The organism is Cupriavidus sp. H18C1 (assembly GCF_049311595.1).
In the GTDB taxonomy this organism is placed as follows: Bacteria; Pseudomonadota; Gammaproteobacteria; order Burkholderiales; family Burkholderiaceae; genus Cupriavidus; species Cupriavidus cauae.
In genome coordinates, this window is the sequence record NZ_CP186009.1 from 1,435,044 (window position 1) to 1,896,416 (window position 461,373).

A 461,373-nucleotide genomic window follows, 5' to 3' on the forward strand; every position below is an offset into this window, starting at 1 on the left:
ATCGCCAGCGGCAAGCAGCCGATCGAGCAGCTGCGAGCAGTTCTCCATGGTGCCGACGAAGGAGCTGCCGACGGCCAGCAGCCCGGCGGAAACGGCCCCCTGCAGATTCTCCGGTGCGCTCATGTAGATCAGCCGCGTCGCGATGGCGCTCGGCGTCAGGCCGTGTTCCATCAGCACGATCAGCACGACATCGGTGATCCGCATGTCGACCGGCCGCGGCGTGCGGCCGAGAATCTGCATCAGCATGACCTCGGTGAAGGTCTTCTTGCCCATCAGGTCATTGACCAGATCGGCGTCGCGGTAGTGCAGGCTCGTCAGCGTATGCGTGCAAAGGCGGGTCACAGGCTTGGTGGTGGCGGTCATGGCTGGTCTCCCTGTCGTGTGGTCGCGGTCGCCGACGCGGTGGTCGACTCGGTGGCCGATGCATGGGCGAGCGCCCAGTCGCGTACGGCGTTCTTCAGCACCTTGCCGACGCTCGAGCGCGGCAGGCTGTCGTGGAAGTGGATGCGCTTGGGCGTGGGCACGGGCCCGAGGCGTTCGCGCACGAAGGCAATCAGTTCCGGTTCGCTCGGTGGCTGGCAGCCTTCGCGCAATTGCACGGCGGCATGCACCGCCTCGCCCCATTTGTCGTCGGGCACACCGAACACCGCGCATTCGTGGACGGCGGGATGCTGGCCGAGCGCGTTCTCGACATCGATCGGATAGACGTTGAAGCCGCCGGTGATGACGACCTCGCGCAGCCGATCCTTCAGATAGAGATAGCCGCGCTCGTCCATCAGGCCGCGATCGCCGGTATGCAGCCAGCCGGCGACGATCGTCGCTTCCGTCAGATCGGGACGCCGCCAGTAGCCCGTCATCAACAGGTCGCCGCGGGCCACGACCTCGCCGATCTGTCCGGGCGGCAGCAGCGTGCCGTCCGGCGCCATGATCGCGACCTCGCTGAACCACGTGGTCCGCCCGACCGAGGCCAGATTGCGCTCGTCCTCGAAATCCTCGGGACGCAGCACGGTCAGCAGCTGCGGCGCCTCGGTCTGTCCGTAGGTCGTGCCGACCACGGGCCCGAAGAATGCGCGCGCCTGGCGGATCTTTTCGACCGGCATCGGCGCGCCGCCGTAGATCAGCCGGCGCAGCGCGGGGTAGTCGTCGCGCGACGTGCCCGGCAGCGCCATCAGCATGTAGATCAGCGTCGGCGGCATGAAGGACACCGTGCCGCGCCGATCGCGAAACGCGGCGCGGACCGCCTCGGCACCGCTGCCGTCCAGGATCACGTGGCAGCCGCCTTGCGCCAGGATCGGCAGCACATAGGTCGAGGTGCCGTGCGTGATCGGGGCGGCCATCACATAGCGATCGGCGGCATCGAAGCCCCAGGCATGGATCTGGTTGACGATATTGGCCATCCACGCGCGGTAGGGCTGCATCACGCCCTTGGGCGCGCCGGTGGTGCCGCCGGTGAACTTGATGGCCTGCGTGGCATCGCGATCCAGATCGAGGCGGGGCCGCGCCGCACCGGCATGACTTGCGATCATCGCCGGCAACGCGTCGCCGCCGTCGTCTCCCACGTCCGCCGCGTCCGTGAAAACGCGGGCGCCCGGTGCGCCGTCGAGCAGCGCGGCGCAGGCGCTGTCCAGCACCAGAATGCTCGGCTCGGTGGCATCGACGATGCGGCGCAGCTCGGGGCGCGTGCTCTTCGGGTTCAGCGGCACCCAGACCTTGCCGCTGGCCAGCACCGCCAGCAACGCAACCAGATGCGCGGCCGAATTGCCGGCGCAGATGCCGACGCGGCTCTGCGGCGTGGCATCGAGGGCCAGCAGGCCGGCGGCCGCCGCGGCGACGCGCGCCGCCAGCTCGCGATACGACAGGCAGCCGTCCGGCGCATCGATGGCAAGGTTGTCGGGCCAGCGGTCCGCGGCCCGCCAGAACAGATCGATCGGAAACATGGGACTCCTCAGTTCACACGGGCGCCGGATTGCTTGACGACATCGTGCCAGCGCTTGATCTCGGACATCATGAAGGCGCGCATCTGCTCCGGCGTGCCCGGTTGCGGACTGGCTGCGAGGTCCTGCATGCGCTGGCGCACGTCGGGCGCGGCCAGCGCCTTGTTCAGCGCGGCATTGAGCCGCTCCACCACGGGTTTCGGCGTACCGGTGGGCGCCGCGATCGCGAACCACGACTGCACGTCGAAGCCCGGGTAGCCCGATTCGGCCACGGTCGGCACATCCGGCAGCAACGGAATGCGCTGCGCGCTGGTGACCGCGATGGCGCGCAAGCGGCCCGCCTTCACGTGCGGCATCGCGGACGGCGTGTTGTCGAACATCGATTGCACCTGTCCGCCGAGCAGGTCGGTGACGGCGGGCGCGCTGCCGCGATAGGGGGACGTGCAGCATATTGATGCCGCTGCGCATGCGGAAGATCTCGCCCGACAGATGGATCGACGAGCCGCTGCCCGAGGACGCGAAGGTGATGCCCGACGACGATTCCCTGGCAAAGCGCAGATAGTCGGCCACGCTCTTGACCGGCAGGCTGGGGTTGACCACCAGCACGTTCGGAATCTTGGCGATCATGCCGACCGGCTCGAAATCCTTGGCGGGGTCGTAGCCCAGCTTGTCGTAGAGCGACGCGTTGATCGTGTTGGCGATGGTGTAGACGTACAGCGTATAGCCGTCCGGCTCCGCCTTGGCCACCACCTCGGCGCCGACATTGCTGTTGGCGCCGGCGCGGTTCTCGACGACGACGGGCTTGCCGAGCTCTTCGCCGAGCTTGAGGGCCACCAGTCGCGCCAGTACGTCGGTCGCGCCGCCTGCGGCATAGCCGACCACCAGCCGCATCGGCTTGGTCGGCCAGGCCGGTTGGGCATGGAGGGAAGGGGAAATGCTTCCCGTCAGCGCGGCAAGCGAAAGGGCAAGGGCACAGCCGAGCAGGCGCCGGCGCGGCGCATTCCGTACGTTCATGATGATTGTCTCCTGGGTCGATAGCCTCGCCGGGGCGGCCCTCTTGTGGTGTTGGGGCATACTGCGGCCTTGCATATCCCGGCACGGAAATTGTTCCCGATGACCTCTCGCCTTGCGAATCGAAACGTCCGACAGGCGGACGTTCCTGCCACCGTCCCGGAGGAGGGCACACGTGCGCTGCGGCGCGGCTTGACGCTGCTCGACGCGATTCTCGCGGGCGGCAAGGACGGCTTGCGTGTGGTGGATCTATGCACGGCGGCGGGGCTGGAGCGCCCGACCGTCTATCGGCTGCTGGCGACGCTGATCGAGTGCGGCTATGTCGCGCAGCGGGGGCGTTTTCGCTATGTCAGCGGGCCGCGGCTCGCCGCGATGCCGCAGCGCGATGGTTCGACGCAGCTGGCCGAGAAGCTGCGGCCGGTGCTGGCGCGCATCAGCGGGGCGTGCGGGGATGCGGCCTTCGCGATCGTCCGCGACGGCTCGCTGTCGCGCTGCATCGCACGGCATGTGGGCACGCACCCGGTGCAGGTGCTGGTGATCCAGGTCGGTACGCGCCAGCCGCTGGGCGTCGGCGCGGCGGGGCTGGCGCTGCTGTCCGCGCTGCCGGACGACACGGTCGGCGAGATCATTGCCGGCAATGCCGACACGCTGGCCCAATACGGCGGCATGACGCCGGAGCGGATGCGCATCCTGATTCGCGCCACGCGGGAGCGCGGATGGTCGGTGATCGGCAATCACGCCACCCGCGGCGCGCTCGCGGTCGGCATGGCCGTGCACAACCGCGACGGCGAGCCGGTGGCGGGCATCAGCGTCGCCACCACGCTGGCGCGGATGCCGCGCGACCGCCAGCAACTGATCGCGCGGTTGATGCGCGAGGCGGTGGGGGGCGTTGTTGCCGAAGGGGTTATAGAAGGATCGCGAGCACGCCGCTCGCGATCGCCTGCTGCTCAAGCCGCCGGAGTACGCCGTCTTCACCGTCGTATAGAACTCCTGCGCATACCGCCCCTGTTCGCGCGGACCATAACTCGATCCCTTGCGTCCGCCGAATGGCACGTGGAAATCCACGCCGGCGGTCGGCGCGTTGACCATCACCATGCCGGCCTGCGCGTGGCGCTTGAAATGCGTCGCCAGCTTCAGCGAGGTGGTGCAGATGCCGGCGGACAACCCGAATTCGGTATCGTTGGCCAGCGCCAGCGCTTCCTCGTAGTCGCGGGCCGCGATCACCGCGGCCACCGGCCCGAAGATCTCCTCGCGGGCGATCCGCATGTCGTTGCTGCAATCGACGAACAGTGCCGGGCTCAGGTAGAAGCCGTCCTTGCCGAGCGACAGCCGTTCGCCGCCGCACACCAGCCGCGCGCCTTCGGCCTTGCCGATGGCGATATAGCGTTCATCCTGTTCGAGCTGGCGCGCGTCCACCACCGGCCCGATCTGCGTGCGCGCATCGCGGGCGTCGCCGACCACCAGCGCCGCGGTCCGCTCGGCGAGCCGGGCAACGAAGCGGTCGTGGATGCCTTGCGTGACGACGATGCGGCTCGACGCGGTGCAACGCTGCCCGGTCGAATAGAACGAGCCCTGCAGCGCGACCTCGACCGCAAGCTCGAGGTCGGCATCGTTGGTGACCACCAGCGGATTCTTGCCCCCCATCTCCAGCTGGAACTTCGCCATGCGCTGGCAGGCCTGCGCGGCGATGCTGCGCCCGGTGGCCACCGAGCCCGTGAAGCTGACCGCATTGACCTGGGGATGCTCGACCATCCGCTGGCCGACATCGCGTCCGCGGCCGAGCACCAGATTGAACGCCCCGGCCGGCAGGCCGGAGCGGCTCAGGATCTCCGCCAGCGCCCAGCTCGAACCCGGCACCAGTTCCGCCGGCTTGAACACCACGCAATTGCCGTAGGCCAGCGCCGGGGCGATCTTCCACGCCGGAATCGCGATCGGGAAGTTCCACGGCGCGATCAGCCCGACCACGCCGATCGGCTCGCGCGTAATCTCGACACCGATGCCGGGCCGTACGGAGGGCAGCACCTCGCCCGCCGTACGCAGCGCCTCGCCGGCGAAGAACTTGAATATCTGCGCGGCACGCACCACCTCGCCGGTCGCCTCGGGCAGCGTCTTGCCTTCCTCGCGCGCCAGCAGGTCGCCCAGCTCGGCACGGCGCTGCAGCAGCTCGTTGCCGACGAAATCGAGCACATCGAAGCGCTGCTGCGGCGTCGACAGCGACCACTTGCCGAAGGCCTGCCGCGCGGCGGCGACGGCTTGGTCGACGAGGGCGGCATCGCCCTGCGCGTAGTGGTCGATGATGTCCGACACGTCGGACGGATTGACGTTGGCGCTGCTGTCGTTGCCGGCGACCCATTCGCCGGCGATGTAGTGCGATTTCACGGTAGCTTCCTTGTTCAACGGATCGGCGCTGCGGCATCGATGTCGCCCCGGCGAAGACGGGAACCCAGCGGCTTGCGCAGACGCTGGATTCCCGCCGGCGCGGGAACGACGGCGATCATTCCTTCTCGATGCCGGCGGTGCGGATGATTCGGCCCCAGCGGTCGAGTTCGGCGAGCTGGAAGCGGCTCAGCTCCTCGGCGCTCGACAGCGCGATTTCCTGGCCGCTCTGCTCGACCACCTGCCGCACGCTCGGCGTGGCCAGCGCGCGATGGACCAGCTCGCTCAGGCGCTGCACCACCGGCTGCGGCGTATTGGCGGGCGCATACAGCGCGTTCCAGTAGCCCGCCTCATAGCCGGGCAGCGTGTCCTCGATGGTCGGCACATTGGGCACCAGCGCGGAGCGCTTGGGACCGCTGAAGCCGAGCACGCGCAGCTTGCCCGAGCGCACCTGCGGCAGGCTGGCGGGCAGGTCGACGATCATCAGGTCGGTCTGGCCCGCGACCAGGTCCACCACCGCCGGCGGATTCGCCTTGTACGGGACGTGGGTCATCTCGGTGCCGCTCATCTGCTGGAACAGTTCGGCGGCGACGCGTGCCGACGAGCTGCCGGAACCGTAGGTCAGCTTGCCCGGCTCCTTCTTTGCCAGGGCGATCAGCTCGGCGACGCTGTTGGCCTTGACGTTCTGGTTGACGACCAGCAGCTGGTAGCCCTTGGTCAGCATCGAGACCGGCGTGAAATCCTTGATCGGGTCGTAGGGCAGCCTCTTCAGCAGATGCGGATTGGCGGCCTGCGTGGTGTTGGTCGTGATGAACAGCGTATAGCCGTCGGGCTTGGCACGCGCCACGGTCTGGGCCGCGATGCCGCCCATCGCGCCGGCGCGGTTCTCGATCACCACGGCCTGTCCGGTCAGCCGGGTCACCTCGTTGCCCAGCGCGCGGGCCAGGCCGTCGGTGGCGCTGCCGGGGCTGGAGCCGATGACGATGGTGATGGGACGGGCGGGATAGGTTTCCGCGAGCGCGCCGCCGGTCAGCGAGGCAAAGGCGCAGAAGGCAAGCAGGGTGCGACGAAATGGCATCGATAGTCTCCAATGAAGTTTCTTGTAGTGGGACGTGGCACGTCCCCTCACTGCGCAGCGGGCAGTCGCCCGCGATGAAATCAGCGTGCGAGCCCCCCAGCCGGACATCAGCTCGTGCAGGCGGCGCTGCTGGGCATCGGTCAGCGGCCACGCCGACGGTGGCCGTGCGGCGCCGCAGTCGTTACCCATCAGTTGCAGCGCGGCCTTGACGACCGTGACGTTGGTGCCGTTGTTTTCCTGGGCGCGCAGATCCTCGAAGGGCAGCATCTCGCCGATCAGGCGCATCGCCAGTGCATGGTCGCCGTCTTCGAGCGCGCGGTGGATCGCCACCGAACGCTCGGGCATCACGTTGATCAGGCCCGAGGTAAAGCCGCGTGCGCCGACTGCATAGAAGGGCGGCGCCCAGATTTCGGCCAGTCCGCCGACCCAGGCCAGCCCGCGGTCGGCGGTGCGGCGGATCGCTTCGGCCAGCACCATCGGCGTCGGGGAGGCCCACTTGACGCCGACGACCTCGGGAATGCGGCACAGCGCTTCGATGGCGGCCAAGCCGATGTTGTCGTTGCGCAGATAGAGCACCAGCGGCAGGCCCTGGCCGGCCTCGGCGATCTTCTGCACATAGGCGACCACGCCGCGCGGCGCGACGAAGGGATCGGGCGGCTGATGAACCATCAGCGCATCGGCGCCGGCTTCGCGGGAGGCGCGGGCCAGCGCGCAGGCTTCGTGGACGCTGCGTCCGACGCCCGCCAGCAGCGGCACCCGGCCGGCCACGTATTCGGCGGCGACATGGACCATGCGCACCGCCTCCTGCTCCCGCAGGCCGTAGAACTCGCTGGTATTGCCATTGGCGACCAGCACATGCACGCCGGCGCCGACGGCCCGGTCGACCACGGCCGAAAGCGGGCCGGGCGAGACGGTATCATTCGCGTCGAACGGCGTGACCAGGATTCCGGAAATGCCATTGAGCGCCTCGCGCAGCGCGGAACCTTCGAAAGTCGCCACTTGAACTCCTGATGGAAAGGACATGAGAGGCGCTACTGTAGAAAGCCCCCGCTACTGCCGTCCAATCCAAACTGGCGATTACCCAATTCAAGATTTGAATCGTGTTCCAGCTATCCCATCTGCGCAGCTTCGTGGCCGTCGCGACCGAATTGCATTTCGGCCGGGCCGCAGCCTTGCTGAACATGACGCAGCCGCCGCTGACGCGGCATATCCAGCTGCTCGAACATGAAGTCGGGGTGCAATTGCTGGACCGCTCGGGCGGCGGGGTTCGCCTGACGCCGGCGGGCGCGATCTTCCTGCGCGAGGCCGAGGACATCCTGCGACGCAGCCACGCCGCCAAGCTGGCTGCGCGGCGGGCCATGCGCGCCGACGCGGGCAGCGTGTCGATGGGATTCATACCGGCGGCGAGCTTCGCGCTGCTCCCGCAATTGCTGGGTGCGATCCGCGCGAACCTGCCGGAGGTCCACGTGTCGCTGCGCGAAATGCAGACCGACGCGCAGCTCGAGGCGATCGCCGCCGACCGCATCGAATTGGGCCTGGTACGGCCGTTCGCGCCGCGCAGCTTCGTCGAATCGGCGCCGCTGCTGCGCGAGCCGTTCGTGCTGGCCGCGCCGGTCGGGCATCCGCTGCTGCAGGCCGAATGCCTGCCCCTGTCCGCGCTCGAAGGCCAGCCCTTCATCGAGTTCTGCCGCTCCGAATCGCGCTATCTGTACGAGATCGTCGCCGGCCGCCTGCGCGCGGAGGGCGTGGCGCCCGACACGGTGCAGACGCTCAGCCATACGCACTCGATCCTGTCGCTGGTGGACGCCGGCATGGGCGTCGCGCTGGTGCCCCAGTCGGCATGGCGCCTCGGCTATGCCGGTGTGCGCTTTCGGCCGATCGACGACCAGGTCGGGCTCGATGTCGAACTGCATCTCGTTTGGCGAAAGGGCAATCCGCATCGGGTGGCGGCGGCCGTGCGGGGGGGTGCTCGAAGGGGCGTTTCGCGCGGAGTAAGCCCGGGGGAATGGATTGGGCGCGTGGATACGGAGGGGACGCCATTGTTCCGGAATTCACGGAACTATGGCCGCAAAAGTTCCTGGGCCGGCATAGTTCCGAAATTTGCGGATTAATGAAACCAGCACTGTGCCCTGCCTTGCGTCGCGCCGGCTAAAACCTGATCCCTCAGAACACCCCCAGCGCCAGCCCGCCGGCGAGGCCTTCGCCGAGTTCCGCGCAGCGCGCGAGGTCGTCGGCCCCGATCTGCTTCGGTGCGAGGATGCGCTCCGGCGTCTGCGCATGCGTGCAGACGATCAGCCCGGGCGCCACGGAGCGCAAACGCCAGCCGGTGGCGATGCGGTCGAGCTGGCGCAGCGCATTCTGGCCGTCGCTGCCGGCGCAGATCATCGCGGCATAGGGGCGGCCATTGACCCGGTCTAGCACCGGGTAATAGCAGCGATCGAAGAAGTCCTTCATCAGTCCGGACATCGCGGCCAGGTTCTCCGGCGTGGCGAACAGATAGCCGTCGGCGTTCAGCACATCGTCGGGCTGCGCCTCGGTGGCGCGCAGCAGCCTGACCTCGACGTCCGGCTGCGTCCGCGCGGCATTGGCGGCGGCTTCGGCCATCTGCTGCGTGCCTCCGGTCATCGTGTGGTAGACGATCAGCAGCGTCTTCATCGGTGCGTGGGTGCGGAGATGTGTGCGGGTATGTATGCGCGTATGTGCAAGGGCATGTGCGCGGGTATGTGCAAGGGCATGTGCGCGGGTATGTGCAAGGGCATGTGCGCGGGTATGTGCAAGGGCATGTGCGCGGGTATGTGCGCGGGTCCGCGGTACGAGGGCAATGTAGCACGCCGTCTCCGGCGTGCCGTGCCGCGCGGACGTCAGCGCAACGATGGCGCCCCGGCCGATCCCTGGATGGGAAAGGCGCACTGCGCGACCTGGCGGAAATGCCGTCCCGCCGGGGTCTCGGTTTCGTCGCAATAGGCCAGCGCCAGCCCGATGCCGGCGGCACCGGGCATGTCGTCCACCGGAATACACACCAGCCGCTCGTTGGCGAAGCGATGCATGATCGATGGCACCAGCGCGATGCCGAGCCCGCTTTCCACCAGCGCCATCACGGTCTGGATCTGCGTCGCGATCTGCGCGATGCGGGGCTGGAAGCCGCCCAGCTGGCAGGCCGTCATCGCCGCCGCATGCAGCCCCGAGGCTTCCTCGCGGGCGTACATCACGAAGCGTTCGCCGGCCAGCTCGGACAACGTCAGCGATCCGTGCCCGGCCAGCGGATGATGGCGCGGCAGCGCGGCGACGAAGCGGTCGTGCTCCAGCGGGGCAAGTGTAATCCTGCCGGCCTGCAGCAGCGGGATGCGCACCAGCCCGACGTCCAGCGCCTCGTCCTCGAGCTGCTTGACGATCGACGCCGAGGTGGCCTCCTTCAGCGTCAGTTCCACCGCGGGATACTCGGCACGAAAGTGCGACACCAGTTGCGGCAGCAAGTGATAGGTGGTCGAGCCGACGAAACCGATACGCAGCGTTCCGCCCATGCCGCTGGCCGCGGCGTGCGCCGCCTCGCGAAAATGGCCGGCATGGAACAGAATGCGCCGCGCCTCGGCGAGCGCCGCGTGGCCGCTCGGCGTCAGCGTGACACCGCGCGTCTCGCGCACGAACAATTGCGTCTCCAGCTCCTGTTCCAGTTTCTGGATCGAAACGGTCAGCGCGGGTTGGGCGATATGCAGCCGTTCGGCGGCGCGGCGAAAGTTCAGCGTTTCCCGCGAGAACGACGAAATGCCGGATACGTCGGAAATCCATGGGGCAGGGCGGCGCGCGGGCAGTGGCGAAGCCCACATCTTACCGATCGCCGCTGCCGCGCCCGGCCGCTCAGCTTCGGGACACCGGTTTCCGTTTCTCGAGGAAGGCCGTCACTGCCTGCCGGTGCTCCTCGGTCTGGTGGCACATCGCCTGGAAGGTCGCGGACATCTCCAGCAGCGTGTCGAGCCGCGTGTGCATGCCCTCGCGCAGCAGCCGCTTGGCCAGGCGCACCGCTTGCGGCGGATTGGCGGCGATCGCCTCGGCCAGCCGCATCGCGGTCGGCAGCAACTGGTCGGCCGGGACCACCTGGGACACCAGGTTCCATTCCAGCGCGCGTGCGGCATCGATCGGCAGGCCGGTGAAGATCATTTCGGCGGCGCGCGACAGGCCGACGATGCGCGGCAGCAGCCAGGCGCCGCCATCGCCGGGAATGATGCCCAGCCGCACGAAGCTCTCGGCGAATTGCGCGGTCTCCGACGCAATGCGCAGATCGCACATGCAGGCGAGGTCCAGTCCCGCGCCCATGGCCGGGCCGTTGACCGCGGCGATCACCGGCACCTCCAGATTGAACAGGGCCAGCGGCACCCGCTGGATGCCGCGGCGATAGTCGCGCCGGATCTCCATGCCGGGCACCGTGCCCGACGCCTGGCGCTCCATGTCGCGGATGTCGCCGCCGGTCGAGAACACAGTGCCGGCGCCGGTCAGGATCACCGCGCGCACCGAGTCGTCGCCATCGATGCGGTTCACCGCTTCGACCAGTTCGGCCACCGCGGTGTTGCCGGTCAGCGGGTTGCGGCGTGCGGGCTCGTTCAGGGTAAGGGTCACGATATGACCCTGTTGCGCATAGTCCAGGAACTGGCTCATGGTGGTCCTCGTTGGGTGGGTTGCCGACGGCGGGCGTCGTTGTTGTCGTCGTCGTTGTTTGTCGTCGGTCCGCGCTATTGTTTCGGAATGCCGGCACGCGCCGCCGCATCCGACCATTTGCGGATCTCCGCCAACTGGAAGCGCCGCAGCTCGGCGGCGTTGCCGGTAAAGACATCCCAGTTGGTGCGGGCGAAGAACTCCGCCGTCTCGGGCGCGGCGTTGATGTCCAGCAGCAGCCTCTCCAACTTCTCGACCACCGGGCGCGGCGTTTTTGGCGGGTGCGAAGGCCGCGGTCCAGTTCACCATGAAATAGCCGGGGAAACCGCTCTCCTGCAGCGTAGGCGCATTCGGCTGGGTCGCCAGCCGTTTTTCGCTGGTCACTGCCAGCAGCCGCAGCTTGCCCGCCTGCAGCAGAGGGGAGCACTGCGCCGTAGTCGGCGAAGGCGAAATCGACCTGGCCCGCGGCGACATCGGTCAGCGCCGGCGCCGCGCCCCTGTAGGGCACGTGGTTCGCCTTGATCTGGCCCTGCGTCAGGAACAGTTCCGTCGCGATCTGATAGGACGCGCTGCCAGCGCCGTAATTGAGCTTGCCCGGCTGCTGACGGGCATGCGCGACGAGTTCCGCCACCGTATGGAACGGCGAAGCCGGATTGACCACCAGCGCCATCGCGCCGACCCCGAGCCGCGCGACTGGCGCCAGTTCTCCGACCGGATCGTAGGGCAGCTGGCGGAACATCGCGACGTTGGTCGCCACCGGCGAATTGCTCGCCAGCAGCAGCGTGTAGCCGTCGGGCTCCGCGCGCGTCACGGTCTGCACCGCGATAAAGCTGTTGCCGCCCGGCCGGTTTTCGACCACCACCGACTGGCCGGTCTTTTCCTCGAGCTTGCGTGCGACATAGCGGGCGGTGGAATCGGTGCCGCTGCCGGGTGGGAATGACACGACGAGACGGATCGGCCGGTTCGGATAGTCGGCGCGGGCGGGGGCGGCAAGGCTCAAGAAAAGCGCGGCCAGGCAGAGGGCGGCGGCCAGCAGCCGCCCCGGGCGGGTCATCAGCATGTCTCTCTCCAGTCGGCGCCCCGTCATGGCTGCGAGGCTTGAGCGCAAGGCTAAGAGACACTTCCGCGGCGTGTCCAATATGAATTCGACGCCTGGCGATATACAAAACTTATCGCTGCATCACCCATCCGGGTGCGCCTTGCGGGCCCTCCGCGATAAACGATCGCTATCAATCGATGGCGATTCGATATTGGACGCCGCGCGTAGGCCTTCACTACGCTTGCCGCATTCGCATCCCGATCGCATCCCGATCGCATCCCGATCGCATCCCGATCGCAGCCCGATCGCAGCCCGATCGCAGCCACAGGAGACCACCGTTGAAAGGCGCACTGGCACATATCAAGGTTCTGGACCTGACCCGCATTCTGGCCGGCCCATGGGCGACGCAGAACCTGGCCGACATGGGCGCCGAAGTCATCAAGGTCGAACGTCCGCGCGTCGGCGACGATACGCGCGCCTGGGGCCCGCCGTTCCTGAAGGATCCCGAGGGTCGGGAAACCGCCGATTCGTCGTACTTTCTCAGCGCCAATCGCGGCAAGAAGTCCATTACCGTCGATCTGGCCGCGCCGGAGGGTCAGCAGATCATCCGCGAGCTGGCGCGCGAGGCGGATGTCGTGGTGGAGAACTACAAGGTCGGCACGCTGGCGCGCTACGGCCTGGGCTACGACGACCTGCGCGCGCTCAATCCGCGGCTGGTCTACTGCTCGATCACCGGCTTCGGCCAGTCGGGTCCCTATGCCGCGCTGCCCGGCTACGACTTCGTGTTCCAGGGCATGGGCGGGCTGATGAGCATCACTGGCCTGCCGGACGACGAGCCCGGCGGCGGCCCCATCAAATCGGGCATCGCCATCACGGACCTGCTGACGGGCATGTATGCGAGCACCGCGATCCTGGCGGCGCTGGAGCATCGCAACGTCAGCGGCGAAGGACAGTACATCGACATGGCGCTGCTCGACTGCGTGGTGACCATCAACTCCTACCAGGCGATCAACTACTTCCTGTCCGGCAAGATCCCGCAGCGCATGGGCAACGCGCATTCGAACATGGTGCCGTACCAGGTGTTCCGCTGCCGCGAGGGCGACGTCATCGTCGCGGTCGGCAACGACGCGCAATACCGCGCGCTGTGCGAGGTGATCGGCCGGCCGGAACTGGCCACGGATCCGCGCTTCACCTCCGCCGGCCAACGCAACCGCAACCGCGACGCGTTGATTCCGCAGATCGCCGAAGCGATGCTGACGCGCACGATGACGGAGTGGGTAGAACGCATGGAGGCGGCCAACGTGCCGTGCGGGCCAATCTACAACATGCAGCAGGTGTTCGAGGACGAGCAGGTGCGCCATCGCGGCATGCAGCTGTCGCTGCCGCACGGAGCAGGCGTGCAGGCCCCGGGGCTGGCCAATCCGATCCGGTTGTCGGCCACGCCGATCCAGTACGAACGCGCCGCGCCGACGCTGGGCGAGCATACCGAGACGGTGCTGCGCGACAAGCTCGGCTTCGACGACGCGCGACTCGACGCGCTGCGCGCCAAGGGCGTGATCTGACCCGTGGACCTGAAGGCGGACTGAGGGCATGCAGAGCATCGGATCCTTGGACGAACTGCGCGCGGCGGTCGGCGCGCCCGCGGCGGTCAGCGGCTATTTCACGCTCGATCAGCGCATCATCGATACGTTCGCCGAGCTGACGCAGGACCGGCAGTGGATCCACGTCGATCCGGTGCGCGCGGCCGTCGAGTCGCCGTACGGTTGCACGATCGCCCACGGGCTGCTGACGCTGTCGATGGTCACCGCCGCGTTCGGGCAGTGCTACCGCTTCCCCAATCGCAAGCTGTCGCTGAACTACGGCTTCGACCGCGTCCGCTTCACCGGCGCGGTGCCGGCCGGCTCGCGGCTGCGTGGCACCTTCGCGCTGCAGCGGATCGAGGACGTGCGGCCGGGGGAGGTGCGGTGTTTCTGGCAGGTCGAGCTGCAGGTCGAGGGCGCGGAGCGGCCGGCGATGGTGGCGACCTGGCTGATCCAGATGCGATATTGACGCCATCGAGGCCAGTGAAGCCGATCACGCCAATCACGCCAATCACGCCCCTCACGCCCCTCACGCCCCTCACGCCCCTCACGCCCATCACGCCCATCACGCCCCTCACGGCATCGGAGGTGTGAGCCCCTGGAAACCACCATGAACCTGCCAAACATCGAACGCATCGGAGCCAGACGCAGTGTCCAGCCTTCTCGATAGCTTCGTCCGTGCGAGCCTGCCGCGCGAGGCGGAAGCCTTCCGCACCGAAGTCAAACGCTTTCTCTCCGACCAGTTGCCCGACGCGCCGGCCGATCGCCGCGCGCGGTCCTGGATGGGGTTCGACGCCGCCTTCAGTCGCCGGCTGGCGACGCGCGGCTGGGTCGGCATCACGCTGCCGCCCGAATACGGCGGCGCGGGGCTCGATCCGTTCCGCCGCTTCGTGCTGGTGGAGGAATTGCTGGCCGCCGGCGCCCCGGTCGCGGCCCACTGGATCGCCGATCGCCAGAGCGGCCCGCTGATCCTTCGCTACGGCAACGAGGCGCAGAAGCGCCGCCATCTGCCGGCGATCTGTCGCGGCGAGAGCTTCTTCTGCATCGGCATGAGCGAGCCCAATTCGGGCTCGGACCTGGCCAGCGTGCGCAGCCGCGCGACCCGCACGGCCGGGGGCTGGTCGCTGAACGGCCAGAAGATCTGGACCACCAATGCCCCGCACTGCCAGTACATGATCGCGCTGGTGCGCACCTCCGGCGTGCCGGAGGACAAGCAGAAAGGGCTGTCGCAGTTCATCGTCGACCTGTCGTTGCCCGGCGTCACCGTGCGGCCGATCGAGGACCTGACCGGCGACGCGCATTTCGCCGAGGTCGTATTCGACAACGTGCCGCTGGGCGACGATGCGCTGATCGGCAACGAAGGCAGCGGCTGGGAACAGGTCAATGCCGAACTGGCCTTCGAGCGCAGCGGGCCGGAACGGATCTACTCGAGCGTGGTACTGCTGGACCTGTGGGCGGCGCGCCTTCGCCGCGATGGCGCGACACCGGAACAGCAGGCGCTGCTGGGGCGCTTCTGCGCGCAGCTGGCCACGCTGCGGCAGATGTCGATCGCGGTGACCGCGCGGCTGGCGGCCGGCGAAAGTCCCGTGGCGGAGGCCGCGTTGGTCAAGGACCTGGGCACGACGCTGGAGCAGCAGATTCCGGCCGCACTGGAGGCCGTCGTCGCGGGCGATCCACGGTCCCTTGCCGACGCGGACTTGTATCGCACCGTGAGCTATCTGAGCCAGATTTCGCCAACGTTCTCGCTGCGCGGCGGGACCCGCGAAATCCTGCGTGGCATGATCGCCCGCAGCCTGGGACTGCGTTAGGGCGTTAGAGCGTTAGAGCGTTAGGGCATTGACGCGTCAGGGCGCGAGGACGTCAGGCGCGAGGAGAGACCACCATGTTCGTCGAAGCGATCGAATCGATTCTGCGGGATGCCTGCACGAGCGCCGCGGTGCGGGCCATCGAGGACGGCGGCAATCCGCGAGGATTGTGGGATGCCATCGCCGATGCCGGATTCCTGGAGCTGTTCGTGCCCGAGCAGGACGGTGGCGCCGGGCTGGCACTGCACGAGCTCGCGCCCGTGCTGATCGCCATGGGGCGCCATCCGCTGCCGGTGCCGCTGGCGCAGTCGGTGGTCGCGCGGGCGTTGCTGCGCCGCGCCGGGCTCGCCGTTCCGCCGGGAATGACCACGCTGGCACAGGCCGGCGTGCGCGAAGCCGATGGCGGGGTGGTGTGCCCGATCACGCCGTACGGTGCGATCGCCGACCACGTGGTGCTGGGCCTGGACGACGGGCTGTTGCTGCTCGATGCCGGCGCGGCAAGCCGTATTGCTACCGGCGTGCACCGCGACCAGGCTGCGACGCTGCGCTGGCCGCCGCAGTCGGTGCCCGAGCCCGTGCCGGCCTCCGGTGCCGACGTCGGGGCATGGGGCGCCGCGCTGCATGCCGCGCTGATCGCCGGCGCCGCGCGTCGGGTGTTCGATCTCACGCTGCAATACTGCAACGACCGCACGCAGTTCGGCCGCGCGATCGGCAAGTTCCAGGCGGTGCAGCACCAACTCAGCGTGATGGCCGAACTGGTGGCCGCCAGCCATATCGCCGCGCAAATTGCCTTTTCTGGCGATGGCGACCAGCCCGACCGCGTTGCGGCGGCCGTGGCGAAGGCTCGCACCAGCGAGGCCGCCGCGAGCATCGCCGCCGTCGCGCACGCCTTGCACGGCGCGATCGGCATCACCGAGGAATACGATTTGCAGTTGCTGACCCGGCGGCTGCATCAATGGCGGATGGCCCACGGTTCCGAGGCGTTCTGGGAGCCGGTGGTTGGCGCGGCCTGCCTGGCGTCCGGGCATGCCACGGTGGTGGACTTCATTCGTACGGTGACGGACCGCCCCGCACACTGACGCCGCCGCCGACCGCCGACCGCCGACCGCCGACCGCCGACCGCCGACCGCCGACCGCCGACCGCCAACCGCCAACCGCCGACCGCCGACCGCCGACCGCCGACCGCCGACCGCCAACCGCCAACCGCCAACCGCCAACCGCCAACCGCCGACCGCCAACCGCCAACCGCCAACCGCCAACCGCCAACCGCCGATAGCTGACCGCCAGCCGCCAGCAGCCAGCCGCCCGCAGCCATCAGCCATCAGCCGCGAGCCGCGAGCCGTGAGCGGCGAGCCAGCGCGGCCTCCAATCACACCGTCTCGAACACCTTCTCCCGCATCGCTGGCCGCCCGGCGCTGCCCGGCAATGCCCGATACCCCGCCGCGAAAACCAGCCGGCCCGCCGACCACGTATGCGTGATCATCGGTTGCCCGGCCACATGGGCGACCGCAATCACGTCCGCGCGCAGGCCCGGCGCCAGGCGGCCCCGATCGTGCAACAGGCACGCTTCGGCGGGATTGGCGGTGACCAGCGCAGCCGCCTCGTTCAGCGGCAGCTCGGCCAGGCGGGCCGCGGCAAACGCGGCGGCGATCAGCGTCGACGGCTGGTAGTCGGAACACAGGATATGACCGACCCCCGCCTGGATCGCATCGATCGCGCGCATCGAGCCGCTCTGGCTGCGGCCGCGCAGTACGTTGGGCGCGCCGAAGATCGTCGGCAAGGCCTGCGCGGCGGCCGCCTGTGCGGTGTCGAGGTTGATCGGAAACTCGCTCATCCGCACGCCGAGGGCCTGCATCGCCGCGATCCGCTGCGGCGAATCGTCGTCGTGGCTGGCCGTCGGCACGCCGAGTTCATGCGCGCGGGACAGCAGCCGGCGCACCCGTTCGTGTGCGCCGTCGCGCTGCTCGGCCTTCTTCGCCGCGGCGTCCGCCGCTTCCTCGCGGCTCATGCCATGGTTGCCGACCATGTAGGCGAGGTACGCGTCGAGGGTCTTGAACTGGCCCTGTCCCGGCGAATGGTCCATCACCGACAGCAGGTCGACGACGCCCTCCAGCATCAGCATCTCGAGCACCGGCACCGCGGCCGAATCGGTGACTTCGTAGCGGCAGTGGATGCGGTTGTCGACCAGGCTGTGGTCGCGATACGCCGCCACGGTGCGCACCAGCGCGGCGGCCGTGTCGTTGTTGCGCACGCCGAACTGGTTGTTGGCGAAGGACAGCGCATGGTAGGGCGTGGTGATGCCGGCCGCCGCGTTGCGCCGGTCGACCTGCGCCACCGCGAAGTCCATCGGGAACAGCACGTTGGCGCGCGGTTCCACTTCCTTCTCGATCGCGTCGCAATGGACGTCGATCAGGCCGGGCATCACCGTGTGGCCGGGCAGCGCCACCACGTTGGCCAGCGCCGGCACCGTGGCGGGGTCCGGTTCGATGGCGGCGATGCGCCCATCCTCGATCAGCAGCGCGCTGTCTTGCAGCACGCGGTCGGGCAGCACCAGGGTGACGTGCGTCAGGTAAGTGGCGGACATGTCCGGCTCCGTGTCGGTTTGGGCGAGGGTGCGGATAGGGGTTGGTTGGGCACGAATCACGCGATCGCGGTGGCCGGCTGCAACGTCAGCAGGCGCGTGGCGACCGCATCGCGGACGGCTTCGTCGTGGAAGATGCCGATCAGGCAGCGGCCCTCGGCCAGCGCTTCGCGGATCAGCTCGATGACCACGGCGCGGTTGTCGGCATCGAGCGAGGCGGTGGGCTCGTCCAGCAGCAGGATCGGATGGCCGCCGATCAGCCCGCGCGCGATATTGACGCGCTGCTGTTCGCCGCCGGAGAAGGTCGCCGGCGGCAGCTCCCACAACCGGCGCGGCAGGTTGAGGCGTTCCAGCAGCGCCGCGGCGCGCCCGCGCGCCACGTTGCGGTCGACGCCGCGCTGCTGCAGCGGCTCGGCCACGACGTCGAGCGCGCCGACACGCGGAATCGCGCGCAGGAACTGGCTGACGTAGCCGATCACGTCGCGGCGCAGCCTCAGCACGCGTTGCTCCGGCGCGTGGGTCAGCTCGACCCAGGGTGCGCCTTCCGCGCTGGTATCACGCAGCCGGATACTGCCTTCGGTGGCCAGGTAGTTGCCGTACAGGCATCGCAGCAAGGTGCTTTTACCTGTGCCGGAGCGACCCGACAGCACCAGGCATTCGCCTCGCGCCGCCTCGAAATCGACCGACTGCAGCACCGGCAGCCGGATGCCGCCCTGGTTGTGCAAGGTGAACATCTTGCCAAGGCCGCGGACCTCGATCAGCGTCTGTGCATGCTGTGCCTGCTGTGCTTGACTCATGGTTCAACCCTGCAGAATGGAAGAGACCAGCAGCTGCGTATACGGATGCTGCGGGTCGTCGAGGATCTGGTCGGTCAGCCCTTGCTCGACCACGCGCCCGCCTTGCATCACCAGCGTGCGGTGGGCCAGCAGCCGCGCGACGGCCAGGTCGTGCGTCACCAGGATGGCGGCGAGGTCGAGGTCCGATACCAGCCGGCGCAGCAGGTCGAGCAAGCGCGCCTGTACCGAGACGTCGAGCGAGGCCGTGGGCTCGTCCATGAAGACCAGGCGCGGATGCGTGACCAGATTGCGCGCGATCTGCAGGCGCTGCTGCATGCCGCCGGAGAAGGCATGGGGCGTGTCGTCCAGCCGCGCCAGGTCGATCTCCATCTTTTCAAGCCAGGCGCCCGCGATCTCGCGCAGCTCGCCGTAGTGGCGTTGTCCGACCGCCATCAGGCGCTCGGCGATATTGGCGCCGGCGCTGACCTGCATGCGCAGGCCGTCGCGGGCGTGCTGGTGCACGAAGCCCCAGTCGGTACGAGCCAGCAGGCGCAGGCGCGCGCTCGACAGCGTGGCGAGATCCGTCAGGCCGGACTCGCGCATGTCGTAGCTGACGGTGCCGCGCTGCGCCGGCGCCTGCATCGACAGGGCCTGCAGCAGCGTGCTCTTGCCCGAGCCGGATTCGCCGACGATGCACAGCACTTCGCCGGGATACAAATCGAAGCTGACGTCATGGCAGCCATGGACGCCGTCCCAGGTGCGCGACAGCCTGCGCACCGACAGCAATGGCGTCGCGTTCATCGCACACCTCCCGCGGCCGGATCGGCGGCCTCGGCGGCTTCGGTGGCTTCGGCGGCTTCGGCTGCCTTGGTGGTCTGTTGCGCCTGACGATCGGCGCAGTATTCGGTGTCCGAGCAGACGAACATGCGCGTACCGGCGTCGTCGGTGATGATCTCGTCCAGATAGCTGTCGGTGGCGCCGCACTGCGCGCAGCAGCTCGACCACTTCTCGACCGTGAAGGGATGATCGGCGAAGTCCAGGCTCTTGACCGAAGTGTAGGGCGGCACCGCGTACACGCGCTTCTCGCGGCCGGCACCGAACAGCATCAGGGCCGGGTTGCGGTCGAGCTTCGGATTGTCGAACTTGGGGATCGGCGAGGGCCGCATCATGTAGCGCTGGTTGACGATGACGGGATAGTCGTAGGTCGTGGCGATATGGCCGTGACGGGCGATGTCTTCGTAGAGCTTGACGTGCATGGCGCCGTATTCCGCCAGCGCATGCATCGTGCGCGTCTCGGTCTCGCTCGGCTCGAGCCAGCGCAGCGGCTCGGGGATCGGCACCTGGAACACCATGGTCTGCCCTTCGCGCAGCGGCGTTTCGGGAACGCGATGGCGGGTCTGGATGATGCTGGCCTCGGTGGTGCGTTCGGTGGTGCGTACGCCGGTCACCCGGCCGAAGAAGCGGCGGATGTTGATGGCATTGGTGGTGTCGTCCGAGCCCTGGTCGATGACCTTCAGCACATCCTGCCGGCCGATGATGGCGGCGGTGACCTGGATGCCGCCGGTGCCCCAGCCATAGGGCAGCGGCATCTCGCGGCTGCCGAACGGGACCTGGTAGCCCGGAATCGCCACCGCCTTCAGCAGGGCACGGCGCAGCATGCGCTTGGTCGATTCGTCGAGATAGCCGAAGTTGTAGTGCGCGTTCCGCGTGGTGACTTCCGCGGGGGAGCGGGGCGATGGCGGCGGTCATGCGACGCTCTCCTCCTGGGTCTGGCATTGCGGTGCGGCGGCGTCGTGGTCGGGGGGCGGCAACTGCTGCCGGGGCAGCCGGTGCCTGTGCCGGCGGTTCGGCCGCTTGCCGCTGCGCGCGCAGCCGGCGCAGCAGTTCGAGATTGGTCTGGAAGTCCACGTAGTGCGGCAACTTCAGATGCTGGACGAAGCCCGAGGCCTCGACGTTGTCGCTGTGGTACAGCATGAATTCGATATCGTTGGCGGGGTTGTCGGCGGCCTCGCCGAGCTCCGCGGCTCGCATCGCCCGATCGACCAGCGCCATCGACATCGCCTTGCGCTCGTTGTAGCCGAACACCAGGCCATAGCCGCGGGTAAAGCAGGGCGCTTCCTCCGCGTTGCCGGCGAAGTCGTTGATCATCTGGCATTCGGTCAGTTCGATCTCGCCGATGGTCACGGCAAAGCCCAGTTCCTCGACGAACAGCTCGACCTCCGCGGTGCCATAGCGGATCTCGGCGGCAAACGGATGCGAATTGCCGTAGCCGCGTTGCGTCGAATACCCCATCGACAGCAGGAAGCCTTCGTCGGCCCGCGCCAGGTTCTGCAGCCGTGCCGCGCGGCTGGCCGGGAAGGTCAGCGGCTCGCGGGTCAGGTCGGCCGGGGCGGGATCGCCCGGCGGAATGGGCTCGGCCTCGACCAGGCCGTCGGCGTGCAGCAGGTCGGTGACGCGCGGCATCGTTTGGACTTCCTCCGCCGAGTCCGTGTCCGCGTCCAGGTCCGCGTCCGTGTTCGGATTGGCGATGCCGGCTTGCAAAGCGCCTTCGGCCTCCAGCGTGAAGTCCAGCAGGCGCTGCGTATAGTCATAGGTCGGCCCGAGTACCTGCCCGCCCGGCACGTCCTTGAAGGTCGAAGAGATTCGCCGGCGCAGCCGCATCGCGCCGGTATCGAGCGGCAGCGTGTAGCCGAAGCGCGCCAGCGTGGTGCGATACGCGCGCAGCAGGAACACCGCCTCGATCTGGTCGCCGGCGGCCTGCTTCAAGGCCAGCGCGGCGAGATGCGGGTCGTACAGCGAGCCCTCGGCCATCACGCGGGAGACGGCCAGCGGCATCTGCTCGCGGATCTGGGCCAGCGTCAGTTCCGGCACGGAAGGATCGCCGCGGCGATATGCGTCGACCATGCGGTATGAATTCAGGATGGCGCGTTCTCCGCCCTTGACTGCGACGTACATGTCAGTCCTCCACCAGTGTGGTGCGCGGCAACGCGCAGATCCGTTGGCCGGCGGTCAGCAGCAGGTCCACGCCCAGCGGAAAGCCGGCATGGTTGGCCTGCCATTGCCGGCGGAAGTCTTCGGGCAGGCCGTCGACACGCAGCGTGCGCGTGGTCTCGATGCCGGGGCCGCGCAGCGTCAGCGTGCTGCCTTCGTCGAGCGAAGCGACCTCGACGATCAGCGTGGCCGAGCGGTCGGGAAAGGCGGGATCGCCCTGCGCGCAGCGCCGCAGCGCCGGCATGGCATGGCCGGCCGGCACGCAGACGAACTGGGCGGCGCCGACATCGTCGACCAGTGGGCAGCCGCAGTGAAAGCGCAGGAACGCGCCGGCCGATGCGGCCATGTCGGCCGGCAGCCAGACCGGCGTATCGGGATCGGCGAGCGTCAGCAGCAGGGCGGTCATCGCGGGAGACAGACCGTCTGGCACACCGCAATCCGCCGCCAGCGCTTCGATGCGGCCGGGATGGGCGAACGCCTTGCAGCGTCGCGCGGAAGACCTGCTGCGCGTCGTCGACGGGATGGTCGAAGCCGGGCAGCAGCGACGCGGTGGATTGGCTCGGCATGGAATGCAGGGTCGGCATCTCAGTCTTCCCCGCGGGCCATCGTGAAGAATTCGACGCGGGTCTGCGCGGCGGCGGCCGCCTGCGCGGCGTCGCGCTCGACCAGCGTGTGCGCCAGCGGTTCCAGCACGATCTGCTGGACGCGAGCGTGCCATTCCGGCCGCTGCAGCAGCGCGTCCAGCACGGCCGCCTGTTCGACATGGCGGGCACAGCGGCCCATGACGTAGGCCACGCCTGCGATCGCCGCCTCTTCGGTGGGCGCCGGGCCCGGTTCCAGCACCACTGCGCAGCGCGTCACGGTGATCTCGCCGAGATTGAACTGCGCCCCAGTGCCGCCGGTACGCCCGCGCACCATCGCCATGCCGGACTCCGGCTTGCGCAGCAGGCGGTAGGCGGGCAGCGGTGCCTGGTGGCCCAGCCGCCGGTAGGCGCCATCGAGCGCGTCGGTATCTGCCAGCGCCAGGACCCGCAGCCATGCGGCCCGGGAAGCGTCGGCGCTGTCACGGCTTTCACCGATCGCACCGATATGGCCGCTTTCGCCGATCTTGCCTTTCATCGTCATCCCTATACGTCTATACGTTTAGATGTCAGCTGCAACAACACGGCGCTACTAGACCACGGCGGGATGACTGTTTGATGACGAGCCCGGATCGTGATCGGGCACCAGCACGAGTGCATGCGGCTCGGGCACAATCGCACGATGCGATGGCCGCTGAATGACAGCGCGCAATGACAGCGCGCAAAAACAAGAGGAATCACGACGATGTCGGAACGAGAAGTCGAACGGGGCTCGGGCGTCGCGGTATGGCGCCAGATCGGGGAGGCGCTGGCCGATGACATCCGCAAGAAGCTGTACGGGCCGGGCGAGCAGCTGCCGCCCGAATCCGAGCTGGCGATGCGATTTGCAGTCAATCGCCATACCGTGCGGCGGGCCATGAGCGAGCTCGAGCAGAGCGGCCTGGTGCGGATCGAGCAGGGCCGCGGCACCTTCGTGCAGGAGCATGCAATCGACTACGCGATCGCGCGGCGTACCCGCTTCTCGCAGAATCTCGCCGCGCAGGGCATACGCGGCCATGTCGAATTCGTCGGCAGCCAGGTCAGCCGCCTGCCCGAGGTCGCGCGGCATCTGGGGATCGCGCGCACGGCGCCGGTGCTGCATGTGCAGATGGTCGGCAAGGCCGAAGGCCGCCCGATCGACGTGGCCGAACACTACTTCGATTACCAGCGCTTCCCGCAGCTGGAGGATCAACTGCGCGACCAGCGCTCGATCTCGCGCGCCCTCGCGCAATGCGGCATCGCCGACTACACTCGCAAGTGGTCGCGCATCACGGCGGCGCTGCCCAGCGCACCGGTCGCGCGGCTGCTGAACCAGCCGAAGACCAGGCCCGTGCTGCAGGTCGAGGCGCTGAACGTCGATATCGACGGCGCGCCGGTGCAGTACAGCATCACGCGGTTTGCCGGCGACTGGGTTCAGCTGACCGTATCGGATAACGACTGAGCCGCTGCGCGAGCGGGATGGCGTGGCTGGTCGATTGGTCTAGACATCCGCCTGTCACCTTGCCGCGCTAGCCTGCCGATTCGACACACCGACCGACGAACACCACCATGCCAGCGCATCGATACGCCATTTACCTGGCTCCCAACGAACCGTACCGCAGCTTCGGCCAGCATTGGCTCGGCCGCGACGCCGACACCGGCGAGCCGTTGCCGCTGCCGCGCGAGATGGCTCCGCGTCCCGCCGAGTGGGTCGAGGCGCCAGCCCATTACGGCCTGCACGCTACGCTGAAGCCGCCGTTCCGCCTCGCCGAAGGGACCGGGCCAGCGATGCTGGACGACGCCATGCGCGAGTTCGCCCGCACTCGTACTCCGTTCGACGTTCCGCTGGCGCTGGCGCGCTGCGCGGCTTCCTGGCGTGGTGTTTTGCTGACGAGCCCGAAGCCGTACGCGCCATGCGTGCGCTGGCCGACGCCAGCGTGCGGCAGCTGGACCGGTTTCGCGCGCCGCCCACGCCGGACGAGATCGCGCGGCGCAAGCCGGAGCGGCTGTCCCCGCTGGAGCGGCGGATGCTGCAGGACTGGGGCTATCCCTATCTGTTCGACGCCTTCACCTTCCATATCACGCTGACCGGCATGCTGGACGCCGAGCGGCAGGCCGCGGCGCTGGCGCAGCTGTCGTCGGCGGCCGGCACGCTGCTCGACACGCCGCTCCGGGTGGACAGCGTCAGCGTGTTCGTGCAGCCCGAGGCCGGGGCCGACTTCGTGGTGGCGCGCCACTACGGTTTCGATGGGCGTACCTGCGATGGCGCCGGCGCGGCGTACCTGTCGGCATGAACGCGCATCGCGTGGACGGCACGGGCCTGTTCTATCTGATGGGGCCATCGGGCAGCGGCAAGGATTCGCTGCTGCGGGCCTTGCGCGAGAGCCTCGGCGACGATGACCGGCTCGTCGTGGCCCACCGCTATATCACGCGCCACGCCGATGCCAACGAGGCTTCCGTCGCGCTGACGACGGAGGAGTTTCAGCGCCGCGTCGCGCTGGGCTGCATGGCGATGCACTGGCACAGCCACGGCCTGCACTACGGCATCGGCATCGAGATCGAGCAATGGCTCGAGCGGGGTATCAGGGTCGTGGTCAACGGCTCGCGCGAGTACCTGCCGAGAGCGGTGGCGCGCTATCCGAAGCTGTGCGCGCTCCATGTGCGGGTGTCGCCGGACGCGCTGGTGGCGCGCTTGCGCCAGCGCGGCCGGGAATCGGAGGAGGCGATCGCACGGCGCCTGGCGCGCGCCACCGCTGCGTTCGATGTGCCGGCCGGTTGCCGGCTTGTCGAGATCGACAACGGCGGGGCGCTGCAAGCCGCCGTCGAGGCGTTGGCGAACGCGATCGGCATGACGCCGGCCACCAGTCGGGCCGGCGAACTCAACTGACGCCCCGCCTGGCGACTCGCTTGACTGCCCGCCTCGCGACGCGCCTGACCACCGGCTTGGCGACTCGCCCTCAGACCAGCACCTTGCGGATCTGCGCGGACAGCACGTCGATCACCGTCACGAAGGCGATGATCAGCAGCATCACGGCGCAGGTCTGTGCGTACTGGAAGCTGCGGATGATCTCCCACAGCACGGTGCCGATGCCGCCGGCGCCGACGATGCCGACCACGGAGGCCGAGCGGACATTCGACTCGAAGCGGTAGAGCGCAAACGACAGCCACAGCGGCAGCACCTGAGGGATCACGCCATAGACGATCTCTTCCAGCCGGCCCGCACCGGTGGCGCGCACGCCCTCGACCGGACGCGGATCGATGGCCTCGACCGCCTCGGCGAACAGCTTGGCCAGCACGCCCGTGGTGTGGATCCAGATGGCCAGCACGCCGGCGAACGGACCGAGGCCGACGGCCACGATAAACAGCATCGCGAACACCATCTCGTTGATGGCGCGCGAGGCGTCCATCAGGCGCCGCGCCGGCTGGTAGGCCCATGCCGGCACGATATTGGACGAACACAGCAGGCCGAGCGGTACGGCGACGGCGACCGCCAGCGCGGTGCCCCAGACGGCGATCTGCACGGTGACGAGCATCTCGTCGAGATAGTGGCGCCAGTCGCGGAAGTCCGGCGGGAAGAAGTCGGCGGCGAACTGCGCCATATTGCCGGAGTCGCGCAGCAGATCCAGCGGGCGCATGTCGGCGCCCTGCCAGGACAGGGCCAGCATGGCGAGCACGATGGCCCAGACGAGCATCGCGGACAGGGAGGTGCGCGGCGGCCGGCCGCTCGCTTGCGGTGAAGGCAGGCCGGGCTTGGCGGTGGCGGTCATGAGGGGAATCCGTAGAAGGCAAGGGGCAGGGCCGTGGCACGTCGCAAGCCCTGCGGTATATCCGACGATCGGCAATGACTGCGCGACGATTGTCCGATGATTGCGCGCTTGCTGCACGGTCACCGCGCAATCACCGAACCATCACTGCACAATCACTGCGTGCTGACGGCCTTGTCGAGCTCGGCAAGGCGGCGGGACACATCGGCCAGGCGCTTCTCCTTGTCGGCCGCGGCCAGCGTGCCGTCTGATTCGATGCGGGCCTTTTCCTTGGCCAGCTCGATCTGGCGGATCGGCACCAGCTGCGCGTCGCTCGACGGGCGGAAGCCCTGGTAGGTCAGCGTGGCCAGCACCTGCTTTTCGCGCGCGGCGTCGGCGCCCTTGCCGTAGTTGACGAAGAAGGTCTGGATCTTCTGCTTCATGTCGGCCGGCAGGTCCTTGCGATACACCATCGGGTCGGCTGGGATCAGCGGCGATTTCCACAGCACGCGCAGCTGGTCATAGGGATTCTTGCCGGTGTTGACGCGATAGCGGCCGAGGTTCTCGGTATTGTTCACCGCGACATCGACCTGCTTGTTCAGCACCGACAGCAGGTTCGCCTCGTGGTTGCCGATGCGCACCGCCTTGAACAGCGTCTTCGGCTCGACCTTGTTGGCGGCCCACAGGTAGTACCCCGGGACCAGCGTGCCGGAGGTCGAATTCGGGTCGCCGGCGCCGTAGGACAGCTCCTTGCCGCGCTTGATCACGTCCTCGACCGACTTCAGGTCGCTGTCCTTGTTGACGATCAGCAGCGACCAGTAGCCGGGGTTGCCGTCCTTGTCGATCACCGAGGCAAACACCTCGCCGTTGGCGCGATCGACCGCCTCCATCGCCGACTTGTTGCCGAACCAGGCGATCTGCACCTTGTTGAAGCGCATGCCCTCGATGATGCCGGCATAGTCCGACGCGAAGAACGGCTTGACCGGCACGCCGAGCGCCTTGCTCAGATCGTCGATCAGCGGCTGCCACGCGGTCTTCAGGTTGGAGGACGACTCGGTCGAGATGAAGCCGATGCTCAGCGGCCTGGCGTCCTGCGCGAGGGCGGGAGCGGCGGCAATTGCCGAGGCGATCAGGGCAAAAAAGGTTCTGCGAAGCATGGGGGGACTCCGATGCGAAAGGGTGGGTGCGGAAGACGGCCGGCAAATCAGGCGGCCGCAAATCAGGCGGCCGCAAGATCCATCGTGACGGTGGCAGGCACGGGCGAGCCGTCGATCGGCATCGCGATCCGGTCGGGCACCAGGTCATGCAGCAGCTCGTCGGCCTCGGTGCCGTAGAGATCGCGCAGCATGCGCTGCGTCAGCGCATGCGACGGACCGTCGTAGACGACCTTGCCATGGCGCAACGCCACCACGCGCGGGCAGTAGCGCATGGCGATGTCGACCTGATGCAGCGACACCACCACGGCGACCTTGTGCGTGCGATTGATCTGCGTGAGCAGCGACATGACGCGGCGCGACGATTCCGGATCGAGCGAGGCGATCGGCTCGTCGGCGAGGATCACGCGGGCGTTCTGCACCAGCGTCCGCGCGATGGCCGCGCGCTGCTGCTGGCCACCCGACAGCGTCGAAGCACGTTGAAAGGCATAGTCGTCTATACCAACTTGTGCAAGCGCATCGAGCCCGGCGCGCAGTTCATCGGCCTTGAAAAAACGAAGCAGGCCGCGCCATTTCGGGATGCGGCTCAGCATGCCGATCATCACGTTGGTGATCACGGGCAGCCGCCCGACCAGATTGAACTGCTGGAACACGAAGCCGATCTCGGCGCGCGCCTTGCGGACGTCCGCCGCCAGCCGGCCATCGCGCTGCACGGCACGGCCATGCACCAGGATCTCGCCGCTGTCGGCGGCGACGAAGCCGGCCACATGGCGCAGCAGCGTCGACTTGCCGGAGCCAGATGCCCCCAGCAGCGCCACCATTTCACCGGGCGCCACCTGCAGCGTGACGTCGTCCAGGGCCTTGCGGTCGGCTCGGAACGACTTGCTCAGGCCGCGTACTTCAATTGCATGGGTCATGTCGACTCCTTGCTGGAATGACGAGCGCATTCTGGGGGGAGGTGATGACAGAGCGATGACGGCCAGGGGGAAGGGCGCCCCGCGGCACGCGGCGTGCCAAGCGCGGCGCGAAGCAGCGGGCCGCGCGAGACCGGTAGTGGAATCGGTAACGAGAATTCGTAGTTGTGCCCATGTGTCAAGGAACTGACATTTGGGCTACCAACAATGCAGGCCAACAATCACGCTGTCCCTTCCCCCACCACGGAACTCCAGCCATGCTCCCTTCCTTCGCTTCCCTTTGGCGGCGCGGCCCCACGCTGCCGTTCGCGGCCTCTGCCATCCTGGCCGCGCTGCTGCTGGCCGGCTGTGGCGGCGGCGACGATGGCGCGACCCTGTCGCCATCGGCCGCACCCGACACCACCAACCCGAACGGCAAGCTGCCCGGCAAGCCCGGCAGCTGCTCGAGCCGCTGTGCGCCCTGACTCTCCTCCGTCCCCAACGAAAAAGAATCCGCCATGACATTCAATCCGTCGAAGCGACAATTCCTGAAGGCATCGCTGGGCACCGGCGCCGCGGCCGCCGTGCTGGCCAGCTTCCCGCCGAGCATCCGGCGCGCGCTGGCGATCGAGGCCCACAATGCGACGGGCACCATCAAGGATGTCAAGCACGTCGTGATGGTGATGCTCGAGAACCGCTCGTTCGACAGCTATTTCGGCACGTTCAAGGGCGTGCGCGGCTACGGCGACCGCTTCCCGATCCCGCTGCGCAATGGCCGCACCGCGCTGTACCAGACCGATGCCAACGGCAACATCCTGACGCCTTATCACCTCGACGAATCGATCGGCAACGCGCAGCGCGCCGGCGGCACGCCGCACAACTGGGCCGACTCGCAGGCGGCGTGGGACCACGGCCGCATGGACCGCTGGCCGGTGGCCAAGCAGCCGCTGTCGATGGGCTACTACGACGAGGCCGAGGTGACGTTCCAGCGCGCGCTGGCCGACGCCTTCACGCTGTGCGATGCCTACCATTGCGGCATCCATACCGGCACCATCGCCAACCGCCTGTTCTACTGGACCGGCTCCAACGGCCCCACCGGCGACAACGTGGCGGTGACGGTCAACGAGTTCAACGGCGGCGCCGACGTGGGACCGTCGACCGAAGGCTGGACCTGGGACACCTATGCGGACCGCCTGCAGGCCGCCGGCGTCAGCTGGAAGGTCTACCAGAACATCCCCGATAACTTCGGCTGCAACCAGATGATGAGCTTCCGTCATTGGCGCGCCGAGATGGAGAAGATGCCGGCCGGGCGGCAGGTGTCGAACACCAACGCGCCGGGCTTCAATCCGCCCTACGATCCGGCGATCGACGATCGCTACAGCCCCTTTGCCAAGGGCTTCTGCAACACGATGGCCGACGGCGGCTTCCTGCAGTCGCTGCGCGACGACGTGCAGAACGGGCGCCTGCCGGAAGTGTCGTGGATCATCCCGCCGGCCGAATTCAGCGAGCACCCCGGGCCGTCGAGCCCGGCCAAGGGCGGCTGGTATGTGCAGGCGATTCTCGATGCGCTGACCTCCGACCCCGAGGTATGGAGCAAGACCGCGCTGATCATCAACTACGACGAGAACGACGGCTTCTTCGACCACCTGCCGCCGCCGACCGCGCCGTCGCGCAATCCGGATGGCACCGTCGCCGGCAAATCGACGCTGTCGGACGCGCAGATGGCCTTCGAATACCACGACTATCAGCCGGCGACGCCGAAGCAGCCGGCCCGCGATGGCCGGCCCTACGGCCCCGGTCCGCGCGTGCCGATGTGGATCGTCTCGCCGTGGAGCCGCGGCGGCTGGGTCAATTCAGAGGTGTTCGACCATACCTCCGTGATCCGCTTCCTCGAGGCGCGCTTCGGCGTGATGGAGCCGCAGATCAGCCCGTACCGCCGCGCGGTGTGCGGGGGACCTGACCAGCGCGTTCAATTTCGCGACGCCGAACGCGAACCCGCTGCCGGAGTTGGCGGGCCGCACCACGCGCGCCGAAGCCACCAGCCTGACGGCCGCGCAGCAGGCCATGCCGAAGATCCCGGTGCCGGCCACGCCGGCGCTGCCGGTGCAGGACCCGGGCACGCGTCCGTCGCGCGCGCTGCCCTACGAACTGCACACCAGCGCGCGCGTCGATGCCCGCAACAATCGGCTGCAGCTGCTGTTTGCCAACGCCAGCGCGCGCAGCGTCGGCGCCGTGTTCCACGTCTACGACCGCCTGCATCTGGACCGCATTCCGCGCCGCATCGTGGTCGAGGCCGGCAAGACACTCGACGACGTCTGGGATATCGGCGCGGACGGCGGCAAGTACGACCTGTGGGTGCTGGGCCCGAACGGCTTTCACCGCAGCTTCGTCGGCGACGCGGCGGAGCAGGGCGAGGCCATGCCGGAAATCCAGGTCTGCTACAACCCCTTGCGATCGGCCCACCGTGCAGGTCAAGCTGCATAACAACGGCCGCCGGCCGGTCCGCTTCTTGGCCGAGGCGCTGGCCTATCGCAATGACGGCCCGTGGACGCGCATGGTCCCGCCGGGCAAGGTCGTCGAGTTCGAATGGGCGATCGCGGACGCCGGCTGCTGGTACGACTTCGTCGTGACCTGCGATGCGAGTCCGGCGTTCCGCCGCCGTTTTGCCGGGCGGATGGAAACGGGCAAGGATCTGGTCAGCGATCCGGCGATGGGGCAGGTCGGACAGGCTTGAGGCGTGCCGGAAGCCGTCTCCTGAGTCGGCGCTGAGTCGGTGCTGAGTCGGCTCCCGAGTCGGTCCCCAAGCCACCTCGTGAAGTGCTTCCCTGAAGTTGTCCGCTGAACGAAGCGCGGTCCCGCCCGGGCAGGACCGCGCTTCAGCTCGTCCGCATGAAGGTCCCCAGCCCCTCCCGGTCGTAGTACTCCAGCGTCAGCCGATCGCTGCCGAACCAGACGCGCGAGATCGTGCCCGGCGTCGCGTTCTCGTTGCGCAGCCGGAACGTGTAGACGTCGCCGTCCCAGTGCGACAGTGGCAGCACCAGCGGCGCGGGCCCGATCGTCAGCACCAGTGCACCCGCGGATTCGCGTACCGTGATCGGCCCGTAGTAATCGTTGGCATAGTCGCCGGCATAGACCGACAGCGCGCGCGGCGGCAGCGGCGAGGCCGGCGGCGTGGCGCCCACCAGCCCGCCTTCCGGCGCCAGCACGGGCGCCAGCGCCTCCTCGATGATGGTCGCCCAGTCGCGCTGGATCGCGCCGTAATCCACCAGATCGAAGAACTGGTTGTTGATCGTCTCCGGTACGCCGATCGGATAGCCGTTGGTCAGCGTGACGATCGCCAGATTCAGCGAGGGCACCGCAAGGAAGGCCGTCGCGGCGCCAAGCGCGAACGCGCCGGAGTGGTTGTACATCGCGCGGCCCGCCGGATTCGTGCCGACATTGAAGCCATAGCCGTAGAAGCCCGCCGGACGCCCGTCGGCCGGTGGCGTGGACTGGTTGTGCGGCGCGATCGCTTCCTTCAGCGCACTGGCGTCGACGATGCGCCTGCCGTCGAACATGCCTTCGCCGAGCATCATCACGAGCCAGCGCGCCACGTCGTTGACCGAAGCGCTGACCCCGCCTGCCGGCGATTGCGCATCGGGATCCCGCACCGGACCGCGTATCCACACGCCGTTTTCCCGTACGTGGCCCGCCGCACGATTGTCTCGAGCCAGATAGTCCGCGTGGCGCGAACTGGTGCGGGCCATGCCGAGCGGACGATAGAGGGTCTGCTCCGACAGCGTGGCCCAGTCCATCGCCGCCGCGGTGGCGACCGCTTCGGCGGCGGCGGTCAGGCCGAAATTGGTGTACTGGTACGACGCACGAAACGGATGCAGCGGCAGGAAGCGCAATCGCTCCAGTACCTGACGGCGGTCATAGCCCATGTCCTCGAGCCGATCGCCCGCATGGTCGGGCAGGCCCGAGCGGTGCGAGTACAGGTCCGCCACGGTCAGCACCGGGTTGACCTCGGGATCGGACAGGGCAAACCAGGGCAATTGCGATTGCACGGGGGTGTCCCACCGGACGCGTCCGATGCCGACCTGATGCGCGACCACCATGGCGCCGAGCGATTTCGACATCGAGGCGAGCTGGAACACGGTGTCGGCGTCGACCGCCGCGCCCTCGTCGACGGCGCGCTTGCCGAATCCCTTGGCATAGACGACTTGATTGCCGCGGACCACCGCCGTCGCCACACCCGGCACGCCGGTGCGGGACATCTGGTCGGTGACGAGCTTGTCGACGCTGGCGATGGCCTGCGCGATCCGGGCTTCCGGCACGGGAGGCGATGGCGGGGGAGGGCGGGGGATCGTCGTCGTCGCCACCGCAGGCGGCGAGCGCCGATCCGAGCGTGGCGACGAGAAACGTGCGGCGCGAATGCAAGGTCGTCATGGCGAATTCCCCTCGTGTTATTCGGGCAGGCCGATGCGCCGCTACGCAGCGTTCCTGTCTTGCTGGACAGTAGAAGCTGCGGAATCGAAAGTCGAGGGTAATTGCAAACCGCTGCGAGGATGTGCCTCGCGGCATGCCGCTGGCCGTGTTTGGGCGAATCGCGCTTGCCTTTGGGGGGCGGGTGACGATATGCGGGCCGATCGCTGTTGGCCCAAGCTACTCAGGCCGTGCCGGACGTGCCGTGCCAATCCAGCTGCGTACGCAGGAAGCTGACCTGATCCGCCACGACGATCCGTCGCACTGCCTCCTTGTAGAAATCGAAATGCGCGCAGGGATAGCGCCGCAATTCACCGAGCGGCGCCCGGTCCGCGACCCGGCGGCCCAGATGCGACGGCGTCTGCGCGTCGCGCTCGGCCAGGCAGACAAGCATCGGCGCCTTGACGCGATGCGCCCGCCGACCGGGCCGATACCACAGCATCATGTCGAGCAGCACGCGCGGCGTGATCTCGTTGCGCCAGGTGTCGTTCTGCATCGAGCGGACCACGTCCTTGGCCTCGTCGAACGCCATGACCGCCAGCTGCCCGCGCGGTGCCACTGCCGGAACGTAGTGCGGCGGCCTGCCGGTCCGGCCATGCCACCAGTCCTTGACGATGGCGCGCAGCAGCTGCCGTGTCTCGGCTGGGCTCCGTCCTTCGACCTTGCGCGGGAAGCCGTTGAACGGCACCTGCGCGACCACCGCCGCGACGCGCGGGTCCTCGGCCGCGACCTCGACGACATGGCCGCCGCTCAGCGAGCTGCCCCACAACGCGATGCGCCGCGGATCGACGCCCGGCAGCGTTCGGGCGTGCGCGATCGCCGCATGCCAGTCCGCCTTCTGCGCCGCGATCGAGATCCACTGGCGCGGCGTGCCGCCGCTCTCGCCGAAGTAGCGGTAGTCGAAGGTCAGCACGACAAAGCCCGCCGCGGCGAAGTCCTCGGCGGTGCGGGCCAGCGAGCCCTGCTGCGTTCCACCGAAGCCATGCGCCATCACGATGCAGCCGGGCAGCGGTTCGCGCGGCGGACGATAGAGGTGGCCGACGCAGTCGATGCCATCGACACGGAAGCGCGTTACGGTCTTTTCCACCATCGTCGTTTCTCCGCTGCTTCAGGCCACTGCTTCAGGCGGCTGCTTCAGGCCGCTTCCATCCGCTCGGCCTTCCATGCCTCGTGCCGCTTGCCCCAGGCCGACATCGCCGTTACCGCGTCATTCAGGCTCAGCCCCAATGGCGTGATCGAATATTCGACGCGAGGCGGGACTTCTCCGAAATCATGGCGGTGGATCAACCCATCCGCCTCCATTTGGCGCAATTGCTGCGTCAGAACCTTTTCGCTGACACCGGGCAATAGCCGGCGCAATTCGGCAAAGCGATGCGGACGCAGGTGCAATTCCCAAAGTACCGAAGTCTTCCATTTGCCGGCGATTGCCTGCAGCGCGGAGGCAAATCCGCAACCGTCCGGCTCCTTGTTTCTCATTGCAGAACACTCCATCAATGGACCGGATATCACCAGACCGGATACTTACTTCGAAGTGCGTTCTTCCCGGTGCCGGGACGAATCGATATCATCGAATCGGGCCCATCTCGAAAAACTGGCGCGGTCGAAACGACAGGATTCGATCGCCGGAGAAGTTTCCATGACATCGTATTTTCCTCTCCGCAGCGCGGGGTGGCTGGGCTCGCCCGTCTTCCGCATTTTAATGAACCGGCGTCATTCCTTTGGCCGGCATGAGACGGCGGGGCCGGCCCATGCAAGCTGACGTCCGCACGCGGACCGCGGCATGTTCCTGCCGCGGCGTCGAACTGGTTCTCGCCGGCGAGCCGCGCCGCGTCTACGCCTGCAGCTGCCTCGAATGCCAGCGCTGCACCGGCTCCGCGTTCTCCTACCGCGCGATCTATGCCGAATCGGCCATCGTCAGCCGAAAAGGCGAAACCAGAACGTGGCGGCGCACCGGGACATCGGGACAATGGCTGGAACAGGAATTTTGCACGACGTGCGGATCCGTGGTGCTGATGCGAGCCGAAGCATTGAAGGCAGCTATTTCCGTATCGGCCGGTTGCCTCGAGGACAGGGATTTTCCGGCGCCGCAATTGTTGCATTGGGCGGAGCGCAAGCATCGCTGGCTTTGTCTGCAGGACATTGCGGAATCCCGCCCGGCATGACGCCGCCGCGGCGTTGCAAAGGGCGGGACGGCAACCCCGCGGGTTTTCCCTGATCCACGCAACATTGCCCTGATTCGATCGACCGCGATGTTGGTGAGGTAGGGAATTAAACATCGTCGAATTCACCGCCGACTGCAGTTCTGGTAATGTCTCGGCCTTGACGCCCCGCCAACCCAAGGCTGGCGCGGCGTCGAGCCAAGACCAGATACCAATACCAATACCAATAAATCCGGAAGGGGGTCCCGGTTCACCGGCCGCACAGCGCGCCGGGGACCGGTTCAGCCTGGCGCATCGCCATGCCGCTTCCGGCGCAAGCTCTGCGGGAGGCCGGCCAATGACGCTCTACGAACTCAAGCCCAGATTCCAGGCGTGGCTGCGCCCGCTGGTCCAGGATCTGGCCGAGCGCGGTGCCACCGCCAATCAGGTGACGCTGGTGGCCGCGGCCGGCTCGCTGGCCGTCGGGGCGCTGGCGGCGATCGGCGCGCTGGTGGCCGAAACCTCCGTGCTGTTCCTGCTGTTCCCGCTGTGGCTGTTTGCGCGGATGGCACTCAATGCGATCGACGGCATGCTGGCGCGCGAGCACGGCCAGAAGAGCGCGCTGGGCGCCTATCTGAATGAGCTCGGCGACATCGTCTCGGATGTCGCGCTGATCCTGCCGCTGGCGGCGCTGCCCGACTTCAATCTCGCCCAGGTCGGACCGTTTGCCCTGCTGGCGGTGATCGTCGAGGCCGCGGGCCTGATCGGTCCGCTGGCCGGCGCAAGCCGGCGCTACGACGGCCCGTTCGGCAAGAGTGATCGCGCGCTGGTGGTCGGCGCGATCGCGCTGTGGGCGGGCGTCGGCCTTGGGTTCGGCACCGTCGGGCCCTGGCTGTGGCTGCTGCTGTCGCTGCTGTCGGTACTGACCATCGTCAACCGGGTCCGGCGCGGCGTCGCCGAAGCGCAGGCCCAGGCGCGGGCTGAAGAGCCGAGCCACACCGCGGAGTAAGGCATGGACCGACTGTCGATGCGCCAGCCGCTGGAGCGGCAGTTCGAGACCCACGACGGGCAGCCGCTGTTCTATCGGCACTGGCCCGCGGTCGAGGGGCAGCCGCGCGGCGCCGTGGTGCTGTTCCATCGCGGGCACGAGCATTCCGGCCGTGTCGCCCACCTTGCCGACGAACTGAACCTGCCCGGCTACGACATCTTTGCCTGGGACGCCCGCGGCCATGGCCGCTCGCCGGGCGAGCGCGGCTACAGCCCAAGCCTGGCCGATTCCGTGCGCGATATCCAGACCTTCACCGAGCATATCGCCGCGAACCACGGCATCGCGCTGGAGCGCATCGCGGTGGTGGCGCAGAGCGTCGGCGCGGTGCTGGCCGCGACGTGGGTCCACGACTACGCGCCGCCGATCCGCGCGCTGGTGCTGGCCTCGCCCGCGTTCAAGGTCAAGCTGTACGTGCCATTCGCGCGCCCGGGCCTGAAGCTGATGCACCGGCTGCGCGGCAAGTTCTTCGTCAACAGCTATGTCAAGGCGAAGTTCCTGACGCACGACCCCGAGCGCATCGCGAGCTATGACACCGACCCGCTGATCACGCGGCGGATCGCGGTCAATATCCTGCTCGATCTGTACGAGACCGCCGAGCGGATCGTCGCCGACGCGGCGGCGATTACCGTGCCGACGCAACTGCTGATTTCCGGCGCCGACTGGGTGGTCCATCGCGGACCGCAGGACCGCTTCTATGAGCGGCTGGGAAGCCGGGTCAAGGAGCGCATCGTGCTCGATGGCTTCTATCACGACACGCTGGGCGAGCGCGATCGCCAGCGCGCGGTCGATGCGGCGCGGCGCTTCATCCTGCGCGAGTTCGACACGCCGTCCGCGCCGCGCTCGCTGCTCGATGCCGACCAGATCGGGCCGTTCCGCGAGGAATCGGACCGGCTCGCCTCGGCACCGACCGGCCTTGCCGCGTGGTACTGGCGCGCGGCGCGCGCCAACCTGAAGCTCGGCGGCCTGCTGTCCGACGGCGTGCGCCTCGGCCATGAAACCGGCTTCGATTCGGGCTCGACGCTCGACTACGTCTATCGCAACACGCCGTCGGGCCGCGGCGCCCTGGGCCGGATGGCCGACCGTCAATACCTCGATGCGATCGGCTGGCGCGGCATCCGCCAGCGCAAGGTCCACGCCGAGGAACTGATCGCCGAGGCCGTGCGCCGGCTGCAGGCGGCCGGCATGCCGGTGCGGATGGTCGATATCGCGGCCGGCCACGGGCGCTACGTGCTCGAGGCGCTGGAGAAGCTGGACCGCGCCGCGGTCGAATCGATCCTGCTGCGCGACTACAGTGCGCTGAACGTCGAGCAGGGAAGGGCGCTGATCGCGGCCAAGGGCCTGGGCGGAATGGCCCGCTTCCAAGCAGGGCGACGCGCTCGATGGCGACGATCTGGCCGCCCTGTCGCCGGCGCCGACCTTGGCGGTCGTGTCCGGCCTTTACGAACTGTTCCCCGACAACGCGATGATCCGCCGCTCGCTCGACGGCCTGGCGCGCGCGGTGCCGCCGGGCGGCTATCTGGTCTACACGGGCCAGCCGTGGCACCCGCAGCTGGAGTTCATCGCCCGCGCGCTGACCAGCCACCGCGCCGGCGCGGCCTGGGTGATGCGGCGCCGCTCACAGGCCGAGATGGACGAACTGGTGCGCAGCGCCGGCTTCGACAAGGTGACGCAGCGGATCGACCGCTGGGGCATCTTCACCGTCAGCCTGGCGCGCAGGCGCGAGGCATGAGCGCCTTGCCTGCTCCCACGCAGCCGGGCATGCAACCGGGCACGCAGCCCGATACGCAACGGGGCACGCAACCGGGCACGCAACCGGGCACGCAGCCCACGATGCAACACGGCATGCACCCCGACGCGCCGCAGCCCGCCGCCGACGAGCCCCGCCCCTGGGGCCTGGCCTGCGTGCTGCTGGCGCTGGCCGGCGCGCTGTTCTTCTCGAGCTACGGCTTCGCCAACTGGCTGGCCAGCCAGCGCGCGGACGTGCCGTCGTTCTACTTCCACTGGGAACGCGGCATCCCGTTCGTGCCGTGGACCATCGTGCCGTACTGGTCGATCGACCTGCTGTACGGCATCTCGTTCTTCCTGTGGCGCACGCGCGCCGCGCTGCTGACGCACGTCAAGCGCCTCGTTGCGGCGCAATTGATCTCGGTCGCCTGCTTCATCGCGTTCCCGCTGCGCTTCGCCTTCACGCGCCCCGCGGCGGACGGCCTGCCGGGGCAGTTGTTCACGCTGCTCGGGGGGCTTCGACCTGCCGTTCAACCAGGCTCCGTCGCTGCATATCAGCCTGCTGATCATCCTGTGGGTCGCGTTCGCCGCGCATCTGCCCAGGCGCTGGCATTGGCTGCTGCATGGCTGGTTCGCGCTGATCGGCGTATCGGTGCTGACGACCTGGCAGCACCATTTGATCGACGTGCCGACCGGCGCGCTGGTCGGCTGGTTGTGCGTCTATCTGTTTCCGCTGCGGCTGCCCGCGATCGCGGCCAGCGCGCCCGACGCGGCCACGCGCCGGCTCGCGCGCCGCTACGCGCTGGGCGCCGGGGCGACGCTGCTGTGCGCGCTGCTGGCGCTGGGCGCCTCGGTCACGCTCGCGCTGTTGCTGCTGTGGGGCGCGTTGGCGCTGGCCTGCGTCGCGCGGATCTATGCGCTGGCCGCGCCGGCCTGGTTCCATAAGGACAGCAACGGCACCATGGCGATCGCGGCGCGCTGGGTGCTGGCGCCCTATCTGCTGGGCGCCTTCCTCAATTCGCGCTGGTGGACGCGCGGCGCCCCGCAGGCGAGCGCGATCGCGGACGGGGTCTGGGTCGGACGTTTTCCCACGCAAGCCGATCTGCGCGCATCCGGGGCCGATGCCGTGCTCGACCTGAGCGCCGAACTGCCGCGCGCGGTTCGCGGCGATTCGCTCGCCTATCGTTGCGTGCCGATGCTGGATCTGACGGTGCCCACCGCGGCGCAGCTCGATCAGGCGGTGGCCCAGCTCGACGCCTGGCAGGCGGCCGGAAGGCGGGTGCTGGTCAGCTGCGCGCTCGGCTATTCGCGCAGCGCGATGGTGGTTGCCGCCTGGCTCGCGCGCCGTCAAGGCGAGCCCGATGCCGCGGCGGCCGTCGAAGCCGCGCTGGCCCATATGCGCCAGCACCGTCCCGCGGTCGTGCTCGGCGACGCGCATGCCGACGCGTTGCGGCATTGGCTCGAGCAGGGCCAGATACCGGAGCGCCCCCATGCATCCTGAGGCGATGCGGGACGACGCTGCCGCCAACCTCGACGCGTGGACCGCGCATGCCGTTGCCGGCGCGCTGTCGGGCGCCATCTGGATGGCAGGGACCGGCCTGGCCTTCGGTCTCGCCACCGTCTGGCTGCTGGCGACCGCCACGCTGCCGCGCTGGCTGACGGCCGTGCCGTTGCTGCTGGCGCTGGCCCAGTTCTGGCTGCTGCTGCGCGTCGCCATCGACCGCCGTCTGTTCGAGGCGCTGGCAACGAGCGCAAATCGCCACGGGGCTGCCGATCTGGCGGGCCTGGACACCGCGCTGTTGCAGCTGGGCTGGATTGCTCCGAGCCGGCAGGGTCGGACGATGGCCGACCGCGCCCGCGGTGCGCTGCGCCTGGTGCGAATCTGCGGCACGCTGGCCGCGATCCAGCTTGTACTGACCTTTCTCACTTCGATCCTGGGATAACACCATGTGGATTGCCCGCGTGACCGCGCGCGCCATCATCGTCTTCGCCCGCCTGCTGACCGGCATGCGGGCCAACTGGCAGGGCTGCGTGCCGGCGGCGGTGCAGCGCGTCTACTTCGCCAATCACAGCAGCCACGGCGATTTCGTGCTGATCTGGGGCTGCCTGCCGCCGGAGCTGCGGCCGCGCACGCGTCCGGTAGCCGGCGCCGACTACTGGGACCGCTCGCCGCTGCGGCGCTTCATCGGGCGCGATGTCTTTCGCGCGCTGCTGATCGACCGCACCCGCAGCGATCCGGGCAGCGATCCGGTCGCGCTGATGCGCGGCGCGCTCGAAGGCGGCGATTCGCTGATCCTGTTTCCCGAGGGCACGCGCAACACTACCGACGCGCGGCTGCTGCCGTTCAAGAGCGGGATCTTCCATCTGGCGCGCGCCTGCCCGTCGGTGGAGTTCGTGCCGGTCTGGATCGACAACCTGAACCGCGTGATGCCCAAGGGCGAATTCGTGCCGGTGCCGCTGCTGTGCACGGTGACGTTCGGCCAGCCGGTGCTGCTTTCCGCTGACGACGACAAGGACCGCTTCCTCGCCCGATGCCGCGACGGCCTGCTCGCGCTCGCCCCCGTACTGGATTGACGCTGGATTGACCCTGGACTGACCCTGGACTGACCCGCCATGCCCACCCTGCATTGGAACTACGAGACCTGGCTGCTGTTCGGCGGCCTGTTTGCCGTGCTGCTGCTCGCCTCGACCGTGACGCTGCTGCTGCGCTGGCGCCTCGCCGGCGGCGGCTCGCACCCGGTGATCGACAACCTCGCGCAGCGCGTCTGGGCGTGGTGGTGGATGATCGGCGTGATGGGCGTGGCCTTCGCGCTCGGCCGCACCGCGGTGATCGTGCTGTTCTACCTGCTGTCGTTCTTCGCGCTGCGCGAGTTCGTCACCATCACGACCACCCGGCGCGGCGACCATCGTGCGATCGTGGCCGCCTTCTTCCTGTTCCTGCCGCTGCAATACGTGCTGGTCTATGTGGACTGGTACGGCATGTTCTCGATCCTGATTCCGGTCTACGCCTTCCTGCTGCTGCCGATCCTGGCCGCGCTGTCGGCCGAGACCACGCGTTTTCTCGAGCGTTGCGCCGGCGTGCAGTGGGCGGTGATGATCTGCGTGTTCTGCATCTCGCATGTGCCGGCGCTGCTGACGCTGCCGATCCCGGGCTTTGACGGCCGCAACCTGCTGCTGATCGCCTTCCTGGTGATCGTGGTGCAGGGCAGCGACGTGCTGCAGTACGTCTGGGGCAAGCTGTGCGGCAAGCGCAAGATCGCGCCGCTGCTGTCGCCGTCCAAGACGGTGGAGGGCTTCGTCGGCGGCGTCGCCAGCGCGACGGCGCTCGGTGCCGCGCTGTGGTGGATCACACCGTTCGCGCCGTGGCAGGCTGGCGCGATTGCACTGGTCATCGCGCTGATGGGATTTCTCGGCGGGCTGGTGATGTCGGCGATCAAGCGCGATCGCGGCATCAAGGACTGGGGCCATATGATCCAGGGCCACGGCGGCATGCTGGACCGGCTCGACTCGGTGGTGTTCGCCGCGCCGGTGTTCTTCCATATCACGCGGTATTGGTGGGTGCCGTGATGGCGGCCTTTCCGGCGCGCTGACGGCCGCTCCCGCGCTAGAGCAGGCCCGCCCCCTCGCATTGCCAGCCAAGCGCCCGTGCCGATGCCGACGGCACCGACGGCCCCGGCCATCCGCGTGCCGGCCGGCGCCAGGCGTTCGGCGCTGATTGCCGCGGTGGCCAGCGCCATGACGCCCAGGTCCATCACGCCCAGGGCGGCCAGGCTCGCCATCACGCCGCCGCAGCACTGGATGCAGTGCAGGCCAAGGCCGATGCCATGCCGCCATACGGCCCCCGCGTTCTGCGCAGGCGCTCGCACGGACGCGTGCCGGCAGCCATCCAGCAGGCGAGCCTTCCACGCGGTGAATTGCAGGGCGCCGGCCGTGAGCACCACCAGGCCGGCGAGGGCCGGCATGGCCCGCGCCAGCGTCGGCCACTGCATCGCGAGCGCGACCAGCGTGGCACCGAGGATGAAGACCGCCAATCCCAGCGCGGTCCACACGACGAAGTAGGCCGCCGCTGCCACCAGCGTCAGCCACGTCGCGCGCCCCGTTCCTTCGGCGGCCACCCGATAGCGCCACAGCGCAGGCGCCACCGATGGCAGCATCATCGCGACCATCATCACGGCCCACATGCCGACGAAGGCCGCCGCGGCGCCGGCCCAGGTCTGCCCGCACATCGGCGTCCACGCCATCGACAGCGTCCAGCCGCCTGGCATCGGCGTGGCCGCCATCGACGGCATCGCGCCATGCAGCGCGCCATGCAGTGACACCGTGGCCGCCGTGCCGAGCCCGAACAGCGCCGCGCAGACGCCGAAGAAAACCCGCCGGCTCCCGTCCCTGCGCGCCGGCCCGGGGCCCGCGCAGCAGTGCCCCGGCTCAACGCTCGCCGTACTCGTCATGGCGGCGCCACCAGACACCCGTCTCGTTGCGTCCCTTCGGCGCGCGGTCCAGCCACTGGTACATGCCCCACAGGCCGTCCAGCCCGCGCGCATACGCCGAGTAGGTGTGATAGACCACGCCGCCCTCCATCACGAAGGCGCTCAGGCCCGGCCGGTCGCGGTGGAAGGTCGCCGTGTCGGTGCCGCACATCGCGGCGACCTGGTCTTCCGCCGCCTGGCCGCCGCCATCCATGTTGCGGCGCCATCCCCGCACCGCGGGCTCGCGGCGGTAGTTGTATTCGATGTCGCCATCGCGCTGCTGCGCGGTCGTGAAGGAGACATGGAAGTCGGCGTTGAAGTCGCTGTCGTCCGAGGACGCCCACGGGAAGGTCCATCCCATGCGCTGCTTGTAGGCCTGCAGCTTGGCCAGCGGCGCGCGGGACACGGCGGTCAGCGCGACGTCGTGGTTGGCGAGGTGGACCGCAAAGCCGTTGAAGCCGTCGGCGATCGCCGAGCACGACGGGCAGCCGGCCTTGTAGTCGGGCCCGAACATGAAGTGGTAGACCAGCAGCTGCGAGCGGCCGCGGAACAGGTCCGCCAGCGTCGCGGGGCCGTCGTCGGTGTCGAAGCGGTAGGTCTTGTCGATCCGCAGCCAGGGCAGGGCCTGGCGCTGGCGCGCGATTTCGTCGCTGCGCCGCGTCAGGGCCTTTTCGGCCTCGAGCAGTTCGAGGCGTGCGGCCAGCCACTGTTCGCGGGTCGCGGTGGGGTGGGTTGTCATCGTGCTTCCTCCATGTGGACGTGGCGTGGTCTGCCAAGCTGTCGTGCAGCGCGGCAGCGGCACGGCGGGTCGGTTGATCCTCGTGCTAGATTAGGCGCCGGCTTCGATAGGGAGGGGAGTGACAAGTGTGGCGTGATTCGAATGGACCCGACGATCTCGGCAGCGGCCCGCGCGCTCGCGGTCGGTGATCCGCTCGGGGCGCTCAATTGCGTCGCCCTGCGTGAGGACGCCCCGGCGCTTGCGCTGCGCGGCATCGCGATGGCGCAGCTCGGCGACCTCGCCCGGGCCAAGGCGCTGGTCCGTAGCGCCGCCCGTGCCTTCGGCAGCCGCGCGCCGATCGCGCGGGCAAGATGCGTCGTCGCCGAGGCCGAGATCGCCCTGGCCGTGCGCGACCTCGGGTGGCCGGCCAAGGCCCTCGATGCCGCCCGCCTGACGCTGGAAGCGCACGGCGACCGCGCCAACGCCGCGCATGCGCGCTATCTGGCGAGCCGGCGGCTGCTGTTGATCGGCCGGCTGGACGAGGCCGAGCACATGCTGGCCGGCGCCGATCCGGCGCAGTTGCCGCCCGCAATGAGGACGGCGCACGAACTGATCATCGCGGGCATCGCCATGCGGCGCGTGCATGCCGTGGCCGCGCGCGCTGCGCTGCAACGCGCTCGCCACGCCGCGCGCATGGCCGGCATTCCGGCGCTTGCCGCGGAGGTCGAGCGCGCCGCCGCGATGCTCGACATCCCCGCCGCCCGCCTGATTGACCGCGGCCAATCGCGGCCGTTGCGGCTCGACGACGTGGAAGCGCTGCTGGCATCGGACACGCTGGTGGTGGACGCCTGCCGGCATGCCATCCGTCACGGCGGGACGGTGATTTCGCTCGCCACGCGGCCGGTGCTGTTTGCGCTGGCGCGGGCCCTGGGCGAGGCCTGGCCGCACGATCTGCCGCGCGACAGCCTGATCGCGCTGGCCTTCCGCATGAAACACGCCGATGCGACGCACCGCGCTCGCCTGCGTGTCGAAATGGGCCGGCTGCGCAGCGCGATCGCGTCGCTGGCGGAGATTGCCGCGACACCGCGCGGGTATGCGCTGGTGCCGCGCGCTACGCAGCAGGTCGTGGTGCTGGCGCGCCCGGTCGAGGAGCGGCACGGCTCGGTGCTGGCGCTGCTGGCCGACGGCGAATCCTGGTCCAGCTCGGGGCTGGCGCTGGCGCTCGGCGCCAGCCAGCGCACCGTGCAGCGCGCGCTCGATGCGCTGGCGGAGGCGGGGGAAGGTACTGGCGATCGGACACGGCCGCGCGCGCCGCTGGATGACCACGCCCGTGCCGGAAATCACGACGACCTTGTTACTCCCGGCGATCTCGAGCCTGGACTAGCATGACGGCATCGAGTCGTTACCGCGCCGCCTGCGCGAACGCGGTAATGCACCTGTCGTCAACGTCCCACCAGGATGCCCTTATGAAAACCGCTCCGGCAGAAGTCCTTCACGAATACGGCCCGTTCCCGGGCGTCGACGCCGTGCATGGCGTTTCGTACGACGGCCAGCATGTCTGGGTCGCCACCGGCGACAAGCTCAAGGCCATGGACCCGTCCAGCGGCAAGATGCTTCGTACCCTCGATGTCACGGCCAACGCCGGCACCGCGTTCGACGGCCGCTACCTGTACCAGATCGCGGACGGCCGCATCGACAAGATCGACCCGCAGACCGGCGAGGTGGTGTCGTCGATTCCCGCGCCCACCAAGGACGGCAATTCGGGCCTGGCCTGGGCCGAAGGCTCGCTGTGGGTCGGCCAGCATCGCGAGCGCAAGATCCACCAGGTCGATCCCGAGACTGGCGCGATCCTGCGCACACTGACGTCCGACCGCTTCGTCACCGGCGTCACCTGGGTCGACGGCGAACTGTGGCACGGCACCTGGGAGGGCGAGGCCAGCGACCTGCGCCATGTCGATCCCGCTACCGGCGAAGTGATCGAGCGCATCGAGATGCCGGCGGGCATGGGCGTGTCCGGGCTTGAATCGGATGGCGCGGATCGGTTCTTCTGCGGCGGCGGCCCCAGCGGGAAGGTCAGGGCGGTACGGCGCAAGGGGGCGCGGATCGAACGAAACCTCAGCGTCGCGCGCGTAGGCGGCGACCGGGCAGCTTCTCATCGAGATAGTCCACCAGCGCCTGCTGCGCGGGCGTCAGCAGCCGCGCGCTGCCGACCAGCGCCAGCTCGGTCGGCGGCGGGGCCGGCAGTCCGGCCCTGACGCCGAGCACGACATGATCGTCCTGCACCGCGGTGGCCGGCAGCAGGCTCAGGCCGAGATTCGCCGCGACCGCCGCCTGGATGCTGACCAGGCTCTGGCTGGTAAAGGCGATGCGCCAGCTGCGGCCCGACGATTCGAGCGCGTGGATCGCCCGATCCCGATACAGGCAGCCATGGCCGAACACCACCAGCGGCAGCGGGTCGGTGTCCATCGCAAAGTCCCGGCCCACGACCCATTTCAGCGTTTCGGGGCGGCGCAGCAGTACGGGCGCGCCATCGGCGTCGCGCTTGAGCAGCGCCAGGTCCAGCTCCTGCCGCGCGATCCGGTTGCCAAGTTCGACGCTGAGCCCGTTGACGGTATCGAGCCGGATCGCCGGATGGCATTTGGCGAAGCCGGACAGCAGGGGAATCAGCCGCTTGACATCGAAATCGTCGGGCACGCCGAGCCGGATCACTCCGGCATTGCCCCGCGTCTGCATCATCGTCTCGGCCTCTCTCGCCAGATCGACCAGCCGGCGCGCGTAGCCCAGCAGCCGCTCGCCGGCCTCCGTCAGTGCAACCGACTTGCCGGCGCGCTGGCGCAGCAGCAGCGGCTGCGCCAGTTGGTCCTCCAGCTTGCGGATCTGCTGGCTGACGGTCGACTGCGTGCGGTGGACCCGCTCGCCGGCGCGCGTGAAGCCGCCCGCGTCGACGACGCTGACAAAGGTCTTGAGCAGTTCGAGATCGAGCATGATTCGATGGATCGATGAAGTTGCGCTGAAAATCGAATTTTCGAATTGAGCGATGCCAGCTTAGCATGCAGCCATTCGCAACGTGAGAGCTGGAGCCCGACCATGCAACCTTCCCATCGGCCCGAATGGCTGACCTTCGACTGCTACGGCACGCTGATCCAGTGGGACGAAGGCTTGTTGGCCTACGTCGATCGCCTGCTGTCCCGCAAGGGATGGCGCGGCGTCGATCCGCACGAGTTCATCCGGGTCTATGACGAGCACGAGCATCGGCTGGAGCAGACGCCGCCGCATCGCTCCTTCGCCGAGGTCTCGGCCCATTCGCTGCGCGCCGCGCTGGAGGCGTTCGGGCTGCCGTTCGATGTTAGCGACGCCGACGCGCTGGCACGCCATATCGCCGCGATGCCGCCGTTTCCGGAGGTCGTGCCGACGCTGGCATGGCTGAAGGCACAGGGCTTCAAGCTGTGCATCGTGTCGAATACCGACGACGCCATCATCGCGGGCAATGTCGCGCAGCTCGGCGGCCATATCGACCGCGTCGTCACGGCGCAGCAGGCCGTGGCCTACAAGCCGTCGCCGCGGCTGTTCGAGCATGCCCATGACGCGATCGGCGTATCGCGGGACCGGCTGCTGCATATCTGCGCCAGTCCGCATCTGGACCTGGCCGCGGCGCGGGACATGGGCTTTCGTTGCGTCTGGATCGATCGCGGCACGGCCCGCCAGCCCTTGCCCGACTATCGGCCGGACGCCGTGTTGCCTGATCTGGCTGGCCTGCGCCAGTTATTTGCTACGCTCGGGTGGGCGCAACCCTGAAGGAGCGATCCATGGCGCATCAACTTTCCAGCAAGGCGGCGGGCGATGCCGGCATGGCAGCGGCGTTGCGCTGCGATCCCGCTGTCCGGCAGGCTCGCATCGATCTCGCGGCCTGCCTGCGCATGGCGGCACGGCTCGGGATGGCGGAGGGGATCTGCAACCATTTCTCGGCCACCTTGCCGGGACACCCCGGGCTGTTCCTGGTCAATCCGCTGGGCTTGGCCTTCTGCGAGGTCACGGCCTCGCGCCTGCTGATCTGCCATGTCGACGGGCGCGTGATCGATGGCGACGGCGAACCGGAGGCCACGGCCTTCTTCATCCACGCACGGCTGCATATGCGGAAACCCGCGGCGGTGGCGGCCTTCCATACGCATATGCCGAACGCGACCGCGCTGGCGATGGTCGACGGCGAACCGTTGGTGTGGGCCGGGCAGACCGCGCTGAAGTTCTACGGCCGGGTCGCCACGGTACCCTTCAACGGATTGGCGCTGGACGAACGGGAGGGCGATCGCATCGCGGACGCGATGGGCGAGGCGGACATCGCCTTCCTGCGCAACCACGGCGTGATGGTGACCGCGCCCAACATCGCCCAGGCCTGGGACGATCTGTACTACCTGGAGCGCGCCGCCGAAGTCCAGGTGCGCGCGCACGGTACTGGCCGCCCGCTGCTGCCCGTGCCGCCCGACGTCGCCGCGCTGTGCGCGCGGCAGATGCGCGAGGGCGATCCGGACAGCGCGCGCCTGCATCTGGCCAGCATCCACCGGCAGCTGGCGCGGCTGGAGCCGGACTATCTCGATTGACGCAGCCGGGCAGCTCGGCAGCCCGGGCAACCGGTGCCGCTCAACCCGCGTCAGCAGATCGATCATCGCCCGTGCCGCCGCCGATTGGCGGCGGTGTGGCGCGTAGATCAGCGAGAACGGCCGCGAGCGTCCGCGCAGATGCGGCAGCAATTCGACCAGTCTTCCCCCTTTCGATGCGATCGCGCACGATAAAGTCGTAGCTCTGGCAGATGCCGGCGCCGTGCTCGGCCAGCGACACCACGCCGAGCACATCGTCCGAAATCGCGATGGGGGAGGCGGTCGGCCAGTCGATGTCCCGATCGTCGTCGCGGAATACCCACGGCGCGATACGGCCAGTCCTCGGCAGCACGAAGGGCAGGCAGACGTGGCGATGCAGATCGTCCAGCGTCCGCGGCGTGCCCCCGCGGCGCAGATAGTCGGGCGCCGCGACCAGGCATAGCGCCGCGTCCTCGAGCTTGCGCGCCACCAGCCCGCTGTCGGGCAGATCGCCGAGGCGGATGGCGAGGTCGAAGCCTTCGGCCACCAGGTCGACATTGCGGTTGGTGATGTTCAGCTCCACCTGCACGCGCGGATATTGCCGCGTAAAGCGCGCCAGCAGCGGCGGCAGCCGGTAATGGCCATAGGTCGTCGGCACGCTGAGCCGGACCCTTCCCGACAGTTCCCCTTCCGGCCCTTGTATTTCGCGCTCGGCGTCGTCGAGCAGCGTGAAGGCGGCGCGCGCCTGCTCGACGTACTGCCGTCCCGCGTCGGTCAGCCCGATGCGGCGCGTGGTCCGGCGCAGCAATTGGCTGCCGAGCCGGGCTTCCAGCCGGGCGATGGCGCGGCTCAGCACTGAGGGCGTGGTCGACAACGCCACCGCGCCCGCCGTGAACGACCCGTGCTCGACCACCGCCAGAAAGGCTTCCACGTCCCCAAGATGGTCGAAGCGGCGCGCCATTATGTCCTCCGAAGAACAGATGAATTCCTGACGGGCGAGTTTATCTCCGTTGGTGCGGGTAATAAAGTCCGGCATCACCACCCGACATCACCACGCGACATCACCACCCGACAACGAGGAACCCCATGGACCTTCAACTGCAAGGCAAGACTGCCATCGTCACCGGCGCCACGGCCGGCATTGGCCTGGCCATCGCCCGCACCCTGGCCTGCGAGGGCGCCGCCGTGACCATCACCGGCCGGCATCGCGACAAGCTCGATGCGGCCGTCGCGGAGATCGCCGCGGCCGCGCCCTCCGCCAGCGTGTCGGGTTTCGTCGCCGACCTGGGCAGTGCCGGCGGTGCGGCCGCGCTGGCCGAGGCCGTGCCGGACACCGACATCCTGATCAACAACCTGGGCTACTACGAAGCCCGGCCCTTCGCGGAAATCACGGACGAGGACTGGCTGCGCATGCTCGACATCAACGTGATGTCCGGCGTGCGGCTGTCGCGCCATTACGTTCCGCGCATGCTGGAAAAGAACTGGGGCCGGGTGATCTTCATCTCCAGCGAGGTCGGCGCCTTTACGCCGCCGGACATGGTGCATTACGGCGTCAGCAAGTCGGCGCAACTGGCGGTGTCGCGCGGCATGGCGGAGCTGACCAAGGGGACCGGCGTCACGGTGAACAGCGTGCTGCCGGCCGCGACCCGCTCGGACGGCATCGTCGAATACCTGCGCCAGACCGCGCCGCGCCCGGGCATGAGCGATGCCGAGATCGAAGCGCACTTCTTCGAGACGTACCGGCCCAGCTCGTTGATCGCCCGCATGATCGAGGCCGACGAGATCGCGGCGATGGTGGCGCTGCTCGTCAGCCCGCTCGGCGCGGCGTCCAATGGGGCCGCCGTTCGTGTCGAGGGCGGGTCGTTCCGTTCGATTCTTTGATCGGCGATCGCCGACCGCTCATCGCCGACCGCTCATCGCTCATCGCTGACCGGTCGCCGACCACGGACCTCCGATCACCGACCGCGACTTTGCCGACCATTCATCGCCGACAGGCACGACCACGCGCCGTCAGCGCCTGTCGGCCCAAACTTCCGGACATCACCATGCTGCTTAACCCGTCCCGTCTCGCCGCGCTGACGTTCACCGCATTCACCACCGTCCCGGTATTCGCCGATACCGCCGCCCAGATCCCCCTCGAACGCTGGCGCAGCTATAAGGGCGTCAGCTGGGAGCCGTCCCGGCAGGGCGTGGACCCGGCGCCCTTCGCCGGCTCCGTCAACGCGCCGATCGCCGGCATTCATTTCGATGCGCGGGGCCGCGCCTTCGTCAGTACGCCGCGTTTGGTCTCCGCCGACGCGCCGGCGACGCTGAGCCTGCTCGATACAAACGCGCAGAGCGGGCCGGCCCGTCTGTCGGCCTTTCCGTCGGTGGACGGCAATGCGGTCGATGCCGCGCCGGATACGCATCTGCGCAACGTGCTCGGCTTTCATATCGACCGCCGCAACGGCTGGCTGTGGGCGCTGGACATGGGCTTCGTCGCGGGCCAGGCCGAGGCGCCGGTGGGCGCGCAGAAGGTGATGGTCTACGACCTGCGTACCGGCCGCACGGTGCGGCGTATCGCGCTCGATGGCGTGGCGGACCGCAAGGGCAGCTTCCTGAACGATATCGTCGTCGACGAGCGGCGCCGGATCGCCTATATCTCCGACAGCGGCCTGCGCAGCGCCCCGGGCAATCAGGCGGGGCTGATCGTGGTCGACTTTGCCTCCGGCAAGGCGCGGCGCGTGCTGGACCGCCACGCGAGCCTGTTGCCGGAGCCGGGCGCGAAGGTCGTCTCGCATGGCGCCGAGGTGTGGCCGGGCAACCCGTTGACGCTCGGCATCAACGGCATCGCGCTGTCGCCCGATGCCGGCACGCTGTACTGGGCCGTCACCACGGGCACGCACGCCTATGCCGTGCCGACGGGGCTGCTGCGCGACGAGCGCGCCAGCGCGCAGATGTTGTCCGCGGCGGTGCGCGATCTCGGCGACGTCGGCGGCAATACCGATGGCATCGTCGCCGACGCGAAGGGCAACCTGTACATCACGGACGTGACGCGCAACGGCATCGTCAAGTACGACCCGGCCACCGGCGCGATGTCGCTGCTCGCGGCCGACGAGGGCGTGCTCTGGCCCGATACGCCCGCGCTGCTGCCCAACGGCGACCTGGTGTTCACCGCCAGCCATCTGAACGGGCATTTCGCGGGGGTGGTCAAGGCCGGCGACGAGCGTTATGACCTGTGGCGCCTGCCGCTGCAATCGCGGAAACCGTCCCGGGACAAGCGCGACTGAGCCGGGGCGGCGCGGGGATTCGACGCGAGGGGGCTTGGCAAGCGGGCGGTGGACAAAGGAAGATAGGCGCCATCCCCGTCAACCGACCCCTGGAGTAAAACGATGAGACTGATCGGCATGCTCGATTCCCCCTATGTGCGCCGCGCCGCGATCACGATGCGCCTGCTGGGGTTGTCCTTCCACCATGAACCGGTTTCGGTGTTCCGCACCTTCGAGCAGTTCCGCGCCATCAATCCGGTGGTCAAGGCACCATCGCTGGTCTGCGACAACGGCGTGGTGCTGATGGACTCGACGCTGATCATCGACTACGTCGAGGCGCTGGCCGGACGCAGCCTGATGCCGGCGAACCTGGCGGCGCGGCAGCGCGATCTGCGCGTCATCGGCCTGGCGCTGGCCGCGTGCGAGAAGGCGGTGCAGAACGTCTACGAGCATCAGTTGCGGCCGGCCGAGAAACAGCACCAGCCGTGGGTGGAGCGCGTGGACGGCCAGCGCACCAGCGCCTTTGCCTTGCTGGAGGAAGAGGTCGCGCGCCTGGCGGTGCCGGTACAGGAGAGCGCGCTGTCGCAGGCGCAACTGACCACCGCGGTGGTGTGGACCTTTACGCAGGCCATGCTGCCGGGCGCGGTCGATCCGGCAAAGCATCCGGCCATCGCGTCGCTGACCGCGGCGGCGGAGCGCTTCGCGGCATTCGAGGCGTATCCGCACGCTTGAGAGCGTCTCAGGGCCTCGACAGCCGCCTGGCGTACTAGCGCGGCAGTCTGCCGGCACGGTCCCGCGGTGCAAACGCGGTGGCTTTGATCTCCACCAGGCCACCATCGGGGTTCAGGTCCGCGACGCCCAGTTCCACCGCAACCGGATACGGCGCGGCAAAGAACTCGTCGCGAACGCGACCGATTGCCGCCAGCTGGCCGGCCTTGTCCAGCGCGAGGCGCTCGCTGCCGAAGACATGGAACATCTGCAGCTCCACGACATCGTCCAGCCGTGCGTCGCAGGCGAGCAGCAGGCGCTCGATCTGGCAGAAGACCGCACGCAATTCGTCGCAGAACGCCGGCTCGTCCATCGGCTCGGTGCGCCTGTTGCAGGCGACCACGCCGGAGAGATAGACGAAGTCGCCGACGCGGCGGGCAGGGGCATAGTGGAACTGCGCGACATCGTCTTCCAGCTCGGCCGGGATGGCCACCATGCCGGTGGCGGTCGGAATCTGGCGAATGTCGGTGCGGATGGGATGGCTCATCGGTATTCTTGGCGGCTAAAAATTTATCGATCGGTACAGAAATGGGCAAAAAACAACGGGTGCGTCAGACCCGTTGCATCGTTGCTCGAAGAGGAACAGCGCTCAGGCGGCTGAGCGCGTGCCGATGAGCATATTTGTTTTGTACCGATCAGTCAAATAAGGTCGGGGCGCCGTTGCTGGTTCCTAGCGCTGAACGCGCAGGGTACGCAGCGGCGCTGCCTTATTCCGCCCTCACTCCGCCCTTATTCCGCCCTTATTCCGCGCGGATATTCGCCCGCGCCGCGACGGCCCGCATCTCCGGCAGCTCCTTCTCGACCCTGGCCTTGACCGCGGCGGCATTGCCATAGGCCGGCGTCAGCGCCAGTTCCACCAGTCGGGCCCGAGTGGCGGGGGCATTGACGACGTCCGCCAGCGCCTTCTCCAGCTTCTGCTGGACCGGCGCCGGCAGCCCCGCCGGTGCGATCAGCGCGAACCACGTGCCCATCTGGAAGCCCGGATAGCCGCTCTCGGCCACCGTTGGTACCTGCGGCAATGCGGGCAGCCGCTGCGGCGACAGCACGGCCAGCGGACGGATCCTGCCTGCCTTGATCAGCGGCAGACCCGCCACCACGGTGTCGACCGCGACCTGGACCTGGCCACCGGCCAGCGCCGTCAGATTGGGCGCACTGCCGTTGAAGGGCACATGCACCATGCGGATGCCGGCGGCCGACTTCAGCATCTCGCCGCCGAAATGCACCGACGAACCGGTGCCGAACGAGCCGTAGGAGAACTTGTCTGGATCGGCCTTCGCCTGCGTGACGAGGTCCTTGGGAGAATGCAGCGACGTGTCGGGATTGGCGACCAGCACCAGGCTCATATCGGCGACCAGGCCCAGCGGCGTGAAGCTCTTGATCGGGTCATAGGCGAGGTTGGGGCGGATTGCCGGGTTCAGCGTCAGCGTGGTGCTGGCCGCCAGCAGCAGCGTATAGCCATCGGGCGCGGCCTTGGCGACCTGCGTGGCACCGATCACCGTGCTGGCGCCGGGCTTGTTTTCCACGACCACGGTCTGGCCGAGCTTCTCGCCAAGGCCCACGGCCAGCAGACGCCCGAGCACGTCGGTCGCGCCGCCCGCGGCAAAGGGCACCACCAGACGGATCGGGCGATCGGGATACGTCTGCGCCGCGGCTGGCGCGGTCGCCATGGCAAAGACGGCGGCCAGGCCGGTGCATGCAAGGAAGAATCGCTTCGGGGGGCATTGCGGTCATCAAGGGCACTCCTGCCAGCAGTGGTGAGGTTGGAAATCGATCGATGGACGGCGTTGTTGCGGCATGCGATGGCGCTCAGCCCAGCCAGGGACTGCGGACCCGCGAGAATCCGCCCGCCTGGTCGTAGGCATGGCCCAGCTGCAGCACGGCGGCATCGGTCTGCGCTGGCCCGATGATCTGAATGCCGGCGGGCAGGCCCTGCGGCCCGAAGCCGGCCGGCGCGGCGAGTGCCGGGAGACCGGCCATCGTCGCCGGCACCACGGTCTGCATCCAGCGGTGATAGGTGTCCATGTCGCGGCCGTCGATGGCGTGCGGCCAGTCCCATTCGGCGTCGAACGGAAAGACCTGCGCGGCGGGCAGCACCAGATAGTCGTGCCGCTCGAACAGCTGGACCAGCGCCTGATACCAGGCGCTGCGCACGCACATCGCTTCGTACACGCGCGTGCCGGGCAGCGCCATGCCGCGCTCGATCTCCCATGCGGCCTCGGGCTTGAGCATCGCGCGCTTGGCAGGGTCGTGCCATAGCGCGGCATTGGCGCCGGCCACCGAGAAGCTGCGCAGGTCGATCCATGCGTGCCACAGCTTTTCCAGATCGAATGCGGGCAGCGCGGGCTCGACGGTGCAGCCCAGCGTCCGGAAGTGGTCCAGCGCGCGGGCGCAGGTATCGAGCAGGCCCGGCTCGGTCGGCAATTGGCCGCCCAGGTCGCCCAGCCAGCCGATCCGTACGCCGGTCCAGTCGCGCTCCGGCGGCAGCGCGAAACTGCCCGGCGGCTCGCTGCGGCGCGTCAGCGGCAGGCGCGCATCGAAACCAGCCTGCACCGACAGCAGCATCGCCAGGTCCGGCACGTTGCGCGCCATCGGGCCGGCCACGCTGAACTGCTGGAAGAAAACCTCGTCGGTCGGGCCGTGCGGCACCAGCCCGAACGACGTGCGCAGCCCGTACACGTGGTTGAACGCCGCCGGCGTGCGCAGCGATCCCATCATGTCCGAGCCATCCGCCACCGGCAGCATGCGCAGTGCGACGGCGACCGCCGCTCCGCCGCTGCTGCCGCCCGCGGAGCGCGAGGGGTCGAAGGCATTGCGCGTGGTGCCATAGACGGGGTTGTAGGTATGGCCGCCAAGGCCGAACTCGGGGGAATTGGTGCGCCCGACGAACAGCGCGCCAGCCTTGCGCATGCGCGCGAAGATCGCGGCATCGGTCTGCGTGACCTGTCCGGCGAAGATTGGCGAGCCCTTGGTCGTGACCATGCCCGCGGCCGGGCTGATGTCCTTCGGGGCTTGCGGGAAGCCATGCAGGGGACCACGGCTTTGCCCCTTGGCGAGTTCGGCATCGCGCTCGGCCGCCTGGGCGCGCAGCGGATCGCGATCGAGTGGGGCGACGATGGCGTTGACGCGGGGATTGTGGCGGTCGATCTGGTCGAAGAAGGCGTCGAGCACCTCGACGCACGAGACCTCGCGCGCGTGGATGGCGCGGGACAGCGCGACGGCATCGAGTTCGACGATCGGGTCGGTGGGCTGGGCGGTCGGCCGATTGGCGGGCTGATTCGTGGACTGGCTGGAAGCGGTCTGGTCGGGCGCCATGGTGGTGGTGTCTCCTTCGTTGTTCCGGAAAAGCATACGGGTCGGGCCGGGTTTCGCACAATCGACGATTATTTCAAATATCCTTGCGTAAAACGCAAACCAGAACGGGCCTTTGCGCCAGGGAGCCGGACCGATGCTGTCGCACCGCCTGCAGGACACAGCCCTGCGCTATTTCCTCGAAGTGGTACGCAGCGGGTCTCTGACCGAGGCGGCGCAGCGGCTCAACGTCACCGTATCGGCGGTCAGCCGCCAGGTGGCGGCGCTGGAAACGCTGCTGGGCGTGCCGCTGTTCGACCGCCGGCCGCGCGGCATGGTCGCCAGCGCGGCCGGGGAAGTGCTGGCGGCCTATGCATTGCGCGGGGCGCTCGAGGCAGACCGCGTCGTCTCCGAAATCGCCGCCCTGCAGGGCCTGCGCCGCGGACGCGTGCGCATCGCCAGCTCCGCTGGCTTCGCCATCGAATTTCTGCCCCGTTGCATCGCTGAATTCCGCGAGCGCTATCCCGGGCTGCATTTCCATGTCCGCGTGGCGTCGCCGGCCGATGTCACCGGCATCGTGCTGCACGGCGACGCCGATATCGGCATCACCTATAGCCGCGCTGGCGAGCAGGGCATCCGCGTCGAACACCGCCAGCCCGCGCCCGTGATCGCCATCATGCGCCCCGACCATCCGCTGGCGCGCTTTCGCAGCGTGACGCTGGCGCAGATGCAGCCGTATCCGCTGGCATTGCCGGAGGCCGACAACACGGTGCGCCAGCTGTTCGATATCGCCGCCGGCGAACGCGGCATCGTGTTCGAGCCGGTGCTGGTCACCAATCATTTCGAGACGCTGACCAGTTTCGTGCTGCACGGCGGAGGGTTGTCGATTTCCGGCGCAGTGACCGTGGGCGACCGCCTGCGCCGCGGAGAACTGCACGCCGCGGTGATCCGGGAACGGGGGATGAAGGGCAGGGCGATCGAACTGCAGACGCTGGCAGGGCGGACGTTGCCGGAGGGGGGTGAGGGCGTTCTTGGGGTTTGTGAGGGAGAGGTTGGGGGCGGAGGTGGGGGGCGGCGGGGTGAGCGGGCTGCTTCTCGATGGTGCTTTCCACCTTCGGTGGGGTTTAGTCCTTCGCGTATGGGCCGTAAACGGCGTAAGGCTTGCTTGAGCCGCCAGAACGGCAGGATTAGGAGACGCGAAACGTGAGGATCATCAAGCTGATGGCCGACTATCACTGTTTCCCCTTGTGGGAGGCTTCCCCCTGGCGAGGTAGGAAACATCGATCCTGAAACCCTTCCTATTTCCCGGGAACTAAAAACCAGGCTTCTCAATTGGGCTAGACAGTTGGATGAGACATTGAATATGGATTACCCGCCGGATTCTCGTTTCAAGAGCGCAAGAGATGAAGCCGAATTCAGGGAGGAAGGCGTCGCGCTCGCCGAGCTCCTGAAAGGAGAGCTCGGCAACGACTATCAGGTAAGACTGCATCTTTGGTGAGAAATGGCTTGGGCAAGTATTCCCGGTGCCAGGTGGAAAAAATGCGACTTCTCGCTAATCGAGTGGCACCGGCAGTACGGCAAGAGACCGTTGTTTCATGACCAGTTCCGGCAGATTTATCTTTGTTCCTGATATTCGAGATTATGTGACTAGCGATGCTGCCGTGGTTTGGGTGAACGGAAATATCTCCTCCACACGGCAGCTTCTTGACTTAATTTACCGTTCGCTCTCGCTGCCCGGATACTTCGGTTTTAATTGGAACGCATTGTTTGACTGCCTTGGTGACTTGCATTGGTTGGACGAAAGAACCGTGGCGATCGTGCATGAGGAATTGCCTCAACTGCCTCCCTTGGAGATGAAAACGTATCTCTCTGTGCTAGACCACGCCGCAGCCGATTGGCAACCATGGGAGGCTCATTCTGTGCAAGTGGTATTCAACGAGAAGGACTACGCTAGCGTTGAAGCCGCCTTGAGAGGTGCATAGTTTCCACCAACTGCATCCGCTAGTGGTGGAATCAATTATCTATTCAATTTGATATTTGAATGCATCATATCATTGCAACACTAACTATCGCAGTCGACGTCGAAACGCCAAAAATAAGCGGAATACGCAGTGGATACGCGCCACACCATCGATTTGCGGGAGTCAAGTACCTGACAAGCGGTCGTCATGTTTATAGCGACGACCAGTGGCATTTTCCCGGTGAGGAAATCAAGGCGTGGATTTCGTTTGCGAGTTGGGAGTGTATTAAGGGTGGGGTTAAGGCTGGGGGAGTCGTTCGAAGTCCTTGAATTGGATAGGATTGTTGGCTATGGGGTCATGGAAGAAATATTATAGTACCGTCAATGGGTCACTCAAAATAGGAACCTTCTCGGAAAACACAGCTCACCCGAAGTGCCCATTTGTTCCCATATGATATGAACAACACACCGGAACCGTTTGAACTAAAAGTTATGAGACTCGCCTTGCAGGGCGAGGCGGACTGGATCGTTGGAATGCGAGCTCAGATACCGCATCTGACCGTGTCGGAGCGGCGCTCGACGGGCCGTGGTTTTATGACGGACTTCAGCTGTGCAAGAGCGGCGAATCCTGTCAGCGTTCCACGCGAGGATAATGGTCTTCCGGTAAAGCAATATCCACCCGCCATCAACGCGAGGAGGAGGGGAGCCGGTAGAGGGCCTCGTCAGTTTCATTGTCTGGCTAGGAGATGACGGGAAAATTTGCCAACTGGAAGCATGTTCCTTGACAGACGATGAATGGCCCAATGATCTCTTCAGCGGCTTTTATGTTTTCCAGGATGATAGCGGCAATATAGTGGAGGAATAGGCCTTTGTTCCGTCTGGGACGGGCTTCCGAGAAATGACACTGCGTCAGTCTACGGGTCCAAGACCGGCTACGTTGCGGTGAGTGACTGAACCGGAGAAGTCGTCCAGGTAAATGGCCGGAATGACCAGGGTTGGGTTCCTGGCGGTCGAATCAAATGGAAAGCTGTCTACTGCCGCAGCAGTGGCAGGTTTCGAGAAAGCTATTGAGTATGGGCTGGTTATCGCACGGGTCGAAGGCGGGATATGGCATGAACCCGGATTCGAGGCAAGGATCGACTGTATTTGGGACGGAGATGAACCACCGGTGGCTCCCAATGCTGCTAGACGTAACAATCGCTTAGCGGCTGAGGTTGTACGCTCTGAAGGTGCCGTGCATGATGTATTTGTCATTACCGCTTCGACGCTTAACGGTTGGTAATTGTCATCGAGTAAGGAATATTGACGCGAACCCGGCCTAGCGCTGGGTGAGCAGTGCTGTAAGCCAGGTCGCCTCCTGACAAGGCTTGAACTTCGGCAAGCTGATGATGGCCGGCGCGGTTGGTGCGGGCTACGGCTGGATTGACGCACGGCATTACTTTCGACCGTTTCAGCTTCGGGCTGAGCGAGTGGGAGTCGCACTGAAGGGAACCAACATTGATCGGAGCCAAGCTACGAATAGCCAACAATTCGCCCGCGCAATAAAATGAGGTGGCGATGAAAATAAATCGGCTTAGAGAGAGGCGAGACGGCACGGTGGAAAGGACGTTGGGACCTAGATACGAGATCGATCGAGGGCCGAAGTCCTCTCGCGACATCCATCCGCATGAAAGAATCCGGATCGCCCGCGCCCTCTGGCGCCACGGTGACTGGGTACCTTTAGCGGAAGAGCGATGAGGTGAGACACGTCCTGACCGCCCCAACTCTATGCCGCATCGCGGCAATCTCCTGGGCGCAAGCTCCACACGACACCCAAATTGGCGCCATCGTAGTCACGGCGAACCCAGTCGACATCGACGCCGGCGAACTTGCGCGTACCGATGCGCAATCCAGGGAAAAATGAAACAGAATATTGTGGATAGACAGAAAGAGATTTGCTCTAGATTCGGCGCGTCATATTTTGGGTTTAGTTTAAAATCGCGATGCCGATATCTATTCTCATGCCCCCCGCCTTTGACCGGGTTCATCATTCTGGATACCGCATTGCCTTGAGCAAGGAGGAGGAAATGCCGGCAGTAGGAGGAGGGCCGTCGCCAGAGCAATGGAAACGGATGAATGCGGCAGAAAAGGTCATCTATTGCGTATTGGTCGGTGCGGCTGTGGTGTTTGTTGGATACTTGGTCACTGCAACCTTACTAAGTTGACCCTTCTCAACCAAGCCTTCGGGCGTGCCCGGCGTAGGGACGTAGAGCGGGATACCGTGTGCAAGGTTTGCGCGTGAACCTAATCACTGCCGTTGTCGACCATGGGTCCGATAAGCGTTCCTGCTGACAGCACAATATGCCACCGACTGCTCGTGTTGATAGTAAGCCATGACAATATCGAAAATTCTCGAACTGTATGCCAGAAGCGGGCGAAGCCTCACCGACAATGGTTTAGACGAGGCGGCTCTTCCGCTTCGCGACGCAGACGCTGCGCTGGAGCTATTTTGTCAGCAAAGGTGGCGGGTACTCGGCGGCGATGTTTATCGACTGATGGATGGCAATCGGTTCAAGTCAGCTTACGATAACTGGTCGTATGAAGGAACGAATATCGAAGAGAGTTTTGCTGTGGCTCGCAACTTTATTGCCTCCATTGCCGATCGGACGATGTATGTCGTATTCGTCGTGGAAGATTGCAAAAGATGGCTGCCAAGATGTTGGCGTCTATTTGGAGCCATGACGACCTTGAAGTTGCCCACGAACTGGGGGCTACCCTGCTCGGCAAGCAGTTGCCATGGCCAAGCACGTGGATTAATGCCGCAAGAAGATGGGACTAGCGGATTAGCTTAACCTTGGGGCTTTACGCCTTCCGGCGGGGCGGCGACGGGAGTCCCCTGCTGGTTAAGGGGCGGCCGGCCTTCGTCGCGCATCTGGAGCATGCGAGGCAGTTGCTTGTGTACGACCCGTCGACGGCTTAATCCGTCTGTTGGCGGCCGGACGCTAGATGGCTTCCGGTACTGATATCAGCCTGAAGCCAGTACCAAATGCTAAGTAGGCATATCGGAAAGGCGATAATTGATTTCGCACTATTCCTGGAGCTCTCCGACGGGCGTCCCATCGACCCGGACGCCGCAGTACAAGCGATGGAGCGTTTGGCCAGTGAACTTCAGTTGATATCTGAAAGGGAGCGCTTGGCTCTGCTGAGCTGCTTTGAAGAAGTTGCTGACGAGTATGGTGAGAAGGAAGCATTCGTTCGCGCGCTTGGCGCGAATTTGGGCTTGACTTGAATTATCGATGAAGGCTGGTGCCTGTTTTGAGCAGCCCGGCGAGGACCTTTCGCTAGTGACGAACGGCCCGCGCTGGGGCTATGCCATATATGTAGTACTGGTGCGAGCGGCGTTCATTACATTGGGCGCGGCGGGGTGAAGGCAAAAATTCTCTCTTGGGATGCCAATTGAAGTAGTCGAGAGATGGTGGATAAAGAAAACGATATTTTTAAACGGCCATACGCGAATGCGTTAGGCGCTGTCCATCCCGATGGGCAACTACCGGAAAAAGATATTCAAAGATGAATGGAAGTGTTTTCTTTTTTTGAATCCGGGTATCTTTTTCGCCCCGATGTTTGCGAGCATTGTGGTAGACCTTATGGGCTTGGAGGCGGCAAAGGTAACATGCATCCATAATATCGATGTAGCACAAGGGCGTGCGTTTAGTAAGGGTGAAAATATCTTTATAGATAAAGCAGTTTGTGAATCTCGGTATAAGAGCTTCTTTGAGAATGGTGGTGCTGGGGAAACATGGGCATATGGGATTGATCGATATGTGGCAGCATCTGACGTGGGTGGGTGGTGTTTCTATTTTGATAGGGAAAATGATATTGCGATGATCGCTTTTCCTTCATTTCGACATGCTGCTTTATGTCGTATTCAATTGGAGGGTCTTGGGGCAAGACCAATAGATGAATTGATTGACGGCGGCAATGCTCCTCTTTTCCCATATAGCTCTCTCGTTCCTGAGTGGCGTGATGCCTTACTTAAAAACTACGGCTCAAAGTGAGGGCTTTGCCCCTAAGGCCTGGAACTGGTGGAATCCTCGTGGGCGGGAAGATCGTGGGCGCCGATCTGACGTCGCATGATGGCGCGTTGTTGTTTGATGATGGACCTACTTTGAATATCTATAACGGCCAGAACGCTGACGGGCACCTAAGACAATGTTCAGGCAAGGGACAGAATTGAATGCTGGAAGAGGCGAAAATGAAACCAACTGAACATCGCGAGGCGTACCAATGCCATTGTTGCGGTCAACTAACGATCGGAGAGCCAGGCGGTTATGAGATTTGTGAGGTATGCGGCTGGGAGGATGATCCTGTGCAGTCCGCAGATCCAACGTACACGGGTGGAGGAAATGTACTTAATTTGTATCAGGCACGTTTGAACTGGAAAAGCGGAAATTTAGGTCTTTTCGATGAACATAAGGCTACCTCGGCTGCCCGTTAAATATCATCTGCCGGGCCAACGTCAGCCGTGCGTCACAACAGCGGCGGGTAAGCCTTCTACTCGAAAATAAGGTACGTATGGAAGTCACGATCAAAAGGCCCTTCCAATTGAAGCTTGACGTTGTGGCGATAGACGAGCACGTACCTTCAATGAAGGCGAATGTTCTCCTTTGCGTGGAACAGCTCGGGGGGGCGGCTCGAGTATTGCGGCAGCTTCTGGTTCGAATGCGCCTCATGGGACTCGTTCGTGGTTGCCTTAGGCGGCATCCAAGAAAATCCCGCCAGGCTTACGGACATCAGTGGTAGTTTTGTTGTTGCGCTTCAAGCAGGATCTCAAAAATTTGAGGCCTTTTGGGAGATAAAAAAAGACCGCTTTAGACGGGGCTGTCACAACAGTGGCATGTCGATTTCCTGCTGATGCTGAGGATTTGTCCCATATGAAAGCGCGGTTCACAGAGTTCCCTCGGTGGTGGTAGCTGACCACCTTGGAGTCCGCGATCAAGTGCCGCTGGTGATTGATCCGGTCTGAGTAGAAATCAATTTGGCAACAGAATTAAGCTTGGCATCGACCGAGGTTAGTATTTCTGGTGTTACCGGAAGACTGGCACTCGTGTTCGACCGAAGGCAGGTCTGCGATGACGTCGCTTTCTTCTTCGCTGTTTGTGAGAGGTGGACGAGCGCGCGGTTCCTATTCGTCCGGATTGGCGGTCCTCGGCCGGACCAGCTGTAAAGCGAAATTTTAATGAGCTCTATATTCGATCTATAATGAGCCACATCAAAAATGGGCGAATGCGAGGAGCGCCAGTTGGCGCTGATGCGTGATTTCCTTGTTGACTACACGGATCATAGGATCTCACTGAAGCATCTAATTGATGTGTTGGAGGGACTGTTGTCGTCCGTTTCCAGTTTGCCATTTCACTGGCGCACGGAGTTCCATGAACATTGGTTATCGCTGGAACAAGTTCGCGCGATAGCGCTATACCGCGGCGATAATCTATCTATGTTTGCCACCGAAATTGAAGCTGCCATTGCGGCATTGAGAGGCCTAGTGGCTACGCAACGCGATGCACCGGATAAAAGATGACCTACATTCAAATGGATCAGCATCAATTCTTGCATGAGCTCCGCGTCAATTCGTCTTGCCCAACGTTATAACTGATTCACCGAGGATAAGGACGCAATGAGTTCGCGTAACTGGGAAGCTATCCATGGGTTCGAGTCACCGGGCGAGTACGGGCGCTTCCGCGTGTGGCTTGAGGCTCAAGTAGATGCTGGGTTGGTTGAGCCGGTTTCAGTAAGCCAGCCGAGTAGTGATCTCATATTCGGGGTGGAAGAGCATTGGTATCGGTGCAAGATCACTGGGGAGTTATGGCGTTTAATTGCTCCCGAGCCGCCCCTTAGGGGATTCTGGGGCGAACTCGTGTAGGCGCTATTTGGCGGAATGGCGTAGAAGCCCGATGGTCGAGGTTGCGTGATGGCTCGATCGGTGAGGTCGCCAGTGCGGCATCTCATCGGACTCTCTTTTGGCGATGGATGGTCAGGGCATTGGGGAAATCGAACGGAATCATCCGTTCGATGGAAGTGCGTCCAGCTTCGGCACATGGATTCGAGCATACGTTGGCCCGTTCGGTGAAAGAAGAGCGGAAACGTTCGACATCCAGGTCTGCACTCCCAACTGGCTAAAATCGCAGTGCACTGCTCAAGGGCCGCTCTGGGGTAGGCATATGTTGATCGTTGATATCTATAACTACAATGTCATCAAAACGCATATTGAGCGCTAAATCGCAAACAGTGAGGGCGACGATTGGGAATCAATTGCGGTGAGGCTGAGTCGAGTTGGTGCAAGGGAGTTCGAGGACTATCAGGAATGAATTGATGGAATCGAGCACCGTGGTATCCATTAAAAGTACCGGGATGATCAGGTGTGAACCCTGACGCACCTGAAACATAAAATGGCTGGAGTAGGGCGCCTATCCGCGAGCAAGCGCAGCATGGCCGAACGGCAATTTTCCCCGGAACGCCGCCGCCCCTCATGACATCCATCCCCATGAAAGAACCCGCTCGCCCACGCCCCCCAGCGCCGCGGCGACCGAGTCCACTTCATGGAGGAGCGATGACATGAAACACATCCTGACGGCCATATCCCTATGCTGCGCCGCGGCAATCGCCTGGGCCCAGTCCCCCAACGACGCTCAGATCGCGGCCATCGTCGTCACAGCCAATCAAGTCGACATCGACGCCGGCGAGCTGGCGCGGACAAAGGCGAAGTCCAAGGAGGTGAAGGAGTTCGCGGAGCTGATGGTCACCGACCACTCCAGCGTCAACAAGTCCGCAATGGACCTGGCCAAAAAGCTCGATCTCAAGCCCGAAGACAACCCGACCGCGCAGACCCTGAAGCGCGGCGGGGGAAGCAAATATCGCCAAACTGAAGCGGCTCAAGGGGGAGGCCTTCGATAAGGCCTATGTCGATCAGGAGGTCGACTATCACCAGGCCGTGCTCAATGCCCTGGACAAGACCCTGGTGCCGAGCGCGAGCAATGCCGAGTTGAAGGCCCTGCTGGTCAAGGTGCGGCCGGCGTTCGTCGCGCATCTGGAGCATGCGAAGCATCTGCAAGCCTCGCTGCCGAAGACCAAGAACGCGAAGACGAACAAGAAGCCATGAATTGGAGCCGGGGGACCATTCTGGGATCGCTGGTGATGGCGGCGATCCTTGGCGGCACGGAGGTCGGTGCGGCGACCTATATTGTCACCATCGAGGGCATGGAATTTCGTCCTTCGACATTGATGGTGCACCGCGGCGATCGCGTCGTCTGGGTCAATCAGGATATCGTGCCGCATACCGCGACGTCGGCGGACGGCAGGACCTTCGATTCCGGCCATATCGCACCCGGTGCGTCATGGGAGCACGTGGTGCAGGGCGATGGATCGGTGCCCTACGTCTGCACGCTCCATCCGACCATGCAGGCGGTTCTGGATATTCGCAAGCGATGATCCCTTCCAGTGCAACGACGCCCGCTACCGGCCAGCCTCATGGCGAAGACCAGGAGCTGGCCCGACGTATCGCGGCGGGCGATCGTTCCGCCTTCGAGTTGCTGATCCGGCGGAACAACCGGCGTCTGTACCGCCTGGCGCGCGCGGCGCTGTGTGACGATGCGGAGGCGGAAGACGCGCTGCAGGAGGCCTATCTGTCGGCCTATCGCGCGATCGGAGAGTTCCGCGGCGACGCGGCGCTGGCGACCTGGCTGTCGCGGCTGGTACTGAATCAATGCCTCGGTCGGTTGCGACGCCACGCACGACGCGAGAAGGTGATTCCGATGGTGGCTTCATCCGGGGGATGACGCTATGGAGCACGACTATCCCGCACCCGACGACGATGCACCGGACAGGGCGTTCGCGCGTACCGAATTGCGCGGACTGATCGAGCGTCAGCTGGACCGATTGCCCAAGACGTTCCGTCTCGTTTTCGTGATGCGCGAGGTCGAGGAAATGAGCGTGGAAGAGACCGCGCAGTGTCTCGATATTCCGGAGGCCACCGTCCGCAGCCGGCATTTCCGTGCGCGCAGCCTGCTGCGGGAAGCGCTCGTTCGCGAGATCGATCTTGCCGGCCGCGATCTGTACGAGTTTGGCGGCGTGCGCTGCGACCGGATCGTGCAAGGCGTGATGGCGCGCCTCGACCGCGAGAACGCAGGCAAGGCCTGAGCGGAGGGCCGAAACCGACAACGCCGCAAGGAGACCCGACATGACAACCTCACTCTGGCGTGGCACCGCAAATCCCACGGGCTGGCCATTGCTCGTCGAGGACATCCAGGCCGATATCGCGATCGTCGGTGGCGGCATTACCGGTGTCAGCCTCGCCTGGCGACTCGTGCAAGCGGGCCGCAGCGTGGTGCTGCTGGAGGCCAATGGGTTGGGCGTCGGGGATACCGGCAATTCCACCGGCAATCTCTACGCAACGGTCAGCAGCGGCCTGCATGCGCTCCGGCAGAAGTGGGGCGACGATGTCGTGCGGCAGGTCACGCAGTCGCGCGCGGAAGCGGTCGATTGGGTCGAGGAGCATGTCCATCGCCTGGGCATCGACTGCGCCTTCCGGCGTTGCCCGCTGGTCCGCTATCCGGCGTCGGCCAACGCGCGCGATGGGATCGAGGCGGAGTTCGAGGCCTCGCTGGCCGCGGGTCTTGCGATCCGCAGGGAAGGGACCTTGCCGCCCGGTTTGCCGCATGCCCACGGCGACGCGCTGGTGCTCGAGCAGCAGGCCCAGTTCCATCCGCTTGCCTACGTGCTCGCGCTGGCCCGGCATGCGGCCGACAATGGCTGCCGCATCTTCGAGCGCTCTCCGGTGATCGAAATCGACCGCTCGCAACAGTTGCTCCGAACGGAGCGGGGCAGCGTCAAGGCGCAGCACATCGTGCTCGCCACGCATTCGCCGAGCGGCTTCCATCTGATGCAAGCCGGCATGGTGCCGCATCGCGAGTACGGATTGGCGGCACCATTGGACGGCGATTCGTTTCCGGTGGGGATCTTCTACGCCGAGGGCAGCGAGCGCTTGTCGGTGCGCGGGCTCGATACCACGCAGGGCAACTACCTCGTCTGCGTCGGCCAGACAGCGAAGACCGGTCAGCATGACGCGGCAGCGGCCATGGCAAGCTGGAAGAATCGGCAAGGCAGCGCCTCGGCATTCGGCAGATTGCCTTTCGCTGGTCGGCACAGAACTCCCCCGTCGCCGGATGGCTTGCCCTATATCGGCAAGGACGCCTTCGGTAGCTACATTGCGACGGGCTTCGCGACCGACGGCCTGACCTACGGCACGCTGGCCGCGGCCATCATCGCGGACCAGCTTCTCGGCGTCGACAACCGCTGGAGCGAGCTCTACAAGGCGACGCGGCTGACCGCGGTGAAATCGGCGAAGGGGACCGCCGAGGAAGTGGTCAGCATGGGCAAGGCGCTGATCCAGGACTATCTGACGCGTCGCCAGCACGAGCAGCTGCAGAGTCTCGCACCCGGAAACGCCGCGATCGCGGAACTGGAGGGCGAACGCGTCGCGGCCTATCGCGATCCCGCGGGGCGCCTGTTCGCGGTATCGCCCGTCTGCACGCACATGAAATGCATCGTGCATTGGAACGCTGTCGAAATGAGCTGGGACTGTCCCTGCCACGGCAGCCGTTTCGCGCCGGACGGCAGCGTGTTGTCCGGCCCCGCGCTCGCGCCGCTGACGATCAAGCTCGTGCCCGATCAGGAAAGCGGAACCTGAGCCGACGCGCCCGCGCCTGCATCGCCGTTCGTTCTGCAGTGCGGAAAATGGCGGAAAACCCCAACGTGTCGCGGGCTGGAACAGCCACTAAGATGGACCGGCAGCAGCGGACCCCAAAGCGGACCCCAAAACAACAGCCGGAGACATCAGCATGGATCGACGACAGTTCCTCGGCGCGGCGGCCTGCGCCACCGCGACGCTCGCGGCAACCGGCCTGGCGCCAAGCGCATGGGCGGCGGATTGGCCGAGCCGGCCGATTCGGCTGGTGGTCGCCTACCCGCCGGGCGGGGGCACCGACGTGGTGGCGCGCCTGTTCGCCGATTACTTCACGAAGGTCATCGGCCAGTCGGTCGTCGTGGAAAACAAGCCGGGCGGGGCGACGATCCCCGCCACGCAGGACGTGATCCGCGCGAAGAACGACGGCCACACCTTGCTGGTCACGCTGGGCTCGTCGGCGACCTCGGGTGCTCATATCAACCGCGTGCCGTACGACCCGCTGACCGATCTGACCGCATTGGCGGAGCTGGGCAAGGCGCCGGTCGTGATGGTGGCGAACAAGGACGCGCCGTTCTCCACGCTGAAGGAACTGATCGCCTGGTCCAAGGCCAATCCCGGCAAGCCGCTGCATTCGGCGTCGTACGGGCCGGGAACGTCGTCGCACTTCGGGCCGCTGCTGTTCAACCGGCTGTCCGGCACCCATATCGAGCCGGTGCTGTACAAGGGCTCGGCGCCGGCCACGCAGGATCTGGTCGGCGGCGTGGTGCCGTTGATGATCGACGGGCTGACCACGGGCGTGCCGCTCTATCAGGCGGGCAAGACCAAGGTGCTGGCGACCACGATTCCGGAGCGATCCGAACTCGCCCCCGGCTCGCCGACGTTCCGGGAACTGGGATTTCCCGAGATGGAGCAGTTGAGCGGCTATTTCGCGCTGTTCGGTCCCAAGGCCATGCCAAAGGACACCGTCGAGGCGGTATCGGCAGCTGTGCGCAAGGTGCTGGCCGACCCGGCCTATCACAAGCGGCTGGCGGGCGTCGGCGTCTTGCCGCCGCAGGCCGTCACGCCAGAGGCCTTTGCCACGCAGATCAAGACCGATCATGCACGGTGGGGCAAGTTCATCAAGGACATCGGCTTCAAGATCGACGGAACCTGAACCCCTCCACGATGGCGGGTTTCCCATCCGGGGCGTGGTGCCCTATGCTACGGGCTTTGCGTGGCTTGCCAGGGCAGAGCAAGCACAGCACAGCCGGCCCATCCGGCCCGGTTGCGAGCGCCACGCCAGCCTGGAAACAGAGGAATCCGCCTTGAAGGCCGAAAGCAGCGCGTCGACCGTCGACGACTACCAAAACCTGTTCGATCTCGCGCCAGTCTCGTTGTGGCTCGAAGACTATAGCGACCTGAAACGGCATCTCGATGGCCTGCGGGCCGCGGGCGTCACCGATCTGCGCGCCTACCTGCATGACCATCCCGACGAGGTTGCCCGTTGTTCGTCGCTGATGCGCATCGTCAATGTCAACCGCCGCACGCTGGAGCTCTACGGCGCCCGGGATCTCGCCGATCTGGTCGGAAATCTGGACAAGGTGTTCCGCGACGACATGTTCCAGCAGCACGTCGAGGAACTCGTGGACCTATGGGAAGGCCGCGGCGTCTTCGGCGGCCAATCGGTCAATTACACGCTCGATGGCCAGCGTCTCGATATCCAGCTGTCCGGCCGCGTGCTGCTGGGTCACGAGCAGCATTGGGACCGCGTGCTGCTGTCGATCGACGACATCACGCAGCGCCAGCGCGCCGAGCGCGAGCTGCGCAATAGCCGGCAATACGCGCTCGGGCTGTTCGAGCACTCGCCGGTGTCGCTGTGGGTCGAGGACTTCAGCGCCGTCAAGGTGTTGCTCGACGAGGTGCGCGCCGCCGGCATTACCGATTTCCGGACCTTCCTGAACGTCCATCCCGATTTCATCGCGCGCTGCATGCAGGAAATCCGCGTGATCGACGTCAACCAGCAGACCCTGCTGATGTTCAGCGCGCCGTCCAAGCCGGTGCTGCTGTCCCGGCTGGGCGACGTGTTCCGCGACGACATGCAGCAGCACTTCGCCGAGCAACTGGTCGATCTGTGGAACGAGAAGCTGTGGCAGCAGCGCGAGGTCGTCAACTATGCGCTGGACGGCCGCCAGGTCGATGTGTACATGCAGTGGTCGGTATTCCCCGGGCACGAGGCCGAATGGGACCAGGTGCTGGTGTCGCTGACCGACATCACCGCGCGCAAGAAGGCCGAGGCCTACGTGGAATTCCTCGGCAAGCACGACGTGCTGACCAAGCTGTACAACCGCGCCTATTACGAGGATGAGCTGGCGCGGCTCGGCCGCAAGGGTCCGTGGCCGGTCAGCGTGATCGCCGTGGATCTGAACGGACTCAAGCAGATCAACGACAACCTTGGCCACGGCGATGGCGATGCGCTGCTGCGCCGTGCGGGAGAGGCCCTGAAGAAGGCGGTCGGCGACGGCTTCTGCATCGCCCGCGTCGGCGGCGACGAGTTCATGGTGCTGCTGCCGGACCGCGACGAGCATGCCACGGCCTCGATCGTCGCGCAGATCGAGCAGGTCGTCGAACTGAACAACCAGTTCTATCCGGGCGCGGCGCTGAACTTCGCGATCGGCGCGGCCACCTGCGCGGTCGGCGAGCGCCTGACCGATACGGTCAAGCAGGCCGACGCGCGCATGTATGCGGCCAAGCGGGCGTACTACGAAAAGCTGCGGGCGGAGCGGGAGCGCCGCAGCAGCTGAGTCACGTCACCAAGGTCGCACCAAGCTCAGCCCCAACCTCACCAACAAGCCGCCGCTAACCCGGCCGCTAAGCCCGTCGCTAAGCCAAGCTCCGCCGCCGGCCCCGTCAGTCGCGTTCGCCCATCGCCGGGTCCGACACCAGGTCCTTGCCGGTCTCGATCCGCCCGGCAAAACGGCGGCGGAAGCTGCCTTGCTGCGTGGTCACCGTGAAGTCGTACCAGTTGCCCTGCGAGCCGACCGGCCAGTGCTGGTCCAGCTGCTTGCCGGCCGGGACTTCGAAGGTCCAGGGGCCGTCGTTGCGATAGGCGTTCGGCACCACGGTGAAGGTGCAGGCGCTGGCGCCGGCGTTGATCATCGTCAGGTAGACCGCCGCGTTGGCGATGTCGTAGCAGACGCGGATTTCCGGCGCGCTGGCACCCGCGGTGCCCAGCGTGCTGACGTCGCCGCGGAAGCTGCGATGGAAGCCATTGGGTCCCAGTACGAACAGATCGTAGCGGCCTTCGTCGCCGGCAAAGACGTCGTAGCGGCCATCGAGCTGCTTGCCCGGTTCGACGGTGTAGCGGCGCGGCACGCGGTCCAGATGCAGCCGGTCGTAAACGTGGAACACCGCCGCCGCCGTTCCGGTATTGCTGAACAGCAGCCACATCGCGCGGCCACTGGCATCTTCCCGGCCGCTGACGTGGAGTTCGTATGGCAGCGCGCGCGAGGGGCGGGTTCCGGTCGCCTGCGCCGGCAGCTGCTGCGCGGTCGTCGGCGGCAGCGGGACCTGCGGCAACTGGCCCTGGGCGGTGCGGATCGCATCGGCGCTGGTCTTGTCCCGCGTCGGCAGCGCCGGCAGCGTCTCGGTATTCGGATTGACGAAGTTGAACGCCGAGAGCAGATCGCCGGCGATCGCGCGGCGGTACGCGCTGATATTCGGCTCCATCACGCCAAAGCGGGCTTCGAGGAAGCGCAGCACCGACGTGTGGTCGAACACCTGCGAATTGACCCAGCCGCCGCGGCTCCATGGCGATACCACATACATCGGCACGCGCGGGCCGGGACCATAGGGCTTGCCGTCGGTGTGATATTCGCCGTCGGTCGCCACCGTCGACGCGCCGGCCAGCGTGCCGTTGTCGAACGCGGGCGCGCAGGGCGGCGGCACGTGGTCGAAGAAGCCGTCGTTCTCGTCGAAGTTGATCAGCAGCACGGTGCGGCTCCAGACCTCCGGATTGGCCGTCAGCGCGTTCAGCACCTCCTGCGTATACCAGGCGCCCTGCACCGGGCTCGATGGCCCGGGATGCTCGGAGTAGGTGGCCGGCGCCACGATCCACGACACCTGCGGCAGCGTTCCCGCCGCGATATCGTCCTTCAGTGCCTGCAGAAAGCCGCCATCCGGCATCGTGTTGCCGATGCCCTTGATCAGCGGGCTGATCGATTCGTCGGCCGGCGTGTACGGCGGATACGGGCTGCCATTGGGCTGATTGCCGCGCGCCGCGTTGGCATCGCGGTATTGCTTGAAACCCGCCAGCGGATTGTCGGTGAAGTTGTCCGGCAGGTTCTGATAGACCTTCCAGCTGACACCGGCGGCCTGCAACCGTTCCGGATACGTGGTCCAGCGGTAGCTGATGCTGGTCGCATCAAGCGAATCGCCACGGTTGTCGATCACCGGGCCGCCCATCGCGCCGGTCGGATCGTTGGTGCCGGTCCAGTGGAACAGGCGGTTCGGATTCGTGCCGCCATGGAACGAGCAGAAGTACGCGTCGCAGATCGTGAAGGCGTTGGCCAGCGCGTACTGGAAATCGAGTTCGGCTTCGGTATAGAAGCCCATCGAATGCGGCTCCTTGTACGTGGGCCATTGGTTCATGCGGCCCAGGTCCCACGCGTCCTGCGCATCGGGATAGCTGTGCGGCGTGCCGCTGACGCGCTGCGCGTTGCCGGCGCTGCTGTCCAGGTGGTAGGGCAGCACGATGCGGCTGACGCCGTTCTCGGTGTAGGTCTGCTCGAAGACGTTGCGGCCGCCGGCCAGTGGAATGGGAAAGCGGTCGCCAAAGCCGCGCACGCCCTTCATCGTTCCGAAATAGTTGTCGAACGAGCGGTTCTCCTGCATCAGGATCACGACGTGCTCGACATCGCGGATGGTGCCGGTGGCGTTATTGGCGGGGATGGCAAGGGCGCGGCGGATCGCGGGCGGGAACGCGGCGAGCGTGGCGGAAGCGGCGGCGCCGGTGCTGGCGATCTTCAGGAATTGACGACGGCTGTTCGATGGCATGGCGAAAGGCGGCTGGGATGGCGGGATGGTACCGGCAGGGCGGCGATCGGGAAACCATTGGCGCCGGCGCCCGAGGCAGCGGGGCGCCGGACAGCCGAAGCCGGCACCGTACCGAACGGCGATGTCAGCGCCATGACGCCGCGATGACAAGCACCAATTCGCAACAGTGCTCGCGTTCTGCGTCGGGTCACAGTGCCGTCATGCACGCGCACTAGGCTGGCGGGATTTTCCGAAGCCGGAAAAAACGTTCCCCCCTTCTTTCCACGCCAGCGAAGGTCCCAATGCAAGCCCTGAGAATGACGAGAGCGCTGTTGGCCGTTCTTCTGACCACCGCCGTGCTGACCGCCTGCGGCGGCGACGACGACAAGCCGGGCGAAACGCCCAAGCCCCCCCGAGACGCCCAAGCCGGAACTGCGCTGCGCTCCCTGAGCGCGATCCGCACACAGCCCTCCGACTCCGCCCACAACAACAAACAGAAATGACCTCCCGCCGCAGATTCCTGCAGGCGAGCGCGGCCGCCGGCTTTTCGGCCGCGGCGCTCGCCGCCTTTCCTCCCAGCATTCGCCGCGCGCTGGCCATTCCGGCCAACAATGCCACCGGCACCATCATGGACGTGCAGCACGTGGTGATCCTGATGCAGGAGAACCGCTCGTTCGACCACTACTTCGGCACGCTGAGCGGCGTGCGCGGATTCGGCGACCGCATCACGATCCCGATGCCGAACGGCCGCAAGGTCTGGCAGCAGGAGCGCGCCAACGGCACGGTGATCACGCCCTACCATCTGGACGGCACCGCCAACAACGCGCAGCGCGTCGCCGGCACGCCGCACTCGTGGAAGGATAGCCAGGAGGCCTGGGATCAAGGCCGCATGTCGCGCTGGCCGGTCGCCAAGACCGACACGTCGATGGGCTATTACAAGGAGCAGGAGATCCCGTTCCAGTTTGCGCTCGCCAATGCGTTCACGATCTGCGACGCCTACCACTGCTCGATGCATACCGGCACCGACGCCAACCGGGCCTTCCATCTGACCGGTACCAACGGGCCGGTGCCGCAGAACGTGGCCTTCGTCAACAACGAGTGGGATGCGATCAACGGCATCCCGTCGGACGCGAACATCGGCTACACGTGGAAGACCTACGCCGAGCGGCTGGAAGAGGCCGGCATCAGCTGGATCAGCTACCAGAACATGCCGGACGAGTGGGGCGACAACATGCTCGGCGCCTTCCAGACCTTCCGCCGCGCCAATCTGGCGTCGGGCTTTCCGGTGTCGAGCGGCGGTGCGCCCGGCGCACCGTACAACGATACGGGCCAGCCGCTGCCTTATCACGCCTACGATGCGGCGACCGACAACGCCGGCAATCCGCTCTACAAGGGCGTCGCCAACACGCTGCCGGGCAGCCGGCCGGACCAGTATCTCGACGCCTTCAAGCGCGACGTGCGCGAAGGCAAGCTGCCGCACGTATCGTGGATCAATGCGCCGTCGATCTACTGCGAGCATCCCGGGCCCTCGAGCCCGGTGCAGGGCTCGTGGTTCCTGCAGGAAGTTCTCGATGCGCTGACCGCCAATCCGGAGGTCTGGAGCCGGACGGTCCTGATCGTCAATTTCGACGAGAACGACGGCTATTTCGATCACGTGCCCTCGCCGTCGGCGCCGTCGCGCAATCCCGATAACACATACGCCGGCAAGACCACGCTGAGCGAGGAAGAACTGGCGCCGGAGTATTTCACGCAGCAGCCGCCGCAGGGCAGCACCAGCCAGCCGGCGCCGGACGGCCGCGTCTACGGGCCGGGACCGCGCGTTCCGCTTTACGTGATCTCGCCGTGGAGCCGCGGCGGCTGGGTCAATTCGCAGGTGTTCGACCACACCTCGGTGCTGCGCTTCCTCGAGGCCCGCTTTGGCGTGCAGGAGCCGAACATCAGCCCCTTCCGGCGCGCCGTCTGCGGCGACCTGACCAGCGCCTTCAATTTCAAGACGCCGAATACCGAGGCGCTGCCGACGCTGGCGGGCCGCACCACGCGCGATGCGGCCGACGCGCTGCGCGCCGCGCAGCAGCGGCTGCCGGCCGTGCCGGTGCCGCGCGACATGGCGCTGCCGCTGCAGGCGCCGGGCACGCGTCCTTCGCGCGCGCTGCCCTACGAACTGCATACCAGCGCGCGCTGCCAGGCGTCGGGCCAGGCGTCGGGCCAGGTGGAGTTGCTGTTCTCGAATACCGGTACGCAGGCCGCCGTGTTCCACGTCTACGATGGCCACAAGCTGGACCGCATTCCGCGCCGCTATATGGTCGAGGCCGGCAAGACGCTGTCCGACATCTGGAACGCCGGGGCAGACAATTTCGGCCGCTACGATCTGTGGGTGCTCGGTCCCAACGGCTACCACCGGCACTTCAAGGGCGACCTGAACCGGCTCGGCGCTGCGCAGGCCGCCCCTGAGATCCGTGTCTGCTACGACATCGCCAACGGGGACGTCTACGTGGACCTGCTCAATCCGGGCGCCGCCGCGTGCCAGTTCGCCATCGCGCCGCTGGCCTATCGCACCGACGGCCCCTGGCAGGTCGACGTAGCCGCGGGCGGCACGGCCTCGCGGCACTGGTCGCTGGCCGACAGCGGCCAGTGGTACGACTTCGCGGTGACATGCAGCAGCGATCCGGCCTTCTATCGCCGCTTTGCCGGCCGGGTGGAAACCGGGCGGCATACGGTCAGCGACCCGGCGATGGGCGAGGTCTGACGGGGCGGATCAGTCGTCAGGCGAGTCGTGAGGCGAGTCGTCAGGCTAGTCGTCGGGTGCGATGGGCGGCGCGGCTTGCCCGCTCGCTTCCTTCACCCATCGCCATAACGTCGCGCGGCTGATGCCCAGCCGCTGCGCGGCCTGCTGGCGGTTGCCGCCGCAGGCCGCCAGCACCTCCAGCACCCGCGCGCGAGACGCGGCGCTGGCGCCGGGGCCTGAGCCAACGTCCGAGCGAATATCCGAGCGAATATCCGAGCCCCCGCTATCCAACCCATAAAGCTCGGGACAGTCGTGACGCAATTCGCCGAACGCGATTGCGTCGACGTGCGACCACTGCGAGAAGAACACCGCCATCCGTTCGCACAGGTTTTCGAGTTCCCGCACATTGCCCGGCCAGCGGTAGGCCAGCAGCCGCTCACGCAGCGGCGCAAGCAAGGCCGCCGCGTCGAGGCCGCTGTCAAGCCGGTCCAGGCTGCGCCGCAGCAGCACGGCGGCCAGCGCTTCGATGTCCTCCGTGCGCTCCCGCAGCGGCGGCAGGCGCAATTGCAGCGTGTTGATCCGGTAGTAGAGGTCCTGGCGGAATTGCTTCGCCGCGATTCGCTGCGGCAAGGGCTGGTGGGTCGCCGCGATGATGCGCACGTCGACGGGAATCGGTACCCCGCCGCCGAGCCGCACGATCTCACGCTCCTGCAGCACGCGCAGCAGCCGCGTCTGCAGCGAGACCGGCATGTCGCCGATCTCGTCGAGGAACAGCGTGCCGGTGTGGGCCGCTTCGAACAGGCCGCGCTTGCCGCCGCGGCGCGAGCCGGTGAACGCGCCTTCTTCGTAGCCGAACAGTTCGCTCTCGAGCAGCGCCTCCGGAAAGGCCGCGCAATTGACGGCGACGAACGGCTTGCCGGCGCGCTTGCTGTCGTTATGGATGGCCTGCGCGAACAGCTCCTTGCCGACGCCGCTTTCGCCGGAGATCAGCACGGTCAGATCGGTCCGCGCGAAGCGCCTGGCGGTTGCGCAGGCCCGTAGAAAGGACGGACTGCTTCCGATCAAATTGTCGAAACGATGGCGCGCGGTCGGTTGATGGCGGCGCTGCTGGCTGCGCAGGCTGGCGTCGGCATCCTGGATATTGCGCGCGTCGTAGAGCGTCAGGGCGGCACCCACCGTATCGCCGTGCTCGCGAATCGGGGTGCGATTGGCGATCCAGTCGCGCTGGGCGTAGCGCAGCACGCTGCCGCGCTCCTGCAGGCCGCTGTCCAGCGTGCTCTGCAGCGACAGCGCCGGCTCGATGTCGTCCAGATGCTGGCCGAGCAAGCGGGCGCGCACGCGTCCCAGCAGCTTCTCCATCGGCGGATTGATCGCGATCAGGCGATTGTCGCGATCGACCGCCAGCACGGCTTCCTGCAGGTTGTGCAGCACGCCGTTCAGCTGCTCGTAGCGGCCCGCCTCGAGCCGGGCGACACGCGCCAGCTCGATCGCGTCCTCGATGCCCTGGCGCACCGCGCCGAGCGAGTAGGCGAGGCGGCCCTGCAAGCCATACTGCTCGGCCAGCTCCACCACGATGCTCGAGCCGACCACCACTTCGTAGCCGTCGCGGGCCAGCAGTTCAAAGCACTGCCTGGCCTCGTCGGGTGTGCGGTAGGCGTACTGCGCCACCTTGATCTTCAGCAGGTCGCGCACCGCATCGAGCTCCGGGATGCACGCGCCGTACATCACCACGCCGACCTTGGACGAGATGCGTCGCGCGTTGAGCAGCGCCAGCAGGATGTCGAAGCCGGACAGCTTGATGGTGGCGACCGGCGCCACCACCGCGTTGCGCAGGATGGTGGCGTTGGCGCCGGCGCTGATCAGCGCGTCGGTCGAGCCATCGCGGATGCGCTCGCGCGCGGCGTCGAGGGCCGCCTCGAACGAGGCGTTGACCACCTCGATCTCGGCCCGGTCCGCGTATTCGTCCAGCACGGTCATCGCGAACCGGCTCAGGTGCTTGTAGCTGATGAAGCAAAGCCGCGGCCGGGTGCCGCGGTCGTTCGGGGTGTTGCGCATGGTCTCCTCGCCGGCGGTCTGCGCGTTTCGTCCCGCCTCGAAGCTCAGGCCGCGCGCTTTCGCCGTGTTTCATCGATGTCTCGCCAGTGTTTCATGAAACAGTGAAACGCGAGTAACAGAATGAATAGTTCCGAATAATCAAGCGGTTAGGGCGCCTGGCAAAGGTGGCATGGGGCTTGCGGAACAAGTCGCATGCTACTGACGGAGAAAAGAATGCAGGCGCTCAGCCATATCACCGTAGTGGATTTGACCCACATGCTGTCGGGCCCGTACGGCACGATGCTGCTGGCCGATCTCGGCGCGCGCACCATCAAGGTCGAGCCGCCCGGCGTCGGAGAGGGGACGCGGCGGCTGCTGGCCGAGAGCGAGGACTATGCGCGCGACGGCATGGGCGCCTACTTCCTGACGCTGAACCGCAACAAGGAAAGCGTCTGCATCGACCTGAAGTCCGACGCCGGCCGGGCGGTGTTCCTGGATCTGGTGCGGCATGCCGACGTGGTGTTCGACAACTTCAGTGCCGGCGTCACCGAGCGGCTGGGGATCGATCATGCCGCACTGTCCCAGGTCAATCCGCGCATCGTCACCTGTTCGGTGACCGGCTTCGGCCAGACCGGCCCGGACCGGCAGCAGCCAGCCTTCGACCAGGTCGTGCAGGCGATGGGTGGCGGCATGTCGATCACCGGCATGGCGGATGGACCGCCGGTGCGCAGCGGCATTCCGATCGGCGATCTGGGCGGCGGCGTGTTCGGCGCGATCGGCGTGCTGGCGGCGCTGGCCGAGCGCGAGCGCAGCGGCGTGGGACAGCACGTCGATATCTCGATGCTGGATGCGCAGATCTCGCTGCTGAACTACATGGCGACGATGCATCTGATGTCGGGCATCGTGCCGGAGCGGATCGGCAACAGCCATTTCGTGCACGTGCCGTACAACACCTATCCCACCCGCGACGGCCACATCATCATCGCCTGCATCGGCGATGCGTTCTTCGAGCGCTTCCTGAGCGTGATCGACCATCCCGAGTTGCGCCGCCCGGAATATCTGCGCCAGCCGGGCCGCTACGCCGACAAGGACCGCATCGACGCGATCATCGGCGATGTGCTGCGCGGCGAGTCGTCGGCGTATTGGCTCGACCGGCTGCGCCAGGCCCGCATTCCGTGCGGCCCGGTCAATGACTTCGCCCATGCGCTGCGCGAACCGCAGGTGCTCGACCGCGACATGGTGGTCGAGGTGGAGCTCAAGACCGGCGAGACGGTGCGCATGCCGGGCAATCCCGTCAAGCTGTCGCGCGCGGCCGCGCCGGCGTACAGCTGCCCGCCCGCGGTCGGCGAACACACCGAGGCCGTGCTGCGCGATCTGCTCGGCTACGACGCCGATCGGCTGGAGCGATTGCGCGCCGCGCGTGCGGTCGCATGACGGAGGCGACGATGGAGCGGGAAACGATCGTTATCACCGATGTCGCGCCACGCGATGGGCTGCAGAACCAGGCCGTGGCGATTTCGACCGAAGGGAAGCTGGAGCTGGTCCGCCGCCTTGCCGCGTCCGGTGTGCGCAGCGTCGAGGCGACCAGCTTCGTCTCGCCCCGCGCGGTACCGCAGATGGCCGATGCGGCCGACGTGGTGGCCCGCTTGCGCGGGGAGCTGCCCGATCTGCGTCTGTCGACGCTGGTGCCGAACCGCAAGGGACTGGAGCGCGCGCATGCCGCTGGCGCGCCGGAGATCGCCGTGGTGCTGTCCGCGACTGAGACCATGAACCTGCGCAACATCAATATGGATCTGGCGCAGGCCACCGCGGTCAGCGAGGAGACGCTTGCCCACGCACGCGAGCTCGGCCTGCGCACGCGAGCCTATATCGCGGTCGCGTTTGTCTGTCCGTTCGAGGGCGAGGTGCCGCTCTCCACCGTGGTCCGGCTGGCACCAGCGCATGCGCGAGGCCGGTGCGCAGGAGATCGTGATTGCGGACACCATCGGTGCCGCCGCACCGGCCGGAGTCAAGGCGCGCTTTGCCGCGCTGGCCGACATCATCGAGATCGACCGGCTCGCGGTCCATCTGCACGATACGCGCGGCCTCGGTGCCGCCAATGCGTGGGCCGCGCTCGAAGCGGGCGTGCGGCGCTTCGACGCCAGCGTCGGCGGCATCGGCGGCTGCCCCTTCGCCCCCGGCGCGGCCGGCAATCTGGCGACCGAGGACCTGGTGCTGATGGCGGAGCAGAGCGGCTTCGCGACCGGTATCGCGCTCGAGGGCCTGCTCGATGCGGTCGGCTACGCGGAGGCCCTGCTGGGACGTCCATTGGGCGGGCGATCCAGCGCATGGCTGCGGCGCCAATACGGGGCTGTCCCGCCGACGTGAGTCCGCCGTCCAGATTCACGCCACAGCCCCAGCAAGCCCCGACAAGCAAAACAAGCACACCGAGCACAACAAGCACAACACACAACGAACACAACAGGAGACAACCGATGCTGAACCATCGCTGGATGCGCGCGGCCATGATGAGCCTGGCTTGCCTTGCCGCCGCCGTGCCTTGGGGCCACGCCGCCGCCAAATGGCCCGACAAACCCGTCACGCTGATCGTGCCCTATGCCCCAGGCGGCGGCACCGATATCGTCAGCCGGCTGGTGGCGCAGAAGCTGTCGGAGCGCTGGGGCCAGTCGGTGGTGGTCGAGAACCGCCCCGGCGCCAACGGCGTGATCGGCACCGGCCACGTCGCCAAGTCGGCGCCGGATGGCCACACCTTGCTGATGGTGGTCGGCTCCCACGCGATCAATCCGGTGCTGATGAAGAGCCTGCCGTATGACACCGCCAAGGGCTTCACGCCGATCACGCGGCTGGCGGTGTCGCCGATGGTGCTGGTGGTCGCCAAGTCGAGCCCGTACAAGACGCTGAACGACCTGGTGGAGGCCGCGCGCAAGCAACCGCTCGGCGTGGGTTATTCGGAGGGGCAGACCCGCCTGACCGGCGAGCTGCTGCGCCAGGTCGGCAAGCTGCAGACCATCCCCGTGTCGTACAAGGGCGGGGCGCAGATCATGGTCGACATCATCGGCGGCCATCTCGCCTCGGGCTTTACCAGCGTGCTGACCGCCTTGCCGCACGTCACCGGCGGCAACCTGCGCGTGATCGGCGTTGCCGCGGACGAGCGGATGCCGATCTTCCCCGACGCGATGACGTTCAAGGAAGCCGGCCTCGATGGCGTGCAGTCGCTGAACTGGTATGGCCTGTTCGGACCCGCCGGCATGCCCGCGGCCACCGTCGAACAGATCCACCGCGACCTGCGCGAGGTCACGGCCGACCCAGCGGTCGCCAAGCAGATGCGGGACCAGGGCGCCGCCATCGTGCTGACCCCGCCGGACGCGTTCCGCGCGTTCATCGGCAGCGAAACGCAGAAGTGGGCCGAAGTGGCACGCCGCGGCGGCATTCGCCCCGAGTAGCGCAGCGCGGGCGCAACGGCCCGCGATATAACGAGCAGGAGGAGACAAGATGCAACGCCGCAAACTGATTCAGGCGCTGGGGGCCGCCGTGCTGGCGCTCGCCGCGGCGCCGGGCTCCAACGCCCTGGCCCAGGACTATCCGGCGCGGCCGATCCGCTTGATCGTGCCGTTCGCTCCCGGCGGCGTCTCGGACACCAGCGCGCGCGTGATCGCCGACAAGCTGGGCCAGCGGCTCGGCCAGCAGGTCGTGGTCGACAACCGTCCGGGGGGCGTCGGGCAACATCGGCACCGCGATGGCCGCGCAGGCGGCGCCCGATGGCTATACGCTATTGCTCGGCTTCGACGGCACCATGGTGATCAACCCGCATGTGTTCGCCAAGGTCCCGTTCGATACGGTCAAGGACTTCGTGCCGATCAGCAAGATCGGCGATGCCGCGCTGATCCTGATCACCCATCCGTCGGTGCCGGCGAGGAACCTGACCGAGCTGGTGGCGTACTCGCGGACCACCTCGGCGGGCCTGTCCTATGGCAGCGCCGGCACCGGCAGCACGCCGCATCTGGCCGGCGAACTGCTGAAGGCGCGCACCGGGCTGAACATGGTCCACGTGCCCTACAAGGGCGGCGGACAGGCCATGGGCGATCTGGTCGGGGGGCACGCTGCCGGTGCTGTTTACCGCGGTGGCCGGCGCGCAGCAATACGTGAAGAACGGCAAGGTCAACGCGATCGCGGTGTCCGCTGCGAAGCGCGTGCCGTCGCTGCCGGACGTGCCGACGCTGGCGGAGTCGGGCGTGCCCGGCTTCGTCAGCGACTCATGGGTAGGGCTGCTGGCGCCTGCCAATACGCCGAAGGAGATCGTCGACAAGCTGGCGCGCGAGCTCAATGCGGTCGTCAATATGCCCGATACCCGCGAGCGGCTGGCGACGCTGGGGATCGTGCCGTCGGGCAATACTTCGGAGGCCTTCGCCAGCGAGATCCAGAACGACCTGAAGAAGTACAGCGAGATCGTCAAGACCGCGAAGATTCGCGTGCAGTGAGGGCTTGCGCGTCGGCGAAGCGATCGGTCGCGGCGATCAGCTGATCGAGGATGCCCGGCTCCGTCCACGCATGGCCGGCGCCCTCGATCAGATGGAAGTCGGCCTGCGGCCAGGCCTGGTGCAGCGCGTAGGCATAGCGCGCCGGGCATGGCATGTCATAGCGGCCATGCACGATGACGCCGGGAATGCCGGCCAGCTTGTGCGCATCGCGCAGCAGCTGGCCTTCCTCCAGCCAGCAGCGGTGCGTGAAGTAGTGGTTTTCCAGCCGGGCAAACGCCAGCGCGAAATGGCCCTCGTCGTGCTTGGCGGCGATCGCCGGATCGGGCAGCAGCGTAATGGTCTCGGCTTCCCACACGCTCCATGCGCGCGCGGCTTCGATCTGTTTGGCCTTGTCCTCGCCGGTCAGCAGCTTGCGGTAGGCCGCCATCATGTTGCCGCGCTCGGCGTCGGGCACCGGCGCCTGGAAGCGTGCCCACTTGTCGGGGAACATCTCTGAGACGCCGTATTGGTAGTACCAGTCGAGCTCGGCCTGCGAGACCGTGTAGATGCCGCGCAAGACCAGCTCGCTGACCCGCTCAGGATGCTTCTGCGCATAGGCCAGCGCCAGCGTCGAGCCCCACGAGCCGCCGAAGACGAGCCAGCGTTCGGCGCCGGCCAGCGCGCGCAGCCGCTCGATGTCGTCGACCAGATGCCAGGTGGTATTGGCTTCGAGCCCGGCATGCGGCGTCGAGCGGCCGCAGCCGCGCTGGTCGAACAGCAATACGTCATAGCGTGAGGGATCGAACAGGCGCCGATGGTCGGGCGAGATGCCGCCGCCCGGCCCGCCGTGCAGGAACACCGCCGGCTTGGCGCCGGGCGTGCCGGCACGCTCGTAGTAGATGACGTGGCCATCGCCGACATCGAGCGTGCCGGTCTCGTAGGGTTCGATTTCGGGATAGAGCGTGCGCGGCGAGGGCATGGATGCGGTCTCCGAGGGGGAATACCGCAGTGTACCGGCGTCGCCGGCCACGACAGCGACGATAGCCACTACAGCGACAGCCGCGACAGGTTGGCCAACCAGGCCAACGGATCAGGTCGACGGCGCGGGCCGACACATCAGATCGGTCAGGCGGGTTCAGGCCGCCATCGGCGCCGCGGCAAGCCAGATCAGTAGCGCGCCTGCTGCGATCAGCACGATTCCGGACAGGCGCGCCAACTGCAGGCCGGCGGGCCCGACCTTCTCCAGCAACACGAGCAGGGCCAGCGCAGCGACCCAGACCAGGGCCATCACGCCTGTAGCGAACAACACCCCCATCAGCGCCCAGCAGCACCCCAGGCAGAACGCGCCATGCCGCATGCCCATCGTCAACGCACCACGCTTGCCGTCGCGCCAGTTCGTCATCAGGAAACCGAGCGGGCTGCGGCAGTGGGTCAGGCAGGCCCGCTTCCATGGCGTCAGCTGGTAGAGGCCCGCGGCGCAAAGGATCGCGCCCGCGGCCACGCGGCTCGACATCGCCATCGTGGGCGACAGCAGCATGGCCTCGTGCAGGGCCCATTGCACCAGCGTCATGGTCGCGCTGAAACCGGTCCAGACGGCCAGATAGCCGAGCCCGAAGCAGAGCACAGTCGCCGGCAGCCTGCGCTTCTCGCGCCGGCGTTGCAGCCCGGCGTAGACCAGCATCACCGGCGCGGCGGCTGGCGCCATCATGCCGATCATCATGACGACCCACATCGCGAAGGTGTAGAGCAGGTCCGCGGCCGTCCACCGCATGGGCATGTCCTTGCCCATGCCCATGCCGGCCATCATGGCGTCGTGATCCGCGGTGGAGGTCATCGACCGGTCCAGATGGATCAGATAGCCCCACGCGAGCGCCGCTATGGCGAGCATGCAGGCCCAGCCGAACAGCCGGTCGCGCCGCCGCAATGCGCCGTACCGGGCGGCGTCCCGACCGCCGTCTCCATCGCCGTCCCGATCGTTGTCCCGAACGCCGGCTGGTAGCGGCACCGCGCCGGCGGGCTCAGGCTCCCCTGCCAGGAGAATGGCGCATATTGGCCATTGTTGCGGCCGCTGTCGTCGTCCCAGACCATGCCAAGCGCATGGACGTGGCTGCGTGCGGGGCGCGCCAGCGCGACGCGGTCCGCTGCCGGGTGGCCGGTGTTATCCAGATGGATCGGCTCGGTCGCATTCGGATTGATGCCCATCACGCCTTCGGCCGCCATGTCGACCAGGTTCGGCGCGGTGACCGACCAACTGCGGCTGTTGCGGTCGAAGCGGATCTGCGCCGATTCCACGCCGGCGAACGAGCCGACCAGCGGAGCGAGCGCCGCCATTGGCCCGCCCGCGGCGCCGCTGGCAATCGCGGTGATCGCATCACGCTGTGAGGCATCGGCGCGTTCGTCGACGATCACGCCGACGGACCAGTTGCCCTTGCCCATTTCCTCCGGCGTCGAGCCCAGCACGATAAAGCCGAGCCCATCGAGCGAAACCTCGCCATAGCGTCCCTGCTCGATCTGGAAGCCCATGGCGAAGATGCAGTGGCCCTTGGTGGGCGGCGCCGCCAGTTGTCCGGGCAGGCAGGGACAGATGAAGTCGCAGTTGCAGGTCTCGTAATACTGACCCTCGATGTTCCAGTTGGGCGTGGCCATGGTTTGCCTCCTTGCCTTGCGTCCCGGACCGCACTCGCGTACCGCGGTGGAGCGGGCAGTACGTGGCGTCTCGGTTTCGCGTGTACCGATTCACTGGAATATAGGTGAGCGGGCGGCGGATGCCGGCGGGGCCGGCAAAGTCAGTGATTTTTGCCTCGGGATGGCGCGCGAGAGCGGTGGTGCGGGGAAGGTGGCAGTGCGGGAACGGCGGCAGTGCGGGGAGGCGGGGAACGGGGAACGGGGGAGGCGGAGAGATGGAGAGATGGAGAGATGGAGAGATGGAGAGATGGAGAGATGGAGAGATGGGGCGCCGGTGCCGCCGGCGAGGCGGCGGCACCAGGATCATGCAGGCGTCGGCGAGACGCCCGGCGAAGCTGCGCTGCGGGTTATTCCACCGTCGCGCCGGATTCCTGCACGATGGTCTTCCACTTCTTGTAGTCGGACTGGACCAGATCGGCGAACTGCTTCTGCGACATCAGCTTCGGCTCGGCGCCCTGCTCGTGAATCGCCTGGATCATTGCCGGCGTGGCGAGCTGCTTGTTCACCTCGGCGGCCAGCTTGTCGACCACCTCGCGCGGCGTTTTTGCCGGCGCGAAGATGCCGTACCACGTGCTGACGTCGACCTGCTTGTAGCCGCTTTCGGCCAGCGTCGGCACATCCGGCAGCGAGGTGCTGCGCGTGGCCGAGGTCACGGCCAGCGCGCGCAGCTTGCCCGCCTTGATCTGCGCCATGGCCGACGGCACCGAGGCCACCATCAGGTCCACGTTGCCGGCGATGGCATCCATCATCGCGGCGTTCGAGCCCTTGTACGGCACGTGCAGCAGCTTGATGCCCGCCGCCTGGCTGAAGATCTCCGCGGCCAGATGAATGGTCGTGCCATTGCCCGGCGAGCCGTACTTGATTGAGCCGGGCGCGCGCTTGGCGGCGGCTACTACGTCGGCGATGTTCTTGAACGGCGAATTGGCCGGCGCGACGATCATGATCGGGGTATAGGCGACGTGCGTCACCGCGACCAGATCCTTGCTCGGATCGTACTTGACCGTCTTGTACAGCCACGGGGCGACGACGAGGTTGTCCTTCTGGCCCATCACCAGCTCGTAGCCGGTCGGCGCCGCGCGCACGACCTCGGCAATGCCGATGGTGCCGCCGGCGCCCGGACGATTGTCCGGCACCACGGTCCATTTGGCGCTCTGGGTCAATTGATTGGCGACGAGGCGGGACAGGATATCGGTGCCGCCGCCCGGAGGAAACGGAATCACCAGTCGGATCGGCTTGGCAGGCCAGGCCGTGTCGGCCTGCACCGGGGCGACGGCGGCCATGCCGCAGGCCGCCAGAAGGGCGAGCAACGCCTTCTTCATCGTCTGTCTCCTTGTTTGGGATGTCCCGAACCAGTCGTGTTGCTGGCTTGTCGCGGCCGGATGGCGCCGGTCCCGCTGGGCTGGAGCAAGTCTAGAGGGCGGGAGTGGAGCGGGCGAAGTCATATTTTCAGAGACCAGATATGCGTTTTAAAAATAGCGGAGGTTACCACTAACGGCGGTGGGAGGGAGATGGATCGGTCTAAGGAGGGCCATCGCGGGCGCTGAAGGAGGTAGGGAACGGGCAGCCGCAATCGCCCGAAGCGCCCGGCGCATGCAGTGCTTCGCCGCGCGTCCTATAGAGGTCGCCACCTGTTAAAACAGCGGCATTTCTGGCAAGCGTTGTAGCCGATCGGCTGGCAACTTATGGGGACGTTGGCCTCTGCCGAACCTCGTTGTTCTTGCCATATGAACCGCTACCATGAACCGCTATCCTGACCACTCTCCGGCTCGTTATCTCGCAAGTTATCCCGCGTGTTATCCCGCCAGTCAGTCCGCCGGCTGCTATCCCGTTCGCCTTCCCGCGCGATGCTCGGTTGCCCGTTCGCCGGGGCAGGCTAACTGCTATTCGACCCTGCGCCACCGTCCCGATCCGATATGCCACCGGGTAGCCGATCCCGGGAGAACACTGGACGGTGATCATGCACCTGCGACAGTCCGCGACCACGATGCCTCATACAAGCTCGTGTTCTCATTCCGCGAAGTCGTCCGCGACCTGATACACGGCTTCATCGGCAACCCATGGCTTCGCTCGCTCGACTGGAATTCCCTGGAGCCGGTGTCCGCGAACTATGTGTCGGACCGGCTTCGTCGCGGCATCAACGATGTGGTCTGGCGAATCAACGTCCCGGGTCAGGACCAGCCGCTGTACTTGCTGATCGAATTCCAGAGTCGGAACGATGCCGACATGGCGGCGCGCATGCTGGCCTATGTCGGCATGTTCTACCGCGATGCGAGCCGCCGGCGCGACCGAAGGCGCGGGCAAAGTTATCCGCCGGTCCTGCCTATCGTGCTCTATAGCGGCAACACACGATGGCGCGCCAGTACGGAGATTGCGACGATGATCTCGGCCGTGCCGCAGTCCATGGCGAGTCACCAGCCGCGCTTGAACTATTGCCTGATCGACCGTACGCGCTACACGGATGCCGAACTGGCGGCGAAGCGAAATCTGGTGGCAGTGCTGATGCGATTCGAACGGGCCGAGAGCATCGAAGCCATGCTGGAGCCGTTGCGGCTGGCGAGGGAATTGACGGCACACAATGCCGCCCTCGACGAGGCAATGACGGCGTGGTTCGCTGCCCTGACCCCGAATGCTTTGCATTTAACGGAAGTACATAACCTGATGGAGTTCGAAATGGAAATGTCGGCAAGGTTTCATCGGTGGGCGCGGGAGTACGCGAAGAAGGAGGTCGAGAAGGGCATCGAGAAGGGGGGTTCACATCGGCAAGGCCGAAGCGCTGCAAAGGGTCCTGCAGCATCGTTTCGGCCCATTGTCCACACGCGTTGTCGCCAAGCTGGAGGCCGCCTCAACGGATCAACTGGACGCCTGGCAGGACCGGGCATTGGAGGCGGCGTGCCTGGATGACGTATTTCGCGCCTGAACCGCGCAAATGAGGCGCGAGAACGCGTAGGGCCGAGACTGGCCACAGGGCGATGCCCTTCCTTCAGCCTCGGCCGCGTCGGCGGAGATTCAGAAATCCACTTTCTGCCCCGGCTCCGGCACGATGACGCGGGTCGCATCCGTGGCGCCCAGCGCCGCGGTGAACTCCGCCGGCGTGCCGCGCAGCATGGGGCTGGTCAGATAGTGGATCGGGATCGCATACCGGGGGCGGATCATCTCGCGCACGGCGATCGCCGCCTCGCGCGGCCCCATGGTGAAATGCCCGCCAATGGGGATCAGCACCAGGTCCGGCTTGTAGAGGTCCGCCACCAACCGCATATCGGCGAACAAGCCGGTGTCGCCCATGTGCCAGATGCGAAAGCCGTTCTCCATCTCGATGATGTAGCCCACCGGCTCGCCGCCGTAGTGGACCTCGTCCTTGCCCGAGCTCGGGTTCTTCCAGGCCAGCTCGGAAGAGTGCTCCGCATGCACGGCGGTGATCTTCGGACCGTTGGCACCGAAGGGCGCGACCGTACCGCTCTTGCCGAAGCGCTGCGACAGGTTGGCCGGCACCATGCCGAGGCTGACGAGCGTCTGCCCCATGCCGCCGCCGTTGTAGATCGGCGCGTTATGCATCTTCGCCAGCGCCGGCGCATCGCCAAGGTGGTCGCCGTGGGCATGCGTGACCAGGATCAGATCGACCTTGCCGAGCGTCTGCAGCTGCTTGAATGGGGCGGGCGTCTTGGGGTTCCCCTGTCAGCCAGGGATCGATCACGATGACCTTGCCGCCGGGCGTCGTGATGCGCGTGGCGGCCTGGCCCAGCCACAGGACCTCGGTTTTGCCTGCGGCCGTCTTGCCCGCGGCGGACGGCAGGAGGGCCGGTGTGGAGGCGGACGTCGCGGTGGGGGGCGGTCGGGCCTGTAGGCGCGGTGGCGCATGCACCGAGCAGCGTCAGCAGGGCGGCGAGCAGCAGGGGACGGGCTTGTGGCACGGCTTCCTCCGGGCGTTGTAGGCGAAGCTGGCAAGGACGGCGTAGCGACTACCAAAGCGACTGGCAAAGGCCAGTATTGGCACGCGTCATGTCAGTGTCAACCTGGTGGTCGACGGGGGGGTTAGCCTGCCGGGTGCTACGAATGGAAAGAGCGCGAGCCGGGTTGCTGTAAAAAAAGCCGATTGCTTGGGTGCCAGCCGGCCCCGGAAGGGCGCTCTCGCTGCCCTGCCCAGAATAGACGGCGCTATGGGGCTATTCGTCCTTGCATGGCGAGAGCGGCAAGGGCTGAACCGGTGTCTTGACCACCGTGGCATCGGCGCCTTGCGTCACCTTGGAAACGGACAGAAGACATGCTCGAATCATCTTGTCTTGTTGCGCGAGTGGGGGTTTGGTTCGATGGCACGACCTCCAAGCCCCTGTTAACGGCGTTAGGACTGCAAACTTGCGTTCACTCTGACGTCCAGTCGATTCGCGCTGAATCGGCACGCAACGCCCAGCTAAGGCGCGTCTGCAGCGGACTAGCAGCTCTCCTGCCGCCCGGACAAGGACAACGCCCGCTCGATGCACCGGATGATCTCCGTATCCTCGAACGGCTTGTTCACGAAGCACGCGGCGCCGGCCGCGCGGGCGCGCTGCTCGTGGCCTTGCTCGGAGAATGCCGTCATGAAGATGATCGGCACATGGCAGCCGCGCGCGCGCAGCGCCTCGCACAGCGCGAAGCCGTTCATCTTCGGCATCTGCACGTCGGTGATCACGCAGGCGACCCCGCCCAGCGTGGGGGACCCAAGCAATTCCGCGCCGCTGCCGTAGAGTTCGACCGCCAGGTCGAAGGACCGCATCAGTCTCCCCATGGCGTCTCTGACGGAGGCGTCGTCGTCGACGATGGCAATCACGGGGGGCGAAGTCACAAGGGATCCTTGAAGAATCTGGCGCGATGGCGAGGGGGCCGGTCCCTCCACCGCTTGATCGAAGCATACTGCGGCTCGACGCGGCGCCCAATCATACGGTGGTATGTCAGTGGTGACCCGACACGGCGAGATGGCGGCACGGCGAGGCGGCGACACGGCGAGGCAGGGGACGTCGAGCCGCGCCGGCTACCGCTTCCCGAAAAGCTAGAACGTATGCCGCACGCCAAGCGCGAACACCTGCGGGTCCGCTCCCGCCTGGATGCCGAGCTCGTTGATCGCGAAGTCGTACGTCGCGTTGCGCTTGTTGTCGATGCGGCTGTAGTAGCCATACAGCGCCGTGCGCCTGGAGAGCGGATAGTCGTAGCCCACCGTCCATTGCGTCGCGCCGGTCTGCGGGCCGCTGCGCAGGGAATCCCACCGTATCGGTCGACCCGCCCGTGCCATTGGCGGCGTACCCGAAGCCGAGCCGCACGCTGCCGGTGCCCAGCCTTTGCACCAGCGACGCATACCAGGCGTTGCGCTGCAGGTCGCCGGTGGCGGTCCTGTAGTGCAGGCGCTCGTAGACACCGGCGATGCGCGTACGGGGCAGCAGTTGCCACGCCACGCCAAGCTTGAATGCGTCGTCGTCGCGGCCGGCCGCCTGATAGTGCCGGTGGACCTCGTAGGCGACGGTCGCGTCGAGCGTGCCGCGTTGGTAGACCAGCGCCGCGGAGTAGAGCGACGGATTGCGCGCGACCGTTGTCCTTTCTTCCGGCAGGCCCCAGCCGAACCACAGGCTGGCGCCGCCGAACCGGGGCGAGCGGTATTGCACGATGTTCTTCTGGCGGCGATCGAACGAACTGGTGTTCTCGACATTGTCGGAAGTGGATGCCGACCCATTGCCGATCAGCGCCATATAGCCGGCGGTGGTGGGGTAGTACGGGTCGTAGCCCATCGTCGACTCGGTATATGGCGTGTGCCAGTGGCCCAGGAACAGCAGGCCGTAGTCGCCCTGCAGGCCGATGCGCGAATTCCGGCTGGCGATCTGGCCCTGACCCGAGTCGAGCGACAGATTGCTCTCGATCTGCCATAGCGTCTTCAGCGAAGCGCCCAGCGCCTCCTCGCCGCGCAGGCCGAACACGGAGCGATAGTTGCTCTGGCGCATGCCGCTGCCGAGGGCGGTGCCGTCGGTGGCGGTGCTCGCCCGCGTGTATTCGGTCGCCGTATTGAGGCGCCCGTAGACGGTGACCGAGCTGTCCGCCAGCGCAGAACCGCCCGCGATCGACAGCATGCCGGCGCAGCACAGCGCCTCAGTGCGCCGCATCGTCGTCCTTGCGATGGGCGGCGAGCGTCGGCCCCGGCGTGCCGGTAATCTTTGGCACGCACTCGGTGTGGAACCAGGCCACCGTGACGGGCTCGCCCGCCAGCATGCGCTTGACCGGCGGGATCAGCTGCTCGCCGATCAGCATGCCAAGCAGACCGATCAGCGCGACCGCCGGCGGCGCCGGCGAGCGGACCTGCATCAGCGCGTAGAGGATGCCGACCAGGACGCCGGCGCCAAGGGAAATGAGATAGATCTTCATGGCGGTCTCGCAATCGGGAGCAAATCGGATTCAGGTGCGCGTCGGCGGCAACCCGACGCCGAGCAGATGGCGCACGCGCGGCGGCTCGGCGCCCGTGTGGAAGCGGGCGATGTCGCGCTGCAGGTCGGCATCGGCGTGTGGCACGCGGCGGTGCTGGCGCAGATGCTCGGCCCACGATTCGACCAGGAACCATTCGGTCAGCAGTTCCGGGTCGGTCGGGTCTTCCATCACGCCCCAGCTGAAGGCCCCATCGCGCAAGCGCTCTTCCGACAGCTGGTGCACGGCCCGCAGGAAAGGATCGCGGTTGGCGGCCGGGATGCAGTATTCGATCAGGATCATCACCGGACCGCGGTCGTGCGCGATCTCGTCGGCCATCTCCGGCTCAGGCCAATGGTGTGCCGGGCCGAGGTCTTCCTCGCCGCGCGGCAGGCGTATCCGGTGCAGCAGCAGCGTCGCGACGATCAGGCCTGCGCCGGCGATCCACAGCGCATTTGGTGTGCCCAGCGCCTGCGCGACGAAGCCCCAGATCAGGCTGCCGCCCGCCAGCGCTCCGTTGAACACCATCTGGTAGACCGCCAGCGCGCGGCCGCGCACCCAGTTCGGCAGGATGGCCTGCGCCGCGCCGCCCAACGTGGTCAGCGCCGTGATCCAGGCCGCGCCGAGCAGCAACAACAGCGGCAGCGCGGCCCACACCGGCGGCGCGAGCGACAACGCGGCCATCACCGCGGCGGTGACCACCGCCGACAGCAGCACCAGGCCATCGGCATCGAGCCGCTTCTGCAGCGCCGGCATCGTCAGCGCACCGAGGATCGCCCCCGCGCCGACCGCGCCCAGCAGGATGCCGTAGAGCCCCGCGCCGCCGTGCAGCAGCTGGCGCGCCACCAGTGGAAGCAGGGCCCAGATGCTGCTGCCGAAGGCGAAATGCACCGCGGCACGCAGCAGCACGATATGCAGCTTGCTGTGCGCCCGGGTGAAACGCAGTCCGGCCCGGAACGCGCTGAAGAAGTGCTCGCGCAGCGGATCGCTGGCCTGCGCCGGGCGCCGCCACCAGATCAGCGCCGCGATCACGAACAGGTAGCTGAGCAGATCGGCGCCGTAGGTCGCCGCCGCACCGAACGCGGCCAGCAGCAGGCCGCCGGTGGCAGGACCGATGGCGCGCGCGATATTGACGCCCAGCGCGTTCAGCGCCACCGCCTGCCGCAGCGTGCTCGGTGGCACCAGCTCGGGCACGATCGATTGCCAGGTCGGTCCCATCATTGCCGCCCCGATGCCGCCGACGAAGGCCAGCCCGATCAGGATCTCGATGGTCAGCGCCTGCCGCCAGGCCAGCAGCATCAGCGTGCCGCTGAGCAGCGCGAGACCCACCTGGATCACGATCAGGAAACGGCGGCGATCGAGGATGTCGGACAGCACACCCGCGGGAATCGCCAGCAGGAACACCGGCAGCGTAGCGGCCGCCTGGATCGTCGCGACCGCGGCGGGCGAGGTCGACAGGTCGGTGGCCAGCCAGGCGCTGGCGACGTCGCGCATGAAGCTGCCGATATTGCCCAGGATGGTGGCGACCCACAGCACCGCGAAGGTCGGCTTGGCGAGCGGCGCGAAGGTGCCGGTCGGGGCCGGCGCGGCCGCGCCGGGTGGCACGCTGGTGCTCATGCCGGCCTCCGCGTACGCCAGTCGTGCCATGCCACCAGCAGGAAGCCGCCGACTAGGCCCAGATGTTCGAAGAAGGCGTTCGCCATCATGAACTGCGCCTCGGGCGGCACGCTCCAGAACCGGTTGGCGAGGAAGGTGGCGGCCAGCGTGAAGGCGGCCAGCGCCAGCGCGCCGAGCCAACGGCCGATTCCCGTCAGGATCATGGCGGCGGCCGCGAGTTCGACGGCGATGGTGGCTACCGCCATCGGCACCGCCGGGGTCAGGCCGAAGTGCTGCATCTCGGCGACGGCACCGGGGAAGTCGAACAGCTTGACCAGCCCTCCCTGCAGATAGGCTGCGCACAGCAGCAACAGCGCGATCCAGCGCAGCGAGCGCGGTAGCGTACCCGCATCGTCATCGGCCCGGGACGGCCGCGAGGTTGAATGCGTCATGTTCGTTCTCCGGTTGGCGTCTTGCAGCTCGGTGTGCACGTCCGCTCGTACGTCAACTCGTACGTCGGCTTGCGCATCAGAATGCCCAGCACGAACAGCCCAGCGCGCCCCAGAACCCGCTTTCGTCGGCGGTCGGCACGTTGGACGTCCATGCCTTCGCATGGGCGTGGCCATGCACGCCGCACGACGAGGCGCAGCCGCAGGCGGTGTTCAGTGCCAGCGTACGGGCCTGCGTGCTGGCCTGCGCCTGCGGACGCGGCTGGTAGCGGCTGCCGTGGCGGGCGGGGGGACCAGTCCGGCATCGGCGGCGGCAGGTCCGGTGCGTGCCGGTCGAACTCGGCGTCGCCGTAGACCACCTTGCCGCCGAGCACGGTCATCACCGAGGTGATGTCCTGAATTTCGTCGCCGGGCACCGCAAAGTAGTCGGCCGACAGCACTGCCAGGTCGGCGAGCTGGCCCACCTGGATCCGGCCCTTCTTGCCGACCTCGGACGAGAACCACGTGTTGGCCTCGGTCCACAGGCGCAGCGCGGTCTCGCGGTCCAGCAGATTGGCCTGCGGGTACATCGCCATGCCGCCCACGGTCTTGCCGGTGGTCAGCCAGTACAGCGATACCCATGGGTTGTACGAGGCGACGCGCGTGGCATCGGTGCCGGCGCCGACCTTGACGCCGCGCTCGAGCATCTTCTTGACCGGCGGCGTGGCTTCGGCCGCTTTCGCGCCATAGCGCTCGACAAAGTATTCGCCCTGGTACGCCATGCGGTGCTGCACGGCGATGCCGCCACCGAGCGCGGCGATGCGGTCGATATTGCGGTCGGAGATGGTCTCGGCGTGGTCGAAGAACCAGTTCAGGCCCTGGAACGGGACGTCGCGCGCCACCTTCTCGTAGACATCGAGCGCGCGCGTGATGGTCTCGTCGTAGGTCGCGTGCAGGCGCCACGGCCAGCGCTTCTCGGCCAGCAGGCGGATCACCGGCTCCAGATCGGCCTCCATCGACGGCGGCATGTCGGGGCGTTCGACGCGGAAGTCCTCGAAGTCCGCCGCGGTGTAGACCAGCATCTCGCCGGCGCCGTTGTGGCGATACAAGTCGTCGCCCTGGCCCGGCCGCACCGACGAAGTCCAGTTCTGGAAGTCGCGCAGCTCTTCCTTGGGCTTCTGCGTGAACAGGTTGTAGGCGAGCCGCACGGTCAGATGGCCCTCGCGGTGCAGCTCCTCGATGATCTGGTAGTCGTCCGGATAGTTCTGATAGCCGCCGCCGGCATCGATCACGCCGGTGACGCCCAGCCGGTTCACCTCTCGCATGAAATGGCGCGTCGAGTTCTTCTGGTACTCGGGCGGCAGCTTGGGGCCCTTGGCCAGCGTCGCGTACAGGATGGTGGCGTTCGGCTTGGCCAGCAGCAGGCCGGTCGGGTTGCCGCTGCCGTCGCGGACGATTTCGCCGCCCGGGGGATTGGGCGTGTCCTTGTTGTAGCCGACGGCGCGCAGCGCGGCGCCGTTCAGCATCGCGCGGTCGTACAGATGGAGGATGAACACCGGCGTGTCCGGTGCCACGGCGTTCAGCTCCTCGACGGTCGGCAGGCGCTTCTCCGCGAACTGGTGCTCGGTGAAGCCGCCCACCACGCGCACCCATTGCGGCGCAGGGGTGCGGTCGACCTGCGCCTTGAGCATGCGCATCGCGTCGGCCAGCGAGCGCACGCCGTCCCAGCGCAGCTCCATGTTGTAGTTCAGGCCGCCGCGAATGATGTGCATATGGCTGTCGATCAGTCCGGGAATGGCCCGCCGGCCATTCAGGTCGATCACGCGGGTGCCCGATGCCGCGAGCTTCATCACGTCCTGGCGCTCGCCCACGGCGATGAAGCGGCCGTCGGCGATGGCCACGGCATCGGCCTGCGGATTGGCGCGATCGAGCGTGGCGAACTTGCCGTTGACGAGAATCAGGTCGGGTGTCGGGTTCGGTGACATGGCGAAGAGCTCCGAAGAGGCGGCCGCGCCGAGCGCGGCCGCCGAGGCAATGAACTGCCGGCGGGTGACTGACATGGGTTCGGCTCGAATCAGGCGTTCAGGAAGACCAGCAGGTCGGCATTGACGTCGTCGGCATGGGTCACGCACATGCCGTGCGACGCGCCCGGGTAGACCTTCAGCGTCGCGTTCGGCGCGATCTCGACGGACAGCCGCGCCGCGTTGTCGATCGGCACGATCTGGTCGTCGTCGCCATGCAGGATCAGCGTCGGCACCGTCATCTTCTTCAGGTCCTCGGTGTAGTCGACCTCCGAGAATTCCTTGATGCAGGCGTACTGGCCAACGATGCCGCCGGCCATGCCCTGCGCCCAGAACGCATCGATGGTGCCCTGCGAGACCTTGGCATTCGGCCGGTTGAAGCCGAAGAACGGCACCGCGAGATCCCGGTAGAACTGCGAGCGGTTGTCGGCGACGCCCTTGCGGATGCCGTCGAACACTTCCAGCGGCAGGCCCTTGGGATAGGCCGCGCTCTTTGCCATGGTCGGCGGCACCGCGCCGATCAGCACCGCCTTGGCGACGCGTTTGGTGCCGTGGCGGCCGATGTAGCGCGCCACTTCCCCCGCCGCCGGTGGAGTGTCCCACCAGCGTCGCGCCCTGGATGTCGAGCGCGTCGAGCAGCGCGGCGAGATCGTCCGCGTAGGTGTCCATGTCGTTGCCGTGGGCCGGCTGGTCCGAGCGGCCGTGGCCGCGCCGGTCGTGTGCGATCACGCGAAAGCCCTGCTGCACCAGGAACAGCATCTGGGGATCCCAGGCGTCGGCGTTCAACGGCCAGCCATGCGAGAAGACGACCGGGCGGCCCGTGCCCCAGTCCTTGTAGAACAGGCGCGTGCCGTCCTTGGTGGTGATGGTGTTCATCGGATCGGTCCTCGAGTGCGTTGGGATGAGCGTGAGATCAGCGTGCCGCGACCGGCGCGATCGACTGGTGCGGCGTAGCGGTGCGCTGCTCGGCCTTGTGCACCATCGTGTAGGCGTAGTCCACGCCCATGCCGTAGGCGCCTGAGTGTTCCTTGACCAGCTTCATCACGGCGTCGTAGGTGTCGCGGTGCGCCCAGTCGCGCTGCCATTCGAGCAGCACCTGCTGCCAGGTCACGGGCACCACGCCGGCCTGAACCATGCGCTGCATCGCGTAGTCGTGGGCGTCCTTGCTGGTGCCGCCCGACGCATCGGCCACCATGTAGATCTCGTAGTCGCCTTCGAGCATGGCGCACAGCGCGAAGGTGGTATTGCAGACCTCGGTCCACAGGCCCGCCACCACGACCTTCTTGCGGCCGTTGGCCTTGAGCGCATCGCGCACCTTCTGGTCGTCCCACGAATTCATCGAGGTGCGCTCGAGCGTCTTCGCGTCGGGAAACACGTCCAGGATCTCGGGGAAGGTGTAGCCCGAGAACGATTCGCTCTCGACCGTGGTGATCGTGGTCGGGATATCGAAGATCTTCGCGGCCTTGGCCAGGCCGACGACGTTGTTCTTCAGCGTCTGGCGGTCGATCGACTGCACGCCGAAGGCCATCTGCGGCTGGTGGTCGATGATGATCAGCTGGCTGTTCTGCGGGGTCAGGACTTCTAGCTTCGGATTGGCCATGAGATGCTCCTTGGAAACGAGGATGGGACAGGGGGGCGGTGGCATTCGCGCTGCGCGAAGCCTGGGGGGGCGGCACCGAACCGGTGCGGGATCGGCCGCACGATCGCGATGCAGCCCGACGGAAGACTAGACGGCGAGGGCGGGTGCCACCATTGGCCCATCGTATTAGTTGCCTGCACGTGGGAATGGGGAAGGCGGGCCGCGTACCGCCGTCAGGCCGGGCATATGGCGTACGACGTTGGTGTAGCTCCCTGGCCGCCGTGTCGTGCCGACTGCGCGGGGCCCAGAGGCACTAACACAAAGGTATGGTGGCCGCGCACAGCCTTGCTGTGCTGAAATCGGCGAAGTGCGGGGCCGGCCGCAGGCTGCCCCTGTTTATAATCGCCTCGACCCGACCTGCAGACTGGAGACTTCAGCGTGACATCCCACAGCGTGGTGGCTGCCAGCGGCAACGAATCGATGGTGTTGATCGTCGACGACGATGCCGGGCTGCGCAGCGCACTGGGCAGCCTGTTCCGCTCGGTCGGCATGCAGGTGGCCCTGTTCGGCTCGGCTGCCGAACTGCTCGACTTCCCGCTCCCCGACATGCCGTGCTGCCTGGTGCTCGATGTCCGCCTGCGCGGCCCCAGCGGCCTGGACCTGCAATCGCGCCTGGTGCAGATGGGCGTTTCCATTCCCATCATCTTCATGACCGGCCATGGCGACATCCCAATGACGGTCGCCGCGATGAAGGCGGGCGCGGTGGACTTCCTGCCCAAGCCGTTTCGCGATCAGGACCTGCTCGACGCCGTCTCCGCCGCACTGGAAAGGGACCGCTCGCGCCGGCAGGGCATGCGCCAGATCGAGGACATGCGCCGCCACTACGCGGCGCTGACCCCGCGCGAGGCCGAGGTCATGGGCATGGCCGTGACCGGCCTGCTGAACAAGCAGATCGCCGCGGAGATCGGCATCAGCGAAGTCACGGTCAAGATCCACCGGGGCCAGGCCATGCGCAAGATGAAGGCGCGGACCTTCGCGGACCTGGTGATGATGGCCCAGCAATTGGGCATCCGGCAGAACCTGCCGACCTGTTGAGGCAGCGGGAGCACCCTTGTGGGCTGGGCGCGCTGTCCCGAAAAGCAGGCGCGACGAGATATCAAAATATTTGAATAACATGGCCAAAGCGTGGCGCTTCCGAGGCGGCCACTGCCCTCTATAGTTCAGCACATGGACGACGCGACAGCGCAACAAGGCAAAGCGCGGCAGCGTCCCGACCGATTCAAATTCGCTGACTAATGAAGGAGAAAGCCATGCCCAAGACCACCGCCCTGAAGATTGCCTCCGCGCTGCTGCTGTCGTTTGCCGGTGCCGGCATCGCGCAGGCCGGCACCGTTCCCGCCGACAAGTACGGCTACGAGTTCCGCACCCCGCAGACCTACACCGACGGCGCCCGCACCTTCGACGTGCATAGCGATGGCGCCCGCGGCTTCGACCCGTACACGCAGGGCGCGCGCCAGGCCGACCCCTATGTCGACGGCGCGCGCAAGGTCGCCGGTCTGGATCGCGTGGGCGTCTCGGCCACGCCGGGTCGTGCCGCCGATGCGTACACCGACGGTGCCCGCGGCTTCGATGCCTTCAGCGAAGGCGCACGCAGCTTCAATCCGCACCTGGACGGCGCACGGGCCCAGGGCTGATCCACGCGGCGCGCCCACGGTGGCGCGCCATACCTGCTGTCTATAATGGCCGCCCACTCGCAGACAACGCACGGGAGACGGACGGTGAGATACGAAGTGCAGGCAGCCGTGGCTGCGGGAGTCGCGCCGATGGACCTGTCCAGCAGCGCCGGGCCATGACTTCGCCAAGCCGTCCCGAACGACATCCGCCCATCGTCTTCGACGCCGCATGGCTCGCCGGCACGACTGCCGACGAGCTGAGCGCGGCGGACGGCGTGGTCAGCGAGCGCTTGTTCGATCCGCAGACCGGCACATACTGGCTGGCCCGCAGCGCCTTGATGGCATCGGCCGGTACGCATCGGCAATTGCAGAACGAACTTCGGCTGGCGCCGCGGCTGCGGCCGTCGTGGGCGATGGTGCCCACGGCCACGATCTGGACCGCCGACCGCATGGTGCTGCTGGCGCCGGCGCAGCCGTCCTCCCGCACCGCCGGCGCGCACACCGGCCCTGGCGTTTCCATCCCGGCCGTTTTCGAGATGGCCATTGCCGCCGCGCGCGCCGTGGCGGCCATGCACGAGCAGGGACTGTTGCATGGCGATCTGCGCCCGCACAATCTGCTGATCGATGACAGCGGCGCGCTGCGGCTGACCGGCTTCGGCCACGCCGTCGGCATCGACGCCGCCCGCCAGTCGATGCCGCAGCCGGGCCCCGCCGCGCTGCCCTATCTGCCGCCCGAAATCGCGCGCGGCGACGTGGCGCGCGTCGGCGTCCGATCCGATCTGTACGCGCTGGGCATCGCCTTGTACGAAATCTTGATCGGCTCGACCCCGTTCCAGGCGAACGCACCGGCCGCATGGCATCACGCGCATCTGGCCATCGAACCGGTGCCGCCGCAGTTCCGCCGCAACGATGTGCCGGGCATGCTGGGCCGTATCGTGCTGACGCTGCTGGCAAAGGATCCGGCCGATCGCTACGCCAGCGCCGCCTCGCTGGTGTCGGATCTGCTGCGGTTGCGCGCCGAATGGGAGTCGGCGGGGCGCATTGCGCCGTTCCGGCCCGACGCCGCGAGTCCGCCTTCGATCCCGCTGCTGTCGGGACAACTGTTCGGCCGCGACAAGGAAATGGCGCTGCTGTCCCAGGCATGGTCGCGCGTCAGGGAGAGCGGCAAATCGGAACTGGTGCTGATCGCCGGTGCGGCGGGCTCGGGCAAATCGGCGCTGGTCGACTGGCTTGGCCGCGAAACGGGCCTCGATGCGATCCACTTTGCCACCGGCAAGAGCGATCAGCTGCAGCGCGACATTCCGTATTCGCCGGTGGTGCAGGCGGTGCGCGCCTTGACGATGGCCCTGCTGGGCGAGGACGAGGCCGCGCTGGTTGCGGTGCGCGAGCGCTGGCTGGCGGGGCTGGCGGGCCAGGGCAGGGCCGTCGCGGAGCTGGTGCCCGAGGTCGAGCACGTGATCGGCGCCACCGCACCGCTGTCCGACGTGCCGGCCGCATCGGCCCGGGCACGCGGGGATACCGCCATGCTGCGCACCTTCGCGGCCTTTGGCGAGACCGGCAAGCCGCTGGTGCTGTTCATCGACGATCTGCAATGGGCCGACGCTTCCACTGTCGGCCTGTTGGAAGCCTTCACCGCGCAGCCGCCCGACAATGTGCTGCTGATCGGCGCCTATCGCGAGGGGGAGCCATGGGCGCGAGCCGGAGGCTGGCGCCATCCAGCGGCTCGCCGGCTTGCTGCAGGCCGCAGGGCCCGGCGCGGCCGCCCCCGCGGTGGCGGTCAACCGCATCGCGATCAAGCCGCTGCCGTTCGCCGATCTGACCGAACTGGTGGCGGCCGCGCTGGACGAGCCGCCGGCACGCGTGGCCGAGCTCGCGCGCGCCGTGCGGGCCAAGACCGGCGGCAATCCGTTCTTCACCTACCAGCTGCTGCGCACGCTGATCGATGAAGGCGTGCTCGCCTACAGCCACGAGACGTCCCGGTGGGGCTGGAGCGAAGCCGATCTCGTGCGCCTGCGCTATACCGACAGCGTGATCGATCTGATGATCCGCCGCTTTGCGCGGCTGCCGACCGCCGGCACGCTGCTGCTTCAGCAACTGGCCTGCGTCGGCATCCGGTGCGGCGAGGGCTTGCTGGCGCGCATTGCCGGCATCTGTCCCCTGCAGGTCGGCCAGCGGCTGCGCCCCTTCGTCGAGGCCGGGCTGCTGAACCGGCTGCCCGAGGGGTATGCCTTCCAGCACGACCGCGTGCTCGAGTCCGCGTACACGATGATCGCGCCGGACCAGCGGCCGGGGATGCATGCCCACATCGCGGCCTGCATGATCGACCACTGGCAGGAAGAACTGCCGGACTACGCCTTCGAGATCTGCAACCAGATCGAACGCGCGGCCGATCATCCGCTGGCCGAGCAGGAGCGCGCCGCGTTCGTCCATGTCGCGATCGTCGCCGGCCGGCGCGCCAAGAGTGCGGCGGCCATCGAGCAGGCCACCCGCTATACCGATGCGGCGTTCAGGCTGATGCCGGCGTCGTGGTGGAGCGGGGACGACCGCTCGCATGTTATCCCCCCGGACCGCTTGCATGACGGCTCCGACGAGCGCTCGCCTTACGCGCTCGCCTACGCGGCCAGCGTGCTGCGCTGCGAATGCCTGCTGGCGCAGGCCGACCTCGACAGCGCGCGCCGGGAAATCGATGCGCTGCTGATGCGCGAGCTGCGGCCGATCGACAGGGCCGCCGTGCATCGGCTCGAGGCCATCCTGCTGACGGTGCGCTGCGATTACGAAGGGGCGATCAACGCCGCGCTGTCCGGCCTTGCGCTGCTCGGCGTCCGGCTGCAGCGCGATCCGGCCCGCATGCACCACCGCGAGGCCTATGCGGCGGTCCGTGCCGCGCTGGGCGGTCGCGCGATCGCCGATCTGGGCGCCTTGCCCACCACCGACGATCCGCGTATCCGCACGGCGATGGGCCTGCTGTCGACGCTGATCTCGTCGATGTTCGTGTCGGATGGCATCAGCTTCCTGCACGCCGCCAAGATGGTCGAACTGACGCTGGAGTACGGCGCCACGCCGGAATCGGCGTACGGCCTGTCGTGGTTCGGCGTCTTCGTCGCCAGCCTCTACGACGAATACGAGGACGGGCTCGCCTACGGCCTTGCCGCGCTCGCGCTGATCGACCGCCATGGCTACGAGGCCGAGCGCATCGCCACGCTGGTCGCGCTGGACCAGGTCAGCGCATGGACCCGGCCGCTCGCCTACGCGCTGGAGCAGGCGCAGCGCGCCGTCGCGCTCGGACGCGCATCCGGCGACATCGGCATGGCCTGCTATGCCTGCAACCACATCGCCTCCGACCTGCTGGCCATGGGCGAGCATCTGCGGCTGGTCAAGGAGGAGATCGAGCGTGGGGTCGAGCTGACACGGCTGGTCCAGTACCGCGACATCGAGCTGATCCTCCATGCGCAAGGCCATTTTGCGCAACGCCTTTGCGCGGGCGACGAGGCCATGGCGCACGACGGGCCGGTGCCGGCCGAGCAGACCAGCGTCACGGAGCGGCTGCGCCTGAGCAACTCGCTGCCCACCCGATTCTGGGTCTGGCTGTACGACGGCATGGCGGCGGCCTATCTGCAGGACTGGGAACACGCGAGCCGCAGCCTGTCGCAGGCCGAGGCGCTGATCTGGTCGGCCCCGGCGCATATCAACGTGGCGGACTGCCGCCTGTATCTGGCGCTCGCGCATGCCCGTGGCCCGGCGGCCGCGCGGAATCGCGACGACGCCATCGCCGCGGTGGAGGACCATCGCGAGCGCTTTGCGCGATGGACGTCGCTCAATGCCCTGACGTTCCAGAGCAAGCTGTCGCTGCTCGACGGCGAGATTGCGCGGTTGCGCGGCGATCCGCTGGCCGCCCTGGTCTGCTACGAGCGCGCCGCCAACGCCGCGGAGGCCGCCGGCTTCGTGCATGAGCAGGCGCTGGCGAACGAACTGGCCGCGATGCTGTGCGAGGCCCACGGTCTGCACGTGGCGGCGCGCCAGCATTACCGCGGCGCGCAGGCCTGCTACCGGCGCTGGGGCGCCGACCACAAGGCCGCACTTGTGGCGGCGGGCTATCCGGATCTCGACGCGAGGCCAGATGGCAAGCCGAGCGCCGCGGCGCCGTCCGGACCGGCGTTGCCGGCGCCGGCGCGCTCGCTCGGCCGCGAGGCCGCGCAGGCAATGTCGGGCGAAGTCGTGATGGACCGGCTGATCGAGACGTTGATGACCAATGTGGTGGTCCATGCCGGCGCCCAGTACGGCGTGCTGCTGATGATGCATGGCGAGCGTCCGATGATCGAGGCATCCGGACGCGTCGCCGGCGGACGCGTCTCGGTGACGCTCGGCACGGTATCGCCGACTCAGTGGGCGCTGCCTCTGACCGTGCTCAATACCGTGCTGAGAACACAGCGGACGCTGGCGCTGGCCGACGCGGCCGTCGAGGCGCCGTCGATCCGCGAGCGCGCCGGCACCGTCGGCCCGCTGCGGTCGGTGCTGTGCGTGCCGCTGATCCGCGGCGGCAGCCTGATCGGCGCCTTCTATCTGGAGAACAATCTGGCCTCCGGCGTGTTCGACGCCGAGCGCGTCGCCGAGCTGGAAGTGCTGGCGCCGCAGGTCGCCATTTCGCTGGAGACGGCGCGGCTCTACGAGCAGCTGATCGACGAGAATACGCGCCGGCTCACCGCCGAGATGAACCTGCGCACGGCGCGCGCGGAACTGGCGCGCACCTCGCATCTGACGGTGATGGGCAGCCTGGCCGCGTCCATCGCGCACGAGGTCAACCAGCCGCTGACCGCGATCGTGGCGTCGGTCGATGCCAGCCTGCGCTGGCTGAACCGTGCCACGCCGGAACTGGGCGAGGTGGCGGAAGGGCTCAGGCACATCAAGCAGAACGGGCTGCGCGCCGCCGACATCATCCGCGCGCTGCGGTCGCTGGCGAAGCAGGCGCCCGCGGTGCTGGCCGAGCTGCAGCCGGACGAGGTGGTACGCGAAGTGCTGGAGATGGTGCGCATGGAATTCGACGAACACGATGTCCGCGTCACCGTACGGCTCGAGGCGGGCACGGCAACCGTGGAAGGCGACCGGGTGCAGTTGCAGCAGGTCGTGCTGAACCTGATCACCAATGCGCTCGACGCGATGGCCGACACGCCGGCCGAAAGACGCGAGCTGATCGTGACGTCGTGGCGAGAGCCGGCAGAGGTGGTGGTCAGCGTACGGGACCGCGGTGAGGGCGTCGCCGCGGATGCCGCCGAACGGATCTTCGATCCCTTCTTCACCACCAAGGCGAGCGGCATGGGCATGGGCCTGGCGATCTGCCGCTCGATCGTCGAGGCGCACGGCGGTACGCTGCAGGCGCGCCGGCCGGAGCAGGGCGGCAGCGAGTTCGTGTTCCGGCTGCCGCTGACGGCAACCCCGCGACGCGACCGCAACGAGATGGCGGTGAGGTAGCGGCTGCCAGGTAGCGGCGAGGCAGCGGCAGGTTAGCGGGTAGAACGGGGCGCCCGCGCAGGTCGGCGTGACCTGCGCGCGGGGCGATCGGGACGGCGATCGAGCGGGAAGCGCAGTGCTTACGCGACCGTGCGGACGGGCAGGCTGCGGATGCGTTTACCGGTGGCCGCGAAGATCGCGTTGCACAGCGCGGGCGCCACGGGCGGCACCGGCGGCTCGCCGACGCCGCCGGGCGGCGTGTCGTGGCTGCCGTTGACCAGGTGGGTGCGGATCACGCGAGGCGAGGCGTGGTGGCGCAGCACCTCGTAGTCGTGGAAATTGCTCTGCTTCACGCGTCCCTTCTCGAAGCTGATCTCGCTGGTCAGCGCCAGGCTCAGGCCCATGATGGCGCCGCCCTCCATCTGCGCGCGGATGCGCTCCGGGTTGATCTGCGGCCCGCAGTCCATCGCCATGTCGACGGCGACGACCTGCACCTCGCCCTTGTCGTTGACGGCGACCTCGACCACCGTGGCCGTGTAGCTCATGAAGCTGTAGCAGAAGGCCAGGCCCAGGCCATGCCCGCGCGGCAGCTTGCGGCCCCAGCGCGCGCCGCGCGCGGCGGCCTCGATCACGTCGTGCAGCCGGCCGGTGTCGTAGGGATAGCGCTCCGGCGATTCGGTGTAGTTCCAGGTGTCCGCCATCGTGCGCGGATCGATCTTGCGTGCCGGGCCGATCAAGTCCAGCGCGAACTGCTTGTGGTCCTTGCCGGCGCGATGCGCCAGCTCGGCAATGAAGCACTGTGCGGCGAAGGCATGCGGAATATTGGCGACCGAGCGGAACCAGCCGATGCGGGCGTGGGCTTCGACCTCGGCGGTCTCGACCCGGACGTTCGGAATCCGGTACGGCATGTTGATGGCCGACATGCCCGATTCGAACAGCTGCTGGCCCTTGGCGCCCTGCGTAAACAGCGAGCCGATGGTCGGCGCGGCGCTGCGGTGCAGCCACGTCTGCGGCCTGCCGTCGTTGCCGACCACGGCTTCGAGCCGCTCCATCGACACCGTATGCAGGTAGTCGTGATGGATGTCGTCCTCGCGCGTCCATACCAGCTTGACCGGCGTACCGGGCATGGCCTGCGCCACGATCGCGGCCTCGTCGACGAAGTCCGGCTTGGACTTGCGGCCGAAGCCGCCGCCCAGCAGCAGCACGTTCACGCGCACGTCCTTGGGCTCGAGCTTGAGCCGCTTGGCCACGGCGGTCTGCGCGGCAACCGGATTCTGGATCGACGTCCATACCTCGGCGGACTTGCCGCTGACGCGCACGGTGGCAACCGGCGGCTCCATCGAGGCGTGCGCCAGATGCGGGACGTAGTACTCGGCGGCGTAGCGCTGCGCCTCCGCGCTGTTGTTCCACGCGGCCGGCGCATCGCCCTCGTTGCGCACCACCTTGCCCGGTTTCCGGGCGGCGGCCTCGAGCGTGCCGCGATACGCGGCGGAGTCGTAGCCGGCGTTGGGCCCATCGTCCCAGTCGATCTCGAGCGCCGCACGGCCCTGCATCGCGGCCCAGGTATTGCGCGCCACCACGGCGACGCCGCCCAGCGGCTGGAAGGCCGGCGCGCCGCTGAACGGCGGGATTTCCACGACCTTGAGCACGCCGGGGACGGCCAGCGCCTTCTCGGCGCGGACGGCGCGCGCCTTGCCGCCGACCACCGGCGGCCGCGCGACCACGGCATAGACCATACCCGGCAGGCGCACGTCCATGCCATAGGTGGCCTGGCCCTTGCCGATCGCGTCCAGATCGACCATCCGCACGCGGTCCTTGCCGATGTAGCGGAACTGGTCGGGCGTCTTCAGCTTGAGCGTGCCGTCGGCGGGGGACCGGCTGCCTGGCGGCGTCGGCAGCGAGTTCGCCATAGGGCAGGCGCCGGCCCGTCGGCAGGTGCACCACCTCGTGCCGTTGCGCGCGGACCTCGCCCACCGGCACGGCCCAGCGCGCGGCGGCCGCGGCCTCCAGCATCTGCCTTGCCGCCGCACCGACGCGCCGCATCGGCATCAGGAAATGCCGCACGCTGCGGGACCCGTCGACGTTCTGATTGCCGTAGCGCGTCTCGTTGGCCTCGGCCTGGACCACCTTGACGCGGTCCCAGTTCGCCTCCATCTCGTCGGCGACGACCATCGGCAGGCTGGTACGCACGCCGGTACCCATCTCGGCGCGGTGCGCGACGATGGTCACCGTGCCGTCCGCGCCGATCGAGACGAACACCAGCGGGTCGGACACCGTGCCGCCGGGCATCGAATCGGCGCCATATTTCTTCGGCGCGTCGTCGTCCGCGTGCGCCAAGCCAATGACGCCGTTGGCGCCGACCGCCAGCGACAGCGTGCCGAGCAGCGTTCCCTGCAGGAAGCCGCGGCGAGAGAGGTCCGGTGCCTGGATCGAGTCGTCGTTGCGCATCACTTGCCTCCCTTGGCCAGGTCGCCGGCCGCCTGCTTGATGGCGGCGCGGATTCGCGGATAGGTGCCGCAGCGGCAGATATTGCCGCTCATCGCTTCGTCGATCTGGCGCTCGTTGGGGGGCTGGCGTGGCCTTCAGCAGGCTGACCGCGGACATGATCTGCCCGGCCTGGCAGTAACCACACTGCGCGACGTTGTTCTCGACCCAGGCCTTCTGCACCGCCCGGCCGACGCGATCGGCCTCCACGCCCTCGATGGTCGTGATGGCGTGCCCGTCCGCCGCGGAGACCGCGGTGATGCAGGCGCGGATCGGCGAGCCGTCCATATGCACCGTGCAGGCGCCGCACAGTGCCATGCCGCAGCCGAACTTGGTGCCGGTCATGCCCAGCTCATCGCGCAACACCCACAGCAGTGGGGTGTCGCCCGGGACGTCGACTTCCTTGATCTGACCGTTCAATTGGAGGCGTGCCATGGGGGAATGGGGGAGTAGGGGGGAGTAGGGGAGTATGGTGTCGAGGGGCCTTTATTCAGCGGCCCGGATCCGCAGCCGGGCGGCGCGTCAGCGCAATGATATTCGGTTATTGGAATCAGATCATTACGCGAACCAAAACGGGGCGGGGCGCGACTCGCGCCCCGCCCCGCCCCGCCCCGTCCCGCCGAGATGCCCTACATCAATGCAACCGGCTCAAGGCTTGACTGCAATCGCCCCGATCTCGACCGCCACATCGCGCGGCAGCCTTGCCACCTGCACCGTCGCGCGCGCCGGCGTGACGCCGGTGAAGTAGGTCCCGTAGACCTCGTTCATCTTGGCGAAGTCGTTCAGGTCCTTCATGTAGACCGTGGTGGAGACCACGTTGGCCATCGTCATCCCGTCGGCGGCCAGCACCGCCTTCAGGTTGTCGAGCACCAGCCGGGTCTGCGCCTCGATCGGCGCGTCCTTCAGCAACTCTCCGGTCTTCGGATGGATCGGGATCTGCCCGGCGAGGTACAGCACATTGCCGGCGCGGACCGCCTGCGAATAAGGTCCGATGGCCTTGGGCGCATCGGGCGACGAGACGGCACGCAGTGCGCCGCCTTGCATGGCGCCGCCATGCTGGGCGCAGGCGGACAGCGATGCCACGCCGCAAACCGCGGCGGCAATCAAAGCGATCGATCGTTTCATGGGCTGACTCTTGTTGGAATTGGATTAGGGTCGGTTACGCCATGGCGCCGGACAGATTCCACATCGATTCCACCAGCCGGTCGATGTCGTTGGCGTCGTGCCACAGGTGCGTCGAGATGCGGATGCCGTAGTGCTGGGCGGGCGCGCCGATGACCTCGAAATTGACCGAGCGGATCACGAAGCCAGGCGAGAAGTCGCTCAGCATGCGGTTCACAAAGGTCGTGGCCTTCTGCTGGTTCATCGCATCGTCGCGGTTGCGGAACGGGTTGAAGCAGGTCAGCGCCGAGACCAGCTTCGGATCGTCCTTCGGCGAGTACAGCGAATCGATGCCCCAGCGCTCGACGATCTTCTCCTTCAGATAGGCCGACAGCGTCAGGTCGTAGGTCTCGATCTTCTTCCGGCCGATCGAGTCCCACATTTCGCAGGCGCGGGCGAGCGACCGGAACATCGGCACGTGCAGGCTGCCGCAGGACGTCACCGTGGCCGCGATGTCGTAGGCACCGCGCGGCTGGTTCCGGGAGTAGGAGCTGGTATGGATCGGGAACCAGTCGGGCAGCGGCAGCGGGTTCGATGCGCGCATCTTGTTGCGGATGACCAGGATGCCGGTCGAGCCGGGACCGCACTGCCACTTGTGGCCGGCGCCGGACATGAAGTCCATGCCGAGGGCGCCGTAGTCGTACGCCATCATGCCGGGCAGGTGCGCGCCGTCGACAATGCTGATCAGGCCGTGGGCCTTGACCACTTCCATCAGATCGGCGATCGGCAGCATGGTGCCGGTCTTGTAGGTGGGCGAGGACCACATCATCGCGCGCACCCGCTTGCCCTGGCCCTTCAGGGCGCGGATCCGTTCGTCGAACAACTGCACATAGGTGCTGGCGCTCTGGCGATTGCCCGTCGGCAGCGCGATCATCGATACCTCGATGCCGTAGCGGTCCACCGCGATATTGAGCGGGGTCAGGCCTCCGCCGTGCTCGTGGTTGGTGGTCACCACCACATCGCCCGGTTCCCACTTGATGCCCAGGATCGCATGGCACATGCCCGACGAGGTATTGGCCGAGAAGGCCAGCTCGTCGCGATCGACGCCGAAGCCCTTGGCCACGGCCTCGCGCAGGTCGGCGAGGTTGCCATAGCCGCTGGCCGAGTCGGCCGCCTTGGCGAAGTTCTCCTGCTGGAAGGTATCGAGCACGACCTGCGGCATCGAGCCGCCGGTGCCGATGTTCATGTAGACCTTCTCGGGCTTGAGCACGAACATGCCCTGAACCTGCGCCCAGAAGGCTTCGTCCTGCGTCAGCTGCGAGCGCAGGTCCGAGGCCTGCGCCGACGCATCGTTCGAACATGCGCTGACGAGCGGTCCCAGGGCCAGCGAGCCGGCGCCGTACGCCAGCATGCGCAGGAACTCGCGCCGCTTCGGCGTCCATGTCGACAAGTCCTCCACCTGCGGTTGCGTCGCGACAGCGCGTCTCTGCGTTTGCTTCAACTCGTCCATGGTGCTCTCCCGTTTTGGTCCAACGATCGGCGCATCGGCGCATTCGCGTGTTCGAACGCATGGCGCCTGTCCTGAAAAAGTCTACGCAAACTGCGGTCCGCGCATCAGGACGACTTTCCCCTACGCAGTAATACCGAGAGCGGGTTTTTTGGGCATGCACAAGGGCGATGCGCAAGCGTTCTTGCGCAGTGCAAACGGCACCATCGTGGGGATGGCGCCGCAAGAGGGAACATCATCAGCAGTCCGCCGCTAATGCCTCGTCGGCCAATCCGATCGCGTGCAGATCGGAGAAATGCACCGCGTATTTGACGAGCTCGGCGCGCCCGCCGACTTGCAGCTTGCGGCGGACGTGCAGACGATGCGTCTCGACCGTTCGCACCGAGGTGCCGAGCCGCTCGGCGATCTCCTTGTTGGAGTAGCCCTCGGCCACCAGCTTCAGCACCGTGGCCTCCTTGGGCGTCAGCGTCCGGCGCGATGAGGCGGGTGGTTCGTCGGTCTGCAGGAAGGCCTGCAATTCGGTATTGAGATAGGTACCGCCCGCGGCGACCGTGCGGATCGCGGTCACCAGCTCGTGCGCTGGCGCCTCCTTCAGGACATAGGCGGCGACGCCGAGCGCAAAGGCGCGGCGCACGTATTCCGGATCCTTGTGCATCGACAGCGCGACGACCCGGATCGACGGAAACCGCTCGGCGAATCGCGTCGCGAGCTGCAGGCCGTTGGCATCGGGCATGTGAATGTCCGAGACGACCAGGTCGGGACGGCGCTGCTCGGCCAGGACGACGGCGTCCTCCACATTGGACGCCTCGCCGACCACCGTCATTTCTCCGGTCGCCTCCAGGCGAAGGCGGACGCCATCCAGCACAAAGGGATGGTCATCGACGAGCAGCACACGCAGGTTCGAGGTCATGCAGCAGGGGCTCCTTGCAGGGGAACGGTGGCCGGAACGTCAGGCTGGATCTCGGGCCGGCTGTCCGGGCGGCTGTCGGCGCGGCTGTCGGCACGGACGTCAGGCCCGGGCTCGGGCGCGCGCAGCGCCAGCCGTACCTCGACGCGCGTGCCGTCCGGTCCGGTATGGATCGCGAAGTCGCTGCCCTCCAGGCTTTCGATGCGTTCGCGCATATTGCGCAGGCCGATGCCGCCCTTGCGGTCGGCCCGCACCTTCTTCAGATCGAAGCCACGGCCGTTGTCCTCGATCGCCAGCACGAGATGGCGCTCGGTGCCGGTCAGCGCGATCTGGACCCAGCCGGCGTGGGCGTGGGAGAGGGCGTTGTTCAGCGCTTCCTGTGCGACGCGGAACAGCGCCGTGGCCTGGGCCTCGGACAGCGCCGGTATCGCGCCCTGCTCGGTGAAGCGCAGATCGACCGGGCACTGCGGCCGCAATTGTTCGACCAGCATGCGCAGCGCGGCGGCCAGGCCCAGGTCGCTCAGCAGGGCCGGGTGCAGGCCATGCGAAACGCGGCGGATCTCGATCAGCGCCTCCTGCAGGCGGCCCAGCCCCTGCGCCAGCAGTTCCTGCGGGGCGTGGCGGGGCGCTCGCGGCGGGGCGTCTTTCCGCCCCTGTATGGGTCCTGTTTGCTGTTCCTGTTCCAGATGGACCTGCGCCGTCTCCAGCAGGTACTTGGACGACACCAGCACCTGCACCACGCCGTCATGCAGCTCGCGCGCGACGCGGGCGCGCTCCTCTTCCTGCGAGCTGACCACGCGCCGCGCCAGGCGGCGCAGCTTCTCGCCCGAGATCCGCGAGTTGTGCAGGTTCAAGGCGAGGCCGCCCAGGCTGATCAGCATGATCGACCCGAGTGCGAAGGCGCTGATCCGGATCTGCGTATCGCGCAGCGTGCGGGCGGCATTGGCATCGAAGGCCGCCAATTCCCGCTCGATGTCGTCCATGTAGAGGCCGGCGCCGAGAATCCATCCCCATTGGTCGGCGGCCCGCACATAGGACATCTTGGGCGCTTCGGTGCGGGAGGAGGGCTTGATCCAGTTGTATCGAACAATACCGCCGCCGGAACGGGCCTTGTTGATCAGCAACATGGCCTGGTCGCTGCCGGCATCGGCGGGATCGCAGAAATCGACGCCATCGATGCCCATGCTGCCCGGGTTCAGCAGCACATTGCCGAGGCGGTCGTAGACGAAGAAGTAGCCGTCGTTGCCGAAGTGCATGCGCGACAGCGCGGCGAGCGCCTGCTGCTGCAGGTCCGCCTCCTCGCCGCTGCCATGGGCGATGCGCACCAGCGTGGCATGCCCGAGCTCGACGTAGTGGCGCAGCTCCTTTTCCTTGCTGGCCACGTAGACGGCCTGTACCTGCTGACGGTCCTGCCGCGAATGGCTGACCATCTGGTACGAGACCGCCCAGGTTACCAATACGAAGACCACCAGCATGAAGGCCGCGGACAGCGCGACCGTTCTCATGCGGATCGTCAGGCTTTGCACACGTGGGGGCAAATGGATCATCGAGGGGGGCGCCCAAGAGCCGGTCGTATTCGGGTTCGGCAAGCCGATGGGATGGCCGCCGACGAAACACCGAAGCGGCGCCGCGCGATAGGCCGACGCCGCCGAACAAATCGATTCCTCCCAGTTCGATTTATCGAATCAGCCCGCTGCGCGAGTTCGTGGTCCGCGCTTTGTCAGGCTGATTCTCGACCCCTCGTGCCATCGACGAACAAGGACTGTTCGGTCGATAAGCATGACGAAAGCTATGACGTTTTTTAACAAATTGCAAGGAACGGGCCAACACGTGGCAGACCGTGCTGCGCAAGCGATGCGCGGCCCGAAAAGCGGAGCGCATGGATCCGAAAAGTCAATGCGGGTCGCCACGAAGAACAATGCAGACATGCGGGCGCTAACGCAGCAAAACGCAGCAGGCCCCGGCAAAGGCAATCGCCGCGTCGGCTTCGGCGCCGCTGCCGCACTGCACGAATACGCGAGGCAGCGGGCCGTCGTGCCTTACGCCCCGTTGGTCTTGCGCCCCACGCTGCGAACCAGCTGCGTGACCCGCGTCATGTAGCGGTCGAAGACCTGGTTGGCCTGGGCCTGGCTGTCGATGGGTTGCGCGACGTTGCGGCCCTCGGCCTCGAGCCGGGCGCGGACGTCCGGCTTGGCCAGCGCTTCGCCGATCGCCTTGCGCAGTACCGCCACACGGTTCTCCGGCGTGCCGGCCCTGACGAAATACCCGCCGCTGATCGTGTACTCGAAGTCGGGCACCAGGCGGCTCTGCGAGATCAAGGGAATGTGCTTGAGTGCCGGGGGCAGGGCCTTCGAGAAGCTGGTCAGGATGCGCAGCCGCCCCTGCTGCTGCATGGCGTCGAAGCTGGACTGGTAGGGCAGGATGGCGAAGTCCACCTCGCCGCCCGCGAGGCCCTGCAGCGCGGGCGCGCCGCCCTTGTATGGCACATGCAGGAAGGTGGTGCCGAGCCTGGCGGCCAGCGCGTCGCCCATCAGGTGGTAGATCGAATCGATGCCGACGGTGGCATAGGTCAGCGGCTTGCCCTTGCCCTGCTTGGCGTCCTCGAGAAATCGGTCGAAGGTCTCCGCCGACAGCCCGCTGCGCACCATCAGCACGATGGTGGCGTCGCTGATCGGCGCGGCCAGCATGAAGTCCTGCGGCTTGTAGCGCGCGGCCGGATTGAGCATCGGCGCCAGAAAGACCTCGTTGATCGAGCCGTGGAAGAAGGTGTAGCCGTCGGCGGGCGCGCTCAGCACCTTGTTGGCGCCGATCACGCCGGTACCGCCGCCGTAGTTCTCGACCACGACCTGCTGCTTGACCGTCTTGCCGATCGATTCCCCGAAGATGCGGGCGGAGGCGTCGCTGGCACCTCCGGCCGGGTAGGGCACCACCAGCGCCAGCGGCTTGACGGGAAAGCTGTCCGCGCGGGCGGGCAGCGCGCCCAGCAGCGAGGTCCCGGCGACAGAGCCGGCATATTGCAGGAAACGGCGGCGATTCAGAGATGGCATCGATGTCCCCGGGGATCGGTTGTCAAACCAGATAGCTTTGTGCCAGGTGCGCCCAGAACGCGGCGCCGACCGGCAGAGCCTTGTCGTTGAAGTCGTACAGCGGGTTGTGGACCATGCAGCCGCCGTCCTCGCCCAGGCCGTTGCCGAGCCGGACATAGGCGCCGGGCCGGTGCTCCAGCATGTAGGCGAAGTCCTCGCTGCCCATTACCGGCGGCCGCTCGACCACGTTGTCCGCGCCGAGCAGGCGGATCGCGGCCTGCCGTGCAAATTCGGTCTGCGCGGCGTGGTTGACCAGCACCGGGTACTTGCGCTCGTAGACCACCTCGCTCTGCAGCCGGAAGCTCTGCGCCTGTGCGGCCACGAAGCCGCGGATGCGTTCCTCGACGAGGTCGCGCACCTTCGGGTCGAGCGTGCGCACGCCGATCTTGATCGTCGCGGTCTCCGGCACAACGTTGTAGGTGCTGCCGGCCTGGATGGAGCCCACGGTGATGACGGCGGACTTCAGCGCATCGATCTCCCGGCTGACGATCGATTGCAGCCCGAGCACGATGCTGGCGGCGCATTGCATCGCGTCGATGCCGTGATGCGGCATGGCCCCGTGCGCGCCGCGGCCGCGCAGCGTGACCGTGGCGCGGTCGAACGAGGCCATGGCCGGTCCGGTGATGAACCCGATCTGCCCGACCGGCAGGCCGGGCGAGTTGTGCAGTGCATAGATTTCGTCGCAGGGAAACCGGTCGAACAGCCCTTCCTCGACCATGCGCAGCGCGCCGCCTTCGTTCTCCTCCGCCGGCTGGAAGATCAGGTTCAGCGTGCCATTGAAATCCACCGACTCGGCGAGATACCGGGCCGCGCACAACAGGATCGCGGTGTGCCCGTCATGGCCGCAGGCGTGCATCTTGCCGGCGACGGTGCTGGCATAGGGCAGGCCGGTCCTTTCCTGGATCGGCAACGCGTCCATGTCCGCGCGGATACCGAGGGACTTCGCTCCGCGCCCCTTGGTCAGCTGCCCGACCACGCCGGTGGTGCCCAGCCCGCGATGCACCTCGTAGCCCCACGCCGCGAGCTGCTGCGCGACCAGTTCGCTGGTCTGGCGCTCCTCGAAGGCCAGTTCGGGGTGGGCGTGGATGCGCCGGCGGATCTCGACGAATTCCGCGGACAGCGTGGCGATCGATTGCCGCAGGTCGGCAAGGTGGGAGGTGGGCATGGCGGTCAGCGAGCGAATGGTGCGCACCATTCTGCTTCCATGGACCGCCCCGCATCCATGACAATGATGGACGTAAATCGTTGTATAAATAGCAACATTAAAAAACTCGCGCCGGTGCTGCCGATGGCCCGCCGCGTCGACAAGGGGGAGAGACGTCATGGAGCATGTGCTGGACCGCAAGCGGGCGCTGTGTCTGCTGCAGATCATCGAAACCGGCACGGTGCGCGGCGCCGCCGAGGTGCTGGAGCTCGATCCCTCGGTGGTGAGCCGGGCCGTGGCCAAGCTGGAGCAGGATCTTGGCGTGACGTTGCTGGAGCGGCGAGGGCGCGGGGTCGTGGCGACCGATGCCGGGCGGCTGCTGGCGCTGTTCGCCCGGCGCCAGCAGGACCTGAGCGATACCTTCCTGGCCGAGATCAACAATCTGAAGAACGCGCAGCGCGGGCATGTGGAGCTCGTCTTCGGCGAGGGCTTCGTCGACCTGGTGCTCGAGCCGGTGCTGCAGGGCTTCCTGCGCACGCACCCCGACGTGACCTACAGCATCCAGGTGGCCGGCACCGACGAAACGGTGCGGCACATCCTCGAAGATCTGGCGCATATCGGCTTTGCCTTCCAGCCGCCGAACGATGTCCGCCTGCGCTCGCACTATTCGCGGGTGTCGCCGATCCGCGCGCATGTCCGCAAGGACCATCCGCTCGCGCGCCGGCGCCGTGCGCTGACGCTGGCCGACCTCGCGCCGCACCAGGGCGCCGCGCTGGCCGAATCGTTCGGCGTGCGCAAGCACGTGCAGGCGGCCGAGCTGGAGGAACACATCACCCTCAAGCCGATGCTGGTGACCAACTCGTTCAAGGTGCTGTGGGAATTCGCGGCGATGGGACTCGGGTATATCCTGACGCCGCGTTCGGTGCCGCTGAAGGGACCGCAGTTCAAGCAGCTGGTGTCGCTGCCGCTCGCCAGTCCGATCCTCAACAACAGCCGAATCCACGTCATTACCCGGGCCGGCCGGCCGTTGTCCCCGGTGGCCGACAGCCTGCTGCGTCATGTGGTGAAGGCCTTCCCGCTGATCTGAGGCCCCCCGCCCCCGCCCCCGCCCCCCGCCCCCGCCGCAATGAACGTTGCTCCGGATGCAATGATCTTCCCGCTCTTAATCAACGCTTAATGTCTGCCTGTCATCATCGCGCGCCCTGCGACTTTCCCTACCGTTGCCCATGACAAGCGCCATGGACCTCCTTCTGGTCGAAGACGATCCCATGCTGGCCGAGGTCATCTGCGATGGCGCCCGGCAGAACGGCTGGCATATCGACCATGCCGATTGCGCCGCCGCGGCCCGTGCCGCGCTGGTCGACCATGCGTATTCGGCGGTGCTGCTGGATATCGGCTTGCCGGGCGAGTCCGGCCTGACCGTGCTGCGCGCCATGCGCGCCGGCTACGACGTGACGCCCGTGCTGATGCTGACGGCGCGCGGCCAGCTGAGCGAGCGCATCGAAGGGCTGGACGCCGGCGCCGACGACTATCTGGTCAAGCCGTTCCAGGTTGACGAACTGTGGGCCCGGGTGCGCGCCGTCATCCGGCGCAGCCAGGGCAGGGTGGTGCCCGTCTTCAGCTGGGGCGAGATCGAGCTCGACCGCAGCCGCCGCGTGGTCACGCGCGCCGGCGCCCGGGTGCCGCTGAGCGCGCAGGAGTACCGCACACTGCTGGCCCTGCTGGAACGCCCGGGCCGCGTCGTCACGCGGGAACACCTGGAGCGCGTGGTGTACGGCAACGCCAGCACGATCGAGAGCAATACCATCGCGGTGTTCATCCATCAGCTGCGCCGCAAGCTGGGCGAGGGCCTGATCACCACGGTGCACGGCCATGGCTACATGATCGGGGGAGGCCAACGCATGAAGTCGCTGCAGGGTCGGCGGCTCGCGGTGATGGTCGGCGTCATCGTGCTGTGCTGGGTGGTGTCGCTGGTCGCGCTGATGGTCTATCTGCAGCACAGCCGCTCCAGTATCTGGGACGACAAGCTGCAGGCGTTCGCCACCCGCATCGTGCGGGCGCTGCCGGCGAACAAGAAGTCGTTCAATCTGGTCGGGCCCGGCCGGGAGGTGCGTGACGACGACCGCGCGAGCGAATTCGACCTGGTGATCCAGATCTGGTCGCAGCGCAGGCTGCTGACCGTGCAGAGCCCGCGTCCCCGCGTGCAGGCCAATACGCCGGCGGCCGCGCTGAAGCCGGACTTTGTCGACGGCTTCGCCACGCGTGTCATCGACGGCGAGCGCTGGCGCGTCTACGCCATCTCCGACAGCACCGGCACCATGCAGGCGCAGGTTGGCATCCCGCACGAGGTCATCAGCGCCGAGGTACGCGAGGCGGCGATGCAGGCGCTGCTTGCCACCAGCGTGCTGCTCGCGCTGGTCGGCGTGCTGTTGTGGCACACCATGCGCCGGTCGCTGAAGCCCGTGGCCGCGCTCGAACGGCTGGTGCGCGATCGCACGACGTTCGACCTGACACCACTGCCATCGACGTCCCTGCCGGCCGAGCTGCAACCGCTGGTGCAGTCGTTCAACCGCGTGCTGGCGCAGCTCGATCAGGCGGTGGAGAGCGAACGGCGTTTCATCGGGGGATGCGGCCCACGAACTGCGCACGCCATTGTCCGCGCTGCAGGCCCAGGTGGAAATCGCGCTGCGCGCCCCGAGCGGCAAGGACAAGGACACGGCGCTGGAAAAGCTGCTGGCCACCGCCAAACGGACGACGCGGCTCGCCGAACAATTGCTCGACCTTGCCCGTCTGAATGCCTGCGGACACGCGCCGCACGAACCCGCGGATCTCGGCAACCTGGTCCAGCATGTCGCCAGCGAGTTCGAGGTGCAGGCCGAACTGCAGGCGCGCAGGCTGTCGGTGGAAACCGGCGGCGGCCGCATCGCCTGCAATATCGACGAGATCGGCATCCTGCTGCGCAACCTGGTCGACAACGCGCTGCGGTATACGAGCCCGGGTGGGCGGATCAGGATTGCCTGCGGCACGGCCAATGCGGACGCCGGCGAGGCGGTCTATCTGGAGGTGGCGGACGATGGGCCGGGCGTGCCGCAAGACGAGCGGCAGGCGATCTTCCGGCGATTCCACCGCGCCAGCGGCAATCGGGTGCGCGGCAGCGGCATCGGGCTGTCGCTGGTGGCCACCATTGCGCAATCGCATGGGGCCACCATCGAGACGGATCACGGCCTGGATGGGCGCGGCTTTCGGGTGCGCGTCGTCTTCGCGCAGGCCGCACCCATGGCCTGACCGGGCGGCCGGTCGGAACCGGCGATCAGAAGCGGCGATCAGAACTGGCGATCAGAACCGGTACAGGTAGCCCACCGCCACGCTGGTCATGTTGGAGCGGTCCACGATCGGGCTGTCCTTGATCGCCGAGCCCAGGCGCGTCGCGCTGACGTCGAGAAACAGCTGGTGATGCCGCGCAAGGCGATAGTCCACCCGCAAGCCCGCGGTCAGGTTCACCGTCGAATCGCCCTGGTATTGCGGCCTGCCGACGCGCGCCTCGGATGCCCTGACGCCGTAGTAGTAGTCCACATTGTCGGCGCTGACCCATTGCGCCGATACGTGGGGCGTCAGGCGGAAATTGCCGTACTGGAAGCCGCGGCTGACCTGGAGCGCGGCCTTGTGCCCATCGGCAGAGCCCAGCCATTCGGCCGAGACATCGGCGATGGGGTCGCGCCAGATCGCCGCGCCGCCGAACCAGAGGCGGGCGTTGCGATCCGCCATGCCTTCGAGCGCGGCGGAGTCGGAGGCCTCATAGCCGTCGCTCAGGCCGTAGCGCGTGCGCAGCCGGAACGAAACCGGGCCGAGCGACGGCAGCTTCAGGTCCGCGGTCAGGCCGGACACGTGCAACCAGCGGTTCTCGTAGGACAGCACGGGAATCGCGCTGTAGCTCGTGCCGACGTCGCGATAGGGCTTGCGCCGGGCAGCCGCGCCGACGCCCAGTCCCCATTGCGATTCGGTGGGCTCGAGGGCGGCATCGCCGCCCTGGGCCCATGCCTGTGGCGTCCACAGGCTTGCCAGCAACGCGATGGCCGCCGCGGCGGCCGGGATTCGAAAGGGGGCCGCACGGCCACCGGGTCTTGTTGCGTTCATTCTGCTTTCATCAGGCGGGAGTCGATCGGAAGGTCAGCAGGGTCGCCGCCGATGGGCGGCGCCTGGTTCCGGCGTGCCGCGGCAAGGGTCCGGCAACGCAGACAAAGGCATCGACCGTCCATGGCGGCCGCAGGGCCGCCATCCGACGTCGCGGGCGCACGCAGGGTAGCGCGCGGAGGGAGCATGGGGATTGGCACGAGGAACCTTGCTGTTTGCTGTGGCGGCCGGCGATGGCCGTCGTCCACGGTTCGAATCGTGCCGAGGTGGGTTTAAGAAGTTATTAGGGCTTGCGGGGACCTATGAGGGCCTGCGAGGCCTGCCGCATCCGCGCCCGGTCCTTTGCGTGGCGCGGCGGTTCAGGCGCGCGGCGTCAATGCCCCGCGCTGAACGCCTGTCTCAGGCGCCGTCGGCATGGACGTCGCGGCCGCTCGTGGCGGCGCCATCGCTGAACACATCGCGCGTTCCCCCGCGTGCGCCGTCGGTGAAGGGATCGACGTGGCCCTGATGGGCGCCATCCGAATAGACGTTGCGTGCGCCGGTACTGCCGGCGTCAATGGCACTCGCGCCAGCGATGGCGGGCAGGGCGGCCAGGGTCAGGGTGGTGGTGAGCAGGGCGCGCTTGAGCAGCTTCATCGTCAGTGTTCTCCGAAAGGTTGGCCGGTAACGATCGGTAGCGACCGGTGAAGGCAGTCTACGAAGACCCCCGCCACAGGAGCATGACGACCCCATGACAATGCTGTCATTTGGCCGAACGCCGCCATCGCTACGCCACCACCACGCCATCGCCACGCCATCGCCACGCCATCGCCACGGCCATCGCCACGCCATCAGGGCGCCGTGGCGACACGCGGCGCGACGCTCGCCACGCCGCCGCAATCTGACGACGACATGACAAATTTGTCATGATCGGCCGCTGCCGCCGGGATTGCGGTACCGTTACCGTCTTGCCGGCGGTCCGGCGATTCGTTGAATGCCGATGCGTGTACTGATAGTCGAGGATGAACCCAAGGCCGGCGCCTACCTGCACAAGGGCCTGACCGAATCCGGCTTCGTCGTGGACCTGGCCCGCGACGGCGTCGATGGCCTGTCGCACGCCCGCGCGCAGCCTTACGACCTGATCGTGCTGGACGTGATGCTGCCGGGCATGGACGGCTGGCAGATGCTGCGCGAACTGCGGCGCGACCAGGACACGCCGGTGCTGTTCCTGACCGCCCGCGACGATCTGGCCGACCGCCTCAAGGGCCTGGAGCTCGGCGCCGACGACTACATCATCAAGCCGTTTGCCTTTGCCGAGCTGGTCGCGCGGATCCGCACCATCCTGCGGCGCGGACCGGTACGCGAGAACGAGTGGATCGAGGTGGCGGACCTGCGCATCGACGCGGTGCGCCGGCGCGTCACGCGTTCGGGACAGAAGATCGAGTTGACGTCCAAGGAGTTTGCGCTGCTGCATCTGCTGGCGCGCCGGCGCGGCGAGGTGCTGTCGCGCTCGCTGATCGCATCGCAGGTCTGGGACATGAACTTCGACAGCAACACGAACGTCGTCGACGTATCGATCCGGCGCCTGCGCGCCAAGGTCGACGACCCGTTCCCGGCCAAGCTGATCCACACGCGCCGCGGCATGGGCTACGTGCTGGACGATATCGCGCGGTAGCGGCCATGCTTGCCATCTCGAAGGCGCTGGCCGCGCGCCTGCTTCCCCAGTCGCTGACGGCGCGCATGGCGCTGGCCTTCGGCGCGGTCGCGGCCGCCATCATGGCGGCGATGGGCACCTATCTCGCGTGTGCGCTGTCGACCCAGCTGCAGGAGCGCGACGAGGCCGAGCTGGTCGGCGAGGTGGTGCTGGTGCGCCATCTGTTGTCGGAGGTCGACTCCGAGACGGCGGTGCGCGAGGGTATGCACCGGTTCGCCGACATCGCGCTCGGTCATGAAGGGCTGATCCTGCTGGTGCGCAGCCGCCAAGGCGAGCCGCTGGTGACGCTGAACCCGCGCCACGAGGCGGTGCCGCCGCTCAAAGCGCTGCCCGCCGACGTCCATCCCGAACCGTCGATGCTGCAGACCTGGTATCCGCGCAATGGCGTGCCCTCGCGCGCGATCGCCGCGCTCGGCCGGCTCGGCGACACCGACGAGGCCGTCGAGATCGTCGTGCTGCGCGACGCCGGTTATCGCGCGGTGCTGATGCGCGACTACCAGTTCCATGTCTTCTGGGCGACGCTGTGCGCGACGGTCGCCGCCGCGGCGCTCGGCTATCTGCTGGCGCGCCGCGGCCTGCGCGGCCTGCGACGAATGGCCGAGGAGGCGTCGGCCGTCACGACCAGCCGGCTGGCGACCAGGCTCGATGCCGGCACCGCGCCCAGCGAATTGCGGGAGCTGGCCGATGCCTTCAACGGCATGCTGGCGCGCCTGCAGGACAGCTTTTCGCGCTTGTCGGAGTTCTCCGCCGACCTGGCGCACGACTTCCGCACGCCGCTGAGCAATCTGATCGGACAGACCGAGGTCACGCTGGCCCAGGCGCGCAATGTCGCGGAATACGAGGCGCTGCTGGAATCAAACCTGGAAGAATACGACCGCCTGTCCCGCATGATCGAGAACATGCTGTTTCTCGCCCGCGCCGACCACGCGCAAGTCGCGCTGGCGCCGCGCACGCTGGACGCGCGGGCCGAGGTCGAAGCCGTGGCGGAGTACTTCGAGGCGGTGGCGGCGGAGCGCGCGATCTCGCTGTCGCTGCAGGGACATGCGCCGGTGCGCGCGGACCAGACCCTGCTGCGCCGCGCGCTGACCAATCTGCTCGACAACGCGCTGCGCCATGCGCCGCAGGGCAGCCGGGTCTCGGTCGTCGTCAGCGCCGAGCGCGAAGCGACCCGCATACGCGTCGCCAATGGCGGCGCCGGCATTCCGCCGGAGCGGCTGGCGCATATCTTCGGACGCTTCTACCGCGGCGATCCGGCGCGCAGCAACTCCGCGCACTCGACCGGCCTGGGCCTGGCCATCGTCGATTCGATCATGCGGCTGCACGACGGCCGTGCGACCGTGTCGAGCCGGCAGGGGCTGACGGTGCTGGAGCTGGCGTTTCCGCTGCCGACGCCGTGAAGGAGAGGGCAGCGGAGTGACGGCGCGCCATGAGGCCGCGCCATCAGGCCGCGTCATTGGCCTGCGCTATGAGCCCGCGGCATGAGAGACCGCGGTGCGACCCCGATTACGTCGCGCTGATGCCCTTCGCCTTGACGATGGCGCTCCAGCGGTCGTAGTCCTTGTTCAGGCGCGCCTGCATCTGCTTGCCGTCCTGGAACGAGGCGATGGCGCCCGCCGTCACCAGCTTCTGCTGCAGTTCCTTGTCGTTGGACAGGATGTCGCGGGTTTCGCTGGCGATGCGGTCGACGATCGGCTGCGGGGTATTGAGCGGCGCGATCAGGCCGCCCCACGAGTCGAAGTCGAAGCCGCGGAAGCCCTGCTCCGACACGGTCTTGACGCCCGGCAACAGCACCTTGGCGTTGGGCGAGCTCAACGCGATCGCCTTGAGCTTGCCGGCGCGGATATGCGGCAACGCCGCGACCACATCGGCGAACATGGTGCCGACCTGGCCGCCGAGCAGATCGGCGACCGCCGGCGCGCTGCCGCGATAGGGCACGTGCATCATGTCGAAGCCGCCCAGGTCCTTGAGCTGTTCCATCGCCAGATGGCCGAAGCTGCCGGTGCCCGAGCTGGTGTAGTTCAGCGGCGTCTTGCTGGCCTTGGCGAAGCGGATCAGGTCCGCCAGCGTGTCCACGCCCGGCACCACGTTCGGGTTGATGACGATGGCCATCGGCAGCACGTAGACGGTGGCGACGGACTGGAAGTCCTTCTTCACGTCATACGCGCTGTTGTTGTACATCAGCGGAGCCAGCAGCGCCGGCATGCCGAACATCGACAGGTTGTAGCCGTCGGGCGCGCTCTTGATGAAGCTGGCGGTGCCGATCGAGCCCGACGCGCCGGGCTTGTTCTCGATGATGACCTGCTGCCCGAGGCGTTCGGAGAGCTTCTGCGCGACGATGCGCGCGGCGGTGTCGGTCGGGCCGCCGGCGGGGGAAGGCCACCACCATCTTGATGATCTTGTCGGGCCAGCCGCTGCGTGCGAGCGCGGCGGGCATCATCGCGGCCATCGAGGCGGCGGCCCCGGCCTTCAGTATCTGGCGGCGGCTTAGGGTCAGCTTGGTCATTGTCTTGTCTCCGTCCATTGAGAGCGGCGATTGGGATTGGGATTGGGAAATGGGAATTGGGTAATTCGATGCTCAGATGACGCCGCGGGATCGCAGATCGGCGATCTCGTCGTCGCCCAGCTGCAGCAGTTCCTTGAACACCTGCTGCGTGTGCTCGCCCATATGCGGCGGCGGCATGCGCACCGGCATCCGCTGGCCGTCGATGGCGTACGGCGGCGCCAGCACCGACTGGGCGCCCGCCTCGCTGTCCTCGTAGCGATGCAGCAGGCCGGCCTGCGCGGTGCGCTCGGACTGCAGGGCCTCGAACATGCCGAGCACCTCGCCGCACGGAATCTGCGCGGTGGTCAGGCGCTGCAGCAGCTCGGCGCGCGTGAATCGGCGCAGCGCCTCGCGCAGCTGCGGCAGCAGCGTTTCGCGATGCTGCGAGCGCGCGGTGTTGGTGGCGAAGCGCTCATCCTCGGCCCACTCGGGCCGTTTGATCACGTCGCGACAGAATCGCTGGAATTGCCCGTTGTTGCCGACGGTGATCACCAGCGGGCCATCGGCCGCCTCGAACACGCCGTAGGGCACGATCGACGGATGCGCGTTGCCGAACTTGGCCGGGTCGCCGCCCTGCAGCAGGGCTTCCATGCCGTAGTACGAGGTAATCATCAGGCCGCAGTCGTACAGGGCCATCTGCACATGGCGCCCGCGCCCGGTCGACTGGCGTGCGTACAGCGCGGCGAGGATCGCCTGCGCCGAATACATGCCGGTAAACATGTCGACCGCGGCGACGCCGAACTTCAGCGGGCCCTGGCCGGCCTCGCCATTGGTGGCCATCACGCCGGCCTCGCCCTGCACGACGAGGTCGTAGCCCGGCCGCTCCGCCTCGGGCGTGAAGCGCGCATAGCCGGAGATCGAGCAGTACACCAGGCGGGGATTGCGCTCGGACAGTTGCTCGTAGCCCAGGCCCAGCTTTTCCGCGCCGCCAACCTTGAAGTTCTGGATCACCACGTCACTGCGCGCCGCCAGTTCGCGCGCCAGCTTCAAACCCGCCTCGCTCTGCAGGTCCAGCGTGATCGAGCGCTTGTTGCGGTTGGCGCTGTTGAAGTACGAGGTGTTGCGCGTGCCGATCCGCACGCCCCAGTCGCGGGTGTCGTCGCCGCGGGCCGGGTGTTCCACCTTGATGACGTCGGCGCCGAGGTCGGCCAGCGCCATCGCGCACATCGGCCCGGCCAGCACGCGCGACAGGTCCAGTACCCGCACGCCGGCCAGCGGCAGCGATGCGCCTTTGTTTTCCTGATGCATTCAGCAACGTCCCCTGCCGGAGACGGTCCGGTTATTTTGGTCAGCGCAGATTGTCTATATGTTGATAAAGTTTGACAATTGCAACCGGTAATCAACATAGATGACAACTCGGAGTTGACAATGGATTTGAGCGCGCTGTCGTTGCTGGTGGACATCATCGACGCCGGCAACCTGAGCCGGGCGGCCCGGCAGCTGGGCATGAGCCGGGCCAACGTCAGCAAGCGCCTGAACCATTTCGAGCGGCAGTTGGGCGCGGAACTGCTCCGGCGCAGCACCCGCCAGCTCGAACCCACCGAGCTGGGCCGGCAACTCTACGAGCACGGTCGCGCCATCCGGCAGGAACTGATGGCGGCGCGCGAGTCCGTGCAGAGCCTGGGCAAGCGGCTGAGCGGCACGGTGCGCCTGAGCGTGCCGAGCGGCTTCGGCCAGCACACGATGTCGGCCTGGTTCATCGAGTTCATGCGGATGTATCCGGCCATCACGCTCAACGTGATTTTCGACAACGACATCGAGGACCTGATCAAGGGGGCGGTCGACTTCTCCATCCGCGTGATGGGCGAGACGCCGACCAATGCGGTGGCGCGCAGCCTCGGGGACATCGAATATGTTGCCTGCGCGACGCCGGAACTGGCTCGCGAGGTCGGCATGCCGAGTTCGCTCGAGCAGTTCCGCGATCTGCCATTGATCACCTCGGAGCTGACCGGCGAACGGCTGCAGCTGGCCGGACTGGCGGGAACGGCGGCCGGCCGGCCGCAGATCCGCCCGCGGCTGATGTCGGCCAACTTCTTCTTCCTGCGCGACGCCATTCTTCAGGGCATCGGCGTGGGCCTGGTGCCGCAGTACATGGTGGCGACCGACCTGGCGGCCGGGACCCTGGTTCGCCTGCCGCTGCCGCCGCGGGACCTGGCCTTCCTGCGCACCACCATGTATCTGCTCTACATGCCGGCCCGCTACCAGACGCGCGCCGTGACGACGCTCATTGCCTTCTTGCAGGAGAAGGCAGCGGCCGCGATGGCGGGGTAGGCGAGGGAGGCGAGGGGAGGCGAGGGAGGCCGGGCAGGTGCGGCAGGCGCCGCGGCCAGTTCCCGGCCCTGCGCGATGGCCTCGCCGATGGCGGCGACAATGTCCTCCCGCTTGCCGGCGTCATCGACGCGCAACGCGTAGGACGGATGCCAGGTGGCCACCAGCCAGGCGTCGCCGATCCGCACGGGCCGGTTCACGTGGTCCTGGAGGCTGGAGGTCTGGCCCAGGATCGCGCGCAGCGCGGTCGCGCCCAACGTGACGATGACCGCCGGCCGTACCCGCGCGCGTTCCTCGTCGAGCCAATGGGCGCAGGCCTCGACCTCGCGCTGGCCCGGCGTCTTGTGCAGGCGCCGCTTGCCGCGCGCGATCCACTTGAAGTGCTTGACCGCATTGGTCACGTATACCGAATCGGGCGGCACGCCGGCGCGGCGCATCGCCTCGTCCAGCACCTTGCCCGCCGGCCCCACGAAGGCGCGGCCGGCGAGATCTTCCTGATCGCCGGGTTGTTCGCCGACCAGCATCAGGCGGGCGGTCTCCGGCCCATGGCCCGGCACGGCCTGGGTGGCATGGCGCCAGAGCTCGCAGCGGCGGCATTGATCCAGCGAGGAGGGCGCCGGCCGCAGCGGCTGCGCGTCCTCTGCGTCGACCGCAACGGGCTTGCCTTTCATGGTGCCGACCGCGCCCGCCTGCGCGACGCGGCGGGCGCCGTTGCGGGCGTCGGCGATCATCGCCGGGATCAACCGTCCCTCGGGCAGCCCTTTCCAGAAGCGCACCGGCATGTGCTGCTCCAGCGCGGCTTCGTTCAGGCGGGCCGGATTGAAGATGCTGCGGTAATAGGCAAGCCACAACGGCTCGATGTCGTCCGCGGCCGCGCCTGCGCGAAGCGCGGCGATATCGGAGCCGGCCATCGCGTCGGCCGGGGTCTCGGACAACTGCAGCGCGCGCCCGTCCCACAGCGCCGCGCCCTGCGGCGTGCCGATCCACCACGACGCGCCGCCCATGCGGCGCGCGAAGTGGCCGGCGGCGTCGGCCAGTACATCGTGCTCGGGCTCATACCAGGCCAGGTACTCCGGTGTCCCATCGCCGCCGCGCCGATGAAAGCGCACGTAGGCGATCATGTCGTGATGGGCGCGCCGCACGGACTTGGCCATTGCATGCAGGCGGGCGCCGTCTTCATCGGCGGCGGAAGCGACGGCGCGATCGCCCTGGCACCATCGCCACAGCACCCGGTAAAGAAAAGCCCAGCGTTGCGGCGAACGGTAACGCGCGGCGTCCTGCAGCAGGGCGGCCAATGCCTTGGACACCCGCACGTCCGGGGCGGGGCCCGTGGTGTCCGGGCGGGCTGCCGGCAGCGCGCCGTCTTCAGAAACCGGCGCGTGGTCGCCCAAGACCGGTGCGGCGCCGGGGTCGAGCAGCATCAGCTGTTCGGTTCCCCCGCTTGCCGCCGAGCCGCGCTCCGTCCACGTGACCGTCTCCGGCGGCCAGCCCGCCGCCAGCGCCCGCAAGGCCTGCGCACGCCAGCTTGCGTAGCGGCCCGCAACGCCGCCTTCAACGCCGCCCTCGACGCCGTCCTCAGCGCCGCCGTCGACCACCAGCGCGCGCGGTCCTGCGCCGCTCATAGCAAGGCCAGCTGCACGGGCGCCGGCGACAGCGCGCGCCGCAGCTGTTCCGACGGCGGGTCGGCCAGCGCCGGCCGGTAGTCCTGCACCACGAGGCCGGTAGTCCTGCACCACGACGAAGGGTTTGACCTTGTCCATCGGGCAGCGCAGCCGCGCCAGGTCCTGATAGCGAATCGCCCGCGAGCGGCGCAGCTCCACCAGCCGCTTCGCGTTGCGCATGCCGATGCCGGGCACCCGGGCGATCAGGGCCTGCGGCGCGCGGTTCAGGTCGACCGGAAACGACTCGCGATGCGCCAACGCCCAGGCCAGCTTCGGATCGATGTCCAGCGGCAGGTCGCCGCCGGCCTGGAACAGCTCCTCGGCCTGGAAGCCGTAGCCGCGCATCAGGAAGTCGGCCTGATACAGCCGATGTTCCCGCAGCAGCGGCGGCGGCTGCGCGGGCAGGCCGGACGGGCTGTCGGGAATCGGACTGAACGCCGAGTAATACACCCGCTTGAGCTTGTACGCGCCGTACAGCGTCTGTGCGGTCTGCAGGATGGTGCGGTCGTCGGCGTCGTCCGCGCCCACGATCATCTGCGTGCTTTGCCCGGCGGGCGCGCGGCCCGGCGCCTGCTTGTCGTTCTCCGCCTCCTCCTGCGCGAGGCGGATCGAGCCCATGGCACGCTTGATCGTATGCGCGTTCTTCTCCGGCGCCAGCCGTTGCAGGCCGCCGTCGGTGGGCAGCTCGATATTGACGCTGAGCCGGTCGGCATACTGGCCGGCCTGCGAAATCAGCCGCGGATCGGCGTCCGGAATCGTCTTCAGATGGATATAGCCGCGGAACTGGTGTTCGTCGCGCAGCGAGCGCGCGACCTGGACCAGCTGCTCCATGGTGTAGTCGGCGCTGCGGATGATGCCGGAACTGAGAAAGAGCCCGTCGATATAGTTGCGCCGATAGAAGTCCAGCGTCAGGTCGACCACCTCGCGCGGCGAGAAGCGCGCTCGCGGCACGTTGCTGGAGCGCCGGTTCACGCAGTACTGGCAGTCGTACTGGCAAAAGTTGGTCAGCAGGATCTTGAGCAGCGAGACGCAGCGGCCATCGGGCGTAAAGCTGTGGCAGATGCCCGCGCCGGTACTGGCACCCAGCCCGGCCTTGCCGCGCGAATCCCGTTTTGGCGCGCCGCTGCTGGCACACGAGGCGTCGTACTTGGCCGCGTCCGCCAGGATTTCCAGCTTGGTGAGCAGTTCCATGGGGAGTCATACTGTATGGATGTACAGTATTATAGGCGCCATTGCGCTTGCGCGGCGGATTTCCCGCGGGACAAGGCGGCAAGGTTGGCCGGCGCCATGCCGCCCCGCCTCAAGCCTTGAGCTCGTGCGGCGGGAGCCCCCGGCTCAATACCGATGTCCGCCGCCACCGAAGCCTGCGAGGATGGCGCCATCGTGGCCGTCAAGGGGAGAGGCCGATGTGCTATGCCGCGCAGATCAAGGCCGACTTCAGGAAATTCACGCGCGAGTACGGCGCGGTGATGAGCCTTCGCCAGTTCTTCGAACTGTTCTGGCACAAGCGCAAGGACCAGGAATGGCAAAAGCTGCCCAAGGCGATGCGCATGGCCTTCGCGCAGGCCGGTTCCGGCTCCGACGAGGAGCGCGAGCTCGCGGCGCTGATCGCCGCGGGCGACCGCGAACAGGCCAATGTCCTGGAGGCCGAGCTGTTTCGCCAGAAGAGCCGCCTTGCGGAAGCGGAGCGCGCGCTTGCCGGCCGGCCTACCCGCAAGGCGGAGAACGAGCAGCGCATCGCCGCCGACAAGATCGCCCGGCTGCAGCAGAACCTGGCCGACCTGCAGCGTGCGGTGCTGGCTCCGGAGGACGCGATGATCTTCCCGGGTTATTACGCGCCAGTGATGATCATGATGGACGGCCGGCGCGCGATCGTGCCGATGCGCTATCGCTGCCGGCTGCCCGCCTGGGACGACGCCATGGAGAGAAAGAAGCCCGGCACCTACAACGCGCGCCGCGACAATCTCGAGACGGCGTGGCGCCAGTTGTTCGGCTATCGCCACGGCATCCTGCCGATCCGCGCCTTTCATGAACATGTGGCCCGGCACCGGCTGGAGCGCCGGGAGCTCGGCCCGGACGAAAAGGAGCAGAGCGTCGTGCTGGAGTTCCGTCCCGAGCCGCCGCAGGATCTATTGATCGCCTGCCTCTGGTCGCTTCACCAGGGCGAGGCGGGCGAGCCGGATCTGTATTCGTTTGCCGCGATCACCGACGAACCGCCCCCGGAAGTCGCCGCGGCCGGCCACGACCGTTGCGTCATCCCGATCAAGCCGCAGCACGTCGACGCCTGGCTCAATCCCGATCCCGGCAATCTGGCCGCGCTGCATGCGATCCTGGAGGACCGGGAGCGGCCGTTCTTCGAGTATCGGCTGGCGGCTTAGCGGCAGGCCCCGGGGTGGGGCCGCGACGGCTTACCAATCCTTCTACTGGATTTACCAATTCATCTACTCGGGAGGTCGCGCTTTACCAATTCATCTACTGGGCGCGCCGCGACTTACCGTTTCACTCCATCGCGAAACTTCAGCGCCGGAACCACAGAATCGATAGCCCGCTCGCCGCCATCAGCAGCAGCACCGCCACCGCCGCGAACAGCGCCCCGATCTCGGTTTCCCGGCGCTCGAGTGCGAAGCGCGTGCTCAGCTGGCGATAGACGTGGCTCAGGTCGGCCTCGGAGCCCGCGTGGAAATATTCGCCGCCGGTGATCTTGGCCACGGCGCGCAAGGCCGGTTCATCGAGCTGCATGTAGTAAGACATGGCCGGTCCGCCGGCCGCGCCGCCGTCCGGCGACCCGAAGCCCACGGTATAGACGCGCACGCCGCGCTCGGCGGCCATGCGGGCCGCGATGACCGGATCGGGTCCGGTGGTGCGGCGGCCATCGCTGAGCAGGATCACCGCGCCGTGCCGATACGAGCCGGGCTCCGCCGCGGGCCGTTCCTCGCGCCTGGCTCGCTTCTCGCGATTGCGGGCGGCGTCCGCGGCGGCCGCGGTGGCCGCTTCGTCCAGCGATCGGCCCTGGTTCTCCATCAGTTCCGACGCGCTGCCGAACAGCACGGCCTCCAGGTCGATGCCATCGTCGGGGAACAGCACCGCCAGCGCCTCGATCAGGCCGCTGCCCGTCGCGGTGCCGCGCTGCAGCTGGAAGCGCTCGATGGCCTCCAGCATGTCCTGACGGTTGTCGGTCGGTGCCAGCACGACGGACGCGGTCGCGGCGAATGACACGATGCCCAGCCGCACATTGGCCGGCAGCCCGGTGACCAGATTCGTCGCGGCCTGCTGCGCGGCGGCGAGGCGCGTCGGCGAAACATCGGTCGCTTCCATGCTGCGCGAGACGTCCATCGCGAGCACCAGCGTGATGGTGTCGGCGGGCAGCGTGATGGTCGCGCTGGGGCGCGCGCAGGCGAGCAGCGCGGTGCCGAGCGACAGCAGGAACAGCAGGGGGAGGGAGGTGGCGCCGGAGCCATTGCCGGGGACCGAGCGCCGCCCGCGGCAAGGTGAGGCTGGCGTAGAGCAGCGCGGCCTTTCTGCGCCGGGCGAGCACGTAGAAGTAAGCCGCTGCCAGCACGGGAAGCACGAGCAGCAGCCAGAGCATTTGAGGCCAGAGAAACTGCATGCCCTGCTCCTTGGCGCGTGGTTAAGATCGATGGTACTGTAGTTTCCGACGCGTGAACTCGGGGCGGCGATGAAACGGGTGACGATCTACGGAACAGCCTTGGCGGCGATCGCACTCGTCTTCGCTGCGGGCGTGGGCTCCGCCTGGCTGTTGCAGCCGAAACAGCGCGCGTTGACGCAGTCGGACATCGATTCGGCCGTGCTCCACACGCTGAACAACAAGGACCTGCCGTCGCGCGCCGCCCGCGCCGCCGAGGCGATCCGCCAGTCGGTGGTCGAGGTCCGCAGCTATCCGGCCGCCGACACCGCCGCGGAAAAATCGCGCGCCGACAAGGCCGGACGCGATCGCCCGGCCAGGCCACCCGAATCCTCCGCCCCTTCCAAACGCACGCCGCGCGACGAGACCGCAAAGGGTAAAGGTCCGGGCGACAAGGCCCCCAGCGACAAGGTCGCACCCGACGCCTTGCCCGACGGCCGGCACATCGGCACCGGCGTGGTCGTCACCGAGAGCGGGGTGATCCTGACCAACTACCACGTCGTCGCCGGCGCCCGCCGCGTCGAGGTCCGGTTCCACGATGGGCATACCGCCGAGGCCGCCGTGCTGCAGGCCGTCCCGGAAAAGGACCTCGCCATCCTGCAGCCCAAATCGATTCCCGACGACCTGCCGCCGGCGACGCTCGGTTCCAGCCGCGAACTGGCGCCGGGCAGCGAAGTGGTCGCGGTGGGCTTTCCGTTCGGCATCGGCCCGTCGGTGACGGCCGGCGTGGTGTCCGGGCTCGACCGCCAGTTCGTGTCCCCGGACGAGAAGCAGCAGCTGGACAAGCTGATCCAGTTCGACGCCGCCGCCAACCCCGGCAACTCGGGCGGACCGCTGGTCAACATGAAGGGCGAGGTGGTCGGCATCGTCACGGCCATCCTCAATCCCAACCAGAGCGGCAATTTTCTTGGCATCGGTTTTGCCATCACGATCGAAAGCGCGGGCGGCTCCGTCGGGGCTTCGCCCTTCTAGCCTTCCACATCAGCCTTCCCCACCAGACTTCCACACCAGAGCGAGAGGCCCATGAACGACCAAGCCCGGGACGCGATCGAAACCGCCAATCTGATGGAGCGCCTGCTGTACGAGGTCAAACGCGTGGTCGTAGGGCAGGACCATTTTCTCGAGCGGGTACTGGTGGCGATCCTTGCCGGCGGGCATCTGCTGGTCGAAGGCGTGCCGGGGCTGGCCAAGACGCTGACCGTCAATACGCTGGCGAGAACCATGCGCGGCACGTTCAAGCGCATCCAGTTCACCCCGGACCTGCTGCCGGCCGACCTGGTAGGCACGCGCATGTATCACCAGGGGACCGGCGAGTTCTCGACGGTGCGCGGGCCGGTTTTCGCCAATCTGCTGCTGGCCGACGAGATCAACCGCGCGCCGGCCAAGGTGCAGAGCGCCCTGCTCGAGGTGATGCAGGAAAAGCAGGTCACCATCGCCGGCGAGACGCACCGTGTGCCGATGCCTTTCCTGGTCATGGCCACGCAGAACCCGATCGAGACCGAGGGTACCTATCCGCTGCCGGAGGCGCAGGTCGACCGCTTCATGATGAAGGTGCTGGTGGGATATCCGAGCGAGGACGAAGAGGTCGTGATCGTCAACCGCGTCACCGGTCCGCGGATCGACGTGAGCCCGATCGCCACGCCCGAGCAGTTGACCGCGCTGCAGGAGGAATGCCGCGCGGTGTATGTCGATCCGGGGCTGATCCAGTACGCGGTGCGCGTGGTGTCGGCCACGCGCCGGCCGGCGAGCTACGGGCTCGACGATCTCGATCGGTACGTGACCTTTGGTGCCAGTCCGCGCGCCACCATCGGCCTGATCGAAGGCGCGCGGGCGCTGGCGCTGCTGCGCGGCCGCCACTACGCGGTGCCGGAAGACGTGATCGACCTCGTGCCCGACGTGTTGCGCCACCGGCTGTCGCTGTCGTACGAGGCGATGTCCGACGGCATCACGGCCGATGCCTTGATCGGCCGCATCGTGCAGGCCATGCCGGTCCCCGAGCGTCCGCTGGAATCCCATGTTCGGGCGGCTGCGCGGTAGGCGCCGGTCCGGCCCGGACGCCGCCTCCGACAAGGCCACGCCCGGCACGCCGCGCGGTGTGGGCGCAGGCCGCACCGATGCCTTGCTGCGCCGCATGGAATGGACCGTGGTGCGCCGCCTCGACGGCATGCTGCAGGGCGACTACCGCACGCTGTTTCGCGGCTTCGGCCTGGATCTGGCCGACCTGCGCGAATACCAGGCCGGCGACGACGTCCGGCACATCGACTGGAACGTGACCGCGCGGCTGCAGACGCCGCACGTGCGCATGTTCCAGGAGGATCGGGAGATCGCGGCGTGGTTCCTGCTCGACCTGAGCGGCTCCGTCGAGTTCGGCTCCGGCGACGTCCGCAAGCGCGACCTGCTGAGCGATTTCACCACCGTGATGGCGCTGCTGCTGACGCGCTATGGCAACCGCGTCGGCGCCGTGCTCTACAACGGGGCGGCCGACATGACCGCGTCGGTGGTGCCCGCGCGGGCCGGGCGCCGGCAACTGCTGCACCTGCTCGACCGCATGCACGCCACGCCCGCCGCCTCGCCCGGCCATACCCGGCTGCGCGGCCTGCTCGACCATGCGCGGGCGGTCGCCCGGCGGCGATCGGTGCTGTTCGTAGTGTCGGACTTCATCAGCGACCCGGGCTGGCAGGCCTCGCTCGCGATGTTGGCCAGGCGTCATGAGGTGGTCGCCGTGCGGCTGGTCGATCCATTGGAGCAGGCGCTGCCCGATCTGGGTTTGCTGGTGCTGCAGGATGCCGAGACCGGCGAGCAGATGTTCGTCGACACCCACGACCCGGCCTTCCGGAAGCGCTTCGTGGCCGCCGCGCAGGCGCGCGAGGAAGAACTGCGGATCGGCTTCGCGCGGGCCGGCGTGGACTGCCTGACGCTGTCGACCGATGCCCGCCTGGACCTGGCCCTGCTGGACTTCTCGCGGCAGCGTCGTCATCGGCAGGGCACGGCGAAAGGCACGGCGAGGCCGAACACGAAAACCGGCAATGCCGGGCCGAGTGCGGGGGCCAATGCGGGCGCAATGGTGGGCGCAAGTGCGGGTGAAAGTGCGGGCGCCAGCAAGGAAGCGAAGAAGGGGGCCGCATGGACGGCGTGACCGAGGCGATCACCCGGCTGCCCGCCATCAGCTTCCTGTGGCCCAGGATGCTGTGGTTGCTGGCGCTGATCCCCGTGCTGGCCACCGGCTACCTGTGGCTGGACGCGCGCCGCCGGCGTGCGGCCGTTCACTATCCCGCCCTGAAGACCGTCGGCTTCGCCAACCGCAGCGTCGCCGGCTGGCGCCGGCATGTGTCGCCGATACTGATCCTGCTCGCGCTGACGGCGTTGATCGTCGCCATCTCGCGTCCGCACGCGCTGCTGGTGCTGCCCTCGCGCATCGAGACCGTGATGCTTGTCATCGACCTGTCCGGCAGCATGCGCGCGAAGGACGTGCAACCGAACCGGCTGCGCGCCGCGCAACAAGCCGCCAAGGGGCTGCTCGAGGCCAAGCCCGCGAGCGTCAGCGTCGGCCTGGTCGCGATGGCGGGAACGTCCGCCGTTGCGCAGGCACCGAGCCGCAGGAAGCAGGACGTGGCCACAGCCATCGACCGCCTGCAGCCGCAGGGCGGCACCGCGCTGGGCAACGGCCTGCTGATCGCGCTGACGGCGCTGCGGCCGCACGCCACCGAGGATGCCGCGCGGCTGATGGACGGGGACCCCTCGCCGCTGAAAAAACGCGGCGCGCTGGGCAACCCGTTCGGCGCACCCGGACTGGGGCAGGGCTTGGGGCAGGGTGGGGGGCCAGGGTGGGGGGCCAGGGTGGGGGGCCAGGGAGGCGGGCAACAATCCGCCGACCCCGAGGGCGCCGTCGCTCCCGGCTCCTATGCCGCCGGCGCGATCGTCGTGTTCTCCGACGGCGAAAGCAACGCCGGTCCGACCGCGGTGCAGGCGGCCGAACTCGCGGCCGCCTATGGGGTACGCGTCTATACCGTTGGCGTCGGCACGACCCAGGGCGTCGTGCTGTCGGCCGACGGCTGGTCGGCGCGCGTCAGGCTCGACGAGACGGTGCTGAAGGACGTCGCCAACACGACCGGGGCCGAATACTTCCGGCTGGAGGACGCCGCGCGGCTCAAGCAGGTGTATCGCGCGATCAACGCGAAGCTGACGCTCGGCAAGACCGAACAGGCGGAAATCACCGCGCTGTTCGCCGCGCTCGGCGCGTTGCTGGCGGCCGGCGCGGCGCTGCTGTCGCTGTGGTGGTTCGGGCGGGTGATGTAGGGGCGCCGCTTCGCGCTCAGCGCCCCTTGAAGATCGGGTGCCGGGCGCAGGCCGACAGCACGATGCGCTCGGACTGCACCAGATAGTCGTTCAGCGCCGCGGCACATTCGGCGAGCTTGCCGGCCTCGAACAGCTGCAGGATGTGCTGGTTCATCTCGACATAGGGCCCGTGCAGGAATTCGGGGTCCTGCAGCATGCCGAACGCCAGCCGCAGCTCGGCCAGCAGGTGGGAGAACATCACGTTCAGCCGCTCGCTGTCTGCCAGTTCCACGATGGCCATGTGGAACTCCATGTTGGCCGTGCCCGCGCCCTGCCAATCGCCGCTGTCGCGGCAACGCAATCCCGCTTCCACCGCCTGCCGCATGTGCTTCCTTGCCGGATGGCTGGGGTAGGCCTGCGCGATCGCCTGGCATTCGATCAGGCGGCGGACCCGGTAGATGTCGATGATCGCCGCGATGCTCGGAATGGCCACCGCCACGCCGCGGTTGGGCTCGTGCTTGAGCAGGCCTTCCTTGGTCAGCACGCGGAAGGTCTCGCGCAGCGTATTGCGGGAGATCTGCAGGCTTTCGCTGAGCGCGGCTTCGGACAGGCGCTGCCCGGGCGCGAAGTCGCCATGCAGGATGCGCTGGCGGATCTGCTCGGTGACCCGTTCGGCCAGGTTTCTTACGTCGGAACTGGTTGTCATGTCGGCTGGAGGGGGGGAACGGGAATTTCGGTCCGCGCGTCGGGCGTGTCCCGTTTCGCGGGATGTTACCCCACCTTTGTTCAACAACCTGCACGGGATTGGTGCGGCTAAACCGGTATCCGTCCACCTAGGTGTATACCAGAATCGATCCTCACGATTGATTGTTGAACAATCTATGCACGGTGGTTGAGTGATACGTGCATATATATCAACATGGCACGGGATCCGGCCAAGCAGCGCCGCGGTGGAGGGGCGGCTGTTCGGCGGTCTCGCTCACTGCCTCAACGTCGTCGCAGCGTCGTCGTCCAGACCGCGCGACGAGCATCCCCACGTTTTGCCGTTATCCCGAGTGAGCGCAACCATGTGGCTTAAAGAAACAACGCAGGCAGAGCGCAAGACGCTCTTTGCCGCCTTCGTCGGCTATGGGGTCGATGCCTTCGACTACATGATCTACACGTTCATGATTCCCACCTTCATCCTGGTGTGGGGCATGACCAAGGCCGAGGCCGGCTATATCGCGACGGGCGCGCTGATCAGCTCGGCGATCGGCGGCTGGCTGGCCGGCATCCTGGCCGACAAATACGGCCGCGTGCGCGTGCTGCAGCTGACCGTGCTGTGGTTCAGCTTCTTCACGTTCCTCAGCGGCTTCACGCAGTCGCCCGAGCAGCTGTTCGTGACGCGCATGCTGCAGGGCCTCGGGTTTGGCGGCGAATGGTCGGTCGGTTCGGTGCTGATCGCCGAGATGATCCGCGCGCGCCATCGCGGCAAGGCCGTCGGACTGGTGCAGAGCAGCTGGGCGGTGGGCTGGGGCCTGTCGGCCGTTGCCTTCTGGGCGGTCTACGCGGTGTTCGAGCAGCAATACGCGTGGCGCGTGCTGTTCTGGATCGGCGTGCTGCCGGCGGTCTTCATCCTCTATATCCGCCGCAACATCAGCGAGCCCGAGGTGTATCGCGAGACCAAGGCCAAGCTGGCTCTGACCGGACAGAGCAACAACTTCATGCTGATCTTCAAGCCGGGCGTGCTGCGCGTGACCGTGCTGGCGAGCCTGCTGGCGACCGGCATGCAAGGCGCCTACTACTCGGTCACGACCTGGCTGCCGACCTACCTGAAGATGGAGCGCAACCTGTCGGTGCTGAACACCAGCGGCTACCTGATGGTGCTGATCGCGGGCTCGTTCGCCGGCTATCTGACCAGCGCCTGGCTGTCCGACCACCTTGGCCGCCGCCGATGCTTCATGCTGTTCGCGGTCAGCGCGGCGATCCTGGTGATCTGCTACACGCAGCTGCCGATCACCGACGCCGCGATGCTGGTGCTCGGTTTCCCGCTGGGCTTCTTCCTGTCGGGCATCTTCTCCGGCATGGGCGCTTACCTGACCGAGCTCTATCCCAGCCATATCCGCGGCTCGGGACAAGGCTTCTGCTACAACTTCGGCCGCGCGGTCGGTTCGGTATTCCCTGCGATGATCGGGCATATGGGCGCAACGATGTCGCTGGGCGTCGCCATCGGCTATCTCGCCGCCGGTGCCTATGGGCTGGTCGTCGTCGCCTGCCTGCTGCTGCCTGAAACGCGCGGACGCGAACTGCTGGGCGAAGCCGAGCCCGCGCATTGAGGTCCGACGCCATGCAAATCGATCTGAACAGCGATCTCGGCGAGAGCTTTGGCGCCTGGCGCATGGGCAACGATGCCGCCATGCTCGACATCGTCAGCAGCGCCAACGTGGCCTGCGGCTTCCACGCCGGCGATCCCGCCGGCATCCTGCGGACGCTGAAGGCCGCCAAGGCGCGCGGCGTCGCGGTGGGGGGCTCACGTCTCCTACCCGGACCTGCAGGGCTTCGGCCGCCGCAATATGGATGTCGCCAGCGAGGACCTGATCGCCGACGTCATCTACCAGATCAGCGCGCTGGCGGGGATGGCCACGACGGTCGGCACCACGGTGCGCTACGTCAAGCCGCATGGCGCGCTGTACAACACCATCGCCTGCGACGAGCGCCAGGCGCGCGACGTGATCACCGCCATCCTCAAGGTCGATCCCGAACTGGTGCTGGTCGCGCTGGCCGGCTCGCCGCTGGTGGGCTGGGCGCGGCATGCGGGCCTGCGCGTCATTGCGGAGGCCTTCGCCGATCGCGCCTACACGCCGCAGGGCACGCTGGTATCGCGCCGCGAGCCGGGCGCGGTGCTGCACGACGCCGCCGAGGTCGCGCAACGGATGTTGCGGCTCGTGCGGGAAGGCACGGTGGTCGCCATCGACGGCAGCGTCGCGCGCGTCGAAGCGCAATCGATCTGCGTGCATGGCGACAGCCAGGGCGCGCTCGAGATGGCGCGCGCCGTGCGCGACGCGCTCGAGCGTGACGGCATCAAGGTGTCCGCGTTCGCCTGAACGAGAAGGCACGATCTGGAGCTTGTTTTGCGTTTCCTGCCCGTTTCCTCGAATGCGCTGCTGGTGGAGCTGGCCGACCTGGACCAGACGCTGGCCCTGCTGGCCTCGCTGCAGCGCGACCCGCTTCACGGCGTGGCGGAGCTGGTGCCCGCCGCGCGCACGATTCTCGTGCACTACCGCCCGTGGGCGACCAGCGCAGGCGCGCTGGTTCGCGCCATCGCCGCGCGCGACCTGTCGCAGCGGGTCGAACGCAGCCGTACGCTGATCGAGATCCCGGTGCGCTATGACGGCGAGGACCTGGCCGAGGTCGCCGAGCTGCTCGGCATCACGCCCGACGAAGTCGTGCGTCGCCACACCAGCAGCGAATACACGGTGGCCTTCACCGGCTTTGCGCCCGGCTTTGCCTACCTGAGCGGCGGCCATCCGTCGCTGGACGTGCCGCGCCGCCGTACGCCGCGCACGCGCATTCCCGCCGGCGCGGTCGGTCTGGCCGGCACCTTCAGCGGCGTGTATCCGAAGGCGAGCCCCGGCGGCTGGCAGATCATCGGCACGACGCCGGTGGCGATGTGGGATCTGGACCGCGCGCAACCGGCGCTGCTGCAGCCCGGATATCAGGTGCGCTTCGTCGATATGGCGACGCTGGAAGATGCGGCGGACACAGCGGCGTACATGGCGACGGCGCGCGTGGACGCGCCTGTGCCCGACGCCGGGACTGCGGCTGCGCTGCGCAAGGGGCAGGGCAGTGCGGCATGCGCCGCGGCACTGAAGGTCAAGGGCACCGGATTGCAGACCGTATTCCAGGACCTCGGCCGGCACGGCCAGGCCGGGCAGGGCGTGTCGGCCTCGGGCGCGCTCGACCAGGCGGCGCTGCGGATGGCGAACCGCCTCGTCGGCAATCGCAGCGACAGCGCCGCGCTCGAAACCGTCGGCGGCGGCCTGCAACTGCAGAGCGACGGCGATACCGTGCTGGCCGTCACCGGCGCCGACGCACCGCTGACCGTGCGCACCACCGATGGCCGCCAATGGCGCGTGCCGACGCATCAGGCGGTGGCCCTGGCCGATGGCGACACGTTGAGCGTCGGCCAGCCGGTCGCCGGCGCCCGCTGCTATGTGGCGGCACGTGGCGGCTTTGCCGTGGCGCCGGTGCTCGGCAGCTGCGCCACCGACACGCTGGCCGGCATCGGGCCTGCGCCGTTGTCGGTCGGCGACGTGCTTGGCGTCTTGCCTGCGCCGGCCGGCGCAGCGGTGGGCATGCCCGAGCAGCCCGTCGCCGATCTGCCCACGATCGATCGGGACATCGTGCTCGACGTGGTGCTGGGCCCGCGCACCGACTGGTTCACCCCCGAGTCGGTCGCGCGGCTGGCCGCGCAGCGCTGGCAGGTCACGCCGCAGTCCAACCGCGTGGGCCTGCGGCTGGCCGGCGACGTGCCATTGGAACGCACGATCACCGGCGAGTTGCCCAGCGAGGGCACCGCGCTGGGCGCGCTGCAGGTGCCGCCCAGCGGCCAGCCGATCCTGTTCCTGGCCGATCATCCGCTGACCGGCGGCTATCCGGTGATCGGCGCCGTGGCGCCTCACCATCTGGACCGCGCCGGCCAGATTCCGGTCGGAGCGTGGCTGCGCTTCAACCCCATCGGCCCCTTCGAAGAACTGCAACCGTCCGCCGGCTGAGCGGGCGCCGTGTTACCGAGACTCCCACCGAGATTCGAGATGAAGAAAGTCCTGATTGCCAACCGTGGCGAGATCGCCGTTCGCATCGTGCGCGCCTGCGCCGACTATGGCGTCGGCTCCGTGGCCGTCTATGCCAACGCCGATATCGACGCGATGCACGCGCGCCTGGCCGACGAGGCCTACGGCCTGGACGGCGACCGTCCCGCCGACACCTATCTGAACATCCCGAAGCTGCTCGACATCGCCCGCCGCAGCGGGGCCGATGCGGTGCATCCCGGCTACGGCTTCCTGTCGGAAAGCGAGGCGTTTGCTCGGGCCGTGATCGACGCCGGCCTGACGTGGATCGGCCCGTCGCCGGCGACGATCGCGCGGCTCGGCGACAAGGTCGAAGCCCGCAAGATCGCGCTACGGGTCGGGGCTCCGCTGGTGGCCGGTACGCCCGAGCCGGTCGCCGACGCCAGCGAGGTGCTGGCCTTCGCCGAGCGGCACGGCCTGCCGATCATCATCAAGGCCGCGTTCGGCGGCGGGGGGCCGCGGCATGAAGATCGCGTGGCGCATGGACGAGGTGGAGGAGCTCTATGCCTCGGCGGTGCGCGAGGCGGTCACGGCGTTTGGCCGCGGCGAATGTTTCGTCGAGCAATTCCTCGACAAGCCCCGCCATATCGAGGCGCAGGTCCTCGCCGACCGGCACGGAAACGTGGTCGTGCTCGGCACGCGCGACTGCTCGCTGCAACGCCGGAACCAGAAGCTGGTCGAAGAGGCGCCCGCGCCGTTCCTCAGCGAGGAGCAGCGCGCGCGCATCCACGCCGCGGCTCGCGACATCTGCGCGGCGGCCGAATACACCAGCGCCGGCACGGTGGAGTTCCTGCTCAGCGCCAGCGGCGCGATCTCGTTCCTCGAGGTCAACACGCGGCTGCAGGTCGAGCATCCCGTGACCGAGCAGACCACCGGCGTCGATCTGGTCGTCGAGCAGTTGCGCGTGGCCGATGGCCTGCCGCTGTCGATCACCGAGACCCCGGCGCCGCTGGGACATGCGATCGAGTTCCGCATCAATGCCGAGGACGTGGGCCGCGGTTTCCTGCCAACGCCGGGACCGGTGCGGCGCTTCGATGCGCCCTCAGGCCCGGGCGTGCGGGTCGATTCCGGCGTGCAGTCGGGATCGGTGGTGCCCGGTACCTTCGACTCGCTGATGGCCAAGCTGATCGTCACCGGCGCCACGCGCGAACAGGCGCTGGCGCGCGCCCGGCGTGCGCTGCGCGAATTCCGGATCGAGGGCGTGGCGTCGGTGCTGCCATTCCATCGCGCTGTGATCGATCACGCGGATTTCGTCGGCGTGGACGGTTTCAAGGTCCATACGCGCTGGATCGAATCGGACTTCGCCGAGCCGCTGGCGGCGGCCGCGCGTGCCGAGCCGCAGCAGGACGGCAGTCTGCTTCGTACTGCCATCGAGATCGACGGCCGTCGCATGGTGCTGGGCTTGCCGGCGCTGCTGCTTCGCGGCCTGGCCAATGCGCCGGCCAGCGACGGCGCTATGGATGCCGCGCAGGCGGACGCCATCAATGCCGCCAACGCCAATCACGCCACCAATGCCATCAATGCCACGGACGCGGCCGAACTCCCGTCCCCCATCGCCGGCACCGTGCAGGCATGGAAAGTCGCGATCGGCGACGAGGTCAAGGAAGGCGATCTGATCGCCGTGATGGAGGCGATGAAAATGGAGATGCAGGTCCACGCGCATCGTACGGGCCGGCTGACACGGCAGGCCCCGGCCGGTACGTTCCTGGCCGCCGGCGCACCACTGGCCAGCATCGAGTGAAACGCATCGGCACTGCGATGGCGAGAGCCGAAGACTGAAGGCGGCGCCTCAATGCCGTCGATGCCCCGATGCCCCGATGCCCCGATGCCTCAATGCCTCAATGCCTCAATGCCTTGGCGGATTGCGATCCTGTGCCGGCGGCGTTTCGGTCGGCCGTACCGTCTGCTGGCCTACCGGTGCCTGGCTGACGGGCGATACCAGTTGCGAGGGATCGACGGCGGCGTTGGCGCCAGTGCCTGCCGTCCCGCCTTCGGTGCTGCCGGTCGCGGCCGGGGCCTGATTCAGGCCCACCGACGAATCGCCGGAATCGCCGCCGCCGCAAGCGGCGAGACCGAACGACAGACCGATGGCGAGCGCCGCGATACTGCCTTTCGGCACGACGGCGCGGCATACCGCGCGGATCCTGCGCCTGCGATGCAGAGCCATCTCTACCTCCTGCGATATGGCATCGAGGATGCTTCCCGACCAGCGTTCGCACTGCCTTCGCTCTGTGTTGGCACTGCGTTCGCCGCGGCGTCGGCTTGCGGCTCGATAAGGCGAATCAAACTTGCGTACGGACTTGCGTATGTCCTTGCGTAGACGCGCTTCGTTGCCTGACAGATCGATGTAAAGAAGGACGGCACCGATGCGCGTCAATCCAGTCTTGCAACAAAGCCCTCGCGGTAAAAGTTCAATTCTGTAACGGAACGTTACGCATCTTCTCTTTCGCGCAGCGCGCACTACCGTCTCCCTAAGCGCCGTTTCTCGGCGCCCTTCAATGTCGCGGCATCGCTGCGCAGGGAGGCATCATGCGTGCTCGTTTCCTCATGACCGCGCTGATCGGCGCGGGCGTCCTCGCTGCGCATTCGGTCCCCGCGCAAGCGCCTTCCACCGACGCGCAGATCAATGCGATCGTGCAATCGATCCTTGCGCAGATGACGCTGGCCGAGAAGCTCGAATACGTCAGCGGCACGGGCGCGTGGGACATCAAACCGTTGCCGCGTCTCGGGCTGCCGCAAATCAAGGCAAGCGATGCAGGATTGGGCGTGCGGCTCAGCAATCCTGTGGGCGTTGCCTATCCCGCGGGCCCGGCATTGGCGTCGACCTTCAATGCCGATCGTGCCAAGCAGATGGGGGTGGGCCTAGGCCTCGAAACGCGCCTGAGCGGCTTCCAGCAAATCGCCGGCCCCGGCTTGAACATGTACCGCACGCCGTTCTCGGGGCGCGCCTTCGAGTATCTGGCGGGCGAGGATCCCTTCCTTGGCGCCGTGCTCGGTGCCGCGCAGATCAACGGTATCCAGTCGCAGAACGTCTGGGCCGACGCCAAGCATTACATCGCGAACGAGCAGGAGGTCAATCGCTTCAACCTGATGGAAACTATCAGCGAGCGGGCGCTGCGCGAGATCTACATGGTGCCGTTCGAGTCGGCGGTAAAGAACGCCAACGTTGCCGTCGTGATGTGTGGATTCCAGGGCCTCAATGGGGCGAACCCGGTTTGCGAAAGCCATTCGGCCATTCAGCAGACGCTGAAGAACGAGTGGGGCTTCAAGGGCTTCGTGGAGTCCGACTATGCCGCGCTCAAGCACACGCTGCCCGCGGCGGTGGCCGGCGTCGATATCGAACGGCCATCCGCCAACATCTTCTCGCCGGGCGCGCTCGGTGCGCTGCTGGCGAACGAACAGCTGAGCCAGGCGACGCTGGACGACAAGGTGCGCCGCATTCTCGGGCGTCTGGTGGCCTATGGCTTCATCGGCGGCGTGCCCCCGGCTACCGGCGAATCGCATCCGCCCTTTGCCGAACGCGCGGCGTTGGACGTGGCACGCGAAGGCATCGTGTTGCTGAAGAACGAGGGGCAGCTGCTGCCGCTGCGCCGCGAGACCGCACGCAACATCGCGGTGGTGGGCAAGCTCGCCACCGGCGCGCCGCCGACCGGTTTCGGCAGTGCCCATATTGCGGCGGCGCGGTATATCAGCGAAATCGACGGCCTGCGACAGATTGCCGGCACGGGCGCCAATATCGTGCTGCTCGATGCCGTGACGCTCGACCCGGCGCGCTCGGCATGGACCACGCCCAGCGGCGCGTCGGGCGTGCAGGCACAGTACTACGCCAATCCGACGTGGAGCGGCGCGCCGGTTCTTACCCGCGTCGAACCGATGATCAATCTGGACACGTCCGGCGGGGCGCCGCAGAGCGGCGATTACCGCGGTCCGGTCTATGGCGGTGGCGGCACGGCGCAGCCGGCGTCGGTGCGCTGGACCGCCACCATCCGGCCCACCGTCAGCGGTGCGCACGTATTCAAGGCGCGTGCGAACGGGGCCGTCCGCCTCTACATCAATGGGCAATTGGTGATGGACAACGGCGACGGCAATCCGCTGCCCGGCAATGTCATCCCGCCGACCATCCCGGTCAATGCGCGCGTGATGCTGCAGGCGGGCCAGACCTACAACGTGCAGTTCGACTACTCGGCAAGGCCCGGCTATATCGCCGTGTTCGGCGGTTTCCTCGGCGCGCAGCTGAGCTGGGCGTCGCTGCAGGCGCCGCCCAACCTGTCCGGCTTCGATGCCGTCGTGGTCGCGGCCGGCCACAGCGCCGAATACGAGGGCGAGGGCTTCGATCATCCGTTCACGTTGCCGGAATTCCAGGACGAACTGATCGCGAATCTATCCCGTGCCAACCCGCGCACGATCGCGGTGCTGCACGGCGGCACCGGCTTCGACATGCAAGGCTGGATCGATGGCGTCGGCGCGGCGCTGCACGCCTGGTATCCGGGACAGAACGGCGGCCAGGCGTTGGCCGAGATCCTGTTCGGCGATGTCAATCCGTCGGGCAAGCTGCCGATCACGATCGAGCGGTCGATCACGGACAATCCGACCTACGCGAATTATCCGCAGGCATCGAACGACCTGAACTTCAGCGCGATGACCTACACCGAGGACATCTTCGTCGGCTACCGCGGATTCGAGCGCAGCGGTAGAAGGCCGTTGTTCCCGTTCGGCTTCGGGCTGTCCTATACCCGCTTCAACTACGGCGCGTTGAGCGTGTCGCCCGGCATTGCCGCCGGCAGCGGGCGCGTCGCGGTGTCGTTCGATATCACCAATTCCGGCGAGGTCGCCGGCGCGGAGGCGGCGCAGGTCTACGTCGCGCAATCCGGCTCTGCCGTACCGCGTCCGGTCAAGGAGCTGAAGGGCTTTGCCAAGGTCTTCCTGCAGCCGGGAGAGACGCAGCGCGTGACCGTCTATCTCGACCAGCGCTCGCTGGCGTACTACGATGCCGCCCGCAATGCGTGGGTGACGGACCCCGGTGCGTTCGACGTCCTGGTCGGTGCATCGTCCCAGGACATTCGTCTGCGCGGGCAGCTGTTCAATCTGTTCCGATCGGTCACCAATACGCGGGTCAGCAATCCGCTGCCCGCGCCGGAACTGGTTCGGTTGGGGCCGGTGCATCCATAGCCCGATGCTGGTCATGGCGCCATGCCGTCATGCCGCCATGGCGCCCGGCCCTTGCCGATCGGCCTGCGCATGGAAATGCGGCAGCACGTAGGCCGCGATTTCCTCCATCGCGTCGCTGACCGGCCGTTGGCTGCGGCGGAAATGCAGGCCGACATGGCGCACGCCGGCCTCGCGCATGGCGTGCAGTTCCTCGATCAGCCCATGGCGCCCGACCGCGCCGCCAAAGCGGTGCCGCTGCATCGGCGCATCGGGGTCTGCCAGCAGGTCCAGATGGATGAAGCTGATGTAGGGCTTGTCTCCGGCGACCTCGCGCCATAGCGCGCTGCGGCGGACATGGTCCTGGGGCGTTCCGGGATAGGCCAGCCAGCCGTCCATATGCTGTCCGACCCAGCTCGGCGTCTGCTGCGCCAGCCCGGCCACCAGCAGGGGCAGCGGACCGGTGGGGCGCGGCAACAGCGCGATTCCGCTCGGCAGGTCGGCGCCGCCGTTGCGCAGCAGCGCCACCTGCTCGCGGAAGTTCTGTCCGCGGTTGTCGAAGTCACGGCCGAAGATCGGGTATTCCACCGGCCGGTCGCCGCTGGCCACGCCGAGCAGCAGCCGGCCATTGCTGAGCCGGTCGATGGTCGTGGCCGACTTCAGCGTCAGATAGGGATCGCGCAGCGGCAGCACGATGGCCGCGGTGCCGAGCACGATGCGCTCGGTGATGCCGGCCAGATAGCCGAGGTAGGAAAAGGCCTCGAAGACCTGTGCGGCGTCGCCGAAGTGCGGATCGTACAGCGGCACGTCGCGTACCCACAGCGCGCGGAAGCCCGCGCGGTCCGCCAGCTGCGCCAGCGTGCGATGCGCCGACAGATCGGGCTCGCCCGGCAGGCGCCCGTCGCGCTGGCGCGCCGCCTGGCCCGCGGGCGACCAGTCGTTGTCGAGCGGCAGCTCCACGCCGATGCTGAAGCCGCCCGAAGTCAGTGTTTCCAATGCCGATGACATGACAGATTCTCCAGGCAGGCGTGCGGGCCTGCCTTCGATGCTGAGCCGATGACGGGCCGCGTCAGGCGGCCGCGCTTGCCGTGTACTCGGGGTAGTCCGTATAGCCCGCGGCGCCGCCGCCAAAATAGTTGGCACGATTGCCCGGATTCAGCGGCAGGTCGTGGCGCAGGCGATAGGGCAGATCGGGATTGCCGATAAAGCTGCGGCCAAACCCGATCAGGTCGGCCCAGCCCTTCGCGAGCGCTTCTTCCGCACGCGCCTTGTTGTAGTTGCCCGAATAGATCAGCGTGCCGGGGTAGACCTCGCGCAGCGCCTCCTTGAAGGCGGGCGGCATCACCGGCGCGTCTTCCCAGTCGGCCTCGGCGATGTGGATATAGGCGACGCCGATCTTGCCGAGCGCGTGCGCGGCGGCGAGGTAGGTGGCTTCCGGCGTGTCGTCGACCGCGCCCTGCAGCGTCGTCAGCGGGGCCAGGCGCACGCCGATGCGATCCTTGCCGACCACGTCGGTCACGGCCTGCGCCACCTCCTTCAGAAAGCGCAGGCGATTGTGCAGCGAGCCGCCGTACTCGTCGGTACGCGCGTTGGCCTGCGAATCGATGAACTGGTTGATCAGGTAGCCGTTGGCCCCATGCAGCTCGACGCCGTCGAAGCCCGCATCGAGCGCGTTGCGCGCGGCCTGCGCATAGTCGGCGACGATGCCGTGGATCTCCGGCACCGTCAGCGCGCGCGGCGTGGAGTGCTGCACCATCTCGCCGGCGCCGCCGGCCGGACCCTTGCCTTCCACATCGATAAAGACCTTGACCCCTTCGGCCACCAGCGCAGACGACGACACCGGGGCCGCATTGCCCGGCTGCAGCGAGGTGTGGGATACACGGCCCACGTGCCACAGCTGGGCGAACATGATGCCGCCGGCGCCGTGCACCGCGTCGGTGACCTTGCGCCAGCCGGCAACCTGCTCCGGCGTGTGGATCCCCGGCGTCCATGCGTAGCCCTGGCCCTGCTGGCTGATCTGCGTGCCTTCGGAAATGTTCAGGCCGGCCGAGGCGCGCTGCCGGTAGTACTCGGCCATCAGGTCGGTCGCCACGCCGCCATCGCCCGCGCGCGAGCGGGTCATCGGCGGCATCACGATACGGTTTTCGGTGGTCAGGTTGCCAAGGCGGTAGGGCGTAAACAGCATGGGTTCCTCTCGGTTTCGGTGGCGGATCGGCTTGGCGGTGGGCCATGCCGATGTGCGATGAGGCCATTGTGGGCAACGCATCCGTCCGGAAAAACCCGATACCGGGCAAATGATTCTTGCGGGAGGGTCAAGGGTCATGCCTTGCCTGGCGAGACAGCGGCGGTATCCTTCGTGCGGGCCGTCGATCCGGGACGGTTCACGCCTGAGGGCACCGAACCAGAAACGATGAGGGCTTGATGACGGAGTCGAATTCCACCACCCGCAAACCGGCAATCGGCCTTGCCGGCGCGGCGCGCGATCTCTATCGGGCGCTATGGCACCACGCACGCGGCGTGCGGGTTCAGCTGGTTGGCGCCTCGGGCCTGCTGGCGGCGGCGCAGCTGCTGAGGCTGACCATGCCGTGGCTGGCCGCGCAGGCGATCAACGCGCTGCAGAAGGACAACATCGCCGAGGCCGGACGCTGGATCGTCTATCTGGTCGGCATCTACCTGCTGTCGTGGCTGCTGCACGGTCCGGGCCGCGTGCTCGAGCGCAACGTCGGCGTGCGCGTGCGCGAGCGGCTGGGCGACCAGCTCTATGCGCGTATCGCCGCGGCACCGCTGGCCTGGCGCGATGGCCGGCATTCGGGCGAGCTGCAGCACCGCGTGGTGCAGTCCAGCCGCGCGCTGTCGGACTTCGCGCAGAACCAGTTCGTCTACCTGCAGAACGCGTTCAACTTCGTCGGCCCGCTGGTCGCCCTGACGATGCTCTCGCGCACCAGCGGCCTGATCGCGGTCACCGGCTACGTGGTGATCGCGCTGATCATCCTGCGCTTCGACCGCACGCTGATGCAGCTGGCCCGCGCGGAAAACGACGCCGAGCGCCGTTATGCCGCCGCGCTGCTCGACTTTGTCGGCAACGCCGGTACGGTGATCGGGCTGCGCCTGCAGGCCGCGTCGCGCACGCTGCTCGGCCGCCGGATGGCGGCGGTGATGGCGCCGCTGCGCCGCGCGGTGATGGTCAACGAGGGCAAATGGTTCGCGGTGGACCTGCTCGGCATGGGGCTGACCTGGATCCTGGTGGTGATGTACGTGCTGCAGGAGCGCTCGCCGGGACAGGCGGTGCCGCTGGGCACCGTCTTCATGATCTACCAGTACGCACAGCAGGCCGCGTCCGTGGTGGGCTCGATGGCGGCGAACTTCCAGAGCTTCGCGCGGATGCATACCGACTACGGCAGTGCCGAGCCGATCTGGGAGGCGCCCGGCGATCCGGACGCCGCCGTGCCGGCCGTGGTGCCCGATGCCCCGTGGCAGACGCTGGAGCTGCGCGGCGCCACGGTGCACTACGCCGATGGGGCGCGCGGCGGCCTGCATGGCATCGACCTGGTGCTGCGCCGTGGCGCGCGCGTGGCGTTGATCGGCCCGAGCGGCGGTGGCAAAAGCACGCTGCTGCGGACGCTCGCCGGGCTCTATCACCCGCAGCACGGCGAACTGCGGCGCGATGGCGCGGCGGTCGGCTGGACCGAGCTGCGTACGCTGGCCACGCTGATTCCGCAGGAGGCCGAGGTCTTCGAGGCGAGCGTGGAGGAGAACCTGACCTTCGGCTTGCCGGTCGACCCGGCGGCGCTGGGCGGCGCGGTGCATACGGGCGGGTTCGACGAGGTGCTGCACCGCCTTCCCGACGGCCTCGCCAGCGCCATCAACGAGCGCGGCGGGAACCTGTCGGGCGGTCAACGGCAGCGGCTGGCACTGGCTCGCGGCGCGCTGGCGGCGCAGGGAAGCTCGCTGTTGCTGCTCGACGAGCCGACCAGCGCGCTAGATCCGCAGGCGGAGGCCAGGGTGTTCGACCGCATGCACGCCGCCTTTCCGTCGGCCTGCATCGTCGCCTCGGTCCATCGGCCCAGCCTGCTTGCGCGATTCGACTCGATCGTCGTGATGGAGGGCGGCAAGGTGGTCGATGCCGGGCCGCGCGACGAGGTGCTGGCCAGGCGGGCGCATTGAATCGGCTCAGCGATCGTTGCGGCGGCCGCTTGTGCGGACCGTGTCTGTGCGCGCCTTGTCTGGACGTGCCTTGGCTGTGCGCGGCTGATCAGTACGCGCGCCAGCAGTACGCGCATTATCGGGACGCGCGTTATCTGTCCGCGATTTGCCCGACCCGGAACGGATAGCGACGGCCCTTGCGCGCGCCGCGCCCGCCGCCGTGCCGCTGCCTAGCGCGCCGGCCGCCGCGGCGCGCAGCATGCGCCGGAACGTCGGACACTCAAGATGGCTCGGCGCCGGGCAGACCGCGGCATGCCGCAGCCCGTCCCGCATCGCCGTCAGCCGTCGGATCGTGCGGTCCAGTTCGTCGGCCTTGGCGGAAAGCCGCGCGCGGTCGATGCGCGGCCGGCCGTCGCTGGCAAACATCAGCCCGATCTCGCTCAGCGAAAAGCCCGCCGCATGCCCGAGCGCGATCAGCGCCAGCCGGTCCAGCACGGCCGGCTCGAACACGCGCCGCAATCCCCGCCTGCCAACCGACGCGATCAGTCCCTTTTCCTCATAGAAGCGCAGCGTGGAGGCGGGAATGCCCGATCGTTGCGCCACTTCGGCGATGTCCATCTCCGCGGCCCTTGACTTCAAGTTAACTTGAAGTGCCATGATGGCTTCCATGGACCTGGAATGCAACCGCGAGGAGCCGACGATGAACGAGGAGGGTGCCCATGCATGACGCTGCCGATTTGCTGCTCCCTTGCCGTCGCCATCGGCGCCGGCGCGACGCTGGCGATGGACCTCTGGGGCCTCGCGCAAAAGCACTGGCTCGGCATGAAGCCGCTGGATTACGGCATGGTCGGCCGCTGGCTCGGCCACATGCCACGCGGCCGCTTCCGCCACGAGGCGATCGGACAGGCGCGGCCAGTCCGGGCCGAACGCCTGATCGGCTGGACCGCGCACTACGTGACCGGCATCGTGTTCGCCGCAGTGCTGCTGACGGTATGGGGGGCCGCAGTGGGCCTGCCGCCCGACCATCGGCCCGGCGCTGATCGTGGGTCTCGCCAGCGTGGTGTTTCCCTTCCTGCTGATGCAGCCCGGCATGGGCGCCGGCATTGCGGCCCGCCGTACGCCAAAGCCCGGCGTCGCGCGCTTGCGCAGCGTCGTCACGCACGGCGTATTCGGTCTCGGCCTCTACGCGTCGGCCCAGTTGATGCTGGTGCTCAGCGGCGCGCTGGCAGGAGCGCGGGTCGGACTGCCGGGACTCTGCGGCGCGTAAGCGCTGGAGCGGCGCAGTCCGAGCGCCGCCATGCCACGCGCTGGAACCGTCCGTTGGGGCGACCCGCTTGCCTCAACGGGCCTCGGGCCATCAGGCGGGCCTCGCCCCCGCACCCTGGAGGAAGGCCCGCTCCGCCAAGCCCGCTAGGCCGGCGCGCGCGATGCGGCCGCGCCGTTCTCCGTCGAGCAGGCCGATCAGCACCGACGCCCAGATTTCCGTCAACGCCTGCGCGGTGATGTCGATGCGAAAGACGCCTTGCTGCTGGCCGCGCAGAAAGAAGGCGTCCAGCTTGCCCTCCCAGTCGGTCTGCCAATCCGACGAGACACCGGAAACCACCTCGCGCCAGTAATAGATCAGGAACGCCGCCACCTCTCGTTGCTCGACCATGTTCGCATTCAGGCGCCGCAGTGCGTCAAGGGGGAGAGGGATCGTCCAATCCGGCGGACTGGATGACGTTGGCCAGCACGCGGACGCAGTGGTCGATCAGGCGGGAAATCAGTTCGTCCCGTGTCCGGCAGAACCGGTACAGCGTGGCCTTGCTGATGCCGACGGCCTTGGCCAGGTCCTGCAGGGTGCCGCGAGGCTGGTCGACGAGTGCCAGTGCCAGGGCGGCGAGAAGGCGGCTGTGGTCTTCATTCGATGCAGTGACAGCCGTCATGACGGGGTGAAATCCATGTTTTGTATCTCAAGAAGCACTTTATGTGGCTTTTGCGGGGTAACGCATTGCGCCTGCGACCCGGATTATCCGGCAAAAACGACTTTCACCACACCATATGAATCTTTATTGATTCATATGATGAATGAGCGTACCATGCGCTCCTTTGCCGAACATTCAAGAAGGTAGACATGAAGCACTTTCCAAAGCGGGGGTGGCGTGCGCTGACCATGGCGGCGGCGGTCATCGTCACGGCGGCATGCGGCAATGCGGAACAGCCGGCCGCCCCGGCGGCTCCCTCGGTCGAGGTGCTGACGTTGCAGCCCAGGCCGATGGCGGTCAGCAGCGAGCTGCCGGGCCGTATCGAGCCGGTTCGTGTCGCCGAGGTGCGGGCGCGGGTCGCCGGCATCGTGCTCAAGCGCAACTTCAGGGAAGGCAGTGACGTCAAGGCGGGCGATCCGCTGTTCCAGATCGATCCCGCGCCGTTGCAGGCGGCGCTGTCGCGCGCCGAGGGCGAGCTTGCGCGCGCGGAGGCGGTGCTGGCCGACGCCGATGCGGTGGTGCGCCGCTATGCCCCGCTGGTCGAGATCGAAGCGGTCAGCCGGCAGGATTTCGACGCGGCGCAGGCCACGCTCAAGAGCGCGCAGGCCGCGCGCCGCAGCGCAGCCGCGGAAGTCAAGACCGCGCGCCTGAACCTGGAATACGCGACGGTGCGGGCGCCGATTTCCGGCCGGATCGGCCGCGCCCTGGTCACGGAAGGGGCGCTGGTCGGGCAGGGCGAGGCGACCCCGATGGCCACCATCCAGCAGCTCGACCCGATCTATGTCGACTTCAAGCAGCCGGTCGCCGACGTGCTTCGCATGCGGGAGGCGCTGGAGCAGGGCCGCTTGCAGCGGGAGCCGGAAGACGGCGTGCCGATCGTGGCGACCATCGAAGGCACCGACAAGAAGCGCGAAGGGCGCCTGCTGTTCTCGGACATCTCCGTGGACCGCGGCACCGGCCAAGTGTCGCTGCGCGGCCAGTTGCCCAACGCCGACGGCCTGCTGCTGCCGGGCATGTATGTGCGCGTGCATGTCACGCATGCGATCGATCCCGCGGCGATGCTGGTGCCGCAGCGGGCGGTGCGGCGCAATCCCGACGGCAAGGCCCAGCTGCTGGTGGTGGGCAAGGGCGACGTGGCCGAGACCCGGCAGGTCCGTACCGGCCCCATGCAGGGCGCCGAGTGGCAAATCCTCGAGGGCGTGAAGCCGGGCGACCGCATCGTGGTCGGCGGCGAGGCAAGCCCGGGGCAGAAGGTCACCATCGCCCCGGCGGCGCCGGCCAGGCAGGCGGCCGGGCAAGCCGGCCAGGCCGCCCAGGCCGGGCAGGAGCGCGAGGCCGCGCCCTCGAACAGTCCTCCGGCGGAACGAGGCTAGGCGCGCAGGCGCCGCGCCACTGAATAACAAATCATGCTGCCAAGATTCTTCATTCATCGGCCCAACTTCGCCTGGGTGCTGGCGATCTTCATCGTGCTGGCGGGCTTGCTCGCCATGCCGTCCCTGCCGGTCTCGCAATACCCGACGGTCGCGCCGCCGCAGATCGCGATCTCGGCGATGTACCCGGGCGCGTCCGCGACCACGCTGGTCGATTCGGTGACCAGCGTCATCGAGGAGGAGCTCAACGGCGCCAAGGGGATGCTGTACTACGACTCGTCCAGCAGCTCCGCCGGCATCGCGGAAATCACCGTGACGTTCGCGCCCGGCGTCGATCCGGACCTGGCGCAGGTCGACGTGCAGAACCGCATCAAGCAGGCCGAAGCGCGCCTGCCGGCCGCCGTCACGCGCCAGGGCCTGCGTACCGAGCAGGTCAGCGCCGGCTTCCTGATGGTCTATTCGATCAACTTCAAGGGAGACGACGCGGGCAAGGACATGGTGACGCTGGCCGACTATGCGGCGCGCCGGATCAACAACGAGATCCGGCGTGTGCCGGGGGTCGGCAAGGTCCAGTTCTTCGGCGCCGAAGCGGCGATGCGCGTGTGGATCGATCCGCAGAAGCTGCTCGGCTACGGGCTGTCGGTGGCCGACGTCAACGAGGCGATCGCCGCGCAGAACGTGCAGGTGCCGGCCGGCAGCTTCGGCAGCCCGCCCGGCAGCGCGGACCAGGAGCTAAGCGCGACCATCGCGGTCAAGGGCATGCTGACGACCACCGACGAGTTCGGCGCCATCGTGCTGCGCGCCAATCCCGACGGTTCGAAGGTGACGCTCGCCGACGTCGCGCGGCTCGAGGTCGGCCTGCAGGACTACAACTTCGACATGCTGACCAGCGGCAAGCGCGCGGTCGGCGCCGCGGTCCAGCTGCGCCCGGGCGCGAACGCGCTCGAGACGGCCCGCGCGGTGCGCGCCAAGCTGGAAGAGCTGTCCAAGTCCTTCCCCGACGACATCGAATACTCGGTTCCTTACGACACCTCGCGCTTTGTCGAAGTCGCGATCGAGAAAGTCATCCACACGCTGGTGGAAGCGGTAGTGCTGGTGTTCCTGGTGATGCTGCTGTTCCTGCAGAACCTGCGCTACACGCTGATTCCGACCATCGTCGTGCCGGTGTGCCTGGCCGGCACGCTGGCCGTGATGTACGCGATCGGCTTCTCGGTCAACATGATGACGATGTTCGGCATGGTGCTGGCGATCGGCATCCTGGTCGACGACGCCATCGTGGTGGTGGAGAACGTCGAGCGGATCATGGCCGAGGAAGGGTTGGGGCCCGTGGAGGCGACCGCCAAGGCGATGAGCCAGGTGTCGGGCGCCATCATCGGCATCACGCTGGTGCTGGCCGCGGTGTTCTTCCCGCTGGCCTTCATGTCCGGATCGGTCGGCGTGATCTACCGGCAGTTCTCGCTGTCGCTGGCCGTGTCGATCCTGTTCTCCGGCTTCCTTGCGCTGACGCTGACGCCCGCCCTCTGCGCGACGCTGCTCAAGCCGATCCCACAGGGTCACCATGAAGAGAAACGCGGCTTCTTCGGCTGGTTCAACCGCCGTTTCGGCCGGCTGACCGAGCGGTTCACCGCGCTGAACTCGAAGCTGCTGCGCCGGGCCGGCCGCTGCATGATCGTCTACGGCATGGTGGTCGCGCTGCTGGCGCTGCTGTACACGCGGCTGCCGGAATCGTTCGTGCCGATCGAGGACCAGGGCTACTTCGTCGTCGACGTGCAACTGCCGCCGGGCGCGACCAACCAGCGCACCGAGGCCGTCGTCAAGCAGCTGGAGAGCTGGCTGCTCGACCGCAAGGCGATGGAGTCGACCACGATGGTGCTCGGCTTCAGCTTCTCGGGCAGCGGCCAGAACGCGGCGCTGGGCTTTCCCACGCTGACCGACTGGTCCGAGCGCGGCAGCGGCCAGCATGCCAGCGACGAGGTCGCGGCCTTCAACGCGCAGTTCGCGGGACTGAAGGAGGCGCGCGTGATGGCGGTCGATCCGCCGCCGATCGAAGGGCTGGGCAACGCCAGCGGCTTTGCGCTGCGGCTGCAGGATCGCGGCGGCCTGGGGCGCGCCGCGCTGGTGGCGGCGCGCGATGCGCTGCTGAAGCAGGCCAACACGTCGCCGGTGCTGGCGTACGCGATGATGGAAGGCCTGGAGGACGCGCCGCAGCTGCGGCTCGATATCGACCGCGACAAGGCCGAGGCGCTGGGCGTCGGCTTCGAGGCGATCAACACCGCGCTGTCCAGCGCCTATGGCTCCGCGACCGTGGCCGACTTCGCCAACGTCGGCCGCCTGCAGCGGGTGGTGGTGCAGGCCGACGTGCGCGACCGCATGACGCCCGAAGCGCTGCTGTCGCTGAACGTGCCCAACGTGCGCGGCGAGCAGGTGCCGCTGAGCGCATTCGCCACGCCGGAGTGGGAGATCGGCCCGGTGCAGGTGTCGCGCTACAACGGCTATCCGACGATCAAGATCATCGGCGACGCCGCGCCCGGTTTCAGTACCGGCGAGGCCATGGCCGAGATCGAACGGATCGCCGCCACGCTGCCGGCGGGCATCGGCTACGAGTGGACGGGGTTGTCGTATCAGGAGCGGCAGGCCGGCGCGCAAGCACCGCTGTTGCTGGGGCTGTCCTTCCTGGTGGTCTTCCTGCTGCTGGTGGCGCTGTACGAAAGCTGGGCGATCGCCGGGGCCGTGATGCTGATCGTGCCGATCGGCGCGCTCGGATCGGTGCTGGCCGTCAATGCCGTGGGCATGCCGAACGATGTCTATTTCAAGGTGGGGCTGATCACGATCATCGGTCTGGCGGCCAAGAACGCGATCCTGATCGTGGAATTCGCCAAGTCGCTGCGCGAGCAGGGCATGCCGCTGATCGACGCGGCGCTTGAGGCGTCGCGGCTGCGCTTCCGCCCGATCGTGATGACCTCGATGGCCTTCATCCTCGGCGTCGTGCCGCTGGCCATCGCCACCGGCGCGGGCGCGGCCAGCCAGCGTGCCATCGGCACCGGCGTGATCGGCGGCATGCTGACGGCGACCACGCTGGGCGTGGTGTTCGCCCCGGTCTTCTTCGTCTGGGTGCTGTCGCGCTTCAAGCGCTACCGGGACAGCCCACGTACCAACACGCCGACTGCGACCACGACGACTGCAACGACGCCGACGGAGGGCGCGCAATGAAATCGATTCGATCCCGGACGACGCTGCCGTGCCTGCTGCTGAGCGTGGGCGCCGTCCTCGCCGGCTGCTCGCTGGCGCCGGTCTATGAGCGCCCGGCGGCGCCGGTTCCCACGCAATGGACGTCCGGACAGGCGAGCGGGATGGCGGCCGACGATACGCAGGCCGCGCCGTCATCGGCGGCCGTGCTGCAGTGGGACAGCTTCATCGTCGACGACAAGCTCCGCGAGCTGGTGGCGCTCGCGCTCGAGAACAACCGCGACCTGCGGCAGGCGGTGCTCAATATCGACGCGGCGCGGGCGATGTATCGCGTGCAACGCGCCGACCGAGTGCCGGGGCTGCAGGCAGAGGCGGGCGGCAGCAGGCAGCGGGTCGCGGAAGACCTGCGTCAGCCGGGCATGGGCTCGGTCCAGCAAACCGTGCAGGCCGGTATTGCCGTGCCGGCATTCGAGCTGGACCTGTTCGGGCGCGTGCGCAATCTCTCCGAAGCGGCGCTGCAGGAGTACTTCGCGACCGAGGAGGCCGCGCGCAGCGCACGCATCAGCCTGGTCGCGGAGGTCATCCAGGCGTATCTGGCGCGGGACAGCGCGCAGCGGCGCCATTTGCTGACCATGCAGACGCTGCAGACGCGCGAATCGTCGCTGCGGCTGATCGCGCAGCGCCGCCAGGCCGGCACGGCTACCGCGCTGGACTTCTACGAGGCGAGCGCGCTGACCGACCAGGCGCGCGCCGACCTCGAACGCACCGACCGGGAGTTCCGCCAAGCTACCAATGCCCTCGCGCTGCTGGTCGGCGTGCCGGACATTGCCGCGCAGTTGCCGCAGGCGCCGCGCGACGACGTGCTGCTGGTGCAGACGCTGGCGCCCGGCACGCCGTCCGAACTGCTGATCCACCGGCCCGACATCCTGGCCGCGGAGCAGCGGCTGCGCGGGCGCCATGCCGACATCGGCGCGGCGCGCGCGGCGTTCTTCCCGCGCATCACCTTGACCGGCATGTTCGGCAGCGCCAGCGGCGAGCTGTCCAACCTGTTCGGCGCGGGCCAGACGGTATGGTCGTTCGCCCCGCAGCTGACGCTGCCGATCTTCTCCGGCGGGCGCAACCTCGCCAACCTGGATCTCGCCCACGTGCGCAAGGACATCGCCGTGGCGAACTACGAGAAGACGATCCAGACCGCGTTCCGCGAAGTCTCGGACGCGCTCGCGGCCACCGATACGCTCCGCCGCGAGGAGATCGCCCGCCGTGCCGTCGCGCAGACCAGCGAACAGACGCTACGGCTGTCGGAGGCGCGTTACCGCGCCGGCGTGGACGACCATCTGCGTTACCTGGAGGCGCAGCGCAGCCACTATGCCGCGCAAACCGCGTTGATCGAGGTGGCCGCACAGCGCCAGAGCGCGCTGGCGTCGCTGTTCCGGGCGCTCGGCGGAGGGTGGTCGAGCGACAGGACGAACGCGGCGGAGGCACCGGCGCGGGGCATTGTTCCCCAGCCGAGTGCATCGGCGGGACAAGCCAACACGGCGAATAGCGGCGGACAGCGATCTTAAGTTTTTCTTTTGAGACGGCAAATAAAGTCTTAATTTTCTTTATTGGAGGCGGCCATTAACATCGGGCGACTATCAGGAGGAGAAACCCGCCATGCCCGCCGTCCGCCATACCGTTCGCCGTCGTACCTTGTTCGCCCTGGCCGCGTTGTGCGCCATGCCTTCGCTGAGTTTTGCCGCGGACAAGTACCCGTCCAAGCCGATTCGCATGGTCGTGGCCTTTGCGGCGGGCGGGGCGAACGACACCATCGCCCGCATCCTCGCCAAGGAACTGCAGCAGAGCATGGGCCAGTCCGTCGTGGTCGAGAACCGCGGCGGCGCCGGCGGCCTGATCGGCTCCGACATGGTCGCCAAGGCGACGCCGGACGGCTACACGCTGCTGCTCGGCAGCGCCGGCGCGCAGACCATCATGCCGGCCCTGACCCGCAAGATGCCCTACGACCCGCGTACCGGCCTCGCGCCGGTATCGCTGGTCGCCGAGGCGGCCAACGTGCTGATGGTCAGGACCGGCCTGCCGTTCAACAACGTCAAGGAGCTGCTCGCCGGCGCGAAGCAGAAGCCGGGCGCCTATACCTACGGCTCGTCGGGCAACGGCACCACGCTGCATGTGTCCGGCGCGCTGATGGAAAAGCTCGGCGGCATCGACCTGCTGCACATCCCGTACAAGGGCAACGGCCCGGCAATGAACGACCTGTACGCGGGCAACGTCGACATGGTGTTCGGCTCGGTGCCGGTGGCGATGGCCGCGCTGAAGACCGGCAAGGCGAAGATCCTGGCGGTCACCACGAAGAAGCGCATTCCCTCGCTGCCCAATGTGCCGACCATGGCCGAAGCCGGCGTGCCGGGCTACGACTTCTCCAGCTGGTACGGTCTGTTCACCACCGGCGGCACCGACCCGGCCATCGTCGAGCAATTGGCGCGCGAAACGGCCAAGGCGCTGGCCAAGCCCGACGTGGTGGCGGCGCTGGCGCAGCAGGGCGTCGAACCGGAAAGCAGCACGCCCGCGGCATTCCGCGCGCGCATCAACGACGAGCTGATGCGCTGGGAGCGGGATATCAAGACGATGAAGATCGCGGCGGAGTAGTCATCTACTGATCGCGCTGCAGATCGGCCAGCAACTTTCGGCGCTCGCTCTTCTTCCTGATCTGCTCCGTGCCGAGCGTCGCGCCGTGCAGGCGAAGCCGGGCGCCCGATGGCGTCACGACGAAGCGGCGCCGCGCGCCGATCGGCAAGTCCTCGGTGCCATAGACCCCAAGGACGACGATTGTCACGGCCTGGACCGTCTCGGGCCGGGCCTCCTGCAATGCGGGCGACATCAGATGCTCGAACGAGCCGATGTCCCGAATCGCCGCCGGCTGCAGCGGTCCTTGCCGCGTTCTCTCCAATGGCCGCGAGTAGGCCTGCTGTTCGGCGTCCTGCGTCTCGGTCGCCGGCATCACCACCAATCCGCCGGGCGTTTCCAGTGCGACGATCACGCTCTGCACATAAACCGGGCCGGAACTCATGTTCGTCACGAAGCAGCGCGCGGCGAGCCCGTCTCCGGGGCCGCGCGTGATCAGCAGCGTGGCACGAAGCTGCCGCCGGTAACTACTGACGAATACCTGCAGGTAGATGACCCATACCAGCAGGGTGCCGACACCCGTGAGCGCGGAGATCAACTGGCTGTGGTCTGCAATCCATTGCAAGAGGCCCTCCACAAGGTTGGTTGCGCGATTTGGCGCGCGCCATTCTTTGTATGCGGAACGCGAGACTTGTGGTATCGGGCAACGTCTGACCGGCTTTGGAGTTCGGCCGAATGGCGCCGGACTGCCGGCCGCAGCCAGTGCTATGCGCGATCAGGCGCTCTTTGCTCGCGCCGCGACCCGATACGCGCCCAACGCCGTGCCGGTGATCAGGATCTGAACCACCGCGCAGGCCGTCGCGGGCGTCGTGCCGTATCCCACCAGCTTGGTGCCCAACGCGCCGATTGCCATTTGTCCGCAGCCATAGAGGCCGGCGGCCGCGCCGGTCAGGCCGGGAACGGCCGAGATCGAACGCGACAATGCCGCCGGGCTGGCCAGTCCCGCGCCAACCGTAAGCATGAAGGTGATCGCGATCAGCAGCGGCGCGGTCAGCCAGCCGCCGATCTGCACCAGCAACAGTGCCGACGCCATCGACAGGCTCAGGCCCGCGCCGGCATTCAGGAAGACCTCCGGCCGAACCTGGCCCGCCAATCGCTTCGTGATCATCGTTCCAACACTGGCACCGACGATCGTCACCGTGGCGAACCAGCCTATCTGCCAGACCGGCAGGCCCAATTGCTCATGGACGATGTACGGAGAGGTGGCGAGATACGGGTAGAGCGCCGTGGTCGAGCACGACCCGCCCACCATGAAGCCGAGATAGCGCCGGTTGCGCAGCAGGCGGCCATAGTCCCGCGCGATCGTGAACACCTCTAGCGATCGGCGCTCCGGATTCGTTTCCGGCAGCAGCCGCCAGGCGCAATACACCATCAGGGCAGCAATGCCGACCAGAAAGACATAGATCGCGCGCCAGCCGAACTGATCGGCCAGAAACGATCCCACGACCGGCGACAGGCCGGGGCCGACCAGCGTCAACAGGTTCAGCAGCGCCAGGTCGCTGGTGACACGCCCCGGTGCGGCCGTGTCGCGCACGATCGACCGGCCCAGCGTGATGCCCGCCGCGCCACCGAGCGCCTGCGCCAGTCGCGCAAACAGCAGCCAGGTCAGCGACGTCGCAAACAGGGCCAGGATGCTGGCGCACAGGTAAAGACCCAGCCCGATCAGCAGGGTGGGGCGTCGCCCGATGGTGTCCGATACCGGCCCATAGATCAGTTGGCCGAAGGCCAGTCCCAATACGTAGTAGGTGATGGTCTGCTGCATGCCGGCGGCACTGGCGTGCAGATCGGTGCCGGCCAACGGCAGCGCCGGCACGAAGATATGCATGGCCATGGTGCCGCTGAGCGTCACCAGCACCAGCAACCACATCGGAGCACGGACGGAAGGGTAAATCGCTTGTTGGGAGGACTGCATGATGGGGGCCGCCTCAGACTTCGGTCAGGCGGCGTGCGATTTTCTCGAGGGCGGCGCGGGTGGTCCGCAGTTCTTCAGGCGAGAGCGCGTCGAGGATCTGCGCTTCGATTTCCAGGCTTTTTCGCAGCATGCGCTTCGCCATTGCACGGCCTTTCGCCGTCAGGCGGATGCTCTTGGCGCGCCGATCGGCCTCGTCGGCCTCCCATTCCACCAGGCCCATCTCGCGCAGTTGCGACAGCACTCGCACCAACGACGACTTGTCGAGCGCCAGCAGCTCGGCGAGCTCGCCCTGACGCATGCTCGGCGCGGGCGATTCATAGAGCGCCACCAGCGGCGCGCGGGAAGCGTCGGTCAGGCCCAGTTCGCGAAAGCTCTGATCGACGGCTCTTCGCCATCGCCGATAGACGGCGCCGACCAGACGGCCGAGACGGGGGGGAGGGCTCGGTAGCGGACGGATTCGGTGCCGGAGAAGGCGGGATGGGTGGCATGCAAACTATTCTGACGCCGAAATCGTTTGCATGTCAACCAAAGTGATTCGGCACGCTCTTGTCGCCACACATCGTCGTTCGTCGGTTGTCCGTTTCATTGGGCCGCGATTTCGGCATTGGGACCCTGCGAATTGCGTGCGTCGATATTGGGTTGCGCGTCCCGCGATTGGACGTTTGAATCCAATTTCCTGGTAAGGGATACCAAATTTACCGGTTTTACTTATAAGCGCCGATCTTTTACGCTGCTCGCCATCAATTATTCAAAAGACCAGGAGACAGGAATGGCGGGACAGCATAAGTCCGACGGCGCCGATTACGGCCGTCGCAGCATCTTGAAGGGCGGCGCGGCCATCGCCCTTCAGGGAACGCTCGGAATGGCGGCGCCGGCGGTACTGGCTGCGGGCCGGACGATCGAAATGCCATTCGAGAACGGCCAGCGCGAACTGGTGGCATTTCCGCAGAAGCGGCCGCTGATTCTGCTGACCAGCCGGCCGCCGCAGCTCGAGACGCCTTTTGAAGTGTTCCGGGAAGGCGCGATCACTCCCAATGACGCCTTCTTTGTGCGTTATCACTGGAGCGGTATTCCGACAAACATCGATCCCGCCAAGTATCGGCTAAAGATCGATGGCCATGTCGCAAACGCCATGGAGCTGTCGTTGCGGGAACTGCGCAAGATTGCCGATCCCGTCGATCTCGTCGCCGTCAATCAATGCTCGGGCAATAGCAGAGGGTTTTTCGACCCACGCGTCAATGGCGGCCAGCTCGGCAATGGCGCCATGGGCAATGCCCGCTGGACCGGTATTCCGCTGCGCGCACTGCTGGAAAAGGCCGGCGTCAAGGCCGGAGCGGTCCAGGTCAGTTTCGATGGACTGGATCGTTCGCCGCTCGAAACGGGGCCGGATTTCGTCAAGGCACTGACGATGGATCACGCCATGGATGGCGAGGTCATGCTGGCCTGGGCGATGAATGGCAAGGACTTGCCGTTCCTGAACGGCTATCCGTTGCGGCTGGTCGTGCCCGGACACTATGGCACGTATTGGGTCAAGCATCTGTCGCACATCCAGGTGCTGGACAAACCGTTCGACGGATTCTGGATGAATGCCGCCTACCGGATTCCGGCCAATGACTGCGCCTGCGTGCCGCCGGGCTCCGCTCCCACCAGCACGGTTCCGATTGGCCGATTCAACGTGCGGTCCTTTATCACGAGCCATATGCAGGACAGTATCGTTCCGATGGGGCAGCAGGTCGTCGTGAAGGGAATTGCCTTCGACGGCGGGCATGGGATTCAGGAGGTGGCATTTTCCGACGATGGCGGCGGCAGCTGGCGCGCGGCGTCGCTGGGCAAGGACCTGGGCCGGTACTCGTTCCGGGAATGGAGCATTGCGTTCCGTCCGGCCAGGAAGGGCAATTACGACCTGCGCGTTCGCGCAAAAAGCCGATCCGGCGAGGTCCAGCCGCTGACCGCGAACTGGAATCCGGCTGGATACATGCGCAACGTGGTCGAATCCACGCGCTTGATCGTCAGGTGAGGGCGCCATGAAAAGACACCAGATGCTGTCCATCCTTGCCGCCGTCGCCGCTTCGGTGGCAACGTCCACCGCGATCGCGCTTGAAATCAAGCTCCCTCAGGAGACGGCGATGTACAAGCCGAGCAGCCTGCCGGGATACGCGCTTGCATTGCAAAACTGCATGACCTGCCATTCCGCGCAATACGTCGCGACGCAGCCGACTTCCTCGTCTCGGCAGTATTGGGAGGCCACCGTCAAGAAGATGAAAAAACCCTTCGGCGCGCCGTTGAAGGACGAGGACATACCCGTCATCGTCGATTACCTGGTGAAGACCTATGGCGCGGAAAGGGCGGAGGCAGCTCCGTCCGCGGCAAGGAAGTAGGCGGGCAGGCGTCCCCGATCCGGCATCCGCATAGGGCGCCATCGGCAAGCGCAGAGCTGGGCATTGTGCCGGGCGCAACGCTGATTTGCGCCCGAGCCCGATTCTCGCGACGAAGGTTAGCTCCTAAGCTCACTCCCACTTCGCAATCGACTGGGAGCGACCTTGAAATCCACCTCTTCTTCCACAACCCACTCCATGGCCCCGGCGCAAACGCCGATGTCGGGCGCCTTGGTAGCCTTGTTCTCGCTTTGCGCCGGCGTGCTGGTCGCCAATCTCTACTACGCACAGCCGATCATCGACCTGATCGCGCCATCCGTCGGGCTGTCGGTCCATAGCGCCAGCGTGATCGTTTCGTTGACCCAAATCGGCTACGCCCTTGGCCTGTTTTTCCTGGTTCCTCTGGCGGATCTGTTGGAGAATCGGCGCCTGCTGATGGTCAGCGGTGCCGCGGCGGCGATCAGCCTGGTCGGTGCGGCGCTGTCGAGCCAGCCGCAGCTGTTCCTGCTCGTTTCGTTGATGCTGGGCCTCAGTTCCGTCAGCGTGCAGATACTGATTCCCTTGGCCGCGCATCTGGCGCCCGAAGCCATGCGTGGCCGTACGGTCGGCACGATCATGGGCGGGCTTCTCTCCGGCATCCTGCTGTCGCGTCCGCTGTCCAGCATGGTGGCGGAGTACTTTGGTTGGCGCGCCGTGTTCCTTGCCGCCGCGGCGGTGACCTTGGCCACGGTCGCCATCATCGCCATCACCCTGCCGCGCCGGGTGCCCCAACATCGCGCGACCTATGGCCAGCTGATCCAGTCGCTGTGGCATCTGTTCTCGCGTTACGCGGTGCTGCGCCAGCGCGCATTGTTCCAGGGGCTGCTGTTCGCGGCCTTCAGCCTGTTCTGGACGGCCGTGCCGCTCGAGTTGGCGAGCACGTATCGGCTCTCGCAATCGCAGATCGGTGTTTTCGCCTTGGTTGGCGCATTGGGGGCGGTGGCGGCGCCCATTGCCGGCCGGTTGGCGGACGCCGGGCATACGCGCGTTGCGTCATTCCTGGCGATGATCGCCGCGGCCATCAGCTTCCTCTTCGGACTCGACTCGGGGCACCACGGCGTCTACGCGCTGGCGCTGACGGGCATCGTGCTGGATTTCGCCGTGCAGATGAATATGGTCCTTGGCCAGCGTGCGATCTATGCGCTGGATGCGACGAGCCGAGCCCGCCTGAATGCGCTGTACATGACCGCCATCTTTATCGGGGGGCGCGATTGGCTCGGCCGTTGCCAGCGTCCTGTACACGGCGTTTGGCTGGCACGGCGTCGTCCACGCCGGAGTCGGTCTTGCATTGCTGTCGCTGGTGGCGTTCACGGTCGCATCGCGGCGATGACAGTGGCGATGACAGTGGCGATGACAGCGGCGGGTGCGCCTGTGGCATAGGGCGGCGTCGCCGGGAGGTGGCACGGCAAGCGCATCGCCCTTCGGCTGCGGCAATCCCTCCCGCCGCATTGTTATGGCCGGTTGAATTGACCCGCCAAGCTGCCCACCTTTATCCCGCCCACGCCAACCGCCAAGATGGCCGCCATGGGACGTGCAATCCAATCCGAGCGTCCCTGGCAAAGCGATTGCGCGCACCGCGGCGGACGCCGCCAATACCGGGGCAAGACGACCTGTTCCCCAACGCAACGCCATGCCCTAGCGACGTGTCATCTACGAGCAAGGAGCAACCATGAGTCTGACCATCCTGATTACCGGCGCCTCCAGCGGGTTCGGCGCCCTGAGCGCCAGGGCGCTCGCCTCGGCCGGCCACACCGTCTACGCGGGCATGCGCGACACGCAGGGACGCAATGCGCCGCAGGTCAACGCATTGCTGGCCCATGCCGCAGGCAACCGGGTGAACCTGCATGCCGTGGAACTCGACGTGCAGTCCGAGAGTTCCGCGCAATCCGCGGTGGATCGCGTCATTGCGGAGCAGGGCCGGATCGATGTGCTGATCCACAACGCCGGGCACATGGCGTTCGGTCCCGCCGAGGCCTTCACGCCCGAGCAGTATGCGCATCTGTACGACGTGAACGTACTGGGCACCCAGCGCGTCAATCGCGCGGCCTTGCCGGCGATGCGCAGGCAAGGGCGGGGGCTGGTGCTTTGGGTCGGCAGCAGCAGCCACCGTGGCGGCACGCCGCCTTACCTGGCGCCGTACTTCGCCGCCAAGGCGGCAATGGATGCCGTCGCGGTCAGCTATGCCGGAGAACTGGCCCGCTGGGGCATCGAGACGTCGATCATCGTACCGGGGGCCTTCACCAAGGGCACCAATCACTTCGCGCACAGCGGTCGACCGGCCGATACCGCCCGCGAGCAGGAATATGCCACCGGCGCCTATGCCGGCTTCGAACAGGAAGTCCTGCAAGGCCTGGCCGCTTGCGAACCGCCCGATGCCGACGCGTCCGCGGTGGCGCAGGCCATCGTCGACATCGTCGGGCGTCCCTACGGCAAGCGGCCTTTCCGCGTCCATGTCGATCCATCGGACGATGGCTGCGAAGTCGTCAATGCCGTCGCCGACCGGATCCGTGCCGATTTCCTGCGGCGCATCGGGCTGGCGGACCTGTTGTCGCCTCGCCTGGCCGCTCAGTCAGCGGAGACCAGCCATGGCTAATCGCGCCTTTCCCACGCATTTGAAGGTAGTCATCGCCGAGTCGATCGTTGCCTCGTCGGCCGCCACGCTGAGCGTGACCGCGCTGGACGTGCCGGTATGGGCGATGTTCGTCGGGTGGATCTCGTTTTTCACCCGGGGAATGAACCTGAAGCAGGGCGCGATCAATCTGGGCTGCGTGCTGATCGGCGTGGGGCTCGGTATCGGCGCGGCGCTTGCCATGGCGGCACTGACGCCGCTGCTGGGCAGCTACACGCTCGGTGCGGTGGTGTTCGCGATCACCGGCATCGCCCTGTCGCTGGCAAAGGCGCCGGCGTTCAACAACCTGCTGGGCTTCTTCCTCGGCCTGGTTGCCTACTTTGCCTCGCACCAGCCGCCATCCGTGGCCGCGTTCACGATGCTGGCCTCGGCGGCAACGCTGGGGACGATGGCGGCGTTCATTGCGCACAGTCTGCAGAGGCGAATACAGCGGGGGAGGGGTGTCGCGGCGCATTGAATGCGATCTGGGCCCATGCAGGGCGGCTTGCGCGTGCCAATTCCGATTCCGACGCTGGTTGCCGGCGCGTCGCTCTGGCCGGATGGTCGGTACAATTCGAGATCGACTTTCCGAGTCAAGACCCATTCGGACCGTATTGCCGTCCAGAACTCCCCCGGCTGCGCATGCTCTCCACCGCCTCCGCACTGTTTCTGTTTGCCTTGACAATGCTCGGACTCTGGCTCGTCTCCTGGTCCCGACGAGCGGGAGCGCGGCATGCGCGCGCCAAGGCTGAAGAGGAGGCGCGCATCCTCACCGCGCTCGTTGACGTGAGTCGCTACGCTGGGCAGCCGGTGGACCACCTCAAGGAAGTCCTTGGGGACCGATGCCGCTATAGCTCGTTTGATTTTGGCGCATTCACTCTGGAATGGGACATCGGCCAGGTCCAGATCATTGCCTGGTGCCGGGGGAGCGAGTGTGAATCGATGGAGATCCTGCCGCGGTCGAACTAGCCGGTTGCCGAGATGACCGATCCATCGACCCTTGCGTACGATTCAAAGGTCTTTCGCAGCCAGGCCGGTTTTTTTGCATGGAGCGCCCGAGCAAAATCGTGATTCGATCGTCAGACAGCGGAGAACACGATGAAAGCAAAGCGCGCAGTTGCGATGGCGGTGATATTGGCGGCAACGGCTCACGGCGCATGGGCGGCCGACTGGTATCCCTCGCAGTTTGGGCCGGACGATGAAATCGGCGCGGCCAACCTGTTGACGCCCGACGTCGTCCGGCAGGCCGCCGGGCTGGTCAAGACCGGCAAGACCTATGCGCTCGGCGTTCCGGTCAGCAAGGATCTGCCGGCATTCCGGCATCGCAGCTTCAAGCTGTACAACATTCAGCCCGGAGAGCAGGCAGGCCAGACCCTCGGCCCGAACCGCTTTACGTTCAACGATGAGCTCGCCGTGGCGTGGACCGGTGTCGGCACCCAGCTCAATGGCATCGGGCATATCGGTATCGACAACGTCTACTACAACGGCAATCGTGCGGCGGACTTCGTCACGGTGGAAGGCGTGAAGAAGCTCGGCGTGGAAAAGGTACCGCCGATCGTCACGCGGGGCGTGGTGCTGGACATGACCGCGCATTATGGCAAGGCCATTGTGCCGGGCGGAACGGAATTCAAGGTTGCCGATATCCAGGCCGTGCTCAAGCGCCAGGGCGTCACGCTGCGCAAGGGCGATGTCGTGCTGTTCCACACCGGATGGCTCGAGCTGATCGGCAAGGACAACAAGCAGTTCCTCGAGGTGGAGCCGGGTATCGGCATGGAGGCGGCGCGATGGCTCGCCGACCAGGGCATCGTGGCGTTCGGTGGCGACACCTGGGCCTCGGAGGTGTACCCGAATCCGAGCGGCGAAGAGTTTCCGGTCAATCAGTTCATGCTGGCCAAGCGTGGCATCTATAACCTCGAACTGATCGACAGCCGCGCACTGGTGCGTGACAAGGCATGGGAATTCCTGTTCGTGCTGGGCCAGCCGCGCTATGTCGGCTCGACGCAGGTCAACGTGAATCCGGTAGCGATCCGCTGACAAGGCCGGACGCGGTGGCGGCGGGCAATTCGATCCGGACCCGAAGTCCTTGTCCATCCGGCCCGTCTTCCAGCTGCACGCGTCCGCCATGCGCTTCGCAGATCTGCCGCACGATTGCCAGACCCAGTCCACTGCCCGGAGAACGCGAGCCGCCGAGGCGCGCGAATCGTTCGAATGCCTTGGTCCGCATCGCCGGCGCAATGCCGGGGCCACTGTCGTCTACCAGCACCCGATGCGTGGTGGCCCCCGCCATCACGGTCACTTCCACCCGTCCGCCCGCGGGCGTGTATTGCACGGCATTGTCGAGAACATTAGCCAGCATCTCGCGCAGCATGCTTTCGTCGCCGTTGACGTAGGCATGCATCCGGTCGGAGGCGCTCAGGCCAAAGTCCAGCTGCCGATCGCGCGCCGCGAGATACCACTCGGCGGACACCGCCCGGCACAGCGCCGTCAGGTCCAGCCGTTGCAACGCGGCGCCCTGCGCGGAATGCGGCGATTTGGCATCGGTACGTGCCAACGCCAACAATTGGTTGGTCAGCCGGATGGTGCGATCGATGGCATCCCGGATCTCACGCCATTCCGGCTTGGCCTGATAGGTTCGCACGGCATGGTCGGCCTGCGTTCTGACCAGCGCGAGCGCGGTGCGCAACTGATGCGAGGCGTCGTCGAGAAACTGCGATTGCCGCGAGACCATGCCGCGCAGGCTGTCCAGATAGCTGTTCAACGAGGCGAGCAGGGGATGGATTTCCCGCGGCAGTTCGGGGACGTCGATGGGATCCAGGCTGGCGGTGTCGCGGGCGCGTAGCGTGGCCTCGATATTCTTCAGTGGCCGCAGCGCGACATGCACGGCCAGCGCGATCAGCGCAAGCGAGGCAGCGATCAACAGCGCCTGCTGCCACAGCGTGGTGGCGAGCAGCCGCATCGCCATGTCGTCGCGCATTTCCAGCGTTTCGCCGACCTCGACCAGAGCGATGCCCCCATCGCGAGCGTTCGCGACCGGCTGCCACAATGCCGCGACGCGCAGCGGCGTGCCGAGGTAATCGGTATTGTAGAAATGCACGAGGGCAGGATAGTGGTCGCTGCGCGGGACGTCCTTCGGCATCGGCGGCAAATCGCGATCACCGGAAACAAAACGCCCGGCCGGATCGCGCACCCGATAGAAAATGCGGCCCCGGATATCGACCTGGAAGGTGTCCAGCGCGACATAGGGAACGTCCACCACCAGCCGGTCATTGCGATAGTCGAGCCGTTCCGCGATGGCGCGCGCGGAAGCCAACAGCGTGCGGTCATGGGCCTGATTGGCTTCCGACAACGCGGTGCGATACGACGTGAACGCGGTAAAGATGCCGACCGCGACGAGCGGAATGGTCAAGCGCCAAAGCAGTCGTCGGCGCAGGCTATGCCGACGTTCAGTCGCTGCCATGATTCGATTCGAGCAGGTAGCCGATGCCGCGGACGGCCGTGATGGTCGTGCTGCTATCGCGCAGCTTCTTGCGTACGCGAGAGACGTAGAGCTCGATGGCCTCGGGGTTGACCTGGTCATCGAGCGAGAACACCCGGCCGAGCAGGCTTTCGCGGGTTACCACGCGGCCGGCGCGGATAAACAGCGCTTCCAGGACTGCATGCTCGCGCCGCGACAGCATCAGCGGCTCGTCGCGCAGCAGGAAGATGCGCTCGACCGAGTCGAAGGCGAGGTCGCCGAAGCGCGTCACCGGCTGGCCACCATGGGTACGCCGCAACTGGGCCTTGATGCGCGCGCTCAATTCCCCAAGGTCGAAAGGCTTGGCGATATAGTCGTCCGCGCCCAGGTCCAGCCCCTTGATGCGGTCGGCAACCTCGCTTCGCGCGGTCAGGATCAGGATAGGGGCCCCGATGCCGCGGGCTCGGGCGATGCGGAGTACCTCCAGTCCATCGATGCCCGGCAATGACAGGTCGAGCAGGATCACACCGTAAGGCTGTTCCTGCAGCATCGTCAGCGCAGTTTCTCCATCGAGGACATGATCCAGATCGAATCCGTCCGCGCGCAAGGATTTGACCATCCAGGCAGCGAGCTCCTGGTGGTCCTCGATCAGCAATAAACGCATGGAATAGGGTAAACGCTAGGCCGTGACAGTCGCGATGACAGGCTCGCGACAGCATCGGGCTCTACGATACGGCCAATCGCGCCGAAGTCAATTCGTGTTCGCGCGTCATAACAACGACCGGACCAGGAGACCCCAATGACCGCTATTCCCAAGCTTGTCGTCGCCGTGCTCGCCGCAGGGGCGATGCTCTCCACGAACGCCCAGGCCCAGCCATCGCGCCCCGAATGCATTGCGCCGGCCAAGCCCGGGGGCGGTTTTGACCTGACCTGCAAGCTGGCACAAACCGCGCTGCAGGACGGCGGCCAGTTGAAAAGCCCGATGCGCGTGACCTATATGCCGGGCGGCATCGGCGCTGTCGCCTATAACGCCGTCGTGGCACAGCGGCCGGCCGATGGCCAGGCCATCGTCGCGTTCTCCAGCGGCTCGTTGCTGAACCTGGCGCATGGCAAGTTCGGCAAGTACGGGCCGGACGACGTCAAGTGGCTGGCCGCCATCGGCACCGACTACGGCATGGTCGCGGTCGCCGCCAACTCGCCGTACAAGACGCTGAAGGACCTGATGGCCGCGATGAAGGCCGATCCGCAGAAGGTGGTGTTTGGCGCGGGCGGTTCGGTCGGCAGCCAGGACTGGATGAAGGCGGCGCTGGTCGCCAAGCAGGCCGGCGTCGAGCATCGCACGATGCGTTACGTCGCCTTCGAGGGCGGCGGAGAGGCCATCACGGCTTTGCTCGGCAACCATGTGCAAGTCGTGCCGGGTGACATCGGCGAGGTGGCGGGCATGCTGGAGGCCGGCAAGATCCGCGTGCTCGCGGTGCTGGCCGACAAGCGCCTGCCGGGCAAGCTGGCGGCGATTCCGACCGCGAAGGAGCAGGGCTTCGATGTGCAATGGCCCATCGTGCGCGGCTTCTATATGGGCCCGAAGGTGCCCGATGCCGAATTCCAATGGTGGAGCACCGCGTTCCGGAACTTGCTGGCCTCGCGCCAGTTTGGCGAAGCGCTCGACGCCAGGGGCCTCTTTCCGTTTGCCAAGACCGGTCCGGAACTGGACGGCTATGTGAAGGCGGAAGTCGCCCGCTACCAGACGCTGGCACGCGAGTTTGGCCTGCTGAAATAAAGCGGGCCGCAGCGGCGGCCTGGCCTCTCCCTTGGGCCGCGCTCGCGGCCATCTCCAACACGCCGAGACATCGATGAATAGTGATCGCGTTTTCGCCATCGCGTGGCTGCTGCTGAGCGCGGCCGCCGCGTGGGTGGCCACGGGATTTACCGCCGAGTTCAGCTACGAGCCGGTGGGGCCGCGGGCCTTTCCGCTGCTGCTGTGCGTGCTGATGGCACTGTGCAGCATATGGCTGCTTCTCTTTCCGGGGCCCAAGGTCGCCTGGCCCGAGCGCGGCGGCGCATTCCGGCTGGCCATCATGGTAGCCGCACTGCTGGCGTATGCACTGGTGTTCCAGTGGCTCGGCTTTGCCATTGCCACCGCCTTGCTGACGATCGCGCTGGGCCGGCTGTTCGGCGGCGGGTGGATGGCCTGCGTGGCGACCGGGGCGGTCATGGGCATCAGCCTGTTTTTCCTGTTCGATCGCTGGCTGGAAGTCACGCTGCCGATCGGCACCTTGATCGAGGGCCTGCTATGAGCGCGTTCGAGCATCTGTTGCACGGTTTCGGCATTGCGTCGCAATGGTCGAACCTGCTGGTGGCCGCGATCGGCGCCTTTATCGGAACGCTGGTCGGCATGCTGCCGGGGCTGGGTCCGATCAACGGCGTCGCCATTCTGCTGCCGCTGGCTTATGCGATGAAGCTGCCGCCGGAAACCGCGCTGATTCTCCTGGCTGCCGTTTACATGGGATGCGAGTACGGCGGCCGCATTTCGTCGATTCTGCTCAATGTACCGGGCGATGCCGGTGCCATCATGACGGCGATCGACGGCTACCCGATGGCGCGCAAGGGACTGGCCGGCGTGGCGCTGTCCATCTCCGCGTGGAGTTCGTTTGTCGGTTCGGTGATTGCCACCATCGGCCTCGTGATCTTTGCGCCGGTGCTTGCCGACTGGGCGGTGGCCTTCGGTCCCGCCGAATACTGCGCGCTGATGGTATTTGCCATCGCCTGTCTGGCCGGCATGGTTGGCGACAAGCCCGTCCGCACATTGCTCGCAGCCTTGATCGGCCTGACGCTGGCGACCGTCGGTGTCGACGCCAATAGCGGCGTGTACCGCTTCACCTTCGACAATGTGCACCTGTCCGACGGCATCCAGTTCATCGTAGTGGTCATCGGCTTTTTCTCGGTCAGCGAGCTGATGCTGATGCTGGAGCAGCATACCGAGACGGGGCAGCAACTGGTCAAGAACACCGGCCGCATGATGTTCAATACGCGGGAGGCAGCGCAGACCTGGTGGTGCACGGTTCGTTCGTCGGTGATCGGTTTTTTCGTGGGCGTGCTGCCGGGCGCGGGCGCGACCATTGCCAGCGCAATCACCTATATGACCGAAAAGCGCATCTACGGCAGTCAAGGAACCTTCGGCCATGGCGATATTCGCGGTGTGGCGGCGCCCGAGGCGGCCAACAACGCCTCGGCGACCGGCTCCTTCGTGCCGATGCTGACCCTCGGCGTACCGGGCTCGGGTACGACTGCGGTGATGATGGGTGCGCTGACCCTGTACAACATCACGCCCGGTCCGATGCTGTTTACCCAGCAGCCGGATATCGTCTGGGGCCTGATCGCGTCGCTGTTCATCGGCAACGTGATGCTGCTGGTGCTGAACATCCCGCTGGTCAACCTGTTTGCGCGCGCACTGTCCACGCCGATGTGGATGCTGGTGCCAGCCATCGCGGCCATCAGCGCGATCGGCGTCTACGCGGTGCATGCAACCACCTTCGACCTGGTGCTGATGACGGTGCTCGGCGTGTTCGGCTATATCCTGCGCAAGATGGATTTCCCGATGTCCGCGCTGATCCTCGGTTTCGTGTTGGGCGAAATGCTGGAACAGAACCTGCGCCGTGCCTTGTCGATCTCGAATGGCGACGTGGCGGTGTTGTGGTCGAGCCCGATTTCGGCGGGGCTGCTGCTGGCGTCGGCGACGATGCTGGTGGCTCCGTTTCTTGTTCGGCGGTTGCGCGGGGTGTGGAGGCAGGTTGCGTAATCACGACGTGGATTTTCGCTGACTGCTATCATGAAACGGCCAGAAAAAACCGCTACAACGTTCTGCGATACCAGCGATATGAAACACCCAGAAGAAGCGTTGCAAGCGTTTCAGAACGCGTGGAATCGGCACGATATGGAATCCTTCGCAACATTGTTCCATGAGGATGCGACATTCGTGAACCGGTTTGGGCGCTACGTGCGCGGCGTCGAGGCGATTGTCGAGATGCACGCTCCGATTCACGCAACGATCTACAGTGATTCCACGCTCGAAAACGAACTGATACACGTGGTGACAATCGGCCCCGAAGCGGTGGTGATGCCCGACATGGTGAAAATCGCCGGGGGATTAGGGATCGGGCCCAGAATCGATTGACTGCCAACAACGACGAACTCGTACTCGTTCGTGATCTCGGCAGCGGCTGGGATGATGTGTTCCAGATCTTCACGGTTCATGCGTCTCTCCGAGGATAACGCCGGTCTTCAATGCTTGGACCTGCGCTAACACATTGCGCCGCACGTCGTCTGGTAACACCGTGGGCAGAGGAGAGGCCTGGCGGAGTTCCTGAGCACGCCGCGTCCGGCCAAGCGCTTTGCGCCAGGATCGCTTCGCAAGGATCGATTCCCACTCGGACCACAGTGAATCGGACCGTGACCCACCCTGTGCGCGCCATCGCTGGAGGACTTCCTGAGCCCGAGCTAGTAGAGCGGGGTCATCCTGTATCAGCCGGATCGCTTCCTTGTGAAGCGCCATGCTTTGGAGGTCCTGCGCCTCGTGACGGCTGGAGTCCGTCCGGACCCGGACTTCGACCTGTGGCGCAGGACGCCTGGATGACGCGGCCGCGGAGTGCTCCGGTGCCGGCTGGAACGTATCGCTAACCAACAGGGCAAGATCGGCGGCCACGCCCAAAACGGACATGACGCGAAGATACGTGCCCATGGAAGGCGCCGGGTCGCCCGCTTCAACGGCCGCGAGAGTGGTTCGGGAGATGCCAACGCGCTTTGCCATCTCGACCGTGCCGACGCCTTGTGCCTTGCGCAAGCGTTTGATGCGGTCGCCGAGCTGCAACAGCAAGTGACGTTCCAGAACTGAAGTGGTATCGGTGAAGGCTGGCATGTTCACCATTCGAGACAAAATTGCCGCCTTTGATCATTTTGCCGGACAAATATTGTGCGACGTTGCTCGGTGTCGTGCGCCGCTGAAGTGCCATGGCGAGAGCCAGCATACCTCCGTCCAACGAAGTGCTCAAACAGGAAGGCATGCACATGCTCAATCGAAAATATCGCCATATAACCGCAGACTTACGTAGAGACCTATTTGTGCGTGCTGCCTTTTCTGTTTGGTCGCAGCCCGGTGGTCGAGTTGATATTGCGTTGTGCGGGCGTAATCGCATGCATTTTGTGCGGCGGCACATAACAATGCGTAATGCCATGCACAATGGGGAAGTCCGTGCGGACGTTTCCAAAAAAAACCATAACGACGCCAATCTAATGACCTTGGCCGGGGACGATAATGAAGCCCAGCCCGCGTGTGTGATTTCGTAACGCTATGTGGCGTGCTGCAGGCACAGTGGATGGGCGGCGTGCTTGGCGTCCTGTCACGAACTTGGCGGGCGACGCCGAGTAGGGCTGATGTCAGCATTGGCGAAACATATATAAATATATTAGTCCGCCATATTGTCACCCAGCCTGATCCAGTTATAGATCAAGTGACAAGCCAATAAAAGTCGCTTGAAAAATACTCGGGTTGGATTAATTTCCAATTGCGGTCGCTATGTGCCGACCACAAAAAAAGGGGCGACCATCGTTGGTCACCCCACGGTTTTTTTGGAGAACAGTGAACTCGTTATCTGAAACTGACTGAAGCACTCTGTTAGCGCAGAGCCGCTTCGTATCCTCGCTGCACGGTTTGATTTTGGTGGTTATTTTGCCAAAGTCAAGGACCGTTTGCGCAGCGAAAACCGAATGAACATTTATGGGGGGCAAGCCATGGGGAGCCGCCATCACGCGCAACGTTCCGAAGAGAAGGCAAACAGGTTTCGGCGCCACTTTGCTGCCAACCTTTGGGTCTTCCATTCCAACAAGAACCGGCGCTATCTCTACATCGAAGGTGACGTCGCCTTCATGCATTGCGTGTTGCTGGAGGGGAATGCCTGAATTCGTGTCCTATCGGCCGCCGCTCAACCCAGGACTGGACGCCGACCACAGTGCTCTGGAGCTACTTCCGCATTCTGTTGCCCGGGATCAGCGAGGCCATCAAACATGGTTTGGCTACCTTAGAACGGGGTCGCGGCGCGAGGATGAGGTCAAGGCGCGTAGTGAAGCCCTCGTTGCGACGGCTGCGAAGCAGCAGGCGCGGTGCGAATTTGTCTCCGAGCGATACCTGGAACGACATCGGTATCTCTTCGACAACTGGCTAGTGCTGAGTCGGGCGATGACTGCAGCGGCCAGCTATCCGCGGGAGGCGGAAGCCGATGCACTAGTCGCAATCCTCGCGAGCGAGGGCATTTTCCAGCTTGGCGAAGCGTTGCGATGGCCACAGTGTGATCCGGCGATGATGCTCGCAGTCATTGCCCGGGAACTTCAATTGGGTCGATTGGGGGGCCGACCTGACGAGCGCGTTGATTGGTCCGGCAACGATGATCCGTCGGGTGCCATGATGGCGGTCAGCGGCGCACGGAAGCGGGTCGTTCCTGCGTTTGGCGATCCCGCCAATTGGCCACAGCCGTCTATCGAGTCATTCTCGGAGTCGGCGCGGGCTACATACCGGCGCCGCGAGCGGGCTGTGCGGCTGTACGTTGCCCATGTGCCCTTTGATGTCATTACGCGAGAGACAGGCCTCTCGCGTCGAGAAGTCTACCGTCTGCTGGATCGCTTTACCGCCCCCCATCCCGTTCATGGCATCTTCGGATTGTTGGCGCTGGTACCTGGTCAGAGGATTCGCGGCTACCGACGTCAGAAGCCGGTACGCGAGAACGCGGGGAACTCCAGTGGTTACGCCGGTGCGCTTGGTGCGCTCATAGACCGAGTTCCGCAGGCATTGGAGTTGATCTACGAGGAGCTACTTGGGACACGCGCGCCGACGGAGCCAATGTGCGACCGCGCTCCAACGTTTCGAGTTCTGCATCGTCACTGGTTGGCGGCCCTGCGCGATGTCGGCCTTTCGGATGTGGACTGGCCATTCTGTACAGGCGATCGCGGCTACACGACGTTGGTTCGGTTCTGTAAGACGCTGATGCAACGTTACCCCGATCGGGCGGTCCGCCGTCGATTCGGGAAGGCGGCTGCCCAGCGCATGGCGTCGGTCGGACACGGTGTTCCTGCGCTGATCCACCCGCAGAGGCCGGGATCTTTTGCCATTCTCGACTTCAGTCGCGTGGATGCGGCGTCCTGTCTTAGCCTCGAAACGCCGGAAGGAAGGGTCTTGCACCAAGTATTGCCGCGTTGGTACATCGCCATGCTGGTCGATGAACTAACGACGGCCACGTGGAGCGCCTTTGCCACGCTCGAAATTGAACCCAGCGCTGACAGCGTCCTCGAAACACTCGATCGCGCCATTCGTCCGCACGCCTACGCGGACGCTTCTCGAACCGAACAAGGCCAGGCGTTGGCCATTCATATACAGGAGCTGGTTCCGGAACTGGGCTTCTCAGGCGTTACGGTGCTCAAATTGGACAACGCCAAATGCAACCGCGCCCATGAAGTGGTGAGCAACATCATCGATACGCTCGGGTGCGCCATCAATTTTGGTCCGCCTTACCAGTGGCAGAGGCGCTCGGCCGTTGAAAAGACCATTGGGCAAGTGTCTGCAGACGGTATCAAGCGCCTGGCGTCGAGCTATGGTACCGGGCCAGGGGGATCCTCGGCGGCCCGATGCGGCCCGGGAAGCAATTCGGCACAAGATCGACTACCGCGATGTCGAGCGGCTACTTTTTGAAAGTTGCAGGACCCACAATCAGAACCCTACCGAGCGCCTGAACTTCTGTTCGCCCGTGCAGCGCTTCAACCTCGCCCTAGCGCACCCCGCATCCGGCGTCTTCTTCAACCCGCTGCCGGCCGCAACACTGCGCGATCCCGTTCTATTGGATCATGTTGAAGATTGCGTCGTACGCGGCAGCCTGGAAAAGGGCGTGCGGCCGCACGTTCGACCGATGCGCTGCCGCTATACGAGTCCAACTCTGGCGCAGAGCTGGGAGCTCATCGGGAAGGTGCTCCGGCTTCGGATCAAACGCTACGATGCCAGGCAGGTTACTGCGATTCGCCCGGATACGGGCGAAGTCCTTGGCCCACTACGCCCGGAGCCGCGCTGGTGCGAGCGCCCGTTGTCCTGGCGGATGCGCAAGCTGATTCTTCGGGCTGGCCTGCAGGCCAGTGCACAGGAGCGCCTCGACCCCATGCCGGCCTGGAATGCCGCTGTGCAATCGCGCGTCCTCGGTGCCAGAAGAAGCCGCGCCAAGCAACGGAAGGCCTCGAAAGACGCGCTATTGCTGGCGCAGCACGCGCGGCTTGAGCTGACCGCACATGGCGGCCAGCCCAGGCCGCAGGCCAGCGCCCATGGCGTGCAGCCAACAAACGAAGTCGTTGATGAGGCGAGTTCCCCGCACCCAGCTGACCCGTTCGGGCTGGATGTTGTTCCTCATTGCCGCTTGAAATGAAGGAAGCGCCATGAACCACGATCCGGTGGTTATCGAACAAGCGGAGATTACGGGCTGGCAGACCATTTCGAAGGGCTGCCTCATCGGAGATACGCCGCTGCGCAAGGAGCTATTGCTTGGCCATCCGGCGCTCAGTGGTGCGCAGCCGATCCGTACGCCGATGGCCGAGAAAATGTACAAAGAGCTCAGAGATTCCATCCTAGTAGGCGAGCCGGGGACCTATTTCGTTGGCGAACGGGGAGATGGCCGATCGGCCGCATTGCGGATCTGCGCCCAGGTGCTCGAACACGAGTATCCCCAGATCGCGTCATATCACCATGCCTCGACCGCAATGAGCAATTCCAATGAAAAAGTGGCGATGCAGGCCATGTTGGCGAGCGTCGGGCATGGGGTGTTGTCTGGTGGTCCGGTCGTACTGCGGGAGCGCTTGATTGCCAAAGTCGTCGATGACTTGCGGCGTCGAGGGACTGGCCACATCGCGCTCTGGCTGGTTGACAACGCGCATAACATGCAGCAGGCCGAGCTGCAGATGCTGGCAGACGTGCAGGAGCGGCTTTGGGATAGCGGCGTGCAGCTTGTGACTGCAATGATGACCAATGACGACGAAGGCTGGCAGAGGAGCGCCCATGGCGCGGCACGTTCGACTTTTCTATCCAGACGGTTCTTCGCCCACGCGCACAAATTGCGAGGTGTGGTCAAGCCAGACGATGTCAGCGAGATCCTCGATCAGTTTGACACACGAGATTTTCCACGAGGCACCGATGTGCGGTGGACCGAATTCTTCCTGCCGCGCGCCTATCAAAACGGCTTGCGCCTGGCGGGCGAGGGGCCAGCGCTGTACGGTGCATTGACACAGTGCTCCGCGCACCCCGACAAGCGCCCCGCAACGTTGGACGTCTTGTTTGGCGCTGTCCGAGGGGCGCTGCTAAACGGTACGCACTATGACCATCCCGAATTCCGCTTTACGCCGGGGAGCTGGAAGCAGGCAGTTTCGATTGTGCAGATGCAGAACTTCTACGTCCCACCGCGACTACCGGGGTGCGGGCCATGAGCACTGTCGCCGGAGTGGATCTGATACCGCTTCCGTACGAATCCTCGGTGTCATTGCTGCTGCGTCTCGCGTACTGGAACCGGTTGCGACCATCGGATTTCGCCTGCCTAGGCATCACGGCAAAGCGATCGCATCAGACCCCATTGCATCTCGATGCGCAGGGAGGGCGGCGCCTGCGTGAGTTGACCCACTGGAGAGTTGACCCAAGGGAAGCGTGGCTATTTCATCTGCTACAGCACACGCATATGCTGTTGCCTGGGTTGCGGTTCTGCGCAAGTTGTCTGGCAAGCGGCTATCACACCTACTTCTTCCAACTCGCCTGCATTGCTCGGTGCCCGTTGCATCAAGAGGTCCTGTGGAACAACTGCCCGTGTTGTGGCGTCGGACTGCAGAGCGATTTCTCGAGACGGGGGGATATTCTCTGGACCGTACTACTGTCCCAGCTGCGACCGACCATTGGGCTTGCACGTCGCCACGGCGGATTCGTTCCTCATGTTCCAACGCACCGCCGATACGATGGCGGATGTCTTGTTACCGCCTTGGCTTTGGGTCAAGCGCGTGGCAGCGATGCGCCGGGTGATACCTGCGCTGTTTCAGGCCGACTTCGGTCGTCCACTGCGCCCGGCACTTGCGTCCTGCCAAGGCAGCGTGCTTTGTACGGTTAGGCCGGCAGACTGCATCTATCCAACGACGGCCATGACGGTGTTGACGTGGAACTTGCGTCGTGGCCCACGCGGGGACCAGGGCTCGGAGGTCAAGCGCAAGCGGCTTGCACTGGTGTATCGGGCGACGTTGCGCAGCCTTCAGTGTTGGATTAGCGCAAGCGGCAAGCCGAATCGCGCGCAGGGGCCTCTCATGACGTCGTCGGCTACCGCAACCACCACGGCGGGGGCCGCTTCGGCTGCAAGCGACATGGCGCGAGCCGAACGCGCGTACGAACTCTTACGCTACGCGGTCGAACGCAGGCGCGACGGAACCACGGTTCATGCCGACGTAGCGGGCGCTGAACCCGCATGGGACTTTCGTATCGTCGACCGATCGCTACAAGACATGCCGAGGCTGCCGGTGCGCGCCGTGTTTCTTGGGATGTTCGCAGAAAGCTACCTGCGTCTTGAAGGAAGGGGCGATGACTATTCGGCCTCCACAGAAGGCGTCCGAACTGATGCAGAGCTCGTCTTGTGCGGTGGACTTGTGGGCGGTATTCGTTGGGGATTTGTTTGCTTCCCCCCGCATTGCGGGGCTTCCGACACGACCATTCAAGTGTGTGAGCGATTCGGTCAACGAGGCGCTCCTGCTGGTCGCGCGCAAAAGCGTGCCATACCTTCATGCCGGAGGAACCGATGAAGACGATCCTGGATGAAGCGGTAGGCCAGTTGGGCCGTGCAAGCTACGCGGCGCTCTCAGCCTGGTTGCAAGGAGTGCCTGCCGATCGAGTCGCCGCACGTTGGCTGATGCCGCCGGACGCCGAAGCCATGCCGACCTTGCGACAATCGTCGCTTGCCCTCGGCCAGCTGCTTGAGGCGGCCCGGCTGCAAGCACTTCGTCATGGACGCGTCGCGATCGGCGAGGCGCTGCAGCCGAAGCGGTGGACGCGAAAGACGCGGCAATGTGCGGTCGACGCATTGCATCGCATCGAGGCGTTCGGTCCCGTGGTTCCGCGGCCGGCGCACGACATCGCATTATGGATGTCGCCGCCGGTGGTGGCTCGCCTCCGGAAGTCCGGTGTGCAGACGTTGGGGGATCTCATCGCGCTTTTGGACCGATATGGCGACTGCTGGTCCCGACACGTATCGGGCATTGGCATGGCAAGCGCCGAGCGAATTGGGGCATTTGTGAACCGACACGCCACAACTCTCAGTTGCCCGGTCGCGCTTGTGGCTGGCGACGAAGCGCGCCAGCCCATGACGGCGGTAGGCAGCTTGCTTGGCTTGTGGATGGGGACTGACTTGCCTCAAGCAGCCCCGAGCACGATACAACGGAAGGTGGGTGCGGTCCACGCTGTCCTCGCCAGCCATGGCAAAGCATCGGAATCGCCTTGTCTCTCGAGCCGAGGTCAAGCTGTGCCGACGAGGGGGGGACGATGTCGCCGTACAGTCGTGGTTAAGCTATTGGCCTCCTGGAACAGCGACGCGACGGGCGTATGCCAGAGAGGCGGCTCGTTTCGTCGCATGGATTGCGCTTGAGCGCGGCAAGACGCTGGCTTCTGTACTGCCCAGCGACTGCGTTGTGTATTCGAGCTTCCTGAGCACCCTGGCGCCACATTCGAGATGGTGCGGGCCGCGGGTATGTCGAATTAAGTACGTCGATGGCCAAGCCGTTGCCAACGCCGCGTGGCGCCCATTCACCGGATCACTTTCGCCGCGTAGTCGGGCCTATAGCGAACAAGTACTACGGCTGATGTTCGAGTGGCTCAAGCAGCAACATTACGTTGATACGAATCCTTGGGTCGGAATTTGTCACACCATGCCGACGTTGCCGAGACGCCTCGATCAACCTGTCAGCGAGGTACCAGTTCGTTTCTGGAAGGCGCTGCACCAGTGGTTCGACAGTGAAGCCAGGCGCAGCGCGACAGGGCGCCTAGCGCGTGCGGCGTTCCTGCTGCTAAGCGAAACTGCTGTCCAGCGCAGAGGCGACTTGCGCCTCCATCCGTACGAAGGATTCACCGGAAGGTGGACGAGAGGTCTGGACCATCGAAGTCAAGCGCGCAGACCAATCCGTAGGCGTAACCACGGTCACCCCCCGATTGCGTGACGCCATTCGTGCACACTGGAAGGATCGGGACGACTCGTTGGCGTCTATCATTGGCTATCCTCGGGGCATCCCGCTACCCGGGAAAGTACGTCCGGCTGTTGCACAAGGACGCTGCGGCTACAGCGTGCGAGGGCTGCGGCACGTCTTGAAACGCGCGTTACACGCGTTCAGTGACTCCATCGCAAGTGGGGGATCACGCCATGAGAAGATGGGCGGCGCAGCTGCATGCAGATTCGCTATCGCATGGTGCGGTCGCCACTAGCCTGCCGGAAAGTCTGCGCGATCAAGGTTGTCCTATGTATGCCGTATCCAGGCACCGTCGCGGGGCAGCAACACAACGCCGACGGAGACTCTAGTCGGTGGCTGTTGACAATGGTCTCCCACCGTAGATCCCGCGGCCATGCCGACCTGCGGTCTAAGTACGATGGGCTCTTCCGTCGTGATGTACAAAACGAAGCGATTGCGCATCCCCGGGATCAGGAGCGTTGGTGAAGTACAGTGATTAGGGCGATTAGAGCAATGGCGGCGCGGTAAATGATGTGATGCCACAAGGTATGAGGCTTGTGCGCAGTATTGGCTGCCGTCGAGGGAGATCATGTTGAAGACGCATATCACACACGCATTCAGGGACGGCAACGATCAAGCCCTTCATGTTCCCCACGAGTTGGCGTATGACCGTATTGACGTGGAACTGCAGATTGAGCGAATAGGGGATGAACTCCGCATCCAGCCCGTTCGAAATTCTCTGGTGGGAGTTCTTCAGAAATTTGCGGAGTTTGAGCCTGACCGGCGGGGAGGTGCGCAGTCACGAGCAGGCGGAGGGTCGATCTTGATGGCCGCAGAGTCATCGTTCCCGCCGATGGCCGACCGAAATTGACCCGGGCTGTTACATGCGGTTCGCTATCGCACGACGCGGCCGCAACTGGGCGATTGGGAAAGCTGCGGGGCAATAGCTTTCGTATGTACGCGGTCTCCCGGCAGCGGCATCGGCCAGGAACATATCACCGGAGATGCTCTAGTCAGAAGGCGCGGGCGTACGACAGAGAACCGGCGAGACCTACGGCGTGGGACGGTAGAGGGGGGCCAAGTCACTGGCCCGGATCCACCAGCGCCGGCCAACCGGCGAGCCGGCGACTTTGGCAGCTGACAGCCAGCCGACCCAAGTTGTGCCAGAGCAAACTTATGGGAGCGTTGTGGTACTGCGACGTTTCCTCGATCGCGAGGACAAGAAGCGATAGAGGCGCTTCGTCCAGCAGGTAACCGAGATGTGCGCACCATTGATCCACTGTTTCGCCCCTTAGCAGCATGGCGCGCAGTACGTCAGTGGGAAGCCACCCGCGATAGCTCACGCTGCACGTTCGTGCGGCCATATCCGCCCAAGGTCTTGGTGCCAGTGGCTGCAGCGTGCTGATGTCCAAGCCCAAGACGCGCAAGATGGACAGCGGATCATTAGCGGCGCAAGGCGTTGGCAAGATAGGCGGCCTGTGCAACGGATAGTTGCAAGGCTGACAAGCGTGCCTCGACTGCCTGCTCTTGGACGCGGCCGAGCTCAAACCGGGAATCCGCCCGGGGCGGTTGTGGTCGATCAGTAGCTGAGCGTTCTCGAGTCATGGTGATAAAGACTGGCGTGCTGGGCTGCGGGGTTTCATTCTTCATCCCTCGCTCTTGTCGACGGACTGCACGTCGAGGTTGGCCATGAAGTTCGAATGAGTCGAGATATAGCCCGTAAAACTGGACGAATTGACGCTTTGCGCTGGCCACCAGCTCAGCGTTATCGGACTCTCCGGTAAGCCACGAAAAATCATATCAAAAGGGACCAGCGGCCACCATCCATTGCCGCGCAAGATCGAAGACGAGCATGGAGCTGTAGAAGCCATTGACATGCACGAGGCTTGGTTACAACAGTCATGGTTAGCATACCGTGACAACATTGATCGATAATCGGCGGGCGCAATTGCTACGCCATGAGGGCGTATTCCATACGCACAATGGCGATCCCCTCCTTGCCGGGTGTCTGGCCAGAATTTCACAATGGCGTTCACAGATACGCAATGACAATTGCTTGATCTAGCCCACCATGGCGCCTTCCTGATGCCGCTACGCTGGACCTGGTAGCCGGTTCTGCCAGATGGCTGGCAGACAGATACGGGAGATTTCCATGCGTGTGCCTCCACTTCTTGCGTGCCTGATTTGCGCAGGTATTCTTGCATCCGCGTCGACGATGGCCGCGCCGCCGGAATCGATCGCGCTTAGAGGTGCTCCAGAATCCGCCATGTGAACGGCATCGACTATGTGTCAGGCGGAATTGGGGTGGAAGAAATGTCCGCCATGCGAGCCATCGCGGGACGCTTCAATGTCCACATGCAGTTCGTCAACGAGGTAGACGGTTCAAGCTTGGCGGACGTGACGGTGACCTTGTTCAACGCACGGCGAGACATCGTGCTGCTTGTATTGAGCGAGGGTCCGCTTCTGTACCTCCAGTTGCCACCCGGAGATTACCGCGCTTTAGTACGATCCGGCGGCGCCATCGAATGCAGGAGCGTGCGGGTACGCGCCGATGGCCGTGGTCCTTCGTTGCTGCTTCGTCTTCCTGGCGAGAGTGCCAGCGAGATCATGTCACGCATTGCGGAGCGTCTTAGTGTTCATCCAGTGCAACACAATGACCGGCATGGCTGCCGCCGGCTGGCAAAGAAGCAGGACTGACACTGTGATACGGATCGGTCGATCCGCGACCAGGGTACCAAAATCGGCGGGCAGGAGCGCAACGCCCGCGTTGCAGGCAAGTACTGCCATGAGCAGAAGCTAGAACAAGGTACGGGCGTACGAATACCGACCATCGTCGCTAATTCCGCTGCAGTCGTGCATCCCGACGCACGAGCCATTCTTGACGCGAATCAAAACGCATGAGACTGCGCGGCACTAAGCTGGAATGGCCGATGCGGACGAGGCAATTTTTCGCGGCTGCCATTCCGGCGTCCCCCACCGTTTGCCGGTTCAGAAGCGAGCCTAGATCATGCGAAAGATCGATTTTGCCGACGACGCACCGCAGTACTGGTCGGATTAGCCCGGACTGCAGTGTGCCGCCAGCGTGGACGGGGCGCTCTGCACCTATGCCGTCACGGCGCAAGCACTGGAGGAACACTTTGCCACAAGCTCTTACCGCAAGGAGGACCTGGTGTCGGCATTCGCCGATCACCGCGATGAAATCGAGCGGGGTTGCGCGAACCTTCTTCGAGATGACTGGAGCGCGCTTCACCGCGGCCATTTTCGCTTCGCAGCGTAGGCTTGCAGCTGCCGCTGCATGGGCGCTTTCGGCCACGGCCGCATCCGTGAATCGCTGCTTGGTGGTGTGACGCACACCATTCTGACTTTCGATGACCGTTCCGGTACTGATGTTGCACTGACGGGCGGTCGCGATTCCATCGCTTGACTCGGTCGACGCGGTGTTGCGACGGCACCGTTCGTCACGATGCCCGATTGCGATATGAGTACGCGCATGCCTTTCCGGAAAACGAGAGTTCTGCTCGGTTCATTGCTGATCGCCGTCGCGTCGTTCGCTTGCGCCGCAGCTGTCCAGGTGCCGGTCGATACGCCGCCAGCCGTCCCGGCCGGCGTCCTGTATTTGAGCGGTGGGAACAGTGAAGACAGCATGAAAGCCATGCTGAAAATGGCCCACAGTTATAACGTACGCCTGACCATGGTCGATGCTGCGCGTGGAGATCCGCTGGATCATACCTCTGTCCTGGTGGCCGGTGCCGACGGTCATCCGTTGCTGATGGTGGTTGCGACGGGGCCCATGTTCTATCTGAGGCTACCTGCCGGAGCCTATTGGCTGGCAATCGGTTACGACGGATGGGTCAAGGCGCGCGATATCGTCGTGGACACCGAGGCGCTCGACCTGACGTTTCGCCTTCCCGTCGACCCTTCATCGGGCAAAGCGCCGTTCTCCGAAACATCACCGCTTGATCGAAGTGACCGTCATGTGTTCGTGCGCACTCCCATTCCTTGAAGCGAATCAATTTGCTCCTGCAAACACGATGTACGGTGAAGGCATACCGGAGGCCATCGGGACCGAGCGCTGAAGCGGCCCTCTGCTTGTGGCGCCAACCGAGGTCATGCTTGATGCAGTGGAGAACGACGATGCACAGTATTGTCTTGCCGACCGACGGATCGGCCTATAGCGATACGGCGGCGTGGTGCGCCGCGAACCCGAAGCTGTTCAAGCGGGACGAGCTCTGTGTGCACGTCGTCCATTGCGTTCCGGACCTGTCGGGGGAGGTCAAGTCCTTTATCAGCAAGGCGGAAATCGATCGTTGGCATACCACCGAAAGCGCCAACGCTATGCAGTCCGTTGTCGACATCCTTCGGGAGGCAGGTGTCCGAACGGTGACGCAAGGGCTCGTTGGTTTTGCCCCCGAGCGGATCATCGCCTATGCGAAATCGGTTGGGCCGAGGCAATCGTCATGGGGTCGCATCGGCGGGGCGCGTTCCTTGATGCCATTGTCGGCTCGGTCGCGGGCCGCGTCCTCGCACACGCGCCATGTGCCGTGGTCCTTGTCAAGCCTGTCTCATGAGCAGAGTCCATGTTCCGGCTGCCGAAGCATCGCCAAGACCTTTGACATGGGACAGGTTCTGGTTCGATCCCGAGCCGCTATCGTAGCTTGCGCTGCGTCAATATCCCGCTCCTTGTCCGCGTCTACTCTGGAAGGACGCCACCATCGCAAGGAGCAAGAGATGAAAGCGCTGATTTACCAAGGGCCGGGTCGGCTGAGCCTGGAAGACAGGCCCCGTCCCAAGGTGCAGTCCCCGACCGATGCGGTCGTACGCGTGACGGCGACCACAATCTGCGGTACGGATCTGCATATCCTCAAGGGAGACGTGCCAACGTGCGAGCCGGGCCGAATCCTTGGCCATGAAGGCGTTGGAGTGATCGAGGAGGTCGGCACTGCCATCGCTACGCTCAAGCCCGGCGATCATGTCTTGATCTCTTGCATTACCTCGTGCGGAAGGTGTTCATATTGCCGCCGTGGCATGTACTCGCATTGCCAGAGCGGCGGATGGATCCTCGGACATCGCATCGACGGTACCCAGGCAGAGTTCGTTCGTATACCGCATGCCGAAACAAGCCTGCATCGGATTCCTGACGGTATGGACGAGGAAGCGCTGGTCATGCTGTCCGACATTCTGCCGACGGGCTTCGAATGCGGCGTGCTCAACGGCAAGGTGGAACCAGGCAGCACCGTCGCGATCGTCGGCGCGGGGCCGATTGGGCTGGCGGCGCTGTTAACGGCGCAGTTCTACTCGCCGTCCCAATGCATCGTCATCGATCCGGATGCCAATCGGCTGGAGGTGGCCCGCGCGTTCGGCGCCACGGCATGTATCCGGAACAGCGAGGCCGACCCGGTCGAGGAAGTCATGCGACTGACCGATGGCCTGGGCGCCGACTGCGTTGTCGAAGCCGTCGGTATTCCGGCGACGTTTGAACTGTGCGAGGAACTGGTGGCGCCGGGCGGGACGATCGCCAACGTCGGCGTCCATGGGGTCAAGGCCGATCTGCACCTGGAGCGCCTTTGGGACCGCAACGTCACGATCACAACGCGCCTGGTGGACACGGTGAGCACACCGATGCTGCTCAAGGCGGTAGGAGCAGGCAAGCTCGATCCAGCCCGATTGATCACCCATCGGTTTCGCCTTGACCAGATGCTCACTGCCTACGATACCTTCGGCCAGGCAGCCAGTACCAAGGCGCTCAAGATGATTATCCGGCCCTGATCGATACCGGAAGGGGCGACATATGACCTCGCCGCTTGCCCAGCGGGGAGCCTCTACCCACCGCTGTGGACGTCGGCCTGACAGAGCAGCAGGCACGCGACGCCCTTGAGCGATACGGGCCGAACGCACTGCCGCAACCGGCGCTGCCGACGGTGGCGGCAGTCTTTGTCAGGCAGTTCCGCAGCCCGCTGATCTATGTGTTGCTGATCGCCGCGCTGGTATCGTTGGCGTTGGGAGATCTACGGGATGCGGCCTTTATCGGACTGGTGCTGTTGATCAACGGCGCCGTCGGCACGGCCCAGGAATACTCGGCGGACCGGGCTGCCCATGCCTTGCGCGATCTACAGCAGCCAAAGGCGCTCGTCGTCCGTGATGGCAAGCAGCGGGAAATCGATGCGCTCGCCGTGGTGCCGGGCGACCTGGTGCTGCTGCAGCCGGGCAACCGGGCACCCGCTGACTTGCGGCTGCTCGAAGCGGATGACCTGCGGTGCGACGAATCACTGCTGACAGGCGAATCGCGTCCGGTGGCAAAGTCGGCCCACACCGCCCAGGCCGCCGGCGAGCGTCCGGCCAACATGGTGTTTGCCGCCAGCATGGTGACGCGCGGGCGAGGGCGGGGCGTCGTGACGGGCACCGGCGCATCGACCGAACTCGGCAAGATCGCCGGGCATGTGCTCGGTGGTGAAGGCTACGTGGCTCCCCTGATCACCAGGCTCGATCGCTTCTCGCGCATCATCGGGGTGGTCGTCGCTGTGGCCCTGGCAGTCCTCATTGTGGTCGGATGGGCGAGAGGGATGCAGTGGCATGAGATGTTTATGATGTCCGTCGGTCTTGCCGTCAGCGCCATCCCGGAGGGGCTGCCCGTGGCCATTTCGGTGGCGCTAGCCGTGGCAATGCGGAAGATGGCGCAAGTCAATGTCATCGTTCGCCGGATGCCGGCCATCGAGGCGCTCGGATCGTGCACGCTGATCGCCACGGACAAGACCGGTACCCTGACATTGAATCAACTGACTGTGACCGACCTGACCCTGCCGTCAGGCGCGCACTACCGTTGCGATACGGGGGGCCGACCCGCACGCCTGTTCGATTCGCGCCGTCCATTCTGTGCCAACGTCAGCCGACAGCACACAGGCCGATCTGACACGGCTGCTGCACGCAGCGGTCATGCCGAATGAAGGCGAATTGCTGCTCGATAGTGGCGCATGGCGCGGGACCGGCGACACCGTCGATGTTGCCCTGCTATTTCTGGCCGAGAAAGCGCGCGTTGCACGAGACGCCCTGCATGCGGCGTCGCCGTTGCTGCAGCGGATTCCCTACGAGCCTGACCTGCGCTATGCCGCGTCGTTTCACCATGGAGCGGACGGCGTCCATGTTTACGTCAAGGGCGTGCCCGAAACGCTGATCGAGATGGCGGACAGCATGGACGAGCGGGGCGACGCGGTGCCGATCGATCGCGCCTTGTTGATGCGGCAGAAGGACGAGATGGCGTCACGCGGCTTGCGGGTGCTGGCATTCGCCAGCGGCACCATAGAGCGGGACACGTCGTGTCAGTATGGCCATGGTCACCTGGTCGACCTGACCTTTCTCGGCATGGCCGGAATGCAGGATCCAGTGCGGGCGGAGGTGCCGGCGGCGATCGCAGATTGCTTCCGCGCCGGTATCGGTGTCGTGATGATTACCGGAGACGACCCTCGCACCGCAGCGGCGATTGCAAGCGAAGCCGGGCTGATGTTCACCGACGACCAGATCTGCACAGGAATCGAGGTGGGCGCGGCCGAAGCAGCCGGTGAATCGGCGCTCGACCGGCTGACCGAACGGGCTGTGGTTTTACGCGCGCGTCGAACCTCAGCAGAAGCTCGCCATTGTCCTGTCGCTCGCGCGCCAGGGCAACGTGGTGGCGGTGACGGGCGACGGCATCAACGACGCGCCGGCGTTGCGGCAGGCCCATGTGGGCGTCGCCATGGGCCGCGGCGGCACCGACGTGGCACGAGAGAGTGCCGACGTCGTGCTGACCGATGACAACTTCGCCTCCATCGTCAACGGTATCCGCGAGGGCAGGGTGGCCTACGCCAACATCCGCAAGGTCATCTTCATGCTGTGCTCGACCGGCGCGGCGGAGCTTCTGCTGTTTGCGCTCGCCATCCCGTTGGGCATGCCGATGCCGTTGCTGGCGGTGCAATTGCTCTGGCTCAATCTTGTGACGAATGGCATTCAGGACGTGGCGTTGGCCGCGGAGCGCCCCGAAGGCGACGAGCTGCGCTATCCGCCGCGCTCGCCTGGCGAGCCGATCTTCGACCGCGTAATGATCCGGCGTGTCGCACATTCGGCGATCTGGATGGGGCTCGGGGGGCTTTGTCGTCTTCTACATGGCGCTGCAGCGCGGCGAGAGCGTCGAATCCGCACGAAATCTGCTGTTGCTGCTGTTTGTGCTGTTCGAGAACGTGCAGGTGTTGCTCAGCCGATCGGAGCATCATTCGATCTTCCGGCAATCGCTGCGAGGCAATCCACTGCTGGTGGCCAGCGTGCTGCTGACGCAGGGTGTGCACATTGCCGCGATGTGGATGCCCGGTGTCAGCGATACGCTGCATATCGCACCGGTGTCGCCGGCGAGCTGGGCGCTCCTGCTGGCCATTGCGGCTACGCTGCTGGTCGTGATGGAGCTGGAAAAGTGGTGGGACAAGCGGCCCGACGGCGCGCCGCGCGCCCAGGTTGGCTACGCGGGCGAGCGTCGCCAGCGGGGAGGCACACCATGAACGTTTCACATGACTTCGCCAGCGTCATGGTGCATCTGGACGCGGGGGAGCCGTTCGCTGTACAGGCTCGAGCTTGGTGCCGGTCTCGCAGTGCAGCTCGATGTGCCGCTGACATGTCTGTATTCGACGTTCCAACCGGATCCGGCATGGCTGCGCAGGACGGACGACGGCGATCGCTACCTCGGCGAGATTGAGCAATGGCACCAGCGGACTCGCGAGCAGATGCGACGGCAATGGGCTGCGTTGATGCCGGAACTGCCGCGCGGCACGCGGTGGCTGGCGAGCGACGCTGATCCGCTGGACTTTTGTGTTCGAACGTCACGGCAGGCAGGCCTGCTTCTTCTTGGCCTGCGTGACGATGTCGATCAGCATGCCTTTGTCGCGCCAGGCTTTGTCGAAACGATGGTGATGGCCAGCGGCCGACCCGTGCTGCTGATTCCACCACAAGGGCGATGCTCGCTGCATGCGCCTCACGCGGTCATTGCATGGGACGGAAGCCGGGAGGCGAGCAGGGCCCTGCATGACGCCATGCCGCTGCTCGCCGGCGGATCGGCGACGATTTTCCATGCCGCCAAGCCGGGCGACGCAACGCGCGGCGGCGGCGGGCTGCATCATGCCATCGCCGTTCTCGCCGAACACGGCGTATACCGCGATGTGCGGGTGGAGACGGTGCGAAGCGACAGCGACGTAACGCGACGCGTGCTGGAGGCGGTCGCCGATACAGGGGCCAGTCTGTTGATTATGGGCGCATACGGGCATGGCACGGTACGCCAGTTCGTGCTCGGCGGCGTCACCAGGATGGTGCTGGCGCATGCCGTGGTGCCGGTACTGATGTCACATTGAATCACGCTCGGAGACCACCATGGAATTCCAAACAATCCTGGTCGAACTGGACGACGATGCCGCTTGCGCTGATCGGATCCGGGTTGCCGGGGATCTGGCGCGGCGTTTTTCGTCGCACGTGCTGGGCCTGACCGCGACCGGTTTTCGCCTGGAGCCGTTCCGCTCGGTCGGCGAAGAGGCTCGCCGCTATGCCGAGGCGGCGCAGCAGACTCTGCGCCAGCGCGCGCAGATGGCGTCCGAACAGTTCACCCGTGTGCTGGCGGAGGCGGCGCCAGGTGTCACCCACTCGCACCGCTTGGTCGAGGAAGAGGCCGGATGGGCGCTGGCGACTACGGGACGGGTGGCGGACATCGTCGTCGTGCGCCAGCCGCTGTGGCCGGCCTCGACGCCGCCATTGGCCTCCGAACCGGCCGAATATGCGCTGCTGAATGCCGGGCGGCCATTGCTCGTCGTGCCGGAAGGGGTGCGATCGTGCCCGGCCATCCACGTGATGATTGCCTGGGATGGCGGGCGCGAGGCTGCGCGGGCGGTCGCCGACGCCATGCCGTTCCTCAGGCGCGCCGACCGTGTGACGGCGGTCGCGATGACGACGCCGGAGCGGCAGGAAGAAGGCGCCCCGCTGGAGGACCTGCTAGTCTACCTGCGCCGCCACGGCGTGGACGCAAGCGGCATCAACGAGCCAGATACGCCGCAGCCGGGTCCCGCCTTGCTGGCGGTGGCGACGACGCTGAGCGCGGACCTGATCGTCGCCGGCGGCTATGGTCACTCGCGCATGCGCGAACTGATGATGGGCGGGGCGACTCGCAGTCTGATCCGGGCTTCCCGTGTGCTGGTGCTGCTGTCGCATTGAGCGGCGAGCGGCGAGCGGCGCGAGGTCTGGCGCGCCGCCGCATCGTCAGTCCAGATCCAGCCGCAGGTGCCAACCGTTTGCCGCGGGAGCGGCACGTGCGACGGTGAAACCGCATGCGGTGGCCAGGGCCAGCATGGCGGCGTTGTCGGGCAACGTCGTGCCGACCAGGCAGGCAAGCTCGCGCGTCCGGGCATAGGCAATGGTCTTTTTCAGCAGCAAGGTGCCCAGCCCACGATGCTGCAGGTCCGAGCGCACGGCGATGGCGAATTCCGCGCTCCAACCATCCGGATCGGCCGCCAATCTGACTTCGCCAATGATCTGTCCTTCGTCGACAGCCGGCATGCCCGCGCTGTTGTCACGCCCGTGGGCAGCATCGGGCGGCAGTACCGCGACGAATGTCATGTCGCGCGCATAGTCCAATTGGGTCCACCGCAGGAAGTGAGTCGGATCGGCAGGGCGATGGACGGCGCAGAAAAATCGCCGGTGTGCATCGATCTCGCTCAGCGCATCGACAAAGGCGGCATAGCGCACGGCGTCGTCCGGTCGAATCGGGCGCAGCAACAACGTGTGACCGTTCCAGTCGACGGTCTGCACCAGCTCTGTGGGGTAGGGCAGGATGGACAACCGATCGGTCGGTCGTCCGCTTGCACGGCGTATGCCGACGCGGGCGTCCAGCGCCAGAACGCCGCATTGGTCTGCGATCAGAGGATTGATATCGAGCTCGACCACCTCGGCCAACTCGCACGCCAGGCGAGCGATACGCATCAATACGTGCAGGATCGCGCCGCGATCGGCCGCCGGCACCCCCGCGTAGGCGCCGAGCAAGCGCGCTACTCTGGTGCTGTCGACCATCTGGGTGGCCAACGCCTCGTTCAGAGGCGGCAGACCGATGGAGCGGTCGCCGAAGCGCTCCACCGCGGTGCCGCCCTGGCCGAACAGCACCACGGGGCCGAAAACGGGATCGGTGGCAATGCCGACGATCAACTCTCGTGCACCCGCGCGGCCGGCCATACGCTGGACCGTGAATCCGTCGAGGCGCGCGCCGGGATGGGTGGCACCGATGCGCTCGAGCATCCGTGTCGCAACGGCGCGCACTTCTTGGGACGACGCCAGATCCAGTGCCACGCCGCCGACCGACGATTTGTGAGTCAGGTCTGGGGGAGCGTATCTTCAGCGCAACCGGGAAGCCGATGCGCGATGCCACCTCGGCGGCGTCGACGGGGTCGCGCGCGACCTCGGTTTCGACCACCGGTATGCCGTAGGCCTTCAGCAGGCGCTTGGATCGCGCCTCGTCCAGCATCGTCGTCCCTTCGCGCAAGGCGGCCTCGATCACGGCCCGCGCGGCGTTGTTGTCGACGCATTCCGTGTCGTCCGCCTCGGCGGCGCTCGGCACATGCAGCAGCATGTGTTGATTGCGCTGGAACTCCACCAGCTGCAGAAAGCCGCGAATCGCCTGCTCGGGCATGGCGTAAGCCGGGATGCCGGCTCGCTGGCAGAGCAGCCGCGCGTCGCGCGCATCATCGCCACCGAGCCAGCACGCGAGGAACGGGTGCGCTGCGCTGGCCGCGCCGTCGATGATGGTCTGCGCCACGGCGCGGGTGGGCACCAGTGCGGTCGGTGCATGGATCGTGAGCACGGCGTCGACGTCGCTGGCATGCGAGACGACGGCCAGTGCATTCGCATACCGGCCAGCGTCGGCGTCGCCAACGATGTCGACGGGGGTTGCCGCGTGACCATCCCGCCGGCAGGCATCGGTCCAGCGCTGCAATGGTGTCGACACCGAGGGTCGCCAGGGTGCCACCGCTCAGCACCAGGGCGTCGGTCGCCAGCACGCCTGCGCCACCGCCGTTGGTGACGATACAGAGGCGCTCGCCCGCCAGCGGACTCCCCCGAGCCAGCGTCTCAACGGCGTCGAACAGCTGCTCGGTGGAGGTGACGCGCAGCAAGCCTGCGCGCCGGATGACGGCATCCCACACATCGTCTGCGCCGGCCAACGCGCCGGTATGCGAGGCGGCGGCACGCGCGCCGTCGGGGACGCGCCCTGCCTTGACGATCACCACCGGCTTGCTTCTGGCTGCGGCGCGGGCCGCGCTGAGGAACTTGCGGCCGTCGCGAACGGCCTCCACATAGAGAAGGATGGCGCGCGTGGAGGCATCCGTCGCCAAATAGTCCAGCACGTCGGCGACATCGATATCCGTACTGTCGCCGAGCGAGACAAAGTGCGAAAAGCCGATGTCGCGCGAGCGAGACCAGTCCAGCACCGCGGTGGCAAGCGCGCCGGACTGCGTGGCGAAGGCAAGCGGCCCGCTCTTGAGCGGGCCTGTGGCGAAGCTGGCGTGCAGGCCGACCCGCGGCACCATCAGGCCGACGCAGTTCGGCCCCAGCACGCGCAGCAGGTAAGGCCGGCTGGCGTCGAGGATGGCTTGCCGCCATGCGGCCCGCCGGCCGCCCTCAGCGGGGGGGCCCGCCGTCACCACTACCACCGCGCGCGTACCGATCCGGCCCAATTCTTCGACCAGTTTCGGGACCGACTCTGCCGGCGTGCAAATGACGCCCAGTTCTGGCGCCTGTGGCAGCGCGGCGACGTTGCGGTAGCAGGGCCGTCCTGCCAGCGTGTCGTACTTGGGATTGACCGGAAACACGGGCCGGGCGAATCCACTCTCCATCAGGTTGGCGAGGATCGCGGCGCCGATGCTGCCGGGCCGGCGCGATGCCCCGATCACGGCGATCGACTCGGGCCGGAACAGATGCTCCAGATTGCGCGTGCTCATTGCCGCGGGCGCCGGGGAAGGTGCGTAGAGTCGGGCCGCATCGGCTCAGTCCTCCTTCTCGCTGCGGATCATAAGTACAGGCTTGTTGGTCTGCCGAATCACGCGCCTTCGGCGACGCTCCCCATCACGAGTCGGCGCACACCGCGTCGGCCGTGCGTACCGAGAACGATCAGATCCGTGTTCCTCGCATCGGCTTCCGCGACGATGGTATCCGCGATCTTGCCGGGCGACACCGGCCGCTCGATCAGCTTCAGCTGGTGTTCGATGCCGGCCTGCGACAGACGCTGCCCGGCCTCGTTCAGCGCCTGTTGCCCGTTGGCGAGGATTGCCTTCATCAGCAAGTCGGGGTTGTAGTAGCCCGTATCGAAGTAGACGTCGACATTCTCGGCAATGAACAGCGCCTCGACTTCGGCTCCGCACGCCTTTGCCAGCGTGATGGCCTGGCTCAGGGCGAGGTCGGACGAACTGCTGCCGTCCACCGCCAGGACGATCTTCCTGTACATGATTGCACTCCTCCGTAGGTGGGCTGGCGCCCGGGATCGCGATGTCTGGAGCTTAGCCGTTCAATGGCGAACGCCGTTGACCTTGATCAACTTTGCGTCGATCACGGTCCGATCTTGAGCACCGCCGCGCCGGCAAGGCGGCCGGCGCGCAAGTCCGACAGCGCCCGGTTGGCATCGGCCAGCGCGTACGGCGTGACCTGGATGCGCAGGGGCACTTCGTTGGCAATGCGCATCATCGCGTGGCCGTCCGCGCGGGTCAGATTTGCCACAGAAACCAGGCGGCGCTCCTGCCAGAGCAGGCTGTACGGAAAACCCGGGATGTCAGACATATGGATCCCACCGCAGACGACTGTTCCCCCTTTGTGTACGGCGGCGAGCGCCAGCGGCACCAGCTCCCCGACCGGAGCGAAGATCAGAGCGGCATCAAGCGCCACCGGCGCGACCTCATTGCTGCCGCCAGTCCACAAGGCGCCGCTTGCCCGTGCCAGCGCCTGGGCGGCGGTGTCGCCCGGACGCGTGAAGGCATAGATCTCCGTGCCTCGCGCGAGGGCTATTTGGGCGACCAGATTCGCGGCTGCGCCGAAGCCATAGATGCCGATTCTTCGCGCAGGGCCAGCCATATTGAGGGTGCGTAGCCCGATCAGGCCCGCGCACAAAAGCGGGGCGGCCTGCAGATCGTCGTAAGCCTGCGGAATCGGAAAGCAATACGCCGCATCGGCCACGGCGTACTCGGCGTAGCCGCCGTCGCGGAGATAGCCCGTGAACTGCGGGGCATCGCACAGATTTTCCTGGTGATTGAGGCAGTAGGCGCACCGCATGCAGGTGCGCCCAAGCCAGGGAACGCCGATCCTGTCGCCGGGGCGGAGACCAGTCACATCGGGGCCACAGACGTCGACGCGGCCGACGATCTCATGGCCAGGAATCAAGGCGGGCTTCGGTAGCGGCAACTCGCCATCGACGATATGCAGATCGGTCCGGCAGACGCCGCAGGCGGATACCGCGATCCGGACCTCGCCAGGGCCGGGCTCGGGAATGGGCACTTCGCGCGATTCCAGCTCGGGCGAACGGCCATCGAAGACCATGGCATGCATGGTGGTTGGAGCCGGGGAGGTCATGGCTGATGGACGTAGGTGCCCGGCGCATCGGCGAGCGCACCTGGGGGAGGGGTCACGGGGGGCTTGGCGACCGGTCGATTTCGCTTCGAGCCACTGCTGCCAGCATGGCCACCAGGAGCCATCGGCACGCTGCGCGCCGTCGAAAAACGCCATATCGATGTCCGCCAGGGCGATCGGGTCCCCGTCGACACAGTACGCGCCGCGCGCCAGCTCGTTCGACAGATAAAGTCGATGCAGGCACTCGGAGTGAAGTCGGTATGGCAATCGCGTGGTATCGCGATTCCACGAAACAAGATCGTTGGCGCGCAACCGCTTGCCAAGCATGTACTCGTTGAGCACGCGAGAAGCCGCGCGATCGCGCGTGCCGAGCAGCTGGAATGCCGCGCCGAGCTGCCAGCCGTCGAGATATCCCTGGCTCCACATCAAGGCCTCGAGAACCGCCATCGCGCTGTGGTCGATGAACAGCCCCAACTCTCCGGGTTCGGAAAAATCAACCTGCGCGGCAAGAAGGGTGGCAGTGCGCAGCCGTTCGCCGTCGCCATCGCGCGCAAGTTGCGCGGCAGCGATGGCGAGCAGGGTCCCGCCAAGGCAATAGCCGACGCCGTGAACACCGGCGCCTGCGCATCGGGCGCGGGCGACGTCCAGTGCCTGCAGCAGGCCTTGCTTCAGATACTCGTTCATACCCGTATCGCGCGCCTCCGGGCCGGGATTGCGCCAGGACACGATGAACACCGTATGTCCCCGTGCCACAAGGTACCGGACCAGCGAGTCGTGCAGCTGTAGGTCAAGGATGTAGTACTTCATGATCCAGGACGGCACGATCAGGATGGGCGCGGTCCAGACCTGCGCGGTGCTCGCGGAGTACTGTTGCGCTCATGGCAAGGCATTACGGCGCCGGTCCGTTTCAATATCGACTGTAGGAGCGGGGGGCGATATCGCCTTGACCTGTGTCAATGGAAGAGCCGATCTGCCCGTGTTTCGTGCTAGGGAGCGCGCGCAATCCCTTGACGTGCATCAATACGAGTGGCGGTCCCTTCCGTACAGTGAAGGCATGTAACGTCAGGAGAATCGCCATGCCTTACAGCAACATCATGGTCCACCTGGACGCCGGCCGGCGTGCGATGCATCGACTGGAGCTGGCCGCAGGCCTTGCCAGGGATCACGGTGCCAGGCTGATCGGTCTGTATGCAGGCTTCATGCCGGATCCGGCCTGGTTCTATTTGATGGAGGGCGCCGGAATCGTGCTGGAAGCCGATCGCAGGCGCAGGCAGGAAATCAGAGAGGTGGTGCGGCGCCAGTTCGAGGCGTGCATGCACGCTTTTGGACTGGAGCGTGCGCAATGGCGGGTCGTGGAAGGGGTGCTGCCGTCTGCAGTAGTGCGCGAAACGCGCGAGGCCGACTTGATTGTCGCAGGTCAGTACGATTCGGAGGACCCGGGCAGCTATGTAGCACCGCAGTTCGTCGAGTCGCTCGTGCTGGAGTCTGGGCGCCCCGTGCTTGTCGTTCCTTACGCGGGGACGTTCGAGACGGTCGGGCGCAGAGCGGTGCTGGCATGGAACGGCAGCGGGCAATCGGCTCGTGCCCTGCACGACGCCGTGCCATTGCTGGCCGGGGGTGCCGTGACGGTGATCAGTGTCGAGGAAGAACTCAGACCACCGCACGCGGACGCCAGCCCGGTCGAACAGGCCCTGACAGCGCTGGGCGACCATGGCATTCAGGCGCGCGCCGAGTCTGCCCTTTGTGACGACGATATGGCGGTGGCAGAATTCCTGCTGTCGCGAACGGCGGACTGCGGAGCCGACATGATCGTGATGGGCGCATATGGGCGCGGCAGACTGCGCGAGATGGTGCTCGGTGGCGTCACGCGGACCATGCTGGCGGCGATGACCGTACCGGTGCTGATGTCCCACTGACCGGCAATGAGCATCTGCACGCAGATCGATTGCAACCCGCTTCTCAGAGGGGCGGGCACAGAGGATTCAGGACATGCGTTTGCAATTCTTGGGAGCGACGGATACGGTCACCGGGTCGCGATTCGTACTCGATACAGGACGGTCGCGCGTGATGGTCGATTGCGGATTGTTTCAAGGCTACAAGGCGCTGCGTCTGCGTAACTGGGACCGGTTGCCGGTGGAGCCGTCGAGCCTCGACGCCGTTGTACTGACGCACGCGCATCTGGACCACAGCGGCTACGTGCCGCTACTGGTCAAGAACGGCTTTCGGGGGGCGCGTCTACTGCACCGCTGGGACGGCGCAATTGTGCGGCATCCTGTGGCCGGACAGTGCACATCTGGCCGAGGAGGACGCCGCTTATGCAAATCGCAAGCACTTCTCGCGGCACCAACCGGCGTTGCCGTTGTATCAGACAGCCGATGTCGCGCGGGCGCTTCGCCGGCTCGAATTGGTCTCCTTTCATCAACGGCGCCGCGTGACCGATGACATCGATGTCGAGTTATCACGCGCCGGCCATATCATCGGCTCGGCTGTCGTCACGCTCCATGTCAACGGTCGTCGAATCGTCTTCTCGGGGGACCTTGGCAGACAGCAGGATCTGGTGATGCGACCGCCTGAACCGATCGAACATGCCGATGTCCTCCTCGTCGAATCGACGTACGGGAACCGGGCACATCCCCCGGACGATCCTCGCGACACGTTCGGAGCGGCTGTCACGCGGACGGTCGAACGTGGCGGCACGGTTATCGTCCCCGCGTTCGCGGTCGGACGCACGCAGACGATTTTGTATTGCTTGAAGTGGCTGCGTGATCAGGGCCGATTGCCATCCGTGCCGGTGTACCTGAACAGCCCGTTGGCAATCAATGCGACCAAGATATTCGCATTGCATCCCGAGGATCTTCGGCTAAACAGAGATCAGATCGCTTCTGCGTGCGAGCTGCCGATCCTCTTGAAGAGCACCGATGAGTCGATCGCGCTGAACAAGAGTCGGGCGCCGAAGATCATCATCGCGGGCAGCGGCATGGCGACCGGCGGGCGCGTGGTGCACCATATCGAGCACTTCGGAGGCGACGCGCGCAATTCGATCCTGTTGTGTGGCTTTCAAGCTGCCGGCACAAGAGGCGCTGCTTTGGCTGAAGGCGCACGCTCGCTGCGGATTCACGGCCGCGAGGTGGCGATTGAAGCCGAAGTCATCGAGATCGAGAACCTGTCCGCGCACGCCGACGCAGAAGAGTTGATGGGATGGCTGGGAACATTCGCCGCGCCACCGCGAAACACGTTTATCGTCCACGGCGAACCGCCGGCTGCCGATGCCTTGCGTCAGCAAATCGAGCGGCGGTTGCGGTGGCACGTGACGATGCCGGAGTATCGGGAATCGTATGACCTGGGATAGGACGCATCGCGCGGCGAAGGGCGGCCATCATTGAAGGAGAGCAGCCATGGAAGAAGTCCTGATTGTCTACTACTCCCGTACTGGCACCACTCGCCAGGCGGCCCAACAGCTTGCTGCGTTAACCGGGTGGCCGCTTGCCGAGGTGGTCGACGAGTCGAGCCGTGCCGGCTGGGTCGGCGACCTGAGGTGCGTGCTCGATGTCGTGCTGCGACGGCGTCCGGCCTACGGCTATCAGGGGCCGGGCTTTGCCGGCACCGAACATCTGGTCGTCATGGCTCCGGTTTGGCTTGGCCGGCTTGCTGCGCCGATGCGAGCCTTCCTGTGCGACCGTGGGACGCTGGCCAATGGCGTATCGGCTGTTATCGTGATGGCCTCGCGGGGCGGCCTGAGTGCCGGCGAGGAGATTGGGCGCATAGTCGGACGCGCTCCGCGTCCCATGTTGACCTTACGGCAGCGCGACGTGCAGAGCGGAGCGGCAGCCGGGGGCGCTGGAAGGCTTCGTGGCCGACTGGAACACCGAGCAGCGAGGTCAGGGCGCTCCTAACCGGCCAGCATGGCTTTCGCCGCGCGAAGCATGATCGACCGAAGTAGCGACGTGCCGCCGTAGTGCCGCACAAAATTCTACAGGCAATCTACAGGCGATCAAGGCGGTCCTTGTCAGTCAGTGTCACCTGCTTTCCCTTGACGGAGATCAGGCGGTCTTGCTGCAAGCGCGAGAATGTCCGGCTCACCGTTTCGAGCGTCATGCCAAGATAGCTGCCGATCTCCGCCCGCGTCATGCGCAGCCGCAAGTCGGTACCGGAGTACCCATGGGATTGCATACGCGAAGCAAAGTTGAGCAGGAACGAGGCTAGCCGCTGCTCCGCGCTCATGTCCGCCAGCATTACCATCATGCCGGATTCCCGCACGATTTCCGCGCTGAAGAGCCGATGAACATATTGTTGCAGGGACCTGACTTCCCGACACAATGCCTCCAGGGCATGGAAAGGGAATGACGCACACCGTGCTGTCTTCCAGCGCGACGGCGTCGGACGGATGATGGTTGGTACAGATTCCGTCCAGGCCAATGGTCTCTCCCGCATGATGAAACCCCGTGACGTGATCACGGCCGTTCCATTGCATCACGACTGTCTTGAATGATCCGGACCGGACGGCATAAACGTTCTGGAAGGCGTCTCCGGCCCGAAAGAGGTATTCGCCCCGGCGGACGCTTCGCCAGGTCTGCACGACGGTGGTCAACCTCGGTAGCGAATGATCGTCGACGCATGAGGCGACACAAGCGTGGTGCCTTTGCGGACAGTGCGTGCACTGGGCCATCGCGCGTTCGCCGGCCAGTGCGGTAGTCATCGACCCAGAAGAGCGGTCATCACGTATGGGCAATTCCGGATGCCGCGGGATGTCGGTCGTCGATTCCCTCATTGCTATCGCATTGAACACGTGAATCTCCTTGGGTGGATAGTCGCAATTCTCGATCTACTTGCTTCGGTGCCGCAGCGGACGCTATGCAATGGGCGGTGTCGCTATCAAAGGTGTTTGACGCACCTCGTCATCCGAGCGGCTGGTTTTTCCCAGCCGTTGCAGGCAATTCATCAACTCCGCGAACTGCAGCGTCATGTCCAAGCAGTAATCTGCGCCGGCCTCCAAGTACCGTTGCCGGCTCTGCCATGCACAGCCATGCGCCAGTAACAGTACGATGGCCGTCCGTGCTGCTTCACGGAGGCTTTGCAGCCGATGCAAGGCATCGCGGTGGCCCGCGCCGATGTCCAGGACAACGATGTCCGGCTGCACCGCTTCGACGGCCGCAATCGTCCGGGACGAATAGCGGCCGACGCCGATGCAAGCGACGTTGGGGATACGCCGGAACAATCTAAGCAGGCGTGCTGCGACCCATTGGCCTTCATGGACCAGGTAGATGGTCAGCGGACGTGGAAGCGGGGCCGTGTTCATGAGCTTAAGTATGGAAGGCCCCTTAAGCGGTAGAAAGCAGGGTTGGCTGAGATTGACGTCAGCACGACGTCCGGACTTGTCAGGGAATGCTGACAGGGGACTTCCGCCATTCCGGTGGACGAGATCGCCTCTCTGGGCCTGCGTTTGTGCCCAGTTCGGCGCGATTGGACTAAGATTCACGAAGCGACGCCTTCAGGCGGTGTGGCCGGCAGAAGACGGCAGTGGCCAGCCGGTTGCCACGATCGGGAGCCCGGCTAGACGACAACAGATGGGGTAGATATGCGCGGCGAACAGTCTTCCGGTGCTTCCCCCTCGACCCAGTCAGCATTCGATCGCACGCCATGCAGACCGCTCGGAATGGGTAGGGGGGCTGGCAGTCGCCCTGACCGTTGCGGCGGCGTTCTCGCTTGTGCTTGCCGCCAACGGATCGCGAATTATCATGCCGCTTGTTCCCGTCTTCGGTTTACTTGCAGGCGCGGTATTGGCGGTTTACTGGGTGCGACTTCGCCGCATGCGGGACGTGTCCACCGCGAATCTGGCTCGCATCCGGGAGAGCGAAGAGCGGCTCGCCGGCATCATTCGATCGTCGATGGAAGCCATTATTACCGTCGACAGTGATCAGCGTATTGTCCTGTTCAACCCGATGGCGGAATCGCTGTTTCGTTGCAACGCGAGCAATGCCATCGGCCGTCCCCTTGGCGATTTCATTCCGCCGCGGTACCGCGATGCACATGAGGAACACGTCCGTCGTTTCGGTATCACTGGCGTTTCCGAACGACAGATGGGGCGACAACGTGCCCTCTATGCGCTGCGCAGCGATGGCACCGAATTTCCGATCGAAGCCTCGATCTCGCAGACGGTCGACCGCGCCGGCAAGTTGTACACGGTGATGCTGCGCGATATCACCGAGCGTGTCAGAGCCGAACAGGCTTTGCGTCAGTCTCGGGAGGAATTGCAGCAGCTGTCCGACAGTGTGCTGACCGCGCGTGAAGAGGAGAAGCGGCGCATTGCACGCGAGCTGCACGATGACCTCGGCCAGAGATTGAGCGCATTGAAGATGGACCTGGCTATGCTGGGCGCCGATCTGGAGGAGGGCGGTGCCCCGCAGGCGGCATTGAGGCAGGTCGGCGCCATGCATCAAGTCATCGACGAGACGGTGGCTTCGGTACGGCGGATCGCCTCAGACTTGCGCCCAGCGCTGCTCGACGAGCTCGGTCCGGCCGCGGCGCTGAATTGGCTGGGCAAGAACACGGCCGAACGCTACGGCATTTCGGTCAGCGTGACCGCCAGTGAGGATATCGATCTTGCCGAGCAGGCTGCGGTCGCCGTCTTTCGCATTGTCCAGGAGGCACTGAACAACGTGGTACGGCATTCGCGCGCATCGGATGTGGAGATCCGCTTTGAACTCGTCGACGGGCAATACGAGCTGGTGGTGCAGGACAACGGTATCGGCTGGGACGGCCGCACGGCGCCATCTACCGAAGGAAGATCGATGGGGCTCGTAGGGGTGCGCGAGCGCGCGCGCCTGCTAGGCGGCGCTGCAACAATGGAGTATCGACCGGGCGGCGGCTTCCGACTGGCTGTTCGTTTCCCGCAGTCGGACGTGATCCCGAGCGGGGGGAAACAATGATCAAGGTCTTCATCGCGGACGACCATGCCGTCGTACGAGACGGCGTCCGGCACATTCTTGAACGGGCCGGTGGTTTCGAGGTCGTGGCGGAAGCCGAAGATGGGACGCAGGTGTGCAGCCAGCTGCGGCAACACCGCAGTGATGTGATTGTGCTCGATCTGTCCATGCCAGGGCGCAGTGGGCTGGAGCTGATTAAGCAGATTCGGACGGAGTTTCCTGGGCTGCGGATACTGGTGCTGACGATGCATGCCGAGGAAGAGTACGTGCGCAGGGCTTTCCGAGCCGGCGCGTCTGGCTATCTCACCAAGGAAAGCGCCGCCACGGAATTGGTCGCCGCAACCGGCAAGGTCGCATCCGGTGGCACCTACGTCAGCCAGGCGATCGGGGAAAAGCTTGCCACCGGGCTTCAGGGGGGGGGCGGCGCAATTGCCCCATCTCTCTCTGTCGGATCGCGAGATGGAGGTGTTCCGAAGGCTGGTTCTGGGAGAAACGGTCTCGGCGATCGCCGCCGGCCTTTGTGTCAGTGCGAAGACGATCAGCACGTACAAGATGCGTCTGATGGAGAAGCTCGGCTTGCCAAACGAGGCGGCGTTGGTTCGGTATGCAATTCGACATGGCTTGTTTGGCGACGATGCCACGCTGTGAAGCCTGTGCGGCAACGAGCGCCCGTCACCCGGCGGTTACCGATACGACGGCGCCTGGCGTGGGATAGTAGTCTCAAGCCAGTCGGTGCAGAGTGAGACAGCTTGGGACAGTTCAGCCGGCTGGTCAAAGGTTCCCCGCAGGGTTCGTACCAGCGACGACCGGCTGCACTGACAGTCAGCCGATCCGTCGCCACGGTCTGGGGCGGTGATGTCCGAGCTGTTGCCTCCGACAATAGTCAACGCAGGAATAGGGCAGGCATCCTGATTCTGGCTCCTGGCTAGGTCTCGCGCACCGCGCAGGGTCACCAAGGCGCAGAACGCAGCATGACCGGCCACCGCCATCGTCGCCTCTGACGCCAGCTCGCCTGCCGCTACACATACCAGAGGTATCGGACCGCACGGCGCCTCGGACTCAAGCCATTCCGCGACGCGCGCGACGCGGTGCACGAGATCCGTATGTCTGTGGAAAGTGTCGGCCGAGTCCCGGTGACGACGGGGGGCAATGTCGATCAAGGCAGTTGCGTATCCCAGCTTCCAGAGCTTGCGGCAGAAGTAGTTTGCCGATGCGATGCGCGATGAGGCTTTGCCTGCGTACAGCACCACGACGAGCGCTCTGGGCAGGGAAGGGCGGTCAATGACGATTCGCAAACGCTCCCCTGCCGCCTGGAGCGGTTCCACTCGGCACATATCCTCCTGGTCGCACACGCGACGGTTCGACGGTCCAGTGCTGCCACGGGTTCGAAGTCGCTGCGGTACAAGGCTTGTCTGCATGGATGTCTCTTTGGGGTCGTGTGGCTGCCACGCACACAGGCGGCCGGCTCGGGCAGCACTGGCGCTGCAAGGTCCGGTCAGACAATAGCCGCAGGAGAAGCCAGGGAGCTTGATGCAAATCAATAGCTGGACGGTGCCCGCTCATATGCTTGTCTCACGCGCAATTACAAGTGGCGGAGGGGCATGATCATGTACAAACGAATTCTGGTAGCGGTGGATGGCAGCGAATTGTCCCGATTGGCAGTAATGCAGGCCGCCCGTCTTGCGCAGAGCTGCGGCGCGATAGTCCAGGCCTTGTATGTTGTCGACAGTACCGATATCTACTACGGCATAGGCCCATACGATCCCGGCGGCGTCACCGAGGCGTTGCTGACTTACGGAGAAGAGGTTTTGAAGGACGCTGCGGCGTCGCTGGCGGGGGCCGGTGTAGAGCATTGTACGAAGCTGCGAAAAACCTCGGTGGCGCCCGGAAGGGTGGCGGCGACGATCGAGCTTGAGGCGCAAGAGTGGAATGCGGATCTGATCGTGATGGGCACGCATGGTCGAAGGGGGGCGCAGCGATTGTTGATGGGCAGCGTGGCGCAGGGGGGTGGTCCATCGCTCGACGCGTCCGGTCCTGCTGGTTCGTCATCCGGCTCAGCGTGCTGACAAATCGGAGCCAGCCACGGTATCAACTTCGAACGACGCACACTAGGGGCGTACGCCGGAATGGCGCCGATGGCCAAGAGGAATGGGAGGACCCGACCGGGTCTTCACCGAATGCGGTCGGGTTTTGCCCTTGGAGCGGAGGCATCCGCGCCGCCAGCCCCAGCTGTCCCTCGCTTGCCGGCACTCGGCTGGATAATTGAGCCGCTGCTCACGAGCCCCGCTGTGTTGGAGCCGGATCCAGTTTCCGCTGTACTGTCCTAAGGAATAGCCCCATGACGATCGACTGGAGTGCCTTCACTCCATTGGCTTCGCTGGCGGGCGGCATAATTATCGGCATCGCCGCCTCTATGTTCGTTCTGCTAAATGGCCGGATCGCCGGCATCAGCGGCGTGCTTGGCGGACTGCTCACGCCGGTGCGCGGCGATGTCGCCTGGCGCGTGGCATTCATTGCCGGACTCATGGGCGCTCCACTCATGTACGGAGTATTCTCGCAGCTGCCGATGCCGCGAATCGACGCCGGCTTCGGCACACTGACCGTGGCAGGACTGCTCGTGGGGGTAGGCGCGCGTTACGGGGCGGGATGCACGAGCGGGCACGGCGTGTGCGGCATCTCGCGCCTCTCGGCGCGCTCGCTGGTGGCCACTCTCACCTTCATGGCGTCCGGATTCGTTACCGTCTTCGTCGCCCGCCATCTGCTTGACGCTTGAGAGGAAACGATGCCTGGGTTCTTTGCACTTCTGGCTGGCGTTGTTTTCGGCATCGGCCTGATTATTTCGGGTATGGCGAATCCAGCAAAGGTCTTGGCATTCCTGGACCTGGCCGGTAACTGGGACCCATCGCTTGCTTTTGTCATGGCCGGAGCCATCCTGGTCGGCGTTGTCGCCTTCGCCGTGGCTCGCCGGCGCAGCGCCTCGCTGCTCGGACTGCCAATGCGAATGCCGACGGCCACCGTCGTCGACCGACGTCTCGTGGGAGGCAGCCTGCTGTTTGGCATCGGCTGGGGCCTCGCAGGTTTCTGCCCGGGACCGGCCCTGGTCACCTTGGGCATGCGAGACTACAAGGCGGTGGTATTCGTGGTCGCCATGCTCGTCGGAATGGGGCTATTCGAGCTTTTGGAGCGGGGGAAGGAGGCGTAGCTGAATTCGTGCCGGCAATACATAGCCTCTCACGGAGAGTCGGCGGTTTCGGTGATATCGGTGTAAATCCATCGGCGCGTTCGCGTCTCGTCCGGCAAGAAGGGGCTTGCTCTGCGATAGCTGAGTGTCGGATATGCGGGGACGGATGGTTCCGCATGTCCGACTGTCACACTGCCCAAGGCGCTTGGTAACGTGGTCGTAGCGTTTTCCGATTTGCGGGACGCGTCTGTGTCGACGACTTCGGCTTACGACGGACAGGCGGAAAGGACTGTGCCAGGCTCACCTGACCCGCGCATACCTTGAGCTCCGGAATCTTCGCGACGGGATCCAACGCCGCCTGCCCATGGCCCAGATGACCGCCATGGGCTTGGCATGGGCCAGCAAGGATGCTGCGCGGCGTCTACGGTATCCACTCTTGCGCAATCGGCCGCGGCCGATCGCTGGAACTGGCACGTACGCTGTCAGTCAATGCGCTGGTGGTTATGGAGATCTTCCACCTGTCCTTTATCCCGAATTTCTGCACAACCTCGTTGAACTGGAAGGCGGTGCGCGGCACGAGGGTGGTATGGGGCCTGGTAGATATTCGACGAACGTCCTTCGCGATCACGGCTCTCAGCGCACGAGGGCTACTTGTTCGGCCTCGCATGACGCTTCAAGAGCCGCGATAAAAGCCCCCGCACCGACGTGACTGCCGCCGCCGATCCTCCGGGTTTCCCGACGGCGCCTCACTGGCCGCGGAAGTGCCTGGCGTGGGGCCTTCGAAATTGTTGCTGGGATAAACTACACACATGAAACCCAGCACAACGCAATCGACACCGGACACCGCCAGCCTTCCGTCTGCCAGTTCGCCGAACCCGCGCGACATGGAGGCGTTGCCAAGCTACCCTGTGCCTGCGCCACAACTTGCGGCAGCGCCTCCGCAGAAGGCGAGGGCAGCATTGCCTGGTTCGACAGCGCTAGCGGTGACTCGGGCGCTCGGGGATCTGCCGTATCTCAAACAGCTGTCGGCACTGCAAGACTCAAACCTGTTCAAGATGAATCGAGCTATAGAAGATTCGCTTCGCTTGAGCGCGATAGGAGCGCTGCAGAACTCTCATGCAATGGCAGCGGTTAGGGCGTTTGAAGATTCCACGGCCATCAATGCAATGGCGAAGTGGCAGGACTCATCCATGTTGGCGGCGATTCGGAACCTGGAGGACTCCGCTCTCTTCAAGGCGCTGGCAAAGTGGCAAGACTCCTCCCTGATGGCAGCGATGCGGACGGTCGAGAGCTCGCCGTTCTTGAAGACGGTGGCGAAGTGGCAGGCTTCATCTGCCTTTGCGGCGACGAACAGATCGGAAGACTCTCCCTTCCTCGCGGCGATGACGGCTATAAAGGAGTCGCCCGCGCTAAATGCGCTGGAAACTCTTCAAGGTTCACCGCTCTTTAAGGCGATGGCGGCGCTAGAGGACTCGCCCGCGCTGGCGATGATGCGTACGCTCAAGGACTCGCCCGTTTTCAAGGCATTCAGCGGCATGCCGACACAGGCGGGCCAAGGCGTGCAATGGGACAGCATCGCTCGGACCCTGGTCGACAATGACCTATTCCAAACGATCGCAACGGCAGACAAACAGCGATTGGAGGCGCTATTCAGTCAAGCGGAAACCAACCTGCCGCGGTTTCATGAGGCTGCGAGTGTAGCAACTGGGCGGGACGCATTTACAAAGGGGGACGCATCGGATGTGGCGGAGGAGCTGCGTCTTGCGCTGTCCGCGGGCCCGTCATCCAAGCCCCTATCAGCAGGCGCGCTACTCTATCTCGCTCGGCTGATCATGTGCCTTTGGATGGTTTATCAAGCGGTCGCTCAATGGCCTGCCTTCCAGGCGGGTGCCTGCGACTTACAGGCCCGCTTGCTGACACTCGAGGCGCGCCAGAACATTCGCAAATTCACCAAGGGCTTGATTTGCGAGATTCCGCGCGAAACACTTAGGAGCATGCGCTATGTCGATCGTGCTGGCGTGCCGCTGTACCTACGGCCGGCGGTGCGTTCTCAAGTCGTAGCGAGACTACCTAAAGGCGCGGTACTTATCGTGTTGGATGATACCGACCGAAACTGGCTGTACGTTCAGTTTAGCCAGGATGACGTTGAAGCGGACGGGTGGGTCTCACGAAAGTTCGTCCGCCGCTTTGTCGAGTAGAAACGCGTAAATTTTTTTGTGATGGCGTGCATTTCTTCGTCAAAGAAGTACATATGTTGCCGTCGCCACGACTGGACGGCTCGAAGCACGTCGAAAACGAGGTTGAGACGCATACGTCGTCGTGTGTGAATCTCTTAGGCAGGCAGCACATGTGACGAGCTGTCTCTGATTCACACTAGAGAGGCCTAGGTCTGCAATGGGCTACGCCTCATGCTCAAGAATGAGCTCGTGTCGCTCTATGGACCCGTCTTGCGCTCTGATAAGCAAGACATTTCCTTGCAGGACATGCTCGGTCTCATCGTCACGACTGGTGTCCAGTCTGCTGGAAGCGACGCGGAGCGTGCCAAGCAAGGGGCCGCCATAGTCGAAAAACTTCAGCGTGTTTCCCTGGATGGTCACTAAGTTCCATGCACCGTTTGCAAGGCGTATGGAGTACGTTCCGGCTTCAAAAGCAGGTTCCATTGCTGTCATTCCTTAGTTGAAGGAATCGACACTAACACAACCACCTTCTTGTCCAACATGTCGGCGTGCCCAATGAGTGCCAACACCCGACGCCTCTGCCAGGCTCGCGAACAAGTCGGTCGACATTCCGGCGCAGGTGGACGTCGGCAACCGTCATTGAAGGCTTTCATGACGTTGCGGTTGCCGTGTCGAGTTAGGTGCCCTGCGTTGTTGTGGTTTTATTACGATAAGTATTCTTATCGTAATAGCCATTTCGTTGCGCTAAACTGGCGCCCATGAAATCGCGCCTGACCCTACCGAACTCCGCATCTGCCGCCAGCACGGGTATGGATACGGCCTCCGCCGATGCTTCCACGGCATTCCCCGATGCCGCCTCCCTGGCCGCGCTGCGTGCCTGGCATGCCGGCCTCAGCTCCCGGCAAGCCGTGGCGCAATACCTGGGGGAGGAGAGGGCGCGCGGCCAATCCTCGCGCGCCGTGCTGGGCCGCATTCGCCGCCGGCTCGCCTCGCTGGCACGCGAGCGCGGCCGCGACGATCTGGCCGCGTTGTTCGAGATACCGGCGTCGGCGCGGGTGGCGCAGGGCAGGGCGGCCGACCGTGCTATTGAGGTCTTGCGCACGCTGCCCACGCCACAGCCAGCGATCACCGACGACATCGGTCGCTGGCTGCCGGCCCGCGCCGTCGCCGCCTTGCGCGCCCACGGCATCGAGACGCTGGCGGCGCTGACGGTGCGCGTGCCCAGGCGTCGACGCTGGTGGGCAACCATCCCCGGGCTGGGCGCTACCGGTGCCAAACAGATCGAGGCGTTCTTCGCCGCACATCCTGAGCTGACCGAGCGGGCCCGCGCGCTGATCGTGCAGGAGCGGCGCAGCAGCGTCGTGCCGTGGGAGCAACTACGCTTGCCCCATCAGGTCGACGGCTCCGAAGGGCGCTTTCGCGCCCCGCGCGCGACGTGCACCTTGACCGCGGACAACGACTACGAGGCGGTGCAGGCCTGGCTGGCGCTGCACGAGTCGCCGGCCACTCATCGCACCTACCGCAAGGAAGCGGAACGGCTGATCCTGTGGGCCATTGTCGAGCGGCAGCGGCCGCTGTCATCGCTCACGACCGAGGACGCCGTGGCCTACCGCACCTTCCTGCGTCGGCCTACGCCGCGAGAGCGGTGGGTCGGGCCGCCACGCCCGCGCTCGTCCCCGGACTGGCGGCCATTCACGGGCGCACTATCGGCACGCTCGGTCGCCCATGCGTTGTCGATCCTCGGTGCGATGTTCCGGTGGCTGGTCCAGCAGCGATACGTCCTCGCCAATCCGTTCGCCGGCATCAAGGTCCGCGGCGGCGGCCGCACTGCGGCGCTGGACAATTCGCACGCCTTTACCGAAGGCGAATGGAAGCTGGCGCGGACGATCGCTGACGGGCTCGAGTGGTCCTACGGCTGGGAGGCCGCCGCCGCGCAGCGCCTGCGTTTCGTGCTGGATTTCGGCTATGCGACAGGGCTGCGGGCCAGCGAGCTGGTAGCGGCCACGCTCGGCGATATCGAAACCGACGGGCAGGGCGATGAATGGCTCAAGCTGACGGGGAAGGGCGGTCGCAGCGGCAAGGTGGCCTTGCCGCCGTTGGCGCGGCGGGCATTGGAGCGCTACCTGACGGAACGCGGATTGCCGATCAGCCGGAGCCTGTGGCGTTCGCAGGTGGCTCTCATCGGGGGACCTGACCGGCGAGCCGGATATCGGCATCACGAGTACGCGGCTATGGCATGTGGTCAAGCGGTTCTTTAACTTGGCCGCGAATGCCATTGGTACAGACCATCCCGCGGCGGCCGACAAGCTGCGGCGTGCCAGCCCGCACTGGATGCGGCATACGCATGCGACGCATGCCTTAGCCCGTGGCGTGAAACTGACCAGTGTTCGGGACAATCTGCGGCATGCGTCAGTGTCGACGACGTCGGTTTTACCTGCATAGCGACGAAGTGAAAAGAGGCTGGCAGATCGCAAAGGCCTTTGCAGCCTGAGCGGCTCGAAACAGGTAGGGCAACAGCCCGTTATTGCTAATGCATCACATCACAGCGCAAGTCGAAAATCACCACATTCCAAGCCGACTTGGTAATCATTGCAATGAGAATCTTGCGAAACTTGAGAGAGTTGGGTAGAGTTCTGATATCCAACTCTCCCGACCGGACCTATGTCGCGAACAACGACCGTTGCATCTTTGGCAGCAGAACTGAGCCGCAGTCCCGAAGCATTGCTGGAGCAGTTGCAGAAGGCGGGGCTGACGCATAGCTCTGCCGATGATGCCGTCACTGAAGCCGATAAGTCGGCCCTCTTGGCTTATCTGAAGCGAATTCATGGGTTGAGCGAAGACGCCGCACGCAGAAGGATCGTGGTCGAAGTGCGGAAAAAGCGGGTTGTTGTCCGCGGTGCCGACGAAAAGCCGGTGAGGTACATGCCGACGGGAGAGCCGATCCAAGCCATAACGCTTTCCACTGACGAATACCGCATGGTCCGGCGAGTTAGAGAGTCGCGTCTTATCGCTGCTCTTGAACCGGGAAGTCGGTGCGGCTTGGACATCGATCAAGCGTTCGCACTTCTCACCTTTGGGTACGACCCCGCAGTCATAGCGGCGCAGTTGCAACTTCACCAACTGTTCCGCATCTTCTTGCGGAAATTGGAGGCACGGGTCCGGCGGTGTTGCCATGTGACGGCCGTCGACGTATCCAATAAAGCGGCTCAGGTCCGGGACGTGCTTTCGTGCTTATTTGCCGAGCGGGAAGCCAGCATCCATCCCGCCTTTGCACCGCCCCGTGTTGTTGTCTGATGGAGTTTTGTTATGACACTGTGCACCCATACGCCTTCGGCTGCGACTCGCGGCCCGCAGCTGGTGGAGAAATTGGTCCACGACATCGATGAGCACCTGGAGCACACCATTGACGCCGGCGACCGGGTCCGGGTGATGGCCGTCGTGCGTCAGTGCCTCACGGCCACGCTCGGTCGCCCAGAAGCGCTGGTGGCCGAGGTCGAGGATCGACTCACCGTGTCATATCTGAAGCCCTCGGAGGTCATTGCACAAGGTCTGGTCGACATGTCGCAGGCGACGCTGTACCGCGCCGTGGAAGACGCTCGCTTTTATTGCGTCACGCCCCGCGGCAAGGCGATCGGCCGGGCATTCCCGGCCTGGCAATTTTCGCCGCCGGTGCCGGAGTTGCTCGCTCCAGTGTTGCGCCAGATGAAAGACCTGCCGAGCAGCGAAATCCATGCGTTCTGGGTTACCCCGGTCGACGCCTTCGATGACCTGACGCCGGCCGAATTGCTGGCGGGTAAGGTCTTCGAATCGCGTGCGGCAATTACTGCCGCACAGCGCAATCACCTCGCCGGACCCGCCAATGAGCGGCAGCGCAGGGTGATCGCGCAGTTGGCCGGGCTGCCCTCGCGCAGTTCGGATCTAATCAGCTGATGACAACGCCAACGAACATTGCACCGGAACACATTGCTGTAACCCTGCCCCAAACGTCGGTCCTTCACAGCGCTCTAGCCGGCGACCACTTTACTCTGTCCGCCGGCACTCGCCTCTATCGGGCAGTGCGACATCCGGCCGCGGTGATCCCGCCGTATGTCGATCATACCTATCGATTCGGCCCGCCCGCCGCCTTTGCGGGGCCGGACGGGCGCCACGCAAGATTCTGGCTGTACGCAGCGGCTGACCTAAACACCGCGTTGTGGGAATCTGAGTTTTGCGTGAACGACTTCACGCAGCCGGGCACGTTTTATATCCCGGCAGCCATTGCGGTGGACGGGCTGATTGCCACGTTCACCTTGCAAACCGATTTGCCGCTTCTCGATCTGAACGGGACGGTGCTGAGCAGGCTTGGGATTTACGACCGGGTCCACGGCGAGCACGCCTGGTGCCAGTGGTTTGGGATGCAGATGCTCGAGTTGCTCGACGGGTTCACCGGCGGTCAAGAGCCGGTGGGCTTCCGATATCCGTCTCGAAAGCACAAGAACCACGTGGCGCTTGCAGTCCAGTCCGGGGCGCTGGAGCGATTTCGTCGCAGCGTCGAGGTCGCGGTGACCCCGTTCGCCCAGACGCGGGAATTTGCGTCACTACGGGCCGACACAAACTATGCCGACCCGCTGCATGGACATTTCTCGTTGGACTGACATCAAGAGCCAGAGTGCTCCTCTTGCGCTCCTCTCGCGAGGCTTCGGGAACATGCGAGCCTCACGGCTGATCTTCGGCCACAAGCTTGGGGGCGAGTTGCACCGGCATCAAAGGCCGTACTCCAACGCGGAACCAAGATCTACACCGAGCGCAGGCGTTTGATGCAATCGGTCCTTGAAACTTGTCGCACGGGTGGCGTTTATGAAGCTCTCTGCATACACCATTTCGAAACTTGCGGACATCGTTTGCGGCGGCAATGGATGGCCCTATCGCCGGGGGACGGACTTGGTCGATCTTTTCAACCAATTCGGCTTTCGCGATGTATACGAGCCAGGATTTCCAAGTCGCGCGGTCTTCGCGAAGGAGAGGCTCACGGCAATGGCGGACAAACCGTCGATGGCGGATTTGCTCTCCGCGGTCACCGACCCGCGCCTATGGTTCGATTTGAACGTGCCAACTGGCACGCCGACGCATGATGAATGTGTAGCTAAGCTCAACGAGCTTCTCGCGTTTGACAACGTGCAGCTAGTCCGCGAAGGCGTTGGCTATAGAACCCGGAATATCGAGGGAACTCTGATCCTCGCTGAGTCGATTCCGGACGATCTTCCGGCAGGGTCGGCCGCGTCAATCGACGCGCAAATCCAGAAATGCCGGATGAAGATTGAGGCTGGCGATTACGATGGCGCCATCACCAATGCGCGTGCATTGCTTGAACATCTGCTACTTGCAATCGAGGAGGAGCTTGCCAATGAGCCACCGCCCTCGTTCGATGGCGACTTGGGTCGCCTCTTCAACCGCGTGCGTTCGCTACTGAACCTTGATCCCAGCAGAAAGGACATTTCTGACGCGTTGCGGCAAGTCATCACCGGCCTTGCTTCGATCATTCAAGGGCTCGGGACAATGCGAAACAAGATGTCGGACAGCCATGGCACGAATTACAAGCCCGCGCGCCACCATGCCAAGCTTGCGGTCAACTGCGCAATGACGCTCGCGGACTTCCTGTTCGAGACGAAAGCGTATCAGCAGGCCAAAGGACTCATCGCGTCGTCGGCTACTCCGCCCGCCGTCGCAGGATCCCGCCCAGTGGACCAGCGCAACACGAAAAACCTATGATAGGCATCCCGCCAAGCCTCTTTAAGTTTCGCAAATTCGAGACCAACACGCTACGCTTGCTCGCACAGGGCGAAGTCTATTTCGCACGGCCAGCGTCATTCAATGATCCGTTCGACTGCGATCCAGTAATCCAGCCTGACGCCGATCTTGGACAGCTGGAGCATCTTTGGAAAGTCCTTGCGTTGCGGCGAGCGCGCATCTCCGATCCGGACAGGGCCAAGGAGAAGGTAGCCAGGACTCTCAGCGAGTATCGCTACTTCGTGACGGAACATGGAGGCCGATACGACGATGGGAATGATGGATCTCAGGCGTATCGGCGGTTCCTGGCTAGAGACGTGAAAGAGTACGTCGGCGGCATCTTCAGCAACTATGGTGTGCTTTCGCTTTCCGTGCGCTGGGATAGTCCGCTCATGTGGAGCCATTATGGCGATGAACATCGCGGCGTCTGCATCGAGTACAGCACGGAGGCGCACCGATGCAACTTCCTTGCGCCCGTGAACTACAACTCGACGCGCTACCTGGAGACGGCGGATTTACACGATTGGTTGGTCACGCGATCAGTGGATGCGAAGGAGCGAATCTTCAGGCAATTCTTCTTGGCAAAAGCAGGGCAGTGGCGCTACGAGAAGGAGTGGCGCGCAGTCTTGAAAACCTCCGGAAGAGCGGAACGGCCTTTCAGAATCGCGTCGATTCTCTTCGGTCTGCGCGCTGATCCGGCTGTTGTGACCGCAACCGTCAAGCTATTGGCCGGTTCACTCGGCGAAATCAAGTTCTACCACCTTCGCTCAACTGACAATGGCTTTCGCTTAAAGCGGGAGCGGCTAGACGATTTCGAGATTGAAGCCTTCGGTGTCCGTGACTCGCAACTCTTTGCGGCAGACGACTTCGATTTCGAACCCTAGCAGGCTAGCGGTAGCATCTCTGCACGGGAGATTGAATGACGACGGTTGCGAAGGACCTTCAGTACGCGATTGGCGGTGGCTAGTGCGTCGGCTGGTGTGTCCTACTGCAGCCGTATAATACCCTTGCCAACGTTCTGCTATCTCCCTTGGTTAAAGCTGGATCATGAGCGCCCGCGCTGACTGGACATATTACCTGTATGTATTGAAGCTTACTGGAGGCAGGTACTACGTTGGCATGACCGCAGGTCCGCCAGGCCAGCGTATTAGCCAACACGGGTCAAGACACGGTGCCGCTTGGACAAGGCTGCATACGCCTATAGGATTAGTCGAGACCCGTGATACGAGGACCCGCGATCGTACGGTGGCTGAGCAAAAAGAGTCTCTGTTGACTTGGTCGTACATGCATAGGTACGGTTGGCAAAACGTCCGTGGTGGATTCTTCTGTGCGACTGACGAGCGCCAGACTCGATTAGCGCTGACGGCGCACGGTTACTTTGAGACGGCCCCGGACCAACGGTAGCCGTAAGATCGACCTTGGAGAACGCGGCAGCCTGCGAACTTGACTCTTGTTTCGTTTTCGGCCTGCAGTACGGGCGTCGGAATGAATGATTCTCGAAAACAGCTTATGTCGGATGCTTTGCATGCTGCCCGTATTCGGGGTGAACAGTACATACTCTCCGAACTGAGTAAATCTGAGAATCTAAATCTCGGAGACGCAGCCCGCTATTCGGGCCGTTCACAAAGCGCTATCAAGGTGGCACGTGAAAGCGGCCAGATATACGCGCTGGCTGCACCACATAGACCCCACGAATTTCGTTATCCACGCTGGCAGTTCGACGTGGAACCCGGGCGATTGAGGGCAGCGCTCGCTCCATTCATGCAGGCAAACGCCAGTTGCTGGGCAGTGCATAACTTCATGCAACGACCGATGGAAGCGTTGGGCGGCCTGCGTCCCATGGATTGGTTATCCAACCCCGAGCGTCCGATAAGCGACGTCGTAGAGCTGGCCGCCCAACGATATAACAGCGATCAGGGGGGCAGGATGATCCTGTGCTCGCGAAAGCGCATATGTACGAAAGCAAATGCACTTCAGGCAGTGAAAGAAGTATCTGCACTTAGTGCAGGTTTTACGTGGCTTTGCATAACAATTGACACTTCGGGAAGAAGTGGCCCGTAGGGCTCTTCATGCCGGCATTCGGTCGGAATAGTGCACAGCTTTCCGTTGGAGCACTAACGACTGGGATGTCGTCAACGGACTCTGCTAGATTTTACATAAGAAGTATTATCGGCCGCACGGATGTTGGCCGTTTTTTCTAATGTCGTACTTGGGACAAATTCAAATGTCGCACTTGCCCGATCCTGCCAAGCTGGCCGCCCTGGAGCCTTGTTGGGAGCGGGATCATGGGCCGAGCCGACACGATCACCATGAGCATGCGCGAGCTAGATCGGTGCAAGGTAGTCCAGTCGGTCGTGGAAGACGGTCTGATGGTATGGCGCGCCGCAGAGAAGCTGGGCATTTCCAGGCGCCAGGTTGAGCGGCTCGTACAGCGATACCGGCAGGACGGTCCCCGCGGGATCGTGTCTCGGAGATTTGGTCAGCCCGGCCACCATCAATTGCCGCCTGGTCTGGAAGCCCGGATACGCGGTTTGATTCGCGACAGCTATGCCGACTTCGGTCCGACCCTGGCCTGCGAGAAGCTGCGCGAGCGCCATGGCATCGAGATCTCGCCGGCTTGTGTACGCCGGATCATGATCGACGCCGGCTTCTGGGTCCCCCGCAAGCTGCGCCCGCCCAAGGTGCACCAGCCGCGGCACCGGCGCGCCTGCTATGGCGAGCTGATCCAGATCGACGGCAGCGACCACCGCTGGTTCGAGGATCGGGCGCCAGCCTGCACGCTGCTGGTCTACGTCGACGACGCCACCGGTCAGCTGATGCAGTTGCACTTCGTGCCGACCGAATCGACCTTCGCGTACTTCGAGGCCACAAGAGCCTACATCGAGCGGCACGGCAAGCCGCAAGCGTTCTACAGCGACAAGGCCGGCGTCTTCCGCGTCAATGCCAAGGATGGGCCGGACGGGCGCGGCTATACGCAGTTTGGACGCGCGCTGTTCGAGCTGAACATCGACATCCTGTGCGCCAACTCGAGCCAGGCCAAGGGGCGTGTGTGGAGCGAATGCATGGGACGTTGCAGGACCGGTTGCTTCAAGGAGCTGCGACTGCGCGAGATCGATAGCCCGGAAGCCGCCAATGCCCATGCGCCGGCCCTTATGACTGACTTCAACGTCCGATGGGCGAATCGAGCTATGAGCCGACGGCACAGCCCTGCCCTGCAGCGAGACGATCCGGCCAGACGACATCGTGGAGCACAAGCGGCTAGGGCATGTCTTGGACATCGCCGCCCTGACGGGCGCGGCGGCACGAACCGCTAGCGTACCGGCCCCGTCAGCTTGCCATCCCCATACTCCCGCTTGATTTCAGAGATCACCACCCGATAACCGTCGAGCCAGCGGGATTGCTTGGCCTTCGCTTCGATATGCGTGGGATGTCGAATCAGTTCGAGCAGCGCTTCTTCAGTGTCCCAGTAGTAGACATTCTGAATCAGCCCCGCAGCGGTGTTTTCCCAGGTCTCCTCACCGAGGTATCCAGGGATCGAGCGAGCCACGTCGGCAATCTGCTGATCGAGGCGATGGAATTCCCTGGTCGTATTGACCCGCCCGAAAGATGAAAGTCGACGCAAACATGAATGGCTCTGCAGGACTGCCGAAGAAGCGCAAATCATATCGCACGGGCGTCATTCGTACCCTTCGATGACGACCAGATCCGCCTCGGAGCAAGGCGCACGCAGCGCGATCAATGCCTGATAGTCCGGCGACCGGTAGCATTCGAGCGCGCGCTGGTAGCTGTCGAACTCGATCACCACCACGCGTGACCGCGGATTGCCTTCGACGACGGTCTTCTCGCCATTGCGGACCAGAAAACGCCCGCCAAATTTTTCGAATACTGCCTTGTTGGCAGCGATGTATTTCTGATAGCCGGCCATATCGGCAATATCGACCATCGCAATCCAATAACCTTTGGCCATGTCATCCCCCATCGTTCGACATTGACTTGCCATGCCGCCAAGGCGCTCCGGCGAGCATCCCGGTCAGGCGTCCAGACAAGTCTATAACGTACGACGGAAAAGTTCGGACCAGAAGTTCGGACCAGAAGTTCGGACCAGAAGTTCTGGACCAATACGGGTCAGCGGCGCCCCGCCGACGGACCACAGCGATGCGCCCTACTCCCACCGCGCCCCGGACTCCTTCACGACCTTGCTCCAGCGGTCGATCTCGGCGTCGATATGCGCGCCGAGCGCGGCCGGCGTCGAGCCGACGGGTTCATAGCCGTTTGCCGCCAACTGCTTCTTCATTCCGGGCTCGGCGATCACCGTGGCGATCTCCTTGCTGAGCCGGTCCACCACCGCCGGCGGGGTCCCGGCCGGGGCCAGTATGGCGTACCAGCCGTTGATGTCGAAGCCCGGCACGCCGGCCTCGGCGAGCGTGGGGACGTCCGGGGCCAGCGCGGCCCGCTTGCCGCTGGTCACCGCAAGGGCGCGCAGCTTGCCGCTGCGAATATGCGGCATCGAAGTGGAGATGCTGTCGAAGGTCAGTTGCACCTCGCCGGCCAGCATGGCGGTCACGACCGGGGCGCTGCCCTTGTACGGTACGTGCGTCATCTTGACGCCGGTCATCGAGTTGAACAGTTCGCCGGCGAGATGGCCAGTATTGCCATTGCCGGCCGAACCGAACGTGAGCTTGCCGGGCGCGGCCTTGGCTTCGGCAATCAGTTCGCCGATGGTATTGGCGCGCAGCGACGGACTGCCGGCCACGATCAGCGGCAGGTTGGCCACCAGCGACACCGGGGCGAAGTCCTTGCGCGTGTCGTACGGCAGCTTGGGATACAGGCTGGCGTTGATCGCGTGGGCCGCGAGCACCATGATCAGCGTGTATCCATCGGGCTTGGCGCGCGCCAGCGCCTGCGTGGCGATGGTGCCGCCGGCGCCGGGACGATATTCCAGCACGATCGGCTGCCCCAGCCGCTCCTGCAGTTTGGCGGCGACCGGACGCGCCAGCAGATCGGCGCTGCCGCCGGGCGGATAGGGAATCAGCAATTGGATTGGACGCGAGGGCCAGGTGTCAGCGCGCACGGGCGCCACGGCACCGGCCAGCAGACCCACTGCCAGCGTAGTGAGCAGCATGGCGCGACGGCGTGGCGTGAAGGACTGCGTCTGACTTCCTGGCGTGGTGCCCCTCTTTCCGATTGGACAGGCGAGCGCCTGCCGCATCCAGCGGAATGCCTTCATTCCTCGTCTCCTGTGTTATGCAGCGCGGCTCTTTTTTTGGCCAACTCATAACATAGACGGTCTGCTACAGCGCTGGAATTCGACGCTGGCGAACAGGCACTTAGGCACCGCGAAAGGCTGGGCGCATTGGGCCGCCTCCTGGCACGGGCTTGCGGCCGGCGCCAGGGTCGTCGAGGCTGGAATCAAGCCGTGATGAAGTCCAGCAGATCCGCGTTGATGATGTCCGCATGCGTGGTACACATGCCGTGCGGGAAGCCCTCGTAGACCTTGAGGGTGCCTTGCTTCAGCAGTTTGACGGACAGCAAGGCCGAGTCGGCGATCGGGACGATCTGGTCGTCGTCGCCATGCATGACCAGCGTCGGCACGTCGATCGACTGCAGATCCTCGGTAAAGTCGGTCTCCGAAAACGCCTTGATGCCGTGGTAGTGCGCATTGGCGCCGCCCATCATGCCCTGCCGCCACCAATTGCGTATCACGCCGTCCTGCGCCGTCGCCCCCGGCCGGTTGTAGCCGTAGAACGGCCCGCCGGCGACATCGAGATAGAACTGGGCGCGGTTGGCCGCCAGCTGCTGGCGGAAGCCGTCGAACACCTCGACCGGCAGTCCGCCGGGATTGGCTGGCGTCCTGACCATCAGCGGCGGCACCGCACCGATCAGCACCAGCTTGGCGACGCGTCCCTTGCCGTGGCGGGCGACATAACGGGTGGCCTCGCCCCCCGCCCGTTGAATGGCCGATATGGACCGCGTCGCGCAGATCCAGGTGCTCCACCATCGCGGCAACGTCCGCGGCATAGTGATCCATGTCGTGGCCGGTTGCCGCCTGCGTCGAGCGGCCGTGGCCACGCCGGTCATGGGCGATGACGCGGTAACCCTTGCCGAGGAAGAAAAGCATCTGGGCGTCCCAGTCGTCGCCGCTCAGCGGCCAGCCGTGGTGAAAGACGATCGGCTGCCCCTCACCCCAATCCTTGTAGAAAATCTCGATGCCATCCCTGGTCGCGATCATGCCCATGGTGTTGCTCCTTTCGGCTTGCTGGCTTTACCCCGGCTTTGTGAAGGGCGCGAGCATCGCCGCGGGCCGACAGCGCTACGGGCGTGCAATGACCGCAGGCCAGTCGCGAAGAAGCGAAGCGGAACGGTTTGGGAGAGCTCGGGCTGAAGTCGATCGGGTCGACGGCATCCTCTTTCCGCCCGATCTGGTGTGACAGGAAGAGTAGTCATTGAGCGGCCCATCGGCAAGGACCCCGATCCGTACCGGTGACGGTACGGGCGCGGCGTGATCGCGCGATCGTCATGCCGCGAGCAAGCCGGCCGATTCCCGACCACCCTTACCGGCTGAGTTCGAGGACCTTGTTATCCACGGTGACGAACGCCCCGCCGCGCGCGTCGTAATCCCACCGCTGAACGCGGCAATGGAGTTTTCCATCTCCAACGTGGTGCTCGATCACGTTCACCGAATTGGGGATGGATCCGCGCACCCGGTGCGATACTGCCGTGCCGGCTTGTACCGCCCAGGCACGGCGGCCTGAATTCGTCGGCAGCGGTACCACATACGGCAGGTGGATATGCCCGCCCAGCACCATATCGGCGCCCGCATCCACCCACGCCGGTACCGCCGCATCGCGCCCGATCAACAGATTGGCGGTATCCGACTCGACGACGGCGCGCACCGGCTGGTGCACCACGACCATGCGCAGCTGCTCGGACCGCGCCTGCCGAAGCTGCGTGCAGACGCGGTCGATCTGCTCGCGCGACACCTCGCCGTTCTTGTGTCGCGATGGCCTGGTGGTATTCACGCCGATGGCGAGGACCCGTTCATTGCTGAAGACGGGTTCCAGCGTCTTGCCGATCGCGCGCCGGTAGCCGCCGTACGGATTGAGGATCCGGGCCGCCACGTTGAAGAGCGGAATATCGTGATTGCCGGGGGATGACGAGCGTCGGCAGTCCCAACCTGGTCAGAAACGCGCGCGCCGCGGCGAACTGGCCCGTTCTCGCCCGCTGCGTGATATCGCCGGACAGCACGACGACCTCCGGCATCAGCTCGTGTGCCAACGCCAGCACGGCCTCCACAACCGGCGCTTGCTCGGTACCGAAATGGGTGTCGGACAGGTGCAGGACGCGGGCCGCGCTCATGAGCGATCCAACCGGCTCGTATCCCGCGGAACCAGCAATTGCAGGCGCTTCGGAGACACCGAGAAATGCAGCGGCGTGCGGGTCCAGTGAATCTCCCCGTCCATTGCCACCTTGATGCGCCGGCGGCCGCGAACGCGCACGGTCAGCGTTTCAAAGCCGAAGCTGATCACGCGCGACGCATCGCCGAGCCGCCCCATCGCGCCCATCAGCAGCAGTCCGTACAGGGCCAGCGTGCCCACCGGCTTTGCCAGCATCGCCACCAGACGGCCCTCTTGCAGATGGGCGGCTTCCGGAATGCCGATCTGCTCCAGCTGCAGGCTGTTGTTGCCGACCACAAGCGTCGGGGTCCGCAGCACCTGCTGCTGACCGTGCGATAGCAGCTCGAGCGTCAGTTGCGCGGGCGTGCGCATCAGCGTGACGAGCGCCGACAGCAGCGCCACCCAGCGCCGCCGGCCGAGCATCTGCTTGTAGACCTCGCGGTCTTCCAGCAGCTGCGGATACAGCCCCAGGCTGGCATTGACGAGGAACGGCCGCCCATCGAGCAGACCGACCTGTACCGGTTCGATGCGGGCATCGAGCAAGCTGGCCACGGCCTCGTCGGTTTCCCGCGAGATCCCATAGGTCCGGCCGAAGTAATTGAACGTGCCGCGCGGCAGGATGCCGAAAGGCAGCCCCGTTGGCAACACGGTTGCCGCCACCGCGTTCAAGGTTCCGTCGCCACCCACTGCGACCACCACGCCGTTGGCCTGTCTCGCGCGCTCGACGGCCATCTCGGCGACCTGCGGCAATTGTTTGGGCCGATCGACCGTGAAGATGGTATAGACGCGTCCCGCCTGGTCCAGTCGTTCCTCGATCTTCCTTCGCGTCTCCACGGCATCTTCACTGCCGGAGCCGGCGTTGAAGACGATGAAGAGCGGTTCATTGCCGGACAAGGTGGCAACGGACTCGGCGTTTGGGGAAGCGTCGGGGTTCGGCATGGGGAGAAGATACCTTTGGCCGCGAACCACGACAACCCGCGCTTGCAGCGATCGCCGGCTGCCGATTCGGCGGGCCGCGCATAGTTGGCGCCCATCGCCGCCCGCTCAGGCCCCCCGAGCGAGCGCCGCCGTCCGCTCCAGGCTGAGTTCGCGCACCAGCGGATCGGCATGGCGGTGGGCCAATTGCCATTCCGATCCGTGCCGCCGATAGACCTGCGTGACGCGCAACGACCAGTCCTGCAGAGGCAGGCCGTGGACCTCGCCATGCTGCCTCTCGACAAAGACCAGCACCACGAGGTCATCGGAAGCGTATGTCTGCGCGAGCTCCAGCTTCGCGTCGCCGTTGCGGAACAGCGTGGACATCCGCTCCAGGCGCTCGGGGCTGCCATCGAAGCCATGGTTCACCGGCCCGCCGAACGGCTGCATCAGGGTGAAATCGTCGGCCAATCGGACCAGCCGGAACCAGGTCTCCATCTTGCCGGCGTTGAACGCCCTGGCCTGGTCCTCGGTGCGCTGGATCAGCGCATCGAGCGTCGCCCCGCCGGTCATGGCAACGGGTTTCCCGCTGCGGTTGCCGGTGCCGGGGCCGGTGCCTTCGGGCGGTATGGGCTTGTCGCTGATCGCTGGCATGGAGAGCTCCTGTTCGTCGGCTCGCGGCCTCATCGGGGCCGGCGTCTTGCCGGTTGGCCGGATTTTCCGCTTTCAGGGCGCTGAAGCCAGCGATATGATTTCAGCAATATGCTGAAGCAGATCGATCTCTCTCGGGCCGACCTGAACCTGTTGGTGCTGTTCGAAACGGTGATGGAGGAACGCCATGTCGGGCGCGCCGCCGAGCGGCTGCGCCTGTCGCCGTCCGCCGTCAGCCATGGGCTGCGCCGGCTGCGCGGCCTGCTTGGCGACCCGCTGTTCCTGAAGACGCCGCGCGGCGTCGTGCCCACCGCGCGTGCGATGGAACTGGCGGCGCCCATCGCCGACGTGCTGACACGCATTCGAAGCGTGATCGACAGCGCGGCGCCGTTCGACGCCGGACGCTCGACCCGCCGCTTCACGATCGGTGCGCCCGACGCCGTGTCGGCCGTCTTCCTGCCTCCGCTGTTGACGAGACTGCGGCAGTCCGCGCCGGGCATCGACATCTGCATCCGGCAACTGCTGCCGCGCCAAGGCGAGGCGTCGCCGGGCCTGGCCTGGCGCGACGCCCTTGCCGACCTGGAAGCGCGCGCCATCGACATCGCCGCCATTCCGCACGACGATGTCCCGGCACGCTTCGCCCGGCACACGCTCTACGAGGAAGACTTCGTCATTGCCATGCGTGCCGGACACCCGTTGCGGGCTGCCCCCACACTCGGGAACTACTGCGCGATGCAGCATCTGGTCGTGTCTCACGCGGGTGACCCGCATGGTTTTGTCGACAACGTGCTGGCGCAGCACGGCCTGGCGCGGCGCGTCTCGCTGACCGTGCCGGACTTCATGTTCGCGCTGGCCGTACTGGCGCAGACCGATCTCGTCGCCGCCCTGCCCCGCCGCTTTGTGGAAATGCATGCCGCCAGGTTCGGCGTCGTGTGGGTCGATGCACCGGCCGCGTTCGGAGACTTCAAGATCAGCCTTGTCGTGCCAACCGTCGCGATGATGGACGCGGGTGTGGCGTGGCTGGTCGCCGCACTGCGGTCGATCGGTGAGGCGCCCCCGATACGGCGCCCGGATGAAAGACCAGCGGTCAGGCGTCGCGGTACGACCGGAAGGTAATCGCGCAGCCCAATTCGGTACCGTACGCCGTCACCGGTCCTCCGCCCCGTGGAACACCGGCAATACGGCTTGCGCCAGTTCGTCGAGCACTTCTTCGACCGGCCGCTGCGAATTGGTGATGTTGAGCGCCACGTGATGGACGCCGGCGGCGCGCATCTCTTCGAGGATGGCAACGAGAGGCTGCGCGCCCGTCCGGTATCCAAGATTCAATGCCGTCGGCGGTTCCAATGCGTTCTCGCTCAATTCGAGGCGGACCGCCACGCCGAAGGCGCGGAAACGTCCCGGCGCGGAGCGCTCGCAGGCCGCGCGCCACATGCTGTGCCGGTCCCGCTGGGTAGCGGGATCGCGGTGGTAGGTCATCCAGCCGATGGCATGCCGGGCGATCCAGTCCACGCTCTGTCCGCCCGAACCGACCGCCAGCAATGGCACTGCGCGCTGCTGGCGCGGCAGCAGGTAGAACGCGGTCCCATCGTCGGCCTCGCGATCCGGCACCACACGCGACGGCAGCCCGACCGCCGCACCGACGACCGCCCAATGCTGGCGGAACAGCTCCCGCCGCGCGTTGCCGTCCTGCCCGAACGCCGCGTATTCGGGCGGACGATCGCCGGAGCCAAGGCCGAGAACAAAGCGACCTCCAGACAGCTCCTGCACGGAGATCGCCGCCTTGGCGATATGCAAGGGATGGCGCAATGGCAGGACCACCGCACCACTGACCAGCATCGCGCGGCGCGTGCGCGTGGCCAGTCCCCCGAGGAACACCCAGGGATCGAGATGGCCGATCGGGTCGGGATAGTCCGCGCTGTTGAGCGGCACGTCGCGGACCCACAGGGCACGGAATCCCGCCGCATCCGCCCGCTGGGCCAGATCGAGTTGCGCGGCATAGTCGGGCACCGCCTGTCCCTCGCGAAGCAGCGGCATCACGAGGCCGATCGACAGTTCGTGCTCGCGAAAGAGCGCGGGCGCGGCGCTCTGCTGAAGCGGCGAGGTGCTGAAGTCGGACATGGTCCATCCATCAGGGGTTGGTCTCCGACGGATGATGCCACGCGCCGCAGCGCGCTGCCCTTCGGTGGTATCGCGTTCGGACAGACGCCCCGTCATGTCATGCGGTGGCCGGCGTGGCCGGATTCGCCGCGGGGGGCGCGGTTCGCAGCGGCAATACCACCCGCGCCACCAGTCCCGGCCGGCCATCCGCACGTCCCATCAGATCGACGCGGCCGCCGAGATTGCCTGCAATCGTCTGCACGATGGCGAGCCCGAGCCCGCTGCCCTCTTCGTCGGTCGCGCCGCCGCGATAGAAACGCTCGAAGACCCGCGCACGCGCGGCCTCGGGAATGCCCGGCCCGGTGTCGGCCACTTCGATCACGACATCGCCCTTGCCATTGCCATTGCCGTCGCCCTTGCCTTCCCTTTCGTCGCGGCGCACGCTCAGGTCCACCCGCCCTCCCCGGCCGCCATACCGGATGGCATTGTCGGCAAGGTTCTTGATCAGCATGCGCAGATCCGTCTCCGTGGCGGCGAGCCGCACGTCGTCGAGCCGCTCCACGCCCAGGTCGACGCCGCGGTCGATCGCGAGCGGCAGCAGGTCGGTCACGACATCGGTGACGACAGCGGCCACCGCCACGTTATCGAGCGCGCGCGGCGTGCCGATTTCCGCGCGGGCCAGTTCGAGCAATTTGGCGATCAGCGTGCCCGTGCGCCGGATGCCGCGTCGCAATTCTTCGAGCTGCTCGTCGATGTGGTCGCGCGGGGCGTGGATCAGGTTCTCGACCTGCAATTGCAGGGCGGTCAGCGGCGACCGCAATTCATGCGCGGCATTCGCGATGAAGCTGCGCTCCGTGTCGATCAGCCCGGATAGCCGCACCATCATCCGGTTGACCGATTCGAGAAAGGGCCGCAGTTCCTCCGGCGCCGTGCCGGTATCGACGGGCTCCAGGTGGTTCAGGTCGGCCTGCGCCACGCGCTCGCCGATCACGCTCAATGGCCGCAGCGCGTCCCTGACGCTGACGCGGATCGCCCACACCAGCACCGGCAGCAACACCACGACCGGAATCGCCGCCCATGCCGCCACCCGCCGGGCATTGGCCGTGCGAACCGCTCGCTGCTGGGCAATCTGCATGTAGGCATCGCCGGCCTGCAGCGCAAACACGTCCCAGACGATCCCGCCGGCCTCCACGTCGGAGAAGCCCAGCTGCGCCTTTGGAAGCAGCACCCATGGCGCGCTGCTGTGTCCCGGCCGGACGCCGTCCCCCGCCCCCCAGGTCTGCACCAGCACGGGCGGCGCCGGCGGCGGCTTGCCGTGCGACGGCGCCGGTATGGCGGGCGGGGCGGCCTGGATGGCGGCGGCAGCCTGTCGCAAGTCCTCGTTGAACTCGCTGGCCAGCTGGCGGACGACGGTCCAGGCGCCGAACGCGCCCAGAAATCCCACAAGAAGCGCGAGACTGCCGAGCGACAGGCTCAGGCGGCGGTGCAGCGATCCGATGGCGGCAGATTTGGCCATGTCCGACTCCAGTCGAGTTCACGACTGAAGTGTGGGCGATCGGCTCTCCGATGCCAATTCATGCGCGCCGATCCGGGCAGGCGCCGATTGAGCCTGCCCGGCGGGCATGGCAGCATACGGCGATGCCCGCCGCCCCTCCCGCCACTTCCGCCGACACCGTCCTCCGTGACCTCGCGCGCCTGCGCCGCGTCCGCGATCGCATCGACCGTGATTACGTCCAGCCGTTGGACGTCGAAGCGCTGGCCCGGGGCGTCCATATGTCGGCGGGCCATCTGAGCCGGCAGTTCCGGCTGGCCTATGGCGAATCGGTCTATTCCTACCTGATGACCCGACGCATCGAGCGCGCGATGGCGCTGCTGCGCCGCGGCGACCTGAGCGTGACCGAGATCTGCTTCGCGGTCGGATGCTCGTCGCTGGGCACCTTCAGCACCCGCTTCACCGAGCTGGTCGGCGTGCCGCCCAGCGTTTTACCGGCGCGATTGCGCGAGCCAGGCCGAGGGCATCCCGTCCTGCGTCGCCAGGCAGGTGACGCGACCGATCAGGAATCGAGAAGCGCGGTAACAGGCGTCCGACTAGACTGCCGTGCAGGGTCCGGACCCCGCCGTCACAACCGCGAGATCGCAACGATCGCGACACCCGAGACGGCCGCGACAACCGCGGCAACCGTCACAGCCGCGACAACCGCGGCCAAACGCCTGATTGCCTACCACGGAGACTGATCTTGGATATCACCATTCATTCGACCTTCCTGCCCCACGCCGACCCGGAGGCCTCGCTGGCCTTTTATCGCGACACGCTGGATTTCGAGGTCCGCAAGGATGTCGCCTTCAACGGTCACCGCTGGATCACCGTTGGCCCGAAGGACAAGCCCGAGACATCCATCGTGCTGTACCCGCCCAACGCCACGCCCGGTGTCACCGACGAGGAGAAGCGCACCATCGCCGAGATGATGGCCAAGGGCACCTTCGCGATGCTGCTGCTTGGCGCGAAGGACCTGGACGCGGTCTTCCAGCGGCTGCAGGACTGCGACGCCGAGATCGTCCAGGAGCCGACGGACCAGCCCTACGGCGTGCGCGATCTCGGCGTGCGCGATCCGGCCGGCAACATGATCCGGATTCAGCAGCGCAAGTAAGGCCCGATGGGCGTGGGGGCCGGCCCGCCGTCGCGTCGGGCCGGCCACTTCGCCGCGGGCTCCCCTTCCGGTGTGGCCAATGCCAACCGGGCGGGCATCCCCCGGCAACGATCGCCGTTTTTTCCCACCGTTTTTTCCAACTGCTACCCGCCAGGATTGCATCGCCGCGCCCATACGCACCGGCCCGCACCGGCTCGAGCGGGCCCGCGCCGGCCCCAACGCCGGTCGCGGATGTAGCACGGCGCACGTTTACCTCCGATTCCGTACCCGCACGGCGGCCTGCCGCCGGTCCCGCCGCCTTGGCGCAGCCCTTGCGTGGCCGCCCAGAGCGCTCCGCATTCGCCGGGGCGCCGATGGTGAAACACGGAGGACCGACATGCTGGCACCCGAGCCCAAACCGATCACCGCCTCCCCCGGACCCGAACCCGCCGCGCGCCCTGCCCCCGCGGCTGCCGGTACGCCTGCGCATCAACGGCGCGGATTACACGCTGCACGTCGAGCCCTGGGTCACGCTGCTGGACCTGCTGCGCGAGCAACTCGACCTGACCGGCACCAAGAAGGGCTGCGACCACGGCCAGTGCGGGGCCTGCACGATTCTTGCGGACGGGCGCCGCATCAACGCCTGCCTGGCGCTGGCGGTGGCCTACGACCAGGCCGACATCACGACCGTCGAAGGACTGGCCCGGCTGTCCGGCGACGCGCGCGGGCTGCATCCGCTGCAGCAGGCGTTTATCGAATGCGATGCCTTCCAGTGCGGCTATTGCACGCCGGGCCATCTGTGCTCGGCGGCGGGGCTGATGAACGAAACGCCTCCCCGCAACGTGCCGGAGATCCGCGAGCGGATGAGCGGCAACCTGTGCCGTTGCGGCGCCTATCCGCAGATCGTCGAGGCCGTGTCGCGCGTGGTGCTGAACGGGCACGGCACGGCGCGAAGCGAAGGCAAAGACGAAGGCGAAGGCGACCGCACGGCGGCCGGCGCAACCCCGTCATCGGCGTCATTGGAGGCGGCACCATCGACGCCATCGTCATCGACGCCATCGGAGCCGACGCCATGAACCCGTTCCACTACGAACGCGCCGACACCGTGCCCGCGGCGCTCGCCCTGATCCATGAAGCCGCCGAGCGCGCAGAGGGCAACGCCTCCGCACGCTGCCTGGCGGGCGGCACCAATCTGGTCGACCTGATGAAGGTCGACGTGATGCGCCCCGTCGCGCTGGTCGACCTGGGCCTGCTGCCGCTGGCCGAGATCGAGGAACAGCCCGACGGCAGCCTGCATCTTGGCGCGATGGCCCGCAATGCCGACACCGCGGAGCATCCGCTGGTGCGCGAGCGCTATCCGCTGCTGCGCGCCGCCATCCTGGCCGGGGCCTCGCCGCAGATCCGCAATATGGCGACCAACGGCGGCAACCTGCTGCAGCGCACGCGCTGCTACTACTTCTACGATGCCGGCGTGCCGTGCAACAAGCGCGCGCCGGGCACCGGCTGTCCCGCCGCGACGGGGCTGGCCCGCCAGCACGCGATTCTCGGCGCCAGCGAGCATTGCATCGCCACCCATCCGTCCGACATGTGCGTCGCGCTGGCCGCGCTGGACGCGACCGTCCACGTCGAATCGGTCAACGGCACCCGCGAGATTCCCTTCGGCGAATTCCATCGGCTGCCCGGCGACCGGCCGGATGTCGATACCACGCTGGCGCCCGACGAAATCATCACGCACCTGTCGCTGCCGCCGGCACAGGCCTTTGCGGGCCACAGCTGCTATCTGAAGGTGCGCGAGCGGGCATCGTACGCGTTCGCGCTGGTGTCGGTGGCGGCGGCCCTCGATCTCGGTCCCGACGGCCGCATCCGCGCGGCCCGGCTCGCGCTCGGCGGCGTCGCCCACAAGCCCTGGCGGGACACCGAGGCCGAGGGCTTGCTGGTCGGCAAGCCGGCGGACGCCGAAGCCTTCGCCGAGGCGGCCCGCTTCATCCTGCGCGAAGCGCGTGCCTGGGGCGGTCCCGCTCTGCCGGAAAGCTGGCCGGCTGGCGTGACGGAAGGCTTGGCGGAAAGCCTGCCGGACGGGTTGCCCGAAGGCGGCCCCAACAACGCCTTCAAGATCCCACTGGCCGAGCGTGCCATCGTGCGCGCCCTGGAAATGGCGGCAGCCGGCATCCTGACCAACACCGGCCAGGACGCCTACCGCGAGGAGACGCTGGCATGACCAAGACCGTGCTCGAACCGATCGACGAGAATCAGCAGCCGATGGCGGCGCCCGGCTCCGGCCAGTCCGGGATCGGCACGCCGACGCCCCGCATCGACGGCGTCGCCAAGGTGACCGGCCACGCGCGCTATGCGGCCGAACATCCGGCGCCGGACCTGGCCTATGGCGTGGTGGTCAACAGCACCATCGCGCGCGGGCGCATCGTGTCGATCGACGCCAGCCGCGCGTTGGCGGTGCCTGGCGTGCTCGACGTGATCACGCACGAGAACCGTCCGAAGGTCCGTTCGCTGCGGCTCTTCTACAAGGACATGACCGCGCCGGCCGGCTCGCCGTTCCGGCCGCTGTATGACGACGAGATCCACTACAGCGGCCAGCCGGTCGCGCTGGTATTGGCGCAAACCTTCGAGCTGGCGCGCTATGCCGCGATGCTGGTGCAGGTCGAATACGAGGCCGCGCCGCACGAAACCAACCTGCTGGCGAACCTGCAGCACAGCCATGAGCCCTCGTCGCTGAAGGCCGGCTATTCGCCCACGCCGAAGCCCAAGGGCGACGCCGACGCGGCCTTCGACGCCGCGCCGATCAAGATCGATGCCGAGTACTACGCCGGCGTCGAGCACCACAACCCGATGGAGATGCACGCCAGCACCGTGATCCGCGACAGCCGCGGCCACCTGCTGATCCACGACAAGACCCAGGGCTCGCAGAACTGCCGGTGGATGGTCTCGCGCGTGTTCGGCCTGCCCAAGCGCAAGGTGGTGGTGCGCAATCAGTTCGTCGGCGGCGCCTTCGGCTCGGGCCTGCGGCCGCAGTACCAGCTGCTGGTGGCGGTGATGGCGGCGCTGAAGCTGCAGCGCTCGGTGCGCGTGGTGCTGACGCGCCAGCAGATGTTCACCTTCGGCCATCGCCCCGAAACGTGGCAACGCGTCCGGCTCGCCGCCGACACCGACGGCCGGCTGAAGGCCGTGATCCACGAGGTCGCGGCGGAGACGTCCCGGCACGAGGACTACGTCGAGGTGGTCGCGAACTGGTCCGGGCAGCTCTACGCCAGCGAGAACGTCCGCCTGGAATATCGGCTGGTCGACCTGGACCACTACACGCCGATGGACATGCGCGCACCGGGCGCGGCCCACGGCGTGCATGCGCTGGAAGTGGCGATGGACGAGCTGTCGTACGCCGTCGGCATGGATCCGCTGGCGCTGCGGCTCGCCAACTACGCCGAGCGCGACGGCAACAAGGGCCTGCCCTTCTCGACCAAGTCGCTGCGCGAATGCTACGAGGAAGGGGCGCGGCGCTTCGGCTGGGACAAGCGCCCACCGCAGCCGCGCTCGATGCGCGACGGCCATGAATGGGTCGGCTGGGGCATGGCCACCGGCACCTGGGACGCGATGCAGATGGCCGCGCGCGCCAGCGCCACGCTGCATGCGGACGGCACGCTGGAGGTCGCCAGCGCGGCCAGCGACATCGGCACCGGCACCTATACCGCCATGACGCAGATCGCCGCCTCGGCGATGGGCCTGCCGCTGGAGCGCGTGGTGTTCCGCCTGGGCGATTCGGAATTGCCGTTCGCGCCGATCGAGGGCGGCTCCTCGCACGTGGCGACCGTCGGCTCGGCGGTCGATGGCGCCTGCGAACGCCTGCAACGGCAGCTCTGGCGCCTGGCGCGGGGCCAGCGCAACGGCCGCTTCCAGGGCTGCAGCTTCGAACAGGTGGCGTTTCGCGACGGAATGATCTGCCTGCGCGCCGATCCCGCCGTCGCCATGCCGCTGACCGAACTGCTGTCGGCCCACGGCAAGGCGCAGCTCGGCGTGCGCTACCTGCTGCTGCCGAACCTGGCCGAGCAGAAGAAGACCGTGCGCGCAGTGCATTCGGCCGTGTTCTGCGAGGTGCGAGTCGACGAGGCGCTGGGCCTGGTGCGCGTCATGCGCGTGGTCAGCGCGGTGGCCGCCGGCCGCATCGTCAATCCGCTGACCGCCCGCAGCCAGGTGATCGGCGGCGTGGTCTGGGGCATCAGCCAGGCGCTGCACGAGGAAACCCATGCCGATCATGCGCTGGGCCGCTTCATGAACCATGACATCGCCGAGTACCACGTGGCCGCCAACGCCGACATCCGCGACATCGACGTCGTCTTCATCGAGGAGGACGACCGCATCGTCAGCCGCATCGGCGCCAAGGGCGTCGGCGAGATCGGCATCGTCGGCGTCGCGGCCGCGATCAGCAACGCGATCTTCCATGCCACCGGACGCCGCCTGCGGACGACGCCGATGACGCCGTACAAGGTGATGGCGCGATAGATCGCCCACCGCCGGACGCATTCCGTTCGTTGCGCATATGCGCTCGCCGCATATGCGCATGCCAATTTGCAGCTTCGCTCCCGTCTTTCCCGTCCCTACAATGGGCCGGCATGTTTGCCGGCGCCGCCGCGCCGTTCCAGAACAGAATCGAGAACCAACGGGAGAAATCGATGCGAGTCGCAAGCCGAGTCCGGATACTGGCCACCCTGCTGCTGGCCTTTGGCGCCATGCAGTCCGCCAGCGCGGCGGACCCTGACAAGAAGGAAATCCGCTTCGGTGCAACCGCCGGCCCCTATGCCGACCAGATCCGCCATGGCATCAAGCCGATCCTGGAAGGGCAAGGCTACAAGGTGACGATCGTCGAGTTCAGCGACTACGTGCAGCCGAACCTGGCGCTGGCCGATGGCGCGCTCGATGCCAACGCCTTCCAGCATGCGGTCTACCTGAAGACGTTCTCGGCTGATCGCAAGCTGCAGTTATCGGAGGTGGTGCAGGTACCGACCGCGCCGATCGGCATCTACAGCCGCAAGCACAAGGCACTGAGCGACGTGAAGCCGGGCGCCACCGTGTCGCTGCCGAACGACCCGACCAATCTGGCACGCGCCATCGCGATCCTGCAGCAGATCGGCTGGGTCACGCTCAAGCCCGGTTCGGACCCGATCCGCGCCTCCGAGCGCGACATTGCGGGCAATCCGCACAAGCTCAAGCTGGTGCAGCTCGAAGCGGCCCAGCTGCCCCGCTCGCTCGACGACGTCGACTATGCCTTCGTCAATGGCAATTTCGCGCTGGCATCGGGCCTGAAGCTGACCTCGGCGCTGGCGCTGGAGAAGATTCCCGACTACTACATGAACCTCGTCGCCGTCAAAACCAGCGACCTGAACAAGCCCTTTGTGGCCGATATCCGCAACGCCTACCGTTCGGCCTCGTTCAAGGCCGTGACGCAGCAGCGTTTTGCGGGGTTCGTCGTCCCGGCGTACCAGAAGTAGCGCAATCAGCAGCGGCCCAATCAGAAGCAGCGCATCGTCAAGGCCGCCCCGCGCTCGCGGGGCAGCGTGGCAGCAGCAGTGGCCGGGCCACGATGGCCATCAGCGCCAGCCAGATCAGCGAGAGCGCGATCACCGTATTGGCCGACACCGGCTGCCGGTAGACGAACGTGGCGACGATGAACTGGGTGGTCGGCAACACGAACTGCAGCAGGCCGTTCATCGACAGCGACAGATGGTTGGCCGCATACGAGAACAGCATCAGCGGGATCGCGGAGACCAGCCCGGCCATGGCCAGCGCAGCGAGGTGCAGCGTGGACATGCCTGCCGGCAAGGCCAGCGTCATGTCGGAGAACATCAGCGCCAGGCCGCAGCCGATCGACAGGAACACCGTCTCCATCAGCAGGCCGCTGACCGCATCCAGCGGCGTAAACCTCTTCAGGCAGGCATAACCGCCCCAGCTGATCGCGGCCGTCAGATAGAGCCAGTGCTGCAGTTCGCCGCTGCGCAACAGCAGCAGCGCGATCGCGGCCGCGATCACCAGTAGTGCCGCGGCGACGACCTTGTCGACCTTCTCGCGAAACACGATCACGCCGGCCGCGATCGAAATGCACGGCGCCGTCAGATAGCCCAGGCCCGTTTCGACGACATGGCCGTGGCAGATGAAGACGGCCCAGTTCACCACCACCAGGCACGAGGCCGCGACATGCAGGGCCAGCACGCGCGGCCCCAGCTTGCTGCGCAATGCCCGCAAGCGCCCGGTCAGCCAGAGGATGGCCAGCAGCGTCGTCAGCGAAATCAGGATGCGGTAGCCGACCAGCGTCGTCGGCGCGATGCCGGCCAGCAGCCGCCAATACAGCGACGACGCGCCAAACACGACGTTGGCGGAAACGCCGGCCGCCGCTGCTGCCATGCCGTTGGGAAATCCGGGACACGATAGGGTCATGTACGTCAGCCTCGTCGATAGGTGGGGGAGCGCTTGCGGCAGCCGTGCGCACGGCGCGGTGCAGCGCCGGATGCAAGGTCTCTTCATCCCCACTGTAGGGCCGCCGATCCATCGCGTAAAATGAATTGTCCCGAACCGATCATTCGGAGAAATCGATATGCTGGAATTGTCGGACCTGAAGACCTTCGCCGCGGTCGTGCAGGCGGGCGGCATCAACAAGGCCGCCGAATCGCTGCATCGCGCGCAGTCGAGCATCACGGTGCGCATCCAGCAGCTGGAAGAGAAGCTCGGCGTCACGCTGTTCCATCGTGACGGCCGCAAGCTGCAACTGTCGCCGGCCGGCAAGGTGCTGATGGACTATGCGGAACGGCTGCTCGATCTGGCCGACGAGGCGGCCGAGGCCACCCGCAACGACCGGCCCAGCGGCACGCTGCGGCTCGGCGCGATGGAAAGCACGGCAGCGGTCCGCCTGCCGCAACCGCTGGGCCTGTTCCACGAGATGTATCCGGACGTCGCCCTGGAGCTGTCCTCCGGCGACCCGGCAGAGCTCGCCGAACGGGTCATCGATGGCACCCTCGATGCGGCGCTGACCACCGATCCGGGGGGCGGACAAGCGCCTGCATGCGATGCCGATCTACGAGGAGGAACTGGTCATCGTCGCCAATGCCGACCATCCCCCCGATCGCGTCGCCGAAGGACATTCCCTCCAAGACGATCCTGGCCTTTCCGCGCGGCTGTCCGCATCGCCGCTGCCTGGAGGACTGGTTTGCGCGCTCGCGCACCGCGCCGCGGCGCGTCGTCGAGGTCGGCTCCTACCATCTGATTCTCGGCTGCGTGGCGGTCGGCATGGGCGTCGCGCTGGTGCCGCGCAGCATCGTCGGCATCTACAGCGAGCGGGCCCGCCTCAGCCTGCATCCCTTGCCCGCCAAATCCGGCCGCATGGTGACGCGGCTGATCTGGCGCAAGGACGCCGCGGAGGCGAACATCCTGGCGCTCTCGCGGGTACTGCTCAAGGGCAAGACGGGGCCCTCCGCCGGACGTTCATAGCATGCCCCTATATTGCGAATAATTATCATTTAGCGATAGAATCCCGCCCTTGCGTGCCGCGGAGCGCACCATCGGCTGCGCCAGGCGGCACGGCCGCCCCCTCGCGAATGACCGCGGGCCCGCCCCAATCCGACCACACCCTCGCCGATTCTTGTCGGCCCGTCTTGCCATGTCCGCCGCCGAGCCTGCGCTCCATCTGGAGCCCAACCAGCAACTGAACCGGGAAGTCCAGTCGCTCTATTGCGACCACCATGGCTGGCTCAAGGGCTGGCTGCGGCGGCGCATGGGCAGCGCGGCCGATGCCGCGGACCTGGCGCACGACACCTTCCTGCGGCTGCTGGCCCGCGACGCGCCCATCGCCGCGCGGGAGCCGCGCGCGCTGCTGGCGACGGTGGCCCACGGGCTGGTGGCCAATTTCTACCGCCGCCAGCAGATCGAGGACGCCTATCTGGCGGCGCTTGCCGCCCTGCCCGAAGCACAGGCGCCGGACCCGGAGACGCGCGCGCTGGCGATCGAGTTGCTGGTCGAGATCGATCGGCGCCTCGACGGCCTGCCGGCCCCGGTGCGCCGCGCCTTTCTGCTGTCCCAGCTCGACGGCATGCCGCAGGCCGAGATCGCGACGCAGTTGTCGGTCTCGATCGCGACGGTGCAGCGCTATCTGGTCAAGGCGATGCATCAGTGCTGCTTCGCGGCCGACGCCGCGCAGGCGGGCTGAACGGATGCGCTGAACGCATGGCAGACGACACACGCTCGCCCCCACAGCCCGGAAGTCCAGCAAGGTCCACGCGCGCGCCGAATACGAATGCCACCGCACCGCTCGACGAAGCGGTGACGATGCGCGCGACCGAATGGCATATCGCGCTGATGGGCCCGGACGCCAGCGACGCGCAGCGGCTGGCCTGCGCGCGCTGGCGTGCCGAACATCCCGACCACGAACGGGCCTGGCAGCAGCTGCAGGGATTAGGCCAACGCCTGGCCGCGCTGCCCCGCGCGGCGGCGGCGGCCGCGCTGTCGATGCCATCCTCGGCGCCATCCTCGCCACGACAGCGCCCCGGCCGGCGGCGTGCATTGGCTTTGCTCGGCACCGCCGTGGTGGCCGCGGGAGGCTGGCAGTGGGCGACACGCGGCGGCGATCAGCAAGCGCGCGGCATCTACCGGGCCGCGGGCAAACGGCGCAGCCTGACGCTGCCCGATGGCAGCGCGCTGGAAATGAATGCCGACACCGAGGTCGCGGTCCGCTTCGGCGCCGCCGAGCGCCGGCTGGTGCTGCTGTCGGGCGAGATTGCGGTGGCGACCGCTCCGGATGGGGCCATGCCAAACGGACATGGCCGGCCATTCCGCGTGCAGACCGCGCACGGCCTGCTGCGTGCGCTGGGCACCGAATTCACCATCCGGCAGGACGCCGACCGCAGCTGGCTCGGCGTGCAGCAGGGCGCGGTGGAGATCCGCCCAGGCCATCCCGACGGCATCGTGCCGGGCGACGCGCCCTTCCCCACCGTCCGGATCGTGCAGGCCGGCCAGCGCGCGATGTTCGACCGCGATGCCGTCCAGACGATCGAACCGTCCGATGCCGCCGATACCGCGTGGCGGCACGGCATGCTGGTCGCGGCGGACATGCGGCTCGACGAGTTTCTGCAGCGCCTGAGCCGGCATCGGCCGGGACATCTGCATTGCGCGGCCGAGGTCGCGGCGCTGCGGATCTCCGGCGTCTATCCGCTGGACGACACCGAGCGCGTGCTCGACGCCCTGCCCCAACTGCTGCCGGTCGAGGTCTGGCGGCTCACCCGCTATCTGGCCGGCGTGCGGGCCCGGACGGGCTGATCGCGACACCCGCACGAACTTTTTTTGCCGGCATGTGAGGGGTTTTCCGGTTTCGCGTGGCCTACGAGATGAACCCTCTCTCTCCAAGCCCTCATGCGACAAGGAAATTCCTCGATGGGTCCTGATTTTTCCCACCGCGCCACGGTGCCGGGCACCGCTTCGCGCCACCCCGCTCTCCCGCGTTGGCGGGGCCGTCAACTGGCCATCGCCGTGGCGCACGCCCTGGCGGTCCTGTCGGCCGGCGCGGCATCGATGGCGCCCGCCCACGCTCAGCAGGCGACCGCCGCGGCCGCCAGGACCTATGCCATTCCGGCCGGGGCCCTGCAGCCGGCGTTGACGCGCTTCGGCGTCGAGGCCGGCGTGATGGTGTCCTTCGACGCCGCCGACGTCGCCGGCCGCAGCACCGCGGGCCTGCAGGGACGCTACGGTCCCGCCGACGGGCTGGCGACGCTGCTGCGTGGCAGCGGGCTCGATGCGGTGGCGATCGACGGCGGCTACGCGGTACGCAAGCCGGCCGTCAATGCCGACGCCAACCTCGGCAGCGAGACCGGCGTGATGCTGCCCGCGGTCACCGTCGCCGCGACGCGCACCGGTGCGGAAGACCTGCCGGCCGCCTACGCGGGCGGCCAGGTGGCGCGTGGCGCGCGCCTGGGCATGCTGGGCAATACCGAGGCGATGGACGCGCCCTGGAGCAACACTGCCTATACCGCGCAGACCATCGAGGACCAGCAGGCGAAGACCGTCGCCGACGTGCTCGCCAACGATCCGACCGTGCGCTTTACCACCTCGTCGGGCCATATCTACGAGAACTACACGGTGCGCGGCTTCGAGATCGGCTCGAACGATCTCGCGCTGAACGGCATGTACGGCCTGGCGCCGTTCGGCCATGCACCGACCGAATTCGTCGAGCGCGTCGAGGTGCTGCGCGGCCCCAGCGCCCTGCTGACCGGCATGGCGCCCAGCGGCGCGATCGGCGGCGTGATCAACCTGGTGCCCAAGCGCGCGGCGGCCACGCCGCTGACCCGGCTGACCGCCAGCTATCTGTCGGCAGGCAACGGCGGCGCGGCCATCGACCTGGGACGGCGCTTCGGCAACGGCAAGGAATTCGGCGTGCGCTTCAACGGCGCCTACGACAATGGCCGCACCGGGCTCGACGGCCAGTCCAAGCGCCGCGCGCTGGGTGCGCTGGCGCTTGATTACACCGGCGAGCGGCTGAGGCTGACGCTCGATGCCTACGCCAACGAGGAAGACGTGCGCAACGGCAGCGCCTGGATGGCGTCGTTCGCCACGCCGGTGGTACCCGAGCCGCCCAAGGCCGGCACCAATATCCTGCCGGGCACCTTCGGCAAGCTGAAGAACCAGGCCGCGGTCGCGCGCGGCGAGTTCGACCTGAATGACGACTGGACCGCGTACGCCGGCATCGGCGCGCTGAACTACCGCTATTCCGGCTTCATCAACGGCACGCGCGCCAACGGCATCCGGCCGAACGGCGACTACACCGGCTACACCTACCATCAGCGCGGCTTCACCGACTCGGTGTCGGCCGAGGCCGGCCTGCGCGGCAAGGTCAGGACCGGCCCGGTCGAGCACCGGCTGGTGCTCGGCTATACCGCGCTGACGATGCGCACCGGCACGATCAATGTGGCGAGCCGCGCGTATACCTCGAACATCTACGACCCCGTGCCGCCGGTTCTCGCGCGCGACCCGGGTGCCGCGCCCAAGACCAGCGATACCACGCTGACCAGCATCGCGCTGGCCGACACGATGGCGTTCGCCGACGACCGCGTGCTGCTGACGCTGGGCCTGCGCCATCAGCGCGTGCAGGCCGAAAGCTTCAATGCCACCACGGGCGCGCGTACCGCGGACTACGACCAGGACGCGGTGACGCCTTCGGTCGGCCTGGTGTTCAAGCCCTGGGGCCCGTCGCTGTCCCTGTACGGCAACTACATCGAGGGGCTGAGTCAGGGCGACACGGTGACCGACGTGACGGCCGCCAACTACCAGCAGGTCTTCGCGCCGTACAAGACGAAGCAGATGGAGGCCGGCGTCAAATGGGACACCGGCAGGCTGACCAATACGCTGAGCGTGTTCCAGATTACGCGGCCGAGCCTGATCCGCGACGCGGTCTCCAATACCTACAGCCCCGACGGCGAACGCCGCCACCGCGGTGTCGAATGGACCGTGCAGGGCGAGCTCGCGCGCGGCGTGCGGGTGCTGGGCGGGGTCGCCTATACCCGCGCGGTGCTGACGCGCACCGCCAACGGCGCCTGGGACGGCAATAGCGCCTATGGCACGCCGCAGTGGGCCGCCAATCTCGGCGCCGAATGGGATCTGCCCTGGGTGCCGGGCCTGACGGTCTCCGGGCGGGCGACCTATACCGGCTCGCAGTACGTCAATACGGCCAATACGCAGCGCATCGACAGCTGGACGCGCTACGACATCGGCGCGCGCTACGTGACGAAGATCGCCGGCAGGCGCACCGCCTTCCATGCGAGCGTCGAGAACCTGCTCGACAAGAGCTATTGGGCGGGCTCGTTCAACGATGGCTATGTGACGATGAACGCCCCGCGTCTGTTCAAGCTGTCGACCACGGTGGACTTCTGATGCGCAGCCAGTCAAGCCATTCCAGCCATTCCAGCCATTCCAGCCATCGTCTTCTGACCGCGCTGATGCCGGTTGTCATCGCCGCTGCGTTCCCGACCGCGCAGGCGGCCACGTCAGCGATGTCGGCGATGTCGGCGATGGCGGCCACGCCCCGCAGCGCTTCGGCTGCCGCCCCTGCCGCTGTCACCGAGGCGGAGTTGACCGTCGGCAAGCCGTTGACGCTGCCGTGGCGCCCGGGCTCGGTCGCCGCCCGCCTGCGCCTGCAGGCCGGCGATTTCGTGCAGGGTTCGCTGGCCGGGCCGGCGGCCACGCTGGACCTGACCGACGACAACGGCAAGCACGTGCGCCGCCTGCTCGGCAGCAACACGCTGTCGCGCGGCTTCCTGTTCGTCGCGCCGGGCGGCGGCTGGTATCGCTTCGTCGTCGATACCCGCGACGCCGATCGGCCGGGGTCGGTCGGCCGCGTGCCCTCGGCACCAGGCGCCGATGCGAAGGACGCGGCGGTTGCCACGCAGACGCTGCGCATCGACCGCGTCGTGCCGCGGGCCGCGCAGCAGTCGTCCCAACCGCCTACCGAATCGTCGGCTCAATCGTCGGCTCAATCGTCGGCTCAATCGTCCGCGCAAGCGCACACGCGATCGCCGGCGCGATCCCTCACGCAACCATCGGCCGCAAGCGCGCCCGACAGCCCGCGCCTGCGCCAGCTCGCGGCCGAGTTGGCCCGGGGCGGCGATACCGCGGCCTTCTGGCAACGCGTCGCCCGCGAGGGCACGCCGCTGATCGAGCCGCTACCCGAACCATCCGAACCAAGCGAACCGTCCGAGCTCTCCGAACGCTTCGAACGCTCCGATGGCGATCAACCGCCCGATGGCCATCGCCGGCGCAGCGCCGCCGCAGCCCATCCCCAAACCCCGATGGTCCTCGCCACCTTCCTGTGGCGCGGCGCCGAGCGCGGCGTCCGTCTGCTGGGCAGCCCGGCCGGCGACCACGACGACCTGTACCGCCTCGGCAACAGCGACGTCTGGTATCGCAGCTACCGCATCCCCGCCAGCACCCGCCTCAGCTATCAGCTGGCGCCCGATGTGCCGGCGCTCGATGCCGAGCCGATGCAGCGACGGCGGGCGATCCTGGCCACCGCCCAGCGCGACCCGCTGAATCGCCGGGCATTTCCGGCGGACGGGATCGATGTCTTCCAGCAGAAGTCCGTGCTGGAGCTGCCCGCCGCCCCTCCTCAGCCATGGATCGCGCGCCGCGCCGGCGTGCCGGCCGGCACGGTCACGCGCCACCGGATCGAGAGCCGTCTGCTCGGCGAAACGCGCGAGGTCTATCTGTACCGGCCGGCGCCCGCGCAAGCGGGGCACCCGGCGCCCGCGCGACCCGGTTCCGACGAGGCGTCCGGCGGCAACGACGCGCTGCTGGTCGTCTTCGATGCGCACGCCTACCTGACCCTGGTGCCGACGCCGACGATCCTCGACAACCTGATGCACGACGGCCTGCTGCCGCGCACCGCGGCGCTGATCGTCGCCAACCCCGATGCCCAGGCGCGCGCCACGCAATTGCCGCCGAATCCCGCCTTCGCTGACTTCCTCGCGCAGGAGCTGCTGCCGTGGGCGCAGTCCCGTGGCGTGAAAACGGACTCCGCCAGCACCGTCGTCGCGGGCTCGAGCTATGGCGGCATCGCGGCGGCCTATGCGGGTCTTCGGCATCCGGAGCGCTTCGGCCTGGTACTGAGCCAGTCCGGCTCCTACTGGTGGGCGCCGGGCGCTTCGCCGGCGGCGCCGCCGGCCCAGCCCGGCTGGCTGATACGCGAGTACGCCGCGGCGCCGAAGCTGCCGCTGCGCTTCTATCTGGAAGCGGGCCGGTTCGAGCAGGGGCGCGGCGCGGTCGATATCTTCCATACCACCCGCGAGATGCGCGACGTGCTGCGCGCCAAGGGCTATCCGGTCGCGCACGCCGAATTCGCCAGCGGCCACGACTACCTGCAATGGCGCGGGACGCTGGCCTGCGGGCTGCTGGCGCTGATCGGCACGGAGAAGGCCCGCGACGGCTTGCGGGCCGGCGGCGCGCTGGCCGGCGCTTGCCCGATGGAGGGGGAATCGGGCGAATGACACAGGTCATTCGCCCTGCCACGCTGCAGCTGGAGCCAGGAGCCAGGAGCCAGGGGCTCCAGCTAAAGCTACGAGCCAGGCGCCAGGCCCCGGGCCCCATGCGCCAGGAGCTGGCGGCCAGCGGCTAGTGGACAGGCCGCTAGGGCTTGAGCGCGGGATGCTTGAGCGCGTGCGCCGTCTCCACCAGGTGGAAGCGGAAATTGCGCTCGTCGCGGTCCAGCCCCAGCTCGCCATCCCGGTACGCCATGGCCAGCGCCTGGATCGATTCCGGGTGCTCGCGCTCGGCGGCCGCCTCGTACCATGCCAGCGCCTGCGACGCGTCGCGCGCCACGCCGTCGCCGTCCCGGTACGCATTGGCCAGCATGAACATGGCCTGCGGCACGCCGGCCTCGGCGGCCACCTGGAACCAGCGCACCGCCTGCGTGGCGTTCGGCTCGGCACCGTAGCCGCCCCGATATAGCAGGCCGAGGTAATAGGCCGCGCCGGCGTTGCCTGCCTGCGCCGCGGCGCGCAGATGCCGCCATGCCGCCGCGTAGTCCTTGTCCGATGCGGCGGCACCCTGCTCGCCGACCGGACTGCCGAGGAAAGCGGCCTTGCCGAGCAGCAGATGCGCCCGCGCATCGCCGTTGGCCGCCGCACGGGCCAGCCACGCGCGTGCCTGTTCGCGCTCGGCCACACCGGGGCGCGACCACAGCGACTCTCCCAGCGCGGTCTGCGCCGCGGCCTCGCCCCGCTCCGCGGCGACACGCAGCGCGGCCAGCGCGGTGGGGTCCCCGGCCGCGGTGGCCAACGTCTGCCATTCGGTCAACTGCATGCGACGCGCTTCGCCGTGATGGCGCCATGCCGCCGCTCCGCCGACCCACGCCGCCGCCAGCAATACCGCCATGGCCACGACGACGGCGGCCACCGGCGCGCGCCTGCGGATGAACGGCTTCCGGGCCGTGCGGTCTTCAGCTGTTGAGGTCGATCGCATATTTCGACAGGTTCTTGCCGGAGCCATCGTCGGCGCTCTCCAGCGTGATATTGGTCAGCCCCGCCGCCTGTGCCTGTGGCAACTGGCCCGGCGCCGAGCTGAACACCACCTTGCCGGCCGTCGCGACCTTGGTGAAGCGCCAGCTGCGCGCCGAACCGTTGGCCGCACGGGTGATCGAGCCGATGGCCTTGATATAGGAGATCAGCACGTCGCGGTTCGCATCGGGCGAGGCATAGACCGTCTTGCTGCCGTCGAGCCCCGGAAAGTTGCCGCCGCCGCTGGCGCGGTAGTTGTTGGTGGCGACGATGAACTGCTGGCTCGCGGTGACCGGCGCGCCGAGGTAGGTCAGATTGCGGATGCGGCTGCCGACCGGCTGCGTCACGTCGATCTCGTAGCGCAGGTCCGGGGTGGTGAACATGTCGAAGTTGTAGCCCGGGAAGCTGCTGATCAGCCGCTGCTCGGTGGTCGCCGTGGTGCTGATCTGGTTGAAGCGCCGCGCGGCGGTTTCCAGCCACGCCTTGACCTCGTCGCCGTTCACCTTCACCGCATGCACCGTGTTCGGATACAGGTAGAGATCGGCGGCGTTATTGATGGCGACATTGCCGGCCTGCACGTCGGTGTAGTCGCTGCCCCCGCCGAAGCCGCTCTTGAACGGCGCCGACACCGACAGCACGGGCAGCGATGCCAGTTCGGGCATATTCGCGGCGATATAGTCCTTCACGTAGGCCGCCTGCGCCTGATTGACGATCTGGATGGCACCGGGGTCGCCCACTTCCGCGAAATAGCTGCTCATGCGGTAATCGGTGGTGCCGATCGGCGTCTTGACGTAGGCGATCGTGGCCTGGTGCTCGGCTTCGATCGCGGCGGCAACCTCGGGGTCGGCCTCGACATAGGTCTTGTCGGCTTTCTGGATCGAGCGGGCCTGCACCGTGGTCGCGCTCTTGTCCACCGTCCAGCGCTTGCCGTCATGGGCCAGCTCCAGCTTGATCACGCCCAGGTGCTTGCCCCAGTAATTGGCCATCACCGTCGGCACGCCGTTGACCAGGCCCTTGGCCTTGTCGACACCCGGCGCATTGAACTGGGCCGCGGTGCTGTTGGTATCGGGGGAAGATCTGGTGCGAATGCCCGATCAGCATGGCGTCGACGCCCGCGACCTTCGACAGGTGCCAGCTGGCGTTCTCCATCGTCGGCGAGTAGGCCGAGGCGTCCAGGCCGCCGTGCGAAATCACCACCACCAGATCGGCGCCCTTGGCGCGCATTTCCGGGATGTACTGCTCGGCGGCCTCCCCTGGCGCCGACGGTATAGACCTTGCCGTCGAGCCAGCGCTTGTCCCAGGTCATGATCGCCGGCGGCGCAAAGCCGATGATGCCGACCTTGATCGGCACGGTCACCGCCTTGCCGCCGGGGGCCGTGGCGGCGAGCGTCTTCGTGATGATCGTATAGGGCTGGAACAGCGGCGCCTTCGACTTGACGCTGTGGACGTTGGCCAGCACCTGCGGAAAGGTCGGGCCAGCGCAGGGCGTCTGGGCGGCGGGTTCCGGCATGCCGTCGAGATCGAAACGGCTGCCGGTGATCTGGTTCAGGAACGGCAGGCCGTAGTTGAACTCGTGGTTGCCGATGCCGGCGCCGTCGAACTTCGCGGCGTTCATCACCTTGTACATCGCCAGCGTGTCGCCGCACTTCAGCGGATTGACCTGGGCCTGGTAATCGGCCAGCGCCGTGCCCTGGATCGTGTCGCCGTTGTCGAGCAGCAGCGTGTTCGGGAATTCGGCCCGGGCCTGCTTGATCAGCGTGGAAACACGCTCGAAGCCCATGGTCTGGTCTTCCGCCAGCTTGAAATAGTCGTAGCTGCGCACGTTGCTGTGCAGGTCGGCGGTTTCCAGCAGCGCCAGCGTGGTGCGGGTGCCCGGCGCGACCGCCTCCGGTGTCCCTGCGCCGGGGTTGCCACCGCCACCGCCATCGTCGTCGGAACCGCAGGCACTCAGCACGGCAACCGCCGCGACGGCGGCGAGCCTGGTCAAGGCAAGTCGGAGTGGGGACACGGGTCTGCTCCTTTGCGGGATGAGAAGCGGGGGAATTGTCGCGGCCGACTGTGGCGGGCGCGTGGCAGAAATGTGGCAGTGGGCTAGCCGCGGGCTGCCGGTTGGCCGGCGGCACCGGCGGCGGTGCGTTCTCCCTTCGCCTTCCCTCTTCCGTCCTTCCCCTCCTCCGCTCACTTCCCTCTTTCCTCCTTCCCCTCCTCGCTCCTTTTCGCCCGTCTTTCGCTTTCTTGCCGCCTTGACAGGTTTTGTTTAACTCTGTTATTAATAATGATTACTATTTACATCCTTTCTGACGCCATTTTGCCGTCCGCCTCGGCATGCCGCCTTCCGCTGCGCCGGACCGGCGGCCGAGCGGATCCAACTGCTGGAACATGAGTACGCCGGGCTGCCTTCTCCCTACGAGCATCGAGTCGCTGTATTGCGACCACCATCTATGGCTCAAGGGATGGCTCCACCGGCGTCTGGGCAGCGCCGAGCAGGCCGGCGACCTGGCGCACGACACCTTCGTGCGGCTGCTCAACAGCGATCGCGTGCCGAGCCGCCTGGACGAGCCCCGCGCCTACCTGACCACCGTCGCGCAGCGGCTGGTGTCGAACCACTGGCGCCGCGAAAAGTTGGAGCGCGCCTATCTCGAAGCCCTGGCGCAGGCGCCCAGCCGGGTCGAACTGTCGCCCGAGGAACGGGCGATCCTGCTGGAGACGCTGCTCGAGCTCGACTGCCTGCTCGACGGATTGCCGCGGATCGTCAAGGAGGCCTTCCTGCTGTCCCAGCTCGACGGGCAGACGCACGCCCAGGTGGCCGAGGCGCTGGGCATCTCGATCCCGACGGTCAAGCGCTACATCGTCAAGGCGCTGCAGCGATGCTTCTTCGCCGACCTGTCGTTCGTCGCATGACGCCGCATGACGCCGCCTGAAGCCGCAGCCCGTCGAATGACCGCGCATCCCGCCCCATCACCTCGCATCACGATCGGATAACGCCCCTTGGCCTCCTCCTGGTACCAGAGCACCGCCGACGCCGCCAACATCCCGGCCGACGTGGCCGAGCGCGCGCTGGAACGGCTGCTCGAACTGCAGGGCGACGACGTGGCGCCCGAGGTCGTCGCGGCCTGGCAGCGCTGGCGCGCCGCGCATCCCGATCACGAGCGGGCCTGGCAACGGATCGAGTCGGTCAAGGACCGGCTGCGGCCGCTGTCCTCGCCGGTGACCGCCGATATCGCGCGGGCCGCGCTCGCCCCGCCGGGTTCGCCGGGTTCGCCGAAGCGCCGCCGCGCGATCAAGGTGCTGGCGGTCTCGCTGTTCGCCGGGGGCTTTGCCTGGAGCGCGCGCGACCATACGCCGTGGCGCCAATGGGCGGCGGACCATCGCACCGCGGTCGGCGAGCGCCGTTCGCTGGTGCTGGCGGACGGCACACAGCTGTGGTTGAACACCGCCAGCGCGGTGAACATCGACTTCGACGCGGCGCAGCGGCGCGTCAAGCTGCTGGCCGGCGAGATCCTGATTACCACCGCCAAAGACCAGGCGTCGCCGCCCCGGCCCTTCCTGGTCGAGACGGCACAAGGCACCGTGCAGGCGCTGGGCACGCGCTATGTCGTGCGCCAGCGTGGCGACGATACCGAGGTCAGCGTGTTCGAGGGCAAGGTCCAGATCCGCCCCACCCGCAATGCCGCCAGCGCGATCGTGCTGCCGGCCGGCTATCGCGCCAGCTATACGGCGGACAGCATCACGTCGCCTGCCCCGGCCGACACCGCCGGCGCGACCTGGGCCGAAGGCTTCATCGTCGCCCGCAGCATGCGCCTGGACGATTTTCTCGTGGAGCTGAGCCGCTACAGCCCCGATGCGCTGTCCTGCGACCCGGCGCTGGCCGGCCTGCGCGTGTCGGGCTCGTTCCCGGTCGACGACATCGGCAAGGTCCTGAGCGCGCTTGGCACGACGCTGGAGGTACGCACCGAAGTGGTGACGAGCCTGTGGGGGCGAAGGGAGATCCGGCTTGTCCGGGCACCCGCCGCAAAGGGGTAATACACGACGATCTGCAAAAAAAGTTGCCGCGAGCTGATCCGTTTTGGTTTCTCGCGGGTCATGGAGGTGAGCACTCCAACTTCTCCTCCTTCAGAAAGGTCAGATCATGGGTTCCCTCCGGGTCCACGTCACGGCGCCGACGCGCCAGCCAACTCACCGATTCCGGCGCAAGCTGCTGGCTCGCGCGGCGCGGCACATCGCCTTCGGCGCCGCCGTTGCCGCGCCGGTGCTGTCGATCCCCGCGATCGCGCACGCCCAGCCGGCGGCGGCAAGCCGCAGCTATGACATCCCCCGCCGGCACGCTCGAATATGCGCTCAGCCGCTTCGGCCGCGAGGCCGGCATCATGCTGTCGTTCAAGCCGGAGCTGACCGCCGGCCGCAGCAGCACGGGCCTGCAGGGCAACTACACGGTGCGCCGCGGCCTGGACACGCTGCTGGCCAATTCGGGGCTGGTGGCCGTCGAGCAGGCGAACGGCACCTATGTCGTCAATGCCGCGCCGCGGTCCGCGGATGCCGGCGATGGCGTCGCGATGCTGCCCACGGCGACCGTGGTGGCCTCCGCCAGCGACGGCGCTCTGCCGGCCCCGTATGCCGGCGGCCAGGTCGCGCGCGGCGGCGGCCTGGGCGTGCTGGGCACGGCCGACGTGATGGACGTGCCGTTCAGCACCACCAACTACACCGCCGAGATGCTGCAGGACACGCAGGCCCGCACGCTGGCGGACGTGGTCGTCAGCGAAGCTTCGGTGCGCACGCTGACCTCCAGCGGCGGCTTCGGCGAGGACTTCCAGATCCGCGGCTATACCGTGTCGAGCGGCGACGTGGGTTTGAACGGCCTCTACGGCATGGCGTCCGCGAACCGGATGCCCACGCTGATGATGGAGCGCGTCGAGGTGCTCAAGGGCCCGGGCACGCTGATGTACGGCATCGGCCCGAGCGGCAGCATCGGCGGCGCGATCAACGTCGTCACCAAGCGCGCCGGCGACGAACCGCTGACGCGCCTGACCGGCAGCTTCCAGAGCAAGTCGCAGCTCGGCGTGCAGGCGGACATCGGCCGACGCTTCGGCCAGGACAAGGAATGGGGCGTGCGCTTCAACGGCGCCTATCAGAACGGCAAGACGACGCTGGACGACGGCCGCGCCGAACAGACCGTCGGCGCGATCGGCCTGGACTATCGCGGCCGCAAGCTGCGCTGGTCGCTGGACGCCTACAGCCAGCACGAGGGCATCGACAACTTCCGTCCGCAGATCGGTTTCCTGCCGACGGTAACCGCCATCCCCGAAGCCCCCCTCCGGCCACCGCAATTTCTATCCGGGCACGAAACTGAACCTGCACGACACGGCCGTGATGAGCCGCGTCGAGTACGACATCGCGCCGAACCTGATGGTGTGGGGCGCGGCCGGCTATCACGAGGGGTCGACCTATCAGGACTTCCCGTCGGGCCGTCTCAACGCGCAGGGCAACTTCACCGTCAACAACGCCTGGTATGACGCGTACAGCAAGACGCGGACCGCCGAGGTCGGCGCGCGCGCAAGCTTTGCCACGTGGAACGTCGGCCATACCGTGACGTTCAGCGCCACGCGGCTCGATCAGGAGGCGGGCAACTTCTATCTGGCCAATCCGGCCGCCGACGGCGTGCCCTCCAGCATCTACAACCCCGTGCCGATTCCCCCGGTGCGCGGCATCCGCGGCGATGCGCAGCGTGCTTCGGAAACGGAACTGACCAGCTTCTCGCTGACCGACACGCTGTCCTTCGCCGACGATCGCGTGCTGATCACCGGCGGCCTGCGCCATCAGCGCGTGGCGCTGGAGAACTTCACCGCCGGCGTGCAGACTGGCAAGTACGACGACAGCGCGGTCTCCCCCGCTCGCCGGCATCGTGATCAAGCCGCTGTCGAACGTCTCGGTCTACGGCAACTACACCGCGGGCCTGACGCGCGGCGGCGTCGCCCCGGCCGGCACCGCCAACGCGGGCGAGGTGTTCGCGCCGTACAAGTCCAAGCAATACGAGGCCGGCGTCAAGGTCGACTGGAGCCGCCGCGTCACCACCACCGTGTCGGTGTTCCAGATCGAGCGCCCCAGCGCCGTCACCGACCCGGCCACCAACATCTACAGCTTCGACGGCGAGCAGCGCAACCGCGGCCTCGAGCTGTCGGCGTATGGCGAGGTGATGCGCGGCCTGCGGCTGATGGCCAGCGCCACCTTCTTCGACGCCAAGCTGACCCGTACCGCCGGCGGCGTCAACGACGGCAAGGACGCCAACAACGTGCCCAAGCGGACCTTCAACCTCGGGGTCGACTGGGATACGCCGTGGGTGCAGGGCCTGAGCCTGTCCGGCCGCATGCTGCATACCTCGTCGATGTACTTCAACGCGGCCAATACGCTGAGCCTGCCCAGCTATACCCGCTACGACATCGGCGCCCGCTATCGCACCCGCGTCGGCAGCACGCCGGTGGTGCTGCGCGCCAATGTGCTGAACCTGTTCAACGACAACCACTGGCTGGCCAGCGGTACCTATGTCACCGTGGCCGCTCCCCGCACGCTGATGCTCTCGGCGCAATTCGACTTCTAAGGGCTATCCCATGAAACCTTACGCATCGCTTGCCGTCGCCCTGATGGCCTTCGCCACCGCGGCGCATTCGCACCAGATCTGGATCGAGCAGGCGCCTGGCCAGAACGCCAGCGTCCGCTTCGGCGAATTCGCCGAGAACCTGCGCGAGGTCTCGCCCGGCACGCTGGACAAGCTTGGCGTGCCGAGCGCCGCGCTGCTCTCGGCCAAGGGCGAGCAGGCCGCCGACGGCGTCAAGACCGGCGACGGCTATACCCTGCCCTTCCAGGCCAAGCGCGGCGACGCGATCGTCGCGCAGGCGCCCCACTACCCGCTGTACCCGTTCAAGCGCGGCGACCAGCAGCTGACCGGCTGGTATTTCCCCGCCGCGCGGCTGGTGACGGAGCTCGCGCCGCAGGCGCCCAAGCTGGTCCTTGACGTGGTGCCGGCGGGCAAGGCCGGGGAGCTGCAGGTGTTCTTCCGCGGCAAGCCGCTGCCCAAGGTTAAGGTCGCGCTGGTGACGCAGTCGGGCTGGGCCAAGGAGAAGCAGACCGACGAGCACGGCAAGGTCGCCTTCGACATGCCGTGGCAAGGCGTCTACGTCGCCGAGGTCAGCCATCAGGACGACACCCCGGGCGAGCGCCAGGGACAGGCCGGGCCCGAGCGATATCATCGCGTCGACTATGTCAGCACGCTGACCTATGTCAAACCCGACGGCCTGCCGGCCGTACCCGCGGTGCCGGCCGTCCCCGCACCCAACGCCGACAAGAAGGCCAAACAGTAAATGCAAGCTGCCGTGCCCCGAGCCCTGAAGATCGGCTCGCTCGTTTCGCGCATCGTCGCCGCCGTGCTGGGCGGCTATGCGCTGGCCGCGCTGGCGAGCGTCGCCGCGCTGGCGCTGCCGATCAGCAAGCCGCAAGCCGTGCTGACCGGCATGCTGGCCAGTTTCGCCATCTATGCGGGCGCCGTGATCTGGGTGTTCGCGGTACGCAGCGCGCGGCGCGCATGGGCCGGACTGCTGGTGGCGGCCGTCCCGCTGCTGCTGGCGGCCTGGTATGCCGGCGTGGGAGGGAGCGCATCATGAAGTCCGCCGCGAAGTCTACGGTGACGCCGCGCAACGTCATCGACAACCACAGCGACATCGCCGCCAAGGGCCGCGGCATCCGCCAGACCATGTCGGACCTGCATACGTGGGCCGGCCTGCTGGTCGGATGGATTCTCTACGCGATGTTCCTGACGGGCACGGTCAGCTATTTCAAGGACGAGATCTCCCAATGGATGCGCCCGGAACTGGCGCATCAGCTCGAAGTGCCCGATCCCGCCGCGGCCGCGCAGCGCGTGGCCGACACGCTGGCGACCGTCGCCGCGGGCAGCCCGCTGTGGGGCATGGAGATGCCGACGGACCGGCACAACGTGGTCAGCGCGTTCTGGCGCACGGTGGGCGCCCCACCCGGCAAGCGCACGTTCGACAGCGGCACCTTCGACCCGGCCACGGGCCAGAAGGTCGCGGCGCGGGAGACCCACGGCGGTGAGTTCTTCTATCGCTTCCACTTCCAGTTCCACTACATGCCGGTGCTGTGGGGTCGCTGGCTGGCGGGCTTCTGCGCGATGTTCATGCTGGTGGCGATCGTCAGCGGCGTGATCACCCACAAGAAGATCTTCGTCGACTTCTTCACCTTCCGCTGGGGCAAAGGCCAGCGCTCCTGGCTCGATGCGCACAACGCGCTGTCGGTGTTCGGCCTGCCCTTCCACCTGATGATCACCTATACCGGCCTGGTGACCTTGATGGCGATGTACATGCCATGGGGCCAGCAGGCAGCCTTCAAGACGCCGGCCGAGCGGCAGCAGCTGACGGCGCAGCTGAATGCGTCGCCGCCGCCCGGCAAACCCAGCGGCATCCCCGCTCCGCTCGCGCCGATCGATGACATGGTGCGCCAGGCCCAGGTGCGCTGGGGCCAGCACAACATCAGCCGGGTGACGATCGCCCATGCCGGCGATGCGTCGGCCCGCGTCACCGTGCTGCGCGGCGAGGCCGCGCGCGTGTCGATGAGCCCGCAGTACCTGGTGTTCGACGGCGCCACCGGCAAGCTGCTGGAGACGCGCGACAGCGTCGGCCCGGCGGCCGAGGTGCGCGGCGTCATGTATGCGCTGCATCTGGGGCGATTCAGCGATCTGCAATTGCGCTGGCTCTACTTCATCGTCAGTCTCGCCGGCACGGCGATGGTCGGCACGGGTCTGGTGATGTGGACCGTCAAGCGTCGCCAGAAGCTGCCGGATCCGGAGCGGCCGTATTTCGGTTTCTGGCTGGTCGAGCGTCTGAATATCGCCGCGATCGCCGGGCTTTCCGTTGCGATGACGGCGATGCTGTGGGCCAATCGCCTGCTGCCGGCGGAGCTCGCGGCCCGCGGCGCCTGGGAGATCCACCTGTTCTTCATCGCGTGGGCGGCGACGCTGCTGGTCGCGCTGCTGCGTCCCGCGCGCAAGGCGTGGATCGAACTGCTGTGGCTGGGTGCCGCGCTGCTGGCGCTGCTGCCCGTCCTCAACGCGCTGACCACCGACCGCGGCCTGTGGCGCAGCGTGGCCGACGGCGACTGGGTGTTTGCCGGCTTCGATCTGATGATGTGGGCCCTGGCCGCGCTGCACGCGATGCTGGCGCTGCGCACCGCCCGGCATCGGCCGCGGATCAAGCCGGCCAGAAGAACGCGCGCGAGCACCGCCACCGCCACCACCTCCGCTCCTGCCACGCTGTCGGAGGACCGCGCATGATGGACCTGCTCGCCTTCATCCTTTGCATCGTCGCGTTCGGCGCGCTGGCCCTCGCGATGGAGCGGCATCAGCAAGCGGTGTTTGACGTTCTGCTGCCACGCTCGCGCACGCGCATGCTGCGCACCGCCGGCTGGCTGGGACTGCTGCTCGCGTTGTGGGTCCTGGTGGGCCACCGCGGCTGGGCGCTCGGGTTGGTGCACTACAGCGGGCAGACCAGCCTTGCGGCGGGCCTGGTCCATGGCGCGTTGATCTGGCGGGAGCGGCGGCGCACGGCTCGCCGCTAGTGGCCCCCGCCACTCGTCCCCGCCAAGGCGGCATCGATGGCCGCGCGCGCAAACGCCGCGGCCATCGCACTGTTTCAGCCCTGATACGAATAAAACCGCGCGCGGACCAGACCTGCACAGAATTCATTTGCGTCCATCGTTGCCGTCGCCTCAGATAAGACGTCCCTGTCCTTCCATCGTGTGAGGCATCGGGGGTGCCGAGCGGCACTGCCCCACCCGGATCGCACGGACCGCCTGCTCGCCCGGCCTGGCCGGGCGGTCCTCGATCGACGCAGTACGCCAGGGCACGACGCATGGCCAGCAGCGAAGTCATCCGATACGCGGTGGAGTTGGGGGGACAGCCTGCGGCGTGCGCTCGGCCCGGCCGCTCCCACCGCGGATCTGGATGCGCTGCAGGCGGCCGCACAGCAATTGGATCTGCTCGCGCAGCAGGCGCCGTCCGCGAGCGCCTGGACGGCGGCCGTCGACGCCTGGACCGCCGCGCGCGACAAAATCGCCGCGCATCTGCACCGCTATCTGCTCGAAGGCCTGCCCGATATCCCGGGCCTGCAGGAGCTGGTGGGCGCATTGAACTGGGACAGCCCGCAGGGCCTCAATGGCGAACTGCCGCTCGGCCCGCTGAAGCTCGCGCTTTCCTCGTCGTCGCTGGTGCTGCAGCCCAAGCTGCCGGACAACACCACGCTGCCGCCGTTCACCGTCGGGCCGCAGCAACCGTCGGGCATCGCCGTCTCGCTGCCCTCCCCCGTTCGGGGGGCGGCTTGCCGGGCGGCGGCGCGATCGTGCGCCTGCCTGCGTCCGCCGGCTTCGGCGGCGCGCTCAACGTGCCGCTGGGCGCCGTGTCGGTCAGCGCATCGGCGGTGCTCGAACGCCTTGCCGGACGGCGTGCCGTCGTTTCTGGCGCTGATGGGCGTGGCGTTCATGCCGCCGATCCAGCTGTCCTTCGGCTTCTCGCTGGACCGCGTCGGCGGACTGGTCGGCGTGCACCGTCGCGCCGATACCGACGCGCTCGCACTGGCCGTGCGGACCGGCGCGGCGGCCGACACGCTGCTGGCCACGCGCCCGCCGGCGAACCCCAGCGTCGCGATCGAAGCGCTGCGGCGCTTCTTTCCGGCGTTCCGCGACCACCATCTGATCGCGCCGACCTTGCGGCTCGCGTGGCTGTCGGCCGGCGCGGGCAGCTTCCTGTCGCTCGATCTGGGTCTCGTGGCCGAGGTCCCGAGCGGCAAGGTCGTGCTGCTCGGCGTCGCCCGCGCCGGCATCCCCGGCGTGCCGGGGCTGGTGCAGCTGCGGCTGGACCTGCTCGGCATCGTCGATCCGGCGCAGGCGCTGGTATCGATCGACGCCAGCCTGGTCGACAGCCATGTGCTCGGCGTCTTCTCGGTCTACGGCGATGCCGCGATGCGGCTGCACTGGGGCAGCCAGGCGTATGCGGTGGTGTCGATCGGCGGCTTCTACCCGGGCTTCAATCCCGAGCCGGCACAGCTGCCGGCGCTGCGCCGCGTCGGACTGTCGCTGCAAACGCTGGGCGGGCCGCTGTCGATCCGCGCCGAAGGCTATCTGGCGTTCACGAGCAACACCATTCAGCTCGGCGGGCGCTTCGACATCACGTTCTCGATGGGGCTGACCGCGCATGGCTTCCTGCAGCTCGATGCGCTGGTGCAGTTCCGCCCGTTTGCCTTCGTTGCCAATGCCTCCGCGGGCTTCGACGTGAGCGCCGGCGGCTTCAGCTTCGGCGGCGTGCGGCTCGACGGCACCGTGTCCGGTCCCGGGCCGCTGGTCATTCGTGGCCGGCTGACCATCGAGACCTTCCTGTTTGACGTCTCCTGGGACGAGACCTTTACGCTGGGCAGCGGCCCGGCCGATATGGCGGCCAGCCCCGGCGAACTGCTGACGATCGTGCAGCAGGAGATCGTGCGGGCCGGCAATGTGCGGGCCGCATCGATCGACGATCCGGCCGTGGTGCTAGCCCCGCGCCCCACGCGCCCGGGCGTTGCCGCCGTGCCGCCGACCGGCGCCCTGCAATGGTCCCAACGTCGCGCGCCGCTGGGCCTGCCGATCGACCGCGTCGACGGCTTGCCGCTGCCGGCGCGCGCCGGCGTGCGCGTGGTGACGCCGGGCGATCCGGTCACCGAACGTTTCGCGCCGGGCCACTACTGCAACCTGAACGAGGCCGAACAGCTGAACCGGCCACCGTTCGACATGCTCGATGCTGGCGTGGTGCTGAGCAGCGGCGCGGCGCACTACAGCACGCACGTGGACGACACGCGCGAGGTCGAACTCGTCGTGATCCCGCCCGAACTGCAGGACGCAAAGGTCGCAGCGCGCACCGATCTGCGGGCGATCGCCCATCTGGTCGCGGCCAGCCATCGTCCCCCGGCGCTTGGCAGTACCGCGCAACTGATCCACGCCACCCGCGAAGTGTGGGCCACGGTCCCGCCCACGGAATTGGCGAGCTACACCAGCGCCACCGCGGCGCATGCCTTCGCCCGCGGCAACAGCACCGGCGGAGCGGTGCCGATGGCGGAACTGCTGTCGCCGGTGGACCTGTCCGGAGTCTGAGCATGGCCAAGTTCCATTCCTGGCAGGTCACCGCGCTGCGCCACGGCGCCAACGGCAACGTGGTGGCGGGACGGCTGCAGGCCGGCGCCACGCTGACGCTGGAGGAAATCGTCCTCAGTGGGACGCCCCGCTCGATCACCGCGCCCGCCCCCCTACGAGCTGTTCGGGCCGGGCGATGTGCAACGGCTGGCGCCCCGGGCGATCACCCGGCGCTATCCGCCGCCGGGCGCGTCCGATGCAGAGAACACCAAGCGCGCGCTGGTCGAATTGAGCCACGCCGATACGCTGGACCTGCCGTGGCGGTATTCGCCCGATTCGCGCCTGCCCGCCGCGATCCGGCCATGGCTGGTGCTGGTGGTGGGCCTGCCCACCGACGTCGTGCCCGGCCGCGATGGCCGCGTCACGCTGTCCCCCCCAGGCGCAGGCCGATCATCGGCTCGATGCCTCGCACCAGTGGGCCCATGTGCATGAGATCGACGGCGACTGGTACAGCCGCATCCTGAGCCCGAAGAAGTTCGAACCCCAGACAGCCTACGTCGCCTGCGTGGTGCCCGCCTACGTGGTCGAGCCCGACGGCACGCTGCGCGATGCGTGGCCGGTCGTGGCGGGACAGCCGGTGCGCGTGACGTGCTACGACAGCTGGGGCTTTCGGACCGGCGAAGGCGGCGACTTCGGCGAGATCGCCAGGCGGCTGCGCACGCCGGCCGACGGCGAGCTGAAGGAGGACTTCGGGCGCGCGAAGCTGCATTGCCGGCGGCGCGGCCCGGCCGCGGCCGGCGAGCCCGCCACCGTGGCACTCGCGATGGGCGGCGCGCTGCAACGGGTCAGCATGGTGGGCGCGCCGCCGGATCCGGTCGCCCCCTGGCTCGCCGCGGAAACCGCCGCGCTCACGGCGATGCCGCCCATGCCGCCGGGCCGCTGGCTGCTGACCTCGCCGCGCTACCACGCGCCGTTCACGATGCCGGGCACGACGCCGGCGGCCGGATGGAGCGCGCAGTTCCATACCGATCCCCGCCATCGCGGCGCGGCCGGCCTCGGCGCATGGGCCGCCATCGTATGGCAGGACCGCATCGCCAAGGCCGCCGCCACACGTGCCGGCGATCTGGCGATCGCACGCGAGCGCATCGGCAACGTCGCGCTCGGGGTCGAGGTCTCGCGCTCGCTGTGGTTCCGCCATATGCCGCCCGATCCCGTCGACAAGCTGGCGGTGCTCGGCGCCATGCTGGGCCGCATGCCGGTAAACGCGCAGCAGACGGTGTCGTCGGCCTTGACCGGCCGCACGCCCGGCATGGTGCCGGCGATCTGGTCCTCGGCCGCGCGGCGTGCGCTGCGTCCGGGCCCGGCGCGCTCGGCGCTGACCCGCGACGGCGTCATTCCCCATCGCGTGCTGCTCGAAGCGGCCGCCGCGTGCCCCGTGGCGCCCGACGATCCCGATGCGATCTGGCACATGCCGCCCGGCGACGCCGGCCCCATATTGAAGGACGCGGTCCGGCGCGCCTTCGACGACGAGCGGCAGGCCGACGACCTGTTCCGGCTGCTGATGGACAGCGAAACGACGAAGGACCTGAACCGGCTTGCCGCCGCGCTCGATGCGCTGACGCCCTACGCCGATGGCCGCGTCGATCCGGAGAAGGTCATTCGCGCGGTGCGCGAACCGGGGCAGACGATCGACGAGGCCGCCACGGGACAATGGATCGACACGCTCGCGGCAAGCCGCCCCCGTTGCCGGCCGGTGGACTTGAACCTGCTGGGCCAACGCGTCGCCGATGCCGTCGACCCTTTCGCCGCGCGCCCGCCCGTGGTCAATCGCGTGCTTGCCACCCTGCCCGGCATCGTCGACATCGGCCCCGTCGAAATCGAACCCGAGCTGGATCTGCCGCTTTGGCAATTCCTCAATGAGGCCGCGCCCGACTGGATGCTGCCCGGCATCGGTGATCTGCAGCAGGACCGCGTGGTGGGCCTGGCCACGCATCCCGCCTTTGTCGAGGGCGTGCTGGTCGGCGCCAATCACCAGGCGCTGGGCGAACTGCGCTGGCGCAATTTCCCGATCGCCCCGCGCTGGTCGCCGCTGCGCAAGTTCTGGCAGCGCACCGGCGGCCAGTTCGATATCCATCCGATCCGCAACTGGCCCGCCGATACGGCATTGGGCGGGTCCGCGCTGACGCCGACCCCGCGAGCCAGCGAGGCGGTCGTGCTGTTCAAGACCCCGCTGTTCCGGCGCTATCCGGACACGGTGGTGTATCTGTACCGGGCCGAGGCCGATTGGACGGTGCCGCCCGCGGACCAGCCGCTCGATGAGTCGCGCAAGCAATTCCCGACGTTCCCCGGCAGGATCGGCCCCGACGTCGCGTTCTTCGCCTTCAACGTGGCCCCGGCGGATCTGGCCAATTATTGGGTGGTACTGGAAGAGCCGCCGGCCGGCTACCGCTTCTACAGCCGGCACGACGATCAGGACCGGCCCACCGGCACCGTCGCCGACGGCGCGGCCTACGGCTTCGAGACCTTTGCCCCACCGGTGCGCGTGATGATCGGCAAGCTGGAGCTGGCATGAGCGCCGTCGAGGTATTGGCGCCCCTGCGCATCGAAACCCGCTTCTACGCGCCGGACGGCACCCGGCCCGGCTGGATGCTGCGGCTGCGCGTATGGCCCGACGAATTCTCGATGGCGCGCCGGCCCATCGCGCCGTCGCCGGCCGAGCTCGATCTCTACGACGACGTGCTGCGCCAGTTCCCTGCGGATGCCGGCATGCAATGGCGCATGCTGTGCGCGCGGCTCGGGGCCGAACGCGCGCTGTGGCTGCGACGCAGCGTTGCGATCGTGGCCGATCCCGCGCCGCGCACCGACCGCGGCACGGCGCAGCCGCGCGATCCCTCGGCTTGGCCGGACACGCATCGGCCCTACGGCCTGCCGCCCGCGATCCACGTCTGGTTCGTCGAGACCGGGCAAGCAGGCGCGCCTACGCTGGCCGGCACCATGCATCCGAACCGGGAACGGATTGCCGAACAGCTCGGCTTGACCGCGTTCGAGACCCCTGCCGCCACCGGCGAACTGCCGCGGACGTGGTGGACCTCCTTCGAGGTCGCCAGGGCGGTGGGGCTGGCGATCGAGATCTCCTTCCCGCCCGGCGCGCAGGCGCCCGGGCTTGATGCCATCGTGGTGGCCGGCATGGGCGACGCCTCTCCCGAACCGCTGATCGCGATGCACGCCGTCACCGGACGGCTGTCGGTGCTGCGGCCGGGGACGCCGACCAATACGGTAGATGGCGAAGCCACCGCCAACACCGGCAGCAATGCTGGCAGCAACCCCGGCGGCAATGCGGCCGCATGGGAAGGCATCGACGATGCGCCGCCGGCCGCGGACAGTGCGTCCGCCGCCGTGATGCAGGCGCTGGCCGGGCCGGATGCCGTTCCGATCAAGCTGCAAGGCGGCGACATCGGCGCCAGCGGATACGATCGGCTGGTCGTGCACGCGCTGTGGCCCGTGCTGTGGGGCCACGCGCTGCGCGATGTGATCGGCGCCGGCGAAGACGAAGCGCGCCTGGCCGAATGGGCGCAGGCGTGGCTCGCGCCGCAGGGGCCGTATCCGGCGATCCGCGTCGGCTCGCAGCCCTACGGCCTGCTGCCGGCCACCGTGCTAGCCGGCTGGACCGGGCAAAACATCACGGCGGGACAGATTCGCGACTGGGCCGGCCCGTGGCGCGATGCGGCCGCGGCCGACGCCGCGATCCATCCCGGCACCGTGGTGGGCGCGTCCGCGCAGCGGGCGGCAGAACTGCTGGGCGAGGACACGCCGACGCGCCGCTGGGCCGTTCGCCTCGCCTCGCCGCTGCCGGTGGTCAACGCGATCCGTGCGATGCGCGGCCTGCCGCCGCTCGAGCCGAGCGCCTGGGAGCGGGAGACGGCATCGACCCTGGCCGGGCGCAAGACGCCGCTATCGCCGCTGGGCGCCTTCACGGAGCAGGCGCATCTGCCCGCCAGCACGCCGGAAGCCGACGCCGACGACCCCGACACCCTGCGCCTGCTGCTGGAAATGGAGGGCGAAGCCTTCCCGTACCGCTGGGACCGCAAGCTGGGCCTGCTCGGCCATCTGATCTTCGAATCGCTGTGCCTGCTGCGCGCCAGCGTCGGCCAGGCGCGCGAGGCCATCGACGCCGGCCAGCCCGTCGACCCGCACACGCCCTTGCCCCTGCAGGCGGGCACCGATGCGCTGATCGATCTGGTGCAGCGCGGCTATCCGGGCACGCCATCGCAACCGCAGCTGGACGACCTGTTTGCTTCGCCCGACCCCGGCGCGCAGCGCGTGGCCAAGCGCTGCTGGCGCGGCATCGAGGCGCTGGTCGCGCTGGTGCGGGCCTACGCCGACGATCCCGACGGCGTCTTCGGCGGCGTGCTGGCCGCGCTGGATACGGCCAGCCATCGCGTGGATCCGTGGATCACCGGCCTTGCCCATTCGCGCCTGCGCGAGCTGCAGAACGCGCGGGCGCCGTGGCGGCTCGGCGTATACGGTTGGGTCGATGCGCCGGCGCCCTACGATGCGGCCAATCCGGGCCATGGCCTGCCGCCCGGCCCCACCGCCGCCGGGCTGCTGCACGCGCCGTCGCACGCGCAGGCGATGACGGCCGCGCTGCTGCGCGATGCGGCGGTCCGCCATCCCGGCGATGCGCGCTGGAAGATCGAGATCGATTCGGCCAAGGTTCGCGCCGCGATGCGTCTGGCCGAGCGTGTCCGGCTCGGCGTGCATCCCTACGAGGCGCTGGGCCTCGAGGTCGAGCGCATCGTCGGCGACTGGGATACCGTGCGCAAACTGCGCGAGGACTATCCGATGCGCGACACGCATGCCGGCACGCGATGCTGCGACGGCGCGCGCGTGCTGCGGCTGCTGTTCCGGCCTCAGGCGGGCGATCCCGCGCCGCCGGCGCTGCCGGCCGGCGTGCGCGATGCGCTGGCGACCTGCGATGCGGCGCTCGACACCTATGCCGACCTGCTGGTGACCGACGGCATCCATGCGCTGGTCTCCGGTCATGGCGGCATGGGCAACGCGGCAATGGAAGCCGCGGCGGGCCTCGGTCCGCCGCCCGAACTGCGGGCCATGCGCACGCCGCGGCAGGCCGGCAGCGTGCGCGTCTCGGTGTGGGCCGTGCTGCCGCCGGGCAATGCCGCGGAGGCGGGTGCGCCGCCCGCCGTTCTCGCCGATCCCGCGTTTGCGAGCCTGCTCGAGCGGGAACTGGGCGCTGCCAGCGGCTGGACCTGGACCATCGGTGCCGATACCGTGACCTTGGCCGATCTCGGCCTGCATAGCATCGAGGCACTCGCGCTGTCGCCGGGCGAATTGACGCAGCGCCTGCGCGGCGAGCGCGATGCGTCGCTGCCGTTTGCATCCGGTACCGGCGCCGACAAGCTGGCCCGTGCCACGCGCCTCGCCGAGCTGCTCGGCGGCGGCGACAGCGATCCGCCGCTGCCCGGTGCGGTCGATGGCCGCGACGACGACGCTGCGCCCGCCTCGCCGTTGCGCGATGCGATGGTGGCCGATCTGGCGGCCCGGCTGAGCACGCTGCGGAACCGGCTGACCTCGCTGCTGGCCGCGCTCGCCGCGGCCGATCTGGAACGACCCCGCCGCGGTGGCATGGTGCCTTGCGCAATGCCGCGCCTGGGGCGCCGTGCAGGCCGACGATGCCGAGCCGCTGGCGCAGGCGCTGGCGCGCTTGCAGACCCGCCTGGCGGCCGCGCCGGAAGCCGAAGCCGAAGCCGAAGCCGAAGCCAACAGCGTGCGCGGCCTGCGGCAATCGATTCGTGCCCTCGTCGGCCACGCTCGCCTGCCGGTGCTGCCGTTGGTGCCGTCGCTGGCCGTCGGTCCGCTGCGCGCCGCGATGCGCGACGACGAAGGACGCCCGCGCACCGACCGCGAATGGCTCGAGATCGTTGCCGCCGTGCGTCCGCGTCTGGCAAGCCTGGAGGCCTGGCAACTCGATCCCGCGACGCAGCCGTGGCGCGCCGCCGTGCGGACCGCCGATGGCTCGGGCGATCCGTGGAGTGCTGCAGGGCCGGTGGTGGTGGCCTACGGGCCGGACTCGGCCGCGCTGGCCGGCAGCATGGCGACCGTCGCGATCGCCGGCCTCGACGCCTGGCAGGACGCGATCCCGTCGACTCGGCACACCACCAGCGCGGCATTCGGTTTCAACGGCCCGAAGTCGCGCGCGCCGCAGGCGGTGCTGCTCGCCGTGCCGCCTGACGGGAGCCGGCGCCTGAGCGACGCGGAACTGGCGGCGCTGGTGCTGGAGACGCGGCAGCTCGCGCGTGCCCGCGCCTGCCGTCCGCGGCCGGGCAGCCGGGTCGCGACGCCGGCGGCGCTGTCCTCCCTGCCGGAGATGTTCTGGAGCCATTGGACCTGACCGCACGCGCCGGCCGGCGACGACCGCTCACAGCCCACCGATCGAGACCGCCATGTCCCTGCACTTCCGCCTCGAACCGCTCAGCCCGCCGACGGACTTCCATCGCGGCCTGCGTGCACGCGTCGCCGATCCCGTCTGGTTCCTGACGCGGCAATGGCAGCTCGGCGAGCTGCAGGGCGAAGACGTATCGAGCCCGCTCGCGGTGGCGGTCAGCGTCACCCATGAGCCCTTGCGCTATGCGCCGCGCCGGCCCGATCTCGATCCGGCGCGCATCCCGGCCGAGGCGCTGGTCGAGGCCGAGCCCGGCGACTGGTGGACCATCGGCCGGCGCGTGCGGTTGGGCCGCGCCGCCGCGCCGCTGTTGCCAGCGCTCGCGCCGCAGCGCCTGCGGACCTTGCGCCTCGGTCCGCTGCCGCCGCCTTACGACGCCATGTCGGAGGAACTGGACGGCCGCGCGATCTTCACCGCGGGGCTGCTCGCCGGCCATGCGCTGTGGAACGAGGTGCCATCGCCGCCCGCCGACAACTGGTCGTCGCGCCGGCTGACGCACGATGCCCACTTCAGCGCGGGCACGCGCGGCCTGGAAATTCGCGATCACGATGGCGGCGACGTGGACTGGTATTCCGCCGACGCGGGCGGTACGGTGCTGCGCGCGGACGCCGGCACGAACGGCGGCACGAACGGCGGCACGAACGGGGGCACGAACGCGGGCACGAATGGAGGCACGTCGGCGTCGATGACCTCGTCGCGGCAACTGCTGGTCAGCCGCCTGTCCTACCCCGGCGCGCCGCATCCGCGCTGGTGGCAGATCGAGGATGGTGCCGTGGACCTGGGCGCCTTCTCGCCGGACCGCTCGCATCTGGGCACCGCGCTGCTGCTCGATGTGGCGCTGGCCCATGCCGACGACTGGTTCTGGTTTCCGGTGCCGGAGCCACCGCCGACCGCGGGCGGCAAGCGGCCGCCCTCGTCCGGCATGCTGGTGACGCTGCGCGAGACGGTGGTGCACGACAGCTTCGACGATACGTGGACGCTGGCGCCGCCCCCGGCGGACGGCCCGCAGGCCTGGTCGCTGTTCCGCACCACCGGCATGGAGGCCGGCGCGCTGCTGATCTGGCCCGTCGCAGTGGCACCGCATGCCGGCCCCTGGCTGGACGACGTCTCGCTCGGCATCGACGAGGACGCCAACGTGGCCTGGGCCGTGGAGCTGCGCGCCGACGGCCGCGTGCTGCTGCCGGATGACACCAGCGAGGCGGCCGCGCGCGAGACCACGCGCACCGGGTCGCGCCAGTTCCGCTATCTGCCATCGACCACCCTGCCGACGCATTGGCATCCGTATCGGCGTACCGGCCCCGACGGGGTCCATGGCGACTGGCAACAGGGGCTGGTGGCCGATCTGAGCGGCGTGCTGCCGCGCGTGCGGCCCGGTCCGGCATCGCGGCTGATCGGCGGGCCGTCGGGCCCCGGCTTCGGGCGCGGCCACGAGATCGCGCCCGAGGCGATCGCCAGCAGCGGCGTCTCGCTGCGCCGTCGCGCCCGCCTCGCACGCGATACCGAAGGACACCCGGTGCTGTGGGTCGAACGCAGCCGTGCGCCGTTGGCGGGGCCACCCGTCTCGCATCTGCGCTTCGACGTGATGGCGGAAGAGGACGTGCCGCCGGGAGACGGCGATGGCTGAGGCCTATGTCGACGTGAAGCTGTTCGACGGCTTCGTGCTGCCGTACGAGAGCGGCGCCGAGCAGTATCTGGGCGAGCTCAGGCCATGGTGGGACGAGATCGCGGCCAGCTATCCCGGGCTGCGGCTCGACCCGGGCTTTCCGGCCGAGCAGATCCCCTTGCTGGCCCATATGGTCGACGCGGCGCGGATGCTGGGCGGGGGAGCCGCCCGACCCCTTTGCATGGTTCGAGGTGCCATGCGAGGCGGCGCAGGTGGAAGCGCTGACGGCCCTGCTGTACGCGCTGCCGTTCGTCGAATGGGCCGAGCCGCGAATGCCCGCGTATCCCGCCGGGCGTATCGCCTATGGCACCAACGAGGATGCGATCGTGTCCCCGCAATTGGCCGCGGCGCCGGGCGGCATCGATGCCTACTACGCCTGGCGCGTGGCCGGCGGTACCGGCCGCGGCGTCAACGTGGTCGACCTCGAGCACGACTGGAACCTGCAGCATATCGAGCTGGCCAGCGTGCCGGTCGCGCGGGTCTCGGTCTTCGGCGTGGGCGACCAGGATGACCGGAACCACGGCACGGCCGCGCTGGGTATTGTCGTGGCGCCCGACAACGGCGGCGGCATGGTCGGCATCGCGCCCGAGGCGCATGCGCATGTGGTGACGTCGATGCGGGCCGATGGGCTGCACTGGCTGGACGCCGCGCTGCTGATCGCCGGCGATGCGGTGCGGCCCGGCGGCGTCGTGCTGATCGAGCTGGCCAGCCCGCGGCCCTGGCTGTCGCTTCCCGGCAAGGACCCGGCCCTGCCGCTGGAACTATCGAAGAAGGTTCAGCAGACCATCCAGCTGCTGGTCTTCTTCGGCATCACGGTGGTCGAGCCCGCCGGCAACTCCGGGGACGACCTCGATGCCCGGCCTCAATGCGATCACATCAATCCGGCCAAGCCGGTGTTCCGCGATTCGCTGGCCATCCTGGTCGGCGGCGCGACACAGGCAGCGCCGGTGGACGGCGTGCGGCAACCCTGGCGGCGCGGTTCGACCTTCGGCGCACGCGTGGACTGCTTCGCCGATTTCGAGGGCGCACGCGGCCCGTACGACGATCCGGTCTATCCCTATCACACCTTCGGCGGCACCTCGGGCGCATCGGCGGTCATCGCCGGCGTGGTCTGCGCGATCCAGGGCATGCAGGCGGCCAGGGATGGGCAGTTTCTCTTTCCCACCAGTATCCGGGAACTGCTGCGCAATCCTTCGCTTTGCACGCCTGCCGCGTCCGATCCGCCGGGCCATATCGGCGGCATGCCGGACCTGCGCAAGATCGCGGTGCATATGGGCTGGCCGCGCATCCTGCCCGCGCCGGCCGCGGCGGCCATCGCCGGCGACAGCGCCCTGCTGGTCGGACTGGGCGCCGATGACAGGCTGAGCCTGCGGATGTGGTCGCGGCTGTTCGGCCCCGGCCCCGAACTTCCGCAGCCCGACAGCGCGCCGTTCCAGCTGTCCGATTCGCAGCCGGCGCTGCTGGTGTCGCTGGAAACGGCACCGCTGCTGCGCACGGTGTTCGAGGTCTTCGTCACCAGCGTCCGCGGCACCTTGCGGTACTACTACTGGGACACGCTCGGCAATACCGGGGACATCGCCAGGGATTGGACCGAGATCGCCAGCCTCGCCCCGGGCTACGACGTGGCGGCGTGCCATCCGCTGTACGAACTGACGACGGTGGCCGCGATCCAGCCGAGCGGCCAGTTGGTCGCGGTCGAGTACGACGCCACCGAAATGGGCAATCACGACTTCTCCGCCCCCGTGCAACTCGATTCGCTCAGCACCTACCGACGCACGCCGGGTCCGGTGATGCTGTCGCGCAAGCCGCGTACCGTCGATGTCGTCGCCATCGACGACGGCGGCGCGCTGCGCTGGATCGCCGGAAACGTGCCCGAGGGCAACACCATCACGTTCTGGCACGAATCGGTGGCCGCCCAGTGCGATGTGGCGATGGAACCGGGGGTCAAACCGGGCATCGCGGGCACGCTCGATGGCGTCGCCGTGGTGGCGGTCGGCAGCGACGGGCTGCTCCATGCCTGCGGCTTCGGCCTGCAGCCGCTGCTGTTCGAGACGCTTGTGCCGATCGGCCCCGCGCCCGCCTTCGCCGCGCAAGGCCACCTCGGCCTGGCGCTATGGCACGGCGACACGCTGGTGGCGGTGGCCGTCAGCGTGGACGGCCTGCTGCATGCCGCATTTCGCCCGCTGGCGCCGGGCGGCGAATGGTCGCCCTTGCTGGCGATCGATCCCTACACCGCGGTCAGCCCGGCCGGCGGCGCGACCGTCGTGACACAGGGCGACACCGTCATGGTGATCGCCGTGCTGCCCGACGGCCGGGTCTGCCGCAGCGATTACACGCCGCAAAGCGGCTGGTCGCCGATCGTGGCTGGATGATGGATCCGAGCCGCGTCTGGGCCGCGGCAGCACATCACCCCGCCTGGCATTCCCGTAAGCGCTCCGCCCCAAGTCTTTCTTTGCGACTCGTCGCATGGCGGTTCGGCTGCACGCCGTGAGAAGGTCTCGGTCGATGTGGCACTCCCACATACGAAAAGTGCTCCGCTATGCCCAATAGAAGGGCTTTGCGTATTGGACGATCCTCTCGATTCCACTACAGTGCAATATTCCACTATGATAGAAATCCGCGAATACCCGGCGTTCCGACGCTGGCTGAGCGGCCTGACGGACGATGCCAGCAAGGCGGTGATCGCTCGACGGCTGATGCGGCTGTCCGTCGGCAACTTCGGGGACGCGAAATCGGTTGGTGGAGGCGTCGCGGAACTTCGCATCGACTACGGTCCGGGTTTTCGTGTGTACTTCGCCCGTGAAGGCATGCGTGTGGTGTTCCTGCTAGGCGGCGGGAACAAGTCGACGCAACAGCTCGACATTCGCAAGGCGCAAGCCCTGTGGGAAGACATCAAGAGGACGCAAGCATGAAGGATCTGGAATATCGCACGTTCGACCCTGCGGAGTATCTCGACACCGATGAGGCGCGCGCGGCGTTTCTTGCGGACGCGCTGATGGATGCGAAGCACCCCGAGTTGTTCGCCGAAGCACTGGCCGCGGTCGCACGCTCGCGCGGCAACATTGCGGAAACGGCGCAGGCCGCCGGCCTGTCGACCTCGGGGCTATACAAGATTTTGGGCGCCGGCAGCGATCCCAAACTGTCGACGTTACGTGCCTTGCTCGATGTACTGGGCGTTGAACTGACGGTCCGCCCGAAACTCCCGCACTGAGCGGAAATGACCGTCCGCCCGAAGCTCGGGCGCTGAGCGCGCCAACCCGTTGCGGACGGACCACGTTCGCGCTTATCGCGTCGTGCCCAACGCCCCGCCGTATTGCGCGCTGCCCTGCTGCCGCGATACCAGCCGCGCCGGCACCAGCAGCGTTAGCACGGCCCCAACGACCAGGCAGCCGGCGAGCAGGTACATGCCGGCGTTCGTGCTCTGCGTCAGGTCCTTGAGCCAGCCGACCGCATAGGGGCTGATAAAGCCGGCCAGATTGCCCAGCGAGTTGATCATCGCGATGCCGGCCGCCGCGCCGGTGCCGGCCAGGAAGGCCGTCGGCAGGCTCCAGAACAGCGGCAGCGTGGTCATGATGCCGATCGTCGCCAGCGTCAGGCCCACCATCGCCAGCACGGTGCGGTCGTACCACAGCACCGACAGCACCAGTCCGATCGCGCCGGCCAGCGCGGGAATGGCGATATGCCAGCGCCGTTCGCCGCTGCGGTCGGCGCTGCGTGCCACCAGCACCATGCCGAGCACGGCAAAGCCATAGGGAATTGCGGTCAGCAGGCCGATATCGAGCGCGCCCTTGACGCCGGTCTGCCGGATGATGGTCGGCAGCCAGAAGCTGATGCCGTACAGGCCCATCACGAAGCTGAAGTAGATGGCGCTCATCATCCAGACGCGCGGGCTCGACAGCACGCGGCGCACCGGCAGGTCTTCCTTGTGCGCGGATTCCGCGGCGACATTGCGCTCGAGCACGGCCTTTTCCTCGGCCGTCAGCCACTTGGCATGGCCGATGCGGTCGTCGAGGTAGGCCAGCACCCACAGGCCCACCAGCACCGACGGAATGCCCTCGAGCAGGAACATCCATTGCCAGCCAGCCCAGCCATTGTGGCCGTCGAAGGTCTGCATGATCCAGCCCGACAGCGGGCCACCGATCACACCCGACAGCGCGACCGCGGTCATGAACCACGTCGTCGTGCGCCCGCGCCGTTCGGCGGGATACCAATACGTCAGATACAGGATGATGCCGGGGAAGAAGCCGGCTTCCGCCACGCCCAGCAGGAAACGCAGCACGTAGAACATCGTCGGCGTGGTGACGAACATCATCGCCGCCGAGATCAAGCCCCACGTGATCATGATCCGCGCGATCCAGACGCGGGCGCCGACCTTGTGCAGGATCACATTGCTCGGAATCTCGAACAGGAAATAGCCGATAAAGAAGACGCCTGCGCCGAGGCCATAGACCGTTTCGCTGAACTTCAGGTCGTTGAGCATCTGCAGCTTGGCGAAACCGACATTGACGCGATCCAGATACGCGACCACGTAGCACAGCAGCAGAAACGGGACGAGGCGCCAGCTGACCTTGCGGTAGATTGCGTCTTCGAATCCGGCATCCTTGGAACTCATGGCTGTCTCCTGATGGTTGTCATGCGTGACGATGATGTCGACAGTGACGATGCGGCCGCCTCGTGGGCGGCCGGTGCGGTGTGCGAAGCGGTCAGACGCAGCGGCCGCCGTCCACTTCGATGCAGGTGCCGGTGACGAAGGCGGCTTCGTCCGATGCCAGGTAGAGGCAGGCCGCCGCGATATCGGCCGGTGTGGACATCCGGCCCATCGGAATCGTCGCGAGGAAGGAGGCGCGATTCTCCGGCGTGTCGGGCTTGCCCATGAATTGCTCCAGCAGCCCGGTCGCGCCGATCACCGGATTGACGCAATTGACGCGGATATTGTCCGGTCCGAGCTCGGCCGCCATGGCCTTGCTGGCGGTCACCACCGCGCCCTTGCTGGCGTTGTACCAGACCAGCCCTGGACGCGGCCGGATTGCCGCGGTCGATGCGATATTGACGAAGACGCCGCCGCCGCGTTGACGGAAATGCGGAATGAAATGGCGCGCGGTCCAATACAGGCTTTTGACATTGACCGCCTGCACGCGATCGAATTCGTCTTCGGTAATTTCCAGAATGGGTTTGTTGCGATGCGTGGTGCCGGCATTGTTGACGACGATGCCGACATCGCCGAAAGCGGCCAGCGCGACTTCGCGCATCGCTTCCACATCGCTGCCCTTCGAGACGTCGGCGCGCACGGCGCGGGCCTGTCCGCCTGCCTGCTCGATGGCTTGCGCCACCCCGGTGGCCTTGGCCTCGTCGATATCGGCGACCACCACACGGGCGCCTTCCCGCGCGAACAGATTGGCGATGCCTTCGCCAAAGCCGGAACCGCCACCGGTCACCACTGCCACCTTGCCCGCCAGTCTCATCGTTGTCTCCATCGTTATGGTGTGGCTATATGGCGGGACATTTTAGCTTCGCTTTGCGATCGGAGTGGAGTCGGGCGAAATTAGGGCGAAATTAGGGCGTAATTCGGGCGATCGTCGGGCGAAATATTGCCGATCGCCCTATTGGCCGCAGCGGCAATCGGAAAGACTCAGATCGATTTCGCCGCCGCCCGATCCAGCACCACGAAATATTTGCGCACCGGCTCGATCACTTCGAATACGCCTTCGAATCCGGCGGGAATCACGCAGGCATCGCCGGGGCCGAATTCGCGCGCTTCACCGGCGGCATCGCTGATGCGCAGGCGGCCGCTGATCACGTGAAAGAACTCTTCCTTGCCCGCCGGAAAGGCAATGCGCCAGGCGCCGGGTTCGCAGGCCCAGATGCCGCAATCGAAATCGCCATGCATCGCGCTGTAATGCGTCCACGTGGTGCGATCGGGATTGCCGCGCACCAGGCGGTCGGGACGCGGATTGTCGTGGGTGGGAATGGGGTCGTTGCGGAAGTCGATCAGCTTGGTCATGGGTACGGTGGCGTTGTCCTGTCGAATGGGCGCAACGATATACCGCGAGCGCGTTCATGTCGATGCGCCGGACTTGCGATGGAGCGCGGCCGGGTCGATAAGGCCGCCAGCCCCCGCTCCGCGCCTGTTCGACGCCCGTTCTACGCCTGCTCGCCCACCTGGCTCTCCAGCTCGGCGAGCCGCTTCTTCAGCGCCCGCTCCTCCTGGAAGCGGACCGTCTCGTCGCGGATCACCGCGACGATCCCCGTCACGGCGCCGCCCGCGTCCTTCAGCAGCGCCACCGTGAAGGCGATCGACATCGCCTTGCCGTCCTTGTCGATCGCCGGTACCTTCAGCAATTCGCTGCCGTAGCGGGTGGTGCCGGTCGCCATCGTCTTGTCGTAGCCCTGCCAGTGCCGCGCGCGCAGACGCTCGGGAATGATCAGGTCCAGCGATTCGCCCAGCGCTTCGGCCTGGCTATAGCCGAACATCCGCTCCGCGGCTGGATTCCATAGGGTGATGGCGCCCTGGGCGTCGGCGATCACGATGGCATCGCCGATGGCCGCCACCAATTGCGCATAGTCGATCGGGTCCGGCATGGGGGGTCTCCTTGTTGTGGGGCATTCGTTCATTCGGACATTGCGGGGGGCGTTCGTTGCACCCGGTCCTGAAACGACGGTAGCCCGATCCGCGTCGCCCCGCAATGGCGGCCTTGACGCCAGCGTGGAATAGCCCATTCGCCCCGGTACTGGGCGCCATTCGATGATTTCGCTTGGGAATCAATGGGAGGCCATTTAAGATGCCGCCCTGGGCAAGGCCACATACGGCCGATGGGCCCATCGCTTGTCCCCGACTGCCCGTCCCGTCGACCTGTCGTCGAGACCTGTCATTACCGAACAAAATGCTGCGAGCGCGTAGACGTTTTCTTCTGGCGCCGTTGATCGCCATGCTGATGATTCTCCCGGCCAGCGCCAGTACCGGCAAACTGGATGTCCGCCTGCAAGCGGCGGCCGCGAACGGCGATGCCGCCGCCATTGCCCTGCTGCTCAAGCAAGGGGCCAATCTGGAAGCGCGGGACGAGAGCGGCGCCACGCCGCTGCTGATCGCGACCCGCCACAACCATGTCGACGCCGCCAGGGTGCTGATCGACGCCGGCGCGAACGTCAATGCCAAGGACCGCATCCAGGACAGCGCCTACCTCCATGCGGGCGCGCGCGGCCACAACGAGATCCTGAAGATGACGCTGACGCATGGCGCCGATCTGAAGAGCACCAACCGCTATGGCGGCACGGCGCTGATTCCGGCGGCCGAGCGCGGCCATGTCGAGACCGTGCGCATCCTGATCGCCGCCGGCGTCGATGTGAATCACATCAACCGGCTGCAGTGGACCGCCCTGCTCGAGGCTATCATTCTCGGCGATGGCGGACCGAAGCACACCGAGATCGTCCGCCTGCTGGTCAATGCGAAGGCCGATGTGAATATTCCCGATGGCAAGGGCGTGACCGCGCTGCAGCATGCGCGGCAGCGCGGCTATCGGGAGATCGAGAGGATCCTGGTCAAGGCCGGCGCGCGGCAATAGCGCCCCGCCCGGCGACTGCCCTGGCGCTGCATGCCTAGCGCTGCATGCCCCAGCGCCGCACCGTGGCCGCCTCCAGCGTGCGGAACACCAGCCCTTCGACCAGCAGGCCGATCAGGATCACCATCGCCAGACCGGCGAACACGCGGTCGGTATAGAGCTCGTTGCGGTTCTGGAAGATGTACCAGCCCAGGCCGCCCTTGCCCGACGACGCGCCGAACACGAGCTCGGCCGCGATCAGCGTGCGCCAGGCGAAGGCCCAGCCGATCTTCAGGCCGGACACGATGGCCGGCAGCGCGGCCGGCACCAGGATCAGCAGCACATAGCGCAGCCCGCGCAAACCATAGTTGCGCCCCGTCATGCGCAAGGTCTCCGGCACGCCACGAAAGCCCGCATAGGTGTTCAGCGCCAACGGCCACAGCACCGAGTGGATCAGCACGAAGATCAGGCTGCCGCTGCCCAGGCCGAACCACAGCAGCGCAAGCGGGAGCAAGGCGATCGCCGGCAAGGGGTTGAACATCGCGGTCAGCGTATCGAGCACGTCGCGCCCGATCGTCGTGGAGACCGCCAGCGTGGTTAGCGCGAAGGCGAGCGCGATGCCGGCTGCATAGCCTTGCAGCAGGATCGTCAGCGAGATAGCGGCCTTGCTCAGCAGCTCGCCGGTCGTCAGCCCCTCGATGAAGGCCTGTGCGGTGGCAAGGAACGATGGCAGCAGCAGATCGTTGTTCTGCAGCCGGGCAACGGTCTCCCACAGCGCCGCCAGGACCAGAAGGATCACGGCGCGACGCAATCCGCTGTTCTGCCACAGACGCTCGCGCAGCGGCAGCGCCCGGGCGACCGCGGTGGCGGTGCAGGGTTCGAGTTCGCGCTCGTACTCGGGCCGCAGCGGCGGCAGCGATGGGGATGTCGTGGTGGCGATGGTCGTCATGGTCGGCCCCTTCAGCGTGCGTGCGCGGTACGCGGCGGGATGTCGGCGGCATCCGCGGCGTCCGCAATGTCGGTGCCGGCGGCGGCATCCGCCGCCGGCGTATCGAACAGCAGCCGATGGATGCGCTGCGCGGTCTGCTGGAAGGCCGCGCTGCCCTGGCTGTGCAGACCGAACTGGTGGCTGTTCAGCTCGGCGCGCACGCGCCCCGGATGCGGCGACAGCAGCACGATGCGGTTGCCGACCACCAGCGCCTCCTCGATCGAATGCGTGACGAACAGCAGCGTGAAGGCCGCGTCCTGCCACAGCGCCAGCAGTTCCTCCCTGCATGCGGCGGCGGGTCAACGCATCGAGCGCCGCGAACGGTTCGTCCATCAGCAGCACCTTGGGCCGCAGCGCCAGCGCCCGGGCGATCGCCACGCGCTGTTTCATGCCGCCGGACAGCGTATGCGGATAGGCGTCCGCGAAGTTGGCCAGGCCCACCTTGTCCAGGTAGTGCAGCGCCACGTCGGCCGCTTCGGCACGGCGCAGGCCGCGCGCCTGCATCAGCGGGAACATTACGTTCTGCTTGACCGTCTTCCACGGCGGCAGCTGGTCGAACTCCTGGAACACGACGATGCGATCCGGCCCCGGCGCGCGCACGCGTTCGCCGTCGAGCCGGATCTCGCCCTCGATCGGCGGCACGAAACCGGCCACCGCCTTCAGCAGCGTCGACTTGCCGCAGCCCGAGGGGCCCAGCAGCACGAAGCGGTCGCCGGCGTGCACATCGAAGCTGACGCGGTGCGTGGCGCGCACCACGCGCTCCGGCGTCCGATATTCGAGCGAGACGTCCTCGATCTGCAGCAGGGGGGCCGCGCTGGCCGGCGGCGCCGACCACGCGCAACGGTTGCGAGACGGTAGCGCTCATGATCAGCTCCCTTGCGCGGTGGCCGGATCGGCGAAGAAATAGTCCTGCCAGGACTTCGGCTGATGGCGGATCGCGCCGACGCGATGCATGAATTCCGCCAGCACGAAGGTGTTCTGCGGCGCGATGCGGAATTGCACCTGCGGGTTCTTCAGGATGCCGACCAGCAGCGTGCGGTCGATCTTCGCCTTGTTCGCGCGGATATAGAGGTCGGCGGCGGCCTCGGGATTGGCGGTGGCAAATCGCGCCGCTTCGGCCAGTGCGTCGACGAAGGCGCGGTAGGTCTTCGGGTTGTCGTTGCGGAATTTCTCGGTCGCGTACAGCACTGTCGACGAACTGGGACCGCCGAGCACGTCGTACGAATTGAGCACGATATGCGCGTTCGGATTGCCGGCCAGTTCCTGTTCCTGGAACGGCGGATTGGCGAAATGCGCGGTGACCTCGGTGCCGCCGTTGATGATGGCCGACGCCGCCTCGGGATGCGGCATCGCCACGGTCCACTTGTCGAGCTGGTTGAAGGCCTTGTCGCCCCACTGCTTTGCCGCGGCCAGTTGCAGCACGCGCGCCTGTACCGACACCGTGACCGCCGGCAATGCGATGCGATCCTTGTCGGTGAAATCGGCCAGCGTCCTGACCTTCGGGTTGTTGCTGATCAGGTAGTACGGGAAGCTGCCGAGCGAGGCGATGCCCTTGACGTTCTGCTTGCCGCGGGTGCGGTCCCACAGCGTCAGCAGCGGACCGACGCCCGCGCCGCCCACGTCGATCGCGCCCGACAGCAGCGCGTCGTTGACCGCCGCCCCTCCCGACAGCCGGGTCCATTCGACCTTGATGTCAATGCCCTGCTTCTGCCCCTGCTTCTCGATCAACTGCTGTTCGCGGGCGACGTTGAGCAGCAGGTAGACCACGCCGAACTGCTCGGCGATGCGGATCTGCCCTTCGGCATGGGCCGGGGTGGCGAACGCCAGTGCGCCGGCGCCAACGCTGGCGCCAACGGCAAGCGCGATCAGGCGGCGGCCGAGTTTGCTGAGCAGGGACGAACGGGGATACGGTGCTGCCATGGTGGGGCTCCGGAGAAAATTCTGGTTGTCTTGTGCGAAGGGATACGCGGACCGCCGGGAGACGGTCCGACTGGCTGGCCAATCCAGCCCGTGCGTGTTCCTTCGGATCAGCGCCGGCGCTGTTCCTGCCGTCAGAACGGGATGTCGCCCTCGATCGTGGTGCGGTACATCACGCGGCGCTGATCGGCCGGACAGCCGGCCGCCAGATGCAGCAGCGAGCGGTTGTCCCAGAACACCAGATCGTGCGGCTGCCAGCGGTGGCGATAGACGAATTCCGGCTTGACGCTGTGCGCGAACAGCGCGTCGAGCAGCGCGCGGCTTTCATCGTCCGGCAGTCCGACGATGCGGGTGGTGAAATGCTCGCTGACGAACAGCGCGCGCCTGCCGGTCTCCGGATGCGTGCGAACCACGGGCTGCAGCACCGGCTTGACCTGCGCGATCTGCTCCGCGCTCAGGTTCGGGCGCCACGGGCTGCGTTGCTGCAGCTCGGCATAGCGTGCGAGATAGGTGTGTTCGGCCTGGCGCCCCTCGACCGCCCGCTTCAATTCCGCGGGTAGCGTCTCCCAGGCCAGATGCTGGTTGGCGAACAGCGTGTCGCCGCCCTCGGCCGGCAGCTCCTGCGCATGGAGCAGCGAGCCCAGGCTGGGCTTCTCCTTGTACGACAGGTCCGAATGCCAGAAATGGCCGGCATCGCCAAGGCCGATCGGCTTGCCGTCCTTCAGTACGTTGGAGACGATCAGGACCTCCGGATGGCCCGCCAGCTGGAACTGGTGCAGCACGTGGATCTGCAGCGGGCCGAAGCGCCGGCTGAATGCGATCTGTTCGTCGGGCGTGATGCGCTGATCGCGAAACACCAGCACGTGGTGGTCCAGATGGGCACGGTGGATACGGGCGAAGTCCGCGTCCGACAGCGGCTGCGACAGGTCCAGCCCCACGACTTCGGCGCCCAGGGGCCCGTCGAAGGGTCGGATCTCGAAGCCGGCGCCGGCGCGTGGCGTCACGACGGGAGGACGCGCGGGCACTGCCGCCTGGAGGGATACGGTCATGTCTGGTGCGGAGATTCGAAATGGATCAAGGCACGATGCAAACGCGGTTTGTTCGCGCTGGCATCGACTGGGATCGATGCTAAGGAGACCCGCCATCGCCGGTCAACGAATCAAATCGTTCGGTCTTATCCGTTCTTCGCATATGGGGGGCGGATCGATGCGGCCCTCTGCCGCTCTGCCGCTCTGCCGCTCTTGCCCTCCGGCGTTCTGCCCCACCGCCACTCCGCCCGGAATCCCCTTGAACGCGGCATCAACGCGTCGTCAATGCGTCATTGCAGCGCCCTCGCCCCGCCTTGCGCCGCCGGTGCGTGCCGCCACCGCACGCCGCAATGCCGCCAGCGCGAGCTGCAAGGCCGGATGGCGCGAGCGCGGGTCGTAGAGCGCCGCCAGCGGCAGCACCAGCGCGGCCGGATAAGGCTTGAGCGGAACGCGCACCGTGCCCGCCACCGCCAGGCTGCGCGACTGCGTCGGCGCCAGCCCGATGCCGAGTCCCGCCGCCACCAGCGACAGCTGGCCGTGCAGCCGCGGCGCGGTCGCCGCGACCTGGATCGAACGACCCGCCACACGGCAGCGGTCGCGTATCGCGGCATACAGCGCCGGCCCCTGCGCCTCGGGGAATAGCACCAACGGCTCGGTGGCGAGCTCTTCGACACGGATCGCAGTCCGGCCGGCAAGGCGGTGGTCGGCGGGCAGCACGGCGTCGAAGCGGTCGTTTGCCAGCAGCACGCTGGCAAGGCGCGCGTGCGTGTCGAAGGGCGGGTGACCGATGCCCAGGTCGATCTCGCCGGCAGCGATCAGCGCCAGCTGCTCGTTGGTGGTGGCCTCCTGCAGCGCGAACTCGACCGGTTCGGACGAGGCCGACAAGCTGCGCAGCGCGCCGGGCAAGGCGCGATAGAGCGCCGCCGAGACATAGGCAATACGCAGCCTGCGACGCCGTTGCTGTCTGGCCGCGCGCGCGGCTTCCTGCGCGCGCCGCTCGGCCTGCAGCAGCTCGACCGCCTCCTCGCGCAGCCGCTCGCCGGCGGCCGTCAGCGCGACGCGGCGGCTGGTACGGTCGAACAGCCGCACGCCGATTTCTTCCTCCAGCCTGGCGATCGCCCGGCTCAGATGCGGCTGCGCCATGCCGACCTGCTGCGCCGCCCGGCCGAAATGCAAGGCGTCGGCCACCGCCAGGAACAGCCTCAGTTGCTGGAATTCCATTGATACCCCCGGACGTATCGAACGATGCCATTTTGGGTGATTGATGTATGGATTGGCGAGGGCTATCTTCGCGGCCATGTACTCGCCCAAGGAAGCAACGATGAAGCCGCTGTTGGCAATCGCGCTGTGCAGCCTCGCAATGACGCTGGCAAAGTCCGCGTCAGCGCATCACGGCTGGGGGTATTACGACACCGCCGCGCCGCTCTACTTCTCCGGCCGCGTGGTGTCGGTGACCTGGCGCAACCCGCATCCGCAGGTAACCATCGAGGTCGACGCCAAAGCCCTGCCCGCGAACTGGAACTCCTTGCCCGTGCCGCCCGAACTCGCCGAACTGGGCTTTGCCCGCACGCTGGCGGCGGTACGTGCGCCGGCGGCGGACGGACGCTGGACGCTCGACCTGGCCCCGATCAACCGGCTCGAACGATGGGGCATGCCGCGCGAGCCGCGTCCCGGCGACCGGCTCGAGGCGATCGGCTTTCCGTCCTGCGGCGAACGCCATGTCGCCCGGCCGGCCCTGATCGTGCTGGACGGCGTCGGCGTGCGCCAGCAATCGGTCGCGCTGCCGGCCGGATGCAGCGGCGCGCCGCGCGGCTGAGCGGGATGGCCCGTGAGTAGCGGCATGGAAGCGTGGAACGCCTGGATCGCCGCGGTCGAGACATGGCAGCCCATCGTCGCGCTGCGTGGATCGACGTGGGCCTATCCGCTGGTCAGCTGGCTGCATCTGCTCGGTATCGGGCTGCTGTTCGGCACCATCGCGGTGGTCGATCTGCGGCTTGCCGGCGGCTTGCTGCGGCTCGATGATGCCGCGTTGCAGCGGACGCTGGTGCCGCTGTCGCTCGCCGGCTTCGTGCTGGCGGCGCTGTCGGGACTGCTGCTGTTTGCGCCGGCGGCGCGGGGAGTATCTGTCGAACCCGTGGTTCGCCGCCAAGCTGGCGCTGATCGGTGCCGCGGCCCTGAACGCGCTGGCGCTGCATCTGGCCTCGCGCCGGCGCCGGCGTCGGACCCCGGACCCGCACCCAACCTCCCGCCATGGGCGGCTGGCTGGAGTGCTGTCGCTGGGGCTGTGGGCGACGGTGATGCTGGCGGGGAGGATGCTGGCGTTCGGATAAGCTGGGGTGCCCTCTCCCCAACCCTCTCCCGCAAGCGGGAGAGGGAGTCCGCACGCCGCCAGCGCGACCCGCCTCGCTCTCCCGCGGGTGCCACGATGGCGACGCCCTGCTGCCCTCTCCCGCTTGCAGGATAGGGGCTGGGGGGAGAGGGCAACGGCGCCGGCAATCCCCCCGCAAGCCCCTCGTTGCCTGAACTTTACTGTTACTCCACGGTCACATCGAGTCCGTTTTACTCACTGCCATTCGCCCCACCTGGGAGCCCCGCATGAAAACGACTCCGACGCGCCTGTTACCCCTGTCCACGCTTGCCCTGTCGCTCGCCCTGGCCGCCGCCGCGACAACGGCCGCTGCTGCCGAACCCGCGGCAAGCAGCCCGACGCCTGCCGTCACCCCCTACGGCCCGCAGCTCGAAGGCTTCGCCTACCCCCACCCGATCCAGCGTTTCACGTTCCAGTCGCAGCAGCAGGACCTATCGATGGCCTTCATGGACGTCGCGCCGAAGGGCAAGCCCAACGGCCGCACCGCGGTGCTGCTGCACGGCAAGAACTTCTGCGGCGCGACCTGGGAAGCGACGATCGACACGCTGGCCAACGCCGGCTATCGCGTGATCGCGCCGGACCAGATCGGCTTCTGCGCGTCCACCAAGCCCCGCGGATACCAGTTCAGCTTCGCGCAGCTCGCCGCCAATACGCAGGCCCTGCTGCAATCGCGCGGCGTGACGCGCGCCACCGTTATCGGCCATTCGATGGGCGGCATGCTGGCCGCACGCTTCGCGCTGCAGTATCCGAAGACGGTGGAGCAGCTGGTGCTGGTCAATCCGATCGGGCTGGAAGACTGGCAGGCTGAGGGCGTCCCCTATGCCACCGTCGACCAGCTGTACCAGGGCGAACTCAAGACCAGCTTCGATTCGATCAAGGCCTATCAGCTGCGCTTCTACTACAACGGCAAGTGGCGCCCCGAATACGATCGATGGGTATCGATGCAGGCCGGCATGTACGCCGGCCCCGGCAAGGAACAGGTGGCCTGGAACCAGGCGCAGACCTCCGAGATGCTGTTCACGCAGCCGGTCATCCACGAGTTCTCGCGGATCGGCGTGCCGACGCTGCTGATGATCGGCGAGAAGGACCGCACCGCGCCGGGCGCCAATCGCGCCGCGCCGGACATCGCCGCGAAGCTCGGCAATTATCCGGTGCTGGGACGAAGCGCGGCCCGCACGATCCCGAACGCGACGCTGGTCGCCTTCCCGGAGCTGGGCCACTCGCCGCAGGTCGAATCGCCGGCGCAGTTCCACAATGCGCTGCTGCGCGGGCTGGAGGCCAACCCGGCAAATCGCTGAAGCTAAACTCCCCCGGGGAGGGGGGCGCCGCCATCGACATCAACGCGTCATCGTCGCGTTCCAGCGCCCGCCCCCTTCGGTCGTGCCCTGCATGGTCTTGCCGCTGATCTCGCCGGTATAGCGCTGGTTGCCCGCGACGAACGAGATCTTCGTTCCCGCGATGCGGCCCTCGCTGATCGGCGTGCTGGCGCCTTCCTCGCGCAGCGTCCCTTCGACCATCTGGTACTTCTGCGTCAGCACCAGCTGCTTGTCGCCCATCCGCCAGGTACCTTGCACCTTGGCCGGAATCACCCATTTGTACGCGGTGCAGTGCCCCGCGCAACCCTGCGTGACCTGCGCCGTCTCGTCGGGCTCCCAGTCGTCCATCGTGAAGGTATTGGAGACGACGCGCGTGCCCGGCTTCATGTTCAGCAAGGTCGGGCGCAGCCGGAGATTGAGGTCCGGCAGCAGGAACAGCGTCACCACGGTGGCGTTCGAGAAGTCCGACTTGAAGATATCGCCCTGGTCGAACCGCGCACGATTGCCGACGCCCTCGGCCTGCGCCGTCCGGCGCGACAGCGCCACCAGGTCGGGATTGAATTCGATGCCGCGCGCGCTGGCGCCACGCTTGGCCGCGGTGATCACCAGACGGCCATCGCCCGAGCCGAGATCGACGAGATGGTCCTTCGGTGTCAGCTCCGCCATGTCGAGCATGCGGTCGACCAGCGCCTGCGAGGTCGGCACCCACACCACGTCCTTGCCGGATTGGCCGACCGACGGCTTGTAGACCGAGGTCACCTCGGACGCCGTCTCCGTCTGCGCCCATCCGGGTCCGCTGAATGCCATCGCCCCCGCGGCGACAAGCGCGGCAGCGACGAAGGACTTGTGCAAGATCGTCATCGACGTTCTCCTGTTCTGAGGGTCACATGGGGTCCGGTGAAGCGTCCTGTCTCTCCGCGGCTTCGACCTGCTTGCGCTTGAACAGCAGGATCGGCGCGCCCGCGGCGAGCATCGCGACCCCGATCAGCGCCGCGGCGCCGGTATAGGTCACGCTGGCATACAGCATGTACAGGCAGGTCAGGCAGAAGATGATCGGCGTGACCGGATACAGCGGCACGCGATACGGCAAGGCGCGGCCGGGATGGCGCCAGCGCAGCACGAACAGCGAGAAGCCGACCAGCAGCAGGAAGCCCCAGAACACCGGCGCGGTGTAGTCGACCATCGCCTTGAAGCCGTCGCGCGTGATCGCCCCCCACCGCGATCAGCGCCAGCGCGATGATCCCCTGCGCGATCTGGCCATTGGCCGGCGTCTTGCCGCGGCCGTCCCAGATGCCGACCCACTGCATCACGGTCATGTCGCGCGCCATCGCATAGAACACGCGCGAGCCGGTGAAGATGGTGGCGTTCAGCGTCGAGATCGCGGCGACCACGATGGCCGCGGTGACCACGCGCTCGCCGATGGGGCCGGCCACCACGCGCATCATGTCGGCGGCCACCGCGTTGGATTCGCGCAAGCCGCCCAGCCCCAGGACCGACAGCAAGGCCAGGTTGGTCAGCGTGTACAGCACCACCAGCAGGACCGTGCCGCCAGCTAGCACCTTGGCGATATTGCGCGGCGCGTCCTTCAGTTCGCCGGTCAGATAGGCCGCCTCGTTCCAGCCGCCATAGGTCAGCAGCACGAAGATCATCGCCATGCCGATCGCCGCGCTTTCCGGCGGCATCGACGGCGCGGCACGTTCGGCGGCGTCGGGCGAGCCGAACAGCCCGAACAGGATGATCGCGCCGATGGCGCCGATCTCGAGGAAGGTCACCACCACCTGCAGGTTCTTGCCTTCGATGGTGCCGATCACATTGACGCCGGTCAGCACGATCACGGCCAACGCGGCATAGATGGCCGGGCTGAAGGGATCAAGTGGACCGAACAGACCGGCCGGCAGCAGCTGCGCCACGTAGTCGCCCAGCATGAACGCGACCGCCGCAATCGCGCCGGTCTGGATGACGGTGCACCGCGCCCAGCCGAACATCATCGCGGTGGAGCGCCCGTAGGCACGCGACAGGAAGTGGTATTCGCCGCCGGCGTTCGGATGCGCCGCCGACAGTTCGGCGTAGCACAGCGCGCCGATGAAGGTGATGATGCCGCCGACGATCCAGACCACGATGAACATCGCCTCGGACTCGACGCTGCCGGCGACGATCGACGGCGTGCGGAAGATCCCAACCCCGAGGACGAGGCCCACCATGATCGTGATGGCATCGAAGACCGACAGGATGCCCTGCGGTCGGGGTTGGTTCGGATCGGTCATCCCTATCCCTCGGACGGATGGAGCGAAATCGGCTTGCCAACGAGCTTGCACTCCGGAGCTTGCACTCCGGGGCTTGCACTCCAGGGCGTGCATTCCGGGGCCTGCATTCCGCGCTCGCATCGCTGCCGTGGCAGGCAGCGAACTTGTCTGCCTGTCCACAATACGAAACATCCGAAGGGGTGACTAGGGGTGCGGCGGCCTCCTCCGCGGGCCGGTCACGCGACGTGACGAGGGGGGACGCTCCAAAGGCGCCGAAAATGACATCGGTGTCATTCAGCGTTGGCCGAAAGCCGCACCCGCGAACAGGTCCTTGAACTCGCGCGGCTGCGAACGCCAGTACTGCTTCGGCGCCTGGACCTGCGCGCCGAGCTTCGCCGCGGCGTGCCAAGGCCAGCGCGGGTCGTACAGCATCGCCCTCGCCAGCGACACGGCATCCGCCTCGCCGTTGGCGATGATGCTCTCGGCCTGCTCGGGCTCGGTGATCAGCCCGACCGCGATGGTCGGCAGTCCCACCTCGGCCTTGACCCGCTGCGCGTACGGGACCTGATAGCCCGGTCCCAGCTTGATGGCCTGCTGCGGCGACACGCCGCCCGTCGTCACATGGATCGCCGCGCAGCCGCGCCGGGCGAGCTCCTTCGAGATCGCCACCGTGCCCTCGATATCCCAGCCGTTCGGCACCCAGTCGGTTGCCGAAATGCGCGCCCACACGGGACGGTCGGCCGGGAAGGCGGCACGCACCGCGTCGAACACTTCAAGCGGGAAGCGCATCCGGTTCTCGAGGCTGCCGCCGTACTCGTCGTCGCGATGGTTCGCGATCGGCGACAGGAACTGATGCAGCAGATAGCCATGCGCGGCATGGATCTCGATCGCATCGATGCCCAGGCGCGCGGCGCGCTTCGCGGTCTCGACGAAATCGCGCTTGACGCGCTCGAGGCCCGCGCGGTCCAGCGCGACCGGCGGGACTTCGTTCGGCCCATGGGGCACCGCGGACGGCGCCTGGGTCAGCCAGCCCTCGGGCTCGTCCGGACGAATCTGCGAGCCGCCATCCCACGGCGCGCGGCTCGACGCCTTGCGGCCCGCATGCGCGATCTGCATCGCGACCTTGATCGGCGAATAGGCGCGCACGGCCTTCAGCACGCGGGCCAGCGCGGCCTCGTTGTCATCCGAGTACAAGCCCAGGTCGTAGGGCGTGATGCGCCCCTGCGGCGAGACGGCGGTCGCTTCGAGAATCAGCATGCCGGCACCGGACAGCGCCAGATGGCCGAGATGGATCAGGTGCCAGTCGGTGGCATTGCCCTGCTCCGCCGAGTACTGGCACATCGGCGCGATCAGGATGCGGTTGTCGAGCTGCAGGTTGCCGATCTGCAGCGGCGTAAAGAGAGCGGACATCGAGAACCTCTTCTGTGTTCGGGTTGATATCGGCCCTGTCCCGGGCTTGCCAGGCGGGCCAGGCGGGCCTGGCGGGCATTGTGGGGCAACTGAGCGTTTGCTGCAGGGAGCGGGCACGGTCCTGATCGACGCATCTTGGTGCGTGGCCCGCCGATCGTGGTGCTGCGACTCCCGCCGATGGTGCCCGCCGAGGGTGCCGCCCATCATCCCCGCTGACCGCCTCGTCGCGTTTCGAGCGGGACGATCCGCGCCATCGCCGCAGCGGTGCACGAATGGCGATGGCATATCACTTGCTTTGGCAGTCCCGACGTCTCTTCCCGCCGCTTCCCCACTCAGGAGCCATGCCAGTGAACTGCTTCGCCTGCGCTTTCGCATCGATGTCGACCGCCCCTTCGTTCGCTGCCGCCCCGGCATCGGCCACCCGACAACGGCTGAGCGCCATCGGCGCAGCGGTTGCGCTGTCGCTGCTCGCGCTGCCAGGGTCCGCGATGGCCGAGAAGGTATTGCGCATCGGCATGACGGCGGCCGACATTCCCCGCACGCTGGGCCAGCCCGACCAGGGCTTCGAGGGCAACCGCTTCAGCGGCATTCCGATGTACGACGGCCTGACGCAATGGGATCTGTCGAAGAGCGATGGTCCGAGCCTGCTGATCCCCGGCCTGGCCACCGAATGGAAGGTGGACGCGAAGGACAAGACGAAGTGGGTCTTCAAGCTGCGCACCAACGTCAAGTTCCATGACGGCACGCCATTCAACGCCGATGCGGTGGTGTGGAACGTCGGCAAGGTACTGGACAAGACCGCGAAGCAGTTCGACCCCAGCCAGGTCGGCGTGACCGCATCGCGCATGCCGACGCTGCGCTCGGCGCGCAAGATCGACGATCTGACGGTGGAGCTGACCACCTCCGAGCCCGACTCCTTTCTGCCGTACAACCTGACCAACCTGTTCATGGCGTCCCCCACGCAATGGGAGAAGAAGTTCGCCGCGGTGCCGGCCTCGGTCACCGACCCGGTCGAGCGCTCCAAGCAGGCGTGGGTGGCCTTCGCCGCCGACGCGGCGGGCACCGGCCCCTTCAAGATGAGCCGCTTCGTGCCGCGCGAGCGCCTCGAAGTCGTCAGGAACGCGCAGTACTGGGACGCGAAGCGCGTGCCGAAGATCGACAAGGTCGTGATGATGCCGATGCCGGAGGCCAACGCGCGCACCGCGGCACTGCTGTCCGGCCAGGTCGACTGGATCGAGGCACCCGCACCGGACGCCATCGCGCAGATCAAGAGCCGTGGCTTCCAGGTCTACGCCAACGCGCAGCCGCATATGTGGCCGTGGCAGCTGTCGTTCGCGCCGGGCTCGCCGTGGCTGGACAAGCGCGTGCGCCAGGCGGCCAACCTGTGCGTCAACCGCTCCGGCCTGAAGACGCTGCTGGGCGGCTACATGGCCGAGGCCAAGGGCATCGTCGAAGCCGGCAATCCGTGGTGGGGCAATCCCAAGTTCGACATCAAGTACGACCCCGCCGGCGCACGCAAGCTGATGCAGGAGGCGGGCTACTCGGCGGCCAAGCCCGTCAAGGTCAAGGTGCAGGTGTCCGCTTCGGGCTCCGGTCAGATGCAGCCGCTGCCGATGAACGAATACGTGCAGCAGAACCTGAAGGAGTGCTTCATCGACGTCGATTTCGACGTGGTCGAATGGAACACGCTGTTTACCAACTGGCGCATCGGCGCCAAGGATCCGAGCGCCCACGGCGCCAATGCGATCAATGTCAGCTTCGCGGCGATGGACCCGTTCTTCGCCATGGTGCGCTTCGTCAGCAGCAAGACGCAGCCGCCCGTGTCCAACAACTGGGGCTACTTCAGCAACCCCGAGTTCGACAAGCTGATCGAGACCGCTCGCAACGCGTTCGACGACAAGGGCCGCGACAGTGCGCTGGCCAAGCTCCATGCCCGCATCGTCGAGGAGGCGCCCTTCGTGCTGATCGCGCATGACGTCGGCCCGCGCGCGATCTCGAAGAAGGTCAAGGGCGTGGTGCAGCCGCAAAGCTGGTTCATCGACATCGCCACGATGTCGATGGACTGATCCGAACGCGACCGACTGGCCCGGGCCGCCATCATGTCCTACCTGCTTCGCCGCGCGCTGTATGCGTTGCCCATCCTGCTGGGCGTCGCGCTGCTGTGCTTCTCGCTGGTGCATATCGCGCCGGGCGATCCGCTGGTGTCGGTACTGCCTCCCGATGCCTCCGAGGAGATGCGCCGGCAGCTGGCCGCGCTGTACGGCTTCGACAAGCCCTTCATCGAGCAATTCGTGCACTGGCTGACGCGCGCGCTGCACGGCGACCTGGGCACGTCGATCGCTACCAGCCGCCCGGTGATGCAGGAGGTCGCCACCGCGGTCGTCAATTCGGTCCGGCTCGCGGCGGTGGCCACGCTGATCGGCTTCACCTTCGGCTGCCTGTTCGGCTTCGTTGCCGGCTACCTGCGCGATTCGGCGATCGACCGCGCGGCCTCGTTCCTGTCGGTATTCGGCGTCAGCGTGCCGCATTACTGGCTGGGCATGGTGCTGGCCATCGTGTTCTCGGTGATGCTGGGCTGGCTGCCGGCGACCGGCGCCGGACCGGGCGGCTCGGGCGACTGGAGCTGGAACTGGGAACACGTCCAGTACATGCTGCTGCCGGCGATCACGATGTCGGTGATTCCGATGGGCATCGTCGCGCGGACCATCCGCGCGCTGGTGGCGGAGATCCTGTCGAACGAGTTCATCGTCGGCCTGAAGGCACGGGGCCTGTCCGACCTGGCGGTGTTCCGTCACGTGGTCAAGAACGTCGCCCCCACCGCGCTGTCGGTGATGGGCCTGCAGCTTGGCTATCTGCTCGGCGGCTCGATCCTGATCGAGACCGTGTTCGCCTGGCCCGGCACCGGCTTCCTGCTGAACTCGGCGATCTTCCAGCGCGACTTTCCGCTGCTGCAAGGCACGATCCTCGTGCTGGCCGTGTTCTTCGTGCTGCTGAACCTGGCGGTCGACGCGCTGCAGACGCTGTTCGATCCGCGCATCCAGCGCAACTAGCCATCCGGAGAACGCCATGGAAATGACGCTGGACAATGCCGCCGCGCCCGCCGCGGTGGAGCGCTCCCCCCGGCTACTGGACCACGGTAGGCCGCCGGCTGCTGCGCAACAAGCTGGCGATGGGTGCGGCCCTGGTCCTGCTCGCGCTGATCCTCGTCGCGATCCTCGCGCCGTGGCTGATGCCGGCCGATCCCTACGCGTCGTCGATCCTGAAGCGGCTCAAGCCGATCGGCACCGAGGGCTACCCGCTGGGCACCGACGAGCTCGGTCGCGACATGCTGTCGCGCCTGATCCTCGGCGCGCGGCTGTCGCTGTTCATGGGCATCACGCCGGTGCTGATCGCCTTCGTGCTGGGCAGCGCGCTGGGCATCGTGGCGGGCTATGCCGGCGGCTGGACCAATACCGGGATCATGCGGGTGGTCGACATCTTCTACGCCTTTCCGTCGGTGCTGCTCGCCATCGCGCTGTCCGGCACCCTCGGCGCCGGCGTGGGCAATGCGCTGCTGTCGCTGACCATCGTCTTCGTCCCCCAGATTGCGCGCGTGGCCGAGAGCGTCACCACGCAGGTACGCCATCGCGAGTTCGTCGACGCCGCGCGCGCCTCCGGGGCGTCCGCGCTGACCATCGTGCGCGCGCACGTGCTGAACAATGTGCTGGGACCGATCTTCGTCTACGCGACCGGCCTGATCTCGGTGTCGATGATCCTGGCGTCCGGCCTGTCGTTCCTGGGCCTTGGCGTCAAGCCTCCCGAGCCCGAATGGGGCCTGATGCTGAACACGCTGCGCACCGCCATCTATACCCAGCCGTGGGTAGCCGCGCTGCCCGGGGCGATGATCTTCGTGACCTCGATCTCGTTCAACCTGCTCGCCGACGGCATCCGCTCGGCGATGGAAATCAAGGACTGAACCAATGCCGATGTCGATGTCAATGTCGATGACATTCTCCGCGCCGAACGCCGACCTCGGCGGCCCTGCGCAGCCGCTGGTGATCGCGCGCGACCTGGTCAAGCATTTCCCGCTGAAGGGCAGGATTCCCGGGCGCCGCGCCGGCGCGGTACGCGCGGTCGACGGCGTCAGCTTCGACGTGCTCAAGGGCGAGACGCTCGGCGTGGTGGGCGAATCCGGCTGCGGCAAGTCGACCACGGCGCGGCTGCTGATGCAGCTGATCGAGCAGGACAGCGGCGAGCTGATCTTCGACGCGCTGGGCGTCGGTTCCGCCCAGCTGCCGCTCAAGCGCTACCGCAGCCAGGTGCAGATGGTGTTCCAGGACAGCTATTCGTCGCTGAACCCGCGCGTGACCGTGGAGGAGTCGATCGCCTTCACCGCGCGGGTGCATGGCGTTCCGGCGCGCGAGGCGACCGAGCGGGCGCGCCAGCTTCTCGCCCGCGTGGGCCTCGAGCCGCTGCGCTTCGGCGGCCGCTATCCGCACGAGCTGTCCGGCGGACAGCGCCAGCGCGTCAATATCGCACGTGCGCTGGTGCTGCGGCCCCGGCTCGTGATCCTCGACGAAGCGGTCTCGGCGCTCGACAAGTCGGTCGAGGCCCAAGTGCTGAACCTGCTGCTGGACCTGAAGGCGGAGTTCGACCTGACCTATGTCTTCATCAGCCACGACCTCAACGTGATCCGCTATCTGTGCGATCGCGTGATGGTGATGTACCTGGGCAAGGTCGCCGAGATCGGCGATACCGAGGCCATCTACGCCGATCCGGCCCATCCCTACACGCGCGCCCTGCTGGCATCGATGCCGTCGATGGACCCGGACCGGCGCACGCTGGCGCCGCCGCTCGCCGGCGATCCGCCCAATCCGATCGACCCGCCGTCGGGGTGCAGTTTCCATCCGCGCTGCAGCCTGGCCGAGGCCGTGTGCGGACAGCGCGCGCCCGTCCTGTCCGACGCGATGGTCGGTCATCCGGTGGCCTGCCTGATGGCCGACCCGGACGGCGGCCATTCGCGGCCGCTGGTACGGCAGCCGGCGGTCATCGCCGCCGCGCCCTGCTGACGGAGGCCGGCATGCAATCCACCGTATCCACATCGACGCCGGACGCCGCGCCTTCCTGCACCGCGCCTTCGTCCGCGACCCCTTCCACCGCCGCGCCTTCCTCCGCCACGCCGATGATCGCCGTGCGCGACCTGCATGTCGCCTTCGACGCCGGCGGCAAGACCATTCGCGCCGTCAACGGCGTCTCGCTGCAGGTGGCCCCGGGCGAGGCCGTCGCGCTGATCGGCGAGTCCGGCTCGGGCAAGAGCGTGACGTTGCGCGCGCTGATGCGGCTGCATTCGCCCCGCCGCACCACGATGACCGGCGACATCCGCATCGATGGCACCGACCTGATGCGGCTCGATGCCAGGGGCCTGGCCAGGATCCGCGGCGGCACGGTCGCCATGGTGTTCCAGGAACCCTTGCTCGCGCTGGACCCGGTCTACACCATCGGCCAGCAGATCGTCGAATGTATCCGCGCGCATGCCCGCGTCTCGGCCGCGCAAGCGCGCCAGCAGGCCCTGCAGGCGCTCGAGGCCGTCCGCATCCCGAGCCCCGAGCGGCGCCTGGCGGCCTATCCGCACGAGCTGTCGGGGGGGGATGCGCCAACGCGCGATGATCGCGCTGGCCTTGTCCGCCAGGCCGAAGATCCTGTTGGCCGACGAGCCCACCACCGCGCTCGATGCCACCGTCCAGATCCAGGTGCTGATCCTGCTGCGCGAGCTGCAGCGCGCGCTCGGGCTGTCGATCGTGTTCGTGACCCACGATATCGGCGCGGCCGTCGAGATCGCCGACCGTGTCGCCGTGATGTACGGCGGCCGCATCGTCGAGGAAGGTCCGATCCGGACGCTGCTGCGCGATGCGCGCCATCCGTACACCGTCGCGCTGCTGCAAGGCCGCCAGCACGGCATGGCACGCGGCGAGCGGCTGACCGCCATTGCGGGATCGCCGCCGGATCTGGCCGCGCTGCCCGCCGGTTGCAGCTTCGCGCCCCGGTGCGCCCATGCGCGGGCCGAATGCCTGGAACGCGTGCCGCAGCCCGTCTCGCTGGGCGACGGCCATCGCGTCAGCTGCGTGCTGAGCTCGGCGGCCGAGCTCGCCCGGGCCGTGGCCTGACACCCTGGAGCGGCCCCCAACCATCGCGCATCGTTCCGCCTCTCGCGGTCGGCGGTCGCGTTCGCCGAACACGGGTTCCCGCCCGCCGCGTGAGCGAGGCGGTCGCCCTGGCCCGGCGATGGGCTGAGCCGAGCCACGATCTGAGCCCGGCTACGGCCCGGGCCCTTCCCCCGCTTTCCCTACCGCGTCACGTCCAGCTCCCATCCGGGCTCGATGTGGTCCGGATTCTGCGCGAGGTTGTACTGCGGATTCAGGTTGATCAGCTCGCGCAGCGCGTAGGCGGCGACCTGCTCGTCCGTGGTCATTGCCTCGGCCTCGGCCTCCTGCTTCTGCCCGTCGGACAGCAGCGTATCGAGGTTGGTCGCCGCGATGCCCCACAGCGTCCCGCTCTCGACGCCGGCATGGTAAGGCTGCACGACTACGCGTCCGTTGCGCGGCCGCGGGTGTTGCGGAGGCTGGGGTTCCGGTTTCTGCGGAGGCGGTTCGGTGGTCGGCGGCTTGGGTTCCTGCGACGGCGTTTCCGAGCGCGGCGGTTCCTGCGGAGCTGGCTGCGTCGGCGACGGCTCCTGGGTCGACGGGACCGATGGCGTCGACGACGACGGCGTCGGCGTCGGCGTACGCGGGTGGTCTTCCTCGTCGCTGCCCAGCGTCTCCAGCAGTATCTTCATGCCGAAGTTGACGATCACGCCGCCGCCCAGCAGCACCAGTCCATACGGCATCGCGCGGCCGAAGAACTCCCATTTGCGCGGCAGCAGCGACTGGTCCGGCTTGAGCTGGATATTGCCGCCCTTGTCGGCCGCCAGCTTGTTGAACTCCCGGTTGGCGACGCCGCGCTCGACGCGCGACTGCAGGAAGGCGCCGACGCCGAAGGTCGCCAGGCTGGCCGCGCCGATGCCGCCGGCCACGCCGCCGTATGTCATCACGTCCGTGACGGCCAGCGGGATCGCGCCGGCCGCATACATGCTCATCACGAACTTGCGCGTATGGGCGGCGGGCAGCGCGGGCAGCTTGACCTTGGCGTGGTGGGCGATGCGGTTGGCGACATTGAAGGTCGCCAGCACGCCGTTGGCCGCCAGGAAGGCCGTGTTGCTGTAGGTCGCGACATTGCCCAGGTCCACGCCGTGATGCATGAACCAGGTCACCGTGGTGGCGTTGTTGATCGCCAGCGTACCGATCTGCAGGCCATCGTTGAAGCGCCCGGCCATGGTGTCCGGCGTCAGCAGCGCCGTGCCGGCCTGCTTCAGCGCCTGGACCGCGACCGCGACCTCTTCCGTCGAGGGCTTGTTGGTTTCGGCCTTCACATGGCGCTCGAGAACGTCGAGATGCTTCGCGAAAACCTCGCGATTTTTTCTCGCTGATCCCCCACATCGCCGCGCGGTCGCCCGTCAGGGCCTTGCGCAGCCAGACGATGTCGGCCTGGGTCTGCCGCTCGACGTGGCGGATCACGCGGTTGCTGAAGGCCGTGCGGCCGGCCGCGACGCCGCCTCGGTAGATGAAGCAGGAGCCGGCCACCACCACCGCCGCGGCGGTGCCGGGCGTCGGCATGAACGGCATGGCCGCGGCCCCGGTGGCGAAGGCTCCGCCGACCGAAGCCGCGACGGTGGCGCGCAGCTTCCATGGACGTGGCGTCGGCGTGGGCGCCGATGAAGACGGTGTCGGCTGCGGGGTAGTCTGCGCCGGCTTGCCCGCCTGGCTGGCGGTCTCGGCGGTTGGCGGCTGCTCGGCGTCGGGATCGGGCCTGGCGGGCTGTGCCGGCTTGGCTGCGCCGGCAGGATCGGCGGAATGGGCAGCCGCCTCGGCGGCCGCCGTCTCCTCGGGCTCGGGGACCGGCTTGGCGGATTTGCCGGACTGCGCCGCGTTGGCCGCATTGGCCTCGTTTGCCGCGTTGGCCGCATTGGCGGCATTGTGCGGATCGGTGGCACCCGCCGACTCGGCCGACTCGGCCGACTCGGCCGACTCCTTCGGCTCCGGCGATGCCGCCCCATCGGGCTCCGGCTCGCCGCCATGCCGGAACGTGGCCGAGCGCACCGCGCCCTGCGGATCGGTCGCGACGCGGGCGACGTTGGCCTGCGCGGCCTCGCGCATCCTGGCCAGCACCGTCACCACGGCCTGCCCGTGCGCGGCCAGCCCGCCGCCGGGCTCGACGGACATCACGTCGGCGATCTTGACGCTGCCGTCAGCGAAGAAGGCGAACTCGACGTCCTGCAGCAGCAGGCCGCGGCCGTCCGCGCCGTTCTCGATGCCGTGTTCGATCGCATCGAGATCGCGCAGCGTGCGTGCGTTCATCCGCGCCGCGTACTGCGGCAGCAGATTGCCGTTGCCGTCGAGCAGCTCGGCGCTGCCCGCCAGATAGCGCTCATAGACGATGGCCGGATGGCCCAGCACCGTATCGCCGTCGCCACCATGGATGCGCAGCGTCGGCATGCCCAGCGCCTGCACCTGGGCCATTGCCTCGCGTTCGGCGCCCATCGGGAAGGCCGCGATCATGCTGTCGTTGCCCAGCCCCACCGCATGGCTGTTGCCAAGCGCAAACACCGTCTTGATCGCGCCCGAGCCGAGCCGCGGGCCCAGATAGTCGGCCAGATCGACGGGCGTCTGGCTGCCATCGTCGTGCACCAGCCGCACCGCATCGACACCGTCGACCGCGAAGCTGCGGTTGGCATGGCGATACGGTTGCGGCTGCAGCGTTTGCCATGCGATGCCGTCCTGATCGAGCTTCAGTACGGGCTTGGGCGGGCCGCCTGCATTGGCGTCCGCCGGCCGGCCCGCGGCGCGCTCCAGCGTATCGAGCTTGAAACCGGCCGCGGGCAGCATCACCTCGACGCCCATCACGTCGGCCACCCGCTGCGCAAAGGCGTGCCGCGCATGCTGGCTGCCGCCGTCGAGCGCCAGCACGACCGCTGCGCCCTTCTTGCCCGCGTCGGCAAGTTCCAGCGCGAGCCGGTGCGCGCCCACCGCTTCGCCGTCCTCGTGGAGCAAGCCGCGCTCGCGATCGAAGCGGCCAAGCACGACGTTGTAGTCGTCCGGCGCCATCACCTTCAGCGCCGACGCGCCGAATCGCGCATCGGCATGGCGCGGCGGGACGGCACGCCAGCCGGCCGGATGGCTGGCGTTGGCGTTGGCGTTGACGTTGGTGTTGGCGTCGCCGGCGCGCACGGGACTCGGCGCATTGCCGCGCGGCATGACGAAGGCGCTTTCGGGCAGCGCCCGTCCGCCTTCGTTGACACCGACGATCGGCAGGGCCGGCATTGCGCCGTAGAAGCCTCCGCCGTGGCTGTGCACCGGTGCGTCGGACTGCGCCATGGCGTCAGGCGTCGCATCGACGTGCATCGCGCCGCCGAAGACCGTATCGCCATCGCCATACCAGCCGCGGATCTCCCACTTGCCGTCGGGCGCATGGACGCGCGCGTTCAGCGCGGTGGCCAGTTGCTGCGCCAGTGGCAGCGGACCGTCCATGCCGAAGCAGTCGTAGATCAGTACCGGCATGCCTTCGCGATAGTCCGGATGCGAGCGGATCCGGTCGGCCAGCGCCGCCGCGTCGTAGTCCGGGCGGCCGCTGCCATCCATGTCCATCCGCACGCCCTGGTATGCGCCTTCGGCACGCACCGTGAAGTAGCCGGGAACCTGCGGCACCGAAATCGGCATCGCGCGGTTGTCGAAGGTGACATAGCCCGCCTCGGCGGCCAGATCCAGATGCGCCCTCGCCCGCGGGAAATGTCCCAGCTGCCGCAGCACGTCGATGCGCTCGCCGCCCTCGTTGCGCACCAGCGGCTTGCCTTCGACAAACCCTTCGGGCAGCGCCACGCGGATATCGCCTTCGTAGGCGCGGTTCAGCGCGATCTCGCCCGGGATGGTGCGGCCATCGCGCCGCGACAGCGGCACGGTGCCGATGGCATCCTCGGCGGCCGGCACGCGGCCGGCCCGGTACTGCGCCTCGGGCACGACCTGCAGCCGCACCTTGACGCCCACCGCCGCCTGCCGGTCGAGGTGTGCCGCGGCCTGCTGCGGCGAATCGAAGGCGCCGATCACCTTGGGCCTGGCGTTGACAGAATCGGCTTCGCGCACCGCCACGTACTTGACGTCGGCAAGCCGGCCGCCGGTCGCGTGCACGCCGTCGATCACCGTGGCGATCGCCGTGTCGCCGGGTACGCCATCGCGCAGCGACCAGCTGCGATCGACGATCGCGGGAACATGGCGCGCCCGAGCATGGCCCGGCCCGCCGTCGTCGGCGCCATGGAAGGGACGGCGCAGCCCGTGCGCGAACAGGTCTTCCAGCACCGAGCGAGGCTGGCGGCGCGGCATCGCGGTGCCCATCAGCGCAGGCACCGGCGCGCCCGGCCCGGTGACCGAGTCGGCGCCGGCCCAGAGCCGCAGGAAGCGGTACACCGCCGCATGGACCTCCGGCGAGAAGCCGTCGACCGTCGCGACCTGCTGCCGCGACACGCCATCGACCGCGCCCGCGTGGACCGATGCCTCGATGGCCGACAGGATCTGGTTTTCGGTCGGCATCAGGTGGGCCTTGCCCAGCTGGCGCAGCATTGCCGCGCCGATGGCATAGGCACCCCAGTTCGACACGCTGGCGGTCACCAGGATGTCGGTCCTGACGGTCGAGGCGATCGGCGTGCCGTCCGGCGCCAGCGGGACGAACGCCGCCACATTGCCCATGCCCGCTTCGTTGCCGCCGTCGCCCACCGAGGACGTGCCAATGCCCATCTCCTGCGCCGCCTTCAGGAACGCGTCGATCCCCGGCGTGAAGTCGTCGAGGTTGACACCGCGCATATTGTGCTTGGTGCCGGCCGCCGTGCGTCCCGGCAGTTCGATCGACGACACGTGGTCCGGCCGCAGTTCCTCGAGCATCGCCCGCACCACCGGCGATGCGCTGTCGGCATGCTCATCGAAGACGTGGACCGAATCGAGCGGCTGCCCCATGTCGGCCAGCGCCGCTTCGAGAATCGGCTGGTTGGCCGAATCGACGATATAGCTGACACGCTTGCCGGCGGCGCGCAGCATCGCGCCCAGCGCCACGGTCCCCGGCGGGCCGTCGGTCTCGGGCATGCCCCTGGCCACCGAGAAGCCGGTCAGCAGCACGACGTGATCGGCATCGGCCATCGCCGCGCCGGCATGGATCGCCCCTTGCGGAATCGCCAGGCGGTCGATATTGCGGCCGGTATACCCGGTCACCGCCGCATCGATCGCCGCGGGCATGCGGTTGGCGTCGAGAATGCCGCGGATCTGGCCCGGGTCCGTGCTGGCGCTGAACTCGGGCACGCCGAACGCGCGCGCCCGCGGGTCCTCGGTCATGCCTTGCGCCAGCCGCACGACCTCGCTGGCGCGCCCGGTGGTCACCGCCAACAGCGGGAGCATGTCGTGCGCACTGACCTCCTCGAACGGAATCGGCTCCGGCAGCAGGTCTTCCTGCTTGAGCACGCCGCGCTCGATCAGCCGATCGACCAGCGCCTTGGCCTGGTACTGCATCGGGTCGATCACCTTGACGTGGCCCAGGCCGCTGGCGTCGAGCTGCTGGCGGATCAGCTTCGCCAGCGCGGGATAGTGCGTGCAGCACAGCCACAGCGTCTCGGTCTCGGCCGGAATGCGATCGGCGTTGATGTACTTGGCGACCAGCTTCTGGATCGCCACCAGCTCGGGCCCGTCGGTGGCCTGGTGCTGCAGCGCGTTGACCGCGGCGGCCCATTCGTTGGCGCCGATCTCCAGCACGTTCTGGCCGGTGCGCAGCGCGCCCACCGCGTCGCGATAGGCATGGCTGTTGACGGTGCCCGGCGTGGCGACCAGCGCAATATTGCGGCCACCGTCCGCCTTCATCGCGCGGGCGGTGGTATGGATCAGGTTGATGAAATCGCGCTCGTCCAGCCCGCGCCAGCCTTCCGGATAGGTGATGCACGCCGTATTGCAGCCGAGCGCATTGGCGTCGGCCTGCTGCTGGTGCATCGCGTGCAGGCCGTCGTTGACGCGCAGGATCAGGTCGTCGCGGTCGCGCCCGCCGTAGGTGCCCGCCGCGTGATCGCCGTACGCGACCAGCTGCACGCGCTTGCCGGTCATCGAGAAGATATGCCGGGCGATGTTCATGGCGGCCAGGATGCCGCCGTTGCTCGAATCGAAGACCGTGACCTCGATGATGTCGTCGATCACCTTGATGCCGAACTGCTCCGGGTCCACGCCCTTCGGCACGAAGCGGCGCTGCATGCCGTCCAGCATCTGCGCCAGGTCCAGCCCTTCCGGCAGCTGCTTGGCCTGTGCCTGCAGCAGCTCGTACACGCCCAGGTAGCTGCGCTTGTCGAGGCCGCGCATGCTGGTCGCGCCGCGCTCGAGCGTGATGCTGTCATAGGCATGCAGCGCGGCCATGCGGTCGATCATCGCGGCCACGCGCTCGGTCGACGGCATCGCATGGTCGGCGCCGGAGGCACGCTGCAGCGCGAAACCGACTGCCTGCGCCACCAGGTTGGCGTTCATGCCGACCACCGGATGGCTGGCGCCGACCGCCGACCATTGATCGATATCGGCCGGCTCGACATGCAGCGACGTCATCGCGCGCTCCAGCGCGGAGCGCATGCCGGCCGTATGGCTGTCGGCACCGATTGCCACGGTGACCAGATCCTTGGCGTTCGCCTCGATCAGCAGCTGGTCGACCCGCGGCGCGCCCTCGAGGCGTTCGCCGTTGGCCAGCCGGTATTCGCCGACGCGGTTGCGCCCGGCCACTTCGACCGCGACCACGGCCTGGGTCCGGTACTTGGCCAGCAGCGCCTGCGCCTGCTGCGCGGCCCGCGTCGAATCGGTGGCGGTGAAGGTCTCGATGCGGGCATCGGCGACGCCCAGCTCCCCTTGCAGCAGGTCGGCCAGCAACGCCTCGTGCGCGGGGTCGGTGACGTAGACCACCTCCTTGCCCAGCGCGCTCAGATAGGCGCCGAGCGACACCGCGCCGAGCGGACCGTGCGTGTCGGCGCCGCCGTGCAGCGTGGCGGGCGACGTCGCGATCAGCACCGTGTCGACATCGTGCAGCGCCCGTGCCGCCAGTTCGGCGCCATAGGGCACGGTCAGCGACATCGCGCGGCCGTCCATGCCGGACACGCGGTCCAGCGGCGAGATCGCGTTCTGCAGCACGATCGACGGCTCGGCGCGCGCGGCCTCCAGCACGGCGGCACGGCCGCCGCCATGCGCGAACACCGCGCTGCGGACATCGGGCCGGACACCGCGTGCATCGGCCCGTGCCTCGGCGCGCCGGCGGCTGCGGCCGCTCGTGCTGGTCCGGCTGGCCGCCGGCGGCGCGTCGCCGTGCCGGCTGCGCTCGCCCGCCTCGCGCATGTATTTGGTGACGGCCTGCTGCATCGCCCGGTCCATCATGCGATTGACCACGCCGTCCTGCAGCCGGGCGCCCTGCGCCACCGCGGCGTCGAAGGTCAGCCGGCTGGCCAGCTTGACCGATTGCCAGGCGCCCAGCTTCTGCGGGGTAAAGCTGCGCGAGCCGGTGCCATCGGCGGCATTGGCAGCGCTGCGAGGGGTGGGGTTCACCTCGGCGGGCGGCTCCGCGGCGACGCGCGGCGGCACGCCGTCGGCCTCGCCATCGCGTCCCGGCACGGCCGCCGGCCGGCCCGTGGTGCCCCGCTGCTGGCCCGTCTCGTCCCCGCCCGCGCGAAGCGGACCCGCCGTGTCCCCCGGCTGGCGTCCCTGCGTCGCGCCATCGTGGTTCGGACGCACGCGCACCGGCACGTCCGCATCGCGGCCATTGACCGCGGCGTCGCCGGCCTGCATCGCCTGCTGCAGGGCCTGCGCCTGTGCCGCGGCCTCGGCGGCGGGATGACGCCCGGTGACGCGCCGCGCGGCGTTGTGCACCGCCTGCGCGCTGCGGATCTGGATGCCGGCGGGCATCATCTGCGTCATGCCCATCAGCAGCATCGCGCCGTTCTGCAGCTTCTCGGTCAGCGTCATGTCGCCGCCGTGCTGCGCGAAGGTAATGGCCTGCTGGCCGGTCATGATCGCGCCGGAGCCGAACGCGGCGCCGTTGAACACGCGGCTGCCGATCGCCATGCGGTTGGCATTGCCGGCCAATGTCCTGGCCGCCATCTGCGAGAACGTCGACGAGTTGCCGCCCAGCGTGCCGCCAGCCCGCATCGCCAGCGACGCGCCCTTGCCCAGGCCCAGCCCCGCCATGCCGGCTACCGAGCCGAAGCCGTTGGCCCACAGCGAAAACGCGCGGGCATTGTCCAGCGGATTGAGCGAGCGCCCATGCGTGGCCATGTCGTTTGCATCGACCGCCGTCACCGCCAGGCCATAGCCCATCGAGCCGAGCATGCCGCCCCAGGCGGCCGCCACCAGCGGCGTCAGCGTGCCGCCGGAGGCCACCATCACGCCGATGCCGCCGATTGCGCCGACCGCGGCCACGCCGATATCGAGCCAGGCGCGGAATTTCTCGCCATCGGTGACGATATGCGCGTCGATATCGTCGAACTCCGCATGGCCGTCGGCGCCCAGGCTCAGGTCCCGGGCCAGATAGACGGTGCCCTTGTCGTGGAGCTCGTTGTTTTCCTGGAAGTCGCGCTCGGCCGGCTGATCGCCCTTGCCGTAGACCGCGCCCTGGTCGTCGACCCACAGCGTCTTGCCATCCTTGCCGACGAATTCGAAGACGGCGCTCTGATAAGGCGACATGCCGGGCCCGGTCACGTACATCGGAATGACCTTGATGGTGGCGCCTTCCGGCACGTCCTCGGCCAGCTGTTCCTTGATCAGCTTCGGATCCGCGTTGGGCGCGGCCAGCGCGATCGCATTGTCGAGCGCCTTGTCGTCGCCGGCCTTGACCGTCAGCTCGTCCTTGCGCAGCGCCAGCGAATCGAAGGTGCCCTGCAGGATCTCATCCTTGTCCAGTTCGAACCGGCGCTGGTCTTCCTTGGCCTTTTCGGTGCCGCTGTACTTCTCGTGACCCCGATCCATCGCGCGGGTCAGGTCGTAGTCGGCCATCGGCGGCGCGCGGTCGTGGTCCTTCAGCTCCTTGGCGAAGGCAAGCGACAGGCTGGTGTGCCCCTTCGCCGCGGCATCCTCCGCGCCGCCATAGATGCGCCCCTGCGTGCCGCCGACCTGGTTCTGCATCACCATGGTGAAGACGTCGTTGTCCTCGTTGGCGAGCCAGCTGGCGGTCGAGGTCGCGGCGGGGCCGGTGCCGAGTTCGGAGCCAGGATTGCGCGCGTAGTAGCCGGCGTCGGCGGCGTCGACCACCGCGGCCAGGCCATGGTAGAAGTCGTTCCAGTCGTTGTAGCTGCCGCCGGACGGCGCGACATTGCGGCCGGTCCAGTCGTTGCTGTATTCGCTCTTGACGGTATCGAGCAGCGTGGTGGCGTCTTCCTCGGTCAGATACGGCGCGACCTGCTGCATGTACTGGCCGACCCGGTCGGCGTACATCGTTTCCTGGCCGATGATCGGCTTGTAATCGTCGTCGTGCGTCTTGCCTTCGAGGTCCTTGCGCATCGACGCCTCGATCTGCGCGCGGAAGGCCTCGCCGTCAAAGCGATTGCCGTCCACGGCGAGATAGCGCTCGCGCTCCCTGTTCGGTCTGCGCGGCATTGGCCGCGCCCTGGCGCAGCTTCAGTGCGCCGACGAAGTCGCCCGCATCGAGCTTCTTGCTCAGGTTGTCCTGCAGATAGCCCTCGCGCAGCGGCACCGAGCCTCGCATCAGCGACAGCATGCGCTGCATGCCCGCTGCCGCGGCGGCGCTGTCTTCCTTGCTGACGCCCTCGCCGCCTTCCGCGCGCCGCTGCGTCTCGGTGAACGCGTACATCACCAGGCCGGAGTTCTTCACACCGGCCTCGAACGCGCGCCGCGTCGGATCGTTCGGCGGCGCATTCTCGGCGGGGACAAGGTAATCCGCTCCCAGCGACTTGTACATGACATAGGCCGCGGGGTTGAACTCCATCAGGTCCCGTTCCTGCTGCGACAGGTCGCGCGGTGTCGCCGAGTTCGGATCCATCTTGGCGTCCGGATCGAGCGTCAGCCCCTGGACCTGCGCCATCGCCAGCGTGGTCGGATCGGTCTGCGCAAGCTCGCGTTCGAACTCGTTCTCCGGGGTCAGATGTTCCATCTCCCCCGGCGATCCGCCCCTGCATGTCGGCGGTCGCGATGACCGTGCGCATGCCCTGGTCGCTGCCATAGCGGCCCTGCAATTGCTCGATGGCCTGCTGCCGGTAGCTGTCGGGCACCTTGACGCCCTTGCCGGCCTGCAGCGCTTCGAGCTGTGCCTCGGCATCGTCGACGCGGTTTTGCGCCTCGGTCAGGTCGTAGCCGCGATCCGTCATCGATTGCGAGCGGTCGTGCGGCTGGTTGCGGACGTCGCTCAGCTTGGTATCGGCATCCTTCTTGTAGAGCTGCGTGGCCAGCGTATCGATCTCGACGCGCATCGTGCCGAGATAGGTCTCCTCGGCCTTGTCCCGCGTCTGCTGCGCCTCGTGCACGGCCGCGCGCGCGTCGCTGACGGCCTGGCCGCTCTCGGGATCGGCGCGGCGGATGCCCATCGGGATTTCGGACAGCGCCTTCTCTTCCCGCTGCAAGGTGGCCTCGGCCTGGTCGAGCCGGTCTTCGGCGAGTCCCAGCTGGAAGCGCGCCCCCTGCGTGTCGCGCGCTTCCTGCGTCGGCTCGGCCTTCAGAAAGCCATCCTTGATGCTGTCGAGGTTCTGGTCGAGCACCGGATCGTTGTAGCGCTCGCGGATCTCCCTGGCCTTGGCGTCGACCGCCGCGGTGATCGCCTTGTCGTCGCCGCCGCTTGCCGCGGCCTGATTGGCGGCCACGCGCAACTCGTTTTGCGCGCCGGCCATCACCATGCCGTATTTCTGCTCGATCGGCTTCCAGTCGGCATCGGTCATGGTGCCGGCATTGCGCTTGGTCTCGCTGTCGTCGTACGCGCTCTTGGCGTCCTTGTGCCAGCGATCGGTGTGCCCCTTCGCCTCGTTCTGCTCTTGCTCGCGCGCTTGCTGCGCGGGATCGGTGGCCGGCTTGTCGCCGCCCGGACCCTTGACCTGCACCACGCCGGCCGGCTGCGTTTGCGGGGTGTAGAGCGCCGGCGTGACGACGGGCTGATTGTTCGTCGCGCGATCCGGCTGCTGTTTCTGGTCGGCCTGCTGCGTCTGGTTTGCCTGCTGCGCCTGCTGGGCCTGCTCCGCCTGTTGCGCCTGCTGGGCCTGGTTGTTCTGTTCGTTGCGCCGGGCGCTTTCCGCTTCCTGGGCCTGCCGCTGCCGTTCGGCCTCGCGAGCCTGCGCGCGCCGGGCCTCCTCTGCCGCCGCGCGTGCCGCGGCTTCGGCGGCGGCGCGGGCCGCGGCGAGAATGGCTTCGCGGGCTTGCATCAGGTCCTTGAAATCCAGCATGACGCTCTTCTCCTGAGGAACGGGGGCGATGCGAACGGCGTTAGCGCAGGCATGACGTGGGCGCGCGGCGGACCGCGCCTGGGCGCACTGCGGCCAGCGTGACAGGCCATTGTCTGCCCGGTGTCGCGCGATACCAACTAGGGAGAATCGTAGGCTGAGGGATCAGCCGGCCACCGGGAGGGCATGGAACTACGTGAATACGTAGTCGAGGACCGCAAGGCGCCGCGACCCGGGGCAACGACGCGCAACACTGTCATCGCCCCGTCATGGCAATCGTCTACAGCCGGTTGTTGTCGAGGTCGGTGACCAGCATGCAGCCCGGCGCATGCGTGATGCAGATCTCGGGGCGTGCTTCGCGTATCACGGCCTGCGGGGTCACGCCGCAGGCCCAGAACACCGGGATCTCGTCCTCGTCCACCGGCACCGCGTCGCCGTAGTCGGGCGCCTCGATATCCTCGATGCCGATCAGCCGCGGATCGCCGATATGCACTGGCGCGCCGTGGACATCGGGATAGCGCGCGGTGATCTCGGTGGCGAGGATCGCATCAGCGGCCTTCATCGGCCGCATCGACACCACCAGCTTGCCGGACAGGCGCCCGGCCGGCCGCGTCTCGATCGAGGTGCGGAACATCGCCACGTTGCGGCCGAGATTGATGTGCTTGAGCGGAACGTTGGCGGCGATCAGCGCATGCTCGAACGAGAACGAGCAGCCGATCGCGAAGGCCACGAAATCGTCGCGCCACAGCGAGGCGATGTCGGTGGTCTCCTGATAGTCGGTGCCGTTGCGGTAGACGCGATACAGCGGCACATCGCTGCGGATGTCGACATCGACGCCGAGATTGCGGAAGACCGGATCGCCCGGCTCGGTGACATCGATCAGCGGACAGGCCTTGCGGTTCAGCGCGCAGAACTGCAGGAAGTCATAGGCCCAGTCGCGCGACAGGATGACGATATTGGCCTGGACATAGCCCCTCGCCAGCCCGCTGGTATGGCCGCGATAACGGCCGGAGCGGATCAGGGCGCGCAGTGCGGCGGGGTCTTCGGGCAACAGTCCGTTGGCTTGCTGAAGGGGCAGGTTCATGGTCGTCGGCGTGGAGTCGTGCACGCGAGCGCAACGCGCGCTGTTCGCGAGATGTGCAACGATTCTGGACGCCGCGCCGATGCACTGTCCAACAAATCTTTTGGATGCAGCGCGATAAGGCTTTTCGATGACAAAGGCAAGCGAGGCTTGCCTTGGGCGATCCGAGGTGCCGGATCTCAGGCGTCGCTCGCGCGATCGCCACCGGTGTCGCGCGCGGTATCGCCGCCGGTATCGCGGCCGGTATCGCGCCCCGTGTCGCGCCCCGTGTCGCGCCCGTTATCGCCTTCGCTATCGCCACCGCTGCCCTGCGCGGCCGCATTGGCCACCAGCATCGCCTTGTCCTCGCCCGCCTCCGCGCAGAACGCGGCCACCACGCCGACCGTCAGCGCGATCACCGACTCCGACAGCTCCAGTCCCGCACCGGTGCGCCACGAGGCCACGATGTCCAGCGAAGGCGGATGGCTGTCGATATCGACGATGGTCAGCGTGCCGTCCTCGAGCTCGCGCCGCACCAGCACCGGCGGCACCGCGCCGATGCCGAAGCCCTCGCCGATCAGCCGCGTCATCGCCGCGACCGAATTGACGCAGCTGATGCGCGGCGACGGCACGCCGTTCAGATGAAACAGGCTCAGGATGTCCTGATGCGGGCGCGAGTTCTTGACGAAGGTGATCACGCGTTCGCCGGCGAGGTCGTCCAGCGAGCGATACGGCCGGTCATAGGCCGAGCCCCTGGCGACGATCCAGCGGATCGGATACTTGGCCAGCTCGATATTGCGCACGGTCTCGACGCGCAGCAGATCGGTCTGGAAGATGATGTCGAGATAGCCCTTCTGCAGCTGGTCGCACAGGTTCAGCGCCGCGTCGGCGGTCAGCTCGATCTCCAGCGCCGGGTAGGCTTCCATCACGCGGCGGACCACCGACGACAGCCACGTATGGATGACCGAATCCATCGCGCCGATGCGCAGGCGTCCCTCGCTGACGCGCGTGGAGTCGATCGACTGGCGCAGCCGGTGCATGGTGTTGACCATGCGCTCGGCGTATTCCAGCACCTGCTGGCCCTGCGGGGTCAGCGAAACGCCGCGCGAATCGCGCAGGAACAGCTTGACGCCGAGGTCTTCCTCCAGCACGGCGATGCGGCTGGAAATCGAGGCCTGGGTGGTGAACAGTTTTTCCGCGGTCAGCCGGAAGCTTCGCAAACGGGCGACCCAGACGAACGTCTCGAGAAAGCGCAGGTTCATGTCGACAGGGGTTGGACACGGGAATCACGATGCGGCTGGCGCGGACGAAAAACACCGGCATCGCGCGCCGCGGCGCCCTGCCGCACCGCGGCCGTGTCGCTCAACTTCCCTGCGTCGACGGACGCGCCGCGTCGGTGGACTCGCGCACCGGGTACGCCGGCGCGGCATCGACCGGCTGCTCGGCCAGCACCTTGATGCGGCCCAGCCCCTTCTGCATTTCGTCGCCCAGCGCCTGCGGGTACTCCGCGCGAGGACCGGCGGGCACGGACAGCGGGTCGAGCCACATCTGCCACGTTACCACGGCGGTGCCGGCATCGGGACCGGGACTTACCTGCAGTCGCCCGCGCGTATGGTTCGACAGCTTGCGGTAGACGTAGGAATACGGTCCCCTATCGACCAGCACGTCGACCACCGGCGGCCCGCCGTTCTTGCGCTCGGCGCGGCGGACGGTACCGGGAGAGCCGTCGCCCAGCACCACGCTGCACGAGCGCAGCGCGGTATCCCACTTGGCGATCGCACAGTAGTCGCCGGCCTGGCTCCATACCAGCTCGGGCGTGCGGTGGATCAGGATCGAGCGCTCCACCGGGACCAGTTGGGCCTGGGCTGCGGGCGCGATGGTCAGCGTCGCCAGCGCGGCCAGGGCCGCCAGCGGCGCGCCACGAGGGCGCCGCCGTGCAAGAACGAGGGATGAGTGGTGGTCGGGCATGCCGGCGGAAGGATCGGTCGTCGGAGAAAGAATGGTGGTCGGTGCGAGATGCGCCAAGGCGCTCGGTTTCGCGTGGATGTGCGTCCCTGCATGTTCCTGCATGTTCCTGCATGTTCCTGCGTGTTCCTGCACGTCCATGCGGATCCATGCCCGGCCATCGCGGCCGGGCTCGGTGATGGCGTAGCGTACCGCGAGCGGCGCGCCTTGCCATCACCGAAGCTTCGTAGGACCGGAACTTCGCGCGGGTCCGTCAGCCCTGGCGCGTCTGCGGCGGTGCGATATCGACCAGCCAGCCGGGCACGATGCGGTCCGGATCGCCGATCGACGCATTGAGCTGCAGCAGATGATCGAGGGCCCGGCTGGTCTGCCCGATCTCGCCCAGGGATGCGGCACCGGCCCCGCCATCGGCGGCCAGCAGGGTATCGCGATGGCTGCGCGCGATGTCCCACAGCGTATCGCCCGGCGCCACCTGGTGGTAGCCCGCCAGCACCGCGGCGGCGCGCCGCGACAGGTTGCGATGCGGCGCCTCGATCGTCGGCGCCGTGGCCTGCCGCTCGGCCAGGGCCAGTGGCGCGGTGCCGCGCGCGGTATCGGGCGGTGCCGCACGATGGCGGCCGGAAGACCCGAACAGGTCCGGCCACTGGAACTCCTTGTTCAACGTGATCGCGTCGATCTCGCTGACGCGGGACTTCGACAGGTCCGGTCCCTTCAGGTACCACAGCTGCGCCGGGCCGACCTTGCTGCCGTACTGGCCGATCTGCAGGCGGTTGGCGGTATTGGAACCGTAGAAGCGCAGCGGGCCGATATTGGTCGCATCCATCAGCACCGGCGTGACCGGCCACGACCACGTGGCCTGCCCGTCCACGTCGGTCAGCCTGCCGTTGGCGAAGTTGGTGCGCAGGATGTTGTGCTTGACGTGGCCGACGCGCAGGCTCGCCATGCCCATCTTCGACAGCCATGGCAGGCCGAAGCGATAGGCGACGCCGCCCTCGAGGATATTGACGCCGTCGCGCGTGCCGACCGTCGTCTTGCCGTCGCGCGAGAACGCGAACGGCGTGGTGCTGCCGCCCACCCACAGCGACTTGATGCCGCCGATATTGAGCCACAGCGTCATCGAGTTCAGCCCGTCGCGCGAGCGGAAGGTGATCTGCCAGCCGTCGATGCGCGTGGTGTCCGGCAGGTTGTACTTGCGCAGCTCGCGCGGATCGCGCGAGACGTCCACCTGCCCGGTCGCGGCCGCGTAGGCGCCATGGGCCAGCGCCGCCGCGCGCGCGCCGCGCTGCAGGCCGCGGCGGACCTGGGCGAAGGTCAGCGCGCTGTCGCCGCTGGCGTTGGCGAGGCCCCCCTGCAACGCAGTGGGCGCCGTGCGCGCGAGCCGCTGCCGCACCGGCCCCAACGACACCGTGCCCAGCCGCGCATCGGCGCGCTGCTGGCGCTGCGCCCATGCCAGCAGGCTGTCGGCGGCGCGCGGGTTGGCGACCGCCAGCCGGGCCAGCGCGCCGTCGCCTCGGCCGAAGACGGCGCGACGGGCTTCGGCCGCCTCGCGCCGGGCCTCGCGATGGCGGGCCGCGGCCTCGTGCATCGCTGCGCGCAGGTCCTGGCGATTGGCCGGGCGATTTGCCGAGCGATCGGTCTGGCGATTGGCCTGGCGATTGGCATGGGAGCCCCCGCTTGCACGTTGCGCGCGCCGCCAGGCCTGCGTGGCCTGCTGCTCGGCAGCGCGGGCATCGGCCCGCTGCCATTCGGCGCGCCGCCATTGGCGCATCGCGGCCACGCCCTCGCCGACGCGCGTCAGGCGCGGATCGGCGGCGGCCTGCCGGGCCAGATCGCGCAGGTGTACGGCCTGCGCCTGCCATGGCGAGTCGGCACCGCCCTGCTGCGCGAGCCGTTCCATCTGGCGTGCCGCACGCTCCAGCACGCGGCGCCACGCCGCGGGATGGGTGTCGCGCAGCGCGGCCAGCGCGCCGTCCGCCGGCGGCTGGCTGGCCCGACCGCGCTGCGCCGAGCCGGTCCTCGGCGTCAGACCGCCCTCGCCGAACACCGCGCGTCCCGCGCGCTCGGCGTTGGTCTCCGCGAGCCGCTGCGCCTGCGCCGCCAGCGCATGCTGGCGCGTCAGCGCGCGATGGGTCGCGGTGCCGGGCGTCGCCGTCCGCAACCGCGCCGACAGCGCGTCGGTCACCCGCGCGGCATCGTTGGCGCTGCGCAGCGCCTGCCGCCAGGCGCGCAGGCTGGCGGCCGCGGCGCGCCGCGTATCGCGCTTGCGTACCCGCGCCGCGGCAAGCAGCAGCTCCGCATAGGCGCGCCGGACCTCGCGCGCCGAATCGCTGCCCCTCGCCTCGGCACGGCTGGGCACGAAGCCCTGCCAGCGACGCACCGTCCCTGCCTCGCCGCCCTGGTAGCGCTCGCGCACACCGCCCGCCGCCGCGAGACGCCGGGCCACGTCGGGCGAATGCGCGGCCACGGCATCGACGAAGGCCTGCCATGCCGCCAGCTTGGACTTGGTATTGCCCGCCGCCGCGGCCTTCGCGGCCAGCGCGCTGGCGCGCTCCTGGTAGAAGATCGCGCGGCCGGCGTCGAGTCGGTTCAGCGCGCCGTTGCGCGACGCCCGGTTGCCATCGGCGTGCGGACGCGCCGGCCCCGATCGCATCACGGCCGACCACGTCATGCCGGCGGGGGGTACGAGCAACGGATCCCGTCGGCGCATGTGGAGCGAGGCGCAGCGACGCGCGCGGCGTCGGCATGCCGAGCCGCCGCGCCTGCAGCCACAGCAGGCCGGTGCCGGCATCGGCCATGCCCATGCGGAACCGTTGCCGCAGCGACGCCGCCACGGCGCGTCGCCAGCGTGGCGGCAGCGCCGGCATCCCCCGCAGCCGGATCGGCCGAGCGGCGCGGCGCGACCGCATGGATATCGCCTTCGATCGATGCGCGAACCGGCTTGGTTGCGCCCTTTGGCACGTAGTCGAGCACCGCGTCGCGATTCGCACGCATCGCGTCGAGCGTCTTCGACACCAATGCCGCGCCATCGGTGAGCGCAGCGCGATGGCTGGCGATCCGGGACACCAGCGCTTGCGCATGGGCCACGGTGCCGGCGTCGCGCGACGCCGCCGCTTGCCGCGCCGGCAGCGCGGCCCGCCACTGCTGCAGCTCGCCACGCAGATGCCGGGTGGCCTCGGCGCGCGGCGTCAGCACGGTATCCGCGCCCTTGAAATCGCGCTGGTTGGCGGCAAGACGTCGCAGTTCCTGCCGCAGGCCGATCGCCAGCATTGGATGCCAGCTGGTGGCCAGCCGCTGCGCGGCCGCGTCGAGGCGGCGCAGGTCGCGAACGATCGCCTGCTGGCGCGCGGCGTCGGTCTCCCACCGCAGCCGCGCCAGTTGGGACTGCGCGCGCGCCTCGATCTGCCGCATCTGCTGACGCATCGGCCCGGACAGCCAACGGTGCAGCGCATGCCCGTCCTCGAACGCGGCCTCGCGCGCCACGCGCACCAGCTTGGCCTCCGCATCGCGCTGCTTGCCGATGGCCTGCGCCGCGCCGCGGCGGCCGGCGTCGAGCCAGTTCAGCATGCCCAGCGTGTCGACGCGGCTGAGCCGGTCCTGTACGGCGCGCCAGCGGGTGCGCGCCACGGGATAGCTGTGCGGCGGGGTTTCGGTGCGAGGCTGGGCGGCCGACGCGCTCGGTGTTGCCGGGGGCCGTGCCGCGCCGGCGGGATCGGCGCCCTGCCGCCTCGTCGAGCCGGGCAATCCCGGCAATCCCGGCAAACCCGGCAATCCCGCCAGCCTCGACAGGCTCGGCAGCCGCTGCGCCAGCGTGTCCTGCCATTGCCCCAGGCGCATGCGCGCCGCCGCCAGCGGTGTCTGCGCGGCATTGCGCAGCGGCATCGCCAGCGTCGTCAGCGCCTGCGCGCCACGGTCCAGACCTGCCACCGTGCCGCGCCATGCCGTCGCGACATGGCGCGTGCCGGCCAGCGCGCCGGTCGCGCCCTGGCGGATCCACCGGCCGCTGACCGGATTGATCATGAACTGCACGCCGCCGAGCAGCAGTTGCGTGCGCGTGGTGGCGCGCTCGCCGGGCGTCATGTTTTCCCAATTGGACACGGCCGAGTACGCGGTATAGCCATAGGTACCGGCGCCGACCGCCAGCGCCTGGCGGCCGCTGCGGGTGGCCTGCTGCTGCAGCGCCTGCGTGCGCAGCGCCAGCTGGCTGGCCTCGTCGGTCAGGCCGCGGCTTTCGGCCACCAGCGCGCGCTGGCCGCTGCGCGCCGCGCTGACGCCGGCCACGCCGGCACGCACGCCCAACGCTGCGGCGAGGATATTGAGCCCATCGATCAGCATCTGCGGGTTCTTGTCCGGATTCCAGCTCTGGCCATGCGAGATCTGGTCGGCGATGCTGGCGGCCGAGGTGCCGACGCCGTACGCGGTGGCCGCTCCGGCGGCGGCCAGCGCAACGGGCGCCAGCGCGCCGCCGGAGCCGACCACCAGCACCACGCCGGCGACGATGCCGACGCCGGCCGCCACCGTATCGAGATGGGTCTTGCGGCGGAAACTCTCCCAGCCGCTCTCGATGCGCGCGTCGCCGATCTCCAGCTCGATATTGCCCTTGCTGTCCACCGTGAATTCGCCGTCGCGCGGCATCGCCAGCACGGCATCCGCGGCCGGCAGCGTATTGTTTTCGCGGTAGTCCTTCAGGTCGTCGTAGGCGCGTCCGGCCTCGTCGACGAAGCGCGGCCCCTGGTCCGTCTCGACCTTGAACAGCATCGTGCGCGTGATGCCGCGCTCGCGGCTGGCGTAAACCACCGGCAGCAGCGTGACGCGCGCATGCTCGCCGCCCTGCTCGATCAGCTGGTCGGCCACCACGTCGAGCATGTCGGCGTAGTCGTCGTCGATGCCGGCAAAGATGTCCTGCTTGCGCAGCGTCTCCGTCTGCGCGTCGGCGTCGCCCGCAAGCTTGACCTCGGGCGGAATGCCGAGCGCCAGCCCCGCCATATTGCGGGCATGCGTGCGGCCCGCCATCTCGTAGGGCCGGCCGCCATAGTTGACGTAATGCTGGTTGATGACGCCCTGCGCCATCGCGCGCGGTTCGGAGACGAACAGCTCGTACAGCGCCGCAGGGTCCTCACGCTGCTCGGGCGTCAGCGTCGCGGTCAGTGCGCGGGTCTCCTGCGCGGCGCCGGCCTGCGCGGCCTCCTGCACCAGTTGCTGGCGCGCGGTGTCCTCGTTGTCGAGCGCCTGCTGCAGCGGGGCCCAGGTCGGGGCGTCCTGCTCGCGGAGATAGGGATGCTCGCGCTTCCAGGTCAGATGTTCGTTGCGCAGCCGCTCGACGTCGTCGCTGGCCGCGCCGCTGTCGCGCTCGCTGCGATAGCGTTCGAGTTCGGCGGCGCTGGCCGAGGCCGTGGCACGCGCGCGCTCCAGCGCCTCGCCGGTGGAGACCACGGTCTCGTCCTTCTGCACGTCGACACCGCGGTCGCGCGCGCGGTCCTCGGCCTCGAAGCGGGCGCCCAGCGCGGCCAGCAACGCGCGATGGTCGGTGTCGACCTGCGCGGTGAGGCGGGTCAGTTCGGGGGCGTTGTTGGCGTTGTTGGCGTTGTTGGCGTTGTTGGCGTTGTTGGCGTTGTTGGCGTTGTTGGCGTGGGGGGGATATTGGGACCGTTGGCGCCATTGGCATTGGCGCTGGCATTGGCCGCCGCGTTACCGTCGCGGCGCGCCTGCGCGATGGCCTGCGCGTCCTGGTTCAGCGTTTCATAGTCGCGCCATGCGGTGTCCTCCTGCTTGATCGCGGACTGCAGCTGCGCATGCGCTTCCCAGACGCGCGCGGTGACCGGGTCCATTTCGACGCGCGATGGACTCTGCCCGGGAATCGACAGCGTGGTCGATGAAGCGGGATAGCTGCTGTACTGGCTTGGGTATTGCCCCGAGAACTGCGCCGGGTACTGGACATACCAGCGGCCGTTCTCCTTGACGGCAACCGGTGGCGAACCCGGCGGCGCCAGCAGCGGTGCGGCGCTGAACGTCGTCGGCGTGGCCGAGCTGGCCGGCGTGGACGACGTGGCCGACGGCGATGGCGCGGACGGCTTGTCGCCGGTCGCATTGCCGGCCGCCGGATCGACACCGCCCGGCAACACGGTCCAAGGCGCTGGCCGCGCGGCTTCGCCGAGGTTTGGCGCGCCAAGGTTCGGCGACAGCAGCGGCGAGGTCGACAGCGACGGGGCCGTGCCCGGCGACGATCCCGGCGGCTGCGTGGACGGGGCGAGCGACCCGGACGGCCCCGACGGCCCCGACGGTCCGGACGGTCCGGACGGTCCGGACGGTGTAAAGGGTCCAGTCGGCCCGGACGGCCCGGACGCCGAGAAGTCGTGCGTGCGATGGGCCTCGAGCGCCAGCGCGTATTCGCCCTCGGCGGCGCGCCTTGCCTCGGTGGCGGCCAGCGCGTCGCTGCGGTCGTGCGCCAGCGCCTGGGCCAGGCGCGTTTCGTCGCGGCGCTCGCGCGCGGTGTCGATTTCCTGCTGGGTCGCGCCCGGGCGCCGCACCGTCGCCTCATAGGTCTGCGCCGCGTTGGCCGCGGCCTCGTCGGCGGTGGGCAAGGCCCGCTGCGCGGCACCACCGTCCTTGCGCCATTCGTCGGTCCGGCCCTGCCGCAACACGTCCGCCGCGTCGCCGTTCGCGTTCGCGGCCGTCCCGTGCACGTTGGCGCGCGCCTGGCTGGCCGACTCGCGCAGCGTGGCGATGCGGCCGTCGTCCGGCGCACCGGCTCCGCCCTGCTCGCGGGCGCGCAGCCCTTCGACCAGCGCCGCGTCGGCTTGCTGCGAATGGCGCAGGGCCTGCAGCGCGTCGTGGTCGCCGCGGGCAGCCTGCATGCGGTCCTGCGCGTCGGCGTAGGCGATGCGCGCCTTCTCGCGGACATCGGGATTCGTTGCGCCTTCGTAGGCGGTGCGGGCCTGCTCGAGACCGGTCTGCGCCTCGCGGTACTCGGTGTCGATCCCCGCGGCACGGTCGCGCAGGGCCTTGCGCGCGGCCTGATCGTCCTTGGCCGACTGCGCCCCGGTCAGCGCGGTCTGCGCGGCCGTATTGCGCTGCTCCAGCGTCTGCCTGGCCCGCCGGACCTCGGGCGGTTCGACCAGGCACTGGTTGGCGCGCGCCTCGTCGACGCGATGCTGCTCCTCCTTGGCGGCGAGGTCGTTCGCGGCCACCTGCGCGTCCCACGAGGCCTGCGCGGCGACTGCCTGCCGGTCCGCCACCCACCATGCGTCCAGCGCCGCGCCGTAGGCATCGTCGGCGCGCTGCAGCGCCGCGGCATCGCCCTCCGTGCGGGCACGCTCGCGCGCCGCGCCGGCCTGCTCCAGCTCGCGCCCGGTCCTGGTCAGCTCACGCTGCGCGGCATCGCGCTCGTAGCGGCGCCATTCCGTCTCGAGCGTCGCCGCGGCGCTGTCCGACTGCCGCCGCGCGGCAGCGGCCGTTTCGCGGGCCTCGGTCAGTGCCTGCCGGTCGGCGGCATTCAGACTGGTCGAATCGCTGCCCGGCGGCGCCAGCGCCGTCACCGCGCGGTCGGCGGCGGCCAGTTCGGCATCGGCCCGCTTGGCGGCGACATCGGCAACCGCGACCCCGTGCAATTGCTGCGCATCGTCGTACGCGGCCTGCGCCGCGTCGACCTTGGCCTGGTTCCGCGGACCGGGCTCGCGCAGCGCCTCGGCCTTGGCCTCGTCGAGCGCGATCCGCTTGTCGTGCGCGTCCAGTTCGAGCGCGGCCTGGTTCAGCTCCGCCTTGCGCGTGGCCGCGATGGCTTCGGCGGTCTCGGCCTTGGCGATATCGTCGCGCGATTGCGAGCGCTCGGCGGTCTCGCGCGCGGCCTCTGCCTGCTGGCGCGCGGCCGCCTCCGCCTCCTGGGCCTGGCGCAGGCGCTCGAGCATCGCGGCAATCTGTTCGCGCATCTGCTGCAGGCGCGCCTGCAGCTCGGCCAGTTCGCGCTGGCGCTGCGCGGCCGAGTTCGCCTCGGCCTCGGCCGCGCTCGGCGGCGGCGCGGACGGTGCCGGCGGCGGTGGCGGCGGAGGCGGCGGGACCGTGACCGGGCGCACCATCGAGGGACCTGACAGATCGGCGGGATAGCTCATCGTGACCTCGCAAGGAAGGCCGGGCGAGGCACCATGCCGATGCGGGCGCGCCCAGACCCGGGGCGCCGCCATCAGACCGCTCGTCGATGAAGGCCCCATGACGACACGAACCCTCGTGGTGCGAAGCGCCGCCGCTGCTGCGCTGCACAGCAATATCCCTACGAGTCTCCGTAGCGCATCCCCTGCCCCGCGCGTCACTGGCGCGCCGTATGCTTACGCGTTGCCCTCGATGGGCCGAGCGATGGGCGAGAACGAGGATGGGCGGCAAAGGCGCGGGGATCGCCGTTTGGGCGGCATCGCGTCATCGGGGAAAACCCGATATCCGCCCCGGAGCGCGGGAATGCCAGAACTGGCCGGGGCCCGCGTATTGACTGAGATTTAGTGGTGATCTCAATTTTTTCTTATGAGGACCCAAGCTAAAAAATAGTTGGACGAGGCGCCCGGCTAATTTGAAGAATGCAGATGCCGGGGGACGTCCATCGATGCATGACAGGTTCCCGCAGACCGCCGCGAGTCAAGCGACATCGCCGCGGGCCACCGCGATCGCATGCCAACTCTCCAGGCGTGCATCGGCACACCGCCGTGCCATCGCGGCCGCCAGTGCGCGGGAACCAGAACAGCGACGACGATCGTCGACCGGCCGGCAGCACCAGCGGTGCCAGCCCGCCCATCTGCCGAGCATTGCCGCGCATTGCCGATGCGCATTGCCGAGATTTGCCGCGATGGCCCGATTTGCACGCAATCCGCCTGCAAATGGGGACACGCGTTCTGGCCCGGATCAAGCCTGTACCGACGCACCGCGACGAGACACCACGACGAGGAACGCATGGAAACGCAGATTGGCAGCATCCAGGGGGGAGCAGCAAAGCCGACCGTCGACCGGCCTCTTTGCCTGGTATCGCGATATCACGCCCGGCGAGCGCCGCACGTTCTGGAGCTGCAAGGTCGGCTACGCGCTCGACGCGATGGACACGCAGTTCCTCAGCTTCGTCATTCCGACACTGATCGCGACGTGGGGCATCACGCGCGGCGACGCCGGCTTCATCGGCACCGCGACGCTGCTGACCTCGGCCGCGGGCGGCTGGATCGCCGGCATCCTGTCCGATCGCATCGGCCGCGTGCGCACGCTGCAGCTGACCATCGTCTGGTTTGCCTTCTTCACCTTCCTGTGCGGACTGGCGCAGAACTACGAGCAGCTGCTGATCGCCCGCGCGCTGATGGGCTTCGGCTTCGGCGGCGAATGGACCGCGGGCGCGGTGCTGATGGGCGAGGCGATCCGCTCGCAGGACCGCGGCAAGGCGGTCGGCATGGTGCAGGCCGGATGGGCACTGGGCTGGGGCATGTCGGCGCTGCTGTATGCGCTGGTATTCAGCATCCTGCCGCCGGAAACCGCCTGGCGCGCGCTGTTCCTGATCGGCCTGCTGCCGGCGGTGTTCGTGATCTTCCTGCGGCGGCTGGTCAAGGAGCCCGAGGTCTACGCGGAGCACAAGGCCAGGGAAGCCGCCTCGGCCGAGAAGACCTCGTTCGCCGCGATCTTCTCGCCGAAGCTGCTGTCGATCACGCTGCGCGCCGCGCTGCTGACCACGGGCGCGCAGGGTGGCTACTACGCGATCACGACCTGGCTGCCGACCTTCCTGAAGACCGAGCGCGGACTCACGGTGCTCGGCACCGGCGGCTATCTGGCGATGGTGATCGTCGGCTCGTATCTGGGCTATATCACCAGCGCCTACCTGACCGACCGCATCGGCCGCAAGCGCAATTTCATGCTGTTCGCGCTGTGCTCGATGGCGATCGCGCTGATCTACACGCAGATCCCGGTCAACGACACCGTGATGCTGATCCTCGGTTTCCCGCTGGGCTTCTTCGCCTCGGGCATCTTCGCCGGCATGGGCGCGTTCCTGACCGAACTGTTCCCGACCAGCGTGCGCGGTTCCGGCCAGGGCTTCTGCTACAACGTGGGCCGCGCCATCGGTGCGCTGTTCCCCTTCCTGATCGGCCATGTCAGCCAGACGATGCCGCTGGGACAGACCATCGGCGTGTTCGCCGCCGGTGCCTATGGCGTGCTGATCATCGCCGCGCTGACGCTGCCGGAAACGCGCGGCAAGACGCTCGAGGCATGAGGGCCGAAGAAACCCATGCCGCCGGCGATAACCCTTCAAGGTCTAAGGAAAGTGGCGGATATACAACATCGTCGCCGCATCGCATCAACCGGCCGCAGGCCTTGCCGCGTCGCGGTCCGCGGGCATCGCGGCGCAGGGCAATGCGGCCTCGCATCGCACGGTTGGAATGCGCGCTCGATGTCATGACATCTTGCCTTGCAATAATTTGGCCGGCGCCGGATGGCAGCAGCCAGCGGCGGCGCCATCACGGTTTCGCACCACCACAGCATCGATATCGATAGCGATAGCGGCCGCGCAACGCACGGCACGCACAACACCGGGCACGCCGCACCGCGGCGTTTCCCGGGTTTTCCGACGGGAATGGGTCAGCAGTATGTTGGGCTTCGCCTGAAGGCCGGGCCAGCGAGTGCCATGTCGCTCGCGGATCGGGCCGAGGCAAGCCTTCACGCTGCCGCGTCAACGCGGCGGCCATACGCATTTGTCGGAGGCGATCGATGGAAAAAGTAGTGGAAGCCGGCCTGGGCCGCGACAGCAGCCTGTCGCGGACCCTGAGAGCCGATCTGCCGCGCGCCACAAGCGGCGGCACGTCGGCCCGCGGTCCACGTGGCCTGCCGCCCGTGATGGGCCCCCACGGCATCAAGGTATTCGGCGAACGGCATATCGTTCCCGTCCAGCGGCGCACGCGCCAGGGCGGCATGCCGGGACTGGTCGAGGCCATGCTGCGCGAAAGCTCGCATGAATCGCGCACCGCGCTGATGCAGTCGGCGATCCGGGGCATCGGCTTCGACTGGCTCGGCTATGCCACCGCCACCACCGTGGGAGGGCAGGTGCAGCTGCGCACCTTCCTCGATACCTATTCGCATCCGGGCTGGCGCGACTACTACCTGCGCGAGCGCTACTACGAGGTCGATCCGCGCCAGCCGCGGCCCGGCACCTTCGGCCTGCCGCTGGTGTGGGACGTCAGCGACCTGGAGCGCAGCACCTCGGGCGGCACGCAGGCGCTGCGGCTGCGCCGTTTCCTCGACGACCTGCGCGACGCCGGCATCCGCAGCGGCGTGTTTCTCAACCTGCCGATGCCGGGCACCAGCGACTTCGTCGCGATCAGCTTCGCCTCCGGCATCGAGAGCCGCCGCTGGATCGGCGATCCCGTGATCGGCCAGGCGCTGACGGTCGGCTTCGCGCTGCACGAATTCCTGACCTGCCACGCCGATATCCCGGCGCTGGGCGGCACGCAGCGCGACGGCCTGTCCGAGGTCCAGCGCGACATTCTCGCCTGCCTGGCGCAGGGGCTGTCGGACAAGCAGATCGCCAACCGCATGGAGATGTCGATCTTCAATGTCGACTACCACATGCGCCGGCTGCGCAGCCATTTCGGCGTGCGCAATCGCGTGCAGCTCGCGCATGCGGCCACGATGCAGGATCCCACCTTGATCGCCACGGCGGTGGAAAGGATGGATCGGGCCGAGCGGATGGAACGCGGTGGCGGCGGCCTTCGCGAACGGACGACGGCGCGGTATTGCGCGGAAGAGGCGTTTCTGGAGGGCTGAGGGGCTGATGCGCTGATGGCGAGGCGCGCGGTGAGTGGAAGTCATCCTCCGCCCTTCATCGCCCTAAGCCTTCTGCAGCCCTGCCCTTCACCCACCCTTCGCCCACCGCATCAGGTCCGCCACCCGCTCGAACAGCGAGCGATCGATGAATCGGTCCAGCGGCACCGTCAGATAGAGCCGCTGCGCCAGGTCCGAATCGAAGGCGGACGGAATCAGGTAGTCGGCGGCGGCCTGGCGGATCCGGGCCGCGACCTGGCCGCCGCCCTTGGCCACCACCTTGGGCAGCGTGCCGGGCCCGTCGTAGCGCAGGGCCACCGCGTACTGCGTGGAATACACGACCGCGGTGGAGACCCGCACCCGCTCGCCGACGCCGAAGAACGCCGCCTCGAAGAACGCCGCGCGGCGGCGTCCGGCGATCATCGGGTCGCCCTGCGTGTCCTTGTACTCGCGCCGGTACTCCTCCACGCTCATGCGCTGGCGCTTCATGAACTCGTAGCGCTCGTGCACGTAGTCGATCACCGCCATGATCAGGTAGATCACAGCGGCCCAGCAGCACATCATCAGCAGGATATGGGCGATCAGCAGCAGGATCTCGGCCGGCCGCGCATAGCCGGTGCGCACGCCGTCCTCGATCGCGCGCAGCGCCAGCACATAGATCAGCCCGCCCAGCAGCGCGATCTTGATCACCGTCTTCAGCAGATTGACCAGATTGCGCACGGCGAACATCCGCTTGAGCCCCTCGGCCGGATTCAGGCGCGCCAGCTGCGGCTTGATCTGCTCGAACGCGATCAGCGGCCCGACCTGCACGAAGGCGCCGACGATGCCGCAGACCAGCGCGATCGCCGCGATCGGCAGCACGCCCATCAGCAGGAAGCGCGCCCCGGCCTCGCCAAGCGCCAGCATCTGCTGGTCGGCCAGATGCTGGTCGATCGCACCCATCGCGCTCAGCCACAGCGCCTGGAACAGCCGCACGAAATAGCGGCCGAGCAGCCATAGCGCGATCAGCACCCCGAGAAAGACAAAGGCCGAGGTGACGTCGCTGCTGCGCGGCACCTCGCCGCGCTTGCGCGCGTCGTCGAGCTTGCGCCGTGTCGCTTCGAGATTCTTTTCGCTATCGGCCATGGCGCGGCCTCACTGGACGCCTGCGCGGCCGCGCAGCAGATCGATCAGCGCATTGTCCGGCCGCAGGAAGCCCTGCAGCGTGTCGACCATCACCGAGAGCATCAGCACCAGCATCAGGAAGGCGACCGTGATCTTGACCGGCTGCGCGAACTGGAACACGTCGAACTGCGGCACGAAGCGCGCGATCAGCGCGAAGCCTAGCTCGACGATCACCAGCAGCAGCAGGATCGGCGCCGCCAGCTTGACGACCCACGAGAACATCGTGCCTGCATAGATATTGGCGAACTGGAACGACGACAGCGACACGTCGGGGCCGAAGGACATCACCGGCCAGAAGGCGAACGATTCGACGATCACGCCGGTCATCGCGAACAGCCCGCCGAACGAGGCGAACAGCGCGATGCCCAGATGGGACAGCAGGTTTTCCATCGGCCCGTCCTCCTGCTGCGTCACCGGATCGAAGAAGGTGGCGTTGCCCGAGCCGGTCTGGAAATCGATCAGCTCGCCGATCATCTGCAGCGCGACGAAGAACAGACCGAACGCCATGCCCAGCAGCAGGCCGATGAAGGCCTCCTTGAAGATCAGCAGCAGCCAGAGGCCGCCCGCCACCGCGTCGATGTCCACGCGGGCGCCCGGCGAGACGAACAGCGCGATCGCGAGCACGATGCCGTTGCGGGCCACCCCGGGGATCGATTGGTGCGACAGGAACGGCACCACGGTAAAGGCGGTCAGCAGCCGCGGCATCACCATCAGGATGGGCATCACGGTTTCGCGGCCCCACTGGAAGAACATCGCCGGGTCGATCATGCCTTGATGCCTGCCCCGATGCCCCGCTGCCAGACCCGCAGCGCGGCCTCCTCGGCGGCCTCTTCCTCGCGGCGCTCGATGTCGGCGCGGGCCGCGGCCTGTTCGCGATCGATCAGTTCGCGCGTACCGGTCAGGCGAGCCTGCGCCTGGGCCCACAGCCGGCGGCTTTGCTCGAACTCGGCGCGACGCTGGCCGGCAATGTCCAGGGCCTGCGCCAGCGCGGCGTTGGCGCGCGCGATGCGGGCGTCGAACGACGCCTGCCACGCCTGGGCATCGAGCAGCCCCGAGATCGCGACGCCCTCCTGCGCGGCGCTCTCGCGCAGGCGCTGCAGGAAGGCCGCGCGCTCCGACAGCGCCGCGCGGACGGCGCCCTGCGCCGCCTCGGCGGCCCGCATGCCTTCGAGGAAGGCATCGCGCTTCTGCCGCATCTCGCGATGCGCGTCGTCATGGCGCCGCTCGCGCACGCGTTCGAGCTGGCGCAGCGGCGCCGTAGTCGATTGGCCATTCATCGTCTGGCCTCCTGCTGGGCGGGGGTGCGCCCCGCCGCGGCCATCGCCGCCGTCGCTGGCGTAGCCGCCGGAGCCGGCGGCGTGATCGCGCGTTCCAACGTGCGCAGCGTGGTTTCGTAGGTGTCGAGCCTGCCGGCCGGTTGCGACAGGAAGGCGCGGATCTGGCCGATCGACGCCACCGCGGCGTCGGCCACCGCATCGGCGCCGGGACGGTACTCGCCGATCTGCAGCAGCAGTTCGAGCTCGCGGTACTTGGCCAGCAGCTCGCGCAGCCGGGCCGCGTGGCGGGCCTGCTGGTCCTCGACCACATGCGGCATCACGCGGCTGACGCTGGCCAGCACATCGATCGCCGGATACTGGCCGGCGCCGGCCAGCTTGCGCGACAGCACGATATGGCCGTCGAGGATCGAGCGGACCTCCTCCGCGATCGGATCGCTGTCGTCCTCGCCCTCGGTCAGCACCGTGTAGGCGGCCGTGATCGAACCGCGCGCGGCGGTGCCGGCGCGCTCCAGCAATTGCGGCAGCATCGAGAAGACCGACGGCGGATAGCTGCGGCGCGTCGGCGGCTCGCCGCTGGCCAGGCCGATCTCGCGCTGCGCGCGCGCCAGCCGGGTCAGCGAATCGACCAGCAGCAGCACGCGCTTGCCCTGGTCGCGAAAATGCTCGGCGATCGCGGTCGCGGTATACGCGCACTTGACGCGCTCCATCGGCGCCCGGTCCGAGGTCGCGACCACTAGCACCGTGCGCGCCAGGCCCGCGTCGCCCAGGCTGTATTCGATGAATTCGCGCACTTCGCGGCCGCGCTCGCCGACCAGCGCCACCACGTTGACATCGCTCTGCGCGCCGCGCGCCAGCATGCCGAGCAGCGTGCTCTTGCCCACGCCGGGGGGGCGCGAAGATGCCGACACGCTGGCCCTCGCCCAGCGTCAGCAGGCCGTCGATGGCCCGCACGCCGGTCGGTAGCGGCGTGCGGATCAGCGCGCGGGTCAGCGGATCGGGCGGCTCGTTCTCGACCGGCACCTGGCTGACGCCGACCAGCGGACCGCGGCCGTCGATCGGGCTGCCCAGCGCGTCGAGCACGCGCCCGAGCAGCGCGGCGCCCGCCGGGCAACGGTAGCCGTGCATCTGCGGCACGACCTCGGTCACCGCGGACACGCCGGTGGTGCGCCCCAGCGGCGTCAGCAGCGCGGTCTGCTGCTCGAAGCCGACCACCTCGGCGAGCAGCGGCGGCTCACCCGGCGTCACCAACTGGCAGATCTCGCCGACATGCGCCTGGATGCCGGTCGCATTGATCAGCATGCCGACCGCCTTCGACACGCGTCCGCGCATCGCCACCGGCGTGAAGTGATCGAAGGCGCGTTCGAGATCGAGCGCGGCGTGCTGGAGCGCAGCCTTCAGGTCGGAGGTGGGGAGCGGGTCGGCCATGGGTCGGGGAATAAAAGACGCGGCGTGATGCGATCGGTCGGGCATGGGCAGGGTTTCAACCCGCCTGCACACGGCGCGCAAAGGCTTCGAGCTGGGCCTGCAGCCCCACCTCCATCGTGCCGGACGGCGTCAGGATGCGGCAGGCATCGGGCTCCAGGCTTGGCTCGACAACGACGTTGGCGCGGCGCGGCCAGTCCAGCGTCTCGGCCATCGCGTCGAGCAGGTTGCGCACCGCCTGCTCGCGCCCGAGCGGGATCTGGATGGTGATGAAGGGCTCGCTGCGCACCAGCACGTCGATCCGCTGCAGCGCGACCTCGAGGATGATGTCCGGATCGAGTTCGCCGGCGATCTGCTGGACCGCCTTCATCACGATATTGGCCATGGTCCGCCGCATCGCGCCGAGCTGGCGCTCGGCCTCGGCGGCGGCGCTGACCTGCGCGGCGGCGTGCTCGGCCTGCGCCTTGGCCCAGCCCTCGCGGTAGCCGTGCTGGCGCCGCTGCTCGGCGTCGCGCTGCGCGTCGGTGGTGATGCGGTGCGCCTCGCGGCGAGCGGCCTCGATGACCTCGGCCGCGTCCATCAGGGCCGCGTACTCCGCCTCCTTGAGGACCTTGCGCTCGGACAGCAGCTGCAGGTTCTCGCTGGTAATCAGAAAAGCCAGTGCCATGTCGGAAACCGTTCGGGAATCAGATTGAGCAGCAGCAGCTCGCGCAGCTGCGCGGCCTGCGGACGGCTCAGCGCGGGCACCGGCAGCGCGGCGAGCCGGCGCGGGAACTTGCGGCGTACGGCGGTCAACAGCGCGGAGGCGCCATCGCCCTGGGCCGCACCGCCTTGTACCGCGCCCCCCTTGTGCCGGGCCCCCTTGTGTCGCGCCGCCTTGTGCCGCGCCCCCTTGTATCGCGCCCGCCGCCGGCGGCAGCGTCTGCACCAGACCGCACAGCAGCCGGTAGCCACGTTCGGCCATCACGCGGGCGGCGGACGATGGCCGGGCGCGGATGGGATCGAGATTCATCGGCAGGTCCGGCAGATCGGGCACGCGCTTCAGGATGAAGGCCACGGCCTGCGGATCGAAGCGCCGCGCGGCGCGCCGCAGCCGGTAGGGCACGGTGCCGATCAGCGGCTGGGCCAGCGCCCCCCAGCCTGCCGTCGAGCTGCTGGGCGAGGCGGCTGCGCTCGCTGGCAAAGCCGGGCTTGTGCACGGCCATGCCGCACCAGATGGCGAGCAGCCGCAGCGCGCTGCGATCGAGCAGCACCAGCCGCGCCAGCGGATCGCCGCGTCCATCGACCAAGGATTGCAGCAGCAGCGCGCGCGCACGCTCGTCGCCGCCGCCGAGCGACAGCGGCCCCGCCAATACCTGCGCCGCGGCGGCGCCGAAGCGGTCAGCGCTGCGCAGCGGCAGCGGCCATTCGCGCGGCAGCCAGCTCGGATGCTGGTGCGCGAGCGGACGCTGCGCGAAATCCGCGACCGCGCGGGCCAGCGCAAGCGAGGGCACGTGCGGAGTCACATGCAAGGACGCATGCGCGGCAGGCGGCAGACCCGGCGCGGCCAGTGCGACCATCAGGCACGGCCCCTCATCGAGGTGCGTGCGCCAAGGCGGCCCAGCGCCTGGCGCAGGCCGCCGCGTTTCCACGCCAGCACGCCGAGACCGGCCAGCGCCAGCGCGGCGATCACCGCCCCGGCGATCGCGGCGAAGCGGCCCACCGGGAAGCCCTGGCTGGCGGGCGCGCGGGCGACCGGCCCGATCGGCGTAAACGGCCGCGCCTCGACCAGCGACAGCGAGACCTTGTCGTGGGTCACGCCCTCGATGCTGTGGGCGACCATGTCCTTGACCGTCGGCACCAGCAGCCGCAGGTCGGTATCGGGACGATGCTTGATGAAGACCGCCGCCGACGACGGCCGGATCTTGTCCGACAGCGGATCGGTGGCGGGGATCACCACGTGCACCCGCGCCGTGACCACGCCGTCGATATTGCGCAGCGTCTCGGACAGCTCCTGCGACAGCGCGAAGATATAGCGCATGCGCTCTTCGGTCGGCGTCGCCACCAGGCCCTGCTTCTGGAACACCTGGCCCAGCGACGAAAAACGCTCGCCCGGCAGCCCTTCGCTGCGCAGGATTTCGAGCGCCGCGGGCAGTTGCGCCTCGTCGACGCGCACGCTCCAGCCGGTCTCGCCGGCGCGCACCTTGTCGGCGTCGATGCCCTCGGCGGTCAGCACCGCCAGCATCTGGTTCGCTTCGGCCTCGTTGAGCGAGGCGTACAGGTCGACGCGGCAGGCGGCCAGCAACAGGGCCAGCGTGAGCGGAGCGAGACGGGCAAGACGGCCAAGCGGAAGCCGGCGGGCAGCCGGCATGTCCGAAGCCGGAGGGATCGGCGTCATTGCTGGTTCTTGAGCAGGCTGTTGAACAGATTGGTGCCCGCGCTGCCGATGCTCGACGTGACATGGATCGACGAGAACAGCTCGAGCGATTCGGTCTGAAGCATCATGGCCTGATACACCACGTCGCTGGTGCTGCCCTGCTGGATCGCGGTAAACATGCTCTCGCGCATCTCGTCGAGCCGCGCGGCCTGGCGTGCCGCCTCTTCGCCCGCCGACACATAGGTGGTGCGGATCGCGGCGCCGAGCGAGGACGTGCTCGGCTCGCTGGCCGTGGTGCCGCCGGCGGCGCCATGCTGCACCATCTCGGCGAAGGTGCGCGCATCGGCCGGATCGGCGGCCTGGTTGGCCTGCGGCGCCTGCTGGTGCGCGGACACGGTAGCCGCCTCGGCGGCGGCGCCTTGCGCGGCGATCGCGGTGGGATCCATCGCTGTTCTCCTGGACTGAAATGAGAGACAAGCCGGTCAGGGTGCGCGGCGCGCCGGACCGGCCTCGTGGCCGTCCGGCGACGCGCGCGACCCCGCCGCCGTCAGTTGGTCCTCGACGTCTGCTTGACGTCCTGCATCGCGCCCTGGACCAGGTTGGCCTTCTGGGTGTTGTGCGCCATTTCGCTGCTGACCACGGCGTTCTGACGGGTCAGCGTGTCCTGCAGGGCCATGATGTTCACCGAGAACTCCTGGGCCTTCTGCTGGATTTCCTGCATCTTGGCGTTCAGATCGACTTCACCAGCCATTTCCATCTCCTTCGTCAAGTGGTACTGCCAAACACTCCGCATCGGCGATGCGGAACCGATCTGCCGCGGCCCCTCTTCGAAAACGAGGGACCACGGCGAATGCCAGCGGCGCTCAGCGCTGCGGCGGCGGCTCGCCGCCCTTGCCTTCCTTCAGCACCAGACCGTCCGCCTCGATCTTCTCGATCTCGGCGCCGTTCTTCAGCACCGCTCCTTCGAAATACCGGCTGCCGTTGGCCAGCTGCACGTAGCGCGTGCCGTCGCCGTTATCGGTGATGCTGACCACGCGCGCGGGAAACACGCCCTGCCAGTTGTCCCAGCGGCCTTCGCGCAGATGGCGGCGCCGGCTGTCGGCGGTCTCGCGGTAGTCGATGCGATCGGACACCAGCACGCCCGGGTGCAGGTCCTCGATCACGCGCTTGACCTTGTCGCGGCCGGCCACCGGGTCCGCCGTGCCGGTCAGCACCACGCGGCCGTTGCCTTGGTAGGCGATGCCCACGCCGGGCTCGTCCACGTAGCGCTGGATATGCTCGATGATGTCGTCGGCCGACCTGACCTGCTGCTGCACGCCTCGGCCAAACGGCGCCAGCGCCTGCGCGATGCGCTGCCGGTCCACCCGCGAATTGACGAAGCCGCGCACGGTGACCGCGCCGTTGGGCAGCGACACCACCTCCAGTTCCGGATAGCCCGCGACGGTCTCGCGCACCGCGGCCGGGTCGACCTGCGCGGTACGGGCGAAGCCGCCGTCTTGCGACAGCGTGGCGGCCAGCCAGCCGGCGCCGATCAGCAGCGCCACCACCAGCACGCCGATGCCGCCCAGCACCCAGCGGCTGGACCGGCGCGCCGGCTCGTCGCTGTCGGCGCGCGCGGCGCGGCGGCCCGATTCGGCCCAGGCGAACAGCGTGTCGGTGGTCTCGGACGCCGCCGGCGCGGCGCGCAGCAGTTCCATGTCGAGCGAGCCGACCGTCAGGATGTCGCCGCCGGCCAGCGCGATCACGCGCTGCGTGGTGTCGCGGCCGTTGACCTTGACCTGCGCCTCGCCGATGCGCTCGGCCGAGACCGCCAGCTCGCCGACGTTCAGCACCAGATGGCGCGGCTGCACGTCGTCCCCGGGCACGCTGATGTCGACATCGCTGGCGGCGCCCAGCACATTGGCGCCGCGCCGCAGCGAGATCACGCGGCCGTAGACGGCGCCGCCCAGCAGCCGCAGCGTCCAGCCGCCAACGCCGGCGTCCTGGCGCGGCGGATCGGCCCGCAAATCGGCGCGCGGCTCGCCGTGCGAACCGGCGAGCGGATCGACTTGCGACTCGACGTGCAAGGCGGCGGCCATCAGCTCATCCCCGGCATCACCAGACGCGGTGTCAGCAGGTAGAAGCGCTCCATATTGGCCTGGCGCTTCTCCTGGTACTTGAACAGGTTGCCGATGATCGGCACGTCCTGCAGGAACGGCACGCCCGACGACGCGCGCAGCTTCTCCTCGACGGTATAACCGGCGATCAGCAGGCTCTTGCCCTCGTCGACCATCGCCTGCGTGGTGATCGAGCGGCGCCGCACGATCGGAATGTTGTCGACGGTCTCGCCGGACAGGTCGCCATCGGCGATATCGATGCTCAGCATCACCGCGCGCCCTTCACGCTCGTCGATCACCAACGGCGTCACGCGCACCGCGGTACCGGCCACCACGTTGAACAGGCCCGCGTCCTGGAAGCCGTCGACGCGCACATAGAACTCGCGCATGTTCTCCAGCGCGGCCTCGGTGTTGTCGAGCGTCAGCACCTTGGGCCGCGCGACGAAGTTGGCCTGGCCGCGTTCGGCCAGCGCCTTGACGCGGGTCAGCAGATAGCGGGTGACGTCGTTGCCGATGGCGCCGGTGAACTGCAGGCCCGAGCCGGCGGTGGGGCCGGTGGTGCCGCCCTCCGAGCGCGCATTGCCGAAGGTCAGCGGCGAACCGCCGCCACCGCCCAACTGCAGGTCGACGTGGCGCGTATGCAGGCGCCAGTCGACGCCCAGGCTGTCCAGGTTTTCCTGGCTGATGTCCATGATCGTGACCTCGATCTCGATCAGCCGCGGCTTGATGTCGAGCGACGAGATCAGGCGCTGGTACTGCGCCATCCGTTCCGGCACATCGCGCACGATCACGGCATTCAGGCGCGTGTCGGCCTGGAACTGCGGCAGGCCGCCGAAGCCCCAGTTGCCGAAGCCGGGCTGGCCGATGCCGGTGGAGCTGTCGGCCATCGACTCCAGCACCTGGCGCGGATTGGCCTGCGGCAGCGTCATGTTGTTGGCGCCGCCGCTGCGCAGCTCGGCCATCCGGCTGGCGCCGCGGCTCGGGCTCATGCTGACCGGCGTGGTGGCCGTGCCGGCGCGCTGGCGTCCGTACAGGCTGCGCAGCACCGTGACGACGCCCGGCACCGTGATGTCCTTGCCCGAGCGGTTGATGCGGAAGTCCGACGCCCACGAATACTTCAGCGGGAAGATCTGCACCTCGGCGCGGTCGTCGTTGACGGCGCGGTCGTCGAAGGCGCGCACCGCGGAACGCACGGTTTCGACATAGCGCTTCGGCCCCGACACCATCACGGTGCCGTCGTCGTCGTTGATCGTGATCGGATAACGCGAGTCGATGACCTGCATGTGCTCCAGCGCATCCTGCAGCCGGTCCCCCGCCCCGCGCGCGAAGGGGGATGACCTCGCTGCGCGCCTCGCCGGCCGGCTCGATATAGAGCAGCGAGCCGTCGTAGTAGTAGGTCAGGCCATAGCTGGCGCAGACGCTGCGCAGGATCGACAGCGGCGAATCGGAGAAGCGGCCGCTGATGGTGCCGTCCACGCGCGAGTCGACCACCGCGGTGGTGCCCTGCGTCGACGCCAGTTCGCGCAGGAAATCGGCCACGCGCTTCTCGCTGGCCGAGATCTGGAACGGCTTGCCGGGCCAGTTCAGGTCGGCGGCGTGCAGCGGCGCGATGGCGCCGAACCACAGCGCCAGCAGCAACGCGACCGCCGCCATCATGCGCAGCGCGCCCGCATACCGTGGCGGCAGCATCTTCTTATCTGTCGACGGACGGCACTGCATTGCGCCCGCCATGGCCAGACATCGAGGTCCGAACCGTTCGCTTGTCAACATATCCTCCCCGGTTTTCCACTGCGTGATTGTGCGTAACTGCCGTGCGAATCTGTCGTCGAATCTTCGTTATAAGAAGGTCAGCATCGTCTGGATCGCCCGCTGCGAGAACCGCATCACCTCGCCGCCGAGCCAGCCGCCCAGCAGCACCAGCGACACCAGCACCGCAATCAGCCGCGCCGAGGTGCCGATGCTCTGGTCCTGGATCTGGGTGACCGCCTGCAGCACCGCCACCACCAGCGCCACCAGCGTGCCGATCAGCACCACGGGCAGCGTCACCCACAGCACCACCAGCAGCGCCTCGCGCGTGATATCGAGAATCGTGTCGGCGCCCATCGCTTACTCGACCTCGGGATTGCGGATCCAGCCGACCGGCACCAGGCGCACGTCCTCGTCGACCTCCTGGTACGACAGCACCGGCAGGCGCGGCGCGACCGGCTCGATCAGTCGCTTGATGTAGCGGCGCACGTCGACGCTGACGACCACCACCACGCGCGCGGCATTGGCCTTCTCCAGCAGCTGGCGCAGCTGCTCGCGGATCTCGCGCGTGACGTCGTGGCTCAGCAGCAGCAGGTTGCCGCGCGCGGCCTTCTCGATCGCGCCCTGCACGCGCTGCTCCAGCGCGGGTTCGAACAGCACCGCGTCGATCGCGCGTTCGCCGCCGACATGGCGGCTGGTGATCAGGCGGCCGAGATCGACGCGGACCAGTTCGGTCAGCGCGATCGCGTCGGTTTCCTTGGGCGCCCAGGTCACCAGGCTCTCGAAGATCGTGCGCAGGTTGCGGATCGGCACGTCTTCCTGCAGCAGGCGGCGCAGCACCTCGGTAACGCGCTGCAGCGGCACCACGCGGGCCAGTTCCATCACCAGGTCCGGGGCCTCGGCCTGCACCACGTGCATCATCTCCTGCACGTCCTGGATGCCGAGCAGCGGCGCGGCATGCTGCTTGATCACCGCGCCGACATGGACGGCCAGCACCTCCTCGCACGACAGCGTGCGGGGTGCGCCGGGCGCGGGCACATCGCTGGCGGCTTCGCGGCCGCCGCGGCCGGTGGGCTTGTCCTGCGGAATCCATACCGCCTCGGCGAACGGCCCGAACGGCGCGCCGACCACCGCGCGGCCCTGATCCACCAGCGCGCGCGATCCCGGCTCGACCAGTTCCATGCCGGGCCGCAGCGCGCCGCGCGAGGCCACCACGTCCTGCACGCGGATCGCGTAGGCGTCGGGCTCGCCAAGCGGGCGGTATTCGATCCGCAGGCGTGGAAAGACCATGCCCAGGTCCGACTCGACCTGGCTCTTGGCGATCGTCATGCGCTGCTCGAACTGGCGCATGTCGAGGCGATCGCGCAGCGTCGGGTCGAGGTCCAGCGCCAGCGCGGGCGCCACGGCCGCGCGCGCGTCTTCTTCCTTGCGGTCGTCCGGCATCTCGATCCACGTGACCGTGCCGGCGGTACGCTGGCCCCGGCGCATCAGCCAGTAGCCGCAACCCGCCACCACCAGCGCCATCGTGCCGAAGGTCCATTTCGGGAAGCCCGGTACCACCAGGAACACCGCGATGGCCACGCCCGACACCAGCAGCGCCTTCGGCTGCGCCAGCAGCTGGCGGCCGATCACGGTGCCCAGGTTGGCGGCGCGGCTGTCGCTGTCGTCCGACGACACGCGCGTGATGACCACGCCGGCGGCGATCGACACCAGCAGCGACGGAATCTGCGACACCATGCCGTCGCCGATGGTCAGGATCGCGTAGCGCTGCAGCGCGTCGCCGATGCTCATGTCCTTCATCAGCGTGCCGATGGTGATGCCCGCCAGGATATTGACCAGCGCGATCACGACGCCGGCGATCGCATCGCCCTTGACGAACTTCATCGCGCCGTCCATCGCCCCGTGCAGCTGGCATTCCTGCTCCAGCTCGCGGCGCCGCTCCTGCGCCTGCGCGGCGCTGATGGTGCCGGCGCGGACATCGGCGTCGATGCTCATCTGCTTGCCGGGCATCGCGTCCAGCGCGAACCGGGCGCCGACCTCGGCCACGCGCTCGGAGCCCTTGGCGATCACGATGAACTGCACGATCGCGATGATCAGGAACACCACGCCGCCGACCACGACGTTGTTGCCGACGATCAGCTTGCCGAAGGTCTCGATGATGTGGCCCGCATTGGCGTGCAACAGGATCAGCTTGGTCGACGCGATATTGAGCGAGAGCCGCAGCAGCGTGGTGAACAGCAGCAGCGAGGGGAAGGTCGACAGCGACAGCGCCGACGGAATATAGGTGGCGACGATCAGCAGGGTCAGGCTGATGCCCAGATTGATCGTCAGCATCAGGTCCAGCAGGAAGGTCGGCAGCGGCAGCACGAACAGCGCGATCACCGCGAACAGCAGCAGCGTCAGCGCGATGTCGGACTGGCGCGAGGCCGCCGCAGCCATCTGCTGCAGGCCTGGCGCGGGGCCGATCCCCTTGGTGAATCCCGACAGTTTTGCCATGACGCGGTATGTGGGCTGCTGCGATGGTTCGATCGGCCGTTCGCCGGGACGGGCCCGGGCTGTCCGGGCTCGATGGCGCTACCTGGGTGAAGGCCACGCGGGCCACACGCGCCACGCAGGCCATGCCGCCGCGGCGCACCCCTGGCGAACGGTGAGCGCAGTGTATGGCGGCTGCGCCACGCGACCAATACCGAGGATTCGTAGCGGCGGGGCTGCGGACGGGGCCGCCGCGGGCCCTACTACCAAGGCTCGTAGTGGACGGGGCTGCACCTGCTTCCGTATCGTTCTTCCCGTATTTCCGCCTTGTCTAATTCGGTCTCACTTGTTTCGGCCTCACTGACTGGCTGCGACCGCCGCGGGCTTCGCCGCCGCCGGCGGGCCTTGCCATGCCTCTGCCATCCATGACGTCGTCCTTAGCGCTCAGCGAACCTCCTGCCTCCGCAGGTCCCATGTCAGCGGGCCGGGGCGGGGCCGCGCGTGCGCGGGTGCGGCTGCATCGCCCCGGCAGCGGCGAAGCGGCGATCCGCGAACTGGACGCCGCGCCGGAGCTGCCGCACGTCGAGGCGGACGTGGCTGCGTTGGCCAATCGCCTGCTGTGCCGGACGGCGCCGCTGCGGCTGCGCGTGGCCGGCGCCGAGTGGCTGCTGGATTTCGAGCCGCGGGAGAGCCTGGCGGCCGGCGGGTCGCGCTCGTCCGGCGGCGGAGGTAACCCCATGCAAACCCCAACGCCAAGGTCAGTGCCAACGGCGGGCTCAACGCAAGCGCCAACGCCTACGCCTTCACGCTCGGCGAGACGCGCGGACAGCTGCTGTTCGATGTGCCGAGCGAACGCCGCCTGCTCGGCGTGGACGGGGCGTCGGAGACCCTGCCGGCCCTGCTGCGGCAAGCCCTGATGGCCGATGCGCTGGCCCCGGTCGCCGACATGGTGGCCGCCGCGGCCCGGCAGCCCTTTGCGTGGCAAGCGGACGGCGCGGGCCCGCGCTCGGGCGCGCCGTGCTTTGGGCTGACGCTGCGGCGGGTCGGCGGTGGCGCCGGCGGAGCCGATGGCGGCAATGCGGGCAATGCAGGCAATGCGGGTAATGCGGGCAACGCCGCCAATACCGGTAATGCGGGTAATGGGGGCACTGGCGGCTACGACCGCCATGTCGCGGCCGCCGGCGAGACGCTGCACGCCACCCTGCAACTGGACGAGCCCGAGCGCCTCGCCACGCTGCCGCTGCTGCAGCGCGAGCCCGCCGCCCCGCTGCCGCCATGGCTGGCGCAATTGCGGGTGCCGCTGGCCGTGCGCATCGGCACCACCGCCATCGCGGTCGGCGAGATGCGCGACATCCGTCCAGGCGACATCGTCGGCATCGAACACTGGCAGACGCATGGCGGCGCGCTGGCCGTCCATTGCACGACCGGTGCCGCGGGCCTGGGCTGGCCCGCGCTCGCCGAGGGTCGCCGCATCACGATTCAACGCCCGACCGGCGCCCCCGCCGCGCCGTCGGCTCACGGAGACAGCATGGAAGACCGCAACAACGGGCAGCGCGAGTTGCCCCATCCCGACGCCGCGCCGGCCGCGCTGGACCGGCTGGAAGAGCTGGAGGTGTCGCTGCGCTTCGAGGTCGGCGATGTCTCGCTGGCGCTGGCCGACCTGCGCGAAGTGCGGCCCGGCTATGTGTTCGAACTGCCCCAGCCGCTGAAACAGAGCGAGGTACGCATCGTCGCCGGCGGCCGCATCCTGGGCACCGGCACGCTGATCGCGGTGGGCAACCGGCTCGGCGTGCGCGTATCGAGCTTCGCCGCGGGCGACGCATGAGCGGCAATCTGTACAACCCGGTACTGATCCTCACCGTCATCCTGGCGTTCGGCATTGCGCCGTTCGTCGCGCTGATGGTGACGAGCTATACCAAGCTGGTGATCGTGTTCGGGCTGCTGCGCGCCGCGCTGGGGCTGCAGCAGGTGCCGCCCAATATGGTGCTCAACGGCATCGCGATCATCCTGACCGCGTACATCATGGCGCCGATCGGCGCCGATGCCTTCGACGCGATCGAGCGGCGCGCGCAGAGCAATGCGCCGTTCAACGTGGGGGATGTGGTCACCGTCTACGACTCGGTCAGCGGGCCGCTGAAGGAATTCCTGATCAAGCATACCGAGGAGCGCAACCGCACCTTCTTCGTGCAATCGGCCAAGCGGATCTGGCCCGAGGGCCGCGCCGACGATCTGCAGCCGGACGACATGATGGTGCTGATCCCGAGCTTCACGCTGTCGGAGCTGACGCGCGCGTTCCAGATCGGCTTCATCATCTATCTGGTCTTCGTCGTGGTCGACCTGATCGTGGCGGCGATCCTGCTGGCGTTGGGGATGTCGATGATCGCGCCGACGACGATCTCGGTGCCATTCAAGCTGCTGCTGTTCGTGATGCTGGAGGGGTGGACGCAGCTGATCCAGGGGCTGGTGCTGTCGTACCGCTAGGGCGCTGCGGCTGCGACATCGGCGGCGACCTCGCTCTCGGCCTCGGTCGGTCACCGCCGCCTCAGTCGATCACCGCCGCCTCAGTCGATCACCGCCGCCTCAGTCGATCATCTCGGCCCCATCACCACCTCGGACTCAGTCAATCACCTCAGCCTCAGTCGATCACCTCGGCGCAGGCATCGGTCGGCAGCGCGGCGACGTCGCCGATGACCGGCACGATCTTCAGTCCCGCGGAGGCGACCCGGCAGGGGGCGGCAAGCACGCCACAGCCACCCAACGCAAAGACCGTTGCAAGGACCAGCGGCAACATCATCAGCAATCGTTTCATCGGGCACGGCCTCGTCAGCGGGAACGCGCATTGTGCACGATTCCTTGCCTGCCGGCATCCTGGGCTAGCATATGGACTGGTACGCCATTCCGGATCCCTGATGACTGTTGCCGAAACGTCCCACCTGCACGCCCTGCAATCGCCCTTCCCCGTTCTGCTCGCACGCTGCCGGCGCTGGTATGCCGGCGCGCTGACCGCCCTGCCGCGGGTCCTGCTGGCCGCCCTGCTGGCGGGCTTCGCCACCGGCGCGCTGGCCCAGCCCCTGTGGTTCGCCAATGGCAAGCCGACTCCCGCCGCGCAGCAGGCGGTGGCCGCGTTGGCCAATGCGCCGGCCGATGGCCTGGACGCCGAGGACTACGACGCCAAGATGCTGCGCGACGCCGTCGCCAAAGCGGCCAATGGGCCGGCGCTGCCGCCCGAGGCGGCTGATCGCCTCGACGGCGCCCTGACCGCGGCGATGCAGCGCTACCTGTCCGATCTGCACCGCGGCCGCGTCGACCCGCGCAAGGTCCATGCAAACTTCAATATCGCCGAGGAAAAGCCGTTCGACCCGGACAGCTATCTGCGCGCGGCGTTGGCGGCGAACCGCCTGCCGGCCGCGATCCGCGAAGCCGCGCCGACGTTCCCGCTGTATGGCACCTTGCGCGATGCGCTGGCCCGCTACCGCCAGCTGGCCACGCTGCCCCATTGGAAAACCCCGCTGCCCGCGCTACCCGAGGGCAAGCTGACCGAGGGCAAGAGCTACGAGGGACTCGCCGCAATGGCCCAGCGCCTGACCGCGCTCGGCGACCTGCCGACGGGCACACCGGTGCCGGCGACCTATACCGGACCGCTGGTGGCCGCGGTCAAGGCGTTCCAGGGCCGTCACGGCCTCGAAGCGGACGGCGTGATCGGCCCGGCCACGCTGGCCCAGCTCAATACGCCGCTGTCGGCCCGCGTGCGGCAGATCGTGCTGACGATGGAGCGGCTGCGCTGGACCCCGCTGGCGGAGGGCTCACGCATGATCGTCGTCAATATCCCCGAGTTCATGCTGCGCGCCTACGAGTTCCACGAGGGCAAGCTCGATATCCGGCTGGAGATGAAGGTGATCGTCGGCAAGGCGCTCGACACGCGCACGCCGCTGTTCAAGGAGGACATGCGCTATATCGAGTTCAGCCCGTACTGGAACGTGCCGCGCTCGATCGCGCAGAAGGAAATCATCCCGCGGCTGCAGCGCGATCCGGCCTATTTCAAGCGCCAGGGCTTCGAGTTCGTGGCCGGCAACGAGGTGTTCAAGCAGCTGAGCGCCGCCAATATGCAGGCCGTGCTGGACGGACAGATGCGCATCCGCCAGCGGCCCGGACCGGTGAACGCGCTCGGCGACATCAAGTTCGTGTTCCCGAACAACCAGGCCATCTATCTGCACCACACGCCGGCGCCGCAGCTGTTCAAGCGCGGCCGGCGCGACCTGAGCCATGGCTGCATCCGCGTCGAGGATCCCGTGGCGCTCGCCAAGTTCGTGCTCAAGGACATGCCGGAATGGACCGAGGAGCGGATCCGGCAGGCGATGGGCGCCGGCAAGTCCAGCACCGTCTCGCTGGTCAATCCCTTGCCGGTAACGTTGGCTTATGGCACGGCCATCGCAAGAGCCGATGGACGGGTATCCTTCCTCGCTGACATTTACGGCCAAGATAAAGTGCTCGGCCAGGCGCTGCAGCAGCGCGCCGCGCGCCGAGCCTCACATACGCCAGCCGTAAGGGCCACGCCGCCGGCCAACCGCGCGGCCAGCGCCCCACCCTCCTGACTTCCTGAGACAAGCAACATCGAGCCAAACGAGCTAGAACATCACATCATGACGTATTCACGTGATCCGGCACGGCGCCGCTTCCTGCAACGTACCGGCGGCCTGGCGCTGAGCGCCGGCCTGACGGCCCTGGCGCCCAAACTGGCGCTCGCCAATGTGCCGGGCGCCCGCGCGCTGGCCTTCGACCACACCCACACCGGCGAGCATCTGTCGCTGGTCTACGCGATGGGCGAACAGGTCCTGCCGCAGGCCCACCTGAAGCTCAATCGCTTCCTGCGCGACCACTATTCCGGGGACGTCGGCACGATCGATCCGGAGCTGTTCGGCGTGCTGTACCAGCTGCGCACGGTACTGGGCAGCGAGAACCCGTTCCAGGTCATCTCGGGCTATCGCAGCCCGAATACCAATTCGCGCCTGCGCAAGACGCGCGGCGGCGGTGTGGCCAAGCACAGCCTGCATATGGATGGCAAGGCGATCGACATCCGCCTGCCCGGCGTGGCGCTCGACGACCTGCGCGACGCGGCCGTGTCGCTGCAGGCCGGCGGCGTCGGCTTCTACCGCAGCGAGAACTTCATCCACATCGACACCGGCCGCGTGCGCCGCTGGGGTTGAACGTTACGCGGCCTTCAGCGCGCTGATCCGTGGCGCTGAAGGCTCGGGTCAGCCATCAAGACGCTGGGCCGCCGCCTTCAACGGAGGCAACAGCTGATGTCTCGGCGGTTGAATCCCTCGTCCCCGTGAACGCCGGGTCCGAGCGGCCTTCCGCCTCGGTGCCGGCTCCCAACATCCGATCGGCAATCCGATACGCCGTATTGACCGAGTCCGTCACGCCCAGATGGCCGTGCCCGACTGCCAGCCACAGTCCGGGGTGGCCATCCGCCTGCCCGACGATCGGCACCGAGTCCGGCATGCAGGGCCGATGACCCATCCAGCGGCTCGGCGCGGGATCGTCCAACCCATCGAAGGTTTCGCGCGCGATGCGCTCCAGCATCGCCGCGCGGCGCATATCGGGCGGCCGCGACAGCCCGCCGATCTCTACCGTGCCGCCGACGCGCAGCCCCTCCTCCATCGGCGTCACGAAGACCTTGCGGTCCGCCAGTACCACCGTGCGCGAGACGGTGCGCGCGGCGCCACGGAACTGCACGTGATAGCCGCGCTGGCTTTCCAGCGGAATTTCGAGCCCCAGCGGCGCCGTCAGCTTGCGCGACCACGCGCCCGCCGCCACCACGATCTCGTCGAAGCATTCGTCCTCGCGGCCGTCCGCCTCCACCACGCACCAGCGCGGCCGGCCCGCGAAGTCCGCACGCCGCAGGGCGTGCACCTCGGTCCTGCGCCGCTGGCCGCCGCGTTGCTCGAACGCCCGCACGATGGCCTGCACGTAGCGGCCCGGATTGACGATGGTCGCGTGATCCTGCAGAAAGACGCCGACCTGATAGCGCTTGCCGACATTGGGCTCCAGCGCCTCGATGCCGGCCCGATCCAGCGTCTCGAACTCGTAGCCGAATTCCTTGCGCATGCGCCAGGAGGTGGCGTCCTTCTCCAGCGCCCCGGCATCGGGATACAGATGCAGATGGCCGCGCTCCATCAGCAGCTCGGGCGCACCGATCTCCTGCGTCAGCTGCCGATGCCGCTGCACCGCGTTGACGTGGATGGCATGCAGGCGCTCGGCGGCCTGCTCGACCCGGTGCGGCGACGCCGACGCGATAAAGCGCAGCAGCCACGGCAAGGCCCGTGGCAAATACGGCAGCGGCAGATACAGCGGACTGCGTTCGTCCAGCAGCATCTTCGGCAACGAGGCGAGCACGCCGGGCATCGCCAGCGGCGCGACCGAGCCCGGGCTGATCGCCCCGGAATTGCCGTAGCTGCAGGCTCGCCCCGGCTCGTCGCGATCGATCAGCGTGACCTCGGCCCCGCGCTTCTGCAGTTCGTACGCGATCGCGGACCCGACGATGCCGGCTCCGATCACGGCAACGCGTGGCGGGCGGGACGGTGGGATCGGCGCGTTCTGATGTTCCATGGAAATCGGTGTATGGGTGGATGTCTTGACGGCTTCGAATGTAAGTGGCTCACTATCGCGGGTGCAATAGCAGATATCGGTATGCGATATCTGCGGCGAATCACTGCGGGAGAATGGGGAAATGGGGACGGCGAAGGCAGTGCAGGGATCGAAGGCCCGGAGCGTGGGGGCGAACGGCGGTGGCAGGCATCGCGATCAGCGCAGCAATGAGCGAGGCGATGAGCGCGGCGACGACAGCCGCTCCGCCAATCCGCTCTTTATCGCCTCGATCGGCAAGGCCTTCGAAGTGCTCGAGCGCCTGGCCGACATCGGCCGCCCGGTCGGCCTGACCGAGCTCTGCCAACACGCGTCGCTGAGCCGCAGCGCGTTGCAGCGCATCACCCATACGCTGACCGCGCTCGGCTACCTGCGCCAGGACCCGAAGACCCGCGCATTCACGCTGTCGGGTAAAGTGCTTCATCTGAGCCACGCAATGCTGTCGAGCGATTCGCTGCGCGACCGCGCCCTGCCCCATCTGGAAGACCTGAATCGCCGCACCGCCGAGACGGTCAACCTGATGGAGATGGAAGGCGACGAGATCGTCTATGTGGTGCGCTTTCCGGGCTTCCGTGCCGTCAGCGTCGATCTGCACGTCGGCTCGCGTCTGCCGATCCACTGCTCCGCCGCGGGCCGCGCGATCCTTGCCGAAATGGACATCGACGACGCGATGCGCCTGCTCGCACGCGTGCCGCGCCGTGCGATGACGCCGCATACGCGCACCGAGCTGTCCGACCTGCGCACGGCCCTCCAGACCGCACGCAAACGCGGCTATGCGCTGAACGACCAGGAATCCTTTATCGGCGATATCTCGATCGCCAAGGCGATCCTCAATCGGCAGCGCGAGCCGATCGGCGCGGTGAACATCGCGGTGTCGACGTCGCGCTGGACGGTCGAGGAAACGCTGCGGCAATTGCTGCCGCAGTTGCTGGTGACGGCGCGCGCGATCGAGAGGGATGTCAATGCGCGCTGAGGGCGCTGAGGGGCACTGCCGGCGCTGAGGGCGCGTTGCGGCCGCCGCCGCCGCTGAGGACGCTGAGGACGCTGAGGACGCTAAGGACGCTAAGGACGCTGAGGACGCTAAGGACGCTAAGGACGCTGAGGACGCTAAGGACGCTAAGGACGCTAAGGACGCTAAGGACGCTGAGGGCACGGAGGCCACTGAGGGCGCGCGGGCCGAGTGCCATCCACCCCACTGTCAAAAAACTGTCATCAACGCTGCCTACCATCCCGACTGCGCTCCGAAGAGCGGTCCCCCCTCGATGCCCGGCCACCCGCCGGGCATCGTCGTTTGCAGCGTCGAACTTTCAGATTGCTTTCAACAACATGAAGCCAACACCGAATCCATCTCGCCGCACCCTTCTCAAACTCCTCGCCACCTCGCCGATGCTGCCGCTGGGCTCGGCCTCGGCCGCACTGCTGGCCGGCTGCGGCGGCGACGACGACGCGGACACCACGCCGAACCCCGGCACGCCGACCGCCACCTTCACCACCGCCGAGTTCATCGGCATGAGCGCCCCGACGCTGGCCGCGCCGGCGGCCATGGCCACCACCACGGTCGGCTCCGAGCTGAAGGTCTCGTTCAGCGACGGCAGCAGCCAGACCTACAAGCTCGCCTATCAGCCCTTCTTCATCACCGGCGATACGGTGCCCGACGGCAAGGGCGGCACCGTGGTGGCTGGCGGCTACTTCGACATCCACAACCAGCCGATCCTCGACCGCTCCGTGCCCGGCAGCGAGCGCCAGTTCTTCTCGGACTGCGTCGACGGCAGCTCGCTGCTGACGCTGGCCGATGCAAACGTGCCGGGCGTCAAGGGCAAGCCGGTGTTTGCCGTGGTGCAATTCGAATACACCACGCGCGACCAGGCGGGCGCCTCGACCTACGGCATGCTGCCCTCGCCGATCGCGATCCTGACGCTCGACCAGGACCCGGCCACCGGCAAGCTGACGCTCGTCAAGTACCACAACGTCGATACGTCGTCGGCGCGCGGGCTGTGGATTACCTGCGGCGCCAGCCTGTCGCCGTGGAATACGCACCTGTCGAGCGAGGAATACGAGCCGGACGCCTTTACGATCGCGTCGAACACGCAGTTCCAGCGCTTCAGCACCTACACCTTCGGCGACCCGACCGCGGCCTCGCCGTACGACTACGGCCATCTGCCCGAGGTCACGGTGAACCCCGACGGCACCGGCTCCATCGTCAAGCACTACTGCCTGGGCCGCATCTCGCATGAGCTGGTCTGCGTCGCGCCCGACGAGCGCACCGTGCTGATGGGCGACGACGCCACCAACGGCGGCGCCTTCATGTTCATCGCCGACCGCGCGCGCGACCTGTCGTCGGGCACGCTGTACGTCGGCAAGTGGAATCAAACCTCGGGCACCGGCCCGGGCTCGGCCACGCTGAGCTGGATTCCGCTGGGCCACGCCACCAGCGACGAAATCCGCGCGCTGGTCCGCGGCGGCATCCAGGCCACCGACATCTTCGACGTCAAGACCACCGATCCGGCCGATGCCAGCTATACCCGCATCCCGTTCAATGGCGGCTTCCAGTGGGTCAAGCTGATGCCCGGCATGGAAAAGGCCGCGGCCTTCCTCGAGACGCACCGCTACGCGGCGCTCAAGGGCGGCAGCCTGGGATTCACCAAGTGGGAAGGCACGACGATCAACGCGCGCGACAAGGTCGCCTATATCGCGATGTCCCGCATCGAATCGTCGATGCTGAACGGCTCAGGCGGCGTCAAGGTGGAGGGTCCCTATTCGGGCGCGGTCTACGCGCAGAACCTGCGCGGCGGCCAGGCGGATACCACCGGTGCGCCCATCAATTCCGAATGGGTGCCGGTCGATATGGCCGCCGTCCCCGAACTGATCGCCGAAGACTTTGGCGGCGGCAAGCTCAAGCAGCAGGACGCGCTGGGCAATTTCGCCAACCCGGACAAGATCGCGACGCCGGACAACCTGAAGTTCTCGGAAAAGCTGCGCACGCTGTTTATCGGCGAGGACAGCAATACGCACGTCAACAACTTCCTGTGGGCTTACAACGTCGATACGAAGAAGCTGTCGCGCGTGTTGTCGACGCCGGCCGGTGCCGAATCGACCGGCTTGCATGCGGTCGACGAGATCAACGGATGGACTTACGTCATGAGTTCGTTCCAGCATCCGGGGGATTGGGAATCGCCATTGCATGACATCGTCAAGCCGACGCTGGATCCGCTGGTTCGGGCCAATTACAAGGATCGGTTTGGGGCGGCAGTGGGATACATCACGGGCGATGCCACTTCGGTGAAGTTGGCGAAGGGATAAGCCTCTGACGCGTTGAAGAAGCCCGGGCGGGAGGGAATGCCCGGGTTTTTCTTTATTGCCGTCCGGTTTGTCTGGATGAGGCCAGTTCCGCAGCCCGTCCTTCCGGACAGGTTTCATCCTGCTGTCATTTGCGCCGCGCACAATCGCCCCTGTTCGGCCACCGATGCCGATCGCATGACCGCGCCGGCTTTTTTGCGGCGCACCGCACCACCGGTTGTCCTTGACACCGGTTTTTTTGCGGCTTGAATGAAAACGTTTTCATTTCTCCCCCCCTCGCCCCGATTCCCGCCGAATGCCTCGTAAACCCGCACCCCTCGCCACGTCGTCCGCGTCGCCCACGCCGTCCAATGGCGCGACGCTGATGAACGTTGCGCAGGCGGCGAGCGTATCGCTGGCAACGGCCTCCCGCGTATTCAGCAATCCCGAGATCGTGCGACAGGACACCGCCGAGCGCGTGTTGCGAGCGGCGGAGGAACTTGGCTTCCGGCCCAACCTGTTGGGCGCCAAGCTGCGAGCACAGCGCACACGCATCGTCGGCGTCATGCTGCCGACGCTGGAAAACGCCGTATTTGCCGAATGCTGGCGCGGCATCGAGGAGGCTGCGCTGGCGCAAGGCTATTCGCTGATGCTGGTGACCAGCCGCTACGACCCCGCGCGCGAACGCGAGCGGATCGAATATCTGCTGCGTCATCGGGTCGACGGCATGGTGCTGACGGTTGCCGATGCCGCCCGCAGCGCGGTGCTGGACCAGCTGGATGCGGAGCGCGTGCCCTATGTGCTCGCGTACAACCAGGGCTCGCGCCGCGGCAAACACTACTCGGTGTCGGTGGACAACCGCGTCAGCGCACGCGCCGGCGTGGAGACGCTGATCGCCGCCGGGCATCGGCGCATCGCGGTGGTATCGGGCGCCTTCGCCGCATCGGACCGCGCCAAGCAACGCTATGCGGGGTATCAGGACGCGATGCGCGCGCACGGCCTGGAACCGCTGCCACCGCTGTCCTTGCCGGCCCACACGCCGACGCATACGCCGGAGGAGGCCGAACACATTCGGCGCCTTGTCACCGCGCCGCGCGCGCCCACGGCGCTGTTTTGCACCAACGACATGCTGGCCATCGGCGTGATGTCCATTCTGAAGCGCCTGGGACTGTCCGTGCCCGGCGATATTTCCGTGCTCGGCTACGACGGCATCGAACTGGGCCAGCTGCTGGAGCCGCCGCTGTCCACGGTCGTGCAGCCCAACAACGAGATCGGTGCTCGCGCGCTGGCTTGCCTGCTGGCACGGCTGAACGCCGCCGGCGCCGACGCCGCACCGGACCGTGGCCCGCCACGCGCGACGCTGCTGCCGCACGCGATACGCGCCGGCGCCACCGTCGGACCACCCGCTTAGCGACCGCCGCAGCCGAACCGGCGCGTTTCACCTGCATCGACTTGTGCCGTTTTCCACCACCGCCGTATCTAGATAAGGAGTGCATCATGCAATCGACTTCGTCCTGGCTGCGCCGCTTGCGCTGGGTGCTGCCCACGCTTGGCGCGGTCGTATTCAGCCACGCCGCGGCCGCGCAAACCGCGATCTGCTACAACTGCCCGCCGGAATGGGCGGACTGGGCTGCGCAGATCCGCGCGATCAAGGAAAAGACCGGCGTCACGGTGCCGCACGACAACAAGAACTCGGGTCAGTCGCTGGCCCAGATCGTCGCGGAAAAGGCCAACCCGGTGGCCGACGTGGTGTATTACGGCGTGACGTTCGGCATCCAGGCGCAGAAAGAAGGCGTGACGGCGCCCTACAAGCCCGCCAACTGGAATGACATCCCGGACGGCCTCAAGGACCCGCAGGGCCACTGGTTCGCGATCCATTCGGGCACGCTGGGCCTGATGGTCAATGTCGACGCGCTGCGCGGCAAGCCGGTGCCGCAATCGTGGGCCGACCTGCAGAAGCCCGAGTACAAGGGCATGGTGGGCTATCTCGATCCAGCCAGCGCCTTCGTCGGCTATGTGGGCGCGGTGGCGATCAACCAGGCCCTGGGCGGCTCGCTCGACAATTTCGGCCCGGCGCTGAAGTTCTTCAAGGACCTGCAGAAGAACCAGCCCATCGTGCCGAAGCAGACGGCGTATGCGCGCGTGCTGTCCGGTGAAATTCCCATCCTGCTGGACTACGACTTCAACGCCTATCGCGCCCGCTACAAGGATCGCGCCAATGTCGCCTTCGTGATTCCCAAGGAAGGCACGCTGGTGGTGCCGTACGTCATGAGCATGGTCAACAAGGCGCCGCATCCGGCCGAAGCCCGCAAGGTGCTGGACTTCGTGCTGTCCGACGCCGGGCAGGCGCTGTGGGCGAATGCCTATCTGCGGCCGGTACGGGCCAAGGCGGTGTCCAAGGAGGTGGAGGCGCGCTTCCTGCCCGCTTCGGACTACGCCCGCGCCAAGACCATCGACTACGGCAAGATGGCCGAAGTCCAGAAGGCCTTCAGCGACCAATACCTGAAGGAAGTGCGCTGAGGCAACGCCGGGGCGCACGTCGCTCCGGCCAGCCCCTATTTCCGGCTCCTTTCGGTTGGAGACACCCTCACCATGCGCCGTCGCCCCCCATCATCCACCGCCCGCACGCTGATCGTCTTCGCATTGCCGGCGCTGATCGTTTTCCTGGCGTTCTTCTGCCTGCCAATGGCCAAGCTGCTGGCGGTCAGCGTGGCGGGCGACGACGGCGCCGGCGTCTATTGGACCGTGCTGTCCAGCCCGCGCTATCTGCACAGCCTGCTGTCCACGGTGCTGCTGTCGGCATCGGTGACGCTGGTCACGCTGGCGATTGCCGGCGTGGCGGGAACTTTCCTGCAGCGGCATCCGGTGCCGGGCAAGTCGGTACTGGTTGCCATGCTGACCTTTCCGCTGGCATTTCCCGGCGTGGTGATCGGGTTCATGGTCATCATGCTGGGCGGCCGCAACGGCCTGCTCGCTTCGATCGGCGATCTGCTTGCCGGCGAGCGCTGGACGTTCGCCTATGGCATGGCGGGACTGTTCGTCGGCTACCTGTATTTCTCCATTCCACGCGTGATCCTGACCGTGATGGCGGCCGTGGAGAAGCTCGACGCCTCGCTGGAGGAAGCGGCCCGCTCGCTGGGCGCCAACCGCTGGCGCGTGGTGCGCGACGTCATGCTGCCCGCGCTGATGCCCGCCCTGATCTCCAGCGGCGCGATCTGTTTTGCCACGAGCATGGGCGCGTTCGGCACCGCCTTCACGCTGGCCACGCAGCTCGACGTGCTGCCGCTGACCATCTACAACGAGTTCACCAACTACGCCAACTTCGGCATGGCCGCCGCGCTGTCGATCCTGCTCGGTGCCGTGACCTGGGCCCTGCTGGCGGTGGCTCGGCATCTGTCCGGCAACGCGGTTGCCGCCACCGCATAGGAGCGCGCCCATGAATTCCGTCCGTCGTGGCTATGCCTATTGGGCGCAATTGGCACTGACCCTCGCCGTCTGCGCCTTCATGACCGTACCGGTGGCGCTCTCCGTGCTGGCGGGGCTGACCAACAATATCTTCGTCGGGCTGGAGAGCGGCCTGACCACGCGGTGGGTCCAGGAGGTGTGGGGCCTGTACCGCAACACCATCTTCCTGTCGCTCGGCATTGCGCTGGCATGCCTGGCCTGCACGCTGGTGCTCGGCGTTCCGGCCGCCTACTACATGGCGCTGCGCCGCAGCCGCGTGACGCGGCTGATCGAAGAGCTGCTGATGTTGCCGGTGGCGATCCCCGGCCTGGCGACGGCACTCGGCCTGATCCTGCTGTATGGCGGCCTGCCATGGTTGCGCACCAGCTGGGTCTTCATCCTGATCGGGCATGTCTTGTTCACCTTGCCCTTCATGGTCCGCTCGGTACTGGCCATCATGTCCGCCATCGACATCCGCACGCTGGAAGACGCGGCCGCGAGCCTCGGCGCCACGCGCATGCAGCGATTCTTCACGGTGGTGCTGCCCAACTGCCGGCAAGGCATTCTCGCCGGCGCACTGATGGTCGTGACGCTGTCGGTCGGGGAGTTCAACCTGACCTGGATGCTCCATACCCCCACCACGCAGACGCTGCCGGTCGGACTCGCCGACAGCTATGCATCGATGCGGCTGGAGATCGGCTCCGCCTACACCATCGTGTTTTTCCTGATGATCATTCCCCCTGCTGGTGGTGATGCAGATCGTGTCCGCCATGGGTGCGCGCGCCCAGCGACATCCGGTACAGGACACGCCCGTGCCGTTCGCCGGCACGGTCACCACTTCGCTGAACACACCTGTCGGCCTGGACAGCGCGCCGCAGTCCCAGCCCCAGCCCCAAACGGAGGCCCCCCGCCATGCATGAGCCCACCACCATCGCCCTGCGCCACTGCGGCAAGACGTTCCCCGACGGCACGCGTGCGCTCGAACCGCTGGACCTGGACATCGGCGCCGGCGAAACCGTCGTACTGCTCGGCCCTTCGGGCTGCGGCAAGACCACCACGCTTCGCATGATCGCGGGCCTGGAATTTCCCGATACGGGTGGCGAGGTGCTGTTCGGCGGCGCCCCGGTCACGCATCTGCCGATCGAGCAGCGTGGCGTCGGCATGGTGTTCCAGAACTATGCCTTGTTCCCCAATATGACGGTGGCCGAGAACATCGGCTACGGCCTGCGCGTGCGCAAGGTCGATGCGCAGACCCGCCGGCGGCGGGTCGACGACATGCTGGCCATGATGCAGTTGGGCGCGTTCGCCAATCGGCGCGTCGATCAGCTGTCGGGAGGCCAGCGCCAGCGCGTGGCCCTGGCGCGCGCCATTGCCGTGCAGCCGCGCGTATTGCTGCTGGACGAACCGCTGACCGCGCTCGATGCCAAGCTGCGCGACGCCCTGCGCGCCGACATCAACCGCTTGCTGCGCAGCCTGCGCATCACGACCGTCTATGTCACGCACGACCAGGCGGAGGCGATGGCGCTGGGCGATCGCATCATCGTGATGGACAAGGGGCGCATCGCGCAAAGCGGCACGCCGCAGGAGGTCTACCAGAATCCGGCCAACGCCTTCGTCGCGGACTTCATCGGCACCATGAACCGCTTGCCGGCGGTCGCTGCCGACCACGTCTGGCGCGTGCCGGGAGGCGCGTTGCCGCGTGAGGCGCAACACATCGAGGTGGCGCAGGCCGAGCTGATGTTCAGGCCGGAGGACGTGTCGCTGACCGACGCGCCCGGCGCGCCCGATGTCCATGTGACCGGCAGCGTCGTCACCGCCCTGTTCCTCGGCCATGCGACCCGGCTGCTGGTCGACGTGGGCGCCCCTGCGCCGATCGTGCTCGATACCGCGCGACGCGACCGCTGGGCAGCCGGCGACCGCGTCGGCCTGCGCATCGATACCAGCCATCTGGTGACGGTGCCCGCCGAGCCGGCACGGAGCGCAGCATGATGCAGACCGCTTCCCAGACCACGCCCTACCTCGTCGCCCACATCACGGATCTGCATATCAAGGCCGGCGGCAAGCTGTCCTACCGCCGCGTGGATACCGCGGACGCGCTGCGCCAATGCATCGATACGCTGTTGGCCCTGCCCCAACGTCCCGACATCGCCGTGGTGACCGGAGACCTGGTCGACTTCGGCAGCGAGGACGAATATCGCTTCCTGCGGGGGGATTCTGGAAACCCTGCCAATCCCGGTGCGACTGATGCCCGGTAACCACGACAGCCGGGAAGCGCTGCGTCGCGTATTCGCCGATCACGCCTATCTGTTCGCTGCGGGCGATGGTGAGGCGCCCGTGCACTATCGCATCGACGCCGGGCCGCTGACGCTGATCGCCTTCGACTGCACCGTGCCGCGCCATAGCGGCGGACGCGTGGACCCGGATGCGCTGCCATGGCTGGAGGCTGCGCTGGCTGTCGACCCGGAACGCCCTACGCTGCTGATGCTGCATCACCCGCCTTTCCACACGGGCATCGGCCATATGGACCAGCAGGGCCTGGAGAACGCCGCGCTGCTCGAAGCCGTGGTCCGGCGCCATCCGCAGATCGAGCGCGTGCTGTGCGGCCATCTGCATCGGCATATCACCCGGCGCTTCGGCGGCACCATCGCCATGACCGCGCCCGGCCCGGCCCACCAGGTGGCGCTGGACCTTGACCCACAGGCGGCTTCGCGCTTTCGGATGGAGCCGCCGGGGTTTTTGCTGCATTGGTGGCATCCGGTGTATGGGCTTGTTACGCATGCGGTGCCGATTGGGGATCATGGGCCGGTGTATCCGTTTTTTGATGAGGGGGGGAGGTTGATTGATTGACGGGGGATGGGGTGGGCTGAGGCGATGGGGGGCAAGCAGTTCGCGGCTTGCCGGCACGGCTTTTCAGATCGCGAGTCGGTCCTTGGCTTGCACCGGACACTGCCCGCTAGCCGTTCGCCGAGGATGGCGATCGGTCATCGTAACGACTGATCGAGGTCAGTACGCAATCGCAACAGCGGGGAACTCAACGCCCGACCGGCAGCGGCGCGACGCAAAGCGATGGGCCCGGATATTTCCTGGACACATCGCTGGCATAGATCAACACGCCCACCTTGGTACCGTCACTAAACACCTAATCAAAGCCGGCGAGGTGAAGGTTTGTACAGGCGCCATACCGATTATGCGTGCCGAGTCTGACATAATTCTTCCGCTCGACTGGCGCAAATGCCAGTTACGGGCCTTTATGTAGTCCTCGACGGAAGCGGAAATGGCACGAGACTTTGAAGAGATCGGACATTCCGGGGGGGAACAATTACCTTCGACATTCGCGCAGATGGACGCTACTCGATTCAGTACCGCAGTGGCCGTCCTGTACCTTTCAGCCTCATAGGGTTTTGGATCACGCTACCTCAGATGGTCGATATCGCTCCGTACAACATGGCCATGGGCGGGCAAGACGCGCCGCGGTTACCAAGATGCTTCCGGTCATCATCAGCTCTGACAGCGAAGGCAAGCACGGGCATCAGTGCGAGGCTTTGCAACCGATATTGGCGTAGTGGTCCCGCCCCAACTCGCTGTCCTTACTGCGGAAGCCGCGCACCCTACTTCCGCCTCCTTTCGGAAGCGCAGTGGCGCTTACAGGACATTACTGCAAGCTGCCGGCAAACGGCTTGGAACAACAAGCAGACATCTCCGTAGTGTTCAACATGGACCAAGTTGCGAACGCGGTGAAAGCAAGCAGTGAAGAACCTCCATTCTACGTCTCTGAGGAAAGCGAGCAGCACAAGTTCAATTGCTCCGGGTGTGCACAATTCAACGACATGCTTGGGCGCTTTGCGGACTGTTCGCTTTGTTGTGAATGGAACGACCTAGTTGAGTTCGAGGCAGAGGTGAGGACGTTGCGCGAGCGTGTCAACACAGATGTGCCTTCGCACGGAACGATCTCCGATGCTGTCGGGAAGTTTGACTCCGTCGTTGCTCAATACGGCAAACAACTTGCCGCTAAAGTTTCCATGGGGGAGCACCGTTGCAATGGCCTGTCAGAACTACGTTTTCACGTCCTTGGCAAGGCCGCCCACGAGTTCAATAACTGGTTTGGAATTGACTTGAACGCTGGCGTGGGCGTCCATGATCAGGCTCTAGCAAGAAGGGCCGTTCGACCGCCGTCACGTTCCATGAGCACAACGGCGACGAAGTCGATCAGAAGTATATTTACGATAGCGGCGACCAGACCGTTAAAGTGAAGCACCAAATCAGAGAAGCGTGCGGGGGATACTCACAAACTTCTAGATATTTTAAGCGGAGCAGCGAATATCCTGCATCACGACTTTCACTCCACCTTTCCACCTAAACGATAGAATCTGTCATCAATATTCATGCCTCACAAATCCTATCTTCGCGCAGCTGTTTTTGGACTTTTATGGGCAGCCCTTTGCTATTGGCTAGCAAATTCGTTTGAAGCTCTGCGCATCCTTGTAGCCATCATCGTTTTCTTTGTGCTGTGCAACGACAAGGTTGGCGTAACCCGTGACGCCGTTGTTCTAATCACTGAGGCACAGGCAGACGTCAATTCAGAGCTAGAAGAGCGCATCCGGAGCTTGCAGAGCGATCTGAAAGACCTGCAGGACGAGCTGAAGCAAGTCCGCGTGCAGCTTGCCGAGCACGCAGATGAATAGTCGCTTTTGGCTCAAAAAAGCGCTTCAACGAGCGGGGGGCAAGGCGAGCACCTAATCGCATCCCCATGTCGGAGCCAGAGGTTCACGAGCGTGACTACTATTCCGTTACGCTCGATGCTCACAAGGAAGACAGCTATCTGTTTGAAGGCATCGACGGCGATACGGTGATTGCTCGAAAGTGGAACGGTCACGTCTACGACGATGAGATGCTTAATATCCCTATCGACAAATTCGTGGGATCAGCTATTGAGATTCGTTACTACCTTCGCCAATATGAATTTGTCCTGAAGGATGCGCGTGAATTTGAGTTGGCTTCCTGCTATAAGAAGTTTCAGTTCCAGGTAAAATATGACAACGTGCTTAAATCCATCTACAACAAGAAGTCTCTCGTACTGAGACAGCGGTACGAGCTTCTGAAATTGTTGGTTAACACGTCACTAGAAGACCGTACTGCTAAATTTTCTCCGTACTCGGTAATTGTGAAGATTTATGGGAAGGGTGTAGGGCGTCGAGAAGATGCCGTCCGCGTGTTGAATCACTATCGGTATCTCTTGGAGGCATTGGCTGACGAGGGATTGCTTCGCAAGCACAGAGACTCGGATGAGTACCAGATCAATCCCAAGGCTATTACAGCGCTCAATACGTATGAAGACGAAGAGCGTCGTCATGAGGACAGTCAGAAAACGCAGCGGAGCGTGAAGCGCATTACCTATGTTGCCGCTTTCGCAACCGTGGTACAGGGGCTAGCTGCGTGGGATGAGATGCAGGCCACAGTTATGCACCTCAAAATCTGGGTGGTTGCTGCTCTAGCGCTCGCTAGTTAGCGCAGACCGTCTTTCGCCACTTGGTCTCCTTCCGGCGCGATGCGACGGCGCACGGTGCACGAGACGGATGAAACTTCAAGGTCTCACGGCATCCCTATGCGGGCCAAGATTGCGAGAGACACCGTAAGCCTTTGAGTGGTAAGCCACATGTCTCTTCGATCTGAGGGCAAACGACACCGTTGTCGTTTGCCACGGGGATCTCAGAATTTTGCCACTGCGGCGAGAAGGTGTTTAGTTACAATTACGGTTTAGGTGGCTGCTACGTCACGGAAGCTTCTCGTGCGCCGCGGTGATCGCGTTCGGATACACCAGAAGGGGATTTGGCCTGGCGGGCGTCGATCTCTCCTGCTACGCCGATCTGGAGCGGTAGCCTTCGTGCAGCTTGTGGCACTTGTCGGCCAAAAAAGGTCCGCGGGGGAACGAGGCGGACAATGACCGAGTTCGGCACTAGCCGCCGTTCAAGTGCGGCGTCTTTCGGACGTGCAAGCGTCAGCAACGACCCCGAGACCCGCCATCCAATGGCAAATGACGAACCCTCGGGAGTCGGCCACGGCGCGACCACAACTCGCGCGCGCGGCCGTGAGAAAATCTGGTCATACTCCTTCTTCGATTATTTCAAGAAAAAGCACATGGCTGCGAACAAGTTCAAACTGTCTCTGCTTCAAGCCGTTAGCGACTGGCAACGCAGTTCCACGGAGAAGCGGGCCGCAGCGCTCAAGGAGCAATGCGCATCGCTCCCGCCGAAATTCCGAACAAGTGTGAAACGCTGCTACCGTCAGGTCGGCCTGACGAAGGGCTTCGTATGGGACCTGATCGCCGACGACTGCCTCAGGGAAAAGGTGTCGTCATGGACGCTGAGCTATCCTGTTGCCATGACCTTTAAAAATGGGGTACCGCCTCAGGGAAGTGGCTACCAGGGGGTGATCGTGGCGATCGAGAGGCCGGCATCCGCGCAAATCATCGTCAACATCAGCCGGCTATACAAGGATCGTGATTTTCTGGCTGCCATGGAAGCGAACAAGGCGTCGATCAGCGGCTACGCGGAAGGCGCGGGTCGCTATAAGGGGGAGTCAGCAGGAAATCGTGATCGAGATGGACACGGTGAGCAAGAGTCAGATTCGCTCACTCGGGGGTTATTCAAGTGACCTCGACGAATTAACGGTACTCGCCCACATGAGCATCTATTCCGAATTCGGTCGCCTCGCGACGCCGCAGGAGCTAGAGCACCTCAGGTCCATCGTTGGTCCGAGTTGGCTTTCTCAGGCGGCCACCAGTCGCGTTCTGGATCGCACGGAAGTCCACACCGAGATTCTTCGGAAAGTGAAGCGGCTACAGTCACAAACAGCGGCTGGAACGGCGGTCTGAATGACGAGGTGCAAAGGAAAAAAACGGCGTACGACCCGCTCCCCGAGGGAGCGGGCTTATGTCCGTTCAGACACAACGCAGTTGTCGGGGAAACACCGGCGTGGCTTTAGGAAATTGCGCACCTTCCCGTCAGCTTTCGTAATGCCGGGGTATCGTGATGCTGGATATCCTTCCCGACCTTCTCCTGTGGCAAGATGGCAAGACTTACGTCGCAATCGGTCGCTACTTGGCGGCAAGGTAGCCCCCGAATTTGCCGAAGTAGCATTGCAGCTCTATTGCCAACTTCATGAATCGAAATTTCATTCGATATGAATATCCCCAAAAACTTATTTCATCGACTCGAAATTAGCAGCTGGCGCCAATTTAGCGCAATTGACATCGAGTTCCATGAGCGCCTCACCGTGATAACGGGGGCAAACGGAGCCGGCAAAAGCACCGTATTAGGTATACTCGCACAGCATTTTGGCTGGAATCACCAATATCTGTCCACCCCGCGTCGCCCGAAAGGCTCGGCTAGCTATTCATATGTAACTGGCCTTTGGAAACGAAGACACCTAACTCGGCAATCTCCTCAACCGTACGGTAATGTCGAGATTGTCGGAAAAATAACCTATAGCAATGGGCCGACAGCAGAGCTGTATGTTCCCCAAAACACCGGATCAGTTCAATACCAACTAAGTATTCATCAGCAGCAGGTAATAAAGGGCGTGTCAATTGGATCGCATCGTCCACTGCCGGTTTACCAACAAGTCGCAAACATCCCAACCAACGCAATCAAGCCAGAAATTGCTTACCAGTTCTACTTTAATGAACAGATGCAAAGATATTCTGGCGCCTACACGCAGTTCAGTCCCGCGTACCGTCTTAAAGAAGCCTTGATTTCGATGGCGACTTTCGGCGCTGGAAACGAATATGTACAGGGTGATGCAACCGTATTAGACGCGTTTATTGGCTTTCAACAAATCCTTAAGGCACTATTGCCACCTTCCATAGGCTTTGAGAGAATTGCGATCCGCACTCCCGATGTTGTATTGGTAACAAAATCCGGAGAATTTCTCATTGACGCGGCCTCTGGTGGAGTAATGTCTCTTATCGACCTCGCGTGGCAAATACACCTATACTCCATCTCGAACGGAAATAGTGACTCATCCTTCGCAGTTATTCTGGATGAGCCGGAAAACCACTTGCATCCGTCGATGCAGCGCTCACTTATGACAGGCCTCTTGGCCGCCTTTCCGAAAGCGCAATTTATAGTGGCAACTCACAGTCCATTTATTGTTTCCTCTGTAAGAGATTCGCACGTCTATGTTCTACGTCATCACGAGGGATTGTCTGGCGAGGACGAAAAGTCGGAAGTTGATGAGTTGCAGGATAGTGCCATACGAGTCGGAAGCATTAAGCTGGACAACGTGAACCGCGCGGGCACTGCAAGCGAAATACTTCGGGACGTTCTTGGGGTTCCGGCAACTATTCCGGAGTGGGTGGAAACAAAAATTCGAGAGATCGTCAATAGCTTTCAGAAACGGACTCTCAATAACGAGGCACTGGATGACCTACGCATTCAGATGAATGCGATCGGATGTGGTGAATTTTATCCCCAAGCAATCTCCACCTTACTCGAAGGAAAATGATAAAAATTGACAAGCTGCCCGAGCCACCAGTGCTTGTTGAAAATTCCAAGAACTGGACATCCACATTGCTCGCAAGAATAGCGGCCGGAGAAAGACCGACCGATGCCGAAAAAAGTCGATATCGCCATGCTGAGATAAAGGCCGTGCTACTCGAAGAAACTGATGGTAAATGCGCATATTGCGAGAGCAAGCTTCGCCATATAGCCTATGGCGATATCGAGCACATTACCCCAAAATCCACCACACCGGCGCTTTCTTTTGAATGGCGAAACCTTACTCTTGCTTGCGATATATGCAACACAAACAAGAGCGATTTTCTTGGTGATCACGATACCTTCGTGGATCCATACAGCACCGATCCCACTACAGTTTTTTTCTTTGCCGGTCCCTTATTAATGGCCAGAGCGGCGTGCGAGGCGGCAGCGATAACGGAACGGCTGCTAGATCTAAATCGACCTGAACTCTTCGAGAAAAGAAAGGAAAAGATTAGAAATCTCGCGGCTCAGGTCGAAGTCTATGCTAGGACGCAAGATCCGGACTTGAAGGCTGTTCTCCGCCGAGACATCGAGAAACATGAAACCTCTAGCGACAAAGAATACGCCGGACTTGCGCGACAGTTTCTACGAGAGTTTCTCGAGCAGGAAGTCGGTCAATAGCCCTGGGCACTGGAAGGTTGGTTGGATTTGCGAGCCTGACCTTCGAAAATCCCAAACCACTGAGGTCGGTGCAGCTTGCGACGAACGTCCGTTCAAAGCAAAAAGCGGCCTTCAAGGGCTGGCAACGTCAATGGCTGCACCGGATCGAGAACAGCACGAACCGGGCGACATCACTCACCTGCCAGAGCGTAATCTTGGATGTGCCGTCGATCGGATGCGGCTGAATAGTCACTCTCCAAACATCCGACCATCCCAAGCGTTCCCTGAAGAACCATGTGAAGGCCGCTAGATCGGAGACGGTGAGGCCAATGTGATCTCCATGCGAGTAGTCGTTGCGTTTTCAGACATGGTTTGTTCCACAGCATGGGAGAGGTTCAATGGCCCGACGCGCTTGTGCCAGATTCTCAGGCCGTTCGGCCGCCTTTCTTGATACACCCGCAGCCGGTTAGGCTTGCCTCTCACAGGACCTCATCTCTCCACCATCCTCCCCAGCACCACCCCAACATACCTCCCCCGCGGCCGTATCACCTGCCCCACTCCCAATTGCTCCAGGCTATGCGCCAGCAACCCAATGCTCCGCGCCGTAGCGAACATCGCGAACGCGGCATCGTCTGGCAGCCCGTAATGGATGACCATGGCCGCGAGCGCGACGTCGATATTGGGCTGCAGGCCTGTCAACTTTGTCGCCTTCTCGATAAAGCGCGCTATCGCCTCCGGCGGCTCGAACATCGCCAGCAACGCTACCGACCGCGGATCGCCGTCGGGATACAGGTGGTGCCCGAAACCGGGCAAAGGCAACCCCGTAGATAGATGATGCGCAATCACCTGCTCCTCGCCCTGCCGCTCCACTTCATCGAATAGCGCCTTGACGCGGCCCGAGGCATCGCCGTGCAAGGGGCCGGAGAGCGTCGCCAGCCCTCCGAGCAGGCAAGCCGGCAGCGATGCGCCGGTGGATGCCGTGATGCGGGCGGCAAAGGCGGAGCTCGTCAACTCGTGGTCGACCAGGAGGACCATGGCCGTTCGCAGAAGCTCGGCCACGCGCGCCGGTTGTTTCCACCCTTGTGCAAAGCGCAGGTGCAACGGTTGCTGCCCCGGTTGCGCGCCGAACGCGTTGGCGAGTTGGCCGACCAGGCTTTGGGATTCGACATGCAGGACCCTGGTCATGCGCCCGTGCGTCGAGTGGCCGGTAGCGGCCAGCGTAGCGAGGGTTTTGAATGCCGCGACACGTCCGGGGTTGGCGACACGGGACGGGCATGAGAAGTCCACCGGCTGCTGCGCGTCCCACAGCAGTTGCGCCACGTCTTCGAGGGTGGCCGAACCGGCCAAGGACACCGCGTCCTGCCCACGGTAGTACAGCCGCTCGCGCACGAAGGTGGAAAGCGCGGTCGGGATGCTGGGTTCTGCGCCAAACAGGGTGTTGGTTGCGAGGGTCTCGTGCTTGCGGCCGGCCTGTTTGCGTTTGGCGAGGCCCGCTACGTCCTCGGCGCGGTACAGGCTGCGGCGCGTGTCGGCCGGGTCGGTCATGACTTCGAGCTTGCCGCGGCTGACGTAGGCGTAGATCGTTTGCGGTCGCACGCCGAGCTGTCGGCACGCTTCGTCCATTGAAATCCAGGAGCTCATCGTGGTGGCTGTAAACGTTTATATGTTGATTTTATAGATCAATATTGCCATCACGATCAAGTATTACCTACTATGCCGTCAACGTTCAACGCCTCGCTCAAACACCAACACGCTGACGCACATGAAGCCGCAAATCCTGCAACTCAATCCCATCCTGATTCCCGCGATCAATGACGAGCTTGCCTCTCTCTACGATGTGCACAAGTTCTTCGAAATCGCCGATCAGGCGGCGTGGCTGCGGGAATACGGGCCTTCCATCCAGGCCGTCATCACCGGCGGGCACACGGGAATTTCACGGGCGATGCTGGAGCAGTTGCCTGCGTTGAAGGTGGTTGCGATCAATGGCGTGGGCACCGATGCGGTGGACCTGGAATATTGTCGTGGCCGCAATCTGCCCGTTACCGCGACCCTCGGGGCGCTGACCGAGGATGTCGCCGACCTCGCGATCGGCCTGCTGATCGCGGCCTGCCGCAATATCTGCGCGGGGGGACCGTTTCGTGCGCGATGGCCAGTGGGAGCTGTATCCGCAGCCCAGCGCGATTCCGCTTGCCCGCCGCTTCAGCGGCATGAACGTCGGCATCGTCGGCATGGGGCGTGTCGGCCGGGCGGTGGCAACACGGGCGGCGGCGTTTGGCTGCCCGATCCGCTACACCGACCTGCGCCGCATGGAGGACGTGCCCCACGAATTCGTGGCGGATCTTCGCGAGTTGGCGCGCCGAAGCGATGCACTGGTGCTTTGCGCAGCAGCGGACAAGGCGGAGGGCATCGTCGACGCCGCGGTGCTCGACGCGCTTGGCCCGCGCGGCTATCTCGTCAACGTGGCGCGTGGACGGCTGGTCAATGAGGCCGATCTGGCGGAAGCCGTGGCGGCCGGCCGTATCGCGGGCGCGGGCCTTGACGTATTCGTCGACGAGCCACGCGTACCGCTGGCCTTGCGTGAGTCCGACCGCACGACGCTGCAGGCCCATCGCGCCAGCGCGACCTGGGAGACCCGTACCGCGATGGCGCGGATGGTGCTCGAAAGCGTAGCGCAGGCGCTGGCGGGCGGCCGCCCAACGATGAGCCTGACCACCTGAGCTCACGGACGAGCCGCCTCGGACGAGCCGGCGCGCGGACACGAGCCACGTCGCCAATGCCGTGCGTCATATGGCATCGCTGCCGCTCGAGGCGAACGTGCTGACCATGATCGTCATGGCCAGTGTCATGCCCTTCGTTGGGCGCGGCTGATATCGCTCGAAACTTCCCGGCGTCCCGCGCCCCGGCTCGCCGGCGCGGCGGGACGCGCAGCATCAGAGTTGACACCACAGTTGACCAGAAACAGAGGAGACAACCATGCGATTCACCAAGCTGATCACTACCCTGGCCGTCCCGGCCGCGCTGATCATCGCCCCCGGCCTGTTGTCGGCAGAGACGCCGAAATACCCGGCCCGCCCTGTCACCATCATCGTGCCCGCGCCGGCCGGTGGCGGCATCGATCTGATTGCCCGCGTGGTCGGAGAAAAGCTGGCCGTCAAGCTCGGGCAGCCCTTTATCGTCGAGAACCGCCCCGGCGCATCGAACAACCTCGGCACCGCGGTGCTGGCCAATGCCAAGCCGGATGGCTACACGATCGGCATCGTCGGCGGCAGCCACAACATCAATAAATACCTCTTCAAGAATCTCGGCTGGGATCCGGAAAAGAGCTTCGAGCCGATCGTCTATACCCACGTGATTCCGCTGGTGTTCGCGGTCAATTCGAAAATCCCCGCCAAGTCGATCCCCGAACTGGTCAATTGGATGAAGGCCAATCCGGGCGAGGCCAAGGTCGCGACTTCCGGCCGTGGCAGCGCGCAGGAGATGGCCGCGGAAATGTTTCGCATGGTCAGCGGCGCCAACATGCTGCTGATCCCGTACAAGGGCTCGTCCGCCGCGCACCCCGACCTGGTGGCCGGGCGCACCGTACTCTTCATCGACACGATCAGCGCGATCCAGGAGCAGGTCAAAGCGGGCAACGTCCGCGCCCTCGCCGTTTCGACGCGGAACCGCTCCAAGGCCCTGCCCAATGTCCCGACCGCGGAAGAGCAAGGACTGAAGGGCTACGACGCCAACACCAATGGCGGCTTTCTGGCGCCTGCGGGCACGCCAAAGGAAATCGTTGCCAGGCTCAATGCCGAGATCAATGCGGCATTGAAGCTGCCGGAGGTACGCGCGAAGCTCGAGGCGGCCGGGATCGAGGTCCAGGGCGGCACGCCGCAGGAGTACGCTGCGCTGATCAAGTCGGACCTGGCGAAATGGGGAAAGGTGGTCAAGGAGGCCGGCATCCAGCAGGAATAGCGGCCATTAAAAAAAATCGGCAACTCTTTGCCCATTGGCCCTAAAGTTTTCCACCCCCTCTGCCGTCAATCCGCGTTGAGCACAAAAATCCGGACCACGCAGTCCGGCCCGGCGAAGGCGTCCGCCTTTGGGCGCCAACCCACACCAAAGGGGAGCGGAGGCAGAAATGCATATCGGAAACTGGACCATCCGAGCGCGGCTCGGGGCATGTTTTGGCGCGGTGCTGCTGGTATTGGCGATCGCGCTGGGAATGGGCGTGACACAGCTGCGCGCCATCGGCGAGGCGGCCCATGCGGCCGATACCGCGGCCGATACCGCGGCCAGGGGCGCGGCCTCCTGACCCAGTTGGATCAACAAATCACCACCACCACCGAATGGATGGCCGGCCTGGGCATCGCCGCCCTGCTGCTGGCGGTGGCAAGCGTCCATGCGCTGTCCAAGGGCATCCAGCAGCCGCTGGCCGAAGCCGAACTGATCGCCGAAACGGTCGCGGCCGGCGACCTCAGCCAGGAATTCGAGACCGAGCGTACCGGCCCCTTCGGCGCCCTGCTCGGCGGGCTCGGCCGGATGGAGGACATGCTGACCGACCTGATTACACGGATCAAGACGTCCACCGACTCGATTACCGAAGCCTCGCACCGGATCGCGGCCGGCAATACCGATCTGTCGCAGCGCACCGAGCAGCAGGCCGCGACGCTGCAGGAAACGGCGTCCAGCATGAGCGAGCTGACCGCGATGGTGCAGCAGAACACCGAGCGGGCGCGCGAGGCGAACCGCTTTGCGCAGTCCGCCTCGGGCATCGCCGAGCGCGGCGGCGAGGTGATGACCGCCGTGGTCGACACGATGCAGGCGATCGATACCAGCTCGAAAAAGGTCGCCGATATCGTCGACGTGATCCAGGGCATCGCCTTCCAGACCAATATCCTCGCGCTCAATGCCGCGGTCGAAGCGGCGCGCGCCGGCGAACAGGGCCGCGGCTTCGCGGTGGTGGCCGGTGAAGTGCGTACGCTGGCCCAGCGCAGCGCCGCGGCGGCGCGCGAGATCAAGGACCTGATCGACGATTCGGTACAGCAGGTCGGTAGCGGCTCGACGCTGGTCGGCAAGGCCGGTCAGACGATGCAGGAAATCGTCGGGGCCGTCCGTCACGTGACGACGCTGCTGGGCGAGATCGGTACCGCGTCCGAGCACCAGAGCAGCGGCATTGCCCAGGTCGCCGAGGCGGTGACCCAGATGGATACCGTGACGCAGCAGAATGCCGCGCTGGTCGAACAGGCCGCCGCCGCATCGAACGCGCTGGCCGACGAGGCACGCGAGCTGCAAAGCGTGGTGGCGCGATTCCGGCTGGAGGCCGGCCCTGCCCCGATGTACGCGTCGCGCGAGCCATCCCTGCAATTGGCGGCGGCTCGGTAACCGGCGACGTCACGCTATTGGTCCAGGCCCGGATCCGCATTGCCGACCCGGACGGCCGATGACACGCAACGTCCGGCGCGGCCCCCGGTGCCGCCGTCAGTTCAGGCGCTGGCCAGACGCCGCATCGAACAGGTGGACATGCTCGACCCGAGGCGTCAGCTTCAGCGCGGTGCCGGGGCGAGCGTCCACGCGCTCCCGGAATGCCGCCACCACCTGATGGCGTCCGAGCCTGGCGGCGATCAGCGTTTCCGCGCCGGTCGGTTCGACCACCACGACCCCGGCTTCCAGCGTGCCGCCCGCCTCGAGCGCGAAATGCTCCGGCCGCACGCCATACAGGACCTCATGGCCATCCCCTGCCTCGGGGAGACGATGGAGCGGCAGCCGCAGGCCATCGTCGGTCAGCACCGCCGGCGCGCCATGGCGTTGCACGCGCCCGCGGAAGAAGTTCATGGCCGGCGAGCCGATGAAGCCCGCGACAAAGGCATTGCGCGGGCGATCGTAGAGTTCCAGCGGCACGCCCGACTGTTCGACCACCCCATCCTTGAGCACGACGATGCGATCGGCCATCGTCATCGCCTCTACCTGATCGTGCGTAACGTACAGCGTGGTGGTCCCCAGCCGCTGGTGCAGTGCCTTGATTTCGGTGCGCATCTGCACGCGCAGCTTGGCGTCGAGGTTCGACAGTGGCTCCTCGAACAGGAAGGCTTCCGGCTGGCGCACGATGGCACGACCCATGGCCACGCGCTGGCGCTGGCCGCCCGACAGGCGGCGTGGCGTGCGGTCGAGCACGGCGGAAAGGCCGAGCGTCTCCGCCACGGCCTGCACGCGCCGCGCGATCTCCGCCTTGGGCACGCCCTGCAGCTTCAGCGAGAAGCCCAGGTTCTGCGCCACCGTCATATGCGGATACAGCGCGTAGTTCTGGAACACCATCGCGATATTGCGGTCGCGCGGCGCCACATCGTTGATCAGCCGGTCGCCCAGCCGGATCTCGCCCGCGGTGATCGGCTCAAGGCCTGCCACCATGCGCAGCAGCGTGGATTTGCCGCAGCCCGACGGGCCAACCAGCGCGACGAACTCGCCGTCGCGGATATCGATCGACAGGTCGTGGATGACCTCGGTGCTGCCGTACGCCTTGCGCAGATGTCGGAGAGAGATGGAAGCCATGAGTCCTTCGGAATGGGAATTGCGGGATCGCCGTCAGTCCTTGACGCCGCCGGCGGTCAGCCCCCGCACCAGGTATTTGCGCACCAGCAGCGTGAATGCCACCACCGGCAGCATCACCAGCGTGCCGCCCGCCGCGATCTTGGTCCATTCCCAGCCTTCGTATTGCAGGAAATTGACGATCGCGACGGGCGCGGTGACGGCATGGGTCCGGGTCAGGATCAGCGCATAGAAGAAGTCGTTCCAGGAGAAGATGAAGCACAGCACGGCGGTGGCCGCCACGCCCGGCGCCGCGAGGGGCAACGTGACGCGCCAGAACGCACTCCAGACGCCGCAGCCGTCGATCCACGCCGCCTCTTCCAGTGCGGCCGGTACCGCCTCGAAGAACCCCTGCATCAGCCAGATCACCACGGCCAGGTTGAAGGTCAGATAGACCAGGGCCAGTCCCCAGACGGTGTCGAGCAAGCCGATCCACCGATAGGCCAGGAAGAACGGGATCGTGAACGCGATCGGCGGCGCCATCCGCGTGATCAGGATCCACAGCGCCACCCGGCCGCGCGCGCGGAAACGCCACCGCGTCAGCGCGTAGGCGGCCGGCACGCCGATCGCCAGCGACAGCACCGTGGACAGCGAGCTGACCAGCAGGCTGTTGGCGAACGAGCGGGCGAAGTTGCCTTCCAGCAGCGCGCGGAACGCCTCGAGCGTGGGCGTAAACAGCAGGCTGTCGTCGAACGCGCCCTCGGCCGGCCTGAACGCGATCTGCACCAGCCACAGGAACGGGAACATCAGCACCAGCAGCAACACGACTGCCAGCGCGACGCGGCCGTGGCGACGCAGCCAGGCCAACGGCCTTGCCCCCGATCGCCGCAACGCCGGCATATCGTGGTCGCCGGCGCTGTCGCGGGATGGCAATCGCAGCGTGTCAGTCGTGGCGTTCATTCCCATCGCTCCCCCTTGAACCGGCTGATCGACCAGCTGATGGCCAACACCGCCAGCAGCATGACCACGGCAATCGCGCTCGCATAACCCCAATACGAGAAATTGAACGCCTGGATAAAGCCGTAGAAATTGGTGACCTCCGTCACCGTGCCCGGTCCGCCATTGGTCAGCACATAGATCAGCGGAAACGCCTTGAAGCTGTCGATCAACCGGAACAGCGCGCACACCACCAGCACCGGCCGGATATAGGGCAGCACGATGTAGCGGAACAACTGCCAGCGGTTCGCGCCATCGATGCGCGCCGCTTCCAGCGGCTCGTCGGGGATCATCTGCAATGCCGCCAGCACCATCAGCATCGTGAACGGGAACCACTGCCAGGTCTCGGCAATGCTGATCGCCCACAACGCTGTATCGGGATTGGCGATCAGCGATCGCAGCGGCAGGCCGATCTGCTCCAGCGCGCGATGCAGCGGACTGACGTCGGGCGTGTACAGGATCTTCCAGATCAGCGCGACGACGATCGGCGGCAGCACCATGGGGATCAGGAAGACCGAGCGAATCGCCGCCAGCACGCGGGAGTTCGCGTTCAGCAGCAGCGCGATGGCCAGGCCCAGGGCGAGCTGCAACGTCACGCTGGACAGCGACAGCCGCACCTGCACCCACAACGAGCCGATAAAGCGTGGATCGTCCAGCAGTTGCCTGTAGTTGACGAGGGGATCGTCGAAGCGGAACGTCCCTGCCGGGTCCAGCAGGTTCAGCGGCGTCAGGCTGATCAGCAGCAATGCCGCGGCCGGCACGAGCGTGATGGCGCCCAGCATCAGCAGCGAAGGCGCCACGCCGAACAGGAAGGCGCGACGCCGTTCGGCTTCCCAGCCGCGTGGCGACGCCGCGTGCCGGATCGAAACGGAGCCCGCCATCAGACCGCCACACCCGCCCGCTTGAGCTCGGCGATGGCCGCTGCCTGCGCCTGCTTCATCGCGCCGGCCGCGCTCTGCTGACCGGAAACGATCAGCTCGATCGCCTTGTTCAGCTGCTGATCGACCTGCGGATAGACCGAGACGGTGCGGTATTTCATATGCCCCTGCTTGCCGGACAGCTCGATGGAATCGGTGCACAGCTTCGCGATGTCATAGCCGTTGACGACCTGCCGCTTGCGGAACACGTCGGCGTCGATATCCGAGCGGCGCGACGGCGAGCCATAGCCGGCGGCAACCGCCCGCCGCGTAATCGTCTTCGAGGTGGCCCAGACGATGAACTGCCAGGCCGCATCCTTGTTCTTGCTGCCGACCGGTATGCCATAGCCGTGCACGGCCGTCCCCGGGAAACGGCCCGCCGGCCCCTTCGGCACCAGGCCCCACGCGGCCGTTTGCGCGGCCTTGCTCGAGGCAGGATCGCCGACCTGCGACAGATAGATCTGGCCCAGCGTGCTGAAATTGCTGCGGCCGGCCTTGAGCGCCTGCACCGCCTGGTCCGGCGTACTCCGAGACAGCGCCGTCGGGGCCGAACTCGCGCAGCAGCCGCGCGAAATAATCGGCCGCGGCAATTGCTTCCGGTGTATCGAGCGTGGGATACAGGTCATCCGGCGCCTTGCGGAAGACGTCGCCGCCAAAGGCATGCAGATACGGCGGAAAGGTCCAGCCGTAGTGGTTGTCGGTGACGAAGCCGGCGACGCGCTCCTTGCGATTGACAGCCTTCAGCGTCCTGACCAGATCGTCGGTGGTATCCGGATAGGCGAGTCCCGCCGCCTTGACCAGATCGAAGCGCGACGAGGCGCTGATGGTCACCTCGGCGGTCCACGGCACGCCGTAGAGCTTGCCATCGCGGCCCGTCTCGGGCGCGCGGGCGCCGGGCAGGAAATCGTTGATATCGAAGTCGGCTGGCGTGCGGCCGGGATCCTTGATGAAATCGTCGAGCGGCGTCAGCCAACCCGACTGGATCCAGCGGCTCGAATAGATGAACGTCACGTTCACCACGTCGAAGCCCGAGCCCTTGGTCGACAGTTCCAGATCGACGCGCTGGTTGTAGACCGGAAAGGACGGCGTGTCGAAGTTGACCTTGATGCCGGTCTGCGCCTCGAACTCGGGCAGCCATTGCCGCAGCAGCTTCTGGTATGGCGCGCTGAATGCGGAAACGTTGAGCACGACGCCGGCGTACTTTTTCGCGCCTTGCGCGAATGCAGGCGCTGCCAGCAGGGCACCGGCGCCCAGTGCCGCGCCGGCGCGCAGCACGCGGCGCCGGCCCAGGTCGGGCGCGGCCGCCGCCTGGTCGGCGCTCAAGACAGGCGCAGCGGCGGAATCGTCAGACTCGATGGCAGTGGTCATGTCATGTCCTGATGCATTGGCATGAATCACTGCTGCGCGGCGGCAGTCAGGTCGACACTGCGGCGGCCGTCGACCCCGACCGGCACGTCGCCGCTGACGGTCACGCGCCGCACCACGCGGTGCTGGTCGCCGTAATCGTTGAGCGCATAGTGCTGCGTGGCGCGGTTGTCCCAGATCGCCACGTCGCCGGGCGACCAGCGCCAGCGCACGGTGTTCTCGAGCCGCACCACGCGCTGTTGCAGCACCTCGAGCAGATGGCGGGATTCGCTGGTGGAAAGCCGCGACAGCCGCTTGATGAAATGGCCCAGCAGCAGCGCGCGCTCGCCGGTTTCCGGATGGACCCGCACGACGGGATGCTCGGCCTCGATAACCGTGCGCGTGAAGACGGCACGATACTTCTTGCGCCCTTCCGCCTCCTGCTCGCTCGCGCCGTCATCGACGCGGGTCTCGGCGTAGTCGAAGTCGTTGCCGTGGACGGCCCACAGCCGGTCCGCGATCGCCTTCAGTTCTTCCGGCAGCGCATCATAGGCGGCCACCGTGTTGGCCCATACCGTATCGCCACCTACCGGCGGCAATACCACGGCCCGCAGGATGCAGACCTTGGGCGGTGCGACCTTGAAGGTCACGTCGGTATGCCAGGAATCGGCGCGGCCGCCATGGCGCGAATCCAGTTCGAGGAAGGTGGTGCCGTCGGGCGCGGGAACGGTGGGGTGCGATTCGATCTCGCCCCACAGCCGGCCGAACGCCTGGTGCGTGGCGTCGTCCAGATGCTGCTGCCCGCGCAGGAACAGCACGCGATGTCGCAGCAAGGCGGCTTTCAGCGCCTCCAGCGTGCTCGGGTCGAGCGACCCGGACAGGCGCAGTCCGCGCACCTCGGCCCCGATGCGGGGCGAAACCGGAACGATGTCCAGCTCGCTGGACGTGATGGCAGGACGATCCTGGATGACGGCGCTCATCGCTTCTCCGTGGCATGAATGGGACCAGACAATGGTATGGGTCCCATTCCGCCAGGAGAACGAAGCAAAACGTATGTCGATATGCGCGCGAACTACTTCACCGGCGTCAGAATCGGCGCGCCCTGCTTCTTGATCAGGAACACCACGAACTTCGCCGGTTGCGTCTTGCTGGCGTTGCGCCCGACGGTGTGGATGTCGTTCGGGCCTTCGTGGAAGGTCTCGCCGGCCTTGAGCGTGACTTCCTTGCCGCCCTTCACGCCCATCACGATGCTGCCCTCGAGCACATAGACGAAGCCGTGTGCGTCATGGCGATGCACGGGGTCGGCGCCGCCCGGCGCGTAATCGACGACGATCATCTCGACTTCCTTGCCGGGGTATTCCGGCAACGGCTGCGTCAGCAGTGGCTTGACCGAGACGCCCTCCCCTGCCGCGGTGGCGGGCGGCACCATCATCATGGAGGACAGCAGCAGCGTTGCGGCAAAAGCAGTGACTGGCTTCATCGCATTACTCCAGGTTGGCCTTGTCGAGGCCGAACGCCTTGTCGGACGAGCCCGGCACGGTGCGGAACGCGACGTTCAGGCGGTTCCAGGAATTGATCGCGCCGACCAGGAAGGTCAGGTCCGACAGTTCCTTCTCGCTGTACTGGGTCCGCACGCGTTCGTAGATGTCGTCGGGCACGCCGTGGGCCGGGATATGGGTCAGCACCTCGGTCCACGCCAGCGCGGCGCGCTCCCGCGGCGAGAACAGCGTCGATTCGCGCCAGACGGCCAGATGATGCAGGCGCAGTTCGCGCTCGCCATGGATCTTCGCCATCTTGATGTGCATGTCGACGCAGAAGCCGCAGCCGTTGAGCTGCGACGTGCGGATCTCGACGAGTTCGCGGATATGGGGCTCGATCGTCGTCTTCTGGAACATCGTGCCGAGCTCGATCAGCTTCCTGGACAATTCCGGCGATTGCTGGAAAAAGTTGAGGCGTTGGGTCATGGTGGCTCCTGGTGAGCGGAAATCAGTGTTGTCGTCAACGAGACCGCATCGCGAATGATGCGGCTCGGCTTGGATGGCATCGTAGGGTTGGGGCCGTTTCCCCGGTAGTACCGCCAAGGTGCGCACGCTGTTGCCGCTTCGGCACCAATCGGCGGAATCCGATCTTCAGACCGACACGGTGATGACGGTGCGAATGCCTTCGCGCGCCATCTTGGCGTAGGGACAGAAGCGCTCGGTATGGCGAACGAGTTCTTCGGCGACCGGCTTGTCTACCCCCGGCATGCGGATATGGATCTCGGCAATCAAGGCGTAGCCGCCGTCGCTGGGATCGCGGCCGAACGAGACCTTGGCCGCGACCGTCATCGCGCTGACATCGATCTGCGCGCGCTGGGCCAGCAGGCTCAAGGCCCCGTGGAAGCACGCCGCGAAGCCAGCGGCAAAGAGTTGCTCGGGATTGGTGCCGCCGCCCGGGCCGCCGAGCGCCGCCGGCAAGCGCAGTTCCAGATGCAGGTTGCCGTCATCGGACCGCGCGATACCGGAGGCGCGGCCGTGCCCCGACTCGCCTCCCGATACCGTCACGGTGGTCGTATACAGCGTGGCGAAATCGCGTCCGCGATAGCGGTCGAGCAGCGTCAGCGGTGGCGGTTTGAGCCCCTTGTTTTCCATCGGCACGCCGCGCCTAGTGGGCTTGCGACTTGCGCATCCAGTCTTCGAAGCTGACGCGCCCGAGATGCGCCTGGCCCTCCGGCACCAGCGTGCCCGTCTGCAGCTCGGCGCCGAAGTAGCGCGCGGCGGGATCGACCTGCACGGTCCGTGCATCGCCGATGGCCTTCAGATAGCGCTGCACGAGGTCGCTCATCTTGAACTGCTCCGGACCGGCAATCTCGACGATGCCGTTCGCCGGCGCGGCCAGCGCGCGCTCGGCCACGGCCTGTGCGACGTCGTCCGACGAAATGGGCTGGATCAGCGCCGACGACAGCCGGATCGCGTCGCCCTGCGCCGCGGATTGCACGATGCCGCCGAGAAACTCCATGAACTGGGTCGAACGGACGATCGTGAAAGGCACGCCGGACTGGCGGATCAGCGCCTCCTGTGCGATCTTGGCGCGGAAGTAGCCGCTCTGCCCGAGCTTGTCGGTGCCGACCACCGACAGGGCGACGTGGTGAGCCACGCCGGCTTCCTTCTCGGCGGCCGCGAGATTGCGCCCTGAGGTCTCGAAGAAATGCAGCACCGCGGCGTCCTCGAACGACGGCGAGTTGGCGAGATCGACTACCACCTTCGCGCCCGCCAGCGCCTGGGCCAGGCCTTCGCCGGTCAAGGCGTTGACGCCGGTCTGCGGCGCGGCGGCAATCACCTCATGGCCCTGCGCCGACAGCCTCGCCACGACCTTCTTGCCGATCAGGCCGGTCCCGCCAATGACAACGATCTTCATGATGCGTCTCCCTGCTGTGTGTGGAGTGAGTGGAAATGGAACAGCTCCACCTCATGCTAGGGGTCGCGGGGGTTGGGCACCAGACCGAAGCGCGGACCACGGTGTTTCCCATTTGGCACCAATCGCGCGGGCAGCAGGCATCCCGGCCGCACTGCCGGTCGCGGCGGCGGGACGCGGGACGGAATTCGGAGGATGGTTGGAAGGCGATGCGCGGATCAGCGATTGACCCGCAAGCGGTATTCGCTGGGCGAGAGCCCGAAGTGCCTCTGGAAGGCGACCCGCATGCGCTCCTCGCTGCCGAAGCCGCATTCGCGCGCGATCTGGTCGACCGGCTTGTCGATGTCCTGCAGCAGGCCGCGCGCCGCTTCCATGCGGAAGTGCTCGACGCCCTTGGCCGGCGTGCGTCCGGTCTTTTCCTTGTAGACCCGCGCGAAGTTTCGCGGACTCATGCCGACGCGATCGGCCAGTTGCTCGACGGACAGGTCTTCGCGGGACAGATTCTGGACGATCCACAAATGCAGCGTCTCGAACAGCGGTACCTGCCGGCTCTGCGTGATCAGGATCTCGCTGAGCTGTGGCTGTGCGCCGGGGCGCTTCATATAGACCGCGAGCTCCTTGGCGACATTGAGCGCGACCTCGTGGCCGCAATCGGCCTCCACCATGGCGAGCGCCAGATCGATGCCGGTGGTGACGCCGGCCGAGGTCCACAGATTCTGCTGCTGCACGAAGATCGCATCGGCATCCAGGTCGACCGTCGGAAACATCTCGTGAAAGCGCTGCAGCATCGCCCAATGCGTGGTGGCGCGCTTGCCATCGAGCAGCCCGGCGTGGGCGAGCAGGAACGCCCCGCTGCAGACCGAGGCCGTGCGACGGACCTTGGTAGAGGCCATGCCCAGCCATTCAATCAGCGATCCGGAGTCGATGGCGACCTGGAGGATGTTCGGCGAGCCCGGCACGATCACGGTGTCGACCTCGCGCAGGTCCAGGGTATCGAGCGCCACGGTCTGCATCGCCGTGCCCTCCACCGCCGCGACCGCCCCGCCGGACTCGCTGGCGACATGGCAGCGATAACCCGGCATGCCGCGCTCGTGGGCGTAATGGGATGCGGCCCAGAACACTGTCTGCGGGCCGGCGAAATCGAGCAGGCTGACATCGGGATACAGCACGAACACGACATTGCGCGGCATGGGTTCAATGCGCGCGGCGGTGGAAGGCGAACGATTCAATTCCATGGCAGCCGAGAAGGGGACACCGGATGTTATGTCGTGCCGGCGATGGCGTGCAAGCGCATGCGAGCGCGTGCAAGGGTGTGCAAGGGTGTGCAAGGGTGTGTGCAAGGTGTGCAAGGGCTGGCAAAGGGCGCCTCCATGCGGCAATGCGGCAAAGCGACGCCGTTTCCATTTCCGCACCAATCTCGATCACGCGTGGCAAAGCGCGGACAAACGGGATGGCAGCCTGGCAGAAAATCAGGGAACGCTGTCATTTACCGTACACCGGCGCCTGATTAGCATCCAGGCACGCCCATATTCTTGCGGCGATGCATTCAGGGAGTGCTGACATGAACGAACCGGAAACAGCGGAACGCGCCTTCCGCCTCAGCCTGCCCAATCGCGCCGACGCGCTTTCCACCAGCTTTGCGGCGAGCTATGCCGGCATCATGGCGTTCATGGCCGTCGCCAGCGAGGGGCAGCTTTGCCAAGGCCGGCGAGCGCCTTGGCATCGGCCGCTCCGCGGTCAGCCGCAACGTGCAGAAGCTGGAGACCCAGCTCAGTACGCGGCTGTTCCTCCGTACCACGCGCGCCACGCAGCTGACGCGCGAAGGTCAGCGTTTCTTCGAAAACTGCCACCAGGGCGTGACGCACATCGTCGAGGCGATGAACGACATGCTGGAGCTCCGGGAAGGTCCGCCGCGCGGCCTGATCCGCATCAGCTCGACGGTCGGCTTCGGCAGGAAGATCGTCGCGCCGCTGCTGGAACGCTTCATGAAGGCCTATCCGGATATCGCCATCGACCTGCTGCTCGACGACCGGCCCACCGACTTCGCCTCCGAGCAAATCGATGTGGCATTCCGCAACGGTCGCATCGAAGATTCGAGCATCATCGCCAAGCGGCTGATTCCGATGCAGATGGCGTTGTGCGCTTCGCCCGCTTATGTGGCCGCGCACGGATTGCCGCAGACGCTGGAACAACTCGCCGAGCACGATTGCATCAATTTCCGCTTTGCCAGCGGGCGGATATTCGAATGGGAATTCAAGGTCGATGGCGCCGTGCGCAAATACATGCCCACGGCGCGGCTGACCTTCAACGACGCCGATCTGGTGCTCGAAGCGGTGCTGCAGGGATGGGGCATCGCGCAAATGGCGGGATACCAGATCTGCGATCGCATCGCGGCCAATGAACTTGTCGTGGCGCTGGCCCGGCACGCGCCGGACGATCGCGGCCACTTTATCTGCTATCTCAGCCGCCAGCACCTGCCGACCCGCATTCGCGTCTTTATCGACTTCATGACCGATCAGATCCGCGCGCTGGATCTCGATTGCCTGACTGGATTCAACGCGGCAACGCGGGGACGGGAACTGGCGGCTTGAGATCGGGGCGGCGCGCTGAAGATCCAACGACCTGACGACCTGGCGCCCCGACGAACTTGACGCCTATCGGTCAGCCGCGAACGTACTATCGCCCGACAAACCGCGGCACCCGCTTTTCCTTCCAGGCGATGGCCCCCTCCTTGATGTCCTCCGATTGCACCGAGCGCTGCATATCGACGGCCAATGCTTCGACATCGAGCACGCCGCGCGCAATCGCATTCAGATGCTTTTTCATGCCGAACACCGAGATCGGCGCCAGGGACGCGATGGTGGACGACAACTGCTCGACGCGCTCGCGCAGCGCCGAGGCGGGCAGCAGTTCGGTCAGGAAGCCGCAACGGAACATCGCCTCCGCATCGATCTTTTCCGCGGTCAGGAACAGATGCTTGGCGGCGTTCAAACCCAGCCGCGAGACATAGCGCTCCATGCCACGCTGGTAGAAATGCAGGCCCAAACGGGCGGCTGGCATGAACATCTCGGTGGCAAGCGTCCCGATGCGGAAGTCGCAGGCCAGCGCCAGATCGGTGCCGCCGCCATAGACCCCGCCGTGAATCTCGGCAATCGTCACGGGGCGGCAGTCCTCGAGCGCATTGACCAGCGGCTCAAACCCGGCGCCGCGCTGCCCCGCGGCCAGCTTGCCGATATCGAAGCCGCTGCAGAAGTACTTGCCGCTGCCGCGGATGCGCAGCACCAGCACGTCGGCCTCATTGACCGTGTCGACATGCTGGCGCAGCGCGGCCAGGTCGTCCGGCCCCAGCCGGTTGGCGACTTCGGGCCGGCTCAGCGTAATGGTGGCGATGCGGTCTTCGATTTCCAGAGTGGGGAGCGATCCGGTGTCTGACATGGGCTGGCCTTGCAATGAGAGGGAGTGGTCGAATCCAGGGGAAAGCAATGCGGCCTAGGCGCTCGCCAGGGCGGCATCGAAGCGATCGATCCGTGCTTCGGCAAACGCGGGACGTGCCTGCACCCGCCGCCACCAGTCGGCCACGGCGGGCGCGGCATCCGGCGACAGTGCGTCGGCATCGAGTTCGGCAAGGCGCGCCACGAATGGCACGGCGGCGATATCGGCGAGCGTGTAGCGATCGCCGAGCAGCCATGGGCCGTCCTCCAGCATCGCCTCCATCTTCGGCACGATGGCCTTCAACTGGTCCAGCGCTGCGCGCTTCTCGTCGTCGGTATAGGGCTGTCGCGCGACGCGCAACCACGCCTCGCGCCGCTGCGCGGTCGGCACGCGAGCCAGCCGCTCGGCCAGCTCGGCGTCGGTCCATTGCGACGCCTGCGCCTGGAATACCAGGCTCCAGTTCAGGATCAGCAGATTCGGCAGCGCGCGCTCGTCGGTCCAGCGAATGAAATTGCGCATCTCGGCGCGCCGATAGGGGTCGTCCGGCCGCAGCGGCGGCTCCGGATGCGTGTCGTCGAGGTATTCGCAGATGGTGCTGCTTTCGTGCAGCGCCCGGCCGTCGTCCAGCACCAGGCCCGGCACCACGCCGTTGGGATTGACGGCCAGATAGGCCGCGGAGTGATGCTCCTGCCGGCGCATGTCGACCGGCACGCTGTCGTAGCGGATGCCCTTCTCCGCCAGGCACAGGCGCACGCGGCGCGACGCGCTGGACAGCCAGCTGTGATAGAGCTTCATGCCGCTTCTCCTGGTAATACGGTTTCAAGGCAATACGGTTTCCATTACCGGCGGGACTACGGAACCAGCACCACGGCGCCGCTGGTTTGCCGGGCTTCGAGCTGCCGGTGGGCCTCGCGCGCGTCGGCAAAGGCAAAGCGCTGGCCGACTTCGAGCCGCACATGACCGGCACCGACCGCCTCGGACAGCGCGGCCATGCCCTGGCGCAGCGAGGCGGCATCGGCAATGAAGGTGCGCAGCGTGGGACGGCAAACCATCAGCGACTTGGCGTGCAGCAGCTGCAAGTCGAACGCTTCGACGTCGCCGGACGCGGTGCCGTAGTTGATCGCCATGCCAAGCGGACGCAGGCACGACAGCGACGGCACGAACACATCCTTGCCGACGGCGTCGTAGACCACCGCGACGCCGCGGCCGTCCGTCAGTTCAAGCGTGCGGGCGACGAAGTCCTCGCGGCGGTAGTCGATCGCGTGATGGCAGCCATGGGCGAGCGCGATCTCGCGCTTGGCCTCCGAGCCGACCGTGCCGATCACGATCGCGCCCAGCGCCCGCGCCCATTGGGACAGGATCACGCCCATGCCGCCGGCGGCCGCATGCACCAGCACCGCATCGCCCGGTTGGACCGGGGAAATCCGGCGCAGCAGATATTCCGCGGTGAGGCCGCGCAGCAGCGTGGCGCCCGCCACGTCTTCGGGGATCTGCGCGGGCAATGGCACCACGCGTGCCGCGGGGGATGTTGCGCACGACCTGATAGGCCCCCGGCTGGAAGCAGCCGACCGATTGCCCGACCTCCAATCCGCTGACGCCCGGCCCCACCGCTTCGATACGGCCAGCCCCCCTGCGAGCCGAGCACGATCGGGAACGAGGTCGGCTGATGCGGGCCGTGACTGCCGCGCCGTTGATAGATGTCCGCGAAATTGACGCCGATCGCGCTCTGCCGGATCTGGACTTCGCCTTCGCCCGGCGGCGGCACGGCGACTTCGATGAACTCCAGTTCGTCCGGCCCGCCGTTTCTCTGTATTTGTATTGCCGCCGATTGCATACGACTCCTTGAAGGGGACGCACGTTGGTCGCCTGGAAGTCACTTATTAGTGCCGCACCCTGGCCGTGCGCGCGATCAGGGCCGGCCGCGGACAGCCGCACAGCGCAAAGTCTAGGACACTGAGCGACTCTCCGCATCCATACAACCCCCCTATTCGTATACATATGATTGTTGTGCGTATACTCTCCGCACCCAATCATTCCTTCCCCCGCCATGGCCCAATCCAACCCCCAGCTCCCATTGCACGGCATCAACGTCCTCGACCTGACCGTCGCCCGCGCCGGCCCGGCCGCGGTACGGCTGCTCTCCGACTGGGGCGCCAATGTCATCCGGCTCGAGCCGCCGCCGCCAAAGGACCACGGCTCGGTGACCGGCCAGCGCCGCGGCTCGGACGAGCAGAACCTGCACCGCAACAAGCGCAGCATGTGCGTGGACCTGAAGACGCCGGAGGGCGCGCAGATCCTGGCGCGGCTGCTGGAGAACACCGACGTGGTGGTCGAGAACTTCCGCTCCGTGGTCAAGGCAAGACTCGGGCTGACATACGAGGCGCTGAGCGCCCGCAATCCGCGCGTGATCCTCGCCAGCATCTCGGGCTTCGGCCAGGATGGCCCGTACAGCGAACGGCCCGGCGTCGATCAGATCGTGCAGGGTATGTGCGGGCTGAGCTCGGTGACCGGCGAGCCAGGGCGCGGACCGGTCCGCGTCGGCATCGCGATCTCGGACACCACGGCGGGCATGTTCCTGGGCCAGGGAATCCTGCTGGCGCTGTTCCACCGCGAACGGACCGGTCGCGGCCAATGGGTCCATACCTCGCTGATCGAGGCGATGCTCAACAAGCTCGATTTCCAGGCGGCGCGTTACACGGTCGACGGCGAAGTGCCGACGCAGCAAGGCAACGCCCATCCGACGCTGGTGCCGATGGGCACCTATCGCGCCAGCGATGGCCTGGTCAATATCGCGGCCAGCACGCAGCGGATGTGGGCCAACTTCTGCCAGGCGCTGGAGGCGCACGATCTGGTCGACCACGCCGACTATCGCGACGCGCGTTCGCGTGCCCGCAATCGCGCCGCGCTCGACGAAGCGATCCAGGCCCACACCTCGCGCTTTACCTGCGCCGAATTGATGGCGCGGCTCAATCCGGCCGGCGTGCCTTGCGGCCCCGTACTCGATATCGGGCAGGCCTTCGAGGACCCGCAGGTCCGCCACCTCGGCATGACCCGTACCGCGCGCCACCCCGTTTTAGGCGAACTCGACCTGCTGCGCTCGCCGATCAATCTGTCCGCCGCGCCCCACCCCGAGCGTTTTGCGCGCGCGGCGCCGGACCCCGGCGAGCAGACCGACGAGCTGCTCGCCGAGTTGGGCTTTGCGCCGGAGCTGATCGCGCAGTGGCGCGACAAGGGCGCCATCGCCTGACGCCTGACGATCGACGCGGGGCCGCAGAGCCCCATCGCCCCACACAACACGACAAGGAGACACCGATGCACAGCCATTCCACAGCGACCTCCGCGGCCTGCAGGGCCTCCAGGACCTCCAGGACCTCTGCCACTGTCGCGGCCCTGGCGGCCGTGGGTCTGATCGCCGCCATCGCGCCCGGCGCCGCGATGGCCGAAGGCTATCCGAACAAGCCGATCCGGCTGGTGATCGGCTACACGCCGGCCGGCGCGGCCGACTTTGTCGCACGCGTGGTCGGCGAGGCGATGTCGAAGGAGCTGGGGCAGCCGGTGGTGGTCGAGAACAAGCCCGGCGCAGGCAGCACGCTCGCATCGGCATGGCTGGCGCAGGCGCCGGCGGACGGCTATACGCTTGGGCTGGCCACCGCGACGATCTACGGCATGGACCAGCATCTGTACAAGGTCAAGTACAAGGCCGACAGCTTCACGCCGATCACGCGGCTGACCATCTCGCCGCTGATCCTGGCGGTCAACAAGGACCTTGGCATCGCCGATGTGAAAACGCTGGCGGCGAAGGCCAAGGCGAATCCCGGCAAGTTCAACTACTCGTCGTCGGGCATCGGCGGCTCGCCGCATGTCGCCGGGCTGTCGTTTGCGAACGCGGTCGGCGTCGACATGACGCACGTGCCGTACAAGGGCGGCGCGCCGGCCTTGCAGGCGGTGGCGGCGGGCGAAGTGGAGTTTTCCTTCGGCACGGCATCGTCGGTGCTGCCGCTCGGCACGCAGGGCGTGGTCAAGATGATCGGCGTCACGACGCCGCAGCGCTCGGCCGTGGCGCCGGGCCTGCCGACCATTGCCGAGCTAGGCTTGCCGGGCTTCGACTACACGTTCTGGTTCGGGCTGTTCGGACCGGCGGGACTGTCGAAGGAGGTCACGGACAAGCTCTATGCCGTCGCCACCAAGGTGCTGGCCGATCCGGCCATTCGCACGCGGCTCGTCGACAACGGCAGCGAACCGGCACCGTCGCGCTCGCCGGCCGAGTTCAAGCAATGGGCGCAGCAGGATGGCAAGAACGCGCTGCAACGGACGGTGCAGGCGGGCGTGAAGATCGATTGAAACGCGCGGCGCCGGCTGGCGCGGTTGTTGGTGCGCAGGCCGGCGTGTCTTCCGTCGCGACTTGCTGACGCGCTCGCTGCCGTGCTTTCTCGCGCTTGCCGGCGCGCCCCGGCTCAGCGCGCCCCCCTTGGCGCCGACGGCTTCGTCCGGCATCGACGCGATCATGTCCGCATAGACATTGCCGCCGGTCGAGATGTGCTCGACCATCGCCCGCGCCGCTGCCTCTTCATCGCCGCGCAGGATCGCCTCCATCACCGCGCCATGTTCCTCGAGCGAGGCGCGAATGCGCGCGGGCTTCTCGAAGCGGTAGTCGCGCATGCCACGCATGCGGGCCCGCATTGTGCGAATCTGCGCGCTCAGGATCTCGTTGCGGCAGGCCTCGTAGATGACCGCGTGGAAACGGTCATTGGCCTCGCGATAACGGTCGGCGCTGGCCTGCGCCGCAGCCTGCTGGCAAGCCGCATAGGCTTCGCGCAGCGCCTCCCGTTCGGACTCGGTGATACGCCGCGCCGCCAGCTGCGCCGCCAATGCCTCGAGTTGGACAAGGATCTCGCTCATGGCAACGTATTCGCGCAGCGTGATGGCCGATACGATGGCGCCGCGGCGCGGCACCAGATCGACCAGCCCGGCCGACGCCAGCCGGATCAACGCCTCCCGCACCGGCGTACGCGATACCGAGAAACGCGACAGCAATTGCTGCTCGTCGAGTTGGGCGCCGCTGGCCAGCTTGCCGGAGAGAATCTCCTGTTCGATGGTGGCGCGGATCGTTTCCGCCAGACTCGTTCGCTCTTCGGGCATGCGGCAGGGACATCGGTTTGAGTGGGGGGCAATTCTACTACGGGGGCCACCCGAAACGCCGTTTTTGCATGCACTGCGCGGCGTTATGTGTACGGAGACGTGGCCGGACGTTGAACTGCCTGCCAAACCGGCCACCGGGCCGAGCGTTTTTACCGTCGCATGCAATTTTTTCGCCGCCTTGTCGCTACCCTATTTGCCGGCCTTTGCGCCGACCGATATGCGGCGGTGTCTTTGCGGTGGCGCACGACATCCCAACGCAAGCCTTGCACAGGCCCTGCACAAGCCCCAACAAGCCCTGCGCGAGCCGCCCCGCGAAGGCGGTGATCACGAGGCCGGCGTTGGGCGCGGATATTGCTGATTGGTCGTACCTATCCACCTTCAAGGGAGAACACGCCATGCCTATCCGTACCGCAGCACTCAGTGTCCTCAGTACCGCCGCCTGTTCCCTGCTGCTGTCCTCCGCGGTGATGGCGCAAGGCACCAGCACCGCGCCGAAGAACACGGCGCCAGGCAATATGCCCGCCACGACCGCAACGGATCAGACCACCACGCGGGGCACCGCCGGCGACACCAGCAAGCTGGTGCGCGCCGACCGCAGCTTCCTGGAAAACGCCGCCCAGGGCGGCCTGGCCGAGGTCGAGGGCAGCAAGCTGGCCGAACAGAAGGCCGCGAGCGCCGACGTCAAATCCTTCGCGGCCCGCATGATCAAGGACCACACCATGGTCAACGAGGAGCTGACCAAGCTGGCCTCGAGCAAGGGCTATACGCCGCCGACCGAGCCTTCGGTCGTGCAGCGCACGGAGCTGAAGGGGCTCAGCGCGCTCGACGGCGAGCGCTTCGACAAGATGTACGCCAGCCGGATCGGCGTCGCCGCGCATGAAAAGACGGTCAAGCTGTTCCAGGAAGCGTCGAAGAACGCGAAGGACCCCGACATCAAGGCCTTCGCCGCCAAGCATGTGCCGGATCTGGAGCAGCACCTGCAGATGGCGCGCGACCTGAACAAGAAGGTCGGCAACGACAAGTAAGGTCCCGTCATCCGGCCCCGTCGTCAGGCCCCTGTTGCGGGGCCAGTCGTAAGGCCGTGCTATCAGTCCCAGTCCTGCCGCTGGCGGGCCGCCGCATCTGACCGCGGCGGCCTGCTGGTCCGGTCGATCACCGCTCCGCTTCGCGCCAGACCTATCCGCCGCGCCGCGCGCCCTCAATCCGATGCCGCACCGCCATGGCAGCAATGGCCGCCCTGCGCCGGCGCTGCCTCCGTGCCGCAGCAGTTGCCCGGCAGCACCGGCGCCTGCACGCCGCTGTGGTTGCAGCAACCGCCCTTCCACCAACGCGCGCCCTCGCCTTCGCAGTACTTCGCATCGGCATCGACCATCCGCATGAACATCGGGTGGTAGTTGCGGCAGACCTCCAGCTCGGTCTTGACCCAGTGCAGCGGGTCCTTTGCATAGTGCGACCAGTAGTCGCCCTGCATATTGATGCCGGGCACCGCGGGATTCCAGCTCTCGTCGAGCCACAGGTCCGGATCGCCGTATTTCGCGCACAGCTTGCGGATAGCGGGGTCGTCGAGCGCCAGCAGGCGGCCGTTCTCGATGATGTTCTCGTTGTCGCCGGACCGCTCGGTCGTGTACGTGGGGAAATACAGGTGCAGATGCCAGTGCCCGACCAGATGCCCCATCCTGGCGGCCTCGCGCTCGGCCATCGACGAGATGATGGTGCCGAAGCCCATGTGGATGACGCCGGAGCGCACGCGCTCGTACAGGCAATTGACGAAGCCCGACGGGAAGTCCTTGCGCGGCCGGTGGATATGCGGATTGGTGCCGATCGACGCCTCCCACCAGTACATCAGGCCCTTGCCCGGGAAGGTCGGATACTGGATGTCCCGGGTCTGCTCCATCACGTTGCGCAGCTTGTCGCCGAAGTCACCGCCGGCGTTGATGCGCGTGATCTTCGAATTCTCGACGACCAGCTGGGTCCAGTCGCACGGCGCGATATGGTTGGTGGTGCCGGCGATCACGCCGCAGCCGTCCTCCTTGAACGGATGGAACATCCACGGCCGCCCGGTGATATGCCCGGGCAGATAGGTCTTGCCGAAATGCTCGTTGCCGCGCCAGGTCGCCGCGGTCAGGTCGGGGTGATAGAACTCGCGCCGCGCGTCCCAATAGTCGTCGTGATTGGTGAAGCTGATGTCGGTGCCCTCGGGGTCCGTAATACGCGCCCGCCGCGCGGTACGGATGCGGTCCCAGGTCCAGCGGTCGATCGCGTTGATGACCTCGATCGGCATCGCATGCGCGGGCGAGGCCAGGATCTCCGGCGTGATGAAGGGCATGCGCTGGATCTTGATGAAGCGTTCCGCGAGCACCGGGCCGCCGTAGCCCATCAGGATCTTGTCGTACTGCTGCTTCTTTTCTTCCTCCTCCCACATGTCCATCCACTGCGCCAGTTCGCGCGTGCGGAACAGGTAGTAGTCGACCTCGTCGGCGCCGACCCAGGTCGGGATCGGGCCGCGATCGATCTTCTGGATCTCGTATCTGATCTTGTACTTCTCCAGGATGCGCTGGCATGCCTGGATCGTCAGCTCGCTGTGCCAGTTGTCGACGCGCAGCAGCACGCGCTCGCCCTCCTTCAGGTCCCAGCAGGCGTTGAGCCCGTGGTTGTACGGACGGCGCGCGACGTGTTCCAGATAGGGCAGCAGCTGGTCGGCATCGGTGATCTCGACGAACGGGGGGCAGCGCGGGCGGCGGCTGTCCTTCAGCGGCGGACGGTCGTAGTGCGGCAGGCCGCTGCGATCGTCGGCGGCAGGCGAGCGGTGGATGGCGTTGGCGTTGGCGTTGGCGTTGGCGTTGGCGTTGGCGTTGGCGTCGGGCTTGCGAGCGGAATGGGCGGTCATGTCTCTTTCAGTCCTTGCGATGGAATGGCAGCCGGTCGGGGCGGCGGGGGACGCCGGGCCCTCAGCGGTCAATCGACGCTGGCGCCGGAGCGCTTGACCAGCGCCCCCCAGCGGTCATATTCGGCACGAACGAATTGCGCGAAGGCGGCGCTCGATTGCGGTACCGGCTCGGCGCCGCGGTCCAGCAGCTGCTGCCGCAGCGCGGGGTCGGCCAGCGCCTTCTGAATCGCGGCGTGGACCTTCGCGACGACATCGGCCGGCGTGCCCTTCGGCACGAAGATGCCGTCCCACGCGCTGACCTCGAAGCCGGCCAGGCCCTGCTCCGCCACGGTGGGCGCATCGGGAAAGCTCGGCACGCGCTGCGCGGTCGTCACGGCGAGCCCCTGCACCTTGCCCCCGCGCACCGCCGGCATGACGTTGGGCATCACCTCGATCATCAGGTCGACCTGGCCGCCCATCAGGTCCGTCAGTGCCAGCGCGCCGCCGCGGTACGGCACATGGACCATCGAGACGCCGGCCGATGCCTTCAGCAGTTCGGACGCCAGATGCGAGGTGGTGCCGTTGCCGGCCGACGCGACGGTGTATTTGCCGGGATTGGCCTTGAGCACCTGCAGCAGTTCGGGGAAGGTCTTCGCCGGAAAGCCGGGCCGCGTGACCACCATCGTGGCGATGCGCGTCAGCTGCGCGACGGGCACGAAGTCCTGCATCGCATCGAAGCCGGTGCGCTTGTACAGCGCGTGATTGATGGCGAAGGTGCCATTGGTGCCGTACAGCAGCGTGTAGCCGTCCGGCGCCGCCTTTGCCGCGGCCTGGGAGCCGATATTGCCGCCGGCGCCTGCCACGTTCTCGATCACCAGCGACTGGCCCAGCTCCTTGCCGACGCGGATCATCACGAGGCGGGCCAGCGTGTCGCCGCCACCGCCGGCGGGGAACGGCACGATCAGGCGGATCGCCTTGGACGGATACGGCTCGGACGCGGCAAGGGCTGCAGCGGGGCCAGCCAGCAGTGCGGTTGCCACCGCCGCGAGCGCGAAGGCCGTCGCACGGCGGCGCGGGGAAACGACGGGCGAGCGCGGGGCTTGCCGCCGCCGCAGGAATCGGGATGGCACGGCGCTTGTCTCCTGTCCGGCATTTTGTCGCTGTTTGCATGCAAACATGCTTACTAATGCCTTGTATCGTTGATTTATTATGGTGTTTGCATGCAGTATTGGCGATGCCCTCGCCTGCGTCAAGCTGGCCTCATGCCATAATGAAGCCCACATGTCTGCCAAACTCCACTTTTGACCGATGGCCTCCCAGATCGAACGCGTGACGATGGAATTGCGGCGCCGCATCCTGGCCGGCGACCTGCAGGCCGGCGAACGGATCCGCGAGGTGCAGTTCTCCGGGGGAATTGGGCGTGTCCCGAACCCCGTTGCGGCTGGCACTGGGCGAGCTGGAAAAGGAAGGCCTGCTGGAACGGCTGCCCACACGCGGCTTCCGCGTGCGCCAGGTCACGCTGGACGAAGTGGCCATGGCGATCGACGTGCGCGGCACGCTCGAAGGCATGGCGGCACGGCTGCTGGCCGAGCAAGGCGTCACGAGGGAGGTATTGGAGGTGCTGCAGGCCTGCGTCGACGAGGGGCGGCTACTGGTCGAGCAGGCCCTGCTCGGGAAGGATGCGCCGGTCGATACCGCGCGCTGGGCAGCGATGAATGCGCGCTTTCATCGGGCACTGGTCGAGGGCGCGGCCAATCCGGCGCTGGCGTCGGCGCTCGACCATATCGCCAGGACGCCGATGGCGGGTCCCGGCGCGCTCGGCGCGGCCGGCGTGCAGCCGTCGCTGGAACTGGCCTTCGTGCAGCGCGCGCAGTTCGATCACGAGGATGTCGTGCGGGCCATCGTCGCACATGAAGGGGCGCGGGCCGAGGCGCTGATGCGCGAGCACGCGCGCCGCAGCCGGGACAACAAGCGGGCGCTGGTGCAGGGGCTGCATCCGGCGACGTAGCGGGCCAACACCCGGCCCAGTCCAGTCCAGTCCAGTCCAGTCCAGTCCAGTCCAGTCCAGCCCAGCCCAGCCCAGCCCAGCCTCGCCTCGCCTCGCCTCGCCCCGCCTGGCAGCGCAGCGCAGCGCAGCGCAGCGCAGCGGCCTACAGCATATGGGCCAGGAACTCCCGCGTGCGCGGATGCTGCGGCGCGCGGAAGAACTCCTCGGACGGCGCGCTCTCGACGATGCGGCCCTGGTCCATGAAGACGACCCGGTGCGCGACTTCGCGCGCGAAGCCCATTTCGTGCGTGACCACCAGCATGGTCATGTGGTCATCCGCCAGCTGCCGCATGGTGCGCAGCACCTCGCCGGTCAGCTCGGGATCGAGCGCCGAGGTCGGTTCGTCGAACAGCATGATGTCCGGCTCCATCGCCAGCGCGCGAGCGATCGCCACGCGCTGCTTCTGCCCGCCCGACAGGCGCGACGGGTAGTTGTCGCGCTTCTCCAGCAGGCCGACCTTGCGCAGCAGCGCATCGGCGATCGGCACGATGGCCTCCCGCGCCATGCCCTTGACCGTCATCGGCGCCTCGATGATGTTCTGCAGCACCGTCATGTGCGGGAACAGATTGAAGGACTGGAACACCATGCCCATCTTGCGGCAGATGCGGCGCACCTCGGCGTCCGGCACGTAGCGGCTGCGCTGGTCCGCGCCGGGCGCGGCCAGCGTCTCGCCCTCGATCTCGATGCTGCCGCCATCGATCGTCTCGAGATGGTTCAGGCAGCGCAGCAGCGTGCTTTTGCCCGAGCCGGACGGCCCGATGACCGCCACCACCTCGCCCTTGCGCAGCGTCAGCGAGACGCCGTGCAGCACGCGATTGGCGCCGAACGACTTGACGATATCGTCGGCGCGGATCATCACCGGGCGCTCCTGCCCTTCGCCGCCGCGGGCCTGCGGCTCATTGATCGTGTGCGGCATAGCGTTTTTCCAGGCTTTGGAACATCCAGGTCAGCAGCAGCGTCATCAGCAGATAGAACGCCGCGGCGACCAGGAAGGCGTCGTGGTGAAGTCGCGCTGCACGATGCCGCGCGCGGTGCGCAGGATGTCGTTCAGCGCCAGCACGTAGATCAGCGAGGTGTCCTTGACCAGCGTGATGGTCTCGTTGCTGACCGGCGGCAGCACGCGCCGCACCATCTGCGGCAGCACCACGCGGCGCATCGTCTGCAGATAGGTCATGCCGAGCGCCTTGCTGGCTTCGTACTGGCCGCGGTCCACGGACTGGATGCCGGCGCGGAAGATCTCGGCGAAATACGCCGCGTAGTTCAACGCGAAGGCCACCACCGCCGCGGGGAAGTCCGGCAGGCGCACGCCCACCACCGGCAGCAACGGCAGCGCGAAATAGACGAACAGCAGCTGCAGCATCAGCGGCGTGCCGCGCATCAGCCAGATATAGCCGTTGACGGCCACGCTCAGCGGCCGCCATGCCGACAGCCGCGCCAGCGCGAGCGCCAGGCCCATCGGCACCGACAGCGCCAGCGTGATGAAGAACAGCGAGAGCGTGATCCGCGCGCCCTGCGCCATCGGTCCCAGCAGGGAGAGAACGTAGTCCATGGATCGAAACCCGGCGCGCGGGATCCAGAAAAAAGCGGCGCCCCGTGAAGGGGCGCGGCGGGCTTACTTGATCAGATTCGCGCCGAACCACTGCTGCGCGATGCGGGAGGCCGTGCCGTCCTGCTTCATCTCGGCCAGCGTCTTGTCCAGCTGCGCCAGCAGTTCGGTGTCGTCCTTGCGCAGGCCGACGCCGTAGTCCTCGGTGCCGAAGTTCTCGTCGAGCACGCGGTACTCGCCGGCGCGCTTGCTGACCAGATAGCGGCCCACGACCTCATCGACCACGATGGCGTCGAGGCGGCCGGCGGCCAGGTCCATCAGCGCCGTCACGTTGTCGCCGAAGGTCTTCAGTTCCTTGATGCTGGCAGCGACCTGCGCCTCCTTGCGGATCGCGTCGACCGCGCTGCTGCCGTCCTGCGCACCGACGATGCGGCCGGCCAGGTCGGCCTTGGCCTTGATCGGCGAGGCGCTGCCCACCACGATGATCTGGTGGTTGCTCATATAGGGCGCCGTGAAGCTGATGTTCTTCTTGCGCTCGTCGGTGATGGTCAGGCCGTTCCACAGCACGTCGACGCGCTTGCCGTTCAGTTCGGCCTCCTTGGCGCTCCAGTCGATGGGCTTGAACTCGACCGTCATGCCCAGGCGGCGCGCGGCCTCCTTGGCCATGTCGATATCGAAGCCGACCAGTTCATTGTTGGCATCGCGAAAGCCCATCGGCGGGAAGTTGTCGTCCAGGCCGACCACGACGGTCTTGGCGGCCGCGGCCGGCGCACCGGCGGCGGGGGCTTGTTCGGACTTGCCGCAGGCGGCGAACAGGGCCACGGCGGAGACGATCAGGAGGGCTTTCAGTGTTTTCATGGTGGGAGAGGCGCAGAGGGAAATCAGAGCGTCGGGGCAGAGGGCGGGCGGTGCCCGGCAGCCGTCCGCATCCCGCGTTCGGGCGGTGACATGGCGGCAAACCCGCCATTATACGAAAGCCTGAGGCAGGCGTGCAGACGAAGCGTCGACTATTCTTTAGCAATACGCCAACCCGAAAGGTGACGACATGGCCGCACGCTCCATTGCCTCCCTCTCGCTGAGCTTCGGCTTGGTTTCCATCCCGGTCCGGGTCTTTTCCGCGACCGAAAGCAAGTCCGGCATCGGTTTCAACCTGCTGCACAAGGGCTGCGGCTCGCGACTGCGGCAGCAGTACATCTGCCAGCGCGAGGGCGTGGTGGTCGAGCGCGCCGACATGGTCAAGGGCTACGAGTTCGAGAAGGACCGGTACGTGGTGTTCACGCCCGAAGAGCTCGACGCGCTGGAGACCGGCGCGCGCCACACCATCGACATCGTCGCCTTCATGCCGATGGGTGCCATCGACCCGATCTATTTCGACAAGGCCTACTATCTGGCGCCCGACAAGCGCGGCGCCAAGCCATACAGCCTGCTGACCGAAGCGATGCGCAAGACCGGCACCTGCGCGCTGGCCACCTGGGTGTGGAAGGGCAAGCAGTACATGGTGCAGGTGCGTGCCAACGACGAGGGCCTGGTGCTGCAGCAATTGCTCTATGCGGACGAGGTCCGCTCGATGGCCGACCTGGACGTCGAACGCACCGATATCCGCCCCGCCGAACTGACGCTGGCCGAGCAGCTGATCGAGCAGAGCACCGTGGAGGCCTACGACCCGGCCGCCTATCAGGACGAGGAGAAGCAGCGTGTGCTGGCCGAGATCGACAAGAAGATCGAAGGCAAGAAGATCACGGTATCGGCGACGGCGGAGCGGCCCAGCGAGGGCGGCGAGGTGATTGACCTGATGGCGGCGCTCAAGGCGAGCCTGAGCAAGTCGCAGGCCGCCGCGAAGAAGCCCCCGCGGGAAGCGGCCCCGCGCAAGGGCGCCAAGCGCGCCACGGAGGCCGCGACCCCGATCCGACGTACTGCCAGGAAATGAGCGCGGTCGGCAAGGACAGCTTCACGCTGAAGGACATCGAAGGCACGTTCGGCGTCTCCCGCGGGACGGTGGCGAGCCTGACGCGAGCGGGTTTGCTAGAACCGATCAAGGGCAGCCGCGGCGAGCGCCAGTTCTCGTTCCAGGACGTGGTGCTGATCCGCACCGCTGATTCGCTGAAGAAGGCCAATGTGCCGCCGCGGCGCGTCACGCGGGCCCTGCAGCGATTGAAGGCGTGGTCGCAGGACCGGCCGCTGTCGGGCGTGCGGATCGCGGCGGTCGGCAATGGCGTGGTCGTCTCCGAGGCGCATCGCCAGTGGGAGGTCGAGACCGGCCAGCTGGTGATGGAATTGCAGCCGAGCCGGTCGCAGCCGGGCGCGGTGCTGTCGATCCAGTCGGCGAGGAAGGCCGACAACCGGGCCAAAAACAGCGCTGATGACCGCGCTGACAACCGCGCTGACAACCGCACCGACCCCACCGAGGACCGCGCGGAGGAGCATACCGGCCACGGCACCGACGCCGGTACATGGTTCCAGCTCGGCTGCCAGCTCGAAGCGCAGGACATGCGCAAGGCCGAACAGGCCTACCGCCGCGCGATCGCGATCGCGCCCGACTACGCCGATCCCTATCTGAACCTCGGCTGCCTGCTGACCGAAGCGGGGCGCGTGCAGGAGGCCGAATCGCTGTATCGGGACGCCCTTGCCGCGATCGGCGACGAACCCCTGCTCCACTTCAATCTCGGTGTCACGCTCGAAGATCTGGAGCGATACGAGGACGCGCTGCGCAGCTATCACCGCTGCATCGACATCGCGCCGGACATGGCCGATGCGCATTTCAATGCGGCCCGGCTGCACGAGCAGCTGGGCGACGCGCATCGCGCGATTCGGCATTTCAACCAGTATCGGAAGTACTGTCGCTGAGGGCTGCCGATGATGGGCTGCCGATGAGGCTCGGCCGTTGAGCGTCTGCCGCTGGGGGGGCTGTGGCACGGGCTCTGTCGAGGACGCATGGTGCGCCGCGGGGTTGAGACTTCTCAACGGCTATGGGATACTCGGCCTGCTTTCATCCGGTTTTCCCCCGGTTTTCCGAGCCGATGGAGCAAACGCTCCACCGAAAACACCGGCTCACTCCTTCCTCTTCTTCGCGACCGAATGCAACTCGTCCTGCGCCGCTCCGCCCTTTTCCAGCATGCCCTGCATGCTGTGGCGGCACGCGCGTACGGCGACGCTTGCGGCTTTGCCGCGCGCCAGGCCATGGTCGCCCGCACATCCCATATTCCCGCCGTGCTTCTCTCAGCCGTGCGGGGGAGTCCGGGACTAGCACCAACAGTCCCACACCGGTCTCCCTGGCACGGCACATTGCCCGGGGATCGCCATCGACGATCGGCGATCCACTGTTCAACGTGCAAATGGGAGAGCGCATGTCTGCCAAGACCAGAAAATCCGCCATCGTCTATCGCCGCGCCCTGCTCGCCATGGCCGGCATTGCCGCGCTTTATCTCGCGGTTGAATTCATCGTGATGAATCCGCTGTAGGCGGTTTGAACGCGGTTTCCCTCCGCGCCTCCTTCTCTCGCCCGCGGGAGAGGGAGGCGCGGCATCGCGGTTGCATTCCTGCGTGCCCCCCGCCCACGGCACGACAGCCCCCACCCTTCACCGACTACCGAGGTCCCGATGTCCATGGAACTCACCCAGAATTTCGTCAAGGCGAAACGCCCCTGCGCGGACGGCTACAAATGGTTCCTGCGCAACCGGCATGACGGCAGCGACTACCAGCGGCTGCTCGACGCACTGGTCGATGCCGGCCGCGTCGGCGATGCGTGCTGGCTGCTCGATCAGTTCGGCCCCACCGATGCCGTGCTGACGCTCGACGCGCTGAACGCCGGCGCGCTGGTGTTCGCCGGCACGCTGGTCGTGCGCGGCGCCATCGATGTCGATTGGGTCGTCCGCGCCGGCCGCACGATCCGCGTCGGCGGCGGCATTCGCGCGGGCACGGCGATCATCGCGGGCGAAGATATCGACTGCGCCGGCAATCTCTACAGCGGCGGCGCCATCGAGGCGGGCGGCGACATCAAGGCCGCATGGGGCATCGACGTCGCGACCTTCCTCGATGCCAAGGGCAGCGTGCGCGCGGGCTGGGACATCAGCGCGGGCGAGCACATCCACGTCGGCCGCAATCTGCGCGCGGGCGACAGCATCGCCGCGCAGCACGCGATCCGCTGCGGCGGGACGCTGAAGGCCGACGGCGATCTGCAGGGCCACGGCATCAGCGCGGGCCAAGGCATCGAGGCCGGCGGCGCGATCCGCAGCAGCCACCATATCGAAGCCGGCTGGGGCATCAAGGCAACGGGATCGATCGTGGCAGAGAGCGCGATCAAGGCGGGCGAAGGCGTGCAGACGGACGAGGACATCGTCACCGGGCCGGGATATGGCATCCATGCGGGACTGAACGTGCGGATCGATATCTGGGACGTCAGCGCGCGCATCGTGGCCCGCAGCAAACCCGAGAACCTGGTCAGCGGCGCCTGGCAGAGCGGTTGACGACGGCCATGTCCCTCCTGCTCGCCCATGCGGCCGCCGGCCCCGCATCATGGCCGGACTCCGCGCGACAGCGGCAAGCACGCCGCCCCACCCTCGCCCGCCTGCTGCGCGCCATCGAACTGCGCATCGACGTCGATCACGCCCCCGACGCGCTCGAGGCCGAATTGCAGACACTGTACGACCGGCTCTACCAGCCCGGCGATTGCCTGCACGGCATCGCGGCCACGCCCTCGGCCCTGCCGGGGCTGGTCGTGCGCTACCGCGAGGCGGATGGGGAGTATTACTTCTATGTCGAAGACACCGTGCGGCGCCGGCTTGCCGGCTATACCGTCTTCAACCGGCTGGTCGAACTGGACCGCCGCGCCGACCGCCATCTGCGCGCCCCGCATTCGAAGTTCGCCCCGCCCTACCAGCGCCGTGGCCTCGCCTCGGCGATCTATCGCCGGTATCTCGACGCGGGACACTGCCTGATCACCGGCGCACGCCAGTCGCCGGGCGCGCATGCGTTATGGCATGCGCTGGCGGCGGACTACGAACGCGGTTATGTGGAACTGCGCGACAAGGCGCTGCGCGACCTGGGAGCGGAGGTATCCGAGCCGGTGCTCGACGACCTGCATACCCGCATGGTGCTGCTGGGACGGGGATGGACGATGGCGGCGCTGGGGGGCCGCGACGGGAATGGTGGTGTAGAGGGGAACAAGGGCCCGCGCATTGGCGTGCGCCGGCCCTTGTTTACTGCGCTACGCGATCAGACGATCAGCCCTTCGCGGCCATCACGCCGGCGATCGCCTTCGCGACCACCGCCACATTGCCGTGGTTCAGGCCGGCGACGCACATGCGGCCCGAGCGCACCAGATAGACGCCATGCTCGGTGCGCAGCGTATCGACCTGCTCGGCCGACAGGCCGGTATAGGTGAACATACCCCGCTGCGCCAGATAGCGCGACAGGTCCGCATCGCCGACGAGGCGCTGCAGGTTGCCGTGGATCGCCGTGCGCATCGCCGCGATGCGCTCGCGCATGGCGGCCAGTTCGGCCTCCCACGACTGGCGCAGCGCCGGCGTGGTCAGCACCTTGCCGACGATGCGGGCGCCGTGCGTCGGCGGGTTGCTGTAGTTGGCGCGCACCGCGCCGGTCAGCTGGCCCAGCACGCGGCCGGCTTCCTCGGCGTTCGCGCAGACCACCGACAGGCCGCCGCAGCGCTCGCCGTACAGCGAGAAGTTCTTCGAGAACGAATTGGCGACCAGGCACGGCACGCAGCTCGCGCACGAGCTCGTGGATCACGAAGGCATCGTCCTGCAGGCCGGTGCCGAAGCCCTGATAGGCCATGTCGACGAAGGGCAGCAGTCCGCGCGACTTGACCACGGCAATGACTTCGCGCCATTGCGACTCGTTCAGGTCCACGCCGGTCGGGTTGTGGCAGCAGGCGTGCAGCAGCACCACATGGCCCTTCGGCACCTGGCGCAGCGCATCGATCATCGCGTCGAAGCGCAGGCCGCCGGTGGCGTCGTCATAGTACGGATAGCTGTTGACCTGGAAGCCGGCGCGCTCGAACACCACGCGATGGTTGTCCCAGCTCGGATCGCTGATCCACAGCTGCGCCTCGGGGAAATAGCGCTTCAGGAAATCGGCGCCGACGCGCAGCGCGCCCGAGCCGCCCAGCGTCTGGATGGTGGCGACGCGGCCCTCGGCCAGCGCGGGGCTGTTCTCGCCGAACACCAGCTGCTGCACGGCCTGGCGATAGCCGGCGATACCGGCCATCGGCAGATACGGGCGCGGCCCCTGGTCGGCGACCAGCGCGGCCTCGGCCTCGCGCACCGCGGCCATCAGCGGCAGGCGGCCTTCGTCGTCGAAGCAGACGCCGATCGTCAGATTGACCTTGTCCTGACGCGGGTCTTGCGCGAAGTTCTCGTTCAGGGACAGGATGGGGTCGCCGGGGTAGGCGTCGATATGAGCAAACATGAAAACCTCAAGCCAGATTGAGACCGATGCAAGATCGGAGATGACGCGCGGCGTGGCGAGCGGCGCCGCGCGCCGCATCGCATCGCCTTCACTGCCTCAGCGCACCGGTGCGCCCTGCGGCAGCGCCTGCGCCGCGTCCTTGTTCCGCAGCCGGTAGCACACGGCCAGCAGACCCAGCCATACCGGGATCAGATAGACCGACAGGCGCAGGTCCGGCGTCAGGTACATGATCACCAGGATGCCGGCCATGAAGACCAGGCACAGGTAGTTGGTCAGCGGGTAGCCGAAGCTCTGGAAGCGCGTGGTCAGGCCGGCGCTGCGCTTGTGGGCGCGGAACTTCAGATGGATCACGCTGATCATCGCCCAGTTGATGATCAGGGCCGACACCACCAGGCCCATCAGCAGCTGGAAGGCCTTGCCCGGGATCAGGTAATTGATCAGCACGCAGACCGCGGTGGCGGCCGCCGATGCGCCCAGGGCCACGACCGGAATGCCGCGCTGGTTGACCTTCAGCAGCGCCTTGGGGGCGTTGCCCTGGCGCGCCAAGCCGAACAGCATGCGGCTGTTGCAGTAAAACCCCGCTATTGTAGACGGACAGCGCCGCGGTCAGCACCACCACGTTCAGCACGTTGGCGACCCAGTTGCTGTTCAGCGCGTGGAAGATCAGCACGAAGGGGCTGCCGCCGCTGGCGACGTTCTCCCACGGGTACAGCGACAGCAGCACACCGAGCGCGCCGACATAGAAGATCAGGATGCGATAGATGACCTGGTTGGTCGCCTTGGGGATGGTCTTCTCGGGCGAATCGGCTTCGGCCGCGGTGATGCCCACCAGCTCCAGGCCGCCGAACGAGAACATGATCACCGCCATCGCCATCACCAGGCCCGACACGCCGTTCGGGAAGAAGCCGCCGTGCTGCCACAGGTTGGCCACCGTGGCCTGCGGGCCGGCCTCGCCGGACACCAGCAGATAGCCGCCGAAGCCGATCATGCCGATGATCGCCGCGACCTTGACGATCGAGAACCAGAACTCGGTCTCGCCGAAGGACTTGACGCTGGCCAGGTTGACCGCGTTGATGATCAGGAAGAAGGCCAATGCCGACACCCAGGTCGGAATCTCCGGCCACCAGTACTGGACGTAGATGCCGACCGCCGACAGCTCGGCCATGCTGACCAGGATATACAGCACCCAGTAGTTCCAGCCCGACATGAAGCCGGCGAAATGGCCGTAGTACTTGTCGGCGAAGTAGCTGAAGGAGCCCGCCACCGGCTCGTCGACCACCATCTCGCCGAGCTGGCGCATGATGAAAAAGGCGACGATGCCGGCGATGGCATAGCCCAGCAATACCGAGGGCCCCGCCATCTTGATGGTCTGGGCGATGCCCAGGAACAGGCCCGTGCCAATGGCACCGCCCAGCGCGATCAGCTGGATGTGCCGGTTCTTCAGGCCGCGCTTGAGCGAGCGGTCCGATTGATCTGCATGCATGAAGTGTTTCCTCTACCCATTCTTTTGGAATGATAGCCGGGCGCCTCTATGGGGGGCGGGCGCTTATGGCTGTGCGCTGCCGCGGCGCGGGTAGCGCCGGGCAGTCGGTGGATATGACCCTGATAACGATCCCGACGCGAGCGGCCGGGCTCGGTGCCGATGCCGGTGTCGATCAGACGTTCAGCACGCCCCGCTCGATCTGGTCACGCTCGAGCGATTCGAACAGCGCCTTGAAGTTGCCTTCGCCGAAGCCTTCATCGCCTTCGCGCTGGATGAATTCGAAGAACACGGGACCGAGCAGCGGCTTGGAGAAGATCTGCAGCAGCAGGCGGCGCTGGCCGCCTTCGGTGGTGCCGTCGAGCAGGATGCCTCGGGCCTGCAGCTGGTCGACCGGCTGGCCATGGCCGGGCAGGCGCTTCGCCAGGTTGTCGTAGTAGTACTGGTTCGGCGCGGTGGCCAGCGGCACGCCCGACAGCTGCAGGTTGTCGATGACCTCGATCAGGTTGTCGCACAGGAAGGCGATGTGCTGGATGCCTTCGCCGTTGAACTGCATCAGGAATTCCTCGATCTGGCCGCCGCCCTTCTGCGATTCCTCGTTCAGCGGAATGCGGATCTTGCCGTCCGGCGCGGTCATCGCCTTCGAGGTCAGGCCGGTGTATTCGCCCTTGATGTCGAAGTAGCGGATCTCGCGGAAGTTGAACAGCTTCTCGTAGAAGTCCGCCCAATACGCCATGCGGCCACGGTAGACGTTGTGCGTCAGGTGGTCGATCAGCTTCAGGCCATGGCCCACCGGGCGGCGGTCCACGCCTTCGATGAATTCGAAGTCGATGTCGTAGATGCTCTTGCCGTCCTCGAAACGGTCGATCAGATACAGCGGCGCGCCGCCGATCCCCTTGATCGCCGGCAGGCGCAGTTCCATCGGGCCGGTCGGGATCTCCACCGGTTGCGCGCCGAGCTCGAGCGCGCGGGCATAGGCCTTGTGCGAGTCCTTCACGCGGAACGCCATGCCGCAGGCGCTGGGGCCGTGCTCGGCGGCGAAGTACGCGGCCAGGCTGTGCGGCTCGCGATTGACGATGAAATTGACGTCGCCCTGGCGATACAGCACCACGTCCTTGGAGCGGTGGCGGGCCACCAGCGTGAAGCCCATCTGTTCGAACAGGGGCTCCAGCACATTCGGCGTCGGCGAGGCGAATTCGACGAATTCAAAGCCCATCAGCTGCATCGGGTTGTCAAAGAGATCGCTCATATCGTCTTCTGGCAAGTGGGTTGTGGGTCCGGGATGCCGGGGCATCCCCCGGGAAATATTATTTCGGCTGCTCATGCGTCGAACGGCGCCGGCGGGTCTCGGGTCCCAGCAGGGCCCCGACATGTCGCCTGAGGGTCGAACGCATGCAGCGATGCGATGCAGTTTATATTTCGCGGCGCCAAATTGGATTTCGTTAAAACCACAGGGAAACCCTAGGATGTGAGATAACATTTCGTCCATCCGCTCCCTGGAGAAATAAAGATGCATTCGATCGAACTGGACCGTACCGACCGCCGCCTGCTGGACGTCCTGCAGGAGCACGGCCGCGCCTCCAACCTGGAACTGGCCGAGGCCATCAACCTGTCGCCGGCCCAGACATTGCGGCGTCACCGCCGCCTGGAGGAAAGCGGCATCATCAAGCGCTACGAGGCCCGGCTCGACGGCGCCATGCTGGGCTTCGGCGTGGTGGCCTTCATCCATGTGACGATGGAGCGCGGGCATATCCGCGACCTGTCGAAGTTCAAGGGCCTGGTGACCGAGCTGGCCCAGATCCAGGAGTGCTTCTCCGTGACGGGCGATATCGATTATGTATTGAAGGTGGTCGCGCGGGACCTGGAAGTCGCTGTCGGACTTCCTGCTCGATACGCTGATGCGGATTCCGGGCGTCAGCGGCGTGCGCTCCAGCGTCTGCCTCGACGAAATCAAGTGCACCAGTGCGATGCCGCTGGATTTGTAGACGACTTTTTTAGACAACTCGGGGACGCCGCCGAGGCCTCTCACGCCAGGACCGGCGCGGTGCCGCAATTTTCTGCCGCGACACAGGGTTAGCCCGAGCCGCAATCGCAACATCCTGTTGGGCGCGTCGCCATACACTGGGCGCCGGCCGCATCGGCCGACATACAGTGGGACGCCGGCGGCATCCGCCGACGTCAGCGGCGCGATGCAACGCATTCCCTGGAGACCTGACATGGCATTCGACTTCCACGACAAGACCGTCCTCATCACCGGCGCGGCCGGCAACCTCGGCCGTGCCGTCGCCGACGCCTTCGCGCGCGCCGGCGCCCGCCTGGTGCTGGTAGATCGCCCCGGCGTCAGCCCCGCCCTTCCGGCCGGCGCGCATCTCGCGCTGGAAGCGGACCTGCTCGACGCCGGCGCGGTGAAGCGCGCGATCGAACAGGCGATCGGGAGCTGCCAGCGCATCGACGTGGTGTGCAATCTGGCGGGCGGCTTCGGCATGGGCCCGGTCGTCGGCGAAGGCGCCGATGCCCAGTGGGAGCGGATGTTCGACCTGAACCTGCGCACGGTGCTGAACGTATCGCGCGCGGTGGTCCCGCACATGATCGCCGCCGGCGGCGGCAAGATCGTCAATGTCGGCGCCAATTCGGCCGCGCGCGGCCTGGCGCAAATGGGGGCCTACTGCGCCTCGAAGGACGCGCTGGCGCGGCTGACCGAGGCGCTCTCTGCCGAGGTGCGCGACCGGGGCGTGCACGTCAACGCCGTGCTGCCCAGCGTGCTCGACACCCCGGAAAACCGCGCGGCGATGCCCGACGCTGATGCCTCGCGCTGGGTCGATCCCGCTGCGCTGGCCGACGCGATCCTGTTCCTGGCCTCCGACGCGGCCCGCGCGATTCACGGCGCGCTGCTGCCGGTGGTCAATCGCGCCTGACGCGCGCGGCTGGAATCAAACGCCAGCCCGCACCGGCCCGAAGCGCTCTTCATACAGCGCCGACACCCAGTCGACGAAGACCCGCACCCGCGGCGCCAGCTGGCGCTGCGAGGTGTACATCACCGACACCGGCAAGTCCGGACACGGCCACTCGCCCAGCACCTGCACCAGGCGGCCCGTGCGCAGATGGTCCTCGATGCGGAAGCGCGGTACCTGGATCAGCCCGCAGCCGGCCAGCCCGGCCTGCGTGTAGCACTCGGCGTCGCTGACGGTGATCCAGCCGCGTGGCTGGTATTCGACCACCTCGCCATCAACGCGCACGGTGAACGGATAGCGGTAATCGTGATTGCGAGCGAAGAACCCAACGCCCTGATGCTGCGCCAGTTCGTCCGGATGGCGTGGCATGCCGTGCCGGTCCAGATAGGACGGGCTGGCGCAGATCACCTCGGTCAGATTGGCGAGCCGTCGCGCCACCAGCGACGACTCGCGCGGCACACCGGCCCGCACCACGCAGTCGATGCCCTCGCCGACCAGATCGACCAACCGGTCGCCGCTGCTGATCGCCAGCTCGATATGCGGATAGCGTTGGTGGAATTCGCCGATGCGCGGCAGGATGATCATCGCCGCGTGCGTGCCATGCAGATCGAGCCGCAGCGTACCGCGCGGATCGGTGGCGTGGCTGCTCAGCGAGGTCTCGGCATTCTCCAACTCGGCGAGCACGCGCTTGCTGCGCTCGTAGAACGCCTGGCCGTCGAGCGTCGGCCGGACCTGGCGCGTGGTGCGTTCGAGCAGGCGGGCGCCCAGCCGTGCTTCCAGTTCCTTGATCGCATGTGTCGCCGTGGCGCGCGGGATATTGAGCGCATTGGCAGCACCGGAGAAGCTGCCGAGCTCCACGATGCGGGTAAACAGTTGCAAGGCGTCGAAGCGGTCCATGCCGTTGGGATCGTTCTGCATTGAAGGTCCGGCAGAATTAACAGATCGATCGGCTGGCGGTCAATCCCTGCCTTGCCGTGGCGGCGCCCGGCCGCCAGGCCGCGCCTTGCCGCGCCGGGCCGGTCTATGTGCGGCGGCGCGCCTGCAACGCGGCATCGACCGACCACGCTCCGCCGCCTCGCGCGGCGATCAGCAGCACCACGGCCAGCAGCACCAGCGGATATTCCATGCCCCGGTCGATCCACGCGAAGTGCTGGCGGTGGATATAGCAGATCGCGATCATCTGCACCGTCATCAGCGCAGCCAGCGGCCGGGTCCATGCCCCGGCCGCCAGCATCGCACCGCCGACAGTCTCCAGCACGGCCACCAGCCAGGCGAGCACCGGCGCGCCGGGCAGATGCAGGACTTCGGCAATCAGCCGCGTCGCACCGGCCATCGGATCGGCCATCGAGCCGTGGCTGGTGCCCAGCAGCTTCGGAAGGCCGTGCGTCATCATCACGATGCCGAAGACGATGCGGAGCAGCAGATAGGCGACAGGTTCAAAGCGCGCGCCAGCGGCGTACCGGCGCCGCACCGATCCATCGGACATCCCGGCAATTGCCGGCCCCGGCTGCCCCTCTTCGATGATTCGCTTCGTCATGTCGTTCTCCGCCACTGCGGCACCCCGGCCGCGATGGAGCCCATTCTGTCGATGGGCGCCGGAGCGGACAATCCGGCCGCCATTGGCTTGTGTTTCCAATGGACTCCAACAATCAGGCCGAACGAGGCACGGCAGCGGCCTGCTCCACGCCATCCCGCCGATGCGCCAGGCGATACAGCACCGGCAGCACCAGCAACGTCAGCGCGGTCGATGACAGGATGCCGCCGATCACCACGGTGGCGAGCGGCCGTTGCACCTCCGCGCCGGTGCCGGTGGCGATCGCCATCGGCACGAAGCCCAGCGAGGCGACCAGCGCCGTCATCAGTACCGGCCGCAGCCGCGTCAGCGCGCCGAGCCGGATCGCCTCGTCGAGCGGCTTGCCTTCGTCGCGCAACGTGCGGATGAACGACAGCATTACCAGGCCGTTGAGCACCGCGACGCCCGACAGCGCGATAAAGCCAACCGCCGCCGTGATCGACAGCGGCAAGCCGCGCAGCCACAGCGCCAGGATGCCGCCGGTCAGCGCGAATGGAATGCCGGTAAACACCAGCATGCCGTCCTTGATGTTGTTGAACATCGCGAACAGCAGCACGAAGACCAGCAGCAAGGCCACCGGCACGACGATGCGCAGCCGCTCCGTGGCCGAGCGCAACTGCTCGTAGGTGCCGCCCCAGCTCAGCCAGTAGCCGGCCGGCACGCTGACCGCCTTGTCGATCGCGGCCTGCGCTTCGGGCACGAAGCTGCCGATATCGCGGCCCCGGACATTGGCGCTGACCACGACGCGCCGCTTGCCGTTTTCGCGCGAGATCTGGTTCGGGCCGGGCGCGATCTCGATCGTGGCGACCTCGGCCAGCGGGATATAGCTGACTCGCGCATCGGCCCCGCCGCCCTTCGGCAACGCGATCGGCAGCCGGCGCAGCGCTTCGATATCCTGGCGGACCGCATCGGGCAAGCGCACGGTGATGTCGAAGCGGCGGTCCCCCTGATAGAAGATGCCGGCCTCCTTGCCGCCGATGGCGATCGCCACGGCATCCTGGATATCGGCCAGATTGAGCCCGTAGCGCGCGGCCTTGTGCCGGTCGATGTCGACGGTCAGCATCGGCAGGCCGGTGGTCTGCTCGACCTTGACCTCGGACGCACCCGGCACGTCCCGCAGCACCGCCGCAATGCGTTCGGCGGTGCGGTCGAGCACCGCCTGATCGTCGCCGAATACCTTGACCGCGACGTCCGACCGCACGCCCGAGATCAGCTCGTTGAAGCGCAGCTGGATTGGCTGCGAGAACTCGTAGCGATTGCCCGGCAGTTTGGCGACCTCGTCCTGCATCGCTTCGAGCAGCGCCTCTCGTGTCCTGGCCGGCTGCGGCCATTCGGACTGCGGCTTCAGCATGATGTAGCCGTCGGAGATATTGGGCGGCATCGGATCGGACGCCACCTCCGCGGTGCCGGTACGTGCAAACACGCGCTCGATCTCGGGGAATTTCGCCATCAGTGTCGTCTCGAGCTGATTCTGCATCTCGACCGACTGCGACAGGCTGGTGCCGGGAATGCGCAGGGCCTGGATCGCGATATCGCCCTCGTTCAGATTGGGAATGAACTCGCTGCCGAGCCGGGAGGCCATGGCCAGCGAAAGCACGACGGCGACGCCCGCAAAGGTCAGCACGACCGGCGCATTCGCCAGCGACTGCTCCAGCCAGACCGCATAGCGCCGCTTCGCCCATGCCATCAGCCGGTTCTCCTTCTCGGCGACGCGCTCGCCGATGAACAGCGCGACGGCGGCCGGCACGAACGTCACCGACAGCAGCATCGCGCCCAGCAAGGCCAGCACCACGGTAAAGGCCATCGGGTGGAACATCTTGCCTTCCACGCCGGTCAGCGCAAAGATCGGCAGGTAGACGATCATGATGATCAGCTGCCCGAACAGCAGCGGCCGCCGTGCCTCGCGCGCGGCCGCGAACACCTCCTCGAAGCGTTCGGCCCGGCTCAGCGGCCTGCGCCGAAGCGCCTGCGCATGGGCCAGCCGCCGCACGCAGTTCTCGACGATCACCACCGCGCCGTCGACGATGATGCCAAAGTCCAACGCGCCCAGGCTCATCAGGTTCGCGCTGATCCGGTAGCTGACCATGCCGGTAAAGGTGAAGAGCATCGACAGCGGAATCACCAGCGCCGTGATGATGGCCGCGCGGATATTGCCCAGGAACAGGAACAGCACCACGATCACCAGCACCGCGCCCTCGAGCAGGTTCTTCTTGACGGTGGCGATCGCCTTGTCGACCAGCCGGGTCCGATCGTAGACCGGCACGATGCTGACGCCCTTGGGCAAGGTGCGGTTGATCGCATCGACCCGCTCGCCGACGGCCTGCGCCACCGCGCGGCTGTTCTCGCCCATCAGCATGAACACGGTACCCAGCACCACCTCCTTGCCGTTCTCGGTGGCGGCGCCGCTGCGCAGTTCCCTGCCGATGCCCACCTCGGCGATATCGCGCACGCGGATCGGCTGGCCCTGCGCGCTGCCGACGATCACGTCGCCGATATCGGCCTCGCTGCGGACCTGGCCCGGCGCGCGCACCAGATACTGCTCGCCGCTGCGCTCGATATAGCCGGCACCGACATTGTCGTTGTTGCGGTAGAGCGCGCCGACGATATCGGCCAGCGTCAGTCCATACGAGGCCAGCTTTTCCAGGCTCGGCGCGACCAGGTATTCCTTGTCGAAGCCGCCGATCGAATTGACCTCCGTGACGCCCGGCACATTGCGCAATTGCGGCTTGACGACCCAGTCCTGCAGCTCGCGCAGATCGGTCGGCGTGTAGGGCGAGCCATCAGGCTTGCGCGCGCCCCTCCTCCGCCTCGACGGTCCACAGATAGATTTCGCCCAGCCCCGTCGAGATCGGCCCCATGGCCGGCGACACACCGGCCGGCAGCCGCTCCCTGGCCTCCTGGATGCGCTGGTTGACGAGCTGGCGTGCGAAATGAATGTCCGTGCCTTCGTGGAAGATCACGGTGACCTGCGACAGCCCGTAGCGAGACAGCGAGCGGGTCTGCTCGAGGCCCGGCAGGCCCGCCATCGCGGTCTCGATCGGATAGGTGATCCGCTGCTCGGTCTCCAGCGGCGAATAGCCAGGCGCCGAGGTATTGATCTGGACCTGGACGTTGGTGATGTCGGGCACGGCGTCGATCGGCAGGCGCGTGTAGCTGAGCGCCCCCAACACCGCCATGCCGAGCACGGCGAGCAGCACCAGCCAGCGCTGCGCGATGGCGAAACGGATGACACGTTCGAACATGGCGATCTCCCGTGTCAGTGCTCGTGCCCGGCAGCGTCCTTGCCGAGATCGGACTTCAGCACGAAGCTGTTGCGCGCGGCATAGCGCGCGCCCGGGCTCAGGCCCTCGCGGATCTCGACCAGCTGGCCGTCGCTGCGTCCCGGCACGACGCGCTGCGCGACAAAGCCCTTCGGGCCGGCGACGAACACCACGCGGTTGCCGTCGACTTCCTGGATCGCATCGGCCTGCACCGCGACCGGTACCGTGGTCTTGGCGGTCAGCACCTCGACGGTGACGAACAGCCCGGGCCGCCAGGCCAGATTCGGATTCGTCAGCGTCACGCGCGCCTTGGCCGTGCGGGTCTGCTCGCCCAGCAGCGAGCCGACATACGACACCTTCCCTTCGGCCTTGCCGCCGGACGCAGCCGAACGGATCCGCGCCGTCTCGCCGACCCGCACGTGCTCCAGATCCTTGGCGGCAACGACGAATTCGGCCCAGACGGTCGACAGGTCCGAGATCGTGAAGATATTGGCGTTGTCCGCCACGGCCTCGCCCAGCGCAAGGTGCTTCTCGACGATGACGCCGTCGAATGGCGCGCGCAGCTCGAACTGGTTGAGCCGCGCCGCCGAAGGCGTGGCACCGACGGCGGTCAGCTTCTGCTGCGCGTTCTGCACGGCGATGCGTGCCTCCTCCAGCGCCGCCTTGGCCTGCAGATAGTCCTGCTCGGCGGAGATCTTTTCTTCCCACAGCTTGCGTTCGCGCTGGTAGGTCGCGCGGGCCAGCTCCATACGGCGTTGCGCGGCCAGCAGCTCGCTGCGCTGATCCGACAGCGCGGTGCTGGCGATCACCGCCAGCAACTGCCCCTTCTTCACTTGCTCGCCCAGCGTGGCGGGCACGCTCTCGGCGACGCCCGCCAGACGCGGCACCACGTGCGCGGTGCGGTCCTCGTTGAAGCGGATTTCGCCGGGAAACTGCAGGCCGGACTGGATCGTCGCGGGGCCGGCGGTCTCGATCGTGATGCCGGCGCGCTGGATCTGTTCGTCGGTCAGCGCGATCGGCGCGTCGGCGGCGGCATGCTTGTTGCCGGCCGGCGTTGCGGCGGAGGCGGACGCCTGCCCGGCGCCATGTCCATGCGCGTCGCCGTGGTCCCCGTGCGGGTCCGCCGAGCCTGAGCGGCCGGTCATCAGCACGGCCGCGGTCGCCAGCGTGCCCCCTGCGAGAATGGCCGCGATGGCGGCCTTTTGCTTCGGTGTGATTGCCATGATTGAAATCGGTCCTGATCAGCGTCCGACGATGCGGTCGATGGTGGTAGCCGCCTGATAGGCGCGGGCCAGCACGCCGAGGTAGCGGATGCGCGCCTGGAACAGCGTGCGCTGGGCGTCGAGCACGTTCAGGAAGTCGAACTTGCCGGCCTCGAAGCCGCGCGTGGCGGCCTCGTAGGCGCGCTCGGCGGCGGGCAGCACGGTGGCTTTAAGCGCCTGCGCCGAGCTGCGCGATACCGCCAGCTGGTTGCTTGCCTGTTGCAGCTCGTTGGTCAGCCGGATGCGGTTGGCGAGAAATTCGTCCGCGGCCTTGTCGGCGCGCCGGATCGATTCGTACAGATTGCCCTGGTTGCGGTCGAACAGCGGCAGCGGTATCGCCACGCCGAGCACCGGCATGGTGCGATTGGCCTCGTTGTCCCGCTTGGTGCCGACGCTGACGGTGATATCGGGATAGCGGCGGCTGCGTTCGATATCGACCAGCGCCTGCCGGCGTCCCACTTCGAGACGGCTGCCCAGCAGCAGCGGCGACTCGTCCAGCGCGGCCAGCAGTTGCTCGGGCGCGGGCCGGGACGGCAGCGCGTCGAGGTCGCCGCGCACTTCGGTGAATTGCGGCGAGGCATTGCCCCACAGCGCGGCCAGCGCCTGCCGCGACGACTGCAGCTCCGCCGTGGCGTCGGCCAGTTCGAGTTCGGCATTGGCCTGCTCCACGGCGGCGCGGGTCTCCTCCAGCGGCGAGACCTTGCCCGCCGCGACGCGCCTTGCCGCGGCATCGGCGCCCTTGCGCGCGATGTCGACCGAGGCAGTGGCCAGCCTGACGCGCTCCTGGGCCACCGCCACGCCAAAGAAGGCGGCGATCACCGTGGCGCGCAAGTCGGCCTGGGCGCTGCGCCATTGCGCCTGGGCGACATCGCGGCCCAGCTCGGCGGCGGAGATACGGGCGGCTCGCTTGCCGCCCAGTTCGATCGGCAGATTGACCTGGGCGGTGGTGGCCCGGGTTTCGCGCCGCGTGTCCTCCATGGCAAGCGCCACTTCGGGGTTGCGCAGCGTGCGGGCCTGGCGGATCGCGCCTTCGGTGGCGTCGAGCTCCTTGGCCGCGGCCGAAAGAGAAAAATTGCCGGCAGTGGCGAGCGCCAGCGCCGCGTCGAGCGTCAGCGGCTCAGCGGCCTCGCGTGGCCATGCGGAGGGCGCGGGCGCCGGTAGCTGTGATGGCGGGGTTGGCTGAACGTATGGCTGCGGGTATGGCTGCGGGTATGGCTGTGCCCCAGCCCGCCCGTGACCAAAGAGAATCGCCGCCATGCACAGCGGCACAATGAATCGTCGCATCGAATTGCACCTGGAAAAGACACCAAGGGAATCCGGCGAGACGCGAATTCAGCAGGAAATCGAATCGTTCGTCTCGCCGCTCAAGCGAGACGACGCCACTGCGGGCGATCGGGGGGCGCGGGGATGGAGGGAGGTGTAGTGGAGATCGTGCGTCACCAGCACGGTCCGCGGCAGGCGCAGGGCCGGCAGGACGGTCGGCTCGGGACAGGCGAATGGCAGCGAAGCGAGATGGCAGGTGCCGCAGTCAGGATCGAACAGGCCCTTGGCATCGGTGCCGTGATTGGCGTCGGCCCTGGTGGTGGCGTTGTGATCGGCGTTGTGATCGGCGTTGCGATCGGCCGCGTTGTCCGCACCGAGATTAGCTCGGTTATCGGCTCCGCCAACGACCTTGCCGTAGGTCCCGGCCTCGGCGTTGCCGTCGCTCCGATGCTCGTGCTGATGATGGCCCAGATGCCATTTGGCCGCCGGCCGCTGTTCGTGCTGGCAATACGCGGTGGCCGCGGCCCAGGCGGACTGGAGCGGCAACAGCAATACCAGAAGGATCAGGAAGAACCGGCGCATCGACGATCGGGACAAGGGCTGCAGGCGGCGCAGGGCTTGATGCCCCCGTGGGGCCTCCGCGAGCGGCACAGTGTACCGCAAACATCCGCTGCCCTTCAGACCGATGCGAAGTGTCGGCCGACGATGTCAACCCCGCGCGTCGGCATCGCCGTGTGTCGCCAGCGCGCGCAGCCTGTCGAGAAAGATGTCGACGACCCGGGCCGCGTTGCCATCGGAGAATCCGGCGCTGTGCGGCGTCACGATAACGTTGGGCATGTCCCACAGCGGCGATTCCGCCGGCAAGGGCTCGTGGGCAAACACATCCAGGTAGGCGCCGGCCAGCCTGCCCTCGCTTAGCGCGGCGATCAGGGCCGGCTCGTCGACGACTTCGCCGCGGGCGACGTTGATCAGGTGCGCCCCTTCCGGCAAGCGCGCCAGCGCATCGGCGCCGACCAGCCCACGGGTTTCGTCGGTCAGTGGACAGGCCAGCACCAGCCAGTCCGTGCGCGGCAGCACCTCGGGCAGCGTCCGGTATGTCACGGTCTGATAGTCTTGGCCGGCGGAGTCGGGACGTTGCCGCACCGCCACCACGCGCATGCCCAGCGCTTGCAGGACAGCGCCGATCTGCTGGCCGATCGGTCCCCAGCCCACGACGGTCGCCGTCTGCCCGTGCAGGTCGCGCGGCATGCCGGTGGCGATCAGCGGCGCCCATTGCCGTTCACGCTGCGCCGCCAGCATCCGCGGAAACTGGCGCGCCAGCGCCAGCAGCCCCGCCAGCGCGGTTTGCGCCACCACGCTGGCATTGGCACCAGACGAGGTGGTCACCTTGACGCCGCGCTCGCGCAACTGGATGTAGACCGGCCGGTCGGCACCGGCGGAATGCACATGGGTCCAGCGCAGCGACGGCGCCTCGAGCAGCGCGGTGTAGAAGCGCTGCGTCGACGGCAATACCTCATGCTTGGTCGACAGACCGGTGACATCGCGCGAGACGAAGGCGATATCGGCGTCGACGGCGCGCGGGTCATCGATGGCGGGTGCGAGCACCGCGGTCCACGGACGGTCCTGCAGCACCGCGGCGATGGCGTCGCCATGGGCATGCAGGGCCGGCTCGGACAGCAGGATGCGCAATGGCGCGGGACGCGGAGAAGCGGTCATGGTGTCGGCGTATCGGATGCGGGGCTTCAGTCTACCGAAGCGCCCGAGGCGCGCACGACGAGCTTCCACTTCTCGTATTCGGCGCGGGTGAACTTGCCGAACTGCTGCGGCGTGCCGCCGACCGGATCGGCGCCCTCGCGGATCATCTGCGCCTGCAGCGACGGCAGCACCTCGTTGACGGCGCGGTTGATCTTCATCACGACGGCCTCGGGCGTGCCCTTGGGCGCAAAGAAGCCGAACCACGAACCGGCCTCGAAGCCGGGGAAGCCCTTCTCGGCAACGGTCGGCAGATCGGGCAGCGAGCGCGAGCGCTTCGCGCTGGTCACGGCCAGCGCGCGCAGCTTGCCGCTCTGGATGTGGGAGATCACCGACGGAATGGTGGCGAACATGAACTGCACGCGAGCGGACAGCAGGTCGTTCAGCGCGTCTGCGCCCTTGTACGGGATATGCGTGGCGGGTGCGCCGATGCGCTCGGTCAGCATGAAGCCGGACAGGTGCGAGGAGGTGCCCACGCCCGTCGAGCTGTAGTTCAGCTTGCCGGGGTTGGCCTTCAGGTAGGCGACGAACTCGTCCAGGTTCTTGACCGGCAGCGAGGGATGGACCACCAGCACGTTCGGCACGTCGGCGATCTGCACGACCGGCACCAGATCCGTCAGCGGATCGTAGCTCAGCCGCTTGTACAGCGTCTGGTTGATCGAGATCGGCCCGACCGAATTGACCAGCAGCGTATAGCCGTCGGCCGGCGCGCGGACGACGAACTCCGTGCCGATATTGCCGCCGGCGCCGGGACGGTTGTCGACGACGAACGACTGCTTGAAGCGCTGCGCCAACTGCTGGCTGACGTTGCGCGCCAGGATGTCGGTGGTGCCGCCCGGGGTGAAGGCCACCACCACGCGCACCGGCTTGGTCGGATAGTCGGCCGCATGGACCTGCGGGGCCAGGGCCGCGGTGGCGGCGATCATCGCCGGCGCGATGGCGTGGACGATCGATGTGGCTATTGGTTTGGTGCCCGGCTTGGCGATCGGTTTGGTGAAGCGAAACATCGTTGTCTCCTCGTTGCTTGTTGTGTATGGCCGCCCGCGGTCGGCGGCGTGCCCGCTCAGTCGCGGTAGCTCGGATCGATCCGGTCCAGCTTGCGCAGCAGCGCCGGCCACTCCATCACGCCATAGGGGCGCCGCGTGCCGGGCTGGTAGTTGTTCCAGGTCGCCTCGAGCACGTCCTGACCGACTTCGCGCAGCGGGGTGTTGCACGACAGCGCGCCGATCTGCGCGCGGCAGGCCAGTTCGAGCCGGTGCATCCAGTTGAAGGCCTCGCCGACGGTGTTGCCGACGGTCAGCGCGCCGTGATTGCGCAGGATCAGCGCCTCGCTCTTGCCCAGGTCCTCGATCAGCGAGGCCTGCTCGGCGGTATCGAGCACCACGCCCTGGTAATCGTGGTAGCCGATCTTCAGGAAGCGCATCGCGGTCTGCGTGATCGGCAGCAGCCCGCATTCCAGCGCGGACACCGCCATCGAGGCCCAGCTGTGGGTGTGAATGACGCAGGCCACTTCGGGACGCGCCGCGTGCACGGCGCTGTGGATGACGTAACCCGCCTTGTTGATGCCGTAGTTCAGCGCGCCGAAGTCGGGCTTGGCGAGGATGTTGCCGTCGTGATCGACCTTGATCAGGCTCGATGCGGTGATTTCCTCGTACATCATGCCGTAGGCGTTGATCAGGAACGCGCCCTCCTCATCGGGCACGCGCACCGAGATATGGTTGGCCATCATGTCGGCCATGCCATAGAGCTCCACCAGGCGGTAGCAGGCCGCCAGATCGACGCGCGCCTGCCATTCGGCTTCGCTGCAACGGTCCCGCATCGAGGGGATGTTCAACACGCCAGGTTTGGTCATGGTCTCTCTCTCCTTGTGTTCGTTCGCTCGTTCGTTCGATCGCCGGACTCAGTCCGACCCCAGCGCCAGGTCGCTGGGCCGGCGTTTTTCGATATGCCATTTCAGCAGCGCCGCGCTGCGATAGATGCCGTGCGCAAACTTGCCGTAGGGCAGCGTCAGGAACAGCGCCATCACGATGCCTAGATGCACCGCCAGCAGCGCCGCCATCGCGCCGGTATCGCGCCAGGCCAGCAGCGCCAGGCCGCTTGCGCTGGTCAGGAACAGCAGCGCGATGAAGCCGCGGTCCATCGGACGCTGGTCCGGATCGCCGGTGCGCGGATCGCGGCGCAGATTCAACCACAACAGTCCCGCCGGACCGATCAGCAGGCCGATGCCGCCCAGCGTGCCGAGCACCACCGGCAGGCTGGTATACGCATACGGCGCGTGCAGGCCCAGCGCATAGTGGTAGAACGTCGCCACCGTCGTCGCGGCGAAGCACAGCATGAAGCCGTAGAAGGTGAAATGGTGGAAGCGCCGGCGGGCCAGCGTGAAGGCGTCGTCCTCGTTGTTGCAGCCCTCGCCGTGGCCGCCGTCGAGATAGCGCAGGCGCAGCGCATCATTGGCGGCGCCGGTCGCGGCCGCGGCGCGCGATTCGCCCGGCCGCGTGCCCGGGGGAGACCTGCCGCCAGAAGCGCGTCACGCCCACGCCGAGCGCGAGGATCGCGAACAGGAAGACGACGCCGAACATCGTCGCCAGCAGGTTATGCGGGAAGATCGCGTAGAAATTGCCGGCCATCGGCTCGTGCCACAGGCCGCCGCCCATCGCCACCGCCATCAGCAGGAACAGCGCGAGACCGGCGGCCAGCGCCAGCGCTGTCGCCAGCCCGGCGCGCCGGTACAGGCCGCCCAGTGCGGCGGGAAACGCGTAATCGCCATAAGTCTGCACGCGGACCTTGGCCATCGCCTGCGGAATATTGACCGCGAACTCGTGCGGCGGCGCGTACTGGCACGCATGAAAGCAGGCGCCGCAGTTGTGGCACAGGTTCGACAGGTAGTGGATATCGGCCTTGCCGAAGTCCAGCCGGCGCGTCATCGCCGGAAATACCGCGCAGAAGCCCTCGCAATAGCGGCAGGCATTGCAGATCTGCAGCGTTCGCGCGACTTCGCTTTCGTCGCCGGTCAGCGGCAGCGCCGACTGCGCCAGCGCCGCCGCTTCGCGCGTCAGGGCTTCAAGATGTTGCATGTTGCTGTTCCAGAGATTCGGTGCTGGCGCGCGCGGCGGCGCCCCGTTGTGCGGCGGCGGCCCGCGCCGCCTGCGTGCCGGCGATGCGGCCGAACGCGGTGCCGATCGACATGCCAACGCCCGCCGTATAGCCCTTGCCCAGCACGTTGCCCGCCATCATTTCGCCGGCCACGAACAGGTTGGCGCTTGGCTTGCCGCCGAAATGCACGGCGGCCTTGTCGTCGACCTTCAGGCCGAGATAGGTGAACGTGATGCCCGGGCGCAGCGCATAGCCGTAGAACGGCGGCGTGTCGATCGGGCGGGCCCAGTGTGTCTTCGCGGGCGTCAGGCCCTCCGTATGGCAGTCGTCGAGCACCGTATGGTCGAAGGTGCCGACGCGGCAGGCCGCGTTGTAGTCGCCGACGGTGCGCATGAAGGTCGCCTCGTCGAGGCCCAGCTTGCGCGCCAGCTCGGGCAGCGTGCGGGCCGTGACGCCGGGGAAGACCGGCGGCATGAAGCGGCCGATCGCCTTCGCGTCGATGATCGAGTAGCCGATCTGGCCGGGCTGCTGCGCCACCAGACGGCCCCAGATCGCATAGCGCTTGGGCCAGAAGTCCTCGCCCTCGTCGTAGAAGCGCTCGGCGTTGCCGTTGAGCACCACGCCCAGCGAGACGCAGTCGATGCGGGTGCAGATACCGCCGTCGTACAGCGGCGCGCGCGCGTCGATCGCCACGCAGTGCGATTGCGACGGATCGCCGATGGCGTCCGCGCCGGCGTCGATCATGTACTTGAGCAGCACGCCCTGATTGAAGCGCGTGCCGCGGATCAGGAAATTGTCGGCGGGCCATTCGCCGAGCTCGTTCTGGCCCCAGGCCTCGCGCAGCCATTCGCGGTTCGATTCGAAGCCGCCGGCCGCCAGCACGCAGGCGCGCGCCTCGATGCGCTCGCTGCCGACGCGCGCGGCCACGAAGCGGTCGCCGTCAAGCTCGATCGCATCGACCGGCGCCTCGTAGCGGATCTGCACGCCCAGCTTCTCGGCGCTGCGGTAGTAGGCATTGACCAGCGCCTTGCCGCCGCCCATGAAGAAGGCGTTGGTGCGCGCGACATGCAGCGCGCCGGACAGCGGCGGCTGGAAGCGGACGCCATGGCGGCGCATCCAGTCGCGGCAGTTCGACGAGGCACGGATGACCAGGCGGGCCAGGTGCTCGTCGGTGATGCCGCCGGTCACTTTCAGCAGGTCCTGCCAGTATTCCTCTTCGGGATAGGCGTCGACCAGCACATCCTGCGGCGCGTCGTGCATGCAGCGCAGGTTGCGGGTGTGCTGGGAATTGCCGCCACGCCATTCGCGCGGCGCGGCCTCGAGCAGCAGCACGGATGCACCGGCTTCGCGCGCCATCAGCGCGGCGCACAGGGCGGCGTTGCCGCCGCCAATGACCAGGACGTCGATCATGCGACGTCCTCGGATGAGGGCATGGGGAAGAAAGGCACGGTTCGGTCTTGTCGATGTTTGACGCGACTCTACCGATACCTGCGGGCCCTGCTAAGGCGCCGGACGGAATGGGGGCTTCACGATTTGTGAAGGGTACGGCGGGCGGGCGCTGCCAGGCGTTTGAGGGCTCGACTCGGCGCGCCGGGAGAGCGCCATGTACCGTCCCCGATATCCGCTTCTGGTCAGCTTTCCTCGACATTGTATTTGGCAGGACCGAACACTAAGCTCGTCGTACGCATGCATGTCGGCGCAAGTCCCGAGCGGCTTGCAACCCACCACGACTCACTACGGAAGAGGAGTCGACGACATGAACATCCTACGGCGATGGCCCAGGATGGCGCTCGCATGCGCCATGCTTGCGGCCCTGACAGCATGCGGCGGCGGCCACGACGACGACGACGGCCCCGAAGCGGCGCCCACCATCCAGCTGCTCTCATCCTCACCCGACCACGTGACCGGCGGCAACGCGTTGATCGACATCACCGTGCCGCGGCAGATCAAGCTGGACCGCCGCCCGCTGCGGATCGAGCTCAACGGCAACGACGTGACGCGGGAATTCCGCCCGCTGCTGGACGATCTTCGCCATCTGCAGGCCGTCGTGACCGGCCTGCGCGATGGCGAGAATACGCTGACGGCCAAGATCGGCCGCGAAACTGCCACGCTCAGAATGACAAACTACCCGATCACCGGCCCGGTGATTTCGGGGCCGTGGCAAACGCCGTTCATCTGCCAGACGGAGAGCTTCGTGCTGCCGGACGGCTCGCGCCTCGGTCCGCCGCTCGATGCCAATTGCAGCGTGGCCACGCGCGTGCACTACGTCTATCAGAAGAACACCGGCGGCGCGCTGGTGCCGATGCCGAGCACCACCTCGCTGCCCGCCGATGTCGCCAGCACGACGACGCTCGAGGGCCGCACCGTTCCGTTCGTGGTGCGCGTGGAAACCGGCACGGTCAATCGCGGCATCTATCAGAACGCGGTGCTGCACGATCCCACCAGGGAGTCGGCCCCCACGCCGCTGAAGCCGCCGAAGGCATGGAACAAGCGGCTGATCGCGGTCGAGGGCTTCGGCTGCCCCGGCGGCTGGTACATCCAGGGCGCGGCGCAGGGCAACATCTCGGTCGCCGGGTTCGACTTCACGCTGCTCAACGTCAGGCGGCTTGGCGAGGGCTACGCCACGTTCGCCAATACGCTGCAGCACGCGTCGAACAACTGCAACGCGGTGCTGGCCAGCGAGGCCGCGATGATGTCGAAGGAAGCGGTGATCGAGACGTTCGGCGTGCCGGTCTTTACCGTCAGCGCCGGCTGCTCGGGCGGATCCTACGGCAGCGCCCAGCCCGCCGACCGCATCCCCGGCCTGTTCGACGGCGTGCTGATCGCCTGCACCTTCCCCCGACCCGCTGTCGATCGCACTGTCGGGCTCGGATGGGCACCTGATCACGCACTACATCATGGGGAATCCCAACGCGCTGACCGATGCGCAGATCGCCGCGGTGACCGGCTACAAGAGCCGCAAGGCCTTCGAGGACGCCGCCAACCAGGCGGGACGTACCGATCCGGTGCCGGCACGCCAGGATTATCCGGGCTATGTGTCGGGCGTGTTCAACGCCGCCGTGCCGCAGGAGCTGCGCTATCACCCGGTCAATAACCGGACCGGTGCGCGGCCGACCGTGTACGACGCCGCCAGGAATATCTACGGCATCGACAAGGGCACCGGCTTCGCGCTGCGTCCGTTCGACAATGTCGGCGTGCAATACGGGCTGGCGGCGCTGAACGGCGGAGGGATCACCGTCGACCAGTTCCTCGACCTGAACGAGAAGGTGGGCGGCTACGACCAGGACGCGAACTACGTTCCGGCGCGCTCGCTCGGCGATCTCGGGGCGATCCTGCGCGCGCAGCAGTCCGGGCTGCAACTGGGCGGCAATGGCGGACTGGCGACGATCCCCGTGCTGGACGTGACCGGGGTCTATAACGAGGACACCGCCTATCACTACCAGTGGTTCCATTTCGCGCTGCGCGAACGGATGCTCGCCGCCAACGGCGATACCGCCAACCACGTGATGTGGCGCGGCAATCCTGTGCCCGCCGATACCGCATGGGACATGTTCATCCGGTGGGTGTCCGCCTACAAGGACGACAAATCGCAGGCGCCGCAGAAGCAGCGGGTGGTCACGCACAAGCCGCGGGATGCGGTGGACGGCTGCTGGCGTTCGCAGACCGATTTCGTCGCCGAGCCGCAGACCCTGAGCAGCACGCCGGACACGACCTGCAATTCGCTGTTCCCGTCGTGGACCGCGCCCCGCATCGCAGCCGGCGGCCCGATCGCCGGCGACGTGATGAAATGCACCTTGAAGCCGGTCAATCCCGCCGACTACAGCGTGCCCTTTACGCCCGACCAGCTGAACCGCCTGCGCGCGATCTTCCCGACCGGCGTCTGCGACTGGACCCAGCGCGGGGTCAGCCAAACGGGCGTGGTGCCGAACGGTTCGTTCGGTCCCTCGCCGGTGAATCTGGTGTTTGATATTACGAAGTCTTGAGATTGGCGGTAAGTACGGGAGCGGGGCCAGTTCGGCCCCGCTTTCCCTACCGCGCCGCGTGCGAGGCTATCGAGTGCTGGCCGAAAAAGGCCATGGGTTAGCGGACCACCCTCCGCCTGGAGGAAATCGGCTACGGGAGGATTCCGAGCCGAATCTTCATCTTGATCTCTCCCAGCCAATCTTCCCTGTAATGCCGAGCTAGGCAACCGATTTGCCCCGGCGTGGCGCCCGACGTTCGAGCAAGATGTTCGAGCGACGTCAGCGAATCGATCCAGCCGAGACCACCCGTCGCGACGATCGCCGCCTTGTCCGCCGTGGACAGCAGGATCAGGGCTTGCGGCAGCAGCTTGTTTGCATGCAGCCAGGCGAGCAAATGCAGTTCTCCGTCGTCCAGGGCCTGACAGTGGGGATAGGCGAGTACCAGGTCGACCAGGTCGCGCCTGCCCACGGCATGCCTTCCGCTCAAGCCGGCGGTCAGGGCGCTGCGGTCCACCGGAATACGACGAGGATCCGAAAGATCTCCGGTAAGCGCCTCTTCAATACACTTCTCTACCGTTTCAATCGCGTAACGCTCGCAGATGGCGAACCAGCATCCGGTACGGAACGCTTCCAGGATGATGTTGGTGTCGACGAACACCCTGACCTTCGCCATGCGATGTCGGCCCTCATAGCTCGAATGGTGCCGGCAGCGAATGCTCGGCGAACAGGTCGTTCAGCATCGGCAGGCTCATGCCCATCGCCTTGGCCGCCTTGCGGGCAGAGAGCTGGCCGCGGTCGATGGCAGTGTGAAGCATGCTGACGAAGCTCTCCGAGAAGCGCTTTGGCTTTCGACCTGCACTGGATCGTTGACGCTCTTTGCGCAGTTCTTCGCGCGTCGCAGCGTCGATACGCTTCATGTTGTACAGACGCCAAGCCAGCGCAATGGGACAAACGCGCAACTCAGCGGCGACATCGACGAGATGATCGATATCCGAGCATCGACGCGGGTCGATCAATTGCTGCAGAGACTGGCTCGGCATCAGCAGCGCCGCGGCGAAGTTGTCCGCAAGCTGCTCGATGCGTTTTGCCCTGCCCCGGGCTTCGAATGAGTTTGACTCCCGGTGGTCGGGTTTCATGGCGTCCCATGTCAATGCATGGAACAGTTCATGAGCGAGATCGAAGAAGCGGCGAGCCTCGGATTCGTTGCGATTGATCAGGATCACGCCGAGGTCATGCAAATGACAGGTCGCGCCCGAAATGGAGTCGCCCCTGGGTGTTTCAACGGCGTCGACAAACAGGACCGGGATATCCAGATCCCGCTCGATACGCTCGGCAAGCCGCTCGGCCGGAACCGTGCCCAGATCCAGCGCGGCAACCAGCGCTTCGGCGCGCGCGATGGCATCCTCGAACGACGACTGCGCACTCAGGCGCAAGCTGTGCTTCAGTGGATTGGTGCCGCCGCGCTGGCTCTCGCGCAGCCAGCGCAATAAACCGATCCACTTGCCGGCGCTCGATTCAAACCCATCGAGCTCTTCTTCCGGCACGCTCGGGGCCGCTCGCCAGGAAAACTGCGCCTCGCCCGCGACGGCGAACGGGTCGAGAAAAAATCGACGTCTCGGTCCAGCAGTTCGGATATGGCCAGCATCTCGTCCGACTTGAGGGCGCGCTTGCCGTTTTCGATGTCCGACACCGACTGGCGGTCGTTCAGGCCGAGAGCCTGGGTGAGCTGATCCTGCGTCCATGCCTTGGCCTCGCGTGCCGCCTTGACCCGATAGCCGATCAGCTTTTGTGAAATTCGTTCGAACATCGTCGCCTCCCCGGGAGAAAGCATTTTATTCTTGCGAACAGGGTTTCGCAAGATATTCATGCTGAACGAAGGTCGCAGGACGGGCTAGCACCGCGTTTCCGATGATGAGTTGAGCGGTTCCATGGCCGAGGCAACGTAGGGGGGTGCTATCGTCGGCACCTGGCATCCCGTACCACACCCAGACATTGTTGGAAGGAGACAACCTTGAAGCCACGCATCACGTGCCTGGCGGCGATTGCCTTGATGGCGAGCGCCGCGGCACACGCCGCCTATCCCGAACGCCCCATCAAACTGATCGTGCCCTTCCCGCCCGGGCAGGCGACCGACATCTTTGCGCGCGCGCTCGGCGAGCGGCTCGGCAAGCAGCTGGGGCAATCGGTGGTGGTCGAGAACCGTGCGGGCGCCGGCAGCAATATCGGCATGGAACTGGCCGCTCGCGCCGCGCCGGATGGCTATACGCTGGTGATGGCCGGCAGTGCGATGGCGATCAACCAGACGCTGTACGCATCGATCGGCTACGATCCGCGCCGCGATTTCCAGGCGATTTCGGGCGTGTTCTCGGTGCCGCTGGTCTTCCTGTCGACGCCCGCGTCCGGCATCACGTCGCTGCGCGATCTGGTGAGCAAGGCCAAGGCGGCGCCGGGCAAGCTGAGCTACGCGAGCGCCGGCATCGGCGGCACGCAGCATCTGTCCGCCGAGATGCTGAAGGCGCGCGCCGGCATCTTCATGGTCCATATCCCGTACAAGGGAAGCGGCCCCGCGCAGGCGGACTTCCTCGGCAATCAGATTCCGGTGATGGTCGACTCGATCACCGCGGCCTTGCCGTTGATCCAGTCGAAGAAGGCCGTGCCGCTGGCCGTGACCGCGGGCAAGCGCGTGCCGCAGCTGCCAAATGTGCCGACCGTGCAGGAGCAAGGCGTGCCCGACTTCGAGGCACTGGGATGGGCGGTGCTGATGGCGCCGGCCGGCACGCCGCCGGCCATCGTGTCGCAGCTCAATGCCGAAACGGTGAAGGCGCTGCAATCGCCGGAGCTGCACAAGTTCATCGTCGACCGCGGCTCGGAGCCGATGCCGATGTCGCCGGAGCAGACCGCGCGGTTTGTCGACAGCGAGATCCGCAAATGGTCGACGGTGGTCAAGCGTTCGGGCGCGAAGGTCGATTGAGTTGGTCGTCTCCCGTGCGCAGGCAGGGGGGGACGGCCGCACGAACGCGTCGTCCCGCCTGCGCGTCGGACGACGTGGCGTCGTTGCCCAGTCCTTTGACCTGGCCTTTCGGCGCAAGTCAGAGGAACCACGACCACCTGGGCTTTCAGGCGCCAGTCAGAAAATCGACGACCGCCTGCGTGAAGCGCTCCACCTGCTGCAGATTCGACAGGTGGGCCGCCTCCAGTTCGACATAGGACGCGCCCGGAATCGTCTCGGCCATATAACGGCCATCGGACGGCGGGGTCGGGATATCGCCCGAGCCCGCGATCACCAGCGTCGGCACCGCGATCCGGTGGATGTCGGCGCGCAGATCGTTGTCGCGAATCGCGCGGCAATTGGCGGCGTAGCCGGCGGCATCGGTCGCGCCCAGCATCGCGCGCAGCTGCTGCACCAGCTCCGGATGCGCGGCGGCGAAGTCCGGCGTCAGCCATCTGTCGACGACCGAGGCCGCGATCGATCCGACCCCATCGCGCTCGACCGCCGCGGCACGGTTGGTCCAGTTCTCCGGCGGGCCGATATAGGCCGCGGTATTGCACAGCACCAGCTTGTTCAGCCGCGCTGCGTGGTTCAGGCCCAGCCACATGCCGGTGATGCCGCCCATCGACAGCCCACAGAAATGCGCGCGTTCGATCTGCAACGCATCGAGCAGCGCGATCACGTCGCCACCGAGCTGGGCGACGGTATAGGGACCGGCGGGCACGGACGAGCGGCCGTGGCCGCGCGTGTCGTAGCGCAGCACGCGGAAATGCTGCGTGAAGGCCGCGATCTGCGGCTGCCACATGTCGAAGTTGGTGCCCAGCGAATTGGACAGCACGAGCACCGGCAGGCTCGGGTCGCCATCGAGCTGGTAGTGGAGGCGAACGTCGGAAAGGTCGGCGAAGGGCATGGCGGAAGCGGTTCTCAGCGGTTTCTGCGGTTTGCGGCGATTGTCGACGGTACTCGGCGGTACTCGGCGGTACTCCGCGATTGTCGGCGGTACTCGGGACCAGGAAACGATCGATGCTCCGGCACGGGGCGCGGCATGCGCCCGCGCGGAGCGACACAGACATCAGTTCTGCGCGATCGCGGAACCGTGCTGCGCCAGCGGCGTGACCTTCATCTCCATATACGGATACAGGGGCAGCGAGGTCAGCAGCGTATGCAGTTCGTCGTTGTCCTTGACGTCGAAGATGCTGACGTTGGCGTACTGGCCCACCACGCGCCACAGGTGGCGCCACTTGCCTTCGCGCTGCAGCTGCTGCGAAAACGCCTTCTCGTCGGCCTTCAGCTTGTCGATGGCCTGCGGGTCGGCCGAATGGGGAATGCGGACGGTCATTTCAACCATGAACAGCATGGCGATCTCCTTGTTGTCGCGGTACGGTAAGGGGGGGTAAGCGAGGTCATACCGGGGCGATCGACGTCACGGGCGAGCCCATCGCGCCGCGGTGCCAGCGCCGCTGCGCCGGCCCGGCGCGGTCCGATCGATCGGGATGTCAGAGACAGCAGACGCCGTCGAGATAGGCCTTGCGCCAGCGCGTGATCCGCACTTCGGCGAACAGGCCCGCCCGATGGAAGGGATCCGCTTCGATCAGCGCCTGCGCGGCCTCGCGGGTATCGACATCGACGATATAGAGACCGCCGCCCGCATCGCTGCCATCGTCGTTCAGCTTGGCACCGCAGGCCAGCAGCAGCGACTTGTTGGCTTCGAGGAAGTCCAGATGCGCCGGCCGCTGCGCCTTGCGCACGTGCTGGTGGTCGGGCTTGTCGAAGGTCTCGATGATGTACGGCATGGTGTCTCCTGTGTTGTCGTTGGGGAAAGAGCGGTGATCGATGGCCAGACCCGGATCGTCAGATCTGCGCGCCCCACGCCAGCATGGCCACGATGTAGATCAGGCCGACCCAGAACATCATGATCACGGTGTAGCCCATCACGTCCTTCAGCTTCAGCTTTGACAGGGCCAGCGCCGGCAGGATCCAGAACGGCTGCACCAGGTCGTTCCAGGCATTGCCGAGCATCACCGACATCGAGGTCTGCGCGATCGAGCTGCCGATCGCCTTGGCCGCATCGATCATGAACGGTCCCTGGATGACCCAGTGGCCGCCGCCGGAGGGCGCGAAGAAGTTGATGAAGAACGAGCTGACCAGCCCCCAGAACGGCAGCGTCTGCGGCGTCGCGATATCGACGAACACGCGCGAGATGGTGTCGACCAGGCCCGATCCGGCCATCACCGCCATGATGCCGGCATAAAACGGATACTGCAGGATGATGCCCGAAATCGTCTTGATACCCTCGTTCAGCCTGGCCACGTAGTTGGCCGGCGTGCCGAGCAGCAGCACCCCGATGAACAGGATCAGGAAATTGATCAGATTCAGGTCGAGCGTGCCGCCCTGCGTGAAATACAGCCCCACGTAGGCCAGCCCGCAGACACCGATCAACAGGCTCAGCAGCCGGCTGTTGTTCATCCGCGCGGCCAGCGTGTTCTCCAGCCCCACGCTGTGGCCGCCCGCCGCGCTGCCCTGCTCCGCGCGCGTTTCGGCTTGCGCATTGATTTCGGTCACGTCCTTCGGATCGCGCGGGTGCAGCATCGCGTTGAGCAGCGGCAGTGTGATGATCACCGCCAGGCTGGTCAGCAGCATCGGCGTCGAGAAGATGGTGTCCTTCAGCGCGATCACGCCCATCAGCTTTTCCATCGGATGACCCGGGGTGGAGATCAGCACCGGGATGCTGGCCGACAGGCCGAGGCCGTACAGCGTGAAGCCGCTGTAGGCCGCGGCGATGATCAGCGGGTAGTGGACGCCCTTGACCTTCAGCGCGAGCTTGCGCGCGACGATGCCACCGATCACCAGCCCGAAGCCCCAGTTCAGATAGCTGCCGATGCCGCCGACCAGCGTGGCGACGATCACCGCGCCGCGCGGCGTGGCCACACGTTCGACGATGCGATCGAGGAAACGGTCGACCAGCGGCGCGGTCGCCAGCACGTAGCCCATCGCAAGGATCACGGCCATCTGCGTGGTGAACGCCAGCAGGTTCCAGAAGCCCTTGCCCCACTCGAGGATCACGTCGGGCGCGGCCTGCCCCTGCACCAGCATGGCCATCACCATGCTCAGCAGCGTCAGTCCGATGGCAAAAACGAAGGGGTCCGGCAAATACCGGCGCATCAGTTCAGTAAAGAACCCGGCGACCTTGCTCAAGATCTGTCTCCAAAAACGTGCCGAAAGGCTTCGCGTGTTGCTGCGCTAGTGCCGCACTTCGAACTAGCGTTCTATCTACGAACACATTGGCTGTAGGACGGGGATCGTAGAGGCGTGTTTACGCAAGGTCAAGTCAACGAAGAGCAGGATTGAATCGGATTTCGCAATAACGGAGGCGAAACAGTGACGAACGCGCCATTGCTGCGATGCGGAATAAAAGCACGGCGCCCGGGACTTCGGCCTTGCTCTTCTCCAAGCCGGCGCTTGGCGCGCCGCAGCATGCCGGGCCCGAAGCCGGGTTCCCGGCGCTCTATCGCAGCCCCAGCATCCTCTCGATATCGAGCATCAGCGCCCGCAACTGCGGCCCGGCCTGCTTCTCGACCGCCGCGAAGCTGCCCTGCGCGGCCGGCACGCCGCAGTTCAGCACGAACAGCTGCGAGCCCACCGGCTGGCACATCGGCACCGCGAAGCCGTAGACCTCCGGACGCCATTCGGCGCGGTTGGCGCAGTAGCCCTGCCGCTCCAGGTCGCGGCGGGCATCGGCCAGGCGCGGCTGTGCGCGGGCGAAGGCCTCGGGGTCCTGCAGCCGCAGCTGGTTCAGGACCGCATCGCGTTCGTGCGCCGGGGCGTGGCTGAGCCACGCGCGGCCGATGGCGGTGGACAGCATCGGCAGCGCGGCGCCGATCTCCGGCGTCACGATCAGGCTGTCGGTCGAGCGTGCGGTCTCGACATAGATCATCTGCGTGCGATCGCGGATGCCGAGCGACACGGCGCCGCACAGCCGGTCGGCCAGCGCCTTCATCATTGGCCGCGCCAGCTGGCGCAGATGCATGCTGGCCAGCAGCGGATAGCCCATCGACAGCACCGCCGCGCCGAGCCGGTATTTGCGCAGCACGGTGTCGTGGCGCAGATAGCCCAACGCCGTCAGCGTATGCGTCAGCCGGGCCACGGTGGTCTTCGACAGCCCGGTGCGCTCGGCGAAATCGCGATTGCCGAGCATCGCGTCGCCGCTGTCGAAGGCCAGCAGGATGTCGATGCCGTTCGCCAGCGTGGCGGCGAACTGCCGGTCCTTGTCGGCCGGCTCGCTCGAACGCGGCAGGGCTGCGCCGCGCTGGCGCGCGAACCGGGCCGCGAGCCGGCGCGCACATCGGAACGCTCCCCCGAGCGCGCGTCGGACCGCGCGTCGGACCGCGCGTCGGAGCGCGAGTCGGAGCGCGAGTCGGAGCGCGAGTCGGAGCGCGAGTCGGAGCGCGAGTCTTGGCGCGACTCCGAGCGCGAGCCGGAGCGCAATCCAGGGCGCGAGTCAGAGCGCGCGCCAGGCCGCGTCATCGGCTCTTCCTCAGCGCGGCCTCGACCTTCGCGACCATCCTCAGCAGCCGAGGCCCCATCTGCCGCTCGAGCTTGCGCGGGGGTCATCCGCACGCCCAGCACCCCACAGTTGAACACCATGACTTCCCCATCGATACGCGAGGCCAGCGGCGCCGCCACCGCATGAATATCGCTCTGCCATTCGCCGCGCGAGGTGCAGAAGCCGAACTCGGCCATCTCTTCCCGGGCGCGCTCGAGGGCGGACGCCTGCCGCCGGAATTCCGCCGGATCGGCCTTGCGCAATGCCGCCAGCACCGGCGCGCTTTCCTGCGGCGACGCCGTGCACAGCCAGGCGCGCCCGATCGCGGTCGGCAGCATCGGCAGCGTCGCGCCGATATCGGGCCGGAACGCCATCGCGTCGTGGCCGCGGCTCGTCTCCACATAGACCATCTGCGTGCGGTCGCGCAGGCCCAGCGATACCGATCCGTCGATCTCGTCGGCCAGTTCCTTCATCAGCGGCCGCGCCAATTGCCGGATGCGCAACGTGGCCAGCAGCGGGTAGCCCAGCGCCAGCGTGGTCGATCCCAGCCGATAGCGGCGCAATTGCGCGTCGTAGCGCAGCAGGCCGCGTGCCGCCAGCGTGTAGGTCAGGCGGCTGACGGTCGCCGGTGACAGGCCGGTGCGCTCGGCCAGTTCCTTGTTGCTGAGCACGCTGTCGCCGATGCCGAAGCACTGCAGCAGCGACAGGCCGTGCGCCAGTGTGGTGGCGAAAGCCGGATCGGGATGATGGGGGCGTGGAGCCATCGGCAGCGGCGGTTCGGATCTCCAGAAACAAGAGGCGGCACGCCGCGCGCATCGCCCCACTGGCCTCGATCATAGCGCGCCGGGCCGCCCCGGCAATGGCAGTTTGTTCAAGATAGCGAAACAACGATCCACTATTTCCGCCCGCATTGCTACGCTGCCTTCCACTCCGATGCCGGACCACCGGCATGTCCCCCGGTCCACTGCCAACCGAAACAGGAAGCCATCACGATGATCCGAGACCCCGAGACCTATCCCGCATTTCTGGCGCAACTGCGCCGCTTCGTGCAGCAGCGCCTGGTGCCGCGCGAGGCCGAGGTGGCATCGCGCGACGAGGTGCCGGCCGACCTGGTCCGGGAGATGGCCGACATCGGGCTGTTCGGCTTCTCCATTCCGGAGACCTACGGCGGCGCCGGCATGACGACCGAGGAGCTGGTGCTGGCCGCGATCGAGCTGTCGCAGTGCTCGGTGGCCTTCCGCGCGCGCGTCGGCACCAATACCGGCATCGGTTCGGAAGCGCTGGTCGCCGACGGCACGCCCGAGCAGAAGCAGCGCTATCTGCCGCGCCTGGCGAGCGGCGAGATCACCGGCTCGTTCGCGCTGACCGAGCCGGAAGCCGGATCGGATGCGACGGCGCTGACCACGTCGGCGCGCCGCGATGGCGACCACTATGTGCTCAACGGCACCAAGTGCTTCATCACCAATGCGCCGATCGCCGGACTGTTCACGGTGATGGCGCGCACCGATCCCGAGACCACCGGCGCGTCCGGCATCTCGGCCTTCCTGGTCGAGCGCGGCACGCCGGGCCTGAGTACCGGGCCGGCCTACCGCAAGATGGGCCAGGAAGGCTCGCCCGTGTCGGAGGTCCATTTCGACGATTGCCGCGTGCCCGCCGCCAACCTGATCGGCGGTGTCGAGGGCCAGGGCTTCCGCACGGCGATGAAGGTGCTGAACAAGCAGCGCATCCATCTGTCGGCGTTGTGCATCGGCCCGGCCATCCGGATGCTCGACGATGCTATCCGCTTCGTCAGCACCCGCAAGCAGTTCGGCGAACCCTTGTCGAGCTTCCAGCTGGTGCAGGCGATGATCGCCGACTGCCAGACCGAGATTCACGCGGCCCGCGCGCTGGTGCTGGAGACCGCGCGGCAGCGCGACCGCGGCGAGGACGTGACGATGCAGGCGTCGATCTGCAAGTACTTCGCCTCGGAGATGTGCGGGCGCGTCGCCGACCGCTGCGTGCAGATGTTCGGCGGCTACGGCTATATCGCCGACTACGGCATCGAGCGCTTCTATCGCGACGTGCGGCTGTTCCGCCTGTACGAGGGCACCAGCCAGATCCACCAGCTCAATATCGCCAAGCGCACGCTGGCGCAAGCCGGCGCTTGATCGGCCGCTGGATCGGACGCTTCATCGGACGCCTGATCGGACATTCGATCCAGCGGCCCGGCCGATAAAACACAACAGGAGACACCATGTTCAAGACCCTTGTCGCCACCATGGCGCTGGCGATCGGCACCGCCACGCTGAGCGGCGCGACCCGCGCCGAAGCGCCCTATCCCAGCAAGCCGATCCGTCTGGTGGTGCCGTTCGCACCCGGCGGTTCGTCCGATATCCTGGCGCGCCTGCTCGCCGATCGCCTGAAGACAGAGCTGGGCCAGGTGGTGGTGGTCGAGAACAAGCCCGGCGCGGGCGGCAATATCGCCGGCGAGAGCGTCGCGCGCGCGACGCCCGATGGCTACACGCTGCTGCTCGCCGCGGCCGGGCCGACCGTGATCAATCCGAGCCTGTACAGCAAGATGCCGTTCGATCCCGCGCGCGATCTGGCACCGGTCACGGTACTGGCGCGCGAGCACAACCTGATGGCGGTGAAGGCCCAGCTGCCGGTGCGCAACCTGTCCGAGTTCCTGGCCTATGCGCGCAGCCATCCCGGCAAGCTGTCGTTTGGCTCGCCCGGCAACGGCACCGTTGCGCATCTCGGCGGCGAACTGCTGAACCGCACCGCCGGCCTGCAGATGCAGCACGTGCCGTACAAGGGCAGCGGCCCCGCAGTCGCCGACCTGATGGCGGGCCATATCGACCTGATGATCGACAACATGCCGGCGCTGCTGGCCCAGGTGCAGGCGGGCAAGCTGCGGCCGATCGCGGTCGCCAGCGACAAGCGCGCCGCCGCGCTGCCCGATGTGCCGACCTTCGACGAGGCCGGCGTCAAGGGCTATCTGGTCACCGCGTGGAAGGGTCTGATGGCGCCGGCCGGCACGCCCAAGCCAATCATCGACAAGCTGCATCAAGCCTGCGCCCGTATCCTGGCCAAGCCGGAGATGCGCAAGCGGGTGATCGAACTCGGCGCCGAGCCTGTCGGCAACAGCCCCGAAGCGTTCGCGGCGCAGATCCGCAGCGAGACCGCGTGGTGGGCCGCGCAGGTCAAGGCGACCGGCACGCGCCTCGATTGACGCCCGCTTCGCTGGCACAGCGACGACACCCCGCCACGCAACTGGCCGCGTTGCGCGGCCAGGGGTGATCTAGCGGGGACTGCCGATAACCTGGGGCGCGCCGCTTGCGGGCGCGTTCCCCCATTGCGGAATTACATGCCGCTGTAAGAACGACGCGCCCGCATGGTTCCCACGCGGTGCGCGCCGCCGATTTCACAGCGTGCCGCCGCCGGACAGCCAATACGGCTCGCGCTCGTAGTACTGGTGCAGCTGCGTTCCCCATTGCGGGTCCGCCATGCGCGGCCACTGGTCCTTGTTGAAGCCGGGCGCCGACTTGATCCGGTCGGCCGTGATGCCGAGGCGGAAGCATTTCTCGTCGGTATCCATGACCAGCGCGTTCCACGGAATCGCGTGCAACGTGTCGCCCATGCCCAGAAAGCCGCCGGTGGTCAGCACGGCATAGGCAATGCGGCCGCGCGGCACGTCGAGCATGATTTCGCTGATCTCGCCGACGTGCTCGCCGTCGGACGAATAGACCTTGGTGTCCTCGAGGCTGGAGGCCGCCATCACTTCCGGGCCGGGGCCTTCGCCGACGCCCGATCCTACGATGCTGGCACCGCCCTGATTCGTGCCGGGTTGCGAGGGATTCATCTCCATCTCCTTGATCGTTGGTACGCAGGAACTGGTGTTCCGCAACGACCATGCCATCCCGCTGCCTCGCGTCTGCTGCGCGCCTGCCGCACGCCTGCCCCGGCCAGCGCGGGCTTTCATCATTCTTTCGCAATCGCCCGCTAAGGTCCTGCCTTTCCCTTCCCCCACACCCGAGAGGCAGGACATGACCCGATCCCCTTACCCCCCGTCGACGTTTCCTGATCCATACCGGCGCGCTCGGCCTCGGCACCAGCCTCGGCCTGACCGCCTGCGGCTCCGACGACTCGCCCGAGGCGCCGGCGGTCATCGTGCCCGACAGCGAGCGGCCCAAGCTGCCGTACGGCATCCAGATCGGCGATGTGGGCGACGGGCGCGCGGTGATCTGGGCGCGCGCCGACCGCGCCGCGCAGCTGCGCGTGGAGTACGACACCACCGACAGCTTCCGCAATCCGCGCAAGGTGCTCGGCCCCACCGTCAGCGCCGCGTCCGATTTCACGGGCCGCGTGGAACTGTCAGGCCTGCCGGCCGGCGAATCGATCTTCCTGCGCGTCGCCTGTGACAGCATCGACAATCCGCGCGCGACCGGCGTGGTGGTGCCGGGCCAGTTCCGCACGATCCCGCGTACCGACGCCAATCGCCCCGTGCGCTTCGTCTGGGGCGGCGACGTCGCTGGCCAGGGCTGGGGCATCAATACCGAGTTCGGTGGCATGAAGATCTTCGAGGCGATGCGCCGCCGCGAGCCGGACTTCTTCCTGCACAGCGGCGACACCATCTACGCGGACGGCCCGATCCTGGCCGAGGCCACCGCCGAGAACGGCCGCGTGTGGAAGAACCTGGTGACGCCGGAGGTCTCCAAGGTCGCCGAGACGCTGGACGAGTACCGCGGCCGCTACCGCTACAACCTGATGGACGAGAACGTGCGCCGCTTCTCCGCCGAGGTGCCGCAGATCTGGCAATGGGACGACCATGAGGTCACCAACAACTGGTCGCCCACCAAGGACCTGAGCGCCGACGCGCGCTACACCGAGAAGAACATCGCCACGCTGGTGGCCCGCGCCACCCAGGCGTTCCGCGAATACGCGCCGATGCGGATCGGCAGCACCGCGGCGGAGCAGACGCTCTATCGCAAGGTTTCCTACGGGCCGCTGCTGGACGTGTTCGTCCTCGACATGCGCACGTATCGCGGCGCCAATACCGCCAACCTGCAGACCACCGAGAACGGCGACACGGTCTTCCTCGGCAACGAGCAGCTCGAATGGCTGGTCAACGGCGTCAAGCAATCGCAGGCCACCTGGAAGATCATCGCCGCGGACATGCCGATCGGCCTGTGGGTGCCGGACGGCAAGGACGCCGCCGGCAACGCCCGCTGGGAAGCGATCGCCAACGGCAACGACGGCGCCGCGCTGGGCCGCGAGCTGGAAACCGCGCGGCTGCTGCGCGCCATCAAGGGCGTGCCCAATGTGGTCTGGCTGACCGCCGACGTGCATTATTGCGCCGCGCACTACTACGATCCGTCGAAGGCGCAGTTCACCGACTTCTCGCCGTTCTGGGAATTTGTCGCCGGCCCGCTGAACGCGGGTACCTTCGGCCCCAACCAGCTCGACGCCACCTTCGGCCCGCAGCTGGTTTTCCAGAAGGCGCCGCCCGCGGGCCAGGCGAACCTGTCGCCCTACTCGGGCTTCCAGTTCTTCGGCGAGGTCAATATCGATCCGTCGACGAAGGCGCTGACGGTGGACCTGCGCGACCTCGATGGCGTCAGCGTGTTCAGCAAGACGTTGCCGGTGGCTTGAGGCCGGGCGCCGGCGGACCGCTGGCACTGATTCTTGCCGGCGGAATTCTCCCTCCCCCCTCACGGGGGCGAGGGTTGGGGAGAAGGAGGTGGTTTCAAACTGCAGCGACATAGCGGCTGCCGTTTGCTCTCTCTCCCGCCCCTCTCCCGCAAGCGGGAGAGGGGAGAAAACCCACGCTGCCCCATTCGCCGCTAGCGCAGCATGAACGACATCGCCGACAGGCAGTTCAGCATGCGCACCGCGTCGGTCACGCTGGGCGCATCGAAACTCAGCGTGACGCCATCGAGCCGCCGCAGCGTCGGCCATTGGCAGAACAGGTCGGCGTGCGCGGGCGTCAGGGTCCGCAATTGGCACGTGACTGGGCCAGGAATGGTGAAGGGTCGGGCCGCGGCCGGATCGGCCCGCAGCGCGCGGACCGCGGCCTGCGCGGCCGCGCCGATCGCCTCGCACGCAGCCGCCGGCGTCATCGAATCCCCGCTGCCCTGCCCCTGCGCGCGCTTGGTGGCCACGTAGCGCACCCACGGCATCAGCGCCGACGTTTCCTCGACGAAGACATCGTCGCCACTCGCCATCAGCACCGGCACATCGGCCTCGCCCGCCAGCGCGGCGTACAGCCCCGCTTCGCCGAGTTCGATGCCGCCGATCGTCACGCTGGCGAACGCGCTGCTGTTGATCGTATGCGCCAGGATGCCGCGGCCTTGCGCGCGGCCGTGATAGCCGATCATCAGCACGCCGTCGCAATCCTGCTCGATCCCGCTCATCATGCCTGCGTAGCGCGGCTTGCCGAGCACGATGCGCACGCGCGGGTCCAGCAGGTCGGGCAGCAGGTTGCGAAAGCCGCCATGCGAGTCGTTGACCCAGACGGCCTCGGCCCCGGCAGCGAAGGCGCCCCGCGCGGCGGCATCGGCCTCGCGCGTCATCCAGGCACGGGCACGCTCGTACTCGCCATTGCCCGGGCGCGTCTGTTCGGGATGGAAGACGCCGGCGACGCCCTCGATATCGGTGGAAATCAGGATCTTCATGGGAATGGCGCGCGCAAAACGCAGCGGCGACGCACGCAGGAATGGCGCGCGCCGACCGCAGCGGCGGCGTGCGCGGTTCAGTCGGCGGAATTCAATTCAGGCATCCACGACAGCAGGCTGCGGCGGCAATGGCCGTCGCGGCCGCTGACGGTCTCGGCATGCCACAGCGCATGCAGGATGGCCTGCTCGACGCTGTCGGCCACGGCGTGGAACAGCGGATCGAGCGCGGTTTCGTGGACCATCGCGATGGCAGGCATCGGCGTGGCGGCGTCGTGCGGCACGGTGTAGGCGGTGCTGAAGGCCAGCGCGATATCGCCGGAACCATGGCCGTAGACCGACCCGGTGCGAGCCAGCCCCGCGCCGGCGCGCCGCGCCAGCCGTCCCAGCTGGCGGGAATCGAGCGGCGCGTCGGTGGCGACGATCATGATGATCGAGCCCTTCTCCGGCGCGGCGTCAGCGGCAGTCTGCGCGGCGCCAGTTGCGGCCCGCCCCGCGTCCGTTGCAGCGGGCGCAGCGTCCGTTGCGGCGGCGTTCGTTGCGGCGGCGTCCGTTGCAGTAGCGTCCGTCGCGGAGGGCGCGGCCAGCCGCTGCGCCAGTTCGGCACCGACCCGCCTGCCGGCGACCGTCAGCATCGCCGGCGTGCCGTAGTTGACCAGCACCAGCGCACCCACGCGGTGAGGCCCCGCCACCCGCGACGCCGTGCCGATGCCGCCCTTGACGCCGAACGCCGACATGCCGCGCCCTGCCCCGACCGCGCCCTGCGCAACATCGGCGCCGGCTGCGGCGCAGGCCTGCAGATAGTGCGTTTCGCCGATGGCCATCGCCTGGATGTCGTTCAGATAGCCGTCATTGCATTCGAACACCAGCGGATTGACGGTGGGCCAGCCGCGGCCGATCTCGGCGTGGGCCGCGATCGCCTGCCGGATCTGCGCCTGCGCCACCGCGCCGACCGCAAAGGTGTTGGTCAGCGCGATCGGCGTCTCCAGCACGCCGAGCTCGTCGACCTGCACCAGCCCGATGCTCTTGCCGAAGCCATTGAGCACCGCGGCCGCGGCCGGCACCTTGTCAAGATACGGATCGCGGGCGTGCGGCAGCACCACGGTGACGCCGGTCTGCACCGCGCCATCGGCCAGCGTGCAATGGCCCACGCGAACGCCCGGCACATCGGTGATCGCATTGCGCGCGCCGGCGGGCAGCTCGCCGATATGCGGCGGCAAACCCGGTGGCGGCAAGCCCGTCGCGACGGCAGGTTCATCAGGCATCGCAACGATCCCCATCAGCGACGGTCGATCTTCGGATCGAGCGCGTCGCGCAGCCCGTCGCCCAGCAGGTTGAACGCGAGCACGGTCAGGAAGATCGCCAGGCTGGGGAAGATCGCCACATGCGGGGCGGTGACCATGTCGGCGCGCGCTTCGTTCAGCATCGCGCCCCACTCCGGCGTCGGCGGCTGCGCGCCCAGGCCCAGGAAGGACAGGCTGGCCGCGGTGATGATCGAGGTGCCGATCCGCATCGAGAAATAGACGACGATCGACGAGATCGTGCCCGGCAGGATATGCCGCATCAGGATGGTCCAGTCGGACGCGCCGATGCTGCGCGCGGCCTCGATATAGGTCAGGCGCTTGAGCATCAGCGTGTTGCCGCGCACCAGCCGCGCGAACGCCGGGATGCTGAAGATCGCCACCGCGAACACCACGTTGACCATGCCGTTGCCCAGGATGGCGACGATGCCGATCGCCAGCAGGATGCCCGGAAACGCGAACAGCACGTCGGAGATCCGCATCACGATCCGGTCCCACCAGCCCTCGTAGTAGCCGGCCAGCAGGCCCAGCAGCGTGCCGACGATGGCGCCGACGATCACCGAGAAGAAGCCGGCGGCCAGCGAGATGCGCGTGCCGGCCAGGATGCGGCTGAAGATGTCGCGGCCCAGCGAATCGACGCCGAACCAGTGCGCCGCCGACGGCCCGGCGTTCAGCGCGTCATAGTCGAAGTAGTTCTCGGGATCGTATGGCACCAGCTGCGGCGACAGCACGGCGACGATCACCAGCAGGATCACGAACACGCCGGCGGCCAGCGCCAGATGCTGACGGCGGAACTTGCGCCAGAATTCGCTCCACGGCGTGCGCACGGGCTCGGCCTGCGCCGCGGCGCCCGGCACGGCGGCCTCGTTGGCCACGGTCGATAGCTCGGTCATGGACGGCCTCACTTGTATCGGATGGTGGGGTTGATCACCGTGTACAGCAGATCCACCACCAGATTGATCAGAATGAATTCGAGCGAGAACAGCAGCACCTCGGCCTGGATCACCGGGTAGTCGCGCATCTCGACGGCATCGACCAGCAGCCGGCCGAGGCCGGGCCAGTTGAACACCTTCTCGACGACGATGGAGCCGCCGAGCAGAAAGCCAAACTGCAGGCCCATCATCGTGACGACCGGGATCATCGCGTTGCGCAGGCAGTGCTTGGCGACCACCAGCGACTCGCGCACGCCCTTGGCGCGCGCCGTGCGCACGTAATCCTCCTGCAGCACCTCGACGAACGATGCCCGCGTAAAGCGCGCCATCACCGCGGCCACCGCGGCGCCGAGCGTCAGCGACGGCAGGATGTAGTGCTTCCAGCTTTCCGCGCCGATCGACGGCAGCCAGCCGAGCTGGACCGAGAAGATCTCCATCAGCAGCATGCCGAGCGCGAAGGCCGGGAACGAGATGCCCGACACCGCCAGCGTCATGCCGATGCGGTCGGGCCAGCGATTGCGCCAGACCGCCGAGCCGATGCCGATCAGCATGCCGAACACCACGGCCCACAGCATCGAGGCGACGGTCAGCCACAGCGTCGGATAGAAGCGGTCGCCGATCTCCTCGCTGACCGGACGCTTGGTGCGCAGCGAGGTGCCGAATTCCCCTTGCAGCGCATTGCCGAAGAAGGTGACGAACTGCTCGTGCAGCGGCTTGTCCAGGCCCAGGTCCTTGCGCACCAGTTCGACGGTGGCGGCATCGGCCTCCGGCCCCGCGGCCAGCCGCGCCGGATCGCCGGGCAGCAGGTGCACGAACAGGAAGACCAGCACCGCGACGATCAGCATCGTCGGCACCACGCCCAACACGCGCTTCAGAAAGTAATTCAACATGACGACTCCGTGGGTCTGCGCCGATCAGGGGTGCGATCGGCGCGGACACCGGGGGGGCTTGCAACAATGGCAATGAGGGTGGCTGCAAAGACCGCCGGCCGCCCGCCCCGCCCCCGCATACCTGGGGCGGGCGGCGCTGCGCGGCTTACTGCGAGCTGCCCTTGATATCGATGTTCTCGAACTCGAACGAGCCGTCGGGCATCACGTAGGCGCCGCTCAGCCGCTTGCTGCGGGCATACAGCACCTGCTCGGTCACCAGGAAGGCCCACGGCGCGTCGGCCCAGATGCGCTGCTGCGCGTCCTTGTACAGCCGCGCCTTCTCGTTGCGATCGGTGGTGCGCAGCGCGCCGGCGATATCGGCATCGACCTGGTCGCTCTTGTAGTACGCCGTGTTCAGCAGCTTCGGCGGCATCGATTCGGACGCCAGCAGCGGACGCAGCGCCCAGTCCGATTCGCCGGTCGACGAGGACCAGCCGACGTAGTACATGCGCACGCCCGCGTCTTCCGGCTTGGGCACGCTCTCGACCTTCTCGACGCGCTGGCCGGCCTCGAGCGCCTGCACCGAGGCCTTGATGCCGACCTGCTGCAGTTGCTGCTGCACGAACTGGATCACCTTCTGCGCGGTGGTGTGGTTATAGGCCGACCACAGCGTGGTTTCGAAGCCGTTCGGATAGCCGGCCTCCTTCAGCAGCGCACGGGCCTTGGCCGGATCGTACGGCCACGGGCCCAGCTTCTCCGCGAAATCGACGCCCGGCGGCACCACGCCTTCGGCCGGCACCGCATAGCCGGCGAACGCCACCTTGGCCAGCGCCTGCTTGTTGATCGCGTAGTTGATCGCCTGGCGCACCTTGGGATCGTTGAACGGCTTGACCTGCGTGTTGAGCGACAGGTAGCGCTGGATGATCGACGGCGCGGCGATCAGATCAACCTTCGGGCTGGCCTTGAGCACCGCGGCCTGCTCGAACGGAATGCTGAAGGCGAAGTCCGCCTCGCCGGTCTGCATGATGGCCGAGCGGCTGTTGTTGTCGACCACCGGCTTCCAGGTGATGGTGTCGATCTTCGGCAGGCCGCTCTTCCAGTAGCCGGCAAACTTCTTGCCGCGCAGGTGGTCGGGCTGCTTCCACTCGACGAATTCGAAGGGGCCCGTGCCGACCGGGTGGAAGGCGATGTCCTTGCCGTACTTCTTCAGCGCGGCCGGCGAAATCATCACGGCCGACGGATGCGCCAGCACGTTGATGAACGGCGAGAACGGCTCCTTCAGCGTGATCTTGACCGTGGTCGGGTCGACTACGTCGGTGCGCGCGACGCGGTTGAACAGTGTGTAGCGCTTGAGCTTGTTGGCCGGGTCGGTGACGCGGTCCAGGTTGGCCTTGACCGCGGTGGCGTCGAAGCTGGTGCCGTCGTGGAACTTGACGCCCTTCCTGACCTTGATCGTGTAGACCAGTCCGTCCTTGCTGACGTCATAGCTGTCGGCCAGCACGTTGACCAGCTTCATGTCCTTGTCCAGGCCGAACAGGCCCTGGTAGAAGCTCTTGGAAACCGCCTGCGACAGCGTGTCGTTCGAATCGTAGGGATCGAGCGTGGTGAAGGTCGAGGCCACCGCCATCACCGCATCCTTGGCGGCGAAGGCCGGTCCGGCCGCAAACGCGGCCATCAGCAGGCCGCCGGCAAACAGGCGCGCCGCGCCACATCGGGACAAACTGGCTTGCATCATTGTCGATTCTCCTTGGTAAGACTGGCAGGGTGATGGGGCTGGGTCGGCTCTTGGCGGCCTTGCAGCCCGGGTTGGCTCAATACGGTTGACTCAATTCGGGTCGACTCAATTCGGCTCGACTCGATACGGGTTGGCTCAATAGGCGCCGCCCACGGCGTGCCGGGCAACGAAGTGGTCCGGGGCGACGGCCACCAGCGGCTGCACCACCGGCTCGTCGCCGATCGCGCGGATCGGGCTCGGCAGCTCGTCGGCCTGCGGCTCGCGCCGCAGATGCCGGCGCGCGGGGTCGGCCACCGGCACCGCGGACATCAGCTTCTTCGTATAGGGATGCTGCGGATTCTCGAAGATCGCGCGGCGCGGGCCGATCTCGACGATCTGCCCCAGATACATCACCGCGACCCGATGGCTGACGCGTTCGACCACCGCCATATCGTGCGAGATGAAGAGGAAGGCGATGCCCATCTCGCGCTGCAGGTCGAGCATCAGGTTGACGATCTGCGCCTGGATCGAGACGTCCAGCGCCGACACCGACTCGTCGGCGATCACGACCTTCGGGTTCAGCGCCAGGGCGCGCGCGATGCAGATGCGCTGGCGCTGGCCGCCCGAGAACTCGTGCGGATAGCGGGCGGCATGGGTCGGCGACAGGCCGACCTTGTCGAGCAGCCACGCCACGCGCTGCTCGGCCTCCTTGCCGCTGGCGACCTTGTGCACCAGCAGCGGCTCCATGATCGAATAGCCGACCGGCACGCGCGGATCGAGCGAGGCGAACGGGTCCTGGAAAATGAACTGGATATTGCGGCGCAGGCTCTGCAGCGCGGGCCCCGACAGTTCGCCGATGTTCTGGCCGGCAAATTCGATGGTGCCGCTCTGGCTGTCGACCAGCCGCAGCAGCGAGCGGCCCGTCGTCGATTTGCCGCAGCCCGATTCGCCGACCAGCGCCAGCGTCTCGCCGGGATACAGATCGAAGCTGACGCGCTCGACCGCATGCACGCGGCGCGTCGGCCGTCCGAACAGCCCACCCGGCACGTCGAAGCGGGTCACGAGATCGCGCACGCGCAGGATCGGCTGGGCCGAGGCATCGGGACGCGTCGCCGCGGCCGGCGTATCGCCGCGGACATCGGCACCCGCATGCCCATCGCCGCCCTCGACGCGCACCAGCGGAAACTTGGCCGGCAAATCGGTGCCCGCCATCGCGCCCAGCTTGGGCACCGCCGACAGCAGTGCGCGCGTGTAGGGATGCGCGGGCCGCGCGAACACGGTCGGCGCCTCGCCCTCCTCGACCTTCTCGCCGCGGTACATCACCAGCACGCGGTCCGCCATTTCGGCCACCACGCCCATGTCGTGCGTGATGAACAGCACGCCCATCTGCATCTCGGCCTGCAGATTGCGGATCAGCTGCAGGATCTCGGCCTGGATGGTGACGTCCAGCGCCGTGGTCGGCTCGTCGGCGATCAGCAGCGCGGGCCGGCACGACAGCGCCATCGCGATCATCACGCGCTGGCGCATGCCGCCGGACAGCTGATGCGGATAGCGGTCCAGCACGCGGCGCGCCTCGGGGATGCGCACCAGTTCGAGCATCCGCAGGGCCTCGGCGCGGGCCGCCGCGCGGCTCTTGTTCTGATGCAGGCGGATCGATTCCGCGATCTGCTCGCCGACCGGGAACACCGGATTGAGCGAGGTCATCGGCTCCTGGAAGATCATCGCGATATCGGCACCGCGGATGCCGCGCATCGTGCCGCTGTCCGCGCTGGCGAGGTCGAGCACCTCGCCGCCACGGCGGCGCAGCAGCATGCTGCCGCTGGCCAGGCGCCCGCCGCCATGTTCGACCAGGCGCATCAGTGCCAGCGAGGTCACCGACTTGCCCGAGCCGGACTCGCCGACCACGGCCAGCGTTTCGCCGCGGTCGATATGGAAGGACAGCCCGCGCACGGCTTCGACGGTGCGTTCGGAGGTGGCGAAGCGCACCGTCAGGTCGTTGACGGACACGACGCGCTGCGGCGGCAGCGCCAGGCCGGATGCGGAAGGCGCGGAAGACGCGGAAGTCGATGTAGCCATGGAGTGTTCCTCGAAACCTGCGGGCATGGGGTCAGCGGTAGATCGCCACGTGGACCGGCTCGCCGACGCGGGCATGGCCGCGGTACATGCCTTCGGTGTTGAACGGCAGCGCGACATTGCCGGCCGCGTCGATCGCCACCAGCCCGCCCCGGCCCTGGATCGCCGGCAGGCTTTGCATCACGACCGCGTGCGTCGCGGCCTCCAGCGAGCTGCCGGCATAGCGCATGCGCGCCGAGATGTCGTAGGCCGCCACGGCGCGGATGAACATCTCGCCGGTGCCGGTGGTCGACACCGCCACCAGTTCGTCGGCATAGCAGCCGGCGCCGATCACCGGCGTATCGCCGACGCGGCCTAGCTGCTTGTTGGTGATGCCGCCGGTGGACGTTGCCGCGGCGAGCCGGCCCTGGGCGTCGAGCGCGACCGCGCCGACGGTGCCGAACTTGGTGCCGGGATCGAGCGGCTCGCCGCCCGCCTCATCGGCGTCGGGGCGCGCGGCCAGCGCGGCGGCGTCGTGATCGAGCAGGGCCATGCCGCTGCCCGCGCGGGCGCGTTGCCATTGCGCGTGGCGCTCCGGCGTGTAGTAGTAGTCCGCCTCGACCAGCGGCAGGCCCTGCGCCTGCGCGAAGGCTTCGGCGCCGTCGGCGGCGAACAGCACATGCTCGCTGCGCTCCATCACCGCGCGCGCCGCCAGCACCGGATTGCGCAGGCGCTTGACGCAGGCCACCGCGCCGGCGTCGCGGGTGGCGCCGTCCATCACCGCGGCGTCGAGCTCATAGGTGCCGGCGTTGGTCAGCACGGCGCCCTTGCCGGCATTGAACAGCGGGCAGTCCTCGAGCAGCCGCACCGCTTCGGTCACGGCTTCGACCGCGCTGGCCCCATCGGCCAGCAGGCGCTGGCCCGCGCGCAGGGCCTGTTCGAGCGCGGCGATGTATTGGGCTTCCTTGTCCGCGTCCATCGCGGCGCGGGTAATGGTGCCGGCCCCGCCATGGATGGCGATCACGGCCGTGGGCTTGGAGGTCGATCGGTCTGCGTTCATGGTGCTTGGTCGGCCTGCACGGCAGGCAACTGGGTAAGGCTCGGGGGGCGTTATTCGGTGCCGGGGTCCGGCCGCCGGCGCCGTGGCGCCTTGCCGGAGCCCGGACGGGGCTTGGATTGGGTGTCGCCGGCCGCGGCGGTGCGGCTGGAGTCGCCGCGGGCGTGGGTCTGATGCAGCCAGGGCAGCACGAATTCGGTCATGTCGGCGGCGGCCTTGACCGAGCCGGTGGCGCGGTGTGCCACCGCGCCGCACAGCGCCTCGATCATCGCCAGCACGGCCGCATCCGAGTTCGGCGACAGCTGCCGGCCGGCGCTGACGTAGAGCGCGATATCGGCAAACGGCGCCAGCGGCGAGGTCGGTCCGTCGGTCAGCGCCAGGATGCGGGCGCCGTGGGCGCGGGCGCGCTCGGTCAGCTCGACGCTGTCATAGACATAGCGGGGAAAGGCGATCGGGATCACCAGATCGCGGCTGGTCAGCTTGAACAGCTGCCGCGCCGCCGTGGACGCACCACCGACGCCGGCGACCGTGATCACCGTGCGGCAGTACATGTCGAGCCCGTGCTGCAGCAGGCCGGCCAGATAGCCGCTCGCGCCGAAGCCCAGCACATAGACGTGCTCGGCCTCGAGGATCGCCGTCACCGCGCGTTCGCAGGCATCGGCATCGAGCGCGCGGCGGGTCGCCTGCAGGTTGCGCTCGTTCTCCTCCAGCGAGGCGGCGATGATTTCCGTGACGGTGGCCGGGCGCTCCAGTTCGGTGCGCAGCTTCTCGACCGGCGCCAGCGTGGCCTCGAAACCGCGCACCAGTTCGGCGCGGAACTGCGGGTAGCCGTCGAAGCCCAGCGCATGGGCAAAGCGGTTCGCCGTCGCCACCGACACCTGCACCGCCTGCGCGAACTCGTCGATGCGCATCGTCGCCGCGCGGAACGGGTTCGCCAGCACGTAATCCGCCATGCGCTGGTGCGCCGGCGTCAGCGACGGAAACACCTTCGCGATGCGCTGGGAGACCGTGGTCTCCGGCATGGCGTCTGGCACGGAATCGGCCGGCCTGGCAGCCGGGTCCGGACGGGAAGCAGTCATGGCTCTGCGGTGGGCCGGACGCAAATTGGTGCATCCGGTGAACGGCTATCGATGTAAACAAATTTACACGCAATAGCCGTGCCATGAAAATAGAGTTTACGTGAGCAAGGGTTAACCCGCATCTTTTAGCCAGCTTCGCTCCCTGCTGCGATTGACGGGATTGCCCAACTCGTTTAGATTCGTTGGATCGAAGCGACTGACCGGATGAGATCGAGCGCTTCCCAGCGGCGAAAGCCGTACTCGCGCAAGGCGGGTCGAAAGTGGTGTCCGGATCTGCTGCACAGAAAGGCGCCCCAGTGGCGCCTTTTTTACTGTTCGCCTACCTTTTGGTCGCGACTGGGTGGCCCAGATACACCTTTCCACACAGCAAGACGAAGCCGATGGAACCAAGAAGGACCGGCGCCCTTTCGGTCTGGTGGTAGGCGCTCTCCACGATCAGATTCAGATCCTGGGACCGCCTCCGGTCTGCCACGGGTCGGCGGACTTCAAAGAACACGTGATATGGACCTTTGGGGCCCTCTACGGTCATCGAGTAGGCCCAGTTACGTCGCGACGACGTTTGCCACACTTTCGCCTTCGGATGATTGAGCGCACGGATCACACTGGGAAGCTTTCGGGACAGGCGGTAGCGCGCCGGACAAAAGGCACGTGGCCGGTTCGTGGTGCCGTCAAAGATAGGGCGTCTTGAACCGGGCATCTCATCCAGGCACCTTTTCGTGAAGCAATGATTCGAAAAGGTGACGTGCATGCGAAGCGTCTTCTTGGCGAGGCGGCTTTCAACTGCCAAAGAAAACGGCTCCAGGTGTGCGAAATCGATGAGCTCGCCCTCGACCGCTACAGGCGGGAAGTAAGGTCGTGCCACGGGCTGGTCCTTGCAATGGCCCCCTGAACGAGGCACAAAGCGGCGATTCTCGGACAAGCGCCACCGTATCGCTTGCCATGCGGAACGCTTCTTGCAGCTTTCGAACTTCCCCCCGAAAAACAGGAGGCACCCATGCCAGCGCAACGCCGAATCCTGGTGGTCGCGACCAACGTCGACCAGTATCAAAAGGTGGGCTTTCGTACCGGCCTGTGGCTCAGCGAACTCACGCACTTCTGGGATGTGGCCGAGGAAGCGGGCCATACGCTGCAGCTGGCGTCGCCGTCGGGCGGCATGATCCCGATCGATCCCGAGAGCCTGATGCTGTCGGAACTTGCACGAAGTGCCGGCATGCGCAGCAGTGTTTTCAAACGCTATGAGGACCGGATCTTCATGGACCTGCTGAACGACACGGTCAACGTGGCGTCGATCGATCCAGGCGAGTTCGATGCCATCTACCTGACCGGCGGGCATGGCGTGATGTTCGACTTCCCGGGTTGCGAGCCGCTGGCGCGGCTGATCGCGGCGATGTACGAGCAGGGCCGCGTCGTGGCCGCGGTCTGCCACGGTCCGGCCGGGCTGCTGGACGTCAGGCTCGGCAATGGCGAGCTGCTGGTGCAGGGCAAGCGCGTGACCGGCTTCTCGTGGAACGAGGAGATCATGGCCAAGCGCGACTTTGCGGTGCCGTTCGGGCTCGAACAGGAGCTCGGCAAGCGCGGCGCGCAATACAGCAAGGCAATGCTGCCGTTCGCGCCTTATGTGGTCGAGGACGGGCGCCTGATCACCGGACAGAACCCGGGCAGCGCGTATGGCGTGGCCAAGGCGGTGCTGCGCACGCTGCGGCTGTCGGAGCCGGCGGCCGAGCCGGCTTGAACGTGCCGGCTCGAACGTGGCGGTTCGGACGTCTCGCCCTGAGCGTGCCCGCTTGAACAGCCCAGCTTGAACCTGCCGGCTAGCCCTGCCGGCTCAAACCGCCGCCCGGATGCCAGGGGCAGCGGTCCGAAACCTCAGCCGCCCTCGCCCATCGCCGGCAACACCCTGCCCGGATTCAGCAGATTCTTCGGGTCCAGCGCCCGCTTGACCTGCCACATCAGCTCGAGCTCGACCTGCGACTTGTAGCGCCGCAGATCGTCGCGCTTGACCGCGCCGATGCCATGCTCGGCCGAGATCGAGCCGCCTTCGCCGTGGGCGAGGCCATCGACCAGATCGGATACCGGCTTGTACCACTGCGCGAGGAAGGCCTTCGCGTCGGCGTCCTTCGGCCGCAGCGGATTGAAGTGGACGTTGCCGTCGCCCATATGGCCGTAGATCACCATGCGGGCATCGGGCACCAGTTCCAGCACGCGGCGCGAGGCCTCGTCGACGAAGTCCGCGATGCGCGACAGCGGCACTGACACATCGCACTTGATGCTGCCGCCGGTGCGCGTCTGCGCGTCCGAGATTTCCTCGCGGATGCGCCAGAAGGTCTGCGCGTCGGCGACGCTGGCCGCGATCGCGGCATCCTGCACCAGCTGCTGTTCGTAGCCTCTTTCGAGGATTTCCAGCAGCGTCGCCTCGAGGCTGGCGGCGTCCGCGCCCGAGCTCAACTCGATCAGCACCATCCACTCGTGCCGCTGCGCCAGCGGCGACGCGACATTGCCCAGATAGTCGAGCACCAGGTCAAGCGCCGGGCCCGAAATCAGCTCGAAGGCCGTGACGGCCCCGCCCGACAGCCGCTTGGCCTCGCCCAGCAGGCGCACGGCCGCATCCGGCGACGCCACCGCGACGAAGGCCACCGCGCTCGCACGCGGCTGCGGCATCAGCTTCAGCACCGCGGCCGTGATGATGCCGAGCGTCCCTTCGGCGCCGATGAACAGGTGCTTCAAGTCGTAGCCGGTGTTGTCCTTGCGCAGGCCGCGCAGCGACGAGTAGATGCGCCCATCGGGCAGCACCGCCTCGATGCCGAGCACCAGATCGCGCATATTGCCGTAGCGCAGCACCGCGGTACCGCCCGCATTGGTCGACAGATTGCCGCCGATCTGGCACGAACCCTCGGAGCCGATCCGCAGCGGAAACAGGCGCCCGCCCTCCTCGGCCGCGGCGCGGGCGGCGGCCAGCGTCACGCCGGCCTGCACCGTCAGCGTGTCGTTGACGGTGTCGATCGCCAGCACGCGGTTCATGCGGCTCAGGTTCAGCACCACGGCATCGCCGCGCGTGTCCGGCACCGCGCCGCCCATCAGCGAGGTATTGCCGCCCTGCGGCACCACGGGCACGTCGTGCGCATGGCACCACGCCATCACCGCGGCGACCTGCTCGGTGCTCGACGGCAGCACCACCACGCTGGCCTTGCCGCGGCTGATGCGCCGGTAATCGGTGACATAGGACTCGGTATCGGCGTCGGCGACGAGGCAGGCGTTGTCGCCGACGATGGCTTGCAGGGCGCGCAGCGTGGCGTCGCGAGTGGAACTATCCAGGGACATGATGCGAAGGAAGCGGCAAAAGCGTTCAGTAGGCGGCGGAGGGCCGTTGTGCGGGGACGGCGCCGTCCTCGCGGAAGGAAGCGGCCAGCTGGCGCGCGGCCTTGGCGAACAGCAGCACGTCGACGCCAGCGGCGACGAAGGTGCAGCCCAGCTCCAGATAGCGCCGCGCCAGTGCGGCATCGGACGTCAGCGTGCCCGCGGCCTTGCCGCTGGCCACGATGGTGCGCATCGCGTTCTCGATGGCCGCCTGCACTTCCGGGTGGCCGGGATTGCCGCGATGCCCCATCGACGCGGCCAGATCGGCCGGTCCGATAAAGACGCCGTCGATGCCATCGACCGCGCAGATCTCTTGCAGATTCGCCAGCGCGGTCACCGTCTCGGCCTGCACCAGCAGGCAGACCTCGTCGTCAGCGACATCGAGATAGTCTGCACGGCCGCTCCAGCGCGAGGCCCGCGCCACCGCGCTGCCGACGCCGCGGATGCCCTGCGGCGGATAACGCGTCGCGCTGACCAGCATGCGCGCCTGCTCGGCGGTATCGACCATCGGCACCAGCAGCGTGGTCGCGCCGATATCGAGCAGCTGCTTGATCAGCGGGACATCGCCCGCCACGGCGCGCACGACCGGCGCGCTCGGATAGGCGGAGACCGCCTGCAGCTGGGCCAGGATGCTGCGCACATCGTTGGGGGGCGTGCTCGCCGTCGATCAGCAGCCAGTCGAAGCCGGCCGTGGCTGCAACCTCGGCCAGATACGGGTCGGCCATCGACAGCCACAGGCCGATTTGCGGCCGGCGGGCGGCCAATGCGGTCTTGAAGGGATTGGATGCGGGCATGACGGGTCCTGTCAAAGCAATGCGGGTTCGATGGGCCTGGCGACCGAGCCTTGTACGGCGTCGTACGGCCTTGTACGGTTGCCTGCGGCGTTGTATGGCTGCGGCCGGCCTCAGTCCAGTTGCCCCTGGCACAAATACTTCAAATGCAGATAATCGTCCAGTCCATGGCGCGAGCCCTCGCGGCCGTAACCGGACTCCTTGACGCCGCCGAACGGCGCCGCCTCGGCCGCGATGGCGCCCTCGTTGATGCCGACGATGCCGGTCTCCAGCGCCTGTGCGACGCGCCAGATGCGGCGCACATCGTTCGAATAGAAGTAGGCGGCCAGGCCGAACGGCGTGTCGTTGGCGTGGCCGATCACCTCGTCCTCGCTCGCGAAGCGGAAGATCGGCGCGACCGGGCCGAAGGTTTCCTCGCAGGACAATGCCATCTGCGGCGTGGCGCCGACCAGCACGGTGGGCGCGTAGTAATGCGGACCGTCCGCGATACGCACGCGCTTGCCGCCGGTGACGACGCGCGCGCCCCGGGCCACGGCATCCTCGACATGGCGGGCGATCTTGTCGACCGCGCGCGCATTGATCATCGGGCCGATCTGCGAGCCCTCCTCGCTGGCGGGGCCGACCTTCAGCGCCTCGACGCGGCGCGCCAGCCGTTCGACGAAATCGTCGTGGACGGCCTCGTGCACGTAGATGCGGTTGGGGCAGACGCAGGTCTGGCCGCCGTTGCGGAACTTCGATGCCATCAGCCCTTCGACCGCGGCGTCGAGGTCCGCATCCTCGAACACGATAAAGGGCGCGTTGCCGCCGAGCTCCAGCGACAGCTTCTTCAGCGTCGGCGCCGACTCCCGCGCCAGATGCTTGCCGACCGGGGTCGAACCGGTGAACGTGATCTTGCGCACGCGGCTGTCGGCGAGCCAGACGTCGACGACTTCGGGCGTGCGTTCGCGCGAGGCGGTGACGATGTTCAGCACGCCCGCGGGCACGCCGGCAAGCTCGGCCAGATACACGAGCGCCAGCGCGGTCAGCGGCGTGTCCTCGGCCGGCTTGGCGACCACCGTGCAGCCGGCCGCCAGTGCCGGCGCGATCTTGCGCGCGATCATCGCCAGCGGGAAGTTCCACGGCGTGATCGCCGCCACCACGCCGACCGGTTCCTTCAGCACCAGCATCTTTCGGCCCGGCACGGCCTCGGCCACGATGTCGCCGCAGATGCGAACCGCCTCGGCGGCGAACCATTCGACGTACGCGGCGCCGTACTGCACCTCGCCGCGGCTCTCGTGCATCGGCTTGCCCTGCTCGGCGGAGATGATGCGAGCCAGGTCTTCCTGGTGCTCGAGGATCAGCGCATGCCAGCGCTGCAGCAGACGCGCGCGCTCCCGGGCCGGGCGGCGGCTCCAGTCGGTGAAGGCCGCGTGCGCGGCATCTGCGGCGCGGCGCGCATCGTCGGCGCCGCTGTCCGCCACCTGCGTCAGCGTCGCGCCGTTCGCGGGATTGGTGACATCGAGGCGCTCACCGCTCGCGGCGGGCTGCCACTGGGCGCCGATCAGATTCTGGCCGCGCAGCAGCGCGGCGTGGGAAAGCTGCAGGGACATGATGCGATGGAGGTCTTGGAGAAGGACGGTAAGCGGGTGGACGCGGCCGCATGCGGGCGTAGGTGGCCGCATGCGGCCGTAGAAAACGCCGAAAGCCGCCGCAAGCAGCCACGGGCGGCCACAAGCGACCGCATATGGCCGATCAGCTGACGATGCCCATATGCCAGGGCACGAACTCGTTGTCGCCCAGGCCGAGCAGCTCGCTGCGGGTCTTGTCGCCGGAGGCCACGCGCAGGATATGTTCGAAGATGCGCTGCCCCATCTCGGCGACGGTCAGTTCGCCATCGACGATGACGCCGCAGTTGATGTCCATGTCGTCGGCCAGGCGCCGGTACATCGGCGTGTTGGAGGCCAGCTTGATCGTCGGCGCGGGCTTGGAGCCGAACATCGAGCCGCGGCCGGTGGTGAAGCAGATCAGGTTGGCGCCGCTGGCAATCTGGCCGGTGACCGCCACCGGATCGTAGCCGGGCGAATCCATGAAGACGAAGCCTGCCTTGTCGATCGGCTCGGCGTACTGGTAGACCGCCTGCAGCGGCGTGGTGCCGCCCTTCATCGCCGAGCCCAGCGACTTCTCGAAGATGTTGGCGAGGCCGCCCTGCTGGTTGCCGTGGCCCACCACGCCGTTGAACTGCGCGTTGTGGCCGGCGGTATAGCGCTCCCACCAGGCCAGCCGGTCCAGCAGCTTCTGTCCGACCTCCGGCGTGACGGCGCGCCGCGTCAGCATGTATTCGACGCCATGAATCTCGGGCGTTTCCGACAGGATCGCGGTGCCGCCGTGGCGCACCAGGATGTCCATCGCCGCGCCCAATGCGGGATTGGCAGTGATGCCGGAGAACCCGTCGGAGCCGCCGCACTCCAGGCCGATCTTCAGATGGCTGGCGGACACCGGCTGGCGTTGCGCGGCATTCGCTGCCGGCAGCATCGATTCGATCGCGCGGATACCGGCGGCGATGGTCTCGCGCGTGCCGCCGGTGTCCTGCATCACCATCGTATGCAGCTGGCTGCCGGCCTCCAGTTGCTGCGACTCGACCAGCGAGGCGACCTGATTGCGTTCGCAGCCCAGCCCCACGATCAGCACGCCCGCCAGATTCGGATGGCGCGCATAGCCGGCCAGCGTGCGGCGCAGCAGATCGAAATGCTCGCTCGGCGACGACATGCCGCAACCGGTGCCATGGGCAAACGCCACCACGCCGTCGACATTGGGATAGGCCGCGAGCCGCTCCCGCGTGAAATGGTCGGCGATATGCCGGATCACCGTGGCCGAGCAATTGACCGACGACAGGATGCCGATGAAATTGCGCGTGCCGACGCGGCCGTCGGCGCGCACGAAACCCTGGAAGGTCGCGCGCTCGGCCTCGGGCACATAGTCGATCGGCCGCACATCGCTGCAGAAAGCCGGGTCGCGATAGAAATCGACCAGCTTCAGGTTATGCGAATGCACGTGCTCGCCCGGCGCGATATCGCGGTCCGCCACGCCGATCACGGTGTCGTACTTGCGCACCGGCTCGCCCTTCGGGATCGCGCAGGCGGCGATCTTGTGGCCGGCCGGCACCTGGGCCCGCGCGCGCACGCCAAGCTCGGGCAGCGGCTGCCCCAGCGCCAGGTCCTGGCGGGCGATCAGCACGTTGTCGTTGGCGTGCAGGCGGATGACGGCATTGACGTTCACGTCGAACAGTTCCTGTGGTTGGCGGGGGCAATCGGCAATCGGCGGTCGGCGGTCGGCGGTCCGCGGGCGGCGGCTTGCGGGATCAGCTCTGCTGCAGCATTTCCTTCAGCTTGAGCCGCTGGATCAGCTGGGTTTCCTGCTCGTAGACCGTCGCCACGTACTTCTTGTAGTCGGGGCCGTCGAGGTACATCACCGGCGCGTCGATGCGCGCGGCCACCTGCCTGAATTCCTTGCTGGCGACCGCGGCGCGGAAGGCGTCGCGCAGCTGCTTCTCGATGGCCGGGTCCAGCCCCTTCGGCGCGCCAATGCCGTTGGGCGCCTCCACCACGACGTCGTAGCCGAGTTCGCGCAGCGTCGGCGTGTCCTTGAAGCGCGGCGTGCGCTGCTCGCCCCAGGTCGCCAGCAGCCGCAACTTGCCGGACTCGACGTGCGGCGCCCACGAGCTCGAATCGGCCAGCAGGTCCACCTGACCGCCGAGCACATCCTGCAGCGCCGCCGAGCCGCCCTTGTAGGCGATCGCGTTGAAACGCACGCCGGCGGCCAGCGCGAACTGCTCCATGCCGACATGGGTCGCCCCGCCGATGCCGGCGTGGGCATAGGTCAGCTTGGCCGGATTGGCCTTGGCCGCGGCGACGACTTCCTGCAGGGTCTTGTACGGCGAACTGGCCGGCACCGCGATGCCGAAGGTCTGCCCGGAGGTGCGCGCCAGATAGGTCAGCTCGGTGCGCGGATCGATCTCCAGCATGCCCAGCTGCGAGAAGCGCGTTACCGAGATCGGAATCTGGCCGATGGTGTAGCCGTCCGGCTTGGCCCGCGCCAGCGCGCGGGTGCCGATCATGCCCGAGGCGCCGGCACGGTTCTCGACGACGATCGATTGCTTCAGGATGCCCGAGGCGACCTGGCACAGCGCGCGCATCGACTGGTCGGCGGTGCCGCCGACCGGCCACGGGCAGATGAAGGTGATCGGGCGTTCGGGATACGTGGCGGCGCTGGCGCCGCGGGCCAGCAGCATGCCGGCGGTGCCGGTGGCAGCCGCCGCGGCGGCCGTCGCGACACTGGCGCTGGCGCCCAGGATCAGGCGGCGGCGCGCGGGATTGGTGGGGGAACCTTGGTTCATTGTCGTCCTCGCACTGTGTTATCGGTGGTGGCCGGCGCGCATCGAGGCAACGCCATGGGCGGCATTGTGTCCGGCTACGACATAACGATCCAATCCAATATCGTCATTGCTTCATAACCTTTTCGTTAAGTAGGCGGCGCGGTAGACTGCGCGGCATGCCCCATATCGACCGCGCGCTGCGCTCCAATATCAAGCTACGTCATCTGCAGTTGCTGGTGGCGCTCGACGAGTTCCGCCATCTCGGCAAGACCGCCGAGTTCCTGTCGATCAGCCAGCCCGCCGTGTCCAAGACGCTGACCGAGGTCGAGAAGATGCTCGGCCTGGTGCTGTTCTCCCGCTCGACCCGCGGCACCGAACCGACCGCGGCGGGAGAAGCGCTGATCCGCTTCTCCCGCCGCGTGCTGGCGCAATACGATCGCACGCGCGAGGAGATCGAGGCCGTCGACACCGGCGCGGCCGGGCGCGTGCGCGTCGGCGCGATGGGCGCGGCGCTGCCGGTGCTGCTGGCGCGCGCCACCGCGCGGCTGAAGTCCCGCTCGGCGCAGGCCAGCGTGCTGATCGAGGAAGGCGATCTCACGCATCTGCTGCCCAAGCTGCGGCTGTCCGAGCTGGACCTGATCGTGGGCCGGCTGGAGCCGGGCTATGCGGCGCCAGACCTGGCGACCGAGGCGCTGTACAACGAGCCGATGGTGGCCGTGGTCCGTCCCGGGCATCCGCTCGCCGGCAAGCGCAAGGCCGGCTGGGCCGACCTGGCGCAGCTGCCCTGCGTGATGCCGCCGCCCTGGGCCTCGCTGCGGGTCAAGCTGGAGCAGGCGTTCCTCGCCCAGGGCCTGGAGCCGCCGTCGGACCGGATCGAGACCTCGTCCTACCTGGCGGTCTCGACCTTCGTCACGCAGCGCGAGGCCGTCGGCTTCCTGGCGCGCTCGGTGGCGAAGCAGTTCGCCAGAGAAGGCAGGCTCGAGGTCGTGAACATCGCCGTGCCGATCGAGCTGCCGCCGGTTGGAATCATCACGCTACGGGCTTCGCGCGAGGCCGGGCTGGGCGCGAGTGCGGAGCATCTGATCGATTGCCTGCGATTGGCGGCGGCGGAGATGGAAGGCGGGGAAAAGCCGCGGCGAGGGAGCGCACGGCGTGGGACATGATCCCGTCGATGGGTCATCATCGCCCCTGCCGCGCCGGCGCGCCGCCCTTGATGAGCGCCTCGATCGCCCGGGCCGCCGCCAGATGCTGCGGCACCGATAGCCCCTGCGTCGCCGTGGCCGGCGCGATCTGGGCGCCTTGCGCGCTGCCGCGCGCGGTGAAGTCCGCGCCCGGCGCATACACGTTGCGCGCGATCGCGCCGACCTCGGCGTCGGACAGATCGGCAGCCACCAGCAATTGCGCGGCGACGGCCACGGTGGCCACGCTGGCGGCCTGGTTCGCATAGGTGCCGGCCGGCACCGTATAGCGGAAATAGCCGCGGCCCGAATCGGCGAGCGCGGCAGCGGCCTTGTCGCCGAGCGGCAGCAGGCGCAGCGGAATCGCGGCCAGCGCGTCGCGGATGCTCTCCGACGGCACGCCGATGATCTGGATCACGGCATCGACCTCGCCCTGCCGAAGCGCCACCAGCGAGGCGTTGATGCCGAGTTCGCGCCCGGCAAAATCCGCTGGCTTCAGCCCGTGCGCGGCGAGCACACGCAAGGCCGTCCGCTGCGACGCGCCGCCCTTCTCGCCGATCGCGATGCGCTTGCCGCGCAGGTCCGCCACCGTCTTGACGGCCGCATCGGCGCGCACGAGGACATGCACGGCTTCGGGATACAGGCTGCCGATCGCACGCAGCGAGGTGAACGGGCCATCGGCGGCGAAGTCGCCGTCGCCGCGATAGGCGTCGAGCGCCGCATCGGCCTGCGCCAGCGCGAGCGAGGCCTTGCCCTGGCGCAGCATGCGCAGGTTCTCGTCGCCGCCGCGCGTGACCAGCGGCACCACGCGCGCGCCGGGATTGGCGGCCAGGGCCTGGGCGAAACGCAGGTATTGCCCGCCCTCGGCGCCCGCTGCGAGCGGGTAGCCCTGCTTGGCGCGAGCGAGCCGCGCGCGGATGCTGGCATGCGCGGCGGCAAGTTCCTGCGTGATCATCGCGTGCTGCTCTGGCGACGATTCGGCCGGCACGGATTCGACGATGCGGCGCACGGCCTCCAGCATCGCGGCCGCGCCTTGCGGGGCGCTGGCGGCATAGGCGGGCGCCGTGACCGGACGGTAACCGCCCGACACCACCGGCACCCATCGCCCATTTTCTTCGCGGTACACCGCGGCGCCGTGCGCGCGGATGATGTCGCCCGCCTTGTTGCCGCCCAGCGCAATGCCCTGCACGCCCTTGGGCGCCGCACCGAGCGCCGAGATCAGGCCAGCGACGCCGGGCGCATCCCATGCGCCGAAGTCGAAGTCGCGCGTCAGCTTCAGCTCGGCGTCGAAGTAGACGACACGCCGGTCTTCGCCCGGAGGACCGCGCCGATCGGTCTGCGAGCCCTGGCGCCGCAGGTCCGCCACCTCGACCGTTCCCGGCGGCAGCGCCTGCGCCAGCCGCGCGGTGACGTCCTTGCGCAGCGCGTCGGCGTCCGGGCCGCGCTCGCATCCCGCCAGCAGCGACGCGACGATCAGGGCAAACAGCGCGAAGAACAGGCGGCGCACGATCAGCCTCCCATCCATGGCATCGCCAGCATCAGCGTCAGCACGAAGGCATTCATGATGTCGACGAAGAAGGCGCCGGCCAGCGGCGCCACCACGAAGCTCTTCGGTGCCGGTCCGTGCTTGGCGGTGATCGCCTGCATATTGGCCATCGCGGTGGCGGTCGAGCCCATGTTGAAGCCGATGAAGGCGGCAGACAGCACCGCGGCCTCGTAGTCGCGCCCCATGAAGCGGAAGCAGACCAGCACCACATACAGCACGATAAACACCACCTGCATCGCGATGATGGCGATGAAGGGACCCGCGGACAGCGCCACGTCGACCAGGTCGAGCGCCATCATCGTCATCACCAGGAACAGCGACAGGCTCACATTGGAGATCAGCTCGGCCGGCCGGTCGTCGAAGCGCACGCCGGTCAGCGGCAGCAGGTTGCGGATCACGATGCCGGTCAGCATGCACCAGAGAAAGCCGGGGATGGTGATGGCCTGGCCCGAGAACAGCGAGGCGAGCCAGCGTCCGACCACTACCGCCACCAGGATGCCGCCCAGCGCGCCAACGGCCGCGACGGTCGTGATCGGAAAACCATGGGCCTCGGCCTCGACGCTCGCTTCGTCCTCGCCCTGCGAGCGCAGGCGATATCGCGAGATCAGGTACTGCGCGACCGGCCCCGCGATGATGCCGCCGACGATCAGGCCGATCGTCGCCACCGTCATCGACAGCTCCATCACCGACTGCAGATTGTTGATCTCGGCGAAGCGCTCGGCATAGGCGGCGCCGGTGCCGTGCCCACCCACCAGCGTGATCGAACCGCCGACCAGCCCGAAGATCGGATGCAGGTCCATCGCCTTGGCCATCGCGACGCCGACGGTGTTCTGCACCGCGATATAGGGAAACAGCACGATCAGGAAGATCACCAGCGCTTTGCCGCCCTGCTTCAGCGCGCGCAGGTCCGCGCCCATGCCGACGCCGGCGAAGAACATCAGCAGCAGCACGGGCTTGATGGCGGCGTCGATGACGACGCGGAAGTCGAACAGCGCGACCGCGATCGCCGCGACCGCGGCGAACAGGACCCCGCCGGTGATCGGATCGGGAATGTTGTAGCGCGACAGAAAGGCGACCCGGCGATTGATCAGCGTACCGAGCAGCAGGACCAGCACGGCGATCAGCACCGAGGTGACCGGATCGAGGCGAATCTGCATCGAGTTCCCATCCTTGCCCGCCTGTGCCGGCGGAAAAGTGACGCGTATGGATCTATGCCAGCATAGACGCGGCAAATGCGAACCGCAATGCGCAAAAAAATGCCGGACGCGATCGACCGCGTCCGGCATTCGAGCAAGCGCCGCGGAAGCTTACGCCGCCGACTGCGTCAGCTCGGGCGTACTCGGCGCGGCGGGCGCGACGGCCTCGCCGGCCATCGCCTTGCGCAGCTGATCCTTGTCCAGCTCGCCTTCCCAGCGCGCGACGACGATCGCGGCGGTCGCGTTGCCGACCAGATTGGTCAGCGCGCGGCATTCCGACATGAAGCGGTCCACGCCCAGGATCAGCGCCATGCCGGCGACCGGCACCGACGGCACCACCGCCAGCGTGGCCGCCAGCGTGATGAAGCCCGCGCCGGTCACGCCGGCCGCGCCCTTGGAGCTGAGCATCGCGACCAGCAGCAGCAGGATCTGGTCGCCGAACGACAGGTGGATGTCGCAGGCCTGCGCGATGAACAGCGCTGCCATCGTCATGTAGATATTGGTGCCGTCCAGATTGAACGAATAGCCGGTCGGCACGACCAGGCCGACCACCGACTTGGCACAGCCGGCCCTCTCCATCTTCTGCATCAGCGTCGGCAGCGCGGCTTCCGACGAGCTGGTGCCCAGCACCAGCAGCAGTTCCTCGCGGATATAGCGGATCAGCTTGACGATCGAGAAGCCGTTGTAGCGCGCCACCAGCCCCAGCACGATCAGCACGAACAGCAGCGACGTCAGATAGAAGGTGCCGACCAGCATCGCCAGGTTGGCCACCGACTTGATGCCGTACTTGCCGATGGTGAACGACATCGCGCCGAACGCGCCGATCGGGGCGACCTTCATCAGGATCGACACCAGGCGGAACACCGGCAGCGTGACCGCCTGCAGGAAATCGACCACCGGCTTGCCGCGCTCGCCCACCAGCGCCAGCGAGATGCCGAACAGCACCGCGACGAACAGCACCTGCAGGATGTCGCCATTGACCATGGGGCTGAGCACCGTGGTCGGAATGATGTTCATCAGGAAACCGGTGATGGTCGAATCGTGCGCCTTGGCGACATAGCCGGACACCGCGTTCGAATCCAGCGAGGCCGGGTCGATGTGCAGGCCGTGGCCGGGCTGGACCACGTTGCCGACGATCATGCCGACCGCCAGCGCCAGCGTCGAGAACGTCAGGAAGTAGATCATCGCCTTGCCGGCGACGCGGCCGACCTTCTTCAGGTCCGACATGCCGGCGATGCCGGTGACCACGGTCAGGAAGATCACCGGGGCGATGATCATCTTGACCAGCTTGATGAAGCCGTCGCCGAGCGGCTTCATGCTCGAGCCGAGGTCGGGCCAGTAGTGGCCCAGCGCGATGCCGGCGACGATGGCGACCAGCACCTGCACGTACAGATGGCGATAGAACGGACGAGGCTGCGCGGCCGTGGCCGCGGCGGTGTGGGTGTCGATCATGCGGGTGTCCCCTGCCAATGGGCTGCCGGGCGCCATGCGGGGGCACGCGGCGGCGAGTTTCTTGAAATATCCTGGCCGAGCGGATGCGGCGCCGGACCAGCCGCTGTCGCAATGCGTGTGCCAGCCAGATGTCTTTCACAACCCTTTGATCTTTAAAGGAAAAATTCTGAAGCGCCGCGCAGCTCGCTGGCGTTTGAGTGGAAATCCACATAGAATTCGGGCCGCTTGTATGGAAATCCACACAACTTTCGCCGCACACGCTGCCGCTCAGGCATCCGGCGTGCAGGCCTGACCGCTCCACAACCGCCCCGTCCCCTCCACCCGCCGATGGCCCAACCGCCCGCCTCGCCCCTGCCGACCGACCACGCGCCCGCGCGCCGGTCCTTCTCGCCGCGCGCCGCGGCGGGCGTCGCGCTGGCGGTGCTGCTGTTGCTGGCGCTGACCGTCGCCGTGCTGCGGTGGGTCGAGCGGACGGCGCATCGCGAGGCCACCGCGGCGGTCACCCAGCGCGCGCTGACGGCCGCGCAGTTCAACGTCGCCACGCTGCGGCGGGATCTCGAAAAGCATCGCGCGCTGCCGTTCGTGCTGGCGCAGGACCCGGACCTGAAGACGGCGCTGGCGACGGCCGACCCGCAGCGCCTGGCCGCGCTGAACGGCAAGCTCGAGGCGCTGGCGGCCGGCACGGGCGCCTCGGTGATCTACGCGGTGGACCGGCGCGGCTTGACGGTCGCCTCCAGCAACTGGCGCGGTCCCGACAGCTTCGTCGGCGAGAACTACGCCTTCCGCCCCTACTACCAGGGCGCGATGGCCGGCGGCGCCGCCGAGCACTTCGCCCTGGGCACGATCAGCCGCCGGCCCGGCCTGTACCTGTCGCACCGGCTCGACGATGCCGGCGGACAGCCGCTGGGCGTGGTGGTCGTCAAGGTCGAGTTCCCCGGCCTGGAGGAAGACTGGGCGCACCTGGCCGAGCCGGTCTTCGTCACCAACAGCGATGGCGTGGTGCTGTTGACCAGCGAGCCCGGCTGGCGCTTCCGCTCGATGGTGCCGCTGGGCGAGGCGGCGGCCGAGCAGTTGCGGCGCAGCCTGCAGTTCGGCGATGGGACCTTCGCCCCGCTGCCGATCCGGCCGTTTTCCGCCGCGGCCGGTGGCGCGCCGGCGCGCAAGCCGCCGGCCAGCGGCGAGGAGGTGCGTGCCGACGTGCCCGGTCATCCGGTCGGTGACAGCTATCTCCACGTTGCGCTGCCCGTTCCGTCCACCCATTGGACCTTCCATCTGCTGACGCCCAGCCGCGACGAGCGGACCGGCATCGCGGCGCGGATGCAGGCGCAGGCGCTGGTGGTGCTGCTGCTCGCCTATATCGCCATTGCCACCGTGGTCTACGCGCGGCGCCGGCTGCGGCGGCACAACGCGCAGCAGGCCGCGATCCGCGCCGAGCTGACCGCGCGCGTGCAGGCGCGCACCGCGGAACTTCAGGCCGCCAACGACCAGTTGCGCGCCGAAATGGAGGAACGCCGCCAGGCCGAGCTGCGGCTGCACGCCGCGCAGGAGGAACTGGTGCAGGCCAACAAGCTGACCTTTCTCGGCCAGATCGCCGCCGGCGTCGCGCACGAGATCAATCAGCCGGTGGCGGCGATCCGCAGCTATGCCGACAACGCCGGCAGCTATCTGGAACGCGGCGAGGCGGACGCCGCGCGCGCCAGCCTCGCGCGGATCGGCGCCCTGACCGAGCGCATCGGCGCCATCACGGGCCAGCTGCGCGCGTTTGCCCGCAAGGGTTCGGGCGCGCGCGAGCCGACGCCGGTGGACGACGCGATCGAGGGCGCGCTGCTGTTGCTGGGGCCGCGGCTGCGCACGCAGCCCGTCGCCCTGGTGCGTTCCGGCGACAAGAGCCTGCGGGTGCAGGCCGAACGGTTGCGGCTTGAGCAGGTGCTGGTCAATCTGCTGCAGAACGCGCTGGACGCCGTCGCCGGCCGCGACGATGCGCGCATCGACATCACGACCCATGCGGACGGTGCGAACGGTGCGAACGGTGCGAACGGTGCGAACGGTGCGAACGGTGCGGGCGGTGCGGAAGGTGAGCACGATGCCCGCGTCCGCATCGAGATCGCCGACAACGGCCCGGGCATCGCGCCCGAGATCGCCGAGCGGTTGTTCACGCCCTTCTCCACCTCGAAGCCGGAAGGCATGGGGCTGGGGCTGGTGATCAGCCGCGACATCGTCGCCGAGTTCGGCGGCACGCTGGATACGCGCCCCCGCAGCGGCGGAGCCGGCGGCGCGATCTTCACCATCACATTGAATTCATGCCCATGATGCAAACCACCGAGGGCCAAGCCGGCCAGGGCCCGGTACGCCGAGTCGCCCTGGTCGACGACGACCACGACGTCCGCGCCGCGGCGGCGGAAAGCCTGACGCTGGCCGGCTATCGGGTCGACGCGCACGCCGGCGCGCAGTCCTTTCTCGACAGCCTGCGCGACGGCTATCCCGAGGTGCTGGTCACCGATATGCGGATGCCGGGGCTCGACGGCCTGCAGCTGTTCGAGCGGGTGCTGGAGCGCGACGCCAGCCTGCCGGTGATCTTCATCACCGGCCATGGCGATATCGCGCAGGCGGTCGAGGCGATGCGCCGCGGCGCCTACGATTTTCTGGAGAAGCCCTACGCCACCCATCGCCTGCTGACCGCCGTCGGCCATGCCTGGGAACAGCGCCGTCTGGTGCTGGAAAACCGCCGGCTGCAGGACGCCGCGACGCAAGCGGAAAGCGCCTGGCCGCTGATCGGCGTCACGCCGGCGATGGAGCGATTGCGCCAGACCATCCGCCATATCGCCGATGCCGATGTCGACGTGCTGGTGGTCGGCGAAACCGGCAGCGGCAAGGAAATGGCCGCGACCGCGCTGCATCGCTGGAGCCGGCGCAGCGCCGGCGAGCTGGTCGCGCTCAATTGCGCGGCGCTGCCCGAGAGCGTGATCGAGAGCGAGCTGTTCGGCCACGAAGCCGGCGCCTTCACCGGCGCGCAACGCAAGCGGATCGGCCGCATCGAACACGCCAACGGCGGCACGCTGTTTCTCGATGAGATCGAAGGCATGCCGCCGTCGGTGCAGCTGAAGCTGCTGCGCGTGCTGGAGACGCGCAGCGTCGCGCCGCTGGGCACCAACGAAATGCGCCCGGTCGATTTGCGCGTGATTGCGGCCAGCAAGGTTGATCTTGGTGACCCGGCACAGCGCGGCGATTTCCGCGAGGATCTGTATTACCGCCTCAACGTCGTCACGCTGTATATGCCGCCGCTGCGAGAGCGGCGCGAAGACATTCCGCTGCTGTTCGAGGTCTTCACCGGCCAGGCGGCCCGCCGCTTCCAGCGCGAGGCGCCGCCGGTCACCGATGCGGTACGGCGCTACCTGAACACGCACTCGTGGCCGGGCAACGTACGCGAACTGCTGCATTTCGCCGAACGCTTCGTGCTGGGCGTCCATACGTTGCCGACGCCCCCCGCCGCTCAGGCCGCGACCTCGGGCGACACCAGCGCCGAAGGCACGCTCGCCGAACGGATGGACCGCTACGAAGCCCAGCTGATCCGCGACACGCTCGCCGCGAACGGCGGCAATGTCCGCGCCACGCTGGAATCCCTGGGGATCGCGCGCAAGACCTTCTACGACAAGCTGCATCGACATGGGATCGAGCGGCGGGAGTATTTGAGCGACAAGACGGAATAGCCATCAAAGGCATTGCGAACGCGAGCACCCGGGAAGAAGCGCAGACTTTTGAACTACGCTAGAATCCGACCGCTGCCCTAATCTGTCCTCTCCCGGATGTACATGCCGGTGATGACTCTAGGTACGTCAGTGGCCCGCCTCGCGCGGGCCATTTCATTTTGTACGCCGCACAGCCGGTGCCGGAAGAGCTCTGGTCCGCCGGGGCACGATTCCATGCGCTACGGCTGCTTCTGTTGCGTAGCGACGCGGCGGCGCGGCGCGGCCAGCGGTTCGGCGGTCTCTCCGCCAGGCGCCTCACCCTGGAACGCCGGCTCCGCCAATCGCCTGACGTGATCACGCAGGTCGCGCGGCCATGACTTCGTCAGCGTGATGAAACGCTGCCGGTCACCGGCATACAGCGCGCGGGATGCGTCCTCGTAGCCGGGCTGGTTGCCGAGCATCGCGAGCATGAAGCGGTCGGCTGCTTGCTGGGCTTCGCGCATCGCCCGGCGACCGCCGTCGTGCGCGCGCGCCTGCTCGACCAGCTTGCGCAGCGTCACCGAAGCCCCGCCCGGCTGCTCGGCCAGCCATTCCCAATGCCGCGGCAGCAAGGTGACCTCGCGCGCAATGACGCCAAGCTTCGGACGGCCCGGCGTCCGCCGGTCATCCCTCTCCCTTTGCCCGTCTTCCGCCTCCGCCGCCGTTGGCTGCTGTGGCTCCGGCTGCAACCGCGCCACGATCTCCTCGTCGCTGCCGCGCAAATCGAAATCGATCTGACGGCCGCTGCGGTCGTCGAATGCGAGCACCGTTTCGGCCGCTGCTTCGAGGCCGGGTTGGCCCAGGGCCCGCTTGATGGCCAGCGCCACCGTTCCGGCGCTGCCGGAAGCCAGACGCCGCTCGCCGATGAACGCGGTGCAGGTAGTCGAGTTGGACATGATGATCCTCCGTGAAGCCGCTATTTTTATCCGGGTAAAACTAGATGTCAAGCGTTACCGGATCGCGCTCGGCACGGCCAATCACCGCCCCTCCATCTGTCAATCCACCGTAATCCCCCCGCTGCCGGATCACCCCGGCCCAGCGCGTGGTCTCCTTCTGGATCGTCTCGGCCAATTGCCGTGGCGTGCCGCCGCCGACGTCCATGCCGAGCGTCGCCAGCTTGCTCTTCAGTCCCGGATCGGCCAGCACTTCGCCGGCCTGGCGGCTCAGCTGCTCGACGACCTCGCGCGGCGTGCCGGCCGGGGCCATCAGCGCGTACCAGGACACCGCCTCGAACTGCGCAAAGCCCTGTTCGGCGATGGTGGGCACATCGGGCAGCACGGCCGAGCGCCTGGCGCTGGCCACGCCGAGCGCGCGCAGCCGGCCGGCCTGGATATACGGCAGCGCCGCCGACATCTGCGCGAACATCATCGTGACCTGCCCGCCGACGAGGTCCGTCATCGCCGGGCTGACGCCCTTGTAGGGCACGTGGATCAGCTTGACGTTGGCGTCGAGCTGCAGCAGCTCCCCGGCCAGATGCGCCTGGCTGCCGGCGCCGGGCGAGGCGAAGGTCAGCTTGCCGGGCTGCTGGCGCGCGAGCTTGAGCAGATCGCCAAGCGACCTGGCCTGGACGCCGGGATGGACCACCAGCACGTTCTCGGCCGTCGCCAGCATCGTGACCGGCACCAGATCGGCCGCCTTGTAGGGCAGGTTCGGCATCAAGGAAGGATTGACGGCGATATTGCCGACCGGCACCACGGCCAGCGTATGGCCGTCCGGCGCGGCCTTGGCGACCTGATCGACGCCGATCGTACCGGCGGCGCCAGCCTTGTTCTCGACGACGACCGGCTGGCTCCAGCGTTTGGACAGGCCATCGCCCACCGCGCGGCCGAGCACGTCGGCCGGGCCGCCGGCGGCAAAGGGCACCACCAGCCGGACCGGCTTGGCGGGATAGGCTTGCCCGCCGCCGCCCTGCGCCGACGCGCCAGGCGGCACGCTTGCCGCGAGCAGCGCGCCCAGTATCGTGGAAAGCAAACGCATCATCGTGAATCTCCCGAGTGGATCAGGCCAATGGATCGGAGGGGTGCGACCAGGGCTTCGATAAAGGTTCCGACAGCGGCTGCGGCTGCGGCTGCGGCTGCGACGACGACTGCGACAGCGGCTGCGAGGACGGTTGCGGCAGCGCCTGCGAAAGTCCCTGCGCAACGGGTGTCGCCGCGGTCAGCGCCACGCCCGCGCGGTCCGCCTCGCGCGCCCATCGAACCAGGCGCCGGTAATCGCCCGGCTCCACCGCGGCAAAGCGCGCCAGCCGCAGCATGACGAGCGCTTCGGCACAGTCCGGATCGCGATGCGCGTCCAGCAATGCCCCGCGCAGCCGCAAGGCGATCTCCTCGTCGATGCCGGGGGAGGCGACCAGCGGCGGAATCGGGGAGGACTGCGTCACCGCCAGCGTGCGCACGGCGGCGATCCGCTCCGGCGCATGCAGACGCAGCAGGTCCAGCACATAACTGTCGACCACGCCAACCTCCGCCCTCCCTGCCATCACGGCGTCGATCACGTCCTGCGGGGTCGGCGTGGCCGCTTCGGTCGGCAGATACAACGCCCCGTCGACCAGCCCGAACTCCATCAGATAGCGGCGCGGCGCGTTATAGCCGGAATTCGATTCCGGCAGCATGCACGCAAGGCGCGTGCCGAAGGTCTGCGCCAGCGAGGTGCACGGCGAATCGGCGCGCACGATGAACTCGCTGAAATAGCGCGGCAGGCCGCCGTAACGCGGCAGGTCGGGCACCGGCGCCGCCAGCAGCCGGTAGCGCACCGGCGCCGTCGCAAACGGATAGCCGCACATCAGCACGCAGGCGCAATCGTCGCGCTCCCACAGCGCGCGGATCGGCGCCGGCGCATCGTGCTCGACATAATCCAGTGCCACGCCGGCGCGCTGTGCCACGCGCATCAGCAGCGTCCGCCAGGCCGCGCCGGCCCGCGGCGACACCGAGTACATCCGTGCATTGGCGATCATGCGTAGACCAGCCTTTGGCCGATGCCCATGCGCTGCGCCTTCTGCATGATCGCGTGGCCGAGCGCGATATCGCTGAGCGACAGGCCGCGATGCCAGAACAGATTGGTCTCGTCGTCGCTCTGCCGCCCGGGCTTGCGGCCGGCAACGATCTCGCCGAGCTCGGCGTACAGCGTCTGCTCCGACAGCTTGCCGGCCTCGACATGCGCACGCAGCGAGCCGAACATGCCGCCCTTGCACTGGCTCCAGTCGTCGACCACCAGCTTGTCCATGATGTCGGTCAGCGACAGCTCGACCGCGCTCATCGTGCCGTAGGGCACGACGAAGGCGCCGCGCGAGATCCATTCGGTCTTCAGCAGCGGCGTCGGCCGTTCCAGCCGCGAGGCTTCGACCACGATATCGGCGCCGCGCACGCACGACTCCCAGTCCTCGGTCACGACGATCGGCTTGCCCAGGTCGCGCTCCAGCCTGGCGGCGAACGCGTTGCGGCTTTCGGGGCGGCGCGAGTGCACGCGGATCTCGTCGAAGTCGAACAGGCTGTCGAGCAGCCGGATATTCCAGTACGAGGTCCCGCGCGCGCCGATATGGCCGAGCACCTTGCTGTCGCGTCGCGCCAGATGACGCGCGCCCAGCGCGGTCAGCGCCCCGGTGCGGGCATCGGTGATGAACGTCGCGTCGATCACGGCGACCGGCATGCCGGTGCGCGGTTCGAACAGGTTCAGCAGCGCCATTTCCGACGGCAGGCCCTGCTTGTAGTTGTCGACGAAGTCCCCGACGATCTTGACCCCCGCCAGCCCGAGCGGCGCGACATAACCGCGCAGCACATTGAAGTGCCCGTTGAAGGCGGGGTCCGGGATCAGGTGCATGCGCGGCTCGATCACGGTCTGCCCATTGCCCTGCGCCACCAGCCCCTGCTCGACCGCGGCGAGGATCTCCGCGTCGGTCATCGCCAGCTGCGCGATGTCCTTGCCGTTGAGGTAGGTCAGATGGATGTCGCTCATACCGTCTCCTGATGTCGTGGATCGTCGAATCGTGGATTCGTCGAAATCAGTGTAGGGAGCGCGGCCATGACTGTCATATGCTTATATATCGGTGACGCTTAACATCGTGTTATGTGATGAAAATCAATCTGCGCCAGATCGAAGTCTTTCGCGCGGTGATGCTGACGGGCTCCATCAGCGCAGCCGCCAAGCTGCTGTACGTCTCGCAGCCGGCGATCAGCCGCCTGCTGTCGCATACCGAGCAGCGCCTGGGCTTCGCGCTGTTTCGCCGCACCAAGGGAAGGCTGTATCCGACGCCCGAAGCGCGCCGCATGCTGGCCGAGGTCAACTCGGTCTACGAGGGCATCGAGCGCGTCAACGAGATCGCCGAGGACCTGGCGGCGAACCGCACCGGCAGCCTGCGTGTGTCGTGCAGCCCCAATCTGGGGCAGACGGTGCTGCCGCGCGCGATCGCGCGCTTCCGCCTGGCGCATCCGGAAGTCCGCATCGTGGTGCGCACGCAGATTCCGGCCAATATGCTGCGCGCGCTGCTGTCGGGGCAGGCCGAGCTGGGCATATCGACCATGCCGCTGACGCACCCGAATCTGGAGGCGCGCGTGCTGGCGCGCAATCCGCTGGTCGCGCTGGTGCCCGAGGGCCATCGGCTTGCCGGGCGCAGTGCCGTGCGGCCGGCCGAACTGGCCGGCGAGGCGCTGATCGGCTACGGCGACGACGTGCCGTTCGGCCTGCTGATCCGCGAGATGTTCGGCGGCGAGGCGGACCAGCCTGACTTCAGCGTGCAGGTGGAGCAGGCACACGTCGCGCGTGCGCTGGCGCAGGCCGGCGCCGGCATCGCGCTGGTCGATGCGATGACGGTGTTCGGCCAGAGCTGGCCCGACATCGTCGCGGTGCCAATCAGGACCCGCGTCATGGCATCGGCGCAGATCTTCCATGTCGAGACCGAGCCGCTGTCGCGGCTGGCGCTGGACTTTGTCGATACGCTGGTGGCGATGATGAAGCGGTAGAGCCTGCCGCTGCGCGCCACCGCTCACCGCCGCACAGCGTCGCTCACCGCAGCACCCGGCCGCGCCTCGCTGCCGGGCCTTCCGCTAATGCACGATCCCGCCCTTGACGAAGCGCACCGGCTCTGCGTCCATCCGCAACAGCAGCGCGGTCAGCCCATCGGTTGCCGGCTTGTCGCCCGCCGTCGGCTTCGCCGCCTGCCCCGACTCGCACAGCAGATCCGCATCGGACCAGCCCTTCTGCTGCGGCGTACCGCGTGCGCGCAGCCAGCCGTCGCGATCGGCCAGCAGCTCGGTACCAGCAAGGCGCTCCGGCGCGACACCGGCGAGCCGCGCCACGATATCCCAGGCCTGCGGCGACACCGCCGTGCACTCGCTGCGAAACTGCGGCACGGCAGCGGGCGGCCTGCCGTCGGGCGTCACCAGCAGCGTGAGAAAGCGTGGATCCTCGAGCGGAATGCGATCGGGCGAACCCTCGAAGGCCACCAGCCGCAGCCGCTGGCCGTCGCGCCACCGCGCCAGCCGGCGCGACGCATCGGCGCCGCAGCGTATCGCCATATCGGGAACCGGCACGGCCATCGGCCAGCTGCCGGCCGACTTCGCGCCCTCGCCCGCCGCGAGCGCCTTGGCGTAGTCGAGCACCGCCCAGATCTCGTCGTCGCCCAATACTCCGGCAAAGGCTGGCATGACGAGGCGGCCATCGTCATCGCGCATGCCATCGGCGATGTGCCAGAACAGCTCGCCATCGGCACGCCGCCCGAGCAAGGGGCCGACCAGCGTCGGCGGCCAGCGCGGCAGCGTCGCCGCCAACGGCCCCTCGCCGCGACCGTCGTCGCCGTGGCAGGCCGCGCAATGCTGCCCATAGATTCGCGCGCCGACGGCGATCGCTTCCACAGAAAATCCGGTCGGACTCGCATGAAAGCTGGTCGGCGCCGCCGGCACGAACAGCAGCGCCGGCGCAGGCCAGGGTGCAAACAGCAGGCTCGCGGCCGCGATCGTCAGCAGCAGCACGCGCCGGCGCCGCCATGGCAGCGCAAGCACAATCGCCACAAGCGACAGCGCGACGGCGATCCCTGTCCACGCCAGTTGCCTCGCCACGCCGAGATCGATCAGCAGCGTTTCGCCGGCGATGCGATGGCCCCAGGGCCAGGCCGGCTGTCCGTGCGCGTCGCCGGTCAGCCCCAGCCAGTGCCATAGCCGCAGCAGGCCGAACTGCGCCTGCTCGACGATGGCCAACAGCGTATCGAGCCAGGGCGGCAATACCACGCCGTTCATCGGACCGTTCGCGCCGCGGCGTCCCCGAACGCTTCCACCAACGCTGCCTTCAACGCTTGCGCCAACGCCTCCTTCAACGCCCCCCTCCAACGACTCCCGCAACGCTTGCGCCATCACCAGCTCGCGTCCAGGCCAAGATGCCGCAGCGCCTCGTGCCGCATCTCGGTCAGCCGCGGATCGCCGCGATGGCGCGGATACGGCAGATCGACCTCGATCTCGGCACGGATACGCGCCGGCCGATCGCTGAACACGATCACGCGCTGCGCCAGGAACAACGCCTCCTCGACATCGTGCGTGACCAGCAGGGCCGAGAATCCGGCGCGCTGCCACAGCCCGACCAGCTCGCTCTGCATCGCCAGCCGCGTCAGCGAATCGAGCTTGCCAAGCGGCTCGTCCAGGACCAGCAGACGCGGATCGTTGACCAGCGCACGCGCCAGCGCCACGCGCTGCGCCATCCCCCCGGACAGCTGATGCGGAAAGGCGCGCGCGAAGTCCTTCAGGCCCACGCGTTCGAGCGCGGCGTCGACGCGATGATGTTCGCGGCCGAGCAGGCCGCGCGCCTGCAGGCCCAACGCCACGTTGTCCCAGACGCGCCGCCACGGAAACAGCGTCGGGTCCTGGAACACGACGATGCGCGACGGGTCCGGCTCGGCGATCGTCGCGCCGTCCTGCAGGATCCGCCCCTCCACCGGCGCATCGAGACCCGCGACGAGCCGCAGCAAGGTGGACTTGCCGCAGCCGCTGGGCCCCAGCAGCGCGACGAATTCCCCCGGTTCGACCTGCAGATCGACCCGGTCGAGCACCTGCAGCCGTGTCCCGCCGTCACCGAACCAGTGGCTGACCTGCCGTACCTCGATGCGCGCGCCGGCTCCGTTCCCTTCGATGACCCCACCCGTCCCGTCGTTCTTTTGTCGATGCGACCCTGCCGGTCCCCGCACCACGGTCGCCTCCGCCTTGTCCGCAATCGCCGCGCTCACCATTTGACGGTCCCCTTCTGCCACGACAGTGCCCGGTCGCGCAGCGCGAACAGCAGCGTGATCACCCCGGAAAACAGCAGCGCCATCACGATCAGCGCCGCGTACATGTTGACGTACGACGCCCAGCCCTGCGCCCAGGTCAGGTACCAGCCGAGCCCGGACTTGACGCCCATCATCTCCGCGGTGACCAGCACCGAGAACGACGCGCCCAGTCCCATGAACAGGCCGACGAAGACCTGCGGCAAGGCCGCCGGAATCGCCACGCGCAGCACCAGGAACCAGCCCGACGCCCCCATCGTGCGCGCTACGTCGTAGTAGCGCTTGTCGACGCTGGCGACGCCGGACCATGTCAGCACCGCCACCGGAAACGCGGTGGCCAGCGCGATCAGGAACACCGCGGCCGAATAGCTGGACGGGAAGAAGTAGAAGGTCAGCGGCAGCAGGGCCGTCGACGGCAAGGGACCGAGCACGCGCAGCACCGGATGCACCCAATAGCCGATCCGCCGCGACCAGCCGATCGATACCCCAATGAGGAAGCCGACCACCGCGCCGTGCGCGACGCCCAAGCCGAGCAGCTTCAGCGTGTTCAGCGCGCTGTCGCCGAGCCGGCGCCAGTCGTCGAGATAGACCTCGATCAGCGCCTGCGGCGGCGCGAAGAACGGCGTCGGCAAGGTTCCCGTCTTGGCGGTCAGGAACTCCCAGCCGGCCAGCACCAGCGGCAGCGCGACCAGCCACGGCCCGGCGCCGCGCAGTGCCGCCCAGCCGCGGCGCCCCGCCCACACGCGGGAACCGATCGCCGCGGACAGCACCAGCGCCGCCGCCACGACCAGCGCCGCGACGCCGAGCTCGGCGGTATAGGCCCAGTCGCTGAAGCCCGCGACGCGGTTCGGCCAGCGCCAGGTCAGCAGGCCGAAGCCCGCCCATGCCAGCGCGGCAACGTAACCGACGGGCCATTGTGCCGGCGCGGCCGCGCTGGCTGCCGCCGTCGACACCGCCGAGGGAGAGACGGAGGGCGAGCCGGAGGTCGAAGCGTGTGCCGACCGGCGTGTCGTCCGCCCGCCATCGGGCGCCGCCTCGAACGCAGGTTGATGCGTACTCATGATTTATCCCAGGACATTGGCATAGACATGCTGCGCCAGGCGTTGCGGATCGGTGGTCTTCTTGATCACGCCGATCCGGCGGAAATCGTCGGCATAGAACGCGATCTCGTCGCGCAGGTCGATGCCGGTCGGATGATGGGTATAGGTCAGCGTCGCGTAGAGCTTGCGCAGATCGTCCAGCGAGATCTTCGGCGAGTACTTGGCGAACACCCTGGCGGCCTCGTTCGGGTTTTCGTGCACGAAGTCGGTGGCCTGCACGATCGCGCGCGCCAGTGCCGACGCGGCCGGACGGTCGTTGCGCACCAGTTCGCCGCGCGCGCCGACCACGCAGCAGACCTTGCGCGCATACTCCCCGCTCAGGTTGGTCGCCAGTTCGACGTAGGCGCCGTTGGTGCGCTTCTCCAGCAGATAGAGATTGGGATCGCCGTCGGCAATCGCCTGGATCTCGCCCTTGTCGACCGCCACGCCGAGCAGGTCGGCCGGATACTGGCGCCAGGTCACGTCCTTGTCCGGGTCGATGCCGTTCTTGGCCAGCAGGATCGTGAAGAAGTGCTTGCCCGGCGCGGCCAGATCGCTGACGCCGACGGTCTTGCCCTTCAGCGCCTGCAGATTGGTGACGCCGGCCGCCTTCGCGCCGACCAGCCGCACGCAGCCGCCGTGCGAGCTGCCGATGATCTTGACGTCGAAGCCCGCCTCCAACGGCTTGAGCCAGCGGTGGATCATGCCGACCGCGGCATCGGCCTTGCCGGTGGCGATCGATTCGAGCAGCTGGTCGGTGGAGCCGCTGTAGTTGATCAGATCGACCTGCAGGCCGTTCTTCTCGAAGAAGCCCTTTTCCTGCGCGACCACGATCGGCGTCAGGCAGAAGGAGTTCTGATTCCACGCGAAGGTCAGCTTGCGCGGCGCGGACCAGGCGCGCCGGCCGAGCATCAGCGCCGGCGCGGCGATGGCCGCGGCGCCGGCCAGGCGCAGCACGTCGCGCGCCGTCCGGCGGCGGGCGTGGCATCGGCGGGGGATTCGAGTTGGCTCATGGTGATACGGCTCCCGTGGTTCGAGGTGTTCCTGATTTCGTCTTGGTTTGGTCTTGGTCTGGTCTTGGCTTGGTATGTCCCGTGGCGCGTGGCGGCCGCGGCAATCCGGCTCATGCCGCCTGCCGTTGCGCCTGTCCGTGTTCCAGCGCCCGCTGCGCGTCGCGTTCGGCCACCAGCGCGCGCAGCCGCGGAATCAGCTCGCGGCCGTAGTCGATCGCATCGTCCAGCGGATCGAAGCCGCGAATCAGGAAGGTGGTGACGCCGAGGTCGTAGTAGTCGAGCAGCGCGTGCGCGACCTGTTCGGGCGTGCCGACCAGCCCGGTCGAATTGGAGCGGCCGCCGGTCTCGCGCGCGATCGCGGTCCACAGCCGGGTGTCGACGCGATCGCCCTGTTCGGCGGCGGCCAGCAGGCGGCGTGCGCCCTCGCTCTGCTGCGGCCCGCCGCGGCTGTAGCCCTGCTGCACGCGCAGCGCGCGGGTGCGTTCGAGAATGCGGTCGGCACGCTCCCACGCCTTCTGCTCGGTGTCCGCCAGCACGGGGCGGAACGACACCGAGAAGCGGATCTCGCGGCCGTGCTTCGCCGCCTCCGCCATGACCCGCGTGGTCAGCTCGCGCACCTGCTCCAGCGATTCGCCCCACAGCGCATAGACGTCGGCGTGCTTGCCGGCGACTTCGATCGCCGGCGCCGAAGCCCCGCCGAAGTAGATCGGCACATGCGGCCGCTGCGCCGGCTTGACCTCGGAGAAGCCGCGCTGGAAGCGGTAGTAGCGGCCCTCGTGATCGAAGGGCGCGTCTTCGGTCCAGATGCGGCGCAGGATGCCGAGGTATTCGTCGGTGCGCGCATAGCGCTCGTCGTGGTCCAGATAGTCGCCGTCGCGCCTCTGCTCGTCGTCCGAGCCGCCGGAGATCACATGCACGCCAAGCCGGCCGCCGCTGAACTGGTCGAGCGTCGCGATCTGCCGCGCGGCCAGCGTCGGCGCGGTGAAGCCGGGCCGATGCGCCAGCATGAAGTGGATCCGCTCGGTCACCGCGGCCGCGTACGAGATCGTCAGCGTGGCCGACGGCCCGGTGGAATGGTGCGGCACCAGGATGCGGTCGAAGCCGGCCTGCTCATGCGCCTGCGCGAAGGCACGCACATAGTCGCGATCGACGACGGGCCCGCTGGGTGGATGAATCTCGGACTGCTTCTGGCTCTGGATCATGCCGATGATGTCGACGCTCATGGGTTCTCCTGTGTCGCCCGCTGCAACCACGGCGGCGGAATCTGGCGACAAACGTAAGGCAAACCCGCGCGCGGCCGAACGAATAAAAACGACACTCCATATTCGATTTGCATCGTTCATCGAAGCGGCATCGCGGCGTTACGCTAGGCGCCGATCCGAATCCGCACAGGGAATGACCGCCATGCCTTCCTCCGCCTTGCGCCGGCTGCCCAGCAGCGAGCCGCGCCTCGATGAAACGCTGGATATCTTGGGTGCCGCCTTCTCCGCCAACGCCGCGCGGCACGATGCCGACGGCAGCTTCGCGCACGAGAACTTCGCGCTGCTGCATCGCCATGGCCTGATCGCGCAGGTCGTGCCGCAAGCCCATGGCGGCGGCGGCGCGAACCTCGCGCAGGCGCGCCGCATCGTCGCGGCGGTGGCCGCCGGCGATGCCGCCACCGCGCTGGTGCTGACGATGACCTATCTGCAGCACCGCGCCATCGCGCGCGACGACCGGCGTTGGCCGCCGGCGGTCGCGCAACAGGTGTTCGACAGCGCGGTGTCCGAGGGCGGGCTGATCAACGCGTTGCGCGTCGAGCCCGAGCTGGGCTCCCCTTCGCGTGGCGGACTGCCGGGCACGGTGGCGACGCGCACCGCCGACGGCTGGCGGCTGCACGGCCGCAAGCTCTATTGCACCGGCATCCCGGCCCTGCGCTGGCTCGCGGTCTGGGCGCGCACCGACGAGCCGCAGCCGCGCGTCGGCGTGTTCCTGGTGCCGGGTCCGGCCGATCCGGCACGCGGCATTCGCGTGATCGAGAACTGGAATCACCTCGGGCTGCGCGCGTCGGGCAGCCACGAGACGGTGCTGGACGATGTGTGGATTCCGCCGGAATACGCGGTCGACATCCGCCTGCCCGAGCAATGGGCGCCGGCGGGCGCCAGCCAGGCCGATACCGACGCCAATGCCGATCAGCAGGCATGGATGGTGGTGCTGCTCGGCGGCCTCTACGATGCGGTGGCGCGCGCCGGCTTCGACTGGATTCGCGATTTCGTGCGCAACCGTGTGCCGGCAAGCCTGGGCGCGCCGTTGGCAACCCTGCCTCGCGTGCAGCAGATCATCGGGGAAATCGCCGCGCTGCTGCAGGCAAACCGGGCGCTGCTCGACGACGCGACCGCGCGCGTCGATGCCGGCCGGCCGCCGTCATTCGGCGACAGCGGCCTGCTGAAATTCACCGTGACGGGCAACGCAATCCGCGCGGTCGAGCTCGCGCTGCAACTGGCCGGCAATCACGGTTTGAGCCGCAACAATCCGCTGGAGCGCCACTATCGCGACGTGCTCTGCAGCCGCGTGCATACGCCGCAGGACGATGCGATCCTGATCGCGGCGGGCAAGCAGGCGCTGGCGTGAGGCCCTCAACCTACGAAGCCGCGCGCCCGGCGATATGCTCGCTGGCGCCGCGCTCAAGCAGGCGGGCGGCCTGCGCCGCCGGCACCGGCGGGCTGAACAGGTAGCCCTGCCCCTCGTCATAGCCCTCCTCGCGCACCGCCGCGAGCTGGCTAGCGGTCTCGATGCCCTCGGCGGTGGTGACGAGCTTGAACGCCGCGCCGAGGCTCGCCACCGCGTGCAGGATCGCGCGTCCCTCGTTGCCGCCATGCAGATCGGTGACGAAGGAGCGATCGAGCTTGATCTTGTCGAAGGCAAAACTGCGCAGATAGCCCAGCGACGAATAGCCGGTGCCGAAGTCGTCCATCGCGATGCGCACGCCGACATCGCGCAGCGCCTGCAGCGTCGACAGGTTCGACTGGCTCTCCTGCAGCAGCACCGATTCGGTGATCTCCAGCTGCAGCCGTTGGGGGGATAGTCCTGCCTCGCCCAGCGCGTGCCGCACCGTATCGACCAGCGCCGGATCGCGGAACTGCAGCGGCGACAGATTGACGGCCACCGACACCGCCGCCGGCCATGCCGCCGCCTGCCGGCTCGCCTCGCGCAACACCCACGCGCCAATCGGCACGATCAGGCCGCTTTCCTCCGCCATCGGCACGAACTCGGCCGGCGAAATCATGCCGCGGTCGGGATGCTGCCAGCGCAGCAACGCCTCGAAGCAGCGGATCTGTCCCGAACGCAGGTCGTACACCGGCTGGTAGTGCAGCAGCAACTGTCCGTCGGCCAGCGCCTGGTGCAGGTCGCGCTTGATCGCCACGCGGGCGCGCAGCTGCGCATCCATGTCGGCGTGGAAGGGCAGCACGCTGCCGGCGCCCTCGCGCTTGGCGTGGTCGAGCGCGATATCGGCGGCGCGCAGCAGGTCGTCTGGCCGGTCGCCGTGTTCCGGCGCGAGCGCAATGCCGACGCTCGCGCCGATCGTGACGGCATGCCCTTCGACATGGAACGGCTCGGACAGGCACGCCTGGATGCGGTGTGCCAGCGCGGCCGCCTGCTCGCCATCGGCCACGGGCGTCTGCACCACCACGAATTCGTCGCTGCCCAGCCGCGCGACGGTATCGGCCTCGGTCAGGCAGCCGCGCAGCCGGTCGGCGACCTGGCGCAGCACGGCATCCCCGACCGCATGGCCGAAGGTTTCGTTGACGCCCTTGAAGCCGCTCAGATCGAGGCAATGCAGGGCGGTGCGGCTGCGCTCGCGCAGCAGCAGCTCCAGATGCTCGCGCAAGGCGACGCGGTTCGGCGTACCGGTCAGCGCATCGTGCCGGCTCAGATACGCCAGGTGCTGTTGCGCGGCCAGGCGCTCCTGTTCGGCACGGCGCCGTTCGGTGATGTTGCGGAAGAAGATCGACAGGCCCTCGGGCGTCGGATAGGCGTGCACCTCGAGCCAGATCGCCAGCGGCGGCAGGTATTCCTCGAAGGCCACCGGCACCTGCTCGACGAGGGCGCGCCGGTATTGCCGCGCGAACACGCCGTCAGCTTCCTCGGGAAACATGTCCCACAGGCTGCGGCCGATGGCGGGTGCGCGCTCCTGCAAGGCGCGCGCGGCGTTGCCGTTGAAGTAGGTCAGGCGCCAGTCGCGATCGATCACGATCACGCTGTCCATGGTGCTCTCCAGCACCGCGGACAGCCGCTGCGCCAGCTGCTGCGCCTCGCCTTGCGCGCGGTCGGCGGCCTCGCGAGCCTCGCGCGCCTCGGTGGCGTCGAGCGAGATCGCCAGCAGGCGCGCCGGCCGGCCCTGCTCGCCGGGAATCGACGCCGTCACCGTATCGAGCCACTGGACGGCGCCGCTGCGGGTATGGCGGCGGATCGTGAAGCGCCCGATGCCGCCCGCGCGCGCGGCGTCCAGCGCTTCGCCGGCTTTCGCACGGCAGGCTGGCGGAACCATGTCGATCCAGCGCTTGCCGAGCACCGGTTCGTCGGCATCGATCTCGAGGAGGCGGTAGGTGGTCGCGTTGGCGTACAGCACGCGTCCTTCCAGATCCAGCACGCAGATGCAGTTCGGACTGCTTTCGAGGATGCTGCGGCTGAATCGTTCGCTCTCGCGCAGCGCCGCCTCCGCGCGCATGCGATCGTCGATGTCCTCGAGCGTGCCGTACCAGCGCACCACGCGGCCCTCGCTGTCGCGGCGGGCGGCGGCGCGCGAGCGGAACCAGCGGTATTCGCCGCCGCGCATGCGCAGCCGGAAGGCCTTGTCGAACGGCGCGCCGCTGTCGACGCTGGCCTGCCAGCGCCGCAGCGTGTCGTCCAGATCGTCGGGATGGACCTGCCCGGTCCAACCCGTCCCCATGCCCTGCTCCACCGCCATGCCGGTCAGCTCCTCCCAGCGCGGCCCGGCTTCGGACACCAGACCCTGGGCGTCGGCGGCCCACTGCACCTGCGGATTGAGTTCGACCGAATGGCGGTAGTGCGCTTCGCTCTCGCGCAGCGCGCTCTCGGCCCGGCGGATATCGGTGATGTCGATGATCGAGGCGATCACGACCGGCATCGGCGCCCCGTCGGGTCCGGTCAGCATGACCCAGCGCTTGCGCGTGGCCAGCACGCGCGTGCTGCCGTCGGCCGCCGGCAAGGTCTCCTCGACCTGGCGTTCCTCACCGGTTTCCAGCACGGCATCGTCGATCGCCCAATAGCCATCGGCCTGCTCCTTGGGCAGAAAATCGTGATCGGTCCGGCCGAGCAGGGTCGCGCGGCTGTGGCCCATCAGTTCGCACATCTGGTCGTTCAGCAGCAGCCAGCGATGCGCGCGGTCCTTGACCAGCACCGGATGGGGCAGCGCGTTGAGCAGCGCCTCGAGGGCGGCCGCGCCGCTGTCGCCGCGAAACAGCGCGAAGGGTTGCCGGCCATCCTCCGATGGCGCTTCTTGTCGGCCTGGCGCGGCGCGAGGGGTCATGGGCGTGGTGATGGTTGCATGGCGGACGGAAGGCGCGTCGTGGGGGCCGACTGGGCCGGTACCGGGCCATTGGGCGGCACTGTAGCGCACGTCCAATGCCCCTCGCTATCCAGCGCTGTCCGACACTCGATGAGCGACCATCCGCGCAGGTAGCCCGTGGAGATGGCGTTGCGCGGGCGCTCCGGGCGGAGGTGGATTCTTACTATGCAACTGGTTGCATGCGGTGACGCGCACTGCTATTCTCATTGCAACTGGTTGCATAGCGTGGAGACGCCGGGCATACGGATCCGGGGCCGCCGCCGCGCCGACCGGTGCCCCCTGACCCGAAGAGGAGAGCCTGATGGAAATCGACGACCAGCCCCTGTCCGACGCCGCCCGCCGCACCCTGGCGACCTGGCATCGGTTGCTGGAACGCAATGCGATGGAGGAACTGGACCCGTTGCTGTCGGACCGGATCGTGTTCCGCTCGCCGGTCGCGCATACCCCCTACCCGGGACGCGACGCGATCAAGCTGGTGCTGAAGACCGTCAATACGGTGTTCCAGAACTTCCGCTATCACCGCACCTTCGCCAGCACCGACGGCAGCAGCGTCGTGCTGGAATTCAGCGCGGAGGTCGACGGCAAGGCGCTCAAGGGCATCGACATGCTGCGCTTCGACGAGGAAGGGAAGATTGTCGACTTCGAGGTGATGGTGCGTCCGATGAGCGGGCTGCAGGCGCTCGGCGCGGCGATGGGCGAGCGCCTGGGCGCCGCCCGGGAAACGCTGGCGGGCAAGGCGCCGCGGCACTGAGCCGGCGGCGCCCTGGGGGATGGCCGGCGCTGGGCCGATGGGGCGACGATGGGGGCGGCGATGGGGCGGCGATGGGGCGGCGTTGGGCCGTGCTGGCCGCTCAGTCGGCGAAGGCGCCGGCCTTGCGCAGCATCGGCTGCCACTTGTCGCTTTCTGCCTTGAGCCAGGTCTTCAGCCCTTCCGGCGTCTGCTTGGCCGGCGGCACGATCTCGGCGCCCAGCTCGTCCAGGCGCTTGACCACCGCCGGGTCCTTCAGCGCGGCCTGCAGCGCGGCGGTCAGGCGCGCCACCACCGGCGCCGGCGTGCCCTTCGGCGCGTACACGCCGTGCCACACCTTCATCTCGAAGCCCTTGAGCCCGCCTTCCTGCAAGGTGGGCGCATTGGGCAGGGCGCGGATCCGCTGCGGCGTGGTGACGCCGTACAGCTTGACCTTGTTGGCGGCGATCTGCGGTAGCGTGGCGGTGGTCTGGTCGCACAGCACGTCGACCTGGCCGCCCAGCAGTGCCGTCATCGCCGGCGCCGTGCCCTGGAACGGAATCACGTTCAGCTTGACGTTGGTGGCCTGCTCGAACAGCAGGCCGCACAGCTGCGACACCGCGCCGAGGCCGGCGTTGGCGAGATTGATCTTGGACTCGTTCTGCTGCACGTAGCGGACCAGTTCGGCAGTGTTGTTGGGCGGCAGGTCCTTCTTGCCCAGCAGCGTCATCGGCACGTCGGCCACCTGGCCGATGTACTCGAAGTCCTTCAGCGGGTCGTACGACAGCTTGCGGTACAGCGCCGGCGCGGTGGCCATGCCGTTGTGGTGGATCAGCAGCGTGTAGCCGTCGGCTTCGGCACGGGCAACATAGGCCGGCGCGATGGTGCCGCCCGCCCCGGTGCGGTTCTCGACCACCACGCTTTGGCCCAGGTGCTTGGACATGGCCTGGCCGAGACTGCGCGCGACCACGTCGGTGGGACCGCCGGCGGAGAACGGCACCACCAGCGCGATCGGCTTGTGCGGGAACGGGTCGGCCGCCTGCACGCCGGCTGCGGCGAACAGGCCGAGCGCCGCGACGGTCAGGCGGCGCAGCGAAGCGAGCGGTCGAAGGGAATGGGTGGACGCAATACGAACAGCCATGGCGATGTCTCCGGATGTAATGCCCTGCGTACCCAGGGCTCGAAATCGCCGTAGTGTCGGCCAACCGACCGCTTCGGCGCCATCTGCCATTGCTTAAGCCATCGTACGGGTCAGCGGAAGCCGGGTTTATGCGGAGCGTTGTTGCCGGGCGGTTGCGGCTGCGCTCTTGCGGCGCCCCCCTTGCCGCCGGTCCTGGCTGCCGACCGCCGTTGCGCTTGTTGGTGGGCCGTCTCCGAAAACGGATCAGCGCTGCAGCGCGTCTTGCCCGTCGTCCGCCGCCATCCGCTCGAGATGCGCCACCAGCATGCGCGCGGCCGGCGACAGGCTCTGCTCGTCGCGGAAACAGATCGCGAAGCGCCGATGCGCCCAGCCGTCGGTCAGCGGCACCACGCGCACGTCCAGGCTCCCGGCGACCGGCTCGACCACCTCGCGCGGCATGATCGCCAGGCCGAGCCCGGCGCGCACGCAACGCAGCGAAGCGTCGAAGGTCGACACCACGGCCCGATAGATCACCGGCCGACCGACGATGGCCGCATGGCGCGCCAGCATGGTGTGCACCGCGGTCTGCGCCGGCAGGCCGATATGGTCGAAGTCCAGCGTATCGGAGAACGCGCATTCGTTTGCGTCGGCCAGCGGATGCGAGGCGGGCACCACCGCGGCCAGATGGTCGGCGCGATAGGCGCGCGTGGCGAGCCCTTCGAGATCGGCGGCATCCCAGCAGATGCCCAGCGGCGCCGAGCCTTCCCGCACGGCGCGCACCACCTCGCGGCTCACGCCCTCCTCGACGGAGACGCGGATATCGCGATGCTCGGGCTGCTGCAGGAAGCCGGCGATATCGTCGGGCAGCGATTCCGCCATCGACGACACCGTGGCGAGCAGCCGGACCTGCCCCTTGATGCCCGACCCGTAGTCCGCCATGTCGCGCGCGACGCGATCGGCCGCGGCCAGCATCGCCCGTGCATGCTCGAGCAGAATCTCGCCGGCCGGAGTCGGAATCACGCCGCGCCGGCGCCGCTCGAGCAACTGCGCGCCGACCGTATCCTCGAGCTGCGCCAGCCGCTTGCTGATCGCCGACGCGACGATATGCTGCTGCTCCCCGGCCCGCGCCATATTGCGCGTCTCACAGACCGCGACAAACAGGCGCAGGCTGGTCAAATCCAGGTCCCGCATCGTGGGCTTGCTCCTTGGCACCGCTAACGGCTCGTCAGGGGGCAAATCATAGCGCGCCGTTTCCCGGCAGGAGGCATATCCCCCTTCGCTGAACGAGAACGTCATCGCCAGCGGCGACAGGAGCAAACCCACGCTGCATCACCACGTGTATTTCACCCCCCACCCGGACCACGTACTGGTGATAGCTCTGCTCGCCCCACGCGCCCGCCAGGTTGGCCCAGCCGGTCCAGCGCTTGTCGAGCTGCGCGTTGACGCCGAGCTTGGCCTCGTAGCGGTTCTCGGGATACAGATCGCCGACCGTGACCCGGTCGAAGGTCATGCGGCGGTCGGTGTCGGCGTGCCACCAGTTCAGCGTCAGATAGGGCTGGATGCGGCGCGTGTCGCCCTGGACGAACGTGCGATGCAGGCGCACGCCAAGGCGCGTGATGGGGCCGTCCGCATCGCCGCCGGCGATCCGTGTGCCGTTGGCCTCGGCGATGTCGTCCTGCCGATAGTCGACATAGATCAGCTGCGCCTGCGGCTCGATCACCCAGCCGCCGCGCAGCGCGATCGCATAGCCGGCCTCGCCCGACACCGCGAGTCCATGCGCGTCGTACTTGACCGGCGGCAGCCCCGCTCCCTCCACCCGCTGGTCGAACCAGCCGTACTGGAACCAGGTATCGACATAGGCGCCGAGCTTGTTGTCGTCGTTCTGGTACCAGGTGCCATAGACGCCGGCGCTGAAGCCGTCGACCTTGCCGCGCGCGCGAGCCGGATTGCCGGCGGCCTCGGCGTCGGTGCTCGCCGCCAGATAGCTGCCCATCACGCCGAGATGGACGCGGTCCGCGGTGCCGAACAGCGCCCACTTCGCCAGCTCGGTGCCGCCCTGCAGCAGAAAGGTATCGGTATCAGCCT

At 67.1% G+C, this 461,373-nt stretch carries 347 protein-coding genes and 71 pseudogenes (2 of these 418 running past the window's edge); 208 read left to right on the forward strand and 210 right to left on the reverse strand.

Going from position 1 to position 461,373, the window contains the following annotated elements; genetic code table 11:
• The 3 genes and pseudogenes from OJJOAM_RS22320 to OJJOAM_RS22330 form a co-directional block, all read right to left on the reverse strand.
• A protein-coding gene (locus tag OJJOAM_RS22320) for a citryl-CoA lyase (protein WP_422649880.1) crosses the window boundary here: on the reverse strand, positions 1-363 show its start. It extends 423 nt beyond the left edge of the window; the window shows 363 of its 786 coding nt (coding positions 1-363); it begins with the start codon at positions 361-363; its stop codon lies beyond the left edge, outside the window.
• Positions 360-1,937 (reverse strand): class I adenylate-forming enzyme family protein, encoded by a 1,578-nt coding sequence (locus OJJOAM_RS22325; protein ID WP_422649881.1) that lies wholly within the window; start codon positions 1,935-1,937, stop codon positions 360-362. The genes OJJOAM_RS22320 and OJJOAM_RS22325 overlap by 4 nt, the downstream gene beginning before the upstream one ends.
• Positions 1,938-1,945: 8 nt before the next feature.
• A pseudogene (locus OJJOAM_RS22330) lies at positions 1,946-2,948 on the reverse strand (tripartite tricarboxylate transporter substrate binding protein).
• Positions 2,949-3,047: 99 nt separating this feature from the next.
• Here OJJOAM_RS22330 and OJJOAM_RS22335 point away from each other — a divergent pair.
• Positions 3,048-3,851 (forward strand): annotated as a pseudogene (locus OJJOAM_RS22335) (IclR family transcriptional regulator); the annotation flags it as partial.
• A 45-nt stretch (positions 3,852-3,896) separates the two neighbouring features.
• Here OJJOAM_RS22335 and OJJOAM_RS22340 read toward each other — a convergent pair.
• The 3 genes and pseudogenes from OJJOAM_RS22340 to OJJOAM_RS22350 all read right to left on the reverse strand — a co-directional run.
• Positions 3,897-5,324, reverse strand: a pseudogene (locus tag OJJOAM_RS22340) (aldehyde dehydrogenase family protein); the annotation flags it as partial.
• A 115-nt stretch (positions 5,325-5,439) separates the two neighbouring features.
• Positions 5,440-6,399: a Bug family tripartite tricarboxylate transporter substrate binding protein gene (locus OJJOAM_RS22345; protein ID WP_422651023.1), complete on the reverse strand. Its 960-nt coding sequence runs from the start codon at positions 6,397-6,399 to the stop codon at positions 5,440-5,442.
• A gap of 165 nt (positions 6,400-6,564) precedes the next feature.
• Positions 6,565-7,422: pseudogene (locus OJJOAM_RS22350) on the reverse strand (dihydrodipicolinate synthase family protein); the annotation flags it as partial.
• 77 nt (positions 7,423-7,499) lie between these two features.
• On the opposite strand from OJJOAM_RS22350, the gene OJJOAM_RS22355 reads away from it, so the two are divergent.
• A complete protein-coding gene (locus OJJOAM_RS22355; RefSeq protein WP_422649882.1) occupies positions 7,500-8,510 on the forward strand; it encodes a LysR family transcriptional regulator in 1,011 nt (336 codons plus the stop codon).
• 52 nt (positions 8,511-8,562) lie between these two features.
• Here the strand turns inward: OJJOAM_RS22355 and OJJOAM_RS22360 are convergent, their stop codons facing one another.
• The 4 genes and pseudogenes from OJJOAM_RS22360 to OJJOAM_RS22375 all read right to left on the reverse strand — a co-directional run bounded on the left by OJJOAM_RS22360 (position 8,563) and on the right by OJJOAM_RS22375 (position 12,100).
• On the reverse strand, positions 8,563-9,054 hold the full coding sequence (locus tag OJJOAM_RS22360; RefSeq protein WP_422649883.1) for a flavodoxin family protein: 492 nt from the start codon (positions 9,052-9,054) through the stop codon (positions 8,563-8,565).
• Between the two features lie 206 nt (positions 9,055-9,260).
• Complete coding sequence (locus tag OJJOAM_RS22365; RefSeq protein WP_422649884.1) at positions 9,261-10,223, reverse strand: LysR substrate-binding domain-containing protein; 963 nt, start codon at positions 10,221-10,223, stop codon at positions 9,261-9,263.
• Positions 10,224-10,254: 31 nt separating this feature from the next.
• The gene (locus tag OJJOAM_RS22370; protein ID WP_422649885.1) at positions 10,255-11,049 is read right to left on the reverse strand and encodes a crotonase/enoyl-CoA hydratase family protein; all 795 of its coding nucleotides are present in this window, start codon (positions 11,047-11,049) and stop codon (positions 10,255-10,257) included.
• A gap of 74 nt (positions 11,050-11,123) precedes the next feature.
• Positions 11,124-12,100 (reverse strand): annotated as a pseudogene (locus OJJOAM_RS22375) (Bug family tripartite tricarboxylate transporter substrate binding protein).
• Positions 12,101-12,423: 323 nt separating this feature from the next.
• Between OJJOAM_RS22375 and OJJOAM_RS22380 the strand changes: the two are divergent.
• The 4 genes from OJJOAM_RS22380 (at position 12,424) to OJJOAM_RS22395 (ending at position 16,549) form a co-directional block, all read left to right on the forward strand.
• Entirely contained in the window at positions 12,424-13,647 is a 1,224-nt protein-coding gene (locus OJJOAM_RS22380; protein ID WP_422649886.1) for a CaiB/BaiF CoA transferase family protein, read from the forward strand.
• A 28-nt stretch (positions 13,648-13,675) separates the two neighbouring features.
• Entirely contained in the window at positions 13,676-14,134 is a 459-nt protein-coding gene (locus OJJOAM_RS22385; protein ID WP_422649887.1) for a MaoC family dehydratase, read from the forward strand.
• Between the two features lie 181 nt (positions 14,135-14,315).
• Positions 14,316-15,473, forward strand: coding sequence for an acyl-CoA dehydrogenase family protein (locus OJJOAM_RS22390; protein ID WP_422649888.1), 1,158 nt, complete (start codon positions 14,316-14,318; stop codon positions 15,471-15,473).
• Positions 15,474-15,547: 74 nt separating this feature from the next.
• Positions 15,548-16,549, forward strand: coding sequence for an acyl-CoA dehydrogenase family protein (locus OJJOAM_RS22395; RefSeq protein WP_422649889.1), 1,002 nt, complete (start codon positions 15,548-15,550; stop codon positions 16,547-16,549).
• Positions 16,550-16,839: 290 nt separating this feature from the next.
• On the opposite strand, the gene OJJOAM_RS22400 is transcribed toward OJJOAM_RS22395, so the two are convergent.
• The 7 genes and pseudogenes from OJJOAM_RS22400 to phnG all read right to left on the reverse strand — a co-directional run bounded on the left by OJJOAM_RS22400 (position 16,840) and on the right by phnG (position 22,937).
• Positions 16,840-18,054, reverse strand: coding sequence for an alpha-D-ribose 1-methylphosphonate 5-triphosphate diphosphatase (locus tag OJJOAM_RS22400; protein ID WP_422649890.1), 1,215 nt, complete (start codon positions 18,052-18,054; stop codon positions 16,840-16,842).
• Positions 18,055-18,110: 56 nt separating this feature from the next.
• Positions 18,111-18,848, reverse strand: a complete 738-nt coding sequence (gene phnL, locus OJJOAM_RS22405; RefSeq protein WP_422649891.1) for a phosphonate C-P lyase system protein PhnL — start codon at positions 18,846-18,848, stop codon at positions 18,111-18,113.
• A gap of 3 nt (positions 18,849-18,851) precedes the next feature.
• Positions 18,852-19,628, reverse strand: a complete 777-nt coding sequence (gene phnK, locus OJJOAM_RS22410; RefSeq protein ID WP_422651024.1) for a phosphonate C-P lyase system protein PhnK — start codon at positions 19,626-19,628, stop codon at positions 18,852-18,854.
• Positions 19,625-20,485: an alpha-D-ribose 1-methylphosphonate 5-phosphate C-P-lyase PhnJ gene (locus tag OJJOAM_RS22415; protein WP_422649892.1), complete on the reverse strand. Its 861-nt coding sequence runs from the start codon at positions 20,483-20,485 to the stop codon at positions 19,625-19,627. The genes phnK and OJJOAM_RS22415 overlap by 4 nt, the downstream gene beginning before the upstream one ends.
• 121 nt (positions 20,486-20,606) lie before the next feature.
• A pseudogene (locus tag OJJOAM_RS22420) lies at positions 20,607-21,782 on the reverse strand (carbon-phosphorus lyase complex subunit PhnI); the annotation flags it as partial.
• 1 nt (position 21,783) lies between these two features.
• Positions 21,784-22,402: pseudogene (phnH, locus tag OJJOAM_RS22425) on the reverse strand (phosphonate C-P lyase system protein PhnH).
• Position 22,403: 1 nt separating this feature from the next.
• Positions 22,404-22,937, reverse strand: a complete 534-nt coding sequence (gene phnG / locus OJJOAM_RS22430) for a phosphonate C-P lyase system protein PhnG (RefSeq protein WP_422649893.1) — start codon at positions 22,935-22,937, stop codon at positions 22,404-22,406.
• Between the two features lie 207 nt (positions 22,938-23,144).
• On the opposite strand from phnG, the gene phnF reads away from it, so the two are divergent.
• The 3 genes and pseudogenes from phnF to phnN all read left to right on the forward strand — a co-directional run bounded on the left by phnF (position 23,145) and on the right by phnN (position 25,304).
• A complete protein-coding gene (gene phnF / locus OJJOAM_RS22435; RefSeq protein WP_422649894.1) occupies positions 23,145-23,879 on the forward strand; it encodes a phosphonate metabolism transcriptional regulator PhnF in 735 nt (244 codons plus the stop codon).
• 107 nt (positions 23,880-23,986) lie between these two features.
• Positions 23,987-24,711 (forward strand): annotated as a pseudogene (locus OJJOAM_RS22440) (DUF1045 domain-containing protein).
• Positions 24,708-25,304 carry a phosphonate metabolism protein/1,5-bisphosphokinase (PRPP-forming) PhnN gene (phnN, locus tag OJJOAM_RS22445; protein WP_422649895.1) on the forward strand — a complete coding sequence of 199 codons (597 nt, stop codon included), beginning with the start codon at positions 24,708-24,710 and terminating at the stop codon, positions 25,302-25,304. The pseudogene OJJOAM_RS22440 and the gene phnN overlap by 4 nt, the downstream one beginning before the upstream one ends.
• 70 nt (positions 25,305-25,374) lie before the next feature.
• Here phnN and phnE read toward each other — a convergent pair whose 3' ends face one another.
• The 3 genes from phnE to phnC form a co-directional block, all read right to left on the reverse strand.
• The gene (gene phnE / locus OJJOAM_RS22450; RefSeq protein WP_422649896.1) at positions 25,375-26,184 is read right to left on the reverse strand and encodes a phosphonate ABC transporter, permease protein PhnE; all 810 of its coding nucleotides are present in this window, start codon (positions 26,182-26,184) and stop codon (positions 25,375-25,377) included.
• A gap of 152 nt (positions 26,185-26,336) precedes the next feature.
• Positions 26,337-27,317, reverse strand: a complete 981-nt coding sequence (gene phnD / locus OJJOAM_RS22455; protein ID WP_422649897.1) for a phosphonate ABC transporter substrate-binding protein — start codon at positions 27,315-27,317, stop codon at positions 26,337-26,339.
• Between the two features lie 62 nt (positions 27,318-27,379).
• On the reverse strand, positions 27,380-28,231 hold the full coding sequence (phnC, locus tag OJJOAM_RS22460) for a phosphonate ABC transporter ATP-binding protein (protein ID WP_422649898.1): 852 nt from the start codon (positions 28,229-28,231) through the stop codon (positions 27,380-27,382).
• Positions 28,232-28,485: 254 nt separating this feature from the next.
• Between phnC and OJJOAM_RS22465 the strand changes: the two genes are divergently transcribed.
• Positions 28,486-28,692 carry a hypothetical protein gene (locus OJJOAM_RS22465; RefSeq protein ID WP_422649899.1) on the forward strand — a complete coding sequence of 69 codons (207 nt, stop codon included), beginning with the start codon at positions 28,486-28,488 and terminating at the stop codon, positions 28,690-28,692.
• A 33-nt stretch (positions 28,693-28,725) separates the two neighbouring features.
• Positions 28,726-30,941 (forward strand): annotated as a pseudogene (locus tag OJJOAM_RS22470) (phosphocholine-specific phospholipase C).
• A gap of 142 nt (positions 30,942-31,083) precedes the next feature.
• Here OJJOAM_RS22470 and OJJOAM_RS22475 read toward each other — a convergent pair.
• From OJJOAM_RS22475 to OJJOAM_RS22485, 3 genes and pseudogenes are all read right to left on the reverse strand, one after another.
• Positions 31,084-32,635 (reverse strand): annotated as a pseudogene (locus tag OJJOAM_RS22475) (serine hydrolase).
• Between the two features lie 220 nt (positions 32,636-32,855).
• A complete protein-coding gene (locus OJJOAM_RS22480; protein ID WP_422649900.1) occupies positions 32,856-33,761 on the reverse strand; it encodes an alpha/beta hydrolase in 906 nt (301 codons plus the stop codon).
• A 44-nt stretch (positions 33,762-33,805) separates the two neighbouring features.
• Positions 33,806-34,147: a winged helix-turn-helix transcriptional regulator gene (locus OJJOAM_RS22485; protein WP_422649901.1), complete on the reverse strand. Its 342-nt coding sequence runs from the start codon at positions 34,145-34,147 to the stop codon at positions 33,806-33,808.
• Between the two features lie 272 nt (positions 34,148-34,419).
• Between OJJOAM_RS22485 and OJJOAM_RS22490 the strand changes: the two genes are divergently transcribed.
• The 7 genes and pseudogenes from OJJOAM_RS22490 to OJJOAM_RS22520 all read left to right on the forward strand — a co-directional run bounded on the left by OJJOAM_RS22490 (position 34,420) and on the right by OJJOAM_RS22520 (position 41,149).
• The gene (locus OJJOAM_RS22490) at positions 34,420-34,833 is read left to right on the forward strand and encodes a GFA family protein (RefSeq protein WP_422649902.1); all 414 of its coding nucleotides are present in this window, start codon (positions 34,420-34,422) and stop codon (positions 34,831-34,833) included.
• 334 nt (positions 34,834-35,167) lie between these two features.
• On the forward strand, positions 35,168-35,818 hold the full coding sequence (locus tag OJJOAM_RS22495; protein ID WP_422649903.1) for a CDP-alcohol phosphatidyltransferase family protein: 651 nt from the start codon (positions 35,168-35,170) through the stop codon (positions 35,816-35,818).
• A gap of 3 nt (positions 35,819-35,821) precedes the next feature.
• A pseudogene (locus OJJOAM_RS22500) lies at positions 35,822-37,586 on the forward strand (bifunctional alpha/beta hydrolase/class I SAM-dependent methyltransferase).
• Positions 37,587-37,687: 101 nt separating this feature from the next.
• A pseudogene (locus OJJOAM_RS22505) lies at positions 37,688-39,083 on the forward strand (phosphatase PAP2/dual specificity phosphatase family protein).
• Positions 39,073-39,525, forward strand: coding sequence for a hypothetical protein (locus OJJOAM_RS22510; RefSeq protein ID WP_422649904.1), 453 nt, complete (start codon positions 39,073-39,075; stop codon positions 39,523-39,525). Before OJJOAM_RS22505 ends, OJJOAM_RS22510 begins: the two are co-directional and overlap by 11 nt.
• Positions 39,526-39,529: 4 nt before the next feature.
• Positions 39,530-40,156 carry a lysophospholipid acyltransferase family protein gene (locus OJJOAM_RS22515; protein ID WP_422649905.1) on the forward strand — a complete coding sequence of 209 codons (627 nt, stop codon included), beginning with the start codon at positions 39,530-39,532 and terminating at the stop codon, positions 40,154-40,156.
• 39 nt (positions 40,157-40,195) lie between these two features.
• Complete coding sequence (locus tag OJJOAM_RS22520; protein WP_422649906.1) at positions 40,196-41,149, forward strand: phosphatidate cytidylyltransferase; 954 nt, start codon at positions 40,196-40,198, stop codon at positions 41,147-41,149.
• A gap of 128 nt (positions 41,150-41,277) precedes the next feature.
• Here the strand turns inward: OJJOAM_RS22520 and OJJOAM_RS22525 are convergent.
• Both OJJOAM_RS22525 and OJJOAM_RS22530 read right to left on the reverse strand, forming a co-directional pair.
• Positions 41,278-42,123 (reverse strand): annotated as a pseudogene (locus OJJOAM_RS22525) (DUF2182 domain-containing protein); the annotation flags it as partial.
• Positions 42,008-42,787, reverse strand: a complete 780-nt coding sequence (locus OJJOAM_RS22530) for a DUF899 domain-containing protein (RefSeq protein ID WP_422649907.1) — start codon at positions 42,785-42,787, stop codon at positions 42,008-42,010. The pseudogene OJJOAM_RS22525 and the gene OJJOAM_RS22530, both read right to left, overlap by 116 nt.
• A 141-nt stretch (positions 42,788-42,928) precedes the next feature.
• Here OJJOAM_RS22530 and OJJOAM_RS22535 point away from each other — a divergent pair.
• Together OJJOAM_RS22535 and OJJOAM_RS22540 are read left to right on the forward strand one after the other, a co-directional pair.
• Positions 42,929-44,150 (forward strand): annotated as a pseudogene (locus OJJOAM_RS22535) (helix-turn-helix domain-containing protein).
• Positions 44,151-44,232: 82 nt separating this feature from the next.
• Positions 44,233-45,021: a PQQ-binding-like beta-propeller repeat protein gene (locus OJJOAM_RS22540; protein WP_422649908.1), complete on the forward strand. Its 789-nt coding sequence runs from the start codon at positions 44,233-44,235 to the stop codon at positions 45,019-45,021.
• On the opposite strand, the pseudogene OJJOAM_RS22545 reads toward OJJOAM_RS22540, so the two are convergent.
• A pseudogene (locus OJJOAM_RS22545) lies at positions 44,975-45,751 on the reverse strand (LysR substrate-binding domain-containing protein); the annotation flags it as partial. The gene OJJOAM_RS22540 and the pseudogene OJJOAM_RS22545 overlap by 47 nt on opposite strands.
• Positions 45,752-45,853: 102 nt before the next feature.
• On the opposite strand from OJJOAM_RS22545, the gene OJJOAM_RS22550 reads away from it, so the two are divergent.
• Both OJJOAM_RS22550 and OJJOAM_RS22555 read left to right on the forward strand, forming a co-directional pair.
• Complete coding sequence (locus OJJOAM_RS22550; protein WP_422649909.1) at positions 45,854-46,561, forward strand: haloacid dehalogenase type II; 708 nt, start codon at positions 45,854-45,856, stop codon at positions 46,559-46,561.
• A gap of 11 nt (positions 46,562-46,572) precedes the next feature.
• A complete protein-coding gene (locus OJJOAM_RS22555; protein WP_422651025.1) occupies positions 46,573-47,361 on the forward strand; it encodes an aldolase in 789 nt (262 codons plus the stop codon).
• Between the two features lie 51 nt (positions 47,362-47,412).
• Here the strand turns inward: OJJOAM_RS22555 and OJJOAM_RS22560 are convergent.
• Positions 47,413-48,298: pseudogene (locus OJJOAM_RS22560) on the reverse strand (LysR substrate-binding domain-containing protein); the annotation flags it as partial.
• Positions 48,299-48,423: 125 nt separating this feature from the next.
• Between OJJOAM_RS22560 and OJJOAM_RS22565 the strand changes: the two are divergent.
• The 3 genes from OJJOAM_RS22565 to OJJOAM_RS22575 all read left to right on the forward strand — a co-directional run bounded on the left by OJJOAM_RS22565 (position 48,424) and on the right by OJJOAM_RS22575 (position 51,317).
• Positions 48,424-49,218, forward strand: a complete 795-nt coding sequence (locus tag OJJOAM_RS22565; RefSeq protein WP_422649910.1) for an SDR family NAD(P)-dependent oxidoreductase — start codon at positions 48,424-48,426, stop codon at positions 49,216-49,218.
• A 164-nt stretch (positions 49,219-49,382) separates the two neighbouring features.
• Positions 49,383-50,606, forward strand: coding sequence for an L-dopachrome tautomerase-related protein (locus OJJOAM_RS22570; RefSeq protein ID WP_422649911.1), 1,224 nt, complete (start codon positions 49,383-49,385; stop codon positions 50,604-50,606).
• Between the two features lie 102 nt (positions 50,607-50,708).
• Complete coding sequence (locus OJJOAM_RS22575) at positions 50,709-51,317, forward strand: glutathione S-transferase (protein WP_422649912.1); 609 nt, start codon at positions 50,709-50,711, stop codon at positions 51,315-51,317.
• 34 nt (positions 51,318-51,351) lie between these two features.
• On the opposite strand, the gene OJJOAM_RS22580 is transcribed toward OJJOAM_RS22575, so the two are convergent.
• The 3 genes from OJJOAM_RS22580 to OJJOAM_RS22590 all read right to left on the reverse strand — a co-directional run bounded on the left by OJJOAM_RS22580 (position 51,352) and on the right by OJJOAM_RS22590 (position 54,665).
• Positions 51,352-51,840, reverse strand: coding sequence for a Rid family hydrolase (locus tag OJJOAM_RS22580; protein WP_422649913.1), 489 nt, complete (start codon positions 51,838-51,840; stop codon positions 51,352-51,354).
• A 253-nt stretch (positions 51,841-52,093) separates the two neighbouring features.
• The gene (locus OJJOAM_RS22585; RefSeq protein ID WP_422649914.1) at positions 52,094-53,020 is read right to left on the reverse strand and encodes a Bug family tripartite tricarboxylate transporter substrate binding protein; all 927 of its coding nucleotides are present in this window, start codon (positions 53,018-53,020) and stop codon (positions 52,094-52,096) included.
• 139 nt (positions 53,021-53,159) lie between these two features.
• Positions 53,160-54,665 (reverse strand): amidase, encoded by a 1,506-nt coding sequence (locus tag OJJOAM_RS22590; RefSeq protein WP_422649915.1) that lies wholly within the window; start codon positions 54,663-54,665, stop codon positions 53,160-53,162.
• Between the two features lie 133 nt (positions 54,666-54,798).
• Here OJJOAM_RS22590 and OJJOAM_RS22595 point away from each other — a divergent pair.
• From OJJOAM_RS22595 to OJJOAM_RS22675, 17 genes and pseudogenes are all read left to right on the forward strand, one after another.
• Positions 54,799-55,810: pseudogene (locus tag OJJOAM_RS22595) on the forward strand (LysR substrate-binding domain-containing protein).
• Between the two features lie 194 nt (positions 55,811-56,004).
• Positions 56,005-56,139 carry a hypothetical protein gene (locus OJJOAM_RS22600; protein WP_422649916.1) on the forward strand — a complete coding sequence of 45 codons (135 nt, stop codon included), beginning with the start codon at positions 56,005-56,007 and terminating at the stop codon, positions 56,137-56,139.
• Between the two features lie 97 nt (positions 56,140-56,236).
• Positions 56,237-56,623, forward strand: a complete 387-nt coding sequence (locus tag OJJOAM_RS22605; protein ID WP_422649917.1) for a barstar family protein — start codon at positions 56,237-56,239, stop codon at positions 56,621-56,623.
• A gap of 954 nt (positions 56,624-57,577) precedes the next feature.
• Positions 57,578-57,883, forward strand: a complete 306-nt coding sequence (locus OJJOAM_RS22610) for a colicin immunity protein (protein WP_422649918.1) — start codon at positions 57,578-57,580, stop codon at positions 57,881-57,883.
• A gap of 766 nt (positions 57,884-58,649) precedes the next feature.
• Positions 58,650-58,805, forward strand: a complete 156-nt coding sequence (locus OJJOAM_RS22615) for a hypothetical protein (protein ID WP_422649919.1) — start codon at positions 58,650-58,652, stop codon at positions 58,803-58,805.
• Positions 58,806-58,973: 168 nt separating this feature from the next.
• Positions 58,974-59,432 (forward strand): hypothetical protein, encoded by a 459-nt coding sequence (locus tag OJJOAM_RS22620; RefSeq protein WP_422649920.1) that lies wholly within the window; start codon positions 58,974-58,976, stop codon positions 59,430-59,432.
• Positions 59,433-59,725: 293 nt separating this feature from the next.
• Entirely contained in the window at positions 59,726-59,869 is a 144-nt protein-coding gene (locus OJJOAM_RS22625; protein ID WP_422649921.1) for a hypothetical protein, read from the forward strand.
• Between the two features lie 250 nt (positions 59,870-60,119).
• On the forward strand, positions 60,120-60,638 hold the full coding sequence (locus OJJOAM_RS22630) for a hypothetical protein (RefSeq protein ID WP_422649922.1): 519 nt from the start codon (positions 60,120-60,122) through the stop codon (positions 60,636-60,638).
• 197 nt (positions 60,639-60,835) lie between these two features.
• Entirely contained in the window at positions 60,836-61,078 is a 243-nt protein-coding gene (locus tag OJJOAM_RS22635) for a CPCC family cysteine-rich protein (protein WP_422651026.1), read from the forward strand.
• Between the two features lie 804 nt (positions 61,079-61,882).
• Positions 61,883-62,161, forward strand: coding sequence for a hypothetical protein (locus OJJOAM_RS22640; RefSeq protein WP_422649923.1), 279 nt, complete (start codon positions 61,883-61,885; stop codon positions 62,159-62,161).
• 445 nt (positions 62,162-62,606) lie between these two features.
• Positions 62,607-62,858 carry an Imm8 family immunity protein gene (locus tag OJJOAM_RS22645; RefSeq protein WP_422649924.1) on the forward strand — a complete coding sequence of 84 codons (252 nt, stop codon included), beginning with the start codon at positions 62,607-62,609 and terminating at the stop codon, positions 62,856-62,858.
• A gap of 337 nt (positions 62,859-63,195) precedes the next feature.
• Positions 63,196-63,739, forward strand: a pseudogene (locus OJJOAM_RS22650) (DUF4142 domain-containing protein).
• 35 nt (positions 63,740-63,774) lie between these two features.
• The gene (locus OJJOAM_RS22655) at positions 63,775-64,068 is read left to right on the forward strand and encodes a cupredoxin domain-containing protein (RefSeq protein ID WP_422651027.1); all 294 of its coding nucleotides are present in this window, start codon (positions 63,775-63,777) and stop codon (positions 64,066-64,068) included.
• Positions 64,065-64,776, forward strand: a pseudogene (locus OJJOAM_RS22660) (RNA polymerase sigma factor). The gene OJJOAM_RS22655 and the pseudogene OJJOAM_RS22660 overlap by 4 nt, the downstream one beginning before the upstream one ends.
• A gap of 40 nt (positions 64,777-64,816) precedes the next feature.
• Positions 64,817-66,325 carry an FAD-dependent oxidoreductase gene (locus OJJOAM_RS22665; RefSeq protein ID WP_422649925.1) on the forward strand — a complete coding sequence of 503 codons (1,509 nt, stop codon included), beginning with the start codon at positions 64,817-64,819 and terminating at the stop codon, positions 66,323-66,325.
• 151 nt (positions 66,326-66,476) lie between these two features.
• Complete coding sequence (locus tag OJJOAM_RS22670; RefSeq protein WP_422649926.1) at positions 66,477-67,475, forward strand: Bug family tripartite tricarboxylate transporter substrate binding protein; 999 nt, start codon at positions 66,477-66,479, stop codon at positions 67,473-67,475.
• Between the two features lie 151 nt (positions 67,476-67,626).
• A complete protein-coding gene (locus OJJOAM_RS22675) occupies positions 67,627-69,102 on the forward strand; it encodes a sensor domain-containing diguanylate cyclase (RefSeq protein WP_422649927.1) in 1,476 nt (491 codons plus the stop codon).
• Positions 69,103-69,208: 106 nt separating this feature from the next.
• Here OJJOAM_RS22675 and OJJOAM_RS22680 read toward each other — a convergent pair whose 3' ends face one another.
• Complete coding sequence (locus OJJOAM_RS22680) at positions 69,209-71,353, reverse strand: phosphocholine-specific phospholipase C (RefSeq protein WP_422649928.1); 2,145 nt, start codon at positions 71,351-71,353, stop codon at positions 69,209-69,211.
• A gap of 311 nt (positions 71,354-71,664) precedes the next feature.
• On the opposite strand from OJJOAM_RS22680, the gene OJJOAM_RS22685 reads away from it, so the two are divergent.
• Both OJJOAM_RS22685 and OJJOAM_RS22690 read left to right on the forward strand, forming a co-directional pair.
• Positions 71,665-71,835: a hypothetical protein gene (locus OJJOAM_RS22685; RefSeq protein WP_422649929.1), complete on the forward strand. Its 171-nt coding sequence runs from the start codon at positions 71,665-71,667 to the stop codon at positions 71,833-71,835.
• A complete protein-coding gene (locus OJJOAM_RS22690; RefSeq protein ID WP_422649930.1) occupies positions 71,832-74,078 on the forward strand; it encodes a phosphocholine-specific phospholipase C in 2,247 nt (748 codons plus the stop codon). Before OJJOAM_RS22685 ends, OJJOAM_RS22690 begins: the two co-directional genes overlap by 4 nt.
• A gap of 45 nt (positions 74,079-74,123) precedes the next feature.
• On the opposite strand, the gene prpR is transcribed toward OJJOAM_RS22690, so the two are convergent.
• The gene (gene prpR / locus OJJOAM_RS22695; RefSeq protein WP_422649931.1) at positions 74,124-76,112 is read right to left on the reverse strand and encodes a propionate catabolism operon regulatory protein PrpR; all 1,989 of its coding nucleotides are present in this window, start codon (positions 76,110-76,112) and stop codon (positions 74,124-74,126) included.
• A gap of 213 nt (positions 76,113-76,325) precedes the next feature.
• Here prpR and OJJOAM_RS22700 point away from each other — a divergent pair, with 213 nt between their 5' ends.
• The 5 genes and pseudogenes from OJJOAM_RS22700 (at position 76,326) to OJJOAM_RS22720 (ending at position 80,569) form a co-directional block, all read left to right on the forward strand.
• Entirely contained in the window at positions 76,326-77,525 is a 1,200-nt protein-coding gene (locus OJJOAM_RS22700) for a CaiB/BaiF CoA transferase family protein (protein WP_422649932.1), read from the forward strand.
• 11 nt (positions 77,526-77,536) lie between these two features.
• A pseudogene (locus tag OJJOAM_RS22705) lies at positions 77,537-77,962 on the forward strand (hydroxymethylglutaryl-CoA lyase); the annotation flags it as partial.
• Positions 77,963-78,059: 97 nt separating this feature from the next.
• Positions 78,060-78,458, forward strand: a complete 399-nt coding sequence (locus OJJOAM_RS22710; RefSeq protein WP_422651028.1) for a hypothetical protein — start codon at positions 78,060-78,062, stop codon at positions 78,456-78,458.
• 107 nt (positions 78,459-78,565) lie between these two features.
• On the forward strand, positions 78,566-79,534 hold the full coding sequence (locus OJJOAM_RS22715; RefSeq protein ID WP_422651029.1) for a Bug family tripartite tricarboxylate transporter substrate binding protein: 969 nt from the start codon (positions 78,566-78,568) through the stop codon (positions 79,532-79,534).
• Positions 79,535-79,583: 49 nt separating this feature from the next.
• A pseudogene (locus OJJOAM_RS22720) lies at positions 79,584-80,569 on the forward strand (Bug family tripartite tricarboxylate transporter substrate binding protein).
• On the opposite strand, the gene pip reads toward OJJOAM_RS22720, so the two are convergent.
• From pip to OJJOAM_RS22740, 4 genes are all read right to left on the reverse strand, one after another.
• Positions 80,541-81,527 (reverse strand): prolyl aminopeptidase, encoded by a 987-nt coding sequence (gene pip / locus OJJOAM_RS22725; RefSeq protein ID WP_422649933.1) that lies wholly within the window; start codon positions 81,525-81,527, stop codon positions 80,541-80,543. The pseudogene OJJOAM_RS22720 and the gene pip overlap by 29 nt on opposite strands.
• Before the next feature lie 156 nt (positions 81,528-81,683).
• Positions 81,684-82,436, reverse strand: a complete 753-nt coding sequence (locus tag OJJOAM_RS22730; protein ID WP_422649934.1) for a DUF2182 domain-containing protein — start codon at positions 82,434-82,436, stop codon at positions 81,684-81,686.
• Complete coding sequence (locus OJJOAM_RS22735; protein ID WP_422649935.1) at positions 82,424-83,194, reverse strand: DUF1326 domain-containing protein; 771 nt, start codon at positions 83,192-83,194, stop codon at positions 82,424-82,426. The genes OJJOAM_RS22730 and OJJOAM_RS22735 overlap by 13 nt, the downstream gene beginning before the upstream one ends.
• Before the next feature lie 386 nt (positions 83,195-83,580).
• Positions 83,581-84,552: a Bug family tripartite tricarboxylate transporter substrate binding protein gene (locus OJJOAM_RS22740; protein ID WP_149315959.1), complete on the reverse strand. Its 972-nt coding sequence runs from the start codon at positions 84,550-84,552 to the stop codon at positions 83,581-83,583.
• 682 nt (positions 84,553-85,234) lie between these two features.
• Here OJJOAM_RS22740 and OJJOAM_RS22745 point away from each other — a divergent pair.
• Positions 85,235-86,134, forward strand: a complete 900-nt coding sequence (locus OJJOAM_RS22745) for an Rpn family recombination-promoting nuclease/putative transposase (protein WP_422649936.1) — start codon at positions 85,235-85,237, stop codon at positions 86,132-86,134.
• A 105-nt stretch (positions 86,135-86,239) separates the two neighbouring features.
• Here the strand turns inward: OJJOAM_RS22745 and OJJOAM_RS22750 are convergent.
• From OJJOAM_RS22750 to OJJOAM_RS22790, 9 genes and pseudogenes are all read right to left on the reverse strand, one after another.
• Positions 86,240-87,105, reverse strand: a pseudogene (locus OJJOAM_RS22750) (metal-dependent hydrolase).
• Between the two features lie 554 nt (positions 87,106-87,659).
• Positions 87,660-88,034 (reverse strand): response regulator transcription factor, encoded by a 375-nt coding sequence (locus tag OJJOAM_RS22755; protein WP_422649937.1) that lies wholly within the window; start codon positions 88,032-88,034, stop codon positions 87,660-87,662.
• Positions 88,035-88,253: 219 nt separating this feature from the next.
• A pseudogene (locus OJJOAM_RS22760) lies at positions 88,254-89,319 on the reverse strand (porin).
• 19 nt (positions 89,320-89,338) lie between these two features.
• Positions 89,339-89,611, reverse strand: coding sequence for a XapX domain-containing protein (locus OJJOAM_RS22765; protein ID WP_422649938.1), 273 nt, complete (start codon positions 89,609-89,611; stop codon positions 89,339-89,341).
• Between the two features lie 30 nt (positions 89,612-89,641).
• Positions 89,642-91,264, reverse strand: coding sequence for an MFS transporter (locus OJJOAM_RS22770; RefSeq protein WP_422649939.1), 1,623 nt, complete (start codon positions 91,262-91,264; stop codon positions 89,642-89,644).
• Positions 91,261-91,695 carry a DoxX family protein gene (locus OJJOAM_RS22775; RefSeq protein WP_422649940.1) on the reverse strand — a complete coding sequence of 145 codons (435 nt, stop codon included), beginning with the start codon at positions 91,693-91,695 and terminating at the stop codon, positions 91,261-91,263. Before OJJOAM_RS22775 ends, OJJOAM_RS22770 begins: the two co-directional genes overlap by 4 nt.
• Before the next feature lie 76 nt (positions 91,696-91,771).
• A pseudogene (locus tag OJJOAM_RS22780) lies at positions 91,772-93,656 on the reverse strand (amidohydrolase).
• Between the two features lie 89 nt (positions 93,657-93,745).
• Positions 93,746-94,568: pseudogene (locus OJJOAM_RS22785) on the reverse strand (alpha/beta fold hydrolase).
• Between the two features lie 37 nt (positions 94,569-94,605).
• Positions 94,606-95,292, reverse strand: coding sequence for a hydrolase (locus OJJOAM_RS22790; RefSeq protein ID WP_422649941.1), 687 nt, complete (start codon positions 95,290-95,292; stop codon positions 94,606-94,608).
• A gap of 459 nt (positions 95,293-95,751) precedes the next feature.
• On the opposite strand from OJJOAM_RS22790, the gene OJJOAM_RS22795 reads away from it, so the two are divergent.
• From OJJOAM_RS22795 to OJJOAM_RS22810, 4 genes are all read left to right on the forward strand, one after another.
• Complete coding sequence (locus OJJOAM_RS22795; RefSeq protein ID WP_422651030.1) at positions 95,752-96,366, forward strand: response regulator transcription factor; 615 nt, start codon at positions 95,752-95,754, stop codon at positions 96,364-96,366.
• Positions 96,367-96,581: 215 nt separating this feature from the next.
• A complete protein-coding gene (locus OJJOAM_RS22800) occupies positions 96,582-96,965 on the forward strand; it encodes a hypothetical protein (RefSeq protein WP_422649942.1) in 384 nt (127 codons plus the stop codon).
• Positions 96,966-97,120: 155 nt separating this feature from the next.
• Entirely contained in the window at positions 97,121-98,890 is a 1,770-nt protein-coding gene (locus OJJOAM_RS22805; protein WP_422649943.1) for a serine/threonine-protein kinase, read from the forward strand.
• Positions 98,891-101,186: 2,296 nt separating this feature from the next.
• Positions 101,187-102,410 (forward strand): sensor histidine kinase, encoded by a 1,224-nt coding sequence (locus tag OJJOAM_RS22810; RefSeq protein WP_422651031.1) that lies wholly within the window; start codon positions 101,187-101,189, stop codon positions 102,408-102,410.
• A gap of 119 nt (positions 102,411-102,529) precedes the next feature.
• On the opposite strand, the pseudogene OJJOAM_RS22815 reads toward OJJOAM_RS22810, so the two are convergent.
• The 8 genes and pseudogenes from OJJOAM_RS22815 to OJJOAM_RS22850 all read right to left on the reverse strand — a co-directional run bounded on the left by OJJOAM_RS22815 (position 102,530) and on the right by OJJOAM_RS22850 (position 112,639).
• Positions 102,530-104,837: pseudogene (locus OJJOAM_RS22815) on the reverse strand (molybdopterin cofactor-binding domain-containing protein).
• Positions 104,837-105,308: pseudogene (locus tag OJJOAM_RS22820) on the reverse strand ((2Fe-2S)-binding protein). Before OJJOAM_RS22820 ends, OJJOAM_RS22815 begins: the two co-directional pseudogenes overlap by 1 nt.
• A 213-nt stretch (positions 105,309-105,521) precedes the next feature.
• The gene (locus OJJOAM_RS22825) at positions 105,522-105,917 is read right to left on the reverse strand and encodes a RidA family protein (RefSeq protein ID WP_265635408.1); all 396 of its coding nucleotides are present in this window, start codon (positions 105,915-105,917) and stop codon (positions 105,522-105,524) included.
• 115 nt (positions 105,918-106,032) lie between these two features.
• Positions 106,033-107,484 carry an aminotransferase class V-fold PLP-dependent enzyme gene (locus tag OJJOAM_RS22830; protein ID WP_422649944.1) on the reverse strand — a complete coding sequence of 484 codons (1,452 nt, stop codon included), beginning with the start codon at positions 107,482-107,484 and terminating at the stop codon, positions 106,033-106,035.
• A 235-nt stretch (positions 107,485-107,719) separates the two neighbouring features.
• Positions 107,720-108,391 (reverse strand): response regulator, encoded by a 672-nt coding sequence (locus OJJOAM_RS22835; protein WP_422649945.1) that lies wholly within the window; start codon positions 108,389-108,391, stop codon positions 107,720-107,722.
• Positions 108,388-109,914 carry a cache domain-containing protein gene (locus OJJOAM_RS22840; protein ID WP_422649946.1) on the reverse strand — a complete coding sequence of 509 codons (1,527 nt, stop codon included), beginning with the start codon at positions 109,912-109,914 and terminating at the stop codon, positions 108,388-108,390. Before OJJOAM_RS22840 ends, OJJOAM_RS22835 begins: the two co-directional genes overlap by 4 nt.
• A gap of 513 nt (positions 109,915-110,427) precedes the next feature.
• On the reverse strand, positions 110,428-111,435 hold the full coding sequence (locus tag OJJOAM_RS22845) for a Bug family tripartite tricarboxylate transporter substrate binding protein (RefSeq protein ID WP_422649947.1): 1,008 nt from the start codon (positions 111,433-111,435) through the stop codon (positions 110,428-110,430).
• Between the two features lie 22 nt (positions 111,436-111,457).
• Positions 111,458-112,639, reverse strand: coding sequence for a M20 aminoacylase family protein (locus tag OJJOAM_RS22850; protein ID WP_422651032.1), 1,182 nt, complete (start codon positions 112,637-112,639; stop codon positions 111,458-111,460).
• A 157-nt stretch (positions 112,640-112,796) separates the two neighbouring features.
• Between OJJOAM_RS22850 and OJJOAM_RS22855 the strand changes: the two genes are divergently transcribed.
• The 3 genes and pseudogenes from OJJOAM_RS22855 (at position 112,797) to OJJOAM_RS22865 (ending at position 115,903) form a co-directional block, all read left to right on the forward strand.
• Positions 112,797-113,705, forward strand: coding sequence for a LysR family transcriptional regulator (locus OJJOAM_RS22855; protein WP_149315938.1), 909 nt, complete (start codon positions 112,797-112,799; stop codon positions 113,703-113,705).
• Positions 113,706-113,856: 151 nt separating this feature from the next.
• A pseudogene (locus OJJOAM_RS22860) lies at positions 113,857-114,507 on the forward strand (response regulator transcription factor); the annotation flags it as partial.
• Between the two features lie 784 nt (positions 114,508-115,291).
• On the forward strand, positions 115,292-115,903 hold the full coding sequence (locus OJJOAM_RS22865) for a sensor histidine kinase (protein WP_422651033.1): 612 nt from the start codon (positions 115,292-115,294) through the stop codon (positions 115,901-115,903).
• Positions 115,904-115,954: 51 nt separating this feature from the next.
• On the opposite strand, the gene OJJOAM_RS22870 is transcribed toward OJJOAM_RS22865, so the two are convergent.
• On the reverse strand, positions 115,955-116,683 hold the full coding sequence (locus tag OJJOAM_RS22870) for a MipA/OmpV family protein (protein WP_422649948.1): 729 nt from the start codon (positions 116,681-116,683) through the stop codon (positions 115,955-115,957).
• Positions 116,684-117,148: 465 nt separating this feature from the next.
• Positions 117,149-117,385, reverse strand: coding sequence for a hypothetical protein (locus OJJOAM_RS22875; RefSeq protein ID WP_422649949.1), 237 nt, complete (start codon positions 117,383-117,385; stop codon positions 117,149-117,151).
• A 343-nt stretch (positions 117,386-117,728) separates the two neighbouring features.
• Between OJJOAM_RS22875 and OJJOAM_RS22880 the strand changes: the two genes are divergently transcribed.
• A complete protein-coding gene (locus tag OJJOAM_RS22880) occupies positions 117,729-118,403 on the forward strand; it encodes a heavy metal response regulator transcription factor (protein WP_422649950.1) in 675 nt (224 codons plus the stop codon).
• 5 nt (positions 118,404-118,408) lie between these two features.
• Positions 118,409-119,839: a heavy metal sensor histidine kinase gene (locus tag OJJOAM_RS22885; protein WP_422649951.1), complete on the forward strand. Its 1,431-nt coding sequence runs from the start codon at positions 118,409-118,411 to the stop codon at positions 119,837-119,839.
• A 106-nt stretch (positions 119,840-119,945) separates the two neighbouring features.
• Here the strand turns inward: OJJOAM_RS22885 and OJJOAM_RS22890 are convergent.
• Both OJJOAM_RS22890 and OJJOAM_RS22895 read right to left on the reverse strand, forming a co-directional pair.
• Positions 119,946-120,945 (reverse strand): annotated as a pseudogene (locus OJJOAM_RS22890) (tripartite tricarboxylate transporter substrate binding protein).
• Between the two features lie 72 nt (positions 120,946-121,017).
• The gene (locus tag OJJOAM_RS22895) at positions 121,018-122,232 is read right to left on the reverse strand and encodes a CaiB/BaiF CoA transferase family protein (protein WP_422649952.1); all 1,215 of its coding nucleotides are present in this window, start codon (positions 122,230-122,232) and stop codon (positions 121,018-121,020) included.
• Positions 122,233-122,352: 120 nt separating this feature from the next.
• On the opposite strand from OJJOAM_RS22895, the gene OJJOAM_RS22900 reads away from it, so the two are divergent.
• Entirely contained in the window at positions 122,353-123,255 is a 903-nt protein-coding gene (locus tag OJJOAM_RS22900; RefSeq protein WP_422649953.1) for a LysR family transcriptional regulator, read from the forward strand.
• Here the strand turns inward: OJJOAM_RS22900 and OJJOAM_RS22905 are convergent.
• On the reverse strand, positions 123,183-126,104 hold the full coding sequence (locus OJJOAM_RS22905; RefSeq protein WP_422649954.1) for a putative DNA modification/repair radical SAM protein: 2,922 nt from the start codon (positions 126,102-126,104) through the stop codon (positions 123,183-123,185). The two genes, OJJOAM_RS22900 and OJJOAM_RS22905, sit on opposite strands and share 73 nt — an antisense overlap.
• Before the next feature lie 215 nt (positions 126,105-126,319).
• On the opposite strand from OJJOAM_RS22905, the gene OJJOAM_RS22910 reads away from it, so the two are divergent.
• A complete protein-coding gene (locus tag OJJOAM_RS22910; protein WP_422649955.1) occupies positions 126,320-127,291 on the forward strand; it encodes an SOS response-associated peptidase family protein in 972 nt (323 codons plus the stop codon).
• Positions 127,292-127,430: 139 nt separating this feature from the next.
• On the opposite strand, the pseudogene OJJOAM_RS22915 reads toward OJJOAM_RS22910, so the two are convergent.
• Positions 127,431-128,520: pseudogene (locus OJJOAM_RS22915) on the reverse strand (VWA domain-containing protein).
• Positions 128,521-128,589: 69 nt separating this feature from the next.
• Here OJJOAM_RS22915 and OJJOAM_RS22920 point away from each other — a divergent pair.
• Genes OJJOAM_RS22920 through OJJOAM_RS22935 form a run of 4 tightly spaced genes read left to right on the forward strand, consistent with a single transcriptional unit; the run spans position 128,590 to position 132,852 of the window.
• Positions 128,590-129,528 (forward strand): S1C family serine protease, encoded by a 939-nt coding sequence (locus OJJOAM_RS22920; RefSeq protein WP_422649956.1) that lies wholly within the window; start codon positions 128,590-128,592, stop codon positions 129,526-129,528.
• Positions 129,529-129,579: 51 nt separating this feature from the next.
• On the forward strand, positions 129,580-130,593 hold the full coding sequence (locus OJJOAM_RS22925) for an AAA family ATPase (protein ID WP_422649957.1): 1,014 nt from the start codon (positions 129,580-129,582) through the stop codon (positions 130,591-130,593).
• Positions 130,571-131,692, forward strand: a complete 1,122-nt coding sequence (locus tag OJJOAM_RS22930; RefSeq protein WP_422649958.1) for a DUF58 domain-containing protein — start codon at positions 130,571-130,573, stop codon at positions 131,690-131,692. The genes OJJOAM_RS22925 and OJJOAM_RS22930 overlap by 23 nt, the downstream gene beginning before the upstream one ends.
• On the forward strand, positions 131,689-132,852 hold the full coding sequence (locus tag OJJOAM_RS22935; RefSeq protein WP_422651034.1) for a VWA domain-containing protein: 1,164 nt from the start codon (positions 131,689-131,691) through the stop codon (positions 132,850-132,852). Before OJJOAM_RS22930 ends, OJJOAM_RS22935 begins: the two co-directional genes overlap by 4 nt.
• 16 nt (positions 132,853-132,868) lie before the next feature.
• Here OJJOAM_RS22935 and OJJOAM_RS22940 read toward each other — a convergent pair whose 3' ends face one another.
• Entirely contained in the window at positions 132,869-133,537 is a 669-nt protein-coding gene (locus OJJOAM_RS22940) for a GntR family transcriptional regulator (RefSeq protein ID WP_422649959.1), read from the reverse strand.
• Between the two features lie 361 nt (positions 133,538-133,898).
• Between OJJOAM_RS22940 and OJJOAM_RS22945 the strand changes: the two genes are divergently transcribed.
• The 4 genes and pseudogenes from OJJOAM_RS22945 to OJJOAM_RS22960 all read left to right on the forward strand — a co-directional run bounded on the left by OJJOAM_RS22945 (position 133,899) and on the right by OJJOAM_RS22960 (position 139,401).
• Positions 133,899-135,146 (forward strand): MFS transporter, encoded by a 1,248-nt coding sequence (locus OJJOAM_RS22945; protein ID WP_422649960.1) that lies wholly within the window; start codon positions 133,899-133,901, stop codon positions 135,144-135,146.
• A gap of 11 nt (positions 135,147-135,157) precedes the next feature.
• Positions 135,158-135,914, forward strand: a pseudogene (locus tag OJJOAM_RS22950) (LamB/YcsF family protein).
• A 27-nt stretch (positions 135,915-135,941) separates the two neighbouring features.
• Positions 135,942-137,585 carry a 5-oxoprolinase subunit PxpB gene (gene pxpB, locus OJJOAM_RS22955; protein ID WP_422649961.1) on the forward strand — a complete coding sequence of 548 codons (1,644 nt, stop codon included), beginning with the start codon at positions 135,942-135,944 and terminating at the stop codon, positions 137,583-137,585.
• Positions 137,586-137,624: 39 nt separating this feature from the next.
• Positions 137,625-139,401 (forward strand): annotated as a pseudogene (locus tag OJJOAM_RS22960) (acetyl/propionyl/methylcrotonyl-CoA carboxylase subunit alpha).
• Positions 139,402-139,506: 105 nt separating this feature from the next.
• Here OJJOAM_RS22960 and OJJOAM_RS22965 read toward each other — a convergent pair.
• On the reverse strand, positions 139,507-139,827 hold the full coding sequence (locus tag OJJOAM_RS22965) for a hypothetical protein (protein WP_422649962.1): 321 nt from the start codon (positions 139,825-139,827) through the stop codon (positions 139,507-139,509).
• A 362-nt stretch (positions 139,828-140,189) separates the two neighbouring features.
• On the opposite strand from OJJOAM_RS22965, the gene OJJOAM_RS22970 reads away from it, so the two are divergent.
• The gene (locus OJJOAM_RS22970) at positions 140,190-142,829 is read left to right on the forward strand and encodes a beta-glucosidase family protein (protein ID WP_422649963.1); all 2,640 of its coding nucleotides are present in this window, start codon (positions 140,190-140,192) and stop codon (positions 142,827-142,829) included.
• Positions 142,830-142,856: 27 nt separating this feature from the next.
• Here OJJOAM_RS22970 and OJJOAM_RS22975 read toward each other — a convergent pair whose 3' ends face one another.
• On the reverse strand, positions 142,857-143,813 hold the full coding sequence (locus OJJOAM_RS22975; RefSeq protein WP_422649964.1) for a TIGR03571 family LLM class oxidoreductase: 957 nt from the start codon (positions 143,811-143,813) through the stop codon (positions 142,857-142,859).
• A gap of 61 nt (positions 143,814-143,874) precedes the next feature.
• Positions 143,875-144,990: an alkene reductase gene (locus OJJOAM_RS22980; RefSeq protein ID WP_422649965.1), complete on the reverse strand. Its 1,116-nt coding sequence runs from the start codon at positions 144,988-144,990 to the stop codon at positions 143,875-143,877.
• Positions 144,991-145,226: 236 nt separating this feature from the next.
• Here OJJOAM_RS22980 and OJJOAM_RS22985 point away from each other — a divergent pair, with 236 nt between their 5' ends.
• On the forward strand, positions 145,227-146,969 hold the full coding sequence (locus tag OJJOAM_RS22985; protein WP_422649966.1) for an ATP-binding cassette domain-containing protein: 1,743 nt from the start codon (positions 145,227-145,229) through the stop codon (positions 146,967-146,969).
• Positions 146,970-147,176: 207 nt separating this feature from the next.
• Here OJJOAM_RS22985 and OJJOAM_RS22990 read toward each other — a convergent pair.
• Positions 147,177-147,566: pseudogene (locus tag OJJOAM_RS22990) on the reverse strand (helix-turn-helix domain-containing protein); the annotation flags it as partial.
• 105 nt (positions 147,567-147,671) lie between these two features.
• Here OJJOAM_RS22990 and OJJOAM_RS22995 point away from each other — a divergent pair.
• Positions 147,672-148,215, forward strand: a pseudogene (locus tag OJJOAM_RS22995) (DUF2938 domain-containing protein).
• A gap of 90 nt (positions 148,216-148,305) precedes the next feature.
• Here OJJOAM_RS22995 and OJJOAM_RS23000 read toward each other — a convergent pair.
• Together OJJOAM_RS23000 and OJJOAM_RS23005 are read right to left on the reverse strand one after the other, a co-directional pair.
• Positions 148,306-148,602 carry a hypothetical protein gene (locus OJJOAM_RS23000; RefSeq protein WP_422649967.1) on the reverse strand — a complete coding sequence of 99 codons (297 nt, stop codon included), beginning with the start codon at positions 148,600-148,602 and terminating at the stop codon, positions 148,306-148,308.
• A 25-nt stretch (positions 148,603-148,627) separates the two neighbouring features.
• Positions 148,628-148,873, reverse strand: a complete 246-nt coding sequence (locus tag OJJOAM_RS23005; protein WP_422649968.1) for a TetR/AcrR family transcriptional regulator — start codon at positions 148,871-148,873, stop codon at positions 148,628-148,630.
• A 188-nt stretch (positions 148,874-149,061) separates the two neighbouring features.
• Here OJJOAM_RS23005 and OJJOAM_RS23010 point away from each other — a divergent pair, with 188 nt between their 5' ends.
• The 4 genes from OJJOAM_RS23010 to OJJOAM_RS23025 all read left to right on the forward strand — a co-directional run bounded on the left by OJJOAM_RS23010 (position 149,062) and on the right by OJJOAM_RS23025 (position 156,111).
• Entirely contained in the window at positions 149,062-150,285 is a 1,224-nt protein-coding gene (locus OJJOAM_RS23010) for an efflux RND transporter periplasmic adaptor subunit (protein WP_422649969.1), read from the forward strand.
• 36 nt (positions 150,286-150,321) lie between these two features.
• A complete protein-coding gene (locus OJJOAM_RS23015) occupies positions 150,322-153,492 on the forward strand; it encodes a multidrug efflux RND transporter permease subunit (protein WP_422651035.1) in 3,171 nt (1,056 codons plus the stop codon).
• Positions 153,489-155,030 (forward strand): efflux transporter outer membrane subunit, encoded by a 1,542-nt coding sequence (locus tag OJJOAM_RS23020; RefSeq protein WP_422649970.1) that lies wholly within the window; start codon positions 153,489-153,491, stop codon positions 155,028-155,030. The genes OJJOAM_RS23015 and OJJOAM_RS23020 overlap by 4 nt, the downstream gene beginning before the upstream one ends.
• Before the next feature lie 91 nt (positions 155,031-155,121).
• The gene (locus OJJOAM_RS23025) at positions 155,122-156,111 is read left to right on the forward strand and encodes a Bug family tripartite tricarboxylate transporter substrate binding protein (protein ID WP_422649971.1); all 990 of its coding nucleotides are present in this window, start codon (positions 155,122-155,124) and stop codon (positions 156,109-156,111) included.
• A 4-nt stretch (positions 156,112-156,115) separates the two neighbouring features.
• Here the strand turns inward: OJJOAM_RS23025 and OJJOAM_RS23030 are convergent, their stop codons facing one another.
• The 3 genes from OJJOAM_RS23030 to OJJOAM_RS23040 form a co-directional block, all read right to left on the reverse strand.
• Entirely contained in the window at positions 156,116-156,712 is a 597-nt protein-coding gene (locus OJJOAM_RS23030; RefSeq protein WP_422649972.1) for a hypothetical protein, read from the reverse strand.
• Between the two features lie 150 nt (positions 156,713-156,862).
• The gene (locus OJJOAM_RS23035) at positions 156,863-158,014 is read right to left on the reverse strand and encodes a multidrug effflux MFS transporter (protein WP_422649973.1); all 1,152 of its coding nucleotides are present in this window, start codon (positions 158,012-158,014) and stop codon (positions 156,863-156,865) included.
• Positions 158,015-158,072: 58 nt separating this feature from the next.
• Positions 158,073-158,387 carry a MarR family winged helix-turn-helix transcriptional regulator gene (locus OJJOAM_RS23040; protein WP_422649974.1) on the reverse strand — a complete coding sequence of 105 codons (315 nt, stop codon included), beginning with the start codon at positions 158,385-158,387 and terminating at the stop codon, positions 158,073-158,075.
• A 441-nt stretch (positions 158,388-158,828) separates the two neighbouring features.
• Here OJJOAM_RS23040 and OJJOAM_RS23045 point away from each other — a divergent pair, with 441 nt between their 5' ends.
• From OJJOAM_RS23045 to OJJOAM_RS23075, 7 genes and pseudogenes are all read left to right on the forward strand, one after another.
• Positions 158,829-160,076, forward strand: coding sequence for a molybdopterin-dependent oxidoreductase (locus OJJOAM_RS23045; protein WP_422651036.1), 1,248 nt, complete (start codon positions 158,829-158,831; stop codon positions 160,074-160,076).
• A 7-nt stretch (positions 160,077-160,083) separates the two neighbouring features.
• The gene (locus tag OJJOAM_RS23050) at positions 160,084-160,437 is read left to right on the forward strand and encodes a c-type cytochrome (protein ID WP_422649975.1); all 354 of its coding nucleotides are present in this window, start codon (positions 160,084-160,086) and stop codon (positions 160,435-160,437) included.
• Between the two features lie 216 nt (positions 160,438-160,653).
• A pseudogene (locus OJJOAM_RS23055) lies at positions 160,654-161,803 on the forward strand (MFS transporter).
• Positions 161,804-162,142: 339 nt separating this feature from the next.
• Positions 162,143-163,066, forward strand: coding sequence for an SDR family oxidoreductase (locus tag OJJOAM_RS23060; RefSeq protein ID WP_422649976.1), 924 nt, complete (start codon positions 162,143-162,145; stop codon positions 163,064-163,066).
• Positions 163,059-163,559: a DUF1097 domain-containing protein gene (locus OJJOAM_RS23065; RefSeq protein ID WP_422649977.1), complete on the forward strand. Its 501-nt coding sequence runs from the start codon at positions 163,059-163,061 to the stop codon at positions 163,557-163,559. The genes OJJOAM_RS23060 and OJJOAM_RS23065 overlap by 8 nt, the downstream gene beginning before the upstream one ends.
• 164 nt (positions 163,560-163,723) lie before the next feature.
• A complete protein-coding gene (locus OJJOAM_RS23070) occupies positions 163,724-164,050 on the forward strand; it encodes a hypothetical protein (RefSeq protein WP_422649978.1) in 327 nt (108 codons plus the stop codon).
• Between the two features lie 129 nt (positions 164,051-164,179).
• Entirely contained in the window at positions 164,180-165,115 is a 936-nt protein-coding gene (locus OJJOAM_RS23075; protein WP_422649979.1) for a cyclase family protein, read from the forward strand.
• On the opposite strand, the gene OJJOAM_RS23080 is transcribed toward OJJOAM_RS23075, so the two are convergent.
• Complete coding sequence (locus OJJOAM_RS23080; protein ID WP_422649980.1) at positions 165,087-166,487, reverse strand: sensor histidine kinase; 1,401 nt, start codon at positions 166,485-166,487, stop codon at positions 165,087-165,089. The genes OJJOAM_RS23075 and OJJOAM_RS23080 overlap by 29 nt on opposite strands.
• 37 nt (positions 166,488-166,524) lie before the next feature.
• Positions 166,525-167,199, reverse strand: coding sequence for a response regulator (locus OJJOAM_RS23085; protein WP_422649981.1), 675 nt, complete (start codon positions 167,197-167,199; stop codon positions 166,525-166,527).
• A 135-nt stretch (positions 167,200-167,334) separates the two neighbouring features.
• Between OJJOAM_RS23085 and OJJOAM_RS23090 the strand changes: the two genes are divergently transcribed.
• The 4 genes from OJJOAM_RS23090 to OJJOAM_RS23105 all read left to right on the forward strand — a co-directional run bounded on the left by OJJOAM_RS23090 (position 167,335) and on the right by OJJOAM_RS23105 (position 170,706).
• Positions 167,335-168,312 (forward strand): Bug family tripartite tricarboxylate transporter substrate binding protein, encoded by a 978-nt coding sequence (locus OJJOAM_RS23090; protein WP_422649982.1) that lies wholly within the window; start codon positions 167,335-167,337, stop codon positions 168,310-168,312.
• A gap of 73 nt (positions 168,313-168,385) precedes the next feature.
• Positions 168,386-168,829 (forward strand): tripartite tricarboxylate transporter TctB family protein, encoded by a 444-nt coding sequence (locus tag OJJOAM_RS23095; protein ID WP_422649983.1) that lies wholly within the window; start codon positions 168,386-168,388, stop codon positions 168,827-168,829.
• Positions 168,826-170,331, forward strand: a complete 1,506-nt coding sequence (locus OJJOAM_RS23100) for a tripartite tricarboxylate transporter permease (RefSeq protein ID WP_422651037.1) — start codon at positions 168,826-168,828, stop codon at positions 170,329-170,331. The genes OJJOAM_RS23095 and OJJOAM_RS23100 overlap by 4 nt, the downstream gene beginning before the upstream one ends.
• A gap of 135 nt (positions 170,332-170,466) precedes the next feature.
• On the forward strand, positions 170,467-170,706 hold the full coding sequence (locus OJJOAM_RS23105) for an SgcJ/EcaC family oxidoreductase (protein ID WP_422651038.1): 240 nt from the start codon (positions 170,467-170,469) through the stop codon (positions 170,704-170,706).
• Between the two features lie 69 nt (positions 170,707-170,775).
• Here OJJOAM_RS23105 and OJJOAM_RS23110 read toward each other — a convergent pair whose 3' ends face one another.
• Complete coding sequence (locus OJJOAM_RS23110; RefSeq protein ID WP_422649984.1) at positions 170,776-171,447, reverse strand: helix-turn-helix transcriptional regulator; 672 nt, start codon at positions 171,445-171,447, stop codon at positions 170,776-170,778.
• Positions 171,448-171,572: 125 nt separating this feature from the next.
• On the opposite strand from OJJOAM_RS23110, the gene OJJOAM_RS23115 reads away from it, so the two are divergent.
• Positions 171,573-171,875 carry a hypothetical protein gene (locus OJJOAM_RS23115; protein WP_422649985.1) on the forward strand — a complete coding sequence of 101 codons (303 nt, stop codon included), beginning with the start codon at positions 171,573-171,575 and terminating at the stop codon, positions 171,873-171,875.
• Positions 171,876-172,082: 207 nt separating this feature from the next.
• On the opposite strand, the gene OJJOAM_RS23120 is transcribed toward OJJOAM_RS23115, so the two are convergent.
• A complete protein-coding gene (locus tag OJJOAM_RS23120) occupies positions 172,083-172,460 on the reverse strand; it encodes a hypothetical protein (RefSeq protein ID WP_422649986.1) in 378 nt (125 codons plus the stop codon).
• Between the two features lie 19 nt (positions 172,461-172,479).
• Between OJJOAM_RS23120 and OJJOAM_RS23125 the strand changes: the two genes are divergently transcribed.
• From OJJOAM_RS23125 to OJJOAM_RS23150, 6 genes are all read left to right on the forward strand, one after another.
• Complete coding sequence (locus OJJOAM_RS23125) at positions 172,480-174,267, forward strand: helix-turn-helix domain-containing protein (RefSeq protein ID WP_422649987.1); 1,788 nt, start codon at positions 172,480-172,482, stop codon at positions 174,265-174,267.
• 55 nt (positions 174,268-174,322) lie between these two features.
• Positions 174,323-174,985, forward strand: a complete 663-nt coding sequence (locus OJJOAM_RS23130; protein ID WP_422649988.1) for a hypothetical protein — start codon at positions 174,323-174,325, stop codon at positions 174,983-174,985.
• Positions 174,986-174,995: 10 nt separating this feature from the next.
• Positions 174,996-176,036: a hypothetical protein gene (locus OJJOAM_RS23135; RefSeq protein ID WP_422649989.1), complete on the forward strand. Its 1,041-nt coding sequence runs from the start codon at positions 174,996-174,998 to the stop codon at positions 176,034-176,036.
• A gap of 1,340 nt (positions 176,037-177,376) precedes the next feature.
• On the forward strand, positions 177,377-178,219 hold the full coding sequence (locus tag OJJOAM_RS23140; protein ID WP_422649990.1) for a phage integrase family protein: 843 nt from the start codon (positions 177,377-177,379) through the stop codon (positions 178,217-178,219).
• Positions 178,220-179,385: 1,166 nt separating this feature from the next.
• A complete protein-coding gene (locus OJJOAM_RS23145; RefSeq protein WP_422649991.1) occupies positions 179,386-179,664 on the forward strand; it encodes a hypothetical protein in 279 nt (92 codons plus the stop codon).
• 1,397 nt (positions 179,665-181,061) lie between these two features.
• Positions 181,062-181,490, forward strand: a complete 429-nt coding sequence (locus tag OJJOAM_RS23150; RefSeq protein ID WP_422649992.1) for a hypothetical protein — start codon at positions 181,062-181,064, stop codon at positions 181,488-181,490.
• A 139-nt stretch (positions 181,491-181,629) separates the two neighbouring features.
• Here the strand turns inward: OJJOAM_RS23150 and OJJOAM_RS23155 are convergent, their stop codons facing one another.
• Positions 181,630-182,145 carry a hypothetical protein gene (locus OJJOAM_RS23155; RefSeq protein WP_422649993.1) on the reverse strand — a complete coding sequence of 172 codons (516 nt, stop codon included), beginning with the start codon at positions 182,143-182,145 and terminating at the stop codon, positions 181,630-181,632.
• Positions 182,146-182,319: 174 nt separating this feature from the next.
• On the opposite strand from OJJOAM_RS23155, the gene OJJOAM_RS23160 reads away from it, so the two are divergent.
• The 9 genes and pseudogenes from OJJOAM_RS23160 (at position 182,320) to OJJOAM_RS23200 (ending at position 189,005) form a co-directional block, all read left to right on the forward strand.
• Positions 182,320-182,796 carry a carboxypeptidase regulatory-like domain-containing protein gene (locus OJJOAM_RS23160; protein WP_422649994.1) on the forward strand — a complete coding sequence of 159 codons (477 nt, stop codon included), beginning with the start codon at positions 182,320-182,322 and terminating at the stop codon, positions 182,794-182,796.
• Between the two features lie 131 nt (positions 182,797-182,927).
• Positions 182,928-183,361 (forward strand): annotated as a pseudogene (locus tag OJJOAM_RS23165) (universal stress protein).
• Between the two features lie 160 nt (positions 183,362-183,521).
• Positions 183,522-184,559, forward strand: coding sequence for a zinc-dependent alcohol dehydrogenase family protein (locus OJJOAM_RS23170; protein WP_265632449.1), 1,038 nt, complete (start codon positions 183,522-183,524; stop codon positions 184,557-184,559).
• Between the two features lie 65 nt (positions 184,560-184,624).
• The gene (locus tag OJJOAM_RS23175) at positions 184,625-185,734 is read left to right on the forward strand and encodes an HAD-IC family P-type ATPase (protein WP_422649995.1); all 1,110 of its coding nucleotides are present in this window, start codon (positions 184,625-184,627) and stop codon (positions 185,732-185,734) included.
• Positions 185,724-186,293, forward strand: a pseudogene (locus OJJOAM_RS23180) (HAD family hydrolase); the annotation flags it as partial. The gene OJJOAM_RS23175 and the pseudogene OJJOAM_RS23180, both read left to right, overlap by 11 nt.
• 133 nt (positions 186,294-186,426) lie before the next feature.
• Positions 186,427-186,846 (forward strand): annotated as a pseudogene (locus OJJOAM_RS23185) (HAD-IC family P-type ATPase); the annotation flags it as partial.
• Between the two features lie 79 nt (positions 186,847-186,925).
• Positions 186,926-187,312 (forward strand): cation transporting ATPase C-terminal domain-containing protein, encoded by a 387-nt coding sequence (locus OJJOAM_RS23190; protein ID WP_422649996.1) that lies wholly within the window; start codon positions 186,926-186,928, stop codon positions 187,310-187,312.
• A gap of 90 nt (positions 187,313-187,402) precedes the next feature.
• Positions 187,403-188,155: a universal stress protein gene (locus OJJOAM_RS23195; protein ID WP_422649997.1), complete on the forward strand. Its 753-nt coding sequence runs from the start codon at positions 187,403-187,405 to the stop codon at positions 188,153-188,155.
• A 19-nt stretch (positions 188,156-188,174) separates the two neighbouring features.
• Entirely contained in the window at positions 188,175-189,005 is an 831-nt protein-coding gene (locus OJJOAM_RS23200) for a universal stress protein (protein WP_422649998.1), read from the forward strand.
• 45 nt (positions 189,006-189,050) lie between these two features.
• On the opposite strand, the gene OJJOAM_RS23205 is transcribed toward OJJOAM_RS23200, so the two are convergent.
• From OJJOAM_RS23205 to OJJOAM_RS23230, 6 genes and pseudogenes are all read right to left on the reverse strand, one after another.
• Positions 189,051-190,130, reverse strand: a complete 1,080-nt coding sequence (locus tag OJJOAM_RS23205) for a GNAT family N-acetyltransferase (protein ID WP_422649999.1) — start codon at positions 190,128-190,130, stop codon at positions 189,051-189,053.
• A gap of 88 nt (positions 190,131-190,218) precedes the next feature.
• Positions 190,219-190,470 (reverse strand): annotated as a pseudogene (locus OJJOAM_RS23210) (acetate--CoA ligase family protein); the annotation flags it as partial.
• Positions 190,471-190,522: 52 nt separating this feature from the next.
• Entirely contained in the window at positions 190,523-191,776 is a 1,254-nt protein-coding gene (locus OJJOAM_RS23215) for an acetate--CoA ligase family protein (protein ID WP_422650000.1), read from the reverse strand.
• 45 nt (positions 191,777-191,821) lie between these two features.
• A pseudogene (locus OJJOAM_RS23220) lies at positions 191,822-192,279 on the reverse strand (universal stress protein).
• Between the two features lie 101 nt (positions 192,280-192,380).
• Positions 192,381-193,370 (reverse strand): zinc-dependent alcohol dehydrogenase family protein, encoded by a 990-nt coding sequence (locus OJJOAM_RS23225; protein ID WP_422650001.1) that lies wholly within the window; start codon positions 193,368-193,370, stop codon positions 192,381-192,383.
• 20 nt (positions 193,371-193,390) lie between these two features.
• Positions 193,391-194,261, reverse strand: a pseudogene (locus OJJOAM_RS23230) (PHA/PHB synthase family protein); the annotation flags it as partial.
• Positions 194,262-194,467: 206 nt separating this feature from the next.
• On the opposite strand from OJJOAM_RS23230, the gene OJJOAM_RS23235 reads away from it, so the two are divergent.
• The 3 genes and pseudogenes from OJJOAM_RS23235 to OJJOAM_RS23245 all read left to right on the forward strand — a co-directional run bounded on the left by OJJOAM_RS23235 (position 194,468) and on the right by OJJOAM_RS23245 (position 197,284).
• Entirely contained in the window at positions 194,468-195,307 is an 840-nt protein-coding gene (locus OJJOAM_RS23235; RefSeq protein WP_422650002.1) for a universal stress protein, read from the forward strand.
• Between the two features lie 73 nt (positions 195,308-195,380).
• Positions 195,381-196,740: pseudogene (locus tag OJJOAM_RS23240) on the forward strand (MBL fold metallo-hydrolase RNA specificity domain-containing protein).
• A gap of 46 nt (positions 196,741-196,786) precedes the next feature.
• Positions 196,787-197,284, forward strand: coding sequence for a flavodoxin family protein (locus tag OJJOAM_RS23245; protein WP_422650003.1), 498 nt, complete (start codon positions 196,787-196,789; stop codon positions 197,282-197,284).
• A gap of 88 nt (positions 197,285-197,372) precedes the next feature.
• Here the strand turns inward: OJJOAM_RS23245 and OJJOAM_RS23250 are convergent, their stop codons facing one another.
• From OJJOAM_RS23250 to OJJOAM_RS23260, 3 genes and pseudogenes are all read right to left on the reverse strand, one after another.
• On the reverse strand, positions 197,373-197,822 hold the full coding sequence (locus OJJOAM_RS23250) for a helix-turn-helix domain-containing protein (protein WP_422651039.1): 450 nt from the start codon (positions 197,820-197,822) through the stop codon (positions 197,373-197,375).
• Positions 197,788-198,159 (reverse strand): annotated as a pseudogene (locus OJJOAM_RS23255) (cyclic nucleotide-binding domain-containing protein); the annotation flags it as partial. The pseudogene OJJOAM_RS23255 and the gene OJJOAM_RS23250, both read right to left, overlap by 35 nt.
• Before the next feature lie 81 nt (positions 198,160-198,240).
• The gene (locus OJJOAM_RS23260; RefSeq protein WP_265632439.1) at positions 198,241-198,687 is read right to left on the reverse strand and encodes a hypothetical protein; all 447 of its coding nucleotides are present in this window, start codon (positions 198,685-198,687) and stop codon (positions 198,241-198,243) included.
• A 439-nt stretch (positions 198,688-199,126) separates the two neighbouring features.
• On the opposite strand from OJJOAM_RS23260, the gene OJJOAM_RS23265 reads away from it, so the two are divergent.
• The 6 genes and pseudogenes from OJJOAM_RS23265 (at position 199,127) to OJJOAM_RS23290 (ending at position 205,693) form a co-directional block, all read left to right on the forward strand.
• The gene (locus OJJOAM_RS23265; protein ID WP_422650004.1) at positions 199,127-200,317 is read left to right on the forward strand and encodes a PAS domain-containing sensor histidine kinase; all 1,191 of its coding nucleotides are present in this window, start codon (positions 199,127-199,129) and stop codon (positions 200,315-200,317) included.
• A pseudogene (locus OJJOAM_RS23270) lies at positions 200,314-200,962 on the forward strand (response regulator). Before OJJOAM_RS23265 ends, OJJOAM_RS23270 begins: the two are co-directional and overlap by 4 nt.
• Before the next feature lie 953 nt (positions 200,963-201,915).
• Positions 201,916-202,380, forward strand: a complete 465-nt coding sequence (locus OJJOAM_RS23275; protein WP_422650005.1) for a universal stress protein — start codon at positions 201,916-201,918, stop codon at positions 202,378-202,380.
• Between the two features lie 272 nt (positions 202,381-202,652).
• Positions 202,653-203,087, forward strand: a complete 435-nt coding sequence (locus OJJOAM_RS23280; protein WP_422650006.1) for a YeeE/YedE family protein — start codon at positions 202,653-202,655, stop codon at positions 203,085-203,087.
• A gap of 9 nt (positions 203,088-203,096) precedes the next feature.
• On the forward strand, positions 203,097-203,516 hold the full coding sequence (locus tag OJJOAM_RS23285; protein WP_422650007.1) for a DUF6691 family protein: 420 nt from the start codon (positions 203,097-203,099) through the stop codon (positions 203,514-203,516).
• A 788-nt stretch (positions 203,517-204,304) separates the two neighbouring features.
• Complete coding sequence (locus OJJOAM_RS23290) at positions 204,305-205,693, forward strand: SH3 domain-containing protein (protein ID WP_422650008.1); 1,389 nt, start codon at positions 204,305-204,307, stop codon at positions 205,691-205,693.
• A gap of 201 nt (positions 205,694-205,894) precedes the next feature.
• Here the strand turns inward: OJJOAM_RS23290 and OJJOAM_RS23295 are convergent, their stop codons facing one another.
• On the reverse strand, positions 205,895-206,164 hold the full coding sequence (locus OJJOAM_RS23295; protein WP_422650009.1) for a hypothetical protein: 270 nt from the start codon (positions 206,162-206,164) through the stop codon (positions 205,895-205,897).
• Positions 206,165-206,430: 266 nt separating this feature from the next.
• Here OJJOAM_RS23295 and OJJOAM_RS23300 point away from each other — a divergent pair.
• The 7 genes and pseudogenes from OJJOAM_RS23300 (at position 206,431) to OJJOAM_RS23330 (ending at position 214,752) form a co-directional block, all read left to right on the forward strand.
• Positions 206,431-208,163: pseudogene (locus OJJOAM_RS23300) on the forward strand (phage integrase family protein).
• A gap of 197 nt (positions 208,164-208,360) precedes the next feature.
• A complete protein-coding gene (locus OJJOAM_RS23305) occupies positions 208,361-208,966 on the forward strand; it encodes a hypothetical protein (RefSeq protein WP_422650010.1) in 606 nt (201 codons plus the stop codon).
• Between the two features lie 12 nt (positions 208,967-208,978).
• The gene (locus tag OJJOAM_RS23310) at positions 208,979-209,602 is read left to right on the forward strand and encodes a hypothetical protein (protein WP_422650011.1); all 624 of its coding nucleotides are present in this window, start codon (positions 208,979-208,981) and stop codon (positions 209,600-209,602) included.
• A gap of 281 nt (positions 209,603-209,883) precedes the next feature.
• On the forward strand, positions 209,884-210,306 hold the full coding sequence (locus tag OJJOAM_RS23315; protein WP_422650012.1) for a hypothetical protein: 423 nt from the start codon (positions 209,884-209,886) through the stop codon (positions 210,304-210,306).
• 175 nt (positions 210,307-210,481) lie between these two features.
• The gene (locus OJJOAM_RS23320) at positions 210,482-211,420 is read left to right on the forward strand and encodes an abortive infection family protein (RefSeq protein ID WP_422650013.1); all 939 of its coding nucleotides are present in this window, start codon (positions 210,482-210,484) and stop codon (positions 211,418-211,420) included.
• Positions 211,417-212,322, forward strand: coding sequence for a DUF2971 domain-containing protein (locus tag OJJOAM_RS23325; RefSeq protein ID WP_422650014.1), 906 nt, complete (start codon positions 211,417-211,419; stop codon positions 212,320-212,322). Before OJJOAM_RS23320 ends, OJJOAM_RS23325 begins: the two co-directional genes overlap by 4 nt.
• A gap of 1,425 nt (positions 212,323-213,747) precedes the next feature.
• Positions 213,748-214,752: an ISNCY family transposase gene (locus OJJOAM_RS23330; protein ID WP_422650015.1), complete on the forward strand. Its 1,005-nt coding sequence runs from the start codon at positions 213,748-213,750 to the stop codon at positions 214,750-214,752.
• On the opposite strand, the pseudogene OJJOAM_RS23335 reads toward OJJOAM_RS23330, so the two are convergent.
• From OJJOAM_RS23335 to OJJOAM_RS23365, 7 genes and pseudogenes are all read right to left on the reverse strand, one after another.
• Positions 214,749-215,064, reverse strand: a pseudogene (locus OJJOAM_RS23335) (antibiotic biosynthesis monooxygenase family protein). The gene OJJOAM_RS23330 and the pseudogene OJJOAM_RS23335 overlap by 4 nt on opposite strands.
• 50 nt (positions 215,065-215,114) lie before the next feature.
• Positions 215,115-215,405, reverse strand: coding sequence for a DUF1330 domain-containing protein (locus OJJOAM_RS23340; RefSeq protein WP_149318345.1), 291 nt, complete (start codon positions 215,403-215,405; stop codon positions 215,115-215,117).
• A gap of 195 nt (positions 215,406-215,600) precedes the next feature.
• Positions 215,601-216,560: a tripartite tricarboxylate transporter substrate binding protein gene (locus tag OJJOAM_RS23345; protein ID WP_422650016.1), complete on the reverse strand. Its 960-nt coding sequence runs from the start codon at positions 216,558-216,560 to the stop codon at positions 215,601-215,603.
• 287 nt (positions 216,561-216,847) lie between these two features.
• Positions 216,848-217,673: pseudogene (locus OJJOAM_RS23350) on the reverse strand (alpha/beta fold hydrolase).
• A 316-nt stretch (positions 217,674-217,989) separates the two neighbouring features.
• Positions 217,990-218,794 (reverse strand): annotated as a pseudogene (locus OJJOAM_RS23355) (metallophosphoesterase family protein).
• Positions 218,791-219,771 carry a diacylglycerol/lipid kinase family protein gene (locus OJJOAM_RS23360; RefSeq protein ID WP_422650017.1) on the reverse strand — a complete coding sequence of 327 codons (981 nt, stop codon included), beginning with the start codon at positions 219,769-219,771 and terminating at the stop codon, positions 218,791-218,793. Before OJJOAM_RS23360 ends, OJJOAM_RS23355 begins: the two are co-directional and overlap by 4 nt.
• Positions 219,772-219,876: 105 nt before the next feature.
• Positions 219,877-220,401: a YybH family protein gene (locus OJJOAM_RS23365; protein WP_422650018.1), complete on the reverse strand. Its 525-nt coding sequence runs from the start codon at positions 220,399-220,401 to the stop codon at positions 219,877-219,879.
• 108 nt (positions 220,402-220,509) lie between these two features.
• Between OJJOAM_RS23365 and OJJOAM_RS23370 the strand changes: the two genes are divergently transcribed.
• Complete coding sequence (locus tag OJJOAM_RS23370; RefSeq protein ID WP_422650019.1) at positions 220,510-221,514, forward strand: LysR family transcriptional regulator; 1,005 nt, start codon at positions 220,510-220,512, stop codon at positions 221,512-221,514.
• A 30-nt stretch (positions 221,515-221,544) separates the two neighbouring features.
• Here OJJOAM_RS23370 and OJJOAM_RS23375 read toward each other — a convergent pair whose 3' ends face one another.
• Positions 221,545-222,516, reverse strand: a complete 972-nt coding sequence (locus OJJOAM_RS23375; protein WP_422650020.1) for a TIGR03571 family LLM class oxidoreductase — start codon at positions 222,514-222,516, stop codon at positions 221,545-221,547.
• 97 nt (positions 222,517-222,613) lie between these two features.
• Positions 222,614-224,011 (reverse strand): sensor histidine kinase, encoded by a 1,398-nt coding sequence (locus tag OJJOAM_RS23380; protein ID WP_422650021.1) that lies wholly within the window; start codon positions 224,009-224,011, stop codon positions 222,614-222,616.
• A 122-nt stretch (positions 224,012-224,133) separates the two neighbouring features.
• Here OJJOAM_RS23380 and OJJOAM_RS23385 point away from each other — a divergent pair.
• From OJJOAM_RS23385 to OJJOAM_RS23410, 6 genes and pseudogenes are all read left to right on the forward strand, one after another.
• Positions 224,134-224,572 (forward strand): annotated as a pseudogene (locus tag OJJOAM_RS23385) (helix-turn-helix transcriptional regulator).
• Between the two features lie 160 nt (positions 224,573-224,732).
• Positions 224,733-225,143: a VOC family protein gene (locus tag OJJOAM_RS23390; RefSeq protein ID WP_422650022.1), complete on the forward strand. Its 411-nt coding sequence runs from the start codon at positions 224,733-224,735 to the stop codon at positions 225,141-225,143.
• A gap of 437 nt (positions 225,144-225,580) precedes the next feature.
• Positions 225,581-226,198 (forward strand): (2Fe-2S)-binding protein, encoded by a 618-nt coding sequence (locus OJJOAM_RS23395; protein ID WP_422651040.1) that lies wholly within the window; start codon positions 225,581-225,583, stop codon positions 226,196-226,198.
• Complete coding sequence (locus OJJOAM_RS23400) at positions 226,195-227,340, forward strand: FAD binding domain-containing protein (protein WP_422650023.1); 1,146 nt, start codon at positions 226,195-226,197, stop codon at positions 227,338-227,340. Before OJJOAM_RS23395 ends, OJJOAM_RS23400 begins: the two co-directional genes overlap by 4 nt.
• On the forward strand, positions 227,337-229,631 hold the full coding sequence (locus tag OJJOAM_RS23405) for a xanthine dehydrogenase family protein molybdopterin-binding subunit (RefSeq protein ID WP_422650024.1): 2,295 nt from the start codon (positions 227,337-227,339) through the stop codon (positions 229,629-229,631). Before OJJOAM_RS23400 ends, OJJOAM_RS23405 begins: the two co-directional genes overlap by 4 nt.
• A 227-nt stretch (positions 229,632-229,858) precedes the next feature.
• Positions 229,859-230,617, forward strand: a complete 759-nt coding sequence (locus tag OJJOAM_RS23410) for a MetQ/NlpA family ABC transporter substrate-binding protein (protein ID WP_422651041.1) — start codon at positions 229,859-229,861, stop codon at positions 230,615-230,617.
• A 37-nt stretch (positions 230,618-230,654) separates the two neighbouring features.
• Here OJJOAM_RS23410 and OJJOAM_RS23415 read toward each other — a convergent pair whose 3' ends face one another.
• Complete coding sequence (locus OJJOAM_RS23415; RefSeq protein ID WP_422650025.1) at positions 230,655-231,527, reverse strand: EamA family transporter; 873 nt, start codon at positions 231,525-231,527, stop codon at positions 230,655-230,657.
• A 190-nt stretch (positions 231,528-231,717) separates the two neighbouring features.
• On the opposite strand from OJJOAM_RS23415, the gene OJJOAM_RS23420 reads away from it, so the two are divergent.
• The 6 genes from OJJOAM_RS23420 to OJJOAM_RS23445 all read left to right on the forward strand — a co-directional run bounded on the left by OJJOAM_RS23420 (position 231,718) and on the right by OJJOAM_RS23445 (position 239,140).
• The gene (locus OJJOAM_RS23420; protein WP_422650026.1) at positions 231,718-232,383 is read left to right on the forward strand and encodes a LysR family transcriptional regulator; all 666 of its coding nucleotides are present in this window, start codon (positions 231,718-231,720) and stop codon (positions 232,381-232,383) included.
• Positions 232,278-232,607, forward strand: coding sequence for a LysR substrate-binding domain-containing protein (locus tag OJJOAM_RS23425; RefSeq protein WP_422651042.1), 330 nt, complete (start codon positions 232,278-232,280; stop codon positions 232,605-232,607). Before OJJOAM_RS23420 ends, OJJOAM_RS23425 begins: the two co-directional genes overlap by 106 nt.
• A 169-nt stretch (positions 232,608-232,776) precedes the next feature.
• Positions 232,777-233,322, forward strand: a complete 546-nt coding sequence (locus tag OJJOAM_RS23430) for a sigma-70 family RNA polymerase sigma factor (protein ID WP_422650027.1) — start codon at positions 232,777-232,779, stop codon at positions 233,320-233,322.
• A gap of 119 nt (positions 233,323-233,441) precedes the next feature.
• The gene (locus OJJOAM_RS23435) at positions 233,442-234,428 is read left to right on the forward strand and encodes a FecR domain-containing protein (RefSeq protein WP_422650028.1); all 987 of its coding nucleotides are present in this window, start codon (positions 233,442-233,444) and stop codon (positions 234,426-234,428) included.
• Positions 234,429-234,638: 210 nt separating this feature from the next.
• Positions 234,639-237,032, forward strand: coding sequence for a TonB-dependent siderophore receptor (locus OJJOAM_RS23440; RefSeq protein WP_422650029.1), 2,394 nt, complete (start codon positions 234,639-234,641; stop codon positions 237,030-237,032).
• A 65-nt stretch (positions 237,033-237,097) separates the two neighbouring features.
• Entirely contained in the window at positions 237,098-239,140 is a 2,043-nt protein-coding gene (locus OJJOAM_RS23445) for an enterochelin esterase domain-containing protein (RefSeq protein WP_422650030.1), read from the forward strand.
• Positions 239,141-239,279: 139 nt separating this feature from the next.
• Here the strand turns inward: OJJOAM_RS23445 and OJJOAM_RS23450 are convergent, their stop codons facing one another.
• Positions 239,280-240,113, reverse strand: coding sequence for a tetratricopeptide repeat protein (locus OJJOAM_RS23450; RefSeq protein WP_422650031.1), 834 nt, complete (start codon positions 240,111-240,113; stop codon positions 239,280-239,282).
• Positions 240,091-242,156, reverse strand: a pseudogene (locus tag OJJOAM_RS23455) (bifunctional 2',3'-cyclic-nucleotide 2'-phosphodiesterase/3'-nucleotidase). The gene OJJOAM_RS23450 and the pseudogene OJJOAM_RS23455 overlap by 23 nt, the downstream one beginning before the upstream one ends.
• Positions 242,157-242,527: 371 nt before the next feature.
• Here OJJOAM_RS23455 and OJJOAM_RS23460 point away from each other — a divergent pair.
• From OJJOAM_RS23460 to OJJOAM_RS23540, 17 genes are all read left to right on the forward strand, one after another.
• Positions 242,528-243,049, forward strand: coding sequence for a sigma-70 family RNA polymerase sigma factor (locus tag OJJOAM_RS23460; RefSeq protein WP_149318414.1), 522 nt, complete (start codon positions 242,528-242,530; stop codon positions 243,047-243,049).
• 87 nt (positions 243,050-243,136) lie between these two features.
• A complete protein-coding gene (locus OJJOAM_RS23465; RefSeq protein WP_422650032.1) occupies positions 243,137-244,171 on the forward strand; it encodes a FecR domain-containing protein in 1,035 nt (344 codons plus the stop codon).
• A 281-nt stretch (positions 244,172-244,452) separates the two neighbouring features.
• Positions 244,453-245,658, forward strand: coding sequence for a TonB-dependent receptor plug domain-containing protein (locus OJJOAM_RS23470; RefSeq protein WP_422650033.1), 1,206 nt, complete (start codon positions 244,453-244,455; stop codon positions 245,656-245,658).
• 389 nt (positions 245,659-246,047) lie between these two features.
• Positions 246,048-246,740, forward strand: a complete 693-nt coding sequence (locus OJJOAM_RS23475; protein WP_422650034.1) for a TonB-dependent receptor — start codon at positions 246,048-246,050, stop codon at positions 246,738-246,740.
• Between the two features lie 10 nt (positions 246,741-246,750).
• Positions 246,751-247,500 (forward strand): DUF4198 domain-containing protein, encoded by a 750-nt coding sequence (locus tag OJJOAM_RS23480; protein WP_422650035.1) that lies wholly within the window; start codon positions 246,751-246,753, stop codon positions 247,498-247,500.
• Positions 247,501-247,800 (forward strand): DUF3649 domain-containing protein, encoded by a 300-nt coding sequence (locus OJJOAM_RS23485; RefSeq protein WP_265634037.1) that lies wholly within the window; start codon positions 247,501-247,503, stop codon positions 247,798-247,800.
• Positions 247,797-249,482, forward strand: coding sequence for a PepSY-associated TM helix domain-containing protein (locus OJJOAM_RS23490; RefSeq protein WP_422650036.1), 1,686 nt, complete (start codon positions 247,797-247,799; stop codon positions 249,480-249,482). The genes OJJOAM_RS23485 and OJJOAM_RS23490 overlap by 4 nt, the downstream gene beginning before the upstream one ends.
• Entirely contained in the window at positions 249,479-249,766 is a 288-nt protein-coding gene (locus tag OJJOAM_RS23495) for a DUF3325 domain-containing protein (RefSeq protein WP_422650037.1), read from the forward strand. The genes OJJOAM_RS23490 and OJJOAM_RS23495 overlap by 4 nt, the downstream gene beginning before the upstream one ends.
• Before the next feature lie 411 nt (positions 249,767-250,177).
• Positions 250,178-252,325, forward strand: coding sequence for a DUF6603 domain-containing protein (locus OJJOAM_RS23500; RefSeq protein ID WP_422650038.1), 2,148 nt, complete (start codon positions 250,178-250,180; stop codon positions 252,323-252,325).
• Positions 252,326-252,442: 117 nt separating this feature from the next.
• A complete protein-coding gene (locus OJJOAM_RS23505) occupies positions 252,443-252,796 on the forward strand; it encodes a hypothetical protein (protein WP_422650039.1) in 354 nt (117 codons plus the stop codon).
• The gene (locus OJJOAM_RS23510) at positions 252,789-254,876 is read left to right on the forward strand and encodes a hypothetical protein (RefSeq protein WP_422650040.1); all 2,088 of its coding nucleotides are present in this window, start codon (positions 252,789-252,791) and stop codon (positions 254,874-254,876) included. Before OJJOAM_RS23505 ends, OJJOAM_RS23510 begins: the two co-directional genes overlap by 8 nt.
• Positions 254,873-258,553, forward strand: a complete 3,681-nt coding sequence (locus OJJOAM_RS23515; protein WP_422650041.1) for a hypothetical protein — start codon at positions 254,873-254,875, stop codon at positions 258,551-258,553. The genes OJJOAM_RS23510 and OJJOAM_RS23515 overlap by 4 nt, the downstream gene beginning before the upstream one ends.
• Positions 258,543-258,713 carry a hypothetical protein gene (locus OJJOAM_RS23520; protein WP_422650042.1) on the forward strand — a complete coding sequence of 57 codons (171 nt, stop codon included), beginning with the start codon at positions 258,543-258,545 and terminating at the stop codon, positions 258,711-258,713. The genes OJJOAM_RS23515 and OJJOAM_RS23520 overlap by 11 nt, the downstream gene beginning before the upstream one ends.
• A 52-nt stretch (positions 258,714-258,765) precedes the next feature.
• Complete coding sequence (locus OJJOAM_RS23525) at positions 258,766-260,388, forward strand: hypothetical protein (RefSeq protein ID WP_422650043.1); 1,623 nt, start codon at positions 258,766-258,768, stop codon at positions 260,386-260,388.
• 251 nt (positions 260,389-260,639) lie between these two features.
• Complete coding sequence (locus tag OJJOAM_RS23530; RefSeq protein WP_422650044.1) at positions 260,640-262,799, forward strand: hypothetical protein; 2,160 nt, start codon at positions 260,640-260,642, stop codon at positions 262,797-262,799.
• Positions 262,800-263,033: 234 nt separating this feature from the next.
• Positions 263,034-263,339, forward strand: a complete 306-nt coding sequence (locus OJJOAM_RS23535) for a type II toxin-antitoxin system RelE/ParE family toxin (protein WP_422650045.1) — start codon at positions 263,034-263,036, stop codon at positions 263,337-263,339.
• Positions 263,336-263,638, forward strand: coding sequence for an addiction module antidote protein (locus OJJOAM_RS23540; RefSeq protein ID WP_422650046.1), 303 nt, complete (start codon positions 263,336-263,338; stop codon positions 263,636-263,638). Before OJJOAM_RS23535 ends, OJJOAM_RS23540 begins: the two co-directional genes overlap by 4 nt.
• Before the next feature lie 72 nt (positions 263,639-263,710).
• Here the strand turns inward: OJJOAM_RS23540 and OJJOAM_RS23545 are convergent, their stop codons facing one another.
• The 4 genes from OJJOAM_RS23545 to OJJOAM_RS23560 form a co-directional block, all read right to left on the reverse strand.
• Entirely contained in the window at positions 263,711-265,039 is a 1,329-nt protein-coding gene (locus OJJOAM_RS23545; RefSeq protein WP_422650047.1) for an MFS transporter, read from the reverse strand.
• 91 nt (positions 265,040-265,130) lie between these two features.
• Positions 265,131-265,889, reverse strand: coding sequence for a glucose 1-dehydrogenase (locus tag OJJOAM_RS23550; protein WP_422650048.1), 759 nt, complete (start codon positions 265,887-265,889; stop codon positions 265,131-265,133).
• Positions 265,890-266,056: 167 nt separating this feature from the next.
• Entirely contained in the window at positions 266,057-266,428 is a 372-nt protein-coding gene (locus tag OJJOAM_RS23555; RefSeq protein WP_422650049.1) for a cupin domain-containing protein, read from the reverse strand.
• 140 nt (positions 266,429-266,568) lie between these two features.
• Positions 266,569-267,006 (reverse strand): PAS domain-containing protein, encoded by a 438-nt coding sequence (locus OJJOAM_RS23560; RefSeq protein ID WP_422650050.1) that lies wholly within the window; start codon positions 267,004-267,006, stop codon positions 266,569-266,571.
• 347 nt (positions 267,007-267,353) lie between these two features.
• On the opposite strand from OJJOAM_RS23560, the gene OJJOAM_RS23565 reads away from it, so the two are divergent.
• Complete coding sequence (locus tag OJJOAM_RS23565) at positions 267,354-267,986, forward strand: ankyrin repeat domain-containing protein (protein WP_422650051.1); 633 nt, start codon at positions 267,354-267,356, stop codon at positions 267,984-267,986.
• A gap of 34 nt (positions 267,987-268,020) precedes the next feature.
• Here the strand turns inward: OJJOAM_RS23565 and OJJOAM_RS23570 are convergent, their stop codons facing one another.
• The 5 genes and pseudogenes from OJJOAM_RS23570 to OJJOAM_RS23590 form a co-directional block, all read right to left on the reverse strand.
• Positions 268,021-268,911, reverse strand: a complete 891-nt coding sequence (locus OJJOAM_RS23570; RefSeq protein ID WP_422650052.1) for an ABC transporter permease — start codon at positions 268,909-268,911, stop codon at positions 268,021-268,023.
• Between the two features lie 11 nt (positions 268,912-268,922).
• Positions 268,923-269,754, reverse strand: a pseudogene (locus OJJOAM_RS23575) (ABC transporter ATP-binding protein).
• A 63-nt stretch (positions 269,755-269,817) separates the two neighbouring features.
• Entirely contained in the window at positions 269,818-270,870 is a 1,053-nt protein-coding gene (locus tag OJJOAM_RS23580; RefSeq protein ID WP_422650053.1) for an ABC transporter substrate-binding protein, read from the reverse strand.
• 131 nt (positions 270,871-271,001) lie between these two features.
• Positions 271,002-271,916 (reverse strand): TauD/TfdA dioxygenase family protein, encoded by a 915-nt coding sequence (locus OJJOAM_RS23585; RefSeq protein WP_422650054.1) that lies wholly within the window; start codon positions 271,914-271,916, stop codon positions 271,002-271,004.
• A 261-nt stretch (positions 271,917-272,177) separates the two neighbouring features.
• Positions 272,178-273,116, reverse strand: a complete 939-nt coding sequence (locus OJJOAM_RS23590) for a LysR substrate-binding domain-containing protein (protein WP_422650055.1) — start codon at positions 273,114-273,116, stop codon at positions 272,178-272,180.
• A gap of 100 nt (positions 273,117-273,216) precedes the next feature.
• Here OJJOAM_RS23590 and OJJOAM_RS23595 point away from each other — a divergent pair, with 100 nt between their 5' ends.
• The 3 genes from OJJOAM_RS23595 (at position 273,217) to OJJOAM_RS23605 (ending at position 275,561) form a co-directional block, all read left to right on the forward strand.
• On the forward strand, positions 273,217-273,711 hold the full coding sequence (locus tag OJJOAM_RS23595; RefSeq protein WP_422650056.1) for a DUF6152 family protein: 495 nt from the start codon (positions 273,217-273,219) through the stop codon (positions 273,709-273,711).
• A gap of 24 nt (positions 273,712-273,735) precedes the next feature.
• A complete protein-coding gene (locus OJJOAM_RS23600) occupies positions 273,736-274,359 on the forward strand; it encodes a hypothetical protein (RefSeq protein WP_422650057.1) in 624 nt (207 codons plus the stop codon).
• 131 nt (positions 274,360-274,490) lie between these two features.
• Positions 274,491-275,561 carry an alpha/beta fold hydrolase gene (locus tag OJJOAM_RS23605; protein ID WP_422650058.1) on the forward strand — a complete coding sequence of 357 codons (1,071 nt, stop codon included), beginning with the start codon at positions 274,491-274,493 and terminating at the stop codon, positions 275,559-275,561.
• 39 nt (positions 275,562-275,600) lie between these two features.
• Here OJJOAM_RS23605 and OJJOAM_RS23610 read toward each other — a convergent pair whose 3' ends face one another.
• The 3 genes from OJJOAM_RS23610 to OJJOAM_RS23620 form a co-directional block, all read right to left on the reverse strand.
• Complete coding sequence (locus tag OJJOAM_RS23610; RefSeq protein WP_422650059.1) at positions 275,601-276,440, reverse strand: SAM-dependent methyltransferase; 840 nt, start codon at positions 276,438-276,440, stop codon at positions 275,601-275,603.
• A complete protein-coding gene (locus OJJOAM_RS23615) occupies positions 276,437-277,843 on the reverse strand; it encodes an APC family permease (RefSeq protein ID WP_422650060.1) in 1,407 nt (468 codons plus the stop codon). Before OJJOAM_RS23615 ends, OJJOAM_RS23610 begins: the two co-directional genes overlap by 4 nt.
• Before the next feature lie 273 nt (positions 277,844-278,116).
• Positions 278,117-279,232 carry an NADH:flavin oxidoreductase/NADH oxidase gene (locus OJJOAM_RS23620; RefSeq protein WP_422650061.1) on the reverse strand — a complete coding sequence of 372 codons (1,116 nt, stop codon included), beginning with the start codon at positions 279,230-279,232 and terminating at the stop codon, positions 278,117-278,119.
• Between the two features lie 488 nt (positions 279,233-279,720).
• On the opposite strand from OJJOAM_RS23620, the gene OJJOAM_RS23625 reads away from it, so the two are divergent.
• The 5 genes and pseudogenes from OJJOAM_RS23625 to OJJOAM_RS23645 all read left to right on the forward strand — a co-directional run bounded on the left by OJJOAM_RS23625 (position 279,721) and on the right by OJJOAM_RS23645 (position 285,375).
• Complete coding sequence (locus OJJOAM_RS23625; RefSeq protein ID WP_422651043.1) at positions 279,721-281,298, forward strand: ABC transporter substrate-binding protein; 1,578 nt, start codon at positions 279,721-279,723, stop codon at positions 281,296-281,298.
• A gap of 33 nt (positions 281,299-281,331) precedes the next feature.
• Positions 281,332-282,282 (forward strand): ABC transporter permease, encoded by a 951-nt coding sequence (locus OJJOAM_RS23630; protein ID WP_422650062.1) that lies wholly within the window; start codon positions 281,332-281,334, stop codon positions 282,280-282,282.
• 35 nt (positions 282,283-282,317) lie between these two features.
• Positions 282,318-283,187 carry an ABC transporter permease gene (locus OJJOAM_RS23635; protein WP_422650063.1) on the forward strand — a complete coding sequence of 290 codons (870 nt, stop codon included), beginning with the start codon at positions 282,318-282,320 and terminating at the stop codon, positions 283,185-283,187.
• 28 nt (positions 283,188-283,215) lie between these two features.
• The gene (locus OJJOAM_RS23640; protein ID WP_422650064.1) at positions 283,216-284,280 is read left to right on the forward strand and encodes an ABC transporter ATP-binding protein; all 1,065 of its coding nucleotides are present in this window, start codon (positions 283,216-283,218) and stop codon (positions 284,278-284,280) included.
• Between the two features lie 113 nt (positions 284,281-284,393).
• Positions 284,394-285,375, forward strand: a pseudogene (locus OJJOAM_RS23645) (ABC transporter ATP-binding protein).
• 179 nt (positions 285,376-285,554) lie between these two features.
• Here the strand turns inward: OJJOAM_RS23645 and OJJOAM_RS23650 are convergent.
• From OJJOAM_RS23650 to OJJOAM_RS23660, 3 genes and pseudogenes are all read right to left on the reverse strand, one after another.
• A complete protein-coding gene (locus OJJOAM_RS23650) occupies positions 285,555-286,580 on the reverse strand; it encodes an LWXIA domain-containing protein (RefSeq protein ID WP_422651044.1) in 1,026 nt (341 codons plus the stop codon).
• A gap of 3,232 nt (positions 286,581-289,812) precedes the next feature.
• Positions 289,813-294,942 (reverse strand): annotated as a pseudogene (locus OJJOAM_RS23655) (glutamate cyclase domain-containing protein); the annotation flags it as partial.
• Positions 294,881-295,456, reverse strand: coding sequence for a hypothetical protein (locus tag OJJOAM_RS23660; protein WP_422650065.1), 576 nt, complete (start codon positions 295,454-295,456; stop codon positions 294,881-294,883). The pseudogene OJJOAM_RS23655 and the gene OJJOAM_RS23660, both read right to left, overlap by 62 nt.
• An 82-nt stretch (positions 295,457-295,538) precedes the next feature.
• Between OJJOAM_RS23660 and OJJOAM_RS23665 the strand changes: the two genes are divergently transcribed.
• Complete coding sequence (locus OJJOAM_RS23665; RefSeq protein WP_422650066.1) at positions 295,539-296,834, forward strand: hypothetical protein; 1,296 nt, start codon at positions 295,539-295,541, stop codon at positions 296,832-296,834.
• Positions 296,835-297,009: 175 nt separating this feature from the next.
• Here the strand turns inward: OJJOAM_RS23665 and OJJOAM_RS23670 are convergent, their stop codons facing one another.
• The 6 genes from OJJOAM_RS23670 to OJJOAM_RS23695 form a co-directional block, all read right to left on the reverse strand.
• Entirely contained in the window at positions 297,010-297,813 is an 804-nt protein-coding gene (locus tag OJJOAM_RS23670) for a putative hydro-lyase (protein ID WP_422650067.1), read from the reverse strand.
• Positions 297,814-297,989: 176 nt separating this feature from the next.
• Positions 297,990-299,051: a LysR family transcriptional regulator gene (locus OJJOAM_RS23675; protein WP_422650068.1), complete on the reverse strand. Its 1,062-nt coding sequence runs from the start codon at positions 299,049-299,051 to the stop codon at positions 297,990-297,992.
• 100 nt (positions 299,052-299,151) lie between these two features.
• The gene (locus OJJOAM_RS23680) at positions 299,152-299,757 is read right to left on the reverse strand and encodes an SRPBCC family protein (RefSeq protein WP_422650069.1); all 606 of its coding nucleotides are present in this window, start codon (positions 299,755-299,757) and stop codon (positions 299,152-299,154) included.
• A gap of 250 nt (positions 299,758-300,007) precedes the next feature.
• On the reverse strand, positions 300,008-302,422 hold the full coding sequence (locus tag OJJOAM_RS23685) for an LWXIA domain-containing protein (RefSeq protein WP_422650070.1): 2,415 nt from the start codon (positions 302,420-302,422) through the stop codon (positions 300,008-300,010).
• Positions 302,419-305,265 carry a DUF4781 domain-containing protein gene (locus OJJOAM_RS23690; RefSeq protein WP_422650071.1) on the reverse strand — a complete coding sequence of 949 codons (2,847 nt, stop codon included), beginning with the start codon at positions 305,263-305,265 and terminating at the stop codon, positions 302,419-302,421. The genes OJJOAM_RS23685 and OJJOAM_RS23690 overlap by 4 nt, the downstream gene beginning before the upstream one ends.
• A 38-nt stretch (positions 305,266-305,303) precedes the next feature.
• Positions 305,304-307,856 carry a hypothetical protein gene (locus tag OJJOAM_RS23695; RefSeq protein ID WP_422650072.1) on the reverse strand — a complete coding sequence of 851 codons (2,553 nt, stop codon included), beginning with the start codon at positions 307,854-307,856 and terminating at the stop codon, positions 305,304-305,306.
• Positions 307,857-308,695: 839 nt separating this feature from the next.
• Here OJJOAM_RS23695 and OJJOAM_RS23700 point away from each other — a divergent pair.
• Complete coding sequence (locus OJJOAM_RS23700) at positions 308,696-309,976, forward strand: MFS transporter (protein ID WP_422650073.1); 1,281 nt, start codon at positions 308,696-308,698, stop codon at positions 309,974-309,976.
• A gap of 494 nt (positions 309,977-310,470) precedes the next feature.
• Entirely contained in the window at positions 310,471-311,523 is a 1,053-nt protein-coding gene (locus OJJOAM_RS23705; RefSeq protein WP_422650074.1) for an autoinducer binding domain-containing protein, read from the forward strand.
• Positions 311,524-311,610: 87 nt separating this feature from the next.
• Here the strand turns inward: OJJOAM_RS23705 and OJJOAM_RS23710 are convergent, their stop codons facing one another.
• The 14 genes and pseudogenes from OJJOAM_RS23710 to sctV all read right to left on the reverse strand — a co-directional run bounded on the left by OJJOAM_RS23710 (position 311,611) and on the right by sctV (position 324,077).
• A complete protein-coding gene (locus OJJOAM_RS23710; protein WP_422650075.1) occupies positions 311,611-312,645 on the reverse strand; it encodes an EscU/YscU/HrcU family type III secretion system export apparatus switch protein in 1,035 nt (344 codons plus the stop codon).
• 9 nt (positions 312,646-312,654) lie between these two features.
• On the reverse strand, positions 312,655-313,452 hold the full coding sequence (gene sctT / locus OJJOAM_RS23715; RefSeq protein WP_226105538.1) for a type III secretion system export apparatus subunit SctT: 798 nt from the start codon (positions 313,450-313,452) through the stop codon (positions 312,655-312,657).
• On the reverse strand, positions 313,449-313,961 hold the full coding sequence (locus OJJOAM_RS23720) for a type III secretion protein HrpD (RefSeq protein ID WP_422650076.1): 513 nt from the start codon (positions 313,959-313,961) through the stop codon (positions 313,449-313,451). The genes sctT and OJJOAM_RS23720 overlap by 4 nt, the downstream gene beginning before the upstream one ends.
• Positions 313,958-315,386: pseudogene (locus tag OJJOAM_RS23725) on the reverse strand (FliI/YscN family ATPase). Before OJJOAM_RS23725 ends, OJJOAM_RS23720 begins: the two are co-directional and overlap by 4 nt.
• 55 nt (positions 315,387-315,441) lie before the next feature.
• Entirely contained in the window at positions 315,442-316,050 is a 609-nt protein-coding gene (sctL, locus tag OJJOAM_RS23730) for a type III secretion system stator protein SctL (protein ID WP_023264256.1), read from the reverse strand.
• Positions 316,032-316,178: a hypothetical protein gene (locus tag OJJOAM_RS23735; RefSeq protein WP_422650077.1), complete on the reverse strand. Its 147-nt coding sequence runs from the start codon at positions 316,176-316,178 to the stop codon at positions 316,032-316,034. Before OJJOAM_RS23735 ends, sctL begins: the two co-directional genes overlap by 19 nt.
• Positions 316,175-316,894 (reverse strand): hypothetical protein, encoded by a 720-nt coding sequence (locus OJJOAM_RS23740; protein ID WP_422650078.1) that lies wholly within the window; start codon positions 316,892-316,894, stop codon positions 316,175-316,177. Before OJJOAM_RS23740 ends, OJJOAM_RS23735 begins: the two co-directional genes overlap by 4 nt.
• Before the next feature lie 47 nt (positions 316,895-316,941).
• Positions 316,942-317,760 (reverse strand): type III secretion system inner membrane ring lipoprotein SctJ, encoded by an 819-nt coding sequence (gene sctJ, locus OJJOAM_RS23745; protein WP_422650079.1) that lies wholly within the window; start codon positions 317,758-317,760, stop codon positions 316,942-316,944.
• On the reverse strand, positions 317,757-318,185 hold the full coding sequence (locus tag OJJOAM_RS23750) for a hypothetical protein (RefSeq protein WP_149318287.1): 429 nt from the start codon (positions 318,183-318,185) through the stop codon (positions 317,757-317,759). Before OJJOAM_RS23750 ends, sctJ begins: the two co-directional genes overlap by 4 nt.
• A 101-nt stretch (positions 318,186-318,286) precedes the next feature.
• Entirely contained in the window at positions 318,287-318,490 is a 204-nt protein-coding gene (locus OJJOAM_RS23755) for a hypothetical protein (RefSeq protein WP_006580119.1), read from the reverse strand.
• Positions 318,491-318,602: 112 nt separating this feature from the next.
• A complete protein-coding gene (locus OJJOAM_RS23760) occupies positions 318,603-319,817 on the reverse strand; it encodes an FHA domain-containing protein (RefSeq protein ID WP_422650080.1) in 1,215 nt (404 codons plus the stop codon).
• Positions 319,817-321,118 carry a type III secretion system outer membrane ring subunit SctC gene (gene sctC / locus OJJOAM_RS23765; protein ID WP_422650081.1) on the reverse strand — a complete coding sequence of 434 codons (1,302 nt, stop codon included), beginning with the start codon at positions 321,116-321,118 and terminating at the stop codon, positions 319,817-319,819. The genes OJJOAM_RS23760 and sctC overlap by 1 nt, the downstream gene beginning before the upstream one ends.
• Positions 321,119-321,671: 553 nt before the next feature.
• Complete coding sequence (locus OJJOAM_RS23770; protein WP_149318284.1) at positions 321,672-321,938, reverse strand: EscS/YscS/HrcS family type III secretion system export apparatus protein; 267 nt, start codon at positions 321,936-321,938, stop codon at positions 321,672-321,674.
• Between the two features lie 3 nt (positions 321,939-321,941).
• Positions 321,942-324,077, reverse strand: a complete 2,136-nt coding sequence (gene sctV / locus OJJOAM_RS23775) for a type III secretion system export apparatus subunit SctV (RefSeq protein WP_422650082.1) — start codon at positions 324,075-324,077, stop codon at positions 321,942-321,944.
• Between the two features lie 817 nt (positions 324,078-324,894).
• Between sctV and sctQ the strand changes: the two genes are divergently transcribed.
• Both sctQ and sctR read left to right on the forward strand, forming a co-directional pair.
• A complete protein-coding gene (gene sctQ / locus OJJOAM_RS23780; protein ID WP_422650083.1) occupies positions 324,895-325,878 on the forward strand; it encodes a type III secretion system cytoplasmic ring protein SctQ in 984 nt (327 codons plus the stop codon).
• Positions 325,875-326,534, forward strand: coding sequence for a type III secretion system export apparatus subunit SctR (gene sctR, locus OJJOAM_RS23785; RefSeq protein ID WP_006576043.1), 660 nt, complete (start codon positions 325,875-325,877; stop codon positions 326,532-326,534). The genes sctQ and sctR overlap by 4 nt, the downstream gene beginning before the upstream one ends.
• A gap of 154 nt (positions 326,535-326,688) precedes the next feature.
• On the opposite strand, the gene OJJOAM_RS23790 is transcribed toward sctR, so the two are convergent.
• Positions 326,689-326,847 (reverse strand): DUF6726 family protein, encoded by a 159-nt coding sequence (locus OJJOAM_RS23790; protein WP_265635469.1) that lies wholly within the window; start codon positions 326,845-326,847, stop codon positions 326,689-326,691.
• Between the two features lie 115 nt (positions 326,848-326,962).
• Between OJJOAM_RS23790 and OJJOAM_RS23795 the strand changes: the two genes are divergently transcribed.
• Together OJJOAM_RS23795 and OJJOAM_RS23800 are read left to right on the forward strand one after the other, a co-directional pair.
• Entirely contained in the window at positions 326,963-328,645 is a 1,683-nt protein-coding gene (locus OJJOAM_RS23795) for a L,D-transpeptidase family protein (RefSeq protein ID WP_422650084.1), read from the forward strand.
• Between the two features lie 48 nt (positions 328,646-328,693).
• Positions 328,694-329,257: a YcbK family protein gene (locus tag OJJOAM_RS23800; protein WP_422650085.1), complete on the forward strand. Its 564-nt coding sequence runs from the start codon at positions 328,694-328,696 to the stop codon at positions 329,255-329,257.
• Positions 329,258-329,312: 55 nt separating this feature from the next.
• On the opposite strand, the gene OJJOAM_RS23805 is transcribed toward OJJOAM_RS23800, so the two are convergent.
• The gene (locus OJJOAM_RS23805) at positions 329,313-330,662 is read right to left on the reverse strand and encodes an NAD(P)/FAD-dependent oxidoreductase (RefSeq protein ID WP_422650086.1); all 1,350 of its coding nucleotides are present in this window, start codon (positions 330,660-330,662) and stop codon (positions 329,313-329,315) included.
• Between the two features lie 163 nt (positions 330,663-330,825).
• Between OJJOAM_RS23805 and OJJOAM_RS23810 the strand changes: the two genes are divergently transcribed.
• From OJJOAM_RS23810 to OJJOAM_RS23875, 14 genes and pseudogenes are all read left to right on the forward strand, one after another.
• Positions 330,826-331,671 (forward strand): IclR family transcriptional regulator, encoded by an 846-nt coding sequence (locus OJJOAM_RS23810; RefSeq protein WP_422650087.1) that lies wholly within the window; start codon positions 330,826-330,828, stop codon positions 331,669-331,671.
• A gap of 353 nt (positions 331,672-332,024) precedes the next feature.
• Positions 332,025-333,998, forward strand: coding sequence for a PhoX family protein (locus OJJOAM_RS23815; protein ID WP_422650088.1), 1,974 nt, complete (start codon positions 332,025-332,027; stop codon positions 333,996-333,998).
• Between the two features lie 361 nt (positions 333,999-334,359).
• Positions 334,360-335,385, forward strand: a complete 1,026-nt coding sequence (locus OJJOAM_RS23820) for a LacI family DNA-binding transcriptional regulator (protein ID WP_422650089.1) — start codon at positions 334,360-334,362, stop codon at positions 335,383-335,385.
• 86 nt (positions 335,386-335,471) lie between these two features.
• Positions 335,472-336,494 carry an ABC transporter substrate-binding protein gene (locus OJJOAM_RS23825; RefSeq protein WP_150083542.1) on the forward strand — a complete coding sequence of 341 codons (1,023 nt, stop codon included), beginning with the start codon at positions 335,472-335,474 and terminating at the stop codon, positions 336,492-336,494.
• A 72-nt stretch (positions 336,495-336,566) separates the two neighbouring features.
• Complete coding sequence (locus tag OJJOAM_RS23830) at positions 336,567-337,400, forward strand: ABC transporter permease (protein ID WP_422650090.1); 834 nt, start codon at positions 336,567-336,569, stop codon at positions 337,398-337,400.
• 10 nt (positions 337,401-337,410) lie between these two features.
• Positions 337,411-338,338 (forward strand): annotated as a pseudogene (locus tag OJJOAM_RS23835) (ABC transporter permease).
• Positions 338,331-339,407, forward strand: a complete 1,077-nt coding sequence (locus OJJOAM_RS23840) for an ABC transporter ATP-binding protein (protein ID WP_422650091.1) — start codon at positions 338,331-338,333, stop codon at positions 339,405-339,407. The pseudogene OJJOAM_RS23835 and the gene OJJOAM_RS23840 overlap by 8 nt, the downstream one beginning before the upstream one ends.
• Positions 339,404-340,265, forward strand: a pseudogene (locus OJJOAM_RS23845) (phosphodiesterase). Before OJJOAM_RS23840 ends, OJJOAM_RS23845 begins: the two are co-directional and overlap by 4 nt.
• A gap of 830 nt (positions 340,266-341,095) precedes the next feature.
• Positions 341,096-341,668, forward strand: coding sequence for a hypothetical protein (locus OJJOAM_RS23850; RefSeq protein ID WP_422650092.1), 573 nt, complete (start codon positions 341,096-341,098; stop codon positions 341,666-341,668).
• Positions 341,669-341,800: 132 nt separating this feature from the next.
• Positions 341,801-342,100 (forward strand): hypothetical protein, encoded by a 300-nt coding sequence (locus OJJOAM_RS23855; RefSeq protein ID WP_422650093.1) that lies wholly within the window; start codon positions 341,801-341,803, stop codon positions 342,098-342,100.
• Between the two features lie 65 nt (positions 342,101-342,165).
• Positions 342,166-342,924, forward strand: coding sequence for a hypothetical protein (locus OJJOAM_RS23860; RefSeq protein WP_422650094.1), 759 nt, complete (start codon positions 342,166-342,168; stop codon positions 342,922-342,924).
• A 431-nt stretch (positions 342,925-343,355) separates the two neighbouring features.
• Positions 343,356-344,069 (forward strand): hypothetical protein, encoded by a 714-nt coding sequence (locus OJJOAM_RS23865; protein WP_422650095.1) that lies wholly within the window; start codon positions 343,356-343,358, stop codon positions 344,067-344,069.
• 528 nt (positions 344,070-344,597) lie between these two features.
• Positions 344,598-345,920 (forward strand): AAA family ATPase, encoded by a 1,323-nt coding sequence (locus OJJOAM_RS23870; protein WP_422650096.1) that lies wholly within the window; start codon positions 344,598-344,600, stop codon positions 345,918-345,920.
• Positions 345,917-346,576, forward strand: a complete 660-nt coding sequence (locus OJJOAM_RS23875; protein WP_422650097.1) for an HNH endonuclease — start codon at positions 345,917-345,919, stop codon at positions 346,574-346,576. The genes OJJOAM_RS23870 and OJJOAM_RS23875 overlap by 4 nt, the downstream gene beginning before the upstream one ends.
• A 468-nt stretch (positions 346,577-347,044) precedes the next feature.
• Here the strand turns inward: OJJOAM_RS23875 and OJJOAM_RS23880 are convergent, their stop codons facing one another.
• Complete coding sequence (locus OJJOAM_RS23880; protein WP_422650098.1) at positions 347,045-348,196, reverse strand: citrate/2-methylcitrate synthase; 1,152 nt, start codon at positions 348,194-348,196, stop codon at positions 347,045-347,047.
• Positions 348,197-348,317: 121 nt separating this feature from the next.
• On the opposite strand from OJJOAM_RS23880, the pseudogene OJJOAM_RS23885 reads away from it, so the two are divergent.
• From OJJOAM_RS23885 to OJJOAM_RS23905, 5 genes and pseudogenes are all read left to right on the forward strand, one after another.
• Positions 348,318-349,272, forward strand: a pseudogene (locus tag OJJOAM_RS23885) (2-hydroxyacid dehydrogenase).
• Between the two features lie 37 nt (positions 349,273-349,309).
• Positions 349,310-349,423 (forward strand): annotated as a pseudogene (locus OJJOAM_RS23890) (3-oxoacyl-ACP reductase); the annotation flags it as partial.
• A 105-nt stretch (positions 349,424-349,528) separates the two neighbouring features.
• Complete coding sequence (locus OJJOAM_RS23895; protein ID WP_422650099.1) at positions 349,529-350,509, forward strand: Bug family tripartite tricarboxylate transporter substrate binding protein; 981 nt, start codon at positions 349,529-349,531, stop codon at positions 350,507-350,509.
• A 166-nt stretch (positions 350,510-350,675) separates the two neighbouring features.
• Positions 350,676-350,849 (forward strand): hypothetical protein, encoded by a 174-nt coding sequence (locus OJJOAM_RS23900; protein WP_422650100.1) that lies wholly within the window; start codon positions 350,676-350,678, stop codon positions 350,847-350,849.
• 5 nt (positions 350,850-350,854) lie between these two features.
• Positions 350,855-351,919: a methyl-accepting chemotaxis protein gene (locus OJJOAM_RS23905; protein WP_422650101.1), complete on the forward strand. Its 1,065-nt coding sequence runs from the start codon at positions 350,855-350,857 to the stop codon at positions 351,917-351,919.
• A gap of 96 nt (positions 351,920-352,015) precedes the next feature.
• On the opposite strand, the gene OJJOAM_RS23910 is transcribed toward OJJOAM_RS23905, so the two are convergent.
• The 12 genes and pseudogenes from OJJOAM_RS23910 to OJJOAM_RS23965 form a co-directional block, all read right to left on the reverse strand.
• Positions 352,016-353,083 (reverse strand): ABC transporter ATP-binding protein, encoded by a 1,068-nt coding sequence (locus OJJOAM_RS23910; RefSeq protein WP_422650102.1) that lies wholly within the window; start codon positions 353,081-353,083, stop codon positions 352,016-352,018.
• Positions 353,084-353,116: 33 nt separating this feature from the next.
• Entirely contained in the window at positions 353,117-354,019 is a 903-nt protein-coding gene (locus OJJOAM_RS23915; protein WP_422650103.1) for a carbohydrate ABC transporter permease, read from the reverse strand.
• Positions 354,016-354,936, reverse strand: coding sequence for a carbohydrate ABC transporter permease (locus OJJOAM_RS23920; RefSeq protein WP_422650104.1), 921 nt, complete (start codon positions 354,934-354,936; stop codon positions 354,016-354,018). The genes OJJOAM_RS23915 and OJJOAM_RS23920 overlap by 4 nt, the downstream gene beginning before the upstream one ends.
• Entirely contained in the window at positions 354,936-355,181 is a 246-nt protein-coding gene (locus tag OJJOAM_RS23925) for a hypothetical protein (protein ID WP_422651085.1), read from the reverse strand. Before OJJOAM_RS23925 ends, OJJOAM_RS23920 begins: the two co-directional genes overlap by 1 nt.
• A 129-nt stretch (positions 355,182-355,310) precedes the next feature.
• Positions 355,311-355,634: pseudogene (locus OJJOAM_RS23930) on the reverse strand (hypothetical protein); the annotation flags it as partial.
• Positions 355,591-356,340: pseudogene (locus tag OJJOAM_RS23935) on the reverse strand (ABC transporter substrate-binding protein); the annotation flags it as partial. The pseudogenes OJJOAM_RS23935 and OJJOAM_RS23930, both read right to left, overlap by 44 nt.
• A gap of 26 nt (positions 356,341-356,366) precedes the next feature.
• On the reverse strand, positions 356,367-357,296 hold the full coding sequence (locus tag OJJOAM_RS23940; RefSeq protein WP_422650105.1) for a TauD/TfdA dioxygenase family protein: 930 nt from the start codon (positions 357,294-357,296) through the stop codon (positions 356,367-356,369).
• Positions 357,297-357,388: 92 nt separating this feature from the next.
• Positions 357,389-357,796 carry a cupin domain-containing protein gene (locus OJJOAM_RS23945; protein ID WP_422650106.1) on the reverse strand — a complete coding sequence of 136 codons (408 nt, stop codon included), beginning with the start codon at positions 357,794-357,796 and terminating at the stop codon, positions 357,389-357,391.
• 4 nt (positions 357,797-357,800) lie between these two features.
• Positions 357,801-358,280 carry a carboxymuconolactone decarboxylase family protein gene (locus OJJOAM_RS23950; protein WP_422650107.1) on the reverse strand — a complete coding sequence of 160 codons (480 nt, stop codon included), beginning with the start codon at positions 358,278-358,280 and terminating at the stop codon, positions 357,801-357,803.
• A 165-nt stretch (positions 358,281-358,445) separates the two neighbouring features.
• On the reverse strand, positions 358,446-358,946 hold the full coding sequence (locus OJJOAM_RS23955; RefSeq protein ID WP_422650108.1) for an Ohr family peroxiredoxin: 501 nt from the start codon (positions 358,944-358,946) through the stop codon (positions 358,446-358,448).
• Between the two features lie 13 nt (positions 358,947-358,959).
• Positions 358,960-359,712 (reverse strand): SDR family oxidoreductase, encoded by a 753-nt coding sequence (locus tag OJJOAM_RS23960; protein ID WP_422650109.1) that lies wholly within the window; start codon positions 359,710-359,712, stop codon positions 358,960-358,962.
• Between the two features lie 215 nt (positions 359,713-359,927).
• Complete coding sequence (locus tag OJJOAM_RS23965) at positions 359,928-360,944, reverse strand: GlxA family transcriptional regulator (RefSeq protein ID WP_422650110.1); 1,017 nt, start codon at positions 360,942-360,944, stop codon at positions 359,928-359,930.
• Between the two features lie 326 nt (positions 360,945-361,270).
• Between OJJOAM_RS23965 and OJJOAM_RS23970 the strand changes: the two are divergent.
• Positions 361,271-362,300: pseudogene (locus OJJOAM_RS23970) on the forward strand (LysR substrate-binding domain-containing protein).
• A gap of 85 nt (positions 362,301-362,385) precedes the next feature.
• On the opposite strand, the gene OJJOAM_RS23975 reads toward OJJOAM_RS23970, so the two are convergent.
• The 3 genes and pseudogenes from OJJOAM_RS23975 to OJJOAM_RS23985 all read right to left on the reverse strand — a co-directional run bounded on the left by OJJOAM_RS23975 (position 362,386) and on the right by OJJOAM_RS23985 (position 364,876).
• Positions 362,386-363,144, reverse strand: coding sequence for an enoyl-CoA hydratase/isomerase family protein (locus OJJOAM_RS23975; protein ID WP_422650111.1), 759 nt, complete (start codon positions 363,142-363,144; stop codon positions 362,386-362,388).
• Between the two features lie 54 nt (positions 363,145-363,198).
• Positions 363,199-363,936, reverse strand: coding sequence for a glutathione S-transferase family protein (locus OJJOAM_RS23980; protein WP_422650112.1), 738 nt, complete (start codon positions 363,934-363,936; stop codon positions 363,199-363,201).
• A gap of 56 nt (positions 363,937-363,992) precedes the next feature.
• Positions 363,993-364,876 (reverse strand): annotated as a pseudogene (locus OJJOAM_RS23985) (quinone oxidoreductase family protein).
• On the opposite strand from OJJOAM_RS23985, the gene OJJOAM_RS23990 reads away from it, so the two are divergent.
• From OJJOAM_RS23990 to OJJOAM_RS24000, 3 genes are all read left to right on the forward strand, one after another.
• Positions 364,808-364,987, forward strand: a complete 180-nt coding sequence (locus tag OJJOAM_RS23990; RefSeq protein ID WP_422651086.1) for a hypothetical protein — start codon at positions 364,808-364,810, stop codon at positions 364,985-364,987. The pseudogene OJJOAM_RS23985 and the gene OJJOAM_RS23990 sit on opposite strands and share 69 nt — an antisense overlap.
• A 201-nt stretch (positions 364,988-365,188) precedes the next feature.
• Complete coding sequence (locus OJJOAM_RS23995; protein ID WP_422650113.1) at positions 365,189-366,388, forward strand: CaiB/BaiF CoA transferase family protein; 1,200 nt, start codon at positions 365,189-365,191, stop codon at positions 366,386-366,388.
• 65 nt (positions 366,389-366,453) lie between these two features.
• Positions 366,454-367,482: a Bug family tripartite tricarboxylate transporter substrate binding protein gene (locus tag OJJOAM_RS24000; RefSeq protein ID WP_422650114.1), complete on the forward strand. Its 1,029-nt coding sequence runs from the start codon at positions 366,454-366,456 to the stop codon at positions 367,480-367,482.
• 249 nt (positions 367,483-367,731) lie between these two features.
• Here OJJOAM_RS24000 and OJJOAM_RS24005 read toward each other — a convergent pair.
• Positions 367,732-368,280: pseudogene (locus tag OJJOAM_RS24005) on the reverse strand (GntR family transcriptional regulator); the annotation flags it as partial.
• Between the two features lie 395 nt (positions 368,281-368,675).
• Here OJJOAM_RS24005 and OJJOAM_RS24010 point away from each other — a divergent pair.
• Positions 368,676-369,305, forward strand: coding sequence for a DUF4142 domain-containing protein (locus tag OJJOAM_RS24010; protein ID WP_422650115.1), 630 nt, complete (start codon positions 368,676-368,678; stop codon positions 369,303-369,305).
• A gap of 173 nt (positions 369,306-369,478) precedes the next feature.
• Here the strand turns inward: OJJOAM_RS24010 and OJJOAM_RS24015 are convergent, their stop codons facing one another.
• Positions 369,479-371,167, reverse strand: a complete 1,689-nt coding sequence (locus OJJOAM_RS24015; RefSeq protein WP_422650116.1) for a hypothetical protein — start codon at positions 371,165-371,167, stop codon at positions 369,479-369,481.
• 68 nt (positions 371,168-371,235) lie between these two features.
• Complete coding sequence (locus OJJOAM_RS24020; RefSeq protein ID WP_422650117.1) at positions 371,236-372,276, reverse strand: Bug family tripartite tricarboxylate transporter substrate binding protein; 1,041 nt, start codon at positions 372,274-372,276, stop codon at positions 371,236-371,238.
• A 290-nt stretch (positions 372,277-372,566) separates the two neighbouring features.
• Here OJJOAM_RS24020 and OJJOAM_RS24025 point away from each other — a divergent pair, with 290 nt between their 5' ends.
• Complete coding sequence (locus OJJOAM_RS24025) at positions 372,567-373,154, forward strand: GntR family transcriptional regulator (RefSeq protein ID WP_422650118.1); 588 nt, start codon at positions 372,567-372,569, stop codon at positions 373,152-373,154.
• Positions 373,155-373,296: 142 nt separating this feature from the next.
• Here OJJOAM_RS24025 and OJJOAM_RS24030 read toward each other — a convergent pair whose 3' ends face one another.
• The 3 genes and pseudogenes from OJJOAM_RS24030 to OJJOAM_RS24040 all read right to left on the reverse strand — a co-directional run bounded on the left by OJJOAM_RS24030 (position 373,297) and on the right by OJJOAM_RS24040 (position 375,597).
• The gene (locus OJJOAM_RS24030) at positions 373,297-374,049 is read right to left on the reverse strand and encodes an amino acid ABC transporter ATP-binding protein (RefSeq protein ID WP_422651045.1); all 753 of its coding nucleotides are present in this window, start codon (positions 374,047-374,049) and stop codon (positions 373,297-373,299) included.
• A gap of 40 nt (positions 374,050-374,089) precedes the next feature.
• Positions 374,090-374,742, reverse strand: a pseudogene (locus tag OJJOAM_RS24035) (amino acid ABC transporter permease).
• Between the two features lie 63 nt (positions 374,743-374,805).
• The gene (locus tag OJJOAM_RS24040) at positions 374,806-375,597 is read right to left on the reverse strand and encodes an amino acid ABC transporter substrate-binding protein (RefSeq protein ID WP_226105447.1); all 792 of its coding nucleotides are present in this window, start codon (positions 375,595-375,597) and stop codon (positions 374,806-374,808) included.
• A gap of 187 nt (positions 375,598-375,784) precedes the next feature.
• Here OJJOAM_RS24040 and OJJOAM_RS24045 point away from each other — a divergent pair, with 187 nt between their 5' ends.
• The 3 genes from OJJOAM_RS24045 (at position 375,785) to OJJOAM_RS24055 (ending at position 379,202) form a co-directional block, all read left to right on the forward strand.
• Positions 375,785-376,666: a Ku protein gene (locus OJJOAM_RS24045; protein ID WP_422650119.1), complete on the forward strand. Its 882-nt coding sequence runs from the start codon at positions 375,785-375,787 to the stop codon at positions 376,664-376,666.
• Entirely contained in the window at positions 376,663-377,583 is a 921-nt protein-coding gene (locus OJJOAM_RS24050) for a tetratricopeptide repeat protein (protein WP_422650120.1), read from the forward strand. Before OJJOAM_RS24045 ends, OJJOAM_RS24050 begins: the two co-directional genes overlap by 4 nt.
• Before the next feature lie 758 nt (positions 377,584-378,341).
• On the forward strand, positions 378,342-379,202 hold the full coding sequence (locus OJJOAM_RS24055) for a hypothetical protein (RefSeq protein WP_422650121.1): 861 nt from the start codon (positions 378,342-378,344) through the stop codon (positions 379,200-379,202).
• 47 nt (positions 379,203-379,249) lie between these two features.
• Here the strand turns inward: OJJOAM_RS24055 and OJJOAM_RS24060 are convergent, their stop codons facing one another.
• The 4 genes and pseudogenes from OJJOAM_RS24060 to hppD form a co-directional block, all read right to left on the reverse strand.
• Entirely contained in the window at positions 379,250-379,666 is a 417-nt protein-coding gene (locus OJJOAM_RS24060; RefSeq protein WP_422651087.1) for a hypothetical protein, read from the reverse strand.
• A 292-nt stretch (positions 379,667-379,958) separates the two neighbouring features.
• A pseudogene (locus tag OJJOAM_RS24065) lies at positions 379,959-381,162 on the reverse strand (aromatic amino acid transaminase).
• Between the two features lie 96 nt (positions 381,163-381,258).
• Positions 381,259-382,645: pseudogene (locus OJJOAM_RS24070) on the reverse strand (amino acid permease).
• Between the two features lie 172 nt (positions 382,646-382,817).
• Positions 382,818-383,891 (reverse strand): 4-hydroxyphenylpyruvate dioxygenase, encoded by a 1,074-nt coding sequence (hppD, locus tag OJJOAM_RS24075; RefSeq protein ID WP_422650122.1) that lies wholly within the window; start codon positions 383,889-383,891, stop codon positions 382,818-382,820.
• Between the two features lie 261 nt (positions 383,892-384,152).
• Between hppD and OJJOAM_RS24080 the strand changes: the two are divergent.
• Positions 384,153-384,627: pseudogene (locus tag OJJOAM_RS24080) on the forward strand (Lrp/AsnC family transcriptional regulator).
• Between the two features lie 231 nt (positions 384,628-384,858).
• The gene (locus tag OJJOAM_RS24085; RefSeq protein WP_422650123.1) at positions 384,859-385,557 is read left to right on the forward strand and encodes an SDR family NAD(P)-dependent oxidoreductase; all 699 of its coding nucleotides are present in this window, start codon (positions 384,859-384,861) and stop codon (positions 385,555-385,557) included.
• Positions 385,558-385,572: 15 nt separating this feature from the next.
• On the opposite strand, the gene OJJOAM_RS24090 is transcribed toward OJJOAM_RS24085, so the two are convergent.
• The 11 genes and pseudogenes from OJJOAM_RS24090 to tcuA form a co-directional block, all read right to left on the reverse strand.
• Positions 385,573-386,490: a LysR family transcriptional regulator gene (locus OJJOAM_RS24090; protein WP_422651046.1), complete on the reverse strand. Its 918-nt coding sequence runs from the start codon at positions 386,488-386,490 to the stop codon at positions 385,573-385,575.
• Between the two features lie 124 nt (positions 386,491-386,614).
• Complete coding sequence (locus tag OJJOAM_RS24095; protein WP_422650124.1) at positions 386,615-387,130, reverse strand: DoxX family protein; 516 nt, start codon at positions 387,128-387,130, stop codon at positions 386,615-386,617.
• Between the two features lie 112 nt (positions 387,131-387,242).
• Positions 387,243-390,408 (reverse strand): annotated as a pseudogene (locus tag OJJOAM_RS24100) (CusA/CzcA family heavy metal efflux RND transporter).
• Between the two features lie 14 nt (positions 390,409-390,422).
• The gene (locus OJJOAM_RS24105; RefSeq protein ID WP_422650125.1) at positions 390,423-391,649 is read right to left on the reverse strand and encodes an efflux RND transporter periplasmic adaptor subunit; all 1,227 of its coding nucleotides are present in this window, start codon (positions 391,647-391,649) and stop codon (positions 390,423-390,425) included.
• Positions 391,650-391,667: 18 nt separating this feature from the next.
• A complete protein-coding gene (locus tag OJJOAM_RS24110; RefSeq protein ID WP_422650126.1) occupies positions 391,668-392,972 on the reverse strand; it encodes a TolC family protein in 1,305 nt (434 codons plus the stop codon).
• A gap of 48 nt (positions 392,973-393,020) precedes the next feature.
• Complete coding sequence (locus OJJOAM_RS24115; RefSeq protein ID WP_422650127.1) at positions 393,021-393,533, reverse strand: hypothetical protein; 513 nt, start codon at positions 393,531-393,533, stop codon at positions 393,021-393,023.
• A 126-nt stretch (positions 393,534-393,659) separates the two neighbouring features.
• A complete protein-coding gene (locus OJJOAM_RS24120) occupies positions 393,660-394,667 on the reverse strand; it encodes a D-2-hydroxyacid dehydrogenase (RefSeq protein WP_422650128.1) in 1,008 nt (335 codons plus the stop codon).
• A gap of 26 nt (positions 394,668-394,693) precedes the next feature.
• The gene (locus OJJOAM_RS24125; RefSeq protein ID WP_422651047.1) at positions 394,694-395,629 is read right to left on the reverse strand and encodes a Bug family tripartite tricarboxylate transporter substrate binding protein; all 936 of its coding nucleotides are present in this window, start codon (positions 395,627-395,629) and stop codon (positions 394,694-394,696) included.
• Positions 395,630-395,766: 137 nt separating this feature from the next.
• Positions 395,767-396,555: a class II aldolase/adducin family protein gene (locus OJJOAM_RS24130; protein ID WP_422650129.1), complete on the reverse strand. Its 789-nt coding sequence runs from the start codon at positions 396,553-396,555 to the stop codon at positions 395,767-395,769.
• Positions 396,556-396,603: 48 nt separating this feature from the next.
• Positions 396,604-397,777, reverse strand: a pseudogene (gene tcuB / locus OJJOAM_RS24135) (tricarballylate utilization 4Fe-4S protein TcuB).
• Complete coding sequence (gene tcuA / locus OJJOAM_RS24140) at positions 397,764-399,206, reverse strand: FAD-dependent tricarballylate dehydrogenase TcuA (protein WP_422650130.1); 1,443 nt, start codon at positions 399,204-399,206, stop codon at positions 397,764-397,766. Before tcuA ends, tcuB begins: the two are co-directional and overlap by 14 nt.
• A gap of 391 nt (positions 399,207-399,597) precedes the next feature.
• On the opposite strand from tcuA, the pseudogene OJJOAM_RS24145 reads away from it, so the two are divergent.
• Together OJJOAM_RS24145 and OJJOAM_RS24150 are read left to right on the forward strand one after the other, a co-directional pair.
• A pseudogene (locus OJJOAM_RS24145) lies at positions 399,598-400,572 on the forward strand (DUF6351 family protein); the annotation flags it as partial.
• A gap of 121 nt (positions 400,573-400,693) precedes the next feature.
• Positions 400,694-401,779, forward strand: coding sequence for a DUF6351 family protein (locus OJJOAM_RS24150; protein ID WP_422650131.1), 1,086 nt, complete (start codon positions 400,694-400,696; stop codon positions 401,777-401,779).
• Between the two features lie 130 nt (positions 401,780-401,909).
• Here OJJOAM_RS24150 and OJJOAM_RS24155 read toward each other — a convergent pair whose 3' ends face one another.
• The 3 genes from OJJOAM_RS24155 to OJJOAM_RS24165 are packed head-to-tail and all read right to left on the reverse strand — an operon-like array spanning position 401,910 to position 403,565.
• Positions 401,910-402,431 carry a hypothetical protein gene (locus OJJOAM_RS24155; protein WP_422650132.1) on the reverse strand — a complete coding sequence of 174 codons (522 nt, stop codon included), beginning with the start codon at positions 402,429-402,431 and terminating at the stop codon, positions 401,910-401,912.
• 13 nt (positions 402,432-402,444) lie between these two features.
• Positions 402,445-403,302 (reverse strand): ImmA/IrrE family metallo-endopeptidase, encoded by an 858-nt coding sequence (locus OJJOAM_RS24160; protein WP_422650133.1) that lies wholly within the window; start codon positions 403,300-403,302, stop codon positions 402,445-402,447.
• Entirely contained in the window at positions 403,200-403,565 is a 366-nt protein-coding gene (locus OJJOAM_RS24165; RefSeq protein WP_422650134.1) for a helix-turn-helix domain-containing protein, read from the reverse strand. The genes OJJOAM_RS24160 and OJJOAM_RS24165 overlap by 103 nt, the downstream gene beginning before the upstream one ends.
• A gap of 243 nt (positions 403,566-403,808) precedes the next feature.
• Here OJJOAM_RS24165 and OJJOAM_RS24170 point away from each other — a divergent pair, with 243 nt between their 5' ends.
• The gene (locus tag OJJOAM_RS24170; protein WP_422651048.1) at positions 403,809-404,729 is read left to right on the forward strand and encodes a tripartite tricarboxylate transporter substrate binding protein; all 921 of its coding nucleotides are present in this window, start codon (positions 403,809-403,811) and stop codon (positions 404,727-404,729) included.
• Positions 404,730-404,874: 145 nt separating this feature from the next.
• On the opposite strand, the gene pcaD is transcribed toward OJJOAM_RS24170, so the two are convergent.
• The 6 genes from pcaD to OJJOAM_RS24200 form a co-directional block, all read right to left on the reverse strand.
• On the reverse strand, positions 404,875-405,657 hold the full coding sequence (gene pcaD / locus OJJOAM_RS24175; protein WP_422650135.1) for a 3-oxoadipate enol-lactonase: 783 nt from the start codon (positions 405,655-405,657) through the stop codon (positions 404,875-404,877).
• 162 nt (positions 405,658-405,819) lie between these two features.
• Entirely contained in the window at positions 405,820-406,104 is a 285-nt protein-coding gene (gene catC, locus OJJOAM_RS24180) for a muconolactone Delta-isomerase (protein WP_422650136.1), read from the reverse strand.
• Positions 406,105-406,243: 139 nt separating this feature from the next.
• On the reverse strand, positions 406,244-406,540 hold the full coding sequence (locus tag OJJOAM_RS24185; protein ID WP_422650137.1) for a YciI family protein: 297 nt from the start codon (positions 406,538-406,540) through the stop codon (positions 406,244-406,246).
• A 58-nt stretch (positions 406,541-406,598) separates the two neighbouring features.
• Positions 406,599-407,942 carry a short-chain fatty acid transporter gene (locus tag OJJOAM_RS24190; protein ID WP_422650138.1) on the reverse strand — a complete coding sequence of 448 codons (1,344 nt, stop codon included), beginning with the start codon at positions 407,940-407,942 and terminating at the stop codon, positions 406,599-406,601.
• 310 nt (positions 407,943-408,252) lie between these two features.
• Positions 408,253-408,942, reverse strand: coding sequence for an IclR family transcriptional regulator (locus OJJOAM_RS24195; protein ID WP_422650139.1), 690 nt, complete (start codon positions 408,940-408,942; stop codon positions 408,253-408,255).
• Entirely contained in the window at positions 408,879-410,054 is a 1,176-nt protein-coding gene (locus OJJOAM_RS24200; RefSeq protein ID WP_422650140.1) for an IclR family transcriptional regulator, read from the reverse strand. The genes OJJOAM_RS24195 and OJJOAM_RS24200 overlap by 64 nt, the downstream gene beginning before the upstream one ends.
• 228 nt (positions 410,055-410,282) lie before the next feature.
• On the opposite strand from OJJOAM_RS24200, the gene OJJOAM_RS24205 reads away from it, so the two are divergent.
• Together OJJOAM_RS24205 and OJJOAM_RS24210 are read left to right on the forward strand one after the other, a co-directional pair.
• Complete coding sequence (locus OJJOAM_RS24205) at positions 410,283-411,437, forward strand: acyl-CoA dehydrogenase family protein (RefSeq protein WP_422650141.1); 1,155 nt, start codon at positions 410,283-410,285, stop codon at positions 411,435-411,437.
• A gap of 86 nt (positions 411,438-411,523) precedes the next feature.
• A complete protein-coding gene (locus OJJOAM_RS24210; RefSeq protein ID WP_422650142.1) occupies positions 411,524-412,501 on the forward strand; it encodes a Bug family tripartite tricarboxylate transporter substrate binding protein in 978 nt (325 codons plus the stop codon).
• Between the two features lie 192 nt (positions 412,502-412,693).
• Here the strand turns inward: OJJOAM_RS24210 and OJJOAM_RS24215 are convergent, their stop codons facing one another.
• Positions 412,694-413,131, reverse strand: a complete 438-nt coding sequence (locus OJJOAM_RS24215) for a PRC-barrel domain-containing protein (RefSeq protein ID WP_422650143.1) — start codon at positions 413,129-413,131, stop codon at positions 412,694-412,696.
• A gap of 308 nt (positions 413,132-413,439) precedes the next feature.
• Here OJJOAM_RS24215 and OJJOAM_RS24220 point away from each other — a divergent pair, with 308 nt between their 5' ends.
• Positions 413,440-414,921 carry an alkaline phosphatase D family protein gene (locus OJJOAM_RS24220; RefSeq protein ID WP_422650144.1) on the forward strand — a complete coding sequence of 494 codons (1,482 nt, stop codon included), beginning with the start codon at positions 413,440-413,442 and terminating at the stop codon, positions 414,919-414,921.
• A gap of 191 nt (positions 414,922-415,112) precedes the next feature.
• Here OJJOAM_RS24220 and OJJOAM_RS24225 read toward each other — a convergent pair whose 3' ends face one another.
• The 9 genes from OJJOAM_RS24225 to OJJOAM_RS24265 all read right to left on the reverse strand — a co-directional run bounded on the left by OJJOAM_RS24225 (position 415,113) and on the right by OJJOAM_RS24265 (position 425,806).
• On the reverse strand, positions 415,113-415,943 hold the full coding sequence (locus tag OJJOAM_RS24225) for a M55 family metallopeptidase (protein WP_422650145.1): 831 nt from the start codon (positions 415,941-415,943) through the stop codon (positions 415,113-415,115).
• Positions 415,944-416,020: 77 nt separating this feature from the next.
• Entirely contained in the window at positions 416,021-417,205 is a 1,185-nt protein-coding gene (locus tag OJJOAM_RS24230) for a P1 family peptidase (protein WP_422650146.1), read from the reverse strand.
• A 14-nt stretch (positions 417,206-417,219) separates the two neighbouring features.
• Positions 417,220-418,134, reverse strand: a complete 915-nt coding sequence (gsiD, locus tag OJJOAM_RS24235; RefSeq protein ID WP_223819641.1) for a glutathione ABC transporter permease GsiD — start codon at positions 418,132-418,134, stop codon at positions 417,220-417,222.
• 8 nt (positions 418,135-418,142) lie between these two features.
• A complete protein-coding gene (gsiC, locus tag OJJOAM_RS24240) occupies positions 418,143-419,063 on the reverse strand; it encodes a glutathione ABC transporter permease GsiC (protein ID WP_422650147.1) in 921 nt (306 codons plus the stop codon).
• 145 nt (positions 419,064-419,208) lie between these two features.
• A complete protein-coding gene (gene gsiB, locus OJJOAM_RS24245) occupies positions 419,209-420,777 on the reverse strand; it encodes a glutathione ABC transporter substrate-binding protein GsiB (RefSeq protein WP_422650148.1) in 1,569 nt (522 codons plus the stop codon).
• 135 nt (positions 420,778-420,912) lie between these two features.
• Positions 420,913-422,832: a dipeptide ABC transporter ATP-binding protein gene (locus tag OJJOAM_RS24250; RefSeq protein ID WP_422650149.1), complete on the reverse strand. Its 1,920-nt coding sequence runs from the start codon at positions 422,830-422,832 to the stop codon at positions 420,913-420,915.
• Positions 422,833-422,863: 31 nt separating this feature from the next.
• Positions 422,864-423,868 carry an isoaspartyl peptidase/L-asparaginase family protein gene (locus OJJOAM_RS24255; RefSeq protein WP_422650150.1) on the reverse strand — a complete coding sequence of 335 codons (1,005 nt, stop codon included), beginning with the start codon at positions 423,866-423,868 and terminating at the stop codon, positions 422,864-422,866.
• A 50-nt stretch (positions 423,869-423,918) separates the two neighbouring features.
• Positions 423,919-424,887: a MurR/RpiR family transcriptional regulator gene (locus tag OJJOAM_RS24260; RefSeq protein ID WP_422650151.1), complete on the reverse strand. Its 969-nt coding sequence runs from the start codon at positions 424,885-424,887 to the stop codon at positions 423,919-423,921.
• A 376-nt stretch (positions 424,888-425,263) separates the two neighbouring features.
• A complete protein-coding gene (locus OJJOAM_RS24265; RefSeq protein WP_422650152.1) occupies positions 425,264-425,806 on the reverse strand; it encodes a hypothetical protein in 543 nt (180 codons plus the stop codon).
• 132 nt (positions 425,807-425,938) lie between these two features.
• Here OJJOAM_RS24265 and OJJOAM_RS24270 point away from each other — a divergent pair, with 132 nt between their 5' ends.
• Entirely contained in the window at positions 425,939-426,676 is a 738-nt protein-coding gene (locus OJJOAM_RS24270; RefSeq protein WP_422650153.1) for a type 1 glutamine amidotransferase domain-containing protein, read from the forward strand.
• A 134-nt stretch (positions 426,677-426,810) separates the two neighbouring features.
• Here OJJOAM_RS24270 and OJJOAM_RS24275 read toward each other — a convergent pair whose 3' ends face one another.
• The 5 genes and pseudogenes from OJJOAM_RS24275 to OJJOAM_RS24295 form a co-directional block, all read right to left on the reverse strand.
• Positions 426,811-428,262: an FAD-binding oxidoreductase gene (locus tag OJJOAM_RS24275; RefSeq protein WP_422650154.1), complete on the reverse strand. Its 1,452-nt coding sequence runs from the start codon at positions 428,260-428,262 to the stop codon at positions 426,811-426,813.
• 25 nt (positions 428,263-428,287) lie between these two features.
• Positions 428,288-429,092: pseudogene (hpaI, locus tag OJJOAM_RS24280) on the reverse strand (4-hydroxy-2-oxoheptanedioate aldolase).
• A 110-nt stretch (positions 429,093-429,202) separates the two neighbouring features.
• Complete coding sequence (locus OJJOAM_RS24285; RefSeq protein ID WP_422650155.1) at positions 429,203-430,678, reverse strand: NAD-dependent succinate-semialdehyde dehydrogenase; 1,476 nt, start codon at positions 430,676-430,678, stop codon at positions 429,203-429,205.
• A 142-nt stretch (positions 430,679-430,820) separates the two neighbouring features.
• The gene (locus tag OJJOAM_RS24290; RefSeq protein WP_422650156.1) at positions 430,821-432,344 is read right to left on the reverse strand and encodes a UxaA family hydrolase; all 1,524 of its coding nucleotides are present in this window, start codon (positions 432,342-432,344) and stop codon (positions 430,821-430,823) included.
• An 82-nt stretch (positions 432,345-432,426) separates the two neighbouring features.
• A complete protein-coding gene (locus tag OJJOAM_RS24295; RefSeq protein WP_422650157.1) occupies positions 432,427-433,461 on the reverse strand; it encodes a tripartite tricarboxylate transporter substrate binding protein in 1,035 nt (344 codons plus the stop codon).
• 155 nt (positions 433,462-433,616) lie between these two features.
• Here OJJOAM_RS24295 and OJJOAM_RS24300 point away from each other — a divergent pair, with 155 nt between their 5' ends.
• On the forward strand, positions 433,617-434,603 hold the full coding sequence (locus tag OJJOAM_RS24300) for a LysR substrate-binding domain-containing protein (protein WP_422650158.1): 987 nt from the start codon (positions 433,617-433,619) through the stop codon (positions 434,601-434,603).
• A 16-nt stretch (positions 434,604-434,619) separates the two neighbouring features.
• Here the strand turns inward: OJJOAM_RS24300 and OJJOAM_RS24305 are convergent, their stop codons facing one another.
• The 3 genes from OJJOAM_RS24305 to OJJOAM_RS24315 all read right to left on the reverse strand — a co-directional run bounded on the left by OJJOAM_RS24305 (position 434,620) and on the right by OJJOAM_RS24315 (position 438,812).
• Complete coding sequence (locus tag OJJOAM_RS24305; RefSeq protein ID WP_422650159.1) at positions 434,620-436,143, reverse strand: TAXI family TRAP transporter solute-binding subunit; 1,524 nt, start codon at positions 436,141-436,143, stop codon at positions 434,620-434,622.
• Entirely contained in the window at positions 436,128-437,321 is a 1,194-nt protein-coding gene (gltS, locus tag OJJOAM_RS24310) for a sodium/glutamate symporter (protein ID WP_422650160.1), read from the reverse strand. The genes OJJOAM_RS24305 and gltS overlap by 16 nt, the downstream gene beginning before the upstream one ends.
• A 150-nt stretch (positions 437,322-437,471) precedes the next feature.
• Entirely contained in the window at positions 437,472-438,812 is a 1,341-nt protein-coding gene (locus tag OJJOAM_RS24315) for a dicarboxylate/amino acid:cation symporter (protein ID WP_422650161.1), read from the reverse strand.
• 327 nt (positions 438,813-439,139) lie between these two features.
• On the opposite strand from OJJOAM_RS24315, the gene OJJOAM_RS24320 reads away from it, so the two are divergent.
• Together OJJOAM_RS24320 and OJJOAM_RS24325 are read left to right on the forward strand one after the other, a co-directional pair.
• Complete coding sequence (locus OJJOAM_RS24320) at positions 439,140-441,122, forward strand: sensor histidine kinase (RefSeq protein ID WP_422650162.1); 1,983 nt, start codon at positions 439,140-439,142, stop codon at positions 441,120-441,122.
• Positions 441,119-442,519: a sigma-54-dependent transcriptional regulator gene (locus tag OJJOAM_RS24325; protein ID WP_422651049.1), complete on the forward strand. Its 1,401-nt coding sequence runs from the start codon at positions 441,119-441,121 to the stop codon at positions 442,517-442,519. The genes OJJOAM_RS24320 and OJJOAM_RS24325 overlap by 4 nt, the downstream gene beginning before the upstream one ends.
• 218 nt (positions 442,520-442,737) lie before the next feature.
• Here the strand turns inward: OJJOAM_RS24325 and OJJOAM_RS24330 are convergent, their stop codons facing one another.
• Genes OJJOAM_RS24330 through OJJOAM_RS24345 form a run of 4 tightly spaced genes read right to left on the reverse strand, consistent with a single transcriptional unit; the run spans position 442,738 to position 446,488 of the window.
• Positions 442,738-443,433: a DUF2239 family protein gene (locus OJJOAM_RS24330; RefSeq protein ID WP_422650163.1), complete on the reverse strand. Its 696-nt coding sequence runs from the start codon at positions 443,431-443,433 to the stop codon at positions 442,738-442,740.
• A gap of 40 nt (positions 443,434-443,473) precedes the next feature.
• Complete coding sequence (locus OJJOAM_RS24335) at positions 443,474-444,517, reverse strand: tripartite tricarboxylate transporter substrate binding protein (protein ID WP_422650164.1); 1,044 nt, start codon at positions 444,515-444,517, stop codon at positions 443,474-443,476.
• A gap of 19 nt (positions 444,518-444,536) precedes the next feature.
• Entirely contained in the window at positions 444,537-445,490 is a 954-nt protein-coding gene (locus OJJOAM_RS24340; RefSeq protein WP_422650165.1) for a phosphate/phosphite/phosphonate ABC transporter substrate-binding protein, read from the reverse strand.
• On the reverse strand, positions 445,487-446,488 hold the full coding sequence (locus OJJOAM_RS24345) for an ornithine cyclodeaminase family protein (protein ID WP_422650166.1): 1,002 nt from the start codon (positions 446,486-446,488) through the stop codon (positions 445,487-445,489). The genes OJJOAM_RS24340 and OJJOAM_RS24345 overlap by 4 nt, the downstream gene beginning before the upstream one ends.
• A gap of 116 nt (positions 446,489-446,604) precedes the next feature.
• On the opposite strand from OJJOAM_RS24345, the gene OJJOAM_RS24350 reads away from it, so the two are divergent.
• Positions 446,605-447,492 (forward strand): LysR family transcriptional regulator, encoded by an 888-nt coding sequence (locus OJJOAM_RS24350; RefSeq protein ID WP_422650167.1) that lies wholly within the window; start codon positions 446,605-446,607, stop codon positions 447,490-447,492.
• Positions 447,493-447,576: 84 nt separating this feature from the next.
• Here the strand turns inward: OJJOAM_RS24350 and OJJOAM_RS24355 are convergent, their stop codons facing one another.
• From OJJOAM_RS24355 to OJJOAM_RS24375, 5 genes are all read right to left on the reverse strand, one after another.
• The gene (locus OJJOAM_RS24355; RefSeq protein WP_422650168.1) at positions 447,577-448,764 is read right to left on the reverse strand and encodes a c-type cytochrome; all 1,188 of its coding nucleotides are present in this window, start codon (positions 448,762-448,764) and stop codon (positions 447,577-447,579) included.
• A gap of 113 nt (positions 448,765-448,877) precedes the next feature.
• On the reverse strand, positions 448,878-449,744 hold the full coding sequence (locus tag OJJOAM_RS24360) for an ABC transporter ATP-binding protein (RefSeq protein WP_422650169.1): 867 nt from the start codon (positions 449,742-449,744) through the stop codon (positions 448,878-448,880).
• The gene (locus OJJOAM_RS24365; protein ID WP_422650170.1) at positions 449,738-450,841 is read right to left on the reverse strand and encodes an ABC transporter permease; all 1,104 of its coding nucleotides are present in this window, start codon (positions 450,839-450,841) and stop codon (positions 449,738-449,740) included. The genes OJJOAM_RS24360 and OJJOAM_RS24365 overlap by 7 nt, the downstream gene beginning before the upstream one ends.
• A 3-nt stretch (positions 450,842-450,844) precedes the next feature.
• Positions 450,845-451,771 carry an ABC transporter substrate-binding protein gene (locus OJJOAM_RS24370; protein WP_422651050.1) on the reverse strand — a complete coding sequence of 309 codons (927 nt, stop codon included), beginning with the start codon at positions 451,769-451,771 and terminating at the stop codon, positions 450,845-450,847.
• Between the two features lie 211 nt (positions 451,772-451,982).
• Entirely contained in the window at positions 451,983-453,095 is a 1,113-nt protein-coding gene (locus tag OJJOAM_RS24375; protein WP_422650171.1) for an LLM class flavin-dependent oxidoreductase, read from the reverse strand.
• A gap of 181 nt (positions 453,096-453,276) precedes the next feature.
• Between OJJOAM_RS24375 and OJJOAM_RS24380 the strand changes: the two genes are divergently transcribed.
• Positions 453,277-454,482: an acyl-CoA dehydrogenase family protein gene (locus OJJOAM_RS24380; RefSeq protein WP_422650172.1), complete on the forward strand. Its 1,206-nt coding sequence runs from the start codon at positions 453,277-453,279 to the stop codon at positions 454,480-454,482.
• Positions 454,483-454,492: 10 nt separating this feature from the next.
• On the opposite strand, the gene OJJOAM_RS24385 is transcribed toward OJJOAM_RS24380, so the two are convergent.
• Entirely contained in the window at positions 454,493-457,402 is a 2,910-nt protein-coding gene (locus OJJOAM_RS24385; RefSeq protein WP_422650173.1) for an EAL domain-containing protein, read from the reverse strand.
• Between the two features lie 340 nt (positions 457,403-457,742).
• Here OJJOAM_RS24385 and OJJOAM_RS24390 point away from each other — a divergent pair, with 340 nt between their 5' ends.
• On the forward strand, positions 457,743-458,192 hold the full coding sequence (locus OJJOAM_RS24390; RefSeq protein WP_422650174.1) for a nuclear transport factor 2 family protein: 450 nt from the start codon (positions 457,743-457,745) through the stop codon (positions 458,190-458,192).
• Positions 458,193-458,292: 100 nt separating this feature from the next.
• Here the strand turns inward: OJJOAM_RS24390 and OJJOAM_RS24395 are convergent, their stop codons facing one another.
• The 3 genes from OJJOAM_RS24395 to OJJOAM_RS24405 form a co-directional block, all read right to left on the reverse strand.
• Positions 458,293-459,309, reverse strand: a complete 1,017-nt coding sequence (locus OJJOAM_RS24395) for a tripartite tricarboxylate transporter substrate-binding protein (RefSeq protein ID WP_422650175.1) — start codon at positions 459,307-459,309, stop codon at positions 458,293-458,295.
• Positions 459,310-459,552: 243 nt separating this feature from the next.
• Positions 459,553-460,479: a LysR substrate-binding domain-containing protein gene (locus OJJOAM_RS24400; RefSeq protein WP_422650176.1), complete on the reverse strand. Its 927-nt coding sequence runs from the start codon at positions 460,477-460,479 to the stop codon at positions 459,553-459,555.
• Positions 460,480-460,525: 46 nt separating this feature from the next.
• On the reverse strand, positions 460,526-461,373 hold the 3' portion of the coding sequence (locus OJJOAM_RS24405) for an autotransporter outer membrane beta-barrel domain-containing protein (RefSeq protein WP_422650177.1). The gene runs 2,368 nt beyond the window's last position; 848 of the gene's 3,216 nt are visible here — the last part of the coding sequence; the start codon falls outside the window, past its right edge; its stop codon occupies positions 460,526-460,528.

What these genes read in the sequence shown, in the direction of transcription:
- phnE (WP_422649896.1), bottom strand. Translation starts at nt 26,184, where the DNA reads ATGACCGCCACCGCCAAGCCCGGCCTGCCTTCACCGCAAGCGAGCGGC.
- OJJOAM_RS24315 (WP_422650161.1), bottom strand. Translation starts at nt 438,812, where the DNA reads ATGATCGACACCCACACCGCCGCGGCCACGGCCGCGCAGCCTCGTCCG.
- OJJOAM_RS23345 (WP_422650016.1), bottom strand. Translation starts at nt 216,560, where the DNA reads ATGCTGCTCACTACGCTGGCAGTGGGTCTGCTGGCCGGTGCCGTGGCG.
- OJJOAM_RS23480 (WP_422650035.1), top strand. Translation starts at nt 246,751, where the DNA reads ATGAAACCTTACGCATCGCTTGCCGTCGCCCTGATGGCCTTCGCCACC.
- OJJOAM_RS23450 (WP_422650031.1), bottom strand. Translation starts at nt 240,113, where the DNA reads ATGCGATCGACCTCAACAGCTGAAGACCGCACGGCCCGGAAGCCGTTC.
- OJJOAM_RS23470 (WP_422650033.1), top strand. Translation starts at nt 244,453, where the DNA reads ATGACATCCCCCGCCGGCACGCTCGAATATGCGCTCAGCCGCTTCGGC.
- OJJOAM_RS24330 (WP_422650163.1), bottom strand. Translation starts at nt 443,433, where the DNA reads ATGTCCAACTCGACTACCTGCACCGCGTTCATCGGCGAGCGGCGTCTG.
- OJJOAM_RS23750 (WP_149318287.1), bottom strand. Translation starts at nt 318,185, where the DNA reads ATGGATCCCACCGCGATCGCCGCGCAAGGCGCCGCCGCCGAGGCGGCT.
- OJJOAM_RS22645 (WP_422649924.1), top strand. Translation starts at nt 62,607, where the DNA reads ATGGATGGTCAGGGCATTGGGGAAATCGAACGGAATCATCCGTTCGAT.
- OJJOAM_RS24110 (WP_422650126.1), bottom strand. Translation starts at nt 392,972, where the DNA reads ATGCGACGATTCATTGTGCCGCTGTGCATGGCGGCGATTCTCTTTGGT.
- OJJOAM_RS23995 (WP_422650113.1), top strand. Translation starts at nt 365,189, where the DNA reads ATGGCCCAATCCAACCCCCAGCTCCCATTGCACGGCATCAACGTCCTC.
- OJJOAM_RS24230 (WP_422650146.1), bottom strand. Translation starts at nt 417,205, where the DNA reads ATGCCTGATGAACCTGCCGTCGCGACGGGCTTGCCGCCACCGGGTTTG.
- OJJOAM_RS23590 (WP_422650055.1), bottom strand. Translation starts at nt 273,116, where the DNA reads ATGGAATTCCAGCAACTGAGGCTGTTCCTGGCGGTGGCCGACGCCTTG.
- OJJOAM_RS23600 (WP_422650057.1), top strand. Translation starts at nt 273,736, where the DNA reads ATGGAAGCGTGGAACGCCTGGATCGCCGCGGTCGAGACATGGCAGCCC.
- OJJOAM_RS24040 (WP_226105447.1), bottom strand. Translation starts at nt 375,597, where the DNA reads ATGAAAACACTGAAAGCCCTCCTGATCGTCTCCGCCGTGGCCCTGTTC.
- OJJOAM_RS24370 (WP_422651050.1), bottom strand. Translation starts at nt 451,771, where the DNA reads ATGCTCGGCCGGCGCGCCTGGTCCGCGCCGCGCAAGCTGACCTTCGCG.
- OJJOAM_RS24260 (WP_422650151.1), bottom strand. Translation starts at nt 424,887, where the DNA reads ATGCCGGAGACCACGGTCTCCCAGCGCATCGCGAAGGTGTTTCCGTCG.
- OJJOAM_RS23680 (WP_422650069.1), bottom strand. Translation starts at nt 299,757, where the DNA reads ATGCCCGACCACCACTCATCCCTCGTTCTTGCACGGCGGCGCCCTCGT.
- OJJOAM_RS23915 (WP_422650103.1), bottom strand. Translation starts at nt 354,019, where the DNA reads ATGAACGCCACGACTGACACGCTGCGATTGCCATCCCGCGACAGCGCC.
- OJJOAM_RS22370 (WP_422649885.1), bottom strand. Translation starts at nt 11,049, where the DNA reads ATGAGCCAGTTCCTGGACTATGCGCAACAGGGTCATATCGTGACCCTT.
- OJJOAM_RS24115 (WP_422650127.1), bottom strand. Translation starts at nt 393,533, where the DNA reads ATGCGCCGGTTCTTCCTGATCCTTCTGGTATTGCTGTTGCCGCTCCAG.
- OJJOAM_RS23705 (WP_422650074.1), top strand. Translation starts at nt 310,471, where the DNA reads ATGGAAAAAGTAGTGGAAGCCGGCCTGGGCCGCGACAGCAGCCTGTCG.
- sctR (WP_006576043.1), top strand. Translation starts at nt 325,875, where the DNA reads ATGAGCGGCAATCTGTACAACCCGGTACTGATCCTCACCGTCATCCTG.
- OJJOAM_RS23570 (WP_422650052.1), bottom strand. Translation starts at nt 268,911, where the DNA reads ATGACGACCATCGCCACCACGACATCCCCATCGCTGCCGCCGCTGCGG.
- OJJOAM_RS22610 (WP_422649918.1), top strand. Translation starts at nt 57,578, where the DNA reads ATGGCCGGAATGACCAGGGTTGGGTTCCTGGCGGTCGAATCAAATGGA.
- OJJOAM_RS24395 (WP_422650175.1), bottom strand. Translation starts at nt 459,309, where the DNA reads ATGGCTGTTCGTATTGCGTCCACCCATTCCCTTCGACCGCTCGCTTCG.
- OJJOAM_RS24300 (WP_422650158.1), top strand. Translation starts at nt 433,617, where the DNA reads ATGCCCCATATCGACCGCGCGCTGCGCTCCAATATCAAGCTACGTCAT.
- OJJOAM_RS22700 (WP_422649932.1), top strand. Translation starts at nt 76,326, where the DNA reads ATGCAGGCGCTCAGCCATATCACCGTAGTGGATTTGACCCACATGCTG.
- OJJOAM_RS24090 (WP_422651046.1), bottom strand. Translation starts at nt 386,490, where the DNA reads ATGGACCGCTTCGACGCCTTGCAACTGTTTACCCGCATCGTGGAGCTC.
- OJJOAM_RS22480 (WP_422649900.1), bottom strand. Translation starts at nt 33,761, where the DNA reads ATGGTGGAAAAGACCGTAACGCGCTTCCGTGTCGATGGCATCGACTGC.
- OJJOAM_RS23340 (WP_149318345.1), bottom strand. Translation starts at nt 215,405, where the DNA reads ATGGCCAAAGGTTATTGGATTGCGATGGTCGATATTGCCGATATGGCC.
- OJJOAM_RS24325 (WP_422651049.1), top strand. Translation starts at nt 441,119, where the DNA reads ATGATGCAAACCACCGAGGGCCAAGCCGGCCAGGGCCCGGTACGCCGA.
- OJJOAM_RS22565 (WP_422649910.1), top strand. Translation starts at nt 48,424, where the DNA reads ATGGACCTTCAACTGCAAGGCAAGACTGCCATCGTCACCGGCGCCACG.
- OJJOAM_RS22970 (WP_422649963.1), top strand. Translation starts at nt 140,190, where the DNA reads ATGCGTGCTCGTTTCCTCATGACCGCGCTGATCGGCGCGGGCGTCCTC.
- OJJOAM_RS24105 (WP_422650125.1), bottom strand. Translation starts at nt 391,649, where the DNA reads ATGGCAATCACACCGAAGCAAAAGGCCGCCATCGCGGCCATTCTCGCA.
- OJJOAM_RS22945 (WP_422649960.1), top strand. Translation starts at nt 133,899, where the DNA reads ATGTGGCTTAAAGAAACAACGCAGGCAGAGCGCAAGACGCTCTTTGCC.
- OJJOAM_RS22585 (WP_422649914.1), bottom strand. Translation starts at nt 53,020, where the DNA reads ATGGCGACCGCGCCAGCCGCGGCGCAGACGTATCCCGATCGCCCGATC.
- OJJOAM_RS22665 (WP_422649925.1), top strand. Translation starts at nt 64,817, where the DNA reads ATGACAACCTCACTCTGGCGTGGCACCGCAAATCCCACGGGCTGGCCA.
- OJJOAM_RS24205 (WP_422650141.1), top strand. Translation starts at nt 410,283, where the DNA reads ATGATCCGAGACCCCGAGACCTATCCCGCATTTCTGGCGCAACTGCGC.
- OJJOAM_RS23840 (WP_422650091.1), top strand. Translation starts at nt 338,331, where the DNA reads ATGCATGAGCCCACCACCATCGCCCTGCGCCACTGCGGCAAGACGTTC.
- OJJOAM_RS24270 (WP_422650153.1), top strand. Translation starts at nt 425,939, where the DNA reads ATGCCAGCGCAACGCCGAATCCTGGTGGTCGCGACCAACGTCGACCAG.
- OJJOAM_RS23875 (WP_422650097.1), top strand. Translation starts at nt 345,917, where the DNA reads ATGATAAAAATTGACAAGCTGCCCGAGCCACCAGTGCTTGTTGAAAAT.
- OJJOAM_RS23580 (WP_422650053.1), bottom strand. Translation starts at nt 270,870, where the DNA reads ATGGCAGCACCGTATCCCCGTTCGTCCCTGCTCAGCAAACTCGGCCGC.
- OJJOAM_RS22835 (WP_422649945.1), bottom strand. Translation starts at nt 108,391, where the DNA reads ATGACCTCGAACCTGCGTGTGCTGCTCGTCGATGACCATCCCTTTGTG.
- OJJOAM_RS24350 (WP_422650167.1), top strand. Translation starts at nt 446,605, where the DNA reads ATGAAAATCAATCTGCGCCAGATCGAAGTCTTTCGCGCGGTGATGCTG.
- OJJOAM_RS23865 (WP_422650095.1), top strand. Translation starts at nt 343,356, where the DNA reads ATGACCGAGTTCGGCACTAGCCGCCGTTCAAGTGCGGCGTCTTTCGGA.
- OJJOAM_RS23695 (WP_422650072.1), bottom strand. Translation starts at nt 307,856, where the DNA reads ATGAGCTATCCCGCCGATCTGTCAGGTCCCTCGATGGTGCGCCCGGTC.
- OJJOAM_RS23125 (WP_422649987.1), top strand. Translation starts at nt 172,480, where the DNA reads ATGCCTGAATTCGTGTCCTATCGGCCGCCGCTCAACCCAGGACTGGAC.
- OJJOAM_RS22550 (WP_422649909.1), top strand. Translation starts at nt 45,854, where the DNA reads ATGCAACCTTCCCATCGGCCCGAATGGCTGACCTTCGACTGCTACGGC.
- OJJOAM_RS23375 (WP_422650020.1), bottom strand. Translation starts at nt 222,516, where the DNA reads ATGTCCGACTTCAGCACCTCGCCGCTTCAGCAGAGCGCCGCGCCCGCG.
- OJJOAM_RS23910 (WP_422650102.1), bottom strand. Translation starts at nt 353,083, where the DNA reads ATGGCTTCCATCTCTCTCCGACATCTGCGCAAGGCGTACGGCAGCACC.
- OJJOAM_RS23365 (WP_422650018.1), bottom strand. Translation starts at nt 220,401, where the DNA reads ATGCCAGCGATCAGCGACAAGCCCATACCGCCCGAAGGCACCGGCCCC.
- OJJOAM_RS23800 (WP_422650085.1), top strand. Translation starts at nt 328,694, where the DNA reads ATGACGTATTCACGTGATCCGGCACGGCGCCGCTTCCTGCAACGTACC.
- OJJOAM_RS23540 (WP_422650046.1), top strand. Translation starts at nt 263,336, where the DNA reads ATGAAGGATCTGGAATATCGCACGTTCGACCCTGCGGAGTATCTCGAC.
- OJJOAM_RS22925 (WP_422649957.1), top strand. Translation starts at nt 129,580, where the DNA reads ATGAACGACCAAGCCCGGGACGCGATCGAAACCGCCAATCTGATGGAG.
- OJJOAM_RS23050 (WP_422649975.1), top strand. Translation starts at nt 160,084, where the DNA reads ATGAAAAGACACCAGATGCTGTCCATCCTTGCCGCCGTCGCCGCTTCG.
- OJJOAM_RS22795 (WP_422651030.1), top strand. Translation starts at nt 95,752, where the DNA reads ATGGTGTTGATCGTCGACGACGATGCCGGGCTGCGCAGCGCACTGGGC.
- sctJ (WP_422650079.1), bottom strand. Translation starts at nt 317,760, where the DNA reads ATGACGCCGATCCCTCCGGCTTCGGACATGCCGGCTGCCCGCCGGCTT.
- OJJOAM_RS22605 (WP_422649917.1), top strand. Translation starts at nt 56,237, where the DNA reads ATGACCAGTTCCGGCAGATTTATCTTTGTTCCTGATATTCGAGATTAT.
- OJJOAM_RS23325 (WP_422650014.1), top strand. Translation starts at nt 211,417, where the DNA reads ATGATAGGCATCCCGCCAAGCCTCTTTAAGTTTCGCAAATTCGAGACC.
- OJJOAM_RS23805 (WP_422650086.1), bottom strand. Translation starts at nt 330,662, where the DNA reads ATGGAACATCAGAACGCGCCGATCCCACCGTCCCGCCCGCCACGCGTT.
- OJJOAM_RS24185 (WP_422650137.1), bottom strand. Translation starts at nt 406,540, where the DNA reads ATGCCGTACATCATCGAGACCTTCGACAAGCCCGACCACCAGCACGTG.
- gsiD (WP_223819641.1), bottom strand. Translation starts at nt 418,134, where the DNA reads ATGACCGAGCTATCGACCGTGGCCAACGAGGCCGCCGTGCCGGGCGCC.
- OJJOAM_RS22530 (WP_422649907.1), bottom strand. Translation starts at nt 42,787, where the DNA reads ATGACAACCCACCCCACCGCGACCCGCGAACAGTGGCTGGCCGCACGC.
- phnC (WP_422649898.1), bottom strand. Translation starts at nt 28,231, where the DNA reads ATGACCCATGCAATTGAAGTACGCGGCCTGAGCAAGTCGTTCCGAGCC.
- OJJOAM_RS24050 (WP_422650120.1), top strand. Translation starts at nt 376,663, where the DNA reads ATGAGCGCGGTCGGCAAGGACAGCTTCACGCTGAAGGACATCGAAGGC.
- OJJOAM_RS24210 (WP_422650142.1), top strand. Translation starts at nt 411,524, where the DNA reads ATGTTCAAGACCCTTGTCGCCACCATGGCGCTGGCGATCGGCACCGCC.
- OJJOAM_RS24085 (WP_422650123.1), top strand. Translation starts at nt 384,859, where the DNA reads ATGGCATTCGACTTCCACGACAAGACCGTCCTCATCACCGGCGCGGCC.
- OJJOAM_RS23965 (WP_422650110.1), bottom strand. Translation starts at nt 360,944, where the DNA reads ATGGAATTGAATCGTTCGCCTTCCACCGCCGCGCGCATTGAACCCATG.
- OJJOAM_RS23135 (WP_422649989.1), top strand. Translation starts at nt 174,996, where the DNA reads ATGAACCACGATCCGGTGGTTATCGAACAAGCGGAGATTACGGGCTGG.
- OJJOAM_RS23825 (WP_150083542.1), top strand. Translation starts at nt 335,472, where the DNA reads ATGCAATCGACTTCGTCCTGGCTGCGCCGCTTGCGCTGGGTGCTGCCC.
- OJJOAM_RS23870 (WP_422650096.1), top strand. Translation starts at nt 344,598, where the DNA reads ATGAATATCCCCAAAAACTTATTTCATCGACTCGAAATTAGCAGCTGG.
- OJJOAM_RS24355 (WP_422650168.1), bottom strand. Translation starts at nt 448,764, where the DNA reads ATGAACGGCGTGGTATTGCCGCCCTGGCTCGATACGCTGTTGGCCATC.
- OJJOAM_RS23280 (WP_422650006.1), top strand. Translation starts at nt 202,653, where the DNA reads ATGACGATCGACTGGAGTGCCTTCACTCCATTGGCTTCGCTGGCGGGC.
- OJJOAM_RS23100 (WP_422651037.1), top strand. Translation starts at nt 168,826, where the DNA reads ATGAGCGCGTTCGAGCATCTGTTGCACGGTTTCGGCATTGCGTCGCAA.
- OJJOAM_RS23550 (WP_422650048.1), bottom strand. Translation starts at nt 265,889, where the DNA reads ATGAGACTGGCGGGCAAGGTGGCAGTGGTGACCGGTGGCGGTTCCGGC.
- phnN (WP_422649895.1), top strand. Translation starts at nt 24,708, where the DNA reads ATGAACGCGCATCGCGTGGACGGCACGGGCCTGTTCTATCTGATGGGG.
- OJJOAM_RS24095 (WP_422650124.1), bottom strand. Translation starts at nt 387,130, where the DNA reads ATGACGAAGCGAATCATCGAAGAGGGGCAGCCGGGGCCGGCAATTGCC.
- OJJOAM_RS22845 (WP_422649947.1), bottom strand. Translation starts at nt 111,435, where the DNA reads ATGCCATCTCTGAATCGCCGCCGTTTCCTGCAATATGCCGGCTCTGTC.
- OJJOAM_RS23005 (WP_422649968.1), bottom strand. Translation starts at nt 148,873, where the DNA reads ATGACGGCTGTCACTGCATCGAATGAAGACCACAGCCGCCTTCTCGCC.
- OJJOAM_RS23360 (WP_422650017.1), bottom strand. Translation starts at nt 219,771, where the DNA reads ATGCCGAACCCCGACGCTTCCCCAAACGCCGAGTCCGTTGCCACCTTG.
- OJJOAM_RS22775 (WP_422649940.1), bottom strand. Translation starts at nt 91,695, where the DNA reads ATGACGCATTCAACCTCGCGGCCGTCCCGGGCCGATGACGATGCGGGT.
- OJJOAM_RS22895 (WP_422649952.1), bottom strand. Translation starts at nt 122,232, where the DNA reads ATGCATCAGGAAAACAAAGGCGCATCGCTGCCGCTGGCCGGCGTGCGG.
- OJJOAM_RS22790 (WP_422649941.1), bottom strand. Translation starts at nt 95,292, where the DNA reads ATGGCCAATCCGAAGCTAGAAGTCCTGACCCCGCAGAACAGCCAGCTG.
- OJJOAM_RS22875 (WP_422649949.1), bottom strand. Translation starts at nt 117,385, where the DNA reads ATGAAGCTGCTCAAGCGCGCCCTGCTCACCACCACCCTGACCCTGGCC.
- OJJOAM_RS23560 (WP_422650050.1), bottom strand. Translation starts at nt 267,006, where the DNA reads ATGCCGGACCCGATCGACTATGCGCAATTGGTGGCGGCCATCGGCGAT.
- OJJOAM_RS23170 (WP_265632449.1), top strand. Translation starts at nt 183,522, where the DNA reads ATGAAAGCGCTGATTTACCAAGGGCCGGGTCGGCTGAGCCTGGAAGAC.
- OJJOAM_RS24165 (WP_422650134.1), bottom strand. Translation starts at nt 403,565, where the DNA reads ATGTTCGAACGAATTTCACAAAAGCTGATCGGCTATCGGGTCAAGGCG.
- OJJOAM_RS22400 (WP_422649890.1), bottom strand. Translation starts at nt 18,054, where the DNA reads ATGTCCGCCACTTACCTGACGCACGTCACCCTGGTGCTGCCCGACCGC.
- OJJOAM_RS23260 (WP_265632439.1), bottom strand. Translation starts at nt 198,687, where the DNA reads ATGAACACGGCCCCGCTTCCACGTCCGCTGACCATCTACCTGGTCCAT.
- OJJOAM_RS24275 (WP_422650154.1), bottom strand. Translation starts at nt 428,262, where the DNA reads ATGTCCCTGGATAGTTCCACTCGCGACGCCACGCTGCGCGCCCTGCAA.
- OJJOAM_RS22590 (WP_422649915.1), bottom strand. Translation starts at nt 54,665, where the DNA reads ATGGCGCCCGACCAGACCGCTTCCAGCCAGTCCACGAATCAGCCCGCC.
- OJJOAM_RS22800 (WP_422649942.1), top strand. Translation starts at nt 96,582, where the DNA reads ATGCCCAAGACCACCGCCCTGAAGATTGCCTCCGCGCTGCTGCTGTCG.
- OJJOAM_RS23235 (WP_422650002.1), top strand. Translation starts at nt 194,468, where the DNA reads ATGCCTTACAGCAACATCATGGTCCACCTGGACGCCGGCCGGCGTGCG.
- OJJOAM_RS23620 (WP_422650061.1), bottom strand. Translation starts at nt 279,232, where the DNA reads ATGTCCGCTCTCTTTACGCCGCTGCAGATCGGCAACCTGCAGCTCGAC.
- OJJOAM_RS24360 (WP_422650169.1), bottom strand. Translation starts at nt 449,744, where the DNA reads ATGGTGAGCGCGGCGATTGCGGACAAGGCGGAGGCGACCGTGGTGCGG.
- prpR (WP_422649931.1), bottom strand. Translation starts at nt 76,112, where the DNA reads ATGCGCAACACCCCGAACGACCGCGGCACCCGGCCGCGGCTTTGCTTC.
- OJJOAM_RS22490 (WP_422649902.1), top strand. Translation starts at nt 34,420, where the DNA reads ATGCAAGCTGACGTCCGCACGCGGACCGCGGCATGTTCCTGCCGCGGC.
- OJJOAM_RS22715 (WP_422651029.1), top strand. Translation starts at nt 78,566, where the DNA reads ATGCTGAACCATCGCTGGATGCGCGCGGCCATGATGAGCCTGGCTTGC.
- pip (WP_422649933.1), bottom strand. Translation starts at nt 81,527, where the DNA reads ATGCCCTCGCCGCGCACGCTCTATCCCGAAATCGAACCCTACGAGACC.
- OJJOAM_RS23815 (WP_422650088.1), top strand. Translation starts at nt 332,025, where the DNA reads ATGAAGCCAACACCGAATCCATCTCGCCGCACCCTTCTCAAACTCCTC.
- phnL (WP_422649891.1), bottom strand. Translation starts at nt 18,848, where the DNA reads ATGAGTCAAGCACAGCAGGCACAGCATGCACAGACGCTGATCGAGGTC.
- OJJOAM_RS23675 (WP_422650068.1), bottom strand. Translation starts at nt 299,051, where the DNA reads ATGAACCTGCGCTTTCTCGAGACGTTCGTCTGGGTCGCCCGTTTGCGA.
- OJJOAM_RS23120 (WP_422649986.1), bottom strand. Translation starts at nt 172,460, where the DNA reads ATGCATGAAGGCGACGTCACCTTCGATGTAGAGATAGCGCCGGTTCTT.
- catC (WP_422650136.1), bottom strand. Translation starts at nt 406,104, where the DNA reads ATGCTGTTCATGGTTGAAATGACCGTCCGCATTCCCCATTCGGCCGAC.
- OJJOAM_RS22940 (WP_422649959.1), bottom strand. Translation starts at nt 133,537, where the DNA reads ATGACAACCAGTTCCGACGTAAGAAACCTGGCCGAACGGGTCACCGAG.
- OJJOAM_RS23640 (WP_422650064.1), top strand. Translation starts at nt 283,216, where the DNA reads ATGACATTCTCCGCGCCGAACGCCGACCTCGGCGGCCCTGCGCAGCCG.
- OJJOAM_RS23310 (WP_422650011.1), top strand. Translation starts at nt 208,979, where the DNA reads ATGACACTGTGCACCCATACGCCTTCGGCTGCGACTCGCGGCCCGCAG.
- OJJOAM_RS22885 (WP_422649951.1), top strand. Translation starts at nt 118,409, where the DNA reads ATGCTTGCCATCTCGAAGGCGCTGGCCGCGCGCCTGCTTCCCCAGTCG.
- OJJOAM_RS24200 (WP_422650140.1), bottom strand. Translation starts at nt 410,054, where the DNA reads ATGGCTCCACGCCCCCATCATCCCGATCCGGCTTTCGCCACCACACTG.
- phnF (WP_422649894.1), top strand. Translation starts at nt 23,145, where the DNA reads ATGTCGGAACGAGAAGTCGAACGGGGCTCGGGCGTCGCGGTATGGCGC.
- OJJOAM_RS24345 (WP_422650166.1), bottom strand. Translation starts at nt 446,488, where the DNA reads ATGAGCGACATCCATCTGACCTACCTCAACGGCAAGGACATCGCGCAG.
- OJJOAM_RS22690 (WP_422649930.1), top strand. Translation starts at nt 71,832, where the DNA reads ATGACCTCCCGCCGCAGATTCCTGCAGGCGAGCGCGGCCGCCGGCTTT.
- OJJOAM_RS23685 (WP_422650070.1), bottom strand. Translation starts at nt 302,422, where the DNA reads ATGACGTGGTCGGCCGTGATGCGATCGGGGCCGGCGCGTCCGCACGCC.
- OJJOAM_RS24305 (WP_422650159.1), bottom strand. Translation starts at nt 436,143, where the DNA reads ATGGATGGGAGGCTGATCGTGCGCCGCCTGTTCTTCGCGCTGTTTGCC.
- OJJOAM_RS23990 (WP_422651086.1), top strand. Translation starts at nt 364,808, where the DNA reads ATGCGGGCCGTGACTGCCGCGCCGTTGATAGATGTCCGCGAAATTGAC.
- pcaD (WP_422650135.1), bottom strand. Translation starts at nt 405,657, where the DNA reads ATGCCCTTCGCCGACCTTTCCGACGTTCGCCTCCACTACCAGCTCGAT.
- OJJOAM_RS24375 (WP_422650171.1), bottom strand. Translation starts at nt 453,095, where the DNA reads ATGAGCGTCGACATCATCGGCATGATCCAGAGCCAGAAGCAGTCCGAG.
- OJJOAM_RS23045 (WP_422651036.1), top strand. Translation starts at nt 158,829, where the DNA reads ATGGCGGGACAGCATAAGTCCGACGGCGCCGATTACGGCCGTCGCAGC.
- OJJOAM_RS23415 (WP_422650025.1), bottom strand. Translation starts at nt 231,527, where the DNA reads ATGGCAGCAGCGGCGGCCGGCGTTTCCGCCAACGTCGTGTTTGGCGCG.
- OJJOAM_RS23285 (WP_422650007.1), top strand. Translation starts at nt 203,097, where the DNA reads ATGCCTGGGTTCTTTGCACTTCTGGCTGGCGTTGTTTTCGGCATCGGC.
- OJJOAM_RS24295 (WP_422650157.1), bottom strand. Translation starts at nt 433,461, where the DNA reads ATGAACCAAGGTTCCCCCACCAATCCCGCGCGCCGCCGCCTGATCCTG.
- OJJOAM_RS22495 (WP_422649903.1), top strand. Translation starts at nt 35,168, where the DNA reads ATGACGCTCTACGAACTCAAGCCCAGATTCCAGGCGTGGCTGCGCCCG.
- OJJOAM_RS24250 (WP_422650149.1), bottom strand. Translation starts at nt 422,832, where the DNA reads ATGGCTACATCGACTTCCGCGTCTTCCGCGCCTTCCGCATCCGGCCTG.
- OJJOAM_RS22575 (WP_422649912.1), top strand. Translation starts at nt 50,709, where the DNA reads ATGAGACTGATCGGCATGCTCGATTCCCCCTATGTGCGCCGCGCCGCG.
- phnD (WP_422649897.1), bottom strand. Translation starts at nt 27,317, where the DNA reads ATGCTTCGCAGAACCTTTTTTGCCCTGATCGCCTCGGCAATTGCCGCC.
- OJJOAM_RS23895 (WP_422650099.1), top strand. Translation starts at nt 349,529, where the DNA reads ATGCGATTCACCAAGCTGATCACTACCCTGGCCGTCCCGGCCGCGCTG.
- OJJOAM_RS24365 (WP_422650170.1), bottom strand. Translation starts at nt 450,841, where the DNA reads ATGAGTACGCATCAACCTGCGTTCGAGGCGGCGCCCGATGGCGGGCGG.
- OJJOAM_RS23025 (WP_422649971.1), top strand. Translation starts at nt 155,122, where the DNA reads ATGCCCGCCGTCCGCCATACCGTTCGCCGTCGTACCTTGTTCGCCCTG.
- OJJOAM_RS22520 (WP_422649906.1), top strand. Translation starts at nt 40,196, where the DNA reads ATGCCCACCCTGCATTGGAACTACGAGACCTGGCTGCTGTTCGGCGGC.
- OJJOAM_RS22830 (WP_422649944.1), bottom strand. Translation starts at nt 107,484, where the DNA reads ATGGACGAGTTGAAGCAAACGCAGAGACGCGCTGTCGCGACGCAACCG.
- OJJOAM_RS22625 (WP_422649921.1), top strand. Translation starts at nt 59,726, where the DNA reads ATGGAGCGTTTGGCCAGTGAACTTCAGTTGATATCTGAAAGGGAGCGC.
- OJJOAM_RS23975 (WP_422650111.1), bottom strand. Translation starts at nt 363,144, where the DNA reads ATGTCAGACACCGGATCGCTCCCCACTCTGGAAATCGAAGACCGCATC.
- OJJOAM_RS22540 (WP_422649908.1), top strand. Translation starts at nt 44,233, where the DNA reads ATGAAAACCGCTCCGGCAGAAGTCCTTCACGAATACGGCCCGTTCCCG.
- OJJOAM_RS23430 (WP_422650027.1), top strand. Translation starts at nt 232,777, where the DNA reads ATGTCCGCCGCCGAGCCTGCGCTCCATCTGGAGCCCAACCAGCAACTG.
- OJJOAM_RS24400 (WP_422650176.1), bottom strand. Translation starts at nt 460,479, where the DNA reads ATGCGGGACCTGGATTTGACCAGCCTGCGCCTGTTTGTCGCGGTCTGT.
- OJJOAM_RS24385 (WP_422650173.1), bottom strand. Translation starts at nt 457,402, where the DNA reads ATGACCCCTCGCGCCGCGCCAGGCCGACAAGAAGCGCCATCGGAGGAT.
- OJJOAM_RS22630 (WP_422649922.1), top strand. Translation starts at nt 60,120, where the DNA reads ATGGGCAACTACCGGAAAAAGATATTCAAAGATGAATGGAAGTGTTTT.
- sctC (WP_422650081.1), bottom strand. Translation starts at nt 321,118, where the DNA reads ATGCAGGTCATCGACTCGCGTTATCCGATCACGATCAACGACGACGAC.
- OJJOAM_RS22415 (WP_422649892.1), bottom strand. Translation starts at nt 20,485, where the DNA reads ATGCTGCGCCGTGCCCTGCTGAAGGCGGTGGCGATTCCGGGCTACCAG.
- OJJOAM_RS23400 (WP_422650023.1), top strand. Translation starts at nt 226,195, where the DNA reads ATGAACCCGTTCCACTACGAACGCGCCGACACCGTGCCCGCGGCGCTC.
- OJJOAM_RS23460 (WP_149318414.1), top strand. Translation starts at nt 242,528, where the DNA reads ATGAGTACGCCGGGCTGCCTTCTCCCTACGAGCATCGAGTCGCTGTAT.
- OJJOAM_RS23535 (WP_422650045.1), top strand. Translation starts at nt 263,034, where the DNA reads ATGATAGAAATCCGCGAATACCCGGCGTTCCGACGCTGGCTGAGCGGC.
- gsiC (WP_422650147.1), bottom strand. Translation starts at nt 419,063, where the DNA reads ATGTTGAATTACTTTCTGAAGCGCGTGTTGGGCGTGGTGCCGACGATG.
- OJJOAM_RS23515 (WP_422650041.1), top strand. Translation starts at nt 254,873, where the DNA reads ATGAGCGCCGTCGAGGTATTGGCGCCCCTGCGCATCGAAACCCGCTTC.
- OJJOAM_RS23000 (WP_422649967.1), bottom strand. Translation starts at nt 148,602, where the DNA reads ATGGTCGAGCAACGAGAGGTGGCGGCGTTCCTGATCTATTACTGGCGC.
- OJJOAM_RS23555 (WP_422650049.1), bottom strand. Translation starts at nt 266,428, where the DNA reads ATGACCAAGCTGATCGACTTCCGCAACGACCCCATTCCCACCCACGAC.
- OJJOAM_RS23830 (WP_422650090.1), top strand. Translation starts at nt 336,567, where the DNA reads ATGCGCCGTCGCCCCCCATCATCCACCGCCCGCACGCTGATCGTCTTC.
- OJJOAM_RS22880 (WP_422649950.1), top strand. Translation starts at nt 117,729, where the DNA reads ATGCGTGTACTGATAGTCGAGGATGAACCCAAGGCCGGCGCCTACCTG.
- OJJOAM_RS24015 (WP_422650116.1), bottom strand. Translation starts at nt 371,167, where the DNA reads ATGACCGCCCATTCCGCTCGCAAGCCCGACGCCAACGCCAACGCCAAC.
- OJJOAM_RS22810 (WP_422651031.1), top strand. Translation starts at nt 101,187, where the DNA reads ATGACCAATGTGGTGGTCCATGCCGGCGCCCAGTACGGCGTGCTGCTG.
- OJJOAM_RS23900 (WP_422650100.1), top strand. Translation starts at nt 350,676, where the DNA reads ATGCATATCGGAAACTGGACCATCCGAGCGCGGCTCGGGGCATGTTTT.
- OJJOAM_RS22385 (WP_422649887.1), top strand. Translation starts at nt 13,676, where the DNA reads ATGCAGAGCATCGGATCCTTGGACGAACTGCGCGCGGCGGTCGGCGCG.
- OJJOAM_RS23980 (WP_422650112.1), bottom strand. Translation starts at nt 363,936, where the DNA reads ATGAAGCTCTATCACAGCTGGCTGTCCAGCGCGTCGCGCCGCGTGCGC.
- OJJOAM_RS22980 (WP_422649965.1), bottom strand. Translation starts at nt 144,990, where the DNA reads ATGCTGTTTACGCCCTACCGCCTTGGCAACCTGACCACCGAAAACCGT.
- OJJOAM_RS23790 (WP_265635469.1), bottom strand. Translation starts at nt 326,847, where the DNA reads ATGATGTTGCCGCTGGTCCTTGCAACGGTCTTTGCGTTGGGTGGCTGT.
- OJJOAM_RS22360 (WP_422649883.1), bottom strand. Translation starts at nt 9,054, where the DNA reads ATGAAGACGCTGCTGATCGTCTACCACACGATGACCGGAGGCACGCAG.
- OJJOAM_RS23795 (WP_422650084.1), top strand. Translation starts at nt 326,963, where the DNA reads ATGACTGTTGCCGAAACGTCCCACCTGCACGCCCTGCAATCGCCCTTC.
- OJJOAM_RS23960 (WP_422650109.1), bottom strand. Translation starts at nt 359,712, where the DNA reads ATGAAGATCGTTGTCATTGGCGGGACCGGCCTGATCGGCAAGAAGGTC.
- OJJOAM_RS24010 (WP_422650115.1), top strand. Translation starts at nt 368,676, where the DNA reads ATGCCTATCCGTACCGCAGCACTCAGTGTCCTCAGTACCGCCGCCTGT.
- OJJOAM_RS23200 (WP_422649998.1), top strand. Translation starts at nt 188,175, where the DNA reads ATGGAATTCCAAACAATCCTGGTCGAACTGGACGACGATGCCGCTTGC.
- OJJOAM_RS22985 (WP_422649966.1), top strand. Translation starts at nt 145,227, where the DNA reads ATGACGGAGTCGAATTCCACCACCCGCAAACCGGCAATCGGCCTTGCC.
- OJJOAM_RS23380 (WP_422650021.1), bottom strand. Translation starts at nt 224,011, where the DNA reads ATGGCCAAATCTGCCGCCATCGGATCGCTGCACCGCCGCCTGAGCCTG.
- OJJOAM_RS23485 (WP_265634037.1), top strand. Translation starts at nt 247,501, where the DNA reads ATGCAAGCTGCCGTGCCCCGAGCCCTGAAGATCGGCTCGCTCGTTTCG.
- OJJOAM_RS23595 (WP_422650056.1), top strand. Translation starts at nt 273,217, where the DNA reads ATGAAGCCGCTGTTGGCAATCGCGCTGTGCAGCCTCGCAATGACGCTG.
- hppD (WP_422650122.1), bottom strand. Translation starts at nt 383,891, where the DNA reads ATGAGCGATCTCTTTGACAACCCGATGCAGCTGATGGGCTTTGAATTC.
- sctL (WP_023264256.1), bottom strand. Translation starts at nt 316,050, where the DNA reads ATGGCACTGGCTTTTCTGATTACCAGCGAGAACCTGCAGCTGCTGTCC.
- OJJOAM_RS23275 (WP_422650005.1), top strand. Translation starts at nt 201,916, where the DNA reads ATGATCATGTACAAACGAATTCTGGTAGCGGTGGATGGCAGCGAATTG.
- OJJOAM_RS22620 (WP_422649920.1), top strand. Translation starts at nt 58,974, where the DNA reads ATGACAATATCGAAAATTCTCGAACTGTATGCCAGAAGCGGGCGAAGC.
- sctV (WP_422650082.1), bottom strand. Translation starts at nt 324,077, where the DNA reads ATGGCAAAACTGTCGGGATTCACCAAGGGGATCGGCCCCGCGCCAGGC.
- OJJOAM_RS23950 (WP_422650107.1), bottom strand. Translation starts at nt 358,280, where the DNA reads ATGACCCAACGCCTCAACTTTTTCCAGCAATCGCCGGAATTGTCCAGG.
- OJJOAM_RS23225 (WP_422650001.1), bottom strand. Translation starts at nt 193,370, where the DNA reads ATGCATGCCATGGTCTTCGATGGCCGTTCGCCCGAGCTGGAATCGCGC.
- OJJOAM_RS23370 (WP_422650019.1), top strand. Translation starts at nt 220,510, where the DNA reads ATGCTGAAGCAGATCGATCTCTCTCGGGCCGACCTGAACCTGTTGGTG.
- tcuA (WP_422650130.1), bottom strand. Translation starts at nt 399,206, where the DNA reads ATGATCGACGTCCTGGTCATTGGCGGCGGCAACGCCGCCCTGTGCGCC.
- OJJOAM_RS24155 (WP_422650132.1), bottom strand. Translation starts at nt 402,431, where the DNA reads ATGGCGAAGGTCAGGGTGTTCGTCGACACCAACATCATCCTGGAAGCG.
- OJJOAM_RS23490 (WP_422650036.1), top strand. Translation starts at nt 247,797, where the DNA reads ATGAAGTCCGCCGCGAAGTCTACGGTGACGCCGCGCAACGTCATCGAC.
- OJJOAM_RS23035 (WP_422649973.1), bottom strand. Translation starts at nt 158,014, where the DNA reads ATGTGGTTGCTGGTGCTGGTGACGCTCAGCGGCACCATGGCCATGCAT.
- OJJOAM_RS24045 (WP_422650119.1), top strand. Translation starts at nt 375,785, where the DNA reads ATGGCCGCACGCTCCATTGCCTCCCTCTCGCTGAGCTTCGGCTTGGTT.
- OJJOAM_RS23920 (WP_422650104.1), bottom strand. Translation starts at nt 354,936, where the DNA reads ATGGCGGGCTCCGTTTCGATCCGGCACGCGGCGTCGCCACGCGGCTGG.
- OJJOAM_RS23630 (WP_422650062.1), top strand. Translation starts at nt 281,332, where the DNA reads ATGTCCTACCTGCTTCGCCGCGCGCTGTATGCGTTGCCCATCCTGCTG.
- OJJOAM_RS23820 (WP_422650089.1), top strand. Translation starts at nt 334,360, where the DNA reads ATGAACGTTGCGCAGGCGGCGAGCGTATCGCTGGCAACGGCCTCCCGC.
- OJJOAM_RS22855 (WP_149315938.1), top strand. Translation starts at nt 112,797, where the DNA reads ATGGAGCATGTGCTGGACCGCAAGCGGGCGCTGTGTCTGCTGCAGATC.
- OJJOAM_RS23295 (WP_422650009.1), bottom strand. Translation starts at nt 206,164, where the DNA reads ATGACAGCAATGGAACCTGCTTTTGAAGCCGGAACGTACTCCATACGC.
- OJJOAM_RS23670 (WP_422650067.1), bottom strand. Translation starts at nt 297,813, where the DNA reads ATGAACCTGCCCCTTCAGCAAGCCAACGGACTGTTGCCCGAAGACCCC.
- OJJOAM_RS24000 (WP_422650114.1), top strand. Translation starts at nt 366,454, where the DNA reads ATGCACAGCCATTCCACAGCGACCTCCGCGGCCTGCAGGGCCTCCAGG.
- OJJOAM_RS22670 (WP_422649926.1), top strand. Translation starts at nt 66,477, where the DNA reads ATGGATCGACGACAGTTCCTCGGCGCGGCGGCCTGCGCCACCGCGACG.
- OJJOAM_RS24380 (WP_422650172.1), top strand. Translation starts at nt 453,277, where the DNA reads ATGCCTTCCTCCGCCTTGCGCCGGCTGCCCAGCAGCGAGCCGCGCCTC.
- OJJOAM_RS22600 (WP_422649916.1), top strand. Translation starts at nt 56,005, where the DNA reads ATGGATTACCCGCCGGATTCTCGTTTCAAGAGCGCAAGAGATGAAGCC.
- OJJOAM_RS23710 (WP_422650075.1), bottom strand. Translation starts at nt 312,645, where the DNA reads ATGGCCGATAGCGAAAAGAATCTCGAAGCGACACGGCGCAAGCTCGAC.
- OJJOAM_RS23290 (WP_422650008.1), top strand. Translation starts at nt 204,305, where the DNA reads ATGAAACCCAGCACAACGCAATCGACACCGGACACCGCCAGCCTTCCG.
- OJJOAM_RS23495 (WP_422650037.1), top strand. Translation starts at nt 249,479, where the DNA reads ATGATGGACCTGCTCGCCTTCATCCTTTGCATCGTCGCGTTCGGCGCG.
- OJJOAM_RS22680 (WP_422649928.1), bottom strand. Translation starts at nt 71,353, where the DNA reads ATGCCATCGAACAGCCGTCGTCAATTCCTGAAGATCGCCAGCACCGGC.
- phnK (WP_422651024.1), bottom strand. Translation starts at nt 19,628, where the DNA reads ATGAACGCGACGCCATTGCTGTCGGTGCGCAGGCTGTCGCGCACCTGG.
- OJJOAM_RS23265 (WP_422650004.1), top strand. Translation starts at nt 199,127, where the DNA reads ATGCCGCTTGTTCCCGTCTTCGGTTTACTTGCAGGCGCGGTATTGGCG.
- OJJOAM_RS22730 (WP_422649934.1), bottom strand. Translation starts at nt 82,436, where the DNA reads ATGCTCGCCATAGCGGCGCTCGCGTGGGGCTATCTGATCCATCTGGAC.
- OJJOAM_RS22930 (WP_422649958.1), top strand. Translation starts at nt 130,571, where the DNA reads ATGTTCGGGCGGCTGCGCGGTAGGCGCCGGTCCGGCCCGGACGCCGCC.
- OJJOAM_RS22735 (WP_422649935.1), bottom strand. Translation starts at nt 83,194, where the DNA reads ATGGCCACGCCCAACTGGAACATCGAGGGTCAGTATTACGAGACCTGC.
- phnG (WP_422649893.1), bottom strand. Translation starts at nt 22,937, where the DNA reads ATGAAAGGCAAGATCGGCGAAAGCGGCCATATCGGTGCGATCGGTGAA.
- OJJOAM_RS23060 (WP_422649976.1), top strand. Translation starts at nt 162,143, where the DNA reads ATGAGTCTGACCATCCTGATTACCGGCGCCTCCAGCGGGTTCGGCGCC.
- OJJOAM_RS23615 (WP_422650060.1), bottom strand. Translation starts at nt 277,843, where the DNA reads ATGACCGATCCGAACCAACCCCGACCGCAGGGCATCCTGTCGGTCTTC.
- OJJOAM_RS22655 (WP_422651027.1), top strand. Translation starts at nt 63,775, where the DNA reads ATGGCGGCGATCCTTGGCGGCACGGAGGTCGGTGCGGCGACCTATATT.
- OJJOAM_RS24335 (WP_422650164.1), bottom strand. Translation starts at nt 444,517, where the DNA reads ATGATGCGTTTGCTTTCCACGATACTGGGCGCGCTGCTCGCGGCAAGC.
- OJJOAM_RS24150 (WP_422650131.1), top strand. Translation starts at nt 400,694, where the DNA reads ATGGGGAATCCCAACGCGCTGACCGATGCGCAGATCGCCGCGGTGACC.
- OJJOAM_RS24195 (WP_422650139.1), bottom strand. Translation starts at nt 408,942, where the DNA reads ATGCTCGGCAATCGCGATTTCGCCGAGCGCACCGGGCTGTCGAAGACC.
- OJJOAM_RS23635 (WP_422650063.1), top strand. Translation starts at nt 282,318, where the DNA reads ATGCCGCCGCGCCCGCCGCGGTGGAGCGCTCCCCCCGGCTACTGGACC.
- OJJOAM_RS24170 (WP_422651048.1), top strand. Translation starts at nt 403,809, where the DNA reads ATGGCGAGCGCCGCGGCACACGCCGCCTATCCCGAACGCCCCATCAAA.
- OJJOAM_RS23660 (WP_422650065.1), bottom strand. Translation starts at nt 295,456, where the DNA reads ATGGAACATCTGACCCCGGAGAACGAGTTCGAACGCGAGCTTGCGCAG.
- OJJOAM_RS23405 (WP_422650024.1), top strand. Translation starts at nt 227,337, where the DNA reads ATGACCAAGACCGTGCTCGAACCGATCGACGAGAATCAGCAGCCGATG.
- OJJOAM_RS23020 (WP_422649970.1), top strand. Translation starts at nt 153,489, where the DNA reads ATGAAATCGATTCGATCCCGGACGACGCTGCCGTGCCTGCTGCTGAGC.
- OJJOAM_RS23760 (WP_422650080.1), bottom strand. Translation starts at nt 319,817, where the DNA reads ATGGCCGCCGCCTTGCACGTCGAGTCGCAAGTCGATCCGCTCGCCGGT.
- OJJOAM_RS24340 (WP_422650165.1), bottom strand. Translation starts at nt 445,490, where the DNA reads ATGATCGCCAATGCACGGATGTACTCGGTGTCGCCGCGGGCCGGCGCG.
- OJJOAM_RS23650 (WP_422651044.1), bottom strand. Translation starts at nt 286,580, where the DNA reads ATGGCCGGGCGCTTCAACGATGGCCTGCAGATCGGTACGCTGGCGATC.
- OJJOAM_RS22905 (WP_422649954.1), bottom strand. Translation starts at nt 126,104, where the DNA reads ATGGAACTGCTCACCAAGCTGGAAATCCTGGCGGACGCGGCCAAGTAC.
- OJJOAM_RS23855 (WP_422650093.1), top strand. Translation starts at nt 341,801, where the DNA reads ATGCCTCACAAATCCTATCTTCGCGCAGCTGTTTTTGGACTTTTATGG.
- OJJOAM_RS23545 (WP_422650047.1), bottom strand. Translation starts at nt 265,039, where the DNA reads ATGAGTTCCAAGGATGCCGGATTCGAAGACGCAATCTACCGCAAGGTC.
- OJJOAM_RS23955 (WP_422650108.1), bottom strand. Translation starts at nt 358,946, where the DNA reads ATGGAAAACAAGGGGCTCAAACCGCCACCGCTGACGCTGCTCGACCGC.
- OJJOAM_RS23330 (WP_422650015.1), top strand. Translation starts at nt 213,748, where the DNA reads ATGAGCATGCGCGAGCTAGATCGGTGCAAGGTAGTCCAGTCGGTCGTG.
- OJJOAM_RS23110 (WP_422649984.1), bottom strand. Translation starts at nt 171,447, where the DNA reads ATGCCAGCCTTCACCGATACCACTTCAGTTCTGGAACGTCACTTGCTG.
- OJJOAM_RS23770 (WP_149318284.1), bottom strand. Translation starts at nt 321,938, where the DNA reads ATGGGCGCCGACACGATTCTCGATATCACGCGCGAGGCGCTGCTGGTG.
- OJJOAM_RS24030 (WP_422651045.1), bottom strand. Translation starts at nt 374,049, where the DNA reads ATGATCCGCGCCGACGATATCGTCAAGTCGTTCGGCGCCAATCGCGTG.
- OJJOAM_RS23720 (WP_422650076.1), bottom strand. Translation starts at nt 313,961, where the DNA reads ATGAATGGCCAATCGACTACGGCGCCGCTGCGCCAGCTCGAACGCGTG.
- OJJOAM_RS24255 (WP_422650150.1), bottom strand. Translation starts at nt 423,868, where the DNA reads ATGAACGCAGACCGATCGACCTCCAAGCCCACGGCCGTGATCGCCATC.
- OJJOAM_RS24120 (WP_422650128.1), bottom strand. Translation starts at nt 394,667, where the DNA reads ATGACCGCTTCTCCGCGTCCCGCGCCATTGCGCATCCTGCTGTCCGAG.
- gsiB (WP_422650148.1), bottom strand. Translation starts at nt 420,777, where the DNA reads ATGATGCAAGCCAGTTTGTCCCGATGTGGCGCGGCGCGCCTGTTTGCC.
- OJJOAM_RS23410 (WP_422651041.1), top strand. Translation starts at nt 229,859, where the DNA reads ATGCAGTCCGCCAGCGCGGCGGACCCTGACAAGAAGGAAATCCGCTTC.
- OJJOAM_RS24125 (WP_422651047.1), bottom strand. Translation starts at nt 395,629, where the DNA reads ATGATCGCCGCCACCGCGGCCCTGGCCCCGCAGGTCCATGCGGCCGAC.
- OJJOAM_RS22570 (WP_422649911.1), top strand. Translation starts at nt 49,383, where the DNA reads ATGCTGCTTAACCCGTCCCGTCTCGCCGCGCTGACGTTCACCGCATTC.
- OJJOAM_RS22345 (WP_422651023.1), bottom strand. Translation starts at nt 6,399, where the DNA reads ATGCCATTTCGTCGCACCCTGCTTGCCTTCTGCGCCTTTGCCTCGCTG.
- OJJOAM_RS22825 (WP_265635408.1), bottom strand. Translation starts at nt 105,917, where the DNA reads ATGCAAGGCGGCGCACTGCGTGCCGTCTCGTCGCCCGATGCGCCCAAG.
- OJJOAM_RS23755 (WP_006580119.1), bottom strand. Translation starts at nt 318,490, where the DNA reads ATGGCTGGTGAAGTCGATCTGAACGCCAAGATGCAGGAAATCCAGCAG.
- OJJOAM_RS24390 (WP_422650174.1), top strand. Translation starts at nt 457,743, where the DNA reads ATGGAAATCGACGACCAGCCCCTGTCCGACGCCGCCCGCCGCACCCTG.
- OJJOAM_RS22965 (WP_422649962.1), bottom strand. Translation starts at nt 139,827, where the DNA reads ATGGCTCTGCATCGCAGGCGCAGGATCCGCGCGGTATGCCGCGCCGTC.
- OJJOAM_RS22765 (WP_422649938.1), bottom strand. Translation starts at nt 89,611, where the DNA reads ATGAAGATCTATCTCATTTCCCTTGGCGCCGGCGTCCTGGTCGGCATC.
- OJJOAM_RS23940 (WP_422650105.1), bottom strand. Translation starts at nt 357,296, where the DNA reads ATGAGCGCCGTCATCCAGGATCGTCCTGCCATCACGTCCAGCGAGCTG.
- OJJOAM_RS23095 (WP_422649983.1), top strand. Translation starts at nt 168,386, where the DNA reads ATGAATAGTGATCGCGTTTTCGCCATCGCGTGGCTGCTGCTGAGCGCG.
- OJJOAM_RS23065 (WP_422649977.1), top strand. Translation starts at nt 163,059, where the DNA reads ATGGCTAATCGCGCCTTTCCCACGCATTTGAAGGTAGTCATCGCCGAG.
- OJJOAM_RS22465 (WP_422649899.1), top strand. Translation starts at nt 28,486, where the DNA reads ATGCTCCCTTCCTTCGCTTCCCTTTGGCGGCGCGGCCCCACGCTGCCG.
- OJJOAM_RS23945 (WP_422650106.1), bottom strand. Translation starts at nt 357,796, where the DNA reads ATGAAGCCAGTCACTGCTTTTGCCGCAACGCTGCTGCTGTCCTCCATG.
- OJJOAM_RS23565 (WP_422650051.1), top strand. Translation starts at nt 267,354, where the DNA reads ATGCTGATGATTCTCCCGGCCAGCGCCAGTACCGGCAAACTGGATGTC.
- OJJOAM_RS23880 (WP_422650098.1), bottom strand. Translation starts at nt 348,196, where the DNA reads ATGAGCTCCTGGATTTCAATGGACGAAGCGTGCCGACAGCTCGGCGTG.
- OJJOAM_RS23010 (WP_422649969.1), top strand. Translation starts at nt 149,062, where the DNA reads ATGAAGCACTTTCCAAAGCGGGGGTGGCGTGCGCTGACCATGGCGGCG.
- gltS (WP_422650160.1), bottom strand. Translation starts at nt 437,321, where the DNA reads ATGCAGATTCGCCTCGATCCGGTCACCTCGGTGCTGATCGCCGTGCTG.
- OJJOAM_RS22805 (WP_422649943.1), top strand. Translation starts at nt 97,121, where the DNA reads ATGACTTCGCCAAGCCGTCCCGAACGACATCCGCCCATCGTCTTCGAC.
- sctT (WP_226105538.1), bottom strand. Translation starts at nt 313,452, where the DNA reads ATGATCGACCCGGCGATGTTCTTCCAGTGGGGCCGCGAAACCGTGATG.
- OJJOAM_RS22485 (WP_422649901.1), bottom strand. Translation starts at nt 34,147, where the DNA reads ATGAGAAACAAGGAGCCGGACGGTTGCGGATTTGCCTCCGCGCTGCAG.
- OJJOAM_RS22635 (WP_422651026.1), top strand. Translation starts at nt 60,836, where the DNA reads ATGAAACCAACTGAACATCGCGAGGCGTACCAATGCCATTGTTGCGGT.
- OJJOAM_RS23860 (WP_422650094.1), top strand. Translation starts at nt 342,166, where the DNA reads ATGTCGGAGCCAGAGGTTCACGAGCGTGACTACTATTCCGTTACGCTC.
- OJJOAM_RS23245 (WP_422650003.1), top strand. Translation starts at nt 196,787, where the DNA reads ATGGAAGAAGTCCTGATTGTCTACTACTCCCGTACTGGCACCACTCGC.
- OJJOAM_RS24055 (WP_422650121.1), top strand. Translation starts at nt 378,342, where the DNA reads ATGGAACTCACCCAGAATTTCGTCAAGGCGAAACGCCCCTGCGCGGAC.
- OJJOAM_RS22365 (WP_422649884.1), bottom strand. Translation starts at nt 10,223, where the DNA reads ATGTGGGCTTCGCCACTGCCCGCGCGCCGCCCTGCCCCATGGATTTCC.
- OJJOAM_RS22325 (WP_422649881.1), bottom strand. Translation starts at nt 1,937, where the DNA reads ATGTTTCCGATCGATCTGTTCTGGCGGGCCGCGGACCGCTGGCCCGAC.
- OJJOAM_RS22515 (WP_422649905.1), top strand. Translation starts at nt 39,530, where the DNA reads ATGTGGATTGCCCGCGTGACCGCGCGCGCCATCATCGTCTTCGCCCGC.
- OJJOAM_RS22555 (WP_422651025.1), top strand. Translation starts at nt 46,573, where the DNA reads ATGGCGCATCAACTTTCCAGCAAGGCGGCGGGCGATGCCGGCATGGCA.
- OJJOAM_RS23090 (WP_422649982.1), top strand. Translation starts at nt 167,335, where the DNA reads ATGACCGCTATTCCCAAGCTTGTCGTCGCCGTGCTCGCCGCAGGGGCG.
- OJJOAM_RS23140 (WP_422649990.1), top strand. Translation starts at nt 177,377, where the DNA reads ATGAAGACGATCCTGGATGAAGCGGTAGGCCAGTTGGGCCGTGCAAGC.
- OJJOAM_RS23190 (WP_422649996.1), top strand. Translation starts at nt 186,926, where the DNA reads ATGGCGCTGCAGCGCGGCGAGAGCGTCGAATCCGCACGAAATCTGCTG.
- OJJOAM_RS24225 (WP_422650145.1), bottom strand. Translation starts at nt 415,943, where the DNA reads ATGAAGATCCTGATTTCCACCGATATCGAGGGCGTCGCCGGCGTCTTC.
- OJJOAM_RS23585 (WP_422650054.1), bottom strand. Translation starts at nt 271,916, where the DNA reads ATGACCGTATCCCTCCAGGCGGCAGTGCCCGCGCGTCCTCCCGTCGTG.
- OJJOAM_RS24130 (WP_422650129.1), bottom strand. Translation starts at nt 396,555, where the DNA reads ATGACCAAACCTGGCGTGTTGAACATCCCCTCGATGCGGGACCGTTGC.
- OJJOAM_RS22910 (WP_422649955.1), top strand. Translation starts at nt 126,320, where the DNA reads ATGTGCTATGCCGCGCAGATCAAGGCCGACTTCAGGAAATTCACGCGC.
- OJJOAM_RS24320 (WP_422650162.1), top strand. Translation starts at nt 439,140, where the DNA reads ATGGCCCAACCGCCCGCCTCGCCCCTGCCGACCGACCACGCGCCCGCG.
- OJJOAM_RS23610 (WP_422650059.1), bottom strand. Translation starts at nt 276,440, where the DNA reads ATGACGATCTTGCACAAGTCCTTCGTCGCTGCCGCGCTTGTCGCCGCG.
- OJJOAM_RS22580 (WP_422649913.1), bottom strand. Translation starts at nt 51,840, where the DNA reads ATGAGCCATCCCATCCGCACCGACATTCGCCAGATTCCGACCGCCACC.
- OJJOAM_RS22740 (WP_149315959.1), bottom strand. Translation starts at nt 84,552, where the DNA reads ATGAAGAAGGCGTTGCTCGCCCTTCTGGCGGCCTGCGGCATGGCCGCC.
- OJJOAM_RS23420 (WP_422650026.1), top strand. Translation starts at nt 231,718, where the DNA reads ATGCTGGAATTGTCGGACCTGAAGACCTTCGCCGCGGTCGTGCAGGCG.
- OJJOAM_RS23625 (WP_422651043.1), top strand. Translation starts at nt 279,721, where the DNA reads ATGGCCGAGAAGGTATTGCGCATCGGCATGACGGCGGCCGACATTCCC.
- OJJOAM_RS22850 (WP_422651032.1), bottom strand. Translation starts at nt 112,639, where the DNA reads ATGCCCACCTCCCACCTTGCCGACCTGCGGCAATCGATCGCCACGCTG.
- OJJOAM_RS24215 (WP_422650143.1), bottom strand. Translation starts at nt 413,131, where the DNA reads ATGAATCCCTCGCAACCCGGCACGAATCAGGGCGGTGCCAGCATCGTA.
- OJJOAM_RS23605 (WP_422650058.1), top strand. Translation starts at nt 274,491, where the DNA reads ATGAAAACGACTCCGACGCGCCTGTTACCCCTGTCCACGCTTGCCCTG.
- OJJOAM_RS23525 (WP_422650043.1), top strand. Translation starts at nt 258,766, where the DNA reads ATGTCCCTGCACTTCCGCCTCGAACCGCTCAGCCCGCCGACGGACTTC.
- OJJOAM_RS22770 (WP_422649939.1), bottom strand. Translation starts at nt 91,264, where the DNA reads ATGAGCACCAGCGTGCCACCCGGCGCGGCCGCGCCGGCCCCGACCGGC.
- OJJOAM_RS22395 (WP_422649889.1), top strand. Translation starts at nt 15,548, where the DNA reads ATGTTCGTCGAAGCGATCGAATCGATTCTGCGGGATGCCTGCACGAGC.
- OJJOAM_RS22975 (WP_422649964.1), bottom strand. Translation starts at nt 143,813, where the DNA reads ATGTCATCGGCATTGGAAACACTGACTTCGGGCGGCTTCAGCATCGGC.
- OJJOAM_RS23105 (WP_422651038.1), top strand. Translation starts at nt 170,467, where the DNA reads ATGGAATCCTTCGCAACATTGTTCCATGAGGATGCGACATTCGTGAAC.
- OJJOAM_RS23070 (WP_422649978.1), top strand. Translation starts at nt 163,724, where the DNA reads ATGCTCTCCACCGCCTCCGCACTGTTTCTGTTTGCCTTGACAATGCTC.
- OJJOAM_RS23215 (WP_422650000.1), bottom strand. Translation starts at nt 191,776, where the DNA reads ATGAGCACGCGCAATCTGGAGCATCTGTTCCGGCCCGAGTCGATCGCC.
- OJJOAM_RS24285 (WP_422650155.1), bottom strand. Translation starts at nt 430,678, where the DNA reads ATGTCCCTGCAGCTTTCCCACGCCGCGCTGCTGCGCGGCCAGAATCTG.
- OJJOAM_RS22900 (WP_422649953.1), top strand. Translation starts at nt 122,353, where the DNA reads ATGGATTTGAGCGCGCTGTCGTTGCTGGTGGACATCATCGACGCCGGC.
- OJJOAM_RS22510 (WP_422649904.1), top strand. Translation starts at nt 39,073, where the DNA reads ATGCATCCTGAGGCGATGCGGGACGACGCTGCCGCCAACCTCGACGCG.
- OJJOAM_RS22920 (WP_422649956.1), top strand. Translation starts at nt 128,590, where the DNA reads ATGAAACGGGTGACGATCTACGGAACAGCCTTGGCGGCGATCGCACTC.
- OJJOAM_RS23085 (WP_422649981.1), bottom strand. Translation starts at nt 167,199, where the DNA reads ATGCGTTTATTGCTGATCGAGGACCACCAGGAGCTCGCTGCCTGGATG.
- OJJOAM_RS23250 (WP_422651039.1), bottom strand. Translation starts at nt 197,822, where the DNA reads ATGCGGGAGAGACCATTGGCCTGGACGGAATCTGTACCAACCATCATC.
- OJJOAM_RS23435 (WP_422650028.1), top strand. Translation starts at nt 233,442, where the DNA reads ATGCGCGCGACCGAATGGCATATCGCGCTGATGGGCCCGGACGCCAGC.
- OJJOAM_RS23445 (WP_422650030.1), top strand. Translation starts at nt 237,098, where the DNA reads ATGCCGGTTGTCATCGCCGCTGCGTTCCCGACCGCGCAGGCGGCCACG.
- OJJOAM_RS23075 (WP_422649979.1), top strand. Translation starts at nt 164,180, where the DNA reads ATGAAAGCAAAGCGCGCAGTTGCGATGGCGGTGATATTGGCGGCAACG.